The organism is Advenella kashmirensis W13003, from assembly GCF_000506985.1.
Taxonomy (GTDB): domain Bacteria; phylum Pseudomonadota; class Gammaproteobacteria; order Burkholderiales; family Burkholderiaceae_B; genus Advenella; species Advenella kashmirensis_A.
The window spans coordinates 1,298,381-1,759,753 of the sequence record NZ_KI650979.1; the positions used below are offsets into that span (position 1 = coordinate 1,298,381).

The 461,373-nt window shown below is 56.0% G+C and carries 412 protein-coding genes and 1 riboswitch (2 of these 413 only partly in view); of the genes, 224 read left to right on the forward strand and 188 right to left on the reverse strand.

Annotated features, from left to right (window positions below; translation table 11 throughout):
- Positions 1-276 carry the end of a DNA topoisomerase (ATP-hydrolyzing) subunit B gene (gene gyrB, locus W822_RS30075; RefSeq protein ID WP_024004280.1) on the forward strand. It extends 2,175 nt beyond the left edge of the window, so the window shows 276 of its 2,451 coding nt (coding positions 2,176-2,451); the start codon falls outside the window, past its left edge; the stop codon is at positions 274-276.
- A gap of 291 nt (positions 277-567) precedes the next feature.
- Here gyrB and W822_RS30080 read toward each other — a convergent pair whose 3' ends face one another.
- Together W822_RS30080 and W822_RS30085 are read right to left on the reverse strand one after the other, a co-directional pair.
- Positions 568-1,677: a transporter substrate-binding domain-containing protein gene (locus W822_RS30080; RefSeq protein WP_253272239.1), complete on the reverse strand. Its 1,110-nt coding sequence runs from the start codon at positions 1,675-1,677 to the stop codon at positions 568-570.
- 139 nt (positions 1,678-1,816) lie between these two features.
- Positions 1,817-2,407 (reverse strand): hypothetical protein, encoded by a 591-nt coding sequence (locus W822_RS30085; RefSeq protein WP_024004282.1) that lies wholly within the window; start codon positions 2,405-2,407, stop codon positions 1,817-1,819.
- Positions 2,408-3,079: 672 nt separating this feature from the next.
- Between W822_RS30085 and W822_RS30090 the strand changes: the two genes are divergently transcribed.
- The 3 genes from W822_RS30090 to W822_RS30100 all read left to right on the forward strand — a co-directional run bounded on the left by W822_RS30090 (position 3,080) and on the right by W822_RS30100 (position 5,600).
- The gene (locus W822_RS30090; RefSeq protein ID WP_024004283.1) at positions 3,080-3,922 is read left to right on the forward strand and encodes a DUF817 domain-containing protein; all 843 of its coding nucleotides are present in this window, start codon (positions 3,080-3,082) and stop codon (positions 3,920-3,922) included.
- A 99-nt stretch (positions 3,923-4,021) separates the two neighbouring features.
- The gene (locus W822_RS30095) at positions 4,022-4,927 is read left to right on the forward strand and encodes an alpha/beta fold hydrolase (protein ID WP_024004284.1); all 906 of its coding nucleotides are present in this window, start codon (positions 4,022-4,024) and stop codon (positions 4,925-4,927) included.
- 25 nt (positions 4,928-4,952) lie between these two features.
- Positions 4,953-5,600: a glutathione S-transferase family protein gene (locus W822_RS30100; RefSeq protein ID WP_024004285.1), complete on the forward strand. Its 648-nt coding sequence runs from the start codon at positions 4,953-4,955 to the stop codon at positions 5,598-5,600.
- Positions 5,601-5,701: 101 nt separating this feature from the next.
- Here the strand turns inward: W822_RS30100 and W822_RS30105 are convergent, their stop codons facing one another.
- Complete coding sequence (locus W822_RS30105) at positions 5,702-8,890, reverse strand: efflux RND transporter permease subunit (RefSeq protein ID WP_024004286.1); 3,189 nt, start codon at positions 8,888-8,890, stop codon at positions 5,702-5,704.
- Between the two features lie 13 nt (positions 8,891-8,903).
- The gene (locus tag W822_RS30110) at positions 8,904-10,079 is read right to left on the reverse strand and encodes an efflux RND transporter periplasmic adaptor subunit (RefSeq protein ID WP_051401619.1); all 1,176 of its coding nucleotides are present in this window, start codon (positions 10,077-10,079) and stop codon (positions 8,904-8,906) included.
- A gap of 304 nt (positions 10,080-10,383) precedes the next feature.
- Between W822_RS30110 and W822_RS30115 the strand changes: the two genes are divergently transcribed.
- Positions 10,384-11,334 (forward strand): LysR family transcriptional regulator, encoded by a 951-nt coding sequence (locus tag W822_RS30115; protein WP_253272240.1) that lies wholly within the window; start codon positions 10,384-10,386, stop codon positions 11,332-11,334.
- 27 nt (positions 11,335-11,361) lie between these two features.
- Here W822_RS30115 and W822_RS30120 read toward each other — a convergent pair whose 3' ends face one another.
- On the reverse strand, positions 11,362-12,426 hold the full coding sequence (locus tag W822_RS30120) for an aldo/keto reductase (protein ID WP_024004290.1): 1,065 nt from the start codon (positions 12,424-12,426) through the stop codon (positions 11,362-11,364).
- A gap of 228 nt (positions 12,427-12,654) precedes the next feature.
- Here W822_RS30120 and W822_RS30125 point away from each other — a divergent pair, with 228 nt between their 5' ends.
- A complete protein-coding gene (locus W822_RS30125) occupies positions 12,655-13,590 on the forward strand; it encodes a LysR family transcriptional regulator (protein ID WP_051401704.1) in 936 nt (311 codons plus the stop codon).
- A gap of 169 nt (positions 13,591-13,759) precedes the next feature.
- Here the strand turns inward: W822_RS30125 and W822_RS30130 are convergent, their stop codons facing one another.
- Positions 13,760-15,388, reverse strand: a complete 1,629-nt coding sequence (locus W822_RS30130) for a Hint domain-containing protein (RefSeq protein WP_024004292.1) — start codon at positions 15,386-15,388, stop codon at positions 13,760-13,762.
- 240 nt (positions 15,389-15,628) lie between these two features.
- Positions 15,629-16,543 (reverse strand): GAF domain-containing DNA-binding protein, encoded by a 915-nt coding sequence (locus tag W822_RS30135; RefSeq protein ID WP_031242278.1) that lies wholly within the window; start codon positions 16,541-16,543, stop codon positions 15,629-15,631.
- Between the two features lie 214 nt (positions 16,544-16,757).
- Here W822_RS30135 and W822_RS30140 point away from each other — a divergent pair, with 214 nt between their 5' ends.
- From W822_RS30140 to W822_RS30155, 4 genes are all read left to right on the forward strand, one after another.
- Complete coding sequence (locus W822_RS30140; protein WP_024004294.1) at positions 16,758-17,438, forward strand: LuxR C-terminal-related transcriptional regulator; 681 nt, start codon at positions 16,758-16,760, stop codon at positions 17,436-17,438.
- 22 nt (positions 17,439-17,460) lie between these two features.
- Positions 17,461-19,395 (forward strand): sensor histidine kinase, encoded by a 1,935-nt coding sequence (locus W822_RS30145; protein ID WP_024004295.1) that lies wholly within the window; start codon positions 17,461-17,463, stop codon positions 19,393-19,395.
- 85 nt (positions 19,396-19,480) lie between these two features.
- Positions 19,481-20,398: a PhzF family phenazine biosynthesis protein gene (locus W822_RS30150; protein WP_024004296.1), complete on the forward strand. Its 918-nt coding sequence runs from the start codon at positions 19,481-19,483 to the stop codon at positions 20,396-20,398.
- A 143-nt stretch (positions 20,399-20,541) separates the two neighbouring features.
- Entirely contained in the window at positions 20,542-21,261 is a 720-nt protein-coding gene (locus tag W822_RS30155) for a glutathione S-transferase N-terminal domain-containing protein (protein ID WP_051401620.1), read from the forward strand.
- A 158-nt stretch (positions 21,262-21,419) separates the two neighbouring features.
- On the opposite strand, the gene W822_RS30160 is transcribed toward W822_RS30155, so the two are convergent.
- On the reverse strand, positions 21,420-21,857 hold the full coding sequence (locus W822_RS30160) for a hypothetical protein (RefSeq protein ID WP_155848086.1): 438 nt from the start codon (positions 21,855-21,857) through the stop codon (positions 21,420-21,422).
- Positions 21,858-22,146: 289 nt separating this feature from the next.
- The gene (locus W822_RS30165; protein WP_031242281.1) at positions 22,147-23,058 is read right to left on the reverse strand and encodes a LysR substrate-binding domain-containing protein; all 912 of its coding nucleotides are present in this window, start codon (positions 23,056-23,058) and stop codon (positions 22,147-22,149) included.
- A gap of 111 nt (positions 23,059-23,169) precedes the next feature.
- On the opposite strand from W822_RS30165, the gene W822_RS30170 reads away from it, so the two are divergent.
- From W822_RS30170 to W822_RS0123350, 3 genes are all read left to right on the forward strand, one after another.
- Positions 23,170-24,372 (forward strand): MFS transporter, encoded by a 1,203-nt coding sequence (locus W822_RS30170; RefSeq protein WP_024004301.1) that lies wholly within the window; start codon positions 23,170-23,172, stop codon positions 24,370-24,372.
- Between the two features lie 149 nt (positions 24,373-24,521).
- Positions 24,522-25,742: an MFS transporter gene (locus W822_RS30175; RefSeq protein ID WP_024004302.1), complete on the forward strand. Its 1,221-nt coding sequence runs from the start codon at positions 24,522-24,524 to the stop codon at positions 25,740-25,742.
- A 213-nt stretch (positions 25,743-25,955) separates the two neighbouring features.
- Complete coding sequence (locus tag W822_RS0123350; RefSeq protein ID WP_367379357.1) at positions 25,956-28,064, forward strand: TonB-dependent receptor; 2,109 nt, start codon at positions 25,956-25,958, stop codon at positions 28,062-28,064.
- Between the two features lie 93 nt (positions 28,065-28,157).
- Here W822_RS0123350 and W822_RS30180 read toward each other — a convergent pair whose 3' ends face one another.
- The 8 genes from W822_RS30180 to W822_RS30215 all read right to left on the reverse strand — a co-directional run bounded on the left by W822_RS30180 (position 28,158) and on the right by W822_RS30215 (position 37,227).
- Positions 28,158-29,009, reverse strand: coding sequence for an IucA/IucC family C-terminal-domain containing protein (locus tag W822_RS30180; RefSeq protein WP_024004304.1), 852 nt, complete (start codon positions 29,007-29,009; stop codon positions 28,158-28,160).
- Positions 28,999-29,823: an ABC transporter ATP-binding protein gene (locus tag W822_RS30185; RefSeq protein WP_253272241.1), complete on the reverse strand. Its 825-nt coding sequence runs from the start codon at positions 29,821-29,823 to the stop codon at positions 28,999-29,001. Before W822_RS30185 ends, W822_RS30180 begins: the two co-directional genes overlap by 11 nt.
- Before the next feature lie 5 nt (positions 29,824-29,828).
- A complete protein-coding gene (locus tag W822_RS30190; RefSeq protein ID WP_024004306.1) occupies positions 29,829-30,875 on the reverse strand; it encodes a FecCD family ABC transporter permease in 1,047 nt (348 codons plus the stop codon).
- Complete coding sequence (locus W822_RS30195; protein ID WP_024004307.1) at positions 30,868-31,878, reverse strand: FecCD family ABC transporter permease; 1,011 nt, start codon at positions 31,876-31,878, stop codon at positions 30,868-30,870. The genes W822_RS30190 and W822_RS30195 overlap by 8 nt, the downstream gene beginning before the upstream one ends.
- Complete coding sequence (locus W822_RS30200) at positions 31,875-32,858, reverse strand: ABC transporter substrate-binding protein (RefSeq protein ID WP_081724300.1); 984 nt, start codon at positions 32,856-32,858, stop codon at positions 31,875-31,877. Before W822_RS30200 ends, W822_RS30195 begins: the two co-directional genes overlap by 4 nt.
- Positions 32,859-32,866: 8 nt before the next feature.
- Positions 32,867-35,323 (reverse strand): TonB-dependent receptor, encoded by a 2,457-nt coding sequence (locus tag W822_RS30205; RefSeq protein ID WP_051401621.1) that lies wholly within the window; start codon positions 35,321-35,323, stop codon positions 32,867-32,869.
- Positions 35,324-35,544: 221 nt separating this feature from the next.
- The gene (locus tag W822_RS30210) at positions 35,545-36,603 is read right to left on the reverse strand and encodes a FecR family protein (RefSeq protein ID WP_024004310.1); all 1,059 of its coding nucleotides are present in this window, start codon (positions 36,601-36,603) and stop codon (positions 35,545-35,547) included.
- A 117-nt stretch (positions 36,604-36,720) separates the two neighbouring features.
- The gene (locus W822_RS30215; RefSeq protein WP_024004311.1) at positions 36,721-37,227 is read right to left on the reverse strand and encodes an RNA polymerase sigma factor; all 507 of its coding nucleotides are present in this window, start codon (positions 37,225-37,227) and stop codon (positions 36,721-36,723) included.
- Positions 37,228-37,595: 368 nt separating this feature from the next.
- Between W822_RS30215 and W822_RS30220 the strand changes: the two genes are divergently transcribed.
- Positions 37,596-39,269 (forward strand): ABC-F family ATP-binding cassette domain-containing protein, encoded by a 1,674-nt coding sequence (locus W822_RS30220; RefSeq protein WP_024004312.1) that lies wholly within the window; start codon positions 37,596-37,598, stop codon positions 39,267-39,269.
- Here W822_RS30220 and W822_RS30225 read toward each other — a convergent pair.
- From W822_RS30225 to W822_RS30255, 7 genes are read right to left on the reverse strand one after another with little or no spacing between them, the layout of a single operon-like run.
- Positions 39,252-39,890 carry a TetR/AcrR family transcriptional regulator gene (locus W822_RS30225; protein WP_024004313.1) on the reverse strand — a complete coding sequence of 213 codons (639 nt, stop codon included), beginning with the start codon at positions 39,888-39,890 and terminating at the stop codon, positions 39,252-39,254. The two genes, W822_RS30220 and W822_RS30225, sit on opposite strands and share 18 nt — an antisense overlap.
- A gap of 45 nt (positions 39,891-39,935) precedes the next feature.
- Positions 39,936-42,047, reverse strand: coding sequence for an acetate--CoA ligase family protein (locus W822_RS30230; protein WP_253272242.1), 2,112 nt, complete (start codon positions 42,045-42,047; stop codon positions 39,936-39,938).
- Positions 42,044-43,141 (reverse strand): acyl-CoA dehydrogenase family protein, encoded by a 1,098-nt coding sequence (locus tag W822_RS30235; RefSeq protein WP_024004315.1) that lies wholly within the window; start codon positions 43,139-43,141, stop codon positions 42,044-42,046. Before W822_RS30235 ends, W822_RS30230 begins: the two co-directional genes overlap by 4 nt.
- A gap of 4 nt (positions 43,142-43,145) precedes the next feature.
- On the reverse strand, positions 43,146-44,360 hold the full coding sequence (locus W822_RS30240) for an acyl-CoA dehydrogenase family protein (RefSeq protein WP_024004316.1): 1,215 nt from the start codon (positions 44,358-44,360) through the stop codon (positions 43,146-43,148).
- A gap of 1 nt (position 44,361) precedes the next feature.
- Positions 44,362-45,138 carry an enoyl-CoA hydratase/isomerase family protein gene (locus tag W822_RS30245; protein ID WP_024004317.1) on the reverse strand — a complete coding sequence of 259 codons (777 nt, stop codon included), beginning with the start codon at positions 45,136-45,138 and terminating at the stop codon, positions 44,362-44,364.
- A 21-nt stretch (positions 45,139-45,159) separates the two neighbouring features.
- Positions 45,160-46,140 (reverse strand): Bug family tripartite tricarboxylate transporter substrate binding protein, encoded by a 981-nt coding sequence (locus W822_RS30250; RefSeq protein ID WP_024004318.1) that lies wholly within the window; start codon positions 46,138-46,140, stop codon positions 45,160-45,162.
- 28 nt (positions 46,141-46,168) lie between these two features.
- Complete coding sequence (locus tag W822_RS30255; protein ID WP_024004319.1) at positions 46,169-47,173, reverse strand: Bug family tripartite tricarboxylate transporter substrate binding protein; 1,005 nt, start codon at positions 47,171-47,173, stop codon at positions 46,169-46,171.
- Between the two features lie 394 nt (positions 47,174-47,567).
- On the opposite strand from W822_RS30255, the gene W822_RS30260 reads away from it, so the two are divergent.
- From W822_RS30260 to W822_RS30270, 3 genes are all read left to right on the forward strand, one after another.
- A complete protein-coding gene (locus W822_RS30260) occupies positions 47,568-48,560 on the forward strand; it encodes a Bug family tripartite tricarboxylate transporter substrate binding protein (protein ID WP_024004320.1) in 993 nt (330 codons plus the stop codon).
- 97 nt (positions 48,561-48,657) lie between these two features.
- Entirely contained in the window at positions 48,658-50,262 is a 1,605-nt protein-coding gene (locus W822_RS30265) for a thiamine pyrophosphate-binding protein (protein WP_024004321.1), read from the forward strand.
- A gap of 145 nt (positions 50,263-50,407) precedes the next feature.
- Positions 50,408-51,754 carry an NAD(P)/FAD-dependent oxidoreductase gene (locus W822_RS30270; RefSeq protein ID WP_024004322.1) on the forward strand — a complete coding sequence of 449 codons (1,347 nt, stop codon included), beginning with the start codon at positions 50,408-50,410 and terminating at the stop codon, positions 51,752-51,754.
- Between the two features lie 62 nt (positions 51,755-51,816).
- On the opposite strand, the gene W822_RS30275 is transcribed toward W822_RS30270, so the two are convergent.
- On the reverse strand, positions 51,817-52,788 hold the full coding sequence (locus W822_RS30275; RefSeq protein ID WP_024004323.1) for a tripartite tricarboxylate transporter substrate binding protein: 972 nt from the start codon (positions 52,786-52,788) through the stop codon (positions 51,817-51,819).
- A gap of 278 nt (positions 52,789-53,066) precedes the next feature.
- Here W822_RS30275 and W822_RS30280 point away from each other — a divergent pair, with 278 nt between their 5' ends.
- From W822_RS30280 to W822_RS30290, 3 genes are all read left to right on the forward strand, one after another.
- Positions 53,067-53,684, forward strand: a complete 618-nt coding sequence (locus tag W822_RS30280; RefSeq protein WP_024004324.1) for a glutathione S-transferase family protein — start codon at positions 53,067-53,069, stop codon at positions 53,682-53,684.
- Between the two features lie 55 nt (positions 53,685-53,739).
- A complete protein-coding gene (locus W822_RS30285) occupies positions 53,740-54,684 on the forward strand; it encodes a pyridoxamine 5'-phosphate oxidase family protein (RefSeq protein WP_024004325.1) in 945 nt (314 codons plus the stop codon).
- A 91-nt stretch (positions 54,685-54,775) separates the two neighbouring features.
- Positions 54,776-55,717, forward strand: a complete 942-nt coding sequence (locus W822_RS30290) for a LysR family transcriptional regulator (RefSeq protein ID WP_024004326.1) — start codon at positions 54,776-54,778, stop codon at positions 55,715-55,717.
- 5 nt (positions 55,718-55,722) lie between these two features.
- Here the strand turns inward: W822_RS30290 and W822_RS30295 are convergent, their stop codons facing one another.
- Positions 55,723-56,193, reverse strand: a complete 471-nt coding sequence (locus tag W822_RS30295) for an SRPBCC family protein (RefSeq protein WP_024004327.1) — start codon at positions 56,191-56,193, stop codon at positions 55,723-55,725.
- 280 nt (positions 56,194-56,473) lie between these two features.
- Here W822_RS30295 and W822_RS30300 point away from each other — a divergent pair, with 280 nt between their 5' ends.
- Complete coding sequence (locus W822_RS30300) at positions 56,474-57,325, forward strand: alpha/beta fold hydrolase (protein WP_024004328.1); 852 nt, start codon at positions 56,474-56,476, stop codon at positions 57,323-57,325.
- Positions 57,326-57,344: 19 nt separating this feature from the next.
- On the opposite strand, the gene glpK is transcribed toward W822_RS30300, so the two are convergent.
- From glpK to W822_RS30345, 9 genes are all read right to left on the reverse strand, one after another.
- Positions 57,345-58,850, reverse strand: a complete 1,506-nt coding sequence (gene glpK, locus W822_RS30305) for a glycerol kinase GlpK (RefSeq protein ID WP_024004329.1) — start codon at positions 58,848-58,850, stop codon at positions 57,345-57,347.
- Positions 58,851-58,969: 119 nt separating this feature from the next.
- Positions 58,970-59,611 (reverse strand): DUF1109 domain-containing protein, encoded by a 642-nt coding sequence (locus W822_RS30310; protein WP_024004330.1) that lies wholly within the window; start codon positions 59,609-59,611, stop codon positions 58,970-58,972.
- Positions 59,608-60,189, reverse strand: coding sequence for a sigma-70 family RNA polymerase sigma factor (locus W822_RS30315; RefSeq protein WP_024004331.1), 582 nt, complete (start codon positions 60,187-60,189; stop codon positions 59,608-59,610). The genes W822_RS30310 and W822_RS30315 overlap by 4 nt, the downstream gene beginning before the upstream one ends.
- Positions 60,190-60,200: 11 nt before the next feature.
- The gene (locus W822_RS30320) at positions 60,201-60,845 is read right to left on the reverse strand and encodes a DUF1109 domain-containing protein (RefSeq protein WP_024004332.1); all 645 of its coding nucleotides are present in this window, start codon (positions 60,843-60,845) and stop codon (positions 60,201-60,203) included.
- Between the two features lie 13 nt (positions 60,846-60,858).
- Entirely contained in the window at positions 60,859-61,365 is a 507-nt protein-coding gene (locus W822_RS30325; RefSeq protein WP_024004333.1) for a DoxX family protein, read from the reverse strand.
- Between the two features lie 2 nt (positions 61,366-61,367).
- Positions 61,368-62,132 (reverse strand): HvfC/BufC N-terminal domain-containing protein, encoded by a 765-nt coding sequence (locus tag W822_RS30330; protein ID WP_031242299.1) that lies wholly within the window; start codon positions 62,130-62,132, stop codon positions 61,368-61,370.
- Positions 62,125-63,036: an MNIO family bufferin maturase gene (gene bufB / locus W822_RS30335; RefSeq protein WP_051401708.1), complete on the reverse strand. Its 912-nt coding sequence runs from the start codon at positions 63,034-63,036 to the stop codon at positions 62,125-62,127. Before bufB ends, W822_RS30330 begins: the two co-directional genes overlap by 8 nt.
- Positions 63,037-63,095: 59 nt before the next feature.
- Positions 63,096-63,407: a BufA1 family periplasmic bufferin-type metallophore gene (locus W822_RS30340; protein ID WP_024004336.1), complete on the reverse strand. Its 312-nt coding sequence runs from the start codon at positions 63,405-63,407 to the stop codon at positions 63,096-63,098.
- A gap of 169 nt (positions 63,408-63,576) precedes the next feature.
- Positions 63,577-64,488 (reverse strand): AraC family transcriptional regulator, encoded by a 912-nt coding sequence (locus W822_RS30345; RefSeq protein WP_024004337.1) that lies wholly within the window; start codon positions 64,486-64,488, stop codon positions 63,577-63,579.
- Positions 64,489-64,717: 229 nt separating this feature from the next.
- Between W822_RS30345 and W822_RS30350 the strand changes: the two genes are divergently transcribed.
- The gene (locus W822_RS30350) at positions 64,718-65,767 is read left to right on the forward strand and encodes an NAD(P)-dependent alcohol dehydrogenase (RefSeq protein WP_024004338.1); all 1,050 of its coding nucleotides are present in this window, start codon (positions 64,718-64,720) and stop codon (positions 65,765-65,767) included.
- A 95-nt stretch (positions 65,768-65,862) separates the two neighbouring features.
- On the opposite strand, the gene W822_RS30355 is transcribed toward W822_RS30350, so the two are convergent.
- The 5 genes from W822_RS30355 to W822_RS30375 form a co-directional block, all read right to left on the reverse strand.
- The gene (locus tag W822_RS30355) at positions 65,863-67,440 is read right to left on the reverse strand and encodes a phospholipase D family protein (RefSeq protein ID WP_081724365.1); all 1,578 of its coding nucleotides are present in this window, start codon (positions 67,438-67,440) and stop codon (positions 65,863-65,865) included.
- Between the two features lie 177 nt (positions 67,441-67,617).
- On the reverse strand, positions 67,618-68,235 hold the full coding sequence (locus tag W822_RS30360) for a 2-hydroxychromene-2-carboxylate isomerase (RefSeq protein WP_024004340.1): 618 nt from the start codon (positions 68,233-68,235) through the stop codon (positions 67,618-67,620).
- 25 nt (positions 68,236-68,260) lie between these two features.
- The gene (locus tag W822_RS30365; protein ID WP_031242303.1) at positions 68,261-69,226 is read right to left on the reverse strand and encodes a tripartite tricarboxylate transporter substrate-binding protein; all 966 of its coding nucleotides are present in this window, start codon (positions 69,224-69,226) and stop codon (positions 68,261-68,263) included.
- 23 nt (positions 69,227-69,249) lie between these two features.
- Positions 69,250-70,512 carry a CaiB/BaiF CoA transferase family protein gene (locus W822_RS30370; protein WP_031242304.1) on the reverse strand — a complete coding sequence of 421 codons (1,263 nt, stop codon included), beginning with the start codon at positions 70,510-70,512 and terminating at the stop codon, positions 69,250-69,252.
- Entirely contained in the window at positions 70,509-71,243 is a 735-nt protein-coding gene (locus W822_RS30375; protein ID WP_024004343.1) for a glutathione S-transferase family protein, read from the reverse strand. Before W822_RS30375 ends, W822_RS30370 begins: the two co-directional genes overlap by 4 nt.
- 140 nt (positions 71,244-71,383) lie before the next feature.
- Here W822_RS30375 and W822_RS30380 point away from each other — a divergent pair, with 140 nt between their 5' ends.
- The 8 genes from W822_RS30380 to W822_RS30415 all read left to right on the forward strand — a co-directional run bounded on the left by W822_RS30380 (position 71,384) and on the right by W822_RS30415 (position 79,984).
- Positions 71,384-72,379 (forward strand): LysR substrate-binding domain-containing protein, encoded by a 996-nt coding sequence (locus tag W822_RS30380; RefSeq protein ID WP_024004344.1) that lies wholly within the window; start codon positions 71,384-71,386, stop codon positions 72,377-72,379.
- An 88-nt stretch (positions 72,380-72,467) separates the two neighbouring features.
- On the forward strand, positions 72,468-73,700 hold the full coding sequence (locus tag W822_RS30385) for a CaiB/BaiF CoA transferase family protein (RefSeq protein WP_031242306.1): 1,233 nt from the start codon (positions 72,468-72,470) through the stop codon (positions 73,698-73,700).
- 220 nt (positions 73,701-73,920) lie between these two features.
- Complete coding sequence (locus W822_RS30390) at positions 73,921-74,532, forward strand: TRAP transporter small permease subunit (RefSeq protein WP_024004346.1); 612 nt, start codon at positions 73,921-73,923, stop codon at positions 74,530-74,532.
- A gap of 1 nt (position 74,533) precedes the next feature.
- The gene (locus W822_RS30395; RefSeq protein ID WP_024004347.1) at positions 74,534-76,270 is read left to right on the forward strand and encodes a TRAP transporter large permease; all 1,737 of its coding nucleotides are present in this window, start codon (positions 74,534-74,536) and stop codon (positions 76,268-76,270) included.
- A 120-nt stretch (positions 76,271-76,390) separates the two neighbouring features.
- Entirely contained in the window at positions 76,391-77,353 is a 963-nt protein-coding gene (locus W822_RS30400) for an amidohydrolase family protein (protein WP_024004348.1), read from the forward strand.
- Positions 77,354-77,370: 17 nt separating this feature from the next.
- Positions 77,371-78,213 carry an alpha/beta fold hydrolase gene (locus W822_RS30405; RefSeq protein WP_024004349.1) on the forward strand — a complete coding sequence of 281 codons (843 nt, stop codon included), beginning with the start codon at positions 77,371-77,373 and terminating at the stop codon, positions 78,211-78,213.
- A gap of 87 nt (positions 78,214-78,300) precedes the next feature.
- A complete protein-coding gene (locus tag W822_RS30410) occupies positions 78,301-79,350 on the forward strand; it encodes a 2,5-dihydroxypyridine 5,6-dioxygenase NicX family protein (protein ID WP_024004350.1) in 1,050 nt (349 codons plus the stop codon).
- On the forward strand, positions 79,337-79,984 hold the full coding sequence (locus W822_RS30415) for an isochorismatase family protein (RefSeq protein ID WP_024004351.1): 648 nt from the start codon (positions 79,337-79,339) through the stop codon (positions 79,982-79,984). Before W822_RS30410 ends, W822_RS30415 begins: the two co-directional genes overlap by 14 nt.
- A 107-nt stretch (positions 79,985-80,091) precedes the next feature.
- Here W822_RS30415 and W822_RS30420 read toward each other — a convergent pair whose 3' ends face one another.
- The 4 genes from W822_RS30420 to W822_RS30435 all read right to left on the reverse strand — a co-directional run bounded on the left by W822_RS30420 (position 80,092) and on the right by W822_RS30435 (position 83,611).
- Positions 80,092-80,610 carry an aromatic-ring-hydroxylating dioxygenase subunit beta gene (locus W822_RS30420; protein ID WP_024004352.1) on the reverse strand — a complete coding sequence of 173 codons (519 nt, stop codon included), beginning with the start codon at positions 80,608-80,610 and terminating at the stop codon, positions 80,092-80,094.
- Between the two features lie 14 nt (positions 80,611-80,624).
- A complete protein-coding gene (locus W822_RS30425; protein WP_024004353.1) occupies positions 80,625-81,914 on the reverse strand; it encodes an aromatic ring-hydroxylating dioxygenase subunit alpha in 1,290 nt (429 codons plus the stop codon).
- Between the two features lie 34 nt (positions 81,915-81,948).
- Positions 81,949-83,241 carry an NAD(P)/FAD-dependent oxidoreductase gene (locus tag W822_RS30430; RefSeq protein WP_031242308.1) on the reverse strand — a complete coding sequence of 431 codons (1,293 nt, stop codon included), beginning with the start codon at positions 83,239-83,241 and terminating at the stop codon, positions 81,949-81,951.
- Between the two features lie 61 nt (positions 83,242-83,302).
- On the reverse strand, positions 83,303-83,611 hold the full coding sequence (locus tag W822_RS30435; protein WP_024004355.1) for a non-heme iron oxygenase ferredoxin subunit: 309 nt from the start codon (positions 83,609-83,611) through the stop codon (positions 83,303-83,305).
- A 350-nt stretch (positions 83,612-83,961) separates the two neighbouring features.
- Here W822_RS30435 and W822_RS30440 point away from each other — a divergent pair, with 350 nt between their 5' ends.
- The 7 genes from W822_RS30440 to W822_RS30470 all read left to right on the forward strand — a co-directional run bounded on the left by W822_RS30440 (position 83,962) and on the right by W822_RS30470 (position 92,173).
- The gene (locus W822_RS30440; protein ID WP_024004356.1) at positions 83,962-85,053 is read left to right on the forward strand and encodes a TRAP transporter substrate-binding protein; all 1,092 of its coding nucleotides are present in this window, start codon (positions 83,962-83,964) and stop codon (positions 85,051-85,053) included.
- 30 nt (positions 85,054-85,083) lie between these two features.
- The gene (locus W822_RS30445; RefSeq protein WP_024004357.1) at positions 85,084-87,504 is read left to right on the forward strand and encodes a xanthine dehydrogenase family protein molybdopterin-binding subunit; all 2,421 of its coding nucleotides are present in this window, start codon (positions 85,084-85,086) and stop codon (positions 87,502-87,504) included.
- A complete protein-coding gene (locus W822_RS30450; RefSeq protein WP_024004358.1) occupies positions 87,501-88,349 on the forward strand; it encodes an FAD binding domain-containing protein in 849 nt (282 codons plus the stop codon). The genes W822_RS30445 and W822_RS30450 overlap by 4 nt, the downstream gene beginning before the upstream one ends.
- Complete coding sequence (locus tag W822_RS30455; protein ID WP_024004359.1) at positions 88,342-89,541, forward strand: xanthine dehydrogenase family Fe-S subunit; 1,200 nt, start codon at positions 88,342-88,344, stop codon at positions 89,539-89,541. The genes W822_RS30450 and W822_RS30455 overlap by 8 nt, the downstream gene beginning before the upstream one ends.
- Before the next feature lie 81 nt (positions 89,542-89,622).
- A complete protein-coding gene (locus W822_RS30460; protein ID WP_031242312.1) occupies positions 89,623-90,642 on the forward strand; it encodes an ABC transporter substrate-binding protein in 1,020 nt (339 codons plus the stop codon).
- A complete protein-coding gene (locus W822_RS30465) occupies positions 90,639-91,403 on the forward strand; it encodes an ABC transporter ATP-binding protein (protein ID WP_024004361.1) in 765 nt (254 codons plus the stop codon). The genes W822_RS30460 and W822_RS30465 overlap by 4 nt, the downstream gene beginning before the upstream one ends.
- An 11-nt stretch (positions 91,404-91,414) precedes the next feature.
- On the forward strand, positions 91,415-92,173 hold the full coding sequence (locus W822_RS30470) for an ABC transporter permease (protein ID WP_031242313.1): 759 nt from the start codon (positions 91,415-91,417) through the stop codon (positions 92,171-92,173).
- Between the two features lie 93 nt (positions 92,174-92,266).
- Here W822_RS30470 and W822_RS30475 read toward each other — a convergent pair whose 3' ends face one another.
- From W822_RS30475 to W822_RS30500, 6 genes are all read right to left on the reverse strand, one after another.
- Complete coding sequence (locus W822_RS30475; protein ID WP_253272277.1) at positions 92,267-92,758, reverse strand: MarR family winged helix-turn-helix transcriptional regulator; 492 nt, start codon at positions 92,756-92,758, stop codon at positions 92,267-92,269.
- Between the two features lie 162 nt (positions 92,759-92,920).
- Positions 92,921-93,817, reverse strand: a complete 897-nt coding sequence (locus tag W822_RS30480) for a LysR substrate-binding domain-containing protein (RefSeq protein WP_024004364.1) — start codon at positions 93,815-93,817, stop codon at positions 92,921-92,923.
- A 27-nt stretch (positions 93,818-93,844) separates the two neighbouring features.
- On the reverse strand, positions 93,845-94,594 hold the full coding sequence (locus tag W822_RS30485) for a maleate cis-trans isomerase family protein (RefSeq protein ID WP_024004365.1): 750 nt from the start codon (positions 94,592-94,594) through the stop codon (positions 93,845-93,847).
- A 112-nt stretch (positions 94,595-94,706) separates the two neighbouring features.
- On the reverse strand, positions 94,707-95,135 hold the full coding sequence (locus tag W822_RS30490; protein ID WP_024004366.1) for a PaaI family thioesterase: 429 nt from the start codon (positions 95,133-95,135) through the stop codon (positions 94,707-94,709).
- Positions 95,128-96,360 (reverse strand): CaiB/BaiF CoA transferase family protein, encoded by a 1,233-nt coding sequence (locus tag W822_RS30495; protein ID WP_253272243.1) that lies wholly within the window; start codon positions 96,358-96,360, stop codon positions 95,128-95,130. The genes W822_RS30490 and W822_RS30495 overlap by 8 nt, the downstream gene beginning before the upstream one ends.
- Entirely contained in the window at positions 96,360-97,067 is a 708-nt protein-coding gene (locus tag W822_RS30500; RefSeq protein ID WP_024004368.1) for a haloacid dehalogenase type II, read from the reverse strand. The genes W822_RS30495 and W822_RS30500 overlap by 1 nt, the downstream gene beginning before the upstream one ends.
- Positions 97,068-97,292: 225 nt before the next feature.
- On the opposite strand from W822_RS30500, the gene W822_RS30505 reads away from it, so the two are divergent.
- Positions 97,293-98,219, forward strand: coding sequence for a LysR family transcriptional regulator (locus tag W822_RS30505; RefSeq protein ID WP_081724302.1), 927 nt, complete (start codon positions 97,293-97,295; stop codon positions 98,217-98,219).
- Between the two features lie 18 nt (positions 98,220-98,237).
- Here W822_RS30505 and W822_RS30510 read toward each other — a convergent pair whose 3' ends face one another.
- The 7 genes from W822_RS30510 to W822_RS30530 all read right to left on the reverse strand — a co-directional run bounded on the left by W822_RS30510 (position 98,238) and on the right by W822_RS30530 (position 106,076).
- Positions 98,238-99,119, reverse strand: coding sequence for an alpha/beta fold hydrolase (locus W822_RS30510; protein WP_172642767.1), 882 nt, complete (start codon positions 99,117-99,119; stop codon positions 98,238-98,240).
- 24 nt (positions 99,120-99,143) lie between these two features.
- Positions 99,144-100,109: a Bug family tripartite tricarboxylate transporter substrate binding protein gene (locus W822_RS30515; protein WP_024004371.1), complete on the reverse strand. Its 966-nt coding sequence runs from the start codon at positions 100,107-100,109 to the stop codon at positions 99,144-99,146.
- Between the two features lie 445 nt (positions 100,110-100,554).
- Positions 100,555-101,796 (reverse strand): RhtX/FptX family siderophore transporter, encoded by a 1,242-nt coding sequence (locus W822_RS0123355; RefSeq protein ID WP_081724303.1) that lies wholly within the window; start codon positions 101,794-101,796, stop codon positions 100,555-100,557.
- Between the two features lies 1 nt (position 101,797).
- Positions 101,798-102,310 (reverse strand): cupin domain-containing protein, encoded by a 513-nt coding sequence (locus W822_RS0123360; RefSeq protein ID WP_155848087.1) that lies wholly within the window; start codon positions 102,308-102,310, stop codon positions 101,798-101,800.
- A 28-nt stretch (positions 102,311-102,338) separates the two neighbouring features.
- On the reverse strand, positions 102,339-104,507 hold the full coding sequence (locus tag W822_RS30520) for a TonB-dependent siderophore receptor (RefSeq protein ID WP_024004373.1): 2,169 nt from the start codon (positions 104,505-104,507) through the stop codon (positions 102,339-102,341).
- A 152-nt stretch (positions 104,508-104,659) separates the two neighbouring features.
- On the reverse strand, positions 104,660-105,532 hold the full coding sequence (locus W822_RS30525; RefSeq protein WP_172642768.1) for a helix-turn-helix domain-containing protein: 873 nt from the start codon (positions 105,530-105,532) through the stop codon (positions 104,660-104,662).
- A gap of 88 nt (positions 105,533-105,620) precedes the next feature.
- Positions 105,621-106,076 carry an SgcJ/EcaC family oxidoreductase gene (locus tag W822_RS30530; RefSeq protein ID WP_024004375.1) on the reverse strand — a complete coding sequence of 152 codons (456 nt, stop codon included), beginning with the start codon at positions 106,074-106,076 and terminating at the stop codon, positions 105,621-105,623.
- 175 nt (positions 106,077-106,251) lie between these two features.
- Between W822_RS30530 and W822_RS30535 the strand changes: the two genes are divergently transcribed.
- The gene (locus W822_RS30535; RefSeq protein ID WP_024004376.1) at positions 106,252-106,911 is read left to right on the forward strand and encodes an NAD(P)H-binding protein; all 660 of its coding nucleotides are present in this window, start codon (positions 106,252-106,254) and stop codon (positions 106,909-106,911) included.
- Between the two features lie 84 nt (positions 106,912-106,995).
- Here the strand turns inward: W822_RS30535 and nadB are convergent, their stop codons facing one another.
- Positions 106,996-108,648, reverse strand: a complete 1,653-nt coding sequence (gene nadB / locus W822_RS30540) for an L-aspartate oxidase (protein ID WP_024004377.1) — start codon at positions 108,646-108,648, stop codon at positions 106,996-106,998.
- Positions 108,648-109,820: a quinolinate synthase NadA gene (nadA, locus tag W822_RS30545; RefSeq protein ID WP_024004378.1), complete on the reverse strand. Its 1,173-nt coding sequence runs from the start codon at positions 109,818-109,820 to the stop codon at positions 108,648-108,650. Before nadA ends, nadB begins: the two co-directional genes overlap by 1 nt.
- A gap of 168 nt (positions 109,821-109,988) precedes the next feature.
- Between nadA and W822_RS30550 the strand changes: the two genes are divergently transcribed.
- Both W822_RS30550 and nadC read left to right on the forward strand, forming a co-directional pair.
- Positions 109,989-110,930 (forward strand): NUDIX hydrolase, encoded by a 942-nt coding sequence (locus W822_RS30550; RefSeq protein ID WP_024004379.1) that lies wholly within the window; start codon positions 109,989-109,991, stop codon positions 110,928-110,930.
- Positions 110,931-111,030: 100 nt separating this feature from the next.
- Entirely contained in the window at positions 111,031-111,891 is an 861-nt protein-coding gene (nadC, locus tag W822_RS30555) for a carboxylating nicotinate-nucleotide diphosphorylase (protein WP_155848088.1), read from the forward strand.
- On the opposite strand, the gene W822_RS30560 is transcribed toward nadC, so the two are convergent.
- Positions 111,879-112,712 (reverse strand): LysR family transcriptional regulator, encoded by an 834-nt coding sequence (locus W822_RS30560; protein ID WP_216593288.1) that lies wholly within the window; start codon positions 112,710-112,712, stop codon positions 111,879-111,881. The two genes, nadC and W822_RS30560, sit on opposite strands and share 13 nt — an antisense overlap.
- 159 nt (positions 112,713-112,871) lie before the next feature.
- On the opposite strand from W822_RS30560, the gene W822_RS30565 reads away from it, so the two are divergent.
- The 5 genes from W822_RS30565 to W822_RS0123365 all read left to right on the forward strand — a co-directional run bounded on the left by W822_RS30565 (position 112,872) and on the right by W822_RS0123365 (position 118,584).
- Entirely contained in the window at positions 112,872-113,540 is a 669-nt protein-coding gene (locus W822_RS30565) for an ankyrin repeat domain-containing protein (RefSeq protein WP_155848089.1), read from the forward strand.
- Between the two features lie 2 nt (positions 113,541-113,542).
- The gene (locus W822_RS30570) at positions 113,543-114,028 is read left to right on the forward strand and encodes a nucleoside deaminase (RefSeq protein WP_024004383.1); all 486 of its coding nucleotides are present in this window, start codon (positions 113,543-113,545) and stop codon (positions 114,026-114,028) included.
- An 8-nt stretch (positions 114,029-114,036) separates the two neighbouring features.
- Positions 114,037-115,308, forward strand: a complete 1,272-nt coding sequence (locus W822_RS30575; protein ID WP_024004384.1) for a cyanate transporter — start codon at positions 114,037-114,039, stop codon at positions 115,306-115,308.
- Positions 115,309-115,663: 355 nt separating this feature from the next.
- Positions 115,664-117,118: a YdgA family protein gene (locus W822_RS30585; RefSeq protein ID WP_024004386.1), complete on the forward strand. Its 1,455-nt coding sequence runs from the start codon at positions 115,664-115,666 to the stop codon at positions 117,116-117,118.
- 209 nt (positions 117,119-117,327) lie between these two features.
- Entirely contained in the window at positions 117,328-118,584 is a 1,257-nt protein-coding gene (locus W822_RS0123365) for a M20/M25/M40 family metallo-hydrolase (protein ID WP_051401709.1), read from the forward strand.
- Between the two features lie 34 nt (positions 118,585-118,618).
- Here W822_RS0123365 and ssuD read toward each other — a convergent pair whose 3' ends face one another.
- Entirely contained in the window at positions 118,619-119,773 is a 1,155-nt protein-coding gene (gene ssuD, locus W822_RS30590) for an FMNH2-dependent alkanesulfonate monooxygenase (RefSeq protein WP_024004387.1), read from the reverse strand.
- 42 nt (positions 119,774-119,815) lie between these two features.
- Positions 119,816-120,397 carry an FMN reductase gene (gene msuE, locus W822_RS30595; protein WP_024004388.1) on the reverse strand — a complete coding sequence of 194 codons (582 nt, stop codon included), beginning with the start codon at positions 120,395-120,397 and terminating at the stop codon, positions 119,816-119,818.
- A gap of 207 nt (positions 120,398-120,604) precedes the next feature.
- Between msuE and W822_RS30600 the strand changes: the two genes are divergently transcribed.
- From W822_RS30600 to W822_RS0123370, 5 genes are read left to right on the forward strand one after another with little or no spacing between them, the layout of a single operon-like run.
- Entirely contained in the window at positions 120,605-121,570 is a 966-nt protein-coding gene (locus tag W822_RS30600; RefSeq protein WP_024004390.1) for an aliphatic sulfonate ABC transporter substrate-binding protein, read from the forward strand.
- Complete coding sequence (gene ssuC, locus W822_RS30605) at positions 121,551-122,393, forward strand: aliphatic sulfonate ABC transporter permease SsuC (RefSeq protein WP_024004391.1); 843 nt, start codon at positions 121,551-121,553, stop codon at positions 122,391-122,393. Before W822_RS30600 ends, ssuC begins: the two co-directional genes overlap by 20 nt.
- A gap of 27 nt (positions 122,394-122,420) precedes the next feature.
- Positions 122,421-123,194 carry an ATP-binding cassette domain-containing protein gene (locus W822_RS30610; RefSeq protein WP_024004392.1) on the forward strand — a complete coding sequence of 258 codons (774 nt, stop codon included), beginning with the start codon at positions 122,421-122,423 and terminating at the stop codon, positions 123,192-123,194.
- Between the two features lie 36 nt (positions 123,195-123,230).
- Positions 123,231-124,340 (forward strand): LLM class flavin-dependent oxidoreductase, encoded by a 1,110-nt coding sequence (locus W822_RS30615; RefSeq protein ID WP_024004393.1) that lies wholly within the window; start codon positions 123,231-123,233, stop codon positions 124,338-124,340.
- 12 nt (positions 124,341-124,352) lie between these two features.
- Entirely contained in the window at positions 124,353-125,444 is a 1,092-nt protein-coding gene (locus W822_RS0123370) for an LLM class flavin-dependent oxidoreductase (protein WP_031242330.1), read from the forward strand.
- A 12-nt stretch (positions 125,445-125,456) separates the two neighbouring features.
- Here the strand turns inward: W822_RS0123370 and W822_RS30620 are convergent, their stop codons facing one another.
- From W822_RS30620 to soxC, 5 genes are all read right to left on the reverse strand, one after another.
- On the reverse strand, positions 125,457-126,302 hold the full coding sequence (locus W822_RS30620; RefSeq protein WP_024004394.1) for an ABC transporter ATP-binding protein: 846 nt from the start codon (positions 126,300-126,302) through the stop codon (positions 125,457-125,459).
- The gene (locus W822_RS30625; RefSeq protein WP_024004395.1) at positions 126,278-127,150 is read right to left on the reverse strand and encodes an ABC transporter permease; all 873 of its coding nucleotides are present in this window, start codon (positions 127,148-127,150) and stop codon (positions 126,278-126,280) included. The genes W822_RS30620 and W822_RS30625 overlap by 25 nt, the downstream gene beginning before the upstream one ends.
- Positions 127,147-128,187, reverse strand: coding sequence for an ABC transporter substrate-binding protein (locus tag W822_RS30630; protein WP_024004396.1), 1,041 nt, complete (start codon positions 128,185-128,187; stop codon positions 127,147-127,149). The genes W822_RS30625 and W822_RS30630 overlap by 4 nt, the downstream gene beginning before the upstream one ends.
- 185 nt (positions 128,188-128,372) lie before the next feature.
- Positions 128,373-128,936 carry a c-type cytochrome gene (locus tag W822_RS0123375; protein WP_253272245.1) on the reverse strand — a complete coding sequence of 188 codons (564 nt, stop codon included), beginning with the start codon at positions 128,934-128,936 and terminating at the stop codon, positions 128,373-128,375.
- Positions 128,937-128,991: 55 nt separating this feature from the next.
- Positions 128,992-130,317: a sulfite dehydrogenase gene (gene soxC, locus W822_RS30635; RefSeq protein WP_024004398.1), complete on the reverse strand. Its 1,326-nt coding sequence runs from the start codon at positions 130,315-130,317 to the stop codon at positions 128,992-128,994.
- A 179-nt stretch (positions 130,318-130,496) separates the two neighbouring features.
- Here soxC and W822_RS30640 point away from each other — a divergent pair, with 179 nt between their 5' ends.
- The 4 genes from W822_RS30640 (at position 130,497) to W822_RS46120 (ending at position 132,369) form a co-directional block, all read left to right on the forward strand.
- Positions 130,497-131,054, forward strand: coding sequence for a P-loop NTPase family protein (locus W822_RS30640; protein ID WP_216593289.1), 558 nt, complete (start codon positions 130,497-130,499; stop codon positions 131,052-131,054).
- Between the two features lie 59 nt (positions 131,055-131,113).
- Positions 131,114-131,506: a lysozyme inhibitor LprI family protein gene (locus W822_RS30645; protein ID WP_024004400.1), complete on the forward strand. Its 393-nt coding sequence runs from the start codon at positions 131,114-131,116 to the stop codon at positions 131,504-131,506.
- Between the two features lie 17 nt (positions 131,507-131,523).
- Positions 131,524-131,991, forward strand: coding sequence for an AAC(3)-I family aminoglycoside N-acetyltransferase (locus W822_RS30650; protein WP_031242337.1), 468 nt, complete (start codon positions 131,524-131,526; stop codon positions 131,989-131,991).
- Positions 131,992-132,210: 219 nt separating this feature from the next.
- Complete coding sequence (locus tag W822_RS46120) at positions 132,211-132,369, forward strand: DUF1328 domain-containing protein (protein WP_024004403.1); 159 nt, start codon at positions 132,211-132,213, stop codon at positions 132,367-132,369.
- A 52-nt stretch (positions 132,370-132,421) separates the two neighbouring features.
- Here the strand turns inward: W822_RS46120 and W822_RS30655 are convergent, their stop codons facing one another.
- On the reverse strand, positions 132,422-132,943 hold the full coding sequence (locus W822_RS30655; protein ID WP_024004404.1) for a CinA family protein: 522 nt from the start codon (positions 132,941-132,943) through the stop codon (positions 132,422-132,424).
- A gap of 179 nt (positions 132,944-133,122) precedes the next feature.
- Here W822_RS30655 and W822_RS30660 point away from each other — a divergent pair, with 179 nt between their 5' ends.
- Positions 133,123-133,770 (forward strand): uracil-DNA glycosylase family protein, encoded by a 648-nt coding sequence (locus W822_RS30660; protein ID WP_253272246.1) that lies wholly within the window; start codon positions 133,123-133,125, stop codon positions 133,768-133,770.
- 136 nt (positions 133,771-133,906) lie between these two features.
- On the forward strand, positions 133,907-134,491 hold the full coding sequence (locus W822_RS30665) for a LysE family translocator (RefSeq protein WP_437177148.1): 585 nt from the start codon (positions 133,907-133,909) through the stop codon (positions 134,489-134,491).
- Positions 134,492-134,495: 4 nt separating this feature from the next.
- On the opposite strand, the gene acnA is transcribed toward W822_RS30665, so the two are convergent.
- The 3 genes from acnA to W822_RS30680 all read right to left on the reverse strand — a co-directional run bounded on the left by acnA (position 134,496) and on the right by W822_RS30680 (position 139,363).
- Positions 134,496-137,192: an aconitate hydratase AcnA gene (acnA, locus tag W822_RS30670; protein WP_081724369.1), complete on the reverse strand. Its 2,697-nt coding sequence runs from the start codon at positions 137,190-137,192 to the stop codon at positions 134,496-134,498.
- A gap of 13 nt (positions 137,193-137,205) precedes the next feature.
- Complete coding sequence (locus W822_RS30675; protein WP_024004408.1) at positions 137,206-138,198, reverse strand: Bug family tripartite tricarboxylate transporter substrate binding protein; 993 nt, start codon at positions 138,196-138,198, stop codon at positions 137,206-137,208.
- Between the two features lie 91 nt (positions 138,199-138,289).
- Complete coding sequence (locus W822_RS30680; protein ID WP_024004409.1) at positions 138,290-139,363, reverse strand: LacI family DNA-binding transcriptional regulator; 1,074 nt, start codon at positions 139,361-139,363, stop codon at positions 138,290-138,292.
- 180 nt (positions 139,364-139,543) lie between these two features.
- Between W822_RS30680 and W822_RS30685 the strand changes: the two genes are divergently transcribed.
- From W822_RS30685 to W822_RS30705, 5 genes are all read left to right on the forward strand, one after another.
- Entirely contained in the window at positions 139,544-140,539 is a 996-nt protein-coding gene (locus tag W822_RS30685) for a Bug family tripartite tricarboxylate transporter substrate binding protein (RefSeq protein ID WP_024004410.1), read from the forward strand.
- Between the two features lie 13 nt (positions 140,540-140,552).
- Positions 140,553-142,298, forward strand: coding sequence for an L-arabinonate dehydratase (araD, locus tag W822_RS30690; protein WP_024004411.1), 1,746 nt, complete (start codon positions 140,553-140,555; stop codon positions 142,296-142,298).
- A gap of 57 nt (positions 142,299-142,355) precedes the next feature.
- Positions 142,356-143,165, forward strand: coding sequence for an HpcH/HpaI aldolase family protein (locus W822_RS30695; protein ID WP_031242341.1), 810 nt, complete (start codon positions 142,356-142,358; stop codon positions 143,163-143,165).
- A gap of 59 nt (positions 143,166-143,224) precedes the next feature.
- Positions 143,225-144,172, forward strand: a complete 948-nt coding sequence (locus W822_RS30700) for a tripartite tricarboxylate transporter substrate binding protein (protein WP_051401627.1) — start codon at positions 143,225-143,227, stop codon at positions 144,170-144,172.
- A 415-nt stretch (positions 144,173-144,587) separates the two neighbouring features.
- Complete coding sequence (locus tag W822_RS30705; protein WP_024004414.1) at positions 144,588-145,298, forward strand: TerC family protein; 711 nt, start codon at positions 144,588-144,590, stop codon at positions 145,296-145,298.
- A 100-nt stretch (positions 145,299-145,398) separates the two neighbouring features.
- Here W822_RS30705 and W822_RS30710 read toward each other — a convergent pair whose 3' ends face one another.
- The 4 genes from W822_RS30710 to W822_RS30720 form a co-directional block, all read right to left on the reverse strand.
- Positions 145,399-145,905 carry a DUF1801 domain-containing protein gene (locus tag W822_RS30710; RefSeq protein WP_024004415.1) on the reverse strand — a complete coding sequence of 169 codons (507 nt, stop codon included), beginning with the start codon at positions 145,903-145,905 and terminating at the stop codon, positions 145,399-145,401.
- A gap of 78 nt (positions 145,906-145,983) precedes the next feature.
- A complete protein-coding gene (locus tag W822_RS30715; protein WP_024004416.1) occupies positions 145,984-146,562 on the reverse strand; it encodes a TMEM165/GDT1 family protein in 579 nt (192 codons plus the stop codon).
- Between the two features lies 1 nt (position 146,563).
- Positions 146,564-146,732: riboswitch (yybP-ykoY riboswitch) on the reverse strand.
- Between the two features lie 136 nt (positions 146,733-146,868).
- Complete coding sequence (locus W822_RS46610) at positions 146,869-147,000, reverse strand: putative transporter small subunit (RefSeq protein ID WP_024004417.1); 132 nt, start codon at positions 146,998-147,000, stop codon at positions 146,869-146,871.
- Between the two features lie 30 nt (positions 147,001-147,030).
- A complete protein-coding gene (locus W822_RS30720) occupies positions 147,031-148,728 on the reverse strand; it encodes a sodium:solute symporter family protein (protein ID WP_024004418.1) in 1,698 nt (565 codons plus the stop codon).
- A 745-nt stretch (positions 148,729-149,473) separates the two neighbouring features.
- Between W822_RS30720 and W822_RS30725 the strand changes: the two genes are divergently transcribed.
- From W822_RS30725 to W822_RS30755, 7 genes are all read left to right on the forward strand, one after another.
- On the forward strand, positions 149,474-150,571 hold the full coding sequence (locus tag W822_RS30725) for a helix-turn-helix transcriptional regulator (RefSeq protein ID WP_081724306.1): 1,098 nt from the start codon (positions 149,474-149,476) through the stop codon (positions 150,569-150,571).
- A 183-nt stretch (positions 150,572-150,754) separates the two neighbouring features.
- Positions 150,755-152,839, forward strand: a complete 2,085-nt coding sequence (locus W822_RS30730; protein ID WP_024004421.1) for a TonB-dependent receptor domain-containing protein — start codon at positions 150,755-150,757, stop codon at positions 152,837-152,839.
- A gap of 32 nt (positions 152,840-152,871) precedes the next feature.
- Complete coding sequence (locus W822_RS30735; protein ID WP_024004422.1) at positions 152,872-153,969, forward strand: ABC transporter substrate-binding protein; 1,098 nt, start codon at positions 152,872-152,874, stop codon at positions 153,967-153,969.
- Positions 153,969-155,051, forward strand: a complete 1,083-nt coding sequence (locus tag W822_RS30740; RefSeq protein WP_024004423.1) for a FecCD family ABC transporter permease — start codon at positions 153,969-153,971, stop codon at positions 155,049-155,051. The genes W822_RS30735 and W822_RS30740 overlap by 1 nt, the downstream gene beginning before the upstream one ends.
- Complete coding sequence (locus W822_RS30745; RefSeq protein ID WP_024004424.1) at positions 155,048-155,869, forward strand: ABC transporter ATP-binding protein; 822 nt, start codon at positions 155,048-155,050, stop codon at positions 155,867-155,869. Before W822_RS30740 ends, W822_RS30745 begins: the two co-directional genes overlap by 4 nt.
- The gene (locus W822_RS30750) at positions 155,866-156,993 is read left to right on the forward strand and encodes a siderophore-interacting protein (RefSeq protein WP_024004425.1); all 1,128 of its coding nucleotides are present in this window, start codon (positions 155,866-155,868) and stop codon (positions 156,991-156,993) included. Before W822_RS30745 ends, W822_RS30750 begins: the two co-directional genes overlap by 4 nt.
- Positions 156,990-158,372 carry an MFS transporter gene (locus W822_RS30755; RefSeq protein ID WP_024004426.1) on the forward strand — a complete coding sequence of 461 codons (1,383 nt, stop codon included), beginning with the start codon at positions 156,990-156,992 and terminating at the stop codon, positions 158,370-158,372. The genes W822_RS30750 and W822_RS30755 overlap by 4 nt, the downstream gene beginning before the upstream one ends.
- Positions 158,373-158,446: 74 nt before the next feature.
- Here W822_RS30755 and W822_RS30760 read toward each other — a convergent pair whose 3' ends face one another.
- Positions 158,447-159,061, reverse strand: a complete 615-nt coding sequence (locus W822_RS30760) for a TetR/AcrR family transcriptional regulator (protein ID WP_024004427.1) — start codon at positions 159,059-159,061, stop codon at positions 158,447-158,449.
- Between the two features lie 214 nt (positions 159,062-159,275).
- Between W822_RS30760 and W822_RS30765 the strand changes: the two genes are divergently transcribed.
- A complete protein-coding gene (locus tag W822_RS30765) occupies positions 159,276-160,529 on the forward strand; it encodes an MFS transporter (RefSeq protein WP_024004428.1) in 1,254 nt (417 codons plus the stop codon).
- A 119-nt stretch (positions 160,530-160,648) separates the two neighbouring features.
- Here the strand turns inward: W822_RS30765 and W822_RS30770 are convergent, their stop codons facing one another.
- The 5 genes from W822_RS30770 to W822_RS30790 form a co-directional block, all read right to left on the reverse strand.
- Positions 160,649-161,320 (reverse strand): Vgb family protein, encoded by a 672-nt coding sequence (locus W822_RS30770; protein ID WP_437177139.1) that lies wholly within the window; start codon positions 161,318-161,320, stop codon positions 160,649-160,651.
- Positions 161,321-161,360: 40 nt separating this feature from the next.
- Entirely contained in the window at positions 161,361-162,581 is a 1,221-nt protein-coding gene (locus W822_RS30775; RefSeq protein WP_024004430.1) for a DprA-like winged helix domain-containing protein, read from the reverse strand.
- A gap of 107 nt (positions 162,582-162,688) precedes the next feature.
- Entirely contained in the window at positions 162,689-163,966 is a 1,278-nt protein-coding gene (locus W822_RS30780; RefSeq protein WP_024004431.1) for a TRAP transporter large permease, read from the reverse strand.
- Positions 163,963-164,514: a TRAP transporter small permease gene (locus W822_RS30785; protein WP_024004432.1), complete on the reverse strand. Its 552-nt coding sequence runs from the start codon at positions 164,512-164,514 to the stop codon at positions 163,963-163,965. Before W822_RS30785 ends, W822_RS30780 begins: the two co-directional genes overlap by 4 nt.
- 109 nt (positions 164,515-164,623) lie before the next feature.
- Complete coding sequence (locus W822_RS30790) at positions 164,624-165,628, reverse strand: TRAP transporter substrate-binding protein (RefSeq protein ID WP_155848090.1); 1,005 nt, start codon at positions 165,626-165,628, stop codon at positions 164,624-164,626.
- Between the two features lie 271 nt (positions 165,629-165,899).
- Here W822_RS30790 and W822_RS30795 point away from each other — a divergent pair, with 271 nt between their 5' ends.
- From W822_RS30795 to W822_RS30830, 8 genes are all read left to right on the forward strand, one after another.
- Entirely contained in the window at positions 165,900-168,692 is a 2,793-nt protein-coding gene (locus tag W822_RS30795) for a xanthine dehydrogenase family protein molybdopterin-binding subunit (RefSeq protein WP_024004434.1), read from the forward strand.
- Positions 168,689-169,243, forward strand: coding sequence for a (2Fe-2S)-binding protein (locus W822_RS30800; RefSeq protein ID WP_024004435.1), 555 nt, complete (start codon positions 168,689-168,691; stop codon positions 169,241-169,243). The genes W822_RS30795 and W822_RS30800 overlap by 4 nt, the downstream gene beginning before the upstream one ends.
- Positions 169,236-170,486: a c-type cytochrome gene (locus W822_RS30805; protein WP_024004436.1), complete on the forward strand. Its 1,251-nt coding sequence runs from the start codon at positions 169,236-169,238 to the stop codon at positions 170,484-170,486. Before W822_RS30800 ends, W822_RS30805 begins: the two co-directional genes overlap by 8 nt.
- Positions 170,487-170,783: 297 nt before the next feature.
- Positions 170,784-172,052, forward strand: a complete 1,269-nt coding sequence (locus tag W822_RS30810; RefSeq protein WP_024004437.1) for a CaiB/BaiF CoA transferase family protein — start codon at positions 170,784-170,786, stop codon at positions 172,050-172,052.
- Positions 172,053-172,096: 44 nt separating this feature from the next.
- The gene (locus W822_RS30815; RefSeq protein ID WP_024004438.1) at positions 172,097-172,318 is read left to right on the forward strand and encodes an acyl-CoA carboxylase biotin carboxyl carrier protein subunit; all 222 of its coding nucleotides are present in this window, start codon (positions 172,097-172,099) and stop codon (positions 172,316-172,318) included.
- 29 nt (positions 172,319-172,347) lie between these two features.
- A complete protein-coding gene (locus tag W822_RS30820; RefSeq protein ID WP_024004439.1) occupies positions 172,348-173,919 on the forward strand; it encodes an acyl-CoA carboxylase subunit beta in 1,572 nt (523 codons plus the stop codon).
- Positions 173,920-173,958: 39 nt separating this feature from the next.
- Positions 173,959-175,329, forward strand: a complete 1,371-nt coding sequence (locus W822_RS30825; protein ID WP_024004440.1) for an acetyl-CoA carboxylase biotin carboxylase subunit — start codon at positions 173,959-173,961, stop codon at positions 175,327-175,329.
- Positions 175,330-175,419: 90 nt separating this feature from the next.
- On the forward strand, positions 175,420-176,391 hold the full coding sequence (locus tag W822_RS30830) for a Bug family tripartite tricarboxylate transporter substrate binding protein (RefSeq protein ID WP_024004441.1): 972 nt from the start codon (positions 175,420-175,422) through the stop codon (positions 176,389-176,391).
- Positions 176,392-176,438: 47 nt separating this feature from the next.
- Here the strand turns inward: W822_RS30830 and W822_RS30835 are convergent, their stop codons facing one another.
- Positions 176,439-177,128, reverse strand: a complete 690-nt coding sequence (locus W822_RS30835; RefSeq protein WP_031242358.1) for a GntR family transcriptional regulator — start codon at positions 177,126-177,128, stop codon at positions 176,439-176,441.
- A 194-nt stretch (positions 177,129-177,322) separates the two neighbouring features.
- On the opposite strand from W822_RS30835, the gene W822_RS30840 reads away from it, so the two are divergent.
- The 10 genes from W822_RS30840 (at position 177,323) to W822_RS30885 (ending at position 186,793) form a co-directional block, all read left to right on the forward strand.
- On the forward strand, positions 177,323-177,982 hold the full coding sequence (locus W822_RS30840; protein ID WP_024004443.1) for a dihydrofolate reductase family protein: 660 nt from the start codon (positions 177,323-177,325) through the stop codon (positions 177,980-177,982).
- Positions 177,983-178,187: 205 nt separating this feature from the next.
- Positions 178,188-179,324, forward strand: a complete 1,137-nt coding sequence (locus tag W822_RS30845; RefSeq protein WP_024004444.1) for an ABC transporter substrate-binding protein — start codon at positions 178,188-178,190, stop codon at positions 179,322-179,324.
- A gap of 29 nt (positions 179,325-179,353) precedes the next feature.
- The gene (locus W822_RS30850; RefSeq protein WP_024004445.1) at positions 179,354-180,226 is read left to right on the forward strand and encodes a branched-chain amino acid ABC transporter permease; all 873 of its coding nucleotides are present in this window, start codon (positions 179,354-179,356) and stop codon (positions 180,224-180,226) included.
- Positions 180,223-181,221, forward strand: coding sequence for a branched-chain amino acid ABC transporter permease (locus tag W822_RS30855; protein ID WP_024004446.1), 999 nt, complete (start codon positions 180,223-180,225; stop codon positions 181,219-181,221). Before W822_RS30850 ends, W822_RS30855 begins: the two co-directional genes overlap by 4 nt.
- Entirely contained in the window at positions 181,218-182,027 is an 810-nt protein-coding gene (locus W822_RS30860; protein WP_051401630.1) for an ABC transporter ATP-binding protein, read from the forward strand. The genes W822_RS30855 and W822_RS30860 overlap by 4 nt, the downstream gene beginning before the upstream one ends.
- On the forward strand, positions 182,024-182,791 hold the full coding sequence (locus tag W822_RS30865) for an ABC transporter ATP-binding protein (protein WP_437177140.1): 768 nt from the start codon (positions 182,024-182,026) through the stop codon (positions 182,789-182,791). The genes W822_RS30860 and W822_RS30865 overlap by 4 nt, the downstream gene beginning before the upstream one ends.
- A 107-nt stretch (positions 182,792-182,898) precedes the next feature.
- The gene (locus tag W822_RS30870; protein ID WP_024004449.1) at positions 182,899-184,128 is read left to right on the forward strand and encodes an FAD-dependent monooxygenase; all 1,230 of its coding nucleotides are present in this window, start codon (positions 182,899-182,901) and stop codon (positions 184,126-184,128) included.
- A gap of 121 nt (positions 184,129-184,249) precedes the next feature.
- The gene (locus tag W822_RS30875; RefSeq protein WP_024004450.1) at positions 184,250-185,080 is read left to right on the forward strand and encodes an alpha/beta fold hydrolase; all 831 of its coding nucleotides are present in this window, start codon (positions 184,250-184,252) and stop codon (positions 185,078-185,080) included.
- Between the two features lie 34 nt (positions 185,081-185,114).
- A complete protein-coding gene (locus tag W822_RS30880) occupies positions 185,115-186,176 on the forward strand; it encodes a 2,5-dihydroxypyridine 5,6-dioxygenase NicX family protein (protein WP_024004451.1) in 1,062 nt (353 codons plus the stop codon).
- A 38-nt stretch (positions 186,177-186,214) separates the two neighbouring features.
- On the forward strand, positions 186,215-186,793 hold the full coding sequence (locus W822_RS30885; RefSeq protein ID WP_051401714.1) for an isochorismatase family protein: 579 nt from the start codon (positions 186,215-186,217) through the stop codon (positions 186,791-186,793).
- 81 nt (positions 186,794-186,874) lie between these two features.
- Here the strand turns inward: W822_RS30885 and W822_RS30890 are convergent, their stop codons facing one another.
- Positions 186,875-187,567, reverse strand: a complete 693-nt coding sequence (locus W822_RS30890) for a TetR/AcrR family transcriptional regulator (RefSeq protein WP_024004453.1) — start codon at positions 187,565-187,567, stop codon at positions 186,875-186,877.
- Between the two features lie 365 nt (positions 187,568-187,932).
- On the opposite strand from W822_RS30890, the gene W822_RS30895 reads away from it, so the two are divergent.
- Both W822_RS30895 and W822_RS30900 read left to right on the forward strand, forming a co-directional pair.
- Positions 187,933-188,757 carry an SDR family oxidoreductase gene (locus W822_RS30895; RefSeq protein ID WP_024004454.1) on the forward strand — a complete coding sequence of 275 codons (825 nt, stop codon included), beginning with the start codon at positions 187,933-187,935 and terminating at the stop codon, positions 188,755-188,757.
- 258 nt (positions 188,758-189,015) lie between these two features.
- Positions 189,016-190,002 (forward strand): Bug family tripartite tricarboxylate transporter substrate binding protein, encoded by a 987-nt coding sequence (locus tag W822_RS30900; RefSeq protein WP_031242360.1) that lies wholly within the window; start codon positions 189,016-189,018, stop codon positions 190,000-190,002.
- A 29-nt stretch (positions 190,003-190,031) separates the two neighbouring features.
- Here the strand turns inward: W822_RS30900 and W822_RS30905 are convergent, their stop codons facing one another.
- The 6 genes from W822_RS30905 to W822_RS30930 all read right to left on the reverse strand — a co-directional run bounded on the left by W822_RS30905 (position 190,032) and on the right by W822_RS30930 (position 196,336).
- Positions 190,032-191,156 (reverse strand): mandelate racemase/muconate lactonizing enzyme family protein, encoded by a 1,125-nt coding sequence (locus tag W822_RS30905; protein ID WP_024004456.1) that lies wholly within the window; start codon positions 191,154-191,156, stop codon positions 190,032-190,034.
- A 115-nt stretch (positions 191,157-191,271) separates the two neighbouring features.
- On the reverse strand, positions 191,272-192,897 hold the full coding sequence (locus tag W822_RS30910; protein WP_024004457.1) for a GMC family oxidoreductase: 1,626 nt from the start codon (positions 192,895-192,897) through the stop codon (positions 191,272-191,274).
- Complete coding sequence (locus W822_RS30915; RefSeq protein WP_024004458.1) at positions 192,894-193,892, reverse strand: ABC transporter substrate-binding protein; 999 nt, start codon at positions 193,890-193,892, stop codon at positions 192,894-192,896. Before W822_RS30915 ends, W822_RS30910 begins: the two co-directional genes overlap by 4 nt.
- Positions 193,893-193,929: 37 nt before the next feature.
- A complete protein-coding gene (locus tag W822_RS30920) occupies positions 193,930-194,748 on the reverse strand; it encodes an ABC transporter ATP-binding protein (protein ID WP_024004459.1) in 819 nt (272 codons plus the stop codon).
- Positions 194,749-194,751: 3 nt separating this feature from the next.
- Positions 194,752-195,537, reverse strand: a complete 786-nt coding sequence (locus tag W822_RS30925) for an ABC transporter permease (protein ID WP_024004460.1) — start codon at positions 195,535-195,537, stop codon at positions 194,752-194,754.
- Between the two features lie 34 nt (positions 195,538-195,571).
- The gene (locus W822_RS30930) at positions 195,572-196,336 is read right to left on the reverse strand and encodes a GntR family transcriptional regulator (protein WP_081724308.1); all 765 of its coding nucleotides are present in this window, start codon (positions 196,334-196,336) and stop codon (positions 195,572-195,574) included.
- Positions 196,337-196,502: 166 nt separating this feature from the next.
- Between W822_RS30930 and W822_RS30935 the strand changes: the two genes are divergently transcribed.
- Together W822_RS30935 and dmeF are read left to right on the forward strand one after the other, a co-directional pair.
- Entirely contained in the window at positions 196,503-196,778 is a 276-nt protein-coding gene (locus W822_RS30935; RefSeq protein ID WP_024004462.1) for a metal/formaldehyde-sensitive transcriptional repressor, read from the forward strand.
- 7 nt (positions 196,779-196,785) lie between these two features.
- Entirely contained in the window at positions 196,786-197,727 is a 942-nt protein-coding gene (gene dmeF / locus W822_RS30940; protein WP_024004463.1) for a CDF family Co(II)/Ni(II) efflux transporter DmeF, read from the forward strand.
- Between the two features lie 5 nt (positions 197,728-197,732).
- On the opposite strand, the gene W822_RS30945 is transcribed toward dmeF, so the two are convergent.
- The gene (locus W822_RS30945) at positions 197,733-198,545 is read right to left on the reverse strand and encodes a substrate-binding domain-containing protein (protein ID WP_024004464.1); all 813 of its coding nucleotides are present in this window, start codon (positions 198,543-198,545) and stop codon (positions 197,733-197,735) included.
- Positions 198,546-199,055: 510 nt separating this feature from the next.
- Here W822_RS30945 and W822_RS30950 point away from each other — a divergent pair.
- Positions 199,056-199,568 carry a hypothetical protein gene (locus tag W822_RS30950; RefSeq protein WP_024004465.1) on the forward strand — a complete coding sequence of 171 codons (513 nt, stop codon included), beginning with the start codon at positions 199,056-199,058 and terminating at the stop codon, positions 199,566-199,568.
- Positions 199,569-199,984: 416 nt separating this feature from the next.
- On the opposite strand, the gene W822_RS30955 is transcribed toward W822_RS30950, so the two are convergent.
- From W822_RS30955 to W822_RS30965, 3 genes are all read right to left on the reverse strand, one after another.
- A complete protein-coding gene (locus tag W822_RS30955) occupies positions 199,985-200,308 on the reverse strand; it encodes an EthD family reductase (protein WP_024004466.1) in 324 nt (107 codons plus the stop codon).
- A 121-nt stretch (positions 200,309-200,429) separates the two neighbouring features.
- Positions 200,430-200,669 carry a hypothetical protein gene (locus tag W822_RS30960; RefSeq protein WP_024004467.1) on the reverse strand — a complete coding sequence of 80 codons (240 nt, stop codon included), beginning with the start codon at positions 200,667-200,669 and terminating at the stop codon, positions 200,430-200,432.
- A gap of 136 nt (positions 200,670-200,805) precedes the next feature.
- A complete protein-coding gene (locus tag W822_RS30965) occupies positions 200,806-202,017 on the reverse strand; it encodes an MFS transporter (RefSeq protein ID WP_024004468.1) in 1,212 nt (403 codons plus the stop codon).
- Between the two features lie 89 nt (positions 202,018-202,106).
- On the opposite strand from W822_RS30965, the gene W822_RS30970 reads away from it, so the two are divergent.
- Positions 202,107-202,901: an AraC family transcriptional regulator gene (locus W822_RS30970; protein ID WP_253272247.1), complete on the forward strand. Its 795-nt coding sequence runs from the start codon at positions 202,107-202,109 to the stop codon at positions 202,899-202,901.
- Here W822_RS30970 and W822_RS30975 read toward each other — a convergent pair.
- Positions 202,872-203,531 carry a TetR/AcrR family transcriptional regulator gene (locus tag W822_RS30975; protein ID WP_024004470.1) on the reverse strand — a complete coding sequence of 220 codons (660 nt, stop codon included), beginning with the start codon at positions 203,529-203,531 and terminating at the stop codon, positions 202,872-202,874. The two genes, W822_RS30970 and W822_RS30975, sit on opposite strands and share 30 nt — an antisense overlap.
- A gap of 215 nt (positions 203,532-203,746) precedes the next feature.
- Between W822_RS30975 and hglS the strand changes: the two genes are divergently transcribed.
- The 5 genes from hglS to W822_RS31000 all read left to right on the forward strand — a co-directional run bounded on the left by hglS (position 203,747) and on the right by W822_RS31000 (position 209,087).
- Positions 203,747-205,132 (forward strand): 2-oxoadipate dioxygenase/decarboxylase HglS, encoded by a 1,386-nt coding sequence (gene hglS, locus W822_RS30980; RefSeq protein ID WP_024004471.1) that lies wholly within the window; start codon positions 203,747-203,749, stop codon positions 205,130-205,132.
- Positions 205,133-205,381: 249 nt separating this feature from the next.
- On the forward strand, positions 205,382-206,317 hold the full coding sequence (locus W822_RS30985; RefSeq protein WP_024004472.1) for a siderophore ABC transporter substrate-binding protein: 936 nt from the start codon (positions 205,382-205,384) through the stop codon (positions 206,315-206,317).
- A gap of 64 nt (positions 206,318-206,381) precedes the next feature.
- Positions 206,382-207,383 (forward strand): ABC transporter permease, encoded by a 1,002-nt coding sequence (locus W822_RS30990; RefSeq protein ID WP_437177141.1) that lies wholly within the window; start codon positions 206,382-206,384, stop codon positions 207,381-207,383.
- Entirely contained in the window at positions 207,376-208,332 is a 957-nt protein-coding gene (locus W822_RS30995) for an iron chelate uptake ABC transporter family permease subunit (RefSeq protein ID WP_024004474.1), read from the forward strand. Before W822_RS30990 ends, W822_RS30995 begins: the two co-directional genes overlap by 8 nt.
- Positions 208,329-209,087, forward strand: coding sequence for an iron ABC transporter ATP-binding protein (locus W822_RS31000; RefSeq protein WP_024004475.1), 759 nt, complete (start codon positions 208,329-208,331; stop codon positions 209,085-209,087). The genes W822_RS30995 and W822_RS31000 overlap by 4 nt, the downstream gene beginning before the upstream one ends.
- On the opposite strand, the gene W822_RS31005 is transcribed toward W822_RS31000, so the two are convergent.
- Together W822_RS31005 and W822_RS31010 are read right to left on the reverse strand one after the other, a co-directional pair.
- Positions 209,078-211,384 (reverse strand): mechanosensitive ion channel domain-containing protein, encoded by a 2,307-nt coding sequence (locus W822_RS31005; protein WP_253272248.1) that lies wholly within the window; start codon positions 211,382-211,384, stop codon positions 209,078-209,080. The two genes, W822_RS31000 and W822_RS31005, sit on opposite strands and share 10 nt — an antisense overlap.
- A gap of 385 nt (positions 211,385-211,769) precedes the next feature.
- On the reverse strand, positions 211,770-212,579 hold the full coding sequence (locus W822_RS31010; protein WP_024004477.1) for a FadR/GntR family transcriptional regulator: 810 nt from the start codon (positions 212,577-212,579) through the stop codon (positions 211,770-211,772).
- A 333-nt stretch (positions 212,580-212,912) separates the two neighbouring features.
- On the opposite strand from W822_RS31010, the gene W822_RS31015 reads away from it, so the two are divergent.
- From W822_RS31015 to W822_RS31070, 12 genes are all read left to right on the forward strand, one after another.
- Positions 212,913-213,209 carry a hypothetical protein gene (locus W822_RS31015; protein ID WP_024004478.1) on the forward strand — a complete coding sequence of 99 codons (297 nt, stop codon included), beginning with the start codon at positions 212,913-212,915 and terminating at the stop codon, positions 213,207-213,209.
- Between the two features lie 4 nt (positions 213,210-213,213).
- Entirely contained in the window at positions 213,214-214,632 is a 1,419-nt protein-coding gene (locus tag W822_RS31020) for an FAD-dependent oxidoreductase (protein WP_024004479.1), read from the forward strand.
- Positions 214,633-214,678: 46 nt separating this feature from the next.
- A complete protein-coding gene (locus tag W822_RS31025) occupies positions 214,679-216,310 on the forward strand; it encodes an FAD-dependent monooxygenase (RefSeq protein WP_024004480.1) in 1,632 nt (543 codons plus the stop codon).
- A gap of 39 nt (positions 216,311-216,349) precedes the next feature.
- Positions 216,350-217,771: an FAD-dependent oxidoreductase gene (locus W822_RS31030; protein ID WP_024004481.1), complete on the forward strand. Its 1,422-nt coding sequence runs from the start codon at positions 216,350-216,352 to the stop codon at positions 217,769-217,771.
- Positions 217,772-217,841: 70 nt separating this feature from the next.
- A complete protein-coding gene (locus tag W822_RS31035) occupies positions 217,842-218,726 on the forward strand; it encodes a fumarylacetoacetate hydrolase family protein (RefSeq protein WP_024004482.1) in 885 nt (294 codons plus the stop codon).
- A 9-nt stretch (positions 218,727-218,735) separates the two neighbouring features.
- Entirely contained in the window at positions 218,736-219,722 is a 987-nt protein-coding gene (locus W822_RS31040; protein WP_024004483.1) for a Bug family tripartite tricarboxylate transporter substrate binding protein, read from the forward strand.
- Between the two features lie 31 nt (positions 219,723-219,753).
- On the forward strand, positions 219,754-220,716 hold the full coding sequence (locus W822_RS31045) for a cupin domain-containing protein (protein WP_024004484.1): 963 nt from the start codon (positions 219,754-219,756) through the stop codon (positions 220,714-220,716).
- Positions 220,717-220,718: 2 nt separating this feature from the next.
- Entirely contained in the window at positions 220,719-222,203 is a 1,485-nt protein-coding gene (locus tag W822_RS31050) for an MmgE/PrpD family protein (RefSeq protein ID WP_172642769.1), read from the forward strand.
- A gap of 32 nt (positions 222,204-222,235) precedes the next feature.
- The gene (locus tag W822_RS31055; RefSeq protein ID WP_024004486.1) at positions 222,236-223,207 is read left to right on the forward strand and encodes a Bug family tripartite tricarboxylate transporter substrate binding protein; all 972 of its coding nucleotides are present in this window, start codon (positions 222,236-222,238) and stop codon (positions 223,205-223,207) included.
- A 46-nt stretch (positions 223,208-223,253) separates the two neighbouring features.
- A complete protein-coding gene (locus tag W822_RS46125) occupies positions 223,254-224,237 on the forward strand; it encodes an NAD(P)H-quinone oxidoreductase (RefSeq protein WP_024004487.1) in 984 nt (327 codons plus the stop codon).
- Between the two features lie 51 nt (positions 224,238-224,288).
- Positions 224,289-224,861: a nuclear transport factor 2 family protein gene (locus W822_RS31065; protein ID WP_024004488.1), complete on the forward strand. Its 573-nt coding sequence runs from the start codon at positions 224,289-224,291 to the stop codon at positions 224,859-224,861.
- The gene (locus W822_RS31070) at positions 224,858-225,628 is read left to right on the forward strand and encodes an SDR family NAD(P)-dependent oxidoreductase (RefSeq protein WP_024004489.1); all 771 of its coding nucleotides are present in this window, start codon (positions 224,858-224,860) and stop codon (positions 225,626-225,628) included. The genes W822_RS31065 and W822_RS31070 overlap by 4 nt, the downstream gene beginning before the upstream one ends.
- A 39-nt stretch (positions 225,629-225,667) precedes the next feature.
- Here the strand turns inward: W822_RS31070 and W822_RS31075 are convergent, their stop codons facing one another.
- The 5 genes from W822_RS31075 to W822_RS31095 form a co-directional block, all read right to left on the reverse strand.
- Entirely contained in the window at positions 225,668-226,423 is a 756-nt protein-coding gene (locus W822_RS31075; RefSeq protein WP_024004490.1) for an SDR family NAD(P)-dependent oxidoreductase, read from the reverse strand.
- Between the two features lie 93 nt (positions 226,424-226,516).
- Positions 226,517-227,482: a Bug family tripartite tricarboxylate transporter substrate binding protein gene (locus tag W822_RS31080; protein ID WP_024004491.1), complete on the reverse strand. Its 966-nt coding sequence runs from the start codon at positions 227,480-227,482 to the stop codon at positions 226,517-226,519.
- Between the two features lie 176 nt (positions 227,483-227,658).
- Positions 227,659-228,393, reverse strand: a complete 735-nt coding sequence (locus tag W822_RS31085) for an SDR family oxidoreductase (RefSeq protein WP_024004492.1) — start codon at positions 228,391-228,393, stop codon at positions 227,659-227,661.
- 83 nt (positions 228,394-228,476) lie between these two features.
- Positions 228,477-229,289, reverse strand: a complete 813-nt coding sequence (locus W822_RS31090; RefSeq protein ID WP_024004493.1) for an alpha/beta fold hydrolase — start codon at positions 229,287-229,289, stop codon at positions 228,477-228,479.
- A gap of 7 nt (positions 229,290-229,296) precedes the next feature.
- Entirely contained in the window at positions 229,297-230,367 is a 1,071-nt protein-coding gene (locus W822_RS31095; protein WP_172642770.1) for a mandelate racemase/muconate lactonizing enzyme family protein, read from the reverse strand.
- A 269-nt stretch (positions 230,368-230,636) separates the two neighbouring features.
- On the opposite strand from W822_RS31095, the gene W822_RS31100 reads away from it, so the two are divergent.
- Positions 230,637-231,605, forward strand: a complete 969-nt coding sequence (locus W822_RS31100) for a Bug family tripartite tricarboxylate transporter substrate binding protein (protein ID WP_024004495.1) — start codon at positions 230,637-230,639, stop codon at positions 231,603-231,605.
- A 67-nt stretch (positions 231,606-231,672) separates the two neighbouring features.
- Entirely contained in the window at positions 231,673-232,617 is a 945-nt protein-coding gene (locus W822_RS31105; RefSeq protein WP_024004496.1) for a LysR family transcriptional regulator, read from the forward strand.
- Between the two features lie 36 nt (positions 232,618-232,653).
- Here W822_RS31105 and W822_RS31110 read toward each other — a convergent pair whose 3' ends face one another.
- The 3 genes from W822_RS31110 to W822_RS31120 all read right to left on the reverse strand — a co-directional run bounded on the left by W822_RS31110 (position 232,654) and on the right by W822_RS31120 (position 235,995).
- Positions 232,654-233,097, reverse strand: a complete 444-nt coding sequence (locus tag W822_RS31110) for a VOC family protein (protein ID WP_024004497.1) — start codon at positions 233,095-233,097, stop codon at positions 232,654-232,656.
- A gap of 136 nt (positions 233,098-233,233) precedes the next feature.
- Positions 233,234-233,731 carry a VOC family protein gene (locus tag W822_RS31115; protein ID WP_024004498.1) on the reverse strand — a complete coding sequence of 166 codons (498 nt, stop codon included), beginning with the start codon at positions 233,729-233,731 and terminating at the stop codon, positions 233,234-233,236.
- A 260-nt stretch (positions 233,732-233,991) separates the two neighbouring features.
- A complete protein-coding gene (locus W822_RS31120) occupies positions 233,992-235,995 on the reverse strand; it encodes a sigma-54-dependent Fis family transcriptional regulator (RefSeq protein ID WP_024004499.1) in 2,004 nt (667 codons plus the stop codon).
- 241 nt (positions 235,996-236,236) lie between these two features.
- On the opposite strand from W822_RS31120, the gene exaC reads away from it, so the two are divergent.
- From exaC to W822_RS31135, 3 genes are all read left to right on the forward strand, one after another.
- Positions 236,237-237,760 (forward strand): acetaldehyde dehydrogenase ExaC, encoded by a 1,524-nt coding sequence (exaC, locus tag W822_RS31125; RefSeq protein ID WP_024004500.1) that lies wholly within the window; start codon positions 236,237-236,239, stop codon positions 237,758-237,760.
- Positions 237,761-238,048: 288 nt separating this feature from the next.
- Complete coding sequence (locus tag W822_RS31130) at positions 238,049-238,513, forward strand: (2Fe-2S)-binding protein (RefSeq protein ID WP_024004501.1); 465 nt, start codon at positions 238,049-238,051, stop codon at positions 238,511-238,513.
- Positions 238,510-240,846 (forward strand): xanthine dehydrogenase family protein molybdopterin-binding subunit, encoded by a 2,337-nt coding sequence (locus W822_RS31135; protein WP_051401635.1) that lies wholly within the window; start codon positions 238,510-238,512, stop codon positions 240,844-240,846. The genes W822_RS31130 and W822_RS31135 overlap by 4 nt, the downstream gene beginning before the upstream one ends.
- Before the next feature lies 1 nt (position 240,847).
- On the opposite strand, the gene W822_RS31140 is transcribed toward W822_RS31135, so the two are convergent.
- Both W822_RS31140 and W822_RS31145 read right to left on the reverse strand, forming a co-directional pair.
- A complete protein-coding gene (locus tag W822_RS31140; RefSeq protein WP_051401636.1) occupies positions 240,848-241,474 on the reverse strand; it encodes a nucleotidyltransferase family protein in 627 nt (208 codons plus the stop codon).
- Positions 241,475-241,482: 8 nt separating this feature from the next.
- A complete protein-coding gene (locus tag W822_RS31145) occupies positions 241,483-242,502 on the reverse strand; it encodes an XdhC family protein (RefSeq protein WP_024004504.1) in 1,020 nt (339 codons plus the stop codon).
- 231 nt (positions 242,503-242,733) lie between these two features.
- Between W822_RS31145 and W822_RS31150 the strand changes: the two genes are divergently transcribed.
- The 3 genes from W822_RS31150 (at position 242,734) to W822_RS31160 (ending at position 246,236) form a co-directional block, all read left to right on the forward strand.
- Positions 242,734-243,522 (forward strand): c-type cytochrome, encoded by a 789-nt coding sequence (locus W822_RS31150; RefSeq protein ID WP_051401637.1) that lies wholly within the window; start codon positions 242,734-242,736, stop codon positions 243,520-243,522.
- A gap of 77 nt (positions 243,523-243,599) precedes the next feature.
- Entirely contained in the window at positions 243,600-245,390 is a 1,791-nt protein-coding gene (locus tag W822_RS31155) for a pyrroloquinoline quinone-dependent dehydrogenase (protein ID WP_024004505.1), read from the forward strand.
- Between the two features lie 228 nt (positions 245,391-245,618).
- Positions 245,619-246,236, forward strand: coding sequence for a DUF4760 domain-containing protein (locus W822_RS31160; RefSeq protein ID WP_024004506.1), 618 nt, complete (start codon positions 245,619-245,621; stop codon positions 246,234-246,236).
- Between the two features lie 53 nt (positions 246,237-246,289).
- Here the strand turns inward: W822_RS31160 and argE are convergent, their stop codons facing one another.
- Positions 246,290-247,453, reverse strand: a complete 1,164-nt coding sequence (gene argE / locus W822_RS31165; RefSeq protein WP_024004507.1) for an acetylornithine deacetylase — start codon at positions 247,451-247,453, stop codon at positions 246,290-246,292.
- A 144-nt stretch (positions 247,454-247,597) separates the two neighbouring features.
- Here argE and W822_RS31170 point away from each other — a divergent pair, with 144 nt between their 5' ends.
- Entirely contained in the window at positions 247,598-248,896 is a 1,299-nt protein-coding gene (locus W822_RS31170) for an MFS transporter (protein WP_024004508.1), read from the forward strand.
- Between the two features lie 15 nt (positions 248,897-248,911).
- Here the strand turns inward: W822_RS31170 and W822_RS31175 are convergent, their stop codons facing one another.
- Together W822_RS31175 and W822_RS31180 are read right to left on the reverse strand one after the other, a co-directional pair.
- Complete coding sequence (locus tag W822_RS31175; RefSeq protein ID WP_024004509.1) at positions 248,912-249,388, reverse strand: OsmC family protein; 477 nt, start codon at positions 249,386-249,388, stop codon at positions 248,912-248,914.
- A gap of 74 nt (positions 249,389-249,462) precedes the next feature.
- Entirely contained in the window at positions 249,463-249,852 is a 390-nt protein-coding gene (locus tag W822_RS31180; RefSeq protein WP_024004510.1) for a putative quinol monooxygenase, read from the reverse strand.
- Between the two features lie 263 nt (positions 249,853-250,115).
- Here W822_RS31180 and W822_RS31185 point away from each other — a divergent pair, with 263 nt between their 5' ends.
- Together W822_RS31185 and W822_RS31190 are read left to right on the forward strand one after the other, a co-directional pair.
- Positions 250,116-250,916, forward strand: coding sequence for a helix-turn-helix domain-containing protein (locus tag W822_RS31185; RefSeq protein WP_034279505.1), 801 nt, complete (start codon positions 250,116-250,118; stop codon positions 250,914-250,916).
- Positions 250,917-250,979: 63 nt separating this feature from the next.
- Entirely contained in the window at positions 250,980-251,873 is an 894-nt protein-coding gene (locus W822_RS31190) for an arylamine N-acetyltransferase family protein (protein WP_051401638.1), read from the forward strand.
- Here W822_RS31190 and soxR read toward each other — a convergent pair.
- Positions 251,799-252,260 (reverse strand): redox-sensitive transcriptional activator SoxR, encoded by a 462-nt coding sequence (gene soxR, locus W822_RS31195; protein ID WP_024004513.1) that lies wholly within the window; start codon positions 252,258-252,260, stop codon positions 251,799-251,801. The two genes, W822_RS31190 and soxR, sit on opposite strands and share 75 nt — an antisense overlap.
- A 180-nt stretch (positions 252,261-252,440) precedes the next feature.
- Between soxR and W822_RS31200 the strand changes: the two genes are divergently transcribed.
- The 3 genes from W822_RS31200 to map all read left to right on the forward strand — a co-directional run bounded on the left by W822_RS31200 (position 252,441) and on the right by map (position 254,565).
- On the forward strand, positions 252,441-253,361 hold the full coding sequence (locus tag W822_RS31200) for an MmgE/PrpD family protein (RefSeq protein ID WP_024004514.1): 921 nt from the start codon (positions 252,441-252,443) through the stop codon (positions 253,359-253,361).
- Between the two features lie 155 nt (positions 253,362-253,516).
- Positions 253,517-253,777 (forward strand): ParD-like family protein, encoded by a 261-nt coding sequence (locus tag W822_RS31205; protein WP_024004515.1) that lies wholly within the window; start codon positions 253,517-253,519, stop codon positions 253,775-253,777.
- The gene (gene map, locus W822_RS31210) at positions 253,774-254,565 is read left to right on the forward strand and encodes a type I methionyl aminopeptidase (RefSeq protein WP_024004516.1); all 792 of its coding nucleotides are present in this window, start codon (positions 253,774-253,776) and stop codon (positions 254,563-254,565) included. Before W822_RS31205 ends, map begins: the two co-directional genes overlap by 4 nt.
- A gap of 87 nt (positions 254,566-254,652) precedes the next feature.
- On the opposite strand, the gene W822_RS31215 is transcribed toward map, so the two are convergent.
- On the reverse strand, positions 254,653-255,543 hold the full coding sequence (locus W822_RS31215) for a LysR family transcriptional regulator (RefSeq protein ID WP_024004517.1): 891 nt from the start codon (positions 255,541-255,543) through the stop codon (positions 254,653-254,655).
- A 177-nt stretch (positions 255,544-255,720) separates the two neighbouring features.
- Between W822_RS31215 and W822_RS31220 the strand changes: the two genes are divergently transcribed.
- The 7 genes from W822_RS31220 to W822_RS31250 all read left to right on the forward strand — a co-directional run bounded on the left by W822_RS31220 (position 255,721) and on the right by W822_RS31250 (position 262,094).
- On the forward strand, positions 255,721-256,935 hold the full coding sequence (locus W822_RS31220) for a CaiB/BaiF CoA transferase family protein (RefSeq protein ID WP_024004518.1): 1,215 nt from the start codon (positions 255,721-255,723) through the stop codon (positions 256,933-256,935).
- Complete coding sequence (locus W822_RS31225; protein ID WP_024004519.1) at positions 256,932-257,888, forward strand: hydroxymethylglutaryl-CoA lyase; 957 nt, start codon at positions 256,932-256,934, stop codon at positions 257,886-257,888. The genes W822_RS31220 and W822_RS31225 overlap by 4 nt, the downstream gene beginning before the upstream one ends.
- 44 nt (positions 257,889-257,932) lie before the next feature.
- Positions 257,933-258,910 carry a Bug family tripartite tricarboxylate transporter substrate binding protein gene (locus tag W822_RS31230; protein ID WP_024004520.1) on the forward strand — a complete coding sequence of 326 codons (978 nt, stop codon included), beginning with the start codon at positions 257,933-257,935 and terminating at the stop codon, positions 258,908-258,910.
- A 145-nt stretch (positions 258,911-259,055) separates the two neighbouring features.
- Positions 259,056-260,069 carry a ketopantoate reductase family protein gene (locus W822_RS31235; protein WP_051401639.1) on the forward strand — a complete coding sequence of 338 codons (1,014 nt, stop codon included), beginning with the start codon at positions 259,056-259,058 and terminating at the stop codon, positions 260,067-260,069.
- Between the two features lie 17 nt (positions 260,070-260,086).
- Complete coding sequence (locus tag W822_RS31240) at positions 260,087-260,956, forward strand: fumarate hydratase (protein WP_024004522.1); 870 nt, start codon at positions 260,087-260,089, stop codon at positions 260,954-260,956.
- A 6-nt stretch (positions 260,957-260,962) separates the two neighbouring features.
- Positions 260,963-261,556, forward strand: a complete 594-nt coding sequence (locus tag W822_RS31245; protein ID WP_024004523.1) for a fumarate hydratase C-terminal domain-containing protein — start codon at positions 260,963-260,965, stop codon at positions 261,554-261,556.
- Between the two features lie 148 nt (positions 261,557-261,704).
- A complete protein-coding gene (locus W822_RS31250) occupies positions 261,705-262,094 on the forward strand; it encodes a DUF488 domain-containing protein (protein WP_024004524.1) in 390 nt (129 codons plus the stop codon).
- A 43-nt stretch (positions 262,095-262,137) separates the two neighbouring features.
- Here the strand turns inward: W822_RS31250 and W822_RS31255 are convergent, their stop codons facing one another.
- A complete protein-coding gene (locus W822_RS31255) occupies positions 262,138-262,890 on the reverse strand; it encodes an IclR family transcriptional regulator (RefSeq protein ID WP_024004525.1) in 753 nt (250 codons plus the stop codon).
- Positions 262,891-263,173: 283 nt separating this feature from the next.
- Between W822_RS31255 and W822_RS31260 the strand changes: the two genes are divergently transcribed.
- The 6 genes from W822_RS31260 (at position 263,174) to W822_RS31285 (ending at position 269,600) form a co-directional block, all read left to right on the forward strand.
- Positions 263,174-264,169 carry a tripartite tricarboxylate transporter substrate binding protein gene (locus W822_RS31260; RefSeq protein ID WP_024004526.1) on the forward strand — a complete coding sequence of 332 codons (996 nt, stop codon included), beginning with the start codon at positions 263,174-263,176 and terminating at the stop codon, positions 264,167-264,169.
- Positions 264,166-264,648: a tripartite tricarboxylate transporter TctB family protein gene (locus W822_RS31265; protein WP_024004527.1), complete on the forward strand. Its 483-nt coding sequence runs from the start codon at positions 264,166-264,168 to the stop codon at positions 264,646-264,648. The genes W822_RS31260 and W822_RS31265 overlap by 4 nt, the downstream gene beginning before the upstream one ends.
- 10 nt (positions 264,649-264,658) lie before the next feature.
- Positions 264,659-266,155 carry a tripartite tricarboxylate transporter permease gene (locus tag W822_RS31270; protein WP_024004528.1) on the forward strand — a complete coding sequence of 499 codons (1,497 nt, stop codon included), beginning with the start codon at positions 264,659-264,661 and terminating at the stop codon, positions 266,153-266,155.
- Positions 266,152-267,528 (forward strand): MmgE/PrpD family protein, encoded by a 1,377-nt coding sequence (locus tag W822_RS31275; RefSeq protein WP_024004529.1) that lies wholly within the window; start codon positions 266,152-266,154, stop codon positions 267,526-267,528. The genes W822_RS31270 and W822_RS31275 overlap by 4 nt, the downstream gene beginning before the upstream one ends.
- A 26-nt stretch (positions 267,529-267,554) precedes the next feature.
- Positions 267,555-268,904 carry an adenylosuccinate lyase gene (purB, locus tag W822_RS31280; protein ID WP_024004530.1) on the forward strand — a complete coding sequence of 450 codons (1,350 nt, stop codon included), beginning with the start codon at positions 267,555-267,557 and terminating at the stop codon, positions 268,902-268,904.
- Between the two features lie 102 nt (positions 268,905-269,006).
- Complete coding sequence (locus tag W822_RS31285) at positions 269,007-269,600, forward strand: cysteine dioxygenase family protein (protein WP_031242389.1); 594 nt, start codon at positions 269,007-269,009, stop codon at positions 269,598-269,600.
- Positions 269,601-269,729: 129 nt separating this feature from the next.
- Here the strand turns inward: W822_RS31285 and W822_RS31290 are convergent, their stop codons facing one another.
- Positions 269,730-272,210: a glucose/quinate/shikimate family membrane-bound PQQ-dependent dehydrogenase gene (locus W822_RS31290; RefSeq protein ID WP_024004532.1), complete on the reverse strand. Its 2,481-nt coding sequence runs from the start codon at positions 272,208-272,210 to the stop codon at positions 269,730-269,732.
- 45 nt (positions 272,211-272,255) lie between these two features.
- The gene (locus tag W822_RS31295) at positions 272,256-274,454 is read right to left on the reverse strand and encodes a TonB-dependent receptor (RefSeq protein WP_031242391.1); all 2,199 of its coding nucleotides are present in this window, start codon (positions 274,452-274,454) and stop codon (positions 272,256-272,258) included.
- Positions 274,455-274,765: 311 nt separating this feature from the next.
- On the opposite strand from W822_RS31295, the gene W822_RS31300 reads away from it, so the two are divergent.
- The 7 genes from W822_RS31300 to W822_RS31330 all read left to right on the forward strand — a co-directional run bounded on the left by W822_RS31300 (position 274,766) and on the right by W822_RS31330 (position 281,245).
- On the forward strand, positions 274,766-275,485 hold the full coding sequence (locus tag W822_RS31300; protein WP_024004535.1) for an IclR family transcriptional regulator: 720 nt from the start codon (positions 274,766-274,768) through the stop codon (positions 275,483-275,485).
- Between the two features lie 182 nt (positions 275,486-275,667).
- Positions 275,668-276,600 (forward strand): hydroxymethylglutaryl-CoA lyase, encoded by a 933-nt coding sequence (locus W822_RS31305; RefSeq protein WP_031242393.1) that lies wholly within the window; start codon positions 275,668-275,670, stop codon positions 276,598-276,600.
- A 1-nt stretch (position 276,601) separates the two neighbouring features.
- Positions 276,602-277,789, forward strand: a complete 1,188-nt coding sequence (locus W822_RS31310) for a CaiB/BaiF CoA transferase family protein (RefSeq protein WP_024004537.1) — start codon at positions 276,602-276,604, stop codon at positions 277,787-277,789.
- A 10-nt stretch (positions 277,790-277,799) separates the two neighbouring features.
- The gene (locus W822_RS31315; protein WP_024004538.1) at positions 277,800-278,774 is read left to right on the forward strand and encodes a Bug family tripartite tricarboxylate transporter substrate binding protein; all 975 of its coding nucleotides are present in this window, start codon (positions 277,800-277,802) and stop codon (positions 278,772-278,774) included.
- A gap of 9 nt (positions 278,775-278,783) precedes the next feature.
- Entirely contained in the window at positions 278,784-279,689 is a 906-nt protein-coding gene (locus tag W822_RS31320) for an SMP-30/gluconolactonase/LRE family protein (RefSeq protein ID WP_024004539.1), read from the forward strand.
- Positions 279,690-279,729: 40 nt separating this feature from the next.
- Positions 279,730-280,719: a Bug family tripartite tricarboxylate transporter substrate binding protein gene (locus W822_RS31325; protein WP_024004540.1), complete on the forward strand. Its 990-nt coding sequence runs from the start codon at positions 279,730-279,732 to the stop codon at positions 280,717-280,719.
- Positions 280,720-280,777: 58 nt separating this feature from the next.
- On the forward strand, positions 280,778-281,245 hold the full coding sequence (locus tag W822_RS31330; RefSeq protein WP_253272249.1) for a secondary thiamine-phosphate synthase enzyme YjbQ: 468 nt from the start codon (positions 280,778-280,780) through the stop codon (positions 281,243-281,245).
- 33 nt (positions 281,246-281,278) lie between these two features.
- Here W822_RS31330 and W822_RS31335 read toward each other — a convergent pair whose 3' ends face one another.
- Positions 281,279-282,199 (reverse strand): Bug family tripartite tricarboxylate transporter substrate binding protein, encoded by a 921-nt coding sequence (locus tag W822_RS31335; RefSeq protein WP_155848132.1) that lies wholly within the window; start codon positions 282,197-282,199, stop codon positions 281,279-281,281.
- 130 nt (positions 282,200-282,329) lie between these two features.
- On the reverse strand, positions 282,330-283,421 hold the full coding sequence (locus W822_RS31340; RefSeq protein ID WP_024004543.1) for a tartrate dehydrogenase: 1,092 nt from the start codon (positions 283,419-283,421) through the stop codon (positions 282,330-282,332).
- Positions 283,422-283,521: 100 nt separating this feature from the next.
- Here W822_RS31340 and W822_RS31345 point away from each other — a divergent pair, with 100 nt between their 5' ends.
- The 3 genes from W822_RS31345 to W822_RS31355 all read left to right on the forward strand — a co-directional run bounded on the left by W822_RS31345 (position 283,522) and on the right by W822_RS31355 (position 285,635).
- Positions 283,522-284,460, forward strand: coding sequence for a LysR family transcriptional regulator (locus W822_RS31345; protein WP_024004544.1), 939 nt, complete (start codon positions 283,522-283,524; stop codon positions 284,458-284,460).
- Positions 284,461-284,653: 193 nt separating this feature from the next.
- Entirely contained in the window at positions 284,654-285,106 is a 453-nt protein-coding gene (locus W822_RS31350; RefSeq protein ID WP_024004546.1) for a DUF2214 family protein, read from the forward strand.
- Between the two features lie 13 nt (positions 285,107-285,119).
- Positions 285,120-285,635 (forward strand): gamma-glutamylcyclotransferase family protein, encoded by a 516-nt coding sequence (locus W822_RS31355; RefSeq protein WP_081724312.1) that lies wholly within the window; start codon positions 285,120-285,122, stop codon positions 285,633-285,635.
- On the opposite strand, the gene W822_RS31360 is transcribed toward W822_RS31355, so the two are convergent.
- Complete coding sequence (locus W822_RS31360) at positions 285,625-286,227, reverse strand: class I SAM-dependent methyltransferase (protein ID WP_024004548.1); 603 nt, start codon at positions 286,225-286,227, stop codon at positions 285,625-285,627. The two genes, W822_RS31355 and W822_RS31360, sit on opposite strands and share 11 nt — an antisense overlap.
- A 190-nt stretch (positions 286,228-286,417) precedes the next feature.
- On the opposite strand from W822_RS31360, the gene W822_RS31365 reads away from it, so the two are divergent.
- A complete protein-coding gene (locus W822_RS31365; RefSeq protein ID WP_024004549.1) occupies positions 286,418-287,383 on the forward strand; it encodes an ABC transporter ATP-binding protein in 966 nt (321 codons plus the stop codon).
- Positions 287,380-288,141 (forward strand): ABC transporter permease, encoded by a 762-nt coding sequence (locus tag W822_RS31370; RefSeq protein ID WP_024004550.1) that lies wholly within the window; start codon positions 287,380-287,382, stop codon positions 288,139-288,141. The genes W822_RS31365 and W822_RS31370 overlap by 4 nt, the downstream gene beginning before the upstream one ends.
- 73 nt (positions 288,142-288,214) lie before the next feature.
- On the opposite strand, the gene W822_RS31375 is transcribed toward W822_RS31370, so the two are convergent.
- The gene (locus tag W822_RS31375; RefSeq protein WP_024004551.1) at positions 288,215-289,147 is read right to left on the reverse strand and encodes a UDP-2,3-diacylglucosamine diphosphatase; all 933 of its coding nucleotides are present in this window, start codon (positions 289,145-289,147) and stop codon (positions 288,215-288,217) included.
- 167 nt (positions 289,148-289,314) lie between these two features.
- Between W822_RS31375 and W822_RS31380 the strand changes: the two genes are divergently transcribed.
- On the forward strand, positions 289,315-289,926 hold the full coding sequence (locus W822_RS31380) for a LysE/ArgO family amino acid transporter (RefSeq protein ID WP_024004552.1): 612 nt from the start codon (positions 289,315-289,317) through the stop codon (positions 289,924-289,926).
- A 157-nt stretch (positions 289,927-290,083) separates the two neighbouring features.
- Here W822_RS31380 and W822_RS31385 read toward each other — a convergent pair whose 3' ends face one another.
- From W822_RS31385 to W822_RS31400, 4 genes are all read right to left on the reverse strand, one after another.
- Positions 290,084-291,523, reverse strand: coding sequence for a quaternary amine ABC transporter ATP-binding protein (locus tag W822_RS31385; RefSeq protein WP_024004553.1), 1,440 nt, complete (start codon positions 291,521-291,523; stop codon positions 290,084-290,086).
- On the reverse strand, positions 291,520-292,377 hold the full coding sequence (locus W822_RS31390) for an ABC transporter permease (RefSeq protein ID WP_024004554.1): 858 nt from the start codon (positions 292,375-292,377) through the stop codon (positions 291,520-291,522). Before W822_RS31390 ends, W822_RS31385 begins: the two co-directional genes overlap by 4 nt.
- A 116-nt stretch (positions 292,378-292,493) precedes the next feature.
- Complete coding sequence (locus W822_RS31395; protein WP_031242397.1) at positions 292,494-293,498, reverse strand: ABC transporter substrate-binding protein; 1,005 nt, start codon at positions 293,496-293,498, stop codon at positions 292,494-292,496.
- A gap of 94 nt (positions 293,499-293,592) precedes the next feature.
- Positions 293,593-294,546, reverse strand: a complete 954-nt coding sequence (locus W822_RS31400; RefSeq protein WP_437177149.1) for an ABC transporter substrate-binding protein — start codon at positions 294,544-294,546, stop codon at positions 293,593-293,595.
- 389 nt (positions 294,547-294,935) lie between these two features.
- Here W822_RS31400 and W822_RS0123405 point away from each other — a divergent pair, with 389 nt between their 5' ends.
- The 4 genes from W822_RS0123405 to W822_RS31415 all read left to right on the forward strand — a co-directional run bounded on the left by W822_RS0123405 (position 294,936) and on the right by W822_RS31415 (position 298,910).
- Positions 294,936-295,376: a cupin domain-containing protein gene (locus W822_RS0123405; protein ID WP_081724313.1), complete on the forward strand. Its 441-nt coding sequence runs from the start codon at positions 294,936-294,938 to the stop codon at positions 295,374-295,376.
- A gap of 100 nt (positions 295,377-295,476) precedes the next feature.
- The gene (locus tag W822_RS31405; RefSeq protein WP_024004558.1) at positions 295,477-296,436 is read left to right on the forward strand and encodes a Bug family tripartite tricarboxylate transporter substrate binding protein; all 960 of its coding nucleotides are present in this window, start codon (positions 295,477-295,479) and stop codon (positions 296,434-296,436) included.
- Positions 296,437-296,438: 2 nt separating this feature from the next.
- Positions 296,439-297,695 carry a CaiB/BaiF CoA transferase family protein gene (locus W822_RS31410; RefSeq protein WP_253272250.1) on the forward strand — a complete coding sequence of 419 codons (1,257 nt, stop codon included), beginning with the start codon at positions 296,439-296,441 and terminating at the stop codon, positions 297,693-297,695.
- Positions 297,696-297,743: 48 nt separating this feature from the next.
- Complete coding sequence (locus W822_RS31415; RefSeq protein ID WP_024004560.1) at positions 297,744-298,910, forward strand: acyl-CoA dehydrogenase family protein; 1,167 nt, start codon at positions 297,744-297,746, stop codon at positions 298,908-298,910.
- Positions 298,911-299,052: 142 nt separating this feature from the next.
- On the opposite strand, the gene W822_RS31420 is transcribed toward W822_RS31415, so the two are convergent.
- Complete coding sequence (locus W822_RS31420; RefSeq protein WP_024004561.1) at positions 299,053-299,817, reverse strand: IclR family transcriptional regulator; 765 nt, start codon at positions 299,815-299,817, stop codon at positions 299,053-299,055.
- A gap of 185 nt (positions 299,818-300,002) precedes the next feature.
- Here W822_RS31420 and W822_RS31425 point away from each other — a divergent pair, with 185 nt between their 5' ends.
- The 3 genes from W822_RS31425 (at position 300,003) to W822_RS31435 (ending at position 303,722) form a co-directional block, all read left to right on the forward strand.
- The gene (locus W822_RS31425; protein ID WP_024004562.1) at positions 300,003-302,498 is read left to right on the forward strand and encodes a penicillin acylase family protein; all 2,496 of its coding nucleotides are present in this window, start codon (positions 300,003-300,005) and stop codon (positions 302,496-302,498) included.
- Positions 302,499-302,687: 189 nt separating this feature from the next.
- Positions 302,688-303,452: a metallophosphoesterase family protein gene (locus tag W822_RS31430; RefSeq protein WP_031242403.1), complete on the forward strand. Its 765-nt coding sequence runs from the start codon at positions 302,688-302,690 to the stop codon at positions 303,450-303,452.
- A 57-nt stretch (positions 303,453-303,509) separates the two neighbouring features.
- Positions 303,510-303,722 carry a cation transporter gene (locus W822_RS31435; protein ID WP_024004564.1) on the forward strand — a complete coding sequence of 71 codons (213 nt, stop codon included), beginning with the start codon at positions 303,510-303,512 and terminating at the stop codon, positions 303,720-303,722.
- 141 nt (positions 303,723-303,863) lie between these two features.
- Here the strand turns inward: W822_RS31435 and W822_RS0123410 are convergent, their stop codons facing one another.
- Positions 303,864-304,178, reverse strand: a complete 315-nt coding sequence (locus W822_RS0123410; protein ID WP_024004565.1) for a glycine zipper 2TM domain-containing protein — start codon at positions 304,176-304,178, stop codon at positions 303,864-303,866.
- 239 nt (positions 304,179-304,417) lie between these two features.
- Here W822_RS0123410 and W822_RS31440 point away from each other — a divergent pair, with 239 nt between their 5' ends.
- Positions 304,418-305,128, forward strand: coding sequence for a glutathione S-transferase family protein (locus W822_RS31440; RefSeq protein WP_024004566.1), 711 nt, complete (start codon positions 304,418-304,420; stop codon positions 305,126-305,128).
- Between the two features lie 63 nt (positions 305,129-305,191).
- Here the strand turns inward: W822_RS31440 and W822_RS31445 are convergent, their stop codons facing one another.
- The 6 genes from W822_RS31445 to W822_RS31470 form a co-directional block, all read right to left on the reverse strand.
- The gene (locus W822_RS31445) at positions 305,192-305,680 is read right to left on the reverse strand and encodes a GNAT family N-acetyltransferase (RefSeq protein ID WP_024004567.1); all 489 of its coding nucleotides are present in this window, start codon (positions 305,678-305,680) and stop codon (positions 305,192-305,194) included.
- Positions 305,681-305,698: 18 nt separating this feature from the next.
- A complete protein-coding gene (locus tag W822_RS31450; RefSeq protein WP_155848093.1) occupies positions 305,699-307,282 on the reverse strand; it encodes a peptide ABC transporter substrate-binding protein in 1,584 nt (527 codons plus the stop codon).
- Positions 307,283-307,403: 121 nt separating this feature from the next.
- Positions 307,404-308,438: an ABC transporter ATP-binding protein gene (locus tag W822_RS31455; RefSeq protein ID WP_301280270.1), complete on the reverse strand. Its 1,035-nt coding sequence runs from the start codon at positions 308,436-308,438 to the stop codon at positions 307,404-307,406.
- A gap of 2 nt (positions 308,439-308,440) precedes the next feature.
- Positions 308,441-309,394 (reverse strand): ABC transporter permease, encoded by a 954-nt coding sequence (locus tag W822_RS31460; protein WP_024004570.1) that lies wholly within the window; start codon positions 309,392-309,394, stop codon positions 308,441-308,443.
- The gene (locus tag W822_RS31465; protein ID WP_024004571.1) at positions 309,391-310,323 is read right to left on the reverse strand and encodes an ABC transporter permease; all 933 of its coding nucleotides are present in this window, start codon (positions 310,321-310,323) and stop codon (positions 309,391-309,393) included. The genes W822_RS31460 and W822_RS31465 overlap by 4 nt, the downstream gene beginning before the upstream one ends.
- Positions 310,320-311,336 carry an ABC transporter ATP-binding protein gene (locus W822_RS31470; RefSeq protein ID WP_051401641.1) on the reverse strand — a complete coding sequence of 339 codons (1,017 nt, stop codon included), beginning with the start codon at positions 311,334-311,336 and terminating at the stop codon, positions 310,320-310,322. Before W822_RS31470 ends, W822_RS31465 begins: the two co-directional genes overlap by 4 nt.
- 147 nt (positions 311,337-311,483) lie before the next feature.
- Here W822_RS31470 and W822_RS31475 point away from each other — a divergent pair, with 147 nt between their 5' ends.
- Positions 311,484-312,263, forward strand: a complete 780-nt coding sequence (locus tag W822_RS31475) for a TlpA disulfide reductase family protein (protein WP_024004573.1) — start codon at positions 311,484-311,486, stop codon at positions 312,261-312,263.
- An 85-nt stretch (positions 312,264-312,348) separates the two neighbouring features.
- Here the strand turns inward: W822_RS31475 and W822_RS31480 are convergent, their stop codons facing one another.
- A complete protein-coding gene (locus W822_RS31480; protein ID WP_051401642.1) occupies positions 312,349-313,611 on the reverse strand; it encodes an MdfA family multidrug efflux MFS transporter in 1,263 nt (420 codons plus the stop codon).
- Between the two features lie 165 nt (positions 313,612-313,776).
- Between W822_RS31480 and W822_RS31485 the strand changes: the two genes are divergently transcribed.
- Positions 313,777-314,550, forward strand: a complete 774-nt coding sequence (locus W822_RS31485; protein ID WP_024004575.1) for a ferredoxin--NADP reductase — start codon at positions 313,777-313,779, stop codon at positions 314,548-314,550.
- Positions 314,551-314,671: 121 nt separating this feature from the next.
- Here W822_RS31485 and W822_RS31490 read toward each other — a convergent pair whose 3' ends face one another.
- Positions 314,672-316,510, reverse strand: coding sequence for a UvrD-helicase domain-containing protein (locus W822_RS31490; RefSeq protein WP_155848094.1), 1,839 nt, complete (start codon positions 316,508-316,510; stop codon positions 314,672-314,674).
- 179 nt (positions 316,511-316,689) lie between these two features.
- Between W822_RS31490 and W822_RS31495 the strand changes: the two genes are divergently transcribed.
- The 10 genes from W822_RS31495 (at position 316,690) to W822_RS31540 (ending at position 336,526) form a co-directional block, all read left to right on the forward strand.
- The gene (locus W822_RS31495) at positions 316,690-318,864 is read left to right on the forward strand and encodes a malate synthase G (RefSeq protein ID WP_024004577.1); all 2,175 of its coding nucleotides are present in this window, start codon (positions 316,690-316,692) and stop codon (positions 318,862-318,864) included.
- A gap of 489 nt (positions 318,865-319,353) precedes the next feature.
- A complete protein-coding gene (locus tag W822_RS31500) occupies positions 319,354-321,708 on the forward strand; it encodes a type VI secretion system Vgr family protein (protein ID WP_024004578.1) in 2,355 nt (784 codons plus the stop codon).
- A gap of 22 nt (positions 321,709-321,730) precedes the next feature.
- On the forward strand, positions 321,731-322,123 hold the full coding sequence (locus tag W822_RS31505; RefSeq protein WP_014749107.1) for a DUF4150 domain-containing protein: 393 nt from the start codon (positions 321,731-321,733) through the stop codon (positions 322,121-322,123).
- A gap of 16 nt (positions 322,124-322,139) precedes the next feature.
- Positions 322,140-324,506, forward strand: coding sequence for a type VI secretion system Vgr family protein (locus W822_RS31510; protein ID WP_024004579.1), 2,367 nt, complete (start codon positions 322,140-322,142; stop codon positions 324,504-324,506).
- Between the two features lie 22 nt (positions 324,507-324,528).
- Positions 324,529-327,147 carry a DUF2169 domain-containing protein gene (locus W822_RS31515; RefSeq protein WP_024004580.1) on the forward strand — a complete coding sequence of 873 codons (2,619 nt, stop codon included), beginning with the start codon at positions 324,529-324,531 and terminating at the stop codon, positions 327,145-327,147.
- Positions 327,144-328,226, forward strand: a complete 1,083-nt coding sequence (locus W822_RS31520; protein ID WP_024004581.1) for a pentapeptide repeat-containing protein — start codon at positions 327,144-327,146, stop codon at positions 328,224-328,226. Before W822_RS31515 ends, W822_RS31520 begins: the two co-directional genes overlap by 4 nt.
- A 31-nt stretch (positions 328,227-328,257) precedes the next feature.
- Positions 328,258-334,320: a type VI secretion system tip protein TssI/VgrG gene (gene tssI, locus W822_RS31525; RefSeq protein WP_024004582.1), complete on the forward strand. Its 6,063-nt coding sequence runs from the start codon at positions 328,258-328,260 to the stop codon at positions 334,318-334,320.
- 69 nt (positions 334,321-334,389) lie between these two features.
- Positions 334,390-335,202, forward strand: coding sequence for an immunity 22 family protein (locus W822_RS31530; protein WP_024004583.1), 813 nt, complete (start codon positions 334,390-334,392; stop codon positions 335,200-335,202).
- Positions 335,203-335,259: 57 nt separating this feature from the next.
- The gene (locus W822_RS31535; RefSeq protein WP_024004584.1) at positions 335,260-335,691 is read left to right on the forward strand and encodes an immunity 22 family protein; all 432 of its coding nucleotides are present in this window, start codon (positions 335,260-335,262) and stop codon (positions 335,689-335,691) included.
- A gap of 259 nt (positions 335,692-335,950) precedes the next feature.
- Positions 335,951-336,526 carry a YagU family protein gene (locus W822_RS31540; RefSeq protein ID WP_024004585.1) on the forward strand — a complete coding sequence of 192 codons (576 nt, stop codon included), beginning with the start codon at positions 335,951-335,953 and terminating at the stop codon, positions 336,524-336,526.
- A 49-nt stretch (positions 336,527-336,575) separates the two neighbouring features.
- On the opposite strand, the gene W822_RS31545 is transcribed toward W822_RS31540, so the two are convergent.
- From W822_RS31545 to W822_RS31560, 4 genes are all read right to left on the reverse strand, one after another.
- Entirely contained in the window at positions 336,576-336,917 is a 342-nt protein-coding gene (locus W822_RS31545) for a carboxymuconolactone decarboxylase family protein (RefSeq protein ID WP_024004586.1), read from the reverse strand.
- 124 nt (positions 336,918-337,041) lie between these two features.
- Positions 337,042-338,022, reverse strand: coding sequence for a Bug family tripartite tricarboxylate transporter substrate binding protein (locus tag W822_RS31550; protein ID WP_024004587.1), 981 nt, complete (start codon positions 338,020-338,022; stop codon positions 337,042-337,044).
- Between the two features lie 54 nt (positions 338,023-338,076).
- Positions 338,077-339,444: an MmgE/PrpD family protein gene (locus W822_RS31555; RefSeq protein WP_024004588.1), complete on the reverse strand. Its 1,368-nt coding sequence runs from the start codon at positions 339,442-339,444 to the stop codon at positions 338,077-338,079.
- A 115-nt stretch (positions 339,445-339,559) separates the two neighbouring features.
- Entirely contained in the window at positions 339,560-340,300 is a 741-nt protein-coding gene (locus W822_RS31560) for an IclR family transcriptional regulator (RefSeq protein WP_031242417.1), read from the reverse strand.
- A 118-nt stretch (positions 340,301-340,418) separates the two neighbouring features.
- Here W822_RS31560 and W822_RS31565 point away from each other — a divergent pair, with 118 nt between their 5' ends.
- Genes W822_RS31565 through W822_RS31575 form a run of 3 tightly spaced genes read left to right on the forward strand, consistent with a single transcriptional unit; the run spans position 340,419 to position 344,175 of the window.
- Entirely contained in the window at positions 340,419-341,885 is a 1,467-nt protein-coding gene (locus W822_RS31565) for an FAD-binding oxidoreductase (RefSeq protein ID WP_031242418.1), read from the forward strand.
- 3 nt (positions 341,886-341,888) lie between these two features.
- Positions 341,889-343,265 carry an adenylosuccinate lyase gene (gene purB, locus W822_RS31570; protein ID WP_024004591.1) on the forward strand — a complete coding sequence of 459 codons (1,377 nt, stop codon included), beginning with the start codon at positions 341,889-341,891 and terminating at the stop codon, positions 343,263-343,265.
- Between the two features lie 58 nt (positions 343,266-343,323).
- Positions 343,324-344,175 carry a sulfurtransferase gene (locus tag W822_RS31575; protein WP_024004592.1) on the forward strand — a complete coding sequence of 284 codons (852 nt, stop codon included), beginning with the start codon at positions 343,324-343,326 and terminating at the stop codon, positions 344,173-344,175.
- Positions 344,176-344,180: 5 nt separating this feature from the next.
- Here the strand turns inward: W822_RS31575 and W822_RS31580 are convergent, their stop codons facing one another.
- The 6 genes from W822_RS31580 to W822_RS31605 form a co-directional block, all read right to left on the reverse strand.
- Positions 344,181-344,900: a response regulator gene (locus W822_RS31580; protein WP_024004593.1), complete on the reverse strand. Its 720-nt coding sequence runs from the start codon at positions 344,898-344,900 to the stop codon at positions 344,181-344,183.
- Positions 344,890-347,631 (reverse strand): sensor histidine kinase, encoded by a 2,742-nt coding sequence (locus W822_RS31585; RefSeq protein ID WP_024004594.1) that lies wholly within the window; start codon positions 347,629-347,631, stop codon positions 344,890-344,892. The genes W822_RS31580 and W822_RS31585 overlap by 11 nt, the downstream gene beginning before the upstream one ends.
- Before the next feature lie 65 nt (positions 347,632-347,696).
- Positions 347,697-348,347, reverse strand: a complete 651-nt coding sequence (kdpC, locus tag W822_RS31590; protein WP_081724316.1) for a potassium-transporting ATPase subunit KdpC — start codon at positions 348,345-348,347, stop codon at positions 347,697-347,699.
- A 10-nt stretch (positions 348,348-348,357) separates the two neighbouring features.
- Complete coding sequence (gene kdpB, locus W822_RS31595) at positions 348,358-350,382, reverse strand: potassium-transporting ATPase subunit KdpB (RefSeq protein WP_034280044.1); 2,025 nt, start codon at positions 350,380-350,382, stop codon at positions 348,358-348,360.
- An 11-nt stretch (positions 350,383-350,393) separates the two neighbouring features.
- Positions 350,394-352,130, reverse strand: a complete 1,737-nt coding sequence (gene kdpA, locus W822_RS31600) for a potassium-transporting ATPase subunit KdpA (RefSeq protein WP_024004597.1) — start codon at positions 352,128-352,130, stop codon at positions 350,394-350,396.
- Positions 352,131-352,416: 286 nt separating this feature from the next.
- Entirely contained in the window at positions 352,417-352,848 is a 432-nt protein-coding gene (locus W822_RS31605) for a VOC family protein (RefSeq protein ID WP_024004598.1), read from the reverse strand.
- Between the two features lie 104 nt (positions 352,849-352,952).
- Here W822_RS31605 and W822_RS31610 point away from each other — a divergent pair, with 104 nt between their 5' ends.
- From W822_RS31610 to W822_RS31620, 3 genes are all read left to right on the forward strand, one after another.
- Entirely contained in the window at positions 352,953-353,357 is a 405-nt protein-coding gene (locus W822_RS31610; protein ID WP_024004599.1) for a DUF2946 domain-containing protein, read from the forward strand.
- Between the two features lie 92 nt (positions 353,358-353,449).
- Positions 353,450-355,021, forward strand: coding sequence for a PepSY-associated TM helix domain-containing protein (locus W822_RS31615; RefSeq protein ID WP_024004600.1), 1,572 nt, complete (start codon positions 353,450-353,452; stop codon positions 355,019-355,021).
- An 89-nt stretch (positions 355,022-355,110) separates the two neighbouring features.
- Positions 355,111-355,893 carry a phosphodiester glycosidase family protein gene (locus W822_RS31620; protein ID WP_172642772.1) on the forward strand — a complete coding sequence of 261 codons (783 nt, stop codon included), beginning with the start codon at positions 355,111-355,113 and terminating at the stop codon, positions 355,891-355,893.
- A 66-nt stretch (positions 355,894-355,959) separates the two neighbouring features.
- Here the strand turns inward: W822_RS31620 and W822_RS31625 are convergent, their stop codons facing one another.
- The 4 genes from W822_RS31625 to W822_RS31640 form a co-directional block, all read right to left on the reverse strand.
- On the reverse strand, positions 355,960-356,877 hold the full coding sequence (locus W822_RS31625; RefSeq protein ID WP_024004602.1) for a pseudouridine synthase: 918 nt from the start codon (positions 356,875-356,877) through the stop codon (positions 355,960-355,962).
- A gap of 213 nt (positions 356,878-357,090) precedes the next feature.
- Positions 357,091-358,482 carry a Re/Si-specific NAD(P)(+) transhydrogenase subunit beta gene (gene pntB, locus W822_RS31630; protein WP_024004603.1) on the reverse strand — a complete coding sequence of 464 codons (1,392 nt, stop codon included), beginning with the start codon at positions 358,480-358,482 and terminating at the stop codon, positions 357,091-357,093.
- 1 nt (position 358,483) lies between these two features.
- On the reverse strand, positions 358,484-360,028 hold the full coding sequence (locus W822_RS31635) for a Re/Si-specific NAD(P)(+) transhydrogenase subunit alpha (RefSeq protein ID WP_024004604.1): 1,545 nt from the start codon (positions 360,026-360,028) through the stop codon (positions 358,484-358,486).
- Positions 360,029-360,245: 217 nt separating this feature from the next.
- Positions 360,246-360,995 carry an IclR family transcriptional regulator gene (locus tag W822_RS31640; protein ID WP_024004605.1) on the reverse strand — a complete coding sequence of 250 codons (750 nt, stop codon included), beginning with the start codon at positions 360,993-360,995 and terminating at the stop codon, positions 360,246-360,248.
- 105 nt (positions 360,996-361,100) lie between these two features.
- Between W822_RS31640 and W822_RS31645 the strand changes: the two genes are divergently transcribed.
- The 6 genes from W822_RS31645 (at position 361,101) to W822_RS31670 (ending at position 368,236) form a co-directional block, all read left to right on the forward strand.
- Positions 361,101-361,904 (forward strand): enoyl-CoA hydratase, encoded by an 804-nt coding sequence (locus tag W822_RS31645; RefSeq protein WP_024004606.1) that lies wholly within the window; start codon positions 361,101-361,103, stop codon positions 361,902-361,904.
- Positions 361,901-364,030, forward strand: a complete 2,130-nt coding sequence (locus W822_RS31650) for an acetate--CoA ligase family protein (RefSeq protein WP_024004607.1) — start codon at positions 361,901-361,903, stop codon at positions 364,028-364,030. The genes W822_RS31645 and W822_RS31650 overlap by 4 nt, the downstream gene beginning before the upstream one ends.
- A 50-nt stretch (positions 364,031-364,080) precedes the next feature.
- Positions 364,081-365,070 carry a Bug family tripartite tricarboxylate transporter substrate binding protein gene (locus W822_RS31655; RefSeq protein WP_051401643.1) on the forward strand — a complete coding sequence of 330 codons (990 nt, stop codon included), beginning with the start codon at positions 364,081-364,083 and terminating at the stop codon, positions 365,068-365,070.
- Positions 365,070-366,251, forward strand: a complete 1,182-nt coding sequence (locus W822_RS31660) for an acyl-CoA dehydrogenase family protein (RefSeq protein ID WP_024004609.1) — start codon at positions 365,070-365,072, stop codon at positions 366,249-366,251. Before W822_RS31655 ends, W822_RS31660 begins: the two co-directional genes overlap by 1 nt.
- A 3-nt stretch (positions 366,252-366,254) precedes the next feature.
- Entirely contained in the window at positions 366,255-367,382 is a 1,128-nt protein-coding gene (locus W822_RS31665; RefSeq protein WP_024004610.1) for an acyl-CoA dehydrogenase family protein, read from the forward strand.
- 68 nt (positions 367,383-367,450) lie between these two features.
- A complete protein-coding gene (locus W822_RS31670; RefSeq protein WP_051401644.1) occupies positions 367,451-368,236 on the forward strand; it encodes a polysaccharide deacetylase family protein in 786 nt (261 codons plus the stop codon).
- Between the two features lie 108 nt (positions 368,237-368,344).
- Here the strand turns inward: W822_RS31670 and W822_RS46320 are convergent, their stop codons facing one another.
- The gene (locus W822_RS46320; RefSeq protein ID WP_024004612.1) at positions 368,345-368,956 is read right to left on the reverse strand and encodes a LysE family translocator; all 612 of its coding nucleotides are present in this window, start codon (positions 368,954-368,956) and stop codon (positions 368,345-368,347) included.
- A 120-nt stretch (positions 368,957-369,076) separates the two neighbouring features.
- Here W822_RS46320 and W822_RS31680 point away from each other — a divergent pair, with 120 nt between their 5' ends.
- The gene (locus W822_RS31680) at positions 369,077-370,606 is read left to right on the forward strand and encodes an aminotransferase-like domain-containing protein (protein WP_024004613.1); all 1,530 of its coding nucleotides are present in this window, start codon (positions 369,077-369,079) and stop codon (positions 370,604-370,606) included.
- Here the strand turns inward: W822_RS31680 and W822_RS31685 are convergent, their stop codons facing one another.
- Both W822_RS31685 and W822_RS31690 read right to left on the reverse strand, forming a co-directional pair.
- Positions 370,607-370,942, reverse strand: coding sequence for a YegP family protein (locus tag W822_RS31685; protein ID WP_024004614.1), 336 nt, complete (start codon positions 370,940-370,942; stop codon positions 370,607-370,609).
- A 101-nt stretch (positions 370,943-371,043) separates the two neighbouring features.
- The gene (locus tag W822_RS31690; RefSeq protein WP_172642773.1) at positions 371,044-372,591 is read right to left on the reverse strand and encodes a YdgA family protein; all 1,548 of its coding nucleotides are present in this window, start codon (positions 372,589-372,591) and stop codon (positions 371,044-371,046) included.
- A gap of 146 nt (positions 372,592-372,737) precedes the next feature.
- Between W822_RS31690 and W822_RS31695 the strand changes: the two genes are divergently transcribed.
- Positions 372,738-373,247 carry a nucleoside 2-deoxyribosyltransferase gene (locus W822_RS31695; RefSeq protein WP_024004616.1) on the forward strand — a complete coding sequence of 170 codons (510 nt, stop codon included), beginning with the start codon at positions 372,738-372,740 and terminating at the stop codon, positions 373,245-373,247.
- A gap of 83 nt (positions 373,248-373,330) precedes the next feature.
- Here the strand turns inward: W822_RS31695 and W822_RS31700 are convergent, their stop codons facing one another.
- Together W822_RS31700 and panB are read right to left on the reverse strand one after the other, a co-directional pair.
- On the reverse strand, positions 373,331-373,840 hold the full coding sequence (locus tag W822_RS31700) for an SET domain-containing protein (protein WP_024004617.1): 510 nt from the start codon (positions 373,838-373,840) through the stop codon (positions 373,331-373,333).
- Positions 373,837-374,661: a 3-methyl-2-oxobutanoate hydroxymethyltransferase gene (gene panB / locus W822_RS31705; RefSeq protein WP_024004618.1), complete on the reverse strand. Its 825-nt coding sequence runs from the start codon at positions 374,659-374,661 to the stop codon at positions 373,837-373,839. The genes W822_RS31700 and panB overlap by 4 nt, the downstream gene beginning before the upstream one ends.
- A gap of 155 nt (positions 374,662-374,816) precedes the next feature.
- On the opposite strand from panB, the gene ilvB reads away from it, so the two are divergent.
- The 3 genes from ilvB to W822_RS31720 all read left to right on the forward strand — a co-directional run bounded on the left by ilvB (position 374,817) and on the right by W822_RS31720 (position 378,523).
- Positions 374,817-376,571 carry a biosynthetic-type acetolactate synthase large subunit gene (gene ilvB, locus W822_RS31710; RefSeq protein WP_024004619.1) on the forward strand — a complete coding sequence of 585 codons (1,755 nt, stop codon included), beginning with the start codon at positions 374,817-374,819 and terminating at the stop codon, positions 376,569-376,571.
- A 169-nt stretch (positions 376,572-376,740) separates the two neighbouring features.
- Positions 376,741-377,256, forward strand: coding sequence for a helix-turn-helix domain-containing protein (locus W822_RS31715; protein ID WP_024004620.1), 516 nt, complete (start codon positions 376,741-376,743; stop codon positions 377,254-377,256).
- Positions 377,234-378,523: a type II toxin-antitoxin system HipA family toxin gene (locus tag W822_RS31720; RefSeq protein ID WP_253272251.1), complete on the forward strand. Its 1,290-nt coding sequence runs from the start codon at positions 377,234-377,236 to the stop codon at positions 378,521-378,523. Before W822_RS31715 ends, W822_RS31720 begins: the two co-directional genes overlap by 23 nt.
- Positions 378,524-378,582: 59 nt before the next feature.
- Here the strand turns inward: W822_RS31720 and pabB are convergent, their stop codons facing one another.
- A complete protein-coding gene (gene pabB, locus W822_RS31725; protein WP_253272283.1) occupies positions 378,583-379,584 on the reverse strand; it encodes an aminodeoxychorismate synthase component I in 1,002 nt (333 codons plus the stop codon).
- Between pabB and W822_RS46675 the strand changes: the two genes are divergently transcribed.
- The 12 genes from W822_RS46675 to W822_RS31775 all read left to right on the forward strand — a co-directional run bounded on the left by W822_RS46675 (position 379,501) and on the right by W822_RS31775 (position 390,540).
- Complete coding sequence (locus W822_RS46675) at positions 379,501-379,917, forward strand: hypothetical protein (RefSeq protein WP_253272291.1); 417 nt, start codon at positions 379,501-379,503, stop codon at positions 379,915-379,917. The genes pabB and W822_RS46675 overlap by 84 nt on opposite strands.
- 124 nt (positions 379,918-380,041) lie before the next feature.
- A complete protein-coding gene (locus W822_RS31730) occupies positions 380,042-381,502 on the forward strand; it encodes an NAD(P)-binding domain-containing protein (protein ID WP_024004624.1) in 1,461 nt (486 codons plus the stop codon).
- Positions 381,499-382,473, forward strand: coding sequence for an ABC transporter permease (locus tag W822_RS31735; protein WP_024004625.1), 975 nt, complete (start codon positions 381,499-381,501; stop codon positions 382,471-382,473). The genes W822_RS31730 and W822_RS31735 overlap by 4 nt, the downstream gene beginning before the upstream one ends.
- A complete protein-coding gene (locus tag W822_RS31740; protein WP_024004626.1) occupies positions 382,470-383,396 on the forward strand; it encodes an ABC transporter permease in 927 nt (308 codons plus the stop codon). The genes W822_RS31735 and W822_RS31740 overlap by 4 nt, the downstream gene beginning before the upstream one ends.
- Positions 383,393-384,385 carry an ABC transporter ATP-binding protein gene (locus W822_RS31745; protein WP_024004627.1) on the forward strand — a complete coding sequence of 331 codons (993 nt, stop codon included), beginning with the start codon at positions 383,393-383,395 and terminating at the stop codon, positions 384,383-384,385. Before W822_RS31740 ends, W822_RS31745 begins: the two co-directional genes overlap by 4 nt.
- Positions 384,382-385,395, forward strand: coding sequence for an ABC transporter ATP-binding protein (locus W822_RS31750; protein WP_024004628.1), 1,014 nt, complete (start codon positions 384,382-384,384; stop codon positions 385,393-385,395). The genes W822_RS31745 and W822_RS31750 overlap by 4 nt, the downstream gene beginning before the upstream one ends.
- A gap of 148 nt (positions 385,396-385,543) precedes the next feature.
- Positions 385,544-387,115, forward strand: a complete 1,572-nt coding sequence (locus W822_RS31755) for an ABC transporter substrate-binding protein (protein WP_024004629.1) — start codon at positions 385,544-385,546, stop codon at positions 387,113-387,115.
- Positions 387,116-387,226: 111 nt separating this feature from the next.
- On the forward strand, positions 387,227-388,534 hold the full coding sequence (locus tag W822_RS31760; RefSeq protein ID WP_024004630.1) for an acyl-CoA thioesterase/BAAT N-terminal domain-containing protein: 1,308 nt from the start codon (positions 387,227-387,229) through the stop codon (positions 388,532-388,534).
- 32 nt (positions 388,535-388,566) lie between these two features.
- Entirely contained in the window at positions 388,567-389,079 is a 513-nt protein-coding gene (locus tag W822_RS31765; protein ID WP_024004631.1) for a CMD domain-containing protein, read from the forward strand.
- Positions 389,076-389,663, forward strand: a complete 588-nt coding sequence (locus W822_RS31770; protein ID WP_024004632.1) for a peroxidase-related enzyme — start codon at positions 389,076-389,078, stop codon at positions 389,661-389,663. Before W822_RS31765 ends, W822_RS31770 begins: the two co-directional genes overlap by 4 nt.
- Positions 389,664-389,960: 297 nt before the next feature.
- A complete protein-coding gene (locus tag W822_RS46130; RefSeq protein ID WP_024004633.1) occupies positions 389,961-390,176 on the forward strand; it encodes a type II toxin-antitoxin system HicA family toxin in 216 nt (71 codons plus the stop codon).
- Positions 390,151-390,540, forward strand: coding sequence for a type II toxin-antitoxin system HicB family antitoxin (locus W822_RS31775; protein ID WP_024004634.1), 390 nt, complete (start codon positions 390,151-390,153; stop codon positions 390,538-390,540). The genes W822_RS46130 and W822_RS31775 overlap by 26 nt, the downstream gene beginning before the upstream one ends.
- Before the next feature lie 43 nt (positions 390,541-390,583).
- Here the strand turns inward: W822_RS31775 and W822_RS31780 are convergent, their stop codons facing one another.
- From W822_RS31780 to W822_RS31790, 3 genes are read right to left on the reverse strand one after another with little or no spacing between them, the layout of a single operon-like run.
- Positions 390,584-391,405, reverse strand: coding sequence for a class I SAM-dependent methyltransferase (locus W822_RS31780; protein WP_024004635.1), 822 nt, complete (start codon positions 391,403-391,405; stop codon positions 390,584-390,586).
- Between the two features lie 10 nt (positions 391,406-391,415).
- Entirely contained in the window at positions 391,416-392,777 is a 1,362-nt protein-coding gene (gene hemN, locus W822_RS31785; RefSeq protein ID WP_024004636.1) for an oxygen-independent coproporphyrinogen III oxidase, read from the reverse strand.
- Positions 392,778-392,814: 37 nt separating this feature from the next.
- On the reverse strand, positions 392,815-395,550 hold the full coding sequence (locus W822_RS31790; RefSeq protein ID WP_024004637.1) for a DNA topoisomerase III: 2,736 nt from the start codon (positions 395,548-395,550) through the stop codon (positions 392,815-392,817).
- Between the two features lie 441 nt (positions 395,551-395,991).
- Between W822_RS31790 and W822_RS31800 the strand changes: the two genes are divergently transcribed.
- A complete protein-coding gene (locus W822_RS31800; protein ID WP_172642774.1) occupies positions 395,992-398,700 on the forward strand; it encodes a GDYXXLXY domain-containing protein in 2,709 nt (902 codons plus the stop codon).
- Between the two features lie 36 nt (positions 398,701-398,736).
- Here the strand turns inward: W822_RS31800 and gluQRS are convergent, their stop codons facing one another.
- A complete protein-coding gene (gene gluQRS / locus W822_RS31805; protein ID WP_024004640.1) occupies positions 398,737-399,639 on the reverse strand; it encodes a tRNA glutamyl-Q(34) synthetase GluQRS in 903 nt (300 codons plus the stop codon).
- Positions 399,640-399,757: 118 nt separating this feature from the next.
- A complete protein-coding gene (locus W822_RS31810) occupies positions 399,758-400,216 on the reverse strand; it encodes a Smg family protein (protein ID WP_024004642.1) in 459 nt (152 codons plus the stop codon).
- Positions 400,217-400,708: 492 nt separating this feature from the next.
- On the opposite strand from W822_RS31810, the gene W822_RS31815 reads away from it, so the two are divergent.
- Both W822_RS31815 and W822_RS31820 read left to right on the forward strand, forming a co-directional pair.
- On the forward strand, positions 400,709-401,899 hold the full coding sequence (locus tag W822_RS31815) for an acetylornithine transaminase (protein ID WP_024004643.1): 1,191 nt from the start codon (positions 400,709-400,711) through the stop codon (positions 401,897-401,899).
- An 85-nt stretch (positions 401,900-401,984) separates the two neighbouring features.
- A complete protein-coding gene (locus W822_RS31820; RefSeq protein WP_024004644.1) occupies positions 401,985-402,317 on the forward strand; it encodes a hypothetical protein in 333 nt (110 codons plus the stop codon).
- 130 nt (positions 402,318-402,447) lie between these two features.
- Here W822_RS31820 and W822_RS31825 read toward each other — a convergent pair whose 3' ends face one another.
- From W822_RS31825 to W822_RS31850, 6 genes are all read right to left on the reverse strand, one after another.
- Complete coding sequence (locus W822_RS31825) at positions 402,448-404,478, reverse strand: acetyl/propionyl/methylcrotonyl-CoA carboxylase subunit alpha (protein ID WP_024004645.1); 2,031 nt, start codon at positions 404,476-404,478, stop codon at positions 402,448-402,450.
- A gap of 15 nt (positions 404,479-404,493) precedes the next feature.
- The gene (locus tag W822_RS31830) at positions 404,494-406,101 is read right to left on the reverse strand and encodes a carboxyl transferase domain-containing protein (protein WP_024004646.1); all 1,608 of its coding nucleotides are present in this window, start codon (positions 406,099-406,101) and stop codon (positions 404,494-404,496) included.
- Positions 406,102-406,223: 122 nt separating this feature from the next.
- A complete protein-coding gene (locus W822_RS31835; protein ID WP_024004647.1) occupies positions 406,224-407,405 on the reverse strand; it encodes an acetyl-CoA C-acyltransferase in 1,182 nt (393 codons plus the stop codon).
- A gap of 11 nt (positions 407,406-407,416) precedes the next feature.
- Positions 407,417-409,267: a bifunctional isocitrate dehydrogenase kinase/phosphatase gene (gene aceK / locus W822_RS31840; RefSeq protein ID WP_024004648.1), complete on the reverse strand. Its 1,851-nt coding sequence runs from the start codon at positions 409,265-409,267 to the stop codon at positions 407,417-407,419.
- A gap of 52 nt (positions 409,268-409,319) precedes the next feature.
- On the reverse strand, positions 409,320-410,498 hold the full coding sequence (locus tag W822_RS31845) for an isovaleryl-CoA dehydrogenase (RefSeq protein WP_024004649.1): 1,179 nt from the start codon (positions 410,496-410,498) through the stop codon (positions 409,320-409,322).
- Positions 410,499-410,777: 279 nt separating this feature from the next.
- The gene (locus W822_RS31850; protein WP_024004650.1) at positions 410,778-411,176 is read right to left on the reverse strand and encodes a MerR family transcriptional regulator; all 399 of its coding nucleotides are present in this window, start codon (positions 411,174-411,176) and stop codon (positions 410,778-410,780) included.
- 103 nt (positions 411,177-411,279) lie between these two features.
- Between W822_RS31850 and W822_RS31855 the strand changes: the two genes are divergently transcribed.
- The 7 genes from W822_RS31855 (at position 411,280) to W822_RS31885 (ending at position 419,090) form a co-directional block, all read left to right on the forward strand.
- Positions 411,280-412,344 (forward strand): MBL fold metallo-hydrolase, encoded by a 1,065-nt coding sequence (locus W822_RS31855; RefSeq protein WP_024004651.1) that lies wholly within the window; start codon positions 411,280-411,282, stop codon positions 412,342-412,344.
- 183 nt (positions 412,345-412,527) lie between these two features.
- The gene (locus W822_RS31860; RefSeq protein WP_024004652.1) at positions 412,528-413,151 is read left to right on the forward strand and encodes a flavin reductase family protein; all 624 of its coding nucleotides are present in this window, start codon (positions 412,528-412,530) and stop codon (positions 413,149-413,151) included.
- Between the two features lie 44 nt (positions 413,152-413,195).
- Positions 413,196-413,828, forward strand: coding sequence for a glutathione S-transferase N-terminal domain-containing protein (locus W822_RS31865; protein WP_367379358.1), 633 nt, complete (start codon positions 413,196-413,198; stop codon positions 413,826-413,828).
- A gap of 55 nt (positions 413,829-413,883) precedes the next feature.
- The gene (locus W822_RS31870; RefSeq protein WP_024004654.1) at positions 413,884-414,501 is read left to right on the forward strand and encodes a carboxymuconolactone decarboxylase family protein; all 618 of its coding nucleotides are present in this window, start codon (positions 413,884-413,886) and stop codon (positions 414,499-414,501) included.
- Positions 414,498-415,403 carry an amidohydrolase family protein gene (locus tag W822_RS31875; RefSeq protein ID WP_024004655.1) on the forward strand — a complete coding sequence of 302 codons (906 nt, stop codon included), beginning with the start codon at positions 414,498-414,500 and terminating at the stop codon, positions 415,401-415,403. The genes W822_RS31870 and W822_RS31875 overlap by 4 nt, the downstream gene beginning before the upstream one ends.
- Complete coding sequence (locus tag W822_RS31880) at positions 415,404-417,818, forward strand: acyl-CoA dehydrogenase family protein (RefSeq protein WP_024004656.1); 2,415 nt, start codon at positions 415,404-415,406, stop codon at positions 417,816-417,818. It begins immediately after the preceding gene.
- Between the two features lie 48 nt (positions 417,819-417,866).
- Positions 417,867-419,090 carry a CaiB/BaiF CoA transferase family protein gene (locus W822_RS31885; protein ID WP_024004657.1) on the forward strand — a complete coding sequence of 408 codons (1,224 nt, stop codon included), beginning with the start codon at positions 417,867-417,869 and terminating at the stop codon, positions 419,088-419,090.
- A 66-nt stretch (positions 419,091-419,156) separates the two neighbouring features.
- On the opposite strand, the gene W822_RS31890 is transcribed toward W822_RS31885, so the two are convergent.
- The 4 genes from W822_RS31890 to W822_RS31905 form a co-directional block, all read right to left on the reverse strand.
- The gene (locus W822_RS31890) at positions 419,157-419,585 is read right to left on the reverse strand and encodes a putative toxin-antitoxin system toxin component, PIN family (protein WP_024004658.1); all 429 of its coding nucleotides are present in this window, start codon (positions 419,583-419,585) and stop codon (positions 419,157-419,159) included.
- Entirely contained in the window at positions 419,582-419,800 is a 219-nt protein-coding gene (locus W822_RS31895) for an AbrB/MazE/SpoVT family DNA-binding domain-containing protein (RefSeq protein WP_024004659.1), read from the reverse strand. The genes W822_RS31890 and W822_RS31895 overlap by 4 nt, the downstream gene beginning before the upstream one ends.
- A gap of 174 nt (positions 419,801-419,974) precedes the next feature.
- The gene (locus W822_RS31900) at positions 419,975-420,433 is read right to left on the reverse strand and encodes a MaoC family dehydratase (protein ID WP_024004660.1); all 459 of its coding nucleotides are present in this window, start codon (positions 420,431-420,433) and stop codon (positions 419,975-419,977) included.
- A gap of 143 nt (positions 420,434-420,576) precedes the next feature.
- Positions 420,577-421,608 (reverse strand): Bug family tripartite tricarboxylate transporter substrate binding protein, encoded by a 1,032-nt coding sequence (locus W822_RS31905; protein WP_024004661.1) that lies wholly within the window; start codon positions 421,606-421,608, stop codon positions 420,577-420,579.
- 298 nt (positions 421,609-421,906) lie between these two features.
- Between W822_RS31905 and W822_RS31910 the strand changes: the two genes are divergently transcribed.
- The 3 genes from W822_RS31910 to W822_RS31920 all read left to right on the forward strand — a co-directional run bounded on the left by W822_RS31910 (position 421,907) and on the right by W822_RS31920 (position 424,813).
- Positions 421,907-423,136: a CaiB/BaiF CoA transferase family protein gene (locus tag W822_RS31910; protein ID WP_024004662.1), complete on the forward strand. Its 1,230-nt coding sequence runs from the start codon at positions 421,907-421,909 to the stop codon at positions 423,134-423,136.
- Positions 423,137-423,156: 20 nt separating this feature from the next.
- On the forward strand, positions 423,157-423,921 hold the full coding sequence (locus W822_RS31915) for an enoyl-CoA hydratase-related protein (RefSeq protein WP_024004663.1): 765 nt from the start codon (positions 423,157-423,159) through the stop codon (positions 423,919-423,921).
- Between the two features lie 136 nt (positions 423,922-424,057).
- On the forward strand, positions 424,058-424,813 hold the full coding sequence (locus tag W822_RS31920; RefSeq protein ID WP_024004664.1) for a GntR family transcriptional regulator: 756 nt from the start codon (positions 424,058-424,060) through the stop codon (positions 424,811-424,813).
- A gap of 60 nt (positions 424,814-424,873) precedes the next feature.
- Here the strand turns inward: W822_RS31920 and W822_RS31925 are convergent, their stop codons facing one another.
- On the reverse strand, positions 424,874-425,503 hold the full coding sequence (locus W822_RS31925; RefSeq protein WP_024004665.1) for a LysE family translocator: 630 nt from the start codon (positions 425,501-425,503) through the stop codon (positions 424,874-424,876).
- A 65-nt stretch (positions 425,504-425,568) separates the two neighbouring features.
- On the opposite strand from W822_RS31925, the gene metC reads away from it, so the two are divergent.
- Positions 425,569-426,768 carry a cystathionine beta-lyase gene (gene metC, locus W822_RS31930; protein ID WP_024004666.1) on the forward strand — a complete coding sequence of 400 codons (1,200 nt, stop codon included), beginning with the start codon at positions 425,569-425,571 and terminating at the stop codon, positions 426,766-426,768.
- A gap of 66 nt (positions 426,769-426,834) precedes the next feature.
- Here metC and pdxK read toward each other — a convergent pair whose 3' ends face one another.
- From pdxK to W822_RS31960, 6 genes are all read right to left on the reverse strand, one after another.
- Positions 426,835-427,725 carry a pyridoxine/pyridoxal/pyridoxamine kinase gene (gene pdxK, locus W822_RS31935; RefSeq protein WP_024004667.1) on the reverse strand — a complete coding sequence of 297 codons (891 nt, stop codon included), beginning with the start codon at positions 427,723-427,725 and terminating at the stop codon, positions 426,835-426,837.
- Positions 427,725-428,540 (reverse strand): YggS family pyridoxal phosphate-dependent enzyme, encoded by an 816-nt coding sequence (locus W822_RS31940; RefSeq protein WP_024004668.1) that lies wholly within the window; start codon positions 428,538-428,540, stop codon positions 427,725-427,727. The genes pdxK and W822_RS31940 overlap by 1 nt, the downstream gene beginning before the upstream one ends.
- A gap of 95 nt (positions 428,541-428,635) precedes the next feature.
- The gene (locus tag W822_RS31945; RefSeq protein WP_024004669.1) at positions 428,636-429,271 is read right to left on the reverse strand and encodes a thiol:disulfide interchange protein DsbA/DsbL; all 636 of its coding nucleotides are present in this window, start codon (positions 429,269-429,271) and stop codon (positions 428,636-428,638) included.
- A gap of 121 nt (positions 429,272-429,392) precedes the next feature.
- Complete coding sequence (locus tag W822_RS31950; RefSeq protein ID WP_024004670.1) at positions 429,393-430,223, reverse strand: SPOR domain-containing protein; 831 nt, start codon at positions 430,221-430,223, stop codon at positions 429,393-429,395.
- Positions 430,224-430,238: 15 nt separating this feature from the next.
- The gene (gene argS / locus W822_RS31955; RefSeq protein ID WP_024004671.1) at positions 430,239-431,921 is read right to left on the reverse strand and encodes an arginine--tRNA ligase; all 1,683 of its coding nucleotides are present in this window, start codon (positions 431,919-431,921) and stop codon (positions 430,239-430,241) included.
- 31 nt (positions 431,922-431,952) lie between these two features.
- A complete protein-coding gene (locus tag W822_RS31960) occupies positions 431,953-436,173 on the reverse strand; it encodes a phospholipase effector Tle1 domain-containing protein (protein WP_024004672.1) in 4,221 nt (1,406 codons plus the stop codon).
- A gap of 90 nt (positions 436,174-436,263) precedes the next feature.
- On the opposite strand from W822_RS31960, the gene W822_RS31965 reads away from it, so the two are divergent.
- The gene (locus W822_RS31965) at positions 436,264-436,626 is read left to right on the forward strand and encodes a DUF1840 domain-containing protein (protein WP_024004673.1); all 363 of its coding nucleotides are present in this window, start codon (positions 436,264-436,266) and stop codon (positions 436,624-436,626) included.
- Positions 436,627-436,781: 155 nt separating this feature from the next.
- On the opposite strand, the gene leuA is transcribed toward W822_RS31965, so the two are convergent.
- Both leuA and W822_RS45805 read right to left on the reverse strand, forming a co-directional pair.
- Positions 436,782-438,485: a 2-isopropylmalate synthase gene (gene leuA, locus W822_RS31970; protein WP_024004674.1), complete on the reverse strand. Its 1,704-nt coding sequence runs from the start codon at positions 438,483-438,485 to the stop codon at positions 436,782-436,784.
- A gap of 369 nt (positions 438,486-438,854) precedes the next feature.
- Positions 438,855-439,793, reverse strand: coding sequence for a membrane protein (locus W822_RS45805; RefSeq protein ID WP_024004675.1), 939 nt, complete (start codon positions 439,791-439,793; stop codon positions 438,855-438,857).
- 18 nt (positions 439,794-439,811) lie between these two features.
- Between W822_RS45805 and rpoN the strand changes: the two genes are divergently transcribed.
- The 3 genes from rpoN to bfr all read left to right on the forward strand — a co-directional run bounded on the left by rpoN (position 439,812) and on the right by bfr (position 442,365).
- A complete protein-coding gene (gene rpoN, locus W822_RS31975) occupies positions 439,812-441,206 on the forward strand; it encodes an RNA polymerase factor sigma-54 (protein WP_024004676.1) in 1,395 nt (464 codons plus the stop codon).
- A gap of 190 nt (positions 441,207-441,396) precedes the next feature.
- Positions 441,397-441,663, forward strand: coding sequence for a (2Fe-2S)-binding protein (locus tag W822_RS46135; protein WP_024004677.1), 267 nt, complete (start codon positions 441,397-441,399; stop codon positions 441,661-441,663).
- A 225-nt stretch (positions 441,664-441,888) separates the two neighbouring features.
- Positions 441,889-442,365 carry a bacterioferritin gene (bfr, locus tag W822_RS31980; RefSeq protein WP_024004678.1) on the forward strand — a complete coding sequence of 159 codons (477 nt, stop codon included), beginning with the start codon at positions 441,889-441,891 and terminating at the stop codon, positions 442,363-442,365.
- A 120-nt stretch (positions 442,366-442,485) separates the two neighbouring features.
- Here bfr and W822_RS31985 read toward each other — a convergent pair whose 3' ends face one another.
- Positions 442,486-443,049, reverse strand: coding sequence for a hypothetical protein (locus tag W822_RS31985; protein ID WP_024004679.1), 564 nt, complete (start codon positions 443,047-443,049; stop codon positions 442,486-442,488).
- 30 nt (positions 443,050-443,079) lie between these two features.
- Complete coding sequence (locus W822_RS31990) at positions 443,080-444,696, reverse strand: peptide chain release factor 3 (protein ID WP_024004680.1); 1,617 nt, start codon at positions 444,694-444,696, stop codon at positions 443,080-443,082.
- 325 nt (positions 444,697-445,021) lie between these two features.
- Here W822_RS31990 and W822_RS31995 point away from each other — a divergent pair, with 325 nt between their 5' ends.
- Positions 445,022-446,446, forward strand: a complete 1,425-nt coding sequence (locus W822_RS31995; protein WP_024004681.1) for an amidase — start codon at positions 445,022-445,024, stop codon at positions 446,444-446,446.
- 53 nt (positions 446,447-446,499) lie between these two features.
- Here W822_RS31995 and W822_RS32000 read toward each other — a convergent pair whose 3' ends face one another.
- The 4 genes from W822_RS32000 to W822_RS32015 all read right to left on the reverse strand — a co-directional run bounded on the left by W822_RS32000 (position 446,500) and on the right by W822_RS32015 (position 450,029).
- Positions 446,500-447,492, reverse strand: a complete 993-nt coding sequence (locus W822_RS32000; protein ID WP_024004682.1) for a Bug family tripartite tricarboxylate transporter substrate binding protein — start codon at positions 447,490-447,492, stop codon at positions 446,500-446,502.
- Between the two features lie 158 nt (positions 447,493-447,650).
- Positions 447,651-448,805, reverse strand: a complete 1,155-nt coding sequence (nhaA, locus tag W822_RS32005; protein ID WP_024004683.1) for a Na+/H+ antiporter NhaA — start codon at positions 448,803-448,805, stop codon at positions 447,651-447,653.
- A gap of 109 nt (positions 448,806-448,914) precedes the next feature.
- Positions 448,915-449,658 (reverse strand): RES family NAD+ phosphorylase, encoded by a 744-nt coding sequence (locus tag W822_RS32010; RefSeq protein ID WP_024004684.1) that lies wholly within the window; start codon positions 449,656-449,658, stop codon positions 448,915-448,917.
- Positions 449,658-450,029: an MbcA/ParS/Xre antitoxin family protein gene (locus W822_RS32015; protein ID WP_024004685.1), complete on the reverse strand. Its 372-nt coding sequence runs from the start codon at positions 450,027-450,029 to the stop codon at positions 449,658-449,660. Before W822_RS32015 ends, W822_RS32010 begins: the two co-directional genes overlap by 1 nt.
- A gap of 232 nt (positions 450,030-450,261) precedes the next feature.
- Here W822_RS32015 and W822_RS32020 point away from each other — a divergent pair, with 232 nt between their 5' ends.
- From W822_RS32020 to W822_RS32030, 3 genes are read left to right on the forward strand one after another with little or no spacing between them, the layout of a single operon-like run.
- The gene (locus tag W822_RS32020; protein ID WP_024004686.1) at positions 450,262-450,918 is read left to right on the forward strand and encodes a LemA family protein; all 657 of its coding nucleotides are present in this window, start codon (positions 450,262-450,264) and stop codon (positions 450,916-450,918) included.
- 41 nt (positions 450,919-450,959) lie between these two features.
- Complete coding sequence (locus W822_RS32025) at positions 450,960-451,886, forward strand: TPM domain-containing protein (protein ID WP_031242446.1); 927 nt, start codon at positions 450,960-450,962, stop codon at positions 451,884-451,886.
- Positions 451,876-452,373, forward strand: a complete 498-nt coding sequence (locus W822_RS32030) for a TPM domain-containing protein (RefSeq protein WP_024004688.1) — start codon at positions 451,876-451,878, stop codon at positions 452,371-452,373. Before W822_RS32025 ends, W822_RS32030 begins: the two co-directional genes overlap by 11 nt.
- 27 nt (positions 452,374-452,400) lie before the next feature.
- Here the strand turns inward: W822_RS32030 and W822_RS32035 are convergent, their stop codons facing one another.
- From W822_RS32035 to W822_RS32060, 6 genes are all read right to left on the reverse strand, one after another.
- Complete coding sequence (locus W822_RS32035) at positions 452,401-453,792, reverse strand: DUF3482 domain-containing protein (RefSeq protein WP_024004689.1); 1,392 nt, start codon at positions 453,790-453,792, stop codon at positions 452,401-452,403.
- Positions 453,789-455,174: a DUF2868 domain-containing protein gene (locus tag W822_RS32040; protein ID WP_024004690.1), complete on the reverse strand. Its 1,386-nt coding sequence runs from the start codon at positions 455,172-455,174 to the stop codon at positions 453,789-453,791. The genes W822_RS32035 and W822_RS32040 overlap by 4 nt, the downstream gene beginning before the upstream one ends.
- 20 nt (positions 455,175-455,194) lie before the next feature.
- Complete coding sequence (locus tag W822_RS32045) at positions 455,195-455,494, reverse strand: YkvA family protein (protein WP_051401721.1); 300 nt, start codon at positions 455,492-455,494, stop codon at positions 455,195-455,197.
- 141 nt (positions 455,495-455,635) lie between these two features.
- A complete protein-coding gene (locus tag W822_RS32050) occupies positions 455,636-455,884 on the reverse strand; it encodes a GlsB/YeaQ/YmgE family stress response membrane protein (RefSeq protein WP_024004692.1) in 249 nt (82 codons plus the stop codon).
- A gap of 217 nt (positions 455,885-456,101) precedes the next feature.
- Entirely contained in the window at positions 456,102-457,037 is a 936-nt protein-coding gene (locus W822_RS32055) for an EamA family transporter (protein WP_024004693.1), read from the reverse strand.
- Between the two features lie 78 nt (positions 457,038-457,115).
- Complete coding sequence (locus W822_RS32060) at positions 457,116-458,435, reverse strand: sulfite oxidase (protein ID WP_024004694.1); 1,320 nt, start codon at positions 458,433-458,435, stop codon at positions 457,116-457,118.
- A 247-nt stretch (positions 458,436-458,682) separates the two neighbouring features.
- Between W822_RS32060 and W822_RS32065 the strand changes: the two genes are divergently transcribed.
- Positions 458,683-459,654, forward strand: a complete 972-nt coding sequence (locus W822_RS32065; RefSeq protein ID WP_024004695.1) for an ABC transporter substrate-binding protein — start codon at positions 458,683-458,685, stop codon at positions 459,652-459,654.
- A gap of 201 nt (positions 459,655-459,855) precedes the next feature.
- Positions 459,856-461,373 carry the 5' portion of an ABC transporter permease gene (locus W822_RS32070; protein WP_031242450.1) on the forward strand. It continues 192 nt past the right edge of the window, so only the first 1,518 of its 1,710 coding nucleotides appear in the window; it begins with the start codon at positions 459,856-459,858; the stop codon falls past the right edge of the window.

Genomic DNA, 461,373 nt, shown 5'->3' on the forward strand with positions numbered 1-461,373 from the left:
CAATACGTCAGCGACTTCCGCGAAGCGATCCAGTGGCTGCGCGGTGAAGCCGATCGCGTGGTCAGCAAGCAGCGCTATAAAGGTCTGGGTGAGATGAATCCCGATCAGCTGTGGGAAACAACCATGGATCCGAACGTGCGCCGCCTGTTGCGGGTGCAGATCGAAGATGCGATTGCTGCCGATGAAATGTTTACGACACTGATGGGCGATCAGGTGGAACCGCGACGTGCGTTTATTGAACGCAATGCGTTGAATGCGGGGAATCTGGATGTGTAGGTCTACGTTCTCATAATTAATGAAAATCCAGTTTCACAATTAGTGAAAAAATCTTTAGTTATACAGATAGCAAACAGGCCCCCATGTTTTCAAGGGAGCCTGTTTTTATTTGACCGTTGGTTGGTGAGTTTATTCTGGACAAAAAATTACCTGGAGCCATAAAGAATCTGATTTGGACATTTTAGATAAGCACACCGCAAAGTAGTAAAAAAATACTAATTAAATATTTTGCCTAAATTTTTATTTTCTATTGGTTCGCTTTAATCTCACTTCGATAGCAGATTAAGGTTATTAACGTGCGTTGCCAAAATATTTCACCCTAAGATCTCGAACACTCCCCTGCTCACGAAGTCCTAACAATTCAAGAGTGACGGGCCTCAATAAATCGCTTTGCAAGGCAAAACCAAACCCGTATTTATCTGGGTGAAATATGTTACCAACCACACGGACTGGCTGCTCTGGGTGAGTATGGGTGAAGTACTCCAGTACGGGCGCATCACCGACAAGCGCATCTACCTCATCGGACATGAGCCCCTGAACTGCTGTGTCTATATCTGTATAGCTTCGCGTTTGAATGCCCAGCTCCTGAATATAGTCTTCGGCCAAACTACCGTCTCGCACCCCAACCCGTTTTCCCGAAAGATCCGAAAGTGAATGAATTTGGTTGGTTAAAGACGTGGTTGTCATGACACTAGTGATTGAGGAGGTAATGTAAGCAATGATGCCAACACCGATCACCATCCATATTGCAGACCATATTCGGCCGACCCAGCCAAATAAATTTTTATGTGTGGTTTTACCGGTAGTGAGGATCGAAACGGTATGGAAAAAATTGTCCGCCAGACCTTCTCGCCACCGACGCGGAAATTCGCTATCGAGTCTGCGATCCACAATCGTAATAATTGCAGTCGCAAAGAGTGCGAGAATCAGCAACCAGGCAAAGGTCGCCACGTGGCCGCTGTCAATCAAGCCGTCAATTACATTCTGGAACGAACCTGACCCTTTGTTCTTTGTCATAATTCTAAGACCGGAATCATACCAGGGCTGAGTAAATGCAATTGATTGCGCTCGCTGTTTGGTAATCGTCAAGTTCGAAACCGCTGCATCGACTTCGCCGTGTTCAACCGCTTCTATCAATTTGCGGAAAGAGGGATAGCTTATATAGGTCGATGACAGTCCCATCTTTTTCTCTAGGCTTTCCCAAAGTTCAATTGCCATGCCTGAATACTGCCCGTTTTCTATTATTACAAACGGATCGCTTTTGTATACGCCAACCTTCACAAGCTTGGTAGTAGGAGGCACCCCTTGCGCAAACGCCGGCTGCGGAGATAGCACCGAGAAAAAAATAATGCTAGCGGATATAAAGAAATTGGTGATCAGTGGGTATAAAAATCTAAACAAACCGTTTATATTCCTTAAAAGAGAAATCCTTGAGTGGGCATTGACATCAAGCTGATCAAGATGATTGAGGCTGTACCGACAGGGGATAGGGCCATTAGCATGAGCCTTGGCTTGTCACCAGTATTTGATGCAGAATGCGTTAGTTCAGAACATCGAAAAGCCGCAAAATCCATGTTATTTGATAGATTAAACCGATGGTTACAAACGCCGTTTGGTATCGCTTGTTTGAGATGAAGATCGCCACAAATGCAAAGATGGCGAATGCTGCCTGGCGAATGGGGTACTCAAGCCCAAGTGACTGAAAATGCTCGATTCCTTTGATACGGGAGTCAATGAGATCAACGATAAAGAGTAGCGCCAACAATCCATAGAACCACTTGCGTCGCGATTGGAAATAGTCCTCATAACCCTTGTACTCATCCATTCGATCGGGGAAAAGTATGGCTGAAAGAAAGGCGAAGAGGATGGCGTAGGCGATGAGAAACAAATAGATTTCGAACGTCCAGCGCTGGATCGCAGACAGTCCGAATTCGAACCACCAAAAATGGATGATCGTCACCAGCAGAAATAAAACCCAGGCGAAATGAATAGGGTAGATATTATCTCGCTTAGGGTGCTGCACAAATCGCGCTAATCCGGTGACTAGACGAGTTATGCTCAGTCCGAGGACCATGCCGATAATGATGCGCACGTGCACGAAAACGTCAGGGTGAGTGACGGGGCTGTCCATGTTTATCTCCTTGGACCGGTAACGCGGTCCAGACAGCAAAGCTTAAATGACCGTCCCGTTACTAGTCTACTCCAGCTGAATGACACAAAAAAAAGCTACGGCTTGAGTTTGGTCTCTATATCCTCGTCAATCAAAGAACAATGAAGCTCAACGGGAGAATTTTTTAGTGCCGCAACATCACCGTCGATGAAATCACAGCTGAGAATAAAGTTTGCTGAGAAGTTTGTCGCTACTGCGTAGACTTTCGTAAAATTATACAGATCAGCTCTGATGATACAAGCCCAAGATGTTGGATTTCCCAAATTCAATCGACGCTTGTCAGCTATTGAAGGTTCACTAAAGAGTGTTCTTTTATTTCAAAAAAGATGTGCTGATTTTTGATTTCGATGTGCCCGTTGAACTCATGCCGTCAGTTACCTTTATTTAACCAGCCATCTTACTCAGGAGGCCGGTCAAATTCTTGTATATATAGCAATCGCCAGAGCTTAATTACAGCTGTTTAAAGCGTTTATTTGTAAAAACCCATTGATCATCGCCTGCATGTCTTCCTGGTACCGAGAGACTCTGATATAAATGCGTTGTTGAACCAGTAGTTCGTGTCGTGCGGGTCGGAAATTGGAGTGCTGGCGTTTATCATCCTCAATCACATTAACCATATTACTTTGCGTCACTATGCTTTCCCGTTTTGATCAGATCTTGCTTGCCCCAGGTCCTGACGTCCACTTGAAGGGATGGAAACGCGTTTGCGTCGAATTTCTGTTTTTTGGCATAAAAGAGGCGCGTGCGTGCCTGTTCGCCGGGCTTTTCTTTATTTTGTTATTTGTCACACCCAGGGCGGGTCTTTTAGGGATTGCGCGCTACGATCTGCTCTTTATCGGCGCGTTATTGATTCAAGTATGGATGATCGCGGCAAAACTTGAAACCCGCGATGAACTCTACGCTATCTGCCTTTTCCATATACTTGGCTTTACGCTGGAAGTCTTCAAAACATCATCCTATATACAGTCCTGGCACTATCCCGATCCGGGCTACCTGAAACTGTTTGGTGTGCCGCTCTTTTCCGGATTTATGTACGCAGCTGTCGGAAGCTATATCATTCAGGCCTGGCGACTCTTCAAATTGCGTATCACTTATCACCCGCGCTACTGGATGGCGATTGTGTGTGCTCTGCTGATTTATTTGAATTTCTTTACCCATCATTTCATCGGCGACTTCCGAGGCTACCTGCTTGCCTTTTCACTCGGGTTATACGCACGATCCACTGTTCACTTTACACCCTACGACAAAGAGCGCCAGATGCCCTTGCTGCTGTCCTTTCTGTTGATCGGCTTTTTTATATGGATCGCGGAAAACCTCGGCACGTTTTTTGGTGCATGGCGCTATCCCGACCAATTGACTGGCTGGGTGCTGGTGCATTTGGGCAAATGGAACTCATGGGCATTGTTGGTCATGATGACCTTCACCATCGTCATTCACCTGAAGCATGTCAAATCAAGCATTTCAGTTCCGAAATAACACGCTATACACATTTAAACATCGGTACGGCGCTCGCTTTGACTTAGTTCACTTATAATTGATCGGCCTCCACTCATTAGCGCTTCAAAATACATCCTTATGCGTATTCGTCACCTGTCAACGCTCGTCGGCCTCTTGCTGTCCTTTACATCCTCTTCGTTTGCCAATACGTCCTCGGGCACAAATACGGCGCCCTGGAACGAGTGGATTTCTGTCACGACCGAAGGCGAAGGACCCGATCTTATTTTAATTCCAGGACTGGCCTCGTCGCGAGAAGTCTGGAGCAAGCAGGCTGTTAATTTGCGAAAAAATTACAAACTGCACTTAGTTCAGATTTCCGGTTTTGCCGAATCGGCTCCTGCACCCAATACGGAAAGCGGTGTGGCCAAACCGGCAGTTGAAGCCATTGCAAATTATATCCGTGATAAGCATATTGTGACACCGTCGATCATCGGGCACTCTTTGGGCGGTGAAATCGCACTCATGCTTGGCGCACGCTATCCAGAGCTGGCAGGGTCACTCACTATCGTCGATGCCCTGCCTTTTTATAGCTTGTTGTTTGATCCCCAGGCTACCCCCGAGACAGTGAAGCCTCGTGCCGAAATGATCCGAAATGCAATGATAGCGGCTCCATCAGATCAGGCACTTGCTGCACAAACCCAGGCGATTGCCAACCTCGTTAAAACCGAGGCGTCGCGTCCTGCGATTGTTAGATCAGCGATGCAGTCTGACCGTAAGACGGTTGCGAATGCAACCTATGAGTTAATGACAACGGATCTTAGATCGGAGCTTAAGCACATCCGCGCTCCGGTAAAGGTTATCTATGCGTATGATGCTGCCTATGGTATCCCACCTGCTGCTGTGGACAGCATGTACAAGAACGCTTACCATTCAGTTTCCAAGGCTATATTCCAACGCATTGATGGCAGCTTTCATTTTATTATGCTCGACAAGCCTGACCAATTTGAGCGGGCGCTGACCGAATTCCTTAAACAGACCGGGTGAAGTGCACACAACCCAGGAGTCTTCCATGAGCGAACTGATCCTCACCACATACGACTGGGTTCCCAAGATGCCGCGTGGCTTTGTGCGGGATTTGCGGATACGCTGGGCTTTGGAAGAGGCCGCTTTAGCCTATCGGGTCGAAAGCACATCGTTTCGAGATCGAGGGCCCGAACACTACGCGGCGCAGCCCTTCGGCCAGGTTCCCTGGCTGACCGATGGCGATCTCACCATTTTCGAGAGCGGCGCGATCCTATTGCATCTCGGCGAGAAAAGCTCGGCACTTATACCAACAGACCCGCACGGTCGAGCCGAGGTAGTGCAGTGGGTTATTGCAGCGCTCAACTCTGTCGACCTGCCCAGCCAACCGTGGGCGCTATTCCGGTTCATGGGCTTTCCTGGAGAAGCGCCAGAGGCCAGGTTCGTGGAAGACTTCATGAAGGCGAGGCTCGATCGGATGGAAGCGGTATTAAAACGCCGCGAGTGGCTCGTAGCTGGACGATTCACAGTAGCCGACCTATTGATGGCGGACGTGCTCCGGCCGGTTAACCTGTTCGACGGGCTTGCAAATTACCCTGCTTGCAACGACTACGTCGCTCGCGCCACAGCGCGACCCGCGTTCCTTAAAGCATACGATGACCAGATGGCTCACTTTGCTGCGGCAGATACAGCCTGATACCTAACCGCATTCCCGATGGCGTTCATAGGGCCGCGTATCGCCTGTTCCATATGCAGGCGTTCAAAGCAAACCCTCCGGCGAAGTTTTTATATAGACCTTCATATCGGATTATCCAGCGGGGCATGTTGCGGATCATTGGCAAAGGTTGATTTGCCATGTTGAACCAGCTTGCGTCCGGACAGTTTACGCAAGGCAACGTAGAACACGGGGGTCAGAAACAGGCCGAACAGAGTGACCCCCAACATGCCGGCGAACACCGTGACGCCAGTAGCGGCACGAACTTCTGCGCCGGCACCATGGGAGAACAGCAGCGGAACGGTGCCGGCGATAAAGGCGATGGAGGTCATGACGATCGGACGCAGACGCAGGTGGCAGGCTTCCAGCGCCGCCTCGATAATGCTGCGGCCCTGCATTTCCAGTTCGCGGGCGAACTCAACGATCAGGATCGCGTTCTTGCATGCCAGGCCCATCAGCACCACCAGACCGACCTGTACGAATACATTGTTGTCGCCACCGGTCAGCCACACGCCGAACAGCGCAGACAACAGACACATTGGCACGATCAGGATCACGGCCATAGGTAGCGTCCAACTCTCGTATAACGCGGCCAGCACCAGAAACACCAGCAGCACGGCTAGCGGGAACACCACTAATGCCGCCTTGCCTTGCGTCGCCTGTTGGTAGCTAAGGTCCGTCCATTCGAATTGCATGCCAGGAGGTAGCACCCTCTGCGCCAATTCGGCGATTTTGCCCATCGCTTCATTCGAAGACAGCACGTGCGGATCAGCGCCGCCGGCCAGGTCGGCGGCCGGATAGCCATTGAAGCGCATCACCGGATCGGGGCCGAAGGTCTGTTTGATCTTCACGACGCTGCCGATCGGCACCATCTCGCCGCGGTCATTGCGGGTGCGCAGGTTGGCGATGTCTTCAACATCGTCGCGGAACTCGGCGTCAGCCTGTGCGATCACCTGCCAGGTGCGGCCGAACTGGTTAAAGTCATTGACGTAGGCCGACCCCAGATAGGTCTGTAATGTGTCGAATACATTGGTCAATGGCACACCCTGAGCCTTGGCCTTGACCCGGTCCACTTCTGCGTCAAACTGCGGCACGTTGGCCCGATAGCTGCTGGCCGGATAGGTCATGCCAGGCGTCTGCGAAATCGCACCTTGCAGCGCCCCCATAACATTTTGCAGTGCGCCGTATCCCATCCCTGCGCGATCTTCAACGTACAGGGAATAGCCCGCGCCATTGCCAAGTCCCAGGATCGGCGGTGGCAAGATTGAGAACGTGATGCCTTCCTTCAATGCAGAAATCTTCTGGCTGATTTCAGCATTGATTTGGGCGGCACTGCGTTTGCGTTCAGAAAACGGCTTCAGGACAGGGAAAGTCACACCTGTATTCGGTGAATTCGTGTTCTGCAATGGGTTGAAGCCCGGAAATGTCACCGTATGCGTGACGCCCTCGGTCTGCATGGCGATGTCAACCACCTTTTTGAGCAGCGCGTCGGTGCGTTCGAGTGAGGCTCCTGGCGGCAAGATGACCCCGGTGACAAGATAGCCCTTGTCCTGGTCGGGCACGAAGCCGCCTGGCACCGCCTTGAACATCACACCGGTACCGAGCAACAGCAACGCATACACGACGAATACCGCGCCACGCTTGCCCAGCACGCGAGACACGGCGCCCTGATAATTCGCTGCACTTTTCTGAAAGAACCGGTTGAACGGACGGAATAGCCAGCCGAACAAGCGATCGATCACGCGCGATGGGGCATCTTTTGGCGCATCGTGCGGCTTGAGCAATCGCGCAGCCAGGGCGGGAGACAGGGTCAGGGAGTTGACCGCCGAGATCAATGTGGAAATGGCGATGGTGGTGGCGAACTGCTTGTAGAACTCGCCGGTCACCCCAGAGAGGAACGCCATAGGTACGAATACGGCGCACAGCACCAGTGCAATGGCGACGATCGGACCGGATACCTCCGTCATCGCCTGATGCGCGGCGGCCATCGGGGTCAGCCCTTGCTCGATGTTGCGCTCGACGTTCTCGACCACGACAATGGCGTCGTCGACCACGATGCCGATCGCCAGCACCAGTCCGAACAGGCTCAGAGTGTTGATCGTGAAGCCCAACAGGTACAGCCCCGCGAAGGTGCCAACGACCGACACCGGCACCGCGACCAACGGAATGATCGACGCGCGCCAGGTCTGCAGGAACAGGATAACCACCAGCACGACCAGCAGCACCGCCTCCAGCAGTGTGCTGACGACTGCCTTGATCGAGTCGCGCACAAAAATGGTGGTGTCGTACACCGACGCATAGCTGACGCCGGGAGGGAAGCCCTTCTGGATCTCATCCATCGTGCTGATCACCTGGTTTCGGATGTCCAATACATTGGCGCCGGGCGTCTGGAATATTCCCAGCGCCACGGTGTTCTTGCCGTCCAGTTGTGAGCGCAAGCTGTAGTCGTTTGCGCCAAGCTCCAGACGGGCTACGTCGCGAAGGCGCACAATCTGGCCGTCGCGACCGCTCTTGAGCACAATATCGCCGAATTCCTCGACGGTGCTCAATCGTCCCTTCGCATTAATCAAGCTCAGAAATTGACTATTGGGCATCGGTTCAGCGCCAATCTGGCCGGCTGACACCTGCACGTTCTGCTCGCGCATTGCCGTGACGACGTCGCTTGCGGTCAGGTTGCGGGCGGCGATCTTTCCAGGATCGAGCCAGGCGCGCATGGCATAGTCGCCGCCGCCAAACACCCCAACGTCGCCGACACCCGGAATCCGTGCAAGCGCGTCCTTGACATGCAAGCGCGCGTAATTACGCAGATACTGAGAATCGTAGCGGGCGTCCGGCGAGATGAGATTGACAACCATCATGAACGTCGGTGACTGCTTTTGTACAGTCACGCCCTGGCGGCGCACGTCTTCGGGCAGACGCGCCTGTGCCTGGGCAACGCGGTTCTGCACACGCACGGTGGCATCGTCGGCGTCAGTGCCAGGGCGAAACGTCACGGTCATCTGCAGCACGCCATCGGAGCCGGCGACCGACTTGAAGTACATCATGCCTTCGACGCCGTTGATCGCTTCTTCCAGGGGCGCTGACACGGTCTCGGCAATGACCTTGGGATTGGCGCCCGGGTACACGGTGCGCACCACCACAGACGGTGGCACGACGTCAGGGTATTCGTTAGTCGGCAGGATCGGGATTGCAATCAGGCCGGCGGCGAAAATCACGATAGACAGGACCGCAGCGAAGATCGGGCGGTCGATGAAAAACTTTGAAAAATCCATAGCGCCGGTTTCCTCAGTTAGACGCGACGTTGGCTGCGTTCGGCTGCATCGGCACGGTTTTCGCATCAACCGGAAGGCCCGGCATGTACACTTTATCCACGCCGTCGACGATCACTTTGTCGCCAGGGGCGAGGCCGCTTTCGACAATGCGCAGGCCGTTGGCCTTGCGGCCAAGCTTGACGTCATGGCGCTGGGCCTTACCCTTCTCGTCAACAATCCACACGTACTTGCGATCCTGGTCGGTCAACACCGCCTTGTCGTTGATCAGCAGCGCATCGAACTGCGCGCTACCGAGCAGGCGCACGCGTGCAAACAGGCCTGGGGTGAACACCCCGTCTTTGTTGTCCAGTACGGCACGCATGCGAATGGTGCCGGTATTGCTGTCGATCTGGTTGTCAAGAAAGTCGACGGTACCGCGATGCGGGAATCCATCTTCGCCGGATAGGCCGACCTGCACGGGCAACTTGCCGTTCAGGTCGCTACCACGCCGACCATTGCGCGCCATTTCCGCATAGTGCAGGAACGCACTTTCATCGGCGTTGAAATACACATATACCTTTTCCTGCGAGACCAGCGTGGTCAGTACACTGCCTGCATCGTCGGCGTTGACCAGATTTCCGGCTGTGACTTCGGCCCTGCCTGCGAGACCCGAAATCGGTGCGCGCACTTGCGTCCACTCAACGTTCAGAAGCGCAGCATTCACGGCTGCCTCGGCCGCCTGCGCATCCGTTTGTGCGACTGCGGCGGCAGTGCGTCGTTGTTCGTACATCTCGGTGGACACGGCCCGCTGAGCGACCAGCACCCGCGCTCGTTTGGCTTCGCTGGCGCTTTGGCCGGCATGCGCGCGGGCGCGCGCCAGTTGGGCTTTGGCCTGTGCCAGGACAGTGCGGTAGCTGCTCGCATCAATGACGAACAGCACATCACCCCTGTGCACCTCGCTACCTTCGGTAAAGGCAACGCGCTCAATGTAGCCGGAGACGCGCGGGCGCAGTTTAACGGTTTCGACCGCATCAATACGGCCGTTGTAATCGTCCCACAGTCTGACGTCTTGCAGCGCTACTTGCGCGACGCTGACTGATGGAGGCGGCATGGACGCGGTTTTGGTCTGGTCACTGCAACCAGTCAGCATCATGACGGTCATGGCACTGACAAGCCATGCGGCCAATATTGGTCGCTCGAAGTAAGACATAATGGAGGAGTACATTGAAGGTGCTTCTGTTGAAAAAAAAGGAAAAAATCAAAACGGGGGTGCTGAATCACAACTGAAATTCAGTGTGTCGCCCGGCGCTGAGTGCGGAATTCGTTTCGGTCTGGCGAGGTCAAATGTCAATTGACTACAATATAGTCTGAACAATGAAATAGATAAATAGTTGAAAATGAGATAGACTGTTGTCTATAAAGACAATAATTGCTGTGGATGTACTCAAGTCGTTCCAAAGGAACGGTTTCACCCCGGTCTGCTGGTTAATCCCTCAAGTTAAAAGCCACCTACTATGTCTACGAACACATTAATAGATCTGCCAGAAATGAGATTATTCGCGGCGGTTGTAACCGATGGCTCCTTCACCGCGGCCGCGGATCGACTCGGCACGGATAAGGCGCGCGTCAGCCGTATCGTCCGACGTATGGAAGAAAAACTCGGCGCTCAGCTTCTTACCCGATCGACACGCCATCTCAGCGTCACCGAGGTTGGGCGTGATTACTTCGAACGCGCCATGTGCATCCTGACTGCTGCCGAGGCAGCCCAGGCTTCGGTAGCGCAACAGTCCAGAGAGCCAAAAGGACTGATCAAAATCACGGCGGGCGCTGAGTTCGGGACGCTGGTCGTGGACGAATGGATCGCGGCGTTTTTGCGGCAGTCACCGAAGGTAACGGTCGAGGCGGAATACACGAGCCGCCAGGTTGACATCATTCATGAAGGGTTCGATGTCGCGATTCGTGTCGGTACGCTTGATGATTCAGGGCTTTCTGCGCGCAAGCTCGGCGAGATGGTGTTTGGGCTGTATGCAGCCCCTGATTATCTGAAGCGCGGTCCGGCGTTATCCACAGTCAGCGATCTGAAGCATCACGATCTGATCATGACGAGGACGCGTGGCCGCTCGAACTGGACTCTTGTCAATGGAGCACACACAGAGAGGGTTGCGGTGTCCCCACGCAGTGCAGTCAATAGTACGATCTCTGCCAGAAACCTGGCTCTTGCAGGACTTGGAATTGCGCAGTTGCCTCGTTTCATGGCTGAGCCATATGTGACCGATGGCACGTTGTCATGGGTACTTCCTGATTGGGCAGATGCCCCCGCTCCTGTTCATGCTGTATTCGCGTCAAGCCGGTATATGGATCCCAAAGTGCGTAGTTTTGTAGATCTTATTTTGAGTACGTTTAAATGCGGTGACTGTCGTTCACGGGAAATGACGGACGACCGGCAGGAGCAGATTGCAGCTTAGCCGGCCGTCGACGTTGAGCCGCAGAACTTAACGTGATTTATGCACCACGTTGTCGCCAAAAATATTATTCTGCACCATTGGCCGCTGCAAAAATTCATGCGGAAACCCGGCCGCGACACGAGAGATGATGTTCAGGTGCTGTAAATGTTCTTCAGGCAGAACCAGTTCCAGGGCCTGCAGATTGTCCTCAAACTGACTGAAGGTGCGAGCGCCGATAATCGGTGTCACGTTCGGGCCGCTCCGCTGAAGGATCCACGCTAATGAGACCTGCGCGGCAGAGACACCCAGTTCCTTCGCAATGGTCACCACATGATCGGCAATATCCAGGTTTTTATCGGAGAGTGAGCCCATGTCAGTGGCTACTTCCTGACGTGTGGCGTTTGCTGTGTGTGTGACTGCCTCGCCTCCCAGGTGTTGACGATTGTATTTGCCGGTCAGTACACCGAAGCCCAGCGGTGACCAGCCCGTTACACCGATGCCAAGCGCGTCTGCCATGGGAAGCAATTCGCTCTCAACGGTACGCTGAATCAGACTGTATTCGATCTGCATTGCAACGAACGGCGACCAGCCGCGCAGTTCTGCCATGGTTTGCATGCGCGATACTTGCCAGGCGGGCGTGTCGGAGATACCTGCGTAAACAACCTTGCCGGCCCGGACCAAATCGTCAAAGGCCCGCATAATTTCGTCGTCTGGCGTCAGTCCGTCCCAGGCGTGCAGGTAGAGTAAATCAATATAATCGGTGTTCAATCGCTTCAGGCTGGCTTCGACAGAGCGAATCATGTTCAGCCGATGGTTGCCGCCCATATTGGGATTGCCGTTTTGCATGTTCAGTGTGTACTTGGTAGCAAGCACAACGCGTTCACGCCGATCTTTCAGGAATTGTCCCAACAGTGTTTCCGAGGTGCCGTTGGTGTAGTAATTGGCGGTGTCGACAAAATTGCCGCCGCGCTCCAGGAAGGCATCAAATATACGTTGGGCTTCACCGGTGTCTGCACCCCAGCCCCAGTCTGTTCCAAACGTCATTGTGCCCAGTGCAACGGGGCTGATGCGCAAACCGGAACGTCCCAGGGTTGTGTAGTGATTCAATTGCATGTTCGCTCCATGAAGTAAATGATAAATGTGATTGCCTCAATCGATCTGAAGTAATCATTCCCTGGCACGCTTGATGGAACATCACGACCGGGCCTTGTTCGTCAACATTGCGCTCAGATCCGGTTCCGTCGCGAGGGGACAGCCATAGCATAATGGGTGGATTGCCCGTGAAAAATAGGTAAAAATGAAATACCTTATGAAGCTGTACTAACTAATTGGATGGAAGGCATGAGCAATTTACCGGCTGAACTGATACCTGCGATTGCTGCATTTGCACGTGTTGCGCAGTGCGCCAGCTTTACCCAGGCAGCGGCACAGTTGGGCGTTTCGCCATCTGCGCTGTCCCAAAATGTGCGCACGCTGGAAAAGCGCCTGGGGGTACGGCTATTGCATCGCACAACAAGACATGTCGGGGTCACGGAACTGGGCCAGCAATTTCTGGATCAGGTCATGCCTGCTTTACAGCAACTGGATAGTGCAATTGCCGGGCTGGACGAGCGTAAAGATCAACCGGCGGGTCTGCTGCGAATCAATTTGTCTCATGTTGCTTGTGATCTACTTTTAAAGCCGCATATTGCCGGTTTTTTCGACGCTTATCCGGCGATCACACTTGAATTTATCTGTGAGAACAGACTGGTTGATGTGATTGCGGAAGGATGTGACGCCGGCATTCGGCTGGGAGAGTCATTGGTGCAGGACATGATTGCTGTACCGGTGGGTGGTACCCAGCGCATGGTCGTGTTTGCCTCGCCTGCGTATCTGGATAAATCTGATATACCGCGTAAACCGGAAGATCTGTTGCAGCATCAGTGTGTCAATATACGGCGCACAACTGGCCAGATATATCATTGGGAATTTCAGAATAAAAATCGTCACTTCGAGATGCGGGTCTCGGGCAATTTGATCGGGAACGATAATACGTCGCTTATCGATATGGTACGTGAAGGCATGGGCATCGGCTATGCCTTCGAGCAGGAGGTGAGCGACGATTTTGATCGTGGCACCCTGATGCCCCTGCTGGAATCGTACTGGCCTTCTTTTCCCGGCTTTTATCTGTACTACCCTTCGCGCCAGCATATGCCTCGCAAATTGCGGGTTTTCATTGATTACCTGCAGGCAAAAAACAGGCCTCAGGCTGATGGAAAAGTAAAAAGAACGCGCTAGCCGCACACCTGCAGTCAACTTTGCAAATGCAATAGAAAAGGGTGAAACACCGGCTGGTTCCGGCTCGTTCCAGGGACACGTGCCATTGAGTGAAGTGATTGAACGTTTTGGTTCCCATGGGCCTGCTCGACCCATGGGAGATTGAACTCCTCGTTAAACGATGCCGTGATCAGGCAGCGCGTACGGCTTTTTGACCTTCTGCTTCACTCCAGTAAGAATAGGTACGTAGCACGGTCAGTTCAAGCGTTGCCGCGTCCGATGTGCCGATCAAGGCAGCAGGGATAACGGCAGCGCCATTGGTCCACCGCATTGTCGTGCCCTTGACGTCCTGGGCAGCATTCAGACCGGTCAAAGCGGTGTCTGCCAGATCGATCTGTTGACGGCCATATGCGGTTGACACAGCAATGCCAGACAGACCAACACCGATCTGGCGCACGTCACGACGCGCCAGAGGGGTGACGTCACGAACGACGGCAGAGCGAGACAAAATGCGTACATCACCCGCATTGGCTGGCAGCGCGAAGTGATAAACGCCTTCTTTGCTGTACTCTGGAGTGGAGTACACGATAGTACCGTTCACTTCGATGCACAGGGCGGCGTCTGTGGTGCGAGAAGCGCCGGTCAGCACTTCTGCGCGGGCCAGCAGTTGTTTGCGAATGGCTTCGACAACAGGACCTTGTTGAACAACTTTGATGCCTTCAATTTGCGGGCGGCCTTCGGCAGGACCGAAATCGGGGTTCATTGCCACCTCTGCTGCATTCTGGAACATCGAACGATTACCGGTATCAACATACGACTCGGCAGGAACGCCTTCGGCGAGCATAATGTCAAATTGCTCCAGTTCGACGTGAAAGTATTCGAATACTTTTGTGTTGAACTGCTGAACGATGGTCTGACCGTTTACCAGCATCATCGCCGGCACCAATGTGCCGTCGAATGACACATGGTGGCCAGGCGATAGTGTCAGGTCACGGTGTGGTACGTTGTCGGCAATGGAATCTTTCTTGAACAGCACAGGGAAGGCACGAACCGCGTCTTTGGCGGGAATGCGGCTTTTGTACAGGGTGCGATGGCCCAGCCATTTGACTGTGGCAACGCCGCCGGAAGCGGTCAGCACTTTGTCGCCAGCTTGCAGTGTTTCAACTTTAACTTCGCCTTCCGGTGTGGCGATGTGTGTACCTTTCAGGTAGCACGCATACGTCATAGAACCACCGTCGAAAACCAATTTGGAGGGATCCAGGCCATCGGCGTTAAAACGACCAACGGTCAAGCCAAGATCATTCTTGAAGACCAAATCGCCATTCACATAAGCACCGCTAGTGGCGCCGACTACCTGGATCTGATCGCCAGCGGTTACGCCCGTGATTGTCGGATAATCGGATAGCTGAAGATTGATTCCGGTAGGATCGTAGATCAGTGTTGATGTCGCATCTTGTCCCAGGTCGATGTTAAAGGTGTTACCCACTCCCAGCGACAAAAAGCTGGATGTCATTTCGAGAGTCGAACCCTCTGATAGATTGTAGTTAAAAGTGGAGCCGATATTGACGCCCGCCAGGCCGGACAGCTTGACGTGCGCATCCTCTCCCAAGTTAATTGTATTGGTTGAAAGCAGACCAACCGAGATCGTTTGCTTTAACTCCAGAACGTTATCACTACCCGTCGCATTATTGATATTTAACGTGGTATTGGGGCTTAATGCATTGACATTCAACAGCGTATCGCCATCGTATTGACCCTGATCGACTGTCGCTGTTGTTGGCTGGAAAAGTCCGCCAATGTTTAAGTTCACTGTAGCCATTTCACCTATCCATATAAAGTTGAGTAATACCGCATCAAATACAGCAGACGGTTTTTTTGATGGCCAGTCTTCTGCTAATGCAGGCATCCGTTGTTATTACAATATGTCGCATCAAGTAACATACTGGGCGGATAATATTGCAAAGCAATACGAGATGACCACATTCAAATGACGAATTAACATGCTGGCATGACGAACGGCATAACGCCTGCTAAGACCGGTGCCTGGAAGGCCGACGATTCAGATTCCCATGCGCTCGCGCAAGAGCTTTCGGTATGAACGTGACACAGGCCAGGCGCTGGCCACAGACTGCATCCGGATCTGCCATCTGTCGATATTTCTTCGATCAACATCCTTCACTTGCAGCGCATTCACAATGGCCGTCCGGTGTATCCGGAAAAAAGTCGTTGCTGGCAACAGGGCGGCCCAAACGCCCAGCGCACGCGAGTCAAGAATCATCGATCCGTCCTCGAGCCATACTTCGCTGTAGTTTCCGGCAGAACGCACGCCGGCGATAGAGGCAGGAGAGACACCCCGCGTGATGCCACGTGTGCTAAGGTAAATAACCGGATTGGCGCTTTGGTGCTCCGTTCTTTCGTTCTGCTTATGGTCTTGCGAAAACTTGGCCTGCCCAATGAGATTTGCGCAGCGATATAAAGCGCAGGCCTCGGCGGCAGACCATATTTTGTGCCTGATAGTAGTATCGAAACCGATGATCCCGTACAGGGTATTGTTATGACATACCGGCACATTCAATACGCTTTTGTTTCCCTGACGAAGGAGCTCGAGCTGGATGTCCTTTGCGGTCCATGGAAGACTGTCGACATCGTGCATCAACACCGCCTGTCCTTTCATCATGTACCGGTGCAGCCAGGCCATCAGCGTGGTCGGCGCATCCTGAAGCTGCTGCACAAATGGCTCTGTTTGCCCTCGGCACCACTCATGAGTATTCCGGAACCGAAGCATATCAGGACGGTATTCAAGCATCCACGCCCTGTCGGCTCCGACCCGCTCGCCCATGAAAGCCAATTGTTCGGATATCGCCTGGTCAGCAGGATATTTGAGCAAATTCATCGCGCACTGATAAGGCCAATCAGGAAGAGAATTGTCCGCATCGGTCGGGGTGTGAATTTCGTACTTGACTGCGTTTTTCACGAATTCCCCCCTGTGCGTTGAGTTAAATAACCGAAAAGATATACAAAATGTTATTAAAAACAACAAAAATTTAATCATTTTTGTAATTTTGTGAACATCACTAGAATTAGTGATTTTGAAAAACTGTTACATTTCGTACAATCAGTTCAAGCGCACTTCAGTCAAGCACTGAAACGGTAAAGAAGGAAAACAACAGAATCAAACGAGGCGATGCATGGTTAACTTGATGGCTCCAGTGCTGATTGTTGAAGACGATAGCGTTATGCAGCAACGACTGCGTTCGATTCTTTTGGATATTGGCTATGCAGACGACGCTTTGCAATTTATGAGTTCTGTCGCTGAGGTACAAAGCCGGGTGGACTATTCTCAGATTGCCCTGGCACTGATTGATCTGGGTCTACCCGACGGACATGGCATCCAGATTATTGAATCTCTAAGCCGTATTCGGACCTCTATTCCAATTTTGGTCATTTCTGCCTGGCGTACCGAGGCGGTGATTATGAATGCTTTGCAGGCTGGCGCAACAGGCTATATTCTCAAGGAGCGCGACGATTTAGAACTCACTGTCTCTATCCGCAATGTTCTTAAAGGCGGGGCGCCCATTGATCCTTTTATCGCACGCCATATTTTGAGCCGGATTCCGTTGCAGGCTGAGGCACCGACAGAACTCCTACCGGACACAGAGAATAACGAGCCACTGAGTGCCAATCTGACCGGGCGTGAACATCAAATTCTGAATCTTGTTGCATCGGGCTTAAGCAATCAGGAAATTGCAAACCAAATTTTCCTGTCGCGTCATACGGTCGAAACGCATATTCGGCACGTCTACCGTAAACTTGCAGTCACCAACCGTACCAAAGCCGTTAGTCGAGCACGTACAATCGGTTTACTCTAAGTGAGCAACAAGGGCCATTATCATGCGCGCGGCAGGTAACACGTCACCATGGTTCATCGCTGGCTTCGTGCTGTTCTTCATGTGTTGCGTTTTTCAGAAAGAAATCTGGGCACAATCAAATAATCATATCTGCGCTCCAAGCCTGGATGACGCCTATGCAGTGCAATCAGATGCCGATTCGCCCGATTCAATCGCATCGTCCAACTGGGCACGGGTCGCCATCCCGGACGACTGGACTACGCGCTGGCCAAGCTATAGTGGCGTCGTCTGGTACCGCGTAGACTGGCACGCACATTGTTCCGGCGAGCGGGTACGCCCCCCTATCGCGGTATTGGTCAAGTCAATGAACATGGCAGGTCAAGTGTGGCTTAACGATCAGCTCTTATGGTCTGACGCCAATCTGAGCGAGCCTCTTTCACGCAGTTGGAATTCGCCCCTTGTCCTGAGTCTGCCCGGTCAGGCGGTGAATTACTCAGCGGCGAACCAGCTATATTTCCGCATCTCGGGAAATATCCTGAGTTCTCCTGGTTTGGGAGACATCAGTGTGGGTGATATGCAGACAGTCATTGCACAATATCACGATGCCGTCTGGAACCAGCGCACCGTTTTTTACCTGAGTATTCTTTTATCTTTTGCAACAGGCATGGTTTGCTGTTTTATCTGGCTATTTCGACGACAGGAGGCCGCATATGGCTGGTGTGCTTTAGCAACGGTTTTCTGGGTATGTTTTGCTTCAACGTTAGTGATGACCGAAACTGCGCCGTTTGCCGATACGACCTCATTTACACAATTTAATATTGCTTTTTTTACCCTTTATATATCCTGCTTTTGTATCTTCTCATGGCGTTTTTTGGATAGAACATTTCGGCGGAGTGAAAAAGTACTGTTTACTTATACGTTCGTACTTTTGGCAAGTATCTGGCTGACACCTGCTGATTCTGTACCCGCTGCACTGCTGGGCATTTTACTTGCTTCAATCCTGCTATTCAGTCTTAACAGTGTGTTTGTTTCCTTTTTATGTTTTCGCACCAGGAAACTTGAGTTGTGGCTATTGGGCATGACGCTTATTGGTTGCCTCATTCTAAGCATCATCGCATTTCTCTCACTTTTTCATGTGTTTGAGAACATCTCAAACGTGCTCCCTTACACTGCCTTGCTGTTTGCGATATTTCTAAGCGTTATTCTCGCTATGCGGTTAAGTAAAAGTACGCACCGCATTGAGCATTTCAACGAAGAGTTGAATCAGAGAATTCTGGAGGCCGAGGAAAAATTAGAGTCTACTTTAAATGATCGCCATACATTAACCGTAAAAAAACATCAGTTGGACGAGCGACTTAATCTGGCGCATGAACTGCACGATGGCCTGGGTAGTTCATTAGTCCGGGCCATGACGCAGATTAGTTATGCGAAACAAACGCTGAGTAATAAACATACCTTGTCAATTTTAAGCATGCTGCGAAATGACTTAAGACAAATGATCGATAGCTTCTCGGAAACCCAAAGAAAAGTTCCAAGTAACCCCGTTTACTGGCTGGCTCCATTACGCAATCGGTTTGTGCATATTTTTGACGACATGAATATTCACATGCAATGGAAAGTCGATCCTGAATGGCTCTCCCCGCCCAGCGCTATGCAATGCTTAACGCTGTATCGGGTAGCCGAAGAATCATTGACCAATGTTATCAAGCATAGCCAGGCAAGCGAAGTTCGCTTTCGTTGTCTGGTAAATGCCGACAATATTGAGTTGCAGATTCTCGACAATGGTATCGGCTTTAATATTGTCGATATTGGTCGCTCTGGTATCGGTGTAGGAATGAATAGCATGCGAACGAGAATTGAACGGCTTTCCGGGATACTGGAGATTCAGTCTAAGGCGGGTGAAACGTCTATCGTCGTGCGCGTACCTTATGAGCGTTCGACAGAAGTCGGTTTCACAGTTGATGAAAAAAGCTTTTAAAATATACCAATCTATTTTCACTGATTTCGAACTCGACAGCTGCCGTGCTGACAGACGCTAAATCAAATTATTTGCTGGAGTTTCCATGAGTACCGTCAGTTTTACAACGGTCGACGTCTTCACCTCTACCCGCTTCGAGGGCAATCCACTGGCCGTCATAACCGATGCACGGGGTTTGAGTGATGTCGAGATGCAGAAAATCGCCGCAGAATTCGGCTATTCCGAAATCACGTTCGTGCTGCCCCCGGACAACCCCGAGAATACGGCGCGGGTCCGTATCTTCACCCCGACAACGGAGATCCCTTTTGCCGGGCACCCGAATGTGGGAACGGCCTTTGTGCTTGGCCAACAGTCCGAGGTTTTCGGAAAACCGGTGGGCAGCACGCTACGCTTTGAAGAACAGGCTGGGCTCGTTTGCGTGAATCTGAAGCGTGACGGCAACCATGTTTTGTCCGCATCTGTTCGGGCACCGCAGCCCTTCATGACCGGCAGAACAATCCATCCGGAAACCGTCGCGCGTTGTATTTCAATCCCGACAGAGGCCGTGCGCACGACCACGCATAGTCCATTGGTTGTCTCTGTGGGATTAAGCTTTGTCGTGGCTGAGCTGGCCGATCTGCCGACGCTCGCGCTTGCACGACCGGACTTGGCCGGTTTCAAAGCGGCCGCCGGCCCAACGCTGGAGGGCAGCCACGACTTCTCACTCTTTGTTTATGTACGTTCTCCCGACTCACCCTGGGATATTCGTGCCCGCATGTTCGCACCGCTGGACAATGTCACTGAAGATCCGGCGACCGGCAGTGCGTCGGCGGCGCTTGGCGCCTATCTGGTATCACTGGAGCCAGAACCTGCCATCACCCGCTCGCTTACCATTGAGCAGGGCGTGGAAATGGGGCGACGTAGTTTAATCGGCATTGAGGTGATAAAGGACGAAGGTAGCGTTACCGACGTGACCATTGCGGGCTCTTGCGTGCCTGTGATGAAGGGAGAAATTGCATACTAGTTTTACTGGTCTGCCAAGGCCGTGATTAAGAATGCGATCGTTTCGGAATGTGAACGGCGAGCGTATTGCCCTCCAACATCGATGGAGGGTGAAAAAGCGGTTAAGATAGCTCCATTACTGACGTCAAAACAAGGCTGAAGATCATGGACTTTGAGCAATTCATTAACCGTCTTAATCCCGACATTATTAAAAAGTGGCCGATACAGGATCCCAAGGTCCTGCAGCTATATTCATTGCCTACGCCCAATGGCGTCAAAGTTTCCATTGCTCTGGAGGAAATCGGCCTGCCTTATGAACCTCATCGCGTATCGTTCGATACGAACGACCAGAATTCCGCCGCTTTTCTGGCGATGAATCCGAATAACAAGATCCCGGCGATAATTGATCCCAATGGCCCTGAGGGAGAACCCATTGTTCTGTTCGAATCGGGCGCTATCCTGGTGTACCTGGCGGGCAAAACAGGCAAACTGATGCCGCAGAGCGTCGCGGCACGCTATGAAACCTTGCAATGGGTAATGTTCCAGATGGGCGGGATTGGGCCGATGTTCGGTCAGCTCGGCTTTTTCCATAAATTCGCGGGAAAGGACTTTGAAGACAAGCGTCCACGTGATCGCTATGTTGCCGAATCAAGAAGACTGCTGTGTGTGTTGAATAAGCACCTGACAAACCGCGACTGGATAATGGGCCAGGAATATAGTATTGCGGATATTGCCATTTTCCCATGGGTGCGCAACCTGATCGGCTTTTACGAGGCGCGGGACCTTGTTGGTTTCGACGATTTTCCTGAAGTGCAGCGGGTGCTGGATGTCTTTGTTGCGCGTCCCGCCGTCAAGAGGGGGCTGGAGATACCTTCGGCTTCTTAGGTTGAGAAGGAATAGCGATTAATCGCCGTCGCTCTTTTGCGATCGTTCTTCGGGCCTCTCTTGTGCGCGGCCCGGAGCCCGGCGATTACCAGGCCTGTGGCTGCTAGGGTCATGACCGCTTGCCCAATTTTCAGATCCATCCGGACCGACTGGCATGCTTATTTTTCTCGTGTCAGAATTCCCGCATCTTCAGTCGCATTGAGTGGTCGTTCCAGAACATTTAATTTATCCTCATCCACCGCCTGCAATGTGTCTTTTGATCTCACACCAAACAGCCAGTTGCCGCCTTGACTACGGGACGAAAGACGTAAAAGCGTGTGCCTGCCATTCTTTTCAATAGTCCAGGTGCCATGGACCGGCTTTTCTACAGCACCACCGCTGAGCGAATATTTGCCGCGATTATCCAGTATCAGAAGGATGTCGTCACCACCGAAAGTTCCCGCTGGAAACATGATTCCAGCCTTCGGCCCAGCAGTTGTCGCTGTGTTATTCACGGGCTGCACTGACGGTGCACCGACGTTCTCGGCAAAGACTTGAGATCCGAAGATGCCGATAGAGCTTAAACAGATCGTTTTTATAAAGAGGCGAAAATTCATTATTTGAGCGCTCCAAATGGTTGGAATTCATATCGTAGCGGATCATCACAATACCTGTTGCTCGTCTGGAGGTATTGTGACGATAGACAGTTTCTTTCTTTCACACCTGTACGGCCTGATTTTCTACTGCGCACTGCTTCCCTTTTTTGCCTTGCTGAGTGTTGGATTGTCATCGGCTCGGCGGTGTTGACGCTGATATCGGTACTGGCATATAGAGAAACACAGGGTAAGGACTTCATGTTATTGGTGTTGCACGCGGCCGCCGTGCCCGTGCATACAAACGGCACGCTCAGGTAATGGCCCAGTCTTGCTCTCGTATCGCCTGTATCAAATGATCCACAAACGAGGATACCCGGGCGGCCAACGCCGTTTGTCTATAGTACACGGCCTGTATCGGGCGCGTATCGCCGGTGTTCTGCTGCGCCAGTATCTCCACCAGATTGCCGCTTGCCAGATCCTGGCCCGTCATGAAGTCCGCGAGGCATATAATGCCGTGGCCTGCCAATGACAATTGTCTTAGTACTTCGCCGCTGCTGGCTGCAATATCCGGCTGGATGTGAAGAGTGTCCCCGTCGTCGTTGTGTAGCGGCCAGCTGTTCAGACTGTCGCGTGTAAAGCCCAGCAGTGTGTGCTGCTTCAGGTCTGCCACCGTCGCAGGCATCCCGTGATCACGAATGTACTGGGGTGAGGCCAGTATGCGTATTCGCGTGCGGCAAATCAGGCGACTGTGCAGACTGGAGTCCTTCATTTCGCCGATACGCAGGGCGAGGTCTACGCGAGACTCCAATAGATCCACAAAATCCTCATTGCTGGTCAGGATCAGGTCAACCAGGGGGTACTGTCTGCGGTAGTCGGCCAGCAGCGGGATCAGCGTGTGCAGCACGAACGGCGTAGCGGCGTCTACACGCAAGGGGCCGGAGGGTTGGCCCTGACGCAGTAGCACGCGTTCTTGCGCTGATTCGATCGAATTGATGATTTCGCGGGCATCTTTCAGGAAACTGCAGCCTTCGTCTGTTAAGTCCAGCCGTCTCGTGGTTCTGCGCAGCAATGTCGTTTGCAATTTATCTTCCAGGCGGGCAAGAAAACGGCTGGTCGTAGAGACGGGCTGGTTGAGCCGCTGGGACGCTGCGCTCAATGAACCGGCATCGACCACAGCCAGGAAGACTTCTATCTCGCGAAAGGTGATGCCGGATTTTTCCATTTGAAGCAAAGGTATTTTATTTTTATACCTGTTTATCGTTAAAAATAAACATTTTAGAATGTGCTCCTTCTAATGTCCCGTTTTATTGTCAGGGACCCAAAAGGATTACATATGTCATCTGCTGCACATTCAAACAGCAACCAGGCCACCTGGCCGCTAATTGCACTTGCAATTGGAGCTTTCGGCATCGGCACCACAGAATTCGGCCCCATGGGCATGCTCCCCGCGATTGCCAATGGGGTTGATGTTTCTATTCCCACAGCGGGCTTGCTGGTTTCCGCCTATGCGCTTGGGGTCATGATCGGTGCGCCGATTATGACTTTGTTGCTGGCCAGACGCCCGCGCCGCCAGGCGTTGATCATGCTGATGGCGATTTTCACTCTTGGCAATCTGCTGTCGGCGTTTGCTCCCGGCTTCAATAGTCTTGTCGGTGCGCGCTTTATTACGAGTCTGAACCATGGCGCGTTTTTCGGTGTGGGCTCGCTGGTGGCGGCGAGCCTGGTACCTCGTGAAAAACAGGCCAGTGCAGTCGCGGCCATGTTTCTTGGGCTGACCATTGCCAATATAGGAGGCGTGCCTGCTGCCGCCTGGCTGGGCACGACGATCGGCTGGCGCGCATCGTTTGCATCCATTTCCGTGCTGGGTGTGCTGGCCATGCTCGCTTTACGCTTTGCGCTGCCCAAAGGTGAAAAGGGCCAGGTGCCGGAGGTCCGTGCCGAATTGCGGGTATTGACCCGCCCGAATGTGCTGATTGCCATGATGACGACTGTATTGGGCGCAGGCGCCATGTTTACCCTGTATACCTATATCAATCCGACATTGGAAATGCTGACCCATGCTTCGCCTCAATTCATTACCGGCATGCTGGTCCTGGTGGGCATCGGTTTTACCATCGGCAATACCCTGGGTGGCAAGCTGGCCGATCGGTCTTTGCAGGGGGCGTTGGTTCTGTTTCTGTCTTTGATCGCAGTCAGTATGCTTGCCTTCCCGTTCCTGGCCTCTTCCCGCATCGGCGTCGCGCTTGCTCTGGTGGTGTGGGGTACAGCCACCTTCGCGATTGTCCCGCCCTTGCAAACCTGGGTCATGCGTGAGGCCACCGGCGCGCCCGGACTGGCCTCGTCGGTCAATGTCGGTGCATTTAATCTTGGCAATGCCGTGGGGGCGGCACTGGGCGGGCTTGTCCTGCGCTCAGGTCTGGGCTATCAGGTAGTGCCGGTGGCGGGCGCCGGGCTGGCGATCCTGAGTTTGCTGCTTGTTCTGCTGCAGTTCAGAACTGTGCGTCGACAGATGGCAATATCGGCGCAAACCTGCTGAGCTTATTTTCAATCGAAATAATGCTGCATTGCAAAATGCGCTATACTGACCCCGATAGCGTAACGTTGCGTTCTCCACGCGCGGCGCCGCCTCTTACGAGGCAATAACACAAAACCGGCCTCCTTGAGGTCGGTTCTCTTTTTCTCTTCATGAACACATCTACTTCATCTGGTCAATCCGCAAGCGCCACCGGCGTTGCGTCTTCTGCCCATTCCTTTCTAAAAGCCGTATTTGCACTGGGTATGGGCGGCTTCAGTATCGGCATCGGTGAGTTTGTCATCATGGGCTTGTTACCCGATGCGGCCGCCGATCTGGGCGTTTCGATTCCGACTGCCGGCCACCTGATCAGCGCCTATGCTATTGGCGTGGTGGTCGGTGCTCCAGTGCTGGCGGTTCTGTGCGCCCGCGTGCCGCGGCGCACGTTGCTGATGCTGTTGATGCTGATCTACGCGCTGGGCAACTTCGTCAGCGCGATCGCACCGGCCTATGGATCGATGATGCTGATGCGATTTTTCAGTGGCCTGCCGCACGGCACGTATTTCGGTGTGGCGGCACTGGTGGCTGCGCATCTGGCGCCGCCCGGCAAACGGGCGCAGGCCGTGGGGCTGGTCATGCTGGGGCTGACCACGGCAACGTTGGTAGGCGTGCCGATTGCTGCCGGGCTGGGGCAGTGGCTGGGCTGGCGCGCCGCGTTCGTGCTGGTGGGACTTATCGCGCTTGTTGCAGTGGGCCTGGTTCGAGTGTGGATCCCGAATTTGCGGGCAAGTGAAGGCGCCAGCCCATGGCGGGAATTAAGTGCCCTCAAGCGCAAACAAGTATGGTTGACGCTGGGCATTGCGGGCATCGGGTTTGGCGGCATGTTTTCCGTCTTCAGTTACGTCAAGCCGACGCTGATGAATCTGGCCGGTTTGCCTGAGGCAGGGGTGCCTATCGTGCTGGCGCTATTTGGCCTGGGCATGGTCGCGGGAAATCTGGTCGGTGCACGATTGGCAGATCGCGCCCTTATGCCGTCCATCGGCGGCCTGCTGGTGTGGTCAGGCGCTGTGCTGGCCGTTTTCTGTTTCACGGCGCACAATATCTGGCTGGGGTCTTTCAATGTCTTGCTGGTTGGCACCGCTGTGGCTCTGGGCCCTGCGCTGCAGATCCGCTTGATGGATGTCGCTGGTGAAGCCCAGACACTGGCTGCAGCCTTGAACCATTCGGCCTTTAATCTGGCCAACGCCCTGGGCGCATGGCTTGGCGGGATCACCATTTCGATGGGATTCGGATGGGAATCCACAGGCTGGGTCGGAATGCTGCTGGCGCTTGGCGGCTTGCTGATATTTTTCTGGGCCTGTGTGGATATGCGTCGGAATATGCGCCATTCGTAACACGTATGTGATATTTTCTATTGATTAAATAATATCTATAATGATAACCATTATTATTACGTTATAATCCCCCGTTTCAAAACTCACGAATACGGGCAGATAATGAACTCCAGGCGCTCGCAGATAGCTCAGCCGACACGACAATCGACTATCAAACGGGCAGGGGGCAGTCCCAGGTCATTCGTGTGTCGTTTTGCGAACAGTTTGGGCGCGTTGCCTCTTACTCTTATTGTCAGCGCGCCAATCGCCTATGCGCAAACCGATGTGGCGCAGCTAACGCCGATTTTGGTCTCGGGAGTGGACGCTACACTGGCGGCACCTTACGCAGGCGGCCAGGTGGCGCGGGGTGGTGGCCTGGGTGTACTTGGCACCACAGATGTCATGAGCACCCCGTTCAGTACAAGCAATTACACCGAACAGTTGATCAGGGATACACAGGCGCGCACGCTGGCTGATGTGGTATCCAATGAAGCCTCGGTACGAAACACGACATCGACAGGCAGCTTCAGTGAGGATTTCCAGATACGCGGTTTCACCGTCAACAGCGGCGATGTGGGCCTCAATGGTCTTTATGGGTTGACGTCCTCCAGCAGGATACCTACGGCAATCATGGAACGTGTCGAGGTGCTCAAAGGCCCGGGTACGCTCATGTACGGCATCAGCCCGAACGGTACCATTGGCGGTAATATCAATATCGTGACCAAACGGGCAGAAGATGAACCATTAACACGCCTGACCACCAGTTACGAGAGTAAATCGGTGCTGGGTGCGCATCTGGATATGGGCCGCCGTTTTGGCGATAACAAGCAATGGGGCATCCGGTTCAACGGCGTTTATAAAAACGGTAACACCAGCCTGGACGGTGGTTCGCAAAAACTGGGCCTGGGCGCATTAGCGCTGGATTACCGCTCTTCCAATCTGCGCTGGACGCTGGATGCGTATTCACAACGCGAGACGGTGCAAAATTTTCGCTCGCAGAACGGTTTTCATCCCGATATATCCTATATTCCATCCGCTCCGTCCGGTCACCGGGTTATCTATGACGGCGCCGATTTGCTGATCCGTGATTCTGCGGTCGCCACACGCCTGGAGTATGACATCTCCGATAATCTGATGGTCTATGGGGCGGTCGGCTATCGTTATGGTGCGACCGAGCAGGATTTCCCGTCTGCACGTACAGTGGATGGCGTGGATGAGTCCGGCAATTTCCGTGTGACCAATTCCTGGTATGACGCCTATTCGCGTAACAAAACCGGTGAAGTTGGCGCACGAGCCAAGTTCAATACATTTGGCATCAAACATCTGCTGACCGTATCGGGGTCGGTCCTGAAGTCTGAAGCGGGCAGTTTCTACCTTTCAGATCCAAGCGGACGAGTCGTCGATTCGAATATCTATGATCCGGTACCCATTAATCCTATGACAGGAAGCCGGCAGTCGCCGACCAAAACATCCGAAAACACATTTACCAGTCTGTCGCTGACGGATACCCTGTCGTTTGCGGACGACAGGATTTTGGTGACCGGCGGGCTGCGTAGACAGCAGGTTAAAACAGATAATTTCAACAGTCATGGTGGCGTGACCTCTTCCTATGACGAAAGCGCGGTCTCCCCGCTATTTGGGATTGTGGTCAAGCCCATGGAGAATGTTTCCATATACGGCAACTTTACTTCAGGTCTGACAACCGGCGGCACCGCACCCATGACGGCTGCAAACGCAGGCGAAGTGTTTCCACCCTACAAGTCAAAGCAATATGAAGCGGGTGTGAAGGTGGATTGGGGGCGCGTTATTACCACGCTTTCCGCTTTCCAGATAGACCGTCCGAATGCCATTACGGATCCGGAAACGAACGTCTATAGTTTCGATGGCGAACAACGTAACCGCGGTATTGAGTTGTCCGCCGTGGGTGAACTGCAGCCAGGCTTGCGCATGATGGCAAGCGCGACCTTCTATAATGCCAAACAGCGCCGTACGCAGGGCGGTATCAACGAAGGGAACCGGGCCAGTGGCGTGCCCAAAAGCGCGTTCAACCTGGCCGCCGATTGGGATGTCCCCTGGGTGCCGAACCTGAGCGTGGGCGGTCGCATGATACATACCTCTTCGATGCCTTATGACGCGGAGAATAAACTGACCTTGCCGTCCTGGACCAGGTTTGATGTGAGTGCGCGCTATAGGACGAATGTGATGGGAAGGGCCGTCACGTTACGGGCCAGTGTAGAGAACGTACTTAACAAACGATACTGGCTGTCCAGCAGTGCCAAGCTGACGGTCGTGACCGCAGCGGCACCGCGCACCTTCCTGCTGTCGGCTGAAATGGAGTTTTGAGGGTAAATCGTGCGCCGTGGCGGTACGGCCCGATTCAAACTCGCAATGCCCATCAATGCGTTTCGGGGGGCAGCGGTTGTAAAGAGTCCAGAATTATTTTTCTTTTGAACGAAGCAATGGGCAAACAGTGCAATATTCTGGTGGCCGTGTTGCCCTGAAGTAAAAGCAGCAGGTGCGTCGAAAGCGCACTGGCTTGCCTGCCTGGGGAGTAAATGGCAAATGAAATCGCGTCAACGGATTGCGGGATAATCCAAATATCTCGCCCGGGGCGCGCCTGACAATATAATCGAAATCGTCTTCGATGCGCGCTCTTTCGATGTCGGTGGTCGCCAGGGTGTGCATACGGCGCTCGTACAGTGAAAAAATGCGTACAGCGAGGTTTTCCCACAAGACATTCGATGACACGCCACTGCTGGCCCTGAGCGCATCCCACACTATTGATAGATTTCCCGCAAAAAGCCGGTGCAGCATGCGTTCACGCCAGGCATCACGGTCCTGCGGTTGTTGCACAATGTTGAACGGTTCCGTTTGTAGCCGCAGCAATGGCAATCGTGATTGCCACATTTGATCGTGGCGAAACTCCAGAATTACATTTTCCACGCTAAGGTCCAGCGCCTGGTTAAAGAGGGTCATGGCAACAAGCGGGCCTGCCGTAAATAGAAAAGCCAGACGCTTGCTTAAAAGGGATGCGGTGATTTTTGCATTTGGTGCTCCCAGAGGGACAGCAAGTTCATCAAGAAAGGTAGTGCAAAATCCGGGGTCAAGCAGCTGGGTCAGCGGGGCCGAAAACTGCTTGTCGCGTTCAAAAGCGGGAATAAGCAGAAATTTGTCTCGCAGCACTTGCCATTGCTGCCCGGTCAACCCAAAGTTGACATAGCCAGTCGGCTCCAGGCGTGCAGGCTCTATCCCTGATGACGCAGTACTGTTAATCTTGTCACTGCCCATACGTTCGACCTTTTCCCATCGGAATACACATGGGTGAGCCGTAAAGAGGGTCGGCAACAATCTGGCAGCCCAGGCCAAATACAGCCTTGACCATTGGCGCGTTCATGATCTGCTCTGGTGCGCCTTGCGCATAGACCGATCCATTGTTCAGGGCGATGATGTGATGGGCATATCGGCACGCAAGATTCAAGTCGTGCAATACCATCACAATGGTTTTGTTTTGTTGAATATTCAAATCATAAAGCAAATCCAGCACATCGATTTGATGTGCCAGGTCCAGGTATGTGGTCGGTTCGTCCAGTAGCAGCGTGTTGGTATCCTGCGCCAGGGTCATCGCGATCCACGCGCGCTGGCGCTGGCCGCCTGATAATGAATCGACCCGTCTATTTTTCAGTTGCGTCAATTGTGTTTGCTGCAGAGCCCGGTCGACGGCGGCTTCGTCTTCGCGGGTCCATTGTTGCCACCAACTCTGGTGTGGGTAACGCCCCAGACATGCCAGCTGAAATACGGTCACCCCTTCGGGAACGATCGGGGTCTGTGGCAGCACGGCGACCTCATGGGCGACCTTTGCATTGGGATAGCGCTGAATATCCTTTCCATTAAGCAGGACCTGCCCGGAAGCCGGGGTCAATAGACGGCCAAAAGCTTTAAGCATTGTGCTTTTACCGCAGCCATTGCTTCCAATCAGAACAGTGATTTTGCCGCGGGGAATGTCAACTGAAATCGAATCAATAACGACATGACTGTCATATTTCAGTGTGACGTTCTGCGCTTGCAGGGTGTTCATCGCGCAGGGGATTTCGTTCATTTCCATCGTGATCAATTCCTGGACCCGTACGACCTTGCGGTGAGCAACAGGTACAGGAAGTATGGGGCACCGATGCCGGAGACAAAAATGCCGGCCGGCAAATCCATGGGAAGAAAAAGCGTGCGCGCCACCAGGTCTGCCAGGGCAACCAATATGGCACCTGTTGCCGCTGCCGCCCATAACCGGGCAGCCCCGGGGCGATTGACCAGCTTGCGTGCAATGTGTGGCGCCAGCAATCCGACAAAGCCGAGGGCGCCGGTATAGGCGACAGCGATGGCGGCCAGGTATATGCTTAGCCCCAGGAGCAATATGCGGCGTCGCTGCCAGCGCAGCCCCAGGCTTGCCATCAGGCCGGCATCCAGTTCGAATAAAGGCAGGCAGCGCACATTGCAGGCGAGGATGATGAGGGCAGGTACCAGCCAGCAGGCCAGGGTTGCGATTTCATGCCAGCGTGCCGCGTATACGCTGCCGGTCAGCCAGACATAGGCATTCAGCGTAGAGGCGATAGGGCTGAAAACCAGCAAGGTACTGGTAAGCGCGCCGCATATGGCTGCTACTCCGATACCTACAAGGATAAGCCGGGTCGGAGAAAGTCCCGTACGCCATGCCACTCCATAGACGATCCCTGCTGCGAGAAAACCGCCTGCCATCGACACCAGCGGCAACCACTGAACGCTCACTGTGCCGCTCCAGAATGACAGGCATGCTACTGTCGCCACGGATGCTCCTCCTGTTACCCCCACAATATCGGGGGAAGCCAGCGGGTTGCGCACCAGTGTTTGCAGCAAAAGACCTGCCAGGGCCAGCGAGGCACCGGCCATGATCGCCAGCACAAGCCGGGGCAAGCGCAACCACGTCAGGATGAAGGCGTTGGCCGGATGATCGGGCGTCGTCCACGCTTGCCAGATTTGTGAAACAGATAAGGTATATTTTCCGGATATCAGCGACCAGACCGTTACCAGGCACAGCAGTAGCAGCAGAATGCCGACCGTCGCATGTGCCCGCCGCGAAAGCAGCCTGGAGAGGTGTTCGGTACGAATCACGAGGACGTCACGCATGTTGGCCGCTCCGGCGAGTCAGATAGATAAAGTACGGAGCCCCAATCAGGGCCGTCATCGCACCGACCGGAATCTCTTCGGGAGGCAGAACAATCCGTCCCAGCAGATCGGCCAACAACAACAGTAAGGCGCCGAAGAGAGCGTAACCAGGCAGCAGCCAGCGAAAATCATTTGGAAACAGTCGACGTACAATATGCGGAACCACAAGGCCAACGAAGCCCACTGTACCTGCCAGAGACACCGCCGTGCCCGCCAGCAGAATCACGCAGACGCTAAGCAGCAGCCGCAGGCGGCCCACGTTCTGCCCCAGGCCCCGCGCAATCGCTTCGCCAGCCACGAGGATATTCAGGTGCCGCGCCAGCGCCGCGCTGCCCAGAAGCCCCAGCACAATGGGGGCCCAGGCCAGGCGCACCTCATTCATCCCGCGTCCGGCCGTTGAACCTGCAAGCCAAAACAGAATACTGTCCAGCCCATCCTGATTGATTACCAGGGCCGCCTGGGTAAAAGAGAACAGCAGGGAACTGATGGCCGCGCCTGCCAGAACGAGTCTGGCCTGGTCCGAGCGGGCGGGCCCGCGCATGCCCACGGCGTAAACCAGCGCACCGGTTGCACCCGCTCCAACGAACGCCAGCAACATGAAGTGGGAAAATGATACCGCGCCAATCACGGGCGCAATCAACACCACTGCAAACATGGCGCCCGCATTTATACCGAAAAGACCGGGCGAGGCTAGCGGATTTAGTGTCAATGCCTGCATTAGACCGCCTGCTACGGCAAGACTTGCTCCCACCAATACTGCAACGACAACCCTTGCCAGGCGACTGGTCTGGACCACGGCGTGATCCATATTGTGCGGATCAGGCTGGGTCAACGCCCGCCACACTTCCTGTAAGGAAATAGGTTCCTGTCCCACCGTGAGCGCGATCATCCCGCAGAGTATGGTAACTACGCTTGCAATCGCCAGCAGCGCTGCAGGTGAAGACGGAATAAACGCCGCTTTCATGAGGATATCTCGCTGAACATCTTCGCCTGTAGTTCGTCCAGCATCAGGAACGCGCTCTGAATGCCTCCCGCCAGACTCCAGTACACGTTGTTGACATGGTGCACGCGCCCATTCCTCACTGCTTGAAGTTGTTGCCATAGCGGGTGGCCCGACCACGCCAGGTAGTTATTCCGGACCACCGCGCTATCAGAACGCAAGAGTACAAAAAAAACATCGGCATCCGTGACCGGAATACGTTCTTTGCTGGTCAGTTTGATTATGGAGCGTGACCCGTCACGCCACTGGGAGGGCCATGCAAATCCCAATGCACTGAGCAACGCACCGGCAAAGCTGTCGGCCAGATAAAGCCTTATGTGGTCGCTGCGGACATCGAGCACGGATACGGTCAAGGGCCAGGCCGGGCCAAACTTCTGTTTCAGTTTGGCGCGCAATGCTGCAACTCGTTGGTTCAATTGCGCAAGCAACCGGGCAGCCTGTGCTTCACGGTGCAGCGCAGCGCCAATCAGTCGAGTGTTCGACTCAAACGAATAGACGTCCTGCGCCAGAACAGTAGGTGCGATTTTCGAGAGCAGATCGAACGCTCTTTCATTCCTGAACTTTGAACCGATGATCAGATCCGGTTGCAGTTGTGCAATGTCTTCCAGACTGGGCTGCGTTTCCAGTCCAACCGACTGTGCGTCCCCCATTTGGGTACGCAAATATCGATACACGGGCTTTTCAGTCCAGGAATCCACTGTGGCAACAGGCCTTACCCCTAATGCAAGTGCAATATCCGTGGCTCCCTGAAATAACGTGATAACCCGCGCGGGCCGCATTGGCACCTGAGTGCGTCCCATGGCATGTTCCACCAGAACGGCTCCTGCCGGATAGGGCAGCAGGGCAAGGGCGGCGGGCAAACCCAACAGGCACAGGCAAAACGCTCGTCGATCGTTCCGTGCGCGATTGGCAACGGGCCATGCTTGTACCCTTGCCCTGTCCATACGATGCATCAGAAGTTGACCGAGTAGCCCAGGGTCACGGTGCGCCCACGGCCCGCAAAGTATCTCAGGGGCTCAACCAACGCACTTTGCGAATAATAGGTGATGTATTTTTTATTCAGCAAGTTCGATGCAGACAGACTGACTGTTCCCTTGGGTAATTTATAGTTCAATGCCAGATCAACCAGGGCATAGCCATTGAAGTTGGAATCCTTTTCTTCAAACTTCTGGCTGAACGCATAGTTAACCTGTAAGAATGAGCTGAATTTGTCCGTCCATTTGGCAGACCAACTGGCTACGATACGATTGGGTGCGACATTAAGCGCCCCGAGTTTTGCGTCCAGGCTGCCATCATCATCACTGTCGTATTTCCCGCGCATATAGGAATAACCGATGCGCGCATGATGTTTGTCATTAATCTGGACGCCAAGGCCCGCTTCAAGTCCCTGGATCCGGGTTTTCTGGCGGGCAAGCTGGAACTGCCCGTTGACGGGGACAACACGATTGCCATATTTCGAATTCGATTGATACAGGCTCAGGTCCATGTCGAATCGGTCATTCCGATAGCGCATGCCAACTTCATAATTGTCCGTCAGGATGGGTTTGAGCGCCTGGAAATTCTCAATGGATTGGCCCTCTGAGTTGATCGAACGCAATGCACGTCCGACATCAGGCATATCAAAGCCCTGGGAAAAACTGCCAAAGAAGGTCAGGTTATCCAGCGGCTTGTATACCAGCCCGCCGCTGAACAGCCCTTCGTTGAATTTGAGCTTGCCCCCCTGGACGGCAGCATTGTTATACGCAGCCAGGGTTCGGTAGGAGGTTACATCCAGCTGACCCATTTCGTAGCGGTAGCCGGCCGACAGCATCAAATTGTCCAGTAATTTGAACTCTGCCATGACAAACGGCGCATAACTGGTGTACTTGGACTCGGGCACATAGGTGCGGCCAGTTAAGTAAAGATCCTGCTTGCCCTTGTCCATCAGAGTGTCGAAGCCTGCAGTCAGTTTGAGCCTGCCGTCAAACAGATCGTCTTTGGTCAGACTCAGTTTGGTTCCCCATTTGTCTGCAGTCGCACGCGATTGATCATACAGCTGGCCGACAGGCGCAATCGAGGGATCCTGGAAGGTCTTGGAATTATCGGCGCCAAACAGCCCTTCGAAGCGCTGGTTGAACACCATGGCGTCCAGCTTGATGCCCGTATCCGCGAGATTGCTGTTCTCATATTTCAGTGCAGAGGTCCAGACTTCGTTGTGCGGGGCGAGCCCTTCCGGGTCTCCTCGCTCAGATGTTGTCGGAATGCCGGCTTCGCGATCGCCTGCAATACCGATATAATCCATCCGTCCTTTGATTTTGTAATGATTCACGCTCAACTGCAATTTCTGGTTATCATCAATCCAGTAACCCAGTTTCGCAAGAATGTTATAGGCGCGTGAGCTCATCAGGTCGCCCTGGGTGTTATCTGCCCCCACAGGATTATTCCATCCGTCAAGCGCCAGGCCCTGGCTTTCAAAGCTGCCGGCCAGCAGGTATTCCCATGGCCCTTCGCGTCCATTGACGCCATAATCGGTTTTGTAGCTCATGGTTTCGGATTTGAGCTGTGATGTCGGTGTGGTGGCCTGGATGCCAAAATGCTGATTGAGCGTGCCGGGCTCCGGGCTTTTGGTAATAATATTGATGACGCCGCCTGTTCCACCTATCCCATTGGATGCACTCGCTCCATTAATGACTTCGATATGATCGACCATCGAATAGTCAATGGTGTGCACTTCACGGCCAGTCGGGCGCAAGGGGTTGGACTGAGGCACGCCGTCAATCATGATCAGCGGAGTGCGGCCGCGCAGCGTTTCACCGCTGCCGTTCATCTTGTCCCGGCTGGGGGTGTAGGCAGGCAGCATATTGCTTAGCACGTTCGAAGAATTACTCGAAATGGCCAACTGCTGTTCGATTTGTTCCGGCTCAATAATGATAATTTTCTGCGGGGCATTCTCGGGTTCGATATCGCTGCGCGACGCCGTCGCTACGATAGGTGCCAGTACTTGCGCATCCTTGGGGGCTGCGTTTACGCGCGGTTCCGGGCGCCTGAGCAGTACCACGTTGCGCCCGCTGATTCGATAGGAAATAGGCGTGTTCGCCAGCACGCGCTGCAAAGCTTGCTCGACAGACAGATTGCCTGAAACATTCGATGATCGTAGGCCGCGCACCAGATCAGGGGAATAGGCCAATTCAAGAGAGTAACGATGCGCCACGGCAATCAACGCTTCGCCTAGCGGTTGGGCGGGGATGCTGATCTGGATGGCGCTGTCTTGTGCATAAACAGCTTGCGGCGCCGCAAGCCACGATGCGGACAGGCATAGTGACCAGGATGCGATCATGGATTTCATTTTCCGCGCAGAGCGGCCGTGTCCGGCATACCAGAATGGATGTGAAGCGGGGGTTTCGGGCTCGGCAGTATTTTTTCTTGACACTTGTCATTTCCAGAAAGCTGGACAGGAGAGCGAAAGCGACCCAGGCTGGCTATCGCTGCCTTGCAGGGTCGTTCGTTTCACAACTGTATGGGGTTGATTCAGGGTGGTCGCTCACCTGCTGGAGCGACCGGTTCAGCCATAAAGACAACTGCCGGCGTGAAATACCGGATAATTTGTCCTGAGAAATGTGTAATTATTTATTTCAAAGCAAGTCTGTGATTTTATTTACGAACGATCACGGCTGATCCATTCGCCAGTCGCTGCACGGCGACAGGAGCAATATCAGGAAGAAGTTCAAGAAAGCCGTTGATGTTGCGGGTGCTATACGTGCCTGCGATACGGATTGAATTGGCATTCGCAATATTGAGGCGTATAGGCTGGCTGGCGTAGCGATTGATCTCATTGACGGCGCTGGCCAATGGTGTATCACGGAAGACCACACGCCCTTGCCGCCAAGCGAGGACGGAGTCTGTGTCCTGGGCACTCAGGACGGTGAAGTGATTGCCAGTGCCCGGTGCGAGCGTTTGCCCAGCCCGCAAGTCTGCCTGCTCCCGGCTCCACCACGGTCCCTGCCTGACCTGCACGGCTCCAGATAGCACAGCAATACTGGCCGCCTGTGCCTGTCGGCGAACGCCAAAGCGCGTGCCGGTGACCCTGACTGAGGTGTCGCCTGCTTCGACGAAGAAAGGCCGTTCTGCATCGGGTGACACTGTAAAGGCCGCTTCACCTTCCTGCAGAATAACTTCCCTGCGGTCTGGATAATAATTCACCGAAAGCCGCGTTCCCGTATTGAGCTCAATAATCGAATCATCCGGAAGGGTAACCTGGCGGTACTGTCCCACAGCAGATGCCACCTGCAGGCTATATGACGGCTGTGATGGGTTTACATAAACGCTGATTCCCACGGCAGCGGTACAGGCAAGGCCAAAACCGAATGCAAAACGACGACGACTGAAACCTGGTCTGATAGAACGTGATCGGTCGGAGTAAATGCTGGATGATGAATCAGAAGAAGCATAACTGCGGGCCCGGGACTCTTTTGGCGTTTCATTCATCAGCGCCTGCAACCGTTCTGCGGGCACCAGGCGCGCGGCATTCCAGATCCCCCGGGCACGCTCGTACTCCAGGACGTGGTCTGCCGAGGCCCGCAACCATGCATCGCGTCGCATGCGTTGCTCTGCAGTCATGCGGCCAGACCTCTCGCGTGCGAACCAGTACGCCGCAACACTGGCGGTATCGGGCAATGAATCGGGGTCAACAGGCTGGGCAGAATCAGTCATAACCAATGGTGCAATCTCTTTTGGAACAAAACCCATGCCGGAACAGGCGGTGGACTTGGAGTACTGGGGACGGGACAGGCGTCATCATAAAGACAAAAATGCCGGCACAATACCGGATCAATTTTCGCAGAAATTTTGTAACTTTTCGCGAATATGACGGGTCGCATCCATGACGTACCGTTCCACCGTATTCAGACTAATGCCCATCTTGGCGGCGATTTCGGGATGCGTGTACCCTTCAAGGCGATGATAAACGAAGACCTGCCGTTTCTTAAGGGGCAGTTGTTGCAGGGCGGCTTCAAGCGCATTTACCAATTGACGCGCGCGGACAGGGGCTTCCGGATCAGAAAGCAGCGGGTGGTCGTCTTGCGCAAGCGCTTCCAGGGACGTGACGGGCTGCCTCGCCTGGCGCTTGGCTTCATTGATTAAATGATTGCGGGTCGCGCGAAACAGGTAGGCATTGGGATCGAGCACCGCCTCCTGGCTTTGGCCCAGCATCTTCAGGGCGGAATTCTGAACAGCATCTTCCGCGTCGGGAGAGCGGGAATTGTTTTTTGCCCAGGATCCGATCAGCCCGCGATAGTACACGAGCCAACCCTTGGACGAAGAAGGCGAATCAGACATGCCGGCCTGGTGAGTAAATGATAGATGCTCGTATGATAACAATAATTCTCATTACCGTTTAGAATCTTCCACGCTCAGGCTAAAGAGGGCAACCAGGACTGCCCTCTTGCGGGCTCAGAACGGGTTTCTCAGGCAAAAAAAGCTTTCCGGCAATAGCATATCGGCGCCGTTGTCAATTGAGTGACAACATGCTGAAGCATCTGGAAGGAATTTCTACTGCTACAATTCACCTTCCTTTACGCGGCTGTCTGTCGTTATCTTGCCTTCAATAAGATAGCCGGCGGGCGCGTCACTCCATCACCCCGGATAAAACCTGCGCCGACTTCGGCCGGGGTTTTGTTCTACCGAAAAATGAAGATTTACCCTCAATGATTATCCTGAAAAACGTGACCTTGCGTCGCGGCAGCAAAGTATTGCTTGAAAACACCTCAGTCACGCTCAATCCCGGAGAAAAGGTGGGGCTGGTCGGGCGTAATGGTGCGGGCAAGTCTTCATTATTTGCGGTGCTCAACGGCACGCTTCAGGAAGACAGCGGGGAGTTTTCGATACCGGCGCAGTGGCGTATGTCGCAAGTGGCGCAGGATATGCCGGAAACAGAGCAGAGCGCGACAGACTTTGTGGTGGAAGGCGACACCGTCTTGCTGGCAGCGCAAGCCGAAGTTGCGGCAGCCGAGGCCAGCGATGATGGCATGCGCATGGCGCATGCCTATATGGCATTGCACGACGCCGGCGCGCACGATGCAGCGTCTCGTGCGCAGGCGCTTATTTTGGGATTGGGTTTCAGCGTGGTCGAGCTGGACCGGCCGGTCAACAGTTTTTCGGGCGGATGGCGCATGCGTCTTCAATTGGCGCGCGCGCTGATGTGTCCGTCGGATTTACTGCTGCTCGATGAGCCGACCAATCACCTGGACCTGGATGCACTCGTGTGGCTGGAGGCCTGGCTCAAAAATTATGCCGGAACCATGGTCGTGATCAGTCATGATCGTGAGTTTCTGGACGCGATCACCAATGTTACGCTGCATATTGACCACGGAACACTGGTGCGCTACGGCGGCAATTACAGCAAGTTCGAAGACATGCGAGCCGAGCAAATGTTGCTGCAACAGGCGGCACACGCCAGGCAGCAGGAAAAGATGGCCCATTTGCAAAAATTTATTGACCGCTTCAAGGCAAAAGCCAGCAAGGCCAAGCAGGCACAGAGTCGTGTCAAGGCGCTGGAGCGCATGGAAAAAATTGCACCCGTTCTGGCCGATGCCGAGTTCCAGTTCGAATTCAAAGAGCCGCTCAGCATGCCCAACCCCATGCTGGCGATGACTGAGGTCAGCTGTGGCTATCCACCGCCAGATGACGCCGCGATCCAGCCGGGGCCGACTGTTATTGTGAAAAATGTGAACCGTACTGTGCTGGCGGGGCAGCGGATCGGTATTCTTGGCGCCAACGGCCAGGGCAAGTCGACACTGGTTAAAACCATTGCCGGCGCGCTGGAGGCGATCGGGGGTGAGATTATTACCGGAAAAGGCCTGAGTATCGGATACTTTTCGCAGCAGGAATTGGATGTCTTGCGGCCGGCAGACACACCACTGGAGCATATGATACGACTGGTGCGCGATACACCGGCAAGCCTGCGTCCGGGCGCCATGGATTGCCGCGAACAGGGGCTGCGCAATTTCCTGGGTACGTTTAATTTCAGTGGTGATATGGTCAAGCAACCGGTAGGCAGCATGAGCGGCGGTGAGAAAGCGCGGCTGGTGTTGTGCATGATCGTCTGGCAGCGCCCCAATTTCCTGCTGCTTGATGAACCGACCAACCATCTGGATCTGGCGACCCGCGAGGCGCTGAGCGTTGCCTTGAATGAGTTCGAAGGCTCGGCCATGCTGGTCAGTCATGATCGCGCGTTATTGCGTTCCGTTTGCGATGAGTTCTGGCTGGTGTCGCGCGGGGGCATTACGGACTTCGAGGGTGATCTGGATGATTACCAGGTGTATTTGCTGGAAGAGGCCAAGCGCCAGCGGGAGACGGCTACGTCACGGACTGCGGCGTGATGATCGTCGGGCGGGGTTACGCGTGGACGGCGTCCGGGCTCGAACCCCGTCCAGGTAGGTATCGAGATAAATATCAATAATCTGGGTCGCGCTATATTTGCCGCCGCTTCGGTACCATTTGGGCAATTGATTGACAATCGATAGCAGGAATTTGCTGGACAGCTTGACTTCAATGTCCTGTCTGAACACACCGGCGTCGATGCCATCCTGGATGATTTGCTTCAACAGGTTTTCATAGGCGTCGCGCACTTCCAGAATCTGGGCGCGTGCTTCTTCCGAGGCTGCGGTCCAGAAAATGGCCGATCCCGACATCCAGCTGTCCTGGTTTCTCTCATATTGCTGCACAGAGGCATGCATGTAGGCACGTAAACGGTCTTCAGCCGTGCCTTTTTCAGCGGAGATGGCGCGGGTAACCTCGTAAAGCAGTTCGTCCATGCCGGTTGTGGAGCTGGCGCGATAGATGGCTTCCTTGTTTGGGAAGTGGTGGTACAGCGCGGCCTTGGTCAGACCCGTTTCGGCAGCGATCATGCTGATGGAGGCGCCGCTGTAGCCATATCGCGCAAACAGACGTCGCGACGCTTCGATGATTTTTCGTCTTCGGTCCGGGTCTCTGGATGCCATGCAATAGCCTCAGTAAAGGTTCAGGCGTGATTATAGCGATTTTTTTCATCTGACCGAGATGACAGCATCCAGGCAAGCCGTGCCCGACTCCATGACGACGAATGGATTGATATCCACACCTTCCAGCACATCGGACCAGTCTTCTGCAAATGCCGACAGTCCCAGCAGTGCACCTTTCAGTTGCTCCAGATCGACCGCTTTCTGGCCACGCCAGCCTGTCAGCAGCTTCGAGGCGCGGACCGAATGGATCAATTGCTCTGCTCGTTCTGCAGTGAGGGGCACCGAGGCGAACGCCACGTCATTGTAGAGTTCCACGGCAACGCCGCCCAGTCCAAACATGACCATCGAACCAAAGATGGGATCGTGATGTACCCCCAGGATCGTTTCGATTCCACCCTTGATCATCGGCGCGATCAGGACACCCTGGATCAGCGGATTGCCATCCTGCTTTGCGGCGGCATTCATCAGTGCAGCGAAAGCGGCCTCTACCTGTCCGCAGTTTTGCAAATTCAGTTGCACGCCCCCGAAGTCGCTTTTGTGCAGAATGTCCGGCGAGACAATCTTGGCGACTACCGGATAGCCGATGGCATCGGCAGCGTCGACGGCTTCACTTGCGGTTGTGCATAATGTTTCAGCCGGGACGGCCAGACCATATCGTGCAAGCAGGCGTTTGGCCTGCAGTTCATTCAGCGTCCGGCTGTCTTCGTCGGGTTTGGATTTGCCGGGCCGGGAGGTATTGGGCAGTCCCGGATGCAGGGACTGCCAGCGGCGCTTGATGGCGCATAATGCGGCCACGGCACGCACAGCCCGGCCAGGGTCGGAAAAAATCACCAAATCCTGTTGCTCAAGTAGCGCGCGCATGCGTTCGTCCGATGGTCCGACCAGGACAATCAGGCGTTCAGGATACTGTTTTCTGAATCTGGTCAAATCTTCCAGCAATGGAAGGAATCGGCCCGGATCGCACGGAATTTGGGCCAGGTAGACAAAGTGAATCGCATAATCGGTGTCCTGGATCACAAGGTCGAGCACCTTCTGAAAGCCTTTCTCGATGACCCCGATCTGCGCCGTCGTGTCCAGCGGGTTGACGCCCACCAAAAACGGTACGACCTCATGTATTTTTCGCTGCAGGTCAGGGGAAACCGGCGCAATGGTGATGCCGAAACGCTCGGCGTCATCTGCCATCAATACACCGATTCCCCCCGAAACGGTAGTAATGCTCGCCCGATCGTTTGTCGGCAGTGGCAATTGGGTGCATACGTAGGCGATGTCCAGCATCTCTTCGATTGACATGGCCCGCCAGGCACCGCATTCCTGGCACACGACGTCGAATATTCTGTCGTTGCCGGCGATGGCACCCGTATGGGTCGCGACAGCCTGTTGCCCGGTCTCGGAGGTGCCGACTTTCATAAGGATGACAGGCTTGTTTGCCGCGGCCGCTTTCAGAAGGGCCCGGCGCAGGCGGTTGCCGTCCCTGCATCCCTCAATGGCGGCACAGATCACGCGTGTTTGCGGATCGGACGCCAGAAAGTCAATGCATTCGGTGACGTCGATATCGGCTTCATTGCCGGTCGCGACGATACGGGCAATGCCCAGACCGCGCTGGATGGCCTGGGCGTAGGCGCAGGAGCCGAACGCGCCGCTTTGGGTTGCAAAGCTGATCCCGCCCGGCTGCGGCGTCAGGGCTTCCAGGGCAGTTGAAAAGGTCGCAAAATAGCGGTTGCGGACGCTGACAATACCCAGGCAATTGGGGCCCAGCAAGCGTACGCCGTGTTGCGCTGCCAATTCAACCAGTGCCTGCTGCCTGGCGAGACCCTCGGCATTTTCTTCGGAAAAGCCCGAGCTGAGGATCTGGACCATTTTGATGTTCTTTGCAATGCATTCCTGCAAGGCTGCCAACGCCGCCGGAGCCGGGACAATGATAATGGCCTGGTCCACTTTGCCCGGGATGTCGGCCAGAGACGGATAGGCCTTCAGTCCCTGAACCGTATCGGCCCGCTTGTTGATCGGATAAATGGCGCCTTCGTAGCCGGCTTCAAGCAGGAATCGGATGGGCCGGCCGCCCAGTTTGCCTGGATCTGACGACGCGCCGATAATTGCAACAGAATCGGGATTGAAAAGATGATTCAAAGGATGGACATCCATCTGTACGTGACTCATTGTTGACTGCCATTTTGAAATTCAGACAATGCCCTGGTATGGGCATACGCATCTCCATACCGGAATGCGAGGCCGATCAGCCGGGACGCCATTCTTGCGGCCAGTGTTTCGCGGGTCATGCCCATGCCGCCGTGTAACTGGATAACCGATTGCGCGAACTCGACGGCCTGTTCGCGCATATACAGGCCCAGCAGATCAAAAGCGGCCAGGCATTGATCATCGAAACCGCCGGCGTCCAGCGAACGCAGTGATGACATCAGCAGGTTCTTGCAGGTTTCAAAGTCGACATAGAGCCGGGCTACATCGTGCCTGAGCACCTGAAATTGCGCCAGCGGCTGGCCAAATTGCTTGCGGTCCTGCAAATAGCGGATGGTTTCGGCCAGCATGTTGTTCATGGTGCACACCATGTCGGCGGCGATCGCCGCCTGCGCGAGCGCCCATCCGGCCCGGCTCATTGCCTGGGCGCTGTCACCGTCGGCCAGCACGGCACTGCTGTCAAGTTTGAGGTCGGGCAAGTCAATCTGTTTGACCTGGCGCCGTTCCACGGTCGAAAATGCGGTCGACGGTTCCGGCAACTGTGTTGTCTCCAGGATAATCACGCAGGGTGTGTTATCGACGGTATTGCGCGCGCAGAACAGCAGATGCGTGCAATCTGCAGTCCACTCGACTGCGTCGAGCGTGCCTGTCAGGCGCCAGCCACCGCCTGTCGGAGAAAGCCGGGGGACAGCGGCATCGTCGTACCGGTTGAGCGGACCCGCCAGTTCCACGCAGATCGCGCCTTCTGCAATGCGCGACAGGCAGGTACGGATGGCTTCTGTTTCAGTTGCGGCCATCAGCATGCCCGGCACGATACAACAGCGCGTCATAACGGGCAGGTTGGTTGCACGCGAGGCCAGGCCTTCAAGCACGGCGCCGATATCGTTGAAGCTGCCGCCATAGCCGCCGTGTTTTTCGGCGATAAGCGTGCTGCTCCAGCCCATGTCCCGAATGATCGATGCCGGCAGGGGGGCACTATTAGCACTAGTGTCCCTGGCAAGGCGTTCTGCGCCTTCAAGCAGTTCGCCCGGAAAGATTGTGATTGGTTCGAATCCCATCTGCTTATGCTCCAAACAGTTCGCGTGCAACAACGTTTCGCTGGACTTCTGTGGTGCCGCCGGCAATGGTTTTTGAGCGGGAATACAGATAGTTCTGCAGCCAGATGCCCTCTTCGGTCGAGGTTGCCGCGTCAGTCAGGAACTGCTGACTGCCCGCGGGCCCGGTCAGTCGCAGCGCCACTTCGCTCAGCGCCTGTGCAATCTGACTGCACAACAGTTTCAAGGCCGAGGGCTTGGCGCCCAGGGGCTTTTTTTCCATCATGTCGTCAATGGCATCGGCCAGCATTGCGCGTGCACCTTTGATCTTTGCCGCCAGTATGAACATTTTCCGGTCCAGCGCGGCATAGTCGTGACTGGTCTGCCTGGCCTGCCGGTTTTCCCATAGCAGATGCGTTACCCTGCGCCACTGCCGCACAAGCTGCCCGACACTGGCCGGCGGTACGCGTTCCCTTTCCAGCAGATACTTGGCGCATTGCCATCCGCGACCCTCCTCTGCGACCCGTCGCTCGACCGGAATACGGACGTTCTCGAAAAACACTTCATTGACATGGTGCCAGCCATCGATGGTTTCGATGGGCTTGATGGTAATGCCCGGGGTGTTCAAATCCACAAGCAGAAGGGAAATACCTTCCTGCTTCCGGGCTTCGTGTGAAGTGCGCACCAGCAGATAGATCATGTCGGCTTCGTGCGCGTGCGAGGTCCAGATTTTCTGGCCATTGACCACATAATGATCGCCGTCGCGTTCAGCACGTGTCTGCAATGAGGCGAGGTCTGAGCCCGAGTTCGGCTCAGAATAGCCCTGGCACCACCAGTCGGATGTATCCAGGATCCGTGGCAAATAGGTTTGCTTTTGCTCGGGTGTGCCAAATTGCATGATCACAGGACCGATATGACCCAGTCCGTGATGATAAAGCGGCGGACAATCGTGATCGGCGATCACTTCCTCGAAGATCATGCGCTGGCGCAGGTCCCAGCCGGTACCGCCGTACTCGGTCGGCCAGCCGGGCGCGGCCCAGCCCTGCTTGTGAAGAATGTGTTGCCAGCGGCTGTATATCACGCGCGTGATTTTTTCTCCGCTTCTCACTTTTTCCCGGATATCCGCCGGGCAATGCTGTCGCACGAAATCGCGGATTTCATCGCGGAAGGCCTGGTAGCGTGCGTCTTCATCGTCTGCACCTGCGGGCAAGGCAAGGTAATGCTCGTTCAAAGCTTGCTGCATGTTACCTTCCCTTGTATTGCGGTACGCGTTTTTCGAGGAATGCCTGCTGCGCTTCTCTGGCGTCTTCTGTATCTGACAGGGCCACAGTAATATTCTGTTCGAAACGATAGCCCTCGCGTTGCGGCATATTGAGCGTGACCTGCGCGGCCTGCTTTGCATATTGCAAGGCCAGGGGGGCTTTGCCGGCGATTTCTTCTGCAAGCGCCAGGGCATAGGGCATAAGCTGATCACGCGGCAGGCTCGCTTCGATCAGCCCCAGCCGATAAAGCTCGTCGGCGGTCACTTTCATGCCGGTGTAGAACATGCGCCGCGCGCGGGATTTGCCAAAAATACGCTGCAGCAATGCGGTGCCACCGGCCAGCCCGACATTGATTTCGGGCATGGCAATATAGGCATTGTCAGAAGCAATCCAGATATCGCACGCCGCCATCAGGCCGAAACCGGCTCCCAGCGCTGGCCCGTTTACCGCTGCGATCACCGGCTTGCTGCAGTCAGAGATCGCAAGCGCCGATTCGCGCACCAGACGGTTGTGATTCCAGTAGGCGCCAGGACCGCGTGTCTTGATTGCCGGCCGTTCCGAAATATCGGCTCCTGCAGAGAAGATATCTCCGTGCGCGGTGAGTACAACACAGCGCACATTATCATCGTCGTTGAATGTATCGAATACGCTGATCAGTTCGGCGCGCAGATCGGCATGTTGCGCGTTGACGGGAGGGCGATTCAGGTAAACGATTGCCACGCCGTTTTGATGTTCGACTTCAATAAACTTCAGGGTCATCTGTTTAGTATCCATGGTTAGTTATTTAACAAGAAGTTTCACGCCACTATCGACCAAACCCTGCAAGCGGTTTGATTCGTGGTCCAGAAACGAGGCGAATTCTTCGGGTGTGCCGCCGACGATAAACAGGCCTGCAGCATCAAGTACAGCCTTCACTTTCGGATCCGAAAGTGATTTGTTCAATCCGTCGTTGATTTTTTGAATGACGGGTTTGGGTGTTCCGGCGGGTGCCAGGAAACCGAACCAGCTGCCAAAGACCAGGTCAATACCCTGCTCCTTGAAAGTGGGAACCTCAGGTGCGGCAGGATGTCGGGTTTCACTTGCAATACCGAGCGCGCGCAGGCGACCTGCGTGTACATTGGCGATCGAACTGGGACCGTCGAAGATGCCGTCGACCAGTCCGCCGAACAGATCGTTCATGGCCGGCCCCGTGCCTTTGTAGGGAATGTGGGTGATGCTCACGCCGACTTCTTTGGCCCATAATTCAGCTGCAATATGCGGGCTCGATGCATTGCCGGATGAGGCAAATTTCAGATTGCCAGGTGCTTTTTTCCCTTTGGCGATCACATCTTTCAGGGTATGCAGATCACTCTTGCTGGAAACAACCAGCATACTGCGACTGCTGCCCAGCAGCATGACCGGCGTTAATGAAGCGGGATCGTAGGGCAGGTCTTTTCTGAGGATAGGGTTGGATGTGTAGGCGTAGCTGGTCAGCAGCAAGGTATAGCCGTCGGGCTTGGCGCGGCTGACGTGCTGGGTGCCGATGATGGTCCCGGCACCCCCTTTGTTCTCGACAATGACCTGCGTGTTCCACAAGCGCCCCAGATAGTCGCCGATGGAGCGGGCGTAGGCGTCGGTCACGCCGCTGGGAGAATACGGCACAATAAGTGTGATGGGACGGTCCGGATATGCCTGTGCCTCTGCCAGTGCTTGTGCCGGAAGGGCACTTGCGGCCAATAGTACTGCAAACGCGAGTTTTATCCTGATAAGCTGTTTTCTCATGCTGGGTGGTCCGATAAAAGGGTTACGTTCAATTGTTTTTGCGCGTCACGGCAATGCCTGCACTGTCGATGACTTCTTTCCAGCGCTTCTGCTCGCTGCGTACGAGCGCTTCCATTTCCTGTGGTGTATCTCCGCCCAGGATTGAACCGGTAGAGGCGAATGCCGCCTGCAGTTTTTTGTCGGATGCCACCGCATTGATCAGTCTGTTCAGTTGGCTGATCACGGCATCCGGCGTCGCGCCGGGGGCGGTTATATAGTTGACGGGCGAGGCATCGAATCCCTTGAGCGCATCGGCAATGGGCCTGATCTCTGGCGCAATGGGGTTGGGCTCGGGGGTAGATACGCCCAGCGCTTTGACTTTGCCTGATCGGATATAGGGCAGGTAGACGCTCAGGGTATCAATGGACATTTGGACCCGGCCGGCAACCACATCCGAAGCAGCAACCGAGGATCCTTTGTACGGTACATGAACGATGTCAATACCGGCCATTTTCTTGAACAGTTCGCCCGCCAGATGACTGGTTGAGCCGATGCCTGAACTGGCGAAATTCACTTTTCCGGGGTGGCTTTTTGCGTAGGCGATCAATGCCTGGATGGAAGACGCCGGGAAGTCTTTGCCCACCACCAGCACGTTGACACCGGCAGTCAGCTTGCTGACGGCGCGCAGGTCCTTTAGCGGATCATACGGCAGGTTTGCAATCAGATAGGGCGCGGTCATCTGCTGGCCTGGTGTCGTGTAAAGCAGTGTATAGCCGTCGGGGGCGGCATGGGCAACCCGGGCGGCACCCAGCGTGCCCCCTGCGCCCGGGACATTCTCCACGATCACGCTTTGACCGATTTTTTCCGCGAACGCCTGCGCAAATCTGCGCGCGCCGGTGTCCGCCCCGCCGCCTGGTGCAAATGGCACGATCAGCCGGATTGCCTTGTCAGCGAAGCCGGAATCCGCACCCAGGGCAGACAGCTGCGGCCCGGCAGACAGCTGCGGCCCAACTGATGCCGCTAATGCAGCAAATACAAGCATCCATTTTTTCATTCTGTCTCCTGAATGAGAAAAGTACCGCTTATTGAATTTGAAGTTACCGAACGATCGTTTAGTTATTTTTGTAAGACTATACAGATGGGAAAAAGGGGATCAAATTGGTAATAACCCGGATTCAGATTCGCAACGGGAGTTAACGCATCGGGGGGCTCGACACCAACGGCAACGCAAGGTCATGTTGTCGTCGAAACGACAAATTGATCAGACGTGATATTTAAAATATATCTTTAACAAGTGAAAATATTTTTGCTTTTACTTTGCATTATCTTTAAATAATAATAAACAGCATCAAAAGGTGGCAGCACGACCGTCCATGTTTGAAAAGACAGTGCCTTTTGCTTTGGATCCGGATTGATTTATTCAAAAATAATTCAGGGAGAAGGCAAAGATGTGCAAAGTAATCCGATTTTTTAAGCGACTTGTTTGTCTTGGTATCTTCGCCTGTACAAGCTCGCTGCTGATTTGTGTACCAGCCCTGGCAAGCGACTGGCCTGTTCAGCCGGTACGCCTCATCTCTCCTTTCCCCGCAGGCGGGACAGCTGATATTCTGTCCCGTGTGTTGAGCCAGGAGCTCAGTGAACAATGGAATCAGACGATCGTCGTGGAAAACAGGGTGGGCGCAGGCGGGGCCGTTGCAGCCTTACAGGTAGCTCGCGCCAGGCCGGATGGATACACGATGTTAATGGTTTCCGGCAGCATGCTGACAGTCAATCCCAATTTATATAAAAATCTTCCATATCATGTAAGCGATTTCAAGAATGTCAGCATTGTTTCCACCGGTCCGTTTGTTGTGGCGGTAAACAAAAAAATCCCTGCCAATAATCTCGCAGAGCTACTCTCTTATATCCGGACAAAAAAATCAGCTGTCAATTTCGGTTCGTCTGGTGTTGGTAGTCAGACGCATATGGCATCTGAAATGCTGATGCACATGACCGATATTAAGATGACGCACATCCCCTATGGTGGCGAAACATTGGCGTTAACGGACTTGATTGCCGGTCAAATCCAGGTCGTTACGGGAAACCTGGCTGCGCTGTTGCCATTTATCCAATCCGGTGACGTAAAAACCATTGCCGTTACCAGTAGTGAGCGTTCGCCTGCGCTTCCTGATGTGCCAACAGTCAAAGAACAACTTCATAAAGAATTCGATTCCCAGGGATGGTTTGGCGTGGTTGTTCCGAAAGGCACGCCAGATAACATTGTGAGAAAAATGGAACAGGGCATTAACACGGCAATGTCCTCGGAACGGATGCAGAAAAAATTTAAGGATCTTGGATTGACCACAGCAACGCAGGGACACGGTTTTATGACGAAGAAGGTCATCAGCGAGTCTGCATCCTGGAAGACAATAATCGAGGATCAAAATATAAATCCAATGTGATATGTTAGATTAAAACATTCATTCAGGTGTTCGGGAGCTTTATGATGTCAGTTCATGTCGGGCAGACATCGTTTATTTATTCAAGGTAAATGTGTTTATGCTGGGTGCTCATCGTGTTACTGACGCGCTGCAACGCGCGGGTGTTAAAACAATCTTCAGTCTGTCGGGCAACCAGATTATGCCCATTTACGACGCTTGTATCGATGCGAATATCCGTATCGTTCATGTCCGGCACGAAGCGGCTGCCGTTTATATGGCGGATGCGTGGGCACAATTGACCGGCCAGATTGGTGTTGCATTGGTCACTGCAGCACCGGGTATTACCAATTGTCTGTCACCGGTGTTTTCTGCGCGGCTTGCAGAGAGTCCGATTTTGCTGCTTTCAGGCGATTCACCCATTTCTCAGGACGGCATGGGGGCGTTTCAGGAACTGGACCAGATTGGGGTGACAGAAAAGCTAGTAAAAAAATCCTTGCGCCTGAGCCGTTCCGAAGAGATCGATCAAGACATCACATCTGCAATTACACTGGCGCTATCCGGCAGGCCCGGACCCGTTCACATCGCCATGCCGTTTGATCTGCTGCAGGAAAAAGTGGATATCGGCAAAGTAAAGCGAAGGCAAAAACCTTGCCGGGTTGTTCAGTCTCTTTTACAGGCCGATGCCCAGGAAATCACAGCGCGAATATCGAGGGCAGAACGACCATTGGTACTGCTGGGACCGATGAATAATGCAAGTCGATCGCCTGACTTAAGAAAGCAGGTATCAGAGCGCTTGCAAGCCCCACTTATTTGCATGGAAAGCCCACGCGGCCTGAAGGACCCGTCTCTTGGACATTTCCCGGAGGTACTGAAGAAAGCCGACCTGATCGTTCTGGTTGGAAAAACACTGGACTTCACTCTGGGTTTTGGTCGACCGGCGGGGATGAGTCCGGATGCAGAGATCATAGTCATCGATCCCGATGAAACAATGATCGAACGCGCCAGGAACCTGTTGGGGACACGTTTGTATAAGCATGCGGTCGCAGATTCAGATGAAACATTGCGCAGTCTGGCTGATCTTGCATCTTCGCAGAATCGTCAGGCATGGCTGGATGAGGTGGATCGTGCCATTTCAAACAGGACACTGAAATCTTCGCCTGAAGATAATAGTGATAATCCCGGACCCGAATCCATATGCCAGGCGGTTCAAAAAATATTGAATGATGCAGCAGACCCTATCCTGATATGCGATGGCGGAGAGTTCGGCCAATGGGCGCAGGCATTGTGCCAGGCGCCAACGCGTATTATCAACGGATTGTCTGGTGCTATTGGCGGCGCTTTATGTTATGCGGTCGCAGCCAGCATCGCTCGGCCCGAAGCGACGATTGTTGCCATGATGGGCGACGGCACGGCGGGATTTCATAGTACAGAGTTTGAAACCGCCGCAAGGGAAAAAGCCCGATTTATTGCCGTTGTCGGAAATGATTCCCGCTGGAACGCAGAGTATATGATCCAGATGCGAGAGTATGGTTCTGATCGATTGTATGGATGTACTTTGAGCGAAGAGGCTCGATACGATCAGCTGGCTTCTGCGCTTGGCGCTCAGGGTGCGTTTGTGGAGCGCGTGGATCAGCTGGACGAGATATTCGACAGCGCGGCCGGTAATCGTAGCGCGACGTGCATTAATATAAGGATGGAGGGAAAAGCAGCACCTGTTTTTTGAACATGAGGTGGCATATAGAACGTATCCGGGGATTTGAGCGTTTGCAGGAGCGCTATAATTGCATGAGTGTATCGGGGCTTTCTATGCGTACTCTATCTATCAAGCAGGAAAGTCGGCCATCTGCAATCAATATGAAAGTCCACACGTGAACGCATTCCCTTTTTCTGAAAACGACCCCATTGTTTATGCCGCTCCGCCGCCGAAATCGTCGGATGTCGTGATTATTGGCGGCGGCATTATCGGGATAACAACGGCACTTTATCTTGCACAGCATAACCAGTCGGTCACGGTGCTGGAGAAAGGCCGGGTTGCGGCCGAGCAGTCTTCACGGAACTGGGGGTGGATTCGCAAGCAGGGCAGAGATGAAGACGAATTGCCCATCATGATCGAAGCAGCCCGCCTATGGCCGCAATTGGCACAGGAATGTGGAGAAGAGATCGGCCTTCGGCAAACAGGCGTGACCTACCTGGCAAGCTCTGACAAGGAAATGGCCGAGTTTGAAGCATTCATGCAGATTGCTGCTGTGCATGATTTGGACACCCGGATTCTGAATCCTGGCGACGTTTCGAAGCAGATAAAAAACATGACGGGCACGTTCAAAGGCGCAATGATAACGCCATCAGATATGCGTGCAGAGCCGTCTCTGGCTGTTCCTGCCCTGGCCAGGCTGGCTCGCAGCAAAGGAGTAAGAATTATAGAGAACTGCGCGGCGAGGATGCTGGACATTGCAGCAGGACGAACCGCTGGCGTCTGGAGTGAGCAGGGGCATATCGCAACGTCGGCCGTTGTTCTGGCAGGGGGCGCCTGGTCTTCACTCTTTTTGAGAAAGCACGATATTACCATTCCCCAACTGTCGGTTAAAGCGACTGTCGCGGCAACACAGCCCATGCCGGAGTTTCATGACGGCGCCGCCGTCGAAAAGCATATTGCTTTTCGGCGCAGACTCGATGGGGGCTACACGCTGGCGCCCGCAGGTAGCCACCGGCTTTATCTGGGGCCGGACGCCTTTCGGCATGCAGCAAAATATTTTCCGGCTCTCAGAGCCGATCCGCTGGGAACCCGTTATGCATTTCGGGCGCCCCCCGGGTATCCCGACGGCTGGACGACGCCACGGGACTGGACGCCAGATGTGCCAGGTCCGTTTGAGAAAATGCGCGTACTTAACCCCGCTCCCGATGTGTCTGACCTCAAATCAATCGCGCATGGGTTTCAGCGACTTTTTCCACAAGCCGGGGAAGTTCGTTTTCAAAAATGCTGGGCCGGGATGATTGATATCATGCCCGATACTGTCCCTATCGTTGATTGGGTACCCACGCATCCCGGTCTACTTGTTGCGACAGGGATGAGTGGCCATGGATTCGGTATCGGTCCGGGAATGGGTCGCGTTATTTCAAACCTGATCCTGGGAAACGAAACAGGGTACAACCTTCATCGCTTTCGCTTTTCCCGTTTTACTGATGGGAGTGCCATCCGGCTGGGGACGTCGCTTTGAATACAAGGTCAGTAGGTGTGGCGTAAGACAACTGCCCTGGTCATGTAGCCTTCTCATCTGTCTCAATTGGCCTTAATGCCGCTCTCCTTAATGAGCGTGGCCCATTTCTTCATGTCGTCGGCCAGCAATTTGCGGGCGCCGTCGATGCTCGAAGGTGCGGGGTCAAACGCCTCTCGGGTCATGCGTGCCTTCAGTTCCGGTTGATTCAGGCTGGCATTGAGCGTGCTGTTTAACTTTTCCAGAATGGGTTGCGGCGTGCCGGCGGGAGCAAATACCATGAACCAGGTCTCAAAACGATAGTCCGGCAATCCCGACTCCGCGATTGTGGGAACCTCCGGCATGAGTGCAGAGCGTGCCGGGCCTGTTACTCCCAGTGCCCGCAATTTCCCGCCCTGCACCTGTGGCAGGGCGGCCGACAGGACGGGGAAACTCAACTCGACATGCCCGCCGACCGTATCTAACAGCGCCGGACCACCGCCCCGATAGGGAATATGGGTGATGTCTGTTTTCGATATGGATTTGAATAATTCGGCCGCCATATGAAAGGTGCTTCCGGTGCCTGCCGAGCCATACTGAATTTTCCCCGGAGAGGCCTTGGCGTCGCGAATCAGCTCGCTGACGTTTTTGGCTGGCAGATCGTTGTTGACAACAAGCACATGCTGGGATGTCGCCACCATGCCGATGGGAGCAAGATCGGCAAGCGTATCGTAGGGCATGTTCGGATATAGAGCGGGATTGATCGCCAGGGAGACCGTTTGCAGGCCTATGGTATATCCATCAGGTTTTGCCTTGCTGACCAGATCGACGCCGATGTTGCCGCCTGCGCCAGCCTTGTTTTCAATCACCAATGGCTGACCCAGAGCTTTTGCCCAATCATCGGATATCAATCGGGCCGCTATATCCGCGCTTCCTCCCGGCGCATAGGGTACGACCAGTTTGACAGCGCGATCAGGAAAAGACTGCGCGTAACAGGTCAAGGGTAAAATCAGTGCAGTGGCTAACAGGAAGCGGCGCAGGCAGGATGGGTTATTCATTGTGTTGTCTCCGTAAAATTATTCTAATGTCATTAAATGGCTGGGTAATCCGCAAGCTTGTTCATTCTAGTTCGATTTCACAGGGACATCATGTCATTAAATTTAATTCATTGTTTCCTGAATGGATGCAATGGATCACTTGCGGAGGATCGCATTATTCCACCTGAAACAATAAAGAAGTGTCCACAACGGCTATTCCGCTAAAAAGCGTTCGGTTCCATACTGTCGGCAAGGGCCGGGCATGAGCCCGACCAACCAGTAGAAACAGGAACCGAGCCATGAAAATCCATCATCACCCACTGTCCGGCCATTGTCACCGAGTGGTCCTTTTTGCTTCGCTGCTTGGCGTGGCGTACGAGCTGGTTGAAGTCGATCTGAAGTCGGGCGCCCACAAAACGCCCGGCTTTCTTGCCCTTAATCCATTCGGCCAGGTGCCGGTATTGGAGGATGATGGTATCGCTATCGCGGACTCCAATGCCATCCTCGTCTACCTCGCCAAAAAAACAGGCCGGACTGACTGGTTGCCGGACGATGCGCTGGGGGCGGCAGCCGTGCAGCGCTGGCTGTCGGTCGCTGCCGGTGAGATCGCGTATGGACCGGCAGCGGCGCGATTGGTGACGGTATTTGGCGCAGGCTTTAATGCAGACGAGGTCATCGCACGCGCGCATGTCATCCTCGACAGGCTGGAACGTCACCTGACAGCACGTGACTGGCTGGTTGCGGATCACCCGACCATTGCCGATGTGGCTATTTATAGCTATGTCGCCCGGGCACCCGAGGGTAATGTCGACCTTTCTGTGTACGGTGCTGTCAGGGGATTCCTCGATCGCGTCGAATCCCTGCCCGGTTTTGTTCCTTTCGTGCAGACACCTGCAGGATTGTCCGCGAGCGCATGAACGTTGCTCACGCGTACAAGTTTTTCTGCTGTGCTATCTACGAAGCGAGGCAAACATGAACAGAAAAAGGATGCCGCTACCCGCCTGGCATGAGGGCGAGAAGCGGATGCAGGAAATGGTCGGTGCGGCAGAAAAAATGGCCGTAGTCGGCCAACGTGTCATGCGCGATTTCATGCCGGATCAGCATCGCGATTTCTTTGCCCGGCTTCCGTTTGTCGTGCTGGGAAGCGTGGACAGCACGGGCGAGGCCTGGGCAACGTTTCTGGAAGGCCGGTCAGGGTTTATGTCATCACCAACACCAACGACGCTGGATATCGCGACACGTCCGAATCCTGTGGATCCTGCTGGCAAGGGACTGGCCGACGGCGCGCCCGTCGGACTGCTGGGTATCGAGCTGCATACCCGCCGTCGTAATCGCATGAATGGAGTCATGACAAATGTGAATTCGGGGTTGCGCATTGAAGTTGATCAGAGTTTCGGCAATTGTCCCCGATATATACAATTGCGTGATTATGCATTCTCTCGGGATCCCGCTGTCGCGCCTGCCGAGCGGGCCGAAACACTTGCCAAGATTGACCCGGCGGCGCGGGCGCTGATCGAGGGCGCTGACACGTTTTTCGTTGCATCGTATGTTGATCGCGAAGACCGTCGCCAGGTGGATGTGTCTCATCGCGGTGGCAGGCCCGGATTCGTGCGTGTTGCAAAAGACGGGACGCTGACGATTCCAGATTTCAATGGTAATCTGTTCTTCGCCACTCTTGGCAACATCTTGCTCAATGGCAAGGCAGGCCTGCTTTTTGTTGATTTTGAAACGGGCGGGATGCTGCAGATGACGGGTGATGCCCGAGTGCTTTTCGACTCGACCGACATTGCTGCGTTTCAGGGCGCGGAACGACTCTGGTCATTTCGGCCGCGCAAGATTGTTCGCCGACCAGCCGGACTCGCCTTGCGATGGCGTATGATGTTCAACAACATGTCCCCGGGGGAGTCGCCGGCCTGATGATTATCCAGGCCTGACGAGTTCGGATTCTGGCCGGTGTCCCGGACGTCGCCGGTCACATGAACAGCCCTGGCTCTATACGGAGAAAGCAATGGATCGTTGGCAGGCGATGCGCATTTTTGTGAAGGTGGCGGAAACGCAAAGCTTCGCCAAAGCAGCCAGACAAATGCATATGAGCGCACCTGCAGTAACTCGCAGCATAGCGGCGCTTGAAGAACTGATCGGTGCGCGCCTGTTCGTGCGCACGACCCGTTCTGTCAGGACCACTGAAGCCGGCAACCGCTACCTGGATGATTGTCGCCGAATCCTGAATGACATCGCCGAAGCGGAGGCCGCTGCTGCCGGGCATTATGCGAGACCGTCGGGAACCTTGACGATTACTGCTGCAGTCATGTTCGGACAGATGTATGTGCTTCCTGTTGTCACGGAGTATCTCGATGCTTACCCTGGCATGCGCGCGCGTACCTTCTTTGTCGACCGGCCGGTCAATATCGTAGAGGAGGGTATTGACGTTGCCGTACGCATCGGCCATTTGCCCGACTCGGGTTTCACCGCGATTAATGTTGGTTCTGTGCGCCATGTGATCTGCGGATCGCCGGCATATCTGGAAGAGCACGGCATACCCGCAACGCCCGCAGATCTGAAGCACCACCGCCTGGTGACTTCCAACAGCGCCTGGGTGTCTCCGGAATGGCACTTTGCGGGCGGCGAGCAGGCAACCGTAGAGTCTGTCCTGCAGTGCAATACCAATGAGGCTGCGATCGCCACCGCAAAGGCGGGCTGGGGTTTGACACGGGTGCTGCACTACCAGATGCTACCCGCATTACGGGAAGGCGAGCTGCAAATTGTACTGAGTGAGTTTGAGGAACCGCCGCTACCCATCCATGTGCTGTATCCCGAAGGCAGGCAGGCGCCGGCAAAAGTGCGGGCTTTCGTGGATTTGGCGGTGTCACGATTGCGTGAGCGTACGGCAGGGTTTCAGGCTACTGAATACGAAGCGTCACCGGTCAGCAAAAACAGAAAAAGCAAATAACAACGTTATCCCTGATTTTTGACAAACGCGGCAAGCTGATCAATCGTCGCCCCCCAGCCTTCCTGAAATCCCATGTCTTCGTGCTTGCGACTGTCGGCCGCATTTTTATGCAGCACCCGAGCAGAATACCGGGTACCCTGTCGCTCGGGTTCAAATGTAATAACTGCGGTCAGCGCCAGCCACGGTTCGATCGGCGCCCAGCCTTCCGCCAGCACGGTGGTGAACACAAGGCGCTTCTCGGGTTCGATCTCCAGAAAGCACCCTTCGAGATGCGGCTTGAACGGGCCGTCATCTTCGCGCATCTGTGTTTCAAAGCCGCCACCGGGCCGCAAGTCCAGTTTGATGACTTTGCATTCGATGGGGGAAGGGATCCACCATTTTTCCAGTTGCTTCGCCTCGCTCCAGGCCTTCCAGATGGTGGAAGCAGGTGCGGCAATGTAGCGGGAGATGGTCAGTTCAGGGATTTCAGTCGTCATTTGGCTTGCCCTTAAATGTTTCGGCTTAATCCGCCTGATTGTAATCGTGAATGTTTTTAATAAAATCGTATATTTACAAATTTTTCAATTAAATCAGATGCTTCCGCGTGTACTGCTTGCTGAATCTGCATATAAAGGCTAATAATATGGCTTATTGACATAATGGACAAAGCACATTAGCATGTGTGACCAAATACTGGTAACGCATGCCTGCTTTTCCTGGCGCGAAGAACAGGAAAAACGCGCAGAGAAGATACTTAAATAGACCAAGGGGACAGAAATGAAAAATACGTTTCGGAATGCAGCCATGGCCGTCGCGGCGACGGCACTCTGTTGTATGAACACGGCGGGGGCGGAAGAGCCCAGCCTGAAGTCGGTGCAGAACGGCACCGCAACAATCAGCTACTACGCACAGGGGAAGGGGCCGTTGGTACTGTTTATCGCATCAACAGGACGGGGCACTGAAGAGTTCGGGCCGCTGGCCGAGCGACTTGCTGAACGGGGTTATCGTGTATTGAGACCGGAACCGCGTGGCATCGGCAAGAGTCAGGGGCCCATGGAAGGGGTGTCTTTCCATGACTTTGCAAAAGATTTCGCCGCGGTCATCAAAAATGAAGGAGATAAGGCTATCCTCGCGGGTCACGCGTACGGCAACTGGATCGCCCGCACGATCGCTTCGGACTTTCCTGAACTGGCCCGCGGCGTTGTGCTTGTCGCAGCAGGAGGCAAGAGCTGGCCAAAAGAACTGAGCGAGGCCATTACGATGATCAATGACCCGGCATCGACACGAGAGCAGCGCTTGGCAGGGTTAAGACTGGCGTTTTTCACTGAAGGCAGTGATCCGACACCATGGTTGGAGGGCTGGTATCAGCCGGTGACGAAAAGCCAGCGCGCCGCTCGCAAGCTGACGAATCGCGATGACTGGTGGGCAGGTGGTACAGTGCCCATGCTTGACCTGCAAGGCGGCGCCGATCCGTTTCGCTCTGCCGCGTCGCGAAATGAACTCAAGGATGAATTCGGAGATCGGGTCACCGTTAAAGTGATCGATCATGCAAGCCATGCCCTGCCGGCAGAAAAGCCTGTTGAGACGGCTGATGCCATCGCAGACTGGGCAGACAAGCTGAAAAAATAGCGCGCATCCAGGCCAAGTATCAGGGTTGTTCGTCTACGGGCGTGGCCTGGCGTACCGCATGCTCCCACTGCTGCATCAACGCCTCGGCACGTTCGCGACCCATGGTCGGATGAAAGCGCCTTTCGGCACGCCAGAGCTGCGAGATCTCGTCTGTGCCTCTGTAGATGCCGCTGGAGAGCCCTGCCAAATAGGCCGCTCCCAGCGCCGTGGTCTCAACGCACTCGGGACGTACAACCGGAACGCCAAGCAGATCAGCCTGAAATTGCATCAGCAAATCGTTCACGCAGGCACCGCCATCGACCCGCAGTTCATCGACCGATCGACCACCCGCTTCCGAGGCGTCCCGGCTCATCGCTGTCAGCAAGGCTGCACTTTGGTAGGCGATAGATTCGAGCGCGGCCCTTGCGATATGCGCCAGTGTGGTGCCGCGCGTGATACCGGTGATGGTGCCACGCGCATCGGGTTTCCAGTAGGGAGCGCCCAGGCCGGTGAAGGCGGGCACCATCATGACGCCGCCCGAGTCGGGGACGCTTTCGGCCAGTTGTTGCACCTGGCCGCTATTTTCGATGGCGCTCAGCCCGTCGCGCAGCCACTGCACCACGGCCCCGCCGACAAATACGCTGCCTTCAAGAGCGTATTCGGGCGTAGCGTGGGGCTGGGCGGCGCTGGTGGTCAGCAATCCATTATGAGAGGTCTGGAAGTTGCGGCCGGTATGCATCAGCATGAAGCAACCGGTGCCATAGGTATTTTTGGCCATCCCCGCCGAAAAGCAGGCCTGGCCGAACAGGGCGCTTTGCTGATCGCCGGCAACGCCGCCAATGGCAATTGCGCCACCCAGTATGTCGGCGTCAGTACGACCGAAGTCGCTGCTGGAGGGCAGCACTTCGGGCATCAGCGCTCGTGGAATGTTCATTAACCCGAGCAAGTCGTCATCCCACTGGTTGGTATGTACGTTAAAAAGCATGGTGCGGCTGGCGTTGCTCACATCGGTTACATGGCGCCGGCCGCCGGTCAGTTGCCAGATCAGCCAGGTGTCTACTGTACCGAAGGCCAGTTCGCCGCGTTCAGCTGCCTGGCGCGCGCCAGGAACATTGTCGAGCAGCCACTGTAATTTGGTACCCGAAAAATACGCATCAACCAGCAGACCGGTTTTTTCCTGGATGGCGGCGGCATGGCCCTGCTCGCGCAATTGCGCGCAGGCTGGTTCAGCACGACGATCCTGCCAGACAATCGCGTTGTGCACGGGCTCGCCGGTGGTGCGGTTCCATAGCACCGTGGTTTCGCGTTGATTGGTGATGCCCAGTGCGCGCACTTCGCTTGCGCTGAGGCCGGCCCTGGCCAGGGCTTCGCGCGCGGTGGTCAGCTGGGTACGCCAGATTTCCCGCGGATCATGTTCGACACAGCCGGGCCGCGAGTATATCTGCGGCAGTTCCAGCTGGGCCTGGGCGACGGCGTGACCCTGAGAGTCGAAGACAATGCTACGCGAGCTGGAAGTGCCCTGGTCCAGGGCGAGCAGATAGGTCATGTGTGATCTCTGAAAAAAAGCGCTGGGGGCGCTTATGAATGCCTAATGTTTATATTAAAGCATCCTGTGCAAAAATCGTGACCTGGAAGGAAAGTTGTCCCTGACTGGCAGGTGGTTCATCACCAGCGCAGCAACCGAGGCCCCAGCAGCGCTCCGATCCCTGCCGGCACAAGCAGTCCGGCCACATACCACACGGCCCAGAACGCGACTTCCATTTCCGGGCAATGAAAGCTATAGACTATCGTTGCAAGGGCACTGGCCAGCAGTCCGGCAGCGGCGCCCGCCAGGCGCGGACGGGTCGGCGCCATCCCCTTCATCGCCCAGAATATGGCGACAAAACCCGGTACCGCCAGATACAGGATGTTGAAGAGACAGGTCCGCCAGGAAATACCCAATACCATATTCAGGCGATCTGACACAGGTGCCAATCCAAGGGTGACCAGTGCGGCGATCCATACGGCGACGATCGGGACAACAATAATGATCCAGCGTTGCCCTGTCCGGATGCCCGGTCGCGCCAGGCGCCTGGCGATCAAAAATGCGCCGATTGCGATGATCAGGGGAAACGCCAGCTTGATCCAGAACAGGGGCGTACCCAGCATGGTCATGATGTCCGGCCTGACACCCAGAAAGGCCAGCATCAACAGCACGGCGCCAACTGCGGCGACCAGCAGTGCAACGCCGTAGCGCCGGGTCGGCAGGCTGTGGTCAATCGGACCTGCATTACTGGCCAGCAATGCAGCCAAATCATTTGTTTTCATAGTGTGCCTCTTATTTTGGCAGCCAATGCCTTGATTCCCCTGTGGATACCCACCTTGACCGCCGACTCCGACAAGCCGGTCAATTGGGCCGCTTCGGCCACGGACAGCCCCTGCAGCTTGACATACATGATCGGCAGGCGATGGCGGTCAGGCAGTTGGGCCAGCAGTTTGTCAACGTCCCGTCGCGCCTGGGCGGCTTCTTCGTCGGATTCGGCAAACAATTCCTGTTGCTGGTCTTCCAGGGATTCGTTCCAGGCATCGTAGCGGTAGCGGCCGCGCAGATAGTCGGTCATCTTATAGCGTGCGATGGCATAGGTCCAGGCAGTCAGCGGCTGGTCCGGCTCATAGGTATGCCGGCCGTTATGCACGGCGATCAGGATTTCCTGGACGATATCTTCTATATCGCTGCAGGCATAGCTCAGTCGCTTGCGCAGGAACGCGCGCAGATTACCGCCCAGCGCCTGCAGAAACGACTGATAGGCCTGTGTGTCGCCCTCCAGCCCGGCCAGGAACAATCCCCTGAGCTGCCGTTCAGTGGCCCGGGCTTTGGCAATCGGGGTATTGTCGGATTCGCTCATCAGCCAGGACCTCACCACCGTAAATAGCCAGGGCCGAGCGCGGCGCCGATAGCCGTTGTCATGAAAATGGCCAGCACATGCAGAATACCCCAATAAGGCACCGGCATGGACGGACAATACAGTGCGTAAATGAGCACGCCTTGCGCGCCTGCCAGCAAGCCGGCGCCTGCGCCGGAAAGCGCCAGACGGGTGGGCGCCAGTCGTCTCATCGCCTGGATCATCGCGATCAGCGAGGGCAGCGAGAGCAGGATCGTATTGGCAATCGTCGTACCCCACATCGTACCACTGGGCACCAGATTCAGACGAAATTCGGCCGGGGTGGCCAGAATGAAACCGAGTGCCCCCAGCATCATGGCGGCGATGGGCAGCAGGGTGATCAACCAGGCGAATTTCACGGATGCTCCGGGCCTGGCCAGGCGTTGTACCAGTTGAAGTGCCGCGGCAATGACCACGAGCGGGAAGGCCAGCCGGATCCAGAACCGCGAGCTGAGCATTTGCTCAGGCATGCTACTGCTGACGCCAAAGACAACAACCAGCAGCATGGTGCCGCCTGCCATTCCCAGCAGCAGTGCCCTGTTCAGCCGTTTGCTGATGGCGTCCCGCTCTATCGGCGCGAGTTCATGCGCCAGTCGGGACACCAGATCGTGAGTGCGCATAGGCATGATGTGATCAGGACCGTGGATACCGGTCTCCAAGCCAATAATCGAGGGATACGCGGCCGGGCCCCCAGGCGGCAATGCCCAGCGCCATGGCGATCCAGGTCAGGTGTACCGGCCATCCATCCGGCACGGTCAGCTGGATGATCAGCGTCATCAATACGATTCCCAACGCGGCAAATCGCGCGCCAATACCTGCGATCAGCAGTACTGGCAGCACCACTTCGCCGCAGCCGGACAGAAAGGCGAACAGTGCCGGCGCAGGAAACGGGTAAGGTCCACCGGGCAGGTGCAGCCGGAATTCATCCGTAAACAGATAAATAGCGGTGTCGTTAAGCATCAAAAAGCCCTGCCATTTCAACAGGCCGGATTTCAGGAAAGGAACGGCCAGCGCTACGCGCAACAGTAATTGAACCAGCCACGGCCGGGCGATCCATTGCACACCCGCTCTGGCGCTTGCAGCCAGGCCGGCTATTTTCCACTGGCCGGAGATGGATGCCTGGTCTTGGTTTAGTATCATGGTCAACTCTCCATTTGAATCGTGGTGAACGCGCCCGCCGTGATCATGGCAGCCAGGCTGGCCGACAGATCGAAATCGGGCGCGGTATCGAATGCGGTGGCGGCCGCGTCTCCCAGGGTCAGGCCGTCAAGCAGTGCGCAGAGAAAGGCCGCAGCAGCTGCGGACAGGTTCGAGACGATCACATCCTCATCTGGGCGCGTGACGAGTGCGTTCTGGGCCTCGCTTGATGTCAGGGTGCTCACCGGGCCATCCTGTTTGTTCATGGCGAAGATGGCCACGGCAGGATAGGGCGACTGTACGAGGCGGGTAGCCGGATGCGCGTGCAGGCGTAGCCCGTTCAATGCCGGCTCCGGCACCCGGACCAGATCCTGGGCCTGCAGAACGGGTGCGTCGGCCGCATGATAGGCATCCAGCCAGGCGCGTTCGATACGTGCCGTGTCGGCAAGCCAGGGCAGGTTCTGTGCATAGAGGTAAGACTCGATAAAAGCCGGAAAATCACGTCCGTAATCGAATAGCAGTGGCGACGAGGGTGGGCAGGCCCGTACATGAAACCGTGCCATGGCCCGGAAAAATTCAACACCCGTGATGCGCTGCACGGCAGGATAAATCGCTGCCAGCGCATCGATCAGGCTGACCGTGACATTATTGCGGTAAACGTTGTAGCGTGTTTGTGGGTTCTGTCCAGGATGAGCTACGACGTCAGTCGGCAAGGCGCGGTTCGGGTTGAGCAGACCGGCGCAGAATGTCGGTGCGTACTCATCATTCATGGCAGACCTCGGCCAGTACGTTTTGTCCCTGCCGGCTCACGGCCGCATTCAGGTATTGTCTTGCACGTAACGCCTGTGCTTTCAGAATCGGCCAGGCGGGCACATTGCTGTCCCATTCGATCAGCGTGGGGAAGGGACCGGCCCGGTCAATCACGTTTTCGTAGAGTCGCCATACGGCAGCGGCCACTGCCCGGTCATGGCTGTCGATGAGCAGTCGCTGCGTCGTGTCAGCATTCTCTTCGCTGTGCCCGGCCAGATGAATTTCGCCTACCCGGTTCAATGGAAAACCTGCGAGATAGGCTTCTGCACTGAGCCCATGATTGATTGCACTGACGTAGACATTGTTGATATCCAGCAGCAGACCACAGCCTGTGCGGCGTGCGATTTCATGCAGAAAGTCCGTTTCCTGCATGTCAGATGACGCAAACTGAATATAGGTCGACGGATTCTCCAGCAATAAGGGACGCGAGATCGCCATCTGTACCTGGTCGATATGATCGCACACGGTTTGCAAGGTGGTCCGGGTATAGGGCAGGGGCAATAGATCGTTGTAAAACGTATTGTTGTGCGAAGACCAGGCCAGGTGCTCCGACACCAGGACCGGTTCATAGCGTTTGACGAGCTGCGCGAAGCGTTCAAGGTGTACGGTGTTCAACGGTTCCGGGCCGCCGATCGACATGCAGACACCATGAATGGACAGTGGATACTGCTCTCGAATCGCCGTCAGGGTCCGATGTGGCGGACCGCCTGCGCCCATATAGTTTTCTGCATGTACTTCGAAGAATGCATCAGTCCAGCTGTCTGCCAGGATGGTTGCCAGGTGTTCATGCTTGAAGCTGGTTCCCGTCAGCCGTTGCCGGCGCGGATTCACATCGGATCCCGCGCAAAAGGGGCGGCCGTTCACGTCGCCGGATGTGAGTATGGTGCTGTCGTACACGGCCGTTTCCTGTCTGATTACACCGATCAGGCTTTGACAGGGGTCAATGAGCCATGACCGCCGCCGGGTACCTGAATGTTTTCGCATGTGCCTGCCTGGACAAACTTCCATGCATTGCCCTGGAAGTCCTTGGTGGAGGTGCCCTGGCAGGTCGTGCCGGGACCGGCTGCGCAGTCGTTCTGTCCCTTGAGCGCAACGCCGTAGCATTTGACCTTTTTGGCAGAGACGGCGGCGTCGGCTTCTGCCTTTGTCAAAGGGCCGGCATGGGCGACCGACGCCATCACGCCGGCGATGGCACTCGCGAGCAGAGCGGAACTGACCATTGATTTAGCTGACATACATTTCTCCAGTAATTGACAATCGATGCATCCGGAATGGATACATAAGAGAGTTCGCCCGGAATCAGAAATGGGTTACAGCCTGGGTGGATTTTTTATGAAAATTAATGAGAACCGCAATAACGATGCAGGTTTCCAGAATAATTATGTTTGCAATAAAATAAGTAGCTTATCCGTCAGCCCGGGCCAGTTCACGCATTGCCAAAATATCGCGTTTGGGCGGCGCGCCAAACAGACGGCTGTATTCCCGACTGAACTGCGATGGGCTCTCATAGCCCACCCTGAAGGCGGCAGTGGCCGCATCCAGGTGCTCGTTGAGCATCAGGTGTTTCGCCTCGTTCAGGCGCAGCCATTTCTGATATTGCAGCGGACTCATGGCCGTCAGTTGCCGAAAATGATGGTGAAAGGTCGGCGTGCTCATCTGTACACTGGATGCCAGCTCTTCCACCCGCAGCGGCGTGGCAAAGTTTTGTTTGAGCCAGTCGATCGTGCGCGCAATACGGTAACTGTGGCCGTCGACCGAGGCGATCTGGCGCAGCCTGGCGGCCTGATCGCTCTTCAATAAACGGTAATGGATTTCGCGTTCAAAAAGCGGCGCCAGGGTGTCAATCGCTTCGGGCTCATTTAGCAGGTTCACCAGCCGCCTGAACGGGTCCAGTATGTCAGATGTGATGTTACCCAGGCCGATGCTGCCCGCAGACGGTCGCTCGCGTGGGATAGGCACGTCGCCGTGGGCAATCAGTTCCGCCAGCGTGCGCAAATTCAGACTCAGGGTCAGCCCCAGGCAGGGCGTTTGGGGGCTGGCGGTCATGACCTGGGACGTTGCGGGCAGATCGACAGAGGTAATCAGAAAGCGCGACACATCGTAGGGATAGGCTTGTTCTCCGACCCACATTCTTTTGGCGCCCTGAACCACCAGGACGATGCTGGGGTTGACAATGCAGTAGCGTGGCGGAGTTGGCGCTTCACGGCGGAAAAAATTCAGGCCGGCAATAGGAGTCGGGCAATCTTCTGTGCCTGCGCTCCATTTATCAATCATGCGTGCCAGCGATTCGCGTAGGGGATGGCTGCCGTTTTCCATTTTTTAAGTCAATTTAGGAGTCGGATAAGGGAGAGTCCGGGAAAAAGATACTTTACCCAGTTTCTGCACACAATGCCACAAAACGCTGTCGATTCATCGTAATAGGCAAGAAAATGAGATCATTGTGATACCAGTTCGGCATGGGGGTCGCCGAAAATATAAATCTCTTTCAGTGAGGCCGGCATGCCGGTTTTTTCTGTTTTCGATGGTTTTATATCAAGGAAATACCATGTCTATCCACGCATACGGCGCCCACGCAGGCGATCAACCGCTAGAGTCCATGACGATTACCCGGCGTGCACCCGGCCCTCATGACATCCAGATCGACATTGCCTATTGTGGTGTGTGCCACTCCGACCTGCACCAAGTGCGTTCGGAATGGGCCGGTACGCTTTATCCTTGCGTGCCAGGGCACGAAATCGTAGGCCGGGTATCGGCTGTCGGCGATCATGTATCAGGTTTCAAATCAGGCGATCTGGTGGGTGTAGGTTGCATTGTCGATAGCTGCCAGCATTGCGAAGAGTGCGATGCCGGGCTGGAAAACTACTGCGACGGAATGGTCGGAACCTATAACGGAGCGACTGCCGATGAGCCCGGGCACACGCTGGGTGGCTATTCCCAGCAGATTGTGGTGCATGAGCGCTATGTATTGCGAATCCGCCATCCCGAGGCGCAACTGGCTGCCGTGGCCCCGTTGCTGTGCGCAGGGATTACGACGTATTCGCCTTTGCGGCATTGGGGGGTGTCGACCGGGAAGAAGGTCGGCGTGGTGGGTATTGGTGGCCTGGGGCACATGGGCATCAAGCTGGCAGCCGCGATGGGCGCGCATGTGGTGGCGTTTACCACATCGGAATCCAAACGCGATGCGGCCCGGGCATTGGGGGCGCACGAAGTGGTGGTTTCGCGTAATGAAGACGAAATGGCGGCCCATGCCAAAAGCCTGGATTTCATTCTGAATACGGTCGCTGCGCCACACGATCTGGACCCTTTCTTTGCGCTGCTCAAGCGGGATGGCACAATGACGCTGGTTGGTGCGCCCGCCACCCCGCATCCGTCGCCTGATGTGTTCAATCTCATTACCAAACGCCGCAGTCTGGCAGGTTCTATGATTGGTGGAATTCCTGAAACACAGGAAATGCTGGATTTTTGTGCCGATCATGACATCGTGGCCGATATTGAAATGATCCGCGCCGATCAGATCAACGATGCTTATGAGCGCATGCTCAAGGGCGATGTGAAGTATCGCTTCGTCATGGATATTACGTCTATGGCGACGTAAGCTGCGATTTCGTCAGAACGAACACCCGACACGAGTAACAAAGACGTCACGAAGACGTTGCGCAAACGTTACTAATGAGCTACGAATGGCTCGCCTCACAGCAGCCATTCGATCGGCAGTACCGACAGGAACCGGACGAAGCCGCGCTTGAAAAAGCCGGTTTCAGGCTCGGTGTCGTAGCGGATCTGTTCACCGTCACGGCGTTCGATCCAATACAGATCGCCCGTGTCCGACAGTCGCACTTCATACGAATTTTCAGGGATGCCCTGGTCAAACATTTTAGCGATCTGGCGAGCCATAGTCGGACTTTCAATGACAAAACCCAGTTCCGTGTTCAGGTGAGCTGAGCGCGGATCAAAGTTGAACGAACCGACGAAAACACGTTTGTCATCAACCGCGAACGTCTTGGCATGCAGACTGGATCCGGAACTGCCAAAAGGACCAGCGCTGTTGGTGCTTTTTCCCATGGCCGACATGCGCCGCAATTCAAACAGCGTGATGCCGGCAGAAAGCAGGTCTTTACGCCGTTTGGCGTAGCCGGCATGCACTGCCGGCACATCCGTCGCGTCCAGTGAGTTGGTCAGCACACGCAGTTTGATGCCGTTTTTGGCCATTTTGGTAAACACATCTACGCCCGCCGCCGTCGGTACGAAATATGGGGAGATAAGATCGACCGTGTGGGTGGGGCGCCCTAGCATCTCGCCCAGCTGGTGAATCAGCAGTCCATTCGAAGCCGCTTTGCCCAGACCCTTGGCCGGATCGTCGCTGACCATTCGCGTGTCAGCCCATTCGACGGCCAGCTCCCCTTTCAGCAACTGGGGAATGAAAGCGGAAGTCCGGATCGCCTGGGTATACTCGGCAGCGGCCGCAGATTGTGCCAGGGTTTGCGCAGTCGCCTGTATCTGCTGCATATCGCTTGCATTGACTTTTGGCAGAATCAGATCAACCGGATAAGACGACCCGCTTTGCCAGTAGCGATCGAAATCGCTGGACACATCGCCCACAACCTTGCCAACCGCCAGCACATCGAGATCGGCAAACTGCACCGCCTCGCCCGCGCCGAAATATTCGTCGCCGATATTACGCCCGCCTACAATGGTCGCCTGATTATCGGCCGTAAATGATTTGTTGTGCATGCGACGATTGGCGCGCATAAAGTCGGTCACAAAGCCAACCGACTTGGGCCAGCGAACAATAAACGGATTGAACAGGCGTATCTCAATGTTCGGATGGCTGTCCAGCGCGGCCAGTGTCTTGTCCAGGCCATTGGTACCATTATCGTCCAGAAGCAGGCGGACACGCACACCCCTGTTTGCGGCGGCCCTGAGTTCGTCAAGGAGCAGGGTGCCGGTGATATCTCCATGCCAAATATAATATTGCACGTCCAGCGATTTTTGTGCAGCGCGCGCCAGTAGCATACGGGCCGCGAAAGCGTCATGGGCGTCTGCCAGTGCAGTAATACCGCTTTTTCCAGGATGCGCCTGAACCCGGGGCGCGATGGCACGGCCCAGAGCCGTGGTTTCGGATTCTGTGATGCCCAGCGCCCTGCTGTTTGTTCTGTTGTCCAGTGCAGGCAGCGAGCAGCCTGCCAGCAGGGCGCTCACCAGGCAAAGAACAGCAAGCCTCATCAGTAATAAGGCATCGATTCTGAGGCTTAGGGTAGAGAAGGACATGGAACGGCTCGGACGGGATGGCATGCGAATGACCGATTGTGCCTGATCCGAGCCCGCGTGCACAAGTCATCTGGCGTATTGCTTCCATATAAGACGTGCCGGTTCGCGTGGTAGGGACGCCTTGGCTCCAATGCCGGTTAAAATATTGGCCTGCATTGGAGTGACCGATTGACCGTCTCAGGCGGACACGGTATCGGCAGGCACCTTAGAGAGCACGTCGTCGACAAAGTCCATTCTGTCCTTGCCCCAGAACATTTCATTGTTGGCAATAATCATGGGTACACCGAAGACCTCGCGCTCAATGCCCCTGTCGGTACTGGCGGCCAGTTCTGCCGCGATTTCATCGCTTGCGCTCAAGCGCTCGAACTCGTCAGGATCCACACCCAGCTCGGCGGCAATCGGCCGCAGACCGGCGTATTCTGCAATGGTGGCGTCTCCCTGTTCCCAGTAGCGGTCCATTACCCTCTCGACGAACTCAAGCTCTTTGCCGTAGCGTCTCATGGCCAGAGAGCCACGCAGTACACGGCTTGACTTGATCGGAAACTGGCGCGGAATCTGAAAGGGCAGGTTGTATTTTTTTGCCCAGCGCATCAGGTCCTGCTTGCGATTCCTGAGCTTGGCTTTGGGCTCTTTCATCAACTCATAATTATTAGTGCGAAATACATAGCCCAGATTGAACGGATGCAGGATCAGCTCGCAGTCATGGCGCGCCAGGATCGGTTTAATCAGTTTCAGGGCAAAGTAGGTGTTGGTGCTGCCGACATCCCAATACATTTCAATTTTCTGTTTAGACATGTTTATTACTCCGACAATAAAATAGTTACTTCAAATAGGCAGATGATTGTTCTATCAATGGCGCCCACAAGCTGATCTGGCTGTGCAAGTGCTGTTTCAGGCTGGCCGGGGTGGCTCGTGCCGGATCCACCGGCACGGCGCCCAGTTTGCTCATACTGGTTTTGAATTCCTGGTCCGACAATGCTGCCTGAAGCGCCTGGCTCAGGCGATTCACTACCGGTACGGGCGTTCCCTTGGGTGCATAAATGGCATGCCACACGCTGATCTCGAAATTGTTCAATCCCTGTTCGCTTAACGTGGGCAGGTCAGGCAGGCTAGCCAGCCTGTTACGGCTCGTGGAGCCATAGGTCTGGACCCGATGTGCCTGGATGGGCGACAGCGTTGTGGTGATCTGGTCGCACAAAAGGTCCACTTGCCCGCCTTGCAGGTCGGTCAATGCCGGGGCGGCACCCTTGTAGGGAACCATGGTCATGTCCAGTTTGAGGGTCGACATGAGCATCAGCGCACACAAATGGGAGGCGGTGCCGATGCCGGCGTTACTAATGTTGATGGACTTGCGATGCGTCTGCAGATAAGTGCGCAGGCTGTCAAAATCCCCGGCCGGCAATGCTTTTTTTCCGATCAGTGTCATCGGAACGTCGGCGACTTCACCCACATACGCAAAATCCTTTTGTGGATCAAATTGCAGTTGTGGATTCAGCGATTTCACGGTGGACATGCCGATGTTGTGGATAAGGAGGGTGTAGCCGTCCGGGGCAGAGCGCGTCAGGTTTTCAATCCCGACAATGCCGCCGGCACTGGGACGGTTTTCTACCACGATCGTCTGCTTCAGATCTTTTTCCATGGCCCTGGCCAGATGCCGGGCGACGACATCCGTGGGACCGCCTGCCGAGAATGGCACAATCAGCTTGACTGCATGATCGGGATAGCTGCCGGCCATGGCCGCTTGGGTCGAGAGCAGCAGTGTTGCTGCCATAATATGTTTGAACATGGGTGTCTCCTCCATGAATGGTTTCAGGTTTCTGTCGTTTCCTTGATACTGCGCGGGGCTGTTTTGTCTTTGATCAGCACGCCCTCGTCGTATAGTTGTTCTATGTTTTCGTCCGGCATCGCCAGGATGTCCCGTAAAACACTTTCGTTGTGTTCGCCCAGCAAACCGGCCTGGAGTTTTTTTTCTGGTTTCCAGCTGGAAAATGTCACAGGCAGGCCCGGAATATCGAAAGAGCCAAGCCCCGCATCGTGCACCTGTCTAACGGTGTTGCGCTGTTTCAAGTGAGGATGTGCCATGGCTTCATTCAGGGTCAGCACCGGGGCGCAGGGTATGCGATGCTTTTCCAGCGCCGCCAGGGCGTCGTCGCGGTTGTCGAACCCGCCCAGCCAGCCTTCAAGTGTGTTTTTCAGATCTTCGTTGTGGTCGCGTCGCAATGCGGCGGTCGCGTACCGTGGGTCATCCAGCAATTCGGGTGCGTCCAGCGCCTGTACGAAGGCTTTCCACTGATGCGGTAATATGGCAAGCGCAATGTAACTGCCATCGGCACACTTGAAGACGCCGGTAGGTCCGCCATCAGGATGCTGAGAGCCGGTGCGACGCGGCGTATAGTTCTTGCGCAGCGATACCCTGGGAATGGCCACTTCATGCATTTGAAAGTAAGTATCCAGTAGCGTTGCCTCCACATATTGCCCCTGTCCGGTCCGCTCCCGGTGCAACAGCGCATAGCCGATGGCCATCGCCGCCGAAATACCGGTGGCCGTGTCTCCCATTGCCATGGTGATCAAGGCGGGGTCGCCGTCGGGATCGCCAATCAAATCGGTAATGCCGGCGTACGCCTGGGCAATATAGTCGTAGCCGGGCTTCTGGCTTAATGGACCGGTCTGCCCGGCCAGTGATATGGAGCACATGACCAGACGTGGATTGATTTTTTTAAGTTCTTCATATGACAGCCCTGCCCGTTCCATTACGCCTGGGCTGAAGTTCTCTACCAGCACATCGAAATGAGGAATGAGCGCGCGCAGCAGGGCCAGGCCTTGTGGATTTTTCCAGTCAAGCGCCAGGCTGCGCTTGGAATGATTATGCTGGAAATAATATGTGCTTTGTGATGACCCTTTGTGTGCCGGATCGCGTGGTTTCAGACCACCGAAACGGGTCCGGTCGCCATAAGGGGCCAGTTCCAGCTTGATCACGTCAGCCCCCAGTTCCGCCATGATACGGCTGCATGTCGGTCCGGCAACGATCTGGGTCATATCAAGGACACGATAGCCCTGAAGCATTGATTTCATGATTGTTCTCCTGAAGGCGCGGTGGTCTGTCCCTGTGCAAACTGCGCATCGCCGAACAGGTTATTCCACCGTTGGGCATCGGGTTTGGCGCCGCTTCTGTCGACTTTTTCCGCCAGGACTGCCAGGCCCCGCTGGACAGCTGGACGCGCGCGGACCGCACTGAACCAGCGCTGCAGATTGGGCCATTGCTCGATATTCTGGCCTTGCCATTTATAGGGGCGCAGCCAGGGGTATGTGGCAATGTCGGCCAGCGAATAGGCGTCGCCGCCCAGGTATTCGCTTTGCGCGAGCCGTCGGTCAAGCACACCGTAGATGCGCCTGGCCTCATTCGTGTAGCGATCGATTGCATAGTCAATGGCCTGTGGCGCGTACTTCCTGAAATGATGCGCCTGTCCCAGCATGGGGCCGATTCCGCCCATCTGAAACATGAGCCATTGCAGCACGCCATAGCGGGCATGCGGCTCTGCAGGATACAGATCGCTGGACGCCTTCTCTGCCAGATACATCATGATCGCGCCCGATTCGAACAGGGAAATGGGTTTATGATCGGGGCCATCGGTATCGATCAGGGCCGGAATTTTGTTGTTCGGACTGATCTGCAGAAATTCCGGGGTGAACTGCTCACCCTTGCCGATATGGATCGGGATGACTTCATAGGGCAATGCAAGTTCTTCAAGCAGAATCGAGATCTTGTACGCGTTGGGCGTTGACCAGAAAAATAATTTAATCATGTTTGTGATAAACCGGAAGCGGGTGTGAGAGTCGGTTTTTATAATAGACGCGCAAAATCGTTTCGGATAATATGTCATTGAGATTGCGGTATATCGCAAACCTATAACACGCCAGCACCGCTGCATATATTCGGACCGCAATGGAACTCAGGCAACTCAGGTATTTCATACGTATTGTGGAATTGGGCAGCGTCTCGCGCGCGGCAAAAGATCTCTACATTGCACAACCCGCGCTGAGTGCGCAGATTTCCAAGCTGGAAGATGAGCTTGGCGTCAAGGTGCTGTCACGAAGCGTTCGGGGGGTGACCATGACCCAGGCAGGTGAATCCCTTTATCTGCATTCCCAGGCAGTCCTGCGTCAGATTGAGAGATTGCGCCATGACGTTGTCAATGTCGGATCCCGTCCTGCAGGACCCGTATCGATAGGCGTGCCCACCAGTGCGGCAAACGTGCTGGCCGGCCCGTTGATCAGTGCTGTTCAGGATCGTTATCCGGATATTCAACTGAGAATTGTGGAAAGCCTGAGCGGGCATTTGCAGGAGCTGGTCACCAACGGGCGTATCGAGATGAGCCTGCTGTTTGAAGCCACAGGCGATCCGCTCACGGCCTCAGACGATACGGCGCAACCCGCCCATTTGCACTGGACACCGCTGCTGGACGAAGAATTGTTTCTGCTCTCCAGACGTGAAGAGGGTGCGGGGCAGGATACACCCGCCAGTCTTCAGGAGGTGTCTTCGTTGCGGCTGGTGCTGCCGGGCAAGGCCAATATCACCCGTCAGTTGATCGATGAGGCATTCAGTGCGCAGGGATGTAAACTGAATATCGTTGCCGAGATCGATTCACTCTCCACGATTCAATCCATTGTAGAGAGCGGACACGCCAGTACGATCCTTTCCAGGGCGGCCATGGTCCGCAACGATGACCACAGCCGCGTCAGCGCCCGGACCATAGAACGTGTGGGCCTGAAGCGCAGGCTATCGCTTTGCACCTCGGATATCGTCGGTTACGGGACCGCGGCCGAGAGCGTTGCGGCCATGATTCCTGAACTGGTCAACGCATGCGTGCTGAACGGCCTCTGGTCCGGTACGCTGGCCATTGCGTCTTCGCCAGACGACTCGACGTCGGGCCGGCCATAGCATTTATATATAACCCCAGCGCAAAGTCATATTATTTGGGTGCTGCTGTCACTGCGTAGAATAGCTTCGTTAATAGTGGAGACGATTCATGCAGAAGATACTATCCGAAACCGTTGTGCTTGATTTGACCCGTTTTTTTTCCGGCCCTCAGGCAACGCTTCTGCTTGCCGGCCTCGGGGCTGAAGTGATCAAGATCGACGACCCCAAAACCGGAGACCCGACTGCGTCTTCTCCACCTTATGCGGGCCCCCAGGGCATTTCGTTTTCCCGCCAGACACAGGCGGATATGGGTATTGCCTATCTGAAGCGGGCCAGGGGAAAGAAATCGGTCACGCTGGATCTGAAATCGCCGGAGGGCAAACGGGTTTTCATGAAAATGGTCGAGCGGGCCGATGTGGTTATCGATAATTTCAGCGTGGGCGTCGCGCAACGATTGGGAACCGATTACGAGAGCCTGCAGGCCGTTAACCCGAATATCATTTACTGTTCGCTGACCGGTTATGGCGCCACCGGTCAGGATCGCAATCTGAAGGCATATGATTTGATGGTTCAGGCAGGTGTCGGCCTGATGAGTCTGACGGGCCATCCTGATTCGACGCCGGTAAAGGCCGGCTCGCCCTTGTCCGACGCCATTTCGGGCGTGTTCGCCGCCAGTGGCATTATCGCCGCCTTGCTGCATCGGCACCGAACGGGGCAGGGGCAGTCCATTGATGTCTCGATGGCCGACTGCCTGTTTGCGCTGATGTTCGATGAACCTGTTGATTGCTATAGCGAACTGGGGCTTGAGCACCGGCAAGGCAATCGCATCATGCGATTTTCTCCCTTCAATTCCTATCGTGCGAAAGACGGCTACATCGCTTTGGGCGCGGCGAGCAACGCGGAGTGGACAACGTTGCTGAAAGCCATGGAGCGCGAGGATCTGCTGGGCGACGCCAATATGATGGACCTTGGCTGGCGTATTGCCCATAACGACGAAGTTGATCGAATCGTGTCTGCATGGACACAGACGCGAACCAAGGGCGAGATACTTGAATTGCTTAATGCGCTGAAAATACCGAACAGTCCGGTTCGGACTGTGGCCGAAGTGATGTCATGGCAGCAATTGCATGAGCGAGATATGGTCCAGCCATTGTGGAATCCGCTGGCCCAGGCGCATGTGTCCGCGCGCGGGCCGGGTTTTCCGATCAAGTTCAGCCATACGAAAGCCGTCTACGATATGCCGGCACCCCGGCCCGGGGAACACAGTCGTGATATTCTCAAGCGGCTGGGCGGGCTTTCTGACCAGGAGTTCGACCGGCTGGTTTCGGCTGGCATCGCGTGACGCAAGGCATGGTGGTGTTCTCTTGGGATCAGAACCGAGGGTTCAGGACAATGCACGTCGTCACCTTTTGGTTCGACTTTTAGCCGCTGGCCTCCGCGATCATTCATCGATGTAATGGTTACTACTGATAGAGCGCAGAAAAATATATGCAGTATACTGATTAATATTCAATCAGTACCTGAGATTCCTGTTCACCCTTTTCAGCGGCCTCCCAATATCAATGAATATTCTGTTCAGCCTTTCCAAAGCGATTGACGCCCTCCTGAACGCCATTGGGCGAGTCGTTATCTGGCTTACGCTCGTCGTGGTCCTCATCAGCGCCGGCAATGCGGTGATCCGTAAGGTCTTGCATGTCAGCTCCAATGGCTGGCTGGAGATCCAGTGGTATTTGTTTGGCGCCATCTTTCTGCTGGCTGCAGGCTATACGTTTCTGAAAAATGAACATGTGCGCGTCGACATTATTTCCCAAACGCTGAGCAAGCGCGCTCAGATCATGATTGAAATATTCGGCGTGCTTTTTTTCATGTTGCCTGCCTGTCTGTTGCTGCTTGATTTGTCCATACCGTTTTTCATTCAGTCGTTCGTGACAGCAGAGCAGTCCTCGAATGCAGGCGGCTTGATACGCTGGCCGGTGAAGCTGCTGATTCCCATCGGTTTTTTTCTCCTTGTGCTGGCGGCCATATCGCATCTGATCAAGTGCGTTGCCTATCTGGCGGGTAAGGGGCCCGACCCTTTGGCGCCCGCTCACGGGAAAACCGCGGAACAGCTATTGGCAGAAGAGATCGCCCGCGAGGCACAACAGAAAGAAATAGAACAAAAGGCGGGTAAATAGCATGGAATTTCTGGTCAACAATATGCCGCCGATCATGTTTCTCACATTGATCTGCTTTCTGCTGCTGGGATTTCCGGTCGCGTTTACGCTCGCAGCCAACGGAATTCTATACGCGCTGCTTGGGATCGCTTTCGGCGAGTTTACGTTTTCCTTTTTGCAGGCCTTGCCCGACCGGGTGTTTGGGATCGTCCTTAACGACTCATTGCTGGCGGTGCCGTTCTTCACCCTGATGGGCCTGATCCTGGAAAGATCAGGTATGGCAGAGGATTTGCTGGAAACGATCGGACAGCTGTTCGGCCCGATCCGGGGCGGCCTGGCGATTGCTGTCGTGGTGGTCGGGGCGATGCTGGCGGCAACCACCGGCGTGGTATCGGCATCGGTGATCTCGATGGGGCTGATTTCCCTGCCGATCATGTTGCGCTACGGTTACGATCGCAAGCTTGCAACGGGTGTCATTGCTGCATCAGGAACGTTGTCGCAGATTATTCCTCCCTCACTCGTGCTGATCATCCTGGCCGATCAGCTGGGGCGTTCCATTGGCGATATGTACCGCGGTGCGATGTTGCCCGGTTTTATCCTGGCAGGCGCGTACATTCTTTATGTCGTGATCTGTTCCATCGTCAAGCCGTCGAGTGCACCGGCGCTGCCCGAGGAAGCACGGATTTATCGTGAACCCAATGGGAAAAGTGGGCTGGTCTCGCTGCTGGTGCTCACGATTGTCGCTGCGGCGGGCGCCTGGTTGCTGGATAAAATCCTGCTGACAGAAAAAACGGCGCTGGACGAAGTCGTTGTCCTGAACTTGCTGTTGTGGGGCATCATTGCGTTTGTCATCGCTGCACTGAACAAGGCACTGGGGCTCAGGATGCTGTCGCAGATCGCCGAGCGCGTGGTTTTCGTCATGATTCCTCCCCTGTTACTGATCTTTCTGGTGCTGGGTACAATCTTCATCGGGGTGGCGACGCCGACTGAAGGCGGCGCCATGGGAGCGGTAGGCGCGATTGTCATGGCACTGATCCGACGTCGCCTGAGCTGGGCTTTGCTCAAGCAGGCCATGGATACGACTACCAAGCTCACCAGTTTTGTCGTGTTTATTCTGGTCGGTTCCACAATCTTTACACTTACATTTACCGGATTTGGTGGTCAGCATTGGGTTGAGGGACTGTTTGCAAGTCTGCCAGGTGGCGAAATAGGATTTCTGATTGTCGTCAGTATTGCAACTTTTTTCCTTGCATTCTTCCTGGATTTCTTTGAACTGGCGTTTATTATCGTGCCGCTACTTGGGCCGGTGGCCGACAAGATGGGGATTGACCTGATCTGGTTCGGCGTGTTGCTGGCGGTCAATATGCAGACTTCCTTCATGCATCCTCCTTTCGGATTTGCACTGTTTTATCTGCGTTCTGTTGCGCCCAAGGAAGATTATGTGGATCGTGTTACCGGAAAATTGATCAAAAGGGTCAGTACAGGAGATATCTATCGTGGCTCCATCCCGTTTATCGTCATTCAGCTGCTGATGGTGGTAGCGGTCATGGCCTGGCCCGGCATGGTCATGCACTATAAGGGTGCCGGTACCGGCGTGGATCCCGCCACGGTCAAATTTGATATGGGTACATCGTACGACTCCGGCGGCTATAGCACCGATCCTTATGGCAGTGGCGGGGCAGCCGATTTCGGTAGCCCCGCCCCCGAGCAGGCGCCCGGCACCGAAAAGGAAAAAGATGCCGCGCCGCTCTTCAAATAGCGTAGCGGAATAATAAACGGCAACGACGTCATCGCGGCATTCGTCGTTGTCGTCCGGAATATTAATCAGTATACTGTTATAAAAATCAGGATACAACATTCAAAAGGACAAGGTTCACCCATGACAGTGATGCGCAAGATCGCTTTCGAAGAGCATTTCAGTGCCGTTGGCTTCGACGACTATTCCAAGGCATTCGTGAAACACATTAGTACACAGGGCAGTAGCGAGCTGAATGCCCGTCTTGCGGACTTCGACGACACGCGCATCAAACTGATGGACAAATATGGTATTGAATACGTGATTTTGTCCCAGACCGGACCGGGCGTGCAGAATGAACCGGACAGCGCGACGGCGGTGCGCCGCAGCCGGGAAAATAACGATTTTCTGGCAGCGCAGATCGAGCGCAATCGCGAGCGCTTCGGTGGATTCGCAACGCTGCCCATGCAGGATCCCCGGGCGGCGATAGACGAACTGCGGCGCACGGTGAATGATCTGGGTTTCAAGGGAGCGCTGGTCAATGGTCACACTCAGGGCGTGTACTACGATCTGCCCGAATATGACCCGTTCTGGGCTGAGCTGGAAAAGCTCGGTGTGCCGTTCTATCTGCATCCATTTGACGCCTTTGATGTACCGCATGCATATAGCGGGCACCCGGAGCTGGTGGGCGCAACCTGGGGATGGGGCGTTGAAGCAGGCACACATGCGTTGCGCTTGCTCTTTGGTGGTGTGTTCGATCGTCATCCTGGCGTGAAAGTCATCCTGGGTCATATGGGAGAAGGGCTTCCGTTCCAGCGCTGGCGTTTTGACAGCCGTTTTGCCGTGTACCCGCATGGCGTGACACTCAAGCGTCAACCATCGGAATATATCGGCAACAATATCGTCATTACCACGTCGGGTGTCTGCTCGCACGCAACTTTGCAGGGTGCGATTGCGGAAATGGGTGCCGAAGCGGTGATGTTCTCGGTCGACTATCCCTACGAATCGATCGAATTGGCCGCTCAGTTTATCGATACCGCGCCACTGGATGAAAAAACAAAGCAACTGGTGTGCTACGACAATGCAAAAAAACTGTTCCGGCTTTGATTCAACAGGAGAAGATAATGAACACTTTTATGTACGGGGCGAATGTTCACGCAAATGGCATCCGTCAGCACTACTTGCGATTTGGCGGCGTAGAGGGGGCACGCAAAACGCGTCCGGCGATTGTGATCGTACCGGGTATCACCAGCCCTGCCACTACCTGGGCCTTTGTGGGAGAGCGGTTTGGTCAGCACTATGATACCTATGTGCTTGATGTGCGAGGCCGCGGCCTGAGCGATGCATCTGCTTGCATGGATTACAGTCTGGATGCCCAGGCCAGGGATGTGATCGAGTTTGCCCGTGCACTCAAACTGCAGGAATACATCATCGTGGGACATTCCATGGGCGCGCGCATTGGTGCCAGAGCCGCTGCTACCCGGCCGGCCGGTCTGGCCAGGCTGGTCATGGTTGATCCGCCTGTGTCCGGCCCCGGCCGCCGGGCTTATCCGTCCAAACTGCCGTGGTATGTAGACTCAATGGCGCTGGCGCGCAAGGGTTGCAGCGCGCAGGAGATGAAGGCATTCTGTCCCACCTGGACCGACGAACAATTGCAGCTGCGTGCCGAGTGGCTTCACACGTGTGATGAGCGCGCCGTTATCGAAAGTTTCGAGGGGTTTCATACTGATGATGTCTTTGCCGATTTCCCGAACATTCAGATTCCCGTATTGCTGATGACGGCGGAACGCGGCGATGTCGTGTTGCCCGCAGACGTGAGCGAAATCGAAGGTCTGATCGATGGGCTGACGCATGCCCGGGTGGGTGATGCCGGCCATATGATTCCCTGGGACAACGAAGAGGGGTTCTATCAGGCATTCGGCGATTTCCTGGGAGAGCGCCTGACGGATTCGCGCCAGGCGCGGTAATACCGACAGCGGTGCACGCACCCGTGACAACAAGTGCATGCTGCGTTTTTTTTAATGTTGCGTCCTATATTTACAAGGAGACTGTTCATGGCCGTTAGCGATTATCAACTGATTGCCGCCTGGCAGCACGTTCTGACCCTGTCCAGGCTGGAACGGGGACAAACCGTTACCATTTTAACCAGCGCCATTACGCATCCCCAGACTCTGGCATGTGCGTTGATTGCGGTGCAGTCCATGGGGGCGGTGGTTAACCGGCTGGATTTGCCGCCCGTAAACGCAGAGAAATCATTAAGCCGGGATCCGCTGGCTTACCTTGGCACCACACCGCTTACAGGCAATCCCGCTGCCATTGCCGCGCTGAAGGCCAGCGATCTGGTGCTGGATCTGATGACGCTGCTTTTTTCACCGGAACAGATCGATATCCTGGAAAGCGGCACCAAGATTCTGCTGGCGGTGGAACCGCCGGAAATACTGGTGCGTTGCCTGCCGACTGCCGAAGATCGCGAACGGGTACTGGCGGCTTCGGCACTTATCACGAATGCAAAGGAAATGACCGTCGTCTCGGACGCAGGTACGGATTTGCGTTGTCCGCTGGGCGAATTTCCGGCCATCAGCGAGTATGGCTTTGTTGACGAACCTGGGCGCTGGGATCACTGGCCCAGCGGCTTTTCACTGACATGGCCCAACGAGCAGGGAGCCAACGGCACTATTGTGATCGACACGGGAGATATCCTGTTGCCCCAGAAATCGTATGTAGGCTCGCCCATCACCCTAACGGTGAAAAACGGGTATGCAGTAAAGATCGAAGGCGGAATTGACGCCGAGCGTCTGTCCGAATATATGGAAACCTTCAACGATCCGGAAGGCTATGCGATTTCGCATATCGGATGGGGACTGCAGAAGCGCGCGTATTGGTCAACGCTCGAACTGTACGACAGGGAACAAACCATAGGCATGGATGCGCGCGCCTTCGCCGGCAACTTTCTGTTTTCGCTCGGTCCCAATAATGAAGCGGGCGGGTCTCGCACCACGGCATGTCATATCGATATTCCGTTGCGCAATTGTACGGTGCGACTGGATGAAAAAGCGGTCGTCATAAAAGGAAAGCTTCAGGAAGAGAGACATGGAACACAATAGCGAATCACACGTGTACGCAGCCCAGGGGTTCGGCGCCGATCTTGAATTGAAACCGCCCATCGGATTGTTGATTGTGGATTTGGTTAACGGTTTTGCCGATCCTGACATATTTGGTGGCGGCAATATCCGCCAGGCAATCGACAATACTGTCCCGTTGCTGGAGGCGGCCAGACAGGCTGGCTGGCCCATTGCGCATACGCGCATTGTGTATGCCGATGACGGTTCCGATCACAATGTGTTCAGCGCCAAGATTCCTGCCATGCTGACGCTGACCGAACAGGCGTCGCGCAGTCAGATCGTGCCTGAGCTGACGCCGCGCAGGGGCGAGCTGGTTGTGCGAAAAAATGTAGCATCGGCTTTTTTCGGGACTTCGCTGGCTGCGTGGCTGACGCATCGTGGCGTGCATACGCTGGCGTTCGCGGGCGCCGTTACCAGCGGGTGTATACGGGCCAGCGTGGTGGACGCCAGTCAAATGGGTTTTGCGCCGCTGGTGATCGAAGACTGTGTGGGCGACCGCGCAGAAGGGCCGCATCAGGCGAACCTGTTTGATATGAGGCAGAAATACGCGGTGGTTATGAAGCGGGATGAGGCCCTGGCTGCGTTGGGTATCAAAAGAATGACGGCCAAGGCCTGAAGGATACATCGCCGTGGCATAGGCGAATCTGCCAGGATCTGCAATCAGAAGGGCACGGAAGACCGCGCCCTTTTTTGCTGCTTTACGGACCGAGGAGGGCGTTGCGATTAAATCGGATACACAAGGCTATTGGCCAGAATTTCGGTATCGAAGATCGCGTGGCGCTCTTTGAGCCTGAGTTGATCGCCGACCCACACGAACGTATCATGATAAGTGCCTGCCAGGTGAATCGTGGACGGCCCCTCGACCAGCGTTTGCATCAGCAGGAAATTGGCCTGTGCCTCGATGTCGCCTGCCTCGGATTCCTGCAGGATCCGAATGTTCGACACCACGTGCAGGGTAAAGCGTGGCGCATACATTTGCGTGCGTGACGTCGCGACGGCGCGGTCATGCATCATGTCGCGTCCCTCGGCGTAGATCAGGCCGACAGGCAGCCCCAGTTCGGCATTTTCCCGGGACGTGGCGCGATACAGGCCGTCTTCCGTGAAAAAGTCAGGCCATTGTTCAACCTGATTCTGATCCAGCACGGCGCAATATTCTGCATGAAAATTTTCAATCTCCGGTCTCAATGCCAGCGCTCGTTCCCTTGAAATATTTTGTGGCTGGTACGTGAACGTATTTTTCATTTGTGATTGCCTTCTTAAATATCCATGACCTTGCGGTAATACTCGTACATGGAGCGGATGGCCGCTTCAGATATCAATGTGTTCGATGTCCCTGTCTTGTTGGCATCCAGTTTGATAATGCTGGTGTCAGTGGTTGAGCGACGCACACCTTCCTGTACGAACTTCATGGCCTCGTTGTCTTCCAGGCCGAGGAACCCGGCAGGGCCCATCAGATTTCCCTGGCGAAGCCGGTGACGCAGCGTTTCTTCTGAATCGTCTTCGTAGCCGAACATGGTCCATTGCATGATCAGGCTGTTCGGACCGTTAGGAATAATCTGGCGCACACCCAGCGTGTTCATTTCCCGCTGCACAATGAGATTGGGCCAGATGGTCTGCATCGTGACGGACCACGGCGAATCGAATTCCTTTATGTAGTTCAGAAAGCGTTCGTCTTTCAGGCGTAATGTGTCGACGTAAGAGCGCATTTCTTTTTTATTCTCTTCGCTCACGCTGGCATATTTGTCTTCGGATTTGGCCGAGGCCATGTATCCGTGGCGTCCGTGCACGGAATCGACGAGCATCTGGGATTTGTTACCGGCGACAAGCAGGCCAAATACCACCAGGAAGGAATGCAACAGGGTCGCGTGGTAGGGATCTTTCAGATTCTCGTGATACATCTTCCAGTTGCACGGCAGTTCGTTGCGATAGTAGCCGACGACGCGCAGGGGCTTGCCGGGGAAAATGACATTGAAATCCTCCAGGATTTCCGGCGTCAGATACTCTTCTATCGGTTCGACCTCGTCCGAGTAGGACGCAAAAATCACGCCGTGATGCGTGGTCACGTTCAGTCTTTTCAGGCCGTGATCTGCATTTTTGAAGTCACGCGGCATGCCGCCTTCCTTGTTGACGCCCCGTTTGAACGGAATCCCTTGCAAGTCGCCCTTCAGGCTGTAGGACCATTGGTGATACGGGCACACGAATTCATTCGTATTGCCCTGATTTTTTCGACAGAATTCTGCCCCGCGATGGGCGCAGCGATTTTCAAATACATTGATGGAACCATCCTCGGCTCGCGAGACGACGACGGGGGTTGCACCGACATAGGAGCGCTTGTAGTCGCCCGATTTGGGAATTTCGGCTTCGAGGGCGACAAAATTCCAGGTCTTGCCATGGAAGATGCGCTCCATTTCGAGGTCATACACAGACTGGCTGGTATACACCCAGTCCGGAATGGCGTGAAGGGCGTCTTCGGGCCACACGCAGTCTTCGACAGGGGTGTTCTTGGCGCCCAGCGTTTGGCCAATGACGGTTTGAGACTGAAACATAACTTTTCTCCTGAATGATCCGATGATCTGCCGATCAGATAGCGGCAGCGGTCGTTTTTTTTGCGAATTGCTTAACAGGCAGATCGACGTCGCCGAATGCCTGGGGGTCGATCGGAATGCCCTTTTCCAGCAAGGGGCGCAGCGCCCGCAAGTCGGCGCCGGCGTTCACAGCAAGCGCATAGCGGGGAATGCGGTCTTTGATGCCAAGCAACAGAAACTTCGGGACCGCTGCGCCGGCGTCCATTTCTCCTCGCTGCACAAACTGCAAGCCGGCCGTGGTGGCGCCCAGCATCTGGATATTGCAGTCGAACTGGTCGGTCCAGAACCACGGAAACGAGGCTGCAGCGGGCGTCTGTCCCAGCATGGCCTGGACAGCAACCCTGGCCTGTTCGTTGGCGTTCTGCCATGACTCGATGCGCATGAACTCCCCTGTTTCGGCGTTGATTCGTGTGGCGCAATCTCCGGCTGCAAACACATTCGGCATACTGGTGCGTCCGTGGTGATCGATCTTGATGCCTCCTGTGTGCGCGCAGACCGCCAGACCGGAGCGCAAGGCGACTTCGGTGTTCGGCACCAGTCCGATGGCCACAATCAGATGGTCCGCTTCGAGCCGGCGACCGTTGTCCAGGCTTAAAGTCACCGGGGCATCTGCCTGTCCTGTCTTTTGCAACTTCGCTGCAAGTACCTTTGCCCCCAAATGGAGCGTCACGCCCGCACGGCGGGCACGTTGGGCCAGCCATTCCGAAAACAGGCCAGGAGCGTTGCGGGCCAGTAGTGAATCGGCTGCTTCAATCACATCCACATTCGCACCGAGCATCTGAGTTGTCGAAGCAAGTTCCATGCCCAGAAACCCGCCACCGATGATGACCACCCGGGACGACGCATTCAGGGAATGTTTGAGTTTCAACGCATCGTCGGCTGTGCGCAGGTAATGAATATGCGGGTCGCCATAAGGGTAATCGGGCAACTGTCGCGCCTGGCCGCCGGTGGCAAGCAGACAGTAGTCATAGGACAGTTGTTGGCCGTCCTCCAGCAGCGCCATATTGCGTTCGCCATCGATCCGCGTGACTGTTTTCTGCAGCATCAGGTCGATCATGGCATCTTGATAGAAATCCGCAGGATGGATGTGCAGGCCAGACACGCCGGCATCGGGGTCCGACAGCATGGTTTTGGAAAGCGGCGGACGCTCGTAGGCCAGGTGAGCCTCGCTACCCACGACGCGGATGCATCCGGCAAACCCGTGGCTGCGCAGGGTCTGTACTGCCGTGGCTGCGGCCTGTCCGTTACCGACAATCAGTATGGTCTGGTCATGATTCTCTTGTGACACTGTTCACCTCCGGGGCTGGCCCTCAATGATCCTTCTTGATCGTACTCATGCACGACAGATTTCAGGGAAACGATACCTGTACGTCTCCCGCTTCTTCCCTGACGGCATAGACTTTGATGCCGACCGTCGCCGGTGCGCTCATGGCCTTGCCGGTCTTCAAACAGAACTGGGCCTGGTGCAAAGGGCATTCAATACAGCCGTCTTCCAGAAAGCCTTCGGACAGCAAGGCATACTGATGGGTGCAGATGTTGTCGCTGACATAGAATTGATCGTCCAGCCTGTGCAGCGCAAGTTTATGTCCGTTTATTTCAAAACCCAGCGATTCCTCGTTGTCCAGTTCGCTGGCGTTATCGATTGTTACCCAAGCCATTTTTGTTCCTCTCGAAAATCATCAAACCTGCCGGTTGTCCGCACTTACACCCGGCAGACAAGGGCTTCAAAATATTATTCAGTATACTGTTCTAAATCATACTACAATATTTTTCCGGATCACACTGATTTCAGATGAAATCCAGCCGTCGTTCGGTTGACTGACAGCCCTGTCCGATATTTTTGCAAAAAAGACACATAAAAATCAGGCAATTACAACCGTGATTTCCGGTTATCAGTATTTACCCTGCTTGATTCGCAAAAAAATAATCAGCATACTTGCATAAATATTGCGGCATGCTCAGCACCCGAATCATCCACTGGTTGTCATCTCGTTCTAAGGGAAAGAAAATGAAAAGACGCAGTTTCCTGATCAAATCCGCCGGCGTTGGTCTGGCATCCGTGGCTGCGGCGCCGGCCGTTGCCCAGACGACAGAAAAAGTAAAATGGCGCATGTCGGCCGGCTGGCCCAAAAACCTGGATGCAATCTACGGTTCGGCCGAGAATATGTGCAAACGCATCGGCCAATTGACCGAAGGAAAATTCCAGATCGATGTATTCCAGGCCGGGGAAATCGTGCCGTATTCCCAGAACATGGATGCCGTATCCAACGGAACGGTTCAATGCAATCACGTACTGAGTACGGCTTTCATCGGGAAAAATCCGGCACTCGCGTTCGACACCGGGCTGTCGTTCGGCATGAATGCGCGCCAGCATTATTCGTGGCTTCATTATGGCGGCGGTATGGACCTGCTGCGTGAAATGTATGCCAAATCCAATATCGTCAATTTCGCCTGTGGCAATGTCGGTGTACAAATGGGTGGGTGGTTTCGCAAGGAAATCAAGTCACTGGCCGATCTGAAGGGCCTGAAGATGCGTATCGGCGGCATCGGCGGCATGGTATTGCTGAAGCTCGGCGCCATTGCGCAACAGATCGCTCCTGGCGATATTTATGCGTCGCTGGAGAAGGGCACGATTGACGCAGCAGAATGGATCGGACCCTATGATGACGAAAAACTTGGCCTGAACAAGGTCGCACCGTATTACTATACGCCTGGCTGGTTTGAGGGCAGCGCCGCCTTGACCTGCATGGTCAACAAATCGGCATGGGAAAAACTGCCTGACGTGTTCAAGATCGCATTCGAAACCGCCAGCAATGAACAGTATATGGCCTGTCTGACTCACTATGATGCGCTCAACCCCAAAGCCCTGCGCGAACTGATCGCCCAGGGCGCCAAGCTGAGCCTGTTTCCCAAAGACGTCATGGATGCAGCCTATAAGGCCTCGCAGGAACTCTGGCAGGAACTGTCTGCCAAGAACGCCGATTTCGCGAAGATTTATCCGCAATGGAAGGCGTACCAGAAAGACCAGGCGGCCTGGTTCCGCGTGGCTGAAAGCACCCTGGATAATTTCACGTTCAGGGAATTGAGCAAAGACCAGTAAGCGCATTGCTGGACAGGATGCAGGCAGGATATGAACGATAGCAAAGACACTCAGGCAGTCGTCAAACCACAAGGCGTGGGAGCACGCCTTCGACGCAAGGAAGACGTTCGCCATTTACAGGGCAAAGGCAATTTCATCGGTAACATGCAGATGGCCGGCTTGCAGGAAGTGGCGTTCCTGCGCAGTCCCGTGGCGCATGGAAGCATCAGGCGCATTCATGTCGAGGATGCGGCGCGCGACAATGTGATTTTGCGCGAAGCGATGGATTGCGCCGATATCTTTGCGCCGTCGACCCTGCCGGGTTATCAGAATTCCACGGTGCCGCCTCTGGCCAGCGGCAAAGTCAGGCTGGTGGGCGAGGCGGTGGCCATGGCCTTCGCCGCTACCCGCGCCGAGGCGGAAGACTATGCGGAAATGGTGCAGGTCGACTATGACGAGTTGCCCGTGTACGCAAACATGCACGATGCGCGCAAGGCGCAGGATCATTTCGTACATGATGGCTGGAACAACAATCTGTTTGTACAGTTAAAGAGCGATGTGAAGTTCGAGGAAGCTGCAGCAAAGGCGACCCGCCAGGTCACGCACAGCGTCAGCCTGTCGCGGCAATGCATGTTGCCCATGGAAGGCAAGGCAGTCCTGGCGTACTGGGATCATCAGTCAGATCAATTGGTTGTTTATTGCGGCAGCCAGATACCTCATATGCATCGCACGGGATTTGCCGAGTTTCTGCAACTTGATCAATCGCGGATCCGCGTGATCTCGCCCGATGTCGGTGGCGCATTTGGCTATAAATGCGTGCTTCATCCCGAAGAGCTATGCGTGGCCTGGCTGGCCAAAACGTACCGAAAGCCGTTCAGGTACATGGAAGACCGGCGCGAGCACCTGATCGTGGGGGCCAACACGCGCGAGCATGAATACAGGCTGACCGGCCATATCGATGACGCCGGTCGGCTGCTGGCGCTGGAAGCCGAGATCACAGTCGATGCAGGCGCGTACTCGGTCTGGCCCTTTACCGTGGGCCTGGAAGTCGGGCAGGCGCTGGGCAATCTGCCCGGTCCCTACCGGATCGAGGGTTATCGCTGCACCACCACGGGAGTGGCGACGAACAAGCCCGGATTTATGCCGTACCGGGGTGTTGCGCGCACCGGCGTCTGTCTGGCGATCGAACAGCTGATGGACGCCATCGCGCGCGAGGTAGGCAGGGAGCCCTGGGAGGTGCGTCTGGATAACCTTGTGCGGGCCGAAGATATGCCGTATGTGAATATTGCCAACAAGCATTACGATGGGGGTGATTATCCGGCAGGCCTGCGTCGTGCCCTGGAGATGATTAATGTACAGGAGGTACGCGCGCGCCAGCGCACTCGTAAAAACGGCGAGCCCCTGCTGGGAATTGGCCTGGCCACCTATACCGAACAGTCCGCGCACGGTACGTCTGTGTTCGCGGCCTGGGGAACGGCAGTCATTCCCGGGTTTGACCAGGCGATGGCGCGCATTTCCGCAGATGGCAGCCTGGAGCTGAGTGTCGGCGTGCATTCGCATGGGCAAGGCATGGAAACCAGTTTCGCCCAGATTGCAAATGAAATTCTGGGAATCGATGTCTCTAAAATCAACCTGACGCATGGCGACACCGGTCGCACACCGTTCTCAACCGGCACCTACGCGTCGCGTTCTGCCGTCATGTCCGGCGGCGCGGTATCCCGGGCGTGCAAGTCCCTATTGCCGCGGCTATTACATATCGGCAGCCATATGCTGGGCGTTTCGATCGACGACGTCGAGCTGGTCGATGGACAGGTGCGGCATGGCGACCGGCATGTGACTGTCGCCGATATCGCGGATGCCTGGTATATCCATCCCCAGAAGTTGCCGCCCGATGTGGACCCGGGCGGCCTGGAGATCACGGTGGGTTACAAGCCAAAGGTCGATACCGGCAGCTTTACCTATGCATCCTGCGCCGCAGTCATTGCGCTGGATCCACATACGGGAATCGTCAAGGTCCTGGATTATGTCGTCGTAGAAGACTGCGGCACCATTCTGAACCCGCTGATTGTGGAAGGTCAGACAATAGGCGGTACAGCACAGGGGATCGGTACCGCACTGTACGAAGAAACGCCCTATGACGATGCAGGCCAGCCGCTGGCATCGACATTGGCCGATTACGTCATGCCCGGCGCTCCTGAAGTGCCCAATATTCGTATCGAGCATACGCAGACGCCATCGCCGAATACGGAATTCGGCGCCAAGGGCATGGGCGAGGGCGGCGCCATTGCGCCACCTGCCGTACTGATGTCGGCGGTCAACGATGCACTGAAAGACAGGCATGTTCTTGTCACCCGCACTCCCATGACACCGAAGCGAATTATGGAAGCAATCACTGCGGCAGGCGAGCATTCTGCCGCGATTGACATAGACCAGCCAACAGTTGCGGCGCCCTTGCGGGAGGCTGCAGCATGAAGGCCGCCAAATTTGATTACATACGCGCCGGCTCGCTGGATGAGGCGTTTGCGCAGCTTGGCGCCGATGATTTCGGCACCAAGATTCTGGCCGGCAGCCAGTCTCTGGGTCCCATGCTGAATCTTCGCCTGGCGCGTCCGGGAAAACTGGTCGATATTTCTGCTGCGGCGCCATTGCGTACGGTGGAAAAACAAAGCAATGGTATCCGTATTGGCGCCGCAGTGACGCATGCCGAAATCGAGGACGGCGTGCACGAAGCGCTGCGCGGTCATATGATGCATTACGTTGCAGGGCGGATCGCCTATCGCGCGGTGCGCAACCGGGGCACGATCGGCGGCAGCCTGGCCCATGCAGACCCGGCGGCTGACTGGGTCCTGGTGACTCATGTGCTGGATGCCGTCCTGGAAATTCAGGGAAGCCGTGGCAAGCGCAGCGTTCCGGCCGCGCGCTTCATGCAGGCGGCCTACACCACGGATTTGCAGCCGGACGAAATGATTTTATCGGTTCGCGTGCCCGAGGCCTCGCCCGATGCGCGTTGGGGGTATTACAAGTTTGTACGCAAGGTCGGAGAGTTTGCGGAAGCCAGTTGCGCCTGTTATTTCGATCGCAATAAAGGTATTGCCCGCATCGTGATTGGCGCGCTCGATGGCGCTCCGCAGGTATTGCCCGATCTTTCTGTCGAAGTGGCCAGGCAAGGCGCCGGCGCCCTGACGCCGCACGTCATCGATGAGGCGATTGCACCGCATATGCAGAACAAAGACCCGGCCGAGCGCATGTGGTTTCGCACGGTCGTCGAGCGCAGCCTTTGTCAGGCGCTGGGAATAAAAGGAATGACCCATGAGTGAACTCGCACTGGAAGTCAACGGCAAGCCGGTCCGTTCTGACGTGACACCCCGTACCCATTTGGGCGATTTTCTGAGAGACAGTCTGCGCCAGACTGGCACCAACCTGAGCTGCGAGCACGGTGTCTGCGGCTCGTGTACGGTTTTGGTGGATGACAAGCCTGTGCGTTCATGTATTACGTTCGCGGTGGCTTGCGAAGGTAAAAGGGTCACGACGATAGAAGGCTATGACGATGACGTCGTCATGCGCATGCTGCGTGGCGCATTTAATGAGTTTCATGCCTTGCAATGCGGTTTCTGTACGCCCGGTATGCTGGCCACCAGCCGCGACATTGTGCTGCGGCTGCCCGATGCAGACGAAGAGCGTGTGCGCATTGAATTGAGCGGCAATATCTGCCGCTGTACCGGCTACCAGGGGATCACCGGCGCCGTCATGTCCGTACTAAACACACTGAGGGCGCAGCCTGATGATGAAGTCGAGGCGTTGCGCGCCGCCCTGCGACAGAATGCGCCGCGCGAGTTTCCTGTTTTCACCGATTTTGCGCCGTTTTCGGCGGAGAAACCCTTGAACGAAGCCGTTCCGGTTGCCACCGAGTTTGCCCCTGCCGGAAAGGCGCGCACCGCGGCAAAAGACGGTAAAGGCACGGCAGTTGAAAGCGGTTTTGACGTGAAGCTGCCTGCAGGCCAGGTCTGGACGTTCATGACCGATCTGAAAGCGGTCGCCGGTTGCCTGCCAGGCGCAGTCATCGAAGAACAGGACGGAGACCGGGTTACCGGCAAAATCGCCATCAAGTTCGGTCCCATGGCGGCGGCTTTTCGTGGGAACGCGACGCTCGATCGCAACGATAGCGAGCGTACTGCCACGTTGCGCGGAGAGGGCGTCGACTCTCTGAGCAATTCGCGAGCAAAGGGCGATGTGACTTACGCGATTGAAGCCACCGGAGAAAACCAGTCCCGTGTCAACGTCTCGCTCGCCTATTCGCTGCAGGGTCCGTTGGCGCAGTTTTCCCGGTCCGGACTGGTACAGGACTTCGTTAAGCGCATGATTGCGGACTTTGGCCGGAATGTCGAATTTCGCTTGTTGAACCCGGACGCCGACGCCAGCCAGATTCCGCAATCACAGATCAGTCCGTTCAAACTGATGCTGAGCGTGCTTTGGGATCGCGTCAGAAGATTGTTCGGCTCCAGGGGCTGAAGGCGAACTGCGACTGGTGGACAGGTTCGCAATCGCAATAAGCCATATTCCGTATCAAACCAGCGAAAGGAGTGTGCAGTGATGAAAGCGTTGTTCAATAAGGTCCGGCGGTGCATTGTCATTGCGTCTTTCGGTGTCGGGCTGCCTTCGATCGCGTGGGCGGCAACCGATCTGTCCGTGCGGCTGGACTGGACGCCCTGGGCTGTTCAGGCCCCCTTTCACCTGGCCATGCAAAAGGGCTGGTTCAAGGCGGCTGGCCTGAATGTGCGGATGGAAGATGGCAATGGTTCGGTCAGTACGGTGCAGATGCTGGGGGCGGGCGATCATTTCGATGTCGGTCACGCGTCGCTTGCGGCAATGATGATCGGCCGCGACAAGGGCATGCCCCTGAAGGCAATTGCTCCGTTCATGACCCGAACCGATATTGGCGCCCTGGTGCCTGCCGATTCGGATATCAAAGGGCCTGCACAGCTTAAGGGAAAGAAGGTGCTGTACACGGCAGGCTCACTGGAAGCGCCGTTCATTGATTTTTTCCTGAAAGAAGGGAAGCTGACACGCAACGATCTGGACCTGCTCAGCGTTGATGCCTCGGCCAAGGCGGCCACGTACGCGGTCGGGCGCGCCGATGCGGTTATTTCGACCATACCGTTTATCTTTCCAAGTGTCTCGCGGCAGCGCCACTCGCGCGCGCTGCCGTTTTCCGACTATGGCCTGGACATGGTGAGTTTCGGACTGTTCACCAGCGAACAGAAGCTGCAGGAAAAGAAAGACGCGATCGCCAAGTTCGCCAGTATTGTTGCTTATGGCTGGCAGTACATACTCAACGGCCATGAATCGGAGGCGGTGGATGCCATCGTCGCCCAGCGACCGCAAGCGCGCCTGGACAAAGCGATTCTGGCCGAGCAGCTCGAGGCGCTCAAGCCTTATTTTCCCACGTCGAAGGAGCAAGCTGTCGGTGCCGTCAACCCGGAAGATTTCGAGAAATCAGTCAGTACACTGCATAAAGTGGGTTCAATCGGTTCCAGGCTGGATCCAGAAGAATACTACGTCAAGGATCTGGTACGACCTGTAGAGACCATTGCCCCGGAGATTGTCAAATGAACGCAGCGGGCGTGGTTGCGGAAAGTATTTCCAAACGATATGGTGGTACGCGGCAGACCCAGGCACTGCAGGATGTCAGTGTGTCAATCCAGCCCGGACAGTTTGTCAGCATTCTGGGTCCAAGCGGTTGCGGTAAAAGTACTTTTCTGCGTTGTGTGGCCGGCCTCGAGCGTATTACCGACGGATCTCTGCGGGTGGGAAAGGACCCGGTAGCCGGGCCGCCTGACAATATCGGCATGGTGTTTCAGCGCGACGCGCTGCTGGAGTGGCGTACGATCCGCAATAATATTCTGCTGCCCATTGAATTTGCCGGCAAGTCAAGGGAGAACTACCAGCATCGGGTCGATGCCTTATTGAGACTGACCGGGCTGTCCGGTTTCGCGGACAGCTACCCGCATGAACTGTCCGGGGGCATGCGTCAGCGTGCATCCATATGCCGGGCGCTCGTTGATGATCCGCGTCTGTTGCTGATGGACGAACCTTTTGGCGCGCTTGATGCGCTCACGCGCGATCAGATGAATGTCGAAATGCAGCGAATCTGGATGGAAACCCGCAATACTACACTGTTCGTGACGCACGGTATTGCAGAAGCCATTTTTCTGGGCGATGTGGTGCTGGTGTTCTGTCCCAGGCCGGGTCGAATTGTCGAAGCCATTCCGATTGGATTCCCACGACCCCGTCCACTGGAGCTGCGCGAATCCCCCGAATTTGGCCGGCTGGCGACGCATATCCGAGGGCTTTTTGAAGGGATGGAACACTGATCATGAATGCGATGATGAGCTCTGCAAAAAATTTCATGCATGGCGTGACTTCGCTGGTGGTCTTGATTCTTCTGTGGGAATTGGTCTGTCGCGCCGGCCTGGTTCCTCCCATTATCTTGCCCGCGCCCAGTGATGTGTTGATGGAACTATTCAACGAGGCGGGCTGGTATGCTGCCCAGGCCTGGTATACCTTGCTGATCACCCTGGCAGGCTTTGTTTGCGCTGTGGTGGGCGGGGTGTTGATCGCGGTTGCGCTGGTCAGTTCCCGTTTTTTCGAGCGCTATTTTTACCCGCTCATCATTGCATTCAACAGCATCCCGAAGGTCGCGCTGGCACCGCTTTTTGTCATCTGGCTGGGTACGGGTTCTGAACCTAAAATTCTCATTGCCTTTATGATTGCCGTGTTCGCTGTGATTATTGATACGGTACATGGGCTGAGATCTGTTCCGCCGGATCTGATCGATCTGGGCCGCGTACTCAAGGGCAGTCCGTTGAGCTTCTTTCTGAAAGTAAAACTGCCCTCCGCCTTGCCTTCTATCGTCGCAGGCCTGAAAGTGGCGCTGTCGCTTGCGCTGGTGGGTACTATCGTCGGCGAGTTCGTGTCATCGCAAAAAGGCCTGGGCTACATCATCATGAGTGCACAGGGCAGCTTTGATACTGTGCGCGTCTTTGCTTCGCTGTCTATTCTCGCGCTGATGGGGGTCGTCCTGTATGGGGTGCTTGCCTGGGTCGAAAGCAAAGTCATTGCAGGTCGTCGCGCACAGGATTGAACACGGCACACGCGACCGAAAAAGCAGAGGCGGGCCTTGTCCGGTCCATCCGGCGGCTGGGGTCCGCCAGGTGTTTTTTCACAGGTCTGTTTTTCACATATCTTTTAGCGCAGCCCTGCCATATTGATTGTTTTCCTCGACCAGCCGGCTCAGCAACTGCACGAATATTTCTCTTTCCTGGTTATTCAGCGGCTCCAGCAAACGTTCCTGGGCGCGTATCATCCCCTTGCGCAACTGTTTCATAACGCGGATGCCTTCTTCCGTGATAAAGGACTGGCGCGAGCGCCTGTCTTCCGGGTTGACTCGGCGGCTGATCAGCCCTTTGTCCGCCAGGCGCTTGATCACATCTGCGGAGGTGGTCCGGTCCAGGCCGACCTTCAGGCCGATCGAGGACTGGTCCAGATATTGTTCATTCAGCAATACAGAGAGCACGCCATGTTGCACTGGTGTGATATTTTCATTCTTGCATTCTTCGTAGAACATGGAGTAGTGAATCTGGTTCAGCCGCCGGACCAGAAAACCAGGGCGTGACCACAACCCCTGGTCGTGAAACTTGCTTTTGATTCCAGGGGATTGATCGGCCATGGTCAAATCGTTGCTGTCTCTCTTTCTCATTATGCAGTAAACCTTATGCTGAAGTGGCTTGAAGCACGGGAGCACGCAGCCTTATGGGCCGGTTACTCCATGAACTTTACTGGTGCACGATGCCATTTTATCGGGAAATGATGCGCCACGCACGAGCAATAACTACAGTATACTGTCATTTTTTTCTGAAAGGAAAGCAAACGTCTGTTTTGCACTTGGAGACAGCTCCCCGATGCGTCGGGCACCCAGCAGAATATTGCGTTTTGCCCATGCTTCATTCAGAGGAATCCGCACGGTGTCGGGCACACGGTAAAGATCCACGCTGCGCTCGGGCAGAATGCCGATGCCCATATTGGCATTGATCAGCAGGCACATGGCGTCGTAGCCGGACGTTTCGATATCGATCCTGACATTGGCCGATTCCTCGCGTGCTGCGTTGATGAGCTGGTAATTGAGCTGGGTGCCTGCCTTCAGCGTGATGTGGCTGTATGCCAGGGTCTGCTTGAAGGTTGCTTTGTCGCAGCTTGCCAAAGGATGCGTGGCATGAACCAGGACGACCAGCGTATCTGTCCGGAAGGGGATGACTTCGATCTCTTCAGTGTAGGGAATTTCGGTGAAAATCCCGATATCCAGCTTGCCTGCGGCCAGGTCGCGCGTAATGCTCAGGCTGTTTTGTTCTGCCAGATGTAGTTGTATATGGGGATATTTTTTTGTGAAGGCGGCCAGCGGCGGCGCCAGAAACTGGGTGAGCGCGGTGGGATTGGCAGCCAGCGTCACGCTGCCACGCTGGCCCTGGTTAAAAGCCCCAAGCTGATGCTCTACGGCCTGCACGCTATTGAGGATCGCTCGCCCGCGGTACAGCAACTCCAGTCCGGCCGAGGTGGGCGTCACGCCGCGATTGCTCCGGTTCAACAGGACCAGGCCGAGTTTGTCTTCAAGTTCGGACAGCCGGCGGCTGACAGCCGCGGCGGCGATGTTTTCCTGTTCTGCTGCACGGGCAATCGTTCCCTCATCGACAACCCGTATGAATAATTTAAGTGTCAGCAGATCAATTTTCACGGCGCGTTCAGTCTTGGGGTAAACGCGCTATTTGCCCGATAATAAAAAGCCCGCATCGGGTACGCGCGTTTCCAGGTTAAGGGTTTTCAGCATCTGATATACCGTTGCGACGGCAGCAGACAGAACCGGCTTGCCGATTTTGTCTTCCGCTTTCTGGATCGCAGGCAGGGAGGGCATTTGCACGCAGGCCGACAGGATCACGGCATCTACGCCCTGGGTATCCAGACGCGCGACATGTTCCAGCAGATTGGCCGGATCCAGGCGCCCGACTTTCAGGTTGTCAGACACTTCCAGGCTGATGGAGTCATGGACCTTCACCCCTTCGGCTTCGATGTATTCTATCACGCGCTGTGTCAGGGGTTTCATGTAGGGAGCGAGAATGGATACCGTGCCCAGGTTCTTTTCCTTCAGGCTGTCGACCAGGGCACCCGCTGAACTCAGAATCGGAATCTGGGTGCCATTTTCCTGGACCGCCTTCTGCAGCCGCGCCTGGGACTGGCAGTGGTAGCCGTTACCCTGCGCCATGATGGCGACCAGGCAGGCATAAGCCATGACGTCCATGCGGGCATCGCTCAATTCGATGGCGCAGCGATCACTGGCCTGATCCATTGCTGTCAGTTCTTCGGGCGTCACGCTCATCATGCGCATGCGCGCCGAATGAAATGTAAACGTCTCCTGGGGGAACAGGTCACGACGCGCATTGAGCATGGCCGGAATTTCCGTTTCCATGGTCGTGTTGGAGCTGGGGACAATCTGGCCGATCCGATAGTTTCTCATTTTTCACCTTTTACAATCATTGACGATATAACGATTGTAATAAGGGGATTAATCAATACAAATCAGTCATTTACGATGGCGCCATCGCGTATTGCGATGGCTGACTTAAACGTCAGGACGCCGATTTCAATTGCATCCAGGTCGCCGTGGCAAACGCAATCACCTGATCCTGATCGTCTACCATAGTCGACTTCAGAAAGGAAACAGTGCGCCCGCGACGGGTGAACTCACCCTTGCAGGTCACTGTACCCTGGCGTGCCGCCTTGACGTACTGGGTCTTCATTTCAAGTGTCGTACCAGGTCCCTGCACATGTTTGAGCAAATGGCCCATTGAAATGTCCAATGCGGTTGCAATAATGCCGCCGTGCAGCGAACCCTGGGGGTTGAACATGAAATCCTTGAGTTCAAACGTGACCACGCATGTATTTTCCGGATAGGCGAACCGCAAATCCAGGAAGCGCGCAAGAAAGAAGGTTTCAAAATCCGGTTTCTCTGTCTCGATTGCATTGTTGAACGCCTGCATGGCGACGGGTCTATCCATGATTTACCTTCTCCTGTGGGGCGGGTGCCATTGTTTTGATGACACCTGAATTATTCAGTGCTGTGATGTCGGCATCCGGCAACCCCAAATGATACTTCAGGATGTCAAAGGTGTGCTGACCAAGCAGTGGTGGAGGTGAGTGCTCATGTTCGTCCTCTACATCAAATCGAAATGGGCTCAGCAGATTTTTGACAGTGCCTGCGGTAGGATGCGGCATGTCGATAACCATGTTTCGCGTAGTCAATTGCTCTGCTTCGCAGACCTCTTTGACGGAACGGATATCCCCATAAGGAACCCCCGCCTCGCGCAGGCGCTTGATCCAGTGCTGTCTTGGCTGTCGCGCGATTTCACGGGAAACAATCGGAATCAATTCTTCTCTGAGCCTGACCCTGTCAATGGCCTTTGCATAACGAGGCTCTGAGGCGAGATCGGGACGCTCAATCACATCGCAAAACAACAGCCAGAATTTATCGTTCGCCACGCCGATATTCAGCCATCCGTCGGCGGCCTCGAAGGTCTGATAAGGCGCTATCGTTGGATGCGCGTTTCCCTTGCGCCCGGGACTTTCGCCGGTCGTAAAGTAAATGCCCGCATTGAACGTCAAGAGCGACGCCATGCAGTCCAGCATTGAAATATCTACATGATGACCCATGCCGGTACTGTTGCGTTCAAGCAGCGCAGCCATAATCGCCTGGGAAGCATATTGACCGGTGACCAGATCCGCGATCGACGTCCCCACCTTGGTGGGCAGGCCGTTAGGATCGCCGGTGATATCCATCATTCCCGACTCTCCCTGGATAATGAGGTCGTATCCGGGCCGATCGGCGTCGATGCCTGTGCGACCGAAGCCCGTAACCGAGCAGCTGATGAGTCTGCTGTTATCCGCGCGCAATTGTTCATAGGACAAGCCCAGCCTGTCCATCGTGCCGGGACGGAAATTATCAATGATGACATCGGCCTTTTGCGCGAGCCGACGGATCAACTGCACGCCTTCCGGGCTTTTCAGGTTGACGGCACAACTGCGCTTATTGCGATTCACTGAGAGAAAATAGGCGCTTTGGCCACCGCTGAACGGTGGACCGAATGCGCGGCTGTCATCCCCGTTTACAGGTTCTTCAATTTTAATAATGTCGGCCCCCAGGTCGCCAAGGAGCATGGTGCAAAATGGGCCAGACACGACGCGCGTCAGGTCAAGCACAAGAGTCCCGTTCAGCGGTCGCATCATCAATCCACCATCAAATCGGCCAGCGATTTCATATCGTCAACCCACAGATCGGGCTGATGCGGTGTACCGCCAAAGGGACGCTTGCGGCGATCAATAAACGCACTGTGCATGCCGGCGGCCTTGGCGCCAAGGCAATCGAACGCATGGTTTGCCACAAACAGCACTTCGTCAAGCTGAACGCCTTCAATTTCTGCGGCTTTCGTATAGGTGTCCACATGAGGCTTGAAAGAGCTTGCCTCTGCAACAGAAATCACATTGTTGAAAGGAACGCCGTGATATTTTTTTGCCGTCTCCAGCATGTCCCGGTCACCGTTGGAGAGCACGACAATGCGGTATTTCGTCTGGAGTTTGGCCAGGGCATCGGGCACATCGGGAAACGGTTTCAGTTTTTCAATGCAGCCCACGAGGTATTTCACTTCGTCTTCCGTGTGCTGCACGCCGGCCCGCTCCAGGGTGTAGGCCACTGCCCGCTCGCCGATCGTGCGGTAGGGTGTGTGCTCTTTATGAAGCAGGGCATCAATCATTGAATTCTCGAAATGCGTGCGCCGCCACCAGGTGACAAATGAATTGGGGTTGCCGTCCCAGCCTTTCTCTTTGAGGAAAGGCGTTGCAATTTCCACAAGCCCCTTTTGCATGTCAACCACGGTTCCGTATTGGTCAAACATGACAACCTTGATTTTCTTTTTCAACTCTGCAGCTGTAGCCATGTACATTCTCCTGTTTGGCATTGAGCGATGATCCGCTTGCATGTAATGTATCGTTGGCCAGATTATTCGTCTAATGGATAATGATTATGCGGTAATCATTAAAATAAATAATGCATGCCGATGTAAGCCGGGTTGCCGGTTCTTGCTGTGGGCATTAAAACGTCATCACAAAATCTAATGAAATGTGACCTAAAATAAGTCTTATCAATTTGCCTGGGATCTATAGTGAAAAACACGATCAATTTGCGATCCGTCGATCTGAACCTGCTTGTCTTTTTCAATGCGTTGATGTCTGAGAGACATGTCACTCGCGCAGCAGACAAGGTCGCCATCAGCCAGCCGGCCATGAGCAATGCACTGGCCCGGCTGCGTGTCGTCTTCAAGGACGAGCTTTTCGTGCGGACAGCAAAAGGCATGGAGCCGACACCACGTGCGCTGGAGCTGGCCGAACAGATTCAGACCATTCTGCTGCAGGCAACCCGGTTGATGACAAGTGAAATTCAATTCGATCCCGACACATCAGATCGTTTGTACAGCGTACGCATGTCAGACCTGGTGGGCATCCTCATTCTGCCCGGACTCATGGCGCGCCTGCGTACCGAGGCACCCGGGGTGTCCATTGATACGGTCCACTTATCGCCGGAACAAACTATTGATGCGCTGGAAACCGACCGCTTGGACCTGGCGGTCAGTATGGAACTGCAGCACACCAGTGCGATTCGTTCCGAAACGCTCTTTGCCGATCGCATGGCCTGCGTTGTTGGGAAGGACCACCCTTTGGCAACGGGCAAGCTGACGCTGAACCGGTTCCTGGCCTATCGTCACTTGCGAGTGTCAATGAGTCCGACCGATATCCGTTTCGTGGACAGCGTGCTGGCGGGGAAAGGGTTGGAACGGCAAATTGCGCTGAATGTCACGCACTGGCTGCTGGTGCCCCAGATTTTGCAGGAGACTGATCTTGTCGCCGTGATGTCGGAACGGGCTGCACAACAGATTCCCGGTGCGGGGGTTGTCATACGCGAACTGCCGTTTCATACGCAAAGCTTTACATGGCGCGTGTACTGGCATCGTCGCTATGAACATAGCGCAGCGCATCAGTGGTTGCGCACTCAGCTTCAGGAAGTGGTCAAATCGCGCGCGCTGGCAGCGTAATCAAGTCTGCGCGTAAAGCTATTCTCTTGACTGACGATTCGTATCGAGGATAGCGAGCAGATGACGATTGAAAAGCGTGGCCGCTTCATACTGAACCCAGTGCCCCGCAGATGGAATACGCGTCAAGCCCTGAAACAGCGGTGCTCCGGACAAAGCCGGAACGATCGTCGCTTCGCAGCCTTGATACAAGGCATCTTCTGCTCCCCAGATGCCCCATACCGGGCAGCGCACATCGGGCAATGTTTGCCGCATAATATCGGTCGTGAAGAGCCGCCGCTGGGGAATACGATCATTTTCTGCATCCCGGGCATATTGTGCGATGATGTCATCATGCACGGATTCATCACGAGCCAGCATGAGTGAACGAAGGTTATGCTTGTGCGCCTGGTATCTTTCGGTCGCGCTGTCCAGACCTCGCCAATTGCGCAGATGGGGGCGCGGACCCGGAACGTCCGTTAATGCGGGTGCGCCGATCACGACAAGGCGGCTGACCTGGGCAGGGGACTGAACGGCAATAAACGTGGCAACCATCGAACCAAACGAAAACCCCACCAGATCGTATGATGCGCGTCCCAGCAACTGGCCGATACCCTGCGCGACCCAGCCGGCCTGGCCATCGGCATCGAAATTGTCCGGAGCGATATCAGACTCCCCGAAGCCAGGCAAGTCTGGCGCATATACCGAATAGCCGGCCTTGATCAACGGGCCGATATTACGCACCCAGTGTGCCCAACTACCCGAACCACCATGCAACAGGACAACCGGTATACCGCCTTGTCCCCATATGCGCCACACCAGCTTACCCTGGCCGCAAGGGGTTTCCTTACGCGTTGCCGTGGCCAGCAGCCGTGAAAATTCGGTTTCGCTATGGATAGTATCGGGCAGGGTATGGGTCGTCATAAATGCCATTACAGTTTTATACAGTTACTCTTTTGCAGCACCCGTGCGCTGGCCGATCTGTGCCCATCGTTTCACTTCAGCTGATACGAAAGATGGCAGTTCAGTCGCGGGCTTGTCGGAGATGGTGGCACCCTGAGCTTCGAATGCTTTTTTCACCATATCGGATTTCATTGCAGTTGCAATCTGACTCTGCAGATAGCTTATTCTTTCTGCAGGCGTCTTCGCGGGTGCCCAAATAGCATACCAGATTCCCGCATCCATGTCGGGACCACCTGCCTCATGTGTGGTTGGGATATCGGGGAAATAAGGCGACCGTGTTTTGGTGGTGAATGCCAGCGGCCGCACTTTCCCGGTTCTGATCAGTTGCGCGGAAGTGCCCAGGCCATCGAACATCACCTGGCATTGTCCGCCCATCAGGTCAGTCAACGCGGCAGCGGTCCCCGTATAGGGAATATGCGTCAGTTTGATTGAGGTGGCCTCCATGAACACTTCGGCAACCAGGTGCTGAGCGGTACCGACGCCGGACGAACAATAATTCAATTCTGAAGGATGCTGCTTCGCGTAGTCAATCAGCTCCTTAACCGTCTTGAAAGGCGTGTTGAGATTGACGATGAGTACGTTGGGTACGACCGCTGTAAAGGACAGTGGCTTGAAATCCTGATCGAGCGTATAGCCGCGTTTGGGATAGATACCTTCGGCCATCGCCTGGTGGACGCCGCCTGAAAGCAATGTATAGCCGTCTGAAGAAGCGCGCGCAACCTGGCGCACCCCGATCGTGCCCCCTCCACCGGACTTGTTTTCAACCACAAATGACTGCCCGGTCTGCTCGCCCAGCGCAATGGCAATCGGTCGGGTAAAGGTATCGACACCACCCCCAGGACCGTAAGGCACGATAACGTGCACCGGTTTGTCGGGATAGTCTGCTGCGTTGGCATGACCGCCAGCCAGGACAACAGCGAACGCTGCGCCGTATATAAACGATTTCAACATGTTAAGTCTCCTTTTTATACTCGCCGCGTCTGATTCAAGATGAGGTATCTCGATATGGCGCGACCGCTAGCGGAAATAGTAGGAGGGTGTGTACTATGCGTCTAATGGATAACTTGTATGTGAATATTCAACCCGTGAATATCGGGCGGGATCCTGACGGGGCGCAGGCAAAACGTCATCAGCACCGGTACTCAATGAGTGCGGTGCCGATGTACAGAACCGGATGATGAAAATGGTGGAACAGGACAATGAGAATCTGGTTCTAACTCAGGCGCATGACAAAAGAGTTGCCTCAAGGCTTTGTGCGCAATGAATAGCGCCAGCGAGTTGAATGAAATTTAAGGTGAAGTGTTCGGTCAGTCAAATGAAATATTGCTATGGCAATATTGGCGGGTCCAATAATAGTCCGGGGCTGGGGACGCCGTATGCTGTCTGCCGAGATACTTTAGTTGCTTCTCGACCGCAACAATATCGGTATCATGGCAAGTGTAAGTATCGTCAGCACAATCCCAATGGCGAATCCGCCAGCGTATCCCAGCGCTGCTGACAACGCGATCAGTGATGACGAGGCGGCCATTTCTCCGAGGTCGCGCGAGCTTTGCACGATCGTCATATCTGTTCCTGCCTGGTGCCGGGCATGTGTATAGTGCATTGCCGCGGTCATGACCGCGACCGAGGTGCAACCTGCGCCGAAACTGGCGAGCGTGGTGGCAGGCCACACTGCAGTCAACGAAACGGGAGACCGGCCCAGTGCCAGATACGCCCAGACCGAGGTAGCCAGCCCTGAGCACACGATGCCCAGAAAAAAGGCTCGCCAAGGACCCAGCCGTGCAACCAGCCATGCCCCTGCACCGCAACCCAGTGTAATCGTGATTGCCCCGCCGATCATACCTACCAGTCCGATCTGATCCAGTTGCCAGCCGGCATCGACCAGCATCAGCCTGGATAGACCATGGCCGCCTACCACTGTCGCGGCCGAAAGAAAGGCTGCTGCCATTAGCGCCCAGGCGTGTTTGCCCGAGATAAGGAATTGCAGCAGGCTGGCTTGTTGCTTTTTCGGACGGGGCTCCGGAAACGGTTCAGGTTCACGCCAGTACGCCATCAGCCCTAGACTGACGATCACAGGCAGCAACACCAGACATAATGCCGCTGTTTCGCCAAACTGGGTGTAGGCCACCAAAAACAGCGATCCGCCATAGAAAAATCCGATCATGGCACCGGCAACCTGAATTGCATTTGCACTGGATAGATGATTGGGTTGAAACTGTTCTGCTACCAGTGCGTCAGTTGCGATATCCTGCGTCGCGCTTGCCAGCGACGCCAGGGCAGAAAGTGCAATGAGCCAGCCCAAGGAACCTTGCTGCAAGTTCAACATCATGGTGACAACCAGAATCAGTGCGATGATCGATTGCATGGTCAGTATCCAGCTTCTTCGGCGCCCCAAACGTTGACACCAGTGGTTGTCCACCACCGGAGCCCAGCAGAATTTGACGACCCAGGGCAGGCTGACCAGCGGAAGCCAGGAGAGGGCCGCCAGATCGGCGCCCTGGTGCCTCAGCAGAGAGGGCAGAGCTTCCATGGCAAGGCCGAAAGGGATGCCCTGGGTCAGATAAAGGCAGGCGATCAACGGCCATTTGAGTTCCGGAATGCGGTTGGATACGGAAGTGGCGGATGGAGTGGCACACATGTCAGGCGTTCTCACTAAGTATGGTGTTGTGTCGGCGGAGCTGGTGTTCACTGTCTGTCGCAGGGGTAATAAACATGAGACGGCCAGGCTGCAGGACTTCAAGACGGTGCCAGCAACCTTGAGGAACGATTGCCGATTCGCCAGAAGCCAGGCGCCATGATTTGTCCGGGTGGGCGTCGATGGCATAGGGGTTCGGATCTGCTTTGTCCGCGCCAGCCGCACCGATACCGGGCACAATGCGCAGTTCGCCTTCCAGAACTGTCAGCACTTCGTCGCCATGCGGGTGTCGTTCCCAATGGTTGCCGTGCACACTAGCCTGGTCGGAAAAGGCCTTGATGCCCACGATCCATTCGGCCTTGACGCGAGATCGTTCGTGAGGCGGAACGCATGCGATTGCGGCGCCCGGATTGAGCGCGATCAGTGTTTCGGAGAGCAGAAGGCGGACAGGCTCATCGCTGTGATTGGAATCAGAGGGGGAAAAGCTGGAGATATTCATGGCGTTTGGGAATTTCAAGAGATTCGGTTTCGTGCTTTCAAGTGATTCAATACTCTGCGCGCAGCGTCAGCGCGACATTGCGCGGCTCGCCGTACCGGTTATTCCAATAGGGTCCGGAGAGGCTCTGGTAGTAGCGTCGATTGAAAAGATTGTTGACGTGCAAAGCGGCGGTGAGGCGGCTGCTGATACGGTAGCCGATGCGCATATGGGCGAGTGCATAACCGCCTTGTCGCAAGGTTGCGCCACCCGATGACACGCTGTAGCGGCTTTGCGCCTGGATGCCCAGACTGGCGCTTGCGCGGCCCGAATTCCAGGGCAGGATGTAATTTGTCCAGAAACGGAATATATGTTTCGGCGTGAAGCGCGCGAACGCCTGCCCCTGGGCTTGCGCGTCTTTTAGGTATCGGGTGGTGTTGTAGGTATAGCTTGCGGCCAGTTCCCATCCCGTCAGCGGTTGGCCGCTGATTTCTGCTTCAATACCGCGGCTTTCCACTTCGCCGCTGGCGATGTAATAGCAAATCGCGCCGATGCATGGATGAGCCGGGTCTGTCTGCGCACGGTTGCGCTGGCGGATATTGAACAGTGCCAGGCTGGCGTTCAAGCGTCCGTCAAGCAGTTCACCCTTGATGCCGATTTCCCGGTTTGTGCCTTTTACCGGATCAAGCATGCTGCCCTGCCAGGTTGTTTGGATCTGGGGCTGGAAGACTTGCGCGTAGCTGGCGTACACAGCCCATTGCGGAGTGATATCGATGACCAGTCCGCCATAGGGCGTGAGTTCGTTGCGCAGCCGGGCTGTGTTTGTCGAGGTGTTTTGCTTCCATTGGCTCACGCGCGCACCGGCAATGAGTTTAATCCGGTCGGCGAGCGAGAACCGGCTCATGGCGTAAATACCTGATTGGGTGACACGGGTCGGTCCGCGCGAACGGAAAGGACCGGTATCAGGTTCCGGCACGCTATGCGGATCCCAGTTCCACGGATCCACGGATACGTTGACTGGCATGACAAAATCCGCGGAAAACTGTTCGGCGCGGGTACGCTGAAAATTGGCGCCGATCAGCGCTTCATGCCTGCGGCCAAACAGGCTGAAGGCGCCGCTGAGGTAGCCATCGGCGCTGAACTGGCGATTGTCAAAGCGGTATGCTGCGCCCATAAGCCGCATTCGGGAACCTGCCAGTGGATCAACCGCGCCATTGGCGCCAGCATATTTGAGCCGGGCCTCGCCCGAGAGACGGTTGAGGTTGACTTTGGCTGTCCAGCCATTGGCAAAGGTATGCTCCAGTCCTGCGAATATGCGCGTGTTATCCCAGTCGAAACGGTCCCAGTCTACGTCCAGATAGGTCGACACCGGTAAGTCGATGTCGCTGCCGTCTCGATAGAATGGCACGCCTGCCATATTGGTGATTGAGCGAATCCGCTGATGCTGCACACCTGCGCGCAACAGGCTCGCGGGATCCAGGTCAATTTCGAAGGTGCCATACAGATGGGTCGATTTCTGCCGGGCGACATCGTAGAAAAAACCACGATCTTCATGGCTGGCGACCAGCCTGCCGCGCAGCGTCTTCCGGTCGTTCAGCGCGCTGCCGATGTCCACTTCACCACGATTGCGGTTCCAGCTACCTGCGCTTAACGCCGCATGCGCCCGGGTGTTGCGTGGCGCGCGTTTGGGTACAAGATTGACCGTCGCAGCCGGATTGCCGGTTCCTTGCAGCAGACCATTTGCCCCGCGCAGGATTTCGACTCGCTCATACATCGCCATATCTTCCGGCGGGCTGGCCATTTGCCCCATCAGAATAGGGACGCCGTCCTGCTGGAACGAATCAATTTTGAACCCGCGAGCATAATAACCCGTAGTCAGAAACTGATAGGGCTGGACCGTGATGCCTGGCGTTTGCTGCAGGACATCCTGCAATGTTTGCAGATTCTGCTGAACCATGCGTTCGCTGTCGATGATCGTGACAGATTGGGGGGTATCCTTGATGGATTGTGTAGTTTTCATCAATGCGGGCACGGGTGGTGTTTCGGCCGTCACGACGATGTCAGGCAAGGTGCTGATGGCCGGCGAGAACGACATTTGTGCCAGGGTTTGCCTGCCGCACAGCAGGGCAATCAGCGCGACCGACGGCCACACCAGTTTTGTACTTTTATTGTTTGAAATGAAAGGATGCCGGTCTTCGACCGCTTGTGATTGCTTGAAAACGGTACGACTGCCCGCCACGATGATGACCTCCTGGTATAAGAAGCAAGTTGAGAATTAATCTCATCTATTCTAGGCCGAGCAGAGGCTGTGTATTGGCGCTTGCGGGTATGCCCCTAGCGCTTGCCGGTATTTGTGCGCGTTGTTGTGAAAACAGCGACCGGGGGGCGGTCTCATGGCTGCAGCTTGTGGGGAGCAAGGCCGAAACGTTTCTGGAATATCTTTGAAAAATGCGAATCGCTGTAGCCGCTGGCGCAAGCCGCCTGGGCGACAGTGCATTCGCCGGTCGCCAGCATGCGATACGCGAGGTCAAGCCGTTGTTCACGGACAAAGCCGTACACACTATCGCCGAACAACTGGCGAAATCCCCGGGTAAGCGTGGTGACATTGAGTCCCACTTCTCGCGCCAGGGCAGCCAGACTGGGTGTCTGGGATGGGGTTGCAAGCAACAGATGCCGAGCGTGGTGCAGGGCCTCCAGCTGTCGGGATGTCAGTTTGCAGATGCCTTTATCGTCGACGCCCGGCTGACGGGACTGTACCGAGGCAAGGGCCATCGTAGTCAATTCCAGCGCTTTGCCGGTCAGGTAGAGCTGGCGCAGCCCCCCTTTGAGCGGGCAAAGCAATACTTGTCGGGCCAGGCCTTGCATTGTTTTGTTGGCTTGCCGGTCCTGAAAAAAAGGAACGTCGCTGGTTGTATGTGGCGTGGCAGGCAATTCAGGAAAATCGATATGCAGTCCCTGGTTCAGCGTCTCTACGGGCAACCGTATGGCAACGTATTGTAAAGGGGTGGCTGTGCTATATCGGTGAGTAACCGAGAATGGCCTATTGCTCACGCTCAGATGGATGGCAGGACCGGTTACCGCGATATGCCGATTGCGATGCATTGAATAGTCCAATTGGCCTGACAGCAGCAGGACCAGTTTCAGACCGGCCTCGTTTTCTTCTTGAATAGCTTGATTTCCGCTCGTTTGCACCCGGCCGCCGCTGATAGAGATAGGTGTGAGTGTTGATGAAAATTGCCATTGATCTGAAAAAGAGACGGACATGATCATATCGAATGAATAAGAATCATTATTAATTGTACATTGACAAATTGCACAGCAGTAGAGATATTTAACGACAAGACTGCAGTTATTAAGAAACCGCACCCGGATCGTCTTCCTGCCCCCTCAACACACTTTCCCCAGTGCGGGGATTGGTCAGCGTAACGTTCTCCAGCGCCTTGATTTGCCATGCGTCGCCATCCTTAGTCAGAACCGCGAGAATCAGCGTATCGACTGCGTGGGGGCCTGCCGGGTGGGCCTCTCCGGCCGTGAGACGACTCCAGAAATGCACAATCGCTGCGTCGTTACTCAGGATATTGACATCGATCAGATCATTCTGCAGCCTGGAGTCACTGTAAATGGACGCGTGGATGGGGGCATGCAATCCGACAATGTCTTCAACCCCACGCACATAATGGCCGAACCGATTCACAAATGTGGCATCGTCGTGAAAGAGTGCGCCGAACGAGGCCATGTCGTGATCATTCCAGGCAGCTTCGAAAGCGGCGGGCACCTCTTGCGGCTGAGTGATGTGGAGTTGTGTCATTTGGCATATGTCCGGGATCGTGATGAATGAAAAAACGCAGCAGAACACTCACGGTCGAGATCTGACGGCCGAAGCGCTACACTCAGTATGAAACGCCGAGTGTGCCGCGTCAAGCGGGTGTCGTCACGCATGCGGCCACGGCAGCGTCGTTTATCACGTGTTATTTGGAGAGCATATGAAAAAGGTTTTTATCGTCGGCGGGTCAGGCAAGATCGCACGCCTTCTGGCGCAACAGCTGAGTGCGCGAGGCCACTTGCCTCAGTCATTGCATCGACGTGCCGAACAGGCCGAAGAACTCGCTGCACTGGGCGCCGAGCCCATCTCTGGCGATCTGCTTGCACTTGACGCGACGGCCCTGGCCGGCCTTATGAAGGGCAGCGATGTAGTCGTGTTTTCGGCAGGCGCCGGCGGCAAGGGTGGTCCTGAAATGACAAACGCAATTGATGGACGGGGACTGGAGGTATCGGTTGCGGCGGCGATTGATGCGGGCATCCGGCGCTTTATTCTGGTGTCGGCTTTTCCCGAAGCTGGTCGTGGCAGGACGGTATCCGATACTTTCGAAAACTATATGACTGTGAAAAAGCATGCGGACGTGCACCTGGCCGAAACGGACCTGGACTGGGTTATTGTGCGCCCGGGTACCTTAGTGGATAAGGCAGGTACCGGCAAAGTGCGTGCAGGCCTGGCCATTCCTTACGGCGATATACCGCGTGGCGATGTGGCCGCGACGCTGCTGGAAATCATTGAACGTCCTCAGGTCAACCGAATCATCATCGAGTTGACGGGGGGCGATATACCTGTGGATCAGGCGATACAGCAACTGGTACCCGCCTGATCCTCGTCTGAACTCACGTCTACCCCACGGCTGACCCAGTTCGATCTACGCTTGCCCGAATTTGACCCGTGGCTGATGGATGTCTCAGCCGCTTTCACTCTCTGCCAGGATTTCCGACTCCAAAACGGGCGCACGTACAACACTTGAGCTGGCATCTGACAACATGTCAGGATAGTCAGCCAGGGCATGCAGGCCCCGGCTTTCAGGGCGCTGCGCAGCGCAGCTTGCGATGAGCCACGCGCAGTCAAGCTGGTTGCGCAGATTCAGCGCGGTGGGGAAATATCCTGCATTGCATGCATGCGCCAGCTGTTCACGCCATTGTTCCAATTGCACCAATGCCTGGTTGATACCTGAGGTCGAACGCAGTATCCCCAGTTTAGTTCCCATCAATTGGCGGATGTCGTCAGGTGTTGGCAGCGGCTGGTCTTCTGACACGCATGGCGTACGCGTATTTTTCCGCAGACTGTGTTGTGCAGCGCTGGCGCTTTGCAATAGATCGCCCGCTGGTCTGCGTTTGTGGGCCGGGTTGTCGTGATCGGCAATAGCCTGCGCGCAATTTTTGCCGATGACCATACATTCGAGCAGAGAATTGCTCGCCAGTCGATTGGCGCCATGCAGACCTGTATCGGCAACTTCTCCGACGGCATACAATCCTGCGACATCGGTTTGCCCATATAGATCGGTCAGGACGCCGCCGCACGAATAGTGAGCGGCGGGCGCGATGGGAATGGGCTCGCGTGTGATATCAAGGCCGTAATCCCGACAGGTCTGTTCGATTGTGGGGAAATGTGTCCGGATGAAATCGGCCGAGTGATGAGAAATATCAAGCCATACCGGCTGCCCCTGTTGCTTGGCAATTTCTGAATGGACAGCGCGGGCCACGATATCTCGTGGCGCCAGCTCTGCACGCGAATCATAATCCGGCATAAAGCGATGGCCCTCGCGATTGCGCAAAATGCCACCTTCACCGCGCACGGCTTCAGAAATTAAAAAGGTTGGAACGCCTGGCATGGCAAGGGCGGTGGGATGAAACTGTACGAATTCAAGATTGGATATCCTGCAACCGGCGCGCCAGGCGATGGCCTGCCCATCACCAGTAGCAGTTTCGGGATTGGTGGTATAGGGAAACAGTTGCCCCAATCCACCTGTGGCCAGGATAGTGTGGTCTGCATTCAATATTAGCGTTTGTCCGGATGCGGTGTCGACGGCCTGGATCCCATGGCATATGGGCCGTTGTCCGTCCCGATGTTTGATCAGGGCATCTACGCATAGGGTATGTTCGTAAAGATCGACGTTCGGCCTCTGTCGTAATTGCGCCTGCAATACCGAGGTGACAGCCAGGCCGGTCCTGTCGGCAGCGTGGACAATGCGGCGATGGCTATGTCCGGCTTCACGGGTCAGATGCAATTGGGCCGAATCGCCGAGCGTGAATTCAACCTGACAGCGTCTTAACCAATCAATGGCAGCAGGAGCTGCTTCCACGATGTGAGCGACCGAATCCAGAATGCACAGGCCGGCGCCGGCAACCAGCGTATCGCGAATGTGGTTATCAGTATGATCATCGGGGTCCAGCACGGCGGCAATGCCACCCTGAGCCTTGCCGCTGGCCGTGATGTCCAGTGATAGCTTGCTGACAAGCGCGATCCGCCGGCTGGAGGGCAAATTCAATGCAACCGACAGCCCAGCCAGCCCGCCACCGATAATCAGTACGTCATAGTCATATGTTGCGCCAGTCATTATGCCGGTCCGATTTGAGAAAAAAGGTGAACATCCTGGCTCAGGTCACCGCTGGCGCGGATGTTCTTTTTGTAGGCCGCTGCGAAATCCAGCATGCGCTGAATCGGCTTATGCGCCTGCCGTCCCAGTGCCGGATCCAGAACGATCTCTCCGCTGCCATGCTCAAGACAGGCATTGACACCCGCCAGCCCGTTCATGGCCATCCAGGGGCAAAAAGCGCAGCTTTTGCAGGTCGCGCTCTCGCCGGCAGTGGGCGCTGCAATGAACGTTTTGCCGGGAGCCTGCTTTTGCATTTCGTGCAAAATGCCCTGATCGGTGGCTACGATAAAGGTGCCGGCTGTCGATTCGGTGACAGCGGCAATCAATTTGCTGGTGGAGCCGACAATATCAGCCAGCGCTACCACCGAGGCCGGAGATTCCGGATGCACCAGCACGCTCGCGTCGGGATGGGCTTTTTTCAGCTCAAGCAGTTCGTCACCTTTGAATTCATTATGCACCAGACAGGATCCTTGCCACAGCAGCATGTCGGCACTGGTCTGTTGCTGTATATAGTGACCCAGGTGACGGTCCGGGCCCCACAGGATTTTTTCGCCGCGCTGGTGCAGGTACGTGACAATTTCCAGCGCGATGGAAGAGGTGACCACCCAATCCGCGCGGGCCTTGACCTGGGCGCTGGTATTGGCGTACACCACGACCGTTCTGTCCGGGTTGGCATCGCAAAAGGCCGCGAACGCATCCGGCGGGCAACCCAAGTCCAGGGAACAATTGGCATCCAGGTCCGGCATGAGCACGCGTTTTTCAGGGCTGAGGATCTTGGCTGTCTCTCCCATGAATCTGACGCCGGCCACAATCAGGGTCGATGCCGGATGATCGCGGCCAAAGCGCGCCATTTCCAGCGAATCCCCGACACAACCACCGGTTTCCAGGGCCAGGTCCTGTAACTGGGCGTCTACATAATAGTGGGCGACCAGTGCGGCCTGCTGCGATTTCAGGCGATGCACGATGCGTTCGCGCAATGTCTCTGTCTGCTGCTGACTGAGCGGATCGGGAATCCTGGCCCAGGCCTGCCTGACCTCACAGGCCGACGCGGATGTCACCTGTGCAGTGGAGGGGTCGGATACCGGAAAATCAATATCAAACCTCTTGTGTACGGCTAATTGGGTGGATGCCATGACCTGCGATCCTGAAGTGAAAGTTAATATATTATGCTCCAATTGAGCATAAATAGTAAAGTGTTTTGTAACGGTCGCTGCGCTTTGCACGCTGCAGGGGGTGTCCGCGAGCCCATGCATTTCTGTTCAGTCTGATAGAATCCATACATTATTCAGGGGTATATCAGTATGGTTTCAGGCTTTTCCGGGTCGGACACGATTGAGGGCGCAACAGAGGTGGTTGCAGTACTGGTGGCGATCACCAATCTCAACGCCCGGGTGCTGACCGTCGAAAATGGCTCTCTCCTGCCTTACGGGCCGCTATCCCCGGTGCACAGTTCACTGCAGGCAGGCGTGCGCCAGTGGGTGAAAAACCAGACCCGCCAGCCCATGGGCTACGTCGAGCAACTGTACACTTTTGTTGATATTTTGCGCACCCGCGCTTCCGGCCACCCCGTGCTGTATGTCAGTTATCTGGGTCTGGTCAAGGAGGCCGAAGACAGTCTGCTGGAAACCAACGCCGGCTGGCGCAATTGGTACCTGTACTTTCCCTGGGAAGACCATCGCGACGGAAGGCCGGAATGGATCGCCCGGGTGTTCTTTCCCCATCTGAAGAAGTGGGTGGCTTTCGCCGAAAATGAAACAGTGCGCCAGAATCGCCAGCGTCGTTTGGATCTGTGCTGGGGACTGGGCGAGCATGAGTGGATCGAAGACAACGCGCTGTATCGCTATGAGTTGCTGTACGAAGTCGGCCTTATCCCGGAGTCGCCGCTGTTTGACGGATCCATTCCCGAAGCCATGACCGGCAAGCCCATGCAACACGATCACAGGCGTGTACTGGCCACGGCAATGTCGCGTTTGCGCGCTAAAATCCGCTATCGTCCGGTTATTTCGGAGTTAATGGCCAGCGAATTCACCCTGCTGCAATTGCAAAAAAGCATCGAGAGCCTGGCTGGCGTGGAACTGCACAAGCAGAATTTCCGGCGCCTGATGCAGCACCAGGACCTGCTTGAGGCGACGGGTCAGAGCGTGGTGCAGGACCGGGGACGTCCGGCGCAGTTGTACCGCTTCAAGCAAACCGTTCTGCTGGAAAGTCTGCTGTCCGGCAGCAAATTGCCCGTCAGTAAATAAAACGGCAAAACCTGTTTTTGTCGTTTTTTTCGGCATTTATATACTCATATTGAGTATATTACCGCTATACTTCAATTTATTTTCCCCCAGGATGAACACGATGATAAACCCCGCTGCTTACGAATTGCCCGATGTTATTCTGTTGCCGTTTGTGCAGGGCGCGCTGGCCGAAGACATGGGTCGCAAGGGTGATATCACGTCGCAAGCGACCATTGATGCAGGCAAACAAGGCACATTGCATGTTGTGTCGCGCCGCCCTGGCGTGATCGCGGGCATGGCCCTTGCCCGGCTGGCATTTGAACAGATCAATCCGGCGATCCGCTTTGAAGTCATCCAGCCTGATGGGGCACAGGTACAGCCTGGTGAGCGGCTGGCGACGGTTTCGGGTGATATCCGATCCCTGCTGGCGGCTGAGCGCACAGCACTCAACTTTCTGACTCATCTGAGCGGCATTGCCAGCCTCACGGCTGAAATGGTAAAGCAGGTCTCGCATACGAGCGCTCGCATTACCTGCACCCGCAAGACCATCCCGGGTCTGCGGGTGTTGCAGAAATATGCCGTTCGTGTTGGCGGCGGCTGGAATCATCGCATGGCGCTGGATGATGCCATGCTCATCAAGGACAACCACATCGCGCTGGCTGGCGATCTGCGCAGTGCGATCCGTCTGGCGCAATCACATGCCGGCCATTTGACGCCGATCGAGCTTGAAGTGGATACGCTGGAGCAATTGGCCATTGCCCTGGAAGAAGGCATCAAGCTGGTGCTGCTGGATAATATGGACTGCGACACTTTGCGTGAAGCCGTGGCAATGTGCCGTGGCAAGGCACAAACCGAAGCCTCGGGGGGCATTACGCCGGAAAGCGTCCGTGCCGTCGCGGAAACCGGCGTGGACTATATTGCCATCGGGTATCTGACGCACAGTGCGAAAGCGCTGGATATCGGACTGGATTACGAGGCGTAAAAACGATTCTCAAGCACTGTCGTCATCTGTTCCGCCAGCTCGGCCGTCGGACCCGTTTTTTCCCAGGTATAGAGTGAAACGACCATCGGCGGGGCGCTACCGAAGGGCTGGTATACCTGCAAGCCACGCCCTTTGGTCGCGATCACAGGCAACATCGAAAGCCCCAGGCCCGCCTGCACGCCGGCCAGCACACTGGGCAGGCTGCTCCCGGAAAATGCGATATACCAACGCCTGCGCTCCCGTTCTATGCGATCGAACATGGCCTCGCGATACAGGCCGCCTGGCGCAAAGGTAACCAGCGGAAGGGGATCTGTCCATTTCCCTGCATTCTCCTGGCTTTCAAACCAGGCCATGGTTTCCGGAAAGCTGGCGCGACAGTCCGCGCTGGCGTTCGATTCCTTCACGACCACAATATCGAGTTCGCCGCCGCGATAACGTTCAGCCAGAGCACGGCTCAGGCCGGTCGTGATATCCAGGCGCACATTACGATGCATACGCGTACTGGTTCGGAACACAGACGTCATTTCGTCGGTGACCAGATCTTCAGGCAGACCGATACGCAGTGATTGGGCGCCCACGGGATCTCCGAGCACAGCCTGAGCCTCCTGTTCAAGCAGGAGAATGCGCCTCGCGTAGCCGATCAGCCGCTCGCCCGCCGCTGTGGCAAGAACGGGCCGGGCATTGCGTTGAACCAGCTGCTGGCCGACAGACTCTTCAAGCCTGGCAAGCTGCTGGCTGATGGTCGATTGCGTCATATGCAGGCGATCCGCAGCGGCGGTAAAACTGCCGGTGTCGATGATCGCTGTAAATGACCGCAGCAAGCGCGGATCCAGCAAATGCATTCCCTTGAAATTGAACGATGCCAGCGCTGATTATAATTGTGTTATTACGATTGTGAATATATTTGATTTAATAATTTAATTTTTAAATATGATAAGCAAAGACTATACTGACCAGCAATGATGGTTAAGGAGATCACGATGATCCGATTACGTACAATAGCGACCGGCGCACTGTTGATGTTTACTTGTATACGCGCCGCTTCAGCCAATATCATGAATGACTTTCCCCTGCATCGCGCGGCGGCCAATGACGAGGTCGCTACAATCAAAAAGCTGCTGTCTGAAGGCATGGCAGTAGACGGGCGCGACGGCGCAGGCGCGACTGCCCTTCTGGTGGCTACGCACGCCAATCGTGTACACGCCGCCCGGGCGCTGATTGATGCGGGGGCCGATGTGAATGCAAAAGACCGTATCAACGACAGTGCCTATTTGTATGCAGGAGCGCGAGGTCATTTGGAGATCCTGAATTTGACTCTGGCCAACGGTGCGGACTTGAAGAGCACCAATCGATACGGCGGAACGGCGCTGATTCCCGCGGCCGAGCGCGGCCATGTACAAACAGTACAGACACTGATCGATGCCGGTGTCGAGATTGATCACATTAATAATCTGGGCTGGACGGCTTTGCTGGAGGCCATTATTCTGGGGTCGGGCGGACCGCCGCATCAGCAAATTGTTGACGAATTGCTCAAGGCCGGGGCCAATCCCAATCTGGCTGACCGGGACGGCGTGACGCCACTGGCACATGCGCGCGCTCACGGCTACCGCGAGATTGAACAGCGACTGCTTGCGGCCGGAGGACATTGAAAATGAATACACAACAGGAAACGGATTTTCTCGGGCAGGCGGTCAGGCTTGCCTATAACAACGCGCAAAAGGGCGGCCGTCCGTTCGGCGCAGTCGTTGTCAGAAACGGACAAGTCATCGCCTCGGCGGTAAATGAAATCCTGACGACAAACGATCCAACCGCGCATGCCGAACTATTGGCGATCCGGGCGGCCAGCCAGCAACTGGCGTCGGCGCGTCTGGACAATTGTCACGTATTTGCCAGCGGACAGCCCTGTCCGATGTGCATGGCGGCGATGCGGCTGGCTGGAATTACGGAAGTGACTTATGCCTATTCCAACGAAGACGGCGCCCCTTATGGTCTGTCGACGGCAGATATTGCGGCCGAACTGGCCAGGCCTTTTGCCGACCAATCCATGACAATCCGCCAGCAAACGGTTGAACCGGACGCCAAAGAGGGGTTGTACGCATACTGGGCGCAACAGCAAACAGGCAGGGGCATGACTTGATCGCAAGCATGAAATGGGGGCCGACGCGCATCCTGTTGGTAGTGACAGCGGCCTTGATCGGCTTGAATCTGAGGCCTTTTATCACGAGTATCGGACCGCTGGCCGGCACGATCCAGACGCAGACCGGTATGGGTTTGCAGAGCCTGGCATTATTGACATTAGTGCCGATGCTGCTGATGGGGGTGATCGCGTTCACGGCACCCGCCATACAGAACGCGGTGGGCGCGCGTCGGGCGATTCTTGGCGCGCTGCTGATCATCTGTTGCGGCTCTGCCTTGCGTTTGGTGACGCTGACCGGGTGGGGAATGGTCGCCACGGCAGCCATGATCGGATTGGGTGTTGCCGTCGTACAAGCCGTTTTCCCGGGCGTGATCAAGCGGGAGTTCCCGTTGCATGTCGGTCCCATGATGGGCCTGTATTCTGCCATGCTGATGGGCGGGGGCGCGCTGGGTGCGGTCACCGCGCCGGCCGTGTCCAGCGCGACAGGCGTCTGGATGACCGGATTGGCCTGGTTTGCCCTGCCGGCCATCCTGACAGTCTTGCTGGCGTTTCTCTTTTTGCCTGTTCATACCCGGCAGCAAACGAGACCTGCGTCCGCTACACGCCTGTTGACGCGGCCCCGGACATGGATGCTGATGATGTGTTTCGGCCTGATGAATGGGGGCTATTCTTCCGTGGTCGCCTGGGTCGCGCCTGCTTACCAGGAACAGGGCTGGAGCGCGGCGGCCAGTGGGGGCTTGCTGGCAATACTGGCCACCAGTCAGGCATTCTCGGCACTTCTATTGCCGGTGCTGGCCCGAAAGTCAGCAGATCGCCGTCCATGGCTCTGGCTCACGCTGGCCATGCAGGGCATAGGCTTTGCGGGGCTGGCCTTTATGCCGGCGGCAATGCCGCTGGTCTGGATTATTGTATTGGGCGTGGGCCTGGGAGGCTGTTTTGCACTGTTGATGATTGTGGCTCTGGACCATCTGCCGGATCCGACACAGGCGGGTGCGTTATCGGCCCTGATGCAGGGGGGCGGGTTTCTGCTGGCGGCCATACCTGCGTGGCTGGTCGCCGCGCTGCATGACGCCACAGGAAGCTATGCGGCAGGGTGGAATTGGCATTTGGCCTGTGTCACCATCGTCGCCGCCATGGTTGTTAAGCTAGCGCCTCGCGGTTACGGCAGGGCGATGGGCATACTGGATGACAAGGAAAGGGGCCTGGAAGGCGTCACTTATTGTTCGGGGAATAACCCCGGCATCCACCGCTCAGCCAGTTTGGCGGGAAAAGCAAGATAGAGCGGAGCGCGTGTGCTCTCGGAGATGATGGCACCTGCGTTGAGCAACGCTGCAGTGACGCGCCTTGCTGCCATCGGGCAACCGGCCACAGGCCGCGTGTTTCGAGCGATGAACGAAGCTTGGCTAGGACATCAGCCGCGCGGCGCCGCCTTTTTGGCCGCTTTGACGGCCGCATTGCTTATCGTGATGCAACGCGAGCCGCATGACTGCGACTGTGGACCAGACCGACCGGAAAAATATGGATCCCAGCTTTGTTGCCAACTGCCACAGTCCAATTCACCCTTATAATTATGTCAAATAATAACTTATGTATCTAAATGTTTTATTTGATTGCGATTTTAGTAGGGAAATATTGATGGGTAAAACGTCAATCATAGCCGGGGTCATCGTCGCGGCGGGTGTCGCATGGACGGGCTCAAGCTGGTATTTTGGAACGCAGATTGAAGAGCATCTGGATGAGTATCTGGCCAACTCTAACCAGTATCTGGAAAAGGAAGCAGGCGGCAGTGTCAAATTTGAAAAAATCAGCTTTCAGCGCGGGATATTCTCGTCTGAAGCGATCTTGAAATTGCGTGTTAATGTGCCTTACTTGCCAGAAAAATCGATAGAGCTCACCGGAAAAACACAGATTCAACACGGACCGGTGCCGTTACAGTCAATTCTGAAAGGAGAGTTTTTCGCCGGTTACGCGACCGCGGATACCGCCTTGGTGAAAGATGAACATAGCAAGTTGATCTTTGACTTTACCGGTGACAAGAATCCATACACGCAGCACGACCGGATTGATTTCTCCGGCAACATTCACAGCAACGCTACCGTTGCGGCGTTGACGATCGCGATAGATAAATTTAACTTCCAATCCCAGCCTATCAAGATTCGATCGGTAACGGATAAGGATCTGACGACCGGTGAACTATGGGCAGACATATCAGAGATAAGCGCTATATCTGCACGTGATTCAGATCGTAAAATCTTTATTAAAAACGCAAGTGCGCATCTCAATACCAAAAAAGCGGCTTCCGGAAGCTATGTGGGTGATGCGCTTGCCACCATTGAACTGCTGAAGGCAGACCAAAATCGCAGCCCAGCCGACAAGGGCAATCCGCTCATATTTGATCAATTCAAAATGAGCGTCAAGTCTGAAGAAATTGATGACTATATGAATGTCGGGGTTGGCTATGAAATTGGTAAGCTACAAACTCATGGTGTTGATTTTGGTGCATTGAAATTTAATCTGGCACTTGACTATTTGGATAGAAAGGCGCTGGAAAAATTCACGACGCAGAACAGATCTTTGTTTATGTCGGCACAGGATTCGTTTGAACAGGCTGAAAGAATCGTTGAACAATACGGCCAATTAATGACAAACTTGGTACGCGGTAATATGCAACTAAACGTCTCGCCGTTTGAGTGGAAGACGGCAAATGGGCAAATTCAGGTACAAGCCTCCGTGAATCTGGACGGGTCAGGGATTCCTGAACAAGCGATCTTGAATGACAAGGCATTGGGGCAGTCGATCAAGAGCGTCGAGTTTAATATGGACGCGGATATACGTGCGGTTGAAGATATCGTCTCTGCGATCGTTCAAGTCAAGGGCAAGGAAAAGGATACGGCGCGCCAACAGGGAAAAACTGCTGTGAAAGAGCTTCTTGACCTTATTGCGCAGACGGGTATCGCCCGGGCTGAGGGAGAAAAAATCAAGACCCGGATCAGCTTTGATGGCAGGCAGCCTGAAGAGGAAAAAATCAGTCTGAACTCCGAAAAAATGAGCATTCAGCGCCTAGCTGAAAAAGCCGCTCCGATCTTTTAAAAAAGTTGGTCAGGTCCACCTTGGCAGTCCAGCGCCTCGTGTCTGATGGACAAAAAGGCGATGTGGTTAAGCTGCGATGAGGTCATTTGATTGACATATGCCTCCTTCAGGAATAGAGTTCAATTTTCGGAAGGAGACTATAAGTGTTATTACAAATGAAATATTCACACATTGGCCGAGTGTGCCTGGGTATCAGCGCGGCATTTCTGATGAACGCATCCGTTGCCCAGCAACAGGATGCCAAGTCAGCTTTGACATCGCTAAATGATTCCGCAGAAATCAAAAAACTCATGGACGCAATCAAGTCGGATCACGATCGCACGATCCAGGAACTGCGCACCATCACCGAAATCGAAGCACCGCCGTTCAAGGAGCAAAAACGGGCAGAACATGTGCTGAACCGCTTCAAGGAAGTCGGGCTGACCGATGCCGCGATTGATTCTGCAGGCAACGTGGTGGGCATACGCAAGGGTAGCGGCAGCGGTCCGACCCTGGTGGTATCGGCGCATCTTGACACGGTATTTCCGGAAGGCACCGACGTCAAAGTGAAAGAACAGGACGGCAAGTTGCTGGCGCCCGGTATTGGCGATGATACACGGGGGCTGGCTGTGGTCATTTCCTGGATCAAGGCGTTGAACGAACAGAAAATCAAGACCGTAGGCGACATCATGTTTGTAGCCAATGTGGGCGAAGAAGGCCTGGGCAACCTGAAAGGCATGAAAGCCCTCTTCAAGGAGCATAAAAATATCGACGGTATGGTCGGACTGGAGCCCGGAGTAGGCGACAAGGTCCTGACCCAGGGTACGGGCAGCCATCGTTACGAAGTGTCGTTCAGCGGTCCGGGCGGACATAGTTTCGGCGCGTTCGGCAAAGTACCCAGCGCCATCCACGCCATGGGCCGGGCCATTGCCCATATTGGCGACGTGCAAGTGCCGACCGATCCGAAGACGACCTTTACGGTCGGTACGGTAGGCGGGGGCACTTCGGTGAACACCATCGCAGGTGATGCCAAAATGGCGGTCGATATTCGTTCCAACGATACAAAGTCACTGCTTGAGGCTGAACGCAATATCATGGCCGCAATCGACAAAGGCGTCGATGAAGAGAACAAGCGCTGGAAATCAGAGGCAAAAATCACATCTGAAGCCAAGCTGATCGGCGACCGGCCTGCCGGTACCACGCCAAAGGATAGTGCGATTGTGAAGGCGGCACTGGAGTCTATTGCACTGGCCGGCGGCAAAGGCGAGACGCGCGCAGGAAGCACGGATGCCAACGTACCCATGAGTCTGAGCATTCCTGCAATTATCCTGGGTAGCGGTGGAAAATCAGGCGGATCGCATTCGCTGAAAGAGTGGTACGACCCCACTGATGCCTGGAAAGGGTCGCAGGTTGCCTTTACCACGGTGCTCTCATTGGTAGGCGTGGAAGGCGTCAGCAAGCCTTTGCTTGAAAAGGCCGCAAAATAAAGGCCAGGACAGGAGGGGCTGCGGTCGCGGTGGTTCAGGCCTGGCGGCTGTCCTGCCCCAACAGGTGTGAGTCCGATGCGCGGCGATCGAAGGCGCCGCCCGTCTGAGCCTCTCCTTTCATGGTCACTGCCGCCTTTCCCAGCAGCGGAAAAGCCAGTTCGGCAAACCGGATCGCTTCTTCCAGATGAGGATATCCAGATAGCACAAACGTGTCGATACCCAGATCGGCATATTCCCGCAGTCTGTCGACAACCGTCTGAGGATCTCCGACCAGGGACGTACCTGCGCCGCCTCTGACCAGCCCTACGCCTGCCCACAGATTGGGTGCCACTTCCAGCCTGTCGCGGCGTCCCCCATGCAGTGCGGCCATACGTTGCTGGCCCACGGAATCCATTTGGGCGTAGTTTTGCCGGGCACGTTCGATATCGTCGTCGGTGACGTGGCTGATCAACCGGTCGGCGTCGGCCCATGCCTGTTCTGCGGTTTCGCGCACAATTACATGGACCCGCAAGCCGAATCGGACTGTTCGTCCATATTTTGCAGCCCGCTCCCTGACATCCGCTATTTTTGCGGCGACGGCCGCTGGCGGTTCGCCCCAGGTCAAATAGGCGTCAACATGTCGCGCGGCCAGTTCATGCGCGGCGTCCGACGACCCGCCGAAATAAAGAGGCGGCCAGGGCCTTTGGACAGGGGCGTGATAGTTGCGGCTTTGCCTGACCGTCAGATATTTACCACTGAAATCGACGGTCTCGCCCGACAGCAGCTTCTTCCATATCTGCAGATATTCGTCTGCCGCTTCGTAACGCTGGTCATGCGCCAACCGCACACCATCTGCTGCCAGTTCTGCGGCATCGCCGCCCGGCACTACGTTCAGCAGCAAACGGCCATGCAACGCCTGGTCCAGTGTTGCTGCTTGCCGCGCGGAAGGGGCCGGCCCGCCCAGCGATGTCCGCAAGGCCACCAGCAGCTTGATTCTCTGTGTGACAGGAATCAGGCTGGCGGCGACCACCCATGGATCAAGACAGGCGCTGCCGGTGGGAATAAGCAATCCGTCATAGCCCAGATTTTCACTAGTGATTGCGATCTGGCGAAGGTATTCGTTCGTAGGATAGCGTCCAGAGTCGGAGGTGCCCAGATAGCGTGTGTCGCCGGAGGTGGGGAGAAACCAGAAAATATCGGGGTTCGTCATGCTTGAACTATCAGATAACAGCGCTGCCGGCTTTTCCCCCGCTTACGCGACGGCGCGTTCATCAAATCTATTATGTTGCTGACCAAGAACGCCGTGCAAGACCGGCGAGGCAAGGCTGGCCACCAGTTCAAGACGTGCGGTCAGTGCGTCACTGGCGATTCTGCCATTCTGGATCTCTTCCGAGGTGGCGTAGATACCGGCGGGCAGACTCAACGCATGGAAGAAGCCAAACAAGGTGCGCAGTTGATGATCAATGACCAGACCGTGACGGGCACTGCCTCCGGTAGCGGCCAGGAGCACGGGTTTGCCGGTGAGCGCGTTCATATCGATCAGGTCAAATAAATGCTTGAAAAGACCGGGCACCGAGCCGCGAAACACAGGAGCACCTACGATCAGAAAATCTGCCCTTTCAATTTGTCGCAACGCATGTGCAGCGACGGGCTCCAGAGCCTCTTTGGATAACGCCGTTCCGATGGAGGGCGCCAGATCGACAAGGTCAATAGATTCGGTCTCGATTGCGACATCGTTTGATATTTTCTGCGCCACTGCATCCAGCAGAATGCGGGTACGAGACGGACGATGCAGGCTTCCATTTACTACAACTGTGTTTAAAAAACGAGGCATGCTGTTCTCGGAGTATTGAATATGAAAATAAATACAGGGTTTATTACACCACCGCATGCAGTGAGTTCAAACAATCTAAATTGCATTTGTATATGCCGGAAAAAAAAGGAAATCCAGAATAAGCAAAATACAAATTGATATTGGAAGCATGGATCATCGCGTTGCTAAGATAAAAAGAAATCTTCATCAAAAACGGATTCCCGGTACATGAAAAAAAGCGCCTTCAATACCCGCAGATCTTCCTTGAAATTCCTGGCTTCAATGGGTGCATTGACCCTGGCACCGCTGCAGAAAGCGTGGGCGCAAAGCAGCACCAGGACGTTCCGTGTGGGTTGGCAGAAAGGTTCCAATATTGCCTTGCTCAGGGCGCGTGGCAACCTTGACGCGCGCCTGAAAAAAGAAGGTATTAATGTCCGGTGGATCGAATTTACTGCCGGTCCGCAGATGCTTGAAGGGCTGAATGTAGGCAGTATTGATTTTGCCTGCGTCGGTGAAACACCGCCCATATTCGCCCAGGCGGCCGGCGCCGACCTGGTTTATGTGGCAAGCGAGCCGCCCGCGCCCAAAGCAGAAAAAATCCTGGTGCAGAAAGACTCGACCCTCAAGTCATTCAAAGAGCTTAAAGGCAAGCGGGTAGCGCTCAATCGCGGCTCCAATGTTCATTACCTGCTGCTGAAGGTGCTGGAACGGGAAGGGCTGGCCTATAGCGATATCGAAGTGAAATATCTGCCGCCGGCGGATGCCCGTGCAGCGTTCGAAAGCGGTTCCATTGACGCCTGGGTTATCTGGGACCCGTTTGCGCAAGCCGCAATCGAACAGATCGGCGCGCGGGTCCTGGTGGCTGGGCACGACGAGGTGCATAACTACAACTTTTACCTTTCCACGGGTGCATACGCCAAGGCTCGTCCGGACGTGTTGAAATGGACGATAGAACAGGTGGACATCACCAACAAGTGGACGCTGGCCCATTTTGATGAGGCGGCCGATATTCTGTCGCCGCAGATCGGATTGAGTCGGGAAATCACCCGTCATGCCCTGGAAAACTACGCGTACGGTGTCGCATATATTACCGATGCGGTTGCCCGGAATCAGCAGAATATTGCGGATGCATTTTCATCCCAAAAACTGATACCGCGCCCACTGGAGATCAAAAATGTTATCTGGCGTCCATGATCGGATCGAGGCCGATGTGGCGAACGAGCCCATTGTTGAGCTGGCGAGACGGTCGTTGTGGCAACGCGTCGCAGACAGCCGGCTGGCTCCCTGGCTGGTTCCGCTTGCTTTGCTCGCGTTATGGCAGGTTGCCGCATCGGCTGGCTGGCTTTCCACACGGGTGGCGCCATCGCCCGTCGCAGTCGTCCGGGCTGCATGGGAATTGATCCGCAGCGGCGAGATCTTTATGCATTTGTGGGCAAGTTTTGTACGTGCTTTGATCGGTTTTCTGATCGGCGGTGTGATCGGGCTGGTGCTGGGTTTCCTGAACGGCGGCTTCAAAGTATGCGAACGCCTGCTTGATACGACTATTCAGATGGTGCGCAATGTACCGCATTTGTCGCTGATCCCTCTGGTCATTCTGTGGTTCGGCATCGACGAAGCAGGCAAGCTTTTCCTGGTTGCGCTGGGCACGCTGTTTCCTGTTTATCTGAATACGTTTCATGGCATTCGTTCTGTGGATCCCGCCTTGATCGAGATGGGGCGATCCTATGGACTGTCGAACTGGCAGTTGTTCAAAAAAGTCATTTTGCCCGGTGCCATGCCTGGCATTCTGGTTGGCGTCCGGTTTGCGCTGGGGTTCATGTGGCTCACGCTGATTGTTGCCGAAACGATCTCTGCCAGTAGTGGTATCGGCTATATGGCAATGACGGCTCGCGAATTCATGCAGACCGATATCGTGGTCGTGGCGATTTTGCTCTATGCCCTGCTGGGAAAACTGGCCGATACGGCGTCTCGTCTGCTTGAAAGGCGGTTACTGCGCTGGAACCCGGCATTTCAATGATCATATTGATGGCAAAGGAATCACATCATGGATACTCGGCAGCACACCAGCGGAATTGAACTGCGAATAGAGGGTGTGGGCAAACGCTACGGTACGCGGCAGGTATTGCAGGATGTCAATCTCAGTGTCGGGTCTTGCCGGTTCCTTGCAGTGGTCGGGCGCAGCGGCAGTGGCAAGAGCACGCTTCTGCGTTTGCTTGCCGGCCTGGATCGGCCGGATCAGGGTCGGCTATGGCTGGATGGCAGGGCGGTCGGCGACGCCAGGCCGGACACCCGCATCATGTATCAGGACGCGCGTCTGTTGCCCTGGCAGACAGTTGCAGATAACGTCGCGCTCGGTCTGAAGGGACGCCGCAGCGACATCCGCAGGATCGCCATTGAATCACTCGAGCAGGTGGGCTTGGCCGACCGCGCCGATGAATGGCCCTCCGTGCTGTCGGGTGGCCAGCGTCAGCGCGTTGCGCTTGCCCGCGCGCTTGCGCATCGCCCCCGCCTGCTTTTGCTGGATGAGCCACTGGGCGCGCTCGATGCCCTGACACGGATAGAAATGCAGCAACTGATCGAAACGCTCTGGAAAGATCACGGGTTTACTGCCGTGCTAGTAACGCATGATGTGGCGGAGGCCATCGCGTTGGCGGACCGAGTCATCCTGATCGATCAGAAACGAATCTCGTTCGATCTGGACATTGAACTGGCGCGCCCGCGTCTGCGGGGTGACGTAGCCTATGCGGATTTGGAAGGGCAGGTGCTATCCCGCCTGCTTGCCAGAGAGGTCGTCCCAGATGACGTACAGGTGGCGTAGGCGCCCGGTGTTTTCTTCAGGAGTAATCAATACATCATGGCTATAGAACTTAACTGGTACTTACCCAATCATGGCGATTTTCACGGCCTGACCAATAATCGACTGGGAGAATCGGCCAACAAAGTGCGGTCGAGCACGCCCGCGTATCTTGAGTCAGTTGCCAGAGCGATTGAATACGCAGGATTCAATGCCGTGCTGATTCCGACAGGACCCACCTGCCATGACGGTTGGGTGGTAGCGGCTTCGCTGTCGCAGGTCACCACCCGTCTCAAATTTCTCGTTGCATTCCGTCCGGGTTTTGTTCTGCCCGCTGTCGCTGCACAAAGCGTACAGTCGCTGCAGCGGATCACCGGCAATCGCCTGCTGCTGAATGTGGTCACTGGCGGCGACTCCGCGGAGCAGCGAGGCTACGGTGATTTCCTGAATCATGACGAACGTTATTCGCGCACGGCAGAGTTCCTGGATATCGTCAGACGGATATGGGCGGGTAAAAAATTTGATTATGAAGGACGGCACTTTCGTCTGCGAAATGCCGGCCTGCTTCGTCCCATCGACACACCACCACCGATCTATTTCGGAGGGGCTTCGGCCGCAGCCGAAGCGGTCGCCGCGCAATACAGCGATACGTATCTTTTCTGGGGTGAAACGCCGGATATGGTAGAAGAGCGGATCCGCCGCGCAGATGATCTGGCGGCCAGGCACGGTCGTCAATTGCGTTATGGCTATCGGGTACACGTCATCTCCCGCGACACACCAGAGCAGGCCTGGGCCGAGGCAGACCGTCTGCTGCGCGAAGTGCCCAGGGAAATCATTGAAAAAGCACAGAAGCAATTGCAGGCCAGCGAGTCGGTCGGTCAGGCACGCATGCGAAGCCTGCGGCGCTCCAACACCTTCAACGATGTGCGTGACCTGGAGGTGTACCCGAATCTGTGGACCGGTGTAGGGCTGGTGCGCGGCGGCGCAGGTACTGCCATCGTAGGCAGTCATGAGCAGGTGGCCGAGCGTATTGAACAACTGTATGAGTCAGGCGTTTCCAGCTTTATCCTGTCGGGCTATCCCAACCTGGAAGAAGCCTTGAATGTAGGGGAAGAAGTCGTCCCTTTGTTGCGCAGCACTGCGCCGCGACTGGCCGTAGCCAGCGCCTGATAGAGGAAAAACATGAGCATTGAATTTAACTGGTTTTTGCCCACCAACGGGGACAGCCGTCATTTGACCGGCAACATCAGTACACCTCAACTGCGCCCGTCTCATCTGACGCATCGCGAACCCGATGTGGATTATCTGATTCAGATTGCGCGCGCCGCCGAAGCGACCGGCTTCAACGCAGCCCTGATTCCGACGGGGGCCGCATGTGAGGACGCCTGGCTGATTGCCGCGGCTCTGGCCCAGCATACGGAAACACTCAAGTTTCTGGTGGCTTTCCGCCCGGGCCTGGAACTGCCTGCCTATGCGGCTCAGAAAGTGGCTGCCCTGCAGACATTTACCGATAACAGGGTGCTGTTGAACGTGGTAACGGGGGGAGATCAGGATCAGCAGGAGGCCTACGGAGATTTCCTGGACCATGACGAACGCTATTTGCGCACAGCCGAGTTCCTGCAAGTTGTCCGGCAGATATGGCAGGGTCCGGGCCAGGAGCATTCCGGCACTCATTATGACATTCGCAATGGCGGACTGACGCATCCGCTTGCCGTGCCGCCAGAGATTTATTTCGGCGGCGCTTCGCCTGCCGCAGAGAAAGTCGCTACCGGAGGGGCGGCAGATGTGTATCTGCTTTGGGGCGAGACTCCCGATATGGTGAACGAACGGTTGCAGCGTGTTCGCTCTCAGGCGCAGCAGCAGAATCGCACGCTGCGCTTCGGTCTGAGGATCCATGTGATTGCCCGCGAAACAGAAAGCCAGGCATGGGATGAAGCCGACCGATTATGGCGAGCGCTGTCGCCGGAAACGATCGTCAATGCGCAACGTGCCTTGCGAGCGAGCCAGTCTGTAGGGCAGGCCCGTATGCAGGAGTTGAACGATGGTACGCGCGGCAATTCCGCCAGGGATCTGGAAATTGCTCCTGGTCTGTGGTCAGGAATCGGTCTTGTTCGCGGCGGAGCCGGAACTGCACTGGTCGGCAGTTACCGGCAGGTCGCAGATGCGATCCGCAAATATCATGATCTGGGTATCGACACGTTTATTTTCTCGGGTTATGCAAACCTGGAAGAAGCCTGGCGTGTCGGTGAAAATGTGCTGCCGCGCGTTCAGTAGCGCGGCAGGATTTCAGGCGGCAGCCCGATGACGTGACGATTCGCCTGTCGCGTCACTTTTTTCTGTATCTATTTGTCCGGATACTGTATCGGCCAGGGGTTGCGCATCAATCGGGTCTGCGTTAACCCCCAGGCGTTGCAACAGATAGCGACGTATCCGCGCAATTTCATGTTCGCGTGCCTGACTGTGTTCAGGTAACTCCACCGCAAGATCCAGGACCAGTTTGCCCTCATCCAGAATCAGGATGCGTTGCGCCAGATGAATCGCTTCGTCAACATCGTGGGTCACCAGAAGTACCGCTGGTTGGTGATGCTGGCACAACCTGCGCAGCAACGCGTGCATACGCAGGCGCGTCAACGCATCCAGTGCGCCAAAAGGCTCATCCGCCAGCAACAATGCGGGATTGCGAACCAGCGCGCGGGCCAGGGCAACGCGTTGTTGTTCGCCCCCGGATAATTCTCCGGGCCAGGAAAGCTCGCGGTTGGCCAATCCCACTTCCCGCAATGCCGTGGCTGCGCGGCCTTTGGCATTGGGACCGGTCAGGCCGAACGTGACATTGTCGATCAGGCGCTTCCAGGGTAACAGACGAGCGTCCTGAAAGACGACGGACAATGACGAGGGTACGTGCAATTGACCCTCGCCCACAACATCGTGATCAAGCCCGGCCAGCGCCCTCAGGAACGTGCTTTTCCCCGAGCCGCTACGGCCCAGCAGCGCAACAAACTCGCCCTTGCGAATCTCCAGATCAATATCATTCAGGATCGTACGTATGCCGAACCTGCGCACCAGGTGGCGCACCGACACTGCCGGCGTGTTCTCGGCGTTTGCCGTATTTAATCGTTCAGCGTTTTGCGCCATTTGAGTACCTTTTTCTGCAGTAAGCGGACGAGACTGTCCGATGTCAGGCCAAGCAATGCATAAAGCGCCAGACCCACAACAATGATTTCGGTCTGGCCATAAGTGCGGGCCAGTTCAATCATGTAGCCGATGCCACTGGTTGAGTTGACTTGTTCGACCACCACCAGGGCGAGCCAGGAAGAGGTCACAGCGAAACGCAGGCCAAGCAAAAAGCCGGGGAGTGCGCCAGGCAGGACAACATGACGAATGAATTGGCCACGGGTCACGCCCAGCGTTTCAGACAGCTCGAGGTAGCGACTGTCTATACTGCGCAGACAATCGTGGGTCTGAATATAGATGGGAACAACGACAATCATCGCGATAGCCGTAATTTTCATTGATTCACCGATGCCCAGCCAGAGCATCAGCAAAGGAATCAGCGCCAGACTGGGAATGGCGCGTTTGATCTGGACCGGACCATCGATGATGTATTCGCCGATGCGGCTTAACCCGGCGATGACGCCCATGACCACGCCAAACAGAACGCCCCAGAACAGACCCTGCAACGCCCTGAACAGCGATGTTTCAAAATTGCTCCAGAGACGGCCGGACTCGATGAGCTCTGCGGCAGTTTGCACCACCACCCATGGTGGCGAGAGCGTGCGATGGTCGATGAACCCGGTCCAGGAACCTAGCGTCCATATGGTCAGCAGCAATAGCGGGCCGATTGCGCCGCCATAACGGATTTCCCTGCCTGGTCCCAGACGCGAGCGCCGTACGGCAGCCGCCGTGACGCCAGCGTTTGCGGCATGTGGTATTGCACGGGTTGTTGATGGGCCGGGATTGAGTGTTTGAGTTGATGAGTTCATCGCTGGCTTAACTCCTGAGTGGCCACTTTCTCAAAGCGGCGATCAAAGAGCGTGGCGGCATCCAGTCGCGGATTACCTGTTTCGCGCGCCAGTAAATCAATGGTCGCCTGCTGGCGTTCGATCACCTCCGTCCAGTCAGCCGGTATCTCGGGTTCGCCCGCGGATTTGGCCAGGTAGTCGCCGTCGGCAGTTTTCAGACCCTGGTCCTTAACGTAATAGCCTTCGACCCATTCTTTGGGATGTTCATAGATCCAGCGTGTGGCTTTTGCCCAGGCTTTTACATATGCGCGGGCCGCAGCAGCTTTGGCCGGATTGTCCAGAACGGACTGCAAGGTATAAAGATGCCAGGCATCGTCACGCAAGCCGTGTGAAATCACCCGTGCGCCGTTCTTACCGCCATAATTGGCCAGGTATCGCGGCTGGTTCGCTTCGGCTATGGGTGCGGCATCGACCAGGCCGCTGGCCAGGGCACTGACGTACACATCTCCGGTACTGGGCATTTCCACCAAAGTGACGTCCTCCTTGGTGAGTCCGGCCTTTTGCAGAATGCGCAGCACCAGGGCGCCCTGAGCCTGCCCGGGACTGAACGCGATCTTGTGTCCTTTCAGATCCGTGATGGATTTGATATCCGACCCAGGTGCAATGCCAAGTTTATATATTGGATGCTCAAGCGGGTCCTTGCGAAAGGCCGCCGCGATGATCCGTACCGGTAATCCGGTCCAGGTGGCATGAATCGGTGGAATGTCCGCGACAGCACCAATGTCCAGAGCATTGGCGCGGAACGCCTCGGTAGTTCGCGGACCGCCGCTGATATTGGCCCACTTCGGGGTGAAAGGCAGATTCTTTATTTCACCTGACAGTTCGAGCGCACGCTGAGTCTTGGGGTCGCCGATTGTCAAGGTGGTGCCTGCAGGAACCGTATCAGCAATGGCTGCATCAGTTTGTGCTGACGCCGATGCTGCGCATGTCATCACAATCGCGGCGCAGATTATTGCGTAGAATTTGGTTTTATTACGAATGTGATTTAATAAATTCATATGCCGGCTCCTGTTCATTGACTCTACGGTGTAGTCCGATCGGATTGATCGGACACGTTTTGAGTCTAAATGAAGCCAGAGCGCATACGAAGTACATTGTACTTATATTGTTATGAGGTGCGCTTTCAAGCGAAGCATCGTGCTTCGTTTTTCGCCCGAGTGATTTTATAGCGTGTGTTATGCCGTCAGTGCGTTTGTTCGATTGCTTTGTGCTGCGCAGATTTCTTTTCGTCGCCACCCGCTTGCGGAACATCCGGACGCGGATCCGGCACGAAGCCATCGCGATTGGGCATGCGGATCGCCGCCAGAGACTTTGCATCCATCGTGGCATCGTCCGGGACCAGGCCGTTCAGTTGCAGTACGTACGCGGTTACGGCATAGACCTGGTCATTACTCAAGGTTTGCGGCGCAGTCAATGGCATGGCGCGTCGTATGTAGTCAAATAGCGTAGGCGCATAGGGCCAATAGCTGCCTACTGTTTTGACCGGCTTGTCACTGGCAAGCGTATCTTTGCCGCCTGCCAGTTTGTCACCCAGGCCACCTTCTCCCTTGGCACCGTGACAGGAAGCGCATTGCTGTACATAGATATCCCGACCCATAGCGACGGTGCCGCTGCCCGCGGGCAGGTTTTCACCGTCGGCAAATACATTGATGTCCCAGGCGGCCATTTGCTGCTGCGTAATTGGATGACCGAAACCGAATTTCTGTTCCGCATGAGAAACATGAGTGGCTGTCAGCAGTATTGTCATACAGCTATACGTGATAAAGCATCGGAATATGTGTTCCGTGATGGCAATTGTGGTTTTATGCGAGTGCATGAGTCACCTTTCCGTCTGCAGCGACGCGCCAGGGCGTAATCGCATTATTGTGATAAGTACCGTTGACGCCTCGCACCTCGACCAGTGCGGTGATTGTAGGCTGGGTATATCCGGTTTCGTCAGTCGCCCGGCTTTGTATGACCACGGATTCACCGTTCCACTGCCAGGGAAAGACAAAACGGGTAAGCGCTTTGCTCAGCACCGGTTCCTGCAATACGGCGGCTTGCCAGGTTTTTCCTTCGTCCACCGACACTTCGACTTTGGCGATGCGTCCCTTGCCCGACCAGGCAATACCCTTGATTTCATGAAAGCCATGTCCTTCTACCTGCTGTCCACCCGATGGACTGGTGATGATAGACTTGGCCTCCATCACAAATGTGAATTCACGTGCTTTGCCGTTGGGCAGGCTGTCGGTGTATTTGGATGTTTCCTCGCGGGAATGTACGGGCCGGTCTGCTACTTGCAGACGCCGCAGCCATTTAATACTCATGTTCCCTTCATAGCCGGGCAGCAACAGTCGCAAGGGATACCCCTGCTCCGGCCGCAGGCGTTCGCCATTCTGGCTATACACCAGCATGGCATCATCCAGGCATTTTTCCAGCGGGATACTGCGCGTCATGCCGGCACCATCGGCCCCTTCGGCAATAATCCATTTCGCTTCGGGTTTGAGGCCGGCTTCTTTCAATACCGTTTTCAACAGCACGCCGGTCCACTCCGCGCAACTGACCAGACCATTGGCCTCGGCTGCCGTCTTGGCGTGGACGGTATAGCCGGGGTTGCCAGAGCACTCAAGGAAATAGATTTGTGAATGCGACGGAAAACGCCGGATATCATTCACGGTAAATTCCAGCGATTGCTGGACCAGACCGTGCACCACGAGCCGGTGTCCGGCCGGATCAATATCCGGGATACCATTATGATGCCGTTCATAGAACAGCCCGTTGGGCGTGATGATGCCGTCCAGTTCCTGCAGGGGCGAGCGGGTCGACGAAGAGAAGTATTGTTTGTCTGTCTTGCGCAGATGCCGGATGACACCGCTTTCGAAACGGGAGGGGGTGCCGTAAGGATGGCTGCCGACTTGCGCGCCTGACTGGGTTGACCATGGGGGAATGGACAGTGTACCCTGCGCCGCGGGCGCCGCATCTTCGGCTGCTGTGGTCGGCGTTGCCGCAATGGCGGAACGCAAGCCAGCGCTGGCAGCCAGTGCACCTGTCACCGCGGCCGCGCCGTGGCGCAGGAACTGCCTGCGTTTGCTTTGCGCATCCGAATCTGCGACGACCAGGTTTTCTTCAGAAAATGAGTCAGTATTCATATCAGGCTCCCTGCTGCGCGGAAATGTCAAATGTGTTAATGAAGAACAGTATAGATACACCTTGGCTGGCACGTCCAGTATTTACTGTTTATTAATTTAGCGGGTAAAGTTATGTGTGTCGATTATTATTTGCATATTTTTCTGTGTCGAGCCACAGGCGTCTCCGGTATTTATGAATCATGATCAAGCAATACTTGTCTCTTTCCGACTTGGGGCCCAGAATATGTATTCTTGGCCCCTCCAACAGTGGCAAATCCACGTTGGCCGCTGCCATTTCGCGCAAGCTCGACATACCGCCGGTTCATCTGGATCAGCTCTTTCATGAGCCCCATACCGACTGGGTACCCCGGCTTGAGGCAGACTTTGCCGCCTTGCATGCGGCGGCCATATCCGACGAGCGGTGGGTCATGGACGGCAATTACTCAAAATATCTGCCATTGCGTTTCCAGCGGGCGACGGGTTTAATTGTCCTGAATGTATCGACGACAACAAGTTTGCTGCGCTATTTGCGCCGCACGCTGTTCGAGCGGGACCGATACGGCGCCCTGGAAGGAGCCAGGGATAGCCTGAAGTGGGATATGATTCGTCATATTGCTGTCGTCACGCCGCGCAACCGCGAACGCAATCACAACTTGCTTGGCAAGGCAGAGGTGCCCACCATTATGCTTCCCTCGAAACGGCACATCGAAGAGATTTACAGGCAATGGGGGCTGTCGCGACATGCGCGATCGCAATAATTGCTTTTGTACGGAATGTCGACTTTTGATTATTGACCCAGATAAATACCGGAGGATCCATGTTTAGAAAGGCCTTTTTGAATACCGCCATCACCTGTCTTGGTATTGTTGCTGCTGTGAATAATGTCAGCCATGCCCAGACACAAAGCGAAATGAACCAGAGTGCCAATGTCGATTACAAAAAAGCAGATGCCGAGTTGAATAAGTCCTATCGGGATGTCCTCAATAAATTGGATGCATCGGGCAAGACCGACCTGAAAGCGGCGCAAAATGCCTGGATCAAATATCGTGACCTGGACTGCAAGTTTCAAAGCGGCGGGGCTTCGGGCGGCTCTGTTCAGGCGATGGTTGTCGCCGGCTGCCTGACCGACAAGACCGTTGCGCGCACAAAAGAACTCAATGGATTGCTTCACTGCCAGGAAGGCGATGTCAGTTGCGTGGTCGCGCCGTGAGCGCAGCTTCATCGGCGGTGATCGAGTGCCTGAAGACGCAGGATGTGTCCATGCTGAGGGAATTGAACCAGTTGTTTGGCAGGGCATTCGATGATGCCGACAGCTATGGAGGTAACCCGCCTTCCGATGACTATCTGAACGATTTTCTTGCGAAAGAGCAAAATATCGTTCTTGTCGCGTTGCATCAAAAAACGGTCATCGGCGGTCTGGTCGCTTATGCCCTGGACAAGTTCGAAATGGCGCGACGGGAGTATTACATCTATGATCTGGCTGTTGGTGAGCAGTATCGCAGACAGGGCGTCGCAACGGCGCTGATCGGGCGGCTGTGCGAATTGGCCGGGAGTAACGGGGGCTGGGTCGTGTATGTTCAGGCCGATGAGTCAGATCCGCCCGCCATCGCGCTCTATCGCAAACTCGGAAAAGGCGAGAAAGTCTTGCATTTTGATATCCCTGTATCGTTCCGGCATTTGCATAACCGCCAATGAATAATCAAGTTGCAGCAGGACAGGTGCGAAAACATTTGCGTCCGCGTAATGAGATGGCCATACTTTTGTTTGACCAGATCCTTCTGAACATTAGGAAATTTATTATTCTGTAAACAGGGTTTATGGATGGCGCTGACAGGACTAGCATGAGGGTGCAGATTTAATTCATTCTTAATACAGACGTGATAGGAATGATGTCATTCGCAGAAGGAGGTGCATATGGTCTGGCATACTGTATTTTTCTTTGCGCTCGCAGCAATTTCCGCGGTCCTTGGCTTCGGAGGATTACTCACCTGGGGCGCGCTCATTGCCCAGATTCTGTTTATTGTTTTTCTTGTTCTTGCGTTATTCACTATTTTTATCAGGAAAAAGCGCTGAGCTATAAGCGGACAGACCAAATCCGGCGCTTTCGCGTGCGCCCTGGCCGTATTCACGCATTTGCTTGCGGCAAGACCGCCATGTTTGATGCACGCCCTGCATAATGCGGTATGCGGCTGAGCGCGTACAGGGCGCTACGTTGTCTGATTTTTCGGCTACTTCCGGAAAACCGCTTTGTTTCGGTGAATACGACTGGCTGCCCGTCGGGTTGCCCGGAATGAAAGGCCCAGGCAAAGCATTGCGTGCCCGGTTTAATCGTGGGGTCAATATTGTCTACGACGCCTGTGTTGGCAATCGCCACATTAGCGGCGCTTCTGGCAAGCGCTCCCATTGCCATTTCGGTCGCCACCTGTTCACTGGTCAGATTGTATTTTTCAATCGTATCGGCGCTAACCTTCAGTTCCCTTTTTTTTGCGGCAACCGTATATGTCACGAACGCACAGTCCAGCAACTTGCCTGCGTTTGGCGCTTCGGACAATGTCGACGCGATCAAGCCGGCGGTGCAGGATTCTGCTGTCACAAGCTGCAGAGCGTGATCAGCCATATAGCGTGCAACAATCTGGATGGATATCATGCGTGCCTCGCTGGCGGTTGGATATAAGGACTCGTTGTCTTTACGGTGTCAGATATTCTTTATTTTATATCACAGGAAATCCTGTCGGATTGGTACTTGGTTAAAACAGTTTTCGACCAAAATCTGTTTTGCCTTAATGTCCGCGATCGACAGCCATAGCAATACCTTACAATCTTTTCATGAACAAGATAATGCCAAATGGCCAGAGTAAGGCTTTTGACCTATTGCTGCGCGATATCCGCAATTGCCGTGTATGCCGTGACGAGCCGCGCTACGGCAAACCCATGGATCACGAGCCCAGGCCGGTTCTCCAGGTGTCGCAGACGGCCTCCATCTGTATTGCCAGTCAGGCCCCGGGCACGCGTGTTCACGAAAGCGGCAAGCCATTTACTGATGCCTCAGGTATCCGGCTGCGCCAATGGATGGGTGTCAGCGACGATGAGTTCTACGATGATTCAAAAATTGCGATCATTCCGATGGGATTCTGCTTCCCTGGCCAGCGGGCCGATGGAAGCGATCTGCCGCCGCGCCGCGAGTGCAGAGAAATATGGCGATCGCAATTGTTCGCTCGTTTGCCGAATCTGCGCCTGTTGCTGGCCATAGGCGGTTACGCCCAGCGCTGGCACATGGGAAGTGATATTGCGCGCCAGGGCGTCACTGAAACGGTCAGATCCTGGCGCGAACATTCTTGCGCCGACCCGGCATTACGGGTCTACCCGCTTCCTCATCCATCCTGGCATAACAATCGCTGGCTGACTCAGAACCCGTGGTTTGAAAGCGAAGTATTGCCGCAAATGAGACATGACATACGTGATCTATTGATCTGATGCACGCTAACAGGCAATATTTTCACGTTAAGTGGTCTATTTTGCAGTACGATTCCTCCGTCTCATATACTCCTATGAAGGACTGATCGTGCCTGACATTACAACCGTGATTGCATTTGCTGCTGTCTCTCTGGGTATGGTGCTTACGCCAGGCCCCAATATGATTTATCTGGTCTCGCGTTCAATTTGCCAGGGCCGGCGCGCCGGCATGGTCTCTTTGCTGGGCGTATTGCTGGGGTTCGTTTTTTACATGGTCAGCGCCGCGCTGGGTATAACGGCTTTGCTTTTTGCTGTCCCCTATGCCTACGAGGCTTTGTGCTACGGTGGTGCCCTGTATTTGCTCTATATGGCCTGGCAGGCAGTGCGACCGGGCGGGCAATCTCCCTTTCAGGTGAAAAAGCTGGCCGCCGATAGCGCCAGAAAGTTGTTTTTAATGGGCTTCCTGACCAATCTGCTGAACCCGAAAATCGCAGTGATGTATCTGTCGCTTTTGCCGCAGTTCGTCAACCCGGACAAGGGCAGCATTTTGGCGCAGTCGCTGGCACTGGGTTCCGTGCAAATTGCAGTCAGCATCAGCGTCAATATGATCATTGTCATTCTGGCGGGCAGCATCGCCTCATTTTTGGCCAGCCGGCCAACCTGGGTCGTTGTCCAGCGCTGGCTGATGGGAACCGTCCTGGCCGGGCTGGCAGTCAGAATGGCCATGTCGGCCAGACGCTGATTTTCTAGTACGACACTTGGCGCGTGTGCTGGTCCAGCATCACCGGCAGAATGCCACCTTTGCGCCACACGGCTTCCTCATGTGCCGTATTCAGGCGCACCAGCAAATGAATGCGAGTGACCTGATTCCCGGTGCGAATGCGGCACTCAATGCGGCTTTGTGGCGCCATCTGGTCGGGGATATCGATATCGATTACGCTGTCGCCTGTGATATTCAATGTCTTGCGGGTCACGCCTGGTTCAAATTGCAGGGGCAGTACGCCCATGTTGACCAGATTGGACCGATGGATCCGTTCGAAGCTCTCGGCCAGTACCGCCCGTATACCCAGCAGGCGGGTGCCCTTGGCCGCCCAGTCACGCGAGGAACCCGTGCCGTATTCCAGGCCGGCAACCACCACCACAGGGGTTTTGCATGCCAGGTAGTGCATCGCAGCTTCATAAATGGACGCGACGTGGTTTCCGGGCTGAATCAGCGTGCAGCCACCCGGGCCGTCAGGTAAAAGTTCGTTGGCCAGCCTGCCACCGGTGAACGTGCCGCGCATCATGACTTCGTGGTTGCCACGTCGGGCAATGAATGTGTGCAATGCTGTCGGAGACACCGAGCGAGACAGAAGATATTGGCCCGCCGGCGTATCCGCAAGAATTCCATCTGCGGGCGAGATGTTATCGGTGGTGACGCTGTCGCCAAGCAGCAAAAGCGGCACCGCGTTGCGCAGGCTGCGTCCGCTGGCTGGCGGACGGTCCTCCACATAGGGTGGCCGGCGAATGTAGGTGCTGCTTGCGTCCCACTCGTAAAGCGTAGAGCCGCGCGATGCCAGGGCTTGCCAGCGCGCGTCGCCTTTGTTGAGGCCTGCGTACTGTGTGCGAAACCGTTCCGGCGACACGTAGCGTTGCGTGATGTTTTTGATCTGCGTGTTGTCCGGCCAGATATCGGCCAGCAGGACGGGTGTGCCGTCCTCGGTATGACCCAGTGGCTCGCAACTCAGGTCAATGCGTACGCTGCCCGCAATCGCGTAGGCGACGACCAGCGCAGGGGACACCAGATAGTTGGCGCGCGCCAGCGGGTGAATGCGGCCTTCGAAATTGCGGTTGCCCGAGAGTACGGCAGAAACGGTGAGCTGTTTTTCTTCGATAACGGCCTGAACGTCTGGCCGCAGCGGACCCGATCCGCCACCGCAACTGGCGCAGCCGAATCCAGCCAGATGAAAGCCCAGTGCATCCAGATCGCGCTGCAATTCGCTGGCCCGCAGGTAATCGCTGACAACCTTTGAGCCGGGTGTGAATGAAGTCTTGACCCAGGGGCGGGCGCGCAATCCTCTGGCGAGCGCATTGCGTGCCAGCAATCCGGCGGCGATCATGGCGGCCGGGTTCGACGTATTGGTGCAACTGGTGATGGCAGCCAGGATCACGGCGCCATCGTCCAGGGAGGCCGTAGCCGCCGCAGGCGCGGGGTGCGACGCTGCCTGGGGACAGGCGGACAGAAATGAAGCGGGAATGTCCGCGAGTGCCACATGATCATGCGGTCTGCGCGGGCCTGCGCCACCCGGTTGTACACAGGCAAGATCAAATTCGATCACCCGGCAGTAGTCGGGCTCTGCGCTTTGCGCATCGCGCCACAATCCTTGCAATTTGCAGTACTGTTCAATGAATGCGATCGTGTTTTCATCCCGTCCCGAGCGACGCAGATAATCCAGCGTCACGGCATCAACGGGGAAAAACGCGCAGGTTGATCCGTATTCCGGCGCCATATTTGACAGGGTGGCGCGATCCTCAAGCGTCAACGCATTAGAATCAAGCGCCGGACCGGTGAATTCAACAAAACTTTCGACGACTCGTGCCTGGCGTAGCGTGCGTGTCAGCGCGAGAACAATATCGGCTGCTGTAACCCCGGCGGCGGGTTTGTTGATCAGCCGTACACCGACGGTTGGCGGCAGGACAAAGGAAAGCGGCTCGCCCAGCATGGCGGCTTCCGCTTCGATTCCGCCGACACCCCACCCGAGTACGCCAATGGCGTTGATCATGCAGGTGTGGCTATCGGTCCCGGCCATTGTTTCCGGATGAACCAAAGGCGGATCCTCACTGTCATCGGCAAACACAATGCGTGCCATATGTTCAAGATTGATCTGGTGCAAAATGCCGGCGCCAGGTGGCACGATGGACAGATTCGTGACATTTTCCTGTGCCCATTTCAGGAAGGTATAGCGTTCACGATTGCGGGAGTATTCCAGTGCAACGTTAAGATCAGTTGCTCCCGCGCTGCCTGCATGATCGACTTGCAGTGAATGATCGACGATTAAATCGACCGGAATGCGGGGATTGATCGTCGCCGGATCACCCCCGGCCTGGGCGACCACATCGCGCATGGCTGCCAGATCGATCAGGGCCGGTATGCCGCTCACGTCCTGGGCCATAATGCGCGTCAGCATAAGAGGTATGTTGTCCTTTCCAACACGCTCACCATAATGGGCCATGATCTGCCTGGGTAAAGCGTCTCCTACGTCTTCGCGATCGGCATGACGCAACAGATTTTCCAGGAGAATACGCATGACGTAGGGCAGCGCTCCGAGCGTAGTGCCGCTTTCGGCCGCCAGTGCAGCCAGCGAGTAATATCCAAACCGGTTTTGCTCGCACTGGAATTGCCGATAGCAACGGGTGCGCAATGAACTGACCTCGTCCCTATTGCGTTCGTGATTTACATTCATGGGGCGCATATTGTCAGCTCGCCTTGATATCAGCCTTGCGGATTGTTTCCTTCCATTGCGCAATATCATGGCGGATGGTCTCAAGCAACTGCTGTGGCGAGCTGCCGACCGGCTGACTGCCTTCCTGCGCCAGATCCTCTTTCATTTGCGGCAGCTCCAGTATCGCCTTGAGTTCGGTATTCAGACGCGCCACAATTTCTGCCGGGATGCCCTTGGGACCGGCGATTCCATGCCATAGATCCGATTTGAAATCCGGCACGCCGACTTCTTTGAAACTTGGAACATCCGGCAGCGCGGGAATGCGCTCGTCTGCAATGCCCAGGCCGATTGCCCGTTTTTCCTGGACAACCGGCACGACAATGGCAACCGAGGACAGCATCAGTTTGATGGTGCCGCCGATCGTGTCCTGAAGCGCAGCGCCGGTACCTTTGTAGGCAATATGGTTGAGGCGGATGCCGGCCAGGTCAGCCAAGTGCTCCATACTCAAGTGCGTGATACCGCCCACGCCGGACGATCCATAACTGATCTTGCCGGGTTCTCGTTTGGCCCAGTCCACCAGCTCGCCGAAATTTTTGGCCGGCAGATCATGGTTGCCGATCAGGATCAGCGATTCGCGCTTGAACAGTGTAATCGGCTCGATGTCATTGATGGAGTCAAAAGGCAATTCGCGCAGGGCGGCGTTACAGGTATGGCTGCTTGACAGCATCACCAGTGTATAGCCGTCAGGTGGTGATTTGATCGCTGCATGCGTGCCGATGCTGCCACCTGCACCCGGGCGGTTTTCAACCACGACGGGCACGCCCAGCCTTTCGGTCAGCAGCATTGCGATTCTGCGTGCGGTTCTGTCGCCACCGCCGCCGGCCGAGAGGGGCACAATAATTTTGATCGGGCGATTGGGATAATCGCTGGCGGACTGGGCCAGAACGGCAGGGGACTGCAAGCCCAGTCCTCCCAGCGACACTGCGCCTAGAGAGGCAATGAAACGTCGTCGGCTGTCTGATGTCATATTGTCTTTCTCCTCCAAAGATGGCGGGTAACCGTTCTGTTGCCCGCGCTGTTGAACTGCAGAACGCGTCTGTGCTCAATGAATATTATTTTCAGGAACGGGTAGATAGTAGCACCCGACTGCTTTCCCGCACCAGCAATTCGCATGGCAACAAGTCTTCAACCTTATTCTGTGGGTCTTCTGTTCCTGCCGCCAACTGGTTCAATACCGTCCGGGCGGCATGCTGGCCGATGCGGTAGCGGTCCGGACGCAAGGTGGTCAGTGCGGGCTTTAAACGCGCGGAAATGGGCGCATCGCCAAAACCGGCAATCGCGCAATCACGAGGCAGGACAAGGCCGCAGGACGGCGCGTGCAGTATGGCGCCTGCAGCCATATTGTCGTTGGCGAAAATGATGGCCTGAGGACGTGACTCTGGTGAAACATGCGTCAATGCCTCGATGCCCAGGGCGCCCACATCAAAGTCGTCATTCGTTTGCACAATATGGATATCTGACTTCAATCCGGCCGCTTGCATTGCCTCGTCATAGCCCTGGGCGCGTTGACTGGCGCGAAAGTCTTCACCGGCGTCCGCCATGACAAATCTGATACGGGTTGCACCCTGATCCAGAAAGTGACGGACCAGTATTGCTCCGGTTTCGACGTGCGGAAATCCGACTTGATGAAATGGTCTGCCTGTTACAAACCCCCACGCTTCTACCACGGGGATTCTGAGTGCGCGCAGCATGGCTTCCGCGTTGGGCGAGTGATCGTGTCGGGTGAGAATCAGCGCGGTGGGGTGCCACCCCACAAAAGTACGGATGGCCTGTTCTTCAAGCGTCTGGGAGTACTGAGCGTTGGCCAGCAGCAGTTGCAGGCCCGACGCCTGCAGCTCGTCGGTCATGCCTTTGACCAGATCGGCGAACGTGGCGCTGGCAATGTTTTGCATGACGGCACAGACCACCCGGCCATGTCCCGAGGCCAGACCGCCGGCTACCTGGCTGGGTACATAGCCGATGCGTTCAATGATGTCACGCAGGCGTTCGCGCAGCGCAACCGAGACTTTGTCCGGCGAGTTGAAATACCGCGAGACGGTGATGGACGAGACCCCGGCCAGAGCGGCCACGTCGTGAATCGTATAGGAACCGGCTTTTCGGCGCGTGGTGCGTGTTGCTTGTTTCTGAGTCATGGTTTATCCCAATGGCGTGTTGTTTGGCCGACGCCCTACAATTGTACCAATGTTACCGGTAACATCATGGAGATATCGCCAATGAGCGATATCCCGCCAGTCAGTGAACTACGTCATTCCGTCATCCATCCCCTTTATTTAAGGAAAGGTTGCTGTTCTAACGGCAATCCACAAGACACTATGAGCCGATTCTGCTGGAAACCCCCTGGCTTTGCCTGCGCCACACTACTCTGGTGCGTCATGTTCGCCGCGCCGGTATACGCTGAAACGTCAAATACATACCCGGACAAGCCAATTACATTTGTGGTGCCCTATCCGGCCGGAGGTGTGGCTGACCAGTTTGCCCGAAGTATGGCAACTGAATTGGGCAATCGCCTGGGCCAGGCGGTTGTCGTGAACAACCGCGCAGGTGCCAATGGCAATATCGGCTCTGCCTATGCTGCCAAACAGCCTGCAGACGGCTATACGCTGTTGCTTGGGTCGACCAGCACGCTTGCAGTCAATCCGCATTTGTACAAAGATATGGGATATGACCCGATCAAGGATTTGCAGCCGGTCACCCTGACGCACCAAATGCCGAATGTGTTGATCGTGGGAAAAAACACACCATATAAAACGGTCGCCGATGTAGTCGAAGCGGCCCGGCGCGAGCCCGGCAAAATTGCTTTCGGTTCGGCAGGCAATGGCAATTCCATGCATCTTGCCGGAGAACTGTTTCAGAAACAGAGCAGAACGAAGCTCATGCACGTTCCCTATAAGGGCGCACCTCCTGCGCTCACAGATGTGATGGGCGGTGCTCTGCCCACAATGTTCATTAATCTGCCCGCTGTCGTCGGGTATGCTGGTTCCGACAAGATAAGAATCTTGGCTGTGGCAGCGCCTGAGCGGTCAAAATCGTTGCCCAATGTCCCCACGTTTAAAGAGGCCGGGGTGCCCGGTGTGGAATCAAGCGTCTGGAACGGCATTCTGGTGCGCCGGGGAACCCCGGGTGCCATTGTCGAGAGACTCAACAAAGACATCGTTGCGATCCTGCAATCGGCTTCTTTTCGTGAACCATTGGAGCGGCAGGGTTACGAGGTACTGTCGTCTACACCCGACGAATTTTCGGCATTGCTGCAGAAAGATACCAGGGTCATGGGCGAGCAGGTTCGCAACGCAGGCATTCATATTGATTAATTAAGGTATTTTTGTGCATAAAAAAATTCAGGAGTTACGCAGTCAGCGCTGGTTCGCCAGTGACGATATCCGCGGATTCGCTCACCGGCAGCGCATGCAGCAGCAGGGGTTGGCGCGAGAAGAGTTCATGGGGCGTCCTGTTATCGGGATCCTCAATACCTGGAGCGATTTATCTCCCTGTCATGCCCATCTTCGCGACCGGGCGCAGGCTATCAAGCGGGGCGTGCTGCAGGCAGGTGGCTATCCGCTGGAGCTGCCGGCGATGAGCCTGGGCGAGGTCATGGTCAAGCCGACCACCATGTTGTACCGCAATTTCCTGGCCATGGAAGCCGAGGAATTGATGCGCAGCCTGCCGCTGGACGGGGTGGTGCTGCTGGGCGGATGTGACAAGACGACACCAGGCCTCGTGATGGGCGCGACTTCAATGGATATTCCTGCGCTGTTCTGTCCGGCGGGTGCCATGCTCAATGATCGTTATCAGGGGCAGGCCGTAGGAGCGGGGACGCACACCAAAAAATACTGGGAGCAATACAGCATCGGCAATATCAGCCAGCCCGAATGGATTGGCCTGGAAGCACGCATGACCCGTGCGCCCGGTACCTGCAATACCATGGGCACCGCCAGTACCATGACCTCTATCGTGGAAGCCATGGGGCTTGCCCTGCCGGGGTCGACCAGCCTGCCCGCGATGGATGCGGCTCATACTCGCATGGCATGGGCCTGTGGCCAGCGTATTGTCGCCATGGTCTGGGATGATTTGCGCCCCTCGCGTATTCTGACGCGTAATGCTTTTCTCAATGGAGTGGCTGCGTGGATGGCGCTGGGGGGGTCGACCAACGCGGCCGTGCACTTGCCTGCCATGGCCGGGCGGGCCGGCGTCGCATTGACGCTGGACGACTTCGATATCATGGCGCGGCAGGTGCCGGTACTGACCAATCTGTTCCCTTCGGGTAACAAATTAATGGAAGATTTTTATTACGCTGGTGGGCTGCCTGCTTTGCTGCAACGTATCCGCGCCCATCTGTCCCTGGATGCATTGACCTGCACGGGCGACACGCTGGGCGCCAATATTGAAGGGCATGCCAGTTCGGATGACGAGGTCATTCGTCCGCTGGATAATCCGGTTATCGCCACGACATCCGATTGTCCCGAAGCGGGCATGGCGCTGGCCGTCCTGCATGGAAACCTTTGTCCCGACGGCGCTGTGATCAAGCCTTCGGCGGCTACGCCCGCACTGTTGCGGCATACCGGCAGAGCGCTGGTGTTTGATTCTAATGCCGAGATGCTGGCGGCTGTCAACGATCCCGATCTGGACGTTGACGAGAATACGGTGCTGGTCTTGCGCAATGGCGGCCCGGTCGGCGGCCCGGGGATGCCTGAGTGGGGTAATCTGCCCATCCCGAAAAAGTTGTTGAAGCAGGGGATACGCGACATCGTACGCCTGTCCGATTCGCGCATGAGCGGAACGCATTATGGCACCTGTGTTCTGCATATTTCCCCGGAGTCTGCAGTGGGCGGACCACTGGCGTTGCTGCAAACAGGCGATCAGATCCGACTGGATATTTCCGCAAGAACCCTGGATGTGCTGGTGTCAGATAGCGAGCTGGCAGAACGGCGCAAACAATGGCGCGCGCCGGAGCAACCCTACAAACGTGGTTTCACCCGCATCTATCAGCACGAAGTAACGCAGGCCAATCACGGCTGTGATTTCGTCTCGCTGGAAGGCGCGGAAAAAACGCCCGAGCCACCCATCTACTGATTTTGCAATAGTGAATTCAAATTAATCCGATTGACCAATGAACAGACAGGAGTCGTTATGCCAGCAGCAATTGACCTGCTAGACAACCCTTTTCGCGCGCGCCTTGGCCTGCCCGATGTGCCGCTGGGCACCTGGCTGATGTCTGGCACCACCAGCACAGCCGAAGCGATGGGGCGTGCCGGGTTTGACTGGTTGCTGGTGGACCTTGAGCATGTGCCTGTCGACGACAGGGACGCCCTGCACATCTTGCAGGCTGTCGCCGGCACGAATGCCTGCGCAGTTGCGCGGCTGGCGGCAAATGATGCCGTTCTTTTCAAGCGCGCACTGGATATGGGTGCGCAGACGGTAATGGTTCCGTTTGTGGATAATGCCCAGGCGGCACGACAGGCCGTCAGTTACGCCAAGTATCCGCCGCTTGGCACTCGTGGCTTTGCTGCGGTGCATCGCGCAAGCGGCTACGGTACGGCGAGCGATTATGCAGCTCGCGCCAATGACTCAGTCTTCACCATTATTCAGCTTGAAACCCCACAAGCGGTCTCGGCGCTTGAAGAGATCGCAGCCGTACCCGGAGTGGATGCGCTGTTTCTGGGGCCCGGCGACTTGTCGGCGAACATGGGACATATCGGCAATCTGGCGCATCCCGATGTGCAGGCCGTCATCGCCGATGTTGCAAAACGCTGCAGGGCAATCGGCGTGCCTTGCGGCATTGTGGGCCCCACGCCCGAGATGGTGTCAACGTTCATCCGTCTGGGGTATGGATTCGTCGCGGTAGCCTCGGACATGGGCATGATGATGCGCCAGGCCAGCGATTTTATTCAGGCAATCCGTCCTGCCCAGGCTAAGGGCTATGACGGCGGCGTTTACTGACTTATCAAATCCGCGTGCCGGTGGTGCGCGAACGTATTTGACTCGGGAGCAGACACAATATGATATTCGCAACACCATCAATCAACCTGAAAACAATCGCCTATTATGCGTCGTTCGCGCTTGTCGCATCCTTGAGCACAACAGCGCTGGCGCAAAGTAATTATCCGCAAAACCCCGTCACCATCATTGTGCCATTCGGGCCAGGAGGCACCTCCGACATCATGGCGCGGATTCTCGCCAAGCACCTGCACGCAGAGCTTGGCGGCAACATCATTATTGACAACAAGGGTGGCGCCGGTGGCGCGATTGGCATGATGCAGCTCAAACGGGCCAAACCCGATGGCTATACGCTTGGACTATCGGTGATCGGGCCCGAAGTGCTGCAGCCAGGCATGCGCAAGACAGGGTATAGCCACCAGGATTTCGATCATATTTGCGGGACGTATGCTGTGCCGCTGATGATGATGGTACCCCAGGATTCGCCGTTCAAGACAATGACAGATGTGGTGGACTACGCGAAACAAAAGCCGAAGCAATTGACGTATGGCACCTCCGGGACAGGAACATTACTGCACATTGCCATGGAAATGCTGATGAAGCAGGCCGGTGCCGTGGCCTTGCATGTGCCATATAAAAGTTCTGCCGAAATGGTGACGGGATTGCTGGGCAAACAGGTGATGGTATTTAACGATACGACGACCGTGGCAAAACAATATAAGCTGCGGCCATTGGGCATTTTCGCCAGCCAGCGGCTGTCATCGATTCCGGATGTACCGACCACCCGTGAAGGCGGCTGGCCGATTGAAGCCACGATCTGGGGCGGACTGATTGCGCCCAAAGGGTTGCCCAAAGAGATAGTGGAAAACTGGAGACCGCGTGCAGCAAAGCACTCAAAAGCGATGGCTACAAAGCGGATGTCGAGCCATTGGATACGCCACCTCATTTCATGGGGGCAACCGAGTTTGCTGCGTTTGCAAAAAGCGAATCCGACAAATACAGCAAGCTGATCTCGGAGATGGGTATCAGCCAGGAAAAGTAAGTAATCCCCCTAACCTGATATATTGATGGCGGCATCGGCAATACGGAACTTTCCTAGTTGACTTAATCTTCACGAGCGTTATACTAGGCTGCATCAAGGGGAGTAGCTTTCCGCCGCCGCATCGTCATTACGGTTGCCGTGTGTTTACATGGCGCCCGGTGCCCGGGCAACACGGTATGTGTTGTAAGCAAGACCTTGCCATCAAGGGCAAGGTCCATAAATCTTTTCAAGAATAAATGGCCTTAGTCCTTGCGGACCAGGCCTTTTTCGCTTCTGTCGATCCTTTCTGTAATGGCGCAATGCGCGTCATTCTGTCGTTCATTACGAGCAAGCCGGTCCATATTCAATTCCGATTTCTATATTTATGGATGCTAGGTGAAGTTATGCTTGAATTTTTTCAGACTCTGAGCTGGACAGCTGTTTTTCAAATAATCATGATTGACATTCTGCTCGGAGGCGATAACGCCGTGGTAATTGCGCTGGCGTGTCGCAACCTGCCGAAAAAGCAGCGCATGCAGGGCATTCTATGGGGCACAGCAGGGGCGATCATCCTGCGGGTTGTGTTGATTACGTTTGCGCTTACGTTGTTGACGATCCCGTTCCTGAAAATTGTCGGTGCTTTACTGCTGATATGGATTGGCATCAAGTTGCTGATCCCCGACGATGACGCGCATGACAAAATCAATGGCGGATCATCTGTCTGGTCGGCAGTCAAAACCATTATTATTGCTGACTTTGTCATGAGCCTGGATAATGTGATTGCCATCGCCGGTGCCGCCCAGGGGGCGCATGCCGACCATCAGACGGGACTGGTCATTGCCGGTCTCATCATCAGTGTGCCCATTATTATCTGGGGTAGCACGCTGGTCCTGAAACTCATCGATCGTTATCCGGGCGTTGTGTTGTTCGGCGCCGCGCTGCTGGGCTGGATTGCCGGTGGTATGCTGGTCAGCGATCAGATTATTATCGAACGTTTCGGCGCAGTATCCGGCCCGGTCAAGATCGCGGTAGAAGTGGGCGGTGCTGCGTTTGTTGCCGCAGCAGGAACCTGGCTGGCACGCCGCAAGAAGCGGGTGGTGTCGGTAGACGCGTAACATTCGCGGGACAAGATGTATGTGGACGGGCAGCCCCGGGGTGGTTGCCCGTTTTCACACAGTGTTCAACTGCGATGACTGTACAGTACAACGACTGTTTTTACAGTTTTTCGCCAGGCAGTTGACTGGCCTGTCGAACCCAATCGCGGAACTGGGCCTCATCCAGTTCACCTTTACGGATATCCAGATAACGTACTTCCGGGTGTTTTGAAGTGCCCTGCGGAATCGGTTTCAGCGACGTGCCACGGAAGAAGGTCACTTTGATATATTTGGTGAAGCAGTGAAAGCTGAGAAACCAGCCTTCACTTTTGCCGTAAAAGGGCGTATTCCATTTAACCGCTTTCCTGACGCCAGGTACTGTCGCCACGATAATCGCATCAAGGCGGCGTCCGATATCCTGTTTCCATTCGGGCATGGCCTTGATGTAGGCCTGCACAGGGGCATCCCCATCGCCTTTGGGAATTTGCGGGTTGCCGCCAGACAGCAATGTGACTTTGCCGGATTCGGGAGCTGACCCTTTTGCCTTTTTCGGTACCGTATCCGAACGGCTCGCAGCGCTTTTGCGCTGTGGCGTTCCGGTTGTGTTTTCTGTAGATCGTTCTGCCATATTCCTCTGCTCCTGTTACAGAAATGCACTCACGTGCGTCTTCGTAAACCGGTACTGGCTCGCTGTCTGATTGTTTGATCAGAATCCGAATTCAGAGCCTACACCCAGTAGTGTTGCAACACCGAGAGCCAGGAAAATACAGGCTGCTATTGTATGAACCAGTTTCATGGACACTCGTTGCCCCAGCTTTTTACCCAGAATGACAGCGGGAACATCAGCGATCATCATTCCCAATGTCGTGCCGATGACGACTTCGATCGGGAAGGCACTTTTCGCTGCCAGGGCGACCGTTGCCAATTGTGTTTTATCACCCATTTCCGCCAGAAAAAAGGTAACCAGCGTGGCGCCAAAGACCCCGAGTTTACGCCCCAATTGGGTTTCGTCTTCGTCAATCTTATCTGGAATCATTGTCCATACCGCCATGGCGATAAAAGAAACGCCCAAAATCCAGCGCAAGGCCTGCGGGCTGATTGCAGTTGTGATCCAGGCGCCGACAGCGCCGGCAAGGGCGTGATTGATGATCGTGGCACAGAGAATGCCAAGAATGATGGGAACGGGTTTCTTGAATCGGGTTGCCAGAATAAAGGCAAGCAGTTGGGTCTTGTCGCCGATCTCGGCCAGCGCAACAACGCCGGTGGAAAGCAGAAGGGTTTGCATGAATCAATACCGCGGCCGGAATGGACGAATGATCACCTTTTCCTCCGGCCAGCGGAAAAAAGTGATCAAAGGTCTTGCCAGGCGATATCGCTGTTTACGCCATGATGCATGCATCAAGTGTGTTGACGTAAACCTCGGGAAATGAGCGGCTACTCCCCAGTGATGCGCAAATTATATCGGGACTTGCGCCATGAGGAGGTAAAACCGCACAAAATACAAGGATATGGTAAATGAGAATAAATATCGTTATTGATTTTCCAGATGCGAGCTGCTTGTTACTGGCGCAACCGCAGCCCGCATCAGAGATTAAATCATCTCGCCATCGTTCTTGCTGGCATCGCGCAGGTCGCGTATCAGCGCAACAACCAGGAGCAGTAAAATCACAGCCGAAATAACAGGCCAGATCAGGATATAACCGGTGAGTAATATTTCATTCATGATATGTTTCTCCCATTACAGTTTTTTCATTTACGCGCGCGCCGGCGCGGGTTGATCATCTACTTCTATGGACGCATCGTTGCTGCTGGCACTTTCCTGCTGAAACGACTTTACGCGTTCGGACAGCAGAGAAAAGTCAAACCGTTCTTTGTTTTTCCAGCTCATTGCAATGCAGACTGCAGCGCTAATGCCATAGGATGTGAGGGAGCTGAGCAGCACAGGATAGTCACGCAAAAAGCCGATAGCGAATGGTACGGTAACAACGATAGCGAGGAATGCTACACAGAGCGCGATGTTGCGACTGAAAAATGCGAACGTCATCAGGCCGAGTACGACTCCAACGCCGGCGGACGCGAATAGTTCAAAAGCGATTGCGATAATGCCCTGTATCGGGATCAATTCGAAGCGTGCAATTGTGAACAAGGCAACCGCACATATTACAGATGTGGTAAACGCCTTGTTTGTGACTTTGTCCCAGTAAAAGCTGATGATCACGGGAAACACGATTGCTCCCCAAAGTGCGCCGACAAAGACCAGCATGACCAGGATATCCAGTTGCATGGTGGCAAAGATCACACCAATCATGGTGGCCACTACCATCGTGGCGCGCCCCCACCACAGCATCCGTTTAGGATCCGGTTTGCCGCGTACCATGTTTTTGCCGTAGATATCCGTCATCATGATGCTGGACAACGCTGACAGATCAGAGTCGGCAGTGGATGAGAGAGAACCGACCACCAGAATAAAGAACAGGGCAATGCCGAATGGCGGCAGATAGGTCGAAGCCATTTGCGGGATGATATTGTTCATGTCGCCATCGGCAGGTGACAAGCCGACAAACAGCGCAAGCATACCCAGCATGCCCAGCCCGATCACCACTGCGCCATAGCCGATGGTGGCGGTCAGGAAAGTAGATTTGATCAGGTCCTCGCGAACTGCGAACAGGCGTTGCGCGATGGTCTGATTGCCAATCGCATAGGCCAGCACTGCTACAAAATAAGGGGCTCCCTGTTCCAGGATGGCGGTGGTGGAAAACAAATCAGCTTGTTCGGAAGACAGGTTTCCCCAATTGGCCACCAGCATGTCTGTGCCGCCGGCGTTGAAGAATATCAGGGGAATGATGACAATAGCCGCCAGAATCATGGCTACAAGTTGTGCAAAGTCGGTCATGACTGATGCGCGGAAACCTGACCATAGCGTGTAAGATAAAACACCAAGCCCAGCGATCAGAACACCCTGAATAAACGTCAGCGGACTCAATACGGACACCAGCGCGCCTGCTGCGGTAAAGTTCACCATCAAACTGATACAGCTGCCCAGCAGATTGGAAATGGCCATGATCAGCTGGCTGGACGTGCCGTGCCGCGCGTGCATGACCTCAGCCAGGGTGTGGGCCTTTGGAGCCAGTGCGCGAAAGCGACGGCCGTAGGGGTAAATGAAGAGAATCATTAATGCCCCCCAGAAACCATAATGCAGGGGACCGGACAATCCGTATTTGTAGCCGGACGTTGCACTCGCATAAAACGAGGCTGCCCAGATCCACGTGGCAATCATGCTGGCCGCAGAGAGTCCAAAGCCAACGGCATTGTTGGACACCATGTAACTGTCCACGTTCTCCTTTTTCTTGCCGATGAAAAGAGACATCAGGAAGGTGAGGCCGTAAAAACCGACAAGCAATAACATTGCGGTGGTGCCGGATAATTGATAAAAGGCGTTTTGTTCTTGCATATGCGTTATGTCATCCTTGGTTGTGGCTGCGTAAAACGATTGACCGCAGCCGACCCATTGGCCCGAAGTTCGCGAATCGGGGCGCAAGGGAAAAAAGAAACACGAATGGGGTGCTTCTGTAGAATCAAGCGCGTGACCAAAAACAAGCCGGGTAAATCGGCGACAGAAACCGCAATAGCCATAACGATGCTTTCGTCTATCGGTATGTGGGCCGTTAACGAAATCTGTCGGGTCGACGTTGCAATTGTCGTGGTCGGTTTTGATCCCCGGGGGGACTAAACCTGCGCTGACGGTCAGTTGGACCGTCCGGTAGGTTCCGCAGTCAAAGACTGGGCGTATTGTTCGGCAAATTGCCGGGCTGCGAAGCAGCCTGATTGACGGGAGAATATTCCCTGAGTACTGAACGAACCTTATGGGTTCCGCCTGTAGCGCCAGATCCGGCGTTAATCCGCCACTGTGTGAATGGCGACTGGCGTCGGATGCGCAGGCGTCTGAATCACAAACGAAATAATTATTTCATTTTTGAAACAGTGGGTAGTGTATCGGAATACCCCCCTCAAGTCCAGCCATCGGGTATCGGCTCGGGCAATTAATGCTGCGGCGCGTCAGGATAGAGGGGTCGATCGCCTGTCTCCGGCCTTGTCCATCATGGTGAATATCAGGTAAGTTAGGATAAATAAGAATCATTCTCACAAATGTGTCATAATTTCTCTGTGTTCACCCTTGGGCCCAGGCCCTTTTCACCATGAAACCAGGCATTGCCCACGCCGCTTCTTCCGTCCATTCTCCCGTCAGGCCACGGCCCGCCGGCAAACGCCCATGGAAAGCACTGGGAATGGTGCGACGCCTCGATTTCAATATACCGGGCTATCGGTTTGAATCCGCGCCTGTCGGGGGCAACGAACCGGTGCTTGAAGGTCGGATGCGCATGATGCAGTTGCAACCCGGCATGTCAATGCACGGAACCGAAGTGATGGATTTGCACAGCATGGTTTCGCGGGTGAATCTGACTGCCGGGCTACGGGTCGTCATCGTTCTGGCCGGGGAGGTCGATGTGCGTATCGGGGGACAGCGCGTTCATTTATGTGCCGACAGTCCGACAACCCTGGCTCGTGCGGCGATTATCAGCATGCCAGAAGATGCGCTTTTCGAGCGCCAGTGGCAACGAGGTCGCTGGGAACGCAAGCTGGCCCTGCATTTGACACCGAACTGGCTACGGCATAACGGCTGGTTGAATGAACAGGGGCAATTCTCCGATCCTGTCTGGCCCCTCGAAGCAGCCCGACGTCCCACCTGCCTCAATTTTCCCGATACGCTCTACATTCAGACCTGGCAACCCTCGCCCCATGCGCTCGCGCTGGCCGAGCAGTTGCTATGCCAGCCAGAAGACCCGACCGATGAATTGAACCGCCTGCGCCTGGCCAGCCGGGCGCTGGAGCTGCTATATGAAGCGCTGGCCAGTCTGCGCACCGACGCGGGACGGGGGCCTGCCACCCAAGGCAATCTGAGGCCGCGGGATCAGGATCGCATGTTGCGGCTGCGCAGTTTCATCGATACTGAAATCCAGCAACCCGCGACGCAGCCAACACGCATCGAAGAGCTTGGGCGCCGCTTCGGTCTGAGCGCCAGTGCGTTGCAACGGCAATTTCGCAGTGTTTTCGGAACTTCTGTCAACGAATACCGGCGGGCAATGCGGTTGCACCAGGCGCGCACCGGACTGGAGCAGGGCATAAGTATTTCCCAGGCTGCCGACCTGGCGGGATATACCAGCGCAGCCAATTTCGCCACGGCTTTTCGACGCCATTTTGGCACTAGCCCCAAGTGCATTCGTTCCCGTTCGTGACTTTTTGACAGACACCCCGACTGATCGGAGCGCAAAGAACTTTGCGTGTTCGTCAAACAAATTTTGTAAATGAGAATGATTCAATATGTCTTTGCTTTCCTGGCGAATGGGAAAGCGAAGCGTCGGTTTGCGCGAGGCAGCCGGTGATCGATATTAAAAAACGTAAAGATTCGGGAAGAAATGATGAAAAAGTCCTGCACATATGAGAGTAAATGGTGCTTTGGGACCCGCCTGGCGCTGGCGCCGCTGGTGGCGGCCAGCCTGTCGGGTATCGTGCACGCGCAGCAGGCGCCGGTGGCCACGCTGGATGCGGTGGTGGTCACCGCCAGTGGTATGGAGCAAAGCGCCAAGGACGCACCGGCGTCGCTGACGGTGATCACCCAGGATGATCTCAAAAAAGGCGGCTATACCTCGGTCGCCGAAGCGGTCAGCAAGGTGGAAGGCGTGTATATGGTGGGCGGCGATCCGAACAGCCGGGATATTGCGATTCGTGGCCTGCCGGGGGACTACACATTGATTATGGTCGATGGTCGCCGCCAGAACACGCGTGAAACCATGAACCGCGGAACGGGCGGTGTGCAATATGAATTCATGCCGCCGCTGGCGGCAATCGAGCGTATTGAAGTGGTGCGCGGCCCCATGTCTTCCCTGTATGGGTCCGATGCAATGGGCGGGGTAGTCAACATCATTACCAAGAACGTACCCAGGCAGTGGTCTGCTGCCCTGGACAGTTCGGTCACACTGCAGACCGATGATGATTACGGTAACGGCCGGCAGGCGCAGTTCTGGCTGGGCGGGCCGATCAAGGATGATGTGCTCGGCTTGCAAATCTATGGTTCCTATGATGACCAGTCAGAAGGCAATAATTACTTTTCGAATGTGAGCGGACCCTACGCCAGGGACAACAGGAGCATTGGCGTCAAGCTGGCAGCCAAACCTGCAGAAAACCAGGATCTGGTGCTGGATGTACTCTCGCAGCGCCTGACCACGGAAGCCACGCCGGGCAGATCGATTGCCCCGGCGCTGGCCTGGAACAAGGCGCAATACCGGCGCACCTCTTTCGGCCTCACGCATACCGGCCGCTGGCGCCTGGGCGAATCGAAAATTGCGTTGTATCGCGAAACCAGCGAACAGGAAAACTGGCCCAAGACCGGCGAGTACACTGAAAACCGCCGTATCGTCAATACCACGCTGGACGCCAGCTTCAGCATGCCTTTCAAGTCTCATACCCTGCGCTTTGGCGGGCAGTACCTGCACAGTAAGCTGGACGGGATCCAGAAAGAAGCCGCCTTTGCCAATTATCCGACGAATACCAATGATGTGTCGCTCAGCAACTACGCGCTTTTCATAGAAGATGATTACTACGTGACCGACAAATTCACCGTGACCGCCGGAGTTCGCATGGATCATGACGAGCGGTTCGGTCTTCATTGGTCGCCGCGCCTTTACGGTGTGTATCACCTGACCGATGCACTGACGATCAAGGGCGGTGTGGCCACCGGGTTCAAGGCGCCCACAATCCGTCAGAGTACGGCAGGCTATTGCATGTCAACCGGTGGCAATTCGGGTTTTCGCGGTCCGCTTTGCGGTAATCCGGATCTCGAACCGGAAACCAGTGTGACACAGGAGCTGAGCCTGATCTATGACTGGGCGCTCGAAAGCAGCCTGACCGCAACTGTGTTCAACACGAATTTCAAAAACAAGGTTGCGAGTTACGATACGGGTGAACAGGACCCGCTCAATCCGGGCAGCACCAACCACCTGTATGTCTATGACAATATCGATAAAGTCCAGATCTACGGCCTGGAACTCGGTCTGAAGCTGCCGTTGACCGATTCGCTCCGGTTGTCATCAAACTATACCTATACCAAGTCCAAACGCAAGGGCGGCGGCGAAGTGGCATTCAACGGTCGTTCGCTTGATGGCGATCCGCTGGAGACCACGCCGGAACACGTGCTGAATACGCGCCTGGACTGGCAGGCGAACGAGCAACTGTCCGCCTATGTGCGCTGGAACCTGACAGGCAAAGCCTATTATGCAGCCTACCGCAACGGCGCGATGGACACGCGGACCCGTCCGGGCGGCTCGACATTCGATGTGGGCGGCAGCTGGCAGGTGAATAAAAACCTGGCACTGCGAGCCGCTGTGCTGAACGTGACGGACCACAAGACGCCGCTGGACCTGCGTACCCGTTATGAAGGGCTTGACGGCAATTGGATGGTTGACCAGGGCCGTCGCGTCTGGCTTGGCGCCAGCCTCAACTTTTAGGGTAGCCAGTGTATATAACTGTAAGAAAATGGATGGTTGCAGTGTGGCTGATCGGCATGATGCTGGTCGCCTTGCCGGCCAGCGCCGCAATAGAGATCACCGACCAGGCGGGCAGAACGGTGCAGCTGGCACAGCCGGCGCAACGAATCTTTTTTTCCGCACCGGGCGACTTCACCATCATGGCGATGCTCGAAGAAAACCCGGCCCGCCGTATCGTGGCCTGGAATCGCTGGCGACTGGATAAACATACGCTGAATCACTGGCGCAGTATCGACCCCGACGCCTTCGACCGGATCAATCAGATGGTGATCGACGGACCGCAGAACCTGAATGCGGAAATGCTGATTGCCAGCCAGCCAGACCTGGTGGTGCTGGATCATTATTTCAAAAGCGCCACCCAGACCATTTCCCGTCTGGAGCAGGCGGGTATTCCGGTAGCGATCCTGGACCTGGAAGCGGACCTGCGCCGGCCCAATCCCACCGAAGGTCTGGAGAAAATGGCGGTGCTGATCGGTCGCGAGCAGCGCGGCCGCGAAGTGGGTCAGTTCATTCGGGAGCATGTTGAACGCATTACCTCTCGTATTGCCGCGCTCAAGAAACGCCAGGCCACCTTGCCCACCGTGCTTATGGAACCGCATGCCGGAAGCGGGCCCTGTTGCACCTCGGTGGGTTCCGGGGTGCTGATGGGCGATCTCATTCTGATGGCGGGTGGCAAACTCATCGGCAACGATATTGTTGAAGGGCTGTCTGGTCAACTGAGCGCCGAATTCGTGATCAGCAGTGACCCGGAAATCTATATCGGCACCGGCGGGCGACATATCGAAAGCCGCGGGGGATTGCTGCTGGGCCCCGGTGTGGACCTCGATGCCAGCCGGGCCAGTCTGGAGCGGGTTACGCAACGAGTGGGCGTGGCCCAGACGCGCGCCGTGCGGAACAAACGCACCTATGGCATCTGGCATAGCGGATATCCAATCATCAATCTGGAACTGGTCGCGACCTGGATCCATCCTGAACTTTTCAGCGATGTCGATCCTGCCGCCACCCTGGCCGAACTGAACCGGCGTTTCATGGCGCGGCCGCTGACTGGCACGTTCTGGGTAACTCCGACGACGGAAAAGAAACCACGCTGATGCAAATTGAATCGACAACCCCGGCAAATGCAGAGCCGGACATCATCCATATGCGCTGGACCCAGCATCGACGCATCGTACGCCGTCGCAGCTGGACCGTAGCGCTGCTGGCGTTGCTGGCACTGGTTGCCGCGCTCATTGATCTGTTCAGCGGCAGCGCCGCCCTGTCGCCGCTACAGGTAGTTCACGGCTTATGGTCGCCCGATTCGCTGACAGTTCCCATGCAAGTCGTGCTGTGGCAGGTGCGCTTGCCGGTGGCGCTCATGGCACTGCTGGTAGGGGGTGCCCTGGCGCTGGCCGGTACGGAAATGCAGACTATTTTGAACAACCCGCTGGCGGAACCTTTTACCCTGGGCGTGTCCTCGTCGGCGGCCCTGGGAGCGGCCCTGGCCATTGTGCTCGATTGGGGCGTCATCGGCAGCGCCGCATGGCTGGTGCCCGCCAACGCGTTTGTTTTCGCACTGGTTTCGCTTATGCTGTTGCAGTTTCTGGCGCAATGGCGCGGGGCCCAGGCGCAAACTCTGGTGCTGTTCGGCATTGCTATCGGTTTTTCCGCGCACGCGCTGCTGTCGTTGTTGCAGTTTATGGCGAGCGAAGAGGCGTTGCAGCAATTGGTGTTCTGGAGCATGGGTAGTCTGGCGCGCGCAGACTGGCATAGCGTGGCGATCCTGGCGACCGTACTGGCTGTAACGCTGCCGTTTTCCTGGCGGGCCTCCAGCCAGTTGACGGCGCTGCGGCTGGGTGAAGAGCGTGCCCGCAGTTTCGGCATTAATGTCACCACCCTGCGGCATTGGGCATTGGTGCGGATCAGTCTTCTTGCGGCCACTGCCGTGGCCTTCGTGGGAACGGTCGGTTTTGTCGGTCTTGTCGCGCCGCATGTGGCGCGCATGATCGTTGGCGACGGACACCGCCACCTTTTGCCTGCCAGCGTGCTGATCGGCGCGGCACTGGTCGCGCTGGCATCGGTTGCGAGCAAGACATTGATTCCCGGCATTACGGTGCCTATCGGAATTGTGACCGCCCTGGTCGGCCTGCCTGTCTTCATGGCGCTGATCCTGCGCCGCAGCAGGGGGCAGATATGAGCGCCGCGCCCACTCTGCAGATCAAGCAGTTGCGCGTGCGCTACCGCCAGCGCGAGGTGCTGGCGGGTGTCGACCTGGGTTGCATCAGGCCCGGCGAACTGATTGCGCTGGTCGGCCCGAATGCCGCAGGCAAATCCACATTGCTCAAGGCGATTGCCGGCCTGGTCCCGGCCACGGGTCACATCCGCTATGGCGATGACGACTGGTCAGGGTGGCCCGTGGGGAGGCGGGTCGAACATATCGGTTTTATGCCGCAATCGACGCCGGAAAGCAGCAACCTGACCGTCCTTGAAGCCACCCTGGTCGCACTGCGGTGTACTCGCCTGGGAGCTCGAAAAAGTGACGAACTCGAGGCTTTGCGGACGATCGAGCATCTGGGTATTGGCGAGCTGGCCTTGCGCCCGCTGCACGAGCTGTCCGGCGGGCAACGACAACTGGCGGCCCTGGCGCAGGCCGTCGTGCGTAATAGTCCGATTCTGCTGTTGGATGAGCCGGTCAGCGCCCTGGATCTGGCGCACCAGTGGCAGGTGATGCATGTGGCGCGCCGTCTTGCCGACGAAAACCGCATTGTGATCGTGGTGCTGCATGACCTGGCCCTCGCTGCGCAATGGGCAGACCGGATCGCCATTCTGCATCAACAAAAAATTCATTCTTTGGGCACGCCCAATGACACGATTACCGATAAGACGCTGGAGCAAGTATGGGGTGTGCGCGCGCGCGTGCGCGTCTGCGAACAGGGCCGTCCGTTTGTCCTGGTCGACGCCATTGCCCCACAAGCCAATCCCTTGAGCGAACAACGACAGGATGACACCCGATGACACAATTTCAGACAAGCACGACGGTGCGCAATATCCATGGCGAGCAAGTGCTGGCGGAAGTGCTGACTCACTTGCGTGAGCATGATCTCGTTGCCTCCAGGCAGGGTAACGCCTGGCATATCGATTACGCCGATACCAAAATCATTTTTGCTGCACAGCAGGATATGCTGCACGCCCAGGTAACGGCGCCTTCCCAGGCGGCATTGTACGAAGGCAGGATGATGGTGTTTCATCATATTCAGGAGTTCAGCCATTGCGAACCGGAAGCGATCCAGTGGGAGGGCGATGCGGTGGCGCTGTCTCGCCCGCCCGCGTTTCGCGTGATCACTGCCGCTGCGGTATCCGATGTGAGTCCGCATTTGCGGCGCGTACGTTTTCATGGCGATGATCTGGCCCGCTATGATCGCGACGACAATATTCATTGCAAGCTTCTCTTTCCCCAGCCGGACGTCGCCGAGCCCGAGTGGCCAACGCTGGCCGACAATGGCATGCCGGTTTTTCCCAAAGGAGACAAGCGGCTGGACATGCGAACCTATACCATTCGCCGGATCAATGCCGCGGAAGGCTGGTTCGATGTGGATTTTGTTCTGCATGAGGATGCGGGTCCGGGTTCGCGCTGGGCCGCCCATGCTACGGTCGGGCAACAGATCGGCCTGTCGGGGCCCGGTGGGCGAACTGCCCCTGCCGCGCGCTGGATGTTGCTGGCGGGTGACGAGACCGCATTGCCGGCCATCGCCCGTATCGGTGCATCTCTGCCTGCCACTACAACGGGCCTGGTCCTTATTGAAGTGCAGGGCGCCGGCGATCAGATCAAACTTGACATACCAGCAGGCATGACGGTGCACTGGCTGCATCGGGACAAGGCTGCGGCTGGCACGACGACATTGCTGAGCGATGCCATACAGCGCTGCGCCATTGCCGGGCAAGCAGACCGCTTCGTCTGGGTGGGCGCTGAATTTGCAACGGCGCAGACGGTGCGCGCCTGGTTGCGCAACACTGTGGGGCTGGGCAGCAAGGAACAATTGGTGGTCGCGTACTGGCGCCACGGGATGGATGAGACGCAAATGAAAGGCGCGCCTGCAAAGCCGGCTGCCAGCCCTGATGAGGAAGAGGCTGGCTCGTGAGCGGGTCAGTTGATGGCTCGTCGCGCACCCGGCCCCAACTCCAACAGAGCAATCCGTCGTCACGCCCAAAGCGGCGCTGGTCCCGCCTGACCCTGGATCTGGATCCCCTTGTGCAGTCGCCGGGGTTTCGGAGCCTGTATCTCGCCCGCTCTGTTTCCTTGTTGTCCATTGCGATTCTGGCCGTTGCCGTTGCCTGGCAAGTGTATGCCATCAGTGGTTCGTCCCTGCATGTGGCGGGGGTGAGTATTGGTCTGGCACTGGGGTCGCTCGTGGGTCTGGTATGGGGCGGCGCGCTGGCTGATCGGGCTGATCGCCGGCGCACCATGATCTGGGGCAGAACCGCCTATGTGGGCGTGGTGGTGCTCTTGTGTGCCAATAGCTTGCGGGCTGAGCCGGGACTGGTCGAAATTTACCTGGCGACATTGCTGAGCGGATTGACCAGCGGGATCAGTGCGCCGGCACTGATGGCGGCCATGCCGCGCCTGGTTCCCGCTCACCAACTGGCTGCAGCCGGCGCCCTGAACGCCCTGACCATGGAACTGAGCCGCCTGATCGGCCCGCTTATCGCCGGAGCACTTCTTGCACGGCTCGGCCTTGCCTCCTGTTTTATCGTGGTGCTTATTGGCGCTGCCATTGTGCCGGTTCTCCTGACCCGATTACCGCAAGATCTGCTGGTGCCTGACGCGGGTCGGCAGGCAGTAGCGGCAAGGCCTGCGATGCACAAACAATGGCTGGATGGCTTGCAATATGTGCGACACAATACGGTCATTGCCTGTTTGCTTGCCCTGGATCTGGCCATGATGGTATTTGCCAGTGTCCATGCCCTGATGCCGCAACTGGCAAAGGAGGTTCTGCAGGGCGGTCCGCAAATGGTGGGTTATCTTTATGCTGCCCCGGCTTGTGGGGCGTTGCTGGTCGCGCTGACCTCCGGCTGGACCCGTGATCTGGCCCGCCCCGGACGCCTGGTGATTGCATGTGCATTATTATGGGGTGTGGCAATTGCGTTTGCAGGCATCGCCGCTGGCGGAGTGAGTGACGCTTTACCCTGGGGCGTGTGGCCGCTCCTGGTGTGCCTGGCGATCGCAGGAATGGCGGATACCGCCTCGGACATTGTGCGAGGTGCTCTGCTGCAAATTCATACCCCGGATGCGCTGCGCGGTCGCGTGTCAGGTTTATGGCTTTTGCAGGGATACCTGGGACCGGCGCTGGGCGGCCTGCAGTCGGGGGCACTGGCCACGTTATGGTCGCCTGGCCGTGCGCTTGTGATTGGAGGGACGGCCTGTGCGTTGGTGGTGGGCGTATTTACTGCATTGCCAGTCAGCCGTTTGCGCCGCTCATTGTGGAGTGACGACACAAGGGGGAGTCCGGGTCAGCATTAGCCCACACATCCTGACGCGGGCGTTCCGGAACGCCATGACCGTACGTTATGGTCCCGGGGGCCCGCCAACGCATGTCAAGGCGTGCTGCCTTCATCTGCTGGGCATCGCCCTTGCGCCAGTACCGCTGATTTGAGCGAGGCAATCCATTCCGGACTGTCCACAGACTGCGCCAGGAAGGCTGTACCGATCATGGCTGCAAAAAGGACCTGAATCTGTTGTTCGGACATCGCAGGGTGTGAACCTGTTGCCGCAGACTGCAGTGCGGCCTGACGAAAATGCCGATAGAGCGCTTCCGTGTGTGAGCCGTACAGATCAACCGTTTCTTCCCCCGTGGAATGATGACTCACATACGGGGCGAAGGCCAGGATGGGACACGTTTGGGCAGGCAGTCTTTTTCTGAAATAATGCGAGATCAGCATTTCCAGCCCGTCTTCGGACGCGGCTGTGCCGGTTTCGCTGGTCTGTTTCCAGCGCTCTGATGACTGTTCAAATACAGTGGACAGTACCTCGTTGACCAGTGCTTCTTTCGAGGCGAAATGCCGATAGAAGCCACCGGCGGTCAGGCCTGCGGCGGCCATTACATCTGCAATAGAAACATTGTCTACGCCGCGTTCACGGAACAGGGCGCATGCTGCCTTCACAATTTCGGTGCGATTCAGTTCGGCTTGTTGCCTGGAGGAGCGTCCCATAAAAATTCCTAGTAAAGACCGTAATAGATTATCACACGCTTCTATTCCGGGTCGGTCAAATGCCGTTGCGTGCCAGGGATCCAACAGAGTCAGGACTCATGCATGACGGCGATCTGCTGATATGATGATAATCATTGAATCCCATAATAGATTGTGTATATAATCTATTTTAACAAATTCCAGGTTACCGCAACTTTCAAATTACAGGGGCATCATGTCTTCGGTCAACTCGCAAACCCGCCCGCTTTCCGTATGGCAAATCCTGATCTGTGGTGGCCTGATCGTTACTTTTTCAATGGGCGTGCGCCACGGGTTCGGTCTCTGGCTGCAGCCGGTCATCCAGGCCAACGACTGGGGGCGTGAAACCTTTTCGTTTGCGATTGCGATTCAGAATCTGGTCTGGGGCGTCACGGGTGTGTTTGCGGGCATGCTTGCCGACCGTTTCGGGGCATTCAGGGTCATTATTGCAGGCGCAATTCTCTATGCGCTTGGCCTGTTGGGCATGGCCTACACGACTTCGCCGCTGGCCTTTACGCTCACTACCGGTGTGCTGCTTGGGATGGCGCAGGCGGGTACTACCTATGCTGTTATCTTCGGCGTAATCGGTCGCAATATTCCGGTCAGCCGTCGTTCCTGGGCAATGGGGGTAGCAGCGGCGGCGGGTTCTTTCGGCCAGTTTTTAATGCTGCCCACGGAAAATATCCTGATCAGTTCCTTCGGCTGGCAGGAAGCACTGGTGTTTCTGAGCTGCGCGGTCCTGCTGATTGTGCCGCTGGCTTTCGGTCTGCGTGAAAAAGACCTGGTTGCGAACCGCGCAGCCACACCGACCGAAGCCAGCCAGGGTGTCATTCACGCTATCCGCGAGGCGTTTGCCTATCGCAGCTTCCGTCTGCTGGTGCTCGGGTATTTCGTCTGTGGTTTCCAGGTGGTGTTCATCGGCGTGCACATGCCCAGCTATCTCAAAGATGAGGGTCTGAACGCAGAGGTCGCCAGTTATGCATTGGCGCTGATCGGTCTGTTTAATGTATTTGGAACTTATCTTGTGGGTTCTCTGGGCCAGATCTGGCCCAAGCGGTACCTGCTGGCATTTATTTATACGGCCCGTGGCGTGGCCATTGCAATCTTTCTGATCGTGCCCATTTCTGCGGTCAGCGTCTATATTTTTTCTGCAGTCATGGGTTTCTTATGGCTGTCCACCGTACCTGCAACGAACGCGATTGTTGCGCAGATTTTCGGTGTCAGGCATTTTTCCATGTTGGGCGGGTTTGTTTTCTTCAGCCACCAGATCGGTTCTTTTCTGGGCGTCTGGCTCGGCGGAAAGCTGTATGACATTTATGGTAATTATGACGTCGTCTGGTATTTGGCCATTGCGCTTAGTGTCTTTGCCACCCTTATGAATCTGCCTATCAACGAGAATGCAATCCAGCGCCGGCCGGACGCGGTGACTCAGCCGCAAGCAGTAGCTTAACGTTCACTGCAGCCCAGGCGCTGCGGCTGGCGACGTCTCCAACTGGTGAATGTCGGAGTGTGCCGCCATGCAAGCGTTCTTTCAGGGAATGGTGCGGTTGCTCCGGGATGCAAATGTTGTCATTCCGGACGTCGAACAGCGCGTACCTTGCCGCTGGCGCCTCCACCACAATAAAAAAGATCCGCACCATCCGATTCCAATCCGCTCACTCCGATGCCTGTTGGCATGCTAATGCGTTGCAACACAGCGCCGGTGTCCGGATCAATCTGCCGAATATCGCTTTCTTCCGCTTCCCAGGTGCCGTGCCAGAGTTCATGGTCGACCCACGTCACTCCTGTGACAAAGCGATCAGAGGCAATTTTGCGAAGAACAGCACCTGTTTCCGGATCGATCTGGACAATATTGCGATCGCGGTACTGCCCTACCCAAAGGCTGCCTTCTGCCCAGGCCAACCCGGAGTCGTTCCCCTGCCCAGGCGCCGGAATGGAGGAGAGGATGCTGCCGTCGGCGGGGTCGATTTTGTTGATCCGGTCGCCGGCAATCTGATACAGATGAGTGCCATCAAACGCCGTGCCGGCATCGCAAGTGCAATCTAAAGTGTGCGTGATCTGATGGTCTGCGGGGTTGATGGCAAGCAATTTGTTACCGGTAGCGGCCCACAGCCGCTGACCATCGAAAGTGACGCCGTGAATGGCATCGGCATCCTGGAACGGGCCAAATTCATCTGTGATATCGGCAACAGCCGAGGCGGTGCCGGGTGTCCCTGTTCTTGCTGTCTGTTTCATTTTCATCTCCTGATGTCGCACCTCGAAATGGCGCGGTAAGATCATTCTATTTGAGTGGGAGAACAGAAGGGAGTAACAATATTGTCGTGAAACCGGCCAGTGACGGGCAAACCCAGCGTCTGCTGCGCGAGTGACCTACTGCATTGACCTGTCCAGCCAACTCCAGATCGGCCAGTGTTCGTTGCACTGTACGCTGGCTTGCGCCCAGTGCCTGCGCCAGCGCCGAAGTTGACCAGGCCGAACCATCCGCCAGTAACGCCATCAGCGAGGCGGCTTCGCTGTCCAGTGGAGGAGCCAACACCACCACGTTGCGTTGCTGCAGCGGCTCAAGCCGATATCCTTCGTCCGTGGCGCTGATCCGGGCAATCGGCTTGATGAGTTTGCGCAAGCGACCTATTTGTACACGCAAGCGTGCCCTATGTGATTCATCCGGTTGCGTCAGGCGAAATACCTGAAAAATAATCGTTTCCCGGGAAATGTCATTCGGCCAGGCATTGCCCAGCAGCCAAATGATCTCATACAGAACAGGTCGTGTCGCCAGCGGTAACCATCGGCCGTCAGTACTGACGCCTCGGCGGCAGCCGTCGATAATCAGATTGGAAGAGGAGTACAGGCCAGCGACCTCTTCTAGCAATAATGCCCGGGCCCCCTGGCAATCCGGCAATCGTGCCGCCGGGCGGCTGAATACTTCCTGCATTGATCTTACTTCAGATCTCAATGCAGGAATGTCTGCCTGTGCGGCTGCAGTTTCAGCCTGGCGCAGGGCCGTCCGGGCACGCTCGATCTGCAGTGAACGCAAAGCCAGTTCGGTCGACAGCAGTTGCGCCATTGCGACCAGCGACGCGGGCCCGCCGCTGGTTTCAAGCCTGGCCGCGTGAGCCGTCGCTGCGTCAATGCGCCCCAGCAAGAGGCAGCAGCGGGCCATGATGAGCCGGGCCTGCAGGGCGTTGGTATGGTCGTTGTGGGACTCAAGCGTAGCCAGAGCACCAGGAAGAACGTGCAAGGGGTAATTGAGATCCCGCACTGCCAGCGCCACTTCTGCCTGGGCGACAACGCATCGGGCGCGCTCTACGGGTTCATGCACGCCGAAACCGCGAGCCGCCTGGCGGAGCAGGTCCCGGGAGCGGGCATAGTCGCCCAGGCGAGCCATGGCAATACCGCGCAGCGCCAGAGCAGGCGGATCGTTGCGCAATGCCACCAGCCCGAGGGCATCGAGTACATTACCCTGAGCAAGCAAGCGAGCACAAGCGGTCGTTAAGGAATCCATGGCGATAGCATACACCGGGTCCGGGGGCTGCAGTAGAAGGTGCTTAACAAAAAAAGACAGGCAATCGGCCTGTCTTTTAAATGGCTTTCAGACTGATGAAAAGACTGTTAACCCAGCAACTTTGGAAGCCACAAGGTAATCTCCGGAACGTAAGTGACGATGATCAGAAACGCCAGCAACAGAATCAGCCATGGCGAGGCTGCCCGCACAACCCGGCCGATAGACATATTGGTGATCCCTGCGGTGACAAACAGATTCAGTCCTATCGGGGGCGTGACCATGCCGATTTCCAGATTGACCACCATGATAATACCCAGATGCACCGGGTCTATTCCAAGTTGCGTGGCAATGGGAAACAGGATGGGGGCCAGAATCAGGATAATGCCCGTGGGTTCCATGAACATTCCGGCGACCAGCAGCAGAACGTTGATCACGATCAGAAACTGCCAAGCCTCCATGTTCCAGGCAATGATTTGCTCGGCAATGATCTGCGGTATGCGTTCGGTCGTGAGCACATGGGCAAACAGCAGCGCATTCACGATGATAAACATCAACATGATCGTAATTTTGGCGGCGTCCAGCAGCACTTCCGGCACCTGTCGCAAGCCGATATCCCGGTAGACAAAGACGGCCACCAGAAAGGCATAGACCGCGGCTACGGCGGCCGCTTCGGTTGGCGTGAAGACGCCGCCGTAGATACCGCCAAGGATAATGAAAATAAGCGCCAGCCCCCAAATCGAATCCCGGCCTGCCGCCAGCACTTCGCGCATACTGGCACGTGGCTGACGTGGATAGTTTTTGATTTTCGCCACGATATAGATGGCGATCATCAACAACAGGCCGAGTGCAATACCAGGTATCACGCCTGCCATAAACAGGGCGCCGACCGATGTCTCTGTCGCGGCCCCGTATACTACCATCACAATAGAAGGCGGAATCAGAATGCCTAGCGTGCCGGCATTGCAGACCACACCAGCGGCAAAGGATTGAGGGTAGCCGGAACGCACCATACCGGCGATCACAATGGAGCCCACTGCCACAACAGTGGCAGGCGAGGATCCTGATACGGCAGCAAACAGGCAGCATGCCATGACAGATGCAATAGCCAGGCCGCCATGAAAATGTCCGACCGTAGCAACGGCAAAGCGGATCATGCGTTTGGCCACGCCACCTGTTGTCATGAATGCGCCGGCCAGTACAAAAAACGGAATCGCCATCAGGGTAAAGTGTTCCGATGTTTCATACATCTTTAACGAGAGCGAGGCGAGTGAATCCGTGCCAAAAAACAGGATTGTCAGCAGGGAAGACAAGCCCAGCGCGACCGCAACGGGTGTGCCCAGAAACATGAACACGAACAGCATGATAAAAAGGGCGATAGTCGTCATTTGACTTCCTCCTGCGGGATTACGGAGGTATCGTCACTGGCATATTTGAGCGCTTCTTCGGCTTCGTCGCCCAGCAACTGGGCACGGCGACCGCGCAGCATGTCAAGCAGGACTTCGGCGAAACGGATAAACAGCAGGACATAACCTATCGGCAGTACCAGTCTGGGAATCCATTGCGGGACAGGCATGTCCTGGGCCAGAATGCCAATGGTGTACATCTTGTCTACGTATATCCAGGCACCGTAAAACACGATGGTGGTATACACAAGACACAGCAGGCAGGCAATGATGCCTGCAATGTGGGCAGCTTTTTTGGGGAGGGCCTTGACCAGTGCATCCACGCCGATGTGTGCATTTACGCGAACGCCGTAGGACAGGCCAAGGAAAATGAGTCCGCCGAATATGAACATGGCCAGCTCCAGCGCCCAGGTAAAACTGTAATTAAATACATAGCGCGCCACGACCTGCGCGAAGGTAATCAGCGTCATGGCGGCAAGCAGGAAGGAGATCAGTCCTTCTTCGAGCCGATGAAACCAGCGAATGTTCATGGGTGATACTCCTTTGGGTCAGCAAAACCTGTCCATGCGGGACCAGCGCATGCCGTCCGCCAGGCCGGTACGGGGCTGGCGGACGGTCAATGCAAAAGGCATGTACAACTTACTTATTGGCTTCCTGAGCTGCCTTGATCAGATCAGCGCCAATATCAGATTCGAATTTTTTCCAGACAGGAGCCATCGCGGTGCGCCAGGCTTCTACATCTTCCTTGGACAGCTCCACGACTTTCGCTTTTTTCGCATCGATAATGCGTTGCTTGTCGCCTTCGTTCAATTTGGCTGCCTCATCGTTGGCGTATTTAGTTGCCTCGACCATGGCTTTTTCAAGACCAGAACGAATGTCTGCAGGCAAGCCGTCCCACCATTGTGCGTTGGTCACGACCATATAATCGATCACACCATGGTTGGTCTCTGCGATGGTTTTTTGTACTTCATGAAATTTTTGCGAATAAATGTTTGACCAGGTGTTTTCCTGACCGTCAACCACTCCGGTTTGCAGCGCCTGATACACCTCGCTGAAAGCGAGTTTTTGCGGATTGGCGCCCAGCGCGCGAAACTGCGCTTCAAGAACATCGGATGCCTGGATGCGGAATTTCAGGCCCTTGACGTCTTCCGGACGTTGCAATTTGTCCTTGTTGGTCGAGAGCTCCTTCATGCCGTTATGCCAGTACGCCAGCCCCTTGAGGCCGCGATCTTTCATTGCATCGAGCAGTTCCTTGCCTTTGTCGCTTTGCTGGAAACGGTCAACCGCGGCCATGTCATTGAACAGGAACGGCAGATCGAATAATTGGACTTTTTTGGTATAACGATCGAATTTTGACAGGGACGGTGCGATGATTTGTACGTCACCCAGCAGCAAGGCTTCGAGTTCTTTGCCATCGCCAAACAGCTGGGAATTAGGGAATACCTGTACCTGTACTTTGCCGGGCAGTAGCTTTTCCGCCACTTCCTTGAATTTCTGCGCGCCTTGTCCCTTCGGTGTGTTGGCCGCCACCACGTGGCTGAACTTGATAACAATGGGTTTGTCTGCAGCCAGCGCACCGGCCGAAAAGGTCAGGGCAAGACTGATGCCGAGCGCATTGAGCATGCGCATGGGAGCGATTTTCATAGGTAGTGTCTCCGTAATTATGAATATTGTGATAACGTAGCTCCCAGAACAGCTCCACTGAGAACGTGTTCAATATACTACATTCAGTCAATCAAATAGAATTGATAAAAACACTTACGGGTTTGTCATCGTGCTGCAGTGCGATGATTGCAGGATACGGGCTGCAGTAATCTTTCAGCCGGCAGTTTTCAATTGAAATCTCATTTGAATTGGTTTTGTTGTAAGTTTCAGTCGGTTGAAAGAAACGTTAAAACATATGAAAAGGCAATTTATGAGTCAGCTTAATCCGTCAAGACGACTTTTTCTGAAAAAATCGGTGGTAGCGGGCATTACCGTGTATCTGGCGCCACTCAACAGCAGGGCGTACAGCGCCCTGTTCGAAGAAAAAATTTTGCAAACCCCGATCTGGAACCCGGACACCGGAAGAATTCGCCACCGGATCGATGCCAAGTCAAAAGCGCTTGGCAAGAAAGTATTTGCCTACGATATCCGCGCAACGGATATGCCGCACTGGCCACAAAAACAGGCCCACGCTTTTATTCTGCGCGCGACGCAGGCAGACCGCATATTCAAGGGAATCGATCTGTCGCGCCTGGGCGAGGACCTCAAACCCGACCGTCTGGTGACAGCCGAAGATCTGGCCAAAGACGGTATTGCTTTTCCCGAATTCTATGGCGAAGACATGCTGCTGCCCGTGGGGAAAACGCCAGCCTATCTCGGGCACGCGGTCGCGGTGCTCATCTATCATGATTTTGCTCGTTTTCGGTTCGCAAAAAATGCGATCCAGTTCCATCCGGAGGCCATCCGCTACGGTGAGAAAACCGGGCCGCTTGAGCGAGACCCGTGGGCATCGTTCCGCTATGTGCGTGTCGGCGGCGAAGATCCTTACGCTGAGGACGTCTTTTCCAGCCTGAAGGATATGCCTATCTTTCCGGCCGGCTTGCGCAAGCGTTTGCCGGTATGGCCTGAGGCGCGCGAAGGCGGCAAGCTGGATGAGGAAGGCATGTTTTATGCCCAGCAGCTTGACAGCGCAATCAAAAAACCGTCAGATGAGATGGAAGTGCTGATCGCAGACTACTTCTCTCAATCAGTGGATACGTCCGCCATGGAAGCGGACAATACCAATGGCTGGTTCGACCAGGCGTCGGAGACGCTGCATATGGTCATCCCGACTCAGTCTCCTCCTGAGCTGGCCGCAGAGATTCCCAAAATGCTGGCCAAAATGAATCCGGCCATCAAACGACTGATCATGCATCCCTGTTATACCGTGGGATACGGGTCCAAAGACCATAGCAGCTTTCCCTTTGTGGGCACAATGGTGGCCATGTATGGCGGGGGCCTTCCTGTCAGGCTTGCCAACGACCGGTATGAGCATTTTCAAACGTCTATCAAGCGCCATGCATTCGATATTTCATATTCGATGGCAGTGAATAAGTCGACAGGAAAAATTGATATTTTCCGCGGCTATATGACGGGCAACGGAGGCGGACGATGCAACTTTACACCGTCCGTCGTGATGGTGGCCGCCACCGCAGCTCAGTCGATCTACTACATTCCAAAGAGCGACTTTGCTTCCGTAGGTCTGGCGACACGCGCCATTGACGCCGGTTCGGCACGCGGCTATGGCACCTTGCAGAGCATGGCAGCGACGGAAATGATGATGGATGAAATGGCAGCGCGACTTAAGCTTGATCCCATCGATTTTCGCAAACGCAATGTGCTCAAATCGGGCATGAAAAACACCCAGGGCGCGATTCCTGCCGGGGCTATCCGCGCCGATGAGATTCTGGATTTGGCGGCGAAACATGAAATGTGGACAGCGCGCGCGCAGCGCAAGGCGGAATTTGAAAAACAGCATCCGGGCAAACGCTATGGCGTCGGATTTGCCTGTGTGCAGAAAGATTTCGGCACCGGAGCGGAAACGTCCTTTGCCCGCGTGGAGTTTACCGCTGACGGCAAAGTGGTGCTCAGGCACAGCGGCGCCGAAATGGGCACCGGCATGACTACGTCACAGGCGGTTGTCTGTGCCCAGTGGATGGGCCGGCCCGCCGATGAGTCGCATTTTTCATTCACTGACTGGGATATGCTGCCCATGGTGGCCACAGCCGATCCATATATGATGTCACAGGAAGACCAGGACCGACTGTCGGCTGATCCGTTCTGGAGTCCTTCTTATTGCTCGCCTTCCAGCGCCAGCAATTCTGCGTTTTATTTCTCGCATACAACGCGTGAAGCATCACGTTTGCTGTTTGAGCATGGGTTATGGCCAGCAGCCCTGGAGATCTGGAAGTCCGGCATCGGCGGCGGCCAGGCCGCGCCGCTGGTCGTGCGAATGGAAGATGCGCGCTGGGTTCCCGAGGGCCTGACCGCCGCAGGTATGCAGATTCTGCCATTTGTGTCTTTGGCCAAAAAAGCGCATGAGATGGGCTTGGTCACAGGCGTGGTCGTGCACAGTTTCAATCGCTGGCAATGGGCAGAAGCGGATTTCACATTGGATGGGCGGCAACAGCGCCTTCCCATCGATGGCCTTTCGCTGCGCAAGGGAAGTAGCGAGGCATACGAAGCCATTGCGCGGGATCGTGTTTACTATCCGCCGATGCAGCGCAATAACGCGGCCGTGACCTACTACAGCGCGATCGGAACGCTGGTGGAACTGGCGGTGGATACCGGCACGGGTGCGGTTGAACTGATGGATCACCATTCCTTTCTTGAGTGCGGCAATCTGATTGTGCCCGAACTGGTGTCGGGGCAGTTGCAGGGCGGCCTTGCCATGGGAATTGGTCATGCCCTGCATGAATATTTACCTCTGTATGAAGATGGCCCGGGTGATGGCACCTGGAATTTCAATCGCTATCAGGTACCACGTGCCAGTGATGTCGCAGTCTGGAAACAGACGGGCGATATTCTGCCGCCGCTATCGGAGACCGATCCGCCAAAAGGTATGGCCGAAGTCGTCATGATCCCGGTTGTGGCAGCCGTCATCAATGCCATTGCCCATGCGACCGGACATTATTTCCGTGAACTGCCGGTTCGCGCCGAAAATATTAAAGAGGTATTTCAATGACCATCACGACTAAACCCATTACCCTGACCATCAATGGCAAGAAACAGGGACCCATCGACGTGCCCGAAGGGCTGATGATGATTGATTTTCTGCATGAATACGTGCACCTGACTGGTTCGCGACTCGGCTGTGGCCAGGGCGTATGCCACGCCTGTGTGGTAATTGAGGACGAAGCGGACGGCGGCAGTCACGAAACCCGCACCTGTATCACCGGTGCGCATTACTTTGACGGCAAAACCATTCGGACCGTTGAAGGACATGCCACCGTCAATGATAAAGGTGAAGAGACGCCTTCTGCCGTACAGCAGGCGTTCATGGATCATTACAGCTTTCAGTGTGGCTACTGCACGCCCGGGTTTGTCAATGCCGCCACCGTATTTATCGAGGGACTCAAGCGCAAGCCGATTGCCCGTGACGAACTGGAAGACGCGATACTGAAGGCCATGAACAATCACATTTGTCGTTGCACTGGCTACGTTAGGTACTACGAAGCGGTGCGCGATGTTGTGCTCAAAACACCGGGTCTGATCAAGGAGACGGCAAATGGCTAAAAGACGTATCCTGCCGGCCTTGTCGATACTGGTGATTCTTCTGCTGATTATCGTAGCGATATTATGGTGGCGTGAGCACCGCAGCAATGACAATCCCGTGCAGAAAGTGACAGCAACCGACGAACAGATCGAGCGCGGCCGCTACGCCGCCAGGGCAGCCGACTGTGCCGCGTGTCATACGGTCGAGGGTGGTGGCCTGTTTGCAGGCGGCTTCCCCATGGAAACCCCTTTCGGCACGGTGCATGGCAGCAATATTACACCGTCAGCCGATTATGGCATCGGCCGATGGACTGCCGAGGATTTCCGCCGGGGAGTAAGGGACGGTGTGACGCCCACAGGCCGCCATCTATACCCGGCCATGCCCTACAACTCCTATCATCTCATGAGCGATCAGGATCTGGACGACATCTATGCCTATTTGATGACCCGTCCAGCCATTGACGTTCCGACGCCTGAAAACAGCCTTCCGTTTCCGTTCAATCAGCGTTTTCTGATGATTGGGTGGAATCTGCTGTTCCAGAACACAGATCCGTTACCGGCAGTCTCCAAGGGTGATTCCGAGCTGTGGGTGCGCGGACGTTATCTCACCGATGTTATGGGACATTGCGCCGAGTGCCATACACCGCGCGGGATGTTCGGCCAGATGGATCTGGACAAGCAGCTTGAGGGCGGCACGCTGGGGCGTTTCAAGGCTGCAGATATTACACCTGACGGTCTGGCCGAACGCGGCTGGACGCCGGAAGACCTGAGCCGTTTCCTGGCCACCGGCAACGCACCGCAGGGGTCCGCCTTCAGTGAAATGCACATGGTCGTTGCCCTGAGCACGCAGTATCTGAACAAGAACGATCTGAAAGCGATGACAACCTATTTGATGGGGGATCAGCCGCCTGCCGCGAAAAAAGTAGCCATTCAGCCGGGTGGCGAGCAGGGCAGAGCGCATTATCTGAACCTGTGTGCCGGTTGTCACGGCGTCTCGGGCGAGGGCAAGCCCAATGTTGCACCGGCAATGGCAGGCAACGCGACCATCCGTCAGCCCGACGCCGTTAATCTGATTGCCTCTGTTCTTGATGGTTTGCCGGAACAGTCGTTTCCGGGTACGGGCCACATGCAAAGCATGCCTGGTTTTGCCGGCAAGATGAATGATGAGCAAATGGCTGATCTGGTCAATTACACGCGCACCACATGGGGGGGCTTGCCGGGAGATATCAAGCCCGGACAGATCGCAGAGTTGCGGGGGCATTAATCACCTTGCAATGCAGGTGCAGCTCACACCGCCGTTTTGAATTCTCACAGGTATACCGCTGCCGGCTCCAGTACACAATAAAAACAGGGCCGGCGGCGGATTTCGCCTTTTATTTTTCCGCTTCTGACAATTAGAAAGTTGCAACCGCATCTACTTGGTGCGCGCCTGTTTTTATGAAAACAAAAATGTATACATTATTGTTGACGTTATGTTGGTGCCCTATATATAATCAAATCAAAGGCCAATCCGGACGGGGACAAAGCAGTTGGGGCCGCCACATTCATTGAAAGGGACGAAATGCACAACAGCAACAGTCAGCGTGTAACCGATAACGGTGGAAAAGGGCCACTGGCGGGTTATCGCGTCATTGAACTCGGCTCCACGGTAGCGGGTCCTTTCTGCGCGCGCCTGTTGGCAGACTTTGGCGCTGAAGTGATCAAGGTTGAGCAAAAAGAAGGCGATGCCGTACGCTCCATGGGCAGCCACAAGAACGGGCGTTCCCTTTATGGTGCGTCCATTCTGAGAAACAAAAAAAATATATCCATTGATCTTCGCCAGAGCAAAGGCCGGGATCTTGTCCGCACCCTGTGTGAGCGGGCCGATATCGTGATTGAAAATTTCAAGCCGGGCAAGCTGGAGCAATGGGGGCTGGATTATGACAGTCTGGCGGCGGTAAATCCTGGCCTAATCCTGGTTCGCATCAGCGGATATGGGCAGGACGGACCCTACAGCCGCCGTCCGGGGTATGGCGTAGTTTGCGAAGCTTTCAGCGGACTGCGTGAAATAACCGGCGACCCTGACAGGGCGCCGGCCCGTGTTGCCGTTTCCGTAACCGATTACATCACCGGCTTATATGCCGCCTTCGGTGCGGTCATGGCGGCCATCGACAGGAACCGTACCGGTAAAGGGCAAGTGGTCGATGCGGCACTCTATGAGGCGGCATTCAGTTTCATGGAGCCGCATATTCCTGCCTACCAGCAATTGGGCCTGATTGCCACGCGCTGCGGCTCGCGCTTGCCGGGACATACGCCCAATTCGCTCTACTCGACGTCCGACGGTCGCTACATTCATATTACCGCCGGTTCACAAAGTATTTATAAGCGTCTGGTTGCAGTAATGGAGCGGGAAGATCTGCTGAGTGACCCGCGCTTCGCCGACCCCCAGGGGCGCGCGCAGAATGAAGACCTGATGGATGAAATCGTAGGGGAATGGACGGCGGCGCATGACCTGGAGACACTGGAGAAAAAACTCGGGCAAGCCGAAGTGCCCGCGTCCAGAATATTCAACATCAAGGATATTTTCGATGATCCGCATTACAGGGCCCGGGACATGATTATTTCTCCCGAAGATCCGTCGCTTGGCCCGGTCGCTATGGCAAATGTAATACCACGAATGTCCAGGACCCCCGGTTCTGTGCAGTGGCCGGGACGCGACATCGGACAGGATACCGAAACCGTGCTTTCCCAAGTAGCCGGGCTGAGCCCGGAACAAATCAGTGAACTGTCCGGACTGGACATCATTCACAGTAAAAAAGAGGCGGGCAGCGCAGGCAGATCAACATCTTAAATTCTGCCCCCAGCCCCGCATGTACATAACAGGAGACGATCAGAATGTCAGAAATTGAAATCAACTCGCCCGTTACAGGAACAGTGTGGAAAGTGGAACGAGCCGTGGGTGATCAGGTCCGGGAGGGTGATGTCATCATGATTCTGGAATCCATGAAAATGGAAATTCCGGTTGAAGCGGAAACGAGCGGTACGCTGGAAAGAATAGACGTGGTGCCAGAAGATTCCGTGAACGAGGGCCAACGACTTTGCGTGGTCAAATCATGAAAAACTCATCGCCCGTGAAGGAGGAAAACATGGATGACCGTCAAGATACCGTATTTCCGGAATTGTCGTTTCGCCAGGCTGAGTCTAAAAAAATGGGCGGCCCTGCAGCGATTGCGCGTCAACACGAAGCAGGTCGGCTGACCATACGCGAACGTATCGATAAACTGGTCGACCAGGACAGTTTTCGCGAGGTCGGCGCGCTTGCCGGGACCGGCAGCTATGACGCCGATAATCGTCTTGTTTCGGTTACACCGGCACCGTATGTCGCGGGATTGGCCAAAATAGACGGTCGGCCGGTCGCGCTGGGGGGTGAAGACTTTACGGTGCGTGGCGGAACGACTTTTGGAAGTACGCGCAGAAAAGGGGGGCAAGGCGGATTCATCGAAGATCTGGCATTTCATTATCGCATCCCGCTGGTCAATCTTATCGATGGGGCTGGCGGCAGCGTGACGTCGATTAAAAGACGTGGTCACAGTGTTTTCCCTGGCGTGCACGGCTTTGAGCGCTCGGTTGAGTTGCTGGGCATGGTGCCGGTCGCCTCGGCCGTCCTTGGAACCGCGGCGGGCGGGCCGGCAGGGCGCGCTATCCTGTCGCATTTTTCAGTGATGGTCAACAACACCAGTCAGATATTTGCAGCCGGCCCGCCTGTCGTTAAGCGCTCGTTGGGTCAGGTCGTTGAAAAAAATGATCTCGGTGGCACAAAAATAGCAGTCGATACCGCAGGCACCATCCATAACGCGGCGACTTCGGAGGAGGACGCGATTGGGCAAATCCGCCGTTTTCTGAGCTACATGCCTGCCAATGTGTGGGAACTGCCGCCGGTGGAAGAAAGCCTTGATCCGATCGATCGCTGCGATCCTCAACTGGCCACGATTGTGCCGGAAAAACGCACTCAAGCCTACAACATGCAGCGGCTTGTTCGCATGGTTTGCGACAAGGATTCGTGCTTCGATCTGCAACCGAGCTACGGCAAGTCGGTCATGACGACGCTGGCGCGGCTTGGCGGAAGGCCGGTCGGCATTATTGCCAATAACCCCATGGTCTACGGCGGCGCAATGGATGTTCATTCTGCCCGAAAACAAATCCATTTCATGGAGCTATGCGACACGTTTCATATCCCGCTTGTCTTCTTTGTCGATGTGCCCGGCTTTATGGTCGGTTTAAAAGCGGAGCAGGAGGGCACGTTACGGGAAGGAATGCGTGCGGTGTGTGTAGCCGGAAAATTACGTGTGCCAACTATCACACTTGTGATCAGAAAGTGCTATGGCATGGCAGGAATGGCGACCTGCAATAAAAATGATATTGATCTCAAGCTCGCCTGGCCTTCTGCCGAATGGGGTTCTTTACCTGTCGAAGGGGGTGTGGCCGCAGCCTTTCGCAAGGATATTATGTCAGCGCCCGATCCCGCCGCACGCGAAAGAGAAATTGAAGCGGAACTCAAGCCGTTTGCGAGCCCTTTCAGAACGGCAGAAGCGTTTGCAGTAGAAGATGTCATCGACCCGCGGCAAACCCGACCCATATTGTGCGAATTCATCGCGCTGGCAGAACAGCGGCTGCGAACAGAAGTAGGCCTTAAGCCTCGATATGGTGTCCAGCCCTGATCCTGGCATCAGCCTGGCTGTAATGATTAAGGATGAAAAATGGTACAGAAAATTCTCATCGCCAATCGGGGAGAAATTGCGTGTCGGATTATCGAGAGTTGCCATCGCATGGGGCTTGAGGCCGTGGCGGTTTATTCCGATATCGATCGCCATTCCCGGCATGTGGCACTGGCAGACCAGGCAATTGCAATTGGAGGATCGCACGCACGCGACAGCTATTTGAAAGTTGAAGCGATCCTGGCGGCTGGCCGCGAAACGGCCGCGACGGCGATTCATCCGGGATATGGATTTTTGTCGGAAAACGCAGCATTCGCGCAAGCCGTTTCTGACGCCGGCATGGTATGGATAGGGCCGGCTCCCGCCAACATTATTGATATGGGCGATAAGGAGCGAGCCCGAAAAATCGCCGGCGAATCAGGCGTTCCGATCCTTCCGGGAAGTGACCGCATAGATGGGCGCGATAATCATGCATTACAGAGCGCCGCCCGGGGCGTGGGGTATCCGCTGCTTGTCAAAGCCGCCGCAGGCGGGGGCGGCATTGGAATGCGTCAGATCAAGTCTTCACAGGATTTGATACCGACTGTCGAATCGACGCAATCCATGGCGGAAAAGGCATTTGGTGATGGCGGCGTTTATCTGGAGCGGTTTGTGCCGAGAGCAAAGCATGTTGAAGTCCAGATATTTGGTTTTGGGGACGGAACGGCGATCCATTTGCACGACAGGGAGTGCTCTATTCAGCGGCGTTTTCAGAAGATCGTTGAGGAGGCGCCGGCCCCGCATATTTCCCCGACGATAAGGAACCAGTTGCATCGCGCTGCCGTGAACCTGGCCCGTGCGCAAAACTACAGCGGGGCCGGTACCGTGGAGTTCATATACGACTGCGATCGTGAACTAGCGTATTTCCTGGAAATGAACACGCGCATTCAGGTTGAACATCCCGTGACGGAAATGGTGACTGGTATTGATCTGGTCGAATGGCAGATTCGGCACGCTCTGGGAGGTCTTGGCCGGATCTCACAGGACAGTATTTCGGTAAAAGGCCACGCGATTGAATGCCGCTTGTATGCAGAGCGACCCGATAAGGGATTTCTGCCGTCTCCGGGCACAATTACCCAGCTGAACTGGCCCACTGTGGACGAGCGTTGCCGTATTGATACCGGTGTTCGCCAGGGCGATCAAATCAGCCCCTTCTACGATCCCATGATTGCAAAGGTGATTGCTTATGGTGAAGATCGCGACAGTGCGATCGCACGCCAGCGGTATGCATTGAATGAACTGGTGATCGATGGCGTCGGGACCAACGCTCGATTTTTATCCGAATTGATTGCCGACGAGCGCTTTGGCGCGGCCGATACAACCACCGGTTTTATCGATGATTATTTTATGAAAAGAAGTACGGTTTCCGCGTAAGGGCAAGGTGGATGGGCCTTCGGGCCTCTTATCGCTGCGCGGCTCGCAAAAAAATGCTGCATACATCAGTCAGGATAAAAGGAGAGAGACATGCTAAAAGTATTTTGCAGGCTTGTGGTCATTTTCAGCTTATTTATAATCAATAGCCCCGTCATGGCCAAGTCGGATTATCCATCAAAACCCATAAAATTGTACATTGGCTTTTCTGCAGGAAGTGCGACCGATCTCGTAGGGCGTATTGTTGCAGAGGGTCTTTCCAACCGCCTCAAGCAGCCCATCGTCGTGGAAAACAAAGTTGGAGCAGGGGGATCCATTGCCGCGCAGGACACGGCACGCGCCTCTGCCGATGGATATACGTTGCTGTTGGTTTCCAGCGCGATCGCCGTGAATCCGGCTGTATATAAAAATGCAGGCAAGGTGCTCTCGGAGCTTAAGCCCATTGCACTCATCGGTACGCTTCCAACGGTTTTGATGGCTTCGACGAAAATGCCGGTGAACAGTCTGAAGGAGTTCATTGATTATGCGAAAACGCATCCCAAGACGGTGAATTTTGGCAGTTCGGGCGTGGGCGGTTCCACTCATATGGCGATGGAAGCGTTTGCTCGTGCCAAGGGTATTGAACTTGTGCACATACCGTACAAAGGGAATGGTCAGGCGAGTGCGGCATTACTCGGAAATCAAATTGACGCCTATATGGATACCATCATTCTGGCAGCGCCGGTGATTGCAAGCGGCCGAGCGAAGGGGCTTGCCATATCGGGGACCGAAAGATCTGCGCTGGTGCCGGATGTACCCACTTTCGCCGAAGCCGGGGCGCCGGAATATAACAGCAGCCTGTTTTTCGGCGTCATGGGGCCGGCAGGGATGCCTGATGAGCTGATCGAGCATCTTAATCAGGAAATCAATGCCGTTCTGAAAACCCCCAGTATTCAAGACAGGCTGACCAAGGCCGGTGGCTTGACGCTGAGCAATGGGACAGCGCAAGACTTTGGCCGTACCTTACAAAAAGAAGTCGCGTTGTGGACACAGGTCGGTCAGAACGTCGGTATCAAACCACAGTAAGTCAGGATGACTTTTCTCCGCAGCTTCGAGGGTTGATCTTGCTGCGTTTAAAGCAGATACTTCCGGTACTCTGAAAAGCTCTCCCGGGAACTGCGGATATTGGCCCTTTTCAAGCGTTCTGCCAGTTCGGCATCGCCAGCAGACATCGCTTGCAATATTTCCTGATGCTGCCTGAGCCCCTGGGCAGCGCGGCCAGGCACCAGCACAAGCCGCCTGATCAATACTTTCGTTCTGTCATAGAAGCTTGCCATTTGATCCGTCAGGATCGCATTGCCTGCAGCGAGCGTGGTGCGTTCCCGGAACATATTGATGCATTCCGTGTAGAAATCCAGATCGCCTCGTTGCACAGCCTGTTCGGCGGGCGTGCCGAAGCGTTCTATCAAATCGGCCCAGGAGCCGGGATCAGATCGTTCCGTTGCCAGCCGAACGGCGAGCGCTTCCAGAACCTCGCGTACCTCGAAAAGGGCAAAAATCTCGTCAGCTTCAAGACGCGTGACCACCGCTCCCCGATTCGGTATGCGCTGGATCAGGCCACGATCTTCCAACACACCGAACGCTTCGCGAATGCGTGGACGCGATACATTGAACTCGTCGGTCAGCACCGATTCTCTTAGTTTGGACCCAGGCTGAAGTTCCTGATTGACGATCCGGTTGCGAAGAATGTCCACGATCTTTTCCAGACTGGGTATCTGTTGCGGCACCGATTTGCCCGCTTTGGGCCCCCTGTTTTCAACCATATAGTGCGTTCCCTGTCCAATTGCCCGGCATAAGGAATGCGCAGGGCGTTTGATTTTATTATGTTTGCATTTAAGTATTTATTATTGTAGACAATGTGTCAGACTTTGCACAGGTATATACTGATCGTCGCGGCATCGGATTTTTATTTCAACCGGAATTGTTGTGCTTCTCAACCTGAGCAAGGGGACAATCGATGAGAAAAATTATTGTTGGCGCATTCGTCAGTCTGGACGGCGTCATGCAGGCGCCAGGGGGACCAGACGAAGATCCTGTCGATGGATTCAAATACGGCGGCTGGGTAGCGCCGTATTTTGACGAGTCGGCGGGCAGCCTGGTGGGCGAACTGTTTTCCCGCCCGTTCGATCTGTTGCTGGGCCGGAAAACCTATGATATTTTTGCTGCCTACTGGCCTTACGCCGGCCCCGAAGAGCCGCTTGGCGCGCTCTTTGACAAGGTCACCAAATACGTGGCGACACGCAACGCCAGCTTCCAGTTGAACTGGCAAAATAGCGAGTTGCTGGGTACGGATCCGGTGGCGGCACTGCGCAAACTGAAAACAGAGGAGGGCCCGGACCTGCTGACCCAGGGCTCAACCGACTTCCTGCAAACACTGCTGGCGCATGATCTGGTCGATGAAATGCAAATCATGACCTTTCCGATTATTTTAGGTAAAGGCAAGCGGTTGTTTGGAGAGGACGTGTCGCCGGCCGCGTTCACACTGCGGCGTACGCGGGCTTCGGATAGCGGTGTGGTTTTCAGCAGATATGCGCGCGCAGGTGAAGTCAAAACGGGTTCGTTTGCCGCAGAGCACCCTTCACCCGAGGAACTGCAGCGCCGGGCGCAATTGAGCTGATCGCGCGAAATCTTGGAAACACTCACGTAACTGATTTTCCAGCTCTGTTAGAGAAAAGGGCAGCCTTGCCCTTTTGTTAACGTTTTCCCTTATTGCATATGTGATACGAGTCATTGTAATTTAATAATTAATTGGTTGTTTAATTATTTATTAGATGCGCCCAAATTGGTCCGCTGTCGCCAGACATTACCGCCGGAGTGTTCAAATGAAATTCATCACGCTATCCATCAGTGGATTGTTGTTTCTCAACAGTGCGGCGTTCGCTGCACAACCGTCCGGCCCGATCAGGATCGGCGTCATTCAGCCCTTAACCGGATCGGTCGCCTATAACGGTCAGGCTTATGTCAGAGGCGCCAGGCTCGCGGTCGCGCAACGCAACGCCAGCGGGGGGATTGGCGGACGCCAGGTCGAGCTGCAGATTGAAGACGGACAATGTCAGCCTGCAAACTCGGTCAATGCGGCGGAAAAGTTGATCCAGCGAAATAAGGTGCCGGTGCTGGCGGGCGCGTTCTGCAGTTCCGCAACCGCTGCCGTCATGGCCGTAGCCGAAAAATACAAAATACCGCTTTTGTCGGGTGTGTCTTCGAAGGCAGATCTTACCGAAAAGGGGATGAAGTACTTTTTCCGCTCTGCTGAAACCGATCGTCTCATGGCCAAAACATTCAGCAAAATTCTCGCCGGGGATCTGAAGCTCAAGACGGTTGCCTACATAGGCGTCAACGACGATTGGGGGCGTGGTGGCGTCGAGGATTTCGAGAAGTATCTGAATGAACTGGGTGTCAAATCGGTCATGAAGGAATACTTTGATCACGGAACGACCGATTATTACACTCTTTTGACCAAACTGCGCGCGCTGAATCCGGACGGGGTGTTCGTTGCGGCAGAGACGCAGGACGGCTCCATTCTGGTCAAGCAGCTCAAGGAATTCGGCATCGAAACCAAAGTATTCGGCGTTGGGTCATGGGCTACATCCGATTTCATCGGACTGACGGGAGAGGCATCGGAAGGCATCTACGCGGCGGTGCCTTATGTATCCAACATGAAGGGAGACCGCAATGAGGCGTTCGTCGAGAATTATCAAAAACAATACAAGCAGTTGCCTGGCAAATATGATGCGTCTGGCTATAACTCGATGAATATATTGATGCAGGCTATCGAGCGCGCGGGCAGTGACCAGCCGGAGAAAATTCGCGACGCTTTGTATAAGACAGATTACGAAGCGCCCAATGGTCATTTTCGCTTTACTGAAAAGGGTGAAGGATACGGGTTCGACACTGTCCTGGTGCAAATTCAGGGTGGTAAGACAAATGTAATTACCCAGGCACAGACTGACAAGCCCTAGTGCTGCCAGCCAAGGAAAAGGGGACCGATATGGAATTGTTACCGCAGTATGTTGCAAATGGCTTGGTGATCGGATCGTTCTATGCGTTGTCCGCGCTGGGCCTGACACTGATCCTCGGCTTGATGCGCGTCGTCAATTTTGCCCATGGCGAGCTGTACATGATGGGTGGCGTAATGGGCTGGTGGGCGACAACACGGCTCGGCCTGGATTTTTTCTCCGGACTGTTGCTGGTTGCGGTTGTGCTGGGTCTGTTCGGCTGGCTGATTGATCGCTTTCTGATTGAACGCATTCGTGACCAGGGAGAGGAGCCAGGCATCCTGCTGACGATCGGATTGTCCATTTTTCTGGCCAATACGGCACTCTTGCTGGTCGGCACTGCGCCATTGAAAATCGTGTCTCCCCTGGCGGGCGGACCGATATTTCTCGGGCCGGTCGTGTTGACAAAGGCGCGTTTATTTGCAGTTGCAGTCAGTATTGTATTGATGATTGCTACATACCTGGTGATTCAGAGAACGCGGCTCGGTCGGGCGATGCGAGCAACATTTCAGGATCCGATGGCCGCCAAATTGGTGGGCATCAAAACCGCCAATATATATGCGGGCACCTTTGCCATGGGCACGGTCATTGCCTCCCTGGCCGGCATGCTGCTGGGTTCCATTTATTCGACGCAGGTTTCCATCGGAGGCCTGGTCAGCATGAAGGCCTTTGTCGTGGTGATTCTTGGCGGTATGGGCAGCTTTGCGGGTGCCATTGTCGGCGGCCTCCTGCTTGGCCTGGCCGAGGCGTTATGGGGCGGTTATGTCGCGACGGGCTGGGTGGATATCATCGGATTCGTTTTGGTGATTCTGACCCTATTGTTCCGTCCTTATGGCCTATTTGCAAAACGTGCGGAGAGAGCATGAACATTCAACGAAATTGTCTGGCCGGCTTCATGCTGCTGGCCGCGGTCCTGCCGTTTTTCGTCAATGACCAGTATATTTTGCATGTTGCAATCATCGTCATGTTTTACGCGGTGCTGGCGACCAGTCTGAATCTTGTCGTTGGCTATGTCGGCGAGTTTTCTTTAGGTCATACCGCGTTTTTGGGAACGGGCGCATATGCTGCCGCCCTGTTGTCCACCCAGGCGGGGTGGCCGATGTGGGCGACCGTGCCGGCTGCCGGACTGTGCGCGGCAGTCATGGGCACCTTTATTGGCGCTATTACATTGCGACTGCATGGTCCGTTCTTTGTCATCATCACGCTGTCGTTCTCGGAGGTGCTGCGTCTGATTGCCAATAATTGGGTGGCCGTGACCAAAGGACCGATGGGAATTGCCGGTGTGCCCCAGCCGGATTTACTATCGGGCATGAGCAATCTGGCAGGCAAGCACTTTTACTATGGCATTGCTTGGACTTTGCTTGCGATTGCGCTTTATCTGGCATATCGGTTCGTGAACTCGAATGCCGGACGGGCGGCTGTAGCGGTCCGTGAAAACCGGTACGTGGCGCAATCCATAGGCATTCGTCCGCTTAATTATTCCATGATGGCACTAGTGCTAGGCGCATTCCTGAGCGGCATGGCCGGCGGATTCTATGCGCATTACATTTCATTCGTCGGGCCTGAAATGTTCCGGTTTGCATTCATGGTCACCATGATCACCATGGTACTCATCGGCGGCAAAGGCACACTCATCGGTCCCCTGGTAGGTGCTCTGCTGGTTACTTTTCTTGAAGAGTATCTGCGCGAGGCGCAGGAATTGCGCTTGTCATTATTTGGCCTGATCGTCATTGCCATAGTACTCTTCCTTCCCAAAGGCATTATGGGGTTCGTAACGAGCCGCCGGGAGAAGTATGAGAAAAAAAACGGCACAACTTCCGTGAGCATGCCGGTCCCGGGGACCAAAAGGAGATCAGCATGATAAATAATGTTGTGCACGAGCAGCCGCCGGGCGGCGCGCTGCAGGTCAGCGGGCTGAGCAAATCGTTTGGCGGGATCCACGCCGTGAAGGATATTAGCTTTAGCGTGCAGCAAGGGGAAATTGTTGGATTGATTGGCCCGAACGGCGCAGGAAAAACCACGTGTTTCAACCTGATCACCGGATTTTATGCGCCCACGGCCGGCACTGTTCATTTCGACCAGCAGGACGTCACAGGTGACAAGCCTTATGGCATGGCGCGCCGCGGTATCGTGCGCAGTTTTCAGAAAACCAATATCCTGAAATCGCTGTCGGTTTTTGAAAATGTATTGACAGGGCACTATATCGAGGCACGCCAACCGGTATGGAAGACTTTTTTCCCGACGGCGCAGGTCCGACGGACAGAGGCGAGCGTGCGGGATAGCGCAGCCCGGATCATCCATACCATCGGTTTGTCCCGGCATATGAATACGCCGGCAAGCCAGCTTTCTTGCGGTGAATTGCGTTTGCTGGAGGTCGCGCTGGCACTGGCTGCCAAGCCAAGAATACTGATGCTTGATGAACCGGCTGCGGGCCTCAACAGTCATGAAGCCAGACTATTTGGCGAGGTATTGAGAAAGCTGGTAGGCGATCTGGTCGAGTCAATTCTGATCGTTGAACATAATATGGGACTGATCATGAGTGTTTCGGATCGGGTCGTCGTGATGCATTTCGGTGAAAAACTGGCTGAAGGCACACCCGCTCAAGTGCAAAAAGATCTCAAAGTGGTCGAGGCTTATTTGGGCGGCAGCGCAAAGGAAAAATCATGAATGCAATCATGTCGCCGTCAGTCATGCCGGCGCAAAGCTCGTCCGGACAACACATTGCCATGCTGGAAATTCAGGATTTGCATGTCAGCTATGGCAAGACGCAGGCGCTGCACGGGATCAATCTGACTGTGCGAAAAGGAGAGGTTGTTGCGCTTATCGGGGCAAATGGGGCGGGAAAGAGCACGACATTGCGCGCGATTTCCGGTCTGCTCAAGCCGACAGCGGGACAAATTCTTTACCAGGGAAACAATATTGCAGGCGTTGCTGCCGATCGCATTGTTGCGCAGGGGATTGCTCAATCGCCTGAAGAGCGTCACATTTGGCCCACCATGACGGTTTACGAAAATCTGACGCTGGGCGCATATCTGTGCAAGAAAAATGCGGAGGTGGAAAATCGCGTGGCCGTAGTCTATCACCGGTTTCCGCGCTTGAAGGAACGGCATCGCCAATTGGCGGGCACACTGAGCGGCGGCGAACAGCAGATGCTGGCTATAGGCCGTGCGCTGATGTCAGAGCCTTCATTGTTATTGCTTGACGAACCGAGTCTGGGGCTGAGCCCTCGCATGGCCGAAGAGGTTTTTGAGTTTGTTCGGGAAATCAATGCGCACGGCGTCACGGTTGTCCTGGTCGAGCAGAATGTTTATAACGCGCTGTCGGTATCGTCGCGTGCATATGTATATGAAACCGGGAAAGTGGTCGCGGAAAAAGAGGCTGCCGGTTTGCTGGATGATCCGGAACTGCTGAACGCTTATCTTGGGGCATAGGGACCGCCCGGGCGTGTTGTTGACGCAAACAACACAAAATTAATTAGTTGTTTATTTAATAAATTATGTATGCGTGTGCATCCATGATTGGAACAGGAGAGAAAGTAATGTCGAAATCCACAAAAGTCGGAATCGTGGGGGGCGGGATTGGCGGGGCGGCCTTGGCACGGGCATTGCAGCGACAAGGTATCGATGCCTATGTGTTTGAGCGGGCGCCGGCGTTTGGAGAAATCGGAGCAGGCGTTCAGATGACGCCCAATGCAGTGAAAGTGTTAAGAGGATTGGGTCTGGAAGCCGACCTGGAGCGTATCGGTTTTTTGCCCCAGGCCATGGTGGGAAGAAACTGGAACGATGCGCGCGAAGTGTTTCGCACGCCGCTGCAACAAATGTGTCGTGACAATTTCGGGGCAGATTTTCACCATGTGCATCGTGCCGATTTGCATGCCATTCTGTGCAAGGACATTCCGGCGGAACGGGTAAGGTTCAATACCGTTTGCACCGGCGTGACCCAAAATACCGATTCAGCGACGGTGCATTTCGAAGATGGTTCGACCTTCGAGGCAGACATTATTGTCGGCGCCGACGGTATTCATTCGGCTGTACGCGACGCGCTCTGGGGAAAAGATAAGCCCAGCTTCACTGGCCATATGTGCTGGCGCGCCCTGGTGCCGGTCCAGCAGCATCCGCTGCCTTTCGTCAGCCCCGACGCGTCATTCTGGTTTGGACCCAAGGCACACATTGTGACGTATTACGTCAAGGGCGGCGCAGCCGTCAACATCGTAGCGGTGAACGAAAGCGAAGAGTGGGTCGCCGAATCCTGGACCGAGCCCAGCAGCCGCGAGGAACTGCTGGCGGCCTACCGCGGCTGGCACCAGAACATTATTGACTTGCTTGAGCAGACTGATCCGGAACAGACATTCAAGTGGGGGTTGTTTGATCGCGATCCTATGAAGCAATGGGCCAAAGATCGCGTCACGCTCCTTGGAGATGCGGCGCACCCCATGCTGCCGTTTCTTTCGCAGGGTGCGGCCATGGCGCTTGAAGACGCCTTTGTGTTGGCTGAAATGATCGCGTATTTTCCGAATGATTACCAGTCGGCGCTGCGTTGCTACGAGGCCGAACGGCTTCCGCGTACATCCCGCGTCCAGCTCGAAGCGCGCGAGCGCGGCCGTACTTACCACTTGTCTACGCCCGAGGAACAACGGGCCAGGGACGAGGCGCTTAAAAGGCAGCAGGCGGAAAACCCCAACGCAGTTGGCATCAAGGCAGAATGGGTTTACGAGTATGACGCGACACATTGCAAAGAGAGGATCGTTGTCGACGAGGCGGTGGGATAAATAATTGCCATCGCCATAGCCGCACTGTTGCACAGGTACCCGTAGCTGGGCGTCACGGGACGTGCCAGCCTATGACAAATGCGATTTGACGTCAGCAGGAAAAAATCAGGGAACGAGCATTATGAAGAGTACATTCCAATATGGAGCCAATGTTTTCGCCAATGGTATCCGCCAGCACTATTTGCGTTTTGGTGGCCAAACCGGCGATCTGGCCACGCGCGACGCGGTCATTGTGATTCCGGGCATTACCAGTCCCGTGGAAACCTGGCGTTTCGTCGCCGAACGCCTGGGCCGTTACTTCGACACGTATGTGCTTGATGCGCGTGGCCGCGGGTTGAGCCAGGCAACGGACGATCTTGATTACAGCCTGGATGCGATGGCGAGCGATGTCATTGCGTTTGCCGCCAAGACTGGCTTGCAGACATACTCAATTGTGGGCCATTCGATGGGGGGCCGGATCGGCTTACGGGTGGCAGGCCGACGCCCTGTTGGCCTGGCTCGCCTTGTTGCGGTTGACCCTCCGGTATCGGGACCGGGCCGGCGTCCGTATCCTGCAAAGCTTGGGTGGTACGTGGACTCCATCAGACAGGCACAACGGGGCATGACCGTCGAGCAAATGCGCGAATACTGCCCGACCTGGACAGAGGAGCAGCTCAGGCTGCGTGCGCAATGGCTGCATACTTGTAATGAGCGCGCGATCACGGAAAGCTTCCATGCTTTCCAGACAGACGACATTCATGCCGATGCCGGGCAGATTGATATTCCGGTTCTGCTGATGGCCGCGGACAGAGGAGATGTCATTCGTGATTCCGATGCAGAGGAACTGCGGCAGCTCATACCTGCAATGCAATTTGTACGGGTTGCGGATGCGGGCCACATGATTCCCTGGGATAACGAGGCGGGATTCTATCGCGCCTTTGGTGATTTTCTGGGACATCCTCTGGCAGATTAATGATGTGTTTTAACAAACAGGTACAGGAGCTATTATGGCTGTTCGAGATACTGATCTGATTCAGGCATGGATCAACGTCCTGAATCTATCGAAATTAAAAAAAGGGGACGCGGTCACCGTGCTGACCAGCGACCACACCCATCCGCAGACATTGCGCTGCGCTGTCACGGCTGCGACAATGCTGGGCGCTATCGTCAGCCGTCTTGACCTGCCGCCGGTGAACGCGGAAAAATCATTGAGCCGTGATCCGCTAGCCTATCTGGGTACGACTCCGCTGACCGGCAATTTGCCGGCAATCGCAGCCTTGAAAGCCAGCGATTTGATTCTGGACCTGATGACCCTGCTTTTTTCCCCGGAGCAACACGAGATACTGCAGGCGGGCGGTAAAATCCTGCTTGCGGTCGAGCCGCCGGAAGTACTGTTGCGCCTCGAACCGACACGCGAAGATTATGTGCGCACGCAGGCGGCAGCAGCTTTGCTTAAACAGGCGAAACAAATGAGAATTACGTCAGCGTCCGGTACTGATCTGTACTGTCCATTGGGCGAATATCCCTGCGTTTCAGAGTATGGCTTTGTGGATGAGCCAGGACGCTGGGATCATTGGCCTAGCGGGTTCACCTTCACCTGGCCTAACGAGGGACAGTCCAGAGGCACCATTGTTTTGACAAAAGGCGATGTTCTGCTGCCCATGAAAACGTATGTCGGCGAGCCTATTGTGTTGACAGTGGAAAACGGCTTTGTTTCCGACATCAAGGGGGGAGTCGAAGCGGATATGTTGACGGAATATATCGAATCGTTTGCCGATCCTGAGGCTTATGCTATATCGCATATCGGCTGGGGATTGCAGAAGCGCGCCTATTGGTCCACGCTTGGCCTGTACGACCGGGAGGCAACAATCGGGATGGACGCGCGAGCTGTTAGCGGGAATTTCCTGTTCTCACTCGGACCGAACAATGAAGCCGGGGGCAGCCGGACAACCGCATGTCATATTGATGTGCCCATGCGCAGCTGCGATGTATATCTGGACGAGCTGCAGGTTGTTGCGAAAGGCAAAGTGATCGAGTCTACCCTGGTCAGACAGGAGGCGATGTCGTGAACGAGGAGGTGTATGCGAGGCAGGGATTCGGCGCGGACATGGCCGTTGCGCCGCCGTTCGGCTTGTTGATAGTCGATTTTGTAAATGGCTTTGCCGACCCCGGCATTTTTGGCGGAGGCAATATTCCCGACGCGATCGCGGCTACACAGGGACTTTTACAGGAGGCGCGGCGGCGTTGCTGGCCGGTTGCACATAGTCGGATTGTATTTGCAGACGATGATGCCGACCAGAATATTTTCAGCCGGAAAGTGCCGGGTATGCTGACACTGAAGGAGGACAGCCTCGCTAGCGCAATTGTACCTGAACTCAAACCGGCGGCAGGTGAACTGGTGATACGCAAGACCGTACCTTCCGCGTTTTTCGGAACGACACTGGCGGCCTGGCTGACTCAAAGGGGTGTGAGCACGTTGCTGGTGGCTGGATGTGTGACCAGCGGCTGTGTGCGCGCGAGTGTGGTCGACGCCATGTCGCTTGGGTTTACTCCACTGGTGGTAACCGATTGTGTTGGTGACCGGGCAAGCGGGCCGCACGAGGCCAGTCTCTTTGACATGCAACAAAAGTATGCCATGGTGATGAGCTGCGAATCCGCATTGGGTGCTTGCGCCATGGCTGGCTGACCATCGCGGGGTGCAGCAAACGGTACTGCTGTCAACGTCCGGGTGTCCTGATACTTGCCGCGCGGCAAGCGGCTCGCGATATTATTCCGCCTTCAATCCACCGACCATAAAGCGGGTGACCTGATTAATCAGCTCTTCTGTGTCGTCGACATCGTACAGGCCTTTGGGCGCCATTTCGTCCATCCTGTGACTGTCCGAAAATGCATAGAGGTAGGTGCCGATCATGAATGTCACCCGCCAGCACGCGTCCAGTTCGTTGAGTTTGGGCAGCGCCTTGCGCAATACGGCGACATATCGCTGGGTGGAGCCGCCATACGCTTCCGAGCGTAGAGAGTAGGAAATCTCAGAAGGTTCGGTGTGCAAGCGCGCCTGCAGTCTGAGAAAGGCGCGCCCCTGGAACGTTGCGCGCAAAGAGAGAACCGGTTCCAGAAAAGATCTCACAATTTCGCTGACTTTGGGTGCCGCTTGTGTTTCCAGCGCTTTCAGTGCTTCCAGGCGTTCTTGGGAAACCAACTCGCTTCTGCGTAAAAAGACCGCTTGAAAAAGACCGAATTTCGAGCCGAAATAATAACTGATCAATGCCTGCGTGACATTGGCCTGTTCGGCTATTTCTCTTAAAGGCGTGCCAGCGTATCCCTTGTCTGAGAAAATGACTTCAGCAGCGTCCAGTATCTCGTCACGTACGACGCTCGCTCCTTCGGGTCGACCGGGGCCGTTTACTTTACGAGACCGCCGCGATGGTGTTTTCTTCTGGTGCTGGGCTGGTTTTGTCATAATTGATCGATTAATTAAATATTTGCAAGTTCATCGCCGTGGCAATTTTCAACAGATTGATGATTCTATGCACCATAAAATATCATAAATTCATTGATCGTGAATACAAATGCGCTCAAAGCGTGCGAGACGCATGCCACTAGTTGCTTCGCCGATACAACGCTGTTCCCGAAATTCTGCTGGCGGTGCTGCCAAATGACGGGGCTGTCAGTGGCAGCTTCGAAAATTGCGGCTGATCCAGGCGATTGCCGGGTAGAATGATTATCACGTTTGCGATTGTTGAAACTGTACTCCGTTGTTTAGCGACATGCGGGCTAAAATGATTCGAGCGTTATTTTGATTACCGAAAAGATAAGGAAACAGGAATGGATTTGGCAATAGCAGGTAAATGGGCCCTGGTGTGTGGCGCAAGCAAGGGACTGGGTTTCGGTTGCGCCAAGGCGCTGGTCGATAACGGCGTGAATGTGGTGATCAACGCCAGACGCCCCGAAGTGCTTGATGAGGCGGCCAAACTATTGATTGACGTTGCCGGTGCAGCCGCGCAACGAGACGGATTTGCTGCAGCAAAAGTTATTGCTATTGCCTGTGATATCACCACGGTGGAGGGGCGCGAGGCTGTTTTCAGCGCTGACGGCGGACCGGGAAAAAATTTCGACATCGTGGTGACCAACGCCGGTGGCCCTCCACCCGGCGATTTTCGTGACTGGGATCGCGATGCATGGATCAAGGCAGTCGATGGCAATATGTTGACGCCTATTGAACTGATTAAAGCCACCGTTGACGGAATGGCCGGGCGTGGTTTTGGTCGCATCATCAATATTACATCCAGCGCGGTCAAGGCGCCCATCGATATTCTTGGACTGTCCAATGGCGCACGCTCCGGGCTGACCGGATTTGTAGCCGGTTTGGCGCGTTCGGGTATCGCGGCCAAAGGCGTCACTGTCAATAACATCCTGCCTGGGAAATTTGCAACTGATCGCCTGGAAGGGAATATGAAAGTGGCTGCTGAAAAATCCGGCAAAGATATGGATACGGTCAGGCAGGCGCAGCAGGCTGTGGTGCCCGCCAAACGCTTTGGACACCCTGACGAATTCGGCGCACTTTGCGCATTTCTCTGCGGTCAGCACGCCGGCTATATAACGGGCCAGAATCTGCTGATCGACGGCGGCATGTACACGGGTACTTTCTGATCCAAGAAACTGTCGGCTCCGTGCTTACCGCCTTCCTGCCTACCCAGAACGCAGAGGGGGCGGTAGCGCGGGGACAGCGTGTCCTGTTGCCGCTGGCGGCGATTTTTCAGTTTTCCTTGATAAGGTTTGTTTCATTGCTTGACCCGAAGGGCCTGGCAGCATAGTATTTATTTTGAATGAAATGGTACCGGTACCATTTCATCTGAAAAACAAAACTCCGGAATCGAAATTCAAACGACTAAGCAAAGGAGACAAACCATGATTTTGCTGCATCGGATTCAGATTCTCGCAGTCAGTTTGCTGACGGCAATTTTGTTGAACAGCGCTGCACAGGCGAAGACAGGAAACTTCCCGGATCACGCGTTAACCCTGATTTTGCCTTTTCCGGCCGGGGGAGCGGCTGACGGATTCGCACGACCGTTTGCGCAGGCACTGGGAAAACAACTCGGACAAGCCGTGGTGGTGGAAAATCTGGCGGGGGCCAATGGTGGCATTGGCTCTGCTGCGTTGCTCAATCGTCCGGCAGATGGCTATACCATGCTGATTGGTTCGCAGAGTACACTTGCCATCAATCCGAGCCTTTACGCCAATCTGGGGTACGACCCGATAGCGGATTTTCAGCCGGTCACATTGACCCACCAAATGGCCAATGTGCTTGTGGTTAACAAGCAGGCGCCATTTGAAAATGTGAAGCAACTGGTGGATGCAGCCAGGAAAAAACCGGGTGATTTGAGCTACGCATCTGCCGGCAATGGCAATACCATGCATCTGGCCGGGGAGGAATTCCAGATCGCGACCGGAACGCGATTATTGCATGTGCCATACAAGGGCGGGCCGCCTGCGTTGAACGATGTCCTGGCCGGGCGAGTTCCCATGATGTTCAATAATCTGCCTGCCATAGTGCCGATGGTCAAGGCAGGGCGATTGCGTGCGGTTGCCATAGCTGATTCGAAACGTTCTGGGTTGCTGCCCGACGTGCCGACAATGAAGGAAGCCGGCGTGGGTGATTTCACCTCTGTGGTATGGAATGGCGTGGTCGTGCGCAAAGGCACGCCGACAGATGTGCTGGAGCGGTTGCACCAGGCTATGCTCAAGGTCCTGAAGGATCCCGCCTTCAGGCAACCATTGGAAAAGCAGGGTTTCGAAGTACTTTCCTCTACGCCGGAAGAGTTCAGCGCATTGCTTGAAAAGGACACCGCGTCCATGGCGGCGCTGCTCAAGAAAATAGGCATGAAGATTGACTGAACATCGCTGCCCGAGGTGGTACTAACGCATCAATATTGCACCTGAAAGGGCTTGAGACTACCCAAGTCCGGTGTGATACCCAGGCCGGGCACTTCGGAAAGTGAAATTCTGCCTTCTTCGGGTTTCAGATAGGGCTCGGCGATCAAGTCACGTAAAGGGTTTGGATTGGAGTCCACCTCCACATATCCGGGACCGCCCACGATCGCCTTCAGGTGCATGGACGCGACCAGCCCCACGCCGGCGCCAAGCCAGTGAGGGCAAAACAGGCGCTGATGAGTCACAGCAGCGCGGCCGACGGGTACACAGCCGCTAAAACCGCCCCATTTTCCCAGATCCGGCTGGATGACACCGAACGCACCGGACTCAATGGCCAACTCGAAATTCCTGATCCCTCTGATATTTTCTCCCGCAGCCAGCGGAATGGTGCTGGCCTGCGCCAATTGCTTCCATTCGTCCAGCGATGAATCGGCAGTCAATGGCTCTTCGAGCCAGGCGAGTCCAAATGGCTGGAGAAGAGGCAACATGTCCAGCGCGTCGTCCATCGACCAGGCCTGGTTGGCATCTATCATCAGCGGTGTATCCTGCCCTATCAGGTCGCGCAACTGGTTCAGGTTGGCGATATCGCGATCCCGCCCGAAACCTACCTTGAGTTTGAAGGCACGATAGCCTTCTGCCTGCTTGATTTTCGCCAGTTCCTGCGGGTGGGTAGGGCTGATGCCGGACGCATAAACGTCGATATTCCGTGAACCACCGCATAGTTGCCATAACGGCTTTTCCGCCAGCCGGGCGGCCATGTCCCACAAGGCGATGTCGGCTCCGGCGATGGCCTGGGCCAGCGTACCGGGCTCTCCGCTCTGTATGGCCAGCACGCGCAGGCGTTGATGTAATGCCTCAAACGCCTTTGCGGGGTTGTCCCAGGTTTGTCCAAGCAGAATCGGCGCAACGCAGGACTGGAAAATCCGGGCACGATGTTCGGCACCGACGCTGGGAAAGTTGCACCAGATTTCACCCCAGCCGACCACGCCCTCGACACTCTCAATGCGGACAAGGACAGCGGGGCGGTCATACATGATGCCGAAAGAGGTTTGTACCGGCTCGGCGATGGGTGCCCGGAACACCAGGGCGTCGGCCCGGGCCAGCTTCAGCGGTTGCATTGACTGATTTGGCAGTGCTTGATGGTCTGGCGCTTTAAATGTGGCACATTCTGCAGGCGTGGCGGGCATGAGTTTCCTTTATTTCGATTGAGATAGATGAACGGCAGTCTGATTTTCAGCGTTTCTCGTTCAATATCAGGTCCGCGCCTTTTTCTCCGATCATGATCGAGGCGGCATTCGTGTTGGCTGACACCATCTCGGGCATGACCGATGCGTCAATCACCCGAAGGCGCTGCACACCCTGAACGCGCAGCGCAGGATCGACAACGGCACGCGTGTCCGATCCCATCCTGCATGTCCCCACGGCATGGAAAACGGTGCCGCCGCATTCGCGGGCAAAGTCAACGAGGTCTGCCCGTGACTTGCGTGCGCTGCCCGGCAGCACTTCCGTATCGATCAGATCTCGAAACGCGGGCTGGTGATAAATATCACGCAGCATGTCCAGGCCTGCGGCGAGCGTTTGCCGGTCAATTTCTTCACTCAGGTAACGGGTCTCGATCGTCGGCGAATCCAGGGGATCGGCGCTACGTATCCGGAGTCGGCCGCGCGAGGCGGGCCTGCACTGGGAGGCCGATGCTGTAAAGCCGGGATAGTCGTGTAATGGCGTACCCGGTTTGTCGACCGACAATGGCATCACATTGAACTGCATGTCGGATCGATCATCGGTCGCGTATTCGGTTCTTGCAAAGCCGCCCACCTGGCCTGCCCCGACGGTAAGCGGCCCGCTGTTTCTGAATGCCCATTGCAGTCCCATGCCTGCCAGCTTGAGTGGATTGCGAACGTCATTATTCAGTGATAGTTTCTTTTTAAGCCGAACAATGGTGCGAGCCTGGTAATGATCTTTCAGATTTTCCCCGACCTCCGGTGCATCGACAATGACCGGAATACCGTGCTTCTCCAGTAGGGCCTTGGGGCCGATTCCTGACAACTGTAGTATTTGCGGCGATTGCACGGCACCTGCCGACAGGATAACCTCGGTTTGGGCACGGGCTTGATGAACCGTGCCGTGCTGTAGCCATTGCACGCCGGTTGCCGTGGTGCCCTGGAACAGAATCCGGGTCAGGTGGGCTTCGGTCAGGACGGTGAGATTGCTGCGAGTTTGCGCGGGCCGCAAGAAAGCGGTGGCGGCGCTGGAGCGCCAGCCGTTTTTCATGCTTAATTGGTAAGCGCCCACGCCGAACTCGGTCACGCCGTTGAAGTCGGGATTGAACGGCAGGCCAAATTCCTGCCCGGCCGCCACCCAGGCCCGGCAATAGGGGTGATCGTTCTTCAGGTCGGAAACGCCAAGTTCGCCATGCCCGCCATGATATTCACTCTCGCCTCGTTCGTAACCCTCCGAGCGCTTGAAAATCGGCAGAACCGATTGATAGTCCCATCCGGTCGCGCCGTGTTGAGCCCAGCTATCGTAATCGCGATGCTGACCGCGAATGTACAGTAGACCATTGATCGAGCTGGATCCGCCCAGCACGCGGCCGCGCGGCCAGACAATATTTCTTCCCGCCGTGCCCTCGCATGATTCAGTGTCAAACAGACGCGAGAAGCGCGTGTCGTAAATGGTCTTGAAGTATCCCACCGGCAGGTGCAGCCAGAAATTGGTATTGGGCTTGCCCGCTTCCAGCAAAAGTACGCGGGTAGCAGGATCGGCCGACAGGCGGTTAGCCAGTACGCAACCGGCGGAGCCGGCGCCTACAATAATGTAATCGTAGGCACCTGCGTCCGATTTCGACTTTTGTTCACTCATGGCTTGATTACGTTCAGATAAAGCTTGGGATCAAAGTATTCTGATGCCGGGGTTGCATTCGGAATGCTGGCAAATTCGATGAAGAAATCGCTGACGCGCTGCAACCATTTGGTGACGGAACCGTCGGCATACAGTTTTGCCCATTCTGCCGAGGTGAACATTTTCTGGGCCGCATACTGCTCTTTGATATCGGCCAGCGGGACTTGCGGATAGTGCTTGCTCTGTATGGCCTGCAATGCCTTGTCGGTATTGGCGATCAGGTAATCATTGGCCTCGGCCCAGCCACGAATAATTTTCTCAAGCACCGCTTTATTCTTATCGTAATAATCATTGCGCGCAGCCCAGCCGCCCATGATGGCCGCTTCCGGATAGAACTTGGATGCATCCATCAGCATTTTTGCACCTGGCACTTTGTTGCGGATCGGAATGTTGAACGGTACCCAAAGGGCAATAGCGGGAACAGCCTTGGAAATAAAGGCGGTTACCGCATCCTGCATGCGCTGGTTGATAATTTTGACGTCTTTCCTGGGATCCAGGCCGTTCTTGCGCAGCGCATTGTCCAGGAAGACGTGTGCGGTGGTGCCGGTTGTGGTGGAAATTTGTTTGCCTTTCAGATCGGCAATCGAGTTGATACCCATGTCTGGGTGCACCCACAATTGGGCAGTGGCAAATTCCACGTCATTCATGAGGAATACTTTGCCTTGCCCTCGCGCCGGGAAATTGGACATGACCGCGCCGGTGCTGAGGACATCAATGCTGCCTCCGCTCATTGCCTGAAAGAGTTCCAGCCCGGTCTGGAACTGGATGAACTCCATGTCCAGGCCCTGTTTTTTCCATATCCCCATATCTTCGGCCAGCCAGATCTGGCCATCCACCGCCAGCGTATGCAAATAGCCGACTTTGACTTTGGTACTGCTCTGCGCAAACACAGGCGCTGCATGCAATGCCACTGCTGCCGTGCCTGCCGCCATCTTGATAAAAGTTCTACGTTTCATAGCAACTACCTCCTTTGGTATTTGACAGCAAGTGCGCCTATGCGACGCGTTTTTGTTTTGCCAGCGCTTCCTGTGCCGCATATTCCTGCATCACGCTATTGTGAATGCGGGCACGCAGGGTATTGAACTCCGGTGTTTCCTGCAGCGATCGATGCCGCGGATAGGGGAACGGAATATCGACGACTTCGCGAATCTGAGAAGGCCTGGCCGAAATGACGAGTACCTTGTTGGACAGATAAACAGCTTCTTCAACAGAGTGCGTAATCAGCATCACGGTTTTGCCTTCCGCATACAGTACATCCAGCAACAGATCATGCATCGCGCTACGGGTCTGCGCATCCAGCGCGCCAAAGGGCTCGTCCATGAGGACGAACTCGGGCCGGACAGCATAAGTGCGGGCCAGGGCCAGGCGCTGCCTCATTCCGCCGGAAAGCGTTTTCGGAAACGCTTTGCGAAAGTCAGTAAGCCCCATGAGGTTCAGGTAGCGATCCACAATTTCTTTTTTCTCCGCCGCGTCCAGATTTTTGCTGACCTTCAGGTTAAGTCCAAATGCAATATTCTGTTCGACGGTCAGCCACGGAAACACACCATATTCCTGGAACATGACGCCACGATCGGGCCCCGGTTGCTCAATGTGCTTGCCATCGAGCAACACCCGTCCGCGTGTAGGTTTGACAAAGCCGGCGGCCATATTCATCAGCGTGGTCTTGCCACAGCCTGAAGGCCCTACCAGTGAAATAAAATCGCCCTGATTGACCGAGAAAGACATATCCTGCACTACTTGCAGCTGGCCGGCAGGCGTGTCAAATTGCATGGAAACGTTGTCGAAAACAATTCGTTCTTGATTTGTCTGCATTGTTTATTCTCCGCTTCGGTCTTGCCAGCTGATCAATCGGTTTGATAATTTGCGAATGGCGATATCCATCATGAGCGCGATCGCTCCGATACAAATAATCCCTACATAAATGGCGCGCAGATCGAAAAATGCCGAGGCATTCTGTATCATCGCGCCCAATCCTTCCTGGGCGGCCACCAGTTCGGCGGCCACCAGGGTTGCCCAGGCCACCCCCAGGGCTACTCGAAGGGCCGTCAGCATGTGTGGCACGGTCATGGGTACCATGACCTTGAGGAATATTTCCATATCGGTCGCGCCCAGCGTTTTCGCGACGCGGATATACACCGGACTGATCTGGCTCATGCCTTCATACATCACGATGACTGCCGCAAAAAATGAGGCATAAAACAGGATGGCGATCTTGGCCATTTCACCGATGCCGAAATACACAATCACAAGTGGAATCAGGGCGATGGGTGGCAAAGCCCGGAAGAAATTGACCAGCGGATCGACAAAGCGTCGGATAGGTTTGTACCAGCCGATCAGAAAGCCGATCGGAACCGCCAGCAACATTCCCAGCAGTAGTCCGCCCACCACGCGCTGAATAGACATACCCATGTTCACCAGCAGCCCGCCTTCTGTCAGGTGTGTCCAGAAGGTCTGCAACACTTCAAGCGGCGAGGGCAGTAATGCGGGACTGACCCAGCCGGAAGCGTGGACGAGCATCCAGAGGATCACCAGGCAGATAAACGGAAAAACGGCCCAGGCAAAATTGCCCAGCCGGTTACTGCTACTTGTGGCTTTTGCCATCTTTGTCTCCAAATATGCTTGTCGCTGCCACCGGTCAGGTCAGGGCCGGGTGTTGGGGTGCGTCATTTTGCAGCAGATCGGTATCAATCTGAATCAGCTGCGCGGGATATTGAATATGGGCGTAATACAGAATCTTTTGGGACGGATCTTTGAACACCCGACAAACATCTGCAATGGGATCGCCTACGCCAATATGCAAATGCGATGCCGTTTCCTTGTCGGAGACGGTAATGCGCAACACTTGCCTGGCCTGATGGATCGTAATATCGGAGCGTCCTGCGAGTTGAGGCACGACAGGTGTCTGACTGAATCCTTCGGGGTCACTGTCGAAAATCGTCTGGTCCAGATAAATATCAATCAGACAATACGGGGTGTTCTCCCGATAATGCACTCGACGCAGGCGCTGGTATCCTGTGCTATTGCCGTCAAAGCCAAAAGCAGGATCCTGTACGCGTGTGCCTGGTTCTATGGGCAGCATATGGATTTTGAGCGGCGAAACCACTTTGACAAGTTCATCGAATCGATTGGGCAGCCTGAACCAGCGTTGCTCTGACAAATCTTTTGCGACAAACGTACCAAGCCCGCGGGTGCGCGTAATAATGCCATTGTCTTCCAGCAGATTCAGGGCGGCACGCAGTGTAATACGGGATACTTCAAATTCGGCCACCAGATTATCCAGCGTGGGAATTTGCTCGCCGAAACGCCACTGCTGGCTTTCGATTTTCTGACGCATCAGCTTTGCCACCTGCAAATACAGCGGCATGCGGCTTTCAGTGCGAGGCTTTGTTTCATTGTTCATATCATCATAATAATAAGCACAATTGAAATAAACAAGTAGGGGTATGCCCTTAACGCTTTGTGCTTACGCCTTTGCCGGCATATCTCGCCATCTCGGGAATGGCCGTGATTGAAAGCCGGAAACTATTGATATACTATAATTGTTTTATAGTATAGGGGGGTATAGTATGAGCCATTTGGGCGATGAAAAAGATGTATTGCTCAAGCGCATTCGCAGAATCTCAGGGCAGGTGCAGGCGATAGAGCGCGCGCTGGAATCCGATGCTCCTTGTGGCAAAACCCTGCATCTTGTCGCAGCGGCGCGTGGTGCCCTCAGTGGCCTGCTCGAAAAAATCATCGAAGAGCACGCGAAGTTTCATGTGGCCGATCCAGACTTGAGCAACGAGGAACGGCAACAGGGCGTACGGGAATTGCTCACGGCAATTCGGCAATATTCGAAATAGGAAAGATATGGCTTCTTCTCAGGCAAACAGACATAGTCATTCATTTCTGGGTGCGACTCATGATGAGAATGCCCGGCGCACCCGCTGGGTCGTAGTTCTCACATTTGCTATGATGGTTGTGGAAATTCTGGCCGGCTATGTCACCGGGTCCATGGCCCTGCTTGCAGACGGGTTTCATATGGCCACGCATGCCGGTGCCCTGGGTATTGCGGCAGTGGCGTACGCATATGCGCGACGCAATGTTGCAAACGAACATTTCAGTTTTGGTACCGGAAAAGTCGGTGACCTTGCAGGATTTGCATCGGCACTGGTGTTGGCACTGGTGTCGTTGGGCATTGCGGGCGAATCTTTGCTGCGGCTGATGAATCCTGCAACCGTGGCCTTCGCAGAGGCTGCAAGTATTGCGGCGGTGGGTCTGGTCGTGAACATTGTAAGCGCGCTATTGCTCTCGGGAGGTCATCATCATGCGCATGATCACTCCGCCCATTCCCATTCGTCTCATGCGCATACCCATGATCATTCGCATCAGGCCGGCGCAGATAACAATATCCGCGCGGCATATATTCATGTACTGGCTGATGCGTTAACGTCCGTCCTGGCGATCATTGCGTTGCTGGCCGGACGCTATTTTGGCTGGATATGGCTGGACCCGGTCATGGGAATCGCAGGCGCAATCGTCATCGGAAGATGGTCTGTTGTCCTGATGAAAGCCAGCGCAGCCGTATTGCTGGATGTGACCGACGAACATATCGCCCATGCAATCCGTCAACAACTGCAGGCGGCAAACCATGTTGAAATCACAGACCTTCATGTCTGGCAGGTCGGTCCACAGGCAAGAGCAGCCATTGTCAGTGTGACAGACAGCAGTTTGACGGTCGAACAGATACGGGAACGTTTGCGGAATATCCAGGGACTATCGCATCTGACCGTCGAATGCCGATCTGCCTGACTGGCTTATTTTGAGTTCTGGAAAGCCGGCTCCAGTCCTTTTTCGCGGATTGTCCCGACGGCGGCAGGCGAAGTCAGGTATTTAAGCAGAGCCTGGGCGCCTTCCGTATTCGTTGCGTGCGTCGTGATGCCAGCAGAAAAAATCGTTGGATGTTGCAGGGCAGGCGGCAGAACACCTACGTAGTCGGCGCCCTTGATGGGCAGCAATTCGCTGACCTGTTGCAAACCCATGGCGGCATCACCCCTGGCAACAACGTTACCTACACGTTCTGACACAATACGCTTGCTCTTGGGTTTGACCTGGGCTTCAATGCCCAATTTCTTAAGCATTTCTTTTTCATAGTAGGTGCCGCTGGCGCTGGCGGAGTATGCAATCGAGGGCGCTGCCAACAGGGTCCGCTTGACCGCGTCTGCTGTACTGATATCCGGTTTTGGAGCGCCTTTCTGCACCGAGATACCGATCAGTGAACGCACCAGGTCTACCTGACTGCCCTGTACAACCTGTCCTTTATCGGCGAGCTTGTCCAGCGATTTGCGGGCCAGGATCACCATATCGGCCGGCTCCTGGCGATCCAGTCTTGCAGGAATTGAGTCAGTCGCGCCGCCCATGGACGATCCGTGGATGATATTCACATGGTAGCCGGACTGTTTTTCAAATTGAGGCGCCAGCGCTTCTACCGAAGAAGCGAAGCCGCCCGAGGAGATGACGGTGATGGTGTTTTTTGGCGCAGTACCGGGCAGGTTGCCGCAGGCCGCCAGAAATGTGGACAGGGCGATGGTGGCTAGTACCGCGCGGCGGCGAATAACGTTCGTGTTCATGGTATCTCCTGAGTTCGATTTGTTGAAGGACGGTTCTGAGCGTCTCGGGGCAGGCAGTTGACCGTCTGCGCCCGAGTTTAATGGTTACTGCGCACATCAGACGGACAATGCGGCCGGTAATCACAAATGAAATAGAAAATTACATTCCCGGGCAACGGTGAGGACATGCCTGGCGGACTGCGCAGGATACGCAGGCCGGTCAAAGGGTTCAGGCACAGGCCACAAATTTGTATGGACAGTTATCGACCAAGTAGCGGTTCTGCAGGGCCCGACGGGATCCTCCGTTTCCCGCGAACTTAATGATTCTTAACATTTCGTGTCACAGCCTGGCGCGGCAACGTAACAAAACGTATTTATAATATACTTTACGATACCATTTGTTTCATTTGGATATGCTTGGGCTGGACATTGAATGAATGACCGCTTTGGTGCACGCGCAGCGCATCATGCTGCGCGATCCGGATGTTTTGTTCTTTTTATGAATCATTCTATTTTTTGAAGAGAGCCTCTATGAAACCCATAACAAAATCTGCGCTGTCAGTTATTTCACTTGTTGTTGCTCTGGCAGGCTGCCAGAGCGTAAACAACGCCACTGCACCTGCCGCCGGTACTGCAACGGCCCCTGCACAGGCCGCGGTCCGTCAGCCGGCAGCAGTAAGTGTATTCATGGCGTCCAATGTTGCAGTCAAGGGGTATCGTCCCCTGCGCCTGAACGATAAGCAGACCATTTATGTAAGTGCACAACCGCTGATTAACAGAAGTCACATCCGGGGGCTGGATGTGGTGCGCGATACTCAGAACCGCACGTTTGTGAAAATGACCCTCAATCCTCAAGGCGCTGCTTTGCTCAAGACCGTGCCCAAAAACAGGGGGTACGCGACCGTTGTCGGTGGCCAGCTCGTCTCATTGACGGGAGTGCGCCAGGGTAGCGATTTTCTGTTCAGCGTCGCTAATCAGCAGGCAGCAACGTCTTTGATTCATTCCATCGTGCCGCAACCGGCAAGTCAGCCCGCCAAATCCTGATTCGGCGTCGTTAGATGAGGAATGGCGGCCCCAATGGAAGGTTACCCGTGCCCGGGATTTCATTGTGCCGCCTGTCAGGGTTTTGTTTAACGTGCCACTCGCTGACTAACACACTGTTCCTTTCCGGTTCCGTTGATGACATCGTTGGGCGGTGCGATACGAAACCGGAAAAAACATCATTCATTCCACCATCGGGTCACGCATGATGATCTGACCAACCGTAGCACGGTGGGCAACTCAGCATAATCGCAGCCTGTGACAGAACAATTCAATCATAATGTGGGTTCCGGCAGGCGTGCATGAACAGAATATTACTATCCGATCATCTTTCATTCATGAATGACCGGATCATGCCCGCATGACGTCCGGATTAAATACGCTGCAATTGAACCACCAATGGTGTGGGTGCTGCGATGTTAATCGCGGGTATCGACCACCACTTCACTGAGTTGCAGAATCGGAGTCAGATCCGTGTAATTCTTGATATCGCCCAGTATTTCGCTCGCGTGCGGGCCGAATCCGGCCTGGAAATCCTCCGCCGAGTCGCAGAAAATATGGCACATGCCAATATAGGTCGCAGGCGCATCTGGTGTGTCTCCGGCGATTCCTCTGTCTATGGTGTAGTATTGGCAGTACTCGCCCATGCGCTCTTTCAGTAGCGGCAGATGTTTATCACGATAGTAATCGTGATCGAATCGCGCTCCTGGCGTGTTTGGGTACATTACACTCACTTTGATCATGACTGCATCTCCTCGGTTGGTATCTTTATTTTTGATAATGGTAGCTCAAAATGTGTCGCATCGACAAATGGTTGTGATGCAGACAACCGCCGGACAGGGTGGTACGTTTACTTCCCCCTTTTTAGTGCAAGCCCATAAATTGTTCGGCGACCTGTTGCGTCAGCTTGTGCAGCAGGCGTTCGGTTTGTTGCTGTGTCGCACCTTCATGATGCAGATTACGAATAAACACCGATAGCGACTCTTCGATCAGTTTGAACCGTTCATCCGGATCTGGTGCGAACTCCAATCCCGACACATGTTGCACATGGCCGTTATCAAGACGTCGCCAGCCGTTGGCTGCGAATTTGGGCAGAGTGCTCATGGGCGTCTTCCTTCTGAGAGCGCGGTGGAATAAGGCGAGGTTCGCATTTTACAGGCTTCCATTGTACCCAGTTACGCCCGGGGTAGCGGTCGATCCTGTTATTTGCGAACGCCTTGCACGCTTGCTGCCTCGTCGGCTATTTCAGACTGTACTCGGTCTTGGGCAATAAAATCGCCACAATGCCAAGCAGTGGAAGGTAAGCACACACCTGGTACACATAGGAAATACTTGTGGCGTCCGCCAGATGTCCCAGCGCTGCGGCACCCACGCCGCCCATTCCAAAGGCAAAGCCGAAGAACAGGCCGGCGATCATGCCCGTCTTGCCGGGTACCAGTTCCTGCGCGTAAACCACAATGGCCGAGAACGCAGAGGCCAGAATCAGGCCGATGATTACAATCAGAATACCCGTCCAGAACAAATTGGCATGCGGCAGAATCAGGGTAAAGGGGGCAACCCCCAGTATGGAGCCCCAGATGACCCGCTTGCGGCCAATGCGATCACCTATCGGACCGCCTGCGATGGTGCCAACGGCGACTGCCGCCAGAAATACAAACAGGTACAGCTGTGAAGTACGCACGGATAGAGAGAATTTTTCTATCATATAGAACGTCAGGTAGCTGCTCATTGAGGCCATGTAGAAATATTTGGAGAACACCAGCACGCCCAATACCGCCAGCGCCGCAATGATTTTATTGCGTGGCAGCTCTATGGCATTGGCCGAGCGCCGGGTTCGCAGGGCCAGCAGTTCCCGGTTGCGGCTGTACCAGCGACCGATTTGCAGCAGTACGAACATGGCGAACAGGGCGGCAACCGAAAACCAGGCTACGCTGCCCTGACCGCGGGGCAATATGATCAGCGCTGCCAGCAAAGGACCAAGCGCCGATCCCACATTGCCGCCCACCTGAAACAGAGACTGGGCCAGGCCATGCCGTCCGCCCGAGGCCATGCGGGCTATGCGGGAGGACTCGGGGTGGAACACCGAGGAACCCGTACCGATCAGGATGGCGGCAACCAGCAGGATCGGAAAGGAGGGGGCGACCGAGAGCAACAACAGGCCCAGCAGGGTGGAACCCATGCCGATGGTCAGCGAATAGGGTTGGGGGTGTTTGTCGGTATAGTGCCCGATCAGTGGCTGCAGCAGTGAGGCCGTAATCTGGTAGACCAGAGTAATCAGACCGATTTGTGCGAAACTCAGACTGAAATTGTCCTTGAGCATCGGATAAATGGCCAGCAAAATAGACTGGATCATGTCGTTCATCATATGAGCGACACTGATTGCGCCAAGGACTTTGAAAGCGGTGCTGGTCTCGGGGCGGGCGGGGGCGATTGCGGCAGATTCGATCGACATTGCGTTCAACTGGGATATGACACTCGTAATGGCACAGTTTAGCCGTGCTAGAATTCCCGGAAGTGCCAATTTTCGTCGAGAAAGTGACAGTGACGCCAATCGTTTCCAGAAGCATCAACGCTGCCGACTACCAGAACATTCCGCCGGCCGTCGCGGCCATGTCCAAGCAATTCGAGGCAGGCCAGGCCACGGCAATGCATTCGCATCAGCGTGCACAATTGCTTTTCGCCTCGCGCGGAGTCATTCGGGTCAGCACCGAAAAGGGCTTCTGGCTGCTGCCGCCCCTGCGTGCCCTATGGGTGCCGCCTGGCGTTCCTCACAGCACGGCTGCCGTTACCCTTGTCGATATGCGTACGCTGTACATCGATGTGGAGGCGGCGCGGCTGTTGTGGCATGGCTGCCAGGTGATCGAAGTCAGCAATCTGCTGCGCGAACTGATCCTGAGCCTGACGGCAGAACCGGTGGTGTATGCGGAAAACGAACGTGGAGGGCGGCTCGCATCCCTGATCCTGGCCGAATTGCCTGCCGCCGAGACGGTCGCGACGCAGATTCCCTGGCCTCGCGATCGGCGGCTCGTGTCCATTTGCAGCGCAATTATGGCGCAACCGGGACTGACGCGTCCTCTGGATGCATGGGCCGATGCGGCCGGGGCGAGCGAGCGCACACTGATCCGCTTATTCCAGTCGGAACTGGGCATGAATTATCGGCAATGGCTGCAACAGGTCAGGCTGGCCGACGCGGTATGCCGATTGTCGATGGGCCAATCCATCGGCCGGATTGCCGGTGAGTTAGGCTACCGCAGCCCAAGCGCATTCAGCGCCATGTTCCGGCGTGCGCTGGGCACGGCACCCAATTCATATCTGCAGGCCGCCCGGCTGCGTTGAGGTGCGCCGGGCTTCCAGTTCGTCCAGCGATTGTTCCTGCAACGATTCGGGAAACGCCGAGGTCAGCGTGTCCAGGGCATTCAAGATGCGCTCCCAGCCTTCTTCGGTGCGGATCGGGACGCCCAGAAACCGGCTTTCGGTCTTGGCCCGCAGCATTAAATACAGGATGCCGGCAAGCATCACACTGACCGTCGCAGGCATGTCGATGTCGGGGCTGAGCCCATCGATCCTATCGATAAACGATCTGGCGGCTTTTTCCCGTCGCTGCGCCAGCCGGGAGGTGACTTCATTGAGTTCCACCAGTTCCCAGCGGCGCACTTCGCGCAGTGTTTCGTTGCTTGAGAGGGCATCAACCTGCGCGCGCAGCATGTCCAGGACCAGCTGGCGAGGCGTCTGGTCGCTCGATTCGGTCTTCTCGGGCAGGCCGCGCTGGCCGGTCCAGAAATCCTGTTCCTGCATCCAGCGTAACAGCAGTCCGTCCAACCCGTCGAAATAGCGGTAGATCAGCTCTTTGCTGACACCTGCCCGGCGGGCGATGGCGTTGACGCCAATACTGCCCATGCCGGCCTCGCGAATCTGCGCTTCGAGGGCCTGAAGAATGTGTTGTTCCGTTTGCTGACGACGCGACATAGGATTCCGTAAGTGTATGAAAACGACATCAATCATGCCTATTGCGCATTCTACAAGAGAAAAACAGTACCGGCGCGCGGTTCGATTCGGCTATACTTCAAAGTGACTAATCGGTCACATTTTGATTTTAAACGAAATTCTTCTGAAGATTTGTTTTGTTTCTCGTGAGTGACCGCCACCTTTTTTACTATTGTCTAGAGAGTTAGAGCTGTCTTATGGAGAATCTCCGTTTCGTGTCGACCGATGAGATCCGTACCCGGTTTTCAACGGCCATGTCCAATATGTACGGGCAGGAAGTGCCCTTATACCGCGACCTGCTTGATCTGGTTGCCGATGTCAATGCACAGACATTGCAGGCGACCCCGCAGTTGCAGACCAGACTGCAGGCGTCAGGCGAAATAGAGCGCCTGAATCCGGAGCGTCATGGCGCGATTCGTCTGGGAACCGCGCAGGAGCTGTCCGGTATCCGCCGCGTTTTTGCCGTTCTGGGGCTGGAGCCGGTCGGCTATTACGATTTGTCCGTCGCCGGCGTGCCGGTTCATGCCACCGCTTTCCGGCCAGTTACGGATGCGTCGCTCGCCGTCAATCCGTTTCGCGTGTTTACCTCGCTGTTACGTCTGGAGTTGATTGAAGACGAAGCGTTGCGGGCCAAAGCAGCCGATATCCTGGCGCAACGCTCTATTTTCAGTGACCGTGTACTGGCGCTCGCGGACAAGTTCGATGCGCAGGGAGGGCTGGATTCGACCGATGCCGATGAGTTCGTGCGCGAGGCGACAGATATTTTCCGCTGGCACAGTGAAGCCACTGTCAGTATCGAGACCTATAACCAGCTTTTGTCGGCGCACCGCCTGATTGCAGACGTGGTCTGCTTTAAGGGGCCGCATATTAATCACCTGACGCCACGCACGCTGGATATCGATGCGGCCCAGACCGAGATGGTTCGCCGCCGCATTCCGGCCAAGGAATCGATCGAAGGCCCGCCGACACGGCGCCATCCGATCCTGTTGCGCCAAACCAGCTTCAAGGCCCTGGAAGAAAACGTGACGTTCGATTCCGGTACAGAAAAAGTGGTCGGTGCGCATACCGCGCGTTTTGGCGAAATAGAGCAGCGCGGTCAGGCGCTGACACCAAAGGGGCGTGCACTGTACGACCAACTGCTGTTGCGCGCCCGTGAAGCAGCAGAGCAGGCTTCGGTAAGTTACACCGAGCGGCTGGCGCGGGCGTTCACTGAGTTTCCGGACGATCTGGCGATGATTCGCAAAAATGGCCTGGGCTATTTCCGTTACAGCCTGACTGACAAATCAGTCGGTGCCTCCGGTGACGCTTTTGACGGCACGGCAGATATCGAAGCATTGATTGAGGCGGGCCTGGTGCAAGCCGAACCAATCGTCTATGAAGATTTCCTGCCGGTCAGCGCTGCCGGTATCTTCCAGTCCAATCTGGGCGGTGATGACCAGAAAAGCTATCAGGCCAGCGCGGCCAAAGCGGCGTTTGAACAGGCGCTGGGCGCCAAGGTGAACGATGAGTTCGCTCTGTACGAAGCGGCGGAGCAACGCTCACTGGATGAGGTGGCGCGGCAACTTCAAAGCGTCACGGTTTAAAACCCAGCCTTGCTGGCGTCGAAGCGGGGGAGGCAAGGGGGCAGTGCCAGGGCCGATACCTTCGTCGCTTCGGCGAGCGGGGGAAACCATATCTGTTTTGGAATAAATAAGAATACATCTTATTACTAATTGTGATACAATTTTTTGTTGTTTGTCATAGATGCCCGGAATCTGCGAGATGGATCCGGGCTTTTTCCTGATCCGGGCAAGTGTCCGGAGCAGCCCCGATGCTGAAGTGGAGTCTGTCTCATGCCGTTGTTGAAGTTTCAAATTCGTCGCGCGTTGTTGTCTGTTAGCCTGGTGCTTTTCGCAACGGTTGCTTTCCAGTTGCATGCTTTTCCGTTAAATGTCGAGCATGCCAGTGGCACCACCACGATTGCGGCAGAGCCGAAAAAAACCGTGGTCTTTGACCTGGCTTCGCTTGATACGATGCATGCGCTGGGCGTTGAAGCTTCTGCTGTTCCCACAGCAAAGTATGTCAATCAGCTGTCGGCCTACGCGAATAAATCCATTCCTAAAGTGGGATCGCTGTTTGAACCTAATTACGAGGCCATCAACGCACTGTCGCCCGACCTGATTATCATCGGCGGGCGCTCGGCCCCCAAGTACGCCGATCTGGGCAAACTGGCACCTACAATCGATATGACGGTTGACCCGAAAGATCTGATGGGCAGCGTCAAACGCAATACGCTTAAACTGGCCGAGATTTTCAACAAACAGGACAAGGCCCGGGAACAACTGAAAAAACTGGACGAATCGGTGGCCACGCTTAAAGAGAAAGCCAAAAATGCCGGTTCCGGACTGATCATCCTGACTACGGGTGGCAAAATCAGCGCCTATGGCCCGGGGTCCCGCTTCGGCATCCTGCATGATGCCTTCGGCATCACGGCTGCGGCCCCCAATCTGTCCGCGTCCAATCACGGACAGGCCGTGTCCTTCGAGTTTATCTACAAAACCGACCCGCAATGGCTTTTTGTGATTGACCGTGATGGCGCAATTGGTCGCGAAGGCGTCGCCGCCAGCCAGTTGCTGGACAACGAGCTGATGCACAAGACGGCCGCCTGGAAAAACAAACGCATTGTTTATCTGAATGCCATGGACTGGTATCTGCTGGGCAGCGCGGGCCTGACTGCCATGCAGCAGAATGTGGATCAGTTGATTACTGTGCTGGACGGCAAACAATAATCATGGGCTGCTTGTGGGTTCCAGTGCAAGCGCGCCGAGTGCTTGACGCCCTGGCAGAACGTCCGTGACTGCGGGCCGTCAGCATCAGTCAGGTCGCGGGCCGGTCGGGCCGATACTGACCTGTGCACTTGCCCTGCTGTTGTGCTGCCTGTTTGTCGTCAGTCTGTTTCTCGGGGCGGGCGACATGTCGTTTTCGGCATTGTGGCAATGGGACAGTGAGGCCTGGCAATTGTTGCTCATCAGCCGTCTGCCGCGTGCCATTGCACTGGTGCTGGCCGGGACCTCGCTTGCGGTCGCGGGGCTGATCATGCAAATGCTGGTGCGCAACCGGTTTGTCGAACCCTCCACTGCGGGTACCGTCGAATCGGCCACCATGGGTATTCTGGCCGTTACACTCCTGGCCCCGGGTATTCCGGTGATCGGCAAAATGCTGGTCGCCGCCCTGTTTGCGCTGGCCGGTACTGCACTGTTTCTACTGATTCTCAAACGTGTTCCCTTGCGCTCACCTTTTCTGGTGCCGGTCGTCGGGCTGGTGCTGGGCGGCGTGATCCAGGCGGTTACCACTTTCTTTGCCTATCAGCATGATCTTCTGCAGGCTCTGCATACCTGGACCATGGGTGATTTTTCGGGCGTGCTGCGCGGCAGGTACGAGCTGTTATGGGTGGCCTTTGCGCTGTCTTGCGTTGCCTATTTTGCCGCAGACCGGTTCACGGTCCTGGGCATGGGTGAGCAGTTCACGACCAATCTGGGCCTCAATCACAAACGTCTTATGCTGATTGGCATGGTCATTGTCTCTGCGATCAGCGCCGTAGTTGTAGTGACAGCCGGCAGCGTGCCGTTCCTGGGCTTGCTCGTTCCCAATGTTGTCAGTCTGGTCTTCGGCGACAATATGCGTCGCTCCCTGCCCTGGGTGGCCTTTCTGGGTGCCCTGTTTGTGCTGGCCTGCGATATTGTGGGCCGCCTCATTATTTATCCGCATGAAATTCCCATCGGGACGGTGGTCGGCGTTGTTGGCAGCGGGCTGTTTCTGTATCTACTTTTGAACAGGCGTACCCGTGTTGCCTAAGTTGTCACCTCCCGCTTTGCTTTGTCTGCTGGGCGTTCTGGCGCTGGCCTGCGTGGTCGGGTTTATGACGCTGGGCGCCAATGGACATTGGGATTTCGTATTGTCGTTCCGATCGGGCAAGCTGGCAGCCATGCTGCTGGTGGCCTATTGTGTGGCGGTTTCGTCAGTTCTGTTCCAGACTATCACGCATAATCGCATTCTGACGCCTTCCATCATGGGCTTCGATGCGCTGTATACGCTGATACAGGCGGTCGCGATTTTCTGGTTCGGCATGAATATGGGAGGGCAACTGGGCGTGACAGGCAAGTTTGTGCTCGAAGTGTGTGTCATGACCGTCTTCGCCTGCCTGCTGTTCCAGTGGATTTTTTCCGGTGCAGCCCATAGCCTGCATCTGCTGTTGCTGGTCGGGATTGTGTTTGGACTGCTGTTTCGCAGTCTGTCGGGCCTGATGATCCGGATGATTGATCCCAATGAGTTTCTGTTTCTACAGGACAAAATGTTTGCCAGTTTCAACTCGATTCGCACCAATCTGCTGCTGGCTTCAACGGTCATGGTGGCTGGAGTCTCGGTGATCGGCTGGCGCTTGCGTCGTGCCTATGATGTCTTGTCGCTGGGGCGGGAAGTGGCGGTTAATCTGGGCGTCCATTACCGCAAGACCTTGTGGCTCACGCTGCTGCTGATTGCCGTCATGGTCTCGGTGTCGACCGCGCTGGTGGGGCCCGTCACGTTCTTCGGGCTGCTGGTGAGCAACCTCGCCTATATGATCATGCAAACCGACAAACATAAATTTACGGTACCCGCAGCGGTACTGCTTGGTATTGTGGCGCTCGTCGGCGGACAAACGGTACTGGAACACGGACTGGGGCTGAATACGACAGTCAGCGTGGTGATCGAATTTGCCGGCGGACTGATGTTTATTGCGCTGATCGTGCGCAAGGGGCAACGATGATAAAGGTCAACGGAGTCAGCAAGGACTATGCAAATCAGCGTGTCGTTGATGACGTTTCAATTGAAATTGCGCCGGGTGGTGTTACCTCCATTGTCGGGCCTAACGGCGCCGGCAAATCTACCTTGCTGGGTATGATCAGCCGGTTGTTGCCCATGTCTGCCGGGACGGTTCAGGTGGGAGGCCTTGACGTGACACGCGCCGATACGGCCGAACTGGCGCGGCATTTGTCCATTTTGCGTCAGGATAACCATTTGCCCTTGCGTCTGACGGTTCAGGATGTGGTGGCATTTGGACGTTATCCGCATACACAGGGTCGTTTGACGGTGCAGGACAAGGGCCATATTGAAAAGGCCATCGCCTATCTTAACCTGCAAGGCCTGGAGGGGCGCTTTCTGGACGAACTCTCGGGTGGTCAGCGCCAGCGTGCTTTCATTGCTATGGTGTTATGCCAGGATACGGAGTACGTACTGCTGGATGAACCCCTTAATAGCCTGGACATGAAAAATGCCGTGGATATCATGAAAGTGGTACGACGGGCGGCAGACGAATTGCACAAGACCGTGGTACTGGTCTTGCACGACATCAATTTCGCCTCGTGCTATTCCGATATGATCATCGGAATGCGCAACGGCCGTGTATTGCATCAGGGGCCGCCGCAGACATTTATCCAGCCGTCAATCATCAAGGCGCTATATGGCCTGGACGTCGCCGTGCACGAGTGGCAAAACAACCGCATCTGCGTGCACTACACCTGATCGTCCTCGTCCGGCACTCGCTGTTCCAGCTCGTTACCCAGTACATCTTCTGAGCCGCTTTTGGCTCGCGACAGAGGCCGCGGCGTGTGTCCTGCAGCAGGTGCCCGGCCTTTGGGCGGGCTGCTGCGATCGGCCTTGCGTCCCAGATCCACCTGCGCTGCGGGCGCATTACCGTCTTTGTCCTGACCGAAGTAAACCACAGTATGCGGGTAAGGCAATTCAATACCTGCTGCATTGAAGTGCTTCTTGAGCAGACGGTTATAGCCTCGCTGAATCGCCCATTGCATTCCCGGGGTGGTTTTGATCAGGACCCGGATCGTGACGCCACGTTCGTTGATGGCAGTGACGCCTGGAATGGTGATCTCTTCCAGTATTTCGGGTGACAGCACCTCGTCCTGCATCAATTCGGCGAAGGCGGCGCGCATATGTTCAATGGCGTCGTCTACATTTTCACGATGAGCTATGGTGTACTCTCCCATATGATAGGAGAAATCACGCATGTGATTGGCAACCACATCGACCGAGGAGAAGGGGATAAGGTGATAGCCGCCGTCCATGGTTCGAATGCCGACGGAGCGGATGGTCATTTTTTCGACCGTGCCGAACACACCACCCGCTTCGACTACATCATTCACATTCATGCCGTTTTCAAGCTGGATGAATATGCCGGTAATAATATCCTGCACCAGTTTCTGCGCACCAAAACCAATAGCCAGGCCCACTACACCGGCACCGGCGATCAGCGGACCGATGTTGATCCCGATCTGCGAGAGCAGAATCAGGATGGTCATGGTAACGATGACAATCAGCGCCGCATTGCGGAACAGGGCGAGCAGCGTTTTTTCCCGAGCGCTGGGTGCCCGTGTGCCGGTGCCGCTCAGTCGGCTTTCAATGATGCTGGCAATGATCGTCCATGCGAGCGCTGCAAAAAGCAGGATGATAGCGATATGAACGACCACGCTGATGGTGGCTTTGCCTGACTCGGACATGACCCAGGCTGACAGATCGAACGCATGCCAGCCGTCCAGCACGAACAGCAAGACCACCACAAGCGTGATAAAACGCAATCCCTTGAGCGTAGCGGGTACGTATGAGTTGATGCGTGCTTCCAGCAAGGGAAGACGGGTTCGCATATCGTCCGACAGCCGGATGGGATGGCTGAGAATGGCAGTCAGAATGGCCGAGACCAGCAGTCCCAGGGCGATCGCCACCACGCTTTGCAAGGTGGCTCGGGCCATGAAGGGCAGAGCCTCGACAGGATCAACCTGGCTGACCACGAGCAGAACGGTAAAATAAATAATCGCAAGCACGTGCCAGACTCGAGCGAGCAGACGCAGCAGTGTGGCGAAAAACGCGGTGGAAGCCACGCTTGCACGCAGCACCAGCCGCTCGCGAATCAATGTCCGGTTGCGCCATACGACCCGTATGGCATAAACGTACATGCCGAGCATGATAAGCAAGCCTGCCAGGTTACCCAGGGCGGCAGTAAAGAGGGCGGTAATAACCGGAACGATCACCAGCATGCCGTAGCCCGCGATGCCGACGAGGCGGCACAGCCAGGCATTCCAGTAGGTGGCCACTTCGTCCCGCATCTCAAATAGCCGCAATCGTGCAAAGCGCGTAGCAAAGACTGTACGCACCAGGGCTTTGGCGATTTCGACAGCGACAAAGGCGTTCACAAAAAGCGAATCGAATGTACCGACAGATGCATTTGGACCCGCCACGGACATGGCCACGGCATATCCCACTGCCCCTGCGAGCGCAATGGCAATCACATCGACAATCAGCGCGGCTATGACAGCTGCAATTTTCCGCAATGTGGCCGGTCCGGCCAGGCGTCGCCGTACGGTGGCGGGAGGGGCTTGTCCAGCCCAGTGGTTGATAAAGGCAAAGATACGGGCAGCCAGCAAACGTAACACTATAAATGCAATAACGGTGGCTGCGATGACCAACGCAAAATTAATGAGCGTGGTTTTCCAGTCGGCCATGCCGGGACCGCCGATGTTCTCGCCCCGCGCCATGGCGCCAATGGCCGCGGTGGCATCGCCCATGTCATCAAGCAGTTTGGTAAGAAAATACTGGGTGCTGTCGGCCACCCGACGGGGCAGCGAGTCATCCGTGACGCTACCGGAGGCTGTCGATTGCGATGCGGCTGAGGTGTCCTTGACGGTCGGCGCCTGCGTGCGCAATTGTTCAATCAGTTGCTTGCGGGTTTGTTCGTTTTCCAGCAGATCGGCCAGTTGGGCGGCAGAAGCAGGGTTTGCTGCGGTGTTGGAAGGGGGTGTGTTCTGGGCCACTGCCGTGTTCAGACATAGGAGTGACGTAATGAGCAGGAAAACTGAGAGCAGGTATCGGATGAAGAGAGCTGGGGAGGCTACGATATTCGTGCCGGAATGGTTGGGTGTCTGTGAATCTGACGCGAACCGTTCAATCACTACGCTATCTCCTGTTTTATAGGATATTTACAGAATGGTTGGCGCCTGTAATACTTAGCCGCCTGATAAGCCCATACGGTAACACGATTGGCATAGCGATTGAAAGTACTGCGAAGCCCTGACAATTAGCTAGCGACATTTACTTTTATTGTCAGTGTATCAATGTCGCGAATCCGTGAAACCCGGATCGGTTCATTATTGGTAGACTGAAGCCACCACAAGGATAATAAAGGATACTTCCTATTTACTACTTGTCGCTGACGCGATTCGCGGTGTTTGGGGCCGGTCTTTTCGATTGGCTGCGTAGGTATTCGTCTAATTGACGAAGATGTGCATTCAAAACTTCTATAGCACTATCCGGGTCTTTGGCTCGCATGAACCCAACTACCCGGCGACGTACAGCGATGACGTCACTTTTCGGAACAGGATCCACTTTCGCCAATAACGATCTGCTCAGTTCTGAAAGGGACTCCAGCAGCATCAACATAACAACATTGTGAGTTGCCAGCGCAAGCAGGCGATAAAACTCGGTGATATAACTGCTGCGCCGTGTGAAATTTCCCTGCGCAGTTAACTGTTCGATGTAATCGATGTCGCGTTCCATCGCCGCGAAGTCTTTGTCGGTGCCGCGTTCACAAGCCAGTCTAATAGCTTGTTCTGTAATCATGATTCGCGTTTCGGTAACATCGTCCCAAGGGGCCTGGCCAAGCATCACCATATCGCTCACAGCCTGCGTCACTACACTGGAATCGCGCTCGCAAATGAAGGCGCCGCCGCCCATCCCCTGGCGGCATATTACCAGACCTGCATTTTCAAGACTCCGCAAAGCCTCCCGGATGGCTGTGCGGCTCACACCAAGTTGCTCGGCAAAATCGCGTTCCGGAGGAAGGCGATCGCCTGGTTTAAGGGTGCCTAATGCGATTTCGCGTCGAATTTGTTCGCATACTTCTTCGAAGGCACGTTTTGCCTTAATAGGTGAAAAATTTGGGCCACCTGCAGATGCCGCCGCGTTGGAATTTTCTGCACGTTGAGAGTCGATTGGCCGGACAGTTTCCATTGCATTGTTCCCTTTGAGTCATGGAATGATGGCGTCATGCGCACATTTGAATCAAACCTTAGCGAACATTATACCATCGGACCATAACGGTCGGACCTTCGAAAAAGTGCCTCTCCGATAGACGAATATGACGAAGTGCTGTCTTTATCCATCAATAAATAGCGATTTTCGTCTATATATGCCGCTCCGCACTTAAGGTATATCCTTTAGACCTTTTAAATAGGTGATTGTCAACTAGGGTAGACCACTATTAAAAGGTTATACCTTATAGCCTTAGAATAATTAATCAAGAACATTCGTTTTGAATTTGACAAAGCAAACGCAAGCAAGCGAATGCAAAAAATCGTAGTACTCAGCATAAAACAAGCATTTGACGGAGTAAGCGCAATGGAAGACATAGGCGGTCAGCCAGTCCAGTATCCAACATTACTAGCCATTCTGAAGCATAGGAAAGAGGTTCCCGTCCTTGGCGCAGCGCTCGTGGTTTTATCGATTTGCTGGTGCGGATTTAGATTGGACATGACCGACTTATATGCCTTGGCCGTGATCATCGGCCTATGTGTCTACTTTGTTTTGAAGGCGGGGATAGAAGTGATTGATCTTATCGCTGAAACGTTGATGCCCAGGTGAGATTATGGAAAGTGTGAACGTGTGTGTAATAGGGGCGGGCCTGGCAGGCATGAGTGCCGCACTCAGAACCGCAGAAGAAGGTTTTTCGGTCATCGTTCTGGAGCGTGGTGTTGAACAGGACTATCTGTGCAACACCCGGCTGACGGGCGGCGCTTTTCATGTATGCCTGAGCGATATCCAATTGCCTGCCGACGAGTTAAATAACCGAATACAGGCCGCAACCGAAGGCGCTGCGCATGCAGGATTGTCCAGCGCGGTCGCTGAAGATGCTCGGCGGGCAGTCAAATGGTTGCAGAGCCAGGGCGTGCGCTTCATCAAGGGCGGGGCCGAGCCGCATCATAATTTTGTGCTGTCTCCTCCTTCACTACAGCGAGTGGGTGCGGACTGGCGTGGTCGCGGCGGCGATGTGCTGCTACGCACGTTGACCAGCCGACTTGCCAATGCGGGTGGAGTCATCAAGCGTGGCCACCGCGCGCATGAGCTGCTTGTTGAAAATGGCAAATGTGTTGGTGTGAAGGGGCGTTCCGAGAAGGGTGAATTTTCGATACACGCAGACAACGTGGTAATCGCAGATGGGGGCTTTCAGTGTGACCAGGAGCTGATCCGAGAACATATCACCCCGGATCCCGATAAAGTTCTGCAGCGCAATGCAAGAACGGGCCTGGGAGACGGTCTGAAAATGGCGCGCCAGGCGGGTGCGAAACTTTCCGGGCTGGTCGGCTTCTACGGTCATGTTCTAAGCGCTGATGCGCTGAAGAATGACAAACTCTGGCCCATGCCCTGGCTCGATAACATCGCCACAGCAGCCATTGTGGTTGATAGGCAAGGCAAGCGGTTTGCTGATGAAGGCAGAGGAGGGGTGTATATCGCCAACCAGATTGCGGCACTCCCGGATCCTTTGTCGGCGACGGTGATTTTTGACCAGCCGTTATGGGCTAATCAAGGCACCTCCCGCTTTTTTCCTCCCAATCCTCATCTTGAAAAACTGGGGGGCACCTTGATTCGTGCCGATTCTATCGTCGAACTGGCTGAAAAGCTGGACATTGATGCGACCACTTTGCAGGCCACCGTGTCTGCCTATAACGATGCTGTTGTTCGTAACGATTTCTCGGCATTGCAACCGGCCCGTCGGTCCTCGGCATATAAGGCCGAGGTGATCGATACAGGGCCTTTTTACGCGGTGCCGGTATGTGCGGGCATGACCTACACAATGGGCGGGGTGGCCATTGACGAGTGGTCGCGCGTTCTAAGAGACGACGATTCTATCTTTCCCGGGCTTTATGCGGCAGGCGGCGCCAGCGGCGGACTGGAGGGGGGGCAAAGTATCGGCTACGTGGGCGGATTGAGCAAAGCCGCGACAACTGGAATGCGTGCGGGAGAACACATTGCGTCAACCTGCCGTCAACGAGTCGCGACGCGGTAAATCAATTCAAAAATGAGACTTACATGGTTAAGGCAGGAAGGCGTAAATGAGTGATGTAGAAACAGAAGTGCTGGTAGTAGGCGGCGGGCCCGTCGGGCTGGCCCTGGCAGGGGACCTGGGGTGGCGCAAGCACCATTGCATGTTGGTCGAACGTAGTGATGGAGTTGTTCAGCAGGCCAAGATGGATGGCGTGGGTGTGCGCACCATGGAGTTTTGCCGCCGCTGGGGGATTGTGAACAATATCGAGTCCAGCGCGTACAACCGGGCCTATCCGCAGGATAACGTATACCTTACTGCACTGAACGGCTATGAGCTTGGGCGTCAACCCATGCCCGCCATGAAGGATGATCGGCCGCCATCGGAAAGTCCGCAGAAACGGGAGCGCTGCCCGCAGAATATGTTCGATCCGATACTGCAATCCTTTGCGCTGTCGCATCCTACCGTGACTGCGCACTATGAGCATAAGCTTCTGGGGTTCGAGCAGGACGGGGACGGAGTGACATCCAGGGTATTGGACGTAAAGTCCAACAAAGAAATAACCGTGCGATCACGTTTTCTTGTCGGTTGCGACGGCGGTCGCAGCACGGTGCGGGAACAGCTGGGTATAGGCATGCAGGGCAAGGGAGTCCTGACGCATACCACTAACGTCATCTTTCGATGCCCGCAGTTCAACGATTTGCATGACAAAGCGCCCGGATATCGCTACATGTTCGTGGGGTCTCACGGCGTATGGGCGACGATCGTGGCAATTAACGGCAACGACCAATGGCGTATGTCGATTCTGGGCAATGCGACACAAGAGCATCATTATTCGGACGAAGAACTCAAGGCGTTTGCATATCGTGCCATGGGCAAGGCTTTTTCGCTTGAAATACTCAGCATTCTCAGGTGGACTCGTATTGAACTCGTCTCGGATTGCTACGGAAAAGGACGCGTGTATATCGCGGGTGATGCCTGCCATCTGACCTCCCCAACTGGCGGACTGGGCATGAATACCGGAATCGGGGATGCGGTGGATCTGTCCTGGAAAATTTCTGGATGCCTTCAAGGCTGGGGAGGCAAGGGGTTGCTCGATTCCTACGAGGTCGAACGCCGGCCTGTTGCACACCGAATCACCCGGTTCTCTACAAGTAACCTGGAGGTAATGCAGAGCGTGGCCCATACCGAAGAAATATTTGCTGCAGGACCGACGGGAGATGAGGCTCGCAAGAAGGTGGGACACGAGCTGGGAGAGGGGCTGAAGAAGGAATGGTTTTCCAAGAACATGCATTTGGGGAACCGATATCTGAAGTCGCCGGTTTGCATATACGACGAACCGGAGTCCGAGGACGAGAATCGGGCGGAGTACCTGGATGCCGTGAATTATCGACCCAGTACCCGGGTGGGATGCCGTGCGCCACACGTCTGGTTGTCCGATGGGCGCTCGACGCTTGATCTTTTCGGACAGGGGTTTGTATTGCTGTCAGATCCGTCTCGCATACAAGAGGTCGAACGGCTGGTGCACGCCGCGAAGGAAAACGGTGTGCCGATGACCAGTTATGCAATGGAGTCCTCCGAACTCATGCACGCCTACGAGAAGCCTTATGTTCTTGTACGGCCTGATGGACACGTGGCCTGGCGGGGAATGACGATTCCGGACAATGTGAATCGTCTGGTTGCACAAATAAGCGGTCACTGAAGTACACATGACTCAACGAACAGGGAACAGGAATTATCGATGAATGCGTCACAAAAAACCGATTTCGATCTCATTGTCGTGGGAGCCGGTATGGCTGGCCATAGCGCTGCATTGGAAGGAGTGCGGTGCGGCGGACGCGTACTGCTTCTGGAGAAAACGGCCCGGTTTGGCGGGAGTAGCCGCATGTGCGGCGGGGCTTTTGCATTCGCGGGCACACAGGTACAAAAAGAAAACAACATCCCCGACAGCGCGCAGCTATTGGAGGAGGATTTGCTAAAGGCAGGAAAGTATCGCAACGATAGCAAACTGGTCCATGTCTATGCTGAGAAACAGTTCGAAGCGTACGAATGGTTGCAGGACCTGGGCGTGGTATTCGATAAGGTGTCCTTGAGCGGCAGCCAGTCGGTTCCCAGGAATCACAACGTGGATCCTGTCGCTGTGTTGGAATCGTTGCATGAGCATTGTTTGCGCGAAGGCGTGATCTTTCGGTCGAACGCGCCTGTCGTACGGCTGTTGACCGATGGACACGGCGAAGAAACCGTCGTAACCGGCGTGATGCTGGACGGCGGGGAAAGACTGACTTCCAGCCGGGGAGTTGTGCTCGCCACGGGCGGATTCTCGCGGGCGGCAGATTTAGTCGAACGCTTTGTTCCTCATTTGCGTAACGCAAGGGCGATGGGGGGATATGGCAACACCGGTGATGGTTTACGTATGGCATGGGCCCTGGGCGCCGATTTGAGAGATATGGCAAACGCCAAAGGCACTTTTGGCGCGCCATACGAAGCGCCTGATCAAGCGATTGAAGATGATGTTCCCAGGCTGATCTCCGCCATGTATCGCGGCGCCATTGTGGTCAACAAGCTGGGAAGGCGTTTTGTGGATGAATCCATCTCTTACAAGAACATCGGCGATCGTTGTCTGGAGCAGCCTGACGCGCTCGCGTTCCAGGTCTTCGACCAGTCGGTGATGGATCAGTCCGAGCCGCTGCCAACGGTTGTGAACTTCAAGGCGGCATTAGAGGCTGGAATGATCAAAAAGGCAGCGTCGATAGACGAACTGGCTCATGAGCTGAATGTGGATTCCGATGCGTTGAAGGAAACCATCGAACGATACAACCGTGCTTGTCACGGCGAGCAGGAAGATGAGTATGGGCGAAGCTCGCTCAGTACGGGCTATGGAAAACCGACTCCCATGATAAAGGCGCCGTTTTATGGTTATCCATGCACGACCGGGCTGACGTCTACATATTGTGGTTTGCATACCGACGAAAACGCCAGAGTACTCAATGTGTACGACGAACCGATCAATGGGCTCTATGCTACAGGCGAAATCATGGGGGGCTTTCACGGCGAATCCTATATGAGCGGTTCGTCATTGGCAAAAGGTTGCATCTTTGGGCGCATCGCCGCACAGCATGCCCTGGCTTCCTCTGCAACGCGCCTCGATAGGCTGGAAATATGATCGTCCTTGTCACTGCTTCCCAGGCGCATAAGCACCGCCATTACTCCATCTAGAAACCAGGTTAGCTTTTATGAAAATAGCGACTTTCAACAATCATCGTGTCGGCCTTGTCGAAGGTGATCTTATTTATGATGTCACGCAAGCAGTCCCCGATGCGGGGCCCGCATTCCCGCAAGTGTATATGTCGCGTCTGATAGATCAATGGCCGGAAAGACGGGACGATATATTGGCAGCACGCCAGCGCGCACAAGGCGTTTCTCTTGAAACAGTCACGCTGAATGCGCCCAATCCGGCTCCGTTTCATGTAGTCGCGGCTCCGGTTAATTATCGCAAGCATATCGGCGAGATCGGCGCCCGCTCAGTCAGCGGAAATTCGTCGGCGATCGAGCGCGGCTTTTTTCTGAAGGCGTCGTCTTCGGTGAGCGGTCCCGGCGATGGGATCGTTCTTCCCAAGGGTTCGACTCGTCGCTTTGATCACGAATCAGAGCTTGCCGTGATCATCGGCAGGCGCGCCAAGAATATACCGCGTGAACAAGCGCTGGACTATGTTTTCGGTTACTCGTGCCTGATCGATATGACCATGAGGATGGAGCCGGGAGTGGGAGATGAGGAGCGCGTTGCGCGCAAATCTTTCGATACCTTTACGTCAATGGGGCCGTACATCGTGACGGCAGACGAGATCCCGGATCCCGGTGTCCTTGGAAATCGTCTTTGGGTGAATGATCAATTGCGTCAGGATTCGAACACCAGTGCGCTCATTCTGGATGTGCCCGGCCTCATAGAGTGGGCGTCGTCGGTTATGACGCTGCAACCAGGCGATGTCATCGCAACGGGTACGCCTGAGGGCGTTGGTCCCGTTGTGCCGGGCGATCGCGTGCGTATGACGATTGAGAAAATCGGCACCCTGACCGTGGATGTCAAGGAAGCGGTTGATTTTGCTCCCAAACGTTTTTAGGAGACTTTGATGTGCAGAGTAAAAACACTTATTGTCACGGCGCTCTGTATGGCCCCGTGCCTGGCGATGGGACAGAATTCGTCGTCTGCCGACGGCTTTCCATCGAAACCTGTACATGTCATTGTGCCCTTTCCTCCCGGCGGCGGGGTAGACATCGTTGTGCGGGCCGTCGCTGCGGAATTGGACAAAAAATGGGGCCAGCGTGTTGTTGTGGAAAACAAACCAGGTGCGGCTTCTCTTATTGGTGCGGATGTTGTTGCACGTGCGCCGGCAGATGGCTATACGCTTCTTGCCACAATTAACCAGACGATAACGTCAAACAGATTTTTATTCAAAAATATTCCGTACGATCCGGAAAAGAGTTTTGCGCCGGTCTCTCTGATGACGCGCAGTGATCAGATTTTGCTGGCCAATGCGAATATGCCCGTGAGTTCGCTCAAGGAGTTGGTCACAAAAGCGTCGTCAGCAAAAAGCCCTTTTGCCTATGGTTCTTTTGGCAACGGCAGCCAGCCGCATCTCTTGTACGAATTGCTCAAGGTCGAGAAAAAACTTGATCTGACCCATGTGCCCTACAAAGGGGTGGTTCCAGCGCTGACTGCATTGGCGGGCGGCGAAATCCAACTGGGTCTGGGTAGCGCCAACGTTGCCGGGGCCTTGATCAAGGCAGGAAAAATTAAGCCCATTGCCGTTGCCGGGGAGAAACGTTCTGAGGTCTACCCTGACGTACCTACAACGACAGAAGAAGGTTTCCCCGGGCTTCAAGCCAGCGTCTGGTATGCCTTGTTTGCTCCTGCAGGAACGCCAGCACCCATTGTCGACAAGATCTCCACAGACGTTGCCGATATTCTGAAAGCGCCTGCATTTACAGAGAAACATCTGACGCCACGCGGATTGGATCTTGTGGCCGGCGGTCCCGAAGAACTGGCAGCGGAAATACAGAAGGATGTAAAGCTGACTGAGGCAATGGTCCGGGCGGCTGGTGTGAAGCCGGAATAGAACGGTGTTCATTGACACGATAGGAAAAGATATGCATTCAGACATGCTGACGCCAGATTTTGAAACCACGCAAAACCTGGATGAACTTCATTTGAAACTGGAACAGATTAACGTAAAAAACGGCTGGAACAAGCCGACGCCATCGCTCTATCCAGAGCCCAGGCAGAGGTACGTGCCGGCGCATTGGCGCTATGCTGATGCGCGGGCTGCGCTGCATGCGGCGGGCCGGCTGGTGGGGACGGAATGGGCCGAGCGGCGCAATCTCATCCTCGCCAATCCGATAGAGGGCAACGACTACCCAACCGTGACCACCATGGTAGCGGCGTACCAGATGGTCAAGTCCGGAGAAAAGGCTCGCAGCCACCGCCATACCCCGAATGCCATGCGCATCATTATGGAGTCGACTTCGCCCGCCTATACAATCGTTTCCGGTGTCAATGTGCCCATGGAACCCGGGGATGTCCTGCTGACACCCAATTGGCACTATCACGGCCATGATAACCGCAGCGATACGGACGCCTATTGGATCGATATTCTGGATGCACCCACTGTCCAGTTGCTGGGTCCCATGTTCTTCGAGCATCATCCAGACGCGGTAGAAAAAACCGAGAAGGTTGACCCGGACAGCTCGATGCGGTTCGCATTTCGAGACTATCGGCCGCAGTTGCTCGCCCAGCCGGAAGCCGTGCCTGGCGTGCGCATGCTTGGGCTAGGGGAAGGCATGGTGGAAACATTTGATCGCACCGCCATCGGGCTTGCTGCGGGAACGGTCTGGAAACAGCCAAGGAAAACTGCCAGCGACATATTCGTCGTCGTCGAAGGGGAAGGAACTTCATCCGTTGGTGGCCGGCAGTTTGCCTGGGCACGCGGCGACGTGATCGCCGTACCCAGCTGGATCGCTCAGGAACATCGCGCCATGCAAGACGCCATTTTAATTCGCGTTTCGGATACGCCATTATTGCAAGCGCTGAACTGGGTCCGGGAGGAGAAATGAGCATGACCGTTACCGGACAACTTGCCGATTTCGCGTTATCGATTACGTGTGATGACTTGCCGCCGTCGACGGTCCTGGCGTCAAAACTATTGATGCTGGATACGATCGGATGCGCCATCGGGGCTTTGGCCACGGAGGAGGGACGCGCAGTATGCGCTATCGCTCAGTCGTCGGGGGGCGAAGGCAGTGCCACTGTGCTCGGTACTCGACTCAAGGTGCCCATGCAAACCGCCGCCTGGGCCAATGGTCGACTGGGCAATATTCTGGATATGGATGAGTGCTACAAGGTTCAGGGACATCATGCCCAGGCCAGTCTGGGGGCGGCGCTGGCCCTGGCCGAGTCAGGAGGCAGAGATGGCAAGTCTTTACTGAGTGCATTTACCATGGGGTTTGAAACCGGTGTCAGGCTGGGAAATTTTCTGAGTCCCCGGGTCACGATAGACGAAAACGGTCGTACGAAAGGCTGGACCGGTCTTGTCGGGCCCGGCCAGGGCGTGCTCGCCGCATGCACGGCGACTGCGCGCCTGGCGGGCTTGAGCCGCGAGGCTCTGGCCGATGCATATGGTAATTGTGCGCAATATATGGTCGGCAGAGACTGGTCGCGTCAATGGGGGCGCGATGAAAATCTGGGGACGATGAAGTATGCCGATACCGGATGGAATGCGCAAGGTGGCATGATGGCTGCATGGCACGCAAGGGAAGGGGTGCGAGGCATCAGCGATATTTTTGATAGCGATAGCTACGCGCAGGTTTTTCAGGGTGTCATCCTTGATCGCGACGCCATGCTGCGTGGTATGGGAAGCGAGTGGTATCTGCCCGAAACATCCATTAAATTCTGGCCCTGTTGTCGTTGGATCCACTATGCTTTGACCGCATTTTCCGATGTTGTCCGGAAAAATGGTTTGCGGCCTGAGGATATTGAGCGTGTTGACTTGCGCTCTTTTCCGATGATTCCTTATCCCCGTTTTGCTTTGCAAAGCGGTCCGCCAAATCTGGTGGCGGCCACCTTCAGTTTTGCGCACGCTGCCGCCATGGTGGCGCTGGACGTACCTGCGGGGCCTGCGTGGTTTACCAAAGACAATCTATCCGGAGATATCGCGAATGCAATGCGCGAGCGCATTACGCTGAGTGTCGATGAACGTGGCTACGATCCCGATACCTGGGGACTCGACGAGGGCGTGTTGCGCGTTCCTTCCAGCGCCCTGATCTATGCCGGTGGCAGACAGTTCGAAGCATTCTCCGACTTCGCGCTTGGAGATAGCTGGGCGGGTGCGCCAGACTTCGATGAAACCGATATCACCGCAAAATTCCGCCGTCTGACGCGGGCAGGTGCGTCTGCTTCGGACAAATGCGAGGACATGATCGACCAAGTCATTCATGCCGTGCTGAATATTGATCAGTTGGAAGACGTACGAGATTTGACTCATTTGCTGCAGACTTTGGCGCCCTCCGCAGAAAGAGGGACCATTTTCCCCGCGAATGCTTAGCAGTGATCCAACATACAGAAAAGGAACGACTCATGCATTATTCACGTTATATGCTCATGCCCTTCTTGGTGGGATGCAGTATTGCCAATGTCATGTCGCAGGCGCAGGCCGATGAGCGTTTTCCGAACCAGCCCATCAAGATCGTTGTCGGTGCAGCACCAGGCGGATTAGTGGACCTGGCGACTCGCAAAGTGGCCGAAATAGCCAGAGCATCGTTAAATGATGTGCCCATCATTATCGAAAATAAACTCGGCGCGATGGGGACAATTGCCTTGCAACAGGTGCTTGGCAGCAAGCCTGATGGATACACGCTGGCGTCCATTTCGACCAGCCCTGTCCTGATCGCCCCGCTTACCTCCAAAAATGTGAAGTATGACGCACTTAAGGATGTACGGTATCTTGTGAATTTGGTAGGTCCATCGCAGGCGCTTCTGGTTCGAGCAGATTCAAAGTACAAGACCCTGGAAGATCTTGTAGAAGATGCAAAGGCACATCCGGGGGAGATCACATATGCAACCTACGGAGCGTCTGATGCGGGCGGATTTGGGGTACAAGTGATGGGCAAACAGTTGGGGGCGGTGTTTAATAAAATTCCTTACCAAGGTTCGGCGCAGCAGGTTATGGCCTTACTTTCGGGCGAGGTGCAATTTACCGTGACATCCAATTATATGAATGAAGTGCGCAATGGCAGGATGCGTCCCCTGGCGTTGCTGGACAAACAGCGCTTTGAGCCCATTGCGGACGTTCCGACATTCAAGGATCTTGGGGTGGATTTCGAGTTTCCGTGGATCACCGGTTTGGCTATGTCACCCAAGGTTTCTGAAGACCGAGTAAAGACACTGGAGGCCGCGTTTCTTAAGGCAGCAAAGAGCGAAGAGTTCAAAGCCTTTATGAAAGAACGGGATGTACCGCTTTATGTTCTCTCCTCTGCAGAAACACGAAAGCAAATGGAAGCCTATTTTCAAGACTTCACTGAGATTGTGAAAGAGTTCGGCGAGCAATGATGTCGATAGCAGGCCAATGATCTTTACCGCCTATTTTTGGTGAACCATGAACAAATGCCATGCCATAACTGTCTCGTCGGATGGATCCCTCTGTCTCGTCAGGCACAGTATTTCTGCACCAGGGGAGAATGAGGTTCTGATTCGCGTATACGCGGCAGGTGTGAACAGGGGCGATATCAAACAGAAATATGGAGATTATCCGTCGCTTCCGGAATCAGCCTCGGCAGTGTTGGGTTTGGAAGTGTCGGGCGTGATCGAGGAGGTTGGCAGTCATGTTTCGCAATGGCAACGGGGAGACCGCGTATGCGCCCTTTTAATGGGGGGAGGATATGCAGAGTATTGTCTCGCGCAGGCAACCCATTGTCTTCCTATACCGGAAGGATTCGGGTTCATTGAAGCGGCGGGGTTGCCTGAGACGTTTTCTACTGTATGGCAGACATTAATACTGCAAGCCCGTTTACGGCGCGGCGAGAGCTTGTTGTTGCATGGGGGCGCAAGCGGCATTGGCGTGGCGGCTATTCAGATAGCGTCTCGGATGGGGGTGACGGTTTTAGCCAGCGCAGGCAGCGAGCGAAAGTGCCGCGCCTGCATTGACCTCGGCGCCAGGCATGCAATCAATTATCGTCAGGACGATTTTGAATCGATCGTTATGGAACTGACGAACGGTAAAGGCGTCGATGTTGTCCTGGATATGGTTGGTGCGCCTTATGCCAGAAAAAATGTGAATGTCATGGCTGACCAGGCACGGCTGGTGTACGTTGCAGGCGATTCGGGTGGCACGGTCGATTTTAACGTGCGGGACATCATGTTGCGCAGACTGACGATTACCGGCTCCACCCTTCGGCATCGTTCGATCAGTGAAAAACGGGAAATACTTCGAGAGTTGCAAAACGCGATCTGGCCGCAGCTGGAAAGTGGGTCGATCAAGCCGGTCATCGATAAGGTATTTTCGCTGGAACAGGCACAACAAGCGCATGACTATCTGGAGCAAGGAAAAGCAATAGGAAAGGTGGTGTTAGGCGTGCGATGACAGGCACGGTTATGTTGAATGTCATATTGATATTATTAAAAGGATTGCAAAGTGGAAAACTCATACTCGCTCCAAAGAATGGCTGACAGAATGCAGATTCAGGACGTCATGTACAGGTGGTGTCGCGCCGTTGATCGGCTGGATTTCGACGGAATCCGTTTGGTATTTCATCCAGACGGCATTGACCGTCATGGACCTTTCAACGGAAATGTTGACGGACTGATCGACTGGATACGGAACAGACACGCGAAGATTCCATTTTCGATGCATCAAATCAGTAATATCCTGATCGAATTTGCGAGCCAGGACATTGCAATCGTTGAGACGTATGTCCGTACTGTACAGCGCTACCCAGCCGATGCGAAAGCGAACCTGGCCCAGCTTTCCGGCGGCGCGGCCGGGTCAGATGGAAGGGGGGCAGACTTGTTCACTTGTTCGCGTTATATCGACAAGTTTGAGCGTCGCAACGGCGAGTGGAGAATCGCAGAGCGAAACCTGGTGCAGGATTGGAAGCAGATTGTTGATATTCCGGACAATGCGCCTGTTCCACAGGATGGATGGCTGAAGGGAGCCCGGGACGGATCGGATCCTCTCTTCAGGTTACGGGCTGAGGCAGGACTATGACACAGGGCACCTCTGGAAAATCAAGAACAGCTTTGGTAACGGGCGCGGCCAGTGGAATTGGCTTCGAGTGCGCCAGGCGCCTGGGTCAAGCGGGCATGACCGTGTTGATGCTCGACCGATCTGCCTCTGTCGTCGAGGCGGCCAGTCAACTGCGTGCATTGGATATTGCAGCATCGCCGATTGAATTGGATCTTGCTGATTCTTCGATTCTCTCAGATCGGGCAAAGTCCATTCAAAGTCAGTACGGAACTTGCGATATCCTTGTCAATAACGCAGGGATACACCCCAAGCCAAACGGTTTTGTGGCTTCGCTTGATGTAATTTCGCTTTGCGAATGGGAAGAGGTATTCAAAGTCAACGTGACTGCGCCCTTTCTTTTGGCCCAGGCGCTTATTCCTGCTATGGTTGAAGGCAAGTGGGGCCGGGTGGTCAATATCGCCTCCAGAGCAGGCCGCACGTATTCTCCTCGTGCCGGAACGCATTACAGCGCCTCGAAGTCTGCGGTGCTTGGGATGTCCAGGAAACTGGCTGGAGACTATGCGAGGTTTGGCGTTACCGTCAATTGTGTCGCGCCGGGTCAAATAGATACAGCGCTTGCCAGAACGTCAGCTACAGCAACACTGGAGAGTGCCAGGAAAATGATTCCCGCCGGTCGTCTCGGACTCGCAGACGAAATCGCCTCTGCCGTTGAATACTTGAGCTCCGACGCTGCGGCCTTCATCAATGGGGCGGTGATTGATGTAAATGGAGGAGAGTGGATGGGATGATTGATCTGATCCAGGGCTGTCGGCCAGACGCTGGTACTGTTATGAAACGATCCGACGCCCGCCGTCTACGCATATCAGTTCGCCCGTGACCAATCGGCTATCGTCGCTAGCCAGGAAAAGTGCTGTTGATGCAATATCACGGGCTTCGGGAAGCCGGCCAAGTGGTGTTGTATCGCGTCTCAATTGAATGAGCTCCGGCCCCAATCGTGCGGCCGAGGCCTCGTGAAGAACCGCCCCCGGTGCAATTGCGTTTACGCGTATGTTGCGGGGCCCCAACTCCACGGCACATTGCATCGTCATTGCGTTGACTCCGCCCTTGATGGTGCAATATAACAGCCGATTAACCGAACCGCGAATCGCGGCGATCGAAGAAATGTTGATAATGGATCCGCCCCCTCGTTCTTCGAGCTTTGGCAGCGCTGCCTGTACTGTCCAGAAGATAGATTTCAAGCCGATAGAAAACATCTTTTCTACAGTGTCCTCTTCGACCTTTTCTATTGGTTCATAGCGAATCCACATGGCGTTGTTGACCAGAATATCGAGGCCTCCGAATTCGCCAGCCATTTTTTCGAAGAGCTGTAAAACATTCTGGCGATTTCCAATATCGACGGCATAGGTACGCGCATGACCTCCGGCCTGGATGATCAGATTCGCCGTTTCCGCTGCTGTCTGCTCGTTTATATCCACGCATGCTACAGAGGCCCCCTCTGTAGCGAATTGTCGGGCTATCTCTTTCCCGATCTTGCCGCCTGCGCCGGTTACCAATGCAATCTTATTTTTCAATCTATCGGTCATATCAATACCCGCTATTATTACTTTCGTAGAGATGCATCCCTGCCCCAAGTGTGAGGAACGCATCCTTTGCTTCTCGGTCAATGGCGTGAAGAATTATTTCATCTCGATTTTTGCTTCCTGCAGGAAGCGCTTCCAGTAGTCAAGATCCGATTTCACGGACTTTTCGAGAAATTTTGAAGAGGTGTCGGGCACCGGTTCCATTCCAACACCGGCCATGCGCTCTTTGACCTTCGGCATCTGTACCGCTTTTGAAAAAGCATCATTTAGTGTTTTCACTATCCCGGGGGGAGTGCCGGCGGGCGCCACAATGCTATACCAGGTAGAAATAAGGAAATCTTTCACGCCCGCTTCTTGCATCGTCGGGACTTCTGGTGCCGCCTGCAGCCGTTGCGCGCTTGTTACCGCTAAAGGTTTAAGTGTACCGTTCTGAATATGCGCCATTGCGGACAAATCGCTAAAGACCATATCGACCTCTCCACCGATGAGGCCTATCAGCGCGGGGCCGACTCCTTTGTATGGTACATGAGTCATCTGAATATCAGCGCGCTTTTTGAACATTTCGCCCGATAGATGCGGTGTTGCACCTTTCCCGGAGGAACCGAAATTAAGTTTTCCCGGGTGCTGCTTTGCGTAGTCAATCACGTCTTGAACCGAATTGAAGGGGCTATCTGCCTTGACTACCAAAATGTTTGCAGACCTGTATAGCATTGCCACCGGAGAGAAATCCTTGATAGGGTCGTATAACACCTTGTCGTACAGGTTGGGATTAATTGCCATGGTGCTGTTGACGCCCATCAACAGCGTGTAGCCATCCGGCTTTGATTTGGCGACATATGCGGCGCCAAGACCGCCGTTCGCGCCTGGCTTGTATTCGACAATCATGCGTTGGCCCAAAAGCGGCTGCACGGCTTCGGCCATAATCGGACCGAACACACTGCTCATGCCACCTGATGCATAGGGTACGATAAGCGTAATGGGCTTTTCGGGGAAAGCGGCATAGCTGTTTGTCGTTAAAACGGCTATATACAAAAATCCAATATGAATTAATCTTTTAATCATCGTATGACCCGGTTCTGCTTAGCAATTAACGGAAAAATCAAAATTCGTAATGTGCTAATCATACATCATAAGGTCATACCTTTTATTGGTATCAATCCTAATTGACGCCATCGCTCCGGATATGTAGCCATATCGCTTAGCACGGACGCACAGTTCGATCCTGGGTCGAGTGACGCCTAACGCCCGCCAGCCAAGTCGATAAACGATCCAGTGACATACGAGGCTTCGTCGGACAGCAGCCAGGCGATGGCCGAGGCCACCTCTTCGGGTTGTCCGCCGCGTAGCATGGGGATTTGCCCGCTCACGCGATCTACGCGTCCGGGCTCTCCACCATCAGCGTGGATATCAGTATAGATAAACCCGGGCCGGACACAATTGACGCGAATGCCTTTGCCGGCCAGCTCCAGTGACAGGCCGCGCGTGAATACATCGACCGCGCCCTTGGAGGCCGCGTAATCTACATATTCGCCCGGCGAGCCGGTTCGCGAGGCGACCGAGGACACATTGACAATCGCGCATCCCGGTTGCATGCGTTTGATGGCCTCCCGGCTACACAAAAAGTAGCTGGTGACGTTCGTGGCAAGGGTTTTGTTGATGCGTTCGGCATCCATGTCGGAGACGGTCATCTGTTTGAACAGTACACCGACGTTGTTAACCAGGTGGGTGACTGGTGCCAGTTGCTCGTCCATGTCTGCAAACAGCCTGACAACTTGGGCTTCATCGGATACATCGGCGCGAAGGGCTATGCAGGGCACCTGGAATTCCGACTTGATCTGTGTGACCAGCGTTTGTGCAGCCTGCTCGTTGGTATGGTAATTAATACAAATGCCATATCCCCTGGCAGCCAGATATTTGGCAGTCGCAGCGCCAATGCCACGGCTGCCGCCGGTGATTAATGCCGTCTTTCCCATTTTTGCGTCCTGATTTGTGTTCCGATGAGGTCTGATATTACAGCCTCGGGCGCGTTCAAGCAAAGGCACGGCCTGATCCGGCATCAACGGGCGGAATGCTTGCGGATGAAATCGAGGACGGCTTTATTGAACACCTCGGGTTGCTCCCAGTTGGCGCAATGGCCTGCTTCGGTAATGACGACTGATTCGGCCGCGGGAAAGTGCGACAACTGCAAGCGCAGTATCGATGGCGGGACGTACAAATCAGCATCGCCGGTCATGAGCAGGACCGGGGGATGGATTTTTTCCACGCTCTGCCAACTGAGCGGGTTCTTCAGTTTTTGCATGACTCTGCCGCCTGGTCGGGCAGCTGTTGCCATTTTCTTCCACTGCTCATGTCCTTCCGGGTTGCCCGCGCGGTAGGATGGGCCCAATTCCTTGAAATCAACCGGCAAGTCATTGAAAAAGGCCGGACGAAGGCGCTTTTGCATCGCGTCATATGCTTCGTCTCTGACACCGAGCATGGACGAGGCCAATGTCAGGCTGATCACTTTTTCCGGGTAGGACAGGCTGTAGTCCAGGGCGAAATAGCCACCATGTGCGACTGCGACCAGGTGGATCCGATCAGCATTCACGTGTTGCAGCAGCCTATGCAGATCCTCCGATGCCACGCCTGGGTTCTGTATACTGCCTGAGTCGGAGTTGAGGTATCCCCGGCGCGAGTAGCCGATAGCACGGTATCCGGCAGCTACAAAAGCAGGCTGTTGATACTCCCAGCCGGCGCCGCTCTGGCTGCCGGCATGAAGAAAGACCACAATCTCTCCTGAACCGCCTGTATCCCAATACCATAGTCGAGTGTCGCCCAGATCGGCGATCGCTTCTTTTACTGTCAGGGGCGGCAGGCGGGAAGAAGACATGTGTAATTTATTTATTACAGTAGAGCAAGCCGCCGCCAGGGCCGGTCGGTACGGTAATGAGGCCATTGTCGACCGGCAGGCTCTCGAATGGATCGTCGTTCAGATGCTGGTGCTCTGATAACTCGCAGCCATATGGCAGGTTTTTGATTACGCTGGCGACCTGCGCGCCCATTGCCTGCAATAGCGCAGGGCCGAAGGCGGCCCCCACCCGGCAGATCACGTTGCCGGCTTCGCAGATATGGACAGCTTGCATGAAACGTCCGATGCCTCCCAGCTTGGTGATTTTGAGATTGATCACATCGGCCTGGCGGTCGGTGACCAGTTTGAAGACATCGTCCACTGTCTGCGCACTCTCATCGGCTTCAATCGCAGTGGGCAGTGTGCGCGTCAGCAATGCCAGCCCTTCCGTATCGGAGGCCGGCACCGGTTGTTCGATCAGAGCAATGTCGTGACGTTCCATTTTTGAGAATGCCTGCATCATCTGCTTGCAGCTGTAGGACTGGTTCGGGTCCAGAGTCAGCACCGTTGCCGGTCCGGCGGCGGCGCGCACTGCGGCCACTCTTTCAATGTCGAGCGCCGTATCGCCCGAAAGCTTGAGTTTGAGCTGTGTGTACCCGGCAGTGACCAGCTCTTCTGCCTTGCGCGCCATCTCCGACGGCGCCTTGATAGCCAGAATACGGGACTGCGGTATGGCGTCGCGCAGTCTGCCTCCCAGCAGGGTCGATACCGGTACGCCCAGGCGTTTTCCCAGCAGATCATGCAAAGCCATATCCACCGCGGCCTTGACGCTGAAATTGAACGCCAGCAGCACTTCCAGTTCTTCCATGACAGATGCAATGCTGTCGATCTGCCGATGTAACAGCACAGGCCGGATCCATTCCAGAGCGCTGCGTGCGCCGGCGCCGTGCGTAGTAATGGCCGGAATGGCGTGTGCATAACCCAGCCCTGTGAACCCCGCGTCATCGGTCAGTTCAAGTACGTGCCCTTCGAGCTGTGGGACTTGCGCACGTGCAAATTTCCAGCTGGGGTCATGCAGACGCTGGGTACATTCGGTGAGTCTGACTTCGACAATGTTCAAAGCAATATTCCTGTGTATTTCGGATAAAAATAGCAATTGAAATGCAATTGCGGCAAAAGGTGCTGGCATGCAAGAGCTCTCATGCGCTGGGCCATGATACGGTTGGTGCTTGTCCGCAGCTACCTCAAAAAACGCAATTCTGAATTGCCGCAATTGGGCTGGCACGGACACGGGGTTAGTTATAAAGTGTTTTCTTTCGTTTCCAGGCGGTGCTAGTAAGGCGCGTGTACGGCCTGCAAATCTCAAAAGATAATCAAAAAGGAGACAGCGTGTTCAAGCACAGACAATGGCTATTGTTCGTTGCGTTTTTCTTGGGAATCGTGCCATTACTGGCAAGCGCCGCTGACTGGCCGGCCAAGCCCCTGAGACTGATTGTTCCCTACTCTGCCGGTGGGCCCACTGACGGGGTTGCCAGGCTGATTGCCCAGCATTTGGAGAAAAATCTCGGGCAACCGGTAGTGGTGCAGAATCGGCCCGGCGCGGGCGGAGCTGTCGGCGTGGGAGAAGTGCTGCGTGCGGCGCCTGATGGCTACACCCTGGCTCTGGTTGCGCCGGGGCCCGTGGCGGGCCTGCCGGCCTTGCAAAAACTGCCTTATGAGTTATCTGATATTCAATATATTGCTGCCGTTGCCAGGTATCCATCGGTTATTTCAGTGGGTACCCGATCGGGCATTTCAACACTGCAGGAACTGGTCGACCAGGCATTGAAAGCGCCCGGTAAACTCAATTACAGTTCGGCCGGCAACGGGACAACACCGCATATCGGCGCAGAATTGTTCAGGCAGGAAGCGGCTATCGAAACCATGCATATTCCGTATAAGGGAGCTGCGCCGGCCACCACAGCATTGCTGGCCGGTGAGGTCCAGTACGAGGTGTCCGATTTGGCGCCAGTGCTGTCGTTTCATCGTGCGGGTACCTTGAAAGTGCTCGCTGTTGCGGGGCCGGAACGGTTGCCGCAATTGCCTGATGTGCCGACGACCGGCGAGTCGGGGCTGCCCGGTGTCATTATGGAAACGCTGTATGGGCTGGTCGGGCCGGCTGGTGTTTCCGGCGAGACGATTGACCGGATTGGGCAGGCCGTCAAAGAGGTGACAGATTCGGAAGCGGTCAAGACGTTTTTGTACGAGCAGGGTGGTAGCGCCGCTTACATGAACGGCGGTCAATACCGCGAGACGATGATGGCGGAATTTGCCAAGTGGAAGCGGGTGGCACAGAAAGGCAATATCAGTCTGAATTGAGTGTTAAGCTGGTGACGGGATGATCTAGACTGGCAGAGCTTGGCCTGCCTTGGGATATAACAACGTCATGCAGCCTGACCATAGTGCAACGGATTTTCAGATTACTCTGTCCGCGGATTTGAATCGGTGGCGGTTTTTTGTCGTTATTGCCGAAATTGGCAGCCTCACGCGCGCCGCCGCCTTTCTGGACAGCAACCAGTCCCTCTTGAGTCGCCAACTGAATGCCCTCGAAAGAGAGTGTGGCGTACGCCTTTTTAACCGTACTGGCCGGGGTGTAGCGCTTACCGAGGCCGGAAGCCGGATTTTCGATCGGGTGGTCGCTTTGCTGCGGGAAGCAGAGCATCTGGATCAGAGCTTGCAAGAGTACATCAAGGCGCCCGCCGGCACGGTCACCCTGGCCTGCTTCGGCTCTATCGGCGCGGCGCTGGTGAGCCGCTTATACAGCGACCTTCGCAACGACGCCCCCGGTGTGCGGCTGCGATATCTGGAGGGTAATGTCGGGCAGATTGAATCCTGGCTCCTTGACGGTCGCGCTGACATCGGCATCTTATATCGGTATGGCGACACCCTTCCTGAACAGGAGTTCGAATTGGCGACGGTCGACAGTTATCTGATTGGTGCCAGCGGTGATCCACATACGACGGGGCCCGATGTTGAATTTTCCCAGTTAAAGGACGTGTCGTTCGTGCTTCCTGTCGCATCCAACGAACTGCGCAATAAGATGGAAGCGTTGGCGCGTGAAATGGGGTTTTCTATTGATACCGCAATGGAGACCAATTCGCTGACGCTGATGAAACAGTTTGCCGCGCAATGCGGACTGCACACAACGTTACCCATTCATGCCGTTTCGCAGGACATTGCCAGCGGTCGTTTGCAGGCTTCGCGGATTGTGAACCCGCCAATCAAACGGATGATATCAATGGCTATTTCCAGGACCAAGGGGCCCTCCCGGGCAGTGTCCCTTGTTTCGTCCCGGCTGCTTGATCTGTCACGATCAATGTTGGTTGAGTAATAAGCTGCGCGGTTTGCGCAGCCTTGTTCAATCACATCAGGATTGCGACGCCTGGTTTTCCGGTTGCATGGCAATCATCCACTCCATACCGAATCGGTCCTTGAGCATGCCAAAGCAGGGCGAAAAGAACGTCTCGCCCAACGGCATGGTCACTGTGCCGCCGTCGGCCAGGGCATTGAACATTCGACTGGCGTCTTCTTTATCGGTCGGAACGATGGACAGGGCAAACCCGGCAAAGGCAGTGCCGCCGCTTTCACACCCGTCGGACGCCATAATGACACTATTGCCGATCCGAAAACTCGTGTGCATGATCTTGTCATCGAAGTCCGGCGGTACGGTGCCAGGAGGTGGTTTTTCCGGGCTGTCGCCAAATCGCATTATCATGTCGACTTGCGCTGCCACAGCGTTCTTGTAAAAATCCAGCGCTTCTTCACAGCGTCCGCCAAAGAACAGATAGGGAATGACAGAGGTCTGGCTCATGATATCTCCTTGTTGTGGGCCGGCCCGGGGCCTGGCACCGGTAAGGGGTGAATGGTCATTAAAAAGACATCTAAGAAAGCGGGGTATTTCAATTGCAATTGAACCGTTGCCGGTTCCTGGCCATTGATTGTGTTTATTACGTTTTGTCAGCTGCGGCCTGCAGCGTTGCGATATCCAGTTTTTTCATCGGCAGCAATGCTTCCATGACGCGTTGCGCGCGATCAGGATCGGTCAACAGTGCCGGCAGGATAGCCGGCGCGATTTGCCATGACAGGCCATAACGGTCTTTAAGCCAGCCGCATTGCTGTGCTGACGGATCGCCGCCTTCATTCAATGCAGCCCAGTATGTGTCGATCTCGTCCTGGGATTCGCAATGTACCTGAAGGGAAATGGCTTCGTTGAATTTGAAAATAGGCCCGCCATTTAAAGCCGTAAATGGGACCCCGGCCAGCTCGAACGCGACGGTCAGCACGCTGCCGTCGGGGCGGCCGCTGACTTGCGTCATTTTTTCACCGCGATAATGGGTTGTTTGCGTAATACGTGAATCAGGGAAAATGCCGGTGTAGAACCGGACTGCTGCTTCGGCCTGGTCATCAAACCACAGGCAGGGCGAAATTTTTGAGGTGACTTTCATGTGTGTTTCCTTGTTTAGCAGCGGCTTTATTGCAAGTGAAATTGTCAAACCTGCGCGCCGCACAACGGGCCGGTTGCAGGAAATAATGAATGGTTTCAGTATGCCGGGGACGGTATTTTCGGTAAATAGGCGTATGCGACAATTTGCAAGGGAGGATACGGCAAAGCCGACAACGAAATCCAGTCGACGGGCTTTAAGTATCCGATCTCGCGCGCTTAACGCGCGCATTAAGGTATAAGAAACCGTTCCGCAGGCATTGCCTAAGGAGCCGAGGAATCGGATCTCGCCAATTGCCGATAGACCGTGCTGCGGTGCAATCCCAGTTCCCTGGCCGTTTTACTGACATTGCCCCTGTTTTTCACCAGCGCCTGTCTAATCCGCAGGGTCTGCAGGTCCTTGAGACTGACGTCGGGCAAGGGTTGATCCGATTGGGTCTGAAAAGGAGCCAGGATGTTAGTGTCAGCGGTTGGGTTGCAGGCGAGCGCTTCAGGCGCAGGGATCGAGTTGGAAGCAGCGCTGCCCGCCCGTGTTTCCGGGGCTGCCGATGGCGCGCCGCGCACTTGCCTGAGCAAATGGACAGGCAGTGCATCGGGGCGGATAATGCTTCCGGTCGGCAAAAAGGCGGCCAGCGTTTTGAGAACGGAACGCAATTGCCTGTAGTTGCCGGGCCAGGGGCAGGCGCACAGGATGTCCAGTGTCTCGTCGTCAAAAATCAGGCTGGGCGAGCTTTCGTGGCGTCGAAGCTCGGCGCAGATAAACATGCGCAGGTCGGCGCGCTGGCGCAGCGGGGGCAGATGAACCAAGTGGTCCTGAATTCGATAGTAAAGATCCTGACGGAAATTTTCTTCCTGTGCCAGTATTTCTGCCTGCTGGTTGGTCGCGCTGATCAGGCCGAACTGAACCGGCCAGGCCTTATCGGATCCCAGTGGCTGTACGACCCGCTCCTGCAACACCCGCAGAAGTCGTGACTGCAATGGCAGGGGCATATCGCCGATTTCGTCCAGGAACAATACCCCGCCGTTGGCGTCGCGCAGCCGTCCGCGTGAGCCGTTGCGCTGCGCACCGGTAAAGGCGCCCGGCTCGTAGCCGAACAGTTCTGCTTCAATCAGGCTTTCGGGCAGCGCGGCGCAGTTAATGGCAATAAATGGTCCGTTGCGCCAGCGGCTGTGCGCATGCAGGTGTCGGGCAAATACCTCTTTGCCGGTGCCTGTTTCACCCAGCAGCAAAATGCCCAGATCGGCATTGATGGCCAGCGTACTCTGGCGCAACGCAAGCTGCAATGCGGGTTCCAGCGTTGGCAGGCTGGCCGCGGGCAGGCCGGCGGGTTTCGTGCGGTCTTTGTCTGCGGGGGACTTCGCCTGGATCGACCCAGCATGGCCAGTCTGTGCGGCTGCGGCGTTGTCTGAATTGGGTACACCGATCCGCTCAAATTGCAGCGTGGCATAGAGCACCGTGCCGTCAACGACATGACTGGCCGATGGATGTGGCTGCAGTTGTTTCCATTGTGGCAGCCAGTTTTCGACCGCCTGATCCAGCAGCTGGGTCAGCGGTACACCCAGCACATCAGCCGCCACTTCGCTTGCGCCCACGATATATTCATCGGCGACAAGTAAAGTGCCACACAGCGCCGGGTTGATAGGGCCGGGCTGGCGCTGAAATTGCAGTCGTGCGATATGAGTGTCGGCCAAGTCCAGTATCTGATCACCGATCTGGCGCGCCGTGGCCCGGACCAGGTCGCCGGTATAGTCGGGAAGCGTGCGGGCATCGCCCGAGATGTCCAGTACACCCAGTATGTCGCCACGTGGCGAGCGGATCGGCGCGGCATGACAACTGAGGATGCGGTTGCAGGACAGATAGTGTTCCTGGCCATGCACCCGGATGAAGGCGTTTTCGATGAGTGCAGTGCCGATGGCATTGGTGCCGCGATGATCTTCTGCCCAACTGGCGCCCGGTCGCAGGGCAACCTGATCGGCCTTGTGCAGGAAAGCGTTATTCCCTGTCGAGTGCAGGATGACGCCGCTGGCGTCCGATAGCAGCAAAATGCCCTGCGCGTGTGCGACGATACCGCTGGCGGCGGCGATGTGCGGGGTCGCGGTATGCAGCAGGCTGGCGTATTGATCCATGCGCGTGTTCAGCTCGGCGCGATCAAGCAAAACCGGTTCGCTATCGAGCGCGCCGGCCTGCCTTTCACAGCGAGCCCAGGAGCGCTGGATCAGCGCGTTCGGCTGTACTGTACCCGTAGAGTTCAGCGAGTGATGCAACATCGACGTCTCCTGATGTGTTGCAAAAACAGGCGGTTGTAATTTGCGTTGCTTGCGTGCTGTCGCAAATGGCGACACTTGTTGCTTTGTTTTGTGTGTCATGCGCGACGTGTCAGGACCATTCTACTCCAAAACCTGCCGTGACCCTTTGCCGGAGGGCCTGGCATGAACTTTGCTGTGGTTGAAATAGCATGAGGCATGCATGCCCGCACGCTATCCAAAATCAACAGACAGGAGATAAAACATGAACCTATCCGATTTGAAACAGTTTGGGATCGATACCGAATATCCCTACAAGACCAAGTATGGCAACTATATTGGCGGCAAGTGGGTTGAGCCCGCGTCTGGCGAGTATTTCCAGAATATTTCACCTGTGAATGGACAGGTGTTTTGCGAAGTTGCCCGTTCCAATGCAGATGACATTGATCGCGCGGTGGATGCCGCCCATGCTGCGAAACGTGTCTGGGCGCAGACATCGCCAGCCGACAGGTCCAATTTGCTGTTGAAAATGGCAGATCGAATCGAGCAGAACCTGAAACTGCTTGCCGTGGCCGAAACCATCGACAATGGCAAGCCGCTGCGTGAAACCATGGCGGCCGATCTGCCGCTGGCCGTCGATCATTTGCGCTATTTTGCCGGTTGCATCCGGGCGCAGGAAGGCAGTATCTCCGAGATTGATCATACGACAGTCGCCTATCACTTCCAGGAGCCGCTGGGCGTGGTCGGCCAGATCATCCCGTGGAATTTTCCCATCCTGATGGCGATCTGGAAACTGGCACCGGCGCTGGCCGCAGGTTGCTGCGTTGTACTTAAACCTGCAGAGCAGACACCGGCTTCCATTCTGGTGTTGATGGAAATTGCCGGTGACTTGTTTCCTGCCGGCGTGATCAATGTAGTCAACGGTTACGGCAAGGAGGCAGGCAATGCACTGGCTACGCATAAGCGGATTGCCAAAATCGCGTTTACTGGTTCGACGGCAACAGGTAAACACATTCTGCATGCAGCTGCAGACAATCTGATTCCTTCGACGGTGGAGCTGGGCGGCAAGAGTCCCAATGTGTTCTTTGCCGATGTGATGGATCAGTCAGATGATTTCTTTGACAAGGCGCTGGAAGGCCTGTCTATGTTTGCGTTGAACCAGGGCGAAGTGTGCACATGCCCCTCGCGCATTTTGATTGAGGAATCGATTTACGATCAGTTCATCGAAAAAGCCATTGCGCGAGTGCAGAAAATGAAGACGGGCAATCCGCTGGATATGAACACCATGGTGGGGGCGCAGGCCTCACAGGCGCAGCTGGACAAGATTCTGGGCTATATCGATATCGGTCGCGATGAAGGCGCCGCTTGCCTGACCGGCGGCGAACGCAACCGCGTGCAAAGCCTGGAGGAAGGATATTACGTTTCTCCTACGCTGTTGCAGGGCAAGAACGATATGCGTATCTTCCAGGAAGAAATTTTCGGCCCCGTGGCTTCTGTGACGACCTTCCGTGATGAGGATGAAGCGTTGGAGATCGCAAACGACACATACTATGGTCTGGGTGCGGGCGTCTGGACCCGTGACGGCTCCAGGGCTTATCGCATGGGCCGCGGCATCGAGGCGGGTCGTGTCTGGACTAACTGCTATCACCTGTATCCTGCGCATGCGGCTTTCGGGGGCTACAAGCAGTCCGGGATCGGGCGTGAAACGCACAAGATGGCGCTGTCCAACTATCAACAGACCAAATGCCTGCTGGTCAGTTACAGTCCGAAGGCACTCGGGTTTTTCTGATCGAAAGTGCCGGCCGGGTCGTGCAATGCGATCCGGCTGTCTATATTTGCTCATACTCGGCTCATACCGGTACCGGTCTTTTTCATCAGGCTGGTACCGGTTTTGCCATTATGCAGTCGGCCTTTTTTGCTTTTTTGATATCACAAACGTAGTTAATATGATTGTGATACATTGAACAGATGGTTGCTATACTGAGCACGAATGCGCGGCGGGTTGGTCCGCATCGGAAGCAAAAACACGTCATGATGGGTTTTTGTATTTGGGAAACGAACAGCAAGGATGGCTACAATGATTACACTTGAAATTAACGGCAAAAAACACGATGTTGATCTGCCTGGCGATACGCCCATTCTCTGGGCTCTGCGCGATCACCTGGGATTTACCGGAACCAAGTTTGGCTGCGGCATGTCGCTGTGCGGCGCCTGTACGGTGCATCTGGATGGGGAACCCATACGTTCCTGTGTGACGCCGATTGCAGGAGCAGTCGGCAAGAAAATCGTCACGATTGAAGCCATGGCCGAGGACGAGACCGGCAAGGCGGTGCAGCAGGCCTGGGTAGAGATGGGCGTCCCCCAATGCGGCTTCTGCCAAACGGGACAGATCATGTCCGCTACTGCGCTGCTCAAGAAAACCCCCGCGCCGACCGATGCCGATATTGATGCCGCGATGAGCGGTAATTTATGCCGTTGCGGTACGTATACGCGAATTCGCGGCGCGATCAAAAACGTGGCTCAGGCCGGAGGTGCAAAATGAAACTGCGAGATCATGCAATCGCTATCGCCGCCACGGATGCGCAGATCAGCAATATCAGTCGTCGCAGCATGCTCAAGGGCCTTGCCCTGAGCGGCTTTGTGCTGGCAGTCGGTCTGCCGCTGCGAGCCTTTGCAGAAGGCGAAGAGCAGAAAGGGCCCAAAAAATACGGCGTGGATGCCATGCCTCATGGATATGTCGACAACCCGCTGGTCTTTGTTGCGATTGCGGCCGACGGTGCGGTTACGATTCTGTGTCATCGGGCCGAAATGGGACAGGGTGTGCGCACCAGTCTGCCCATGGTGGTCGCGGACGAGATGGAGGCGGACTGGGGGCGGGTGACCGTCAAGCAGGCCTGGGCAGAAGAGCCGCGTTTTGGCAATCAGGACACCGACGGTTCACGCAGTGTGCGTCACTTCTTCATGCCCATGCGTCGGGTGGGGGCAGCGGCACGGGCAATGCTTGTGTCTGCCGCAGCCAGCCAGTGGAATGTGCCGGTATCTGAGGTGGAAGCAAAGAATCACGAACTGGTTCATACGCCTACCGGTAAAAAACTGGGTTTTGGCGAGGTGGCGCAAAAAGCAGCGGATCTTGAGGTGCCCGACCGGGAAACGCTCAAGCTCAAACCGGCTGATGCATTTCGCTATATCGGCAAGGGTGAGACACACCTGGCGGATGGCATGGATATCGTGACCGGACGGGCCCAGTATGGCCAGGACGTCCGATTGGAAGGCATGTTGTATGCCGTTGTGGCCAGGCCGCCTGTGTTCGGCGGCAAGCTTGTCAAAGTGGACGATGCGGCTGCGTTGAAGGTGCCGGGCGTTGTCAAAGTGGTTACTATTCCCGGCTCGCCGCCACCTGCAGTGTTCAATCCACTGGGTGGGGTCGCGGTTATCGCAACCAATACCTGGGCGGCCATTGCCGGACGCAAGGCCCTGAAGATCGAATGGGAAGGCGGCCCGCATGCGTCTTATGATTCGGCAGCGTATCGCAAGCAGCTTGAAGCGGCGGTAAGCAAGCCGGCAGACAAGGCCGTGCGCAATGACGGCGATACAATGGCCGCTTTGGAGAGCGCTGCGAAACGCATCCAGGCCGAATATTACATTCCTCATCTGGCGCAGGCGCCGATGGAAACACCGGTTGCCACCGTGCGCATTGTCGATGGCAAATGTGAAGCCTGGGCCAGTGTCCAGGCGCCACAGGCCACGCATGACATGCTGACCAAATGGCTGGAGCTGCCTCCTGAAAACGTACGGGTCAACCAGACGTTGCTGGGTGGCGGTTTTGGTCGTAAATCGAAACCGGATTTTGTGGTGGAAGCGGGGCTTTTGTCCAAAGCGATGGACGGCAAGCCGGTGAAAGTAACCTGGACCCGGGAAGATGATATTCAGCATTCCTATTATCACACGGTCTCTGTGGAGCGGCTGGAAGCCGGCGTGGATGCGCAGGGCAAGGTAACGACCTGGCTGCATCGCAGTGCCGCGCCGTCCATCGGTTCCACCTTTGCCGATACGCAGCACCAGTCAGCCAGCGAGCTGGGCATGGGGGCGGCCAACGTGCCGTTCGCCATCCCCAACGTCAGGGTAGAGAACCCGCCGGCAAAGGCTCACACCCGGATCGGCTGGTTCCGCTCTGTGTCGAATATTCCACGCGCGTTTGCGATCCAGTCCTTTGTGTCCGAAATGGCCGCAGAGCTGAACAAGGATCATCGTGATTTTCTGCTGGATCTGATCGGCCCGGCCAGACGCATCAACCCGGCCGCGCTGTCGGATTCGTGGAATCATGATGAGTCGCCCGAGCTATACCCCGTCGATACGGGGCGGCTCCGTAATGTGATTGAAGTTGCAACGCGGGAGGCCGGCTGGGGTAAATCGCCCCAAAAAGGGCGCAGTATGGGGCTTGCGGCTCACTACAGTTTTGTCACATACGTTGCCACGGTTGTGCATGTCGAGATTTCGGATAGCGGTCAGTTATCCATTCCACGCGTAGATGTGGCGGTTGACTGCGGACCTCAGGTCAATCCGGAGCGGATCCGTTCCCAGATCGAAGGTGCGACCGTCATGGGTATCAGTCTGGCGACACTGGGTGAAATCAGCTTCAAGAACGGAGCGGCCGTACAAAGCAATTTTCACGATTACCGCATTACATCCATGATGAGCGCGCCACGGGAAATCCATGTGCATCTGGTGCCGGCAAAAGATTATGACGCGCCGCTGGGCGGTGTGGGGGAACCGGGCACACCGCCTGTGTCCGCCGCACTGTGCAACGCCATCTTTGCCGCGACGGGTAAGCGGATTCGCAGTTTGCCTATTGGGAATCAGTTGCAGAAGACCTGAGTCATTGCTCACCGGTGCCGTGCCGCTGCAACTGCTCCACCGTATCAATATCGATGAGACATCCCGGATCATTAACCGTAAAAACGGTCAATGCATCCGGATGTCGGCGAATGATCGTGCGCGCGCCTTCATCGCCGGTGATGCCAAGCAACTGGTCCCTGAACTTACTGGCAAACGCGACCGGATGTCCTGGTTTGCCCTGGTATGCCGGACGTATTATTTGTTCGCCCTGGCGCAGGCGTGAAGCAACGCCGCTCACCGTCTCGGCACGGATAAAAGGCATATCTGAAAGCGCAATGATCCAGCCTACGCTCGCGGGGCTGCTTTGGACACCGCAACGCAGCGAGGCGCTCATACCCTGGTGCGCTTCCGTGCAGTGAACAGTACGGACCGGCAAGTCGCCAAGCGCGCTGTGCACCGCCTGCTCCTGGGGGCCGCAAACGACAGTGACGTGGGCAATATGCTGCAGCAGCGTATGACAGACGGCATACACCATGGGCGTTCTGTCTGCCAGCGCCTGAACCGGCTTGTAGCGAGTGCCGGAGGCATCGAAGCGACTTCCCTTGCCGGCGGCCAGCACCAGAGCCACAATGTCCGGAACGCTGGTGGGGGAAGTACGCTCAGTCATTGGTCCGGTCAGGCAGCGTATTCGGAAGGGTTGGCCTTGGCGTGAGAAACATCAAAATTCTCGGGCAGAAGAAGTCCGTTTTTGACGGCAATCACTTCTGCCATCACGCTGACTGCAATTTCTGCCGGCGATTTGCTGCCGATATAGATGCCGATCGGTCCCCGTAAACGAGCTAACTGCGCCGGTGTCACGCCAAAATGCTCTTGCAGCCGGTCGCGGCGGGCCTGGTTGTTGCGACGAGAACCGATAGCACCGACATAAAATGCGTTCGATTGCAGCGCTTCGAGCAGCGCCAGATCGTCCAGTTTCGGATCATGGGTCAGTGCAATGACGCAGGTGCGACTGTCCGGACGGAACTGTGTGACAACGTCATCGGGCATATCTTCCAGAATCGTCACGCCGTGCACAGACCAGCCATTGCGATATTCGATGCGCGGATCACAGACAGTCACGGTAAAGCCGCTGAACAGCGCCATGGTGGCAACATATTCGGTCAGTTGGCCCGCGCCGATCAGCAGCATGCGAAACTCGGGACCGAAGGTGTTGAGCATACGTTGTTCATCGATACGCAACGGCAGCGGACTGGCCAATGGTTGTTGCTGCACCTGACCGGAGCGCAGATCGACGGCGCGTTCCATCAACTGGCCCTGATCCAGCGCGGCCACGAGCGCTTCCAGCGTCTGTACTTCAGGATTGAATTCAAGCAGAATTTCCAGCGTGCCGCCACAGGGCAGGCCGAATCGATAAGCCTCTTCTGCTGTGACACCGTAGCGCACCAGACAGGGCGGCGCGCCGTTGGTCAACGCATCTTTGTCGCTGCCGCCTGTGTAGCGATAGACCAGATCATCTTCAATGCAGCCGCCTGACACGGACCCGACTACAGCGCCGTCTTCGCACAGGGCCATGATCGAACCCAGGGGGCGCGGTGAAGAGCCCCAGGTGCGGATGACCGTGGCCAGCAGGGCTTTTTTTCCTTCGCGGCGCCAGGCAGCGATTTTGCGAAGTACGAGCACATCTAGGTTTTCCATTGCTTTGACCTGAGTTTTTCTATAGGAGCCGGGTGGACAGCGCACGACAATAATGATGATTGCAATATAACGATTGTAATGCATCCTGGACGTAATAATTCCGGCTAATGTTGTCCCGCGACGTGCTTCTGGCGTCATAAAAGGGTATCATTTGATCTAGATCATTGACTAGTCAAGCAAAGTATGGCTGGAAAATGATTTACCGCAACCCTTCCAAACACGAGAAAAGCAATGAAAATTAAACTGACACACACTGCCTGCGCAGTTGCGTGCGCTGCTGCATTCGGGACCGCCTCACTTGCGCATGCCAATACTGCTGCGGCGGATTCACAAGCTGTGCAGCAAAGTACGCCTTCCACATCCGCGACATTGATTGCAAAAGGCACTAGTGGCGCCATGACCCCCTTTCTTGTTGACGCCGAGGGACGCACGCTGTACACGTTGACTCAGGATGGGAAAAAAGCAGCGTGCGACGAGGCCTGTATGAAGCACTGGGATCCGGTCGTTTCAGAAACCCGTCCACTGGGCAAAGACATTTTGCCGGGTCTGCTGAAAACCGAAAAAAATGACAAAGGTGTTTCGCAGGTCAGCTACGGCGGACTGCCGCTGTATCGCTTTGATGGCGATACCAAACCGGGCGACATGAAAGGCCAGGGATTTGCCGACGTGGGCGTGATGGTTTCTGTACTGGGCACGGCCGAGCATCCGCAGGAAGCGGGTGAGAAAGTCGAAGCGACTCCTGAGATGATGGCCGCCGGTGCGAAAGTGTTCGCCAGTACCTGCGCCGCCTGCCATGGTGCAGAAGGCCAGGGCGCTTTCGGTACCAAGCTGGAAGGATTTGATCGCCTGGCCAACGGCCCTGCGCTGCTGAGCACAATTATTCACGGATTGAACAGTATGCCCGCACTGGGTGGTCAGTTCAACGACGAACAGGTCGCCGCAGTCGCAACGTATGTTCGCAACAGCTGGGGTAATAAGTTCGGTGGGGTTTCCGCCGAGCAGGCCAAGGCTGCACGCTGATCAGCACAACTGACCCGATGGGCAAGCAATCACAGTGACCTGCCCACCGTAATGAATATTGAAGAATAGGACACAAAATGAAAATCCATAGCCTTCTGGCTGTATCTGCCGCAGTGATGTTTGCCTGCGCGGCCCAGGCGCAAGTGAAGATTGAAAACTACAAACCGATTTCAAACGAACAGATTCTGAAACCGGCCGACGGCGACTGGCCAAGCTGGCGTCGTACGATCGATAACCAGGGCTATAGCCCGCTGGATCAGGTCAACAAGAAAAACGTGAAGCAGCTGGATCTGGCCTGGGCATGGTCTATGCCTGTGGGTGGCCTGCAGGAAACGGCGCCACTGGTTCACGACGGCATCATGTTCCTGGGCATGAACCGCAGTCATGTGCAGGCGCTGGACGCAACGACAGGCGATCTGATCTGGGAATACACACAGCCGCTGCCAAAATTTACGGGTGGCTATCATGATGCACAGGCGAATCGTCAACGCAACTCACTGGCGCTGTATGAAGACAAAGTCTATCTGACCACGCCTGATTCAAAACTGGTCGCGCTTGAAGCCAAAACCGGCAAGAAATTGTGGGAAGTTCAGGTCAATGAGTGGGAAAAAGGCTACAGCTTTACCGCCGGCCCGCTGGTTGTCGATGGCAAGGTCTTCACGGGCACATCCGGTTGCAGTATCACCGGCACGGCGGGTGGCTGCTACATCACAGCCCATGACGCTGAAACTGGCAAGGAGTTGTGGCGTCTGAATACCATCGGCGATCCTGCCGTGGACGACAGCTGGGGCGGCCTGGCCAAGGAAAACCGCTGGGGTGGCTCTCCCTGGATTACCGGTTCATACGATCCCAAACGCAAAATGCTGTACTGGGGCGTAGGTATGCCGATTCCGTATCCATCCATTCTGCGTGGCAGCGGCGATGGCGATGCGCTGTACACCAGTTCCACGCTGGCCATTGATGCTGAAACAGGCAAGGTCAAATGGCATTATCAGCATATGCCCAATGACGACTGGGATCTGGATAGCCCGTTCGAGCGTGTACTGGTCGAAAGCCAGATCGCGCCAAGCAAGGGCGAAGTGGCTTACATGAGTAAGGATGTCGAACCCGGCAAGAAATATGACGTGATCGCATCTGTTCCCGGTAAATACGGTACGGCCTTTGTGCTGGATCGGGACACCGGCAAGCTGCTGTGGGCTCGCGACACTGTTTATCAGAACGTGATCAAAGGCTTCACGGAAGATGGCAAAGTCATTACCAACACCGATCTGAAAGCCAAATCCATTGACGAAACCGTCAAGGTATGTGGGGGGCGCGATCTGGGCAAACTGTGGATGACCGCTGCTTATAGCCCGCTGACCAATGCACTGTATGTGCCTGTCAGCTCGTCTTGCAAGGAACTGACTCCCAAGCCGATCGAACTGCGTACCGGTGAGTCTGTAGGTGCCCAGGCATCTGGTGATGTCTCATTCGCGCCCGGTGAAGACAGTGTTGGTCGCGTGTATGCGGTTGATGTCAAAACCGGTAAGTTCCTGTGGGTTAAAAAGCAGAAGCCGATTTTCAGTTCAGGTGTGCTGACGACAGGCGGTGGCATTGTGTTCACCGGCGACAGCATGCGTGAATTTGCGGCATATGACCAGAACAACGGCGACAAGCTGTGGTCTATTCGTCTGAATACATCGATTGGCGGCTTCCCGATGACGTATAGCGTTGACGGCAAGCAGTACATTGCCGTGGTAACTGGACCCAATGCTCAAACGCCGCCTGCTGCGATCCTGAGTCCGGAGTTGAAGAATGTGGTTGACTCCGGTCATTCAGTTTTCGTGTTTGCGCTGGATGATATCAAGGCCAAGAGCGGTAAGAAATAAGGCGGTGAACGAAGTTGCGTGACGGCGTTCTGCTGTCACGCGGTTTCAATCAACCAGGGGTACCATACCGAACGCAACTTTACTACGTGATATCAGGCCTTAAACAGGACATTTATGCGCGATCTGCTGCTCTGGTTTGCTCTATAATTGTCGAATCTTAGGTTCGTTTATCGTGTTATTACATTGCGCAGGAGGTCACATGAAACTTGACGAACAGGACTTTGGCCAATGAGCGTTAATGGCTGGTCAAGCAGAGCGCCCCTTTGGGGCGCTTTCTCGTTGGCGTTCGCTGTCGCTGGGTATCAACATGTCGAAAGGGCGGGTATATGGCAATTTTTGAAAAAAAATCCCACCGCCCCCATCATGTGCTTAGCGACACTGATCGCGTACAACGGTCTTAGAACTCAAAGAAAAATAGCTCGGGTAAAAAACGCTCTCGATTTTCAAAATAATTATCTATCATCGGAAACATCAAAAGGGTATATAGTAAATGTTGTTCAAATTGCAAATACTAAGCCTGCAGACGAGCTTAGCGTCGCCACATTAAAAGGCCAAGATTTACTATGTGTTCGGGAGGTCTTGAACAGTTTTGAGAGAATGGCGATTGGTATTGACATCAAGGCTTACGATCCAGAAGTGCTCTTCAGATCATATGCGTCTACGGTATTGACGGTATGGAAAGCGTTGCGACCGTATATAAGGGAAAGGCAAAAAAGCACACCGCACGTATATTGTCATATAGATAAACTTGCAGCCGATTGGATGATGAAAACAGAAAAGAAGCGGAGCCGACGTAACGACCGAGGGTTATTTGCTGCAGCGTATGATGCTCAGTATCCCCGATAATGCCAGAGTTTGGGTCGAGGGGATACCGTTCAGGAGCAAAATTGCGGTGATGCTCAAAGACTCGCCGACAGCTTCCTTAGAAAATTCTCGCAGTCATTCAGTTGTGAAAACTCCACGAACTCATCCGGCTTATGCGCCTGTTCGATCATGCCGGGACCGCAGACAATCGTTGGAATGCCCAGCTCCTGGAACAGCCCCGCTTCGGTTCCGTAGGCTACCTTGCGCGTTTCCTTGTCCTGCGTCAGGGCGCGAACCAGCTCCGTAATGGCGGCCTGCTCAGAGGCTTCCAGCGGTGGCGCACTGGCGTCGGCGCTGATGTCGATGCGTGCGTCCGGAAACTCTTTCTGCATGCGTGGCAATAATTCGTTATTTACATATTCCTGGATTTTCGCCTGAATCTGTTCGCCGGGCATGCCGGGCAGGTTGCGGAATTCATAATTGAACTGGCATTCGCCGGGAATGGTGTTGACGGCAATGCCGCCCTGGATTTTATTGGTGGTAATGGTGCTGTAGGCCACATCATAGTGTTTGTCGTAAGGCCCGGTATCACGATAGTGATCGGCGAGATCACGAATGTGGCAGATCAGACGTGCCGCATGTTCAATGGCGTTGCATCCGAAAGGCGTGAGTGATGAGTGGGCCGCCTTGCCGTGAACACGGCAGGTGAACAGGTTGATGCCTTTGTGGGCAACGACGACGCGCATGCCGGTCGGTTCGCCGACGACGCATCCGTCGATTTTCTGATTGCGTTTTTGCAGTTCACGCAGCATGAATGGCGCACCGGCGCAGCCGACTTCCTCGTCATAGGAGAAGGCAAGATGGATCGGCTTTTTGCGGTTTTGCTGGAGAAACTCGGGGACCAGTGCCATTGCGGTTGCAATAAACCCTTTCATGTCGCAGGTGCCGCGACCGTAGAAACGATCCTTCGATGGGGACAGAACAAAGGGATCGCTGTTCCAGTCCTGGCCATCTACCGGGACGACATCAGTGTGGCCGGAGAGCGCGACGCCGCCCTGGGTTTGACCGTCGGCGGCAGGCAGCGTGGCAAACAGGTTGGCCTTGGCGCCCTTTTCATCTGTGGTCAGCCAGCAGTCTACACCCTGCGCCGACAGGGCATCACGCACAGTTTCAATCAGTCCCATATTGGAATTGCGACTGGTCGTATCCATACCAACCAGGGTGGCAAGCCAGTCTTCTTTGCTGAGTGTCGTGCTCATGTGAGTTTGTCCTTGATACATAATAAGAAAGATGGAAAAACCACAGAATCCCGGGTTTTTACGCCATAACTGTTCCAGCACGCTTGTGCTGTATGTCATTACAAAGTATTTTAATTTCTATTCTACCCGCTAAAGGATATTTTCATGCAACCCACCAAGGTTTCGGTGCGCAACCTGGCCGCTGCAGTGATCGGCAATGCGCTGGAATGGTACGATTTTCTGGTCTTTGCGTTCATGACGCCGATCATCGCCCGGCTCTTCTTCCCTGTGGATCCTTCGGCCAAAAGTGGCGATCTGAACGATATTCTGATGACAACCGCCATTTTCGGCGTGGGTTTCTTCATGCGACCTGTGGGCGGCATCATCCTGGGTATGTATGGCGACAAGTATGGGCGCAAGGCCGCACTCGTGCTGGTAACGTCGCTGATGGCTGTATCCATGGCGATCATTACGTTCTCCCCGACCTATCTGACAGCCGGCATTCTGGCCCCGATCCTGATTCTGATCGCCCGGCTGATCCAGGGGTTTTCAGCGGGTGGCGAGTTCGGTACGGCAACCGCATTACTGATTGAGATGGCGCCGCCAAACAAGCGCGGCTATTATGGGTCCTGGCAAATGACCGGGCAAATGATCGGTTTGCTGATTGGCGCCGGCGCCGGCACCTTGATGACGGTGTATTTTACACAAGAAGAAATTGAAGCCTGGGCATGGCGGATTCCGTTCTTTGTTGGCCTGGTCATCATTCCTGTCGCGGTCTATATTCGTCAGCAGCTGGATGAAACCGAGGTATTTCGCAATGCCAAGAAACAGGAAGCGGCTGAAGGTAAGCGTATCAGCATCGGCGAGCTGCTGGTGAGTGCCTGGCGTGAAACGGTCCTGGGTATTGGGCTTGTGGCGGCTGCCACCGTGACGGTATATATCACGTTTACGTATCTGGTGACATTTGCCACCAAGATACTGAATCTGCCCCTGCAGGAAACCTTTGAAGTGCAAATGCTGGGTGCATTGTGGGTGGTGATTATGACGCCGCTCATGGGCATCCTGGCCGACCGCATCGGTCGCAGCCGCTTGCTGATTACGTCCCTGGCTCTGTATTTTGTGATTCTGTTTCCGATTTACTCCTGGTTGACGGCCGCACCGAGCATCTCAAGGCTCATTGTCGTGCAGCTGGCGACCGGGCTTTGCGCGGCGGGCTTCTTTGCTGTTTTCAGCACGGTGATGGCCGTGTTATTTCCGACACGCGTCCGCTCGCTCGGGCTCTCCATTTCCTATAACCTGGCGGTCATGCTGATTGGCGGATTTGCACAATTTATCGTCACCTGGCTGATCCAGCAGACCGGCTCACCCATGGCGCCCACTTATTACGTCATGTTCGGGGTCGGGCTTGGGTTGATTGCCGCATTGGTTCTGGGCAAACGCGCCGATAGCGAAGTGACGCACTGACCACCGCACACGGCGCTATCGCGTAGCGGTGGCGCTGATCTCGGGCTCGATTTCTATGGGGAAATTGACCGAGTTGGCAATAAAGCATTTTTCATGGGCGTCATGGTGCAGATTCATTGCCATGGCGACGTCCTGTTCACGACTGACGGTGATCGTCGGTTTGAGCAAAATATGCGTGAATGCACCTCCTTGGGCATGCGTTTGCATGACACCATGGGCGTGATCGACATAGCTTAGAACCTGGATCCCGGCGTCAGCGCACAGATGCAGATACCAGAGCTTATGGCAGGCTGACACGGAGGCAACCAGCAGGTCTTCGGGACTCCAGCGTTGCGGGTCGCCGCGAAAAGCGGCATCCGCCGAGCCGGCAACGTCGGGTTTGCCTGCGGCCTGGATAACATGATCGCGATCATAACTCTTGTAGTTGAGTGTTCCGTCACCGCGATTGCCTGTCCATTCGATGGTGATTTCGTAGTCGTGCGTGACGGCCATGGGTCTGCTCCTGAATACAAGTAATAATGACGTATTTTCTGATATGGCGGATATCCGGTCAACGGGCTCAGCGGTCAGAATGCCAGGTCTGTGCGAATCGGTTTCCATATCTGAATCTGCCGGGATTGGGTCAGCAGCCCGGGCAAGGTGTCCCAGAATTCCTTGCGATAAGGCCTGTGCTGCTGGACATTGATCACATCTTCATGATCCGACCAGGTTTCATAAAGCATATACGTATTGTCAGACGCCGGATCCCGGTGCAGCACGGCATTGATAAAAGTTGCTTCGTTACGCATCGCATCGAGCACGGGCTCAAGCAATGCCAGGAACTGCGCCTGGGCCCCGGTTTTCAGATGGAAGATAATAACGTAGGTTTCTTCAGTTGAAGGATTCACGGTTGAGCTCAGGGTACGCTGATTTGTATTTTTGTGTAAATCAGGGCTTGATTCGGACAGGTCGGTCATGCGATATTTCCTTCTTTATCAGATAGAGGATAAGATTCATCCTGCAGTGAAGTGCGGTGCAAACTCAGGGGCGCAAAAGGGCTGTGGGATAGACTGTGATATAAAACGCGGCTTGTGTCCATTACCCGTCAGGTAATGGTTTTTTGTTTTTGTCCCGTTTATGCTTGAACCGGCTGTCTGCCCGAGTTTGCTGTCGGGCACGCGCCAGCAAGCGGTGCTTCGGTTGGCCCGCCCGTGTTAAACCCCTGGAATCTGCGACAATCATGACAAACCCTACCGTCGGCAGTCTTATTCGTGACTGGAGACAGCGGCGGCGCTATAGTCAGCTTGGTCTGGCCTGTCTGGCGAATATCTCGGCCAGGCACTTGAGCTTCATGGAAACCGGCAGGGCAAAGCCCAGCCGCCAGATGCTGCTGTTGCTGGCCGAGCAACTGGATATCCCGTTGCGACAACGCAATGAGATGCTGCTGTGTGCAGGCTATGCGCCACATTATGCGGAGCATGCAATGGACGATGTGCCGCTGCACGAAGCACACACGGCGATCACAACCGTGTTAACCGCGCACGAACCCTTTCCTGCCATGGCGGTCGATGGCCACTGGAATCTGGTGCATGCCAATCGCAGTCTGTCGTTATTGCTTGCCGATGTCGCTCCCGAATTATTGACGCCACCGGTAAACGTATTGCGGCTGGGTCTGCATCCGCAGGGAGTGGCATCACGTATTCTCAATCTGGCGCAATGGCGCGCGCATCTGCTGCAGCGGTTGCGAAGACAGTACGAACAGACCGCCGATCCCTGGCTGCTCGCGCTATACGATGAGCTGGAGTCTTACCCCGTGCCGGAAGGTACCGCGCCATTTGCACATATAAACCATGCCATTGCCGTACCGTTGCAATTGCAAACGGATGAAGGCGTGCTGTCGTTGCTTAGCGCGACCATGACCTTTGGTACCCCGCTGGAAGTGGCGCTTTCCGAATTGGTGCTGGAAATATTTTTGCCGGCCAATGCCGGTTCTGCGGCGATCCTGCGGAATCAGGCAATGTTTGCAGAGCAAATGGCTTGACCTTTATATAGGTTGAGGTTTTACACTGCAATCGTCATTTATTCTTTTACCCGGAGTGTTTTGATGAAGACCCCGCTCACAGATTACAAAATCGATCTGAACGCGTATTTTGCCAGGCTCGGTTATACAGGTTCCAAAGAAGCCACGCTGGACACCCTTGCGGCGCTCCAGCTGCAGCACCAGAAAGCAATTTCATTTGAAAATCTTGACCCATTTCTGAACAGGCCGGTGCTGCTCGATCTGCCCAGCGTGGAGCACAAGCTTGTCTTCAGTGATCGCGGTGGTTATTGCTATGAGCAGAATCTGTTGTTCGCCCACGTGCTGCATCGATTGGGGTTTGTCGTATCGAATCTGATGGCACGCGTGCAATGGGGCAGCGAGGACAGCGAAATTACACCGCGATCTCATATGCTGCTGCACGTCAGGCTGGATAACCGTCCATATATTGTTGATGTTGGCTTCGGGGGCAATTCCATTCCCGAACCCATGATCATGAATCGTGAAAATGCGCAGCAGACCGCTTATGGCACCTATCGGTGTTTGCTGATCGATGGCGAATACTGGCTTCAGCTCCATACTGACGGTGGCTGGCGCCGCATGTATCGCTTCGACTTGACCAGGCAGCATCCGGTCGATTATATAGCGCCCAACTATTACACCTCTACTCATGACGATTCGCATTTTCGTCATTCAATCATCGCGGCCAGAATTTTCCAGGACGGGCGGCATAACCTGCTCAATAACCGGTTAACGACGCGTTATCGGGATGGTCACACGGTGCAAAAAATGTTGGGGAGCGCCGACGAAACCCAGGACGTGTTGTTGGAGGTCTTTGGCGTTCGCGTGCCCGACGTGGCTGCTTTTCAAAAAAAATGGAAGCAGTTAGCGCAAGGGTGGGAAGTGGGCACCCGGCCCGCTGTCCGAGAGCCGGTCCATGTAATTGCGCAGGGGGCATGAGGCGATCGACAGGCAACCGCATCCGATACAGCCGGTCAGCTGATCACGCAGGGCAATGAGCGCCTGAATACGCTCGTTCAGGTCGTCATGCCAGATGCTGGACATTTTTTCCCAATCGGCGACATCAGGCGTTCTTCCTCGCGGCAGCGTGGAAAACGCTTCGGCGATTTCCGTCAGTGGGATACCAACCCGTTGCGCCACTTTGATGATGGCTACCCGCCGTAGCACGTCTCGCTTATAGCGACGCTGATTGCCGCTGTTTCTTACGCTTTCGATCAATCCTTTGCGCTCATAAAAATGCAGTGCCGACACGGCAACGCCGCTGCGCTGGGCTACCTCGCCCACAGAGAGCAGTTTTCCATGATCCTCGGGTCGTATTTCTGACATGACAGTTCCTGTTGCCTTGCGTCGTTAATTCGGCTGGGTTGAATTAATATCCCTGTTGTAGTCAGGGTCTATAAATTTCAAAAATATGATTTGCATCAAGAAACCACCTGAATATCGCTGGTGGCATCGGGGCGGATGCTTCAGAATAACAGTTGAAATTAAATTAGAAGGTTTGAAAATATGACGGAGCTGTCCGCCGATAAATTGGCACAATTCATTAGCAATATAACATTTGAAAAAGTGCCGGTATCGGTTCGGGAGCAGATTCGCTGGCGCCTGCTGGACGCATTGAGCACCTTGCTTGGTGACGAGACGAACGTCATGAGGCTGGTTCCGATCACGAGTCAGGGGCGCTCAGGCCATGAGCAGGCAAGTGTTGCTGCTGAGGGGCGAGCATTATCATTAGAGTCAGCGCAAATTGCTCTGTCCGTGGGCGCATTGCTTGAGGCTGGGCCACTGCCTGCCTGGAGCACCCAGGCGTTCGCAAAGACAAACGCCTCAATCATCGCTGCTGCGTGGTCTGCTGTGGAATCCACAGGTGGAAACGGACGCCTGCTGATGGAGGCATTGGCGGCAGGTTATGCCGCGGCGGCTGTTCTGGCCGAAGGGGTTCCTGATGACGACACGCTTGCCGGGCGCGTGGGCGCATGTAGCGCTGCGGTCGGGGCAGCAGCAGCGGCAGCCAAAGCACAGGGTCTGTCGGCTACCGCCACGCTGAATGCCATGGGGTTCGCTGCCGGGCAGGCCGCTCAATTGGCAGAGGATACGAACAAGAGATCGGATGCTGTCGGTCACTCCGGGGCAGCCCGCGCTGCGATGGACGGCGTGTTGTCGGCTCACATGGCTGTTACCGGGGCCGTCAGTCCTGCAGACTTGATCAACCTACTCAAGCAGGGCAGGCAAGCAGTTCCCATCGGTGCCGATGCCTGGCAATTGGCGCTCGACCGGCAACCTGCGCCAACCGCAGATCAATCCGCGCAGCGTTTTCGGGAACGGCTCTCTGCGAGTAACGGGATGGCGAGGATAGACGCGATTATTAAGCTTATTGCGCGCCTGGAGCATACCGAACCAGGGGTAATCAGGTCCTGTATTCTGCCGTGACAGTACGAGACAATCCAGGAGAATGGTCTTCGATATCATCAATGTGATATACTAAACGTATACGTTTCATATAATCGGCTCGTTATCGGGAGCGACTTTATGGCGGCGTAACCCTGTGGTTGCGCCGTTTTGTTCTAAGATCACATGGATACATTATGGGTATTGTAAAAATTTCCGACCAGATGCACGAGAACCTGCGTCTGGCAAGCACGGCCTTGAGCCGCTCCATCAACGCGCAGGCCGAACACTGGATGCGAATCGGCATGCTGGCCGAAATGTACCCAGATCTTGATCACAGCGATCTTTGCCGCATGCTGGTGCAGGCAGGCCAAAGCGGCTCGCTGGATCTGGGTGCTATCTCTGCCATGGGGGCCGCGCCTGCACGCGCCGATAATGCGACTGGAGCCCGCCAATGAGCAACCGTGTGTCGATCAAGTCTGCAGAAGACATTGCCAAGGCCCGGATTGCAGGCAGGCTGGCGGCCGAGGTGCTGCATATCATTTCGCCCCACGTGAAACCAGGTGTGACTACAGACGAGCTGGACCGGCTGTGTTACGAACATATTGTGAATGTGCAAAACGCCATTCCAGCCAACATTGGCTATCACGGCTTTCCCAAAACGGTCTGTACCTCTGTCAATCATGTCATTTGTCATGGTATTCCGTCGGATAAAGTACTGCGCAACGGCGATATTATCAATATCGACGTGGCCGTCATCAAAGATGGCTGGTACGGCGACACCAGCCGGATGTATTTCGTGGGCGAACCCGGGCCGCTGGCCAGGCGTCTGGTCCATACTACCTATGAAGCCACGCTGGCCGGTATCCGTCAGGTGCGCCCGGGCGCGACACTGGGCGACGTGGGATACGCCATACAGAACGTGGCGCACCGTGAAGGCTTCAGTATCGTACGTGAGTACTGCGGTCATGGCATCGGGCAAATCTATCATGATGATCCTCAAGTGCTGCACTATGGTCGGCCCGGTGAAGGGCTCAAGTTGCAGGAAGGCATGATGTTCACCATCGAGCCCATGATCAACGCGGGTAAACGGCATTCACGACAACTGGCAGACGGATGGACCGTGGTCACCAAGGATCATTCGCTGTCGGCGCAATGGGAACATATGGTGGTCGTCACAGCCGATGGATTCGAGGTGCTGACACCGTGGCCCGAAGATCAGGAAGGCTACGAGCCGATACGCTAGATGCGTCCTGCGGGTCGGCCGTCATGCTGAGATGCGTACGGTCACTCGCTGCAGATAGAGGCTTGATCGCTTCAGAGATAGAATCAATTATCGTACAAGATGGTCGACAAAGAGTCTGGATGGCCGCGGCAATGCCGCGTAGCTGCGCATATATATTTTTAATTCACGCTGTGACCAGTCGTCGGTCAATGGAATTGTTGTGACGTCCTGGTGGGTTTTGGCAGATTGAATAATTCCGTTTGCCATAATAGCGATGCCCAGATTTTGCGCCACCAGGTATAGAACCACATCCAGGGAATCCACATGTGCCCGGAAATGCAACGTTTTGCCGGATTCGGCAGCGCGGCTCTTCAGGAATGACGTTGTACGGGATTGGGCCTGCAGGCTGATGAAGTCAAAATCGAGCAGGTCGGCGAAGCCTACTTCTCGCATGGTAGCGAGCGGGTGCGAGCGGTGCATTATCGCGACCAGACTGTCGGTAGAGTAATGCCGCAATTGCAGACCCTCCGCGTCAATATTGCCCAGACAAATTCCTACATCTACTTTTCCTTCGAGCACCGCCTGCGCGACCTCGCTGCTGGTTCGTTCCTGAAGATCAATGTTAATGAGTGGATGCAGCTTCAAAAAGCTGCCGATATCCCGGGACAGGAACTGGATGATTGACGACGCATTGGCGTATAGCTGGACTTGTCCTTTTTCTCCTTTGCTGTAATCATCCATTTCATTTTGCATTCGTTCAGTATGCAGCAGGATCTGTCTTGCGTGATTCAGAAACGACAGGCCCGCAGACGTGGGCGTCACACCCCGGTTGCCGCGTATCAATAATGAAATGCCGAGGTTGTCTTCCAGCTCCGCCAGTCTTTTGCTGACGGCCGAGGGGGCGATGGCTTCACGCTCTGCCGCGTGTGAAATGCTGTTTTCTTCACATACCGCGACAAACAGTTTTAGTGTCAGAAAGTCCGGACGCCAGTTCGGCATGACTCAATCTCCAGAAAATGGCTCAGCCATCGCCATTGGCGAAACCAGGGTTCGTCAAATACTGCGCCAGCGCTTGCGTATCAAAGATAAGATTATTCTACAGAACATAACAATTGTATAGAAACAAAAAGGGCAGCCCGATTCGGTGCAACCCGATACGTAATGGACAGGAAACGCATGACGCAGGATTCGACTAAACACACAAGCGGGCCCCTGGAGGGCGTCAAGGTACTGGATTTCGGCCATATGGTCATGGGACCGTCCTGCGGACTCGTACTGGCTGATCTTGGCGCCCAGGTCATCCGGATCGAGCCGCCAGGCGGAGACCCAACCCGTAAACTTAAGGGTTTCGGGCTGGGGTTTTTCACTTGTTTCAATCGGAATAAAGCCAGCGCGCAGTTCGATCTCAAACAGAGCGAGCAGGCGCAGGATTTGATTCCCAGAGCGTTGCGCTGGGCCGATGTCATCATCGAAAACTTCGCCCCCGGTGTGATGAAAAAACTGGGAATGGATTATGCTGCCGCCCGCCAGATCAATCCACGCCTGATCTATTGCTCGCTCAAGGGTTTTCTGCCTGGTCCCTATGAAAATCGTCTGGCTCTGGATGAGGTCGCACAGATGATGGGCGGTATGGCCTATATGACCGGTCCTGCCGGGAAGCCAATGCGTGCCGGCGGTTCCATCGTGGATATTACAGGCGGCATGTTCGGTGCCATCGGTATCCTCGCGGCATTGCGTCAGCGGGAACAGACGGGCAGGGGGCAACTGATACAAAGCGCGCTTTTTGAAACCGCTGCGTTTTATACAGGGCAGCATATGGCGTATTCAGCAATGTCAGGTGAAATACCCAAACCAATGCCCGAACGGGATCATGTTTTTACCGTCTATGATCTGTTCGATACGAAAGATAGTCAGGTTTTTGTTGCCGTCACCAGTGAGCAGCAATGGCAGCGATTCTGTGCAGAATTTGCGTTGCCACATCTTTACGCCAGACCGGATTACGCGACCCAGGCCGAGCGCCTGAAGGACCGGGCCAATCTGATTGCCGCCATTGCAGCAGTCCTGCGCACCATGGGGAGTGATGAGGTGGTACGCAGATGTGCACGGGCAACATTGCCTGTGGCAAAGATCAACAGACCCGATCAGCTGAAAGACGATGAACACTTGGTTCAAAGTAATCAGTTGCTGAACACGCAGCTGCCGGATGGGCGGGATGTCCAAATTCCGGCACTGCCCTTTCGCATGAGCGAACATGATTTTCAGGTGACAATGCAGCCCCAGGCCGCAGGACGGCAGACAAGGGCCTTCCTTGCACAACTGGGATATAGCGCCAGGCAGATAGATGCCATGGCGCAGAGCCAATTTATTCAGCAGACAGAGGAGACAGTATGAGCGACATACCGGGTTTTGTACATATTCGTGAAGAAGGTCCACGCGAAGGCTTTCAGATAGAACCTGGGCCTATCAGTACGGAAGATAAAATCCGGCTGGTCGACGCATTGTCTGCGACGGGGGTCAAGCACATTCAGATCGCCTCTTTCGTCAATCCCAGGGCCGTACCCGGCTGGCATGATGCCGAAGCTGTTATTGCGGGCATGAAAGCGGCGCCCGGGGTGGACTATACCGCCTTGTGGTTCAACGAGAGGGGGCTGCAAAGGGCACTTGCCTATCGGGACAAACTGCAGGTCAGTGGTTCGCTCATACTCTGTGCCTCCGATGTGTTTTCAAGGAAAAACCTGAATCGAAGTTACGAGGAGCATCTGGCGGTCCTGCGCCAGCAGACGATTTCTTTGAGCCTGCATGACGTGCCAATCACCCGGGTGGGCGTGATGGCTGCCTTCGGTTGCAATTACTCGGGCGATGTGGCTGTTGAGCAGGCCCTGGCGGCAGCCAGGGACGGTATTGCGATTGCAGCAGAGGCAGGGCATCGCATTCACGAAATAACGCTTGCCGACAGCATGGGGTGGACGACACCGGCACGTACCGAAAAACTGGTTGGGGCGTTTCGCAATGCCTGGCCCGAGACGACACTGATTTTGCATCTGCATGACACACGCGGCATGGGCGTGGCAAGCGCTCATGCCGCACTCAAAATGGGCGTGACGCATTTTGACAGCACGGTTGCAGGCCTTGGCGGGTGTCCGTTTGCCGGCAGACCCGGCGCTACCGGAAATATTGCCAGTGAAGAGCTGGTTCTGCTTTGTTCGGAAATGGGCATCGAAACGGGTATTGACCTGGAGGCCCTGATCGAAGCCGGACGTCTCGCGGAACAGATCGTTGGCCATCCTCTGCCGAGCACGTTGTTGAGGGCAGGTTCGCTGGATGCCTGTCGTGCGGCAGCCTGATCATTATTATTATTTAAGTTGCAACAAAACAAAAAGGAGACATTATGAGTTCGAGCATCCGACATCTGTTTTTATCCGCAGTCGCGACGTGTTGCGCTGTCATGGTCGCGACGACACCAGCCTACGCGGCAAAAGAGTGGCCGCGCCATCCAATTACACTCATTGTGCCGTATACGGCTGGCGGTCCGGTCGATACAATTGCGCGCGTCCTGTCTCCAGCGCTGGAGAAGCAATTGGGACAAACTGTTGTGGTAGAGAACAAGCCCGGTGCGTCAGGACTGATCGGCATTAATTCCACCTTGAAGGCCAAGCCCGATGGTTATACATTTGGATTTGGCGTGCTTGGCATCTTTGCAATCGCGCCGCACCTGAACAAACTGCCATTCAGCCTGGATGAGATCGGGTATGTCTCTTTGCTTTCGATCAGTCCGCATGTTTTTGCGGTGAATCCGGCTGCAGGAAATCATTCGCTGAAGGAGCTGATCGAGAACGCAAAAAAACACCCGGATGCCATGAATTTCGGTTCTCCCGGCACCGGCTCGAGCACGCACCTGGACGGGTTGCTGCTGAACAAAGCCGCCGGAATCAATCTGACGCATATTCCCTACAAGGGCGGCAATAACGTGCTCAATGCGCTTGCGGCAAACGAGATTCAGATGACGGCATCGGAAATATCCGCCGTTTTGGCGCTCAAGGATAGCTTGAAAATTGTCGCTGTCATGGGCGACAAAAGATCGCCGGTTCTGCCTGACGTGCCAACAACAACAGAATTGGGTTATCCTGAAGTGACGGCCAGTTCCATTTACGGCATCATTACGCCCAAGGCCACGCCGGTTGCGATTATCGACCAATTCCGCCATGCCCTTGCCGGGGCATTGAAAGACAAGGCAGTTGGCGATTTCTTTGCCCGACAGGGACAGGTGGCCCAGACTTCCTCATCGGAAGCATATAAAACCATGATGGATACCGAGAGGGCAAAGTGGAAACGCATCATTGACGAGAATAAAATCGTGGTCAAATAAAGAAAGGGATTACAGTTTCGGCAAAAAGGTCAATAATATAGCTTATTGACATTAAATGGCGAATATTTTAGTATGATTCGCTGAACACGCCCGGCATGCTGCGATGATGACACTTGTCATGCCGGTGTGATATCGGGAAGGAAAAATGGGCAGACAAAGCGAAATGAAAGTATGTGTGATTGGTGCCGGCGCAATTGGCGGCTATCTGGGCGTGAAACTGGCCGAGAGCGGCGCACAGGTCAGTGTGCTGGCACGAGGCAAAACATTACAGGCCATCCAGACGCGTGGCTGGATCCTTGAGGAAGGAGAAAAGCGCCTGGTGGCCAAAGTAAAAGCGTCATCGGATCCACAGGCGCTGGGCGTGCAGGATGTGGTGATTATTGCTGTCAAGGCACATGCGCTGGCGGATGTTGCACCTATGGTGTCGTCGCTCTGTCACGAAGAGACTGTGGTGATCCCGGCGATCAATGGTATTCCGTGGTGGTTCAGTCATGGGATGGCCCGCTTTGGCGTGCCGGCCCGGCTTGATTCTGTTGATCCCGAGGGCGTCATTGATCAGGCGATTGATAGCCACCGCGTGCTCGGCAGTGTCGTTTATCCCTCATGCTACAGTCCCGAACCTGGGGTATCTCATCATAGTTCGGGCACCAGGCTGGTATTGGGCGAAATTGCATCGCCTTCAACTGCAGGAGGCAGCACCGAACGGCTTGCGCGTGTCGTCGCACTTTTCAATGCCGCCGGCCTCGCCGCAGAGCAGACAGATGCTATTGGACGCGCGGTCTGGGAAAAACTGCTGGGAAATGTCTGTTTCAATCCGGTCAGTTTGCTTACCGGTTCATCCACCGATCTCTTGATCGATGATCCCCGTGTTTATGAGGTGTTTGTTGCATTGATGAACGAAGTCACTGCCGTGGGCGCCGCTCTGGGCCTGGATATTAGCGTGGCACCACCACAGCGGCTTGCCGTCACCCGCAAGCTTGGCAGGGTCAAGACATCGATGTTGCAGGACGCCGAAGCCGCCAGACCGGTAGAGGTGCAGGCCATTGCGGGCGCATTTGTGGAAGTGGCCCGTGCGCTGAATATCGAGACACCGATTGCATCGACGATTTACGCACTGGCCCGCATGCGCGCCCAGACTTTCGGGCTGCTTAAACAATAAAAGAGACACCCCTACACATGGCAATCACATACGAATTGATCAAACAGGTCACCGCGCAGCTTTATGAACGCTCGCTCAAGCAAATTCCCGATGATACACGTCAGGCTCTGGTGGAGGCGGGGGCGCGCGAGACCAATGAAACCGGTCGCAGAACTTTGCAGATAATGGTTGAGAGCGCCGATGCCGCACGCCGCAAGCAATCGCTGGTCTGCTCCGACTCAGGGGTGCCAGTCTATTTCATGCAGATCGGCACGCAGGCGCGTTTTGAAGGCAATGTAAAACAGGCCATTGACGATGGCTTTGCTGAACTGGTCACGACGATCGACCCGCCCCTGCTGCCGCACGTAACCAACCCCCTGACGCTGGAGCGCGGCTACAAGGGCAAGGGGATGCCGATCACGACGTTCGATCTGGTTGACGGTGCGGATTATATCGATATCACCTGTTCGCCCAAAGCATTGGGGTCGGGGCGCTGGGCTGCACTGGAGATATTCAGTTTTCCCGATTTGCCGACAATAGAAAACTTCGTGATGGAAACGGTGCTCAAGGCCGGATCCCAGCCCTGTCCCCCGGTTGTTATCGGCGTAGGCATTGGCGGCTCGTTTGATTATGCAGCTAAGATGGCCAAAGAAGCGACGCTGCGAAAGATCGGTACGGTCAACAGCGAGCCGATCCTGGTCGAAATGGAAGCGCGCCTGCTGCAGCGGATCAATAAAACCGGTTTTGGACCGATGGGCACCGGCGGTGACAGTACCTCTATGGCCGTGCATATCAATTATTCTGCCGGGCATGGATTCACGCCGGTGGCGGTCTGTTTCAACTGCTGGATCAACCGTCGTACCCGAGCGCGTTGCTATAACGATGGTCGTGTCGAAATATTGGAGTGAACGGATATGAGTATCACCACCCATCGCATGACATTCCCCCTGACGGCTGCGGATGCGCGTACGTTGCGAGCCGGCGATCAGGTCATTATTGACGGTGAGATTATTATTACCGCCGGGCTGCCGACCCACGCAAGGTTTCTGGACTGCCTGGATGACAAGGAGCCGTTTCCGATGGATTTGCATGGCGCGTCGTTATTTCATCTGGGCAGCTATAGCCGGGAGACCGACGGGCAGTTTGAAATCCTGTATGTCAATCCGACGACCAGCACGCGTTTCAACCCGCATATGCCGCGGCTGATCCGGGAGCTGGAGCTGCATGCGACCGGTGGCAAGGGGGGATTGGACGAGGCCAGTGCGAAAGCCATGCAGGAAGCCGGTTGCGTGTATTTGTCTTTTCTCGGCGGGGGCTGCACACTGCTGAGCGAAGCGATCGAAGAAGTGCTGGAAGTGGGCTGGCGCGATATGCTGACGCATTATCGTGTGGTCAGGCTGCGCGTCAAGGGGCTGGGGCCGGTCACGGTGGGAATCGATGCGCATGGCAATAATCTTTACACGCAAATTCGTGACGCTGCACGAGAACAACTGAAAGCACAATCGTGATGTTGTTTGCGGTGGATCGATGCCTTCGTTGCATCCGAAACCCTCTTGCATGGGTTGCAGTATCACTGCCGGGTATTCATTCGTCATTCGCGGTAAGATGACGATAGGCCAGCCCTGCGGGGTGCGCCGAATGCACAAGGAGGCGGCGATGAAGAAAAATCCTGTTCAAACCAAACGTGTATACGATGAACCGGCCGCAAGCGATGGCTACCGTGTACTGGTGGATCGCCTGTGGCCGCGGGGGGTGAAGAAAACGGATTTGAAATACGATCTTTGGCTCAAGGACATTACGCCCAGCAGCTCGTTGCGCAAATGGGTCCATGAAGACAAGACGCGATGGGCCGAGTTTACGAAACGTTATTGCGCTGAGCTAGACACAGAACCTGACGCCGTCGACCTGTTGCTGGACAAGGCCCGCCACGGATGCGTTACCTTGCTGTATGCGACGAAGGACGAGTCGCACAATCATGCGAACGTGCTGCGCGATTATTTGATTTCCCACCTGAATGATTCTGATCATTCGGATTCGGAGCGTTAGTTGTACAGGTATGCATGCCCCGTGTGCCGATGCCAGTGCGGCATCAGCTGCGTGAGCGATAGCCAAGCAATGACGAAATTTTTTCAGCAGCAGTAATAATGGTCGGCGCCAGATTATGCATGATGCGGGGTTTCAGCCTGTCTGCGGGTCCCGATACGCCAAGAGCTGCGATCACTCTGCCCGACCCGTCGCGTATGGGAGCAGCAACGCCGCATACTTGTTCGCGCCATTCTCCGATATTGACCGCAAAACCCTGAAGACGCACGCGTTCGAGTTCGCTATCGAGTTGCTGTGGGCGTGTCATACTCTTGGAGGTGTAGGCGGAAAGCGCGATTTTTACGGATTCCAACGTTGCGGCGTCGGACCAGGCCAACTGTGCTTTTCCTGTTGCAACACATTGGGCAGGTGCTCGCCCGCCAACGGTGGTGTATGCGCGAACAGGCTGGGGACTGTCAATTTTTGCCAGATACAATACCTCTATCCCATCCAGGGTAGAAAGGTGCACCGTTTCCGATGTTTCCGTAGCGAGTGCTTTCATGAACGGGTCGGCGACATGCCGGACATCCAGTCGCCCAAAAACGTGGGACCCCAGCTCCCATAACTTCATTGTCAGTTCGTAGCGCCCGGTATCCGCGACATTCCGGGCAAAGCCCTGATGAACAAGGCCTTGCAGCAATCGGTGAACATTGCTTTTTGTCAACTGCAGTTCACTTGCCAGTTCCGTTACACCGCAGGCCTGTTCGCTGCGCGCCAGCGTTTCCAGAAGGACAAGCCCTTTCAGAAATGTTTTATCCATACTTTTACCAGTAAGTGAGCCAATGAGGCTCAGTAATTTTTATATAGTGTAATAGTATATCAAATACTGGAACAACAATAATATACTCCTCCGCTGAGGAGATTGATACCAATCGGAATCTCCTCGTGGCAAACAGGCCGCATTTCCCTATTCCTGTTTGTGCAAAATCGAACCCTGTAACGGGTAACCCCTAATGACAATTAGTTGACTTTTTCTACTAGTCGTGTTCTTATTTATTCTTAAAATAAGAACGATGTTCCAAATAATGAAACAGGAGGATAAGATGGATTTACGCATCAAATGCTGGGCAGGGTGGGCTTTTGTTCTGTCAGTCGTCATGTTTAGCGGGCTTGATGCCCAGATGGTATATGCGGCCGATGATACATTTCCAAGCAAACCAATCACAATCGTCGTCCATACCGGAGCGGGATCGTCGACTGATATTTTTGCCAGAGAACTGGCGCAAAGCGCCGGCAAGGTATTCGGTAAACCGGTAGTCGTGGTTAACCGGCCCGGCGGCAGCGGGGCGACCCAAATGGCATTCATCAAATCTGCCGCGCCGGACGGATATACCGTTGGCGTAAATACGGCTTCACATTTGACTGCAATGCAGACCAACCTGAAAGGTGTTTACAAGTGGCAGGATTTTTCCTGGATCACTCTGAACCAGCTCGATCCATATATCACGGTTGTGGCGGCGGATAGTCCATACAAGACCATGAAAGATTTGGTAGAGGCCGGAAAAAAAGAAGGAGTCAATCTGAAAGTCGGGGGTTTTGGTACTGTCGGAGCGGCACACAATATCGCTTTCAACTTGCTTGCAGACAAGGCAAAGATGCCTTTTACCTGGGTCAGCTACACGGGGGGACCGCAAGCGATGACTGCGCTGCTGGGAAAACATATTGACGTTGTCAATACCAATCCAGGGCCGGCGTTGCAGTTTGCCGAGGCAGGTCGTATACGTATTCTCGGTATCCTGGATGACACGCGCGCTGACTCCCTGCCGCAGGTGCCGACTTATGCGGAAGCAGGTTACCCGGTAGATTCATCATGGAAGCAGATTCGAGGTATTTTCGGTCCCAAAGAGATACCGGCAGAGATTCAGAAAAAGCTGGCAGATGGCTTTTTCAAAGCCATGCAGACACCTGCCTTTCAGAAGTACATGAAAGAAACAGCCCAGATCGCCGGAACCCAGGGGCCGACAGAATATCCGGCATTCGTTGAGAAAATGGATGGTATCGGAAGCGATTGGCTCAAAAAACTGGGACTTGCCAAATGAATAGCCAGGTCAACGCGAATACGGCATCGGTTGTCTATCGCTGCCCCAGTATCAGTGAAAAAAGTGCAACCCGGGTTATTGCCATTTTATGCCTGCTGGTTTTCGCCTGCACTGCCTGGTTAAGCCTGGGATTCCAGGCGCCGCTCAATCCGGTGGATGTGGGGCCGGGAAAAGTGCCGTTGCTCGCTTCGTGCCTGGGCATGGTCTGCAGCATCGTGTTGTTTGCAGAGGCCCGGCGGCTTGATTCGGACGTCCAGCTGCATCGTCCTGCAGCGGTGGCATCCGGTGTGCTGGTGATGACTGCCTATGTTTTGCTTATCCCTATCGCCGGTTTCTATTTGGTTTCTGTTTTTGCGGTCCCGCTTCTTATGGTGGTGGGAGGTGAGCGGCGTTGGTCGCGTCTGATCCTGTGTGCTGCGGGGTTTGTGATTTTTATTTATCTATGCTTTGAGCAATTGCTTGGCGTGCAGTTCCCCTAGGAGCAATAACATGATTTCAGACTTGATCAACGGATTCGGACTTGTATTGCATCCGTACGTTCTTCTTGCCCTTATGGGCGGGACGCTCATCGGTTATCTGATTGGCGCCATGCCAGGGCTGGGTCCCAGCCTGGGGGTCGCTTTGCTCGTGCCGTTTACGTATGGTATTGACCCCGTCATTGCGATGGTTGCACTGGTTAGCCTGTATATGGCGGCAGAATACGGCGGTGCCATTACCGCCATATTGCTCAATACCCCCGGCACTGCCGCAGCGGTTGCAACCGCATGGGACGGTTATCCGATGGCACGACGCGGGGATGCCGGGTTCGCCTTACACATTTCGATCATCAGTTCCGGCATCGGCGCACTTCTGAGTGCGGTGCTGCTGATCGTCACCGCAGTTCCGTTATCGGAGTTCGCCCTGGAGTTCGGTCCGACCGAGTATTGCGCGCTGGGCATTTTCGGTCTGAGTCTGGTGACCAGTCTGGGAGGCAGATCTCCGTTGCGCGGACTGCTTGCATTGTGTATCGGTATTATGTTTGCCGTGATCGGCATGGACCCTGAAAACGGGACACCACGGTTCGCATTTACTCCGGATCTGTTCGACGGCATTCCGCTAGTGCCCGCGCTGCTCGGTCTGTATGCTATTTCGGAAGCTTTGTTCATGCTTGAAGGTCAGGCAACGACGGGCCAGGCGATCAAGGTGGATAACGTGCGTTCTGTGCCATGGTCTCGCTATCGGCCGCTGTGGGCCACGATTCTGCGCGGGTCGGGAATCGGCTATATCATTGGCGTGATACCGGGCGCAGGCGCTTCTATCGCAAGCCTGATTTCCTACAACGAGACAAAACGGGTTGCTCATGACCCTCAGACCTTCGGCCAGGGAAACCCGAAAGGCGTTGCGGCATCGGAGTCCGCAAACAATTCTGCTGTCTCCGGGGCGCTGGCGCCATTGCTGGCTCTCGGTATACCAGGATCCGCCACCGCTGCGATCCTGATCGGCGCCCTGATGATTCAGGGTATTCAGCCGGGTCCGCTGCTCTTTGTCAGAAACCCCGAAATTCCTTATTCAATCTTCGCCTCCCTGATTATCGGTGTGCCGTTGATGGTGATTGTCGGCCTGCTCGGTGCACGGCTGTGGGTAAAGGTCGTGGATATCCCGGCTCCGCTGCTTGCAGCTGTCGTTACCGCAATATCGATTGTGGGCGCTTACGCATCAGAAAATGCGATGTTCCCTGTGTACATCACACTCGTGTTTGGTTTGCTCGGGTATGTTCTGCGCAAACTGGACATTCCCCTTGCGCCGATCGTGCTTGCCCTGGTGCTGTTGCCGATGGCCGAGACGAATTATCGTCAGGCGCTGGTGGTGGCCGAAGGCGACCATATGATCTTTCTTCATCAGCCTATCACGGTCGTGTTACTGGTCCTTGCACTGCTGTCCTTTCTGGTGCCGCTGATCCGGAAACGCCGTGCCGCATCGGGAATTGATATGGACGCACCCAAATGAGCGATTCCAAACCTGATAGATACATCACGCGGATGCTGGCCGAATGGGCATGCGAAACTGATGTTTCAATGCAGCCGGAGGATGTCCTTGCCATTGCGCGTCATTCCCTGCTTGACTGGGTCACAATGGTGCTGGCCGGATCGCATGATCCAGCGATCGCCAGGCTGCGCCGATATCTGGATGAAGAAAACGGCGCAGCCGGGCCGGCAACTCTGCTGGCCGGCGGCGCTCGCGTCTCGTCAACGCATGCGGCCCTGATCAATGGAACTGCCGGCCATGTTCTGGATTTTGATGATGCCCACTTGCCGTCGCGTGTGCATCCGTCGGTGCCGCTGTGGCCCGCCATACTGGCTTTCGGTGAATCGAACGGAGTGTCGGGAGAAAAGGCGCTTGCTGCATTCGTGGTTGGCGTGGAGGTCCAGACCCGTCTAGCGGCATTAATGGGAGAAAGTCACTACAAACTGGGGTGGCACAATACGGCGACGCTTGGCAGCTTTGGTGCTACCGCCGCCGTCGGCTGGTTGCGCGGCCTGACGCCTTTGCAGATGCGTCATGCTTTCGGTATAGCGGCCAGCCAGGCCGGTGGCTTGAGGGCCGCTTTCGGCACGTCTTGTAAACCGCTGCATGCAGGCAGGGCGGCGTCTCTTGGCCTTTTTGCCAGCGGGCTGGCCGCGCAGTCGTTCGACGCCGAGCCGAGTATCTTTGATGTCGATGGCGGTTTTCCTGATCTGTACGCCGATCAGACTTTTCCGGACGCGGTGGCGCAGGAGGAAGGTCATTGGGATATCCGGAATGTGATTTTCAAATATCATGCGTCTTGTTACGGAACCCAGGCCCCCATAGAAGCTGCTCTGCAATTGGGCAAGCCATCTCTTGAGTCCGTAGGTTCGGTGCGGGTTGGTATAGAGAATCAATATCTGTCGGTCTGCAATATCCAGACACCGGAAACGGCAGCGCAAGCCCGTTTCAGTATCCGTCATATGGTGGCGCTGGCACTCCACGGGGCGGATACGGCCAGTCAGCAGGCTTTTTCACATGAATGTCTGGCTGATCAGCAGATTGCCGCCTGGCGTGAGCGAATCACGGTTCAGGGCGATGCAGCGTTGGGACGGGCCAATGCGTGTATCGAAATTGCCTTCACCAACGGATCGACCGAGCGCATCACTGTGGATGCCAGCCGCCCGGAAAGCGATCTGGAACGACAGCGGCAGCGATTATGTGCGAAGTCCCGTGCGTTGCTGCAGGATCGCTATGCAGCAGATAGTCTGGATGGTTTGCATGGATTTATTTTGAATCTGGACAACGTTGCTGACATGCGGACCTGGATGGACGATTTTCGCGCCTGGGAGCGCAACAGCCGCCTTATTCAATAACATAGTAAATACGCAGGAGAATGAAAATGGGAGCTTATGTCATTGACAGTGCCTTGTTTCGGGATCAGTTCGGCACCGATAGCATGAGGCAGATATTCAGCGATGAGACGACAGTGCAGCGTTGGCTGGATGTTGAAGCTGCGCTGGCTCGTGTGCAGGTTGAACTGGACATCATACCCAGAGAGGCCGGGGAAGAAATTGATCGCAAGTGCAAAGTCGAGAATATCGATCTGCCCGAACTCAAACAGGAAATGGATCGGACCGCGCATCCTATCGTGCCGCTGCTGCGCGCCATGAAAAAAGCGTGTGACGGCGAAGCAGGCGAATATATTCACTGGGGGGCGACGACACAGGACATTATGGATACGGGTACCATTCTCCAGGTTCGTGACGGGCTGGACGAAATTGAAAGCGCGTATCGTGCGCTGTACGCCAATGTTCGCGAACTGGCTGCGACCTATCGGGATCAGGTCATGGTAGGTCGCAGCCACGGTCAACATGCGCTACCCATTACATTCGGTTTTAAGGCTGCTGGATGGGCCGAGGAACTCAGACGCAATTTTGTCCGAATCAGACAGATGCGTGAACGCGTGTTGGTTGGGCAGTTTTCGGGCGCGGTCGGCACGCTTGCAGCGCTGGGAACGCAGGGATTGACGGTACAACGACGTCTTTTTGAAGAGCTCGGGCTGGCATGTCCGTCCATTACCTGGCACACCTCGCGGGATTCGATTGCCGAATTGATTTGTGTTCTTGCCATTGCTTGCGGGACTGCCGGAAAAATCGCGCATGAAATTTTCAGTCTGCAAAAAACTGATATTGCCGAGCTGGAGGAGCCCTTTGCGCCGGGCAAGGTCGGCAGCAGTACGATGCCTCACAAGCGTAATCCGCCCATCTGTGAGGGGGTGATTGCGCTGACGCGCATCGTGCGTACGACCGTGCCGCTGGCCATCGAAGCGATCGTGGCTGATCACGAACGTGATAAAGTTGTTCTGCAGACCGAAAGGGAGTTTATCGGACGCGTCTTTAACATGACGCATGCGGCGATCAAAAAAATGATTTTTGTCACGGGTGGCCTGAGTGTGCGCACCGAGAACATGGAAAAAAATCTTTTTGCACAAAACGGGCTGCTTATGTCCGAAGCTGTCATGATGGGGCTGAGCGACACGCTCGGCCGCCAGGAAGCTCATGATATTGTGTATCGTATATGCATGGACGTTTTTGAAAAGGGCGGCTCATTGAAGGACGCATTGTTGGCCGATGCCGAGGTGTCGGGGCGGTTGCAAGAGCGCGATATCGAACGCATGCTGGAGCCGCATGGTTACATCGGACATGCAGGCGATTTTGTGGATCAGGTGCTGGCGAATTCGCTTGAGTAAATGAAGCCAGAGAGATCACGCACGCAGTTCATGACTGCCGCGGAGCAGCGATCTTAACGATCTTCAATCAAAATTTTCAACGTTATAAGGAAACATCGGACAATGAGTAACGATAAATTGCGCAGCACCGTCGCGGCGCTCAGCCGAATGGTAGAGCGTAAGGAATTAACCGAGGCGCAGGCGCTGGAAGAGTCCAGTAAACTGATTGCGGGACTGGTGGCATCTGATGACTGGCTTCCTGATGAGCTGGCAGTGCCTCACCCCGACTATTATCGACAGTACCTGTTGTATGGAGATCCACTGGATCGCTTTTCGCTGGTCAGTTTTGTATGGGGGCCCGGGCAAAAGACGCCAGTGCATGATCACACCGTTTGGGGCGTGATCGGCATGCTGCGAGGGGCTGAAGTGGACCAACCCTTCCGATTGACCGAGAGCGGCCTTGAGCCTGCGGGCGCAGCTCATACCCTGCAGCCGGGACAAACCGCCTGTGTGTCACCCACCATCGGAGATATTCATCGCGTCAGCAACGCCTTTGACGACAAAGTTTCAATCAGTATTCATTTGTATGGCGGCAATATCGGACGGATAGAGCGCAGTGTTTACGATCCTGATACCGGGCAGCCCAAACGTTTTGTATCGGGCTACTCCAATAAGCTTGCTCCCAATCTCTGGGCACCAGAAACGTCACCGTCATAATTGCACTCATGAGCATCGATTGAGCAGAATGCATGAAATGACGCTGCCCCCGTAGCAACGGTCGTAAACCGTACCAGGGGGCAGTATTTTGAACAGACCGGCCTGATGTGCCGGTCTGTATTTCAGATGCTATTGTGCCTTGTTGGCATCGTCCGGCAGCGCGTAGGCGATGATGTAGTCGCCACGATCCGGCGATTGCCGCGCCCCGCCTGCGTTGATCAGGATATACTGCTTGCCCGTTTTCGGAGATATATAGGACATGGGGCCCGATTGACTGCCCACAGGCAGGCGCGACTTCCAGATTTCCTTGCCGGTAGACGAATCGTACGCACGCAGATAGAAATCCTGGGTGCCGGCGAAAAACAATAATCCGGCCTGGGTTGCCAGCGATGGACCAAGTGTCGGCATGCCAATGGGAATCGGCATACCCATGCGAATGCCAAGCGGACCGGTATCCTGCACGGTACCGACGGGCACCTGCCAGACAATCTTGCGGGTTTTCAGGTCAATGGCGGTCATGGTTCCGAAAGGCGGTTTCTGGCAGGGAATGCCCAATTGCGACAGAAAGCGCTCGCGCATGGCGCCATAAGGTGTGCCGTCCTGGGGAACCACGCCCATTTCGATGCCACTGGCACCTGCGCCGACTTTCTCGCGCGGAATCATGTAATTGGCCAGACCCAGTCGCATATCATTGACGAACATGTAATTGGTGGTCGGATCTACCGACACACCGCCCCAGTTCATACCGCCCAGCGAACCAGGAAACTGCAGGGCGCGGTCTTCACCGGGCGGCGTATAGACGCCATCATGGCGCATGCCTTTGAACTGGATCCGGCACAGTAATTGATCGAACGCGGTGGCACCCCACATATCGGATTCGGTCAGTGTCTGGTTGCCGATAGAGGGCATGCCGACTGAAAAGGGCTGCGTTTCTGAATAGCGCTCGCCCGGCACATTGCCCTGAGGCACCTGCTTTTCCTGTACCTGGGCCAGCGGCTTGCCGGTGACCCGGTCCAGCATGAAGATCTCGCCTTGCTTGGTCACTTGCACCAGTGCGAAATGGGTGCCGCCCTTGCCATCGGGAATGTCATAAAGCAGGGGTTGCGCAGGCAGGTCGAAATCCCACAGATCATGATGGGTGGTCTGGAAGTGCCAGCGAACCTTGCCGGTTTTGGCTTCCAGCGCCACGATAGAGGAGCTGTATTTGTCGTCCTGTTCTGTGCGTTGTCCGGCATAGAAGTCCGGCGTGGCGTTGCCGGTGGGCAGGTACACCAGGCCGAGCTTTGCATCGTAGGACATGGCGGACCAGACATTCGGTGTGCCGCGAGTGTAGGTTTGCCCCTCCGGCGGCAGGCCGGTCACTTCGGGATTGCCGGGGTCCCAGGCCCATTCCAGATTACCCGACACGACATTGAAGGCGCGGACAACACCAGGAGGCTCGTCTACAGCAAAGTTGTCGGCCACGCGTCCGCCGACGATCACGACATTGCCGGCAACCAGCGGTGTGGATGTCTGTTGATAGTAGCCATCCTTGACTTCACCCATGCCGACTTTCAGATCTACCGTGCCCAGGTTGCCAAACTCTGTGCAAGGCTGACCGTTGTCGGCATTGATGGCGATCAGACGCGCGTCAGTGGTGGGCAGAAACAGGCGGCGCGGGCAAGTCATGGCATTAGCCGGTTCGCTGACCGGCACCGTACCTGCAGGGCTGGTGCTGTCGGCAGGCACCGTTTGTTGAGCGCCTGCAACCGCTACGCCCTCTGAACTGGCCTGGGCGACCGTATCCGCACTGGCAGTTGCATCAAAATATCCGAGGCCGCGGCAGCGTTGCCAGTTGGGGGCCGTTGCCTTTGAATCGTATCGCCATTTTTCCTTGCCAGAGTCGACATCCAGGGCAATGACTTTACTGTAAGGGGTGCACACATAGAGCGTATCGCCGATCTGCAAGGGAGTATTCTGGTCCTCGGCTCCGGAGCCCGTACTTTCGGGAATATCGCCCGTATGGGCTGTCCAGGCGACTTGCAGTTTGCCGATATTGTTTTTGTTGATCTGGTCCATCGCGACAAAACGGGTGCCGGCGGTAGTATTGCCCCAGTGCTGCCAGTCTGCCGGCTTGTCACCGGCGTCGACTTTCATGACAGGTGCAATATGCTCGGCTTCTATCACCGATTTCGGGAAGAAGAAAAGGGCGAAGGTTGCCACAATGCCGACGGCAAGCGTAATAGAAGCCCATCGCGTGACACGGCAGGGCGTTTTGCCCTCTGCATGGCGCAAGGCAGGGACGGCAAGGGTGACCAGAAAAGCCAGCACGGCAAAGGCAAAGATTCGGGCCACCAGGGGCCAGAACTCCCAGCCGGCTTCCCATACTGCCCATATGACGGTCGCAATAAACGCAATCGCATAAAGCCACGCGCCGACCAGATTGCGTTTCATGATCAGATAGCCTGACAAGAGCATAGCCAGGCCCATCAGGATGTAATAGACGCTGCCACCCAATATGGCCAGCCACGCGCCGCCGATGGTCATGAATATGCCAATCAGCATAATAAGGAGACCCAGCAAGGTCAGGCCAATGCCTGCGATACCGGATGTGCGTTTGCGTTCGTCCATTGTTTTCCCCTTTGAAACAGACTACATGACAACTGTATTTTAGCGTTAAAAACGATAGCTGACCGTCATGCCTGCGGTCCAGTTCCGGCCGGGTGCCGGTTCATAGTAGCGGTTATTGGCATCATTGATAATGACCGAGCCCGCGTAACGCTTATTGAAGACATTGTCGACCCGTGCGAAGGCATTGAGGGTCCATTGGTCTTGTTTCCATGTATAGCCGGTATGCACACTGGTCACGATGGCCGAGGGGGCCGATTCGCTATTGCGGTCATTAACGTACACTTTGCCCAAATAATCGACATCGACGCCTGCGTTCCATCCCTGTTCGGGCGCCCAGGCGAGAGATGCTGTCGCCGTATTGCGTGCTATACCGGGGATGTCGTTGCCGGCTGGGATCTCAGGATTGCTGTCGGAGCAGGGACCCGAGCAGAAACTGTCGCGATAGCGGGCGTGCAGATAGGTATAAGACAAATGTGCCTGCAGACTGCGGTAAAGCTGTGCATCCCACGACAGTTCGACGCCATCGCGCAGGGTGCGGCCTGCATTCTGGTAGGAGGTGCGGCCGCCCGAGCCGCCAGCGCTGACAATTTCGTCCTTGGTGTAGGTGCGGAAGACTGCAGCAGTCAGTTGGCTGTTGCCGATCGTGGCCTTGGCACCCGCCTCCAGCGTGGTGTTGATGGAGGGCTTCAGACCAAAATTGAGACCGGGTTCATTGTCATTGCGGTACGACAGTTCGTTGAAGGTTGGTGTCTCAAAGCCGCGTCCTGCCGTGACGTAGAATGACAGATCGGGCGTGGCCTGGAAATTTAGGGCAATGACGGGCAGCAGTTTGCTGTAGTTTGCGGTGCCGCTGTCGTCTGCATTGCCATTTGTAATATATCGGTCCGATGATTTGAAATGCACATTGCTGTAGCGCAAGCCCGCATCCAGGGTCCAGCGGTCAGCAAACTGCCAGGAGGCCTGCACATACGGGTCAAGGTTCCAGACCGTATTGATTTCGTCGCGCCGCAGATTGCCTTGCACGCCAAGCTGATCGCCAATGAAATTCTCGTAGCCCTTGCGCGCTTCGCGCATGGTATCCCAGGCGACCCCGGCTACCAGCGTCAGCGGGCGATCCGCCAGCGACAGGCGCGAAGTCAGCCTGATATCAGTGCCGCCGTACTGGCGTTTAAGCCAGATGACGCCGCCAGCGTGCGATGGCGCGCGTTGAGGAGCGATGGGGATAGAAAGGAACTGCTTGGTTTCGCGCTCGCCGTAATAGCCCATGACGCGCAGGTCGGTATTGCCCGATAGCGGCTGTTCGTACACCAGGCCGCCCTGCGTCTGCTTGGTGGTTTTGCGTACGTTGTAGGTCTTGGCATTGGGTGAGGAGGCCCGTGGATCATTTTCAAATTCTTCACGGGTCAGGCCCTGGGGGTCCTGCGCCGAGACATCCACGTGATTGAACAAGAGGCTCAGATGGCCGCTATCGCCCATCTGCATGCCCAATTTGGCATTGACCTGGTTTTTCTCTGCCTCGCTGTGGTCGCGGTAGCCGTCTGTGCGGAAATGATTGGCGCTGAGCAGGTAATCAATGGCACCAGGGCCGTCACCGCGTGATCCGGAGGCTTTCATACCATAGCGCAATTGCCCGTTACTGCCCGTTGCAAAGGACGGAGTCAGTTTGAGCGGGCCTTCGCCCGTCTCGGTTTCGGTCAGCAGCACGCCGCCGGAGGAGTTGCCATACAGCGTGGAAAATGGGCCGCGCAGGACTTCGGCCGATGCAATCGAAGATAAATCAATATTCGAGGTCTGTCCCTGGCCATCAGGCATGGTCGCCGGGATGCCATCGACATAAAGACGAATGCCGCGCACGCCAAACGCCGAACGGGCGCCAAAGCCACGGATACCCACCTGCAGGTCTTGTGCATAATTCTCGCGGTTGCGCACAGTCAGGCCGGGAATGCCGCGTAAGCCTTCTGACAGATTGGCCTGCATTTCGTTCGCGCGGATTTGTGCGCCATCAATCACGGTGACCGATGCTGGGATTTCGTTTGCCGGGCGGTCCATACGGGTGCTGGTGGCCACAATGGGTGCCAGTTCAGTGACGGGCGCATCGGATGCGGTCGCCGTCGCCGAAATGGGCGCGGCGGTTGCCTCTGTTCCCCCCGAGGCCGCCGGCTGGCCGCTGGCGCTGCCCGCGCAGGCGAATAAGGAAACAAGGCAACTGGCCAGGGCCGCCGGTGTGAAGGGTGGGGAACTCATGTACAAACTCACGCTGAATAAATAGTCAAAACAAGGGGTCCGGGACGGACCGCGCACGGCATCGGCCGATGCTACGTTCTATGATAACCCGTCAGTAACCAAACCGGACCAATCGTGACTGAAATGCTCATTCTTATTGATGTTCTGGCCAGGTGCCTAAAATTTTATCCTTGTCGTGTTGCGCAAGAGTGCGGCGATAGTGCAAAGGTAAAATAGAATATCCAACATACTCGTCATGTGATTCGTAGTGCAGAAGCCAGGGTAGATTCTGGCTGCTGATAACCTGTTCAGATAGAACCAAGAGGTAGATTGTGCCAAGAAAAGCGTCAACATTATCGGTCGCCGACGAGAACCCGTCGTCGGGCGGCGTGGCCGCGGTGGACCGGGCCTTGTCATTGCTGACAGCCTTTCGCAAAAACGATGGGTATTTGTCGCTGGTCGAGCTGTCGGAGCGGACCCGCATGTATAAAAGCACCATCCTGCGGCTGCTGGCCTCGCTGGAGCATGCCGGAATGATCCACAAATCCGATGATGGTCGTTATGGGCTGGGCGAGGGCGTCGTGCAGTTATATGGCGTATACAGCTCGGCCTTTTCCCAAGCGGATGTGATCCTGCCGGTATTGCGGGCGCTGGTGGAAAAAACGCAGGAAAGCGCGTCGTATCACGTTATCAGCGGCAACAACCGGCTTTGTCTGCATCGCGTCAACTCGCCGTTACCGATCAGTTATCGCACCAGCGAAGGAGATGTGCTGCCCCTGGACAAAGGATCGGGCGCACGCGTGCTGCAGGCGTTTACGGGCGCTAAGGGCAAACTCTATGATCAGATCCGCAAGGACGGGGTGGTGGTACTGGACGGAGATCGCATGCCCGATCTTGCTGGTGTGTCAGCAGCCGTGTTCAATGCACATCATGACTTTGTCGGTGCGGTGACGCTGACGATGCCTTCGTCTCGCCTGAAGCCGTCATTCAGGGAGGAAGTGCTGCATGCGGCGATGATGTTGAGTAGAAAATTTGGTTATAGCCAGAACTGATCCCTCTGTTTCCCTGCTTTTTTAAAAATCGACCTTTTGAGGTCGATTTTGCGTTTCGGCACCGCAGACATAGCGGTTCCGTTCCTGATCGTTTGCCAATTGCGTGTTGACGCGCTGATGATTCTTGTTTTACTATTCTATTTAACAGAATTATATTCTATAAGATAGAACAAAGGAACATCATGAACCAGATACAGTCCGAGCGGGTGCTGATCAGTGAGGTCGGTATGCGCGATGGTTTGCAAAGCGTCAAAAGCATCATGCCGACGGAGAACAAATTTCGTCTGATCGATGCGTTATACGAGGCGGGTATTCGCGAAATCGAAGTCTGTTCGTTCGTGCCGGCAAAACTGCTGCCGCAAATGGCTGACGCAGACGAGGTGGTGCGTTATGCCTTGCGTTATTCCGATCTGACGGTCATGGCGCTGGTGCCCAACCTGCGGGGTGCCCGGAGCGCACTGAATGCGGGCGCGCACAAGTTAACAATCCCCGTTTCTGCCAGTGAAGCGCACTCGATGGCGAATGTGCGTAAAACGCGGGAACAGATGGTGCAGGAAGTGCGCGAAATCGTGGCGCTTCGCAATGAGCTGGCGCCCAACGTGAAAATCGAAGCCGGTATTTCAACTGCATTCGGCTGCACAATACAGGGCGCGGTGAGCGAGGACGATGTGGTCAGGCTGTCCTCGCAACTAGTTGCTGTCGGAGCCGATGAGACAGGGTTGTCCGATACGACCGGCTACGCCAACCCGGCGCAGGTACGACGGCTTTTCAAACGTGTTTTTGCTGAAGTGGGCGACAAGTGCGGCGCAGCGCATATGCATAACACACGGGGATTGGGCATGGCCAACAACCTTGCTGCCTATGACGTGGGCGTGCGCACCTTTGATTCGTCCCTGGGCGGCCTGGGCGGCTGTCCGTATGCGCCCGGTGCCTCCGGCAATGTGGTCACCGAGGATCTGGTGTTTATGTTCGAGGCCATGGGCATTGAAACGGGGGTGAATATCCAGAAGCTGATCGACGCGCGCGAGCCCCTGAAAGCAGGCGTGCCGCAGGAAGACGTGTATGGCATGGTCGCCGAAGCAGGTGTGCCTTTAACCTTTGAACAACAAGTGTGATATGACAGAAAAAATGTTGCCCTACGCAGGACTGAAGGTCATCGAGTTTACGCATATGGTGATGGGTCCCACTTGCGGCCTGATATTGGCCGATCTGGGCGCCGATGTCATCAAGATTGAACCCATCAAGGGAGATAACACCCGCAATTTGCTGGGTTCAGGCGCCGGTTTTTTTCCTGCTTTCAATCGCAACAAAAAGAGCTTCGCGGTCGATTTGAAATCAGAAGACGGATTGGCGTTGGTGAAGGACTTGATCCGCTCGGCCGACGTGGTGAGCGAAAATTTCAAGCCCGGCACCATGCAAAAACTCGGGCTGGATTATGAATCGCTGTCCAGGGACAATCCCGGATTGGTATATGTAAGCCATAAGGGCTTTCTGCCGGGTCCCTATGAGCATCGTACCGCGCTGGACGAGGTCGTACAGATGATGGGCGGCCTGGCCTACATGACCGGCAGGAAAGGCGATCCGATTCGTGCTGGCACCAGCGTCAATGACATCATGGGCGGCATGTTCGGCGCGATCGGCGTGATGGCGGCGCTCAAGCAGCGCGATATGACCGGTAAAGGACAGCAGGTGCAAAGTGCCCTGTTCGAGAACAATATCTTTCTGGTGGCCCAGCACATGATGCAATATGTGGTGACCGGCAAGGCGCCCGATCCCATGCCCAGCCGGATTTCAGCCTGGGCCATTTATGACGTATTCAATGTGAAAGACGGCGAGCAGATTTTCCTGGCCGTGGTCAGTGATACGCAATGGCGCATATTCTGTGACGCATTCGGATTGACCGACCTGGCCGGCAACCCCGAACTGACAACGAATAATCAGCGTGTGCAGGCCCGCTCATGGCTGTTGCCTTTGCTGCAGGAACGCCTGTCCACCTATTCGAAAAAAGAGCTGGCGGACACGTTCGAAACACATGGGCTGCCTTTTGCCCCTATTTCCCGTCCCGAAGAATTGTTGCAGGACGAGCACCTTCTAAAAACAGGTGGCCTTGCTCCCATGCATATGACGGATGGCCGGAAAACCAATGTGCCGCTACTGCCCATTTGTATGAATGGCGAGCGCCTGGGGGTCCGCCTGGATCCGCCAAGGCTGGGGGAACATACCCTGAGCATTCTGAAGGACGCAGGTCTGAGTGATGCACAAATCGAGACATTGCTGGCAAACAACATCATTGCCAGTGAATAAGGAGCGCTTCATGAAAAAATTAGCATTCGTTTGTATGGCAGGTCTGTTTGCCCAGCTTTCAGTCAATACTGCCGCCGTAGCCCAGGAAACGTATCCCGCGCGCGCGGTGACAATTACTGTTCCGTATTCTCCTGGTGGCACTACCGATTATGTTGCCCGCATGCTGGCCAAACAGATGTCGGAGATATCAAAGCAATCATTTGTGGTCGAGAACAAACCGGGCGCCAGCGGAACAATTGCGACCTCGGCCGTCATGCGCAGCAAGCCGGATGGCTATTCGCTTCTAATGAATGATACGACGTATGCCATGCTGCCGGCCGTGTTTAAAAAATTGAGCTGGGATCCTGTCAAAGATATTGCACCTATCGCAAATGTGGCCTCTACGCCCGTCATACTGATTGTGCCGGCCAATTCCCCCTTCAATTCGGTCGCCGATCTGGTCAAGGCAGCCAAAGAGAAACCAGAATCGCTCACCTTTGGTTCAGGCGGCAAGGGCAGCTCCACGCATCTCGCTGGCGAAGTGTTCCAGCATCAGGCTGATATCAAATTACTGCATGTTCCATATAAGGGTGCCGGAGAAGCATTGCTGGCCCTGGTCGGTGGCACGGTGGATGTGGAAATCAGCGCAACGCCGACCGCCATTCCGCAAATTACCAGCGGCAAGGTCAAGGCGCTGGCGATCAGCAGCCCGCAGCGTCTTCCTCAATTGCCTAAGGTGCCCACGTTTGCCGAAGCTGGCTTGCCTGATTACACGGTGCAGAACTGGTTTGGCCTGGTCGCTCGTGCAGGCACGCCTGCCGATATCATCAGCAAGCTCAACCAACTGGTGAAAAATTCCGTGGCCGACAAATCAATACAGGCTTCCTTTGAAAAGCTGGGAGCGCAGACGGTGGGCAGCAGCCCAGGGGAATTCTCCCGGCAAATTGCAAATGAAATAGACAGTTGGGGGCGCATTGCCGCGCGCGCCGGTCTGGAAAAGCAGTGAGTGCAGGCCATGTTTTATCTGAATAAGGAACCCCAGCGCAGCGATACCCAGGTATGGAGCACCATGCCTGATGAATTCCGTTGCCGCAATGTTGATTCTGAGTGGGCCAGGGCAAATAAGGGCGGCGAACAGCTGCATTCCTTTATCGAAGGCCCGGCAATGGATGCACAGGGAAATCTTTATGTGACCGATATTCCCTATGGGCGCATCTTTTGTATCTCGGCCCGCAAGGAGTGGAAGCTGGTGGTGCAATACGACGGTGAACCCAACGGTCTGAAAGTGCTGAAAGACGGTTCACTGCTGATTGCCGATTACCGGCGCGGCCTTTTGAAATGTGATCCCGTCGCAAAAACGGTCGAGCCGCTACTGGCGCGTCGCAACGCCCAGTCATTCAAGGGGTTGAACGATTTATATGTCACCCGTGATGAATCGCAGGTGTATTTCACCGATCAGGGCCAGACCGGGCTTCACGATCCAACGGGCGCTGTTTATCGCTTTGACTTCAAAACGGGCAGGCTTGATTGCCTGATGGATAACGTACCGAGTCCCAACGGGCTGGTAGTGGACGAACGCAAATCGGTACTGTTCGTGGCCGCAACCCGGGATAACGCCGTATGGCGCGCGCCGTTACTGCCGGATGGTTCGGTATCGAAAGTCGGGCGCTTTTGCGCGTTATTTGGCACCAGTGGCCCCGACGGTATTGCGCTGGACCGAGGTGGCCGATTGTATGTCGCGCACGCTTCGCTGGGATGTGTTTTCGTGTTCGAGTCCAATGGAGAGTGCAGCCGGATCGTGCGTTCGACCGCTGGCAACACCGTCACCAATCTCTGTTTCGGCGACCACAGTTGTGAGCGCTTGCTGATTACCGATTCGGCTACGGGTACGGTGCTTGTTGCATCGTTGGCCGAGGCATAAGACCCGTTTTTAACAAACTTATAAATTAATGGAGACGACGATGTTCAGAAAAACGCTTATGACAGGGCTGACGGGCAGCATGTTGCTGGCCGCAGCTGTGACGACAGGCATGGCGCATGCCGCCCAGGACTGGCCGCAAAGGCCCGTGCGCATGGTGGTGCCATACACGCCGGGTGGCGGGACGGACAGTATTACCCGGATTATTGCCGAGAAAATCAGTCAGGTGGATAAGGACATTCATTTTGTGATTGAAAACAAACCCGGCGCCGGCGGCAATATCGGCATGACTCAGGTGGCCCGCGCCAAGCCGGATGGTTTGACGCTGGGTATGGGGCAGACATCAAATCTGGCGATCAATCCTGTCATCATGAGCGATATGCAGTTTGATGCGAGCAAGGACTTCACCCCCGTCGCAGTGGTGGCGGAGTTGCCTACCGTACTGGTCGTCAAGGCAGATTCACCGTACAAATCGCTGGCCGATGTGATTGAAGCGGCCAAGGCAAAACCCGGTCAGCTCAAGCAGGCGCTGGCTACGCTGGGTACGGTGGGTCATCTGGCAGGTGAAATGCTGTCTTATAAAGCAGGGATCAAGGTGCTGAACGTTCCCTACAAGGGCGCCTCGCCAGCACTCACGGAACTGATCGGCGGGCAGACTGATTACATGTTCGCGACACCGGTATCGGTCATCAATCTTATCGAAGACAAGGATCTGCGCGCACTGGCAGTGACCTCAAGCAAGCGGATCGCCGCCATGCCCGATGTGCCTACGGTCGCCGAACAGGGCTACGATGGATTCAACGCGGTGGACTGGAAGATGATTGTCGGGCCGGCAGGTATGCCTGAGGAAGCGGTCGATCGCCTGAGCAAGGCATTCATGACGGTGAGCAAGGATCCTGAATTCGTCAAGCGGATGGAGAGCGATGGCAATACGGTGGTTGGAGGCTCGGCCGACGACGCCAAAGCCTATCTGGAAAAAGAGCAGACAGAGTGGAAAACATTGCTGAAAGCCATGGATTTCAAGCTGAAATAAACTGACCGTGTCCCAAAGCGGTGCTTAGGGTTTGGTTCGGCCGTACTCGCGCAGTACAATGGCTATTGATATTGCTATTAGCGTGGGAGCCGGCCAGCCGATGTGGATTCAAAAAGAATTTGAATTGAAAGCCCGTCCAAGAGGGTTTCATTTGATAACGGAAGAGATTGTGCGGCAGATGCCGGAGATATCCGGATTGCGGGCCGGTATCATGAATGTGTTTCTCAAGCACACATCGGCTGCGCTCACGATCAATGAAAACGCAGACCCGTCTGTGCGAGCGGATTTTGAAAACTACTTCAACAAACTAGTACCAGAAGATGAGCCGTATTACACGCATACTTATGAAGGAAGCGATGACCTTCCGGCGCATTTCAAAAGCAGCATCCTGGGATGCTGCCTGACGGTGCCGATCACCCAGGGCACGCTGAATACGGGGACGTGGCAGGGGATTTATCTCTGTGAGCACCGCAATCACGGGGGACCACGCACCCTCGTTGTCACTGTCCAGGGTGACCCAGGCTAACAAACCGGCCAGCCAGGCCGGCTCGTCACCTGCCTAATTGGCCTTGAGGTTCAGGCTGTTGACCAGCTCCGCATAGCGGCTGGTATCGTCGGCGATTCGCGCTTTCATCTGTTCAGGACTGTCGCCGATGACCTCTGCGCCGATCTTGCTCATCTCCGTTTTGAACACGTCTGACTGAATAATTTGAACCAGATTGTTGTTCAAATACGTTACCGTCTGCTCTGGTGTATTTTGCGGGGCAAGAATGCCGAACCAGGTTCCCGCATCAAAGCCTTTCAGGCCTGCTTCGTCCAGGGTAGGTACATTGGGCAGCGCGGCAGAGCGCGTTGCAGTGGTGACGGCAAGCGCGGTCAGTTTATTGTCGTTGATGTAGGGCAACACAGTTGTGATCGTGTCAAATGACATATCGACCTGTCCGCCGAGCAGGTCGGTTGTCAACGGGCCGCTTCCCTTGTAGGGGACATGCAGCAGCTTGGTCTTTGACATCAGTTGTACGCGCTCTCCTATCAGATGCTGTCCAGTGCCTACGCCATTGGAACCGAAGCTCAGTTTGCCCGGTTCGCGCCTGGCCAGTTCAATGAGGTCGGCGAATGACTTCACACCGATTTTTTTATTGACAACCAGCACGTTCGGCACCATGGCCACGGTGGTAACAGGGGCGAAGTCTTTCTGGAAATCATAACGCAGCGAGCGGTAGAACGTGGTGGCGATGGTGTGATGGACTGCGCCCATCAATAGCGTGTAGCCATCCGGTTTGGCTCTGGCCACATACTCCGCGCCAATCGTGGCACCGGCGCCGGGTTTGTTTTCGATAATGACCGGCTGACCGATTTTTTCGGCAAGTTTCTGCCCGAGTGCCCGCGCCAGGACATCTGTGGTTCCACCGGCAGGAAAGGGAACGACCAGTTTGACAGGCTGGTCCGGATAGCCTTGTGCGCTGGCGGGAGCGGCCATCAAGCATAGTGTGGCTGCGGCCAGCAGGCCTAAGGCAAATGTCGTTCTTGATGTTGGCGTTAGCGCAGATTTGGCTGGTGCAGATTTTTTTTGTGATTGAGTCAATTTCATGTCTTCCTCCACTGACGGCTTATGCCACTTTCTGTATCTTGCCGTGATTGCGAATATGCCCGCATACCGCTTCCGTGACCTGAGCCGTCGTGGCCGAGCCCCCCAGATCGCCGGTATGTAATGTGGCGTCGGCTGTCACGGTTTCTATACTTTCCATCAGAACCGTCGCCGCCTGCTCTTCGCCCAGGTGGGACAGCAGCATCACCGCGCACCAGAAAGTGCCTATCGGGTTGGCCAGGCCTTTGCCCATAATATCGAACGCAGAGCCGTGAATGGGTTCGAACATTGATGGGTAGCGGCGCTCGGGATCGATATTGCCGGTCGGCGCAATCCCCAGGCTGCCGGCCAGCGCAGCAGCCAGGTCGCTGAGAATGTCGGCATGCAGGTTGGTCGCTACAATGGTGTCCAGCGTTGCCGGTTTGTTGACCATCCTGGCCGTGGCCGCGTCCACCAGTTCCTTGTCCCAGGTGACATCGGGATATTCCCGAGCAATTTCAACTGCAATTTCGTCCCACATCACCATGGCGTGGCGCTGTGCGTTGGATTTGGTGATGACAGTCAAATGCTTGCGCGGGCGGGATTGAGCCAGCGAAAACGCAAACCGCATAATTCTTTCGATGCCTGCACGGGTCATCATGGAGACATCGGTTGCCGCTTCCAGTGGCTGGCCCTGATGGACTCGACCACCCACGCCCGAGTATTCGCCTTCACTGTTTTCGCGCACGATGACCCAGTCCAGATCCTCAGGCCGGCAGCGTTTGAGCGGCCCGTCAATGCCTGGAAGAATCCGGGTCGGGCGCACGTTGGCATATTGGTCAAGGCCCTGACAGATTTTCAGCCGCAGGCCCCATAGCGTGATGTGATCGGCAATCTGCGGATCGCCGGCGGAACCGAAGAGAATGGCATCTTTGTCGTAGAGCGCCTCAAGGCCATCATCGGGCATCATGACGCCGTGCTGTCGATAGTAGTCGCCGCCCCAGTCGAAGGCAGAAAATTCAAATGAAAATTGCTCAAGGGTGTCTGCCAGTGTCTGCAGCACCGTTTGGCCTGCCGGTATGACTTCCTTGCCGATACCGTCACCCGGGATACATGCGATCTTGTACGATTTCATCGTTATTCCTGAAAAAAGGGATTGCGCTTATTCTAGAAATATTCGCGAGTGCTAAAATGCGAACAAATTCACAGGATTTGTGCCTAAAAGTTGAAAATCAATGAAAAAGGACCCTCGCCATTCTGCTGATCTGTATTTTTTTGACGCATTGATTTCCGCCGGCAGTTTGTCGGCCGTCGCCTTGCGGCTGGGCGTGACACCTTCGGCTGCGAGCAAGCGACTGATCCAGCTGGAAAAACGTCTCGGAATGACACTTGTGAATCGCAGTACGCGTCGCATGAGCCCGACAGCGGAAGGCCTGGTTTATCTGGATCATGCCAGGAGCATCCTGGCGCAGATCGAGGCGCTGGACCGGCAGATGTTCACATTGAAATCCGAGCCCGAGGGATTGATCCGCGTAAATGCCACATTGGGTTTTGGCAGAAGCTATATACAGCCGTTGATTTCGAGATTCATCAGGAAATATCCGGCGATCACGATCCAGCTGTTTCTGACGCCGTTTCCGCCACCCGTCAGCGATAATGCCTTTGATTTATCCATTCAATTCGGCAAACCGCCACTGAGGAATGTGAAAGCCCGTTTGCTTGCGCAAAATCGCCGCCTTCTGGTGGCTTCCGGCGCCTATCTGGCCAGAGCGGGGCGACCCTTGGCGCCGCAGGATTTGCTCAAACATAACTGTATTGTGATCAAACAGGATGAGTTGCCGTATTCGGAATGGATTCTGAGCAATGGCAAAAGCACGGAGAAAGTGCCGATCAGCGGCAACCTGGTCACGAATGACGGTTACGTCGGCGTGCAGTGGGCGCTGGATGGCCACGGCGTCGTGATGCGTGCGGAGTGGGATGTGGCCCGCTATATGCGTAGCGGCCGTCTGGTGCAGGTGCTGGCCAATTACAGCACACCCAATGCCGATATTTATGCGGTATACAGAGAACAGCCGCATGCCACCGCGCGGATGACGCTGTTGCTTGATTTTCTGTCGCGCAGCTTCGGTACGCTGAACCCAGGCTCGACCGTGACCGTCAGTACCGGCTGGTAAGATCAATTTCGACACATTTGGACAGTTGAATTTTAGTCAGTTTATCTATTACATTAATGGCACTCGTTGCCGGGTAGTACGTGGATTGACAGGTTACTATCCGGTAATCGCGCCAGTGCCCTCCGGCAGGCGCAGCGATAAGCCCGAAACGGCGCCTGTAATATGCCTGCATTCATCGATAAGGATATCGACCATGACCACTCTCTTTGCATTCTTGCATCATGTACTGGCCTTCGCACTGGTCGCCGCCCTGGCAATCGAACTGGTGCTGGTCAAGGACCGAATCAGTATCGAGCGCGCGCGCCGGATTTTGCGAGCCGACGCCATTTACGGCGCATCGGCCATGTTGCTGCTGGTGGTGGGTTTTTTGCGCGTGATTTTCTTTGAGAAGGGTACGGCCTATTATTTTCACAGCATTCCCTTCATTGCCAAATTGGTGCTGTTTGCCGCCGTCGGCATTCTTTCCATTTACCCCACTATGACTTTCCTGTCCTGGCGCAAGAGTCTGAACCGGGGGCGCGAGCCTGTGCTGGATCCCGCAGTGATCAAGCGGATTCGCAAGCTGATTCATTACGAACTGGTCTGTATTGTCTTTATTGTGCTGGCCGCGGCCATGATGGCGCGCGGTATCGGCTATTGGGGGTAGAAGGGGTGTTGCTATGTCGGGCGCTGACTCTCGCGCGTTGCGGTTATTTGTCTATGGCACGTTAAAAACCGGTTGTTGCAATTATGAACGCCATTGTTCGATGGCGGCGCACATGCAAAAAGCCTGGCTGTGGGGCCGGATTTACCATCTGGATCGCGATGAGGGCTATCCCATGGTGGAAATTAGCCCGGCGGCCATCCTGGCGCGAGGCACGCGCGAGCCGGCTCTTGATGCGCTGCAGGTATGCGAACCCGGCTCGCTGGACAAACCGGCGGGCGACTGGGACCTGATTGAAGGCGAACTGATGCTGTTTGAGCGACCTGAACGCGATATCCCCCTGATCGACCTGCTGGAAGAGTTTCATGCTGAAGAATCCGACCTGTACGCACGTGTGCTGACCACAGTGCGCACCGTAGCAGGTGCCCAAACTGCCTGGACATATATCCGCGAACGCGAGCATGACGGACGCCGCTTGCGGCCGGACAACACCGGCACGGTGTGCTGGCGTCCTGCCGACTTTATTTCCTGAAGACGGCGTAGCTCCAGAAGATATCCTGGCGGCCGAGTGTGTCGTTTTTATAAACTTTGTGGTACAGCAATTGCAAGCCGCATTCCTGGGCCATGCCGATGGTTTCTTCGTCGGGGATGTCGAACATATGGCGTTCGGCCGGGACCGGGCCGTGACGCAGTGACATGGACATAATGCCGTTGCGTGCAAGCAGACCGACGCAATGCTGCATGGCCGGCATGCGCTCTTCGGCCAGCAGATGCATCCACACGGCAGTCAGCAGGAGCAGATCATAGTGTTTGCCGCTGGCACGCACGGTTGACAGATCCGGCAGGCTGTCGGCGATCCAGTTGATTTGAGCGTCGGCGTGACGCAGGTCCGCCTGTTTTCTCATGGCAGAGGTGGGTTCGACGGCGTCGACGCGATAGCCCAGCCTTGCCAGCGCCGCTGCGTCGCGCCCCGTGCCCGCCCCGATATCCAGCACGTTGGCCGGCGCACCTGGGTAAAACCCGCGCACCGGGTTATGTACTTTTTCGAAGGTGACACTTTCGTAGTCGTCGGCGAACTGTTGTGCCTTCTCTGCATAACCTTTGCTACCCGCAATCTCGACCATTTTTTATGTCCATTCAAGTAATGTGGATTAAGACAAGTGTATCGGATTGGGAAATTAAAATAGCTAATTATTTCATTCGTCAGTATTTTTGGTCTGGTTTGCGCGCTGTTCTCTTTCTTTTCCTGTCTGGAATTCTTTATACTGTGCTGCTTCACCCGTCAATTCTGCATCTATCAAATAGGCAATTTGCGTGAATAACTCTCACAACTACGGTGATGGGGGCGATATCGTCGTTTCCATCAAGGGGGTGGGTAAAACCTACAAAAGCGGTTTTACTGCCCTGAAAGGCGTCGATCTGGATATCCGCCGGGGCGAAATTCTGGCCTTGCTGGGCCCCAATGGGGCGGGCAAAACAACGCTGATTGGCATCGTGACCGGCCTGGTCAATGCCTCGGAGGGCACCATTCTGGTGGATGGCGACGATGTGCGCCGCGACTACCGTCGCGTTCGCCCGAAAATCGGCCTGGTGCCCCAGGAACTGTTTACTGACTCTTTTGAGACGGTCTGGGATACGGTGTCGTTCAGCCGTGGCCTGTTCGGCAAGCCAGCCGATCCGGCTCATATCGAGCGCGTGCTTAAGGCCCTGTCTTTATGGAACAAGAAGGACAACAAAATCCTGAGTCTGTCCGGCGGCATGAAGCGTCGGGTCCTGATTGCCAAGGCGCTGTCGCATGAACCCTCGATTCTGTTTCTGGATGAGCCCACCGCCGGCGTAGACGTCGAGTTGCGTCACGATATGTGGAACCTGGTGCGCCAGCTGCGCGAGCAGGGGGTCACCGTGATCCTGACCACGCACTATATCGAGGAAGCCGAAGACATGGCGGACCGAATTGCGGTGATCAATAACGGCGAGATTATTCTGGTACAGGACAAACAGCAACTGATGGGCCAGCTGGGCAAGAAGGAATTGCATTTGCAATTGCCCCGCCCGCTGGATACGCTGCCGCCTGCCATGTCTGCCTACCCACTGACGCTGTCGGCGGACGGCCAGACGCTGGTGTATACCTATAACAAGGAATCGGAAGAAAATACGGGAGCGAGCCTGTCCGAGATGCTGCGGCAACTGGGCGAGGTCGGGATCGAGCTCAAAGATCTGCAATCGAGAGAAAGCTCGCTGGAAGATATTTTCGTGAGCCTGGTAAGGAAAGACTCATGAATCTGTATGGCGTAAAAGCAATTTATAAGTTTGAGATGGCGCGGGCGTTTCGCACACTCATGCAAAGCATCGCGTCCCCGGTACTGTCCACGGCGCTGTATTTCATCGTGTTCGGTGCGGCCATCGGTTCCCGTATGGGTGAGATCGACGGCGTGTCCTACGGCGCGTTTATCGTGCCCGGGCTGTTGATGATGGCCCTGTTGGGGCAGAGTGTATCGAATGCGTCGTTCGGCATTTATATGCCCAAGTGGTCAGGCACGATTTATGAAATCATGTCGGCGCCGGTGTCGTATTTTGAAGTGATTCTGGGTTATGTGGGGGCGGCGGCCACCAAAACACTGATTCTGTCGGTGTTGATTCTGATTACGGCCCGCTTCTTTGTGGCATACGACATTCAGCATCCGTTCTGGATGGTACTGTTTCTGGTGCTCACAGCCATCACATTCAGCATGTTCGGGTTTATCATCGGCTTGTGGGCCGATGGCTTCGAGAAGCTGCAGATCATTCCGCTGATGGTGATTACGCCGCTCACGTTTTTGGGTGGTGCGTTTTATTCCATTCATATGCTGCCCGGCATCTGGTCAAAAGTGGCGCTGTTCAATCCGGTAGTCTATCTGATCAGCGGTTTCCGCTGGAGTTTTTACGGTGTGGCTGACGTGAACCATTATGTGAGCCTGTTTACCATTCTGTTCATTCTGCTGTTGTGTGCGCTGGTGGTGTCCTGGATGTTCCGTACGGGGTACAAGCTGCGGCCGTAAGTCGAAGGACGTCTCGGCCCTGACGCTCTGCCTCGGGGTGTTTGTGTGCCCTGTCTGTCGTTTCCGCTGTTTCTCAGGCCTGGATCACGCTGCGCGCGTCCTCTTCTTTGCCGGTTTCTTCAGTGGGGGCAGGCGGGTCCGCTTCCTGTTCCCGGGCCACACGGGCGACGGGTTCCGCAATGGGGTCCTCTGCCTGCTGGGGCATCACCACAGCACCACGCAGCCGGCTGCGCCGTGTTTTTTTCTCCCGTACCACGGTGGGCGGTGTCCAGGTCACAATATGCAGCGAGCCGTCTTCATGCTCGACCAGCGCAGTCATGCTTTCGACCCAGTCGCCGTCGTTGCAGTACAGAATGCCATCGACTTCGCGGATTTCCGCCTTGTGGATATGGCCGCAAACCACGCCATCATAATTATTCTTGCGCGCTTCCTGCATGACGGCATCTTCGAACGCCGAAATGTAGCTGACGGCATTTTTGACTTTTTGCTTCAGATATTGCGAGAGTGACCAGTAACCCAGGCCCATGCGCGCCCGTGCGTTGTTCAGCCACATATTGAAGGTGAGTGCGACGGTGTAAAGATGGTCGCCGACATAGGCCAGCCAGGGCGCGAATTGCACTACGCCATCGAAGCGGTCGCCATGCAGAATCCACAAGCGCCGACCGTCGGCAGTGACATGCTCGGTTTCTTCGACGACTTCGATTCCGCCGAAATTCTGTTCGACATAGTGCCGGGCGAATGAGTCGTGGTTGCCGGGAACGTAGATTACCCGGGTGCCCTGGCGGCATTTGCGCAGCAGCTTCTGGATGACGTCGTTGTGCGATTGGGGCCAGAACCACTTGCCTTTGAGTTGCCATCCATCGATAATGTCACCCACCAGATAAAGGGTATCCGATTCCGTATGCTTGAGGAAATCCAGCAGTGCAGTGGCCTGGCAGCCTTTGGTGCCCAGGTGCACATCGGAAATCCAGATCGTGCGGTAGTGAGTAGTAGGATGTTCAGACAAAATAATGTCAGGCCGTAAGTACAGGTCAGGAATGCCTATTATTACAACAACCGGTTGTGACGCATGTATGACATGAGCCGGTATCTTATCTGTCACCCGTTTGTCATTCTTGCGACTGTTTCCTTTTTAACACAATGGCGGTCGCTTTCCAATTGAATCATCGTTGTATGAATGCGTATCTTTCCGGTCTGTTTCTAAGCGGTTCCCTGATTCTTGCGATTGGTTCGCAAAATGCGTTTGTACTGAAACAGGGGTTGCGCAAAAGCCACGTCTTCTGGATCTGTCTGGTGTGCAGTCTGTCCGATGCCGCCCTGATCCTGACCGGCGTGCTGGGCTTTTCGGTGGTGGTGCGGCACGCGGCCCATGTGGTTCCGTTCATCAAGTATGCGGGAGCACTGTTTCTTTTTGTCTATGGCCTGCTGCATTTTCATGCGGCGTTGACCAAAACCGAAGCCATGCAGGACAGCCGGATCGAGGCACCGTCGCTCAAACGCACGCTGCTGGTATGTCTGGCGCTCACCTGGCTCAACCCCCATGTATATCTTGATACGCTGCTGTTGATCGGGTCGGTGTCTACGCGCTTTCCGGGCCAGCAATGGTTGTTTGCCGCAGGCGGCATTACAGCCTCGCTGGTATTCTTCTTTTCCCTGGGGTATGGCGCGCGCCTGTTGTTGCCACTGTTCAAAAAGCCGATTGCCTGGAAGATTCTGGATCTGATTGTCGGTGTGACCATGTGGGTCATCGCCTGGCAGCTTGTCTGGGGGCGTTCGCTGGGGTAATGGGTGGTGCCGGGCGGACGCATCTTCGGCCCGACCGTGAAAGAAAACCGCCCGAACGCATTACGTGTATCGGGCGGTTGTGTTGGCTTTAGTCATCATCGGGCGCAGCGTGTTGCGGTGGCCCGATGAGGCGCCGGGATGGGCGCAGGGGCGTGAATCAGTGACGCAGTCCGGGTTCTTTTTCCCGTTTGTTTTTCAGCGACTCGTCCAGCTCAATCGATCCCTCGGGCGGCTCCGGCTCGGCCTCCGTCGCTGCCTCTTGCGTGGATGTGCCAGAAACGGCGCGGGCGGCAGCCGGGTCGACAGCAGGAGCAGCATCGCGGTCAGCAGCCACCGGATGCGTTTTCTCTGCAGTTGTCTCTGTCTTTGCGCCAGCATCAGAAGCGCTTTGCGCATTGTCGTTATTGTCGCCATTGCCGTTTTCAATCGCGGGGCTGACCAGTTCCACTACCTTGGCGCGTGACATGACCCCCAGGAATTCATCGTTTTCGTCCGTGACCACGACGGGTTCGGTCGACTGAAGCATATGCGTGAGCACTTCATCCAGGTTGGTGTCGGCCGAGACCGTGACAGCTCCTTCGACTTTGGAGGAAATGTCCCGCAGGCCGGCCCGCACGGCGTTTTCGGCGGCCGACAGGCGCAGCAGACCGGCAAAGGCCTTGCCGTCAAGCACGGGGGCGAATTTGTAATCGTACTGTTTCATGCGTTCGATGGCATGAGCAGGGCGGGCACGCATGGTCAGGGTCAGGCGCGGCGCGTTGACGGCATGGGCGGCGTTGAGCGCCTTGCCGCGGTTTACATCCTGCAGGAAGGCGGCAACATACTCGTTGCCCGGTGACAGCAGAATATCTTCGGGCGTTCCTTCCTGGATCAGTTCGCCGTCCTTGAGAATGGCAATGCGGTTGCCCAGACGCAGCGCTTCATCCAGGTCGTGCGTAATGAAGACGATGGTTTTGTTCAGGCGCGCCTGCAATTCGAGCAACTGGTTTTGCATTTCGCGGCGGATCAGCGGATCCAGGGCCGAGAAGGCTTCGTCCATCAGCAGAATGTCGGCATCGGTAGCCAGTGCGCGCGCCAGGCCTACGCGCTGTTGCATTCCGCCCGACAATTGATGCGGATACTGGTTCTCAAAACCGCCCAGTCCCACCTGGTCAAGCCAGTAACGGCCTTTTTCGTGTGCGGCGGCTTTGCTGATGCCCTGGATGGACAGCCCGTAGGCTGCATTGTCCAGGACCGTTTTATGAGGCAGCAGGCCAAACCGCTGAAAGACCATGCTCATGGTGTTCTGGCGAAATTTTTCAAGTTCCTTGCGACCCAGGGTCACCACATCGGTACCATCGACCAGAATATGGCCGGCGGTGGGCTCGATCAGCCGGTTGAAGTGGCGGATCAGGGTGGATTTGCCGGAGCCCGACAGGCCCATGATGACATAAATACTGCCTTCCTCGATACTCAGGCTGATGTCCTTGAGGCCCAGGGTATGGCCGCTTTTGGCCAGCAGTTCTTCTTTGGAGATGCCCTGTCTGACGGCATCGATCCATTTGTTCGGCTCTTTGCCGAAAATTTTGTAGATATTTTTGACTTCTATTTTACTCATCGTGCACCGCCTGTATTTTTTCGTTTTCCATAGGATTGGGTGATGCGGTCAAACAGCACCGCAAGGATGACAATTCCCAACCCGGCCAGCAGGCCGCGACCGACTTCCAGGCGATTGATTCCCAGCAGCACTTCGTAGCCCAGGCCACGCGCGCCGATCATGGAAGCGATGACCACCATCGACAGCGCCATCATCGTGGTCTGGTTGATGCCCGCCATGATATTGGGCAACGCCAGGGGCAATTGCACGCCGAATAGCTGCTGCGAAGAGGAGGCGCCGAAGGCGCGCGAGGCTTCGAGCACTTCCCGGTCAACCAGGCGGATACCCAGGTCAGTCAGGCGGATCAGCGGCGGCACGGCGTAAATCACGGTGGCAATAATAGCCGGGATTTTCCCCAGGCCGAACAGCATGACGACCGGAATAAGATAGACAAAGCTGGGTAGCGTCTGCATCACATCCAGAATGGGCAGCATGACTGACCGCACCGGATTGGATTTGGCGGTGAGGACGCCTAGGGGGATGCCGATAATGATGGATATGGCGGTGGCCATAATCATCAGCGAGAGGGTCTGCATGCCGGCGTCCCAGAGTCCGAGTACGCCCAGCAGAGCCAGCAGAACGCCCATCATCAGGGAGAAGACAATGCGGCGGCTGGCTGCGAACGCGATCAGGACGACGACAATGAGCACGCTCCACCAGGGGGCGCCGCGCAGAATTTTTTCGATCCAGACCAGCAGATGCAGGAAGGGCTCCGACATTGCATTGAGGGCATCGGCGTAATTCGTGACCAGATGGTCCACGAACCCGTCAATGCTTTTGCGCACATCGCGCGCAGAAATAATTTCAGGAAACATGATTGTATTTATTCATCAAAAAATGGAGAAAGAACGGTCCGCGCCATGGCCGCAGGGCCTGAACACGCCACAAGGGCGCGATCACAGGCTCGGGCCGGTCAGGACAGGCGCGCAGGTCAGAGTGAGGCTTTGACACGGTCGGCCACCTCGGTGGGGACCCATTTGGACCAGACGTCCTGCTGGTTTTTCAGAAACCACTGTGCGACGTCGCTGGTGTCGTCGCCGGACTCTTCCATATGGGCCAGGGTTTTGTTAACGACTTCGAAAGGAACGGTGACCTTGCTGAAAAACTGCGTCAATGTCGGGGCGTCCTGCGTAAACCGGGTATTGAGTGCAGTAAACACCGGATTATCGGGATAATCAACGGCTTGCGGATCAGCGCAATCTTCGCGCGTCAGGCACAGTTGCTTTTCCTTGTCATAGGGGGGCATCTGCAGCCGGACCAGCTCCAGCGTGCTGATCAGCGGTGTCGGCTCCCAGTAATAAAAAACGATGTCCTTCTTGCGTTTGTAAGAGGACATCAGACTGGCTTTCTGGGCCGCACCGGTACCGGGCGCATACACCTCGAAATCCTTGTCCAGTTTCAGGCCTTTGGCCAGATTGGTTGCCACCAGCTGGCAGTTCCAGCCCGCCGGGCATCCATAGATGCGGCCTTTATCCGGGTTCTCCGGATCGGCAAAATCATCCTTGTGTCGGGCCAGGTCGGCCGCCGATTTCAGATCGGGAAATTTCTCGGCGGTATATTTGGGAATATACCATCCTTCTTTTCCAGTATACAGCTCGCCAACCCGCTTGACTTTGCCTGATTTTTCGGCTTGCGCCCAGGCGTCACTGATGCTGTTGAGCCAGATTTCCGTGTTGACCTGCAAATCGTCGCGCTCCAGGGCCGCCAGGGCGGTGAGCGTTTCGGTGGGTACCATCTCGGTCTTGCAGCCATAGCCTTTTTCAAGGATATAGCGCTCGACGTCCGCAAGGATCAGGTTGGATTCCCAGTTCATGCCGCCGAATTTGACGGTTTCTTCGACTTCGCAGGTGGGGGCATCGGCGGCAACGGCAGCGCGAGCCAGACCGAGAGAGGCCGAAGCAATGAATACAGCAGATAGAACTTTAGTCTTTATCATGGCAGGGTGCCTCTTATGGCTAAAAGTGAACTGACCGGTATGAATTGGCCTCGGCCCGTCCGTCGAACGGGCGCTGTCGTGCGAGCAGCGGCGATTAGAGCGATTCCTTTACTTTGGCTGCAATCTCGGGAGAAACCCATTTTTCCCAGGTTGCGCCTTCGTTTTTCAGGAACCAGTCTGCGACGGCGCGTGAATCATCGCCGGTCTCTTCCATATGGGCCAGCGTTTTGTCCATGACGGGCAGCGGTACGGACACCTTGGAGAAAAATTCGGTCAGTTTGGGCGCCTGCTTCATAAATTCCGTATTCAGTGCAGTGAAGACCGGGTTGTCAGGATAAGCACTGGGCTGCGGATCTTTACAATCAGGGTTGGTCAGGCATTCCTGCTTTTCCTTGTCGTAGGCGGGCAGTTCGAGCTTGACCAGGTCAAGCGAACCGACCAGCGGTGTCGGATACCAGTAGTAGAACACAATGTTTTTCTTGCGTTTGTATGCCGAGGTCAATGCCGCCTTCTGCGCTGCACCGGTGCCTGGCGAGTACAGGGTGAAGTCTTTGTCCAGTTTCAGGGCCTTGTACAGGTTGCTGCTGACAACTTCGCAGCCCCAGCCGGCCGGGCAGCCATAGAAACGTCCCTTGCTCGGATCTTCGGGATCGGCAAATTCTTCTTTGTATTTGGGAAGGTCGGCAGCAGATTTCAGGTCGGGGAATTTTTCGGCGACGTATTTCGGAATGAACCAGGCTTCACCACCAACGTACAGATCGGCCACTTTTTTCACTTTGCCGGTTTTTTCCGCTTTGGCCCAGGGATCGCCTACGCTATTGAGCCAGATTTCGGTATTGATGTCCAGATCGCCGCGTTCCAGCGCCGCCAGAGCGGGCAAGGTCTCGGTAGGCAGGGTTTCGGTCTTGCAGCCGTAGCCTTTTTCAAGAATCGTGCGCTGCACGTCCACCAGTACCAGATTGGATTCCCAGTTCATGCCGCCGAAATTGACGGTGCGATCGACTTCACATTGGGCGTCGGCAGCCAGGGCGGCACTCGAGATGCCCATGCCAAGCGCGGCGAGCAGCGTCGAGCAGAGAATTTTGTGTTTTAAAAACATGGCCGTAGCCTCCTTAAGTCTTACAGGGTTATAAAAATAACTGTGTATGCCAAAGAGTATGCGGAAAACGACGTAGCGCCGTCGATACAAACAAAACAGATGGGCGGCAAGGCGCCCGATTGACAGGTAAAGCACTTTCGCAGAATGTGCGAAAGGTGTACACAATTGAAACGATGATTTTTTCTAATCCTGCCCATTGTAACAAAATGGGCAGGGTCGGGCAAACCGCCCCCCTTAGTGATATCCCTAGCAGCTTTTAAATTTCATGTATGAGAAAATAAATTCACATTTAGGAAATTATTGCGGACCGCGCGTCCCGACTCAACAGGACCCCATTCATGACAAACAGCCAGGCAGCATCAACCAGTGAAAAGACCCAGAACCCCGGCAAGAAGGCACAGGCCTGTTCCTGGATCGTCCGGGAGGCAGATGTGCCGGGCTATAGTCCTGCCAACCATCATGGCACGGTCAACCGGCGTCTGATCGGCCCCGATACGGTCGGCGCACGCCACCTGGAGGTACTGGTCGGAACAATCGAGCAGAACCAGGGTGCCTTGCCCCATGCCCACCCGGGCATCGAGCAGGTGGTGTATCTGCTGTCGGGCACGGCCGATGTTGAAATGGACGGCGAAAAAGGCAGCCTGCAGGCAGGCGACTGCTGTTTTTTTCCAGCCGATAAAAAGCATATACTGACGGTCACCAGCGTCGAGCCCGCACGCCTGCTGGTCATTTACTCACCCCCTTACGAAGAAAATCCTGCCAGGGTGATTCGCGACTGATCGTCCGATCCCCTCTGTCAATGTGTCATCCTGCGTCAGTCTGCCAGGCAGGGCAGGCGTTGGCGCTCCTAGAAACAACTACCCATAAACCGGAGACATTATGAATATCAAAACCTTTCGTTGTCTGCTGGGGGCGGTCGCCCTGGCTGTTGCCGGAACGGCGGCGGCCTGGCCCGACAAACCCATTACCATGGTCGTGCCGTTTCCTGCCGGATCCGGCACCGATTCGGTCGGACGCATTTTTGCCCGCGAAATAACCAGTCGCCTGGGCCAGCAGGTGATTGTAGAGAACAAGCCCGGCGGCAACGGCACGATCGCCGCGCAGCAGGTTGCGCGCTCCAAACCCGATGGTTACACCATTCTGATTTCCACCAATACGCCACTGTCGGCGGCACCCTGGTTGCAGAAAAGCGTGCCCTATGATGTGCTGAAGGACTTTACGCCCATTGCGCGCGGAGGGAATTTGCCGTTCATTCTGGTTGCCAATATGAAGCAGCCGTTCAATTCGGTGCAGGAACTGGTCAAACAGGCCAAGGCCAGCCCGGGAAAATTGACCTATGCCTCCGGCAACAGCACCGGTATTGTGGCCGGCGCGACCCTGTCTCACGCTGCGGGCATCGAAACCCTGCACGTACCTTATAAGGGCACGCCCCAGGCGTTGACGGACCTGATCGGCGGCCAGGTTGACTATATGTTCACCGACCTGACCTCGGGCATGCCTTTTGTGCAGTCAAAAAAAATCAAGGCACTGGCGGTGTCGACCGCCAAGCCCAGCGTATTGCTGCCCGATCTGCCTTCCATGGAAGCGGCGGGTATCGATAATTTCGACATTAATTCCTGGAACGGCTTCCTGGGTCCGGCGGATATGAGCGAAGAGGCTGTGACTGCGCTGAACAAAACCATTAACGACATCGTGAGTGATGACAAGGTCAAGGCTGAGCTCGCGCGCCTGGGGTTTGATGCCTTCAGCGGTACCCAGCAGGAATTTGCTTCGTTCGTTCAGGAGCAATACAAGTTATGGGGCAAGCTGATCAAAGATGCGGGGATAGAGGTTCAATAATAATGATGCACAACAATCAAAGCAGGGCGGGCAACATCGGGACAGATCGAAGCGGACCTCTGGCCGGTGTACGGGTGCTGGACCTGACCTCCATCATTCTGGGGCCCTTTGCGACCCAGATGATGGCAGACCTGGGGGCGGATGTGATCAAGGTGGAGTCGCCTGCGGGCGACACGCTACGCCAGGTAGGGCCCATGCGTAATCCAGGCATGGGCGCTATTTACCTGCATCTGAACCGCAATAAACGGTCCGTGGTGCTGGACCTCAAAACCGAAGAGGGGCGCGAGGCCTGCCTGCATCTGGTGCGCGACGTGGATGTGCTGTTGTATAACGTGCGGCCGCAGTCGATGGCGCGCCTGGGCCTGTCCTACGAAGCCGTGAGGGCCGTGAATCCGAAAATCGTTTATGTGGGCGCGTATGGTTTCGGAAATGACGGCCCCTACGCCGGCAAGCCTGCCTATGATGACCTGATCCAGGGTATGACCGGTGTGGCCCGTCTTTACGAGCGCAATAGCGGTCATGAACCGCGTTACGCGCCGCTGACGCTGGCCGATCGCACGATCGGGCTGCATGCCGCCCTTGCGTGCCTGGCAGGCGTCATACACAGCCGGGCAACCGGAGAGGGGCAGTCAATCGAAATTCCCATGTTTGAAGGCATGGCGCATATGATTCTGGGCGATCATCTGGGGGGCCGAACGTTCGACGCTGACGCGCCTGCCGAGACCATGGGTTATTCGCGTCTGCTGGCCGAACACCGCAAGCCTTATCAGACGCAGGATGGCTATGTCAGTGCGCTGATCTACAACGACCGGCACTGGCGCCAGTTCCTGACGGCCATTGGTCGCGCAGAGTTGATGACCGATTCTATATTCGCCACGCATTCGCAGCGCGCCGACAATATAGGCGAGGTCTACCGCTTTGTGGACGCGACGCTCAGGACGCGTACGACCGCCGACTGGCTGGCGCTGTTCGATGAAAATGATATTCCCTGCGCGCCACTGTACGCCGTCGAAGATCTGCCCGATGACCCGCACCTGAAGGCGGTCGGACACCTTGTTCAGACCGATCACCCCAGCGAAGGCGTGGTGCATACGACAGCGCCGCTGGGCCGGTATTCGGGAACGCCACTGAATCTCTACCGGCATGCACCGGCGCTGGGTGAACACACCGAAGAGGTGCTGGGCGATCTGCCGATGGACCTGGAAAAGAAACAGGCAATATTGAAAGCGGCCGGGCAGGGCGATAAACCCAGGGATTGAGTTAGCACGATCCCGGCACGCGACGACTATTTGGATGACGGAGTAAACATGGATTTTTCACTTTCGCAGGATCAGCAGATGCTGGTGGCGGCCATTGAGCAATTGTGCAGCGGTTTCGATGATGAATACTGGCTCGAATGCGACCGCAGCGGCGACTACCCAGAGGCGTTCTACCAGCGACTGGCGCAGGCCGGGTGGCTCGGTGTCGCCATGCCTCAGGAATACGGCGGTGCAGGGCTTGGCATTACCGAAGCGGCCCTGATGATGAAAACCATCTCCCGCTCCGGCGCTGGTTTTACGGGCGCGTCGGCCGTGCATATGAATATTTTCGGCCTGAACCCGGTGGTGCGTTTCGGCTCGGACGATCTTAAGAAGCGAGCCTTGCCGCCATTGATCGAAGGCCGTGACAAGGCCTGCTTTGCCGTGACGGAACCGGATGCTGGCCTGGATACGACCCAATTGACCACGCGTGCCGAAAAACAGGGCGATCACTACCGCATCTATGGTCGCAAAATATGGATTTCCACTGCACAGGTCGCCAGCAAAATGCTTCTGCTGGCCCGAACCACGCCGAAAGACAAGGTGGCACGGCCGACTCAGGGGCTCAGCCTGTTCTATACCGACCTGGATCGCAGCCAGGTTGAAGTGCGTGAAATTGAAAAACTTGGACGCAAGGCGGTTGATTCGAATATGCTGTTTTTCGACGGCCTGGAAATCCCCGAATGCGATCGCGTGGGTGAGGAAGGCAAAGGCTTCGAGTACATTCTTCATGGACTGAACCCGGAACGGATTCTGATCGCGGCCGAGGCCGTGGGGCTGGGTCAGGTGGCGCTGGACAAGGCGGTGCAATATGCAAAAGAACGTACGGTGTTCAACCGCCCTATCGGCCAGAACCAGGGTATACAGCATCCATTGGCCCAGTGCTGGATGCAGTTGGAAGCGGCCGATCTGATGGTCTCCCGGGCCGCTGCGGCCTATGATGCCGATGAACCGGCCGGCGCCTATGCCAACACCGCGAAGTATCTGGCAGCCGAAGCGGCCTTCCAGTCATGCCAGACGGCCATCCAGACACTGGGCGGCATGGGCTATGCGAAGGAATATCACGTTGAGCGCTATTTGCGTGAGAGCTTTATTCCGCGCATTGCACCGGTCAGCCCGCAATTGATTATGTGTTTTATTGCTGAAAAAGTGCTGGGACTGCCCAAATCGTACTGAGGGCGATCCGGCGCGGCCGTAGTCGCAAGCTATTGCTGTCGTGATTATTTACTGTTGTGATTATTGGGAGCCATTGCAATTGCAATTGCACTTGCAATGGCTCGTTGCTTGCCTCGACAGACACCTGCCGCCGATCGGAAAATTAATGCTGCTCGATAAAGGTACACATCACGCGCAGCTTTTGTGCGTGGTTCTGCAGGTTGGCCTCGATCCGGTAGAGTGGTCCCGCGATGGAGATGGCATACTGGCCGCCTGATACGGTTACCGGCCAGGCAATGGCACCAACGTCGATCATGGATTCGCCAAGATTGGTAAACAGCCCTTTTTCCCGCCCCTGTCTGATGTCTTCCAGAAACGCCTCGCGTGTGATCAGGGTTCTGTTATTGCGTTTATTGAAGGTCAGCTTGTCAAGCAGGGCCAGTTGCGCCGGTTCATCGAGCGCAGAGAACAGGGCCTTGCCCAGCGAGTTGGCATGGATCTCTTTCTGTTCCCCGGCCACCGCTACATAGTGAATGGGGTTTTCTGATGCGATCACATCCAGGTAGAGCACCGTATTAAGCGATGTGAGTTTGGCGAGCACGACTGTTTCGCCGGTGATCGCGCACAATTCACGCAGGCTGGGATACAGCCGTTCGAGTACGGGGTCGGCCTTGGTAATGCGCTGAGCCATGGCCAGCAATCGTCCTGTTGGATAGTAGCCCTGGCGTCTGGCGGTTTCATATAAATAACCCAGGCTCAGTAGTGTACGCACCAGCGCCAGACAACTGGAGGCGGGAGCGTTGAGTTCGCGGGCAAGTTCGGACAGGGACAGTGGTTTTTGTTCACGCGAAAAAATTTCGATAATTTCGATGACCCTGAGTGCGGTTTTGACGCGATGATTTTCGGTGCCGGGGGCAGTGGTGTTCATGAATGTGAAAGCGGGGTGAGACAGACCTGCAGAGTTTAACCGATGCCATACTTTCTTACACTGTTTTGTTTGATTGCGACAGGGACTCGTGCCATCCTCGGAGCAAAGAGTAATGGACGGGATCCGCACATCTTTAGTTCATGCTTAAAATAATTAACCAACACAGATGACATAAAGGAGAAGATATGAAACGCGCATTCATGGCCGTCGCCATTGCTACCGTTTTTACCGGCGCTTCGTTCATGCCCGTTGCAGCACGCACGGCCGCAGAGACTGATGCCGATACGTTTACGGTGAGCGGCCTGGAGAAACCAGGTTCCATTTCCATCGATAAATGGGGCGTGCCGCATATTTACGCGCAGACACTGTATGACGCTTTTTATCTGCAGGGATTCAACGCCGCGCGGGATCGGCTGTTTCAGATTGATTTGTGGCGCAAGCGCGGGCTCGGCGAAATGGCCAAGGATTTTGGCCCCGATTATGTCGAAGGCGACCGCATGGCGCGGGCAGTGCTGTTTCGTGGCGATATGTATCGCGAGTGGCTGGCCTACGGGTCCGATTCGAAGCGGGTCGCCCAGGCGTTTACCGACGGTATCAATGAGTACGTCAAAATGACACAGGCCAACCCCGATCTGCTCCCCGTGGAGTTCAAGAAGCTGGGTTATCAGCCCTCCCAGTGGAACCCGGAAGACGTGGTGCGTATACGTCATCATGGGCTGACACTGAATGCGAAAAATGAGCTGGATCGCGCCCAGGTGTTTTGCAAAGTCAAGGACGATCCGGTCAAGGCCGACTGGCTGCGCCGCGAGCTGAGTCCTACGATTGATCCGGCGCTGGTCGACGGTCTGGATCCGTGTGCGATACCGGTCCAGAAAATAAAAGACGCCTATGACCAGGCCACGGCAACACCAAAACTGACAAAGCTCCCACCGGCGTCCGATAATGCCAAGCCAACGGCGACGCCGCCTGCGCAGCAATCGGCGAGCGCGTCCCCGGTGGCGCCAACCGGTTCGCCTGTCGCCGCGCTATATAACGTGGTGGACAACGATAGCGATACAGAAAGAGGACTGGGCTCGAACAACTGGGTGATTGACGGCAAGCGGACAACGACCGGCAGGCCGATTCTGGCAAACGACCCGCATCGCTCCCATGGCGCGCCGAGCTTGCGTTATATAAGTCACCTGAGTGCGCCCGGTCTGTCCGTGATTGGCGCCGGCGAGCCGTTTTTGCCCGGCATTTCGATCGGCCATAATGACGAAATCGGTTTTGGCCTGACCCGCTTCTATATGGATCAGGAGGATATGTACCAGTATGAAATCAATCCTGAAAACAAGAACGAATACAAATACAAAGGGCGCTGGGAGCCCATGGAAACTGTAGAGGAAGAGATTGAAGTCAAGGGCGGCCCTGTGCAAAAAGTGACCCTGCATTTCACGCGGCACGGCCCGATCCTGTACCAGGACGACACCGCGCACCGCGCCTGGGCGCTGCGTGCGGCCTGGCTGGATTTGGGCATGGCGCCCTACTTTGGCTCCATGGACTACATGCGGGCCACCAATTGGGATGAGTTCAAGGCAGCGATGAATCGCTGGGGCGCGCCGGGTGAAAACCAGGTCTATGCAGATCGCAGCGGCAATATTGCGTGGATGCCCGGCGGGCTCACCGTCAAGCGCAGCTGGGACGGGCTCACCCCGGTGCCGGGCGACGGACGTTACGAATGGGACGGTTATCGTGACATGGACGAGTTGCCCAGCCTGCATAATCCGCAGGCGGGCTATATCGTGACGGCCAATGAAAATAATATTCCGCCGGATCATCCTGCGTTCAAAAAGGGCGTAGGCTATGAGTGGAGCAGTGATTTCCGGGCGAAGCGGCTCAAGGCAATCATTGGCGCGAAAGACAAGTCGTCTGTCGCCGATTCCGAAGCATGGCAGAACGACAAAACCTCTTTGCCAGCCATCCGAACTGTCGCAGTGCTCAAGCAGATCAGCACCGATGATGAAAAACTCAAGCCGGTCGTGGCCATGCTGCAGAAATGGGATGGCCTGGAGACAGCGGACAGTGCCGAGGCCGCCATTTTTGAAGTGTGGTTCAGTCGTTACCTGCGCCGCGCAGTCGTGGAACGCGCGTTTGATCCCGAGATTGCAAAAATGATTGGCCTGGGTGATCCGGAACGGGTGCTGGATGTGATCGAAAAGCCTGAAGGATGGTTTACGCCGGCCGAACGCGATGAGATTATGCTCGATTCGCTCAAGCAGGCGGTGGCCGAGGTCAGCGACAAACTGGGCGCAGATCCGCAAGCCTGGAAATGGGGAACGCTGCATCAGGCTGTGTTTTTGCATCCCATGAATGCGCTGCTGTCGGATGAAGAGAAAAAAACCTTCAATGTGAACGCCGGCCCCATAGGGGGCTCAGCCTACACGCCAATGGCAACCAGTTATGGTGAAAAAAGCTATAACCTGACCTCGGGCGCGTCATTTCGCATGGTGCTGGATGTCGGGCAGTGGGACGGTTCCAGGGTGATCAACACCCCGGGGCAATCCGGTGACAGTCGCCAGCCCGGCTATCGCGATCTGGCGCCATTATGGGCCAAAGGCGAATATATTCCATTGACTTTCAGCAAGGAGAAAGTCAAGGAAAACACCGTTAAAGTGCTCAAGTTCGAGCCAGGAAAGAACTGATCACCATCCCCGCATGTGAACAGGGTCGCCATAACCCGGGGGCCGACAGAACCAAAGGCCCTGTTCGCTGTCGAATCTGTATCTAGTGTCACAGGTTTGTGCGTAAAATGGACGAGGATTGCCCTGCTGAGCGAGATGCTTGCCAGGGCCCAATGCTTGTTGCTATTTTGCGATCTCCCGGGTGCAGTCATGAATGCGAAAGCGCGCATTTTCTTTTTTGGCGATACACATGGCGGTTTTGACCACTGCCGGGAAGTCGTTGAGTCCGGCAAGCCCGATGCAGTCGTGTTTTTGGGCGATATCCAGGCTCACGAGCCGTTGCATGAGATTTTGCGGGAGATTCGCGATCTGACCGATATCTGGTGGATTCATGGCAACCATGACACCGACAGTCCGGCCATTTATCGGAATCTTTTCGACTCCGAGTTTGCCGATCGCAATCTGCACGGCCGTGTTGTTGATATTCACGGCGTGCGCATCGCCGGTCTGGGGGGCGTGTTTCGCGGCACCATCTGGAATCCCGCGCGACCATTCTGGCGCTTTTATTCCCCACAGGATTACGAGGCGCACAGTGTGTTGAAGGCAGGTGCAAGCGGCAGGGGCGATCGGCTGCGTCACCGCAGTTCGATTTTTCCCTGTGATTATGAAGCGTTGATGCAGGAACAAGCCGACATCCTGGTGCTGCACGAGGCGCCTTCATGCAATCGCTACGGTTTTGCCGTGCTCGATAGCCTGGCAACGCGGCTGGGCGTATCTCGCGTCTTTCACGGACATCATCACGACCATTATGACTATTCCGCACACTTTGAGCGTCTTGGCTTCTCCACGCATGCCGTGGGCTTAAGAGGGGTGCTCGATGGCGACGGGACTACGATCCGCGAAGGCGAGCTGGATGGTACCGGAGAAGACCGGGTCGCGGCGTTGCCCGAGCTGCAGGTCAAATCCGATGCGTGAAACGGGCTATGATATAGGTAAAAAATTCAACCCAAATGTCAACAGCAGGAGAGCATCATGAGTACGAATGTAATCAAGGCCCGGGTGGAAGGAATGACGTGTGACAAGTGTGTCGCGCATGTCAGGCAGGCGCTGGAATCGGTGCCCGGCGTTGTGTCGGCTCAGGTCAGTCTGGAAGGCGCTTCGGCAGATATCGTGGCCGATGATAACGTGACTGCGCAGCAACTGGCCGATACAGTCAAAGATGCAGGATACGTGCTGAAAGCCTGATAGCCGGGAAGCCCTAAAACGGCAGCCACAGGCCCGGCGTAAATACGGGCCGCATATGACATCGCCACGGGCCGATGTGGCACCGTGGCGATTGTGTGCTGCTTCTGATCAGCGACTGTGCGGCAGGGGGCTGGTCAGCCCTTAACGCCAGCGACGGTCGTGACGGTCATGGTAACGGCGATATCCACGGTCACCGCGGTCGCGATAGTGGCGGCGGCCTCGGTCATAGCGATCATCGCTGTCTTTAAAGACCTGATTACCGACCAGACCGCCCAGTGCGGCGCCACCCAGTGTCGCCAGCGGGCTGCCGTCAGACAGGGCGTAGCCGGCGCCACCGCCCAGCGCTGCGCCACCTACCGTACCCAGGTCACGGTTCGGGTGGCGGGTAGAACATCCGGCCAGAACGGCCCCCATGAGGGCCACAAGACAGACTTTTTTTATCATTTGCGAGGTCATAGTAAACTCTCCTTATGCAGTAGTGATGTGGCTATCATAGTCGCTTTGTTAGTACCGATGGCAAGCAAATGTATCGAAAAATAGCTGCCGGCACCGTTTGGAAATGGATTGAAAGTTTAGGGTGCCAGAGGTTGTGGACCGGTTGCGACAAACTGCATGAAATTGCCGCCAGAATAGCCGTTTTTGGGCACTGGTTTGAACGTATTCCCCCATCCCCTATGTATTAGAAAGGAGACAAGATGATCCGGCTTTATGAACTGTGTGCCAGCGATCCCGATCTGGTTTTTTCCCCTTATTGCTGGCGTGTGCGGCTGGCTCTGGCGCATAAGCGAGTGCCTTTTGAGTCTGTGCCCATTACTTTCATGGATAAGGACAAAATTGCCTTTTCGGGTTCCAAACTGGTCCCCGTGCTGACCGATGACGACACCGTCGTATCAGAGAGCCTGGATATTCTGGCGTATCTCGATCGCACCTACCCGCAGTCGCCCCTCGGACTGGATACCGAAACCGGTCGGGCTCGGGTTCGATTCATCAACGAATTGATCCTGCGCCACATTACGCCGGTGACCTTCAAGCCATCATTGCTGGCGATCTTTGAAGCCCAGCCCGAGAAGGCAAAGGGCTATTTCCGGGAGAGTCGCGAACAGCGCTTCGGCACGACACTGGAGCAGTTTCATGCCACGGCCTCGGGCGCGGATGCACACAAGGCGCTGGCCGCCCTGGAAGCACAACTGAAGCATGTACCCTATCTTGACGGGGAGCAGCCAGGTGCAACAGACTTTGTCGTCGTCAGCCATCTGATTTTCAGCTGGGTATACGGATTTCAATTCTGGAAAGACGACTCCGCCGTGGGAACGTGGTTTACCAGGCTGATTGATGCCTATGTAGAAGTGGCCGGACCGATCACGCGCCAGATTCACTCGTCTGCAACGCAATACGCCCCTGCCTGACCCGGCGCAGGCCTGACCATACGAACCGGGCCGGATCGGAGTGTGCTGCCCGGGGTGACCGGGTCAGTTACTCTCTATCGGGCACTGCATGAAGACGGCGTGGCCGGTTTGTCCCCCCAGGGTGTAGAGCTCAAATCCCTGGCTCGCATACAGCGCCTTGCCGGGGATGTTGCCTTCGAGCACTTCAAGCGTGATTTTGCAGCAGCCCAGGTTGCGCGCCAGTTGCTTGACCCTGGCCAGCAACTGCCCGCCTACGCCCTTACCGCGATAGGCGGGGACAACGGCAAAGTCATGAATATTCAGCAGCGGCTTGCAGGCGAAGGTTGAAAACCCTTCGAAACACAGGGCGATGCCGATGGGTTCCTGGTTGTCGAAAGCCAGGATGGTGTAGATATTGCTGCGTTTTTTGAGCGATGCAATCAGGTTTTTTTGCGTGTAGGGCGACAGGGGTTCACCGCCGCCCATGGGGTCGGATGCATAGGTGTTAAGTACGGTCAGAACAGCACTGGCATGGTCAGGATTGTCAAGATCCGCCGTTACAACATCATACATGGTAGGCCCTCGTCTGCTTTATTGAATGTCTGCCGTTTTCAGGTCGATATAACCAACCGGGTGTCGCAGAATGCCCGAGACACCGGTTTTTTGCATGAAGCCCTGATTGTAGAAGAACAATGGGAAAATAGGCATGTCAGCAAACAACACTTGTTGTGATTTTTGCAACAATTCCCAACGTTTGGCCGCGTCGGTCTGGGTTCTGGCGCTTTTAATCAGTTCGTCATATTCTGTATTCGACCAGCCCGTGCGGTTCATGCTGGAATGGCTGACAAAGCTCTCCAGCGCGTTATAGGGATCGGCGTAGTCGTTGGTAAAGGAACTGCGTGAAAACTGCAACTTGCCGCTGCGCTGCTGCGTATAAAAGACCTTGCTTTCGATACCCTGCAACTGGACGTCGACCCCCAGGGCTTCCTTGAACATAGCCTGCAGCGCCTGTGCAATTTTGCGATCGTCCGGGTTGTTGATGTGACTGAGCGTGACGGGCGGCAGGGTCGTGTATTTTTCGGCATCCATGCCTTTTTTCAGCAGCGCCTTGGCCTGGGCGGCATCGGTTTTGACAAAACCATGACTTGTTTCATAGAAGTCTTTGCCGTCAGGGCCGGTAAAGCCCGGGCTGACGAAGGCATCGGCGGCGCGGCGTCCCTGTTTAACCACATAATCGACGATATCCTGCCTGTTAACGGCCAGTGCGAACGCCCGGCGGATGTCGGCATTCTGAAACGGCGGCATTTTGGTGTTGAAGCGGTAGAAATAAACACCGGCTTGCGGCACGGTCATGAACTCCTTGCTGTCCTTGACCTTGTCGTACAGAGCGGCGGGCAGGGGAGAAGGCGTTGCGTCCAGTTCACCGGTGCGGAACATCTGGTAACTGGTATTGAGATCATTGATCATGACCCAGTCTACGGCGTCCAGCTTGACGGCGTCTTTATCCCAGTAGTTGGGATTTTTTTCAAAACGCATATTACTGGCGTGATTCCATTCCTTCAGCAGAAACGGTCCGTTACTGACATACGTGGCCGCTTCGGTATGCCATTTGGGGTTGGCTTGCGCCACCTTGCGGTTGACCGGCGCAAAACCCGGGTTGGTCAGAATATTCAGAAACGACAGGCTGGGCGCATTCAGGGTCACCTGCAAAGTAAAGTCATCCAGCGCGCGAATGCCCAGCGCGTCGGCCTGGGCCTTGCCCGCATTGAAATCCTGCGCGCCGGCAATGTCGTACAGCAAAAAGGCTGCCGGCGAGGCCGTGGCAGGCGTCAGCAACTGCGTCCAGCCATAGACAAAGTCGCCTGCGGTCACGGGAGCGCCATCGGACCACTTGGCGTTTTTGCGCAGGTGAAAAGTATACGTCTTGCCGTCTTCAGAGACATCCCATTTTTCCGCTGCTGCTGCCACGGCATTGTGTTTTTCATCCAGGCGGACCAGCCCTTCCATCAGGTTATTGAGTGGTTCCCAGGAAATCAGGTTCAGGCCAAGCGCCGGGTTAAGGGACGAGGGTTCTTCCACATTATTCAGATGCAGGACTTTCTCGGCATGGGACAGGGTGGGGACGGTCATGCCCAGACTAAGGGCGAGCATGGTTGCAGACAGCATTTTGTTCATGGCAATTTCCAGACAGAGCGATTCCCGAAGGAATCCGATGAATGAAAACATACCTGAAAATAGCCTGTTCGTGGGCAGAAACGTGTCCTGAATGTCAACCTGGCATGGCCGCCGGGGCCTCTTACGCCGGACGCGGCGCCCGGGGATCCTGCAGCCAGCAGCGCACCCAGCCCTGATCTGACAGGCCGGTCACAGGTGGTTCGATTTGCGAGCATACGCGCAGCGCGTGAGCGCAGCGTGCCGCAAAGGCGCAGCCTGCAGGCGGGGCAAACAAGTCGGGTGGCTGCCCTGCAATGGCCTTGAGACTGGCGGCAGGCATATCCAGCCGCGGCACCGAGGCCAGCAGCGCCTGCGTATACGGATGAGCCGGGTCAGAAAACAGCGTATGCACATCGGCCGTTTCGACGCATTGTCCCGCGTACATGACCGTCACCCGGTCTGCAATGCCGGCGACCACGCCCAGGTCGTGCGTGATCAGCATGATGGCAACGCCGGTGTGCGCCTGGATGTCGGCAAACAGCGCCAGGATCTGCGCCTGGATGGTCACATCCAGCGCGGTCGTCGGCTCGTCGGCGATCAGCAGATCAGGGTCGCACATCAGTGCGATGGCGATGACAATGCGCTGGCGCATGCCGCCGGACAACTCGTGCGGAAATTGTCGCAGTCGTTGTTCGGGGCTGGAAATCCCTACCAGTTCAAGCATCTGGATAGCTTTGTCGCGGGCCTGGGACACCGTATAGTGCAGATGGCGTCGTACGCCCTCGGTCATCTGTTCACCAATGGTCAGCGTCGGGTTCAGCGCGGTCATGGGGTCCTGGAATATCAGCGCGATGCGCCGCCCCTGCAATTGGCGCCATTGCGCCGGCTTTAAGGTTGTCAGCTCACGCTCTTCAAAGAGAATGCTCCCGCCGGTGATCTGAGCCGTCGACCGGGGTAACAGGCCCATGATGGCCTGGCTGGTGACGGATTTGCCGCTACCCGACTCTCCCACGATGGCCAGGGTTTCACCGCGAGCAATATGCAGTGACACCTGGCGCAGGGCGTGAACATATCCGCCATAGGTACGAAAGCGCAGCGACAGATCGCGAATCGCCAGTAACGGGGGATTGTCGCTCTGGCCCGCAGGCGCAGGCATGTCAACAGGTTTCGGCTTCACGGTCATTTCCCTTTCCCCAGTCGCGGATCCAGGGCATCCTGCAGGCCGTCACCCACGACATTGAAGGCGAACATGGTCAGTGAAATGAACAGCGCCGGAAAAAACAGCTGCCACCAGTCGCCGGACAGAATGACGCCCAGTGCGTCGTTGGCCATGACCCCCCAGCTGGCGTAGGGCGCCTGTACGCCCAGTCCCAGGAAACTCAGGAAGGCTTCGGCAAAAATGGCGCTGGGTACCGTCAGAGTCATCTGGACCAGAATCGGGCCCATGGCGTTCGGCAGCAGGTGACGACGAATCACGTGCGCGGTACTCGCGCCGAAAGAACGGGCCGCCGTGACATACTCCTGGTTTTTCAATTGCAATACCTGGCCACGCACCAGCCGGGCCATGCTGATCCAGCCGGTAATGGTCAGGGCGATGATAATGGTCAGCAGACTGGGTCCCATGACCACCATCAGCAGAATGACAACCAGCAGGTAGGGCAGGCCGTAAAGCACTTCCAGCACACGCATCATCGCGATATCGGTTTTGCCACCCTTATAGCCGCTATAGCCGCCATAGGTCACGCCAATCACAAAATCGATCAGCGCCGCCATCAACCCGACGAACAGGGAAATACGTGCCCCATACCAGGTGCGCACAAAAATATCACGACCCAGATCATCCGTGCCGAACCAATGCAGTGACGAAGGGGGCATATTCTGGCTTTTCAGATCCTGCGCCGTGACCGACCAGACCGACAGCATGGGAGCGAAAATCGCCATCACGATCAGTACAATCAGAAACAGCAGGCCGGCGAGGGCCGCCGGGTTGTCACGCAGGCGCAACCAGGCACTATGCCAGTAAGACACCGAGGGTCGCATCGGTTGGTGCGAGGTCTGTGTGCTTGCGGGTGCGGGCTCGAACAACTCAATCGGCAGGGCTGCGATGTCTTCGGTTTTTGTGTCCTGGTTCATGATCGTCCCTTGCGGTGCAGTGCAATGCGCGGATCAAGCAGGCCGTAGGCAATATCCACCAGGAACAGCATGAAAACAAGAATGGCGCTATAGAAGACGGTGGTCCCCATAATGACGGGATAATCGCGGGTGCTGATGGAGTCCACGAAATAACGACCCATGCCGGGAATGGCGAAGATTTTCTCGATCACAAAGGTGCCGGTCAGAATGGAGGCGGCCAGCGTGCCGAGCAGCGTGATTACGGGCAGCAGCGCATTGCGCAGGCCATGCCGGATGACCACGCGCCAGGGCGACAGCCCCTTGGCCCTGGCCATGGTGATGTAGTCCTGGGTCAGCACGTCCAGCATGCTGGAGCGGGTAATGCGGGCCAGGATCGCCATGGGCGTCACGGCCAGTGCAATAACCGGCAGCACCTTGTGCCAGGGAGTGCGCCAGGTGGCGGCGGGGAACCATCCCAGCCCCACGGACAGCTCCTGGATCAGCAAGGTCGCCAGAACGAAATTGGGAATGGAGATACCCACGACGGCGATCGCCATGACGAGGCGGTCGATCAGCCGGTTATGCCGCAAGGCGGCAAGGGTGCCAAAGGCAATGCCCGACAGTGTAGCCAGCACCAGGGCCATCAGGCCCAGTTCAAATGACACCGGAAACCCGCGGGCCAGCAACGTATTCACGGTGGTGTCCGGATTGGAGATGGAAGGGCCGTAATCAAAGGTGACAATGGCCTTGAGATAATGCAGATACTGCACGGGCAGGGACTGGTCCAGCTTGTAGAAGGCACGCAGATTGTCCTGCACAGCGGCACTGGTCTGGCGCTCCTGATCGAACGGCGTGCCGGGGATCAGGTGCATAAGCACAAATGTCAGGGTGGCGATGATGAAAATCGTACCCAGCATCAGCAGGAAGCGGGTCAGAATATATTTTTTCATGAGCGCGCCTCTTGGGCGTCCAGCGCATGACAGGCGGCAAAGTGGCCGGGGGCGTGCTCGCGCCAGACGGGCGCTTCGGTATGACAGGCGGGCATGGCGCGGGGGCAGCGGGTTTTGAAGGCGCAGCCGATAGTGGGCGCCAGCGGACTGGGCAACTCGCCGCGAAGGATCTGGCAGGCGCGATGTCGTTGTTTTTGCGGATCCGGAACGGGAATCGCCGACAGCAGCGCCTGTGTGTAGGGATGCAGCGGGTTGTGATAGAGTTCGCGACTGGGCGCCAGCTCTGCCATATATCCCATATACATCACGCCTACCCGGTCCGAGACGTATTGAACCATGGAAAGATCGTGGGCGATGAACAGAAACGTGAGTTTGCGTTCCTGCTGCAGGCGTTGCAACAACTGGACGATCTGCGCCTGGATGGATACGTCCAGAGCGGAGATGGGTTCATCGGCCACGATAAAGGCCGGCTCCAGCGCGAGCGCCCGTGCAATACCAATGCGCTGACGTTGCCCACCGGAAAACTCATGCGGATAACGTCGTGCGAAGGCGGCACTTAAGCCCACTTCCTCAAGCAACATGGCGATGCGTTCGGCCTTTTCCTTTTTGTTCCGGTGCAGACCATGAATCTCCAGCGGCTCGGCGATCAGGTCGAACACGCTGGCGCGCGGGTTCAGACTGGCATACGGGTCCTGGAAAATCATTTGCATATCGCGCTGCACCTGGCGCCGTGCCTGACCTTTCAGGCTATGGATATCCTGCCCGCGAAAGGTGACCTGTCCTGCTGTCGGTTCGTAAAGTCCCAGCACGCTGCGCCCGGTCGTGGATTTACCGCAGCCGGACTCGCCTACCAGTCCCAGGGTTTCGCCTTCGTGAATGTCAAAGGACACGCCATTGACGGCATGGACATATTGCTGTCTGCCCAGGTCGAACACTTTTTTCAGGTTGCGCACCGAAACCAGAACGGGGGAATCGACCTGGGGCGCTGCGGGTGGGGCGGACAAAATAGTCATTCGAAGATAAAAGACTGCCGGCATGGGCCGGCGCGATATGGATGATAGTGTCGATATTATATGCAAAGCGCCAGCGGGGCTATTGCAGTTACCCCTGATGCTATGATGTCTGCGATTTTTACAGATTTTCCGGCATGGTGACTTTTCATGGCAATAGGCCCTTTTTTCTTTGCGCCCCTGGTGCTGGCGGTGATGGCAGGTGTGGTTGCGCTGCTGGTTGCCTGCGCCATCCTTACACGCCGGGTCAGTCCGCAATTTGATCGCTGGCCCTGGCTGGCCATGCTGTTGGTGCTTGCCTTTGCCCGCATGGGCTTTGTCTGGCGTCACCTGGACAGTTTTCTGCTGGAACCCTGGCGCATGTTCTATTTCTGGCAGGGGGGCTTTGACGTGGCCTGGGCCGCTGCCGGCGCGTTGGTCTCCCTGGTGCTGTTGCAGGGCTGGCGCCTGAGGGCGATCGGCGGCGGACTGCTTGCGGGCACGGGAGTGCTCATGGTTGCGCTGGCGTGGCTGGTGCCGGGGCCGGTGGCCCAGCCGCTGCCTGCAACAAGTCTGGCGGGGCTGAATGCAGGACAGCATAATTTGCAGGACCTGAAAGACCAGAAGGTTGTCATCAATCTGTGGGCCACCTGGTGCGGTCCGTGCCGCCGCGAAATGCCCATGCTGGCTCAGGCTGCAAAAAATAACCCCGATGTGCGGTTCGTGTTCGTGAACCAGGGCGAGTCGGAACAGACGATTCGCCGTTATTTGCAGCAGGAGGGGCTGGATATGGCCGATTGGATACAGCTGGACCCGCAGTCAACGTTGTCTGCACAATTTAAAACGCGTGGTCTGCCCACGACCCTGTTCTTCAATGACAACGCCTTGCGGGACACCCAGGTGGGTGAAATCAGCCGGGAAGTGCTGGGTGACAAGCTCGACGGGTTGTAGCCACGATGCCTGCAGGCACATCGGGGCCCCCCCCGGGCTTGCAGGCCGCAGCGCAGTACCAGTCCCCAAAGCCCTCTGCGACAGGTCAGCTTGCGGGGGTCGCCGGTGCCGGCCCAGGTGTTGCGATACGCATGGCCTTGCGCATCAGCGGTGGGGTGAGCGCCGCAAAAATCAGCATCAGCAGGCCATTCATGATACACAGGGCAGCCAGGCCCCAGTGAACATAAACCAGCTTGAACAGCTCAATGCCTACCGCCTGCATCAGCATCATAATCAGGCTCATGACCGCAGCAACCACCCCCTTGGGCTGATCGGATGCCATCAGGGTAAAGCGGTACAGGACGGCAAACGTAATGCCCTGGGCGAACGCCGATAGCGCCAGTCCGCCGACCAGTCCGGCATATTCAAACCTGGGAAACATGCCGCCCAGGATCAGCAGCACGCCGCCGGCGATCATGATGGGAATGGAAAAATAAACCGACTGCCCTACCGGAAAACGCGGCGCATACCGGGCCAGCATCAGATTGCCGATGATCAGGCTGATAAAAATGGGCAGCTGGGACAGGCCATAGCCCATATTGGTCATGCCCATATCCTTGATCAGGAAAACGGGCGACAAGCCGATCCAGACCAGCATGGGGAGCACGATCAGCGGAAAATAAAGCGTCAGTTGCATGAACAGGCCGTTTTTCAGCACGCCTTTGTACTGCCGCCAGATTTGGGCCGGGGGCTGCTTGGGCAGCGCCAGGTTGACTGTTTCGGGCATATGCAGAAACAGACCGATCAGCCCGATACCGGCCAGCGAGGCGATAATCACAAAACCCCAGTGCCATGACACGACACTGATGAGCGCTGCGCCGGCCAAAGGTCCCAGCAGGGGGGCGACCATGGAGATATTGGCCATGAGCGCCATCACACGAATGGCGGTCAGCTCTTCGAACGCTTCCTGGATGCTCACATAACCCACAGCGGCGATGAAACACAGGCCCATGCCCTGTAAAAACCGCAGGAACATGAACCACTCGATCGTGGGGGCCAGCAAAATCAGAAAGTTGGCGGCAATAAAATACAGCACGCCCCACAACATGACGGGACGCCGTCCGTAGCGATCAGACAGGGGGCCGATCAACCAGGTGAGACAGGCGCCGCCCAATATATAGAGGGACATGGACGAGGCGACCCAGGCGTCATCTACCCCGTATTCGGCGGTAATGGTGAGCATGGCAGGCTGAACCATGTCGTTGCCGATATAGGCGGACAGTTCAAACAGAACCATGGCCAGCGGGAACAGCAGCATGGAAAGGGTAATAATCCGCTTATCGGACGGTTTGCGCGAGGATGAGGACATGGAGAGGACAACCTGGAAGATGACGCGAATTATACCAATCAGACTGTGTCGCGGAGATTTAACCACTAAAATAAAAGGTTCTTTGATCAGTGACAAGCCTTGTCCCTAGTACAATGGCGATAATTGTCCATTCTGTTATTTATTCCCCTGAAGGTACGTTTCTCGATGGCCGCATTTTTGGAAGGCAAAGTCCTTAGTATTCACCACTGGACAGATAGACTGTTCAGCTTTACCACCACCCGTGATCAGGCATTGCGTTTCTCCAACGGGCATTTCACCATGATCGGCCTGCCGGTCAACGGCAAGCCTTTGCTGCGCGCATACAGTATTGCCAGTGCAAACTACGAAGATCATCTGGAGTTTCTGAGCATCAAGGTGCCTGACGGCCCGCTCACGTCGCGCCTGCAGCATATCAAGGTGGGCGATTCGATTATCATTGGTCGCAAGCCAACCGGCACACTGCTGGTTGATTACCTGCTTCCCGGCAAGCGCCTGTACATGCTGGCCACCGGTACGGGGCTGGCGCCGTTCATGAGCCTGATCCGCGATCCCGAAACCTATGAGCGGTTTGATGAGGTCATTCTGGTGCACGGGGTACGTTTCGTAAACGAGTTGTGCTATCACGACTATATTACGAACGAATTGCCCAAACACGAGTTCCTGGGCGAGATGGTGTCGCAAAAGCTCAAGTATTACCCTACCGTGACGCGCGAAGCGTTTCGCAACGAAGGCCGCATCACCGCCCTGATCGATTCAGGCAAGCTGTTTCACGATCTGGGCGTGCCCGAACTGAACCCGGAAACCGATCGCGCCATGATTTGCGGCAGTCCTGAAATGCTGCGGGACCTGAAAACGGCACTGGAGCGGCGTGGTTTCGGAGAAGGCAATACCTCACGGCCTGGTGCATTCGTCATCGAACGGGCGTTTGCCGAGCAGTAACAGGGGCGCCTGGTTCTCTGCATTGCTATTCTGCTCGTGTCCGGGAAGTCAGTCATGGGCGGGAACAAGTCTATGCCCGCCCCAAGGCCGTTCGGCGTCGCCTTGCGGACATCGCGAAGACTCAGACTGGCCGATACAGAGTGAGCGATTTGCGCGCCCGGGTGCAGGCTACATAATAGCGATTGCGCTCGACATCCGGCGCATCGGTCTGGCTGCGAAATGTTTTGTCTGCCGTGTCGTAGACCAGCACGTGATCATATTCATGCCCTTTGGCTTCGGTGACCGTCAGCAGCGGGACACCGCCCCGCGTGCTGCAGCGTGCAGCCATGGCGGCCATCACGGCGGGCCAGTCCCGCATGGTCCAGCGATGTTGGTCCAGATAGGCCAGCAATCCCCGCCAGCCATAGAGTAGCGAATCGTCCAGCAGTCGCTGTGGCGCGTTCCCGTTTCTGAACAGATCAGCCTGCTGCGCAAATTGCCGCAGGGCATCGCTGGCGGCCATGTCCGGCGCGCCGGACCCGGTCAGCCACGTCTGCAGGGCCCGGTTCAGACTGGGGCCGAATACCGGTTCTCGCGCGGCAACCCAGTTTTCCACAAACATGCGCAGGCTGGCCGGCGTCAGCCGGCTCTGACCCAGTTCGCGGGCGGTATCAGGCGTCAGGCAGCCGGGTAGTGAGCAGAACTGCTGCACGGCCAGCGAAAGCGTACGCAGCGGCGCAGTGGTCTGAGGGTGGCGCAAGGCGTACAGAAAGGTAGCAACACCCATGGCAGGGGTGGTCGTCAGCGACCATGCCAGTTTGAGCGTGGGCGGCGCATCGCACAAGAGCGAGAACGCGGCGCGGATGCGGTCCGGACCGTGGCGACACACGATGGTTTGCCGGGCAAGCGGGGCGAGTGCCGCGGCGTCCTGCCAGTCTCCCTTGCAATGCATCACTGGCGTGTCCAGCGGACTGCCTGAGCGAATGGCCCGCTGGGTCAATTCCGCGGCCAGCGTCGCCAGTTCGGGCCCGAAACGATAGCTGGTCAGGCTGCCGATGCGTTTGGCCGAAAACGTCTGGACGAAAGCGTCAAAGACCAGCTCGGTATTGGCGCCGCGCCAGGCAAAAATGGTCTGGTAGCGGTCACCGACTGCCATCAGCCGCCGGGCACCTGCCGCGACACGCGACAGCAATTGCAGTTGCAATGGCGTGGTATCGTGAAATTCATCAATCAGTACATAACGGTAGGCCGCAGCATTGGGCGGAAGCGTCGCGCCATTGTCCAGCGCTTCGATCAGATCATATGTGGCTTCGGATACCAGCCGAAAACCGTACATGCCTTTGTCGCGTTCGGGTTTATAGGCCGGGTCCAGCAAAGTCTCGTCCGGTTCTTCTGCTTCGGGCTTCCAGTGCGCGCGCAAGGCGTCGTAACGGTGGAAAACGGCCCGGACCAATGCGGGCGGATGATGCAGGCCGTCGCCGAAGGCCGCCTGTTCGTCTTCGTCAAATTCGGCCTGCCAGGCCAGTGATGCCCGGTAATAATCCAGATCGGCCATCAGTTTTTCCATGGACTCAAGCGACAGGGCCGGCGCCTGCAATTGCAGGGCCTCATCTTCTTCAGACGGATCCTGCAGGCTTTGGCAAACTTCGCTGACCAGCTCGGGCAGCAAACCGGTCACAACTGCCTGGCGATCCAGTACATAGCGTTCGTCACCGAGCCGGCGCAACAAAAAATGGGCCAGCCCGTCAATGGTGAAAATATGCAGATTTGCATTGGCCACCGGATCCACGTCGCGTGCACGCATGTATTGCTGCAGCACGTCGCGCCCGGCACGGCTGAAAGTGACGAGCAATGTGCGGCCCTGTGTCACGCATTGCTGCGCTTCCTGCGCGATCAGGGTGGTTTTGCCGCTGCCGGCGACCCCTTCGATCAGCAGGGCGCGATCTGCGTATTGTTCGAAAAGCAGGGGCGAACGTGTCATATTGAAAATAAATAAAAAATCAAAGCGTTTATTGTGTACCGAAAGTAAATTCTCAAATGACTGCAAGCTGTCTTGAGGAGGCCATCGGGAGTCGTCATAATAGCAATAATCAGGGGCAGGAGCGGCCAAATTTCGGTCCGCTGCGCCGCAGAGCAACAATTTATTCTTCAGGAGCCAATATGACCGACCGTACCCAGGTTCACAGCCTTCAGATCGCCACCGTGCTGAAAAACTTCATTGACCAGGAAGCCCTTCCGGGCACCGGCGTGGACGCCGAGGCCTTCTGGGCGGGCCTGGATGCGCTCATCAATGACCTGGCACCGGAAAACAAGGCGCTGCTGGCGGAACGCGACCGTCTTCAGGCCAAGCTGGATGAATGGTACCGCCAGCATCCCGGCAAAATCGCCGACATGCAGGCCTATAAAGACTATCTGAAGGAAATCGGCTATCTGAAAGAGGCGCCGGCCACCGTGCAAGTCAATACCAGCAAGGTCGACTATGAGATTACCAATCAGGCCGGACCGCAGCTGGTGGTGCCCATTACCAATGCCCGCTATGCGCTGAATGCGGCCAATGCCCGTTGGGGCAGCCTGTATGATGCCCTGTATGGCACCGATGCGCTCAGCGAAGACGATGGCGCAACCCGCGATGGCGGCTACAACCCCAAGCGCGGTGAAAAAGTCATTGCGTTTGCCCGCGACTTTCTGGACCAGACCATTCCGCTGAAAACCGGCTCGCACAAGGATGCCACGGCATATGTCGCGGAAAACGGTGCGCTGGCGGTCACGCTGGCCGATGGCAGCAAAACCGCACTGGCTGATCCCGAACTCTACCTGGGCCATCGCGGCGATGCGGCTGCGCCTGAAGCGCTGGTATTCCGTCAGAACGGGCTGCACTTCGAAATCCAGATCGACAAAACGAATCCGATCGGCAAGCAGGACAAGGCCGGCGTCAAGGATGTACTGCTTGAGGCTGCCCTGAGCACCATCATGGATTGCGAAGACTCTATCGCGGCGGTGGATGCCGAAGACAAGGTACTGGTTTATCGCAACTGGCTGGGGCTGATGAACGGCACGCTGGCAGAAGAAGTGAGCAAGAACGGCAAGACCTTTACCCGCAAGCTCAATCCTGACCGCGAGTACATCGGCAAGGATGGTAAACCGGCCAGCTTGCCCGGTCGCTCGCTCATGTTCATCCGTAACGTGGGTCACCTGATGACCAACCCCGCCATTCTGGACAAGGACGGCAACGAAACGCCGGAAGGCATCCTGGACGCAGTCTTTACCAGCCTGGTCGCCATGCACGATCTGCAACGCGAAGGCGGCAATTCGCGCGAAGGCTCGATTTATATCGTCAAACCCAAAATGCACGGCCCCGATGAAGTGGCGTTTGCCGACAAACTGTTTGGTCGCACCGAGCAATTGCTGGGCCTGGCGCCCAACACCATCAAAATGGGCGTGATGGATGAAGAGCGTCGTACCAGCGCCAACCTGAAGGCCAGTATCGCTGCGGCAGCCGATCGGGTGGTGTTCATTAACACCGGTTTTCTGGATCGTACCGGCGACGAAATGCATACCTCCATGGAAGCGGGCGCCATGATCCGCAAGGGCGAGATGAAAAAATCTTCCTGGATCGATGCCTACGAAAAACGCAACGTGCTGTTTGGCCTGGCTTGCGGGCTGCAGGGGAAATCGCAGATCGGCAAGGGCATGTGGGCCATGCCCGATCTGATGGCGGATATGTTGGCGCAAAAAGGCGCGCAGTTGAAAGCCGGTGCCAATACCGCCTGGGTGCCTTCACCTACGGCAGCAACCCTGCACGCGCTCCACTACCATCAAACCGATGTAGTCGCGGTGCAGAACAGCATGAAAAACGATACCGAAGAGCGTCTGGATGAATTGCTGACCATTCCGGTGGCAGACAACACGGACTGGTCAGATGCGGACAAGCAGCAGGAACTGGATAACAATGCCCAGGGCATTCTGGGTTACGTGGTGCGCTGGGTCGACCAGGGCATCGGCTGCTCCAAAGTGCCCGACATTCATAATGTGGGCCTGATGGAAGACCGCGCAACGCTGCGGATCTCCAGCCAGCATATGGCCAACTGGCTGCGTCATGGCGTGGTAACCGAAGAGCAGGTCATGGAAACCATGAAGCGCATGGCCGGCGTGGTCGACAAGCAGAATGAGGGCGATGCCCTGTATCGTCCGATGGTCGGCAACTTTGATACCTCGCCTGCCTTCCAGGCGGCATGCGATCTGGTGTTCAAAGGCGTGTCGCAGCCCAATGGCTATACGGAACCGTTGCTGCACCAATGGCGCCAGCAGGCCAAGAAACAGTACGGCATCAAGTAAAGCCTGATTCAAGGTCGCGTGCCCGATTCCTGCGGCTCGCGTGCCTGAGCCTCAAACCGGCCCCCAGGGGCCGGTTTTTCTTTGCCTGCCGTTTAATGGTCGCAGACATGATGGTGACCGGTTATAGCAACCGTGACTAAAAGCGGTTTCTATTTCAATCGCGATGCGCCGATGCCACGTTCTGGGAATGACCAGGAAGTAAACAGTTTGTGAAAGAAGCCGACAAAACGCATCTTCGATTACTCAAACCGTAAGCCTCATGCGCGTTTGCGGCGGGCGCCGATACCTTCCGACATGTCCTGTTGCATTTGCCTTGATGACGAGACACACGGTTGACATTTTAGCTGCCTACACTCTGCCGGATAACTAGGCGCTGCGTTAACCGGGCGTCCTTACTCTTATAAACAGCTGGTTGATCTCTATCGGAAATTCGCAGCATGCTGAAAGCGGGTGCGCGCACTTGCGATCACATTTGTGAACGTCAGGCAAATGGGAAAAATAATTACAGTCATCACGGTAAAAGGACAGGATCATTTTTTATTCCGTGAACTAAAGGGGCATGAAGCGGTATCGACACTATTCGATTACCAGGTTGATCTGGTATCGGACAGTTATGCCGAGGATCTTGCGGGCCTGCTCGCTACATCGCTGACGGTGACCCTCAACGAAGATGGGCGACCGCGTCATTTCAATGGCAAGATTATTGATGCCCAATTTATCGGACGGGAGAGTCAGACCTCCGAATATTACGTTTACCGTTTCACGATCAGGCCCTGGCTGTGGTATCTGACCCAGACGGCCGACAGCCGAATTTTCCAGAACCAGAGCGCGCTGGCGGTGATTCGCCAGGTCCTAGCCAAGTATCCGTTTGAGGTGGAGTACCGGTTGCTCGAACGCTATCGGAACTGGCAGTACTGTGTGCAATTTGATGAAACCGATTTCAATTTTGTCAGCCGCCTGATGGAACATGAGGGGATGTATTACTGGTTTCGTCATGAGCAGGACCGACATATATTGGTGCTGGCGGATGCTGACACTGCCCACGAGGCGATCGCGGGGGCGTCGCAGATTCCCTACTATCCGCCGGATCGGCTGAGCCGGCCGCAAGTGTCTCACATAGATGCCTGGATGCCGCGCCTGGAGGTGCATCCCACTGCCTATTGCACCGTTGATTTTGATTTCTCCAAACCGCAAGCCCGTATGGATGTCAAACGCAAGGGCATGAAAAGGGATGAGCAGGAACTGGAAATCTACGACCCGATCGGCGGGTATGTGGAACCGGAAGACGGCGAACGTTATGCGAAGATCAGGCTCGAAGGCCTGACCGCAGAGCGCAGTACGATTGCCGGACAGGCCAATCTTCCGTTCATGGCAGCGGGTTCTATTTTTACGCTGAAAAGCCACCCCGATTTATCACAGAACCGTGACTGGCTAATCCTGCGGACACATTATCATTTGAAAGAAGCGCCTGGCGTCTCTGCTGGTGGCGTGGCACCGTGGGAACACCAGATTCGCCTGCGCTTTACGGCGCTGCCTGCAGATGTGCAATATCGGGCGCCGCGTGTTACACCCGTGCCTCGCGCTACCGGTCCGCATACGGCATTGGTGGTCGGGCCGCCGGGTGAAAAAATCTGGACCGATCAGTATGGCCGCATCAAAGTGCATTTTCACTGGGATCGGCACGGACAGCGTGACGATGCCAGTTCATGCTGGATCCGTGTGTCCAGTCCCTGGGCGGGCGGCGGCTTTGGCGGTGTGCAAATCCCGCGAGTGAATGATGAGGTGATCGTCAATTTCGTGGGTGGTTTTCTGGATCGGCCGATGGTGGTCGGCCGAGTCTACAACGCCAGCAATATGCCGGCCATGAACCTGCCGGATGATGCCACGCAAAGCGGTATCAAGACGCGCAGCAAAGAGGGTGGGCCGGACAATGCCAATTCCATGCTGTTCGAGGATCGGCCCGGCGCCGAGCAGTTGTCGTTTGGTGCCGAGCGCGACATGGATACGCATGTCAAGAATAATGAAAACCTGAGCGTGCTGGGCTCTCAGGCGGGCACGCACGGTGGCACCACCACCATGAGTGTTGGCGGGATTGATGACAATATTTTTTGCGGGCCGTCTACGGAAAGCAATGCGGCCAATCACGAACGGCATATCAACGGTATGTCAAATGACATTGTCAACGGGCCGCGAACCCATCAGACAGGCGCAGCAGCTGTCACGCTGATGGGGCGCGGCTTTGTACAGAACGTCAATGCCGGCCTGGCAAATTTTACCTACAGCGCGGGTCGCAGCCGCAAGGTCCAGACCGATTTATCCCATACGGCAGCCAGTGCGGTCAGGCGTGTTGTCAATGGCACCGAGAGCAGCACAGTGTCGTCGGGCGGCTTTTTCAAGCAGGTGACCGGCGGCGCGCTGGCCATGAAGGCAGGCGCGGTGCAGATGAAGTCCAAAAGCGGTCTGTCCCAGTTCAATGCGAAGACGCAAATCAAACTGAAATCGGCGGGGCCGCAAAGCCTGAGTAATCCGGCGACATTGGGTCATACGTCACTGGAGCATAAGGAAACGCATGGGTTTTCCTTCAAGCTCAAGGGGATGAAAAACACCACCGAGGACACGTATCAGTCCAGCGGCATCATCTCGGCCAATGTGTTCGGTTTGTCGTCGACCATGGCGGCCACCTCGCTGCGCATGAGCGCTGTCGGCCTGCTGGCCACGCCGGTGCAGGCCGATGTGAATGCGGCAAAGGTCGAAATTTCGGGCTTCAAAATGAAGAAATATGGATCGGGTGAAGAAAGCTTTCTGATGGCCGTGCTGATTGCCGGCCTGATTACCCGCAACTGACGGAAATGATAGGGGATACAGCATGCTCGCAACGACGCAACTGATGGGACTGGATCTGGGTTTTCCGGATGTATGCCTGACGCCGCCGGCCCTGCTGCCGATCCCTTATCCCGATATGGGGTTCCCGATGATGGCGATCCCGATTGCCGTGACGATACTGTTTATGGGTGGTTTTGCTCATAACATGATGACCACCATTCCCCTGACGCTGGGCGACTTCCCGGGCGTGGGGACGGGCATTCTGTCGCACACGGTCGTGGGACAGTCGCGTCGCCTTTTTCTGAATTCCTACACCACGTTTTTGTTCGGCACGCCGGCCAATCGCCTGTGTTCGTTCGGTTTACAGAACATGTTCAACATTATCGGCTTTACGCTGGTGCCCGGCAACTTCATCGTGAGCATACTGGCGCCATGAAGGACAGGAGCAAAAAGTGAAAAGAATATTCCGCCTGCATGGCGATTTCCCCAAGGATCAGCTCCTGTTGCGTTCACTGAAAGGACAGGAGCTGATATCCGGGTTGTTCGAGTTCACACTTGAAATACTGAGCGAATCACCCGCCCTGAATATCCAGGAACTGCTTGGGCAGGCCATGACGGTTGAAGTGGAACAACCGGATGCGCCACGTTTGATCAATGGCATTGTGACGCAAATGCGCCGTACCGGCCGTGATTCGCTGCCGCCCAAATATTATGTTTACGAAGCGACGATGCGACCGTGGTTGTGGTTTGCCACCCAGACCAGCGATTACCGCATTTTCCAGGACAAAAGCGTGGTGCAGATACTGCGCGAGGTGCTGGAGGAATATGGTTTTGTACTGCAGTTGCGGCTGGTGGAGTCCTATCGCACCTGGACTTACTGCGTGCAATATGACGAGACCGATTTCGATTTCGTGAGTCGCCTGATGGAGCATGAAGGCATTTACTATTGGTTCGAGCATGACCGGGAGAAACATACGCTGGTGCTGGCTGATGAACTGGGCGCGCATCGCGCCGTGCCCGGCCAGTCACAGTTGCCATATTACAGTCGTCGCCAGTTCGTCAATCCCTTGCAGGAGTATATCGAAACCTGGCAGCCGCGCGTATCGTTGACTCCGACCGCTTATGCGACAACCGATTACGATCTGAACAAACCCAAAGCGCGACTCGATGTACGACAAACTGCCACTGAAACGGCCGGACATGGATTGCCGCTTGAAAAATTTGAACCTATCGGCGGCTATACCGAGCCGGAGGCCGGCGCGCATTATGCCCGCGTGCGCATGCAGGCGCTGGAGCTCGGACGACAAACGGTGCGGGCTACCGGTCATGCCCGGGCCTTGAGCGCCGGCCATATCTTCACGCTGAAAAACCATCCGGACAACCGGCAGAACAGGGATTATCTGATTACCCGCTGTGACCATGATTTTATCGAAGCACCCTATCACAGTGCCAGCACGACAGACCCGGCGCAGGCAGGCTCGGAACCCAGGCTGCTGACGACATTCGAAGCGATTGCCGACGATGTACAGTATCGCCACCCGGCGACGACGCCCCGGCCGCAGACCTGCGGCCCGCAAACGGCTCGGGTCGTGGGGCCGGCCGGCGAGTCGATCTGGACCGACCAATACGGGCGGATCAAGGTTCAGTTCCATTGGGACCGATACGGACAGAAAAACGAACACAGTTCCTGCTGGATCCGCGTTTCCAGTCCCTGGGCGGGGGGCGGTTTCGGCGGCTTGCAAATCCCCCGCGTCAACGAAGAAGTTATTGTGGATTTCGTGGGCGGCCAGCCCGACCGGCCGCTGGTGATCGGGCGGGTTTACAACGCAGAAAATATGCCACCTGTGAATCTGCCCGATGAAGCGACCAAGAGCGGCTTTCATACCCGCACCAAGGATGGCGACCCGGACAATGCCAATGCCGTCATGTTCGACGATACTCAGGGCAGTGAGATGCTGAAGATGGTGGCGCAAAAGCAAATGCAGACCCGGGTAAAGAACAATGCCAATCATCGGGTTGGCGGCTTGTCGACAACCAATATCATGGGAGCGCACAGCTGGAACTATGGCGGACTCTTCAATAAAAGCGTGGCGCAGACGGCAACTTACCAGTATGAAAGTGGGCACCGGTTTTCCGTGGCGGCCAATTCCAGCGACACAGTGGCGCAGCGACAGAAGCGTGCCTTTACCGGACCCAACGATGTTTCCGTGGGCGGCACTGAGACCCTGACCGTGGCTGCCGAACCGGCGCTGCATGCGTTTAATCAGGGCATTCAAAGTACCTTGAACGCACACCGGACCGATAGCATTACCGGTGCGGTGCTTCGCCGGTATGACGCGGGCGAGGAAGTGACGGTCAGCGGACTGTTCAGCAAAAACGTGGGTTCGGGCGATGCCATCATGAAGGCAGACAGCCACAAGGTAGATGCCAGTGGGTCGTATACGCTAAATTCAGCGGCAACTTGGGAAGCCTATGCCCTATCCGATATTCAAATGAAATCGGACAGCATGACTCGGGTGTCCACGTTGATGCAGTCGGTCAATCCGTCAGCGCAGCATGAACAGAACATCAACGTGGCCATTGGCGTCAACGGCATCAACTCACGCGCCAGCAAATCCTCCAGTACCAGTGTGGCAGTCAAGCTGGCGGCCGGTGGCATGTATGACGCCATGCAATTGTCTACGGTTTCGCTGGTGGGGGCGCAGGTCAAGCTGGTCGGAGACAGCAATTCGATTGATCTGGTATCTATTGGAATTGTCGGGGCCAATATGTCCCTGGGCAAGACCGACAGAAAATACCTGTTCCGGATTGAACTATGAACGTTACGGGTATATCAGTCGCATGAAAATCTCCAAGCCGTTCTGCCTTAGTATCCAGGTGCGCCCCTATCGCTGGCGCGGGCAGGCCCGTATCGGGCTGTCTGCCGCCATCCTGGTGGATATGCGCAAGGGGTATCCGGTCCTTCAGAACGAGGCGGGACTCTGGTCGTTCGTTGCCGAACATCTGGATTCGGAGGGTATATTGGATCTGGGCATGCCCAAGCCACAAGCGGAGTTTCTGGTGTCGGGTCATGCCTACACCGCGCATTCTGAAGACAAGACGCAGTGCCGGGTACGCGTGCAGGTGAACGATCGCGTCAAGGAACTGCAGGTGTATGGCGATCGTTATTTTCTGGATAATCGCGTTACACCTGCACAGCCGTTTGAACAGATGAGTCTGGGCTGGCGCAATGCCTATGGCGGACCCGGCTTTGCGAATAATCCCATGGGTAAAGGGACCGTCGAAGAAATGGTCAACGGCGTACGGGCCCGGCGGATGCCCAATATCGAGTGGCCGAATCACCCCATTCGCCATTTCCGGGACACAATCCACCCGGCGGGGCTGGGTGCGCAAAGTATTACCTGGCCGGTGCGTTTCGGCAAAGTCGGTACGTATTCGGAAGAATGGAAAAAAACCGATGCGCCCGGATTTTTCCCGGACATGGATCCCAGCCTGTTCAATGCTGCCATGGCGGACCAGATCTTCGACGGACAAACGCAACTGCCCCCCAATACCGAATATCGCGTCTGGAATATGCATCCCGAAAAACCCTGCTGGCAGGGAACAGTACCTGCCTGGCAGGCTCGCTGCCTGATTGAGCTGCAGAAATCAGCCGGCAGCGCGCCCGAGCTGCATGATGTCGAACTGGCACCGACCACACTCTGGCTGGTGCCGCACCTTGAAAGCTATATCGTGCTGTTTCACGGTACGTTGCCCTGCTGGTATGACGATGGTGATGAAATCAGGCATATCCTGGGGGCGCTGGAGTGGAAATATTCTCCCCGCACCCATGACCATTATTTGCAATATATGCAGACGCGGCTGAATCACGATGAATCGGCGCTGCTGGCGTATGAAGATGAACAATTGTTGCCCGAGAATCTGAAGACGGCCGGATTTGATATCAAGCCTGATCTGAATGGTGCCATGTGGGAAAAACAGCATCGCCTGCAACGCTATCTATTGCTGCATGCACGCGCCGACCTGCAGACCATGGGACTGGATGCCGAGCATTACTTGCCGGAGTTTGTCGGACCTCGGCCTCAGCCCACTTTGGCGCAGTTGCTGGAGAAACAGAAAAAACGCGATGTGTTCGCACGTGAACAGCGCGAAGAACTGCTGGCGGTCAAAACCGCAGCTAAACGATTCAAACAGTCCGACGGTAAAGACAAGGCTTTACCCGCCTTGCTGGGTGAACCGGATTTTCTCAAGCGCATGGACGAACTGAACGCGCGGATTCAAGTGCCTGATTTGGAAACGGACAGGAACGGACGCGCGCTGGACGCCTTGTTGTCGCAGATACGGGAGGCACAGGCGGCCCAGGACAACGTGGCGATGCTCGAACGACAGCAGCGGCGCGGCTTTCTGTTTTCGGCCCAGTATCGCTCAGGCACCTATGTGCTGGACGAGGTCGTCGCGCGCGAACGCAGACAGCAGGCCCTGGAGGCAGCAAAGAAGGGTGGCAATCTGCACGGTATGGACCTGACCGGCGCCGATCTGCGCAGGGTGGAGTTTCACAACTGTGATTTGAGCCAGACAGTGCTCATGCGCGCTGATATGACCGAGTCAATCTTTGACAACTGTGATTTTTCGGAAGCGGTGCTGTTTAGCGGCATCTTTCGGAAAACACAATTTCGCAACTGCCGCCTGCATACCGCCAATTTGTCGCGCACCCGGTATGAGGGCGTGGCCTTTGTGGATTGCCGGTTTCATCAGGCCATTATTGACGACGCCAGTTTCAGTGCCTGTGATTTCGCGGGTGCCGCGTTCAGTGAATCGGTTTTGCGCAACCTGCGATTTGAGAACACCACCATGACGGGGATGTCGCTGGACGCGAGCGTGATGCTGTCTTGCGTGCTGGACCACGTGGCGGCCGAACAGGCCAACCTGAATAAATGTGCCTTCTACGAGTGTACCTTCACGGACAGCGCCTTCGTCGATGCGTCGTTGACGCGTTGTGCCTTTGCTTTGTGTGAAATGTCCGGCATGTCGTTCGCGCAATCGCATATGAGCGCGTTCACACTGATTGCCGATAAACCGCTGGTCAATTGTGATTTCAGCGGTGCGCAGATCAGCGACGGGAGCATGCGCGGCCTGCATTTCCTGCAACCGCGTTTCGTGCAGACAACGATTCGCAATACCGATTGTTCCAAATCGCTATTTGAACAGGCCGATTGCCGGGGCATGGAGACGCCGGACGGTGTGTTCATGCGGACAGAATTTCGCCACAGCGATTTCACCGCAGCCAATCTGATGACGGGACTGTTCAGGAAATCGACGTTTGTACATGCCAATTTCCGCAAGGTCAATTTCTTTCGGGCCGATTTTGCCGAAAGCTTGATTGATGCGGACAGCCTGCATACGGATAACTTTACTCGCCAGATACAACTGGAGCCGACGCAACGAGGCAACCCGCTATGAGTCTGACGGCAGAGCAGCTGCGCGAGTTGGTCGACAACGGCGTACCCATTCTGAAACTGTCTCTGCGCGAATGGGATTTACGTGACTGGAATCTGTCGGGCGCTGTGTTTGAAGGCGTGGATTTCTCGGGTGCGCAAATGGATGGCGCGCGGCTGGATGAGAGCGTTTTCAGCGATTGCCGGTTTGATCATGCCCGTCTGAATGAATGCTACGCCCATTCTGGTTTCTTCAACAGCTGTGTGATGACCAATACGCAGTGGCGCCAGGCCATGCTGTTTCAGGCTAAATGGCACGAATGTGATGTGCGCGATGCCGACTTTGACCGCGCCATCATGGAGGAAACGGTCTTCATCGGATGCCGTCTGAATGACAGTCGCTATACCCGCGTGCAGGGACGGGAAATGACGTTTATGAAGACGGATCTGGATCGCGCCGATTTTTCGCAGGCGCAATTGTATAAATCGACCCTGTTCGGCCTGGACTTGAAAAACGTGTGTTTTGCACAGGCCAGTCTGGTCAATGTCATCTGGCTGCAATCTGATCTGGGTGGACAGAACCTGCAGGGGCAGGATTTGGAGCGGGGCGTATTTACCGAAGCCAATCTGGATGGCGCCTGCCTCGCCCGGGCCAATGTGACACAAGCTGCGTTCAAGAGCGCCAGCCTGAAATCTGCCGACTTGCGCCAGTGCCACGGGCAGTTTGCGATCTTTGCCGATGCCGATCTGACGCGTGCCGCCTGTGCCCACGCCAGTCTGGCACAAAGTGTCTTTGCCGATGCGAGCGTTGAATCGGCTGATTTTACCGGCGCCGACCTGTCCATGTCGATCTGGCATCGGGCACATGCACGTCAGTGCCTTTTTGACCGGACACAGCTGGACCATGCCGATTTTTCTTATGCTGATTTGTATCAGGCGCGGTTTCACGATGCGCGTCTGAACCGCACCCGCTTTCACCGCGCCATCAGCGATGACCTGAATCTGAAGCGGCGCACCGGTGCAGTGGAGAAGGACCCTGAGCTGTATGAAGCCGAAGTCTGGAGCGAAACACAGCGGATGGTGCATTTCCCGTCAGACGAATGAACCCACCCCGACCGAGAGATAGAGCAGAGCCATGAACCGTACTGTCAATGCCATCACCCCGCTGGGCGATGCACTCAAATTCAAATCGCTCACCGGCCACGAGGGGCTGTCCAGCCTGTCTGAATGGACGGTGCGGTTCGTGTCCGACAGTCCGACTCTGGATTTGCAGTCCCTGATTGGCGAGAGTATTACGTTTGAAATCGAAACAACCGGCGCGCCTCGCTATCTGAACGGGGTGGTGACCGGCTTTGCCCTGCTGCATCGGGAAACAGACACGCCGCGCCACTATCTGTACCAGGCAACGCTGCGGCCTTGGCTATGGTATGCCACCCAGAGCACGGACAACCGCATATTCCAGAATGAGTCAGCGGTGGCGATCATCAAAAAAGTGCTTGGCAAATACGATTTCGCGGTCGAGGATCGGCTGGTCAATACCTATCGCAAATGGGGATACTGCGCGCAGTTTCAGGAAACAGACTTCAATTTTGTCAGCAGGCTGATGGAGCATGAAGGTATTTACTACTGGTTTCGCCACGAACGGGCACGCCATGTGCTGGTGTTGACCGATGAAGCGCAATCGCACCCGCCCTTGCCTGTGTTGCCGGCCATTGCCTATTACCCGGATGACCGCCTGTCCGTTCCCATGCAGGAGTATATCTCGGACTGGCAGGTATCGGGCGAGCTGACGCCTACCGGTTATGCGACCATGGACTACGATTTCCAGAAGCCGCGAGCCGATATGAGTGCGCGGCGCTGGACCCGAAAAAAGGCGATCGCAGACCTGAACCTGGAAGTGTACGAACCCATGGGCGGGTACGTGGACTCGGCGGACTCCGAACATTATGCGAAAGTGCATCTGGAGTCGTTGCAGTGTTTGCAGGTGCAATCGCTGGCGACATCCGGTGTGCGCACCATGGCGCCGGGCTGTATTTTTACGCTGAAAAACAGCCCCAGCCAGGCAGAGAACGGCGATTATCTGATTATTCATACTGAATATGATATACAGAATCCGACTTATGCCAGCCACGACCAGCCGGATGATCTGGCCTGGTTTGCAGTAACGTCACGACATATTCCGGCGAACGTCCAGTATCGTGCACCTCGCAAGACGCCGGTTCCGAAAATGAGTGGTCCGCAGACGGCGACCGTGGTGGGACCTGCAGGCGAAGAAATCTGGACCGATCAGTACGGTCGCATCAAGGTCCAGTTCCACTGGGACCGCGAAGGCGCCATGGACGAGCATAGTTCGTGCTGGATCAGGGTCTCCAATCCCTGGGCCGGCGGTGGCTTTGGCGGCGTGCAGATTCCCCGCGTGCACGAAGAGGTGGTGGTGGATTTTATTAACGGCAATATCGACCGCCCGATTGTGGTCGGTCGGGTCTATAACGCCAGCAATATGCCGCCGGTCAATCTGCCTGGCGACGCGACACAAAGCGGGTTTGTGACGCGCACCAAGAACGGCTCGCCCGATAACGCGAACAAACTGCTGTTTGAAGACCGCCAGGGTAGTGAGTTGCTGTCCATGCTGGCGGAAAAGGACATGGACACGCATGTCAAGAACGATCAGACGCACGATGTCGTCGGCAGTGTGGCCTCATCCATCGCCGGCCTGCGTTCCCATACGGCGCACAGCAGCTCCGACATCAGCATGGCGTCAGGTGCCATCAAAAATTATCAGGCCGATCACAATCGTACGGTGCAGGGGTCGCTGGATGAGCAGATCGGTGGTAATCTGCAGCAGACATTCAGTGATGGAGTAGATGAAACCATTACCGGACCGCTGACCAGCACCGTAAGCGGTGAGGCCAGCCATACATTGCAGGGCCTGCACATTACCACGACGACCAGCGATGATGAAACCGTCAACGGCACCGTGTCGGAGACCATCGGAACCGGCGAAACCACCCAGATCAAAGGCGGCTCCCGGTTGCAGGCGGGTGACATCACCATGGAGTCACCCACCCTTTATTCGGAATCGACCCAGCAAGAGATCGACATACAGGCGGGCGGCCCGCTCGATATCAGTTCGGCCGGACCCGGCATCGTGCAAACACCGGGCAACATCAGCAAGGAAAGCCCGGCCAATGTCGAAATGGCATTGATGCTGGACAACAATACGGTGTTCAAAAAGAAAAGCTACACCCTGGACCTGAACGTGGATGGTATCAAAGATGTGATGGTGGCGGGCCACAATCACAATCAGAATATCGCCGATATCAAGGCTTACGGCATGGGCGATAGCATGCAGGCGGCCAACGTGGGCCTGTATGGTGCCAACATCCAGATCGGCGGCTCGGACCAGAAAATGGGGCTGGTCAACGTCAATATCACCGGCATTGAACTGGACAAGGGCTTCAAAATCAAGCGACCGGGCGGCGGCGCAGGTGCCGGCACCAAAGGCAAGGGCAAGGATGGAGATGGCGGAGACGGAGGCAAAGGCGGCAAGGGTGATAAGGATGGTAATGGCAACAAGGGCGACGCGGATAAGCCGCATGCCGATTGCAAAGACTGCATGGGGCGATCAAGCCTGTCTATCGGCTTTGATGTGGGTGATGAACGCATCGCCCAAAGTGATTTTTCCCTGTCGGGTGCGTTCCCGATTGTCTGGGATCGGGTCTATCGCTCCAATTTCAGTGCAAACGATGAACATGGTACGCTGGGGCCGCGCTGGATTACACCGTTTACGCTTTATATCGAAGCGCATCCGCAAGGACTCGCATACTATTCGATCGTTGGACGAACAATCGAGACGGGCGCCCTGGCTGTGGGAGAGCGACGCTATGACCGGAGCGAGGAGATCGAATGGAGCCGACCGGACGAACGTACACTGATTATCGGCCAGAAACATGAGCGTTTCGAGACATTTCGCAAGATGGGCGACAACTACCGGCTGGTTTCGATTCGTAATCGGGCTGGCAGCACCATTGACTTGCATTACACCGAACAGGGTCTGCTGAGATCCATTGAAAACGATGTATGGGTGGTTCGGTTCGAACACGACGACAGGCAGCGGATCCGGCGTATCTTCACAGAGACGGGCAGGGACGGGGAGACCACGGAGCGTTTGCTGGCTTCATATCAGTATGATGATGCGGGAGACCTGGTACGGGCGACAGATGAAAGCCTGTCTGAACGCGAGTATACCTATGATCATCATCTGTTGACCCGCTATACCGACAGAACAGGCCGCAGCATTCATCTGGAGTGGAAAGGGACAGGACCCGATGCGCGCTGCTTCCGGGAGTATGCCGATGACGGCAGCCTTGAGATCGTGCTGTCCTGGGATCGGGAAAAGCGGCTGACCCATGTCACGAATGCCCTGGGACAAACGACCACGTATCGGTTCGATCACCACAATTACATTTCTCATATCTACTTTCCTGACGGCACCCTCGAAGAGCGGGTGCGGGATGCGCATCACAATATCATTGCCATTCTCAATCCTGACGGCACCACGGATCGGTTTGAATATGATGCAAGAGACAATCTGACCAGGCATATCCGGCGCGATCATACCGAAGTCAACTGGACATACAACGAGAATGAACAGCTGGTGCAGGTGGTTGACCCCATGGGGGCCGTCTGGAAACGCGAATATAACGAGCGCCAGCAAATGGTACGCCAGACAGATCCGCTGGGCCGGGTGACCGATTTTACCTATAACCTGGCCGGCAGCGCGACAACGATCAGGGACGCAAAAGGCGGCGTCAAGCGGGTTGTCTACAACAGCGCAAATAAAATTTTGCAATACGCAGATTGTTCCAATCACACCACGACCTGGCAATACGACGACCGCGACCGTGTGATAGGGCTGATCGACGCGGAGGGAAAGAAAACGACCTATCATTACGATGACAAGGGGCATCTGGCGCGGGTCATCGAGCCGGATGGTGAAGCGCGTGTGCTGTCGTATGATGCCGAAGGTCGCCTGTTATCTGTAAAGGATGCGCTGGGACATGCGACCGCTTTCGATTACGATGCTGTGGGCAGGCTTGCTCGCAGGGTTAGTCCGATGGGCACCCGCATTGATTACCGCTACGATCGCACGGGCAAACTGACGCAGCTCATCAATGAGAATCGTGACACCTATACTTTTACCTATGACCCTTTTGGCCGATTGTTGCAAGAAACCGGGTTTGATAACAAAATAACGAAATACACCTATACCAAGGGCACCGGCACCCTGTCGACCATCACAGAAGGGAACGTGACCACGCGCTACGATTATGACGTCATTGGCCAGATCATATCCCGCTCGGGCGCCGGCGAGCGTGAGCATTTCGAATACGACGCAAACAGCCGGCTGGTGAGGGCGTCCAACGGAGTCAGTCAAAACGCATTTGTTTATGATGCTGTCGGAAACGTCCTGTCGGTGCATCAACAATACGCGCTTTTCGGGACCGAACAACATTATGTCTGGCGCCACGCCTATGACGAAATCGATAACCGGATCTCCACCTTGCGGCCCGATGGCGTGCAGACAGACTGGCTGATCTCCGGCTCCAGCTATGTGCACGAACTTCTGTTAAACAAGACGACACTTGCCGGCTTTACGCGCAACAATATTTACCAGGAAAAAGGCCGTACACTGGCCAATAGCATGCAGCAGCGCAGTGAATATGACAAGGCGGGCAGGCTGCAGGCCCAGGTGTTGCTGGAAGGGCAGTTTCACGAAAAAGTACGTCTGAAACGCGAATACCATTACGACAAAATCGGACAACTGGTTGGTATTTCCGATACGGATAGAGGCGATGCGCTGTACCGGTACGACCCGCTGGGGCGGATCATGCATTCGGCCACGCCGCAATTTGATGAAACCTTCAGTTTCGATCCCGCTTCCAATATTCGCGACGCGATACCGGCCAACAGCGCCACGGCGCCAGTGCCTGTCAACCTTCCCCCTGTCGTTGGCAATCTGCTCAAAGAATATACCGGCATTCGTTTCACCTATGATCAACAAGGGAATCTGACTGAAAAGACCAGTCCTGAATGCAGGCAGTCGTTCACCTGGAACGCGTTCAATCAACTGGTCTCGGTGCAAACAAACCGAAGAGACAGGCAGCAAACGGTTGCGCGCTACTATTACGATGCCTTTGGACGACGCATCGCCAAACAAGTTGACCAGGCTGGTGCAGATGCCTCACTGCAGATCGTTTACGGCTGGGACGGAGAAAACCTGGCGTTTGAATCCCTCGGTGGCGAGGAACGGGTCAAGCATTACCTGTACGAGTATGAAAGCTTTATCCCGCTGGCGCAGTATTTGTCCCCCGCACGTCAGCGCGATGCTGCAGCCCCAGTGCACAATGACATTCATGATATTGCCTTTTTTTATTGCGATCATATCGGCACGCCCAAAGAGCTGTTCGATGAATCACGACAGAAAATATGGGATGCGGATTATCGCTTCTGGGGAGAACGGCGCAATGATGCTCAACTGAGCGTCGGGGCAGCAGCCGGTTATGCGGACAATAATATTCGTTTCCAGGGACAGTATTACGACCGTGAATCCGGTCTGCATTACAACCGCTACCGATATTATGATCCGGACACCGGACGCTACATCCGGCAGGATCCGATTGGTCTGCTGGGGGGCATCAACCTGTACCTGTATGGTCCGAACAGTACTATGTGGATTGATCCGTTCGGGCTCGTCATTTGGCCGCCTGGACAGTTCAATACCTGGTTCAACGGGCAGACGGCCGCGCAGATCGCAGATTATATGGGTTCGAAATCGACGCGCGAGATGATCAAGAAAGCGTTGCGCGGCAGCGGTGGCAAGCACGAGTGGTTTCCGGTCTCAATGGCCGCAAAGGCAAAAGAGATCGGCTTGAATGCCGAGACGCTCAAATCCTGGGCGACCCCGACGGTCGACGTGTATTTCCAGAATATTAATGACCAAGGCAAGATTATCGAAGGTCCCCATCCCAGCAAGAACAGTAGCGGATGCCGGGCAAGTAGCGTTGCCCACGAGCAGTTGATGGATAAGCTCAAAGGTGCACAGGATCCCGATGACGCACTGGATATTATTCAGTCATTTGCAGGTCAGTTTGCGAAGAACGGTGCGAACCAGACCGGCGGTTTCCGCGTGCTATAGTTTTGGCTGACCGTAAACGAGTCGAGACGGGAAGCATATGGAACATATTTTCAAACAGGATGAAGTGCAATGCTTGAATTCATAGATCGATACGCCGACGAGCGATTCCAAAACAATAAGCGGCTCAAAGTAGCCTCTATCTGGATCGGTACCATCGCAAACGAACAATCCCTGATCGACTATATTGCGGCCGATGATCCCGAAAGCGGACACTTTGCCCGCGATATGGGCGAGGACTGGTTCGACCATGACTTTATTGCTGTGGAACATCAGAAAGCCCCGGAACCGCTGGAACAGGTAGTGGAGCGGTTGGCACAGACATTGGGGTGTCCTGATGAGATGAAACAGGAAATACTCAGGCGTTGCCAGAACGGCGGCATCCGCCAGGCCAATACCACCGTGTGCCTGATGCAGCACGTATACAGGGGGAATGACGCGCAGGACTTTCATGGCATGGTCTTTGCCGGCAGCTATGAATACGAGGAGCCTGCGCAGCAGCCGGTCAGCAAATATGATCATCTTTTTGCAGGCGTGACCACGGCTGCGGCGTTGCCGGATCTGCGCGAATACGTTACCTCTGGCGCTTTCGCCGATGAATCGGGCCTGATAAGCGATGATATTCAGTATTACGGGTACAAATTGAGGGATGCGGTGCAGTTGCCGGTGGCAGAGTTTTTTGACCTGCCCATCGTTAAACAGCGCCTGGTGCTGGCCGACAGCGCCCAGGCGGTATATGAAGCCTGCCGCAAGGCAGGGCTGGAAAGTATCAATGCTTTTATCAGCGCCGGTACGCAAGCACCGACACCGCTGAATATCGATGAGGACAAAACTGTGTGTGGTCTGCACTATGTGGGGACGTTCAAAACACAGTACCCGGAATAAACGTCTCGCTATTGTGTTGGACACGGTGATTTTTTGACGACGTAAACGGACTTGATGATGCTGGAATTCATAGACCGATATGCCGACGAGCGGTTCAAAAATAACACGCGATTGAAAGTCGTGTCGATTTGGATCGGCAGCGTGAGTGATAAAAAATCGCTGAAAAAATATATTTCAGCCGAGGCGCCCGAGAACGGCCAGTTTGTCCGCGACATGGGGGCCGAATGGTTTGATCACGATTTCATCGCAGGGGGATATCAGAAGCGTGACGGCCCTGTTGAACAGGTCGTAAATGAACTGGTTCAGGCCCTGGGTTGTCCTCAGCAGATCAGGCAGGTATTGCTCATGAACTGTACGAAGCGGGGCGTGCAGCAGGCCAATGCGACGGTATGTCTGATGCAGCATGTTTATAAAGGTGACGAACATCGGGATTTCAACGGCCTGGCGTTCGTGGGCAATTACGAATACGAACACATTCTCGACGCCTGAATGCACCCATATCAATTCAGGTCCCCGCTGAAGCTGGCACACTGATGTCAGGCATATTTTGATATGCATCAAAAACCTCTTGTTCGCCGACAGCGAGTACAACAACACTGACATATTTCTTTCATAAATCAGCCTGATAATACCCGGGACATTTTTTCGGGGACCTTGGGATGGTCACTTATGTTTGTTGAAAGTTCGGTTTCCGCACCATCACCGCAGTGCCCCGCTCAGCTTTTTTCAACCATACAGGAGTGTCGACATGACGTATGTTGCCCGAGATGGCGACGCCAAAACAGTAAACACCAAAGTCGTTATCTGGACGACGTTGGTTGGAGGGTTCATCAGTTCGCTGGTGAAATGGGGTTCAGAAGTCAATATGCCGCCGCGCATGCCGGGTGAAGTGTCTCCACCGGGTGCGCACATTGATACATGGCTGGGCTGGCTGGGCATCGATCAGCATTCCCTTGACTATATTTTTCAGGGCCATAGCATTCTGGGTGCCGTGACGCTCTATCACTGGCTCTTCAGTTTCGCCTTTGCTTTTATATATGTGGTCTGGTCCATTTACTGGCCCCGAGTCCGTATGTGGTGGGGTGCAGTATATGGCATCATTGTTTCGGTATTTGCCCATGGCATCATGATTCCGGCCCTGGGCTTTCGCAATCCCAAATACGCCGATGGCGCAACCGGCTGGTTGTGGAATCTGAATGCCGCTGAAAATATCAGCGAGATCGTCGGCCATATTTACTGGTCCGTGTCCATTGAGGTTTCCATGATCGCTGTGCTGGCCTATTACGGGCGCCCCCTCTTTGGCGATTGGGTAAAACGCGCGTAAAAACGAAGCCGCCTGAGGACATCAGGCGGTTTTTCTTACCGGCTCACATCTATTCGCCAAATTGCGCGTGTGCCTCCATGGCTCGCAGTGAATACACATAGGCCGCGCCCGCATTCAGGGCAATCGCCGTGCCCAGCGCGTCGCTCAGTTCGGCTTCGGTTACGCCGGCCTTGCGTGCGGCATTGGCATGGGCGGCAATACAACTGTCGCATCGTGTTGTAACGGCAACGGCCAGTGCAATCAGTTCACGGGTCTTTGCGTCCAGTGCACCGTTGGCACCTTGCGCCGCATTCAATGCCTGAAATGCCGACAGCATTTTCGGATTGTTCTGCGCGAAAGGTGTGACGGCCGCCTTGGTGTTTTCCATTTGGTTGACCCAGTTGTTCAGCATAAATAGCTCCTTGATAAATAAATTGAAAAAATGTCCGCGTCGTTTGGCGGACGCGGCACAGGATAAAAAAATGAAAGGCCGGTCGAGCAATTCGCCCGGATCGAGGGTGATGCCCCCGGGTTATTTAGCGAGATAGCGACTGGATGACTTCGGGCGCGATATTGTTCCGATAGCCATCGATATCCTGCTTGACATATTGCGTGAACGCGTCGGTAGGCAGGTCTTTCTCTACAGCGCCATCCTGACGGATCACCTTGATATTTTTGGGGTCGGCCAGCGCCTTGGACAAATGCTGCGCAAGCAAATCAACCACATCTTTTGGCGTGCCTTTAGGGGCGGCCAGTCCATACCATTGCGTTACCACGACCGGGATGCCCAGCTCCTTGAAGGTGGGTACGTCGGGCAGGCTTGGATTGCGTTCTTCCCCTGTCAGCGCCAGCAAGCGCAGTGCGCCGTTGCGGACCTGACCGACCAGCGGCGGTGCCGTGGCGAAAAATGCTTCAGTCTGTCCACCCATCAAATCGGTAATGGCCGGTCCCGAACCGCGGTAGGGCACATACAGGATATCGGCGCCGGTTTTGAGCTTGAGCATTTCAAGGCCCATATGTGCTGCCCCGCCCGGTGATGTAGACCCTACTGTGACTTCGTTCGATTTGGCATAATCGAAAAATTCCGCAGCCGTTTTGAATCGGGAGTTTTTTCCCACAAACAGCCCATGCGGCGCTTCAACGGCGGCGCCGATCAGTTCGAAATCATCGGGCGACTTGTACGACAGGTCGGTGCGAACGACGGGCGCGACAGCGATGTTGCCACTCATGGCCAGCAGCAGGGTATAGCCGTCGGGGCGGCTTTTAGCGACATCGGCTGCGGCAATATTGCCCCCGGCGCCGGGTTTGTTTTCGACGACCACCGAGGTCTTCAGGCTTTTACTGAGCGATTCTGCAATCAGGCGGCCATATAGGTCGCCGCCACCGCCTGGGGGAAAACCAACGACAAGTTTGATGACCTGACTGGGATAGGGGCCGGCAGCACTGGCCGGCAACGCGGCCATGAGTACAGCGAGCACAAGCGCCCGCGCGCAGGCGTCTAGAATGCGATGAAGCATAGTAATCTCCTTTGGATTCGGATACAGCGAAAAAAAAGACAGCGATTGCGAATACTAAGTAAACAGTTCAGCAGGCGGCGCCTGGAATAAATCGCCGGGCGTCCGATGTTGTTGCCGGGCGCACCAGTCAGCAATGGCGACAGCCTTTTTCTCGTGGATATCGGGTGCCAGCTGACGCAACCGCTTTTCCAGACCTGCCCAGTCGAAAGGTGCTTCCGGATCTCCCTGGCGGATATCGTGCGTAGCGGAAAGCATCTGGCCGTTTTTGAGGCCGATGGTGATGGTTCCCGGCCGACGATCTGGAAATGCGGCAGCGTATTCGGGCCGCGCCTGCAGCGTTATTTTCCCGGCCAGTGCCAGCAGGCGAGGATTGGTCAAATCGGGATTCTCGGTTTCCTGTATACCCAGTTTGCCGGTCAGCAACAGGATGGCGACGCAATAACGGCCTGAAAAGGAGGTTTCGGCGGCTTTGGCCGGCCAGTCGACCTTGGCGATGCGCAATGCTTGCGGAAAAATGGCGATGTCCACCGATGCAATGTCGTTGGTTTGGATATCATGCTTGTCCAGCAACGCTTGCGTGGCGTCTACCACGGTAAAGAGTTGCCCGCAGACGGGCCAGGGTTTGATGGTGGTCGAGTGGATCCTGTCGGTTGCGCCCAGGTCCTTGTCCAGCAAGGCAGGGTCTCCGTCGCCATGCAGCAGGGCGTACAGACCCCGGGCGCCATTCATGAAGTGCTTTGCTCCCGGATAGCCGGCCTGTGCCGCGTATGCTGCCGTGATTCCGTTTCTGACGGCAATGGCTGGATGCAGCGGCTTGGATTCATGCGCCTGATCATCGACAAACTGCCACAGGCCGCTGGCCTGGGTGGCAGCGATTCCCAGCGCATGCTGGATCTGCCTGGCATCCAGACCCAATGAAACAGCGGCGGCAGCGGCGGCGCCCAGGGAACCGGCAGTGGCGGTCATGTGGAATTTCCCAGCATGGCCGCTGCCAAGGACTTCGCCGCATCGGATGGCGACCTCATAACCGGCGACGATGGCTGTTTCGAACTGGTGCTGGGTCATGGGCCGGACGGCCGCGAGTGCCAGAACCGGCGTCACGGCTACGATACCTGGATGCAGCATGGCTGTACGGTGTGCGTCGTCAATTTCACGCAGGTGAGTAATGCCCGCATTGCAAAAGGCTGTGCCCATGACTGAAACAGCGCAGGCGTCACCGAAGACGGGCGCCTTGTCGTCTCCGGGAAACATCGAGCCTGACAGTTTGCGCAGTTCGCGGGCGGCAGGCTGAGCTGCGGCGGAGACACCGGCGGTGAACCAGTCGAGTAACGATTGTGCGATCCGGTGCCGAGTGTCCACTGACAGCGGCCGGCTGGCAAGCGAGGCAAGATACGCGCTCAGCCTGGTTTCCGGTGTATCCATGTCATCTCCATTTTATTCAATGAAATGTATTTTATTGTATGAAGCAAATCTAACACAGGATTTTGCGAAGTACAATAAAAGATGACCCGGATTTTTAGCCTTTTTCGTTATATCGTTATAAAGCCGCGATGCCTGGTGCGCGCGTTGGCCTTGAATCAAAGCCGTTTTCCGCCAGCGTCCGAATGGCCGTTTCGGCGGCGGCAATCTGTTGTTCTTCTGTCTGCCGGTTCAGGATGCTGGTGATCTGAATCGCGCCCAAGAGGCGCCCGTGTGGTTCCGAGACCGGCACGGAAATAGAGGCCAGCTCGGGAGAGCGTTCTGCCCGGGTGATGGCATAGCCGTTTTTCAAGACTTCTTCGGTTCGGGGAGAGGTGCCGTCGGTAAAGGCGCGCAATACATGCGAGGCCGAACCGCCATCGATCAGCGGTACACGCGTTCCCACTTCAAAAACATACCGCACGTCGCGCGAGACGTTTTCCCGGTACAGACAGACGCGCATGTCCCCTTCGCGTACGTAAAAAGCCACGCTTTCGTGGGTTTCCTGCATGATGGTGCGCAGAATCGGCTGCAGGCGCTGTTCCAGATCGAATGTCGAGCGGTACAACGCACCCAGGCGCAGCAGGTTGTGGCCGGGCGCATATTTGCCATCGACGCGCCTTTGCACATAGCCATATTCGATAAATGTACCCAGCAGGCGCAACAGGGTTGCCTTGTCCAGACCTGTCATCTGCGCCAGCTCACGTAACTCCAGATGCAAATGTTCTTCAGAAAAACATTCCAGAATGGTCAGGCCGCGGGCCAGCACGGCGATGGGCGGTTTCGGGTCGGATTTTTTTGTTGCGCTGATATCTTTCATGGAAATAAACGTCCTTTTGAGTTCTTGACAAAGCCAAAGCGATAAGCTACCTTATATTTCATTAATAAAAACATATTTCATTCAATAAAATATCTTATCATGTATTTGTGAGCAAAAAATGCCCTTACCCGACCTAACTGACAGGCCATTCGCCGATTTGCTGTCCGGCCTCCAGCGTATCGTGGGCCCCGCAGGCCTGTTAACCGAGCCTGAGGATACCGCCGCCTATGCACTGGAACATCGCGGTAATTATCCGGGCAAGGCACTGGCGGTGGTCCGGCCCGCATCTGTCGAAGAAGTCAGCCAAGTGGTTCGTGCTTGCGCCCAACGTGGCGCGCGATTGATTCCCCAGGGTGGCAACACAGGTCTGGTCGGCGGATCGACGCCGGATGATTCCGGTCTGGAGATTGTACTCAGCCTGGGTCGCATGAACCGCATTCGCGACATCAACCCGCAAGACAATACCATGACGGTGGAGGCAGGCTGCATTTTGCAGAATATTCAGGAAGCGGCTGCAGCGCAAAATCGCATGTTTCCGCTTACGCTTGGTTCGGAAGGCACGGCCACGATCGGCGGCAACCTGTCGACCAATGCCGGTGGCGACCAGGTCATTCGCTATGGCAATACCCGCGAGCAGGCATTGGGCCTGGAGGTCGTACTGGCCGATGGCCGGATCTGGCACGGCTTGTCGAGTCTGCGCAAAGATAATACAGGCTACGACCTGAAGCATCTGTTCATCGGGGGCGAAGGAACGCTGGGCGTGATTACGGCCGCCACCCTCAAACTGTATCCGGTCGCACGCCAGCAGGCCACAGCCTGGATCGCCATTCGCAGTCCGGCAGATGCCGTATCGCTGTTGTCCTTTCTGCGTGAAAATCTGGGCGATCGCGTGACCGCATTTGAAATCATGGCGCGAGAGACCGTCAATTTGGTACTGATGCATTTTCCGGCCATGCGTGAACCCTTACCGGAAGCTGCGCCCTGGGTGATTCTGGCTGAAGTGTCGGAGACCTCGGTGCGCGTACCGTTGCAGGAGGAATTCGAGACGGTGCTGGCCGAGGCCATGGAGCGCGACCTGGTGCTGGATGTGGCACTGGCGGCGTCGGAGCAGCAGTCGAAAGCCATGTGGGATATCCGCTCGCACATACCGGAAGCGCAGCGCAAGGATGGTCCGTCCATCAAGCACGATATTTCGGTACCGATTTCCCGTATTGCCGAGTTCGTCGAGGTTGCCGTACCGGCCATGAACGCCATTGTCCCGGATATTCGCTGTATTACTTTTGGCCATGTAGGCGACGGTAATTTGCACTTCAACCAGAGTAAACCGGCCTCGATCAGCAAAGCGGATTTTCTTGACCGCGCCGATGCGATCCACGAGGTCGTGCACGAGGCCGCCGCAAGCGTCAATGGTTCGATTTCCGCGGAACACGGCATCGGACGCCAGAAGCAGGACATTCTGATTCGCTACAAAGATCCGGTCGCCATCAGCCTGATGGTCAGCATCAAGCAGGCGCTTGATCCATCCAATCTACTTAATCCGGGACGTTTGCTCCCGGCGACAGACACACTTTCATCTCAGGGTTGAACAATGACTTCTTCAGTATTTGATTCGGTCACCATGCAGCATTTGTGGAGCACCGACGAGCTTCGCGCTATTTTCTCCGAAGAGAACCGGGTTCAGAAATGGCTTGATTTCGAGGCTGCCTTCTCACAGGTCCAGGCCGGTATGGGGATTATTCCCCAACAGGCTGCCGATGCCATTTCGGCCAATGCGAAAGTGGAGAAAATCGACATCCCCAAAATGGCTGCCGAAATGCGGCGCATCAAGCATTCGCTGGTGCCTGCGCTTAAACAGCTCATTGAGCATTGCGGCGAACATGGGCAATGGGTGCATTTTGGCCCGACCACCCAGGATGTGCTGGACACGGGCACCGTTCTGCAATTGCGGGAAGCACATGCCGTTTATCTTCGGGACCTGAAAGGTTGCGCGCGGGAACTGGCCCGTCTGGCCAAAACGCATCGTGATACCGTCATGGTGGGGCGTACGCACGGCGTCCAGGCGTTGCCCATTACCTTTGGCCATAAATGCGCCATTTGGCTGGACGAATTGTCGCGTCATTATGATCGGCTGAAGCAGGCCGAGCCGCGGTTGTTCGTCGGCATGCTGATTGGCGCAGTCGGAACGCAGGCATCACTGGGTGAACGCGCCCGGGAGATGGAAGAGAAAACCTGCTCGGCATTGGGCCTGGCTGTGCCTGATATCAGTTGGGGCCCGGCACGGGACCGATTTGCCGAATATGCGAATCTGCTGGCCATGCTGGGTGCGACGCTGTCGAAAATCGGCAATGAACTGCGCAATTTGCAGCGCAATGAGTTTGGCGAAGTCGAAGAGGGTTTTTCCGAAGGCAAGCTGGGTTCATCGACCATGCCGCACAAGCGCAATCCGACGTCTGCCGAAAATATCGCCGGGCTGTCGCGCACCTTGCGATACAACGCGGCCATGATGACCGAAGCCATGGTGCAGGAACACGAGCGCGACGGTATTGCCTGGAAAACCGAATGGAAGGCCTTGCCCGAATGTTGCCTGATTGCCGGCGCCGTGTTGCTGCAGGCTCGCAATCTGCTCGCCGGGCTGCGTGTCGACCAGGACAACATGAACAAAAATCTGGATATGATGCGCGGCTATCTGCTGTCCGAGCGTGTTATGCTGGAGCTGGGTGCCCGGGTTGGCAAGGATCATGCCCACGAGTGGGTGTACGAGGCATCTATGAAGGGTATCGAGAACAAGCAGGACTTTGGTTCGGCGATGCGCAGTCACCCTCAAATTGCACAGGCATTGTCGGAAGACGATATCGCCAACCTGATTGATCCGGCCAATTATCTGGGTCAGACGGGTGCCAGTATCGACCGGACGCTGGCTGCGCAACATGCCCGCAACTGGATGCAGGAAGATCGAGCCGAGTGAATATTTCACTTGTGGTACCCGTTATCTGATCGTTAACTGACTATGTGAACAAAGAACCATGAAAGCGACCCCTCTTATCAGTGCACAGGAACTGTCAAACCTGTTGAAAACCGCCAGCAACGTGGTGGTATGCGATTGCCGCTTCGAACTGTCCAATCCCCAACAGGGCGTCAACCTCTATAACGCCGGGCATATCCCCGAGGCCCGGCATGTCGATCTGGATCAGGTCCTCAGCACCAAGGGTGCCGCCGGGGAAGGGCGTCATCCGCTACCGGCCCGCGAGCACTTCGCACAGGCGATGGCCGCCATTGGCATCAGCGATAACACGCGCGTTGTGTGTTATGACGCCAATGATTCCATGTTTGCCGCCCGGCTATGGTGGATGCTGCGCTGGATCGGGCATGACAATGTCTCTGTCCTGGATGGCGGACTGTTGCTGTGGGAACAGGCCGGGTTTCCGGTCACGACCGAGCCACCCGAGCCCGCCAGAGAGGGACGGCTGAGCGTGCGCGATTCGCTGACCAAGACCGTGGGCTTTGAAGAAGTGCTGGCCAATATCGATTCGGCCGAAAGACTGGTCGTGGATGCACGCAGTCCGGATCGCTTTCGCGGGGAAAATGAAACGCTGGATCCGGTGGGTGGTCATATCCCGGGTGCGGCAAACCGTTTTTTCAAGGACAATCTGCAGCCCAATGGCGCCTTCAAGGACGCCGATACCTTGCGTCGCGAAATCTCTGACAGCATGAATGGGCAATCGCCAGACCGTGTGATCAGCCAATGCGGCTCCGGTGTGACGGCCTGCCATAATTTGCTGGCCATGGAAGTGGCCGGGTTGTCAGGCGCGGCGTTGTATCCGGGCTCTTGGAGTCAGTGGTCCAATACCAAAGATGCACCGGTGGCGAAAGGGTGAGTCGATCAATGAGGGTCTTTGGCCAGAAATCGCAATCCCACGCCTGGCTCAGTAATCACATATTGCGGCGTCGCAGCGTCTTCCTTTAGCTTGCTTCGCAGTTTGCCGACCAGGATCCGTAAGTAATGCGCATCCTGGTCGTGGCTCGGCCCCCACATCTGGCGCAGCAAATAAGATTGGGTCAGCAGCCTGCCCGGCTGCGCGGCAAGTAATGCCAGCAGGGTAAATTCCTTGCGCGTCAGCGATACTCGTTCGCCGCCAAGATGCACCTGGTGGTTAAAAAAATCGATTCGAAGCGTGCCATCGTCATAGATTGAATCTGCCGCAGCATTACCGCTGGCGTTGCGCAGGAATGCGCGGATCCGGGCCATGAACTCTTCAATGCCGAACGGTTTGGTCACATAGTCATTGGCACCGGCATCAAGCAAGGCGACCTTTTGCGTTTCGTCCGATCTGACAGTCAGTACAATGACCGGCACAGCAGACCACTGTCTGAGTTCTTTCAGTACGTCAAGCCCGTCCATATCGGGCAGGCCAAGATCCAGAACCACAAGATCGGCCCCCTGGGTGGCCAGAGCAGAGAGCCCCTCGACGCCCGACGCGGCAAGCGATGTTCTGTACCCTTGCGCCCTCAGGCTGATATCGACAAATTTCCGTATCTGCGGCTCATCGTCAATGAGCAGTATGCGGGCGCCATCCGGCGCTTTCTGGTTGTCACGACTCATGGCGTGTATTCTCCCGGGCCTCATCGAGCGGCAGCGTGATGCGAATGGTTGTGCCGGCTCCGCTGGGGCCGTCCATGGCCTGGACGCTGCCCATATGGGCGCCGACAATCGCCTGCACAATGGTCAGACCCAGGCCGGTACCCGACTGTTTTCTGTCGCCGCGCTGCATAGTAAAAAACATATCAAATACCTTTTTACGATTTTCTTCGGAAATGCCGGGACCTTCGTCTGAAATATCGACCTGGAGCCGGTTATCGTCGCAGGCAGAAACCAGTACAGAAATAAACCTGCCGGGCGGAGAAAACTTGGCAGCATTCTCCAGGACATTGAAAAAAGCCTGCTCGAGCAGCGCCGGGTGCACGTGGACCAGCGGAACATCCGGTGGAATCTGAGTGCGGATTTCAATATGAGGCAGATAGCGGGTCAGACGTCGCACCGCGGAGCCGATCAGTTCGTCAATACCGATCCAGTCCCGAGCCAGGGTCAGGCCCTGTTGTCCCAGACGCGTCATATCGAGCAGATTCTGGATATAACGATCCAGTCTTTCGCCTTCGAGGCTGATGGTTTTCAACAGACTATGCCGATCCTGTTCGCTCATTGCATCGCCGTAGCGTGCCAGACTGTCGGCCGAGCCGATCATGGACGACAGGGGAGAGCGCAGATCATGCGAAATGGAAGACAGTAATGCAGACCTGAGCTGTTCGGTTTCTCCGGTCAGCCTTGCCGCTTCAAGATCCGATACCAGCCGGGCTCTGGAAGCGGCCTGGCCGATGTCGTCCGCCAGGCTTTCGGCCAGCCGGCGCTGCTCAAAAGACAGGCGCGTCATGGCGGTGGGAAACCGGAGCGCGACGACGCCCGAGGTATCGTGGTCCGAATGGATGGGCAGGAACCACCAATCGGACTGGGTCAGCGTATCTGTGAAGCGCCCGCTGGGCTGTGCGTATTTCTGTGTCCAGTCGGCGGCAAATTGATCTTTTTCATTCCAGTCGTCTACCGCAGACAGAGGGCCGCTCACGCCGTTGATCCTGATCCAGACATGTGCGCGCAATGCCGATTGCATAAAAGACGAACCGGCGGCAATAATTTGGCCGAGATCGGCCGCCTTGGACAGCAAGCGCCCCAGGTCCTGCATTGCGATCGCGTGCGTATTGGCGGCGCTGAGCGCGACGACCTGCATTCTCAGACGGGATGTAAGGCGCCCCGCAATCAGCGCCGCCGCCAGGAACATGAGGATCGTGACAATTCCCTGGTTCGCCTGTATCAACAGAGTAAAACTGGGCGCGATGAAGAAATAATCGTAGGACAGAAAGCAAAGTATCGCGGTTACCGCCGCCGTGCTCATCCGCGTGCGCGAAGCAACCAGCACGACGGCGACCAGAAAGATCATGGACAAATCTTCAAGACCAAACCAGCTTTTCGCGAAAAAGGCCGCTATCGTTGCCCCGATGGTGGCGGTCAATCCGGACACGATTTCTATGCGAGTGACACGGCCAAAAGAATGCAGCAACATGCGTGGCGTCTTTCTGGCTTCGGGCGCACCGATAATCGTCAGTTCGTAGTTGGCGCCACGCTGCAGCAGTTGTTGCGTCAGGGTCCGATTGAAAATGCGGGCAATGGGCCGCTCGCGGGTGCGGCCAAGAACGATTGCCCGTGCGCCCCGGGTTGCGGCAGCATCAAGCAGGGTCTGTGCGATATCTGATCCATGCAACACTTCTGTGCGGGCGCCCAGGTTCCTGGCCAGTGAAAACGCCTTGTCCAGTTCGAGCTGGCGTTCCTCTTCGTGCCGGACTTTCGTCGGCCGGCTCGTGTGGGCTGAATCGCTTGCGTGACGTGACTGCAGGCCAGGAAATCCGCCGGTTGCGACTGTGACCACGGACCAGGAGGCGCCCCTGCGTTCGGCAATCCGGCATCCAGCCCGCACCAGATACTCCGATTGACCCTTCCCGTCGATCGCCACCAGCACATGATGCTGGGTGGTCAGGTGCAGCAAGCCCTTCGCAGTACGCGTCTGTCGCAGGTCCACATTCACATGTTCGGCAACGGTTTGCATCGCCAGCTCGCGCAGCGCCGTCAGATTTGAGGGCGAAAAAAAAGCGTCCAGCGCCAGGGTTGCCTGTTCGGGCAGATACACTTTGCCCTGATTAAGCCGCTCAATCAATTCGCGTGCAGGCAAATCCACCAGCCTGATATCCTTCAGCCGCTCGAAGACAGCGTCTGGTACTGTTTCGCCGACACGGATCCCGGTAATCTGCTGAACCACGTCATTCAGGCTCTCAAGATGCTGAATATTCATGGTCGTGTAAACGTCGATACCGGCGTCCAGCAACTCATCCACATCCTGCCACCGCCGCTCGTGCCTGCTGCCCGGTACATTCCGGTGCGCCAGCTCGTCGACGAGGGCAATCGCAGGTTTGCGCGCCAGAATGGCATCAAGATCCATTTCCGGCAGCATACGCCCCTGATAGACGAGTTGCCGGCGGGCAACGACGGGAAGACCGTCGGCCAGGGCCTGGGTTTCAGGCCGCCCATGTGTTTCGACAACACCGACCAGTACGTCCGTGCCCTGCATGAGCAGATCACGAGCGCGGGTAAGCATGGCGTAGGTTTTTCCCACGCCGGGTGCCGCGCCCAGAAAGACGGTCAGCCTGCCGGCCTGCTGGCGATGAATCTGCCCCAATAACGCGTCCGCCTGCTGTGCGTTCGGGGTGTTTGCGCTGCTGTCCTGTAACACGATTCGTCTATACCCAATAGTGAACGTGGTTGTACGACCAATGCAACATCATATAAGATCCTGGCTTACGGCTGGCCACGCAAGGTATCCAGGGCCAGATTCAGCGCCAGGACGTTGACCCGCGGTCGACCCAGGAAGCCAAACTGCCTCGGTTCAGTATAGGCTGAAACCAGGGCTTGCACCTGCTCACGTGTCAGGCCTCGTGCTTTGGCGATACGATCAATCTGCAGGATAGCGCTCGCGGGGCTGATATGAGGATCGATGCCGCTGCCCGATTGCGTGATCAGGTCGCCGGGAATGGCGGAGGGGGGCACGGATTCTCGCTGTGCAACTGCCGCCCGTGCCTCGGCGATGCGCTGGCGCAGTTGCGGGTTGGTTCGCGCCTGATTGCTCCCGGCAAGCGCCATGGTGTCATAGTTTCCGGCGGATGGCCGTGCATGAAAGAAAAGATCACTGTCAAACGGCTGTGCCACCAGCGCCGAGCCAACGATTTGATTGTCTTTATATAACAGGCTGCCGTTGGCTGTCGCAGGAAAAAGGAGCTGACCCACGCCCACCCCGGCAAGACTATAGAGGAAACCAAAGCCCAGGAGAGAAATAAGGGTCAGGCCGATGGCTCCCCTGACAATGCCCGAATCCGACACCCGTGACGCAGCCACATCGGCATGCTGCTGCACAGGCGAGGCGGCGTGAGTGAATGTTTCTGGTGAATTCATTTGTGATTCCCTACAGCTGAGTAAAGAGTGAAGATAAAAGAATATCGATCAGTTTGATTGCGATAAACGGCAGCACAATGCCGCCCAGGCCATAAACAAGCATGTTATTGCGAAGCAGTGCGGTTGCGTTTTTGGGTGTGAAGCGCACGCCGCGCAGCGCCAGCGGAATAAGCATGGGAATAATCAGGGCGTTGAATATCAGCGCTGAAAGAATCGCGCTGGTCGGGCTGGATAATTGCATGATGTTCAATGCCGCCATTTGAGGAATGGCCGCGGCAAAGAGCGCGGGCAGTATGGCGAAATATTTGCTGACGTCATTGGCCAGAGAGAAGGTGGTCAGCGCGCCTCGTGTGATCAATTGCTGCTTGCCGATCTCTACCACCGCCAGGAGTTTGGTCGGGTCCGAATCCAGATCGACCATGTTGCCGGCCTCTTTCGCAGCCTGCGTTCCCGAGTTCATGGCAAGGCCGATGTCCGCCTGGGCCAGCGCCGGTGCATCGTTGGTTCCATCCCCTACCATGGCAACCAGCTTTCCCTGCGCCTGTTCCTGTCGAATACGTTCCAGCTTGTCTTCCGGCCGGGCTTGCGCCATGTAATCGTCTACGCCTGCCTGGGCTGCGATGGTTCCGGCTGTCAGCTTATTGTCTCCGGTGATCATCACCGTCCTGATTCCCATTTCGCGAAGCCGGGCGAAGCGCTCCTTGATCCCGTGCTTGATGACGTCGGACAGTTCAATAACGCCCAGAATATGCCTGTCGTCGCTGACGACCAGTGGCGTTGCACCGGACCGGGCCACCTGCGATACTCTTGACTGCAACTCTACCGGAATGTGTCCGCCCAGTAATTGAACATGCGCGGCAATCGCGTCCAGGGCGCCCTTGCGGATCGTTCTGTTTCCTGGCAAATCGACGCCGGACATTCGGGTCTGGGCTGAAAACGGCACATAATGGGCTTCATGCGGCTCGACAATATCCTCTTTTCTGGATGCCAGCTTGATGATCGATTTTCCTTCAGGCGTGGGGTCGGCTAAAGAGGCCAGAATGGATGCCTGTCGCAACTGCGAAATGTCAACGCCTGCGAGCGCATAAAATGCCGTTGCCTGCCGGTCGCCGTGGGTGATCGTGCCTGTTTTGTCGAGCAACAACACATCGATATCGCCCGCCACTTCGACTGCTTTTCCTGATTTGGCCAGCACATTCGCTTTCAGCGCACGATTCATTCCGGCAATCCCGATCGCAGGCAGCAACCCGCCGATTGTCGTGGGGATCAGGCACACCAGCAAGGCAATAAGCACGACGATGTTGATATTCACACCAACGGCACCGCCAATCAACGGCAGTGTGGCCACAACGATGGCAAATGTAATTGTCATGATCATCAGCAGTATGCCAAGTGCGATTTCGTTGGGCGTTTTCTGCCGGTTTGATCCTTCGACCAGAAGAATCATTCTGTCCAGAAAGCTGTTGCCGGGTTCTGCCGTGATACGCACGACGATGCGATCCGACAGCACTTTGGTGCCGCCGATGACGCCGGAGCGGTCAGTGCCCGCTTCACGCAGCACCGGCGCGGACTCGCCGGTTATTGCCGATTCGTTGATCGTGGCCAGTCCTTCTATGATCTCTCCGTCTGCGGGTACAAATTGCCCCTCATCGACAACGACGTGATCACCCCGTCGTAATTCGGAGGCGGCGACGCTTTGTTCCTGGCCGGACGAGTCAATGCGGCGCGCTGTCAGGTCCTTGCGTGCGCGTCGCAATGACGCCGCCTGTCCCCGTCCCTTTGACTCGGCGATGGCCTCGGCATAGTTGCCGAATAAAACGGTCATCAATAACACACCGGTTACGGCCCAGCCGAATCCGGGCGCCGCCAGCCCTGCCAACGTGGCGATGGCTGTGACCACCGTACCGAGCCACACGACTGCCATCACCGGATTGCGCATAATATGATGCGGGGCGAGCTTGATAAACGCGTCCAATAATGCGGACTTGAATTCATTTTTTCGCGTTGGTGCGAAGTCCGCACGCTCACTGTCCATTTTTTTTGTATTCATTGCAATAAGTCCTTCAAGGTGCCGGCGCCGGAGGCCAGCGAGAGGTGATCGGCGACCGGCCCAAGAACGAGCACGGGCATGAACTGCAGTAGCGTCAGTATGATGACGATGCCGATCAGCGTAAGGGCAAACGTGGGCGACTCTATCTGAAGGCTGCCTGAGCCTTCGGGCGCCTGGCGCTTGCGGGCGAGCATGGCGGCAAGCGCCAATGGGACGAGCAGGGATGGGTAACGACCGGCCGCAAGAACAATTGAGCAGGATGCGTTCCACCAGACGGAGGCATCGCCCAGCCCTTCGAAACCCGAGCCATTATTGGCGAATGCGGATGTGTATTCGTAGAAGACCTGGCTGATGCCGTGAAATCCGGGATTGGAGTTGGCTGCCAGGCCGGGAACAGCAAGGGTGAATGCGGTAAAGCCCAGAATGACCAGGGGTTGCAGCAGGATCAGGAAAGCCAGGAGCCTGACTTGAGGTCCTTCTATCTTCCGCCCGAAGAGCTCGGGTGTACGCCCCGTCATCAAGCCTGCAATAAACACGCTAAGCAACAGATACACAATAAACTGCTGTAATCCGCAACCGACCCCGCCCCAGATGCTATTGATCAGCATATTGGACATGGCGACCATGCCGGTGAGCGGGGCGGCAGAATCGAGCATCATATTGACCGAGCCGTTATTGACCTGGGTGGTCGCTGCCGCCCATAATGCGGACGCGTCTGCTCCCAGCCGGACTTCCTTGCCTTCCATGAGCGCGATGTCTGCTGAGGTCGCCGAGTGCCCTTCGGACCACAGTGCAATGCCGGTCGAGATCAAAGACATGGTCAGCATCGTGCCGAGGACCATCATGCCGAATTTTCTTCGGCCGGTAAACGGTCCGATCATAAAGGCAATGGCCACGGGAAGAAGGGCAATCGAAACGACTTCCAGAAAATTGGACAGGGGTGTCGGGTTTTCAAGCGCAACCGTGCTGTTGGGACCATACCATCCGCCCCCGTTGCTGCCCAACTGCTTGATCGCGACCATGGGCGCTACGGGTCCCAGGGGAATCTTCTGCTTGTCGAACTCTGCGGTGGCGTTTACCGGGCTGGCTACCGGCCCGGCCTCAAGGGTGGCAGGCACTCCCTGCCAGGTCAGCAGGGCCGACAGCACCAGGCTGAGCGGGAGCACGCAACGAAGCGTGGCCCGGATGACATCCGCCCAATAGTTGCCCACATCGGTTTCACCGGACTCGGCATGGGCTGCCGTTTCATTCGATGCCTTGCGCCCGCCGAACAGACCGCGCAATGTGGCGGTCGCCACGGCCAGTCCCATCACCGGGGTAATGATCTGCAGGCCGACAATCCCCGTCATTTGCGACAGATAGGAGAGCTGGGCCTGGCCTGAATAGTGTTGCTGGTTTGTATTGGTCAGAAAGGACACCATCGTATGCAGTGCCAGGTCCCAGCTCATATTCGGCACATTGTCCGGGTTGAGGGGCAGCCAGGCCTGGGTCATAAAGATACCCCAGACCGCCGCAGCAAGCAGCAGATTGCTCAGAAGAAAAGCGCCCGCATAGCCTTTCCAGCTCATGCCTTTTTCCGGCTGTGTTCCCAGCAACCGGTATAGCGGCTTTTCCAGCCAGCCAAAGACAAAATCACTGCGCATGGGCTTGCCCTGCATGACTGCGGCAAGATATCGCCCCAGCGGCCAGCCCAGAAGAATCGTCACTACTAGAAATAAGGCAAACTCAAGCATGATCGCACCTCTTGATAGGGGACGAGCATGATGCCCTTGCTACAGGGAAAGCCAGGTGGCGTGTCTTGTCGGGACAGCCGGCCCTTTGACTGATATCGGTATTGGAATGGGAGGACATTTTATGTTCACTTACGGAAGGCGAAATCGCTACCGTAGAGTGTCCGGCATACAGCCGTAAATTATCTATTCCTCAAAACGCATTCACCGTAAATTTTGCGTAAATTTCAGTCAACGAGCTTGTTCCTGAGAGGGGCCTGGCGTTAAAGACAATGAGCAGAAGACCAGGTTAGCGGCCCGAGCCCAGTGACTCAAAACCCGGATTCCAGACCACTTCCCACAAGTGCTGATCCGGGTCTGCAAAATAACCGGCGTAGCCGCCATAGAACGTGTCCTGTGCGTGTTTGATGATGGTGGCACCAGCCGCCGCGGCTTGTTGCATGATCTGATCAACTTCAGCCTTGCTGTTTACATTGTGCCCGATGCTCAGTTCGAGCGCGGAAGCCGGGGTTGCGGCCAGACCTGTGTCTGCGGCCAGGCTTTTCCTGGGCCACAAAGCCAGTTTCAGACCGTTGTGCAGATCAAAGAAGACCACGGCGCCGTTTTCGAATTCGGTGCCGATAATGCCGTCAGTGTCCAGCCCCAGGCCGTCACGGTAAAAAGTCAGCGATTTTTCCAGATCATCGACGCCCAGCGTCAGGACGGTAATACGAGGTTGCATGGGATGCTCCTTTTCCTGGAATATGACATACGTGGTGTCATTAACGTAGCGGAGTGTTTTGGGTTAAACTCTTTTCTGATCTCTTCTTTGCATCTATAAGACTGATGAAACGGACGACTGGCATTCGCTTGACGGCATGGTTCGGCATACTTGCGGTATGCCTGGCTGTGTTCATGCCTGGTGCCAACGCCCTGAGAAACAGCCTTGCGGGTAACGCGCACGATATTTTTCTGGCGGATATCTGTTATGGTACATCGGATGACGTTAGCGTGGCAGAATTGGCCAGCGACCCTCACCGGCAACCGTCTTCAGACCACCACGCAAATCACGCCACAGAATGCCTCTATTGCGGCTTTTTCACGCATAATCTGCCCTTGCTGCTGAGCGTGGCGCTACCTGTCGGCTCCTATGGCTTTGTGAGCCGGATTGCGCTTCAACACCAGCGCTCATCCTATTATGCCCGCCCGGCCTTTGTGCCGCTGTCGCGGGCGCCCCCCGTCCTTTCCTGAAAACTTGCTGCTTTTGTCGCACCGCGATGCCGGCCTGATCGGGGCGTCAGTGCGTGCGGCGCGTCCCGATCCCGTTTTTCAGGAAGACTGTCATGTCTCATTCCTCATCCGCGCCCAGCCCGTCTGTTGCGCCTGTATCTGCCCCCATGGGCCGCTATGCCATGCTCTGGCGCTGGCATTTTTATGCCGCGCTGTTTGTGATGCCCTTGCTTGTTATTCTGGGTATTACCGGCACCATCTATTTATACAAACCGCAGATTGAAGCGGTGGCGTATCCCTCGCAGCTTTATGTGCCTGCGCAATCGACGCCGAGGCTGCCTCAGCAGATTCTGTACGAAATCGCGCAGGATAATACGCCCGCCGGTGTACCCGTACTGACGGCAGAGATCCACAATGCGCCCGATCGCAGTGCGCAGTTCACGTATCTTGATCCGAATGAGGGCAAGTCCAGTGTTTTTCTGAACCCCTATACGGGGGAAGTGCTGGTAAAGATGCCGACCCTGAACTTCAACGCGACCTACTGGATCGGGCTGGCGCGCCAGATTCACCGGGGGCTGTTGCTGGGTAAAACCGGCGAAGTGATTATGGAGTTGGCCGCCTGCTGGACGCTGATCATGATCGGCACCGGCGTGGCGTTGTGGTGGCCACGGCAGAAAAAAGGCATGAAGCAGGCCATCAAGCCCGATCTGTCAAAGAGAGGTCGGCCGTTCTGGCGTGAAATTCACGCGACGCTGGGGATTGTGCTGGCAGCGGGGGCGGTGTTCTTTGTCATGTCTGGGTTGCCCTGGACCAGCACTTGGGGCGCACAGTTCAAGCAGTTGGTGGCGCAGGTGAATCTGGGCTATCCTCCGGATCCGCCGGGTGCAGTGTCGGCGCGGCATGAAGGGCACGAAGGCCACGAGGGGGCGCAGGCGAGCGCCACGCGAGTGCAAGATCTGCCGCTGGAGCATACCGCCTGGGGCGCCGGTTTACTGTCGGTTCCGAATTCTACTCTGCCTGCGGAAGGGCAGCAGGGCCAGCCAGACCATCATAGCCATGGGGCGCATGCCGGGCAAGGGGCGCAGTCTACAGATGCACACGCGATGCATGCCGGGCATGCCATGCCTGCCGCCACGAGTGAGACGGCCGAACCGATTACGCTGGACCAGGTGATGACACTGGCGCACGCTAATCATATCCCGGACGAATATTCCATTGCATTGCCTGCAGGCAAGACTGGTGTGTATTCGGTTTCCTACTATCCGGGGGATCCGACGGGTGAAAAAGTCATTAACGTCGATCAGTACGATGGCAGCATTATCAATGGTGTGGCTTACGATCAGTATGGCCTGATTGCCAAGGTCATCTCTTTTGCCGTGTCGCTGCATATGGGCACGTATTTCGGCTGGGTCAATCAATTGTTGTGTGCCATCATCGCGTTGGGATTGGTGACCATGGCTATCACGGGCTTTATCATGTGGTGGAAACGTCGGCCGGCAGGCAGTCTTGGCGCTCCCCGCCTACCTGCGGCGCTGCCTTCCATGCGTGGCTGGATGATCGGACTGGTCATTTTCGGAGTGATCTTTCCCGTAACAGGGCTGAGTATGCTGGTGGTCTGGGGACTGGACCGGCTGTATTTGGCACGTTATCGCCGGAGTATGGCGCTGGGGACGACTACCGTATGATCCGAAAGGAGCGACCGGGTGCTGACCGCAGGATTCACGGATTGGTATACTCTGCCCCTGAACAAACAACCCGATGGACGCTTTTCTATATGAAAATCCTGCTGGCTGCCTTGCTGGGGTGGTGTTTTGGGCTGTTCGCGCCGGCTATGGCACAGGGCGTGCAACGGCTCTCTCCCTGTATTGAACACACGACGCAACAAAACGGGCATGTGCATATTATTAAGGTGGACTTGTCATGTCCGTCCATTGAGCTGGTCGGGACGGCGCCCGATACGGCGCCGACCACAGTCAAGAATTTTGCCTACCGCAACCGCCTGAACGTGGCGATCAATGCTTCTTTTTTTGATCCCCAGTACCAGCCGCAAGGGCTGGTGGTCAGTGGCGGTCAGCGCTGGGATCGCAGCCGCGATTCGCGCCAGCACTCATTTCTGGCCTGCACCCGCGACAACCGCTGTCGCATTGATCCACCTGATCACCTTGCCAAGGCGGATCCCGACTGGTATACGGTCATCGCCGGCTGGCAAAACCTGCGCAACGGTAAGGTCATCTGCGCGCGAAGCGCGTCCGCCAGCTGTTACAGCAACGCACGGGAAGCCCATCCACGAACGTCCGTCGGACTCAGCCGCGACCGTCGCTGGTTGTATCTGGTTGTGGTGGAAGGACGGTTGCCCGATTTTGACGGATATACGCTGACCCAACTGGCCCGGCTTTACCAATCGCTTGGCGTGCGCGATGCCATCAATCTGGACGGTGGCGGCAGTACCACACTTGTCATTAATAACAAACGCATCAATGCGCTGCCTTCGCGCCAGTTGTTCCTGGAGCGCACTGTCGCTAATCAGTTCGGCGTACGCGATACAGCGGCACGCTGAACGCCGCCGAATTTACCGATGATGATTGTGATGAGTGGTCCTGTCAGGTTGCGACGGGTTGGCCACTTATTCGCGAATCTGGGCAACCATGTCCAGTTCGCGGCGGCTTTCAAAATAACGCTCAATACCGGTCACCGGATCAATGAACTGCATGCTGCGCGCCAGCAGCTGTAGCGGGTTCTCGAATGTTTCCTGTTCCCGCAGGGGCTGCAGTACCGGGTAATATTCGTCATTGCAAATGGGGATACCCAATGCATTCATATGTACGCGCAATTGATGCTTTCTGCCGGTCACCGGTTCCAGTCGGTAATGGCCCAGCGAGCGATTATGCGACAGCAGTTGGATGCGTGTGCGGCTGTTGGGCGTACCGTCGATTTCGTGCATGACAAAAACCTGCCCGCTACGACGGATCAGGCTTTCACGCACAAGCGGAAATTCAAGATCCTCGTGCCAGGGAGCGACGGCTTCGTATATTTTATGGACTGATCGCGTTTGAAATAATGACTGGTATAGTCCGCGCCGCTCACGGTCAGTGCAGAACACCAGTACCCCTGCCGTGTCGCGGTCCAGTCGGTGAATGGGGTTGATATGCGGATTGCCCAACTGGTCGCGCAGGCGCACCAGTGCCGTCTGATGCAAATGCCGGCCACCCGGAATGCTGGCCATGAAATGCGGTTTATCAATGGCGATCAACAGTTCATCCTGATACAGGATATCAATGTCAAAGGGCACCACGGTTTCAACAGGAACTTCGCGATAGTACCAAAGCCAGCTGTCGGGCACAAACGGGCTGTTCAATGCATACGGCTTGCCAGTCGTGTCCACCATGTCCCCGTTCCCCAGCCGTTCCCGTAGCACGTCCGCATCCATATGCGGGAATTTATGAAGCAGGAAACTGATCAGATCCGGCCATGTTTCACGCGGCAGATAGACGCGGCTGGGAGCGACGCCATTTTTGACGGGGAGCGGAGCAAGGACAGACATGCAGCAGGCAGGCGGGGAAAAATGGGACAGGGAAAGAGAAGAGTATAGCGGCTTTCACGGCATGATGCGGTCGTAATGCACGGTTCTGGCCCACCGCAACCCGGGGGCGCCTGCTGGATATGGGGTGAAGGGAGAGAGGAAGAGAAAAGGAAAAGAGGGATGGTTGGTGGCTGGCACATCCGAGGACGGTCAGCCACCGATAGGCGAGGCAGTTTACTTCAATGCACTCAGAATGGCTTCGACGGTTGCCTTGGCATCGCCGAAACACATGCTGGTATTGTCGCGGAAGAACAGCGGGTTCTGCACGCCGGCGTAGCCAGTGTTCATGGAGCGCTTGAACACCACAACATCGCGCGCCTTCCACACTTCCAGTACCGGCATGCCGGCAATGGGGCTGGAAGGATCTTCGCTGGCAGCCGGGTTGACCGTATCGTTGGCGCCAATCACCAGCACCACATCGGTGTCGGAGAAGTCATCATTGATTTCATCCATTTCCAGCACGATATCGTACGGTACTTTGGCTTCGGCCAGCAGCACGTTCATATGTCCGGGCAGACGACCTGCCACGGGGTGAATGCCGAAACGCACATCAACACCCTGTTTACGCAGCAAGGATGTAATTTCGGCCACCGGATACTGCGCCTGAGCGACGGCCATGCCATAGCCGGGAGCGATGACCACAGAGCTGGCGCCCTTGAGCATTTCGGCCACGTCTTCAGGCTTGATTTCGCGGTATTCGCCGGTTTCTTCCTCGCTACCGCCGCCGCTGCTGCTATCGGTACCAAAGCCGCCGGCAATGACCGACACAAACGAACGGTTCATGGCCTTGCACATGATGTAGGACAGAATCGCGCCCGACGAACCCACCAGGGCACCGGTTACGATCAGCAGGTCATTGGCCAGCATGAAGCCGGCGGCCGCTGCGGCCCAGCCCGAATAGGAGTTGAGCATTGAAACCACAACCGGCATATCGGCGCCGCCGATGGAAGCCACCAGGTGCCAGCCGAAGGCCAGTGCAATCACGGTCATGATAAGCAGGGCAGCCGTGGAGCCGCCGTTGGCAACGAATATCCAGAGCAAAATGAACGAAACAACAAGCGCGGCGGCATTCAGCTTGTGCTTGTGCGGCAGCGACATGGGCTTGGAGCTGAACGTGCCACGCAGTTTGCCGAAGGCGACAATGGAGCCGGTAAAGGTCACCGCGCCAATAAACACGCCCAGGAACACCTCAGTCAGGTGAATATTGAGCAGCGCGCCTTCAGGCAGGGCATGCCCCTGCATTTCAATGTAGCTGTTGTAGCCGACCAGTACGGCGGCCAGCCCCACAAAACTGTGCAATATGGCGACCAGCTCTGGCATTTGCGTCATTTCGACTTTGCGCGACAGATGCAGCCCGATGGCGCCGCCGATCAGCATTGCAATAATGACCCAGATGACCGATGAGGAATCGGGACCCAGAATGGTGGCGATCAGCGCAATGGCCATGCCGGCAATGCCGAAATTGTTGCCATAACGTGCCGTCTCCTGACGGGACAAACCGGCCAGGCTGGCAATAAAAAACAGTGCCGCAATAATATATGCAGCGGTTACAAATCCTGCACCCATCTTATTCTCCCTTGCCTTTCATGAACATTTTCAGCATGCGCCGTGTAACGAGGAATCCACCGGCAATGTTGATGCTGGCAATCAGGACGGCCACAAAGGCCAGGATATTGACCAGGCTTGAGCCCTGGCCGATTTGTACCACAGCGCCGATTACGATAATGCCTGAAATGGCGTTGGTGACCGACATGAGCGGCGTGTGCAAAGAGTGGCTGACATTCCAGACCACGTAGTAACCCACTACGCAGGAAAGCACGAAGACAGTAAAGTGCGACAGGAATTCGGCCGGTGCATTGGCACCAACCCAGGCGAACAGGATACATACCAGCGCCAGAATACCAAATTTAAAAGCCGGTGATTTCGGCGGCTTGACCGGCTTGGGTTCGGGCTTGGCCGCTGCCGGTTTGCCGGCTGCTGCAGACACCTGGATGGGCGGCGGCGGATAAGTGATGCTGCCGTTATGCACAACTGTCATATTACGAAAGACCGTGTCTTCCTGATCCAGCAGAATCTGGCCGTCTTTTTCCTTGCTCATGAGCTTGCTCAGGTTCACAAGGTTGGTCGCGTAAAGCTGCGATGACTGCGCAGGCAGGCGGCCGGGCAGATCGGTATAGCCGATGACCTTGACGCCAGAGTCGGTGGTGATGACCTGTCCTGGCTCGGTGTATTCGCAGTTGCCGCCAGCAGCGGCGGCCATGTCCACGATTACGGAACCCGGGCGCATGGAGTCGACCATTTCGCGGGTGATCAGTTTGGGCGCGGGTTTGCCCGGAATCAGGGCCGTGGTAATGATAATGTCCACTTCTCTGGCCTGCTCCGCGAACAGAGCCATTTCCGCGCGAATGAATTCTTCGGACATGGTTTTGGCATAGCCGTCGGAAGACGAGCCGTTTTCATCGCCAAAATCCAGTTTCAGGAACTGGCCGCCCATGGACTCGATCTGCTCAGCCACTTCCAGCCGCGTATCGAAGGCACGTACGATCGCGCCCAGCGAGCCGGCTGTACCGATAGCGGCAAGACCGGCCACGCCGGCGCCAATGACCAGCACCTTGGCGGGCGGCACTTTGCCGGCTGCCGTGATCTGGCCCGTGAAAAACCGTCCGAAATGATGCGCGGCTTCGATGACAGCGCGATAGCCGCCGATATTGGCCATGGAGGACAGCGCGTCCAGTGACTGCGCACGCGAAATGCGCGGCACCATGTCCATGGCCAGGACGGTAATGCCGCGATCTGCCAGTTTTTGTACCAACTCGGGATTCTGCGCAGGCCAGACGAAACTGACCAGCGTGGCACCCTGTTTCATGCGGGCGATTTCATCGTCGGCGGGCGCATTGACTTTGTAGACCAGGTCCGATTGCCAGACTTCGTCTGCCGGGGCAACTCGGGCGCCGGCCTTTTCGTAGGCAGCATCATCAAAACTGGCTGCCGCGCCGGCTGCGGATTCAATGACAACTGTGAATCCCAGTTTTATCAGCTGTTCTACCGAGGTTGGCGTGGCGGCGACACGCGTTTCCCCCGGCAGTTGTTCTTTTACTATCCCTATCTGCATGCAGATCTCCTCAATGGCGTGTCCCCTCTATGGGGCGTCAGTAACCGGAAAGTTACATCATACGGAGACTGACATGTTTTGCAAGGCGATTGGGGCAATCCTATTTTTTTACTGCCCCTTCATATAGCCGATTTGGCGTTTTTTACTGCCTGGCGGAATCCATTTGCTTATAACCACCGGTTCATTTGGGTGAGCATGTTGTTGGGCAGGCGGGACATTATTGCCATGCGGAACACTCTTCTATCAGCAGGCGGCCCATTTGCGCACGGCGTTGCCCGGCAAGCCGCGGACTGATTGCCCCGAAGCTGAATGCCACCTGGGTGAGGGCAGAGACAGAAAACGCATAACCGACTCCGGATATGCCAGGTGTAATAGTGCTGTCGATAGAGGCGTAGCCGTTACGACGTGTCAGATGGCATTTTTCCAGGAGCATGGGCAAGGACATCCCGGCTTTGCGATACGTGTCTTCATGCCGTCGGTACAGGGTTTCAATGTCGGCATCGGATTGCGTCGCCAGCAATGCCAGCCCGCCCGCGCCGATGCCCAGCAATCTTTTTTCACCCACGCCAATGGTAAAAATGCGGACCGGAAACGCGCCGTGTTCGCGCAGCAGGCACAGAACCTGATCTCCCTGCTGTATGACCAGAAATACCGTATCTTCGGACAGGCGCGACAGTTTCATTGCCAGTGGTCGTAATTCTTCTGTTACCGCCACGTGCGGCGTGGTCGAAAAGCCCAATTGCACTGCGTCAATGCCCAACTGGAAACGCTTGCCCGATGTTTCGCGGCGTGCAAAGTTTTCTTCAAGGAGGCAGTTGATCAACCGATGCGTGGTTGACCGTTCCAGACCGCTCATGGCCGTCAGTTCGCCCAGTGTCAGGCCATCATCATTGTGCCGGGCAATCAGGCGCAGCAGCGAAAGCGCGCGTCGGATGCTTTGAGTACCCGTTTGCGGTTTGTTGTCCATAATGTGGGAATTTATTTAAAAACGTTTTGTATTGTAGGAATAAATGATGCGTTAATGCAATCACATTTCATTCGCCGCCCCGGAGGCGGACAACAGGAAGAGACAATGACGTATGAACATATTCAGGTAAGCGATCGGGAAGCGGTACGGACTGTGACACTGGCGCGCGCCGGAGCCCGCAATGCGCAGAGCCAGGCTTTGCTGGATGAACTGGATCACGCCATGCGCGCTGCGGCGACTGACGATCAAGTCAGGGTCGTCGTGATCGCTGGTGACGGTGATCACTTTTCGGCAGGGCATGATTTGAAAGAGGCACAGGCCAGCCGGGCCGATTTCAGTGTCGAACAACGCTGGGCGTACGAGTCGTTGCGATACTTCGATTACTGTATGTCGATTTGGGATTTTCCCAAGCCGGTCATCGCCCGGGTGCAGGGAGCCTGCGTATCCGGCGGGTTCATGATTGCCAATATGTGTGATTTGGTGGTATGTGCCGACGATGCGTTCTTTTCCGATCCCGTTTGCCATACCCTGGCTGCTGCTGCCACAGAGGTGCTGATTCATCCCTGGGTGATGGGGCTGCGCCGCGCAAAGGAAATGCTTTTTACCGGCGAACGGGTGACCGCCGAGCAGGCATTGCAGATGGGCATGGTCAATCGTGTGGTGCCGCGGGCGCAATTGGAAGAAGAAACCATGGCGCTGGCGCGGCGCGTGGCCCAGGCGCCTCCCTTTGCGTTGCGGCTGGTCAAGAAATCTCTGAACCGCACACTGGACGCACAGGGGCTGCGCGCCGCCCTTTCCGGTCATTTTGATCTTCATCAGTTATCGCATATGAGCGATGAGTTCGCGCAGGTGAAACAAAAGGGGCTGGCCCAGGCGATTCTGCGCAATAAAAAGGGAGCGAGCGCATGACGCCATCGCTCGAACCGCTGCTCAATCCGCGTTCCATCGCCCTGATCGGTGCCAGCGACAACGCCGGCCGAATTGGCGGCATGCCGTTGGACCTGCTGTCGCGATTCGGTTTCGGCGGCGCCGTCTATCCCGTCAATCCGAAGTATGCCGAGGTCTTTGGCTATCGCTGCTATGCACAGGTTGAAGATCTGCCGGCACCACCCGATCTGGCGGTGCTGGCCATTGGCGCGCGTGATGTAACGGCAATGCTGCGGCGCTGCCATGCGGTGGGCATCCCCGCTGCCGTGGTATATGCGGCGGGCTTTGCCGAAGAAGGCGAAGCCGGCGCCCTGTTGCAGGAGGAACTCGCGCGGTTTTGCGCTGAAAGCGGCATGCAAGTGGCCGGCCCCAATTGCATGGGGCTGGCCAATCTGAATACCAAGGCTTTTACCGCCTTCGCCGCCATCTTCAAAACAGCCAGCCTGCAGACCGGGACGGGGTGCGTCAGTGTGCTTACGCAAAGTGGCAATGTATGTTCGGCTTTGTATGGTCTGGCGCGTTCGCGCGAACTGCCGGTCTCGCATTTCATTAATACGGGCAATGAAGCAAATGTGGATTTTTCAGGCTATCTGGACTATCTGGCCGACGATCCGCATACCGAAATTGTGCTGGGATATGTGGAGCAGATTCGCGACGGCCGGCGCTTTATTAACGCCTGCCGACGATTCGAAGACCAGGGCAAGGTGCTGGTGGTGCTCAAGGCCGGGGTCACGGAAAAAGGCGCTGTCGCAGTGCAGTCCCATACGTCTGCACTGGCAGGCGATCAACGTATTTACGATGCGGCGTTTCGCGACCTGAATGTGATTGCTGCAGATGATTTCGCACAGATGGCGGACATTGCGATGCTGGCGCGCCTGCGTGTACGCACGGCGGGTGTCCGGATCGGGGTGGTAACCATGTCGGGTGCGCTGGGGGCGATCCTCACCGATCGTTTTATACAGGCCGGACTGCAATTGCCCGATCTGCCGGCGGATGTGCAGGCGCGTTTGCGCGCCGGCATCCCGGCCTATGGCATGGTGGGCAATCCCGTGGATGTCACCGGCAATATTGTCAATGATCCGCAGTTTGTGGCGCAGGTCCTGGAGGCGCTTGCGCTCACGCCGGCGCTGGATACGGTCGTTATCAATGCGCCGGGTTATATGCTTGACCGCATGGCGCAACCGTTGATTGATGTTGTGAAGAAACATCCGCGGCTGTTCGTGGCGATTGACACCGGCCAGGCTGACAGTCGCGCACGCCTGCGTGATGCGGGAGTGGCCGTTTTTGATGATCTGGGGCAGGCAGTACGGGCATTGGGACCGTATCTGACATGGCAGGCAAGACGCAGGCCGGCCGTTGGAACGGGCGGCATAAGCTGTGCGGTGCCGGCGGCGTCAAGAAAGGTTGCTCTTCCACCATTGCCCTGTGATGAGCTACAGGCCCGGCGCTATCTGCAGGCGTTTGATGTGCCTGATCCGGATGTACACCTGGCCGTCTCGCGCGAGACAGCAGCCTCATTGGCGGAGCGTATTGGCGTGCCGGTGGCGATGAAAATCGTCAGCGCTGATCTGGCGCACAAGACAGAGGCAGGCGGCGTCGTTTTGAATGTGCAGGGAGCCGATCAGGCGGCACAGGCTTACGAGCAGATCATGGAAAACTGCAAGGAACATCAGCCGGACGCGAGAATCACCGGTGTGATGATCAGCCCGATGCAGCGGGGTGTGGCAGAGCTGCTGGTGGGCGCAACAAACGATGCCGTATTCGGCCCCGTACTGACGGTGGCATTGGGCGGGGTCATGACTGAAGTCTATCGCGATACTGCACACGCTTTACTGCCGGTCACGCAGGAACAGGCCTTGCAATTGCTGCGCAGCCTGAAGGCGTTTGTGCTGCTCGACGGTTTTCGGGGGCGGCCAAAAGCAGATCTGCAGGCCGCGACCAAAGCGATTGTGGCAGTCGGGAACGCGTTTTTGTCCGGGCAGTCGGAACTCGACCAGATCGAAATCAATCCTCTGCTGGTTCGTGAAGCGGGCGCAGGCGTGGCGATGCTGGATGCCTTGCTGCTGCCGCAAGCGGCAGAGCCGGAACAGAACCAGAGTAGCTGGTAGTCAATAGTAGTTGCTAATACAAGTGTGATTAATCACGTCGGAGACAAATAATGCAGAAGAAAACGAAGTTGTTCAAAGTGATGGGGTTGGCCTGCTCAATGGCTGCCACCATTCTGTGTATGGCGCCGCAAGCGGCGCAGGCCGCCTATCCGGAAAAACCAATTACGATTGTCATTCCCTTCGCGGCAGGAGGCGCAGCTGATACGCTTGGGCGGCTGCTGGCCGAGAAAATAGGGCAGAAAGTGAAGCAGCCCGTGATTGTGGAAAACAAACCCGGAGCCGGTACGCTGATTGCATCGCAGCACGTTGCCAACGCCAAACCCGATGGTTATACTCTGCTGCTGGCCGCTTCTTCGCTGGGGACGATACCAAGTATTAACAAGGATGCCAGATATGATCCGGTCGAAAGCTTTGTTCCGATCACCCAGGTTGCCTCGGTTGTGCATGTCATATCGGTCAATCCTGAGGTACCCGTCAAGAATGTCAAGGAACTGATCGCCTATCTGAAACAGAATAAAGGCAAAGTAAGTTATGCCTCGCTGGGTACCGGCTCATCCACTCAACTGGAAGCAGAGATGTTCAAAAGCATGGCCGACGTGGACATGCAGGACATTCCTTATAAAGGCAGCGCGCCGGCGCTGACCGATCTGATTTCCGGACGGGTGCAGGTCATGTTCGATGCCTGGGCCTCTACGGGGCCGTATGCAAAGGCCGGCAAAGTGAAGGTGCTGGCGGTTACAACCGACAAACCGTCACCGTCGATCCCGGATATGCCCACCATTTCCGAGGCGGTCCCGGGATTTTCCGCCATGCCCTGGCTGGGGCTGGTGGCACCCAAGGGCACGTCGCCAGCGGTGGTCGAGATCATTTATAAAGCGGTACATGAGAGCGTGCAGCAGGAAGAAGTCAAGGACCGCTTCCGGACCCTTGGACTGGATGTGATCGGCAGCGATCCCGCTACCTTCGGTGACTTTATCCGCAAAGATGTGCAGACTTGGGGTGAGGTCATCCGCAAGGCCCATATTACGGTGAACCCATAATGAATGAGCAGGTGCTGCCGCAAGATCCGCCGGCATTCCGTGCCTATGTCAGGACATGGATGAAGACGCACTATGCGCAGTTTGTGCGCGACTGGCCGGCTGAGCCGGATCCGGTTTCATTAGCTTTTCGTCGTGGCTGGGAAGACACGCTTTGCCGGCATGGCTGGGCCGGACTGGGCTGGCCCGGCCAATACGGGGGCAAGGCGTTGCCGCTCTCGCATCAGGCCATTTATCTGGAAGAACTGGCGCGCAGCGGCGCGCCGTTGGGCGTGAATTTGATTGGTCACGGCATATTTGCGCCGACGCTGCTGCATTTTGGCACCGAGGCCCAAAAGCAGCGATATTTGCCGGGCATTTTGCGCAACGAAACAATCTGGTGCCAGGGTTACTCGGAACCGGGCGCAGGCTCGGATCTGGCCGCGGTCACCACCCGCGCCAGAAAAGTCGGCCGTGATTTTGTCCTGGACGGACACAAGATCTGGACTTCGTTCGCCAATCTGGCTGATTACTGCTTTGTGCTGGCGCGTACCGATCCGGATTCGCAGCGGCATCGCGGACTGAGTTTTCTGCTGGTGGATATGCGCCAGCCCGGCGTACGGGTAGAGCCCATCCGTCAGCTCACCGGCGAGGCGGAGTTTTGTGAAGTTTTCTTTGAACAGGTGATCGTGCGGCAGGATTGCCTGCTGGGGCAGGAGGGCGAGGGCTGGCGCATGGCCATGACAGCAGCCAGTTTTGAACGCGGCACTTATTTCATTCCGCGTCTGGTGCAGTTTGAACGCGAACTGGCCAGCGTGCGCCGTCTGATCGACCAGGCCGCGTCCGGCTTAAGTGCGGTTGCCCTGCAGGATTACCGGCAACGCTGGTCTGCCTTGTATACAGACAGCGCGATATTGCAGCTCAAATCACATCGCGCCCTGACGGCGGCGATGAGCGGTAGCCCGCCCGGCCCGGAAGGTTCGTCAACCAAAGTCCACTGGAGCGAAGCCCATCAGCGGATGCTGGATCTCGCCATGCAATTGCTTGGCCTGCATGTGTGTACCCCTGATGCGCGACATCAGGCCGAGACCGAATTTTTTACGCGTGCCAGCCTGTGGTCACGGGCAGAGACTGTCCTGGCCGGCACCTCCGAGATTCAGCGCAACATCATCGGGGAAAAAGTACTGGGGCTGGAAAAGGGATAGACAATGCCATACGACGACGAACTGCTGCTGGACCCGGTCCGGCGGTTTCTTGATGAGCAATGTACGCTGGCAACATTGCGGGCAGCAACCCAAACCGCCGAGGCCGGCTGTCGCGCAGCCCCCCGACGACACGCCGGCTTATGGTCGCAGATCTGCCAACTCGGATGGCCGCGGCTGCTGGTTGCCGAGAAGCAGGACGGTATCGGCATGGATATGATTGACGCTGTCGGGCTCATGGAGCTGGCCGGACGTGCGCTGCTGCCATTGCCGCTAGGCTACTGGATGAGCAGCCTGGCGCTATTGACCCGACTGGCGCCACAGTCACCGTTTACAAAGGCGATCGAAGCAGACATGCTGGCCGGCAGCCTTGTCGGATATGCCTTGAACGAGAATGGCGGGCCCATTTTCGTGCCGTATTGTCTTGATGCCAGTCCGCTGATCACATTGCACTATGCGGACGGCATCGTGCAGGCGCGCCGGGGGGCGGGTATGGAAGGCAGGCCCGGCGTGGATCCACTGATTGACAGCGCCTGGCTACCCGCGGGACAGTGGCAAACGGGAGAGGATTTCAGCTGTGATTTAGTGGGGTGGGAGACGTTTGATCTGCGGACGCGACTGTTGCTGGCTGCCGAGTTGCTGGGCGTGGCCTCCCGGGCACTGGAGCTGGCGACAGACTACGCCCGGCAACGCCGCCAATTTGGTCATTCTATTGGTCACTTTCAGGCCATCAAACACCGGCTGGCGCAGGACTGGATGAATCTGGATAATGCACGCCTGCTGATCGCCAAAGCCGCTGAAGAATTGGCATTTGGCGACGCCTCGCCAGAGCATGCAGATGCAGATCATAACAAAGGCAAAACCGCAGCGTGCAACGGCGCTGGTCAGGCGTGTCACGCCCAATGCAGTCTGCTGGTCATGCTGGCCGAGCACGCGACACAGCAGGCTGCAGACATCGCTGTGAGGAACGCGTTGCAGGTGCACGGGGCCATGGGCATGACATGGGAATGCGATGTGCATTTCTATTTGAAACGGGTGCATTTTTTGGGTGCAATCATGCGCCGCCGTTATACGGCAGCCGACAGGCTGCAACAAATATGGCAACTGTCCGAAACGCAGATGGCCGTGGATTGATCAATACCGCTTGACGGCAGGCGTGCGACTGGCTATTGTTATGAGCCTATTTATTCCTTGCGGAAAACATGAATGTGATTTCGTGGTTTCGGCGTCACACGGTGATCGCCCACCTTCTGGCCTGCCTGCTTGCATTGCTGTTATTTTTTGTGTGGGCGCCGGCTGCACTCATCGTGATTGTTGCCTACGTCAGTGTGCTGGGCGTGGCCAGCATGAACATGGCGCTCAACCTGTATTTGGACGCGTTCCGGCATATCCCGGCCGGTGCGCCTCCGGCTGCGGACACGGGCGGGCAGATTGCATTGAGCTTTGACGACAGTCCCACCGATGGCACAGCGCAGGTATTGGCGATACTGAAAGCGCACAAAGTCAAGGCTACGTTTTTTATTGTGGGTGCACATGCTGCCGCCCGCCCCGATCTCTTGCGACAGATTGTCCATGAGGGCCACGCCATTGGCAATCACAGCCATTGTCATGAGCATACGCTGCCAATGCGTTCTGCTGCGACCATTCTTGCCGACATCCGGCAGTGTAGCCATACCATACAGGATATTGCCGGTGTAACGCCGCACATGTACCGGCCTCCGTTCGGAGTGGTGAATCCTGCGATCGCGCGGGCGGTGGCCGATAGCGGGTTGCCCTGTGTCGGCTGGTCGCTGCGTTCTTTTGATACGGCCACGCCCCGCCCGGAACGGCTGTTGTCGCGGATTGTGCGCCGTCTGAAACCGGGCGCGATCATCTTGCTGCACGACTATCCGGCCGTGACTCCGCAAATTCTGCCCGCTCTGCTGCAGGAGATAGAGCGCAGAAATCTGAGCTGCGTTCTGCTCTCGCCAGAGATACTGCAGTCCTGAAATGCGCAGGCTTCGGTATCCGCCGCTCCCGCCATGCCGGCCATTCTTTTGATAGCAGTTGTCATTTTCTCTCTGTCGCACTCATGAACCCTGTCCGCTATTGATCCGTCAGATACCCAGGTCGGCCGAGATCATGGGGACAACAGAGACAATCAGCAGCAATGCCATGACGACGTTGAAACCGCGTTGTGTGGCGGGGGTGGTGAACAACCTGCGCATCAGCGTTCCGCCAAACATCCATACGCTGATGCAGAGCAGATTGATTACGATTGCAATAAACGATATTTGCAGCAGCGTCAGCTGTTCGATGTTGTCGGGCACATAGATGCTGAACATGCTGATCACCATGATCAGCGCCTTGGGGTTGATCCACTGGAACAGCACCGCATTCCAGAAACCGAAGGGCGAGGCCTCATCATTGACCGCGAGCGGGGTCGGGGGAATGGAGGCGATTTTCCAGGCCAGCCAAAGCAGATAGGCCAGAGATGCGATTTTCAATACGTCGATCAGCCAGCCGGCGTGCTGCATGACCCAATGCAGTCCGAAAGACATGAGCAGGATCATCAGCCCCATACCGGCGCTAATGCCCAAACAATGGGGGATTGTGCGCCGTACGCCGAAGTTCATGGAAGAAGACAGCAGCATCAGATTATTGGGGCCCGGTGTGACGGAAGAGACGGCGATGAAGACTGCAAAGGCCATCAGCATGGTATAGGTCATGGTGTTCTCGAAAGAGGTGTTGCGCAAAATGACACTATATGCCAAGATACCTGTACAGTACCGATACAGTTATCGGCTGTTTTTTCCTTCCTGTACTGCCCTTTTTACCGGAACAGATTAATGAGCAGCCAACCATCCTCATTCATTTCACAGTCCGAGCGCCCGACCTTGTCGGGCGGTCCCGACGCAACCGATAGCCAGGCGGCCGTGCCCGGTCCGCTGCCCGCGCCCGTTCATTCGGCACCAGCGCCGCTGCTGGCTTCCTGGCGTCCTGTGCGCTCCAGTTCCAGTACACTGGTCGACCAGATCGTCGAGCGCTTTGTTGCCAATATTGAACAGAATGTGTTCAGGCAGGGCAGTCGGCTGCCGTCGGTGCGGCTGCTGGCGCAGGAATTGAATGTGAGCCGTTACACGATTGTTGAAGCCTATGACCGTCTGGTGGCGACCAACCATATTACCGCCAACGCCCGCTCGGGTTATTTCGTTCAGCATAAGCGGCAGCCGGCACACGGCATCAAAAGCGGCCAGATTGCTGCGGCTTTGCCTCAGGACAAAATCGATGTGCCCTGGATCCTGAACCGGCTTTTTTCGCAAAAAAACAATTTGGGCCTCAAGCAGGAATGGCTCGATAGCGAACTGGTGGCCCGGTCCATCCGTAAAGTGGCACGCAAGATGCAACCGGCCACGCTCATGTACGGAGAGCCGTTAGGTTTTGCCCCTTTGCGCGACACCATTCTGGGCCAATTGGCGGCACAGGACCTGCATGTGCAATCCAACGGCAATATCCTGCTGACCGGCGGCGTGACACCTTCGGTGGATCTGCTGGTGCGCCAGTTTGTCAAACCGGGCGATTATGTGGTGGTCGAAGAACCGTGCTGGTTTGTGGTGTTTGCCTATCTGCGCATGATGGGCGTGAATATTCTGACGGTGACGCGCAATCCGCAAGGGCCCGATATCGGACAACTGGAAGCGCATTGCCGCAAGCACAGACCGGTGCTTTTCATTTGCAATAGTACCGTTCACAACCCTACCGGTTTCACCCTGAGCGCCAGCGCTGCCCATGACGTCCTGCGTCTGGCTCAGCAATATGACATGTGGATTGTCGAAGATGACACCTACAGTGAATTGGGTGCGGGCCAGCCGTTGCGCATCAGTACCCTGGATCAGTGCGAGCGCACGTTCCTGCTGGGCAATTATTCCAAGACGCTGGGGGCGGCCATGCGCGTAGGCTATATAGCCGGGCCGGCCGCTGTATTGAATGACATCTCCACGCTCAAGCTGCTCTCGGGGCTGTCTTCCTCAAGTCTGAACGAACGCATCATTCACGAGATCATCCATGGCGGGCATTATCGTTCGTACATCGAACGGCTGCGTCAGCGCATCAATGCGGCGCGTACCCAGGTGCTGCAGCGTCTGGGCGAGATAGGCTATGTGCAGGATCAGCCGCCGGCGGCCGGTCTGTTTATCTGGCTGAATATGGACCGGGATACCGAACCGCTGGCTCGCCAGCTGAATCAATATTCGATCCCTGCGACACCGGGCTCGTTGTTCTATCCTGACCAGCGTGTGAGCACCCATTTGCGGCTGTCCGTGAGCGGTTGCGACAGCCCCCACTTGTGGGAGTGCCTGGCGGCCTGCAAACCGGGCTGATCAGGCAGATGCCTCGTGCAACACCGCGTTCGCTGCATGATGCTTGACCGTGTCGGCGGCCTGTCTGGCGGCATTGGGATCGGCATACAGCGGGCTGCTGCCGATGATCTGGCCGTTAGCCGCTTTCAGATTGAAATAGGACTTCCCGTTAGCGGATTTTTCAAATACATAGCGGCTGTCTGTGCCGGCGTTTTTGCGAACCGATTCGATGCCGTTTTTGGCCGAGGCCAGCGTCGTATAGGTTTCGCTTCTGAGAACGGATGCGCCATCTGCGGCATGCAGGGAAAAATGAAACTGGCCATCAACGGATTTCTTGAGTTCGAAAGAAGCAGACATGGCAATCAATTCCTTTTCAAGTGTAATAGGCAAATACCGCGAGAAAGAAACCACTTTGGCACAGCATACTGCAATTTCGTGGAATATCAAATGAAATAATATCAGTCTTGGGCAGGGGCGTCTGCCGGCGCGGGCGCCTGCTTTGCCGGGGTCAGTTCCCTGATCTGCCGCTCGGCGGCCGTGGCACGCTCCCGCAGGGTGGTGACCAGTCCTGCCGTGTCGAATGATTCCCCGTTCATGTCTATATCCGAGGCTGCGGCCAGGGACGGCTCGCCTTCAACATGGAATGACAGGCCGACATGACCCTGGTTGCGGGACAGCAATTTGTTTTTAACCAGGATATCGATGACATTCTGCAGCTTCTGGGCATCGGACTGCCCGGCAGGGGTTGCCTGCGACTGCTGATCGCTGCCTCTTAACTGGCCGAGGCGTTTGGCGGCACCCGGTGGCATGGCATCGTCGGCCTGCAGTTCAACGCGGGCCGAACGCAGTGAATTGAGAAGCAGTGCAAACGCGTCGTTGCCAAATTGCGAGAGCAACGGGACGGGGTTGTTCAATGACAGATCGACTGTGGCCGTCGCTTGCCCTTCGGGCAGCGTCCAGATCATGGGGCCTATCGTGAGCGTGGGTTCACCCGAGAACATGAGATCCAGGCTGGCAAGCAGGGGCATGAGTTTCTCTTGCGGCACGGCTTGACTGCCGGTGCGACCGTTGTCGAGCATCAGTTGCCAGGCCTGCGTCATGAACTGGGCGACGCCTGCGCGGTCCAGGCCGCGCGCCGTTACGCCGTATTGAAGTTTGCCCAGATCGATGCCGTTGACCCGGACGCTGTTGAGCGTGGTATTCTGGGCCGCTGTCAGGGCATCGTTTTGCGCCGTGCTCTCGGTGTCGCTGCGGTAATCGCGTATCTCAAACCGGGTTTGTTCATTGGCAAGCGACAGTTCGGCCAGGGTCGATTGCTGCTGTAATACAGACGCCTCTGTCTGGCGTCCGTCAAAGTGCGAGGACAAGGCCATATCGCGAAAAATCAGCGTGCTTGTGCCGTTTTCGTTCGGGGGCGGACTGACCTGCAGCAATGGCATGTTGCCGCTAAATTGTGCGAGACGATTGGAGGCATCGAGCGTGCCTGAGAAGGACAGGCCATCAAAGTGCAGCTGTCCATCCCTGCTATTGTTAAAAGACAGGGGAGCCAGATTGCCTTCGTAATGGGTACTGCCGTCAAGGCGCGTGGTGAGCGTCAGATCAAGGGGCGGGCGTCCCTGGCTGAGTTCGAACAGGTTGGCGGTTTTTTCGTCGTTGATGAGAGCGACGCGGCTAAATGCCTGTACGGGTTGCAATTTTCCCTGCTGCAGACGCGACAGGGGCAAGGGGCCATGTTCGATTTCCACGTCAAAATTCAGCGTATGCGATTGCCCCGCGCCGTCGATGCGCAGGCTCAAAATATAACTCGAGGTAAACAGGCCGGAATCCTTTTTTTCCGTACTGATCTGTACAGGCAGGCCATTATGGCGCAATTGTGCGTTGATGGTCTGCGTACGCTGGACAATCTGTTCGTCCACTTGAGTGCCGGTATACCAGGTGCCGCCGAAGTAGCCGAGAATAACCAGCAAGACAACGGCTGCCAGCGCTTTGGTGATTTTTTTGCTCATGATGTATATGATGTGCGACCGATAAAGATGTCGCTGCATGCCCCAATGAGTTTATTCCGCCGGGCCGTTTGCCGGCGCCATGTTTCGGAATGTAAGATGTGGCTTGCGGGCAAGAGGCCCGAATAGAAACAGTGGAAGGATTGTAAATGAAAAAAGTCTACCTTGCCGGCTTTGACGTGTTTCGGACGGATGCGGCCGAATATGGGCAGTCGCTCAAGCGGCTTTGCGCGCAGTTGGGTTTTGAAGGGTTGTATCCGCTGGACAATGCGGCCCCGCCTGGATTGGCCGGCCGGGCGCTGGCTGACTGGATCTGTCGCGCAAATCTGGCGTTGATCGAACAGGCGGATTGCGTCATGGCCAATCTCAACCCGTTTCGCGGGCTGGAGCCCGATTCGGGAACCGTGTTTGAAGTTGGTTATGCGGTAGCAAGAAAGAAACCGGTCTGGGCTTATACCGACCAGATGCAGCCGCTGATCGAGCAGGCAGGTGTTGCGAGGCGCAATGGCCAGGTGGTGGATGCGCAGGGCTATACGGTGGAAGACTTCGGGATGAATCTGAACCTGATGATCGGTTGTACGACGCAGATTGTGCAAGGGGATGCGCAGGCGTGCCTGCAGGCAATGGCGATGCAGGCGGCACCGCAGACACACGACTGAGCAGTCGCTTTGCAGGGTATGGAGGCGCTTTCGGGTGCACTCCAACGCTGCTTCGTTTTCAGCGTTTGCGGCAAGCCGCCTGGTTACGCCCGGCTTTTCTTTTTCGATTTCTTTTTCTCGGGCAGGGCGAGCATGGTTCCACGGCAGGTGGCCGCGCCACACAGACACTTGTATTGTTCGCGCAGTGTTTTGGTGATTCTGCCGTCCATGATCAGACCGTAATCGTAAAAGAGTTCTTCCCCTTTCAGAATATCGCGGATGGCATAGATATACACGCGCTTGCCACCGTTGCCTTCCTGGGTTTCGCAATTCGGATTGCAACTGTGATTGACCCAGCGTGCATCGTTACCGCCGTCTCCACCATCAATGATTTTGCCGCTGCTGGTAGAGAAAAAGAAGGTGTGAAAAGGATCGTCGGGGTTCACCGGGTGCATGTCATCGGCCTGTTTGGGCGAAATACGCTTTCCTGTATACTCAATGATGCGGGTGCCGGTGGGAATATTGCGCGCTGCGAACACGCCGTTACCGTGCAGCGCGGATTTGCGTACGACGTGCCAGGGTGGATTGGCAATGTGCTGCTTTTTTTCCATCATTTTTTCTTGACACCAAAACAGTTATCCAGAGTTGGAAAGGCACCTTCACGTACTTCATTGGCATAGGCCTGTACGCCTTCGCGGATGGCCGCCTGCACGTCGGAAAATTGCCGCGCGAATTTGGGAATACGGTTGGGCGTCAGATTGAAAATATCTTCGGCCACCAGAATTTGTCCATCGCATTCGGGCGAGGCGCCAATGCCGATGGTGGGAATGCTCAACGCCTGCGTGATACGGCGAGCCAGCGGTTCCGCCGTGCCTTCGATCACAACGGCAAAGGCACCAGCCTGTTCCTGCGCCAGCGCATCCTGGTAGATGACCTCGGCGGTCTCGTCAGACATGCCCTGCGCCTTGAAGCCGCCCATGGTGTTCAGATACTGGGGCATCAGGCCGATATGGGCCAGAACCGGAATGCCGCGGTCCACCAGAAAGCGCGTGGTGGCGGCCAGCGGCGCACCGCCTTCGTATTTGACCGCATCGGCGCCGGACTCTTTGAGCAGGAACGCTGCGTTGCGAAAGGCCTGTTCGGGTGATTCCTGGTAGGTGCTGAACGGCATGTCTACGACAACACAGACGTTCTGGGTGGAACGCACCACGGCGCGCGCGTGCGCTGCCATTTGTTCCAGCGTAATGGCGAGCGTGTTCTCCATGTTGTAGCCCACCATCGCAGTGGAGTCGCCAATCAGGATCATGTCCAGGTACTCGTCCAGAATGCGCGCAAACGGCGCAGTGTAGGAAGTCAGTGAGACGATTTTTTTCTGGTTCTTGTAGGCACGCAACTGCGGCACAGTGATGCGTTTTGCTGTGGTATGGACACTCATGACAAACACCTTTCTTGATTAACGACTGACCGGCCCGCGGCCACATGGCGAAGCGGTAAGTTTACCGTGTAATCCCGGGTTTTCTGCCTGTGCATGGCAAAAAGGATATTATTTACGTTTGTACCAAAAACCCTGTCAGTCAGTTGGATTTGAAAATGAACACACCCCAGAATGATACGCCTGCCGTAAACGGAGCCCAGTTGATGCTTGAAACCCTGATTGCAAACGGGGTAGATACCATTTTCGGCTACCCGGGCGGTGCCGTACTGCCGCTTTATGATGCGCTTTATTCCGAGCCGCGTATTCATCACGTGCTGGTGCGCCATGAACAGGCTGCGATGCATGCGGCAGAAGGGTATGCGCGATCGACCGGCCGGCCCGGCGTGGTGCTGGTCACCTCGGGGCCGGGCATGGCTAATACGACTTCCGGTCTGCTGGATGCGCTTTGCGATTCCATTCCAGTGCTGTGTATCAGTGGCCAGGTGGCTACCAGCGCAATCGGCACTGACGCCTTTCAGGAATGCGACGCAGTCGGCATTTCGCGACCGGTGACCAAATGGAACGCGCAGATCAAGCGGGTCGACGATGTCGCGGCCTTGACCGCCAAAGCCTACAACCTGACGGCTGCCGGTCGGCCCGGTCCGGTATTGATCGATTTTCCGAAAGATATCCAGATGGCCGCCGCGCCGCAGGAGCAGGATACCGAGGTGGTTGAAGCGCCCGTCAATACGGCAGGGCAAATGTCGTCATCGGTCATGCAGGCTGCCGTCAGGCGCGCTGCGTCGTTGATCGCCAATGCCAAGCGTCCTGTCTTTTATGGCGGCGGCGGGCTGATCAACTCCGGCCCCGACGCCTGCGAAGTGTTTTCCAATCTGGTCAGTTACACCGGTGCGCCTTGCACATTGACCCTGATGGGGCTGGGCGCGTTCCCTGCCAGTGATAAACAATTCCTGGGCATGCTGGGTATGCATGGTACGCTTGAGGCCAACCTGGCCATGCATCATGCTGATTTGATCGTCTGTGTCGGCGCCCGTTTCGATGACCGTATTACGGGCCGGCTGTCCGATTTTTGCCCGCATGCCGTCAAGATTCATCTGGATATTGATCCTGCTTCAATCGATAAAGTCGTGCGCGCCGATGTCGCGCTGGTGGGCGATTGCTATCCGGTTCTCAAATCGCTGTTCAACGAAGTCAAGCAACTGGAGCGCGAGCCGGGTCTGACCGACGATTGGTGGACGCGCATTGAAAAATGGCGCGCGACCGATTGCCTCGGATTTACGCCATCGGATGATGTAATCCTGCCGCAGCATCTGCTCGCGACAGTCAATGATCTGATCGACGGGCGGGATGTCATTGTGAGCACCGATGTGGGCCAGCACCAGATGTGGGCAGCCCAGTATCTGAAATTCCGCGAACCGAACTGCTGGCTGACCTCGGGCGGTGCCGGCACCATGGGCTACGGCGTGCCGGCTGCGATCGGCGCGCAAGTGGGCAATCCGGACTCGCTGGTCGTATGCATCAGCGGAGATGCCTCGGTGCTCATGAATATCCAGGAGTTGTCGACGGCCATCCAGCATGAAACGCCGATCAAAGTGATTCTGTGCAATAACCGCCATATGGGCATGGTGCGCCAGTGGCAGGAACTGATCCACGAAGGCCGCTACAGCCACAGCTATAACGCCTCCATTCCGGATTTTGTCGCCCTGGCAGGCGCGTTCGGCTGGGGGGCGGCCACGGTTTCCGATCCGCTGCAACTGGAAGACGCCATCCGCGAGTGCTTCGACTACGACGGCCCATATTTCCTTAATGTCGAAGTGCAGCCGCAGGAAAATTGTTTCCCCATGATGCCCGCAGGCTACGGTCACCAGCAGGTGATGCTGTCGGAAGATACGTGGTTTGTGGAGGAATAGGGCGAGGTTGAGCACAAAAAGGCAGGTGCCTAATTCATTAAACTGCCAATATTTTGGCATTTATGATCCATTAAAGAAATAATAATTGCATTTTTGTTTTCTGGTAAAAGAAAAATAATATGCAATTATTTTTATGTTTTAATGTAAATAGTGCTAAAATAATTGCATTATGGCTAATAAAACTGCAGCTTTGCTGCCTTCAACCTCTCGTCTGCTGGCCGATTTTGGTGAGCGGCTTAAATTGGCGCGCCTGCGTCGACGCCTCACAGCCAAACTGGTCGCAGAGCGTGCGGGCATGTCTTTAATGACCCTCCGGTCATTGGAAGCGGGCGGGGCGGGGGTGACGATAGGCGCCTATGTGTCAGTCATGCAGGTATTGGGGATGGTGCAGGACATCGCCAAGCTTGCGGCGGATGATCAGGTCGGTCGTCAATTGCAGGACGCACAGATGGTCTCCGGTCGCGCCTCGCAGACCGGCAAGTCTGCAGGGGCGAAAAGAGGCGCCATCGAGAAGGTCGCGAACAGCCGCAAGACGGTGTCTCGCAGAACGGCGAACAATCAGTCAATGTCACGGAAGCCGTTTTCGCACCAAGTCCTTGAGCCTGTAGAACAGCAAAAAGAAGACGCTTCCGCTATTACGACCGAATCACTTGCCGCGCTCATTGATACGCGCAGGAAGAAATAACATGATCGGTGTATATGCGGATTGGGAAGGATTAAGTGGGCCAAAGCGCCTGGGATGGCTCCATAGCCGTAAAACCCGTCAGACTGAAATTTTTGAGTTTGAATATGATGCAGAGGCGCTTGCAGATGCCGAACTCACCCGTATTCAGATTGATCCGCAGTTGACGGTTTTCCCTGGTCCACAATACCCAGGTCGGTCTTCGGACAGGTTCGGCGTTTTCGCCGATTCCAGCCCGGACCGATGGGGGCGCATGCTTATGGATCGCAGGCACGAGCGCGACATACGTTCAGGACTGCTTCCAAACGGAACCAGGCTATTTGAGTCTGACTATCTTTTGGGGGTGCATGATCATTATCGTGTAGGCGCATTGCGATATAAACTCGATGATATCGGCCCATTTCTGGATAACAGGGATGACGCTGCGGCCCCTCCATTCACGAAATTAGCGGAACTGGAAACGGCGAGCAGATCGCTTGAGAAGGATACGACTAATCGTGCCATTGACGGCCAACAATGGATAAGGATGCTGATTGCGCCGGGCGGCTCTCTTGGTGGCGCAAGGCCAAAGGCCAGTGTGGTTGACGGACACGGCCATTTATATATTGCAAAGTTTCCCAGTCTCCGCGATGAGTATGACGTGGGCGCATGGGAGATTGTCGTAAACGGCCTCGCAAATGCCTGTGGCCTGAACGTGGCTCAATGCGATGCCAGAAAATTTGCCAGTCGTTATCATTGCTGCCTTGTACGTCGCTTTGATCGTACCACTGAAGGCCATCGACTGCACTTCGCTTCTGCGATGACCTTGACTGATCATGTCGACGGCGACAATGCTGAGAGCGGCGTCAGCTACCTTGAAATTGCAGAGTTGATCATGGCCAGGAGCGTGCAACCCGATCTTGATTTACGTGAATTATGGTCAAGAATTGTATTTAATATACTGGTGTCCAACACGGACGATCATTTGCGTAATCACGGCTTTATCCTGGAACCCGGCAGGGGATGGCGGCTTTCGCCTGCGTATGATATGAATCCTGTGACCTATGCGGATGGATTATGCCTGAATATCACAGAAGCAGATAACGCACTGGATCTTGATCTGGCGCTTGAGGTAGCTGAGTACTTTCGATTGTCTGGCAACGAAGCGCACAGCATCATTGAGGATTTTCGCCACATCGTTGGCCAGTGGCCAGTACTGGCCAAAAAGTTGGGACTGTCTGACGGCGAGTGCGAGAGAATGGCCGATGCATTCCATTTGGCTGCAACTTGATTGCAGAGAATAAAAAGTCGAGGCAACCCTCTTGTCGTTTGTAAACAAGAGCGCACAGGCTATATCCACCCCCTTGTATCCGTTGAAAGCACCCGACTCTTCCACTGGCATTCATGCCACTCTTCCAGTGGATCCGAGTCCATCACAATGCCGCCCCCAACACCATATACGCCGGTCTGCCCGTTCATCACGAGCGTGCGGATGGCGACATTCAATTGCATGTCGCCATTTGGGGCCAGCCAGCCGATACTGCCGCAATAGATCCCCCGGGGTTGCGCTTCCAGTTCGCTGATATACCGCATGGCGGCAATTTTGGGGGCGCCGGTGACGGAGCCGCAGGGAAACAGGGCCCTGAGTATGGTCGCCAGCGAGGCATCGCCCACATTGGCACGGATGGTCGAGGTCATGGTCCAGATGGATTCGTAGCGCTCGATCTCAAACAGTTTTTCGACAGCGACGCTGCCTGACACGACAATGCGTCCCAAATCATTGCGCAGCAAGTCCACGATCATGCAGTTTTCTGCGCGGTTTTTGATGCTATCGGCCAATCCCTGGCGCGATTGCGCGCCTTTGAGCGGGTCGGCATATCTTGGCGCGGTGCCTTTCATTGGGCGTGTACGCAACCACGGCCCCTTTTTTTCAAGAAACAGTGCGGGTGAAAATGAGAGGATCTGCCGGTCTTCAAGATCGATGTACGCAGCGTATCGCGTGGGGTGCTGGTGCAGAATGTTGCGATAGATCATCAGCGGCTGGTGCTGGCTTTGGACTTGGAGTGGAAACGTATAGTTGATCTGGTAGCCGTCGCCGCGCGCCAGCCACTGCTTGATGTTCAAAATAGTCTGCTGGTAGTGTTCAGCAGTGACACCGGGCTTTACCATTGAAAAAAGTGGTTGCGACACCGGTACTGGCGAAAGCGCGGAGACAACGTGACGTTTGTTGAATACTAGTGCAGTTAGCAGTGGCCAGCAGCGGTGGTCTTGGGGAATATCCAAAGCGTTGCGTCGGGCATGGCCGTGGCGGCTGTTAGGCTCAAGCGCATACCCCAGCTCATAAGAAAGCACCAATACGATCCATTTGCCTTTGCTTTGCTGCTGCTTGATTTTGACAAACGCATCGGCGAGAGTGGACAAATCATGGGCCTCAATGTGCCCGGCGTATTGAGTGAATTGCGTAGACTCATGGTCAATGGTGTTGTCAAATCGGCAGGCGTTCATGTGTTGCGGGCAGGGTTGTTCGAATGCGTGATTGGGAATCGGGATGATGATTTAAACACCGAAGCGGAATATTCACCATGTGGCAAATCAAGAAATCAGCCGATCAGTATCAAATTTCATTTTGCCGCTAACGGGAGTTGGATTATTTTGGAAAAATCCTTGATATATATTAATAACTAAATAATCTATATTGAATTTGTTATATTCTTTAAAATAGCTGATTACGCATTTCTTTATAGCAACGCGTAATAACCAAATAAAATCAGCGAGGGTAAACCCTTGCGTTTCTGTATCGAGTTTCAAAATGAGTTATCAGCCCCCTGAAAAAGACGGTCTTCCCGGTCTGGAAGCCCGTCTCCAGGAAGATCTTTCCCGTCTTGATTTACCAGGTAAAGACTGGGTGTCCCCCAGACTGGTCGATGGCGAGCGTCTGCTGGACGTCGCCATTATTGGCGGCGGGATGGCGGGCCTGACGGCGGCGGTGGCCCTGCGTAACCTGGGTGTGCGCGCCTGTAATTTCGATAGGGCACCCGCCGGCTTTGAAGGGCCCTGGGCGACGACCGCGCGCATGGAAACCCTGCGTTCTCCCAAACAGTTGACCGGCCCTGCGCTGGGGTTGCCCTCGCTTACGTTTCGCGCCTGGTTTGAGGCGCAGTACGGGCGGCAGGAATGGGAAGCGCTGGATAAAATACCCCGTTTGCAATGGATGGATTACCTGCGCTGGTATCGCAAGGTCATGAATGTCGAGGTACGCAACGAGCATCACATTCGTCATGTCCATTTGCACCCTGACAACTATCTGGCATTGACCGTCTCGTCCCCTCAAGGTGAATATCTGGTGCGCGCGCGCAGGCTGATTCTGGCCACCGGTCGCGACGGCCTGGGCGGGCCCAGCTATCCGGCTTTCGCAGAGCAGGTGCCTGCGCATCTGCGCGCCCACTCGTCTGATTTCTTTGATTACACGACGCTTGCCGGTAAACGCGTAGGCGTGATCGGTGCCGGCGCATCGGCCATGGACAGCGCCGCGACGGCGCTGGAAGCCGGTGCCAAAAGCGCCGACCTGATCATCCGGCGCGAGGAGATTCCGCGCGTCAACAAGGGCAAGGGCTCAGGCAGTCCCGGGCTGGTACACGGCTATGCCGATCTGCCGGATGACTGGAAATGGCGCATCCGCCATTACATCAATGTGCAACAGGTGCCGCCGCCCAAGGGCAGTACGCTGCGTGTGGCCTCGCATCACAATGCGCGCTTCAATGTGGGCTGTCCGGTACAGAAAATCGAAGTACGTGATGAGGTGATCTATCTGACGACACCCAAAGGTACATTTGTGCTGGATTTCCTGATTTTCGCGACCGGCTTCAAGATCGACTGGCATCTGCGCCCCGAATATGCCGAACTCGGCCCTCTGGTGCGTACCTGGGCAGAGCGTTATCGTCCCGAGCCGGGGCAGGAGGACGCAGAGCTTGCTGCCTGTCCCGACTTGGGGCCGGGCTTTGAATTCCAGCCGCGCGCCGGTGTCGACGCCCCTGGTCTGGCGCACATTCACTGTTTCAGCTATCCTGCGGTGGCCTCGCACGGTACGGTTTCCGGCGATATTCCGGCGATTTCCGAGGGTGCCTCGGCCATTGCACGTGCCATTGCCGGTTCGCTGTACCGGGAAGATGTAGACCAGTATTATGCGCAACTGGAAGCCTACGCCGAACCGGAACTGGATGGCGATGAGTGGACTGCCGCGAGCCCGCCGCCGCCTGTGGAGGCGCAATGACATTGTGGCTTATCAAGCGCGTACTGCAGGCACTGTTAATCATCCTGCTGATGACAGTCATTGTATTCATTGGCCTGCACGCGGTTGGCAATCCGATTGATATTCTGATCGGCCCCGATGCCGACCAGCGCGACCGTGCGCGCATTATTGCGCAAATGGGTCTGGACAAGCCACTCTGGTTGCAGTACTTCCATTTCCTGGGCAGTGCGGTGCAGGGTGACCTGGGTAACAGTTTTGTGTATAACCAGCCGGCGCTGCAACTGGTGCTGCATCGGCTGCCCGCCACGATGGAGCTTGCGCTGGCTGCGCTGGTCATTGCAATTGTGGTCGGTGTACCGCTGGGCCTGATTGCCGGGCTGTATTCCGACAGTATTTTTTCCCGTACCATCATGACCGGCAGTATTCTGGGTTTTTCCCTGCCTACCTTCTGGGTCGGATTGATGCTGATCATGGCGTTCAGTGTCAGCCTGGGGTGGCTGCCCTCGTCAGGTCGTGGGCAGACTGTGTCGCTGTTTGGCTACCAATGGTCTTTTCTGACCCTCGATGGCCTGCGCCATCTGCTGCTGCCGGCGATCAACCTGGCGCTGTTCAAAGTTTCACTTGTGATCCGGCTGACCTATGCCGGTGTGCAGGAAGTGCTGCCGCTGGACTATATTCGTTTTGCCCGGGCAAAGGGCTTGAGCAGCCTGCGCGTGATTGGTGTGCATGTGCTGCGAAATATCATGATTCCGCTGGTTACCGTACTGGGTCTGGAGTTTGGCTCGACGATCGCGGGTGCGGTGGTGACCGAGAGCATTTTTTCATGGCCCGGTGCCGGCAAACTCATTCTGGATAGTATCAACGGCCTGGACAGACCAGTCATTCTGGCCTATCTGGTCGTGATTGTCTGTGTGTTCGTGACGATCAATCTGCTGGTAGATATCGCCTATCGCCTGCTTGATCCGCGTGTACGACTGGAGGGCGCGCGATGAGCCAACCAGTGAATGCACCAGTCGTTGTGCAGACCGTGGCAGCCCCGAGGTCGTCCCTGTTTCGTGAAAGACTGTCCGATTTTTTCTCATCCAAGCGGGCGGTCATTGGTTTTGTTCTGTTGTTTCTGCTGGCTTTCGGCTCGGTGTTTGCGCACTGGCTCACGCCCCAGAACCCCTATGACCTGATGCAACTGGATATCCTGGACTCCCGCCTGCCACCGGGCAGTCCCAATGGCGCGGGAACGTTTGATTATTGGCTCGGCACCGATGGCCAGGGCCGGGATTTGTTTTCTGCGATTCTGTACGGCTTGCGCATCAGCCTGACTGTCGGCGTGGGCTCTGCATTGATAGCAAGTGTGGTCGGCACGACATTGGGCGTGCTGTCGGCCTATGCGGGCGGGCGTGTCGATGGCTTTATCATGCGCACGGTCGACCTGATGCTGTCATTTCCGTCCATTCTGATTGCCATGATGATCCTGGCTTATCTGGGCAAGGGTATCGGCAATGTGATATTGACACTTGTGATTCTGGAGTGGGCTTATTATGCCCGCACGGCCAGGGGGCAGGCGCTGGCGGAAAGGCAGAAGGAGTATGTCGAAGCAGCAAGAAGCCTGAATATCCCGCAGTGGCGGATTATGCTCAGGCATATTCTGCCCAATTGCCTGCCGCCGCTTATCGTGATCGGTACCCTGCAGGTGGCACGCGCCATCACGCTGGAGGCCACCATGAGTTTCCTGGGTCTGGGCGTGCCCGTTACCGAGCCTTCGCTGGGTCTGCTGATCGCCAATGGCTATCAGTACATGCTGTCAGGACAATACTGGATCAGTCTGTTTCCGGGCATTGCCCTGCTGATCACCATTGTGGCGCTGAATCTGGTGGGTGATCGTTTGCGCGAGATTTTCAACCCAAGGAGCCAGCGATGAGTACGACGCCATTGCTGGAGCTGCGCGATCTGCGCACGCATTTCATGACGCGCGCCGGCCAGGTGCCGGCTGTCGATGGTGTATCGCTGACACTGGAGCCGGGGCGTATTCTCGGGCTGGTGGGAGAATCGGGTTCGGGCAAGTCAGTCACGGGCTTTTCCATTATGGGACTGGTCGATGAACCGGGTCGTATCGTGGGCGGCCAGATCCTGTTCAAAGGACAGGATCTGCTGCAACTGCCGCAAGACCAGTTGCGCAGTCTGCGTGGTAACCGGATATCCATGATTTTTCAGGATCCGATGATGACCCTGAATCCGGTACTGCGGATCGACACACAGATGATTGAAACCCTGCAGGCGCATGAAAAAATCAGCCGCAAGCAGGCCTGGGAACAATCGCGCGACATGCTGGGGCTTATGGGCATTCCGAGTCCCGAAGCGCGCCTGTCCGCTTATCCTCATCAACTTTCCGGCGGCATGCGGCAACGGGTGGCCATTGCTATCGCTTTGCTGCTGCGTCCCGATCTGATTATTGCCGATGAGCCGACGACGGCACTGGATGTGACGATTCAGTCGCAGATTCTGTCCGAGATTCAGAAACTGTCGGCGCGTTACGGCACGGCGCTGATCTGGATCACCCACGATCTGTCCGTCGTGGCGGGTCTGGCCGATGAACTGAATGTCATGTACGCCGGACGGATCGTGGAGTCGGGTACGGTGGATCAGGTGCTGGACAACCCGCAACACCCCTACACGCAGGGCCTGATACAGAGTCTGCCGGTCAATAATGTAAGAGGGCAGCCCTTGCGCCAGATCGCGGGGATGACCCCCAATTTGTTGTCTTTGCCTGCAGGCTGTGCTTTCGCTTCGCGCTGTGCCAGACGCACTGCTGTCTGCGAGCGCATGCCGGGTTTGGATGAAATTGCGGCGGGGCATCGGGGACGCTGTTTTCACCCTGGTGCCGCGCCCGACGCAGGAGCAGTGCAATGACAGATGCAATTGAAATGCCATTGGTACGCGTCAACCACGTATCCAAGACGTTCGGGCGTACGCAAGCGGGCATGCTGGATCCGTGGTTGCAGAAGCTCGGCTTGAGTCGTCCTCCCGTTTTGACGCACGCCGTTGATGACGTGAGCCTGGATATCGCCAAAGGCGAGGTGGTCGGGCTGGTGGGAGAGTCGGGTTGCGGCAAATCGACGCTCGGCCGCATGGTGGCGGGCATTATGGAGCCTACGGCCGGACAGGTTCTGGTCAATGGACGGGATTTGAAAACCGTCGCACGCCGTGAAGCCGAAGCAGCCCGGTTGAAAATCCAGATGATTTTCCAGGATCCGTATGCGAGTCTGAATCCGCGTATGCGTGTGCGCGATATTGTCGGCGAATCGCCTCGACTGCATGATATGGTGTCCGCGCGCGATCTGGACCGGTATGTGTCCGAGCAGCTGGAGCGTGCCGGACTGTCAGCTGCGCTGCGCAACCGTTTTCCACATCAGTTCAGCGGCGGGCAGCGGCAGCGTATCGGTATTGCCCGGGCGCTGGCGGTTGCACCCGATATGCTGGTCTGTGATGAGGCTGTGGCGGCGCTGGATGTATCCATTCAGGCTCAGATTCTGAACCTGTTTATGCAATTGCGTTCGGAATTGGGCCTGACCTACCTGTTTATCAGTCACGATCTGGGCGTGGTGGAGCATTTATCCGATCGCGTGGTCATCATGTATCTGGGCCGCATCGTGGAGCAGGCGCCCGTGGAAGAGATCTTCCGCCAGCCAAATCACCCGTATACTCAGGCGCTGCTGGCCGAGATCCCCAAAATGCGGGATCGCAAGAAAGTGTTTTCGACAATCAAGGGTGAAATACCCAGCCCGCTAAATCCGCCCTCGGGCTGTCATTTCCATCCGCGATGCCCGCACGCCATGCCGCGCTGCCAGACCGAAGTGCCGCTGCTTAAGGCGGTGGCAGGCGGACATCTGAGTGCCTGCCATTTGAATGACCAAACCTGAGTAGCAAACAGGGATTAGGACACCTGATGTGGAACGGTTGATTATATTGATGAAGTAGCAGAACAGCGTTGAAAAAGCAGTAGAACGAGATTGACGAAGCAGCGGAAATAATTGAAGAAGTAGCAGAACAAACTTTAAAGGAACTCAAATGAAAAAGCGCGTACTCGCTGCACTTGCAGCAGGCCTGTTGGCCGCAGGGCATATGGCCTATGCCGAAGAACTGAAAATAGCCTTCGCCGACAATCTGTCTTCGCTGGATCCTCAACTGAACAACTTTGCGGGTGACCGCTCCGCCGGTCTGTTCTTTTTTGATATGCTCGTCAATAATTATGACAACAAGCTGTTGCCGGGCCTGGCCACAGAATGGAAAAACACCGGTCCGACGACCTGGGAATTCAAGCTGCGTCCCGATGTCAAATGGAGCGATGGCACACCGTTCACGGCTGAAGATGTGATTTATTCCATTGAGCGCATCCGCAAGGTGCCCGGCTCTGTGGCTCCGTTCACCGGTTACGTGCGCACCATCAAGAGCGTAACGGAAAAAGAACCCGGCACGCTGGTTTTTGAAACCACCATTCCCAACCCTGGCCTGCCGCTGAACCTGGCGTCGGTGCATTTGGTACAAAAGAAAAGTACCGAACACGCGACCAGTGATGATTTCAATTCTGGTAAAGCGCTCATCGGTACGGGCCCGTATAAACTGGTTTCCTATACGCCAGGCGCCGGTTTTCAGGTCGAGGCCAACCCCAGTTATTGGGGCGAAAAGCCACTATGGGACAAAGTCTCCTACCGCTATGTGGCCAATGCCGCGACTCGATCTACAGCACTGCTGTCGGGCGACGTTGACGTGATCGATAAAGTATCGGTTGCCGACCTGAAGAAGCTGGAGAGCGATCCGAAAGTTAGCGTGTATGCCTACAACGGCTTGCGCGTTTTCCTGTTACAGCCCAGCTTCAATCCGAAACCGAATAAATTCATTACCGATAACAGCGGTAAACCATTAGATAAAAATCCGCTGCTGGATGTGCGTGTGCGCCAGGCACTTTCTCTTGCCATCAATCGCGAAGCCATCGCAGATCGTCTTCTGCAAGGCAGTGTGACCGTGGCCGATCAGTGGATGCCTAAAGGTTCCATTGGCTACAATGCCAATATCAAGCCGATTGCTTTTGATGCTCAGAAAGCCAAGGATTTGCTCAAGGAAGCAGGCTACCCTGATGGTTTCAATCTGACCGTGCACGTGCCGACCGATCGCTATCCGCTGGCACCTGAAACTGTACAGGCCGTTGCCCAGTTCTGGAGCCGCATCGGCGTGAAAACGCAGGTATCTGTCGTGCCGTGGGCCGTCTATTCTAGCGCAGCTAAAAAGAATGAATACGCCATGTCCGTGATTGCCTGGGGCAATGGCACGGGCGAAGGCAGCTACGCCATGGTCAATATCCTGGCAACCGTCAATCCGGAAAAAGGTCTGGGTGCGTCCAACTGGGGCCACTACAGCAGCCAGAAACTGGACGATTACCTGAAGCAGGCGACCGAAGAGTTCGACGATGCCAAACGTGAAAAAATCATGGAAGATGCGGCACAATCAGTATCGGATGATGTCGGCATTATTCCCCTGTTCCATTACAAAAATATCTGGGCGGCACGCAAGGGCCTGGTGGTCAAACCGCTGAGCTCTGATCGTACGGTGCCTGTCATGGTGACCAAGGAAGCGGGCAAGTAATGTCGTGATTCAGCATTCTGTTATTAATACGGCATATTTCCTCCAGCGATAATCACATTTGCTATAGGTCACATGTTTGATGGCGGGATGCTACGATTTTCTGGAATAACTATGTCAAATGAAATTTTATCGGTGACACCAGCCGATGCGCTGATAGACGAGCCCCGGGCCATCCGTGTTGAAGGGCTTGCACCCGCGCAGCGGATTACCATTCAGGCGCAAACCGAGCGCGCCGGAAGCGTCATGTGGCGCAGCCAGGCCGAGTTCGTGGCCGATGCCCAGGGCGTGGTCGATCTGTCCTCGCAGGCGCCGCTGACCGGCAGCTATGAGGGTGTCTCGCCCATGGGCCTGCTGTGGTCGCAGGTGCCAGAAAAAGAGGGCCAGCGGGAAATGTTTGCCAACACGGTGTCCCAGCCGCTCGTGACCACGATCAGTGCACTCACCAGCACACAAACGCTGACAGCGACATTGACACAACATCTGATGGCTGACGGGGTGCAACGCATCGAGGTTCGTGAAGACGGTCTGGTGGGTACGCTGTTTCTGCCTGCAACGCCGGGGCCGCATCCGGCCGTGATGATTCTCAATGGCTCGGGCGGGGGCATCAACGAACCGCGCGGTGCACTGTACGCCTCTCGTGGCTATATTGCATTTGCACTAGGCTATTTCAAAGCGCCCGGTCTGTCTGACTATATCTCCAACACACCGCTGGAATACTTCAAGAAAGGCCTGGACTGGCTGCGCAGGACACAACAGCCGCTGGGCGGATTTGTGGCCTTGAGCGGTCAGTCGCGCGGTGGCGAGCTGGTGCTGCTTTTGGGCAGCATTTATCCGCAAGATGTCAGCGCTGTGGTCGCCTACGTGCCGGGCGCGGTCGTGCATAGCGGACAGAACGCCGCTGATCCGCAAGTCGGCCGCGAAGGACCCGCCTGGCTACTGGATGGCAAACCGCTGACGCATGTGTGGCAGGACAATAAAACCGCCACCTGGGCGCCATTTGATGAGGGGCCTTCACCGCATCGGCATGCGCGTGCGATTATGACGGCGTTGCAGGATAGCGATGCCGTAGCACGGGCGCGCATCGAAGTTGAAAAAATCCAGGGGCCGGTCATTTTGCTGTCTGCCACCGACGATGGCGCCTGGCCATCCAGCCTGTACAGCAAAATGGTTTACGATCATTTGCATGAAGTCGGTTTTGCGCACGTGGTGCAGTGGGTGGATACCCAGGATGGGGGACACAGTATTGTGTTTCCCTATGTACCGACGACGCAACTGGTCTATGCACATCCGGTATCTGGCAAAATCAATACCGGTGGCGGCACGCCGACAGCCAATGCGCAGTCGGACGAACATACCTGGGCGGCCGTCAAAGACTTTTTGCGCAACGCTGTGAGAGCGCATCTGGCACGTGAACAATGAATTGAACGCAACAATACAGTAAAGGAAACATCATGCAAAGCGCAGAGTCCTCCGATCTGATCGATACGCTGCTCGATCTGAAGCCGGACAGCAAAACATGGCAGGCCCGGCAGTTCCGGGAAAAGGTGAAAAATGGCACGCAGGCCAGTTATGAGGCCCTGTTTTCACCAGAATTGCATTTACCATTGAAAGACCGCTGGCTGGTTGCCCTGTACGCCAGCAGCCTGATGAAAGCATCTGAATTGACTGCTCACTACACCGAGCAGGCGCTGTTGGCCGGCATTGAAGAAAAGCTGGTGCATATCGTGAGCGAAGATCACGTAGAAGATATCGTCAAATGCGAGCTGAACAGCGTGCTGCAATTTACCAAGAAATTGATTCTTGATCCGATAGAAGGCAATGAAGAAGCATTGCTGACATTGAAAGAATCCGGCCTGTCCACACAAGACGTGGTCGTGCTGGGACAGTTGATCGGTTTTCTGGCGTACCAGATTCGCCTGGTGGCCGGCCTGAAGGCAATGCGCAAACTGGAGGACGCAGCATGAGCGAGGTAATCAAAGCCAATGGATTTACCAACCAGACACTGGGCTGGAAGGCATGGCTGGATGTCGTGGATGCCAATGCCGCCACGCCTGAACAGAACAAGGTGCTGGAAGCCAGCCATCCGCAGGCCAAGACGTCTGATTATTACCTGCTGCTGGTACATGAGCCGCATATTCTGGATCAGCGTTCCTATACCTACAACGCCATTATGTATGCGCCAGGCGGCCTGAATCGCGCCGACCGTGAACTGGGGGCGCTGGCCGTGTCGCGCATCAATGGCTGCGTGTATTGTGCATCGGTGCATGCGCAGCGGTTCGAGCAACTGGCCAAGCGCAACGAGATCGTGCGCGACGTGTTCGAGGATCTTGCGACGGCCGCCAAAAACGAACGCGATGCAGCCGTGATTGAGGTTGCCACGGCGCTGACGCGCGACGTTTCAGGATTTGATGCAGACCGGTTGCGCGTACTGAAAGATCAGGGGTTCAATGAAGTGGAAATGCTGGACCTGATTCATTCGGTCTCGGTATTCGGATGGGCCAACCGGTTGATGCAGAACCTGGGCGAACCGGTTTTTCCGAAGGAATGAATAGTCTTATCCTGAATATGATGCACGCGAGTGTTGATAGGTAAATGGGACGGGCTAAGGTAGCCTGTCCGTCCCTGAATATGATGAGCTTGTCGCGGCCAGCTCGAGAATGGGCTGCTCCCGTCTGCCCCTCGCTTCACAACCATTCATTGAGCCATCGCTTTTTCTGTTCATTGGGTTGCGCACCTTCCCATTCCATTCTTGGATGACTGGGAAACCCAATGTAGCGAGATTTGCTCGCGAAGCGATCGGATCCATGAAAATAAAAATCAGATATTTGTTGTGTATAATTACACAATGAAGAGCAGTGAAGTCATCAAACTATTGAAAGCCGATGGCTGGGTTTGGGTAGGAGGTAAAGGCGATCATATGAAATTCAAGCATCCCATGAAAGCTGGCCATGTCGTCGTTCCGCATCCCCGTAAAGACGTCCCTTGGGCACCTTACGTAGTATCTATCGCCAGGCAGGCTGGCAGTGGAGGTCCTGATGCTGTACCCCGTTTATATCCATAAAGATCCTGAGAGTGCGTACGGTGTGACTTTTCCCGATTTTCCGGGCTGTTTCACTGCAGCCGACGAAATTGCGGATTTACCCCGAATGGCACAAGAAGCTGTGGAGGTTTATTTCGAAGGGGAAGATACGATGATTCCTCCACCGTCTTCTTTTGAAACGTGGCTGACGGACGAACGCTTTCAAGACGGATGCTGGATGCTGGTCAATATTGATTTATCCAAAATCAGTACCAGGTCTGTTCGCCTCAACATCAGTCTCCCGCAAGAGCTGGTATATCGGATTGACGAAAGAGCCAAAGCCAGGCATATGTCCAGATCCGCCTATCTGGCTGCTGCCGCAGAAAAGGAATTAGCGACTCACTGACTGACGGTAAATGGCCGAGGTCGTTATGACTCTACAGGTGAGCTCAATACGCAAACCGCTCCTGCAGCCCTTCCAGATGACATTCCTTCAAAATCGCCAGCTGCCGTTCACGCGCACTTTTCTTGAAGCCGCCGGTTTTTTTTGCGATGATCAATTCGTTCTTCATGGAATGCTCCCAGCCTACCAGTTCCGTCACGGTCACCTGATAGCCGCGCGCTTCCAGTTGCAGGCAGCGCAGGACATTCGTGATCTGGCTGCCGAATTCGCGGGTGTGCAGCGGATGACGCCAGAGTTCGGACAGGGGTGTCTTGCCCAGCGTGTTGCCTTTGGTGCTGCGCAGCGCCGCAGCCACTTCGGCCTGGCAGCAGGGCACCAGTACAATGAAGCGGGCGTCGCGCGCCAGGGCAAAGCGAATGGCATCGTCGGTGGCCGTATTGCAGGCGTGCAGCGCCGTGACGATATCGATTTTTTCAGGAAGATCGGCTGACGAGATCGATTGCTCGACCGTCATGTCCTTGAATTGCATGCCTGCAAATCCAAGCCGACGGGCCAGGTCTTCGGATTTTTTTACCAGCTCGGGGCGCGATTCGATGCCATACACCGTCGCGCTGTCGTGTTCCTTCAGGAACAGGTCGTACAGAATAAACCCCAGGTAGGACTTGCCAGCGCCGTGATCGACCAGCGAGAGCGCCTGCCGATCGTCCAGCACGGTTTGCATCAACGGTTCAATGAACTGGTACAGGTGATAGACCTGCTTGAGTTTGCGGCGCGTATCCTGGTTGATTTTGCCTTCGCGCGTGAGGATATGCAGTTCCTTGAGCAATTCGATGGACTGCTGCGGCTTGATTTCCGGAATAAGCGTCATGCCTGTGCCTTTACACCGTCATCGAGAAAATACGGGCGCCTGGCTGATGCCGCAGCATCCGCAGGTCAAAGGCCATACAGATATTGCGTGCGAATGTGCGACCGGCTTCCGTAATATCGATACGGTCGGTGCCAATACGGATCAGGCCGTCATTTTCCATTTCCGCCAGGCGCTCAAGCACGTCGGGCAACTCGGGAAACTGCATGGCCGGATCGGCCCAGCTGGTCTGCAACTGGCACATGAGGTTCAGGATATGCCGGCGAATGACCAGGTCTTCGTCGTTGAGCAGATGGCCACGGAACAGGGGCAGCGCACCGCTCTCGACGCGGGCGTAATAGTCTTCCAGTACTTTTTCGTTTTGCGCGAAGCCGTACCAGGTATCGCTGATGGCCGAAACGCCCAAGCCGATCATCAATTGGGTCGAGGATGCGGTATAGCCCATGAAGTTGCGATGCAGGTTTTTATCCAGCATGGCCTGGTAGAGGGTGTCGGAGGGCAGGGAGAAATGATCCATACCGATTTCCACATAGCCCAGTTCCTCGAACAGCCGTTTGCCGTTCTCGTAGAGGGCGCGTTTTTGCTCGCCCGAGGGCAGGTCATTCTCGTCGAACCCGCGCTGACCATTACCCTTGATCCAGGGCACGTGGGCATAGGAATAGAAAGCCAGGCGGTCGGGTTTGAGCGCGATGGTTTTCTTGATGGTCGCTTCCATGGCTTCCCAGGTCTGGAAAGGCAGGCCGAAAATCAGATCATGGCTGACGCTGGTATAGCCGATCTGCCGGGCGGCGTCGGTGGCGTTCAGTACGTTTTCGTATGGCTGGATGCGATGGATGGCCTTCTGGACCATGGGGTCATAGTCCTGCACACCATAGCTGACACGCCGGAAACCCAGGTCGTACAGGGTTTGCAGGTGTTCCTTGCGTGTGTTGTTCGGATGTCCCTCGAAGCTGAACTCGTGGTGTTCGTGGACAATGGCCTCGTCCAGTATACCGTTGAGCAGGCGCTTCAGGTTGGCGCTGCTGAAAAAGGTCGGCGTGCCGCCTCCCAGATGGATCTCACGAATGACGGGTTTGTCTCCCAGCAGCTTGCGGTACATGGCCCATTCGCGCAGCACGGCATCAACGTAAGGCTCTTCTACGCTGTGCTTTTTCGTGATGCGCTTATGACAGGCGCAGAACGTACAGAGCACCTCACAGAACGGCAGGTGGATGTACAGGCTGATGCCTTCCTTGCTGTTGGATTCGGCAAAGCTGCGTTTGACAGTCTGCAGATAGGCGTCGGTATCGAAGCTGCCCTCGTCCCAGTACGGGACGGTGGGGTAGCTGGTGTATCGCGGGCCGGGGATGTTGTATTTCTGAATAAGTGTGTTCATTCTGTACGTGCGCCCCCGGGCGTAGGGCGGGGGTCGCTTAAAATGCGGGCTCGGTGTCGTCCGGGTCGGCGGTTTTCGCAGGCCGCTTGCTTGCGGTTTTTACGGCAGCCTTTTTCGTAGCGGTTTTCTTGACTGCGGTTTTCTTTGCTGCAGTCTTGCTGGCGGCCTTGCGGGCCGTTTTCTTTACAGCCTTTTTGACTGCCTTGCCGCCCGTGGCCTGCGCCTTGTCGTCGGTTGCATCGGCCGCAGCAGCTGCCGTTTTTGCCGCTGATTTCGCGGTTTTAGTAGCCGACTTGGAGGCCGTTTTTGCCGTTTTGGCAGGGCGGGGCTCAAATTCAAACTCTATTTTACCCGCTTTCGACATGGCAAGGTACGCTTTGAACTTACGGTTGGTACGATTGGACACAAAGCCATCAAGCAGATCGGTTTTGCCCTGGCCCAGCAGTTTGCCCATTTGTTCGTGGCTGATTTCCTGTTGCAGGATCACGCGCCCGGACTTGAAATCGCAGGTTTTCTTCTCGCTGACCGAGTTCTCGCAGACATAACTCATGCCGGTGTCATAGACGCTACCCGTGCATTTCGGGCATTGTCCGATCGCAGTCAGCTGGGACACGTCCAGCGGTTCGCTGTTGTCGTCGTCGGACTGGCCGAAATCGAACTCCAGTTTGTTTTCCGGCGTAATACGCAGGATTGCCGAAAAAGGCCGTCCCATTTTGCTGATAAAGCCGTTAAGCGGGCCCAGGGTCTTGTTTTGCAACAGCTCTTCAACTTCGGGAATTTCAAAGGTGCGGCCACCCGGGTGCTTGGTAATGGAAAAGTCGCAGTTGGTGCAGGCATAGCGGCGATAGTTTTCCTTGACGACGCTGCCGCAGTTCGGGCAGGGCGTGACCAGGGTAGCGTAGTCGCCCGGCACGGTGTCCTGTTCGTATTCCTTGGCGCGCTTGACGATGATCTGCGTGCTCTGCGCGATTTCGCGCATGAAGGCTTCGCGGTCCAGCTGGCCCTGTTCGATCTGCTTGAGCTTGTGCTCCCACTCGCCGGTCAGTTCCGGTGAGGTCAATTCGCGCACGTTGAGGCCGACCAGCAGCGTCATGAGCTGACGTGCCTTGGCGGTAGGGATAAGTTCCCGACCTTCGCGGCGCAGGTATTGTTCGTTCAGCAGACCTTCGATAATGGTGGCGCGGGTGGCTGGCGTGCCAAGGCCGCGCTCGGACATGGCTTCACGCAGTTCGTCGTCATCGACCAGTTTGCCTGCGCCTTCCATGGCTGACAGCAGGGTGGCCTCCGTATAGCGGGCCGGAGGACGGGTGGCCAGTTCTTTGGCCGCAATATCTTCGGTCTTGACGGTTTCGTTTTCTGCCACTGGCACCAGGGTTGCATCGCTTTCCTGGTTCTCTCGTCCGTAAATTTCCAGCCAGCCCGGTTTGACCAGCACCTTGCCTTCGGTTTTGAAGTGATGGCTGGCAACGACGGTAATACGCGTGGTGACCCGGAACTCTGCGGGGGGGAAGAATACGGCCATGAAACGTTTGGCGACGAGGTCATAGATTTTGCCTTCGGCTTCGCTCAGTTCCTTGGGCACCTGAAGGGTGGGAATGATGGCGAAGTGATCGGAAATCTTTTTATTGTCGAAAATACGCTTGTTGGGTCTGACCCAGCTGTTTTGCAGGATTTTCCTGGCAAAGGGCGCGTTGCGGCGCGCCAGTAGCGAGTCGGCGCCCACGATGGCGTCGAATGTCTGTTTGACTGTCCCCAGGTAGTCTTCGGGCAGGTAACGTGAGTCGGTACGCGGGTAGGTCAGGGCCTTGTGCCGTTCGTACAGGCTTTGCGCCAGCGCGAGCGTGGTTTTGGCGGTGAAGCCGAAGCGGGAGTTGGCTTCGCGCTGCAGAGAGGTCAGGTCAAACAGCCCGGGTGACATCTGGGTCGACGGTTTGGATTCTTCGCTGACGGTACCGCTCTTGCCGCGGCAGGCAACGACGACCGACTGAGCGCTGGCTGCCGACCACAGGCGATTGTCCTTTTTTTCGGGATCGTGTTCATCTTTCTTGAAAGCGGGATCGAACCATCTGCCTTCGTACAGGCCGCCGGCCGCCACGAAGGTGGCGTGCACTTCCCAGTAGTCACGGGATTTGAACTGGCGGATTTTTTCTTCGCGTTCAAACACAATCGCCAGCGTCGGCGTCTGAACGCGCCCGATCGGCGTCTTGAAGAAGCCGCCGTCCTTGCTGTTGAAGGCGGTCATGGCACGGGTGCCGTTGATGCCGATCAGCCAGTCGGCTTCGGCGCGGGAGCGTGCAGCGGCCTCCAGCGGTTTCATGACATTGTCGTCGCGCAGATTGTCAAAGGCTTCCACAATGGCGTTGCGGGTCATGGACTGGAGCCAGAGGCGCTTGATGGGTTTTTTGACGCCCGAATACTGGATGATGTAGCGGAAAATCAGCTCGCCTTCGCGGCCCGCGTCACATGCGTTGATAATGGCGGTGACATCCTTGCGTTTGAGCAGGCGCACCAGCATTTTGAGGCGGTCGGTGGACTTTTTGTCAGATGGCCGCAGGTCGAACGCCTTGGCGGGAATGGCCGGCAGATGATTGAAGGACCATTTGCCCCGGACGACATCGTCGGGGTTGGTCAGGGTAAGCAGGTGCCCTACGCTGGACGACAGGACATACTGGTCGTTTTCAAAGTAGTCGCCTTCACGGTGCATGCCACCCAATGCACGGGAGATATCAAGTGCAACTGAAGGTTTCTCAGCGATAATCAGGGTTTTCGTCATGGTATTCCGAAGTTATAAACCGCAAGCGGGTGTTGTTTTTCACCGAGTGTACTACACGGTTATGCCGGAAACAGGGATAACGGTTTCCGGTTATATTTCTGTGACCGGCATTGTGACGCCAGCCCAAGCGCGGATAATAAGGGAGGTGAATCGTTTCGCGCAAGTCCGCGGAGCCCATGAACGAAATTGAGCTTTCCTGGTTTACTGCATGGTGCGGGCCTGAGATTCAATGGCGTCGCGTGAGCAGATCGCAGGATTTTTTGATCCGCCGGTGTATCGGATTTTGAACAATCAGCGGTTTTATGGTTTTCCGATGTTACGCACTTATAAGGGATGTGCTATTTTTCATCCTTTATTCATGATTCTGTCATTTTCTGCAACGGGTGGCGTGCTTGTCAGGGCGCTGCCCATGCCGGGAATCATAAAGAGGTCAATCAAATCATGCATGTATCAACGCATCATGCCGCATCGGCAGCGACAGATTCGCAAGGCATTGCCTGGCGGGATTTTTTTCGTATAGCCTTGCGCGTACTGGCAGTGGGGCTGCTGGCCAGTGGCGTGGTGACCTGGATCGCTGCGAACTGGGATGGCCTGGGCAAGTTTGAACGCATCGCGGGCGTGCAGGGATTGCTGGCTGTCACGGTCGTTATTGCGCTTGTCCTGGCCTGGCGCGCGCGGTGCCGGCCGGCACTGGCTTCCGGTGTGGCAGGCGTGCCGGCCTTTGCCGGTGCCCTGTTTCTGGCCTCTGTGGTAATAGGGGGCCTGCTGGCGCTGCTGGGTCAAACGTATCAGACCGGGGCAGATCCATGGACGCTGTTCGCCTGGTGGGCCGTGCTTATGCTCCCCTGGCTATGGGCGGCGCGCAGCTGGTTCGTCATCGTTCTTTGGCTCGTGGTGTTGAATACAGCCGTGGTTCTGCTGCTGGGTGAGCGAAGTCTGATCCGGTTGCCGGACGGCCATTCCCTTGCGAGCGACGCCTGGACGCTGGTCGTGGTCAATGCCGTTTTGCTTGCCCTGGCCGAGTGCCTGCGGGCGCGCTTTAACGATCCATATCGGGTGGTGCCAAGGTTGCTGGTTCTGGCCACGCTGGTTGCATTGTTCGGTACGCTTGCTGCGTATATTGAATATATTATGCGCGACAGGCTGAATCAGGATCTGCTGTTGCAGGCGGTCTTTGTTGCTGTGATCGTCGCAGCGGGTTTTCATGTCTACCGAAAACTGCGTCCCGATGCGTTTATCCTGTCCCAACTGGCGGTCTTTACCGTGCTGTATGCGGGCAGTTTTGTTCTGCTGGTCAGCTGGCTGTTTGCCGAATCCATCGAGCTGAGCGTGGTGCTGGCGTTTATTGTCGGACTGGTCGGGCTGCTGGGCTGCGTCTCCTGGTTGCGGCAAATCCATCGCTCACAACCCGGGGCGGGCGACGCAGAAACAATGCCGGTCAGCCATGCTGTTGCGCCTGGCGGTGCAACGGGTTCGGTCGATATTCGTGCCAATGACAGGACGGAACCGACCCGCCACTGGCCGCTGCTGTTTCTGTTTTCATTCGGCTTTCTGTTCTTGCTGGGGGTAGCACTGATCCTGCTGCTGGATATTGAATTGACGGTCGCGGGTGCGCTTTGCATCGTCGTCGGACTAGTGGGGTATTTCGTGCTGGGTGAACGGCGCCGGGTCGTCGGTGCGACGCTGGTCCTGGCAGGCTCCCTGCTACTGGCCTTCGAGGTGTCAGAGCACGCCTATTTCGGACTGCCCTTTCCTTTGCCCGCATTGGGGCTGGCGGTCGGTTTTATGCTGTTGTATCACCTGTATCGCGCCCCGTGGTATCAGTTTTTGTGCGCGATAGTGGCGCTGCTCCTGGTGGCAGACGTGTGGCTGCAATATTCCTCCGGTTTTGACACCTTTGAATCACGTGTCGGATGGTATTCATTTCTGAATGAACCAGCTCCTGTCTATATGGCGCTGGCAACCCTCATCCTGATGGCTTTACCCAGAGCGTGGGCAGTTCGCTATAAAACGCTGGCCTGGGCCTTGCTGTGCCTGCCGCTGGGGGCCTGCTTTGTCTATATGTATGGTGAGTCTTACGGTGTGGTTCAGGATCAGGCTGGCGGGCAGGCCATGCTGACCCTTGCGCTGGAAAAGTGGCGTCTGCCTGCCCGGTTTCCCCTGTATTACCTCAGCAATATGGTGTTTGCCCTGTTGCCCGTTGTCGTCGCGTGGCTATCGGCCAGCCGGCGGCAGGTGCCATGGCGGGATCGCGTCGTCGTGCTGCTGGTCCTGCTGGGCCTGGGCGCGGTTTGGGGCGATCTACCCGGCGTGCAGATCGGTCTGTTACTCTGCGTGCTCGGTTACGAGTTACGCTATCGGAGCATGCTGGCGGTTGGCATTGTCAGTATCATCATTTTTCTGGCGCAGTTTTATTATCAGCTATCTTTTCTTTTATTGGATAAGGCCCATTTCCTGATGGGACAGGGCGTGGTATTGCTGGTTATTGCGCTGATCTGGCATTGGGCGGGCTCAAAGGGCGCGGTAACGGTAGAAGGCACGGTTGCCAGTGCGGGCACGCATATGTCTTCATCTGCACCTTCGTTTTCACTGCGTAACGAATCTGTTTCTCCCAAGGGGGCCGGCGTGTCTGGGCGCGAAGGGTATCCGATGCGCAAGAACACCGTAGTGATGGCCGCTATTTTGCTGGGGCTGGTTGCCGTCCTGGCATTGGCCAATGTTGATGTCGTGCGCAAAGAGGCCATCATTCGCGATGGCACGCGTTTTGTGGTGGCGTTGCGTCCGGTTGATCCTCGTTCTCTTATGCAGGGCGATTACATGACGCTCAATTTTGTCACGCCAGGAGCCGACCAGGCAGATGTGTTTTCAGATTATTCTCACCATTACGTTGAGCTGTCGCCCGATGCACAGGGCGTCTTTCAATTCACGAGAACGTTACCGGCACTGACGGCACCCGAACAGCCCGGCAATGTGGTGGTGCGCTATCGCAGGCGCATTAACGGCGGCATTCTGTTTGTGACTGATGCATACTTTTTCCAGGAAGGAAGAGGCGAGCATTTTGCCCATGCCCGTTATGGCGAGTTTCGTGTCAGTCGCGATGGGACGGCGTTGCTGGTCGGGCTGCTTGATGAGAAGCAGAACCGGCTGTGATGTGCACGCAGGTGACTGCGGGTCCTGTTATCCGTATCACCCGATATTGAAACGTTGTCGCCATACCGTCACCGCGTTGTCCCAGAAAGCAGGCAGCGTCGTGACGGGCAGCACATCAAAACCCAGGGCTGCCCAGGCTCGTTGCAGGCTTTTCAATGGCTGCTGCAAGTCAATCGCCTGGGCATGATTCTGTTTCGAGAGTTTCCGTCCTTCTGCGTCCAGCACCAATGGAACATGCATCATGCGTGGCGGTGTAAAACCCAGCATGCGGGCCAGTTGATGCTGGCGTGCGGTAGAGGAGAGCAGGTCCTGGCCGCGTACAACGTCGGTTATGCCCTGGTCGTGATCGTCCACCACAACCACCAACTGGTAGGCAAAGAGGCCGTCGGCGCGTTTCACAATCATATCGCCAACCGTCTGCGCCACATTCTGCGTGCGCGTGCCTACCCAGCGGTCGATAAACACATAGGATTCGTCAGGCACGATGACGCGCCAGGCCCGGGGCGCGCGTGCGTCACGTATCCCAAAACGGCAGGTGCCGGCATAGGGGCGTTCGCCGTCCTCGCCCAGTAAACCCGCCTGCCGGGCGCTGTCGGCGATTTCCTGTCGGGTACAGGCGCAACCATAGATGTGCCCGGCTGATTGCAGTTGTTCAAATATCTCGGTATAGCGCAGCAGGCGGGCAGACTGCCAGAGAACGTCTCCGTCCCAGTTCATACCCAGCTGGGTCAATTGGGACAGGATAATCTGGTCCGCACCGGGTACCACCCGTGGGGTGTCAATATCCTCGATCCGCAACAGCCAGCGGCCCTGGTGCGCACGCGCGTCCAGGAAGCTGGCCATGGCGGCAACGAGCGATCCGTCGTGCAGTGGGCCGCTGGGACTGGGGGCAAAGCGCCCCGTGTACGAGGCGTGAATGAATGAGAACGGCTTGGGCAAAATGAGTGGTTAGGAGTGGCAAACAAAATGCTTTTGTGCGCGCGGCCGGTACCAATGTGTTCTGGGTCGGGCGCCGCGCCGCCAGCCGGCCATTGTTGCCGGCCGGTGGCATTGCCGATCAATGAAAGAGCTTTTCTTCGTCGTCTGTGACCAGTTCTTCCAGAATCAGATGATCAATTTCTGCTTCCTGGCTCCACAGCACCATCAGGGTGATGATTTTGATGTGCTGCAATGACAGTGGCGCTTCGGGAGCGGCCATGGCGCGATCGATGATAATTTCACGCAGGGCAGGAGCCACCGCACCGGAATATTCGAGAAAACTCAGGAACCCCATCGCAGCCACGCCAAGATGGCGCTGTTCGGCAGGGGCATAAACGCGAGTGCTGGCGTCAGACATATTGGTGAGTTCCACGCATTTTTCCGTGGATTCGGCCAGTCCGAAAAGCCAGCCGATGGCATCATCAATATCTTCATGCTCGAAGCCGGCAGCCATCAACCGTTTGGTCAGGACATCTGCGGAGGGGCAGGATTCTGGAGTGTAATAGTTCTCGAAGAGATAAACCAGGACATCATACATAATGCGTTTCCCCAAAAGGTTTATTCAATGATAGCCTTTCAGTCAAGTGACACCATCCCGCCTTCAAAAATCTTGAATTAAGCTGAAAGCGTAGATAAATGGTGCTATTTGACAGGCTACACCCGTCAGCCGTTACGCAGGCTTAATGCTTATACTTTACGGGTTTTTAGAAAGGCAGGCAACGGTTTAATGCCGATTGGCAATAAAAAGTCGTTGCAGTGCACTCATGCTCATGATTCAAAAAGACTTTTCGCACAAAGCACCGTTGCGGGCAGGCCGCGCATTGTGTTTCAGTCGGTTGCAGACCAGCCGATGATGATGGAAACGGACATCGGCAGACCGGTACGGCAAAGAGTCGGCGCCGGGAAGAATCGGTGCAGCGTGATTGTGCGTTTTTCGCACAGGCCGGACAGCTGCAGGGAATTTGAATACAATGAAAACTTATCCCGATTTATCTCCAAATTACCCTGTCTGCCTTTAAAAGGAAGTGCCATGTCGTTTAGCTCCGCCGATGCCCAGTCGCTTATGGAAATCACAGCCCGTCCGCCGATGTATTTTGTTCGCGGCGAAGGCTCGTGGCTGACCGACGACACGGGCAAGCGATATCTGGACTGCATTCAGGGCTGGGCCGTGAACTGTCTGGGGCATTGTCCCCCGCAATTGGTCAAGGCGCTCAATGATCAGGCCGCCACGTTGATCAATCCGTCCCCTGCATTCTTCAACGAGCCCTCGACAGCGCTGGCCAAGCGACTGACCGACGCGTCCTGCTTCGACCGCGTGTTCTTCACTAACAGCGGGGCCGAGGCCAATGAGGGCGTGATCAAGCTGGCTCGCAAGTGGGGCCAGAAAAACAAAGGCGGCGCCTACAAGATTATTACGTTTAACCACAGCTTTCACGGCCGTACACTGGCCACCATGTCGGCCTCCGGCAAAGCAGGCTGGGATACGAAATTTGCCCCTCAGGTTGAGGGTTTCCCCAAGGCGGAACTGAATGATCTGGCGTCGGTCAAGGCGTTGATTGACGATCAGACGGTCGCTGTCATGCTGGAACCGGTACAGGGCGAAGGCGGGGTGATTCCGGCTGATATGGCGTTCATGAAGGCGCTGCGTGAGCTGACCCGTGAAAACAATATGCTGCTGATTGTGGATGAAGTGCAGACCGGCATGGGACGCTGTGGCGAGCTGTTTGCCTACCAGGCCTATGGCATTGAACCCGATATCATGTCCCTGGGTAAGGGCATCGGCAGCGGCATTCCGCTGGCCGCCATGCTGGCCCGCGAAGAAGTGGCCTGCTTTGAGCATGGCGATCAGGGTGGTACTTACAATGGCAATCCGCTGATTACGGCAGGGGGTGTTGCCGTGTTCGATGCGCTGACCGCGCCAGGCTTCATGGAGAGCGTGCGCTTGCGGTCTGAACAGTTGTCGCAGGGCCTGCTGGCGCTGTCTGAAAAATGGGGCATGAAGGGCGAGCGCGGTATGGGTTTGCTGCGCGCCCTGATTCTGGACAAGGACGACGGCCCTGCGATTGTGGATGCCGCACGTGATCGGGGTCCTGAAGGCATGCTGCTGAACGCGCCGCGGCCCAATCTGTTGCGTTTTATGACCGCATTGAATATTACCGAAGACGAAGTCAAATTGATGCTGGCGTGGCTGGATGAGGTGATCGCCAAGGTCAGATCCTGACTACAAGCCTGTCCGTCCCGACAGGGCAACAAGGCCGCCGGGGCATCGTGCAACCGGCAGCCGCCAGCACCCATAAGGAGCCAATATGCAAAACGAGATGGAACTTAAAGAGCTTGTCATTGAGCTGTCTGATAATCTGAACCAGTGCATGGCCCAGCAGGCGGCCTTGCAACACGCCGTTTATGCATTGCTGGCCAATGTCAGTGACAAAAAAGCGGTACGCGAATCACTCAGTGTCTGTGCCGATGGTTTTATGGAAGCCCAGGAATCACTGGGTTTGCCGGACGATATGATTGAAACCTATCAGGACGAGATCAACGAATTGCTCGATACCCTTTCTGACGATATTGAGCAGCAGCGCGACGCTGACTGGGCCAACGAAGGCGGCAATATTCATCTGGACGACGGCAAGCAGTAAAGTGTTTTGTCGCCATTTCCCAAAAGGATTCGGGAAATGGCGCAGTGCTCCAGTGATGTATGCCAGGCCGCGGTCTCTGCAGACGTTGATTTTCAAAGCGCGCATTCCAGGCAACCGGCACGCAGCACAACTAAGCCGGGTCTTCAATCCGGATCAATTCGGCGCCGTCGGTCACTTGATCCCCCACTGCAAAAAATACTTCCTGCACCGTGCCGTCCGTCGGCGCGTGAATCGCATGCTCCATTTTCATGGCTTCCATGACCATCAGCGCATCGCCTTTTTTCACAGTGTCGCCGGGCTTGACCGACAGGGAAATGATTTTTCCGGGCATGGGGGCGGTCAGGTTGCCGCCATGGTCTGCGGCATCGTCGGCCGCATGGCGCAGCAGGTCAGGCAGGCCGAAAATGCGCGTGCCACCGGTTTCTCCTGAGCCGAACAGCCAGGCCTGTTCACCATCGCGCACGACCGTGCCGGTATAGTTGCGCCCATCCAGATTGACACAGACGTTCCAGCTGTCACCGTCCTGTTCTGCCGACCACGACAGCGGGTAGCTGCGTTCCCGATGAACCAGTTGCCATTGACCATCGATGCGCTCCAGGTGCAGCGCGTGTTCATTCTCGCCGTCCTGTAGCTGCAAGGTTTGCCGGTAGTGTCCGGCAAGGCGCCAGCCATCGGTGCTGTCCCACGGGTCTGGTGCATGACGGTGTGTGTTGTCCTTTTGCGTGGCCTGGCCCTGGGCGCTGATCCAGGTGGCCGCGACGCAGACCAGGGCGGGCAGGGGAGCCTCGGCGTGTTCCGGCAGCAGTTGCTCGCGGTTTTTCTCGATCAGCCCCGTGTCCAGGTCTGCCGTGGCGAAAGCGGTGTTCTCCATGAGGCGGCCCAGAAATGCCAGGTTGGTGCGCACGCCCACGACCTGGGTTTGCGCCAGGGCCGTGTGCATGCGGGTAATGGCTTGCTCCCGGTTCTCTCCCCACACAATCAGCTTGGCGATCATGGGATCGTAATACGGCGAGATGCTGTCGCCCTGGCGCACACCGCCATCGACGCGAATCGTACCGTTGCTGAAGGCGACATGGTCCGGCAAACGCAGGTGGTTGAGCGTGCCGATCGACGGCAGAAAGCCATTGTCAGGGTTCTCGGCATAAATACGTGCTTCAATGGCATGGCCCTGCATGGTCAGTTGATCCTGGGTCAGGGGCAGGGGCAGGCCACAAGCGACCCGCAATTGCCACTCCACCAGATCCAGACCGGTAATCATTTCGGTGACCGGATGTTCCACCTGCAGGCGGGTGTTCATTTCCATAAAATAGAAGCGGCCATCGGGTTCGGCGATGAACTCGACGGTACCGGCGCCCACATAACCCACTGCCTTGGCGGCCGCCACGGCTGCATCGCCCATCTGCTTGCGGCGTTCCGGCGTCATGCCGGGGGCCGGAGCCTCTTCAATGACTTTCTGGTGACGGCGCTGAACCGAGCAGTCCCGCTCGAACAGATACACCGCGTTGCCCTGGGTATCGGCGAACACCTGAATTTCAATATGGCGCGGCTTGGTCAGGTAGCGTTCGACCAGAACCATGTCGTCGCCGAAACTGCTGATGGCTTCGCGCTTGCAGGAAGCCAGCGCGGCGGGAAATTCGTCGCTGCTGTTGACGACACGCATACCCTTGCCGCCACCGCCTGCGCTGGCTTTGATCAATACCGGATAGCCGATGCGGTCGGCTTCCTGGTGCAGCAGTGCAGGGTCCTGGTCCTTGCCATGGTAGCCGGGCACCAGTGGCACGCCCGCTTTTTCCATCAGCGATTTGGCGGAGGATTTGCTGCCCATGGCAGCAATTGCAGAGACCGGTGGACCGATGAAGGTCACGCCGGCCTGCTCGCAGGCCTGGGCAAAATTTTCGTTTTCGGACAGAAAGCCGTATCCGGGATGAATGGCTTGCGCGCCGGTGGCGCGGGCCGCGTTCAGGATTACGTCGCCCAGCAGATAGCTGGCGCGCGGTTCGGCTCCGCCAATATGGACAGATTCATCGCAGGCCTGTACATGGGCAGCATGGGCGTCGGCATCAGAATACACGGCGACGGTACGGATACCCATGCGGCGCGCGGTGGCGGCCACGCGGCAGGCGATTTCTCCGCGATTGGCAATCAGAATAGTGTGAAACATGGTCTTTGTCTCCGGTCAGATACGGAACACGCCGAATCGGGTGTCTTCTATCGGTGCATTCAGGGCAGCAGACAGGCTCAGCGCCAGCACGCGCCGGGTATCGGCCGGCTGGATGATGCCATCGTCCCACAGGCGCGCGGTGGCATAATAGGGGTGGCCTTCGCGCTCGTACTGCTCGCGGATGGGCGCCTTGAACTGGTCTTCTTCTTCGGCAGACCAATTGCCGCCCTTGCCCTCGATGGCATCGCGACGGATGGTCGACAGCACACTGGCAGCCTGTTCGCCCCCCATGACGGAAATGCGGGCATTAGGCCACATGAAGAGCAGCCGCGGGTTGAAGGCGCGACCGCACATGCCATAATTGCCGGCGCCGAACGAGCCGCCGATCAGGACGGTGATTTTTGGTACCGAAGCGGTAGAGACTGCGGTCACCATTTTCGCACCGTGGCGGGCGATGCCTTCGTTCTCGTATTTGCGTCCGACCATGAAACCGGTAATGTTCTGCAGAAAAACCAGCGGGATCTTGCGCTGGCAGCACAGTTCGATAAAGTGGGCGCCTTTTTGAGCGGCTTCGGAAAACAGGATGCCGTTGTTGGCGATGATGCCGACGGGCATGCCGTGCAGGTGGGCAAAGCCCGTCACCAGCGTGGTACCAAAGCGCGCCTTGAATTCATCGAATTCCGACGCATCGACAATGCGGGCAATGACTTCACGCACATCGTAGGGCTTGCGGGTATCGGCCGGAATAATGCCGTTCAGTTCGGCAGGATCATAAAGCGGTTCGCGCACCGGCTGCAGTTTAAGGGGAATGTCTTTCCTGATGTTCAGTCGTGCAATGGTATCGCGCGCCAGTTGCAAGGCATGCAAATCACTGTTGGCCAGATGGTCGACCACGCCCGACAGGCGGGTATGAACGTCGCCGCCGCCCAGATCTTCGGCCGTGACCACTTCTCCTGTCGCTGCCTTGACCAGGGGCGGGCCGCCCAGGAAAATCGTGCCCTGATTCTTGACGATAATGGATTCATCGCTCATGGCCGGCACATACGCGCCCCCCGCCGTGCAGGAACCCATGACCACGGCGATTTGCGCAATGCCCATGGAAGACATCACGGCCTGGTTGTAGAAAATGCGTCCAAAGTGATCACGGTCGGGAAAGACCATGTCCTGACGAGGCAGGTTGGCACCGCCCGAGTCCACCAGATAAATGCAGGGCAGGCGATTTTGCTGGGCGATCTCCTGGGCCCGCAGGTGCTTTTTGACCGTCAGGGGGTAATAGGTACCACCCTTGACGGTCGCGTCATTGCAGACGATGACGCATTCAATGCCGTTGACCCGGCCGATGCCGGTGATGACCCCGGCGCCCGGTGCCTCGCCGTCATACATGTCGTGAGCTGCCATGGGCGAGAGTTCCAGAAAGGCGGAACCCGGGTCCAGCAGGCGTTCGACACGATCCCGCGGCAGCAGTTTGCCGCGCGCCACATGCTTGGCGCGTGCGCTTTCGCTGCCGCCGAGGGCGGTTTTTTCCAAATGCTGCTTCAGATCGTCAATCTGCTGCTGCATGACCTGGGCGTTTTCCAGGAACGTGGCGGAACGGACATTGATTTTAGAGGCGATAACGGGCATAAAGCGTTTCCATGCAAGAAGCCGGCAGCCGCGCGCCAGGGGGCGCGAGCAGCGGGGGACAACGTATGGCACGAGCGCTCGTTACGACGGTTGAACGGCCGCCGATGCGAGCGCGCGCGGGATCAGATCATTTCAACTGCGAGCGCAACCGCTTCGCCGCCACCGATGCACAGCGAGGCGATGCCGCGTTTGCCTTTGGTCTTGCGCAACGCGCCCAGCAGTGTCGTCAGAATGCGGGCACCGGATGCGCCGATGGGGTGGCCCAGCGCGGTGGCACCGCCGTGGATATTGACTTTTGCGTGGTCAAGCTCAAGCTCTTTCATGGCCGCCATGGTAACGACCGCAAAGGCTTCGTTGATTTCGTAAAGATCCACTTCGTCCTTGTTCCACTGCAGTTTGTCCAGCAGTTTTTTGATGGCGCTGACGGGGGCGGTGGTAAACCATTCCGGCTCGTGTGAGTGCTGGGAATGGCCCACGATGCGGGCAATTGGCGTGGCGCCCAGTTTTTTGGCTGTGGATTCGCGCATGATGACCAGGGCCGCGGCGCCGTCGGAAATGGAAGACGAATTGGCCGCGGTGACCGAGCCGTCTTTTTTGAACGCTGGCTTGAGTGCCGGGATTTTTTCGGGTTTGGCCTTGCCGGGGGATTCATCGGTATCGACCACGGTGTCGCCACTGCGACCCTTGACGGTCACCGGCGCGATTTCCCATTCGAAACTGCCATCGGCAATGGCAGCGTTGGCCCGTTTCAGGGACTCGATGGAAAAGGCGTCCTGTTCTTCACGGGTAAAGGTATATTTGTCGGCGCATTTTTCGGCGAAGACACCCATGGCCGTGCCGCGCTCGTAGGCGTCTTCCAGGCCGTCCAGCGCCATGTGATCATAGACGGTGGAGTGACCGTAGCGATAGCCCTGGCGTCCCTTTAGCAACAGGTAGGGCGCGTTGCTCATGCTTTCCTGGCCGCCGGCGACGACGACATCAGCACTGCCGGCCACCAGCAGGTCATGCGCGAGCATGGCGGCTTTCAGCCCTGAGCCGCAAACCTTATGAATGGTAGTGCAGGCAACGCCTTTGGGCAAACCACCGCCCAGCGCGGCCTGTCTTGCGGGTGCCTGGCCCTGTCCGGCCTGCAGCACGTTGCCCATAATGACTTCCTGAACGTCGTCGGCCTTGATGCCGGCGCGTTCAACCGCAGCGCGGATGGCGGTGGCGCCCAGTTCATGAGCAGCCAGTCCTGAAAGACTGCCCATCATGCCGCCCATGGGCGTGCGGGCAGCGGAAACAATAACGATAGGATCATTCATGTCGGACTCCTTTATTGGGTGATGTGCCGCGGCGTGCCTGGAGCGTGCAGGCAGCGCTGGGCTGGATAGGGGAAGATATCTTCGATTTTACCGGACGCGACCCGGTTCTGCCGGTTCTGCCACCACTGATAATCGAGCAGGGTGGCATGATGTTTCATGAAGGCCTGGCGCACGCGGGGATCTCCCAGCAAAAAGCGCTCGAACTCTTCGGGGAAAACATCATTGGCATGTACTGCGTACCAGGGTTCATCGGACATTTCCGCTTCTTCGTTGGGCGCAGGCGGAATTCTGCGAAAAGCCATGTCGGTAATGGGCTGGATTTCATCGTAATCATAGAACACGATGCGACCCAGTCGCGTCACGCCGAAGTTCTTGTACAGCATGTCTCCGGCAAATATATTGGCGGCGGCCAGTTCGGCAATGGCGTCTCCATAGCCCCTGACCGCTTCCTCGAGCGCCTGATCGCTGGCGCGATTCAGATAAATATTGAGTGGCGTCATGCGCCGTTCGATATACACATGGCGCAGAACGATCGAGTCGTCGGTTTCTTCGATCAGGCTGGGCACTTCGGTGCGCAGTTCCTGAAGCAGGGCGGCGGAAAAACGCTTCAGTGGCAGCGCGACCTGCGAATATTCCCAGGTGTCGGCCATGCGTCCGACCCGGTCATGCAGCTTGACCATCTGGTATTTCTGGCGCACCGTCGCGTGCACCATGCCATCCTTGCGGATTTTGTCGCGGATCAGCTTGAACACATAGGGATAGGAGCCCAGCGTGAAGACGGTCATGACCATGCCTTCGATGCCAGGCGCGATATCGAACGTGTCGGTCGAGTGTGTCAGGTGATGCAGAAAATCGCGGTAGAACAAGGTTTTGCCCTGCTTTTGCAGGCCGATGGCCGTGTACAGCTCCGCCTTGGGTTTGGCGGGCATCAGCGTATGCAAAAAGGACACGTAGGACGAGGGTGTTTCCATATCTACCAGAAAATACGCACGCGTAAAACTGAACAGCGTACTGATATCGGCGCGCGTATGCAGCAGCGCGTGCAGGCGGATTTCGTGCGCCGGCGTATGCAGCAGGGGGATGGAAAAGGGATACAGCTGGCCGTTATTGATGAAGCGGCCGATGATATAGGCGCCCTTGTTACGGAAGAACAGGCTGCGCAGCACATGGATCTGGCAATCGGGGGCGATGCGCGAGCCGCCGGTCTTGGCGATTTCGCGCCGTAATATGCCGACGGCACGCCGTGCCAGCAGACGGGCATCCTCGGGCAAATCATGAAAAGGCAGCGCCAGGCCGAAATCGGCCACCATGTCGATGACGGTCGGAATAATGCCCTGGGTATGAGGGTAGTAGACGCGATAGGAACTGCCCTGCGCATCGATATAGTCTGTTGCGACCGCAGGACGCACGAACAGGAAGTCGTTATGGAAGTAGTCGCGATGCATGATCCGGCTGCAGACCGAATTGAAGAACGTTTCGGCGCATTCCGGCTGGCTGTGTTCCATCAACAGCTGTGTGTAGGCCTGCTTGATATCCTGCCAATAGCGGCTTTGTTCTTCAGTAAAGGAGCCGCCCAGTTTCGGGTCCTTCATGGCCATGGCGGTTTTGTCCAGCAGCTTGGCGATCTGGCGCGTGCATTCGCGCACCCGCGTATCGTAGTAGTCGATCCGCTCGCGGTTGACGCGCTGCATACCGTGCCAGTCATGCGATTCAAACAGAGATTTGGCGCGCTGGGCGACAAAGCGGAACAGCGAATAGTGACGGTTGAAGCCCGCCAGGATTTCAGCCGCCAGCGCAGCCGGCTCCGGCACTTGCGGATCCAGTTGATGGACTAGCTGGTGGTCTGCAGTGAGCGACTTCATGATTTACAGGCGGTGGGGCCGACAGGTTGGCGTGCGTGAACAAAACATAAGCCTAGCGGGTCTCGTTAAACAGTTCGCGGCCGATCAGCATGCGGCGGATTTCACTGGTGCCGGCGCCAATTTCGTATAGCTTGGCGTCGCGCCACAGGCGGCCGGTCGGATATTCGTTGATGTAGCCGTTGCCGCCCAGGATCTGAATACCTTCGCCTGCCATCCAGGTGGCTTTTTCCGCGCAATACAGAATGACGGCGGCGCAATCCTTGCGGACCTCACGTACGTGGCCTGCACCGAGCCTGTCCAGGTGTTTGCCTACGGTATAGCAAAAGGCGCGACTGGCCTGCAGGGTTGTATACAGATCGGCCATTTTCCCCTGGATCAGTTGGAACTCACCGATAGACTGGCCAAACTGCTTGCGCTCGTGCACATACGGCACGGTGATGTCCATGACGGCCTGCATGATGCCCAGCGGGCCGCCGGCCAGCACGGCGCGTTCGTAATCGAGCCCGCTCATGAGTACTTTGACGCCACCGTTGAGCTGACCAAGAATGTTTTCTTCAGGTACCTCGCAGTTTTCAAAGACCAGCTCGCCGGTATGGCTGCCGCGCATGCCCAGTTTGTCCAGCTTTTGCGCGACCGAAAAGCCCTTGAAGCCTTTTTCGATAATGAACGCGGTGATGCCTTTTGCATTCGCCTGGGGATCGGTCTTGGCGTAGACCACCAGCGTGTCGGCATCCGGCCCATTGGTGATCCACATTTTGCTGCCGTTCAGGACATAATGGTCGCCTTTTTTCTCGGCACGCAGTTTCATGCTGACGACGTCGGAACCGGCGCCCGGTTCGCTCATGGCAAGCGCACCAACGTGCTCGCCGCTGATAAGTTTGGGCAGGTATTTTTTCTTTTGTGCTTCGGTGCCGTTGCGGTGCAACTGGTTGACGCATAGATTGGAATGGGCGCCATAGGACAGGGCGACCGAGGCGCTGGCGCGCGAGAGCTCTTCCATCACAATCATGTGTGCCAGATAGCCCAGGTTGGCGCCGCCATATTCCTCACCCACAGTCATGCCCAGCACGCCCAGGTCGCCGAATTTTTTCCACAAATCCATGGGGAACTGGTCGTTTCTGTCCAGTTCGGCGGCGCGCGGGGCTATTTCAGCCCTGGCAAAATCGGCCACGGCATCGCGCAGCATGTCCAGATCCTGGCCCAGATCAAAATTCAAACCGGGAATTGTCATGAAAAATCTCCGTCGTCTTGTGAGCGATGAATTCGAAAAGATTCATTACTGTGAGTTTACGTGAACCGGATCACCACTTGATGACGCAATGGGGCCAGCAAGGGTAATCGCCAGTGTGGAAATCCGTAGACGAGCGTGGATAGCGCCTGTCTCTGGCCTGCCGAAAATATATCATTACGTTTACGTAAACGTCAATATATCAATGCCTAGGATAAACCCGTAAGGCGAAGGGCGCCAGCACTCCCGGGCTGCAAGCTTGACATGGGTTCGGGTCAAATACTACGCGCCTGTGGCCGGGTCGTGAATTTGACGCAGGAGCGCCAGGCAGTTTTTTTCCTGCTCGTCGATTTCGGACAGCGTCTGATCCAGATCCTGTTTTTGCTGCAGTAGCTGCTGCTTGTGGCGAGTAAGGATCGACAGATAGGTTTCCAGTTGCGGCTGGGTGCTGCCGGGACCCTCGTACATGCCGATAAGTGAACAGATTTCCGACAGTTGCAGCCCCAGCCGCTTGCCGCGCAGCGCCAGTTTCAGGCGGGTGCGGTCGCGATGGGTATAGATGCGCTTTTGTCCGTCCCGGAGGGGGTCGACAATGCGGTGGTCTTCGTAGAAGCGAAGCGTGCGCGGCGTGATATTGAATTCTTCCGCGAGTTCGGAAATAGACCAGGTGCGTGGATTCATGAAATATATAAAGCAGGCCGACAGGGCGTTCTGACTTGCTGTTTACGTTAACGTAAACTATGATCTATGAATTAAAAACAAATGTCAATGAGGAGTGGTACGCATGAATGAACTTGAAGCAAGACTGAATTATCCCTTTGGTGATGTGTTGCCGGAACCGGCCCAAACGCAGGAAGTCGCCCCCGGTGTCAAGTGGATTCGTATGCCGCTGCCCTTTGCGCTGGATCATATTAATCTGTGGTTGCTCAAAGACGAAATAGACGGACGGGAAGGCTGGACGGTGGTGGATACCGGCATTGCCAAGCCTGAGGTCAAAGCCCTGTGGGAGCGCGTATTTGAAGAGGCGCTGGACGGGTTGCCTGTCCTGCGCCTGATCGTGACGCATATGCACCCCGATCATACGGGTCTGGCTGCGTGGATGTGTGAACGCTGGCAGGTACCGCTATATATGAGCATGACCGATTTTTACGTCGCCTCACTCTGGTCCTCGCGTCCTGCGGGCGGGGCGGGCACCGGCGGTGAAGTCGCTGTTGCGCATTTTGCGCGCCATGGCCTGAATGATCCGCAAGCACAGGAACAGATCCGCGAGCGCGCCAATTATTATCCTTCGCTGGTCGATGGCATGCCGCGCCGCTTTTCGCGGATGCTGGGCGGCGAGCGCCTGCTGATTGGCGGCAGACAATGGGATCTGATTGCCGGTTATGGGCACGCGCCGGAACATATCAGTTTGTACTGTCCGGAAATCAAGGTACTGATTTCAGGCGATATGGTACTGCCGCGGATCTCCACCAACGTGAGCGTCTTTGATCATGAGCCGGATGCCGATCCCCTGAAACTGTACCTGCAATCGCTCGATAGCTATGAGCCCCTGGAGCAGGATACCCTTGTTTTGCCCTCGCATGGCAAACCGTTCAAGGGCTTGCACGAACGGCTTCGCCAGCAGCGGGATCATCACGCTGAGCGCCTGGCTGAGGTGTTGCAATGGTGTGGAGAAAAGCCCATGTCCACAACCGATGTCGTGCCGCTGATGTTCAAGCGTAAACTTGATTTGCATCAATTGACATTCGCCATGGGCGAAGCGCTGGCGCATTTGCAGATGCTTTACCACGAAGGCAAATTGACATGCAAGGAAGATGATAAGGGCGTGTTGCGGTATTCTGCTGCGTAACTGATTACCTGACGGTTTTGTATCCCGAGGTTTGACTTGTCGGTCTTCGGGATTAATGTTATATTTAAAAGGTCATAAGTATGGTTTTTTCGCCTTTATCGTTTGTCTTTACCCTTTACGACAGGCACACCACTCGGATAGTCTCTGGGTGACAGGATCAGATTGGCACACACGGAGACCGATATGTATTTCGACATGCAAGCCCTTGAAGGCAAAAACACCTACAAATTGATGGGCAGCGTGGTGCTGCCGCGCCCCATTGCGTGGGTGGTCACACAGTCGGAAGACGGCGTCTGGAATGCCGCGCCTTTTTCTTTTTTCAATGTCCTGTCGGGAGATCCGCCTGTGGTGGCGCTGGGTATCGGCCACAACGGCGACATCAAGAAAGACAGCCTGCTCAATATTGAACGCACCGGCGAGTTTGTCGTCAACCTGGTCCCGGCTTCAATGATCGAGGCCATGAATATCACGGCGACGGAGTACCCGGCCCATGTGGACGAGCTGCATAAAGCCGGCCTTGCGACCCTGCCCTCTGAAAAGGTCAGGCCGGGCAGAATTGCAGGCAGCCCGGTCGCCCTGGAATGCCGCCTCTGGAAGGAAATCGATATTGATGGCAAACGTAATATCATCCTTGCCCGGGTAGAGGGCCTGCATGTGGATGACGCTGCCGTGATCGACCGCGACAAATGCTATATCGATGGCAACAAGCTGGATCTGGTCGGACGCATGCATGGCGCCGGCTGGTACACGCATACCCGCGACAGCTTTCAGCTGGCGCGAATTCCCTATAACCCCGAAGAATCCTGAGCGTCTGCAAAAGCGTTCATAACCGTTACGGATAACCCTCAAAAATGATGAAACTGCACTGGTCACCCCGTTCCCCGTTTGTTAGAAAAGTCATGATCGTTTTGCACGAAACCGGACAGACCGATGCGGTTGAACTGGTGCGCACGCCGGTTGCGATGGCCGAGCCGAACCTTGGACTGATTCCGGATAACCCCCTGATCAAATTGCCCACACTGGTGCTTGAAGATGGCTACAGCCTGTTCGACTCCCGTGTCATTTGCGAATACCTGGCTGCACGTGCTCCGGATGGGCAAGGACAGGCACTGTTCCCGGTCGACCCGCAGCAGCGCACGCGCGTATTGCGGCAACAGGCGCTGGGAGATGGATTCATGGATGCCTTGCTGCTGTTCCGCCAGGAACGCAACAAAACAGAAGAAAAACAGACAGTTGCCTGGTTGAAAGCGTTTGCGCTGAAGACCGATTCGACGCTCGATTTTCTGCAGAACCATGTTGCCGAGATTGAAACGGTTGGATTCGATATGGGGGCGATCACGATTGGCTGCGCCTTGTCTTATCTGGATTACCGGTTTCCAGAACTGAACTGGCGCCGACGCGCGCCCGGGCTGGCAAGCTGGCACGCGGACGTTTTTGTCAGCCGTGCGTCGGTCGCCGCCACCGAGCCTGCTGAAACGCCCTGATTGTTATTCCATCCTTTTTCCAAAGTTTTAAAACGCAACAACGCCAGGAAGATCTATGAGTCGTATCCCTTTTCCCACAGTAGAGACCATGAACGAAGCGCAACGCGCTGTCTATGATGACATCGTCAATGGTCCGCGCGGCAGGCTGGTCGGTCCGCTGCGGGCCGTGCTGCATAACCCCGAGCTGGCGCAGCGCTGGCAGAAACTGGGCGAGATGCTGCGATTCGGCACCAGCCTGCCGCCGCGCCTGAACGAGCTGGCCATTCTGGTCACTGCCCGTTACTGGAATAGCCAGATTGAATGGTATATCCATGAACAGGCGGCGTTGACGGCGGGGTTGCCTCAGTCTATTGCAGATGAAATAAAAAACTGCGAGGCACCGGGGTTCAAGGACCCGCAAGACGCGGCGGTGTATGAGTTTGCCCGCCAGTTGCTGGCGCATGGAACGGTTGCGCCTGCCGTATACGACCGCATCCGGGAATACTTTGATGTGACCGGCGTGGTGGAGCTGACGGCGGTTGTCGGCTATTACACGATGGTATCCATGACGCTCAATGCCCATGAAATTCCGCTGCCGGACGACGCGCCGAACCCGCTGGTTCCGCCGCAGCGTAACGGGGTCCAGGCGCTGAGTACGCTTGCGGCAGTGTCGCTCGAGGATATCACGGTATGACCGGCCCTTACATTCCCGATGCGGTAGAAATGCCGCGCATGCCCACCCCTGCTGCAGTCACGCTGCCTGATGACAGTTGTGATGCGCATTGTCATGTGTTCGGCCCATATGCCGATTTTCCGCTGCATTTGCGTTCGACCTACGCGCCGCCTGATGCGCCAGCCACGCGTTATCTGAAGATGCTCGATACCGTCGGCATGCAGCGGGGGGTACTGGTGCAGCCTGCTCCTTACGGAACCGATGTGAGTGCCATCATTGATGCCATTGCCCGGCGGCCGACACAGTTGCGCGGCGTCGGTGTGGCAGCCCCGGATGCCGATGCACAGTTGCTGGGTCAATGGTATGCAGCAGGCATTCGCGGCTTGCGTTTCATTGAAGCGCGCGACCCGCAGGGCAACCTGTTTCCCGGCAGCGTGGGCTTTGACAGCATTGAGACGCTGGCCCCGGCTATGCGCCAGACCGGCATGCATGTGCAGATGTGGGGGCCGTATGATCGCTATTTGCCCGTCCTGGAAAAGGTAACTGATCTGGGTTTGCCTGTGGTGATCGATCACATGGCCAGTGTCGTGATTGACCGTGGCGTGCAGGATCCCTTATTTCAATTGTTATGCCGACTGTTGCGCGACGGGCGGTTGTGGATCAAGCTGTCGGTCTGCCGGGTATCGACGCAGGCGCCGGATTACGCCGATGTTCGTCCCTTTCATGACGCGCTGCTGGCCGCCAATGTGGAGCGGGTGCTGTGGGGATCGGACTGGCCCTACGTTCGCATGGGCGAACGGGCGCCGGCTGTCGGCCGCCTGATCGAATTGGCCTGGGACTGGTTCGGTGATGAAGCAACTCGTCGACAGGTATGGGTGACAAACCCAACACATTTATATGGATTTGAAGGAGCGGGCAAGTAAATGTCGCTGGATAGGGAACAAATCGACGCATTCCGGGATAGTGCCCGGGATTTTCTTTCACGCGGCAATCATGCTGAGCGTATGCGCCAGCGAGTGTTGGCTTCGGCGGGGCTGAATCGCAGTACATGGCAGGGTATGGCCGAAGCAGGATGGCCGGCGGTGCTGGTACCCGAAGCCCAGGGCGGTCTGGGCCTCGGGCTGGGCGAGATGAACGCCATCGCGCTGGAATTGGGCGCGTCTCTGGCTGCCGAGCCACTGGTCGCCGTTGCAGTTCAAACCGTTACGTTCTTGCGCGCATTGCCAGACAGTGAATTGCGAGATCGCCTGCTGGCGGGTATTGCAGAGGGATCGCTGATTGCCGGGACGGCCTGGCAACAACACCCTGGCCAGGTGAATGTCCGTTCGGGCCCGGTCGTCACACAACAGGACGGTCAGCTTGCTGTGTCAGCGAGGTATATCAACGTGGCACCGGGCAGCGGCGCAGATGGCTGGCTGGTGCCTGTCATGCAGAACGATGAGGCGGTACTGCTATGGATTGAAGCGGACGCGACAGGCGTGCATATGAGCGATGTATCACGTGTGGATACGGGCAGTATCGGCACGCTGCATCTGCAATCTTGTGCGGTGAAAGAGGCGCAGATCGTAGCACGTGGGCCGGACGTGATGGATGCGCTCACTCAGGCCAATGACTATGCCCGCATCGTTCTGTCGGCGCAACTGCTGGGTTGCGCGCGCAATGCGTTCGACACGACACTTGAGTACCTGAAAGTGCGCATGCAATTTGGCAAGCCCATCGGCTCGTTTCAGAGCCTGCAGCACCGTATGGTTGACAGTTATATTCAATTGCAAATGCTGGAGTTCGCCCTGTGGGAAGCCACTGACAAGCCAGGCGAGACGCCGGCCTTATTGGCCATGCAAGCCAGTCGCCTGAAGTCGAGGGCGGAACTTGCAGCCGGTGAGGCGACCCGGCTGGCCGTGCAAATGCATGGTGGCATGGGCTATTCCGATGAGTCCGATGTGGGACTGATGCTCAAGAAAGCGATTGCGTTATCCAGTGAAATGGGGAATCGCCGGGCGCATGAAGCCCGTTATTTGCAGGCGCTGGAACAGCTGCAGGCACACGCTTCAGCCACCAGCCATACGCAAGACAGGCAGGCAGGACAAAACAGGCAGCACGGGAAGGAAAACGGCGCGGAAAAGCAATGGACCGATTTTCCTACCGATGCCGATTGGGACGCGATGCCGGAAGCGGAATTCCGGCAGATGTTGCGTGCGTTCTATCGCGCGCATTATCCCGAACACTTGCGTCATCGTAGCGGTCGCCTGCACTGGCATGAAATTGGCGACTGGTATCGCACGCTGGCGCGCCAGAAGTGGATTGCACCAGCCTGGCCCAAGCAATACGGTGGCATGGCGCTATCCCCGGAGAAAATGATTGCTTATATTGAGGAACAGGAACGCTATGGCGTAGGCCGTCCGCCCGACCAGGGACTGGTCATGCTGGGACCGATTCTGATCCGCTACGGCACGCCGGAGCAACAGCAAACCTACCTGCCCGCCATTTTGTCCGGTGAACATGTCTGGGCCCAGGGGTATTCTGAACCCAATGCGGGATCCGATCTGGCTTCGCTGCGTTGCGAGGCGGTGCCGGAAGGTGACTATTTCACCGTCAATGGGCAGAAAACCTGGTCGACACTGGCCCAGGATGCCACGCACATGTTTATGTTGGTACGTACCGACAAAAATGTGAAAAAGCAGGCGGGTATAAGCTTCCTGATGGTGGACCTGAAATCGCCCGGTATTACCGTAAGGCCAATCCGGACGATCGCCGGTGACGAAGAATACTGCGAAATCTTCTTCGATGATGTGAAGGTACCGAAACAGAACCTGGTAGGTGAACTGAACCAGGGGTGGACCATATCCAAGGCGTTGCTCGGCTTTGAACGGCTGTTTAGCGGCAACCCCAAGCACGCGCAGAATACGCTGGCCATGATCGATAAAGTCATGGGCGCGAGCGGCCTGGATCGTGACCCGGCCTTCATGCGCGATTATGCGCGCTTGCATATGGATATTGCCGATCTGTCATCTGCCTATGCGACGTTTTCGGATATTGTCCGGCGTAATGAGCCATTGCCGGCCAATGTGTCGCTACTCAAAATTTGGGCGACCGAAACGCACGAGAAGGCGGCGTTGTTGCTGCTGGATGCGGCGGGCGAACAGGCGGGTACGACCGGTGCGGCGGTCTTCGCAGGTTCAGAGAGTACGCCCAATGTGCAAGCGTCAGAGAATGAGGTTGTCACGGTAGACGGCCTGCAGATGCCGCTTTATAACGCGGCTGCGGCCAAGATATTCAGTGGCACGAATGAAATTCAGCGCAATATCCTGGCCAAGGTCGTGCTGGCATTGCCTGTGTAAAAAAAGTAGCAAAGGAATTGAGTGATTGACATGAATATGGGAACAGATATGGTGCAAACGCTTTCGCACATCCGGGTGCTGGATTTGGGACGGGTTTTTTCCGGGCCATGGACCGGCCAGATGCTGGCCGATCTGGGCGCCGATGTGATCAAGGTGGAGCGGCCTGGCCGGGGCGATGATGTTCGCCAGCAGGGCTATCGGGCGAAGGACGACGCCGGCAACGAGACTGCCGAGACTTCCTCGTTTCTGGCGATGAACCGTGGCAAGCGTTCGGTGACGGTAAATATGTCCAGCCCCGAAGGGCAGGAGGTCATTCGCAAGCTGGCCGCTCAATGCGATGTATTGATCGAAAACTTCAAGGCCGGCGATCTGGCGCGGTACGGTCTTGATTATGAATCACTGAAAGCCATCAATCCACGTCTGGTGTATTGTTCTATTACCGGCTTTGGGCAATCCGGTCCGTATAGTCATCGGCCGGGTTATGATCCGATTTTCCAGTCCATGAGCGGGCTGATGAGTCTGACCGGCAATCCTGAAGAGGAACCCGGTGGTGGGCCTCAGAAAGTGGGTTACGCGGTGTCGGATCTGACCGCAGGTTTTTACGCGATTATCGGGATTCTTGCGGCGCTGAATCATCGCGACGCGGTATCCGGAGAAGGGCAGTATATAGATATCGCGCTGTTTGATGCACAGGTGGCTTCCATTGGGCACATTGCCATGAATTATCTGGTGTCCGGCACGATTCCCCGGCGCATGGGCACGGCCTCGCCCATTACATGCCCGTATCAGGCATTTGAATGCAGCGATGGTTATCTCATGATCGCCGTGGGCAACGATTCGCAATTTCGCCAATTTGTGCAACTGCTGGGTCTGCCCGAACTGGCCGATGATCCGCGCTTCCTGCTGAACCGGCTGCGTGCCCAGAACCAGAAAGAACTCATTCCGCTGCTGCAGGCCGTCATGATCACGCGTCCGATCAAGGAGTGGCAGACAGAACTGGACGCCATGAATGTCCCTTGCGGGCCGATCAACGACCTGAGTCAGGTCTTCGAAGACCCCCAACTGCAACATCGGAACATGTTGATGCATATGCAGCACTCGACAGCAGGAAACATTCCGCAGATTGCCAATCCGCTGAAGCTGTCCGCCACACCGGTCACCTATCGGCGTCCACCGCCCACACTCAGTGAACATACCGACGAGGTGCTAAGCGAGCTGCTGGGGATGGATGCGGCCGCCATTACGGAGTTGCGCGAGAAAAAGATTATTTGAGTCTGTTCTGTGGTATGCCTGATTTTTGCCGATAAGGGTTCCCGGCAGAGTAGCTTGGGCTGGACTTCAACAGTTGGGGCAGCTACTTTGTTGGCTCTCCCATTCTTCGGGTGTCACGATCAGGACGGGGCTCTCGTTGCGCATGGCCAGGAGGTCGCCATCCCCTGTGATGAGAGCTTCCGCCTGGCCAATATAGGTTATGACAAGAAACACCTGGTCTTTTTCGTCGCGACAACGCGGCAATGTCGGCCACGGCAAGGGCAATTCGACGACCTCGGTGTACGGCAGAAAGTCTTGAAGTAGATGCTGCCGTTCCTCGGCTGTCAACTTGAATTTTGGGTAAGCAAGTACACGAAGCAATTCGCAGACAGTTTCCGTGCATACCAAGGGGAGGAGCTGCTTGTGCTGCCAGGCCCTGCGTATCCACGCGAGACGCCCGGATGTAAATAGCAGCGCAGACAATACGACATTGGTATCCAGAACCACCCTGATCATTTGCGCCCCCAGGAAATGGCGTCCTCGACATCCTGTTCGGTAATGCCGAGTTGTTGCAGCTTATCGCGAACAGCCTGGCCCTGCTGTACACGTACCGGTGTCAGTACGATTCGGCCATTTTCGACCTCCACCTCAAAATACTCGGCCGCATCTACCTTCGACACAACTGCCTTTGGCAAGGTGATTTGATTCTTTGATGTTAATTTGGCAAGCATGGATGTTCTCCGCTAAAGAAGAAAGAAAGGATATCTTACTTCCTTACTTCCTGCTATGCAAATGGTTGTTTCTCGCGGAGAAATTGAGTAAGACAACGACAGCAGGCTCAATAGCGGCTTGTAAAGAGAAATGGGCAGGATTCAGAATCGATGCTATTTCGTCCGAGGAAGCGATTATTCGTTATAAATCAGCAGCAGCATCGTCGTTACCAATGCCGGTCGCTCCTGGTCCTTTATTTCGAACGTATTTTCAAAGGTGAAGAGCATGCCGCCGTTTTTGGGTTGAGCGTCAACCAGCTTTTGTTGCAGTCGCACGTCCGACCCCACCGGTACCGGACTGATAAAGCGCAAATGGTTCAGGCCGTAATTCAGTCCTTTGCCGCGTTTGCTGATTTTGAAAATATCGCGTGCCAGCAGCGGAATCAGCGACAGAACAAAAAAGCCGTGCGCGATTGTTTTGCCGTCGGGCATATCGCGCTGCGCGCGGGCAATGTCCACGTGGACCCAGTGATCGTCGCCCGTCAGTCGCGCATAGTGATCGATCTGGTCCTGCGTCACGGTAAACCATTGGCTGGTGCCAAGGTCTTCGCCAATATGCGAGGCCAGATCGGCGGGGGTGTCTACAAGCAACATATAAGGGACTCCAGCAAGATGCCCGCGATCATTGTGACGCGGGCATAAAAAAGTGAAAAGAAAAAAGTATCAACGGACAGAGGCATCGATGGCGACGGTGGCCGGGCAGCGCCGTGCCCGGTCCGCACTGGCATCGAAGGGCGTTATTGCCCGATTCTGACACCTGTCGTATTGACGATGGTTTCCCATTTCTTGCGGTCCGTTTCCACAAACTCGCGTGCCTGTTCAAGCGACATGGCGACCGGGGGCAGGTAGCCCTGCGCATCCAGGCGGGAAATCGTATCCTGTTCCTTCAGTACGGCATTCATCGTTTCGTTCAGGCGGGTCAGCACGGCCGGGGCGGTTTTGGCCGGGGCGATCAGCAGGTTCCATATTTCGATATTCAGGTCCGGGTAGCCGCTTTCCACCAGGGTGGGAACCGCTTCCATTTGCGGATATCGCTTGGCGCTGCTGACCGCAAGGAACTTCAGTTTCGGGTTGCTTTGCTGCGCCTTGGCGGCCGGGCCGGTCAGCACACCGATCTGCACCTGACCGCCGATCAGGTCGCTGGTCAGTGGCGAATCGCCCTTGTAAGGAATATGCACGACGTCAATGCCGGCAATTTTCTTGAAGTATTCGAATACCAGATGGCCGGGTGTGCCCGCGCCTGATGTGCCGTAGGACAGGCTGCCGGGTTTCGATTTGGCCAGCTCCACCAGTTCCTTGATATTGTTGACGGGTACGTCCTTATTGACGGCGACGACCAGCGGCAATGAGCCGATGTTGGCGATGGGCACCAGATCCTGGGGCTGGTAGGGCACTTGCATGCCGATCAGGCGGGCGATAATGGTGCCGCCCACCGGCCCTACGCCCAGGTTATAGCCATCAGGCTGGGCGCGTGCGACCGATGCAATGCCGATGGTGCCGGCGGCGCCCGCCCGGTTTTCCACGACCATGGTTTGTTTCAGCTGTTTGGACATCCCGTCGGCCAGGATACGTGCCGCGGTGTCGCTGGAGCCGCCAGGCGGAAACGGTACGGTCAGCTTGACCGGTTTGGCAGGATAGGTTTCGTCGGCCAGTGCAGGGGTGATGCTCAGTACGCTCGCAGCGCACAGCAACAGTGCCCGGGCAAGGAGGTGTTGAAAGGGCGGGCGTTGGACGCGTCCAAACCGCGCAATAAGGGAAGGCTGTCTCATTGAGTTCCTCTTTTGATCATGGAAAATACCCGCTATGCTTCTCTCTGGGATAGGGCGGGCAAGGAAAGTAAAGTACATCAGTGATGCTAGGGTATTACGCCTGTAATGTCAATAGGTCGTATTATTGTACTATATAGGCTATAATTATGTCCTATATGGAAGTGATCGTGTTCCCGGGCTCTATCCTGCGCCATGCATTGGGCTGCATGCGTATGGGTCTATGTACCGGACAACACGATATGTAACAGCCCGTGCCCGGGTACAGGATAAAACCAGATTAATTTCAGGAGAACAACGAATGAGTCAGAAAAGCGGGCCGCTCTCGCATGTACGAGTACTGGACCTGAGCCGCATTATGGCAGCACCGTGGGCCAGTCAGTTGCTGGCGGACATGGGGGCCACGGTCATCAAGGTCGAGCGACCGGTGCATGGCGACGACACACGCGCCTGGGGGCCTCCATTTCTGCAGGACAGTGAGGGAAACAACACCGCCGAGGCGGGTTATTATTTATCCGTAAACCGGGGCAAGGAATCCATTACGGTGGCCCTGGATACGCCCGAGGGCCAGCAGATTGTACGTGATCTGGCTGTCGATTGCGATATTGTGCTGGAGAACTTCAAGGCCGGCGCGCTGGCCAGGTATGGGCTCGATTACGCAAGCCTGAAAGAGGTGAATCCGAAGCTGATCTATTGTTCTGTCACCGGCTTTGGCCAGGACGGCCCCCGCAAGGAAGAAGCCGCCTATGACTTTCTGATTCAGGCGATGGGCGGTCTGATGAGCATCACCGGCGAGCGCGATGACAAGCCCGGCGGCGGGCCGCAAAAAGTGGGCATTCCGATCGTGGATCTGATGACCGGCATGTATACGGCTGTCGCGGTGCTCGCCGCCCTGGCCAATCGGGAGCGGACCGGCGAGGGCGAGTACATTGATCTGGCGATGCTGGACGTCCAGACGGCGGTGTTGTCCAATCAGGCCATGAACCATTTGCTGTCCGGCAAGACGCCCAAGCGGGGCGGCAACGCCCATCCGAATATTCAGCCGCAGGACGTATATTCCTGCAGCGATGGCGATGTGATCCTGGCTGTCGGCAATGACCGGCAGTTTGTCAAATTATGTGATGCGGTCAAGCGCCCCGAACTGGCGACCGATGCGCGTTTCAGTGTCAATGCGCAGCGTGCGATCAATGTACGTGAGCTCACGACGCTGTTGCAGGACGAGTTTTCCGGCTGGCGGCGGGCTGATCTGGTTGCCGCCCTGGGCGCGGCCGGCGTGCCTTGTGGTCCGATCAACAGTATCCCGGAAGTGTTCCAGGAGCCGCAGGTGCAGCACCGCCGCATGTTGCGTACGCTGCCACACCCGGCCGGCGTCACCTTACCGCAGGTGGTGTGCCCGATCAACTTTGCCAACCGGCCACTGCAGTTTGAATCACCACCACCGCAGCTGGGACAACACACTGACAAAATACTCACTGATCTGGGCTATGACGCGGCACATATCGCCGGCTTGCGCGAATCGGGCATTGTTTGATTAACAAGGAAATGGAAGCGATGAAAGAAATCCAATTGGAAAAGCAGGGCAAAATTGCGGTGGTCACGCTTGATTCACCTCCCGTCAACGCGCTGACACTGGCGCGCTACGAGGCCATTACGGAAACGTTCGAAGCCATCAACGGCATGGACGACATCAATGTCGTTGTGTTTACCGCCAAAGGCACAAAAGCCTTCTGCGCGGGTCTGGAACTCAAGGAGTTCCTGGCCGCCACGCCCGAAGAGGATCCGGGCAGGGCCAAGGTGGTTCGCGCCACATTCCGGGCTATACGGCATTGCGCGGTTCCGGTCATTGCGGCAGTCAATGGTCCGGCATTGGGTGCGGGCAGCGTGCTGGCCAGCAGCAGCGATATTCGCGTCGCATCAGAAAAAGCGACATTTTCCATGCCGGAAATCAATGTGGGCCGTTGCGGTGGCGGCGCGCATACGGGCCGTCTGGTACCCCAGGGCAGCTTGCGCTACATGGCGTTCACCGGTGAGCAGATCAGTGCGTGGGAGGCCCATCGGGTCGGCTTTGTCGAGCGAGTCGTTACACCTCGCCAGCTTATGCCGACGGCCATGGATATGGCAAACGTGATTGCTTCGAAGAGCCGGGTCGGCCTGGTGACGATGAAAGAAGCGCTGAACCGGATTGAAAATATGCCGGTCGATGAGGGCTACGAACTCGAACAACAGTACAGTACCAAGCTGATGCACTCCGAAGACGCGCGTGAAGCTGTGCGTGCGGTCGTGGAGAAACGGGCGCCGGTCTTCAAGGGACGATAGTCTGGTTGTTCGCCCTTTTGCGATACGTCGTCAGAGATGACTGGCTATAATGCACAAGTGAATGACAATGCCGCTGGCGGGGTACCCACAGGGATGTTTTGCACCCGAGTATTCCTCGCCACACCATGGACAAAAAATGACGCAAGCGCCGAACAAAAGCAGCACCGCTCCCATTGATTTCAGCCGCAGCGCCGCGGCCCGTTATGTACAACTGGCCAGCCTGTTCCGGCGACGCGTGGAGTCGGGGCAGTGGCCTGTTGGTTCGCAGATTCCGACGGTCGATGAACTGGCCGACGAGTGTCAGGTAGCGCGTGCAACAGTGCGGCAGGCGCTGGACCTGCTGGAAGAGGAAAAACTGATTGAGCGTTACCGCGCCAAAGGCACCTTTGTCACGGGCAAGCCCCAGGAACAGTTCTGGTGCGAAGTGGCGTCCAACTGGGACGGGCAGCTGATTGCGCCGGAAGGCGTCAGCCTTGAAATCCTGGCGGCGCGCGACCGGCGCATGCCCGCGACGGCTGATCTGTCGCTGGGCCAGCTGGCGCAAAGCTATCAGTACTGGAAACGCCGGCACTGGCGCAATGACCGCCCTTATTACCTGGGCGAAGTATTCATCGATGAAAAAATCTGTCGCCGTATCCCCGCCAAGGCGTTCGAGACCAAGACCTCGATGCGTATCCTGCGCGAGTTGCCGGGGCTGGAGATCGTCGAGGCGCATCAGACCCTGACGCTGGGCTCGGCCGATCCGGAACTGGCAGACTTGCTGCAACTGCCCCTGAATGCGCCGGTGGCCCATGTGCATCGCAGTGCCGTGGACCAGAATGGCACGATTGTTTTTATCGGCGACGGAGTCTATCGCGGTGACGTGGTCCGCCTTGATATCAAACTGAAGTAGAAAACATCAGGCTGAAGTAGAAAGCCTCAGGTTGAAATGAAGGCGCGGCAAAGTGCCAATCTATTTGCTGCTTGTGGCCAGCTTGAATGCCAGACCCACAAACACCACGGCGGCCAGGCGGTTGATTAGGCGCTGCGCCAGTGCCGATTGCTTCAAATATCGTCCGACGAAGCTCGAAAACACGGCAACCACATTGAATATCAGCAGCGCACAGACCAGGAAAATCGCGCTCAGGGCCAGCAACTGCCAGGTGACCGAGCCGGCTTCGGGATGCGCAAACTGCGGCAGGAACGCCAGAAAGAAAATACTGACTTTCGGATTGGTGGCGCTCATGAGAATCCCGCTACGATAAAACTGCATATTACTGCGGCGCGCGGGCGCGGTTTCTGTGGTGGCGAATACGGGCGGCGCACGCCAGGCCTGCCAGGCCATATAGAGCAGATAGGCTGCGCCGATCAGTTTGAGCACCAGGAAAGCAGTGGGTGATGCGGCAATCAGGGCAGCTATGCCGATGGTGACGATAAAGGTATGCCACAGAAGCCCAGTGCACAAACCCAAGGTAATCATAAAACCGGCGCGCCAGCCCCAAAGCATGGACTGAAATAGCACGAACAGATTGTCCGGCCCGGGCGAGAGGGCCAGCAGGCAGGCGATACCCGCAAAAACCAATGCGGTGTCAAGGCTGATCATGGTGTCTCCGATGCCGGGTGGCTATAATGATTGACTGTTTGAATCATAAACCACAGGACCGTGTCATGTCTTCCGAGTCATCCATTCATACCCGTTTACAGCATTTGGGCACCGCGCCGTGTGATGCGCAGCATCCTGTTGCACCGGTGGGATTGCCGTCCATCCGCACCAGTACGGTTCGCTTCAATACTGTCGAAGATCTCGAAAAAACCTACCGGCGCAAGAATGGTGGCGAGCGGCTGGTCACGTATGGGCGCATGGGAATGGAAACGCATGCAGCGCTGGAGGATGTTTTCTGCGCACTGGAAGGCGGGCAGCGGGCTTTTCTGGCCTCTTCGGGCCTGGGTGCCATCAGCATGGCCCTGCTGTCGCTGTTAAGTGCAGGCGACCACTTGCTTGCGGCCGATTGCGTGTATGGTCCGGTTTATCATCTGAGCAATACGGTGCTTGGACGCATGGGCATTGAGGCGACGTTTACATCCGCCAAAGACGTGCAGGCCCTGGCGAAGCATGTCAAACCCAATACAAAAATATTGTATGTTGAAGCGCCCGGCTCACTGCTGATGGAAATGCTGGACATGCCCGCCCTGGCCGCGTTTGCAAAGGAACATGGGCTGATCCTGGTCACTGACAATACCTGGGGCTCCGGCTATGCCTATCAACCCCTGGCGCTGGGCGCCGATGTCAGTATTGTGGCGGGTACCAAATATGTGGCCGGGCACTCGGATCTCATGCTGGGCGCCGTCATTGCCAATGATCCGGCTCTGATCAAAACCATCGATACCAACCAGTACGCCATGGGATTTTCCGTGAGCGCAGACGACGCCTGGCTGGCTATTCGCGGTGTGCGTACGCTGCCGGTACGAATGCAACAGCACGCCCGCAATGCGCTGGACGTTTGCCAGTGGCTGGCGCAGCAACCGGCAGTCCGGCAAATTTTTCATCCGGCCTGGCCCGACGATGCCGGTCATGTATTGTGGAAGCGCGATTGCACCGGTTCCAATGGGCTGCTTTCAGTCGCACTGGATATGTCGCCGGCGCAGGTGCGCGCTTTTGTCAACGCATTGACCCTGTTTGGTATTGGCTATTCCTGGGGCGGCTATGAAAGCCTGGTGCAGTGGGTTGACACCGGTTTTCTGCGAAACCATGCCTATTTCGGCAAGCTTGCGGATACTGCGGTGCAGGTCGTACGCCTGCATATTGGTTTGGAAGCGGTGGAAGACGTGATCGCGGACCTGCAGCAGGCCATGCAGAAAGCGCTCTGATTACCTGGTCGGGGCACGCCTGCTCCGACGGGTCTCACTCTGCGCCGGTCCTATCCTGGGACGATCTTATTCTGGCGTATGCGAGCTGGGGAGCGAGGGCAACAGTAGCTCTGCGCATTGCTTCTGGCGAGTCAGCTGCAGTGCCGCAATAACCTGGTCACATGCATAGGTCGCGGCGTCAAACACCGTTGAGCCGGTCAATAACCGTCCTGTCAGCGTTGCGGTGAACAAATCACCGGTGCCTTTGGGCATGACTTCAATGCGAGGATGGGTCAACACGGTGTGTTGCTGACGGTCGACAACCGCCACCAGCATCTGGTTGGCCGGCCACGTTGCGGGCGCGGCGCTGGTGACAATGACCCATTGTGTGCGTCCGGTCAGCAGGGTGCGTGCGGCGGTAACGACGCTCTCAATGTCCGGGCTGGGCAGCCCGGTCAGTTGCTGTAACTCGAAACTGTTGGGCGTCAGCCCGTCGGCCAGCGGCAGCAGGTGGCGACGGTAGGCCTCGGCCATGCCCGGACTCACATATTCGCCGGTATCGTGATCACCCAGCACGGGATCGACGATCAGTTTCAGGGCTGACCGGGTTTCAAGCATGCGGCTGACCCAGTCGCCCAGCATATGGACTTGTTCCGGACCGCCCATGTAACCTGCCAGTACCGCCTGAAGCCCGGCCAGTGCGCCGCGCGCAGACAGATCGGACAGATAGCCTGCGAACCATTCGTCGGGGATGGTACCGCCATGCACAGTGGGGTAATGAGGGGTGTTGCTGAACACGACTGTGGGCACGGTGGCCACCAGCAGTCCCTGGGCGGCAAGAGCGGGAACCGCCACGTTATTGCCTACGCGGCCATAGACCACCTGAGATTGAACCGACACGACGTCAATGGGCAGCGGGTTTAAGGTCGCATTCGGCTCAGTCGTGTCTGCGGACGGTTTGATGGGAACGGTGCGCATTAATTGTTGTTTTCCGCTGTGGCCGAGGGCCAATAGTAGGCGTCCGGCGTTGAGCGTGCGCCGAAAATAGCCTGGCCGACACGCACCACCGTTGCACCTTCTTCAATCGCGATTTCATAGTCGCCCGACATGCCCATGGACAATTCATCAAGCGAGACACCATCAGGCGCGTCCTGGCGCAATCTGTCGCGCAGCTCCCGCAAGAGTACAAAGCAGCGTCGCACCTGCCCGGCTTCGGCAGACAGGACCGCGAGCGTCATGAAACCGCGCACGCGCAAGGCCGAAAAGGTCGGCAACTGGCGCAGGAAGGTCGCGACCTCGTCGGGCGGCAGACCGTATTTGCTGGCTTCTCCGGAGGTGTTGACCTGTACGAATACATCCAGACAGCGCCCTTCGGCCTGCAGACGCCGTTCCAGCGCTTCGGCCACGCGCAGGCTGTCGAGCGCCTGAAATTCGGCGGCGAAACGCGCGACCAGTTTGGCTTTGTTGGTTTGTAAATGCCCAATGACCGACCAGCGCAAATCTTCCAGATCGGTCATGGCTTCCCATTTGCGATACGCTTCCTGCGGCTTGTTTTCGCCGAACATGCGGCACCCGGCGCCATAGGCCAGACGCAGACTGCCTTCCGGTTTGGTTTTGCTGACCGGCAGCAGGCGTACGCTGGCGGGATCGCGCCCCACCCGCTGGCACGCGGCTGCGATGCGTGCATGGACAGCCGTCAGATTACGGCGGAAGTCTTCAGTCGATTCGGCTTGCGGCCAGCGACCGTGCCGGTCGTGAAGGGTGGTTGTTGCCAGGGGCGTATTCGTCTTCATGTATCCCACTCGCTGTCAAGGCGTGTGCCGTCTTGCTTCAAATGCAAAACGTTGCCGTCTTTGCATCGGGCAACGTTTTGATCACGCCAGGCTGATTACTTTTTCTCGGCCAGGACTTGATCCAGCAGTTTCTGGGCCTGCGTAATGCTGGACGCATAGTCGCCGGTCATGCCGGGCGAGGTCACGTATTTGCCGCCGACGGCAATGGACGGCGTGCCTTCAATCGCGTAGGTGTCGGTCATCTCGGTGGCGCGTTTGACTTTGGCGGTTACACCAAAAGAGTCGAAAGCCGAAGTAAAGGTTGCCTTGTCGATTCCCTGGTCAGCGGCCCAGTCAACAATGGCATCCTTGGTGAACAGCTTTTTGCCTTGCTTGTGAATTGCATCGAAAACCTTGGGATGCAGATCAAGCTTGTCCAGTGCTTCAAGTGAATAATACAGCTGTTGCATGGGTTGCATGGCGGCATTGAAAGCGACCGGGACGCGGATGAAGGCCACGTTGGAGGGCAGGGTTTTAACCCATTTTTCTATCATGGGTTCCATCTCGGCACAATGCGGGCAGCTGTAGGCAAAGAACTCCATTACTTCGACTTTGTCGCCGGATCCGGACGGCTGGGCCGTGTTGAGGGTTTTGAATGCCGGACCGGACTGGGCCATTGCGGGCACCAAAGCCGTCGCGCCCATAAGCAGGGCTGCGGATACGAAACGAAACAAGGTGGAAGATGATTTCATAGTGGGATTCTTCAATTGGGTTAATAATCGGACATGTTGCCCCTGTGCGGAATCTTTGCAGATCAAACGCTATTGCAATAGGACACAACGGGCAGGGTAAAGTTCCCGTTCCATGTTCGGCCTAACGTACGATCGTGGAGCTGATTTTGGCTCCGGACAGCTGGGCACGGGATTCGCGCAGTTCCTGTTCATTGTTGAACGGACCGATACGAACGCGATTGACATCCATATTGTTCACTCTGGCTTTCTGGATCTGCACATTGAAACCCATCATGATCATGCGCGCGCGAAAGGCGTCGGCTTCTTTTTCATCCCGATAGGACCCCACTTGCAGGTAGCGCGGAACCGCATTGCTGCTTTGGCTGGCCGCGGTATTGCCGGTGGCCGCGGCTTTGTTGTCGTTGCGGCTGGCGGCAGGCTCTGCTGCCTTGCCAGGTGCCGTATTTGCGACGGATGCGGATGATTTTGGCTGTGCTGCAGGCGTTTTATCGGCCGGCAGCGTGTTGATCAGCGAGGCAATCTGGTCGTCATCGGACTTTGGCGATGTTTTGGCTGGTGGTGTTGCAGGACTGGCCGGTGTGAGGCCGTTGCCGGTGGTGAACGGCATATCGCCGGCGTTCTCCGGAATGCCGATGAGCGGGGCCAGCGGATCAATTTTGTCTCGGACGGGAGGCTGCCGTGCCGAATTGATGCTGCCGTCACTGTTCATCCAGGCATTGGGGTCAATGAGCGGCGCACCCGGGCGCGGTTGTCCGACAAGCGGACCAGGCTGGCCGTTAGCCGGCTGGCGTGGGTCCTGGATGGGCGAAGGCGAACGCATGATCATGAACGCCGCCACCGCCGCGACGGACAGGCCGATGATCAGGCCGAGCAGGACTGACGAGAATGTCATGCCTTTGCCGGATGAAGACCGGGTGCTGCGGGAGGCGGGGCGTTTCTTGCGTGTTGCCATGGGGAACAGTCTCGCTTACATTTGCTGGGGCGCGGACACACCCAGCAGGGACAGGCCATTGGCAATGACCTGACGGGTGGCATCGGCCAGACGCAGCCGCGCACGTTTCAATTCGATATCGTCAATCATGATGCGTTCGGCGTTGTACCAGGCATGAAAATCGGCCGCGCATTCCTGAAGCCAGAATGCCAGCTGATGCGGCGCCAGTTCCTGGCCGGCGGTCTGGATCAGGCCCGGCAATTCGGCCAGTCGCTTGAGCAGCGTGATTTCGGTGGGAGCCACCAGCCGGCTGCTGTCGGCGCTGCTCAGACTATCGGTCAGGTTTGCAGAATCGCGCAGCAATTTGCAGATACGCGCGTGCGCATACTGAACATAATATACCGGATTCTCTTCACCCTTTGCCAGTGCCAGATCAATATCGAAGACAAACTCGGTATCGGCCTTGCGCTGGATCAGGAAATAACGGACCGCGTCCTGCCCGACCCAGTCGATCAGGTCACGCATGGTGACATAACTGCCGGCGCGTTTGGAAATCTTGACTTCCTGGCCATTGCGCATGACCTTGACCATTTTATGTAGGATATACGAAGGGTAGGTCTTTGGAATACCCAGCTCCAGCGCTTGCAGGCCGGCCCGCACGCGCGCAATGGTGCCGTGGTGATCGGTGCCCTGGATATTGATGGCGTGGGTATAGCCACGGTTCCATTTGGTGACGTGATAGGCGACATCCGGTACGAAATACGTGTATCCACCGTCGGATTTGCGCATGACGCGGTCCTTATCATCGCCCGTACCCAGCTCGGTCGTCTTCAGCCACAGGGCGTTTTCATGTTCGTAGGTGTAGCCGCTGGCGATCAGCTTGTTGACGGTCTCTTCTACCTTGCCGTCGTTGTAAAGCGAGCTTTCAAGATAGTAGTTGTCAAACTTCAGACCGAAAGCCTGCAGGTCCAGATCCTGTTCGCGACGCAGACAGGCAACGGCAAACTGGCGGATGTCTTCCAGCGAGTCCAGATCGCCGGTGGCGGTGACGCTGCGGCCATCGGCGACGACGGTCGCCTTGTTGCGGTAGTCGCGGGCAATGTCGGCAATGTACTCACCACGATAGCCGTCTGCGGGATAGGCCTCGTCTTCGGGATTGATACCTCGGGCGCGCGCCTGGGTACTGACGGCCAGATTATGAATCTGGTTGCCGGCATCGTTGTAGTAGAACTCGCGCAGTACCTGGTAGCCACCCGCGCTGAGCAGGCGGCATACGCAGTCGCCCAGCGCTGCCTGGCGAGCGTGGCCGACATGCAGTGGTCCGGTCGGGTTGGCCGAGACAAATTCGACAATAACTTTTTCATCGCGGCTTGCGGCATTCCCGTACTGGCTGCCCTGTTGTGCGATGGTATCCAGAACCCGCTGGTGCGTGGCCTGTGTCAGGCGCAGGTTGATAAAACCGGGTCCGGCCACATCGGCCGATTCCACCACGCCGGCCGCTGCCGGGTTGGCCAGTACATGAGACACGATTTCCTGCGCCAGCTCGCGTGGATTACGTCGGGCAGGCTTGGCGATCTGCATGGCGACATTGCTTGCAATATCGCCGTGATCGGCCTGTTTGGGACGCTCCAGTTTAATGACCGGGCTGGCGTCGGGAAGAAGGTGATGAACGGCTGCCTGTAGCAGCGAAAGAAGATGTTGTTGCAGCTCGGGGAGCATGGCGTCGGCAGGGGTGGGAAAAAGGCAGATTTTACCATACCTGGTCAGTCTGTAACTGCAGCCCGGTGGTTTGCCGAAGCCACCGCGCGTATGCCAGAAGATCGGCACGGCCGACGATGGGCTGCTTGACCAGTTGCACCTCCCGACCCGGGGCCACGGCCATTATGCTGCCATAAAAAAGATCCGGCACGGTGAGCGGGCGGGTCCTGGGCAAATCCCGGTTGATCAGCCGTTCGACCTGCATGCGCGCGGCCCGTCCCAGTTTGCCGTCCTGGTGTTGAAACCTGGCCGGACCTTTGCGGCTTTCCAGCCGGCGATCAAGCGCCAGTGTATCGTGCGTCGGATCTTGCGATTTGTAATGCATAAGACTGTTGTGAACCAGCGGATTGCGGATACGCAGGGCAGTATCCGGCAAAGGCTTGAGCGAAACGCCGGCGGCCTGCGCCTGCTGGTGCATCCATTGCAGGGTGACATTACCCAGATCCCCGGGCAAGCCGGTCGGATTGGCCACCTGACGGGCATCGGATGCCTGAATGGAGCCGCCGATATCCGAATGGTTGCCCATAAAACCGACTTCGTGGATACGGTCACTGGGGTTGAGGCCGATCGGGGTCAGCGGGAAAAGGTCGTTGTACTCATTGAGCGCCACTGCATGCGCAATCCAGTGCCAGGCTGGGGAAACCTGATAGTTGAAGGCGGCGTTGTCCGAACCGAGTACGCCCAGTTGTGCGACGGTGTCGAACAGCCCCATGAAACGGAAGTCCAGGCAGGCATTCACGGTTAGGGTTCGGGCTATCGGTTGGCCCTGGGTGCCGGGGGGTACGTACACCTGGGCACTGAACAGCCCGTTTCGGGTCTGGCGCATGAGCTGGTTGGCAAAAATGCGTGCAGCCGTCGCGCCGCGGGAAAAGCCGATAATATCGATCGGCACCCGACCCATATCGTTTTTCAGGGAAGGCGCATTGCCCAGCAGGGAATCGATCAGGTTATGCATTTGCGCGCGTACGATGTCGGCAACTGAATCTCCGGTCAGGGCGTCCATCGGTCGCAGCAGCAGGCCCAGCGGTCCCAGTACATAAGGGTGACTCAATGGATTGGAAGCCCCGTAGACGGCCGGTTCTGCCAGGGCTTTCATACTGTCCATGGTACCGGGGCCACCCGTATAGTGTACCGGCCCCGATGCATACAGCTGCTGCAGCTTGTACACGTTCGAGCTGGTTTTGCTACCCTGGTTGAGCGTGCCGTCAAACGCAAACAACAGCAGGCCTAGCGGATCGACATAACGCCGGGGCTGGGCCGCCGCATAGCCCAGCGGGTCCTGGCCGGGAAGCGGGCCGACCGGGTCGGGTTCCAGGTAATGCCCGAAGGCGGGGTCGTAGGTGCGATAAAGGTTGTCAGCCCAGCCCGTTGCCTCATCGTGATACTGGCCCGGGTAGCGCAAGGGCTGTCGCAATCGGGCGATCAGCGGTGTCATTTTTCCTGCCGGCTCGGGCAGGGCCAGCCACTTGGTTTGCGCCTGACCGTCGGTGACCGCCAGAGGCAGGCCCTGCGTGTCGGTGTGAATGAAGTACAGTTCGCCGGCGCTTCGGTTGGCGCCTGCATGATGCAGTGTCGATGCAAGGGGCGTGCCGGGCGCAACGGGCGCCAGGTTGAAACCGGGTAACGACTTGCGGATAAAGGGCGCCGGGTGATGGTACTCGATAAAGGCGACGGGCACTTCGCCAGCATAAATATAGCGTCTTGATATCGCCCCGTCGACCGGTACCGCAAGCGGCGCACCGGTCAGAATAATCCACTCCCCGGCAATACGGTTGTCCTGGTAATAAAAATGGGTTGTTGCTTCGTTGTCACGACGGATAATCCGATGGCCCAGGCTATTATGCAGATTATGCTGGATCAGTCGACCCTGTTGGTACACGCGATGCAGGCGGCGATTGGCACCATAATGGGTTTGCAGCGAACCTACCTGTAGCGGCAGGCCGCTGCGATCGCGCACGATATGACTGCGCTGCGTGCGCTTGCCGTCAAATCGCGCGATACTGGCGCCACTGTCGCCCCATGCATACCAGACACGCCGTTTCGCGACGAGCCGGGGTGTCCGCATCAACTGTTTTTTGCGATAGCGGTAGTGCTGCTCCACCATGCCGGCGATGCGCTGGTGTCTGCCGTAAAAATAATCCCGACCCAGCGCCCGGGCAAGGCCAGGGTAATAGTAGACTTCGCGGCGCACGCGTCCGTCGGGGGCAACGCGGCGCTCCAGACCCAGAATGGGGCGTTTTTCTGAGGAGATACCGGCCAGGTAGTGTAATTGCTGGTTACCTGCAGCGTCGCGAACGGAGTAGACCTGGATTTGGTTCCCGAATACTGCCTGGCCTGGCGCGTTCATCTCGATCACCTGATGGCGGCGTTGCCCTGCGTCTTCCCAAATGATGCTGTGCAACGTGTGATTGACTGTATACGAGTAAAGCAGGCGCCCACCTTCTGGTAGCAGATGCATGACGACACGCAACCGCAGATCGTGCTGGAACACATCTCGATAATTGACGGCGTAGGGATTCCGGGCCGAGGCCTTTCGGCTGACCTCGATCCTTACGCTGCCATTCGCGGGGTTGAGTGTCATAACCCGTTTTTCGTTGGGGTGTGTGAGCGTCACTCTGCCATCCGGCGCATAATCAAGGGTGGTTGTCGTAGTGGTGGATGCGGGTGCTTCTGCGTGTGCAGTTACCGCGGTCGCTACTGCCGCTACTGTCGCGGCAGCCGAAGCCGCAACTGAGCGGCGAGGACCCGCGGCCCTCGATGGGGTTGGTTCTACTGTTTCATGCAGACGCACCAGGCGTTGCAGATGGTCGTATTCATAACGCCAGTGGACGCCATCGGCAAACTGCTGACCGACGGGCTGACCCATGTTGTTGTAACCGATTTGCTGGATGCCGGTCAGCGCACTGAACCAGGATGTCAGTCGGCCAGTCGGGTCGTATTGCAACTGCAGGCCGGGCCAGAATCCATGGAGCAGACTCAGATGGGCGGGGGCGCCGCTGGCGTAGCGGTCTATGCGCAAGCCGTTGATTGCGGCGAGGCGTCCCTTATGGTCGTAGCTCGCCAGCAGGCCGGGCGCCGGGCAATCGACACAGCCGAATCCGGTGACGGATTCAAGCAGATAACGGTCTTGCCATTGTCGCCAGCCAAAAGTGGTACTGTGCCCGTCAGCATCAACGACTCGGGTTTTTCCCTTGTGTCCATTGCCGGAGCCGGGCATGTATTGAAATAACAGTGTTCCGGGACCGATAGGCAGATCATGCCGCAGCGCCCGGCTTACCCTGCCTTTGCTGTCATATTGCCAGGTACGCAGTCGCAGCGACGGTTGCGCCGTTGCCTGGGCATCGCTTACTGAAACAGCCAGGCCCGTCAACTGCCATGAGCGCCCCTGTTGGTAGGCCGGTTCGTACAGATAGTGTGTCTGGTTGCCATTGTCTGTCAGAACAGTGTTCAGGCGGGCACCGATCGGATCGTAGCTGTACTGCACGGAACCGGTCGGCGCCTGGATGCGCGCCAGCCGGATGCGGCCTTGCGGGTCCTGACGGTAATGAAAGACCATCACACGACCGTCATGGCTTGTGACTGTACGAATGTGACCGGCAAAAATCGACGCGCGATGATAGCGCCGCACTTGCAGATGGCGTCCGCCGACGGACAGCGCGTTGATGCGCCCATCGCGATCGAAAGCGAGGCTGTTGCCGCCGGGCCAGTGCCAGATCCAGCCGGCCGGAATGACTTGCAGACGGCCATGGGCAGGATCAATGGCCTGTGCCGTCTTGCCGTTGCGTGGTTTGAAAGAGAGCCGTGATCCGTCGGCTTGCGTAATATGCAGTCCGTCATGGTTTCGCTGCAGCGCGATATCGAAACTGTGGCGCCAGCCCGGACCCAAACCCGTATCGATGGGGTCCATGGCGTTATAGCTGCGCACGAACAGCAAACCGTCATCTTGCAACGGCACATCTACGGCTTCCTGGAACTTATTGCCAGTGGCCAGATTGACAGGGTTGCCTGCACCCAGGTTCAGCCCGGGTTCGGGACCGCGCAGGGTAAAGGGACCGGGGCCGCTGCAGGGGTTGCCGCTGCCGGCATGCGGTCGCAGGCAATGCGCAATATTTGCTTGTCCGGCAGCGCCCTCTGGGGCAAAATAACATATACCCGCAAGCAGCAGAATCAGGCGGATGACCGCAGGAAAAATTGAACGGGGACGGGTTCGCATGACCAATTACCTGAAAAATGCGTATCATCACCTGTGCAAGGTGTTTGCAGTGGTCGCAGTCCAATAAAATATCTATTGAGGAAAACCGTTATGCTGATTACTTTTCGTTCGGATGTGGCCGGAGATGTCCTGATGATGTCCGAGCAGGCCAGGACTGTATTACAAGCGGCGGGGCGTGAGTATGAGACCGTACCTGAAATGGGCGTCTTTACCGTGGCTCAGCTGGAAGAGGCCATTGGCCATCTGGAACGGGCCATTTCCGAAGATCCGGGCTCGGCACCCGATCACCAATTTGATGACAAGGACAGGGACGAAGAGGACAACGAGGTGGCGGTGCATCCCATCAGTGAAAACGTCAGTCTGCGCCGGCGCGCCTATCCGTTGCTGGACATGATGCGCCAGGCCAAAGCGGCCGGCAAGGATGTTGTCTGGGAAAAAGGAAGCGCCTGGTAAAAGGCGAAAGGCACCACTGCCGATAAACGGTGAGTGCCTGACAGCTTATTTCGAATGAGGGTTGATGCATTGCGTTGCCGGGGCACGCATGGATCGACCCTTTTTTGTGCCCGGTGCCCCCTAAAACGGGGGCTTGATGCGTCACGATTACGTGATTACGCCACTTCGCGCAAAGCTGCGCCTTCCTGCGCCTGCTGGTTCAGGTGACGGTTGACCGCGCCCAATACGGCGACAAACGAAGCAGTCACAATATCCTTGTGAATGCCGACGCCGAAGCCGGTGGACGATTCGCCCAATCGCAGTTCCACGTAGCAGACCGCAGAGGTTTTTTCGCCGCTGCCCAGGGCGTGTTCATGGTAATCCATGAAACGGATCGGCAGATTCAGCGCGTTGATAAAGGCTGAAATGGCCCCTTCGCCGCTGCCTTCTACCACTTTGACCTGACCGTCGACTTCAACCTCGGCGCGGATGCTGAACTGATCGCCGCTCTCGCCCTCGGCTTTGCTGTTGATCTGATGGCGCAACAGTTTCCAGGGTGAGGTCTGTTTCAGATATTCTTTTTCGAAAATATCGAACACGGCGTTGCCATTGACTTCAGTGCCGGTTTCGTCGGTCACACGCTGGATGGCGCGCGAAAATTCAATCTGCAGACGACGAGGCAGATTCAGGCCGCGTTCGTTCTCCAGAAGATAAGAGACTCCGCCCTTGCCCGACTGGCTGTTCACGCGAATAACCGCATCATAGCTGCGTCCCAGATCGGCCGGATCAATCGGCAGATAGGGTACTTCCCAGACCGCATCGTCTTTTTGCACCGTAAAGCCTTTTTTGATGGCATCCTGGTGCGAACCGGAAAACGCCGTGAAGACCAGGTCGCCGGCATAGGGGTGGCGTGGGTGCACAGGCAACTGGTTACAGTATTCCGCTGTACGGCGCACGTCGTCAATATCGGAAAAGTCCAGGCCAGGATGAATGCCCTGCGTGTACAGGTTCAGTGCCAGTGTGACCAGGCAGACGTTACCGGTGCGCTCGCCGCTGCCAAACAGGCAGCCTTCAATACGATCGGCGCCGGCCATGACAGCCAGTTCGGCGGCGGCCACGGCTGTACCCCGGTCATTATGCGGGTGCACACTGACGATCACGCGATCGCGGTGATTGACATTCTTGCAGAACCATTCGATCTGGTCGGCATACATATTGGGCGTGGTGGCCTCGATGGTCGCGGGCAGGTTGAACACGATCGGATCGGTCGCGCTTGGCTGCCAGACGTCGGCCACGGCGTTGCAGACATCGACGGCAAACTCCGGTTCGGTTGTGCTGAATACCTCGGGCGAGTATTCATAGCGCCATTTGGTTTCGGGGTGTTTGCTGACGGCTTTTTTGATCAGCGCGGTGCCGGTGGTGGCGATGTTTTTGACTTCGTCCTTGCTCATATTGAACACGATTTTCCGGAACGCAGGCGCGCAGGCATTGTACAAATGCACCATGGCCTGGTGCGCACCGGCCGCCGCTTCCACTGTGCGGTTGATCAGGTCTTCCCGTGACTGGGTCAGCACGATGATCAGGACATCGTCGGGAATATGCTTTTCTTCGATCAGAATACGGACAAAATCAAAGTCAGTTTGCGAAGCCGACGGAAAGCCGACTTCGATTTCCTTGAAGCCGATTTTGACCAGATGCTTGAAAAAGCGCAGCTTGCGCTCAATGCTCATGGGTTCGATCAGAGACTGGTTGCCGTCGCGCAGGTCGGTACTCATCCAGATGGGAGGATGCTCGATTTTTTTGCTGGGCCAGGTACGGTCCGAGAAATCGTGTTCAAACGCCTTGAAGGGGACGTATTTGGAAGCGGGATTGGAGATCATGATGCACCTATTTGGGGGAATCCCGGTGCGGACAGACTTGGTTTAAGCAGCGACGCCGGGATTCAGAATGATAAAACGGAATCCTTGTGGCTTATACAGGGGCTGTCGAACTGCCACGAACGCTCTAGGCTCGACAACCGATCGCTAGCAGTAGCAGAGAAGAAGAGATCAACTGGGAAGAGGGGGCAACGGCAGAACGCGTTGCGCCAGACAGAGCCGCAGCCAGAATCATGCCGTCGCAAACGCTGTTGCGGCTGGCTGATGCATGGCGAGAGAATACGGGCTGGCTCTTCATAGCTCAACTATAAGAAAATTTGACCCGGCGCGCAAGTGATTTCTCTCCTGCCGCGCCGATCTGTCCTTTTTTGGTCAGGTAATCGTGTGCTTGACCTCATCGCGCGGCGGGCGCAGGTGAGTGTCGTCGGATCGACCGATGGTCGGCTCGGTCTGTTCTGAGCTGGATACTGCAGGGCGCTCTTTCGCTTCGCCCTGGTCGGCAACGTCCTGGATGACAGGCTCATCGCGCACGGTTGGCGGGGTGTCATCCGGTTGTGCCGGGGCTGCTTTTTTTACGACAGGTGGGGAGACCACCGGTTCGGGCGCCACGACAGGTTTGGCGGCGACCGCCTCTGGCTGTCGGGCTTGCGCAGGCGCGTCCACAGCAACGGGGCGGGGCTGTGCAGTTGCGCTGTTCGTTTCGTTCAGCATGTCGCGCTCAACGGACGCGACCGGGCGGTTCGCGGTCAGGGGAGCGGCCAATCGGTCATCTGCCGCAACCAGCGTACCTGGCCCCAGCAATCGCTCCTGATCACGGATCTGCGCCAGTTTGCTGACGCGGTTGTTGTCCAGTTCGTCCTTGGTCGTTTTCAGATTGCCGATATTGATGGGCTCGCTGCGGTCGCGCCAGACCCAGCCCAGCACGTCGCGGCCTTCGGGCGACAGACTTTTGATCAGGTCGGCGGCGGTATCGGCAGGCACTGTTTTATAGGCGGCACGCTGCACGCTGCCGCTATACCAGGCACTCAGGAAAAAATACACGATCAGGGTCCCCAGCAGCACCACCGCCCACCACAGATACGGGTTGATGCTATGCAGGAAAGAAACCAGTTGTGCGTTAAACTTGTCCAGGAAAGCGTAGTCCTGGACCGCGCCGAACTCAAGAATGCGCGCCGCGACCCACAGCCAGACGATGATTGTGACAATAATGACGGCGGCACGCATTATAATCCGTGGGGTAGCCAGCTTGAGCAGCGTTCTGCTTACCAGTCTGGCATCATTTTGCTGAACCGCGGCGTTGCTGTATTTCATAGGTAATCCAAATCCGATATGCGTCATGCGTTAGAACTTCGAACCGGCCAGCAACTGGTGCTGACCCCTCAATTGCAACAATCTCTGCGTTTGTTGCAATGTTCTGCACTGGACCTTCAGGCAGAACTGGCACAGGCGTTGCAGGACAATCCCATGCTTGAACTCGTCGATAATAACCAAATATCCGACGAGAACACAAATGTAAGCGACAATGATGCCGAGCTTTTACAACAGGACTGGTCTTCCCAGAACAGCCAGAAATCGCGTGATGACGAATATTTTCAGCCCGAAACCGCTGTCGACGTGTCGCTTTCCGAGCATTTGCTGGAGCAGTTGCGCCTGACCCACGCCTCGGAACGGGACGTCAACCTGGCCGAATATTTGATCGAGGAGCTGGACGATAACGGGTACCTGATGTCCAGTCTGGAAGACATTGCCGCCCTGTTTTCCGAGGAGGCCGATGTCAGCGAGGACGATCTGGCGGTCGCCTTGCGCCTGCTGCAATCCTGCGATCCACCGGGAGTGGGCGCGCGCACCCTGTCAGAATGCCTGCTGTTGCAGTTGAATGTCGCCACCCTGGCCAATGCGCCGGAACCCGAAGTGCTCGATTGTGCCCGCCTGATCTGCGAGCACGGCCTGGAGGCGCTGGGACGAGCCGATATGGCGCAATTGCGGGCGATCACCGGAGCCGGAATAGACCGGATCCGGCAGGCACACTCGCTGATTCGACAACTGGACCCACGCCCAGGCAAACTGTTTAGCGCGCCCACTGCCGATTATGCCGTGCCCGATGTGCTGGTGCGCAAGATCAAGGGGGAGTGGGTGCTGACCATCAACCAGGCGGTCATGCCGTCACTACGCATTAGTGAGGGGTACGAAACGATGATCCGTCGCCTGGGCAAAGAGGCCGGCGCCGGTATCAGTGAACAGCTGGTGGCCGCCAAAGGGTTTATCCGGCAAGTCAGCCAGCGTTTTACGACCATTCTGGACGTATCGCGCGCCATTATGGACAAACAGCGCGAATTTCTGGAATATGGCATGGCGCGCATGCAGCCACTCACCTTACGGGACGTGGCCGATGCCGTGGGCATGCACGAGTCCACGATCTCCCGGGCGACCACGCAGAAGTTTATCGCGACCCCGCACGGGGTTTTTGAACTGAAGCGGTTTTTCGGTTCCGGCGTTGCGACCGACAGCGGTGAACATGCCTCGGCCACGGCGGTTCAAATTCGCATTCGTGATTACATCGCCGCCGAATCCGAGGCCAAGCCGCTATCGGATAGCCGCCTGACCGATATGCTGGCGCAGGAAGGGATCACGATCGCGCGCCGTACGGTCGCCAAATACCGTGAGGTACTGGGAATTCCATCGGCTTCCCTGCGCAAGGCGCGCGCCAGCCTGAACCAGGAGTAGGCCGCTCAAACGATGTCCGCTCCGGGTGAATGCTTGGGTAGCCCATCCTGAAGGCATGATGTTGCGTCGTGGTACCGTGATCAGGCAAAAAATGGCTGTAACACGTTGAAAGCATGGGTTTACTTGATATTTATTAAGAAACGTCCAAGCGTGCTTGCATCTTTTTTTGCCTTGGATGATAATAACTCTCATGTATATTTGTATTTGTAATGCCGTCACCGAAGATGCCGTCGTGAACGCCATCGCCCAAGGCGCAACCACGCTGAGTGACCTGCAACAAGATCTGGGCGTCGCCACCAATTGCGGGTGCTGCGCACAAATGGCCTGTAGCTACCTCGAGCGCGCGGCCTGTAGTGGCACGCCTATCGAACATGATGGCGTCAATGACCATTGCGGCAAGGAAAAATGCGACGCGCTGGTGACCGAATCCGTCGTGCTCTGGCGCTCAGCCGCCTGATTTTTCCAACAATTCATTCTAACGATTCATCGGATAACAGCGCTGGCGGTTGCTGAACAAAAACGCTTTCATTTCCATTCTCATTTACCACCTGCAGGCCTTTGATGCCCTGGACGCGTAAAGCCGCTCTCTTCCCCTTATAATTTCCTTTGACTGCACCTTGCGGCTGTGTTCATAGTCAGTCAGTGGCGACTGACGCTGCCGCTTACAGTAAAGGAAACGATCATGAAAGGCGATAAGGACGTTCTTAAATTTCTGAACCGTCAACTCACCAACGAGCTGACGTCAATCAACCAGTATTTTCTGCATGCCCGCATGGTCAAGAACTGGGGGCTGAATCGCTACAACAAAAGCGAGTATCACATCTCTATCGAGAAAATGAAAAATGCCGATGCCATCATCGAACGTATTTTTCTGCTTGAAGGACTGCCCAATCTGCAGGATCTGCACAAATTGCACATTGGTGAAAACGTCCCTGAAATTCTCAAGTGTGATTTGAAAATCGAAATTGATAATCACAAGACGCTGACCGAAGCCATTGCGCACTGTGAGAGCGTGCGTGACTATGTCACGCGCGACCTGCTTCAGGAAAATCTGGAAGATGTCGAAGAGCAGATCGACTGGCTCGAGACCAATATCGAACTGGTTGGCAAGATCGGTCTGGAAAATTATCTGCAAAGCCAGATGGGCGATAACGACTGATTGCAGTTGTGCGAACAGCAGATATGCAAACGGGCCTTCGCAGGCCCCTTTTTTTTTATTATTGCCGCCGGATCTGGCCGGCGGCGCATTGCATTTGCAATGATATGAGTGGCGTTCAGTTTAGCGCGACGGACAATCGGATACATTGCCCCACGCGTTGTTCGCGCCACAATACTGATTGCGCACGCGCGACAGACATGAAGGCCGATCAAAAAAGCCGAGTGCACGACATTCACTCATGGCCTGATGGAAAGCGGGCTCCCAATTGCCTGGTGCAGGTGCTGCGCGAGGCGAGCGGGGTGTGCGCCTGATGGGAACCATGTCCTGATCATTGCCGTTACTGCCATCCAGGGTATCGGTGGCGTCACCCATGGTGATTTCGCTATTGGTCGTCGTGACCGCCTGCTCAATGGCCTGTTCTCCCTGCGCTGCATCGACATGCCATTGCACGGATTCGGGCTGCGTGGGCACGCCCTGGGCGCCGCTCATGAGCGGTTGCTGGGGTTGCAACTGCACCGGACGACCCTGGGCATCAACCATGGGATTGGGGTCGGATGCCGTGACATTGGGAACATTGGCAGATGTCGGTGCGTGCTCGATCAGCCAGTCGCCGGCCTGCAGGCCGCCCCATGTAGCCGCACCAGCCACAATGAGAAGAGACAAAAATAATAAACGCCAGGACATCTGCATACCTCGGTTGTAATTCGGCCAATTTTAGCCGTTTTCCCCAAACACTTTACCGCCATGTTCGCGCATGGCGTGAAAATTAATCTCCGGATTCAGCTCCTGTGCCACCCGCAACTGGGCGGGAGAGGTAATCAGGAAAGCCAGTGCATCCACCACATCGTAGGCAATATGCGCTGCATTGCTGTCGATGAACTTCTTGAGCGCCTTCGGGTTTTCGCTGGTCACCCAGCGTGCCATGGTATAGCGTGAAGGCATCATGCGGGCATCGGCGCCATATTCTGTTTTGAGACGGTGCGCGACCACCTCAAATTGCAGCTGACCCACGGCACCCAGCAGTAGCGCGCCACCGGCCGCTTGCGGACGGAACACCTGAATCGCACCTTCCTCACCCAATTGAGTGAGGCCGGTGCGCAACTGCTTGGTGCGCAGCGGATCCTTGACTTCCACCGCCTGAAACAGCTCGGGCGCAAAAAACGGCAGGCCGGTAAATTGCAAGGTTTCGCCTTCAGTCAGTACATCGCCCAGCTGCAGCACGCCGTGGTTGGGAATACCAATTACGTCGCCGGCATAGGCTTCGTCAAGCAGATCACGCCGCTGCGACAGGAACGACACCACGTTGTTGGGGCGGATTTCCTTGCCGGTGCGGCTGACCTTCAGGCGCATGCCACGCTCGAAACGACCGGAGCTGACGCGAACAAAAGCCACCCGGTCACGATGCGCAGGGTCCATATTAGCCTGAACTTTGAACACAACCCCTGAAAATTTGGTTTCATCAGGTTGCACAACGCGCTGCAACGCCTGCCGTGAACCGGGTTTGGGGGCCCATTCCACCAGCGTGTCCAGGACTTCCTGTACTCCGAAATTATTAATCGCGGAACCGAAAAAGACCGGTGTCTGCCGGCCGGCAAGAAAAGCCTGATGGTCGAACGCGGGCGCGGCCTCCTGCAGCAGATCGATTTCTTCCTTTGCCTTTTCAAAGGCGCTGCCGAAACGCTTGCTGATTTCCGGATTCTCCAGGCCGTCGATGATATCGTCGTCATTGCTGCGTCGTTCCTGACCCGCCCGGAAAATACGCATGCGATCGCGGCGGATATCGAAAACCCCGCCAAAAGACTTGCCCATACCGACAGGCCAGGAAAAGGGCACGGCGTCCATGCCCAGATGCGATTCGATTTCAGCCAGCAAATCCAGCGGTTCCTGGACTTCGCGGTCCATTTTGTTGATGAAGGTAATAATCGGCGTATTGCGTGCGCGACAGACCTGCAGCAGGCGAATGGTCTGAGGTTCTACGCCGTTGGCGGCGTCAATCACCATCAATGCGGCATCCACGGCGGTTAGTACACGGTAGGTATCTTCCGAGAAATCCTGGTGTCCGGGCGTGTCCAGCAGGTTGATCACGCAGTCGCGATATTCCATCTGCATGACTGATGAGGCTACCGAAATACCCCGCTGCTTCTCGATTTCCATCCAGTCGGAAGAGGCATGCCGGCTGGCTTTACGGGCCTTTACACTACCGGCGATCTGAATGGCGCCTGCGAACAGCAGCAGTTTTTCAGTGAGCGTGGTTTTACCGGCATCCGGGTGGGAAATAATCGCAAAAGTCCGGCGACGGGCGACTTCCTGCGGAATGGAATGAGTAGACATCTGGGGGTATTTTCTGGATATAAATGATGAGCAATGGCCCTCATTGCCCAAAGCATAGGCAAGTGACCTGCAAACCCGTCATATTAAACGGAATTGGGTCGTTTGGTCTCGGAAATGCGGCGTAAGCGAATGATTCTTCGGGATCTTGCAGAACTGAGGGATCGGTTTGGTTGATCATGCCGCTGACGGTTGATGATCATGCGAGTTGCGGATGAATCGAGCCATGCAATTATCGTCGGCTTGGTGCCTCGTGCTGCGTTTGAGCGTCCGTTAACCGCGAGACCCCGTACAATAATCCTGGTTTTAGCTATTTATGGCAATTGCAATGACAAATTTTCACTCCCTGTCCGCGACTGAACTGATGGTTCTCATCCGCACCCGTAAAGTGTCGCCGGTGGAACTGATGCAAGCTAGCCTGGCGAGGGCAGAAGCGCTGCAGCCCGTGCTGAACTGCTTCATCACGTTATGTGGCGACCAGGCCATGCAAAAGGCGCGCGAAGCAGAACAGGCTGTCATGGATGGCAAGCCATTAGGGCGTTTGCATGGCATACCTTATACCGTAAAAGATCTGGTGAATACCGCTGACATCCGCACTACGTTTGGCACAGTGCTGCATCAGGCCAATATCCCCACCGAGGATGCGCCGGCCGTTGCCCGATTGAATGCCGCGGGCGCCATTCTGCTGGGCAAGACGACGACACCGGAATTTGGTTCCCAGCCCTTTACCCGCTCCCCGCTGTTCGGGCAGACCCGCAATGCATGGAATGCACAGCGCACCAGCGGCGGGTCCAGCGGAGGTGCCGCCGTTGCCACGGCAGCCGGTGTGACGCCTCTGGCTATTGCGACTGATGGAGGAGGCTCCACCCGAATTCCAGCTGCCTGCAATGGCGTGGTAGGCATCAAGCAAAGCAACGGCGTGGTGCCTCACAGCCAGGCTCAGGATCTGTTTGGCAACCAGACGTATGTTACGCCCACCACGCGCACCGTAGCTGATACCGGTTTAATGCTCGATGTCATGACAGGCGATTATGATCTGGACCCATGGTCGATAAGAAGGCAATCGGTCGACTATGAAAAAGCCGCCTGTTATCGAGGCGACTTTTGTGGCAAACGTATTCGTTACTGCTATGCACCCGAGGGCCGGACGGTCTCGAATGATGTGAAGGAAAATTTTGACGCTGCATTGCGGGTGCTTGAGGGCCTCGGGGCGACGCTGGAACCCTTTGATGCGCGCGATTTTATTGTCGAGCCTATTTGGAGAACAATCAATCATACCGTCTGGCGCGCACGCTTTCTGCCTCTGGTAGAAAAGCATGGTGATACGTTCAGCGAAACGTTTCGACGACAGGTCTTATCGGCGGGTGATTTTTCCGCCATAGACTACCAGGAAGCGATGTTTGCCCGCACGAACCTGTTCAAGCGCTTGCAGGCGCTTTTCGATTCTGCCGACCTGCTGGTGACGCCGACCCTGACACGAACGGCGCTGCCACTGGACACAGACTTGTTCGACCCTTTTGAAATGGACGGTCGATACTACGATGGTATTCGCACTCACTGGTACCCATGGACCATGGTATTCAATATGACCGGACATCCGGCAATCACGTTGCCGTCCGGTCTGGCGCGGGACGGATTGCCTGTCGGGATTCAATTTGTGACGCGCTGGGGTAGTGATGAGCAGCTGTTACGTGATGCGGCCATCTTTGAACAGGCGATGGGCATCCCTGGTCAGCCGCCCGACGTCATATAACAGGCCGGTGCGGCCTGCCTCATGTCAGCCGGGCCCGCTAGCCAAGCCAGACCTTACTCCATGCGAATACCGGTTCGTTTGACAACCGGACGCCAGGTTTCGAGTTCCTCGTGGATTCGTTTTGACGTTTCCTCTGCGGTGGCCGGAGCGACAAGCAGCCCGCGTGTGGCCAGTTGCTCTTTTAGGTCAGTTGCGCCCGAGGCTGCTATGAAAGCGGCTTCCAGATTTTTGACCGTTTCGTCGGGTGTGCGGGCGGGAGCCACAATCGCGTAAAAGCTTGTGGCTGCCTTGAATTCGGGGAATCCCTGTGCCGCAAGTGTTTCCACCTTGGGCAGTGCCTCGAGTTTTTCGGTTCCGCTTACCCCCAGGAATTTGATTTTCCCGGCATCGTATAACGGCATCATGCTGGCAACAGCGTCCCAGCCGATCGGAACGACCCCACTGGCGACGTCCACTAGCATGGGCGAGGCACCCCGGTAGGCGACGGGTTCGATTTTCGTGTGCTGGTTATCATTGAGCGCCAGAATGCCCAAGTGTCCCGAGCTGCCCAGTGTCGCAACGCCCAGGCTGGTGCCTTGGGTTGAGTGTTTGTGCGACCACTCCACAAATCCTTTCATATCGTCATAGGGCTGGGATGCGCCGGTGACGATAGCGGTTGGAATATTGACCAGCGTGGCAACCGGACGTACATCTTTTTCCAGATCATATCCGGGATCTTTATAAGTCAGAGGAAAAATGGTCAGTAAAGGTGAGGGTGTCAGGTAGACGGTGGCACCGTCAGGTTTCGCGGTCAACACATGCTTCATACCGATACGTCCTGATGCGCCAGGCCTGTTTTCAACAATGACCGTACCTGCGCCGGCCTTGCGCAGCTGTTCCGCAAATACGCGTGCTGTGGTATCGGCGGCACCGCCCGGTGCGTAGCCCACCACAATGGTCATCGGGTCGGGTAACGCGGCGTTGCTTTTGGCGTGCACCGGCATGCTCACGATACAACAGGCAAGTATTAGAAAAAAGTGACGGCGTATTTGGAAGGCCGGTGGCATGTAATGATCTCCGTGAAAATGATGAAACGGCGTGCGTCATAGTGATAGTACGGGAAATCATATAGTGGCGCCACACTGTGGCTGGCGAATGGGCGGATTTGGTGATGCGTACCAGCCATGTCCTGTGTCGACTGCAGTGATGAGTGTGCGCCCCCTGGCTACCCTTTTCGCGAGGATAAAAACAGAACGACAAACCCCACAACCGCAGCCGCCAGCGAGCCGGCGAATACGCCGATTTTTGCCAGATCCTGCACTGCCGGATCAGTAAAGGCCAACGCGCCGATGAACAGGCTCATGGTAAACCCAATACCACAAAGCACGCTCACACCATAGATCTGCAGCCAGTTGGCCTGTTCGGGCTTGCGGGCAATGCCCAGTTTCACGGCCAGCCAGACCAGCCCGAAAATACCCAGTTGCTTGCCGGCGAACAGGCCGGCCGCAATGCCAATGACAACAGGATGGCTCAGCTGTTGCCAGGAGAATCCGTCGAACGATACGCCAGCATTGGCAAAGCCGAACACCGGCACAATCAGAAAGGCGACCCACGGGGACAGGCCGTGCTCCCATGCGAGCAGCGGGCCTGTCTCGGTGCCGTTGCGTTTGTTTGTCAGCGGCAGGGTCAGCGCCAGCGCGACCCCCGCCAGCGTCGCGTGAATGCCGGATTGAAACACATACCACCACATGAATGCGCCCAGTACCGCATAGGGCAGCCCACGCATGACGTTACAGCGATTCAGCACGATGAGCGCGGCAAGGGTGAGGGCGGCCAGTCCCAGATACAGGCTTTGTATGTCTGCCGTGTAAAACAGGGCAATGATGACGATTGCGATCAGATCATCAATCACGGCCAGGGCAGTCAGGAACACTTTCAGCGAAAGAGGAACCCGTGAACCCAGCAGCGCCAGCACACCCAGTGCAAAGGCGATATCGGTCGCGGCAGGGACAGCCCAGCCGCGCGCCTGCTGGGCATCCTGGTAGTTAAAGGCAATATAAATGAGAGCAGGCACAATAACGCCCGCTACCGCCGCCATGCAGGGAAGCAACCGTTTCTGGCGTGTAGACAACTCGCCCGTGAGCAGCTCGCGTTTGACCTCCAGACCGACATACAGAAAGAAGACGGCCATCAGCCCGTCGTTGACCCAGTGCAGGACCGACATGCCCGCGACATAACTGGACAGCGTAGAAAAATAGACAGTGGCCATGCCGGAATTGGCGGCCCAGATACCAATGAGGGCGGCGATCATCAGGATAATGCCCGAGGCCGGCTCGCTATTGAAAAAATGAACGACTTTGGAGGGGATATAGCGTTTCATGACAAACTTTTTTACGAACTAAGCCAGCAAGACTACCATATTTTCAGTTGTTTGTAAGCTTTTTTGGAATGCGAAAATCTCGTTATACCTGGAGCAGCAGCATGCGAGCTCAGGCGGGCATGGGAAGCGTGCCATCAACCAGGAAAACGGCCAGGCTGTAGCTAATAATTTTGCCTGAACGCAATTGTGTAAACGATACCCGATCGGCCGCCAGTTCACAGAACCACTGACTGGTCTCATGCGGCTTTTTCTGCCGAAAGGCGTCCGGGGAAAACAGGCCCACGCACAGTCCACGCTCAGGATCGCGTGCCGAACAATATTCAAAGGCGTCGACCTGTGCTGCGCGCATCGCGGTGCCGACCAGCTGCGCTGCCAGGTAATGAACCGGGTCGGTCAGTTCTTCCTGGTATTGGCTGAACGGCGGCGCTTGTAACTGTATGCCCCTGGGCGTTTGATAGCGCACTGAAAACAGCGTATGTTCGCTGCGTATTCTGTCCTTGGCCGGCGTGTTCATTGAGTGCCAGAATACAAAGCGATAGAAGGCACTTTCGGCCAGCGCGGCACCGACGGTTTTGCCGCCGTAGAACAGGCTGCGTTCGTGAATGCGCCCGAAACGGGAGCCCCATTTGAGCGGCGGGTAGCGAAAGGGGGTGCTCAGCAGATAGTGCAGCGAGGCGCAGTCGGCCTGGGAAACCGGCTTGGCCTGATCAAGCATTTGTTCAAGCAGGGCCTGTTCGTCCAGCGTGTCCACATAGCCCAGCGTGGCAATCTGTTCCTGGCTTTCCACCAGGCGATAGAGCTGTCCTTCAATGGAACGGATATGCTCGGGACCGTTGCATGCCTGCCAGATCATTACACTTTGCCGCGAATGGCGTCAACAAACTGCAGAACCGTGGTCATGCCCTGAATGGTTTCGATCTGGGCGGCTGGAATGCCGCCTGTGATTTTATTGGGCGTGCGCATGAAATGGCGGATCCAGTCCTGGTCGCCACCGGTGAGGGCGAACAGGGCCCGGGCAAGCCGTAGCAGCAGCAAGGCCAACTCTCCCTGTTTGCTGCTTGGGTCCAGCGAGGCTGTGGTTTTGAGTCGACTGACAGCCGTGCGATGCATGCCCAGGGCGGCAGCCAGTTCGGCCTGTTTCAGGCCCAGCTGGTCGGCAGCACGCAGCACCGCTTTTGCCAGTACGGTTGCGGGTACAGGTTTGGGTTGCAGCAGGGCGGTCATAAGGCCTCCGGTTCAAATGTGTGATCCAAGTATAGCGCAAATGTGCATTATGCACAAATTTTATAAAAATGTGCATATTAAACAAATAGGCCGAACGCTGACGAGCCGTCTTTTTGCAAAATTTACACGCTGCAACGACTTCTCTGTGAATGCATTCACCTCAGTTTGCCCAAAAAGCGGCTATGATTACGACATTGTTTTTCCGATTCACTCTCTATGGGTTGCTACGAATATGAAACGATTTTTCGGATTGATGAGTGCCTTGATGCTGGCCGTGTTTTTGTCCGGTTGCGGTTATAACCAGATCCAGACGCTCGACGAGCAGGTCAAGGCGGCCTGGTCTGAAACGCTGAATCAGTATCAGCGTCGTGCCGATCTGGTTCCCAAGATTGTGGCCAGTGTGAACGCCTATATGGTCAATGAGCGCGAAGTGCTCACGCAAGTGACCGAAGCCCGTTCCAAAGTGGGTAGCGTGCAGATTTCTGCCGATACGATCCCCACGCAGGAACAACTGCAACAGTACCAGGCTGCACAAAATCAGCTGGGTTCTGCCCTGTCCCGTCTGATTGCCGTGTCCGAAAATTATCCGCAACTGAAGGCTGATGCATTGTTTCGTGATCTGAACGCGCAGCTTGAAGGCACCGAGAACCGGATTGCCACTGCGCGTGGCCGCTACATCAAGGACGTGCAGGCCTATAACACACTGATCCGCCAGTTCCCCACTCTGATCACAGCCAAGGTCATGGGTTATCAGGTCAAACCGAACTTCGGCACTGATAATCAGGATGAGATCATGCGCAATCCTGAAGTCAAATTCGACACGGGTGCGTCGACCAATCGTGCGCCGGCAGGTAATGCCGCACCAGCCCAGCCTGCACCCGCCCAGTAATGTTGCTGTCTGCCGTTTTTCACACTCCAGGACAGATTGCCATGTGTCGTTTGCAAGCGCTGTTTCGTATTCTGATTCTGCTTGTCGCCGTGACAAGTTTTGCTCCGGTCATGGCGCAGCAGGAGGTCGCGGTTCCACAACTGACTGCCCGCGTGACCGATACGACCGGCACGCTGGATCAGGGACAGAAAGCGGCACTGGAATCCAAGCTGCAGGCGCTGGAAGAAAAGAAAGGCGCTCAGGTCTTTGTGCTGATGGTGCCGACTGTGCAGCCTGACACAGTCGAGAGTTATTCGCGCCGTGTGTTTGACGCGTGGAAGGTGGGGCGTGCCAAAGTGGACGACGGCATTTTGTTTCTGATCGCCAAAAACGACAGGCGTATGCGGCTGGAAGTCGGCTATGGTCTGGAAGGCGCTGTGCCTGATGCATTGGCGTCGCGCATTATCAACGATTACGTCGCGCCCCATTTCAAGGAAAACGACTATGCCGGTGGCGTGAATGCCGGCGTTACGGCCCTGGTGTCGCTGATCGAGAATGAAGCGCTGCCGGCGCCCGAAAAAAAAGCGCAGGCCAACGGCGACGAATTTGATGAAGGCCTGTTTGGTGAACTCGGCCCCATGCTGATGTTCGGTTTTTTTCTGATTGCCTTTTTTCCGCCCATCATTAGTGCCGTGGCGGCGGGTGTCATGCTGTTTGTGATCACTGGCAATATTCTGTGGGCAGGCCTTGCAGCGATTGCCGCGCTGGTGATTGGCGGGGTTGCCCGCAAGATCGTGCCGCGCGGTGCGATCCGCGGCGCAAGACGCAATGGCGCCATTCTGGGCGGCGGTCTGGGCGGGCTTGGCGGCGGTTTCGGCGCCGGCCGTGGTGGTCGAGGGGGCGGCGGTTTCGGTGGCGGTTTCGGGGGTGGTTTTGGCGGCGGCGGTGGCGGCAGCAGTGGCGGCGGAGGAGCTTCAGGTGGCTGGTAATAAGTGGGAATGGATTGGGCTGGACGGTCTGGATGGCTGGTGGCTGTCACGCCGTGTGTTTTCCAAAGCCATGCTGGAGCGGCTCACTCAGAAAATACACAGCAGCGAACAGCGACATGCCGGTGAGCTGGTGCTGGCGATCGAACACGATACGCCCGGACACAGCCGGGACACTGCGACCCGTGCGCTGGAAGTCTTTGGTCGTCTGAAAGTATGGGACACGCCCCTGCGTACGGGTCTGCTGCTGTACATTTCCCTGAATAAACACAAATTCGAGATCATCGCCGATCGCGGCATTCAGGTTGAAGCGGCAAAGTGGGAGGAAATATGTTCCCTTTTGCAGTCGCGTTTTGCGGCCAGAGAATATGAACAGGGGCTGCTGCAGGCCATTGAGACCATCGAAGAGATGCTGCAGAATACCTGCGGATCCGGTGCCGGGCCTGATGACGGGCAGAATCATCTGCCGGATGCCCCGGTCCTGCTGTAATAGAAACGGCGGTCAAAAAAACGGGGGTCAACTTCCCGCGTTGGCCAGTATTTTGCCCAGTTCGCTTACCGCCGCATCGCGCCGGGAACCCGGCGAAAATTTACCGCCCAGCCTGGACCATTCGGGATAACTGCGTGCATCTCGCAAGGGCTCCGGCAAGGGCTGATCCCTGAGTTCCTCTTTAACCGCCTCGGACGATACTTTGACAGGCGCCATGTCGGCATGGCCGCGTAACTCCAGCGCGCGTATCAACTGATGAGCGCGAATGGCCAGCAGGCGCAGAATCCCGTCCTCTACGGTGATTTCATGGTAACCCTGCAAACGGCCATACAATCGCTTGCCCAGTTTGTCCGTTCCCTGCCAGACACTGCCCAGTACACCGCCGATCAGCGCTGCAGTGCCCAGGCTCAGCCCGGCGGTAAACACATCAACCGCCGCGCCGGCCATGGCGCCCGCGGCAAAGCCTTTGCCGACCTGTATGCCCGTATCCAGTAATGCCTGTGGATTGAACAGATCCATATTCCAGCGCCCACCCTGCAGCGGAAGCGGTTGACCGGGGTAATCGCCGGAGCGGAAACGGTAGTGTTCAAGCAAGGCCTTGATGCCCGTCTGCTCACGTTGCCGGACTTTATCCTGCAGCAACTGTGTTGTGCGTTTGACGCTCTCGGTATCGGTCTGACTGCTCAGGCGCAACGCGGCGACGTCAATCAACATATCGGCCACCAGTGCAAAAGCAGCAGTGCGCCGGCGATCCCGCTGCACGCCCACGTCGTCGGACAGGGCTTGCAAAGTGTTCGCATGGGTATCAAGTACCAGCGCCAGCTTCTGGTAAAGCTGGGCTTCACCATCGATGGCCGGCGCCACGGTATCGAACTCAATGACCACATGCAGTCCCAGGCGGGCCAGCGTGGCTTTCCAGTCCTGCTTGCGTGCGTCGTCATCGTTGATGAAGTTGAGCACCGGCACCAGCGGTTTGCCACAGCGCGCCAGGATGGCAAGCTCATCTTTGTGTTTGGCCAGCACCGGATCGCGAACATCAATGACATACAGGCCCGCATCACAGGCCATGAGTTTTCTCAGTACCCGGGCTTCCTGTTCAAAACGCCGTTTGCTTTCCGGCGAATCCAGAAATCGGGCAATGCTTTCCGGCCCGTCATGACGGCTCCCCGTTTGTGCGTGCAACTGGTCCATATAGTCCAGCAGACCAATGCCATCTTCGAGGCCCGGCGTGTCGTACAGTTCCACCGCGGCCACGCCGTTAAGCAGCAGCCGGGCGCCCTCTACATGGCGGGTCGTGCCGGGGGCGTCGGATATCTGGCCGAAGCCCGCATCGTGCGTCAGTGTTCGTAGAAGTGATGTCTTGCCGGTATTGGTGTGGCCAACGACGGCCAGGCGCAGGGCGGTCGTATCGGCAGTCATGGCGTCGCGATCCAGTCCGGCAGCGTATCGATATCGCTATGCACGGTGTCTGGCAGAAAACCGGCCTGGGCCAGCTGGGTCTGCCAGGTTGCCCGGCGGGAACCGCGGTCCGGGTGTTGCCACAATAGAATATGCGTGGCTCGGGCAAGCGACGCGAGTTCGGAAATCAGATGCAGTGTGCCGCGATCCGGCGTTTGCGCGGCGTCGACCACCAGCAGAAGGCCCTTAACCGAATGTGCGTGCAGCTTGTCCAGCAGGGCATGCCGCTGCTCGCGGGTTTCCAGGATGCCACCGTCCTGCGTATCCGGCGCGGCGGAAAAAACAGGCCAGGCGGGTCCGGGCGGTAATTCGATGCCGACATAAACCGGATCGGAAGAAAAGGGAAGGGTGGCATTGTCCTGGCGCTGCGCTGTGATGTCGTCCCCGGCCGGCGCGTCAATGCCCAGTCCTTCGCTGGTCGGCACCAGTCGCGTGACCAGACGGCTATAGGACGGCAGGTTGATATCCAGCGCCAGGCCCCGCAGTGCGCCGCGCAATTGCCACAGGCACAGGATCAGGCTGAGTGCACGCACCAGCAGGCCGTAAACAAAGACCACGCCCAATAACCAGGCTGACCAAATGGCATAGGTATTTTCGGAGAGGGTGGCGCCCGCCGTGCTATGGCGAACCATATCGGCATCGGGCATGGGAAAGCCCAGAAGGCCGGGCAGGACGCCAAGCGTTCGGGTCAGTGACACAAAGACGTCGGGCGACAGAATGGTGGTTTCCCATCCGAAGGTATAGCGCTGCGCCGCCAGCAGTCCCAGCATGGACAGCAGCGCGGCCAGAAAAAACAGGACCCAGAATCCGTGGCTGACGCAGGACAGCGTCCATTTGAGCGCGCTGTTCTGAGAGAGCAGGGACACAAAGGACTGCGGCGCCAGCGCAGCTTCGGGGCCACGGGCGATTTTGCGACTGAGCCAGAGCCAGAGTTCGCCGAGCCAGCTGAATGTCTTGGCAGACAGAAAAAACGACAGAATCCAGAACAGGAATGTCAGGCTGTGTACGCCCAGCAGGGCGACAATAGCCAGTAGCACATTAATATGCCTGTCGGTGGCGCCCAGCACGCTGGCGGCGGTGCCAACGCCGCCCAAGACTGCAAGCACGGCAAGAATAAGCAATGCCAGTCGTGCACCATGGGTCCACTTGTCGATCAGTTGGCGGGTATTTTCGCGTTCGGCGATCAGGCGCGCCCGGCGGACAATCTTTTCTTCCGGCAGATCATTGCCGCTGCGCAGTTCCCGGATAAAAGCAGAGTCGTCCAGCGGCCCCCAGTGGTCTTCGCGCAGGCGAATGGCTTCAGTCAGCCAGAAATCTTTGAATGAAAATTGACGACGGGCCATTGCGCGTGCAAGGACGAGGACTATTGTTTAAACCAGCGATTGGCTGCTACATCGGCCTGCTGCTTCACGTCGGGGGTGATATAGTAGGCCACTGCCGCCAGGGCCGCCACGATCACACTGAGGTCATCGGTAAAGCCAACGGCAGGAATAAAGTCGGGAATGGCGTCCAGAGGCAGCACCAGATAGGCCAATGCACCATAAATCACACGGCGGGCCCAGGCAGGCGTCGCCGGATTGCGCACGGCAAAAAACAGCAACAGGGCTTTCTGGACTACGGTGCGCCCCGCACGTTTGGCGACACGGGCGATTTTCCTGATCATACCGGGTGGTTTCTCAGTATCCAGTGTGTTAGCGTCAATCGTATGGTAGCGAGCCATGAGCCCCCCGTAAGCAGTGAAAACAAGACGTATAAAACAAAAATGCGTGCTCGGTGAGCACGCATTCTTTATAACATGTCGCGATCAGGAGCGCTTGGCGATCAGGCCATAGATGAAAAGAACGATAATGGCGCCGATCACAGAGGCAATCCAGCCGGCAGCATCACCTTGCGCATACCATCCCATTGCCTGGCCCAGATAAGTGGCCACGATAGAACCGACAATACCCAGGATAGTGGTGAGAATGAAACCCATGGACTGGCTGCCGGGCATAATCGCACGGGCAATCAAGCCGACAATAAAACCAATCACGATCGTAACGATAATTGACATATTCTTGTGCTCCTGAAAATGAAGGGATGGACCGACAGCTGTAGCATTTCCGATCATATAGGAAGGCATTTTATCGTACAAATGCAAAATGTTTCCATATATTAAAAGGAACGCGCAGCACAGGTGTTGCGGCAGTCCGTTTTTCAAGCATACCGGGCACAGTGGTTTGCTCTGTGAATCGGCGGACATTTTTAATCAATTATTGTCAGGATGTGGTTTATCTGCGTCGATCTGTTGCTTGATTGATACGGCGGTGCGTATTCGGTGGTGTGACGCGCAGGAATCGCAGCAGCTTGCCGCCGAAAATATTGATGCCCAGTCCGATCACCACGACCGCACTGCCCAGCCATTGCACCGTGGACAGCGTTTCATGCAATACCAGCTCGGCCGAGAGCAGCCCGATGACGGGAATCAGCAAGGACATGGGCGTAACCAGGCTGACCGGATGTTGCGCAAGCAGTCTGCCCCACAAATAATACCCAATAAAGGAGGCCGCATAGGCCAGGTACATAACCGACCCCACCCCCATCCAGGACAGATTGCTGACACTGTGCATGATCAACTGCGGTCCTTCGATCAGCCAGGAAGCCAAGAGAAACAGGAACGCCGGGAACACGGCACCCCAGGTGAGCAGGCTGAACATGTTGACGGCCGGGCCGGCCTTTTTAATGACAATATTGCCACAACCCCAGCTGAAAGCTGCGCACAGAGTCAGCATGAAAGCAAACAGGGGAACAGGTTGCGCTATATCGGCCCCCATTTCAATAATGCCCAGTCCCAGTGCTGCGACAATCATGGCGATGATACTGTGCACCCGAACCTTTTCATTTAACAGCAGTGCCGCGATCAGAACAGAAAAGAAGGCTTGCGATTGCAAAACCAGCGACGCCAGGCCCGCCGGCATGCCCAGCGCAATGGCACTGAACAGAAACGCAAATTGTCCAAAGCACAGCGTCAGGCCGAATAACAGCAGCAATTTGAGTGGGATGACCGGCCGCGGGATAAACAGAATGGCGGGGAAGGCTACGAGGGCAAAACGCAGAGCGCCCAGCAATAACGGGGGAAAGGCATCAACGCCAAACTTGATGACGACAAAATTGAGTCCCCATAACAGAACAACAAGCAAGGCAGCGAGCCAATGGCGCAACGGCATGGGATCCCATGAACAGTGAAAGACGAAAGCATTGATTATGCGCCAGCGTGACCATGCCCTGCAAGCGCCTTGCGCGACTTAACCGGCAGAAGTGATGGTCAGAGCGATCCGATGCTCGCGCCAGCCGTTGACAAAATACCCGGTGTTATCGGTCGTGAGCTCGGGCTGCTGCTGCCCCGCTGCATTGGTCGCGCGGCAAGCCAGTTCGACGTGACCGGCAGGTAATGTCAACGTGATCTCGAACAGACGCCAGGCAAACGGACCGAAATCGGCGCCGGTCAAGGCTGCCGCCTGCCAGTGCCGGCCACCATCTGCGCTGACTTCGATCCGGGTCACGGCGGACGAGCCGCCCATGGCAACGCCTTGCACCCGGACCGATCCGGCTTTGATCTGGATATCCGACCCTGTGGGCGAGGTGATCCAGGACTTGACGGGCAGACGCCAGGCGGGAATCGTCAAATCCGTCGCGCCCGGGCGCAAGGGGACGCGAAAGTCAGCAGTCTGGATATGGGCGCTGGATTCGTCCCGGGTAAAGGCGATGCGCTTGACGTATTTGATGTAATTGATGCTGGCGTAACCAGGGAGCACCAGACGCAGCGGTCCGCCATGGGCCACGGCAAGCGGTTCGCCGTTGAGCTGCCAGGCCAATAGCGCATGCGTCAGTGCCGAGAGCGGAACAGAACGTTCCACCCGGGTGAAGTCCGACGGAATGCCGTCGGGCAGGCTGTCGGCGCCCATGGCGGTCAGAAAGCGACTATCCGCGTTCACACCGCCCAGTTCATGTACGACGGTGGCCAGGGGGACCCCCGTCCAGATCACGCAGCCTGCGCCGCCTGTCTGCCACGGGGTGCCCACGGCCGGTTGCGCCTGCAGCCCGCGCCCATTCTCCGCGCACTGCAATACGGCAGCGACGGTTCGGGTCGGCATGGCCTGCAGTTCGGCCAGGGTATACGCATCGGGTTGACCCACGCCGGAAAACGAGACCGCCCATTCCGGACCCTGCGCCAGCAGGCGTTCGGCCGGAGGCAGGGCATTGTCGCGAACAAACAGGCAGCGTGTCGGCGTGATGACCTGTCTACCCAGCACCTCCCGGCGTGTTTCAATGGCGTGCGGGTTATGCACAATCAGACAGTCAGCCTGCTTCCAGGACAGCTCGGCGGGCAGCGGCTGGGGAGCGACCGGAGGGGGTGGCGGTTGCTGCGTCGCAGGTGACGCGGTCGCTGGCGTAGAAGCGGGGGGTGTAGAAGGAGATGAGGACGCTGCCGTGTCGCCAGACCCCGAGGCGCTTGCGGGATCAGTGTTCGCATGCAATTTCCCTGATGCGACGCCCAATGCAAAGCCGAGGGCCTGGATCAAACGAATGCGCCGTTGCGGGCTGGCGGGAGGGGGGCGTTGCATGACTGGGCCTGTTGAATCTGACAGTGGGCGGAGTGATCGTCGCGCAGGAAAACAGGCTCCATCTTATGGATTAATGTGCAGCCTGTAAACTGAAAACGCATGGCCGGTGATCCGCATTTGGGTCGCAAGCCAGGTAACGGCCTTTATGTCCTTTGGTTTTCGCACAGGCCAGGCGAGTATGTCACAATCATGAAATATAAAGTTTTTAACATCGTCCAATTGTTCCCGACACATATATGAGGTTCGAATGAAGGTCGCAATCCATTCCATTGCAGCCGCGCTGCTGGCATTTTCGGGTGCGGCGGCTGCCGATACGCTGGTTCTGTATACCAGCCAGCCGGCAACTGACGCGCAAATGACCGTTGATGCATTCCAGAAAGCCAATCCGGACACCAAAGTGCAATGGGTCCGGGATGGCACCACCAAGCTAATGACCAAGTTGCGCGCCGAGTTGAACGCGGGTGTCGCCAAGCCCGATGTGTTGCTGATTGCCGACAGTGTGACGCTGGAACAATTAAAAAAAGAAAATCTTCTTTTAGCCTCTCCATCCGCAGAACGAGATCAGTATGATCCGGCCCTGTATGACAAGGATGGCTATTATCATGGCACGAAGCTGATCACCTCGGGCATTGCATACAATACCCGTGCGGCGCAAAAACCCGCATCGTGGCACGATCTGGTGCGGCCTGAATATAAAAACCAGGTCTCCATGCCCAGTCCGCTGTACTCCGGTGCCGCCATGATTCATCTGTCGGCCCTGACCACCAATCCGGAGTTCGGATGGAAATACTATGAGGCGCTGAAAGCGGGCGCCGTCGCATCGCAAAAGGGTAACGGCGGGGTGCTGACCGATATCGCTTCCGGCGGCAAGCCTTACGGTATTCTGGTCGACTATATGGCCATTCGTGAAAAGGCCAAGGGTGCACCAATAGAATTTGTCTTCCCCAAAGAAGGGGTCAGTCTTGTGACCGAACCGGTGGCGATTATGAAATCGGCCAAAAACCCTGCCGCGGCAAAAAAATTCGTCGATTTTGTGCTTTCTCAGCAGGGCCAGGAACTGGTTCTGAAGCAGGGCTATATTCCTGGGCGCAATGGGATGAAAACCCCCGCCGGTTTCCCGGAACGTGATCAAATTAAGCTGTTGCCGTTTGATGCGGCCAAAGCGTTGCAGAACGCCAATGCCGACAAGGAAAAATTCAGCCAGATATTTGGCGGCTGATCGCATTCCGGTCTGGTTCGGCAAAGGGTTGCCAATCCAGACCCGGCATGCGATATCAGACCTGTCGGTTTTTCCGCTTTCCGGCAGGCGCCCGTATCCCGGGCTATTTATCCCGGCGGGCTCTATTTATGATCACGCAATAACCACGCGACAAACATTCAGATGAGTGGCCGTCATCAGGCTGACGCTCTGAATTTTATTATGGCAACATCCTCTTCTTTTCTGCACTCCTTCGGCAGGACTCCGGCATCAGCCATCACACCAGTGCTGTTGTGCCTGGTGCTGGTGCTGGCCGTGCTTCCGCCGGCTCGTCTGCTCCTGTTGGCGCTGATGGACTTGCCCGCGGGCGATCAGGGCGCGATGTGGTCCATGCTGAGCAATCCGTCAACCTGGCGGGCGACCGGCAACAGCCTGTTGACCTCGGGTCTGGCGACCCTGCTTTCGGTTCTGCTGGGCACGATTTTGGCATTGCTGGTCACGTTGACGGATATCCGCGCCAAAGGTTTCTGGGTCTTTATGATCATGTTGCCGATGATGATTCCGCCACAGGTCACTGCCTTAAGCTGGCTGCAACTAAGCGGCCCGGGCAGTGCCTTGCTGCAGATGCTTGACCTGGCACCTGCGCTGGGCAGCCCGCAGCATCTGCGATCATGGTGGGGCATTTCGCTGCTGATGGGCATTCAGCATGCGCCGCTGGTCTATCTGGCCTTGCGCAGCAGTCTGATGGCCCTGCCCAAGGAGCTGATCGAAGCGGCTCGCCTGGCTGGCGCTTCCCAACGCGATGTGGTGCGCGACATGATTTTGCCGCTCTGTCGCAATGGTCTGCTGGCCGGTGCGGCCATTGCATTTGTCTCGGCATTGGGCAATTTCGGCATCCCTGCCATGCTGGGGATTCCAGTCTCTTACTATGTCCTACCGACCCTTATTTATCAGAAAATGGCCGATTTCGGACCGGATATGCTGGCTGATGTATCCAGCCTGTCTGTCATGATCGGCGTGGTAGCGCTGGTCGGCGTGATTGCCCAGCAGCGGTTCTCCGCAAACATGCCGCTGACCGGCATGCCCGGGCGACCGCTGGCATTCTCGCTGGGCCCGGCACGCTGGAAGGCCGAGCTGGCCTTGCTTCTGCTGGTGCTTGTCATTGTGGTGGTACCGTTGATTGCATTAGTGTCCAGTTCGCTGGTCGCGGCCATGGGGGTTCCCCTAACGCTGGAGACCGCCAGCCTGAATGCCTATGAACAGATTATCTTCCATCAGAGCGTGACGTTTCGGGCATTTTCCAACAGTACGCTTCTGGCTGCGAGCGCTGCGCTGATCCTGGCCTGTCTCTGTCTGCCGATGGGTTATCTGTTCGTGCGTTTTCCGTCACGCGTCAATACGGTACTGCAGGGCATCATCGACGTCCCGTACGCCATTCCCGGCGTGGTATTGGCTGTGGCGTGCATTCTGCTGTTTGCCCGCCCCTTGCCGCTTATCCACGTCACGTTGTACGGCTCGCTGGGCTTGATTCTGTTTGCCTATCTGTCCCGCTTTATGACAGTGTGTCTCAAGCCGATACAAAGCAGCATGCTGCAACTGGACCCTGCGCTGGAAGAAGCGGCGCAACTGTGTGGCGCCGGGCCGTTGCGACGGTTGCGTGATATCGTATTTCCACTGCTGGCCCCTGCGGCATTTGCCGGTATGTTGCTGGTTTTTCTGATTGCGATCAATGAGCTGACC

Excerpts from the sequence above, each read along its gene's own strand:
- W822_RS31465 (WP_024004571.1), bottom strand. The coding sequence starts at position 310,323 with ATGAAAAAATATATTCTGACCCGCTTCCTGCTGATGCTGGGTACGATT.
- W822_RS31985 (WP_024004679.1), bottom strand. The coding sequence starts at position 443,049 with ATGTCCTGGCGTTTATTATTTTTGTCTCTTCTCATTGTGGCTGGTGCG.
- W822_RS30495 (WP_253272243.1), bottom strand. The coding sequence starts at position 96,360 with ATGATGCGACCGCTGAACGGGACTCTTGTGCTTGACCTGACGCGCGTC.
- W822_RS30380 (WP_024004344.1), top strand. The coding sequence starts at position 71,384 with ATGGAACTCAGGCAACTCAGGTATTTCATACGTATTGTGGAATTGGGC.
- dmeF (WP_024004463.1), top strand. The coding sequence starts at position 196,786 with ATGGCTTCTTCTCAGGCAAACAGACATAGTCATTCATTTCTGGGTGCG.
- W822_RS31635 (WP_024004604.1), bottom strand. The coding sequence starts at position 360,028 with ATGCAGATAGGGATAGTAAAAGAACAACTGCCGGGGGAAACGCGTGTC.
- W822_RS30790 (WP_155848090.1), bottom strand. The coding sequence starts at position 165,628 with ATGAAAATCGCTCCCATGCGCATGCTCAATGCGCTCGGCATCAGTCTT.
- W822_RS31945 (WP_024004669.1), bottom strand. The coding sequence starts at position 429,271 with ATGAAATCATCTTCCACCTTGTTTCGTTTCGTATCCGCAGCCCTGCTT.
- W822_RS31900 (WP_024004660.1), bottom strand. The coding sequence starts at position 420,433 with ATGTTGCTTGTAGACACCCCCGCCGATCTGGCCTCGCATATTGGCGAA.
- W822_RS31130 (WP_024004501.1), top strand. The coding sequence starts at position 238,049 with ATGATTACACTTGAAATTAACGGCAAAAAACACGATGTTGATCTGCCT.
- W822_RS31660 (WP_024004609.1), top strand. The coding sequence starts at position 365,070 with ATGAATGAGCAGGTGCTGCCGCAAGATCCGCCGGCATTCCGTGCCTAT.
- W822_RS31765 (WP_024004631.1), top strand. The coding sequence starts at position 388,567 with ATGCAAAGCGCAGAGTCCTCCGATCTGATCGATACGCTGCTCGATCTG.
- W822_RS31885 (WP_024004657.1), top strand. The coding sequence starts at position 417,867 with ATGGTGCAAACGCTTTCGCACATCCGGGTGCTGGATTTGGGACGGGTT.
- W822_RS31890 (WP_024004658.1), bottom strand. The coding sequence starts at position 419,585 with ATGATCAGGGTGGTTCTGGATACCAATGTCGTATTGTCTGCGCTGCTA.
- W822_RS30175 (WP_024004302.1), top strand. The coding sequence starts at position 24,522 with ATGAACACATCTACTTCATCTGGTCAATCCGCAAGCGCCACCGGCGTT.
- W822_RS30165 (WP_031242281.1), bottom strand. The coding sequence starts at position 23,058 with ATGGAAAAATCCGGCATCACCTTTCGCGAGATAGAAGTCTTCCTGGCT.
- W822_RS30950 (WP_024004465.1), top strand. The coding sequence starts at position 199,056 with ATGAAACCCATAACAAAATCTGCGCTGTCAGTTATTTCACTTGTTGTT.
- W822_RS31220 (WP_024004518.1), top strand. The coding sequence starts at position 255,721 with ATGACGCAGGATTCGACTAAACACACAAGCGGGCCCCTGGAGGGCGTC.
- soxC (WP_024004398.1), bottom strand. The coding sequence starts at position 130,317 with ATGAATACTGACTCATTTTCTGAAGAAAACCTGGTCGTCGCAGATTCG.
- W822_RS46320 (WP_024004612.1), bottom strand. The coding sequence starts at position 368,956 with ATGACCTATACCATGCTGATGGCCTTTGCAGTCTTCATCGCCGTCTCT.
- W822_RS31035 (WP_024004482.1), top strand. The coding sequence starts at position 217,842 with ATGAAAATAGCGACTTTCAACAATCATCGTGTCGGCCTTGTCGAAGGT.
- W822_RS31150 (WP_051401637.1), top strand. The coding sequence starts at position 242,734 with ATGAAAATTAAACTGACACACACTGCCTGCGCAGTTGCGTGCGCTGCT.
- leuA (WP_024004674.1), bottom strand. The coding sequence starts at position 438,485 with ATGATCTCCAATCCCGCTTCCAAATACGTCCCCTTCAAGGCGTTTGAA.
- W822_RS31285 (WP_031242389.1), top strand. The coding sequence starts at position 269,007 with ATGAGTAACGATAAATTGCGCAGCACCGTCGCGGCGCTCAGCCGAATG.
- W822_RS30115 (WP_253272240.1), top strand. The coding sequence starts at position 10,384 with ATGTCTACGAACACATTAATAGATCTGCCAGAAATGAGATTATTCGCG.
- W822_RS30695 (WP_031242341.1), top strand. The coding sequence starts at position 142,356 with ATGCCAGCAGCAATTGACCTGCTAGACAACCCTTTTCGCGCGCGCCTT.
- W822_RS30285 (WP_024004325.1), top strand. The coding sequence starts at position 53,740 with ATGAACAGAAAAAGGATGCCGCTACCCGCCTGGCATGAGGGCGAGAAG.
- W822_RS31415 (WP_024004560.1), top strand. The coding sequence starts at position 297,744 with ATGGATTTTTCACTTTCGCAGGATCAGCAGATGCTGGTGGCGGCCATT.
- nadC (WP_155848088.1), top strand. The coding sequence starts at position 111,031 with ATGATAAACCCCGCTGCTTACGAATTGCCCGATGTTATTCTGTTGCCG.
- W822_RS31190 (WP_051401638.1), top strand. The coding sequence starts at position 250,980 with ATGAAGACCCCGCTCACAGATTACAAAATCGATCTGAACGCGTATTTT.
- exaC (WP_024004500.1), top strand. The coding sequence starts at position 236,237 with ATGAACCTATCCGATTTGAAACAGTTTGGGATCGATACCGAATATCCC.
- W822_RS30510 (WP_172642767.1), bottom strand. The coding sequence starts at position 99,119 with ATGACGACCCATACCCTGCCCGATACTATCCATAGCGAAACCGAATTT.
- W822_RS31240 (WP_024004522.1), top strand. The coding sequence starts at position 260,087 with ATGGCAATCACATACGAATTGATCAAACAGGTCACCGCGCAGCTTTAT.
- W822_RS30965 (WP_024004468.1), bottom strand. The coding sequence starts at position 202,017 with ATGTCGATCGAATCTGCCGCAATCGCCCCCGCCCGCCCCGAGACCAGC.
- W822_RS31750 (WP_024004628.1), top strand. The coding sequence starts at position 384,382 with ATGACAGATGCAATTGAAATGCCATTGGTACGCGTCAACCACGTATCC.
- W822_RS30375 (WP_024004343.1), bottom strand. The coding sequence starts at position 71,243 with ATGATTAAATTATTTTTCTGGTCAACGCCCAACGCGTACAAGATCTCG.
- W822_RS31460 (WP_024004570.1), bottom strand. The coding sequence starts at position 309,394 with ATGAACCAGGACACAAAAACCGAAGACATCGCAGCCCTGCCGATTGAG.
- ilvB (WP_024004619.1), top strand. The coding sequence starts at position 374,817 with ATGAACACACCCCAGAATGATACGCCTGCCGTAAACGGAGCCCAGTTG.
- W822_RS30620 (WP_024004394.1), bottom strand. The coding sequence starts at position 126,302 with ATGGCGCAAAACGCTGAACGATTAAATACGGCAAACGCCGAGAACACG.
- W822_RS31390 (WP_024004554.1), bottom strand. The coding sequence starts at position 292,377 with ATGTTTCCTGAAATTATTTCTGCGCGCGATGTGCGCAAAAGCATTGAC.
- W822_RS31575 (WP_024004592.1), top strand. The coding sequence starts at position 343,324 with ATGAAAGCGACCCCTCTTATCAGTGCACAGGAACTGTCAAACCTGTTG.
- pdxK (WP_024004667.1), bottom strand. The coding sequence starts at position 427,725 with ATGCGCACCGTTCCCATCAAACCGTCCGCAGACACGACTGAGCCGAAT.
- W822_RS31230 (WP_024004520.1), top strand. The coding sequence starts at position 257,933 with ATGAGTTCGAGCATCCGACATCTGTTTTTATCCGCAGTCGCGACGTGT.
- W822_RS31435 (WP_024004564.1), top strand. The coding sequence starts at position 303,510 with ATGAGTACGAATGTAATCAAGGCCCGGGTGGAAGGAATGACGTGTGAC.
- W822_RS31905 (WP_024004661.1), bottom strand. The coding sequence starts at position 421,608 with ATGAGACAGCCTTCCCTTATTGCGCGGTTTGGACGCGTCCAACGCCCG.
- W822_RS31640 (WP_024004605.1), bottom strand. The coding sequence starts at position 360,995 with ATGGACAACAAACCGCAAACGGGTACTCAAAGCATCCGACGCGCGCTT.
- W822_RS30420 (WP_024004352.1), bottom strand. The coding sequence starts at position 80,610 with ATGAAAAATACGTTCACGTACCAGCCACAAAATATTTCAAGGGAACGA.
- nadA (WP_024004378.1), bottom strand. The coding sequence starts at position 109,820 with ATGGCATCCACCCAATTAGCCGTACACAAGAGGTTTGATATTGATTTT.
- W822_RS31490 (WP_155848094.1), bottom strand. The coding sequence starts at position 316,510 with ATGACACGTTCGCCCCTGCTTTTCGAACAATACGCAGATCGCGCCCTG.
- W822_RS30795 (WP_024004434.1), top strand. The coding sequence starts at position 165,900 with ATGAGTCAGCTTAATCCGTCAAGACGACTTTTTCTGAAAAAATCGGTG.
- W822_RS30395 (WP_024004347.1), top strand. The coding sequence starts at position 74,534 with ATGGAATTTCTGGTCAACAATATGCCGCCGATCATGTTTCTCACATTG.
- W822_RS30850 (WP_024004445.1), top strand. The coding sequence starts at position 179,354 with ATGGAATTGTTACCGCAGTATGTTGCAAATGGCTTGGTGATCGGATCG.
- W822_RS30140 (WP_024004294.1), top strand. The coding sequence starts at position 16,758 with ATGGTTAACTTGATGGCTCCAGTGCTGATTGTTGAAGACGATAGCGTT.
- argS (WP_024004671.1), bottom strand. The coding sequence starts at position 431,921 with ATGCTCCCCGAGCTGCAACAACATCTTCTTTCGCTGCTACAGGCAGCC.
- W822_RS31505 (WP_014749107.1), top strand. The coding sequence starts at position 321,731 with ATGCTCGCAACGACGCAACTGATGGGACTGGATCTGGGTTTTCCGGAT.
- W822_RS30265 (WP_024004321.1), top strand. The coding sequence starts at position 48,658 with ATGCTGGGTGCTCATCGTGTTACTGACGCGCTGCAACGCGCGGGTGTT.
- W822_RS31715 (WP_024004620.1), top strand. The coding sequence starts at position 376,741 with ATGGCTAATAAAACTGCAGCTTTGCTGCCTTCAACCTCTCGTCTGCTG.
- W822_RS31430 (WP_031242403.1), top strand. The coding sequence starts at position 302,688 with ATGAATGCGAAAGCGCGCATTTTCTTTTTTGGCGATACACATGGCGGT.
- W822_RS31810 (WP_024004642.1), bottom strand. The coding sequence starts at position 400,216 with ATGTATGATGTCCTGGTTTATCTCTTCGAGAACTATTACACTCCAGAA.
- W822_RS30705 (WP_024004414.1), top strand. The coding sequence starts at position 144,588 with ATGCTTGAATTTTTTCAGACTCTGAGCTGGACAGCTGTTTTTCAAATA.
- W822_RS30665 (WP_437177148.1), top strand. The coding sequence starts at position 133,907 with ATGGTGCTTACGCCAGGCCCCAATATGATTTATCTGGTCTCGCGTTCA.
- W822_RS30680 (WP_024004409.1), bottom strand. The coding sequence starts at position 139,363 with ATGACTCAGAAACAAGCAACACGCACCACGCGCCGAAAAGCCGGTTCC.
- bfr (WP_024004678.1), top strand. The coding sequence starts at position 441,889 with ATGAAAGGCGATAAGGACGTTCTTAAATTTCTGAACCGTCAACTCACC.
- W822_RS31255 (WP_024004525.1), bottom strand. The coding sequence starts at position 262,890 with ATGGATAAAACATTTCTGAAAGGGCTTGTCCTTCTGGAAACGCTGGCG.
- W822_RS31445 (WP_024004567.1), bottom strand. The coding sequence starts at position 305,680 with ATGTATGATGTTGTAACGGCGGATCTTGACAATCCTGACCATGCCAGT.
- W822_RS31010 (WP_024004477.1), bottom strand. The coding sequence starts at position 212,579 with ATGGAAACTGTCCGGCCAATCGACTCTCAACGTGCAGAAAATTCCAAC.
- W822_RS31535 (WP_024004584.1), top strand. The coding sequence starts at position 335,260 with ATGCTGGAATTCATAGACCGATATGCCGACGAGCGGTTCAAAAATAAC.
- W822_RS30920 (WP_024004459.1), bottom strand. The coding sequence starts at position 194,748 with ATGCAGACAAATCAAGAACGAATTGTTTTCGACAACGTTTCCATGCAA.
- W822_RS31685 (WP_024004614.1), bottom strand. The coding sequence starts at position 370,942 with ATGTCTGCTTCTTTCGAACTCAAGAAATCCGTTGATGGCCAGTTTCAT.
- W822_RS31760 (WP_024004630.1), top strand. The coding sequence starts at position 387,227 with ATGTCAAATGAAATTTTATCGGTGACACCAGCCGATGCGCTGATAGAC.
- W822_RS31215 (WP_024004517.1), bottom strand. The coding sequence starts at position 255,543 with ATGCCGAACTGGCGTCCGGACTTTCTGACACTAAAACTGTTTGTCGCG.
- W822_RS30760 (WP_024004427.1), bottom strand. The coding sequence starts at position 159,061 with ATGGGACGCTCCTCCAGGCAACAAGCCGAACTGAATCGCACCGAAATT.
- W822_RS30565 (WP_155848089.1), top strand. The coding sequence starts at position 112,872 with ATGATCCGATTACGTACAATAGCGACCGGCGCACTGTTGATGTTTACT.
- W822_RS30340 (WP_024004336.1), bottom strand. The coding sequence starts at position 63,407 with ATGTCAGCTAAATCAATGGTCAGTTCCGCTCTGCTCGCGAGTGCCATC.
- W822_RS30960 (WP_024004467.1), bottom strand. The coding sequence starts at position 200,669 with ATGAGCACTCTGCCCAAATTCGCAGCCAACGGCTGGCGACGTCTTGAT.
- W822_RS31540 (WP_024004585.1), top strand. The coding sequence starts at position 335,951 with ATGACGTATGTTGCCCGAGATGGCGACGCCAAAACAGTAAACACCAAA.
- W822_RS0123405 (WP_081724313.1), top strand. The coding sequence starts at position 294,936 with ATGACAAACAGCCAGGCAGCATCAACCAGTGAAAAGACCCAGAACCCC.
- W822_RS31925 (WP_024004665.1), bottom strand. The coding sequence starts at position 425,503 with ATGATCAGCCTTGACACCGCATTGGTTTTTGCGGGTATCGCCTGCCTG.
- W822_RS31730 (WP_024004624.1), top strand. The coding sequence starts at position 380,042 with ATGAGTTATCAGCCCCCTGAAAAAGACGGTCTTCCCGGTCTGGAAGCC.
- W822_RS31400 (WP_437177149.1), bottom strand. The coding sequence starts at position 294,546 with ATGGGCATCTCGAGTGCCGCCCTGGCTGCCGACGCCCAATGTGAAGTC.
- W822_RS30110 (WP_051401619.1), bottom strand. The coding sequence starts at position 10,079 with ATGTCTTACTTCGAGCGACCAATATTGGCCGCATGGCTTGTCAGTGCC.
- W822_RS31950 (WP_024004670.1), bottom strand. The coding sequence starts at position 430,223 with ATGGCAACACGCAAGAAACGCCCCGCCTCCCGCAGCACCCGGTCTTCA.
- W822_RS31990 (WP_024004680.1), bottom strand. The coding sequence starts at position 444,696 with ATGTCTACTCATTCCATTCCGCAGGAAGTCGCCCGTCGCCGGACTTTT.
- W822_RS31835 (WP_024004647.1), bottom strand. The coding sequence starts at position 407,405 with ATGAATGATCCTATCGTTATTGTTTCCGCTGCCCGCACGCCCATGGGC.
- W822_RS30570 (WP_024004383.1), top strand. The coding sequence starts at position 113,543 with ATGAATACACAACAGGAAACGGATTTTCTCGGGCAGGCGGTCAGGCTT.
- W822_RS30155 (WP_051401620.1), top strand. The coding sequence starts at position 20,542 with ATGGACTTTGAGCAATTCATTAACCGTCTTAATCCCGACATTATTAAA.
- W822_RS31670 (WP_051401644.1), top strand. The coding sequence starts at position 367,451 with ATGAATGTGATTTCGTGGTTTCGGCGTCACACGGTGATCGCCCACCTT.
- purB (WP_024004530.1), top strand. The coding sequence starts at position 267,555 with ATGGGAGCTTATGTCATTGACAGTGCCTTGTTTCGGGATCAGTTCGGC.
- W822_RS31045 (WP_024004484.1), top strand. The coding sequence starts at position 219,754 with ATGCATTCAGACATGCTGACGCCAGATTTTGAAACCACGCAAAACCTG.
- W822_RS31965 (WP_024004673.1), top strand. The coding sequence starts at position 436,264 with ATGCTGATTACTTTTCGTTCGGATGTGGCCGGAGATGTCCTGATGATG.
- W822_RS31515 (WP_024004580.1), top strand. The coding sequence starts at position 324,529 with ATGAAAATCTCCAAGCCGTTCTGCCTTAGTATCCAGGTGCGCCCCTAT.
- W822_RS31560 (WP_031242417.1), bottom strand. The coding sequence starts at position 340,300 with ATGAAAGATATCAGCGCAACAAAAAAATCCGACCCGAAACCGCCCATC.
- W822_RS30640 (WP_216593289.1), top strand. The coding sequence starts at position 130,497 with ATGATCAAGCAATACTTGTCTCTTTCCGACTTGGGGCCCAGAATATGT.
- panB (WP_024004618.1), bottom strand. The coding sequence starts at position 374,661 with ATGAGTGTCCATACCACAGCAAAACGCATCACTGTGCCGCAGTTGCGT.
- W822_RS30925 (WP_024004460.1), bottom strand. The coding sequence starts at position 195,537 with ATGGCAAAAGCCACAAGTAGCAGTAACCGGCTGGGCAATTTTGCCTGG.
- W822_RS31360 (WP_024004548.1), bottom strand. The coding sequence starts at position 286,227 with ATGGTCGAGATTGCGGGTAGCAAAGGTTATGCAGAGAAGGCACAACAG.
- W822_RS31450 (WP_155848093.1), bottom strand. The coding sequence starts at position 307,282 with ATGAACAAAATGCTGTCTGCAACCATGCTCGCCCTTAGTCTGGGCATG.
- W822_RS30215 (WP_024004311.1), bottom strand. The coding sequence starts at position 37,227 with ATGTCTGATTCGCCTTCTTCGTCCAAGGGTTGGCTCGTGTACTATCGC.
- W822_RS30125 (WP_051401704.1), top strand. The coding sequence starts at position 12,655 with ATGAGCAATTTACCGGCTGAACTGATACCTGCGATTGCTGCATTTGCA.
- W822_RS32040 (WP_024004690.1), bottom strand. The coding sequence starts at position 455,174 with ATGGCCCGTCGTCAATTTTCATTCAAAGATTTCTGGCTGACTGAAGCC.
- hglS (WP_024004471.1), top strand. The coding sequence starts at position 203,747 with ATGGAGAATCTCCGTTTCGTGTCGACCGATGAGATCCGTACCCGGTTT.
- W822_RS46125 (WP_024004487.1), top strand. The coding sequence starts at position 223,254 with ATGAACAAATGCCATGCCATAACTGTCTCGTCGGATGGATCCCTCTGT.
- W822_RS32065 (WP_024004695.1), top strand. The coding sequence starts at position 458,683 with ATGAAGGTCGCAATCCATTCCATTGCAGCCGCGCTGCTGGCATTTTCG.
- W822_RS31665 (WP_024004610.1), top strand. The coding sequence starts at position 366,255 with ATGCCATACGACGACGAACTGCTGCTGGACCCGGTCCGGCGGTTTCTT.
- W822_RS31135 (WP_051401635.1), top strand. The coding sequence starts at position 238,510 with ATGAAACTGCGAGATCATGCAATCGCTATCGCCGCCACGGATGCGCAG.
- W822_RS32000 (WP_024004682.1), bottom strand. The coding sequence starts at position 447,492 with ATGCCACCGGCCTTCCAAATACGCCGTCACTTTTTTCTAATACTTGCC.
- W822_RS31335 (WP_155848132.1), bottom strand. The coding sequence starts at position 282,199 with ATGGCCGCTCCCGCCAGCGCACAAGGCTATCCGGACCAGCCTGTCAAA.
- W822_RS30655 (WP_024004404.1), bottom strand. The coding sequence starts at position 132,943 with ATGATATCCATCCAGATTGTTGCACGCTATATGGCTGATCACGCTCTG.
- W822_RS30275 (WP_024004323.1), bottom strand. The coding sequence starts at position 52,788 with ATGAATAACCCATCCTGCCTGCGCCGCTTCCTGTTAGCCACTGCACTG.
- W822_RS31425 (WP_024004562.1), top strand. The coding sequence starts at position 300,003 with ATGAAACGCGCATTCATGGCCGTCGCCATTGCTACCGTTTTTACCGGC.
- W822_RS31565 (WP_031242418.1), top strand. The coding sequence starts at position 340,419 with ATGCCCTTACCCGACCTAACTGACAGGCCATTCGCCGATTTGCTGTCC.
- W822_RS31180 (WP_024004510.1), bottom strand. The coding sequence starts at position 249,852 with ATGACCGACCTGTCCGAATCAAGCCCTGATTTACACAAAAATACAAAT.
- W822_RS30765 (WP_024004428.1), top strand. The coding sequence starts at position 159,276 with ATGTCTTCGGTCAACTCGCAAACCCGCCCGCTTTCCGTATGGCAAATC.
- W822_RS30180 (WP_024004304.1), bottom strand. The coding sequence starts at position 29,009 with ATGGGCAGTGACAAGATTAACAGTACTGCGTCATCAGGGATAGAGCCT.
- W822_RS31995 (WP_024004681.1), top strand. The coding sequence starts at position 445,022 with ATGACAAATTTTCACTCCCTGTCCGCGACTGAACTGATGGTTCTCATC.
- W822_RS30735 (WP_024004422.1), top strand. The coding sequence starts at position 152,872 with ATGGTTGCAGTGTGGCTGATCGGCATGATGCTGGTCGCCTTGCCGGCC.
- W822_RS30835 (WP_031242358.1), bottom strand. The coding sequence starts at position 177,128 with ATGGTTGAAAACAGGGGGCCCAAAGCGGGCAAATCGGTGCCGCAACAG.
- W822_RS31030 (WP_024004481.1), top strand. The coding sequence starts at position 216,350 with ATGAATGCGTCACAAAAAACCGATTTCGATCTCATTGTCGTGGGAGCC.
- W822_RS30405 (WP_024004349.1), top strand. The coding sequence starts at position 77,371 with ATGAACACTTTTATGTACGGGGCGAATGTTCACGCAAATGGCATCCGT.
- metC (WP_024004666.1), top strand. The coding sequence starts at position 425,569 with ATGTCTTCCGAGTCATCCATTCATACCCGTTTACAGCATTTGGGCACC.
- W822_RS30915 (WP_024004458.1), bottom strand. The coding sequence starts at position 193,892 with ATGAAACGTAGAACTTTTATCAAGATGGCGGCAGGCACGGCAGCAGTG.
- W822_RS31250 (WP_024004524.1), top strand. The coding sequence starts at position 261,705 with ATGAAGAAAAATCCTGTTCAAACCAAACGTGTATACGATGAACCGGCC.
- W822_RS30440 (WP_024004356.1), top strand. The coding sequence starts at position 83,962 with ATGAAAAGACGCAGTTTCCTGATCAAATCCGCCGGCGTTGGTCTGGCA.
- W822_RS31145 (WP_024004504.1), bottom strand. The coding sequence starts at position 242,502 with ATGGAAAACCTAGATGTGCTCGTACTTCGCAAAATCGCTGCCTGGCGC.
- W822_RS31315 (WP_024004538.1), top strand. The coding sequence starts at position 277,800 with ATGAAAAAATTAGCATTCGTTTGTATGGCAGGTCTGTTTGCCCAGCTT.
- W822_RS30245 (WP_024004317.1), bottom strand. The coding sequence starts at position 45,138 with ATGACCCTGAAGTTTATTGAAGTCGAACATCAAAACGGCGTGGCAATC.
- W822_RS30200 (WP_081724300.1), bottom strand. The coding sequence starts at position 32,858 with ATGGACAGGGCAAGGGTACAAGCATGGCCCGTTGCCAATCGCGCACGG.
- W822_RS30450 (WP_024004358.1), top strand. The coding sequence starts at position 87,501 with ATGAAGGCCGCCAAATTTGATTACATACGCGCCGGCTCGCTGGATGAG.
- W822_RS31915 (WP_024004663.1), top strand. The coding sequence starts at position 423,157 with ATGAAAGAAATCCAATTGGAAAAGCAGGGCAAAATTGCGGTGGTCACG.
- W822_RS31325 (WP_024004540.1), top strand. The coding sequence starts at position 279,730 with ATGTTCAGAAAAACGCTTATGACAGGGCTGACGGGCAGCATGTTGCTG.
- W822_RS31495 (WP_024004577.1), top strand. The coding sequence starts at position 316,690 with ATGACCGACCGTACCCAGGTTCACAGCCTTCAGATCGCCACCGTGCTG.
- W822_RS30525 (WP_172642768.1), bottom strand. The coding sequence starts at position 105,532 with ATGTCCGTCTCTTTTTCAGATCAATGGCAATTTTCATCAACACTCACA.
- W822_RS30855 (WP_024004446.1), top strand. The coding sequence starts at position 180,223 with ATGAACATTCAACGAAATTGTCTGGCCGGCTTCATGCTGCTGGCCGCG.
- pntB (WP_024004603.1), bottom strand. The coding sequence starts at position 358,482 with ATGGGTGCAGGATTTGTAACCGCTGCATATATTATTGCGGCACTGTTT.
- W822_RS31175 (WP_024004509.1), bottom strand. The coding sequence starts at position 249,388 with ATGGCCGTCACGCACGACTACGAAATCACCATCGAATGGACAGGCAAT.
- W822_RS31275 (WP_024004529.1), top strand. The coding sequence starts at position 266,152 with ATGAGCGATTCCAAACCTGATAGATACATCACGCGGATGCTGGCCGAA.
- W822_RS30930 (WP_081724308.1), bottom strand. The coding sequence starts at position 196,336 with ATGAACAATGAAACAAAGCCTCGCACTGAAAGCCGCATGCCGCTGTAT.
- W822_RS30615 (WP_024004393.1), top strand. The coding sequence starts at position 123,231 with ATGGCTATAGAACTTAACTGGTACTTACCCAATCATGGCGATTTTCAC.
- W822_RS30500 (WP_024004368.1), bottom strand. The coding sequence starts at position 97,067 with ATGGCTACAGCTGCAGAGTTGAAAAAGAAAATCAAGGTTGTCATGTTT.
- W822_RS31520 (WP_024004581.1), top strand. The coding sequence starts at position 327,144 with ATGAGTCTGACGGCAGAGCAGCTGCGCGAGTTGGTCGACAACGGCGTA.
- W822_RS31085 (WP_024004492.1), bottom strand. The coding sequence starts at position 228,393 with ATGGGAAAGACGGCATTAATCACCGGCGGCAGCCGTGGCATTGGCGCT.
- rpoN (WP_024004676.1), top strand. The coding sequence starts at position 439,812 with ATGCGTCATGCGTTAGAACTTCGAACCGGCCAGCAACTGGTGCTGACC.
- aceK (WP_024004648.1), bottom strand. The coding sequence starts at position 409,267 with ATGAAGTCGCTCACTGCAGACCACCAGCTAGTCCATCAACTGGATCCG.
- W822_RS31295 (WP_031242391.1), bottom strand. The coding sequence starts at position 274,454 with ATGAGTTCCCCACCCTTCACACCGGCGGCCCTGGCCAGTTGCCTTGTT.
- W822_RS30435 (WP_024004355.1), bottom strand. The coding sequence starts at position 83,611 with ATGGCTTGGGTAACAATCGATAACGCCAGCGAACTGGACAACGAGGAA.
- W822_RS30255 (WP_024004319.1), bottom strand. The coding sequence starts at position 47,173 with ATGAAAAAATGGATGCTTGTATTTGCTGCATTAGCGGCATCAGTTGGG.
- W822_RS30190 (WP_024004306.1), bottom strand. The coding sequence starts at position 30,875 with ATGCGTGACGTCCTCGTGATTCGTACCGAACACCTCTCCAGGCTGCTT.
- W822_RS31380 (WP_024004552.1), top strand. The coding sequence starts at position 289,315 with ATGAATGCGTATCTTTCCGGTCTGTTTCTAAGCGGTTCCCTGATTCTT.
- W822_RS30445 (WP_024004357.1), top strand. The coding sequence starts at position 85,084 with ATGAACGATAGCAAAGACACTCAGGCAGTCGTCAAACCACAAGGCGTG.
- W822_RS31790 (WP_024004637.1), bottom strand. The coding sequence starts at position 395,550 with ATGACGAAAACCCTGATTATCGCTGAGAAACCTTCAGTTGCACTTGAT.
- W822_RS30345 (WP_024004337.1), bottom strand. The coding sequence starts at position 64,488 with ATGGAAAACGGCAGCCATCCCCTACGCGAATCGCTGGCACGCATGATT.
- W822_RS31940 (WP_024004668.1), bottom strand. The coding sequence starts at position 428,540 with ATGAAGACGAATACGCCCCTGGCAACAACCACCCTTCACGACCGGCAC.
- W822_RS31350 (WP_024004546.1), top strand. The coding sequence starts at position 284,654 with ATGACCACTCTCTTTGCATTCTTGCATCATGTACTGGCCTTCGCACTG.
- W822_RS30385 (WP_031242306.1), top strand. The coding sequence starts at position 72,468 with ATGCAGAAGATACTATCCGAAACCGTTGTGCTTGATTTGACCCGTTTT.
- W822_RS30720 (WP_024004418.1), bottom strand. The coding sequence starts at position 148,728 with ATGCAAGAACAAAACGCCTTTTATCAATTATCCGGCACCACCGCAATG.
- W822_RS30900 (WP_031242360.1), top strand. The coding sequence starts at position 189,016 with ATGATTTTGCTGCATCGGATTCAGATTCTCGCAGTCAGTTTGCTGACG.
- W822_RS30625 (WP_024004395.1), bottom strand. The coding sequence starts at position 127,150 with ATGAACTCATCAACTCAAACACTCAATCCCGGCCCATCAACAACCCGT.
- W822_RS31420 (WP_024004561.1), bottom strand. The coding sequence starts at position 299,817 with ATGAACACCACTGCCCCCGGCACCGAAAATCATCGCGTCAAAACCGCA.
- W822_RS30465 (WP_024004361.1), top strand. The coding sequence starts at position 90,639 with ATGAACGCAGCGGGCGTGGTTGCGGAAAGTATTTCCAAACGATATGGT.
- W822_RS30810 (WP_024004437.1), top strand. The coding sequence starts at position 170,784 with ATGCACAACAGCAACAGTCAGCGTGTAACCGATAACGGTGGAAAAGGG.
- W822_RS31775 (WP_024004634.1), top strand. The coding sequence starts at position 390,151 with ATGCTGTACCCCGTTTATATCCATAAAGATCCTGAGAGTGCGTACGGT.
- W822_RS31825 (WP_024004645.1), bottom strand. The coding sequence starts at position 404,478 with ATGTTTCACACTATTCTGATTGCCAATCGCGGAGAAATCGCCTGCCGC.
- W822_RS30475 (WP_253272277.1), bottom strand. The coding sequence starts at position 92,758 with ATGGCCGATCAATCCCCTGGAATCAAAAGCAAGTTTCACGACCAGGGG.
- W822_RS30470 (WP_031242313.1), top strand. The coding sequence starts at position 91,415 with ATGATGAGCTCTGCAAAAAATTTCATGCATGGCGTGACTTCGCTGGTG.
- W822_RS30870 (WP_024004449.1), top strand. The coding sequence starts at position 182,899 with ATGTCGAAATCCACAAAAGTCGGAATCGTGGGGGGCGGGATTGGCGGG.
- W822_RS30825 (WP_024004440.1), top strand. The coding sequence starts at position 173,959 with ATGGTACAGAAAATTCTCATCGCCAATCGGGGAGAAATTGCGTGTCGG.
- W822_RS31470 (WP_051401641.1), bottom strand. The coding sequence starts at position 311,336 with ATGACTATTTTGTCCGCCCCACCCGCAGCGCCCCAGGTCGATTCCCCC.
- W822_RS30390 (WP_024004346.1), top strand. The coding sequence starts at position 73,921 with ATGAATATTCTGTTCAGCCTTTCCAAAGCGATTGACGCCCTCCTGAAC.
- W822_RS32055 (WP_024004693.1), bottom strand. The coding sequence starts at position 457,037 with ATGCCGTTGCGCCATTGGCTCGCTGCCTTGCTTGTTGTTCTGTTATGG.
- W822_RS31655 (WP_051401643.1), top strand. The coding sequence starts at position 364,081 with ATGCAGAAGAAAACGAAGTTGTTCAAAGTGATGGGGTTGGCCTGCTCA.
- W822_RS31910 (WP_024004662.1), top strand. The coding sequence starts at position 421,907 with ATGAGTCAGAAAAGCGGGCCGCTCTCGCATGTACGAGTACTGGACCTG.
- W822_RS30290 (WP_024004326.1), top strand. The coding sequence starts at position 54,776 with ATGGATCGTTGGCAGGCGATGCGCATTTTTGTGAAGGTGGCGGAAACG.
- W822_RS30745 (WP_024004424.1), top strand. The coding sequence starts at position 155,048 with ATGAGCGCCGCGCCCACTCTGCAGATCAAGCAGTTGCGCGTGCGCTAC.
- W822_RS31320 (WP_024004539.1), top strand. The coding sequence starts at position 278,784 with ATGTTTTATCTGAATAAGGAACCCCAGCGCAGCGATACCCAGGTATGG.
- W822_RS31140 (WP_051401636.1), bottom strand. The coding sequence starts at position 241,474 with ATGACTGAGCGTACTTCCCCCACCAGCGTTCCGGACATTGTGGCTCTG.
- kdpC (WP_081724316.1), bottom strand. The coding sequence starts at position 348,347 with ATGAATTCACCAGAAACATTCACTCACGCCGCCTCGCCTGTGCAGCAG.
- W822_RS31265 (WP_024004527.1), top strand. The coding sequence starts at position 264,166 with ATGAATAGCCAGGTCAACGCGAATACGGCATCGGTTGTCTATCGCTGC.
- W822_RS31080 (WP_024004491.1), bottom strand. The coding sequence starts at position 227,482 with ATGATTAAAAGATTAATTCATATTGGATTTTTGTATATAGCCGTTTTA.
- W822_RS30800 (WP_024004435.1), top strand. The coding sequence starts at position 168,689 with ATGACCATCACGACTAAACCCATTACCCTGACCATCAATGGCAAGAAA.
- W822_RS30170 (WP_024004301.1), top strand. The coding sequence starts at position 23,170 with ATGTCATCTGCTGCACATTCAAACAGCAACCAGGCCACCTGGCCGCTA.
- W822_RS30145 (WP_024004295.1), top strand. The coding sequence starts at position 17,461 with ATGCGCGCGGCAGGTAACACGTCACCATGGTTCATCGCTGGCTTCGTG.
- W822_RS46130 (WP_024004633.1), top strand. The coding sequence starts at position 389,961 with ATGAAGAGCAGTGAAGTCATCAAACTATTGAAAGCCGATGGCTGGGTT.
- W822_RS0123355 (WP_081724303.1), bottom strand. The coding sequence starts at position 101,796 with ATGTGTGCCACTCCATCCGCCACTTCCGTATCCAACCGCATTCCGGAA.
- W822_RS32050 (WP_024004692.1), bottom strand. The coding sequence starts at position 455,884 with ATGTCAATTATCGTTACGATCGTGATTGGTTTTATTGTCGGCTTGATT.
- W822_RS30485 (WP_024004365.1), bottom strand. The coding sequence starts at position 94,594 with ATGAGAAACTATCGGATCGGCCAGATTGTCCCCAGCTCCAACACGACC.
- W822_RS30370 (WP_031242304.1), bottom strand. The coding sequence starts at position 70,512 with ATGAAATCAATGCTTCAGGGCTATCGTGTCCTTGATATGACCCAGATC.
- W822_RS30095 (WP_024004284.1), top strand. The coding sequence starts at position 4,022 with ATGCGTATTCGTCACCTGTCAACGCTCGTCGGCCTCTTGCTGTCCTTT.
- ssuC (WP_024004391.1), top strand. The coding sequence starts at position 121,551 with ATGTTATCTGGCGTCCATGATCGGATCGAGGCCGATGTGGCGAACGAG.
- W822_RS30210 (WP_024004310.1), bottom strand. The coding sequence starts at position 36,603 with ATGACTGATTCTGCCCAGCCTGTTGACCCCGATTCATTGCCCGATACC.
- W822_RS30455 (WP_024004359.1), top strand. The coding sequence starts at position 88,342 with ATGAGTGAACTCGCACTGGAAGTCAACGGCAAGCCGGTCCGTTCTGAC.
- W822_RS30730 (WP_024004421.1), top strand. The coding sequence starts at position 150,755 with ATGAAAAAGTCCTGCACATATGAGAGTAAATGGTGCTTTGGGACCCGC.
- W822_RS32025 (WP_031242446.1), top strand. The coding sequence starts at position 450,960 with ATGTGTCGTTTGCAAGCGCTGTTTCGTATTCTGATTCTGCTTGTCGCC.
- W822_RS30365 (WP_031242303.1), bottom strand. The coding sequence starts at position 69,226 with ATGTTCAAACATATTATGGCAGCAACACTGCTGCTCTCGACCCAAGCG.
- soxR (WP_024004513.1), bottom strand. The coding sequence starts at position 252,260 with ATGTCAGAAATACGACCCGAGGATCATGGAAAACTGCTCTCTGTGGGC.
- W822_RS31625 (WP_024004602.1), bottom strand. The coding sequence starts at position 356,877 with ATGTCTGTCCTTGCTCCGCTCCCCGTCAAAAATGGCGTCGCTCCCAGC.
- W822_RS30660 (WP_253272246.1), top strand. The coding sequence starts at position 133,123 with ATGAACAAGATAATGCCAAATGGCCAGAGTAAGGCTTTTGACCTATTG.
- W822_RS30310 (WP_024004330.1), bottom strand. The coding sequence starts at position 59,611 with ATGAAAACAAATGATTTGGCTGCATTGCTGGCCAGTAATGCAGGTCCG.
- W822_RS30150 (WP_024004296.1), top strand. The coding sequence starts at position 19,481 with ATGAGTACCGTCAGTTTTACAACGGTCGACGTCTTCACCTCTACCCGC.
- W822_RS31555 (WP_024004588.1), bottom strand. The coding sequence starts at position 339,444 with ATGGATACACCGGAAACCAGGCTGAGCGCGTATCTTGCCTCGCTTGCC.
- W822_RS30350 (WP_024004338.1), top strand. The coding sequence starts at position 64,718 with ATGTCTATCCACGCATACGGCGCCCACGCAGGCGATCAACCGCTAGAG.
- W822_RS31830 (WP_024004646.1), bottom strand. The coding sequence starts at position 406,101 with ATGCCCGTTATCGCCTCTAAAATCAATGTCCGTTCCGCCACGTTCCTG.
- W822_RS31800 (WP_172642774.1), top strand. The coding sequence starts at position 395,992 with ATGCATGTATCAACGCATCATGCCGCATCGGCAGCGACAGATTCGCAA.
- W822_RS30085 (WP_024004282.1), bottom strand. The coding sequence starts at position 2,407 with ATGGACAGCCCCGTCACTCACCCTGACGTTTTCGTGCACGTGCGCATC.
- map (WP_024004516.1), top strand. The coding sequence starts at position 253,774 with ATGAGCAACCGTGTGTCGATCAAGTCTGCAGAAGACATTGCCAAGGCC.
- W822_RS31205 (WP_024004515.1), top strand. The coding sequence starts at position 253,517 with ATGGGTATTGTAAAAATTTCCGACCAGATGCACGAGAACCTGCGTCTG.
- W822_RS31245 (WP_024004523.1), top strand. The coding sequence starts at position 260,963 with ATGAGTATCACCACCCATCGCATGACATTCCCCCTGACGGCTGCGGAT.
- W822_RS30815 (WP_024004438.1), top strand. The coding sequence starts at position 172,097 with ATGTCAGAAATTGAAATCAACTCGCCCGTTACAGGAACAGTGTGGAAA.
- W822_RS31395 (WP_031242397.1), bottom strand. The coding sequence starts at position 293,498 with ATGATAAAGACTAAAGTTCTATCTGCTGTATTCATTGCTTCGGCCTCT.
- nhaA (WP_024004683.1), bottom strand. The coding sequence starts at position 448,805 with ATGAAACGCTATATCCCCTCCAAAGTCGTTCATTTTTTCAATAGCGAG.
- W822_RS30805 (WP_024004436.1), top strand. The coding sequence starts at position 169,236 with ATGGCTAAAAGACGTATCCTGCCGGCCTTGTCGATACTGGTGATTCTT.
- W822_RS30225 (WP_024004313.1), bottom strand. The coding sequence starts at position 39,890 with ATGGCATCCAGAGACCCGGACCGAAGACGAAAAATCATCGAAGCGTCG.
- W822_RS31405 (WP_024004558.1), top strand. The coding sequence starts at position 295,477 with ATGAATATCAAAACCTTTCGTTGTCTGCTGGGGGCGGTCGCCCTGGCT.
- W822_RS30985 (WP_024004472.1), top strand. The coding sequence starts at position 205,382 with ATGCCGTTGTTGAAGTTTCAAATTCGTCGCGCGTTGTTGTCTGTTAGC.
- W822_RS30710 (WP_024004415.1), bottom strand. The coding sequence starts at position 145,905 with ATGGCAGAACGATCTACAGAAAACACAACCGGAACGCCACAGCGCAAA.
- W822_RS30425 (WP_024004353.1), bottom strand. The coding sequence starts at position 81,914 with ATGTTTCAGTCTCAAACCGTCATTGGCCAAACGCTGGGCGCCAAGAAC.
- W822_RS30280 (WP_024004324.1), top strand. The coding sequence starts at position 53,067 with ATGAAAATCCATCATCACCCACTGTCCGGCCATTGTCACCGAGTGGTC.
- W822_RS31155 (WP_024004505.1), top strand. The coding sequence starts at position 243,600 with ATGAAAATCCATAGCCTTCTGGCTGTATCTGCCGCAGTGATGTTTGCC.
- W822_RS46610 (WP_024004417.1), bottom strand. The coding sequence starts at position 147,000 with ATGAATGAAATATTACTCACCGGTTATATCCTGATCTGGCCTGTTATT.
- W822_RS31305 (WP_031242393.1), top strand. The coding sequence starts at position 275,668 with ATGAACCAGATACAGTCCGAGCGGGTGCTGATCAGTGAGGTCGGTATG.
- W822_RS31870 (WP_024004654.1), top strand. The coding sequence starts at position 413,884 with ATGAGTCGTATCCCTTTTCCCACAGTAGAGACCATGAACGAAGCGCAA.
- W822_RS30585 (WP_024004386.1), top strand. The coding sequence starts at position 115,664 with ATGGGTAAAACGTCAATCATAGCCGGGGTCATCGTCGCGGCGGGTGTC.
- tssI (WP_024004582.1), top strand. The coding sequence starts at position 328,258 with ATGAACCGTACTGTCAATGCCATCACCCCGCTGGGCGATGCACTCAAA.
- W822_RS30260 (WP_024004320.1), top strand. The coding sequence starts at position 47,568 with ATGTGCAAAGTAATCCGATTTTTTAAGCGACTTGTTTGTCTTGGTATC.
- W822_RS30300 (WP_024004328.1), top strand. The coding sequence starts at position 56,474 with ATGAAAAATACGTTTCGGAATGCAGCCATGGCCGTCGCGGCGACGGCA.
- W822_RS31755 (WP_024004629.1), top strand. The coding sequence starts at position 385,544 with ATGAAAAAGCGCGTACTCGCTGCACTTGCAGCAGGCCTGTTGGCCGCA.
- W822_RS31370 (WP_024004550.1), top strand. The coding sequence starts at position 287,380 with ATGAATCTGTATGGCGTAAAAGCAATTTATAAGTTTGAGATGGCGCGG.
- W822_RS31480 (WP_051401642.1), bottom strand. The coding sequence starts at position 313,611 with ATGTCCTCATCCTCGCGCAAACCGTCCGATAAGCGGATTATTACCCTT.
- argE (WP_024004507.1), bottom strand. The coding sequence starts at position 247,453 with ATGAGCACGACACTCAGCAAAGAAGACTGGCTTGCCACCCTGGTTGGT.
- W822_RS30400 (WP_024004348.1), top strand. The coding sequence starts at position 76,391 with ATGACAGTGATGCGCAAGATCGCTTTCGAAGAGCATTTCAGTGCCGTT.
- W822_RS30875 (WP_024004450.1), top strand. The coding sequence starts at position 184,250 with ATGAAGAGTACATTCCAATATGGAGCCAATGTTTTCGCCAATGGTATC.
- W822_RS30935 (WP_024004462.1), top strand. The coding sequence starts at position 196,503 with ATGAGCCATTTGGGCGATGAAAAAGATGTATTGCTCAAGCGCATTCGC.
- W822_RS31820 (WP_024004644.1), top strand. The coding sequence starts at position 401,985 with ATGCAAAACGAGATGGAACTTAAAGAGCTTGTCATTGAGCTGTCTGAT.
- W822_RS30490 (WP_024004366.1), bottom strand. The coding sequence starts at position 95,135 with ATGGATAGACCCGTCGCCATGCAGGCGTTCAACAATGCAATCGAGACA.
- kdpA (WP_024004597.1), bottom strand. The coding sequence starts at position 352,130 with ATGCTTGAGTTTGCCTTATTTCTAGTAGTGACGATTCTTCTGGGCTGG.
- W822_RS30460 (WP_031242312.1), top strand. The coding sequence starts at position 89,623 with ATGAAAGCGTTGTTCAATAAGGTCCGGCGGTGCATTGTCATTGCGTCT.
- W822_RS30315 (WP_024004331.1), bottom strand. The coding sequence starts at position 60,189 with ATGAGCGAATCCGACAATACCCCGATTGCCAAAGCCCGGGCCACTGAA.
- W822_RS31070 (WP_024004489.1), top strand. The coding sequence starts at position 224,858 with ATGACACAGGGCACCTCTGGAAAATCAAGAACAGCTTTGGTAACGGGC.
- W822_RS30550 (WP_024004379.1), top strand. The coding sequence starts at position 109,989 with ATGGTTTCAGGCTTTTCCGGGTCGGACACGATTGAGGGCGCAACAGAG.
- W822_RS31340 (WP_024004543.1), bottom strand. The coding sequence starts at position 283,421 with ATGAAATCGTACAAGATCGCATGTATCCCGGGTGACGGTATCGGCAAG.
- W822_RS31075 (WP_024004490.1), bottom strand. The coding sequence starts at position 226,423 with ATGACCGATAGATTGAAAAATAAGATTGCATTGGTAACCGGCGCAGGC.
- W822_RS30610 (WP_024004392.1), top strand. The coding sequence starts at position 122,421 with ATGGATACTCGGCAGCACACCAGCGGAATTGAACTGCGAATAGAGGGT.
- W822_RS32020 (WP_024004686.1), top strand. The coding sequence starts at position 450,262 with ATGAAACGATTTTTCGGATTGATGAGTGCCTTGATGCTGGCCGTGTTT.
- W822_RS30230 (WP_253272242.1), bottom strand. The coding sequence starts at position 42,047 with ATGAGTCACGTACAGATGGATGTCCATCCTTTGAATCATCTTTTCAAT.
- W822_RS31270 (WP_024004528.1), top strand. The coding sequence starts at position 264,659 with ATGATTTCAGACTTGATCAACGGATTCGGACTTGTATTGCATCCGTAC.
- nadB (WP_024004377.1), bottom strand. The coding sequence starts at position 108,648 with ATGACTGGCGCAACATATGACTATGACGTACTGATTATCGGTGGCGGG.
- W822_RS32035 (WP_024004689.1), bottom strand. The coding sequence starts at position 453,792 with ATGACTGCCGATACGACCGCCCTGCGCCTGGCCGTCGTTGGCCACACC.
- W822_RS30535 (WP_024004376.1), top strand. The coding sequence starts at position 106,252 with ATGAAAAAGGTTTTTATCGTCGGCGGGTCAGGCAAGATCGCACGCCTT.
- W822_RS31895 (WP_024004659.1), bottom strand. The coding sequence starts at position 419,800 with ATGCTTGCCAAATTAACATCAAAGAATCAAATCACCTTGCCAAAGGCA.
- W822_RS31025 (WP_024004480.1), top strand. The coding sequence starts at position 214,679 with ATGAGTGATGTAGAAACAGAAGTGCTGGTAGTAGGCGGCGGGCCCGTC.
- W822_RS31815 (WP_024004643.1), top strand. The coding sequence starts at position 400,709 with ATGTCGTTTAGCTCCGCCGATGCCCAGTCGCTTATGGAAATCACAGCC.
- W822_RS30905 (WP_024004456.1), bottom strand. The coding sequence starts at position 191,156 with ATGCAACCGCTGAAGCTGGCCCGGGCCGACGCCCTGGTGTTCCGGGCA.
- purB (WP_024004591.1), top strand. The coding sequence starts at position 341,889 with ATGACTTCTTCAGTATTTGATTCGGTCACCATGCAGCATTTGTGGAGC.
- W822_RS30830 (WP_024004441.1), top strand. The coding sequence starts at position 175,420 with ATGCTAAAAGTATTTTGCAGGCTTGTGGTCATTTTCAGCTTATTTATA.
- W822_RS46135 (WP_024004677.1), top strand. The coding sequence starts at position 441,397 with ATGTATATTTGTATTTGTAATGCCGTCACCGAAGATGCCGTCGTGAAC.
- W822_RS30600 (WP_024004390.1), top strand. The coding sequence starts at position 120,605 with ATGAAAAAAAGCGCCTTCAATACCCGCAGATCTTCCTTGAAATTCCTG.
- W822_RS30740 (WP_024004423.1), top strand. The coding sequence starts at position 153,969 with ATGCAAATTGAATCGACAACCCCGGCAAATGCAGAGCCGGACATCATC.
- W822_RS31330 (WP_253272249.1), top strand. The coding sequence starts at position 280,778 with ATGGCTATTGATATTGCTATTAGCGTGGGAGCCGGCCAGCCGATGTGG.
- W822_RS31475 (WP_024004573.1), top strand. The coding sequence starts at position 311,484 with ATGGCAATAGGCCCTTTTTTCTTTGCGCCCCTGGTGCTGGCGGTGATG.
- W822_RS30355 (WP_081724365.1), bottom strand. The coding sequence starts at position 67,440 with ATGTCCTTCTCTACCCTAAGCCTCAGAATCGATGCCTTATTACTGATG.
- W822_RS30325 (WP_024004333.1), bottom strand. The coding sequence starts at position 61,365 with ATGATACTAAACCAAGACCAGGCATCCATCTCCGGCCAGTGGAAAATA.
- W822_RS31615 (WP_024004600.1), top strand. The coding sequence starts at position 353,450 with ATGTCTCATTCCTCATCCGCGCCCAGCCCGTCTGTTGCGCCTGTATCT.
- W822_RS31015 (WP_024004478.1), top strand. The coding sequence starts at position 212,913 with ATGCAAAAAATCGTAGTACTCAGCATAAAACAAGCATTTGACGGAGTA.
- W822_RS31690 (WP_172642773.1), bottom strand. The coding sequence starts at position 372,591 with ATGAGCAAAAAAATCACCAAAGCGCTGGCAGCCGTTGTCTTGCTGGTT.
- W822_RS31580 (WP_024004593.1), bottom strand. The coding sequence starts at position 344,900 with ATGAGTCGTGACAACCAGAAAGCGCCGGATGGCGCCCGCATACTGCTC.
- W822_RS31550 (WP_024004587.1), bottom strand. The coding sequence starts at position 338,022 with ATGCTTCATCGCATTCTAGACGCCTGCGCGCGGGCGCTTGTGCTCGCT.
- W822_RS30100 (WP_024004285.1), top strand. The coding sequence starts at position 4,953 with ATGAGCGAACTGATCCTCACCACATACGACTGGGTTCCCAAGATGCCG.
- W822_RS31695 (WP_024004616.1), top strand. The coding sequence starts at position 372,738 with ATGAAAAAAGTCTACCTTGCCGGCTTTGACGTGTTTCGGACGGATGCG.
- W822_RS31780 (WP_024004635.1), bottom strand. The coding sequence starts at position 391,405 with ATGACGCTTATTCCGGAAATCAAGCCGCAGCAGTCCATCGAATTGCTC.
- W822_RS30910 (WP_024004457.1), bottom strand. The coding sequence starts at position 192,897 with ATGAGTGAACAAAAGTCGAAATCGGACGCAGGTGCCTACGATTACATT.
- W822_RS31645 (WP_024004606.1), top strand. The coding sequence starts at position 361,101 with ATGACGTATGAACATATTCAGGTAAGCGATCGGGAAGCGGTACGGACT.
- W822_RS31855 (WP_024004651.1), top strand. The coding sequence starts at position 411,280 with ATGAATGAACTTGAAGCAAGACTGAATTATCCCTTTGGTGATGTGTTG.
- W822_RS31530 (WP_024004583.1), top strand. The coding sequence starts at position 334,390 with ATGCTTGAATTCATAGATCGATACGCCGACGAGCGATTCCAAAACAAT.
- W822_RS30330 (WP_031242299.1), bottom strand. The coding sequence starts at position 62,132 with ATGAATGATGAGTACGCACCGACATTCTGCGCCGGTCTGCTCAACCCG.
- W822_RS30865 (WP_437177140.1), top strand. The coding sequence starts at position 182,024 with ATGAATGCAATCATGTCGCCGTCAGTCATGCCGGCGCAAAGCTCGTCC.
- W822_RS31235 (WP_051401639.1), top strand. The coding sequence starts at position 259,056 with ATGGGCAGACAAAGCGAAATGAAAGTATGTGTGATTGGTGCCGGCGCA.
- kdpB (WP_034280044.1), bottom strand. The coding sequence starts at position 350,382 with ATGGACAGTGAGCGTGCGGACTTCGCACCAACGCGAAAAAATGAATTC.
- W822_RS31120 (WP_024004499.1), bottom strand. The coding sequence starts at position 235,995 with ATGTTGCATCACTCGCTGAACTCTACGGGTACAGTACAGCCGAACGCG.
- W822_RS31310 (WP_024004537.1), top strand. The coding sequence starts at position 276,602 with ATGACAGAAAAAATGTTGCCCTACGCAGGACTGAAGGTCATCGAGTTT.
- W822_RS31650 (WP_024004607.1), top strand. The coding sequence starts at position 361,901 with ATGACGCCATCGCTCGAACCGCTGCTCAATCCGCGTTCCATCGCCCTG.
- W822_RS45805 (WP_024004675.1), bottom strand. The coding sequence starts at position 439,793 with ATGAAATACAGCAACGCCGCGGTTCAGCAAAATGATGCCAGACTGGTA.
- W822_RS30700 (WP_051401627.1), top strand. The coding sequence starts at position 143,225 with ATGATATTCGCAACACCATCAATCAACCTGAAAACAATCGCCTATTAT.
- W822_RS30895 (WP_024004454.1), top strand. The coding sequence starts at position 187,933 with ATGGATTTGGCAATAGCAGGTAAATGGGCCCTGGTGTGTGGCGCAAGC.
- W822_RS31200 (WP_024004514.1), top strand. The coding sequence starts at position 252,441 with ATGACGGAGCTGTCCGCCGATAAATTGGCACAATTCATTAGCAATATA.
- W822_RS31960 (WP_024004672.1), bottom strand. The coding sequence starts at position 436,173 with ATGCGAACCCGTCCCCGTTCAATTTTTCCTGCGGTCATCCGCCTGATT.
- W822_RS31610 (WP_024004599.1), top strand. The coding sequence starts at position 352,953 with ATGAAACGGACGACTGGCATTCGCTTGACGGCATGGTTCGGCATACTT.
- W822_RS30415 (WP_024004351.1), top strand. The coding sequence starts at position 79,337 with ATGGAACACAATAGCGAATCACACGTGTACGCAGCCCAGGGGTTCGGC.
- msuE (WP_024004388.1), bottom strand. The coding sequence starts at position 120,397 with ATGCCTCGTTTTTTAAACACAGTTGTAGTAAATGGAAGCCTGCATCGT.
- W822_RS31770 (WP_024004632.1), top strand. The coding sequence starts at position 389,076 with ATGAGCGAGGTAATCAAAGCCAATGGATTTACCAACCAGACACTGGGC.
- W822_RS30780 (WP_024004431.1), bottom strand. The coding sequence starts at position 163,966 with ATGACGACTATCGCCCTTTTTATCATGCTGTTCGTGTTCATGTTTCTG.
- W822_RS30775 (WP_024004430.1), bottom strand. The coding sequence starts at position 162,581 with ATGGATTCCTTAACGACCGCTTGTGCTCGCTTGCTTGCTCAGGGTAAT.
- W822_RS31740 (WP_024004626.1), top strand. The coding sequence starts at position 382,470 with ATGAGCCAACCAGTGAATGCACCAGTCGTTGTGCAGACCGTGGCAGCC.
- W822_RS31040 (WP_024004483.1), top strand. The coding sequence starts at position 218,736 with ATGTGCAGAGTAAAAACACTTATTGTCACGGCGCTCTGTATGGCCCCG.
- W822_RS31290 (WP_024004532.1), bottom strand. The coding sequence starts at position 272,210 with ATGGACGAACGCAAACGCACATCCGGTATCGCAGGCATTGGCCTGACC.
- W822_RS0123370 (WP_031242330.1), top strand. The coding sequence starts at position 124,353 with ATGAGCATTGAATTTAACTGGTTTTTGCCCACCAACGGGGACAGCCGT.
- W822_RS30160 (WP_155848086.1), bottom strand. The coding sequence starts at position 21,857 with ATGAATTTTCGCCTCTTTATAAAAACGATCTGTTTAAGCTCTATCGGC.
- W822_RS30320 (WP_024004332.1), bottom strand. The coding sequence starts at position 60,845 with ATGCGCACTCACGATCTGGTGTCCCGACTGGCGCATGAACTCGCGCCG.
- W822_RS31700 (WP_024004617.1), bottom strand. The coding sequence starts at position 373,840 with ATGATGGAAAAAAAGCAGCACATTGCCAATCCACCCTGGCACGTCGTA.
- W822_RS30785 (WP_024004432.1), bottom strand. The coding sequence starts at position 164,514 with ATGAACATTCGCTGGTTTCATCGGCTCGAAGAAGGACTGATCTCCTTC.
- W822_RS30195 (WP_024004307.1), bottom strand. The coding sequence starts at position 31,878 with ATGAAAGCGGCGTTTATTCCGTCTTCACCTGCAGCGCTGCTGGCGATT.
- W822_RS0123365 (WP_051401709.1), top strand. The coding sequence starts at position 117,328 with ATGAACGCATCCGTTGCCCAGCAACAGGATGCCAAGTCAGCTTTGACA.
- W822_RS30715 (WP_024004416.1), bottom strand. The coding sequence starts at position 146,562 with ATGCAAACCCTTCTGCTTTCCACCGGCGTTGTTGCGCTGGCCGAGATC.
- W822_RS30090 (WP_024004283.1), top strand. The coding sequence starts at position 3,080 with ATGCTTTCCCGTTTTGATCAGATCTTGCTTGCCCCAGGTCCTGACGTC.
- W822_RS31185 (WP_034279505.1), top strand. The coding sequence starts at position 250,116 with ATGACAAACCCTACCGTCGGCAGTCTTATTCGTGACTGGAGACAGCGG.
- W822_RS31680 (WP_024004613.1), top strand. The coding sequence starts at position 369,077 with ATGAGCAGCCAACCATCCTCATTCATTTCACAGTCCGAGCGCCCGACC.
- W822_RS31345 (WP_024004544.1), top strand. The coding sequence starts at position 283,522 with ATGAAAAAGGACCCTCGCCATTCTGCTGATCTGTATTTTTTTGACGCA.
- W822_RS30840 (WP_024004443.1), top strand. The coding sequence starts at position 177,323 with ATGAGAAAAATTATTGTTGGCGCATTCGTCAGTCTGGACGGCGTCATG.
- W822_RS30575 (WP_024004384.1), top strand. The coding sequence starts at position 114,037 with ATGAAATGGGGGCCGACGCGCATCCTGTTGGTAGTGACAGCGGCCTTG.
- W822_RS30845 (WP_024004444.1), top strand. The coding sequence starts at position 178,188 with ATGAAATTCATCACGCTATCCATCAGTGGATTGTTGTTTCTCAACAGT.
- W822_RS31160 (WP_024004506.1), top strand. The coding sequence starts at position 245,619 with ATGAGCGTTAATGGCTGGTCAAGCAGAGCGCCCCTTTGGGGCGCTTTC.
- W822_RS30860 (WP_051401630.1), top strand. The coding sequence starts at position 181,218 with ATGATAAATAATGTTGTGCACGAGCAGCCGCCGGGCGGCGCGCTGCAG.
- W822_RS30360 (WP_024004340.1), bottom strand. The coding sequence starts at position 68,235 with ATGTCTAAACAGAAAATTGAAATGTATTGGGATGTCGGCAGCACCAAC.
- W822_RS31485 (WP_024004575.1), top strand. The coding sequence starts at position 313,777 with ATGGCCGCATTTTTGGAAGGCAAAGTCCTTAGTATTCACCACTGGACA.
- W822_RS30770 (WP_437177139.1), bottom strand. The coding sequence starts at position 161,320 with ATGAAAATGAAACAGACAGCAAGAACAGGGACACCCGGCACCGCCTCG.
- W822_RS31880 (WP_024004656.1), top strand. The coding sequence starts at position 415,404 with ATGTCGCTGGATAGGGAACAAATCGACGCATTCCGGGATAGTGCCCGG.
- W822_RS30725 (WP_081724306.1), top strand. The coding sequence starts at position 149,474 with ATGAAACCAGGCATTGCCCACGCCGCTTCTTCCGTCCATTCTCCCGTC.
- W822_RS30530 (WP_024004375.1), bottom strand. The coding sequence starts at position 106,076 with ATGACACAACTCCACATCACTCAGCCGCAAGAGGTGCCCGCCGCTTTC.
- W822_RS32045 (WP_051401721.1), bottom strand. The coding sequence starts at position 455,494 with ATGATCAGGAAAATCGCCCGTGTCGCCAAACGTGCGGGGCGCACCGTA.
- W822_RS30885 (WP_051401714.1), top strand. The coding sequence starts at position 186,215 with ATGGCCGTTGCGCCGCCGTTCGGCTTGTTGATAGTCGATTTTGTAAAT.
- glpK (WP_024004329.1), bottom strand. The coding sequence starts at position 58,850 with ATGACCTATCTGCTCGCCCTGGACCAGGGCACTTCCAGCTCGCGTAGC.
- hemN (WP_024004636.1), bottom strand. The coding sequence starts at position 392,777 with ATGAACACACTTATTCAGAAATACAACATCCCCGGCCCGCGATACACC.
- W822_RS31105 (WP_024004496.1), top strand. The coding sequence starts at position 231,673 with ATGCAGCCTGACCATAGTGCAACGGATTTTCAGATTACTCTGTCCGCG.
- W822_RS31410 (WP_253272250.1), top strand. The coding sequence starts at position 296,439 with ATGATGCACAACAATCAAAGCAGGGCGGGCAACATCGGGACAGATCGA.
- W822_RS31860 (WP_024004652.1), top strand. The coding sequence starts at position 412,528 with ATGTATTTCGACATGCAAGCCCTTGAAGGCAAAAACACCTACAAATTG.
- W822_RS31115 (WP_024004498.1), bottom strand. The coding sequence starts at position 233,731 with ATGAAAGTCACCTCAAAAATTTCGCCCTGCCTGTGGTTTGATGACCAG.
- W822_RS31260 (WP_024004526.1), top strand. The coding sequence starts at position 263,174 with ATGGATTTACGCATCAAATGCTGGGCAGGGTGGGCTTTTGTTCTGTCA.
- W822_RS31440 (WP_024004566.1), top strand. The coding sequence starts at position 304,418 with ATGATCCGGCTTTATGAACTGTGTGCCAGCGATCCCGATCTGGTTTTT.
- W822_RS30130 (WP_024004292.1), bottom strand. The coding sequence starts at position 15,388 with ATGGCTACAGTGAACTTAAACATTGGCGGACTTTTCCAGCCAACAACA.
- W822_RS30675 (WP_024004408.1), bottom strand. The coding sequence starts at position 138,198 with ATGACATCAGACAGCCGACGACGTTTCATTGCCTCTCTAGGCGCAGTG.
- W822_RS30220 (WP_024004312.1), top strand. The coding sequence starts at position 37,596 with ATGATTATCCTGAAAAACGTGACCTTGCGTCGCGGCAGCAAAGTATTG.
- W822_RS0123375 (WP_253272245.1), bottom strand. The coding sequence starts at position 128,936 with ATGACAATACTGCTGACAGCCACTCATGTTTCTCATGCGGAACAGAAA.
- W822_RS31500 (WP_024004578.1), top strand. The coding sequence starts at position 319,354 with ATGGGAAAAATAATTACAGTCATCACGGTAAAAGGACAGGATCATTTT.
- W822_RS30515 (WP_024004371.1), bottom strand. The coding sequence starts at position 100,109 with ATGTTGAAATCGTTTATATACGGCGCAGCGTTCGCTGTTGTCCTGGCT.
- W822_RS46120 (WP_024004403.1), top strand. The coding sequence starts at position 132,211 with ATGGTCTGGCATACTGTATTTTTCTTTGCGCTCGCAGCAATTTCCGCG.
- W822_RS31920 (WP_024004664.1), top strand. The coding sequence starts at position 424,058 with ATGACGCAAGCGCCGAACAAAAGCAGCACCGCTCCCATTGATTTCAGC.
- W822_RS32060 (WP_024004694.1), bottom strand. The coding sequence starts at position 458,435 with ATGCAACGCCCCCCTCCCGCCAGCCCGCAACGGCGCATTCGTTTGATC.
- W822_RS31605 (WP_024004598.1), bottom strand. The coding sequence starts at position 352,848 with ATGCAACCTCGTATTACCGTCCTGACGCTGGGCGTCGATGATCTGGAA.
- W822_RS31545 (WP_024004586.1), bottom strand. The coding sequence starts at position 336,917 with ATGCTGAACAACTGGGTCAACCAAATGGAAAACACCAAGGCGGCCGTC.
- W822_RS30240 (WP_024004316.1), bottom strand. The coding sequence starts at position 44,360 with ATGCAGCAAGCTTTGAACGAGCATTACCTTGCCTTGCCCGCAGGTGCA.
- W822_RS31875 (WP_024004655.1), top strand. The coding sequence starts at position 414,498 with ATGACCGGCCCTTACATTCCCGATGCGGTAGAAATGCCGCGCATGCCC.
- W822_RS31865 (WP_367379358.1), top strand. The coding sequence starts at position 413,196 with ATGATGAAACTGCACTGGTCACCCCGTTCCCCGTTTGTTAGAAAAGTC.
- W822_RS31845 (WP_024004649.1), bottom strand. The coding sequence starts at position 410,498 with ATGACAATTCCCGGTTTGAATTTTGATCTGGGCCAGGATCTGGACATG.
- W822_RS32015 (WP_024004685.1), bottom strand. The coding sequence starts at position 450,029 with ATGACCGCCCTGCTGCAACCCAAACCTGTACCCGCAACCGTACTGGCA.
- W822_RS31090 (WP_024004493.1), bottom strand. The coding sequence starts at position 229,289 with ATGTCTTCTTCCCGCCTGCCGCCCCTGACAGTAAAAGAAGCGATCGCC.
- W822_RS0123410 (WP_024004565.1), bottom strand. The coding sequence starts at position 304,178 with ATGACCTCGCAAATGATAAAAAAAGTCTGTCTTGTGGCCCTCATGGGG.
- W822_RS31385 (WP_024004553.1), bottom strand. The coding sequence starts at position 291,523 with ATGAGTAAAATAGAAGTCAAAAATATCTACAAAATTTTCGGCAAAGAG.
- W822_RS30945 (WP_024004464.1), bottom strand. The coding sequence starts at position 198,545 with ATGAACACGAACGTTATTCGCCGCCGCGCGGTACTAGCCACCATCGCC.
- acnA (WP_081724369.1), bottom strand. The coding sequence starts at position 137,192 with ATGAATGTAAATCACGAACGCAATAGGGACGAGGTCAGTTCATTGCGC.
- W822_RS30890 (WP_024004453.1), bottom strand. The coding sequence starts at position 187,567 with ATGACAAAACCAGCCCAGCACCAGAAGAAAACACCATCGCGGCGGTCT.
- W822_RS31170 (WP_024004508.1), top strand. The coding sequence starts at position 247,598 with ATGCAACCCACCAAGGTTTCGGTGCGCAACCTGGCCGCTGCAGTGATC.
- ssuD (WP_024004387.1), bottom strand. The coding sequence starts at position 119,773 with ATGACGAACCCCGATATTTTCTGGTTTCTCCCCACCTCCGGCGACACA.
- W822_RS30295 (WP_024004327.1), bottom strand. The coding sequence starts at position 56,193 with ATGACGACTGAAATCCCTGAACTGACCATCTCCCGCTACATTGCCGCA.
- W822_RS30880 (WP_024004451.1), top strand. The coding sequence starts at position 185,115 with ATGGCTGTTCGAGATACTGATCTGATTCAGGCATGGATCAACGTCCTG.
- W822_RS31225 (WP_024004519.1), top strand. The coding sequence starts at position 256,932 with ATGAGCGACATACCGGGTTTTGTACATATTCGTGAAGAAGGTCCACGC.
- W822_RS31850 (WP_024004650.1), bottom strand. The coding sequence starts at position 411,176 with ATGAATCCACGCACCTGGTCTATTTCCGAACTCGCGGAAGAATTCAAT.
- W822_RS30235 (WP_024004315.1), bottom strand. The coding sequence starts at position 43,141 with ATGGGATTCGAACCAATCACAATCTTTCCGGGCGAACTGCTTGAAGGC.
- W822_RS31020 (WP_024004479.1), top strand. The coding sequence starts at position 213,214 with ATGGAAAGTGTGAACGTGTGTGTAATAGGGGCGGGCCTGGCAGGCATG.
- W822_RS30630 (WP_024004396.1), bottom strand. The coding sequence starts at position 128,187 with ATGAATTTATTAAATCACATTCGTAATAAAACCAAATTCTACGCAATA.
- W822_RS30955 (WP_024004466.1), bottom strand. The coding sequence starts at position 200,308 with ATGATCAAAGTGAGTGTAATGTACCCAAACACGCCAGGAGCGCGATTC.
- W822_RS31620 (WP_172642772.1), top strand. The coding sequence starts at position 355,111 with ATGAAAATCCTGCTGGCTGCCTTGCTGGGGTGGTGTTTTGGGCTGTTC.
- W822_RS31355 (WP_081724312.1), top strand. The coding sequence starts at position 285,120 with ATGTCGGGCGCTGACTCTCGCGCGTTGCGGTTATTTGTCTATGGCACG.
- W822_RS30645 (WP_024004400.1), top strand. The coding sequence starts at position 131,114 with ATGTTTAGAAAGGCCTTTTTGAATACCGCCATCACCTGTCTTGGTATT.
- W822_RS30410 (WP_024004350.1), top strand. The coding sequence starts at position 78,301 with ATGGCCGTTAGCGATTATCAACTGATTGCCGCCTGGCAGCACGTTCTG.
- W822_RS30185 (WP_253272241.1), bottom strand. The coding sequence starts at position 29,823 with ATGGAAATGAACGAAATCCCCTGCGCGATGAACACCCTGCAAGCGCAG.
- W822_RS31735 (WP_024004625.1), top strand. The coding sequence starts at position 381,499 with ATGACATTGTGGCTTATCAAGCGCGTACTGCAGGCACTGTTAATCATC.
- W822_RS31110 (WP_024004497.1), bottom strand. The coding sequence starts at position 233,097 with ATGAGCCAGACCTCTGTCATTCCCTATCTGTTCTTTGGCGGACGCTGT.
- W822_RS30750 (WP_024004425.1), top strand. The coding sequence starts at position 155,866 with ATGACACAATTTCAGACAAGCACGACGGTGCGCAATATCCATGGCGAG.
- W822_RS30975 (WP_024004470.1), bottom strand. The coding sequence starts at position 203,531 with ATGTCGCGTCGTCAGCAAACGGAACAACACATTCTTCAGGCCCTCGAA.
- W822_RS30120 (WP_024004290.1), bottom strand. The coding sequence starts at position 12,426 with ATGCAATTGAATCACTACACAACCCTGGGACGTTCCGGTTTGCGCATC.
- W822_RS30105 (WP_024004286.1), bottom strand. The coding sequence starts at position 8,890 with ATGGATTTTTCAAAGTTTTTCATCGACCGCCCGATCTTCGCTGCGGTC.
- W822_RS32010 (WP_024004684.1), bottom strand. The coding sequence starts at position 449,658 with ATGATCTGGCAGGCATGCAACGGTCCCGAGCATATCCGTTCCATTGAA.
- W822_RS30250 (WP_024004318.1), bottom strand. The coding sequence starts at position 46,140 with ATGAGAAAACAGCTTATCAGGATAAAACTCGCGTTTGCAGTACTATTG.
- W822_RS30820 (WP_024004439.1), top strand. The coding sequence starts at position 172,348 with ATGGATGACCGTCAAGATACCGTATTTCCGGAATTGTCGTTTCGCCAG.
- W822_RS31055 (WP_024004486.1), top strand. The coding sequence starts at position 222,236 with ATGCATTATTCACGTTATATGCTCATGCCCTTCTTGGTGGGATGCAGT.
- W822_RS31000 (WP_024004475.1), top strand. The coding sequence starts at position 208,329 with ATGATAAAGGTCAACGGAGTCAGCAAGGACTATGCAAATCAGCGTGTC.
- W822_RS30685 (WP_024004410.1), top strand. The coding sequence starts at position 139,544 with ATGAGCCGATTCTGCTGGAAACCCCCTGGCTTTGCCTGCGCCACACTA.
- W822_RS31050 (WP_172642769.1), top strand. The coding sequence starts at position 220,719 with ATGACCGTTACCGGACAACTTGCCGATTTCGCGTTATCGATTACGTGT.
- W822_RS31745 (WP_024004627.1), top strand. The coding sequence starts at position 383,393 with ATGAGTACGACGCCATTGCTGGAGCTGCGCGATCTGCGCACGCATTTC.